General features: G+C 70.4%; 412 protein-coding genes, 1 tRNA gene and 14 pseudogenes (1 of these 427 cut by a window edge). 252 read left to right on the forward strand and 175 right to left on the reverse strand.

What is annotated here, in order from left to right:
- Nucleotides 1-29 carry the beginning of a serine hydrolase domain-containing protein gene (locus tag ACFY7C_RS19115; protein WP_389651524.1) on the reverse strand. Its footprint begins 1,372 nt before the window's first position, so 29 of the gene's 1,401 nt are visible here — the first part of the coding sequence; it begins with the start codon at nucleotides 27-29; its stop codon lies off the left edge, out of view.
- A 250-nt stretch (nucleotides 30-279) separates the two neighbouring features.
- On the opposite strand from ACFY7C_RS19115, the pseudogene ACFY7C_RS19120 reads away from it, so the two are divergent.
- The 53 genes and pseudogenes from ACFY7C_RS19120 to ACFY7C_RS19380 all read left to right on the forward strand — a co-directional run.
- Nucleotides 280-1,158 (forward strand): annotated as a pseudogene (locus ACFY7C_RS19120) (CapA family protein); the annotation flags it as partial.
- 299 nt (nucleotides 1,159-1,457) lie between these two features.
- Complete coding sequence (locus ACFY7C_RS19125; RefSeq protein WP_389651527.1) at nucleotides 1,458-1,601, forward strand: hypothetical protein; 144 nt, start codon at nucleotides 1,458-1,460, stop codon at nucleotides 1,599-1,601.
- 387 nt (nucleotides 1,602-1,988) lie between these two features.
- Nucleotides 1,989-2,186, forward strand: a complete 198-nt coding sequence (locus ACFY7C_RS19130) for a hypothetical protein (protein WP_389651530.1) — start codon at nucleotides 1,989-1,991, stop codon at nucleotides 2,184-2,186.
- Nucleotides 2,183-2,506: a hypothetical protein gene (locus ACFY7C_RS19135; RefSeq protein WP_389651532.1), complete on the forward strand. Its 324-nt coding sequence runs from the start codon at nucleotides 2,183-2,185 to the stop codon at nucleotides 2,504-2,506. The genes ACFY7C_RS19130 and ACFY7C_RS19135 overlap by 4 nt, the downstream gene beginning before the upstream one ends.
- Nucleotides 2,507-2,588: 82 nt before the next feature.
- Entirely contained in the window at nucleotides 2,589-2,750 is a 162-nt protein-coding gene (locus tag ACFY7C_RS19140; protein WP_389651534.1) for a hypothetical protein, read from the forward strand.
- 518 nt (nucleotides 2,751-3,268) lie between these two features.
- Entirely contained in the window at nucleotides 3,269-3,496 is a 228-nt protein-coding gene (locus ACFY7C_RS19145) for a hypothetical protein (RefSeq protein WP_389651537.1), read from the forward strand.
- Between the two features lie 66 nt (nucleotides 3,497-3,562).
- Nucleotides 3,563-3,949: an endonuclease VII domain-containing protein gene (locus ACFY7C_RS19150; RefSeq protein ID WP_389651539.1), complete on the forward strand. Its 387-nt coding sequence runs from the start codon at nucleotides 3,563-3,565 to the stop codon at nucleotides 3,947-3,949.
- Nucleotides 3,942-5,234, forward strand: a complete 1,293-nt coding sequence (locus ACFY7C_RS19155; protein ID WP_389651541.1) for a hypothetical protein — start codon at nucleotides 3,942-3,944, stop codon at nucleotides 5,232-5,234. Before ACFY7C_RS19150 ends, ACFY7C_RS19155 begins: the two co-directional genes overlap by 8 nt.
- The gene (locus tag ACFY7C_RS19160; RefSeq protein WP_389651543.1) at nucleotides 5,221-5,637 is read left to right on the forward strand and encodes an HNH endonuclease signature motif containing protein; all 417 of its coding nucleotides are present in this window, start codon (nucleotides 5,221-5,223) and stop codon (nucleotides 5,635-5,637) included. Before ACFY7C_RS19155 ends, ACFY7C_RS19160 begins: the two co-directional genes overlap by 14 nt.
- Nucleotides 5,624-5,821 (forward strand): MerR family DNA-binding transcriptional regulator, encoded by a 198-nt coding sequence (locus ACFY7C_RS19165; protein ID WP_389651546.1) that lies wholly within the window; start codon nucleotides 5,624-5,626, stop codon nucleotides 5,819-5,821. Before ACFY7C_RS19160 ends, ACFY7C_RS19165 begins: the two co-directional genes overlap by 14 nt.
- Nucleotides 5,822-5,828: 7 nt before the next feature.
- Nucleotides 5,829-6,545: a hypothetical protein gene (locus ACFY7C_RS19170; protein WP_389651549.1), complete on the forward strand. Its 717-nt coding sequence runs from the start codon at nucleotides 5,829-5,831 to the stop codon at nucleotides 6,543-6,545.
- Between the two features lie 34 nt (nucleotides 6,546-6,579).
- Nucleotides 6,580-7,467 (forward strand): SPFH domain-containing protein, encoded by an 888-nt coding sequence (locus tag ACFY7C_RS19175; protein ID WP_389651552.1) that lies wholly within the window; start codon nucleotides 6,580-6,582, stop codon nucleotides 7,465-7,467.
- Between the two features lie 11 nt (nucleotides 7,468-7,478).
- Nucleotides 7,479-7,793, forward strand: a complete 315-nt coding sequence (locus tag ACFY7C_RS19180) for a hypothetical protein (protein WP_389651555.1) — start codon at nucleotides 7,479-7,481, stop codon at nucleotides 7,791-7,793.
- A 258-nt stretch (nucleotides 7,794-8,051) separates the two neighbouring features.
- A complete protein-coding gene (locus ACFY7C_RS19185; RefSeq protein ID WP_389651557.1) occupies nucleotides 8,052-8,219 on the forward strand; it encodes a hypothetical protein in 168 nt (55 codons plus the stop codon).
- A gap of 2 nt (nucleotides 8,220-8,221) precedes the next feature.
- On the forward strand, nucleotides 8,222-9,139 hold the full coding sequence (locus ACFY7C_RS19190; protein ID WP_389651560.1) for a bifunctional DNA primase/polymerase: 918 nt from the start codon (nucleotides 8,222-8,224) through the stop codon (nucleotides 9,137-9,139).
- Between the two features lie 73 nt (nucleotides 9,140-9,212).
- Nucleotides 9,213-9,545, forward strand: coding sequence for a hypothetical protein (locus ACFY7C_RS19195; RefSeq protein WP_389651563.1), 333 nt, complete (start codon nucleotides 9,213-9,215; stop codon nucleotides 9,543-9,545).
- 319 nt (nucleotides 9,546-9,864) lie between these two features.
- Nucleotides 9,865-10,086 carry a hypothetical protein gene (locus tag ACFY7C_RS19200; protein WP_389651566.1) on the forward strand — a complete coding sequence of 74 codons (222 nt, stop codon included), beginning with the start codon at nucleotides 9,865-9,867 and terminating at the stop codon, nucleotides 10,084-10,086.
- Nucleotides 10,087-10,140: 54 nt separating this feature from the next.
- Nucleotides 10,141-10,866 carry a ribonuclease H-like domain-containing protein gene (locus ACFY7C_RS19205; protein ID WP_389651568.1) on the forward strand — a complete coding sequence of 242 codons (726 nt, stop codon included), beginning with the start codon at nucleotides 10,141-10,143 and terminating at the stop codon, nucleotides 10,864-10,866.
- Nucleotides 10,867-10,874: 8 nt separating this feature from the next.
- On the forward strand, nucleotides 10,875-11,132 hold the full coding sequence (locus tag ACFY7C_RS19210; protein WP_389651571.1) for a dsRBD fold-containing protein: 258 nt from the start codon (nucleotides 10,875-10,877) through the stop codon (nucleotides 11,130-11,132).
- Nucleotides 11,129-11,566, forward strand: a complete 438-nt coding sequence (locus ACFY7C_RS19215; protein WP_389651574.1) for a hypothetical protein — start codon at nucleotides 11,129-11,131, stop codon at nucleotides 11,564-11,566. Before ACFY7C_RS19210 ends, ACFY7C_RS19215 begins: the two co-directional genes overlap by 4 nt.
- 482 nt (nucleotides 11,567-12,048) lie before the next feature.
- On the forward strand, nucleotides 12,049-12,246 hold the full coding sequence (locus tag ACFY7C_RS19220; RefSeq protein ID WP_389651576.1) for a hypothetical protein: 198 nt from the start codon (nucleotides 12,049-12,051) through the stop codon (nucleotides 12,244-12,246).
- Nucleotides 12,247-12,253: 7 nt separating this feature from the next.
- A complete protein-coding gene (locus tag ACFY7C_RS19225; RefSeq protein ID WP_389651579.1) occupies nucleotides 12,254-12,439 on the forward strand; it encodes a hypothetical protein in 186 nt (61 codons plus the stop codon).
- The gene (locus ACFY7C_RS19230; RefSeq protein ID WP_389651582.1) at nucleotides 12,436-12,588 is read left to right on the forward strand and encodes a hypothetical protein; all 153 of its coding nucleotides are present in this window, start codon (nucleotides 12,436-12,438) and stop codon (nucleotides 12,586-12,588) included. The genes ACFY7C_RS19225 and ACFY7C_RS19230 overlap by 4 nt, the downstream gene beginning before the upstream one ends.
- Before the next feature lie 116 nt (nucleotides 12,589-12,704).
- Nucleotides 12,705-12,929 (forward strand): DUF3310 domain-containing protein, encoded by a 225-nt coding sequence (locus tag ACFY7C_RS19235; protein WP_389651585.1) that lies wholly within the window; start codon nucleotides 12,705-12,707, stop codon nucleotides 12,927-12,929.
- Nucleotides 12,926-13,096: a hypothetical protein gene (locus tag ACFY7C_RS19240; protein ID WP_389651588.1), complete on the forward strand. Its 171-nt coding sequence runs from the start codon at nucleotides 12,926-12,928 to the stop codon at nucleotides 13,094-13,096. Before ACFY7C_RS19235 ends, ACFY7C_RS19240 begins: the two co-directional genes overlap by 4 nt.
- A 225-nt stretch (nucleotides 13,097-13,321) precedes the next feature.
- On the forward strand, nucleotides 13,322-13,546 hold the full coding sequence (locus ACFY7C_RS19245) for a hypothetical protein (RefSeq protein WP_389651591.1): 225 nt from the start codon (nucleotides 13,322-13,324) through the stop codon (nucleotides 13,544-13,546).
- Nucleotides 13,547-13,776: 230 nt separating this feature from the next.
- Entirely contained in the window at nucleotides 13,777-14,667 is an 891-nt protein-coding gene (locus ACFY7C_RS19250) for a helix-turn-helix domain-containing protein (RefSeq protein ID WP_389651593.1), read from the forward strand.
- On the forward strand, nucleotides 14,664-14,855 hold the full coding sequence (locus ACFY7C_RS19255) for a hypothetical protein (protein ID WP_389651596.1): 192 nt from the start codon (nucleotides 14,664-14,666) through the stop codon (nucleotides 14,853-14,855). Before ACFY7C_RS19250 ends, ACFY7C_RS19255 begins: the two co-directional genes overlap by 4 nt.
- Nucleotides 14,852-15,151 (forward strand): hypothetical protein, encoded by a 300-nt coding sequence (locus ACFY7C_RS19260; protein ID WP_389651599.1) that lies wholly within the window; start codon nucleotides 14,852-14,854, stop codon nucleotides 15,149-15,151. Before ACFY7C_RS19255 ends, ACFY7C_RS19260 begins: the two co-directional genes overlap by 4 nt.
- Nucleotides 15,148-15,342: a hypothetical protein gene (locus ACFY7C_RS19265; RefSeq protein ID WP_389651601.1), complete on the forward strand. Its 195-nt coding sequence runs from the start codon at nucleotides 15,148-15,150 to the stop codon at nucleotides 15,340-15,342. The genes ACFY7C_RS19260 and ACFY7C_RS19265 overlap by 4 nt, the downstream gene beginning before the upstream one ends.
- Nucleotides 15,339-15,683 (forward strand): hypothetical protein, encoded by a 345-nt coding sequence (locus ACFY7C_RS19270; protein ID WP_389651604.1) that lies wholly within the window; start codon nucleotides 15,339-15,341, stop codon nucleotides 15,681-15,683. Before ACFY7C_RS19265 ends, ACFY7C_RS19270 begins: the two co-directional genes overlap by 4 nt.
- Nucleotides 15,684-15,797: 114 nt before the next feature.
- Nucleotides 15,798-16,784 (forward strand): hypothetical protein, encoded by a 987-nt coding sequence (locus ACFY7C_RS19275; protein WP_389651607.1) that lies wholly within the window; start codon nucleotides 15,798-15,800, stop codon nucleotides 16,782-16,784.
- Nucleotides 16,781-16,945, forward strand: a complete 165-nt coding sequence (locus ACFY7C_RS19280) for a hypothetical protein (RefSeq protein WP_389651610.1) — start codon at nucleotides 16,781-16,783, stop codon at nucleotides 16,943-16,945. The genes ACFY7C_RS19275 and ACFY7C_RS19280 overlap by 4 nt, the downstream gene beginning before the upstream one ends.
- Nucleotides 16,942-17,181, forward strand: coding sequence for a hypothetical protein (locus ACFY7C_RS19285; RefSeq protein WP_389651613.1), 240 nt, complete (start codon nucleotides 16,942-16,944; stop codon nucleotides 17,179-17,181). Before ACFY7C_RS19280 ends, ACFY7C_RS19285 begins: the two co-directional genes overlap by 4 nt.
- Nucleotides 17,171-17,395 carry a hypothetical protein gene (locus ACFY7C_RS19290; protein ID WP_389651616.1) on the forward strand — a complete coding sequence of 75 codons (225 nt, stop codon included), beginning with the start codon at nucleotides 17,171-17,173 and terminating at the stop codon, nucleotides 17,393-17,395. Before ACFY7C_RS19285 ends, ACFY7C_RS19290 begins: the two co-directional genes overlap by 11 nt.
- Nucleotides 17,373-17,702, forward strand: coding sequence for a hypothetical protein (locus ACFY7C_RS19295; RefSeq protein WP_389651619.1), 330 nt, complete (start codon nucleotides 17,373-17,375; stop codon nucleotides 17,700-17,702). Before ACFY7C_RS19290 ends, ACFY7C_RS19295 begins: the two co-directional genes overlap by 23 nt.
- The gene (locus ACFY7C_RS19300) at nucleotides 17,699-17,998 is read left to right on the forward strand and encodes a hypothetical protein (protein ID WP_389651622.1); all 300 of its coding nucleotides are present in this window, start codon (nucleotides 17,699-17,701) and stop codon (nucleotides 17,996-17,998) included. The genes ACFY7C_RS19295 and ACFY7C_RS19300 overlap by 4 nt, the downstream gene beginning before the upstream one ends.
- Before the next feature lie 160 nt (nucleotides 17,999-18,158).
- Nucleotides 18,159-18,635, forward strand: a complete 477-nt coding sequence (locus tag ACFY7C_RS19305; protein ID WP_389651625.1) for a GNAT family N-acetyltransferase — start codon at nucleotides 18,159-18,161, stop codon at nucleotides 18,633-18,635.
- Nucleotides 18,632-18,796: a hypothetical protein gene (locus ACFY7C_RS19310; RefSeq protein WP_389651628.1), complete on the forward strand. Its 165-nt coding sequence runs from the start codon at nucleotides 18,632-18,634 to the stop codon at nucleotides 18,794-18,796. Before ACFY7C_RS19305 ends, ACFY7C_RS19310 begins: the two co-directional genes overlap by 4 nt.
- An 11-nt stretch (nucleotides 18,797-18,807) precedes the next feature.
- On the forward strand, nucleotides 18,808-19,128 hold the full coding sequence (locus tag ACFY7C_RS19315) for a hypothetical protein (RefSeq protein WP_389651631.1): 321 nt from the start codon (nucleotides 18,808-18,810) through the stop codon (nucleotides 19,126-19,128).
- Nucleotides 19,125-19,481 (forward strand): hypothetical protein, encoded by a 357-nt coding sequence (locus ACFY7C_RS19320; RefSeq protein ID WP_389651633.1) that lies wholly within the window; start codon nucleotides 19,125-19,127, stop codon nucleotides 19,479-19,481. Before ACFY7C_RS19315 ends, ACFY7C_RS19320 begins: the two co-directional genes overlap by 4 nt.
- Nucleotides 19,471-19,704 (forward strand): hypothetical protein, encoded by a 234-nt coding sequence (locus ACFY7C_RS19325; protein ID WP_389651636.1) that lies wholly within the window; start codon nucleotides 19,471-19,473, stop codon nucleotides 19,702-19,704. Before ACFY7C_RS19320 ends, ACFY7C_RS19325 begins: the two co-directional genes overlap by 11 nt.
- On the forward strand, nucleotides 19,697-20,119 hold the full coding sequence (locus tag ACFY7C_RS19330; RefSeq protein WP_389651639.1) for a hypothetical protein: 423 nt from the start codon (nucleotides 19,697-19,699) through the stop codon (nucleotides 20,117-20,119). The genes ACFY7C_RS19325 and ACFY7C_RS19330 overlap by 8 nt, the downstream gene beginning before the upstream one ends.
- Complete coding sequence (locus ACFY7C_RS19335) at nucleotides 20,116-20,475, forward strand: thermonuclease family protein (protein ID WP_389651642.1); 360 nt, start codon at nucleotides 20,116-20,118, stop codon at nucleotides 20,473-20,475. The genes ACFY7C_RS19330 and ACFY7C_RS19335 overlap by 4 nt, the downstream gene beginning before the upstream one ends.
- Nucleotides 20,476-20,556: 81 nt before the next feature.
- Entirely contained in the window at nucleotides 20,557-20,721 is a 165-nt protein-coding gene (locus ACFY7C_RS19340) for a hypothetical protein (RefSeq protein WP_389651645.1), read from the forward strand.
- On the forward strand, nucleotides 20,706-20,906 hold the full coding sequence (locus ACFY7C_RS19345; RefSeq protein WP_389651648.1) for a hypothetical protein: 201 nt from the start codon (nucleotides 20,706-20,708) through the stop codon (nucleotides 20,904-20,906). The genes ACFY7C_RS19340 and ACFY7C_RS19345 overlap by 16 nt, the downstream gene beginning before the upstream one ends.
- Nucleotides 20,903-21,154, forward strand: coding sequence for a hypothetical protein (locus tag ACFY7C_RS19350; RefSeq protein WP_389651651.1), 252 nt, complete (start codon nucleotides 20,903-20,905; stop codon nucleotides 21,152-21,154). Before ACFY7C_RS19345 ends, ACFY7C_RS19350 begins: the two co-directional genes overlap by 4 nt.
- Complete coding sequence (locus tag ACFY7C_RS19355; protein WP_389651654.1) at nucleotides 21,151-21,360, forward strand: hypothetical protein; 210 nt, start codon at nucleotides 21,151-21,153, stop codon at nucleotides 21,358-21,360. The genes ACFY7C_RS19350 and ACFY7C_RS19355 overlap by 4 nt, the downstream gene beginning before the upstream one ends.
- Entirely contained in the window at nucleotides 21,350-21,658 is a 309-nt protein-coding gene (locus ACFY7C_RS19360; protein ID WP_389651656.1) for a hypothetical protein, read from the forward strand. Before ACFY7C_RS19355 ends, ACFY7C_RS19360 begins: the two co-directional genes overlap by 11 nt.
- Nucleotides 21,655-21,807: a hypothetical protein gene (locus ACFY7C_RS19365; RefSeq protein WP_389651658.1), complete on the forward strand. Its 153-nt coding sequence runs from the start codon at nucleotides 21,655-21,657 to the stop codon at nucleotides 21,805-21,807. The genes ACFY7C_RS19360 and ACFY7C_RS19365 overlap by 4 nt, the downstream gene beginning before the upstream one ends.
- A complete protein-coding gene (locus ACFY7C_RS19370) occupies nucleotides 21,804-21,983 on the forward strand; it encodes a hypothetical protein (RefSeq protein WP_389651661.1) in 180 nt (59 codons plus the stop codon). Before ACFY7C_RS19365 ends, ACFY7C_RS19370 begins: the two co-directional genes overlap by 4 nt.
- Nucleotides 21,980-22,243 carry a hypothetical protein gene (locus ACFY7C_RS19375; protein WP_389651664.1) on the forward strand — a complete coding sequence of 88 codons (264 nt, stop codon included), beginning with the start codon at nucleotides 21,980-21,982 and terminating at the stop codon, nucleotides 22,241-22,243. The genes ACFY7C_RS19370 and ACFY7C_RS19375 overlap by 4 nt, the downstream gene beginning before the upstream one ends.
- A complete protein-coding gene (locus tag ACFY7C_RS19380) occupies nucleotides 22,240-22,512 on the forward strand; it encodes a hypothetical protein (RefSeq protein ID WP_389651667.1) in 273 nt (90 codons plus the stop codon). Before ACFY7C_RS19375 ends, ACFY7C_RS19380 begins: the two co-directional genes overlap by 4 nt.
- Here ACFY7C_RS19380 and ACFY7C_RS19385 read toward each other — a convergent pair.
- Entirely contained in the window at nucleotides 22,488-22,835 is a 348-nt protein-coding gene (locus tag ACFY7C_RS19385; protein ID WP_389651669.1) for a hypothetical protein, read from the reverse strand. The two genes, ACFY7C_RS19380 and ACFY7C_RS19385, sit on opposite strands and share 25 nt — an antisense overlap.
- Before the next feature lie 205 nt (nucleotides 22,836-23,040).
- Between ACFY7C_RS19385 and ACFY7C_RS19390 the strand changes: the two genes are divergently transcribed.
- From ACFY7C_RS19390 to ACFY7C_RS19495, 22 genes are all read left to right on the forward strand, one after another.
- Complete coding sequence (locus ACFY7C_RS19390; protein ID WP_389651672.1) at nucleotides 23,041-23,226, forward strand: hypothetical protein; 186 nt, start codon at nucleotides 23,041-23,043, stop codon at nucleotides 23,224-23,226.
- Between the two features lie 110 nt (nucleotides 23,227-23,336).
- Nucleotides 23,337-23,768 carry a hypothetical protein gene (locus ACFY7C_RS19395; RefSeq protein WP_389651675.1) on the forward strand — a complete coding sequence of 144 codons (432 nt, stop codon included), beginning with the start codon at nucleotides 23,337-23,339 and terminating at the stop codon, nucleotides 23,766-23,768.
- Nucleotides 23,768-23,929 (forward strand): hypothetical protein, encoded by a 162-nt coding sequence (locus tag ACFY7C_RS19400; protein WP_389651676.1) that lies wholly within the window; start codon nucleotides 23,768-23,770, stop codon nucleotides 23,927-23,929. The genes ACFY7C_RS19395 and ACFY7C_RS19400 overlap by 1 nt, the downstream gene beginning before the upstream one ends.
- Nucleotides 23,926-24,141 (forward strand): hypothetical protein, encoded by a 216-nt coding sequence (locus ACFY7C_RS19405; RefSeq protein WP_389651679.1) that lies wholly within the window; start codon nucleotides 23,926-23,928, stop codon nucleotides 24,139-24,141. The genes ACFY7C_RS19400 and ACFY7C_RS19405 overlap by 4 nt, the downstream gene beginning before the upstream one ends.
- Nucleotides 24,138-24,515 carry a hypothetical protein gene (locus ACFY7C_RS19410; RefSeq protein ID WP_389651682.1) on the forward strand — a complete coding sequence of 126 codons (378 nt, stop codon included), beginning with the start codon at nucleotides 24,138-24,140 and terminating at the stop codon, nucleotides 24,513-24,515. Before ACFY7C_RS19405 ends, ACFY7C_RS19410 begins: the two co-directional genes overlap by 4 nt.
- A complete protein-coding gene (locus ACFY7C_RS19415; protein WP_389651684.1) occupies nucleotides 24,512-24,703 on the forward strand; it encodes a hypothetical protein in 192 nt (63 codons plus the stop codon). Before ACFY7C_RS19410 ends, ACFY7C_RS19415 begins: the two co-directional genes overlap by 4 nt.
- 160 nt (nucleotides 24,704-24,863) lie before the next feature.
- The gene (locus ACFY7C_RS19420; protein ID WP_389651687.1) at nucleotides 24,864-25,337 is read left to right on the forward strand and encodes a hypothetical protein; all 474 of its coding nucleotides are present in this window, start codon (nucleotides 24,864-24,866) and stop codon (nucleotides 25,335-25,337) included.
- Nucleotides 25,337-25,555, forward strand: coding sequence for a hypothetical protein (locus ACFY7C_RS19425; protein ID WP_389651690.1), 219 nt, complete (start codon nucleotides 25,337-25,339; stop codon nucleotides 25,553-25,555). Before ACFY7C_RS19420 ends, ACFY7C_RS19425 begins: the two co-directional genes overlap by 1 nt.
- Entirely contained in the window at nucleotides 25,555-25,689 is a 135-nt protein-coding gene (locus tag ACFY7C_RS19430; RefSeq protein ID WP_389651693.1) for a hypothetical protein, read from the forward strand. Before ACFY7C_RS19425 ends, ACFY7C_RS19430 begins: the two co-directional genes overlap by 1 nt.
- Nucleotides 25,686-25,937: a hypothetical protein gene (locus tag ACFY7C_RS19435; RefSeq protein WP_389651696.1), complete on the forward strand. Its 252-nt coding sequence runs from the start codon at nucleotides 25,686-25,688 to the stop codon at nucleotides 25,935-25,937. Before ACFY7C_RS19430 ends, ACFY7C_RS19435 begins: the two co-directional genes overlap by 4 nt.
- Nucleotides 25,934-26,161: a hypothetical protein gene (locus ACFY7C_RS19440; RefSeq protein ID WP_389651699.1), complete on the forward strand. Its 228-nt coding sequence runs from the start codon at nucleotides 25,934-25,936 to the stop codon at nucleotides 26,159-26,161. Before ACFY7C_RS19435 ends, ACFY7C_RS19440 begins: the two co-directional genes overlap by 4 nt.
- Nucleotides 26,151-27,161: a hypothetical protein gene (locus ACFY7C_RS19445; RefSeq protein WP_389651702.1), complete on the forward strand. Its 1,011-nt coding sequence runs from the start codon at nucleotides 26,151-26,153 to the stop codon at nucleotides 27,159-27,161. Before ACFY7C_RS19440 ends, ACFY7C_RS19445 begins: the two co-directional genes overlap by 11 nt.
- Entirely contained in the window at nucleotides 27,158-27,385 is a 228-nt protein-coding gene (locus ACFY7C_RS19450) for a hypothetical protein (RefSeq protein WP_389651705.1), read from the forward strand. The genes ACFY7C_RS19445 and ACFY7C_RS19450 overlap by 4 nt, the downstream gene beginning before the upstream one ends.
- Nucleotides 27,385-27,996 carry a hypothetical protein gene (locus ACFY7C_RS19455; protein ID WP_389651708.1) on the forward strand — a complete coding sequence of 204 codons (612 nt, stop codon included), beginning with the start codon at nucleotides 27,385-27,387 and terminating at the stop codon, nucleotides 27,994-27,996. Before ACFY7C_RS19450 ends, ACFY7C_RS19455 begins: the two co-directional genes overlap by 1 nt.
- Nucleotides 27,997-28,121: 125 nt before the next feature.
- Nucleotides 28,122-29,120: an AAA family ATPase gene (locus tag ACFY7C_RS19460; RefSeq protein WP_389651710.1), complete on the forward strand. Its 999-nt coding sequence runs from the start codon at nucleotides 28,122-28,124 to the stop codon at nucleotides 29,118-29,120.
- Between the two features lie 344 nt (nucleotides 29,121-29,464).
- Complete coding sequence (locus ACFY7C_RS19465; protein WP_389651712.1) at nucleotides 29,465-29,689, forward strand: hypothetical protein; 225 nt, start codon at nucleotides 29,465-29,467, stop codon at nucleotides 29,687-29,689.
- Complete coding sequence (locus ACFY7C_RS19470) at nucleotides 29,686-29,970, forward strand: hypothetical protein (RefSeq protein WP_389651715.1); 285 nt, start codon at nucleotides 29,686-29,688, stop codon at nucleotides 29,968-29,970. Before ACFY7C_RS19465 ends, ACFY7C_RS19470 begins: the two co-directional genes overlap by 4 nt.
- Nucleotides 29,967-30,566: a hypothetical protein gene (locus tag ACFY7C_RS19475; protein WP_389651718.1), complete on the forward strand. Its 600-nt coding sequence runs from the start codon at nucleotides 29,967-29,969 to the stop codon at nucleotides 30,564-30,566. The genes ACFY7C_RS19470 and ACFY7C_RS19475 overlap by 4 nt, the downstream gene beginning before the upstream one ends.
- Nucleotides 30,563-30,763 (forward strand): hypothetical protein, encoded by a 201-nt coding sequence (locus ACFY7C_RS19480; RefSeq protein WP_389651721.1) that lies wholly within the window; start codon nucleotides 30,563-30,565, stop codon nucleotides 30,761-30,763. Before ACFY7C_RS19475 ends, ACFY7C_RS19480 begins: the two co-directional genes overlap by 4 nt.
- Before the next feature lie 283 nt (nucleotides 30,764-31,046).
- Nucleotides 31,047-31,466, forward strand: coding sequence for a hypothetical protein (locus ACFY7C_RS19485; RefSeq protein ID WP_389651724.1), 420 nt, complete (start codon nucleotides 31,047-31,049; stop codon nucleotides 31,464-31,466).
- A 10-nt stretch (nucleotides 31,467-31,476) separates the two neighbouring features.
- Complete coding sequence (locus ACFY7C_RS19490; protein WP_389651727.1) at nucleotides 31,477-31,701, forward strand: hypothetical protein; 225 nt, start codon at nucleotides 31,477-31,479, stop codon at nucleotides 31,699-31,701.
- Nucleotides 31,698-32,126, forward strand: coding sequence for a hypothetical protein (locus tag ACFY7C_RS19495; protein ID WP_389651730.1), 429 nt, complete (start codon nucleotides 31,698-31,700; stop codon nucleotides 32,124-32,126). Before ACFY7C_RS19490 ends, ACFY7C_RS19495 begins: the two co-directional genes overlap by 4 nt.
- Nucleotides 32,127-32,260: 134 nt before the next feature.
- On the opposite strand, the gene ACFY7C_RS19500 is transcribed toward ACFY7C_RS19495, so the two are convergent.
- The 9 genes from ACFY7C_RS19500 to ACFY7C_RS19540 all read right to left on the reverse strand — a co-directional run bounded on the left by ACFY7C_RS19500 (nucleotide 32,261) and on the right by ACFY7C_RS19540 (nucleotide 36,988).
- Complete coding sequence (locus tag ACFY7C_RS19500; RefSeq protein ID WP_389651733.1) at nucleotides 32,261-33,217, reverse strand: hypothetical protein; 957 nt, start codon at nucleotides 33,215-33,217, stop codon at nucleotides 32,261-32,263.
- Complete coding sequence (locus tag ACFY7C_RS19505) at nucleotides 33,217-33,402, reverse strand: hypothetical protein (protein ID WP_389651736.1); 186 nt, start codon at nucleotides 33,400-33,402, stop codon at nucleotides 33,217-33,219. Before ACFY7C_RS19505 ends, ACFY7C_RS19500 begins: the two co-directional genes overlap by 1 nt.
- 299 nt (nucleotides 33,403-33,701) lie before the next feature.
- Nucleotides 33,702-34,712 (reverse strand): DUF932 domain-containing protein, encoded by a 1,011-nt coding sequence (locus ACFY7C_RS19510; protein WP_389651739.1) that lies wholly within the window; start codon nucleotides 34,710-34,712, stop codon nucleotides 33,702-33,704.
- 82 nt (nucleotides 34,713-34,794) lie between these two features.
- Entirely contained in the window at nucleotides 34,795-35,010 is a 216-nt protein-coding gene (locus ACFY7C_RS19515) for a hypothetical protein (protein WP_389651742.1), read from the reverse strand.
- Nucleotides 35,003-35,623 carry a hypothetical protein gene (locus ACFY7C_RS19520; RefSeq protein WP_389651745.1) on the reverse strand — a complete coding sequence of 207 codons (621 nt, stop codon included), beginning with the start codon at nucleotides 35,621-35,623 and terminating at the stop codon, nucleotides 35,003-35,005. Before ACFY7C_RS19520 ends, ACFY7C_RS19515 begins: the two co-directional genes overlap by 8 nt.
- A gap of 84 nt (nucleotides 35,624-35,707) precedes the next feature.
- Entirely contained in the window at nucleotides 35,708-36,004 is a 297-nt protein-coding gene (locus ACFY7C_RS19525; protein ID WP_389651748.1) for a hypothetical protein, read from the reverse strand.
- Nucleotides 36,005-36,006: 2 nt separating this feature from the next.
- A complete protein-coding gene (locus ACFY7C_RS19530; RefSeq protein ID WP_389651751.1) occupies nucleotides 36,007-36,225 on the reverse strand; it encodes a hypothetical protein in 219 nt (72 codons plus the stop codon).
- Nucleotides 36,222-36,350 (reverse strand): hypothetical protein, encoded by a 129-nt coding sequence (locus tag ACFY7C_RS19535; protein WP_389651754.1) that lies wholly within the window; start codon nucleotides 36,348-36,350, stop codon nucleotides 36,222-36,224. Before ACFY7C_RS19535 ends, ACFY7C_RS19530 begins: the two co-directional genes overlap by 4 nt.
- 356 nt (nucleotides 36,351-36,706) lie before the next feature.
- The gene (locus ACFY7C_RS19540; protein ID WP_389651757.1) at nucleotides 36,707-36,988 is read right to left on the reverse strand and encodes a hypothetical protein; all 282 of its coding nucleotides are present in this window, start codon (nucleotides 36,986-36,988) and stop codon (nucleotides 36,707-36,709) included.
- A gap of 492 nt (nucleotides 36,989-37,480) precedes the next feature.
- Here ACFY7C_RS19540 and ACFY7C_RS19545 point away from each other — a divergent pair, with 492 nt between their 5' ends.
- The 9 genes from ACFY7C_RS19545 (at nucleotide 37,481) to ACFY7C_RS19585 (ending at nucleotide 44,806) form a co-directional block, all read left to right on the forward strand.
- Nucleotides 37,481-37,714: an HNH endonuclease gene (locus ACFY7C_RS19545; RefSeq protein ID WP_389651760.1), complete on the forward strand. Its 234-nt coding sequence runs from the start codon at nucleotides 37,481-37,483 to the stop codon at nucleotides 37,712-37,714.
- 1,363 nt (nucleotides 37,715-39,077) lie between these two features.
- Complete coding sequence (locus ACFY7C_RS19550) at nucleotides 39,078-39,353, forward strand: hypothetical protein (protein ID WP_389651763.1); 276 nt, start codon at nucleotides 39,078-39,080, stop codon at nucleotides 39,351-39,353.
- A 14-nt stretch (nucleotides 39,354-39,367) separates the two neighbouring features.
- Nucleotides 39,368-39,766, forward strand: coding sequence for a hypothetical protein (locus tag ACFY7C_RS19555; RefSeq protein ID WP_389651766.1), 399 nt, complete (start codon nucleotides 39,368-39,370; stop codon nucleotides 39,764-39,766).
- Nucleotides 39,767-39,784: 18 nt separating this feature from the next.
- Nucleotides 39,785-40,771, forward strand: a complete 987-nt coding sequence (locus ACFY7C_RS19560; RefSeq protein WP_389651769.1) for a hypothetical protein — start codon at nucleotides 39,785-39,787, stop codon at nucleotides 40,769-40,771.
- Between the two features lie 11 nt (nucleotides 40,772-40,782).
- Nucleotides 40,783-42,003 (forward strand): hypothetical protein, encoded by a 1,221-nt coding sequence (locus tag ACFY7C_RS19565; protein WP_389651772.1) that lies wholly within the window; start codon nucleotides 40,783-40,785, stop codon nucleotides 42,001-42,003.
- Nucleotides 42,004-42,012: 9 nt separating this feature from the next.
- Entirely contained in the window at nucleotides 42,013-42,351 is a 339-nt protein-coding gene (locus ACFY7C_RS19570; RefSeq protein WP_389651775.1) for a hypothetical protein, read from the forward strand.
- A 2-nt stretch (nucleotides 42,352-42,353) separates the two neighbouring features.
- Complete coding sequence (locus ACFY7C_RS19575; RefSeq protein WP_389651778.1) at nucleotides 42,354-42,845, forward strand: hypothetical protein; 492 nt, start codon at nucleotides 42,354-42,356, stop codon at nucleotides 42,843-42,845.
- A 110-nt stretch (nucleotides 42,846-42,955) separates the two neighbouring features.
- Nucleotides 42,956-43,978: a hypothetical protein gene (locus ACFY7C_RS19580; RefSeq protein WP_389651781.1), complete on the forward strand. Its 1,023-nt coding sequence runs from the start codon at nucleotides 42,956-42,958 to the stop codon at nucleotides 43,976-43,978.
- A 9-nt stretch (nucleotides 43,979-43,987) separates the two neighbouring features.
- Complete coding sequence (locus ACFY7C_RS19585; protein WP_389651784.1) at nucleotides 43,988-44,806, forward strand: hypothetical protein; 819 nt, start codon at nucleotides 43,988-43,990, stop codon at nucleotides 44,804-44,806.
- A 384-nt stretch (nucleotides 44,807-45,190) separates the two neighbouring features.
- Here the strand turns inward: ACFY7C_RS19585 and ACFY7C_RS19590 are convergent, their stop codons facing one another.
- Both ACFY7C_RS19590 and ACFY7C_RS19595 read right to left on the reverse strand, forming a co-directional pair.
- Entirely contained in the window at nucleotides 45,191-45,832 is a 642-nt protein-coding gene (locus ACFY7C_RS19590) for a hypothetical protein (protein WP_389651788.1), read from the reverse strand.
- 174 nt (nucleotides 45,833-46,006) lie between these two features.
- Entirely contained in the window at nucleotides 46,007-47,248 is a 1,242-nt protein-coding gene (locus ACFY7C_RS19595) for a hypothetical protein (protein WP_389651791.1), read from the reverse strand.
- Nucleotides 47,249-47,714: 466 nt separating this feature from the next.
- Here ACFY7C_RS19595 and ACFY7C_RS19600 point away from each other — a divergent pair, with 466 nt between their 5' ends.
- The 26 genes from ACFY7C_RS19600 to ACFY7C_RS19725 all read left to right on the forward strand — a co-directional run bounded on the left by ACFY7C_RS19600 (nucleotide 47,715) and on the right by ACFY7C_RS19725 (nucleotide 75,352).
- A complete protein-coding gene (locus ACFY7C_RS19600; protein ID WP_389651794.1) occupies nucleotides 47,715-48,038 on the forward strand; it encodes a hypothetical protein in 324 nt (107 codons plus the stop codon).
- 37 nt (nucleotides 48,039-48,075) lie between these two features.
- Complete coding sequence (locus ACFY7C_RS19605; protein ID WP_389651797.1) at nucleotides 48,076-49,521, forward strand: terminase; 1,446 nt, start codon at nucleotides 48,076-48,078, stop codon at nucleotides 49,519-49,521.
- 145 nt (nucleotides 49,522-49,666) lie between these two features.
- Nucleotides 49,667-51,271 carry a phage portal protein gene (locus ACFY7C_RS19610; RefSeq protein WP_389651800.1) on the forward strand — a complete coding sequence of 535 codons (1,605 nt, stop codon included), beginning with the start codon at nucleotides 49,667-49,669 and terminating at the stop codon, nucleotides 51,269-51,271.
- A 21-nt stretch (nucleotides 51,272-51,292) separates the two neighbouring features.
- Nucleotides 51,293-52,516, forward strand: coding sequence for an HK97 family phage prohead protease (locus tag ACFY7C_RS19615; protein ID WP_389652761.1), 1,224 nt, complete (start codon nucleotides 51,293-51,295; stop codon nucleotides 52,514-52,516).
- 69 nt (nucleotides 52,517-52,585) lie between these two features.
- Nucleotides 52,586-53,863, forward strand: a complete 1,278-nt coding sequence (locus ACFY7C_RS19620; protein ID WP_389651803.1) for a phage major capsid protein — start codon at nucleotides 52,586-52,588, stop codon at nucleotides 53,861-53,863.
- Nucleotides 53,864-53,935: 72 nt separating this feature from the next.
- Nucleotides 53,936-54,157, forward strand: a complete 222-nt coding sequence (locus ACFY7C_RS19625) for a hypothetical protein (protein WP_389651806.1) — start codon at nucleotides 53,936-53,938, stop codon at nucleotides 54,155-54,157.
- 304 nt (nucleotides 54,158-54,461) lie between these two features.
- Entirely contained in the window at nucleotides 54,462-54,848 is a 387-nt protein-coding gene (locus ACFY7C_RS19630; RefSeq protein ID WP_389651809.1) for a hypothetical protein, read from the forward strand.
- Nucleotides 54,849-54,931: 83 nt separating this feature from the next.
- Nucleotides 54,932-55,546: a hypothetical protein gene (locus ACFY7C_RS19635; protein WP_389651812.1), complete on the forward strand. Its 615-nt coding sequence runs from the start codon at nucleotides 54,932-54,934 to the stop codon at nucleotides 55,544-55,546.
- Between the two features lie 3 nt (nucleotides 55,547-55,549).
- A complete protein-coding gene (locus ACFY7C_RS19640) occupies nucleotides 55,550-55,996 on the forward strand; it encodes a hypothetical protein (protein WP_389651815.1) in 447 nt (148 codons plus the stop codon).
- Between the two features lie 28 nt (nucleotides 55,997-56,024).
- Nucleotides 56,025-56,363, forward strand: coding sequence for a hypothetical protein (locus ACFY7C_RS19645; RefSeq protein ID WP_389651818.1), 339 nt, complete (start codon nucleotides 56,025-56,027; stop codon nucleotides 56,361-56,363).
- Nucleotide 56,364: 1 nt separating this feature from the next.
- The gene (locus ACFY7C_RS19650) at nucleotides 56,365-56,712 is read left to right on the forward strand and encodes a hypothetical protein (protein ID WP_389651821.1); all 348 of its coding nucleotides are present in this window, start codon (nucleotides 56,365-56,367) and stop codon (nucleotides 56,710-56,712) included.
- Nucleotides 56,713-56,756: 44 nt separating this feature from the next.
- Complete coding sequence (locus ACFY7C_RS19655; RefSeq protein ID WP_389651824.1) at nucleotides 56,757-57,173, forward strand: hypothetical protein; 417 nt, start codon at nucleotides 56,757-56,759, stop codon at nucleotides 57,171-57,173.
- 6 nt (nucleotides 57,174-57,179) lie between these two features.
- Nucleotides 57,180-57,677 carry a hypothetical protein gene (locus ACFY7C_RS19660; protein WP_389651826.1) on the forward strand — a complete coding sequence of 166 codons (498 nt, stop codon included), beginning with the start codon at nucleotides 57,180-57,182 and terminating at the stop codon, nucleotides 57,675-57,677.
- Nucleotides 57,678-57,745: 68 nt separating this feature from the next.
- Nucleotides 57,746-58,126, forward strand: coding sequence for a hypothetical protein (locus ACFY7C_RS19665; RefSeq protein WP_389651829.1), 381 nt, complete (start codon nucleotides 57,746-57,748; stop codon nucleotides 58,124-58,126).
- Nucleotides 58,119-58,553: a hypothetical protein gene (locus ACFY7C_RS19670; protein WP_389651833.1), complete on the forward strand. Its 435-nt coding sequence runs from the start codon at nucleotides 58,119-58,121 to the stop codon at nucleotides 58,551-58,553. Before ACFY7C_RS19665 ends, ACFY7C_RS19670 begins: the two co-directional genes overlap by 8 nt.
- Before the next feature lie 44 nt (nucleotides 58,554-58,597).
- Nucleotides 58,598-58,954 (forward strand): hypothetical protein, encoded by a 357-nt coding sequence (locus ACFY7C_RS19675; protein WP_389651836.1) that lies wholly within the window; start codon nucleotides 58,598-58,600, stop codon nucleotides 58,952-58,954.
- Nucleotides 58,955-58,970: 16 nt separating this feature from the next.
- Nucleotides 58,971-66,071, forward strand: a complete 7,101-nt coding sequence (locus ACFY7C_RS19680) for a transglycosylase SLT domain-containing protein (RefSeq protein WP_389651839.1) — start codon at nucleotides 58,971-58,973, stop codon at nucleotides 66,069-66,071.
- Between the two features lie 12 nt (nucleotides 66,072-66,083).
- Nucleotides 66,084-70,136 (forward strand): hypothetical protein, encoded by a 4,053-nt coding sequence (locus tag ACFY7C_RS19685; protein WP_389651842.1) that lies wholly within the window; start codon nucleotides 66,084-66,086, stop codon nucleotides 70,134-70,136.
- A 29-nt stretch (nucleotides 70,137-70,165) separates the two neighbouring features.
- Nucleotides 70,166-71,299 carry a DUF5047 domain-containing protein gene (locus tag ACFY7C_RS19690; protein ID WP_389651845.1) on the forward strand — a complete coding sequence of 378 codons (1,134 nt, stop codon included), beginning with the start codon at nucleotides 70,166-70,168 and terminating at the stop codon, nucleotides 71,297-71,299.
- Nucleotides 71,280-72,170 (forward strand): hypothetical protein, encoded by an 891-nt coding sequence (locus ACFY7C_RS19695; RefSeq protein ID WP_389651848.1) that lies wholly within the window; start codon nucleotides 71,280-71,282, stop codon nucleotides 72,168-72,170. Before ACFY7C_RS19690 ends, ACFY7C_RS19695 begins: the two co-directional genes overlap by 20 nt.
- On the forward strand, nucleotides 72,167-72,376 hold the full coding sequence (locus ACFY7C_RS19700; protein ID WP_389651851.1) for a hypothetical protein: 210 nt from the start codon (nucleotides 72,167-72,169) through the stop codon (nucleotides 72,374-72,376). The genes ACFY7C_RS19695 and ACFY7C_RS19700 overlap by 4 nt, the downstream gene beginning before the upstream one ends.
- Nucleotides 72,377-72,407: 31 nt before the next feature.
- The gene (locus ACFY7C_RS19705; RefSeq protein ID WP_389651854.1) at nucleotides 72,408-73,808 is read left to right on the forward strand and encodes a peptidoglycan DD-metalloendopeptidase family protein; all 1,401 of its coding nucleotides are present in this window, start codon (nucleotides 72,408-72,410) and stop codon (nucleotides 73,806-73,808) included.
- A 10-nt stretch (nucleotides 73,809-73,818) separates the two neighbouring features.
- The gene (locus ACFY7C_RS19710) at nucleotides 73,819-74,334 is read left to right on the forward strand and encodes a DivIVA domain-containing protein (protein WP_389651857.1); all 516 of its coding nucleotides are present in this window, start codon (nucleotides 73,819-73,821) and stop codon (nucleotides 74,332-74,334) included.
- A complete protein-coding gene (locus ACFY7C_RS19715) occupies nucleotides 74,327-74,491 on the forward strand; it encodes a hypothetical protein (RefSeq protein ID WP_389651860.1) in 165 nt (54 codons plus the stop codon). Before ACFY7C_RS19710 ends, ACFY7C_RS19715 begins: the two co-directional genes overlap by 8 nt.
- Nucleotides 74,481-75,122, forward strand: coding sequence for a LysM peptidoglycan-binding domain-containing protein (locus ACFY7C_RS19720; RefSeq protein WP_389651863.1), 642 nt, complete (start codon nucleotides 74,481-74,483; stop codon nucleotides 75,120-75,122). The genes ACFY7C_RS19715 and ACFY7C_RS19720 overlap by 11 nt, the downstream gene beginning before the upstream one ends.
- Nucleotides 75,123-75,136: 14 nt before the next feature.
- Nucleotides 75,137-75,352 carry a hypothetical protein gene (locus tag ACFY7C_RS19725; RefSeq protein WP_389651866.1) on the forward strand — a complete coding sequence of 72 codons (216 nt, stop codon included), beginning with the start codon at nucleotides 75,137-75,139 and terminating at the stop codon, nucleotides 75,350-75,352.
- 99 nt (nucleotides 75,353-75,451) lie between these two features.
- Here ACFY7C_RS19725 and ACFY7C_RS19730 read toward each other — a convergent pair whose 3' ends face one another.
- From ACFY7C_RS19730 to ACFY7C_RS19745, 4 genes are all read right to left on the reverse strand, one after another.
- Nucleotides 75,452-75,826 carry a hypothetical protein gene (locus ACFY7C_RS19730; protein WP_389651869.1) on the reverse strand — a complete coding sequence of 125 codons (375 nt, stop codon included), beginning with the start codon at nucleotides 75,824-75,826 and terminating at the stop codon, nucleotides 75,452-75,454.
- 134 nt (nucleotides 75,827-75,960) lie between these two features.
- Nucleotides 75,961-76,407, reverse strand: coding sequence for a hypothetical protein (locus ACFY7C_RS19735; protein WP_389651872.1), 447 nt, complete (start codon nucleotides 76,405-76,407; stop codon nucleotides 75,961-75,963).
- Between the two features lie 54 nt (nucleotides 76,408-76,461).
- Nucleotides 76,462-76,554, reverse strand: a tRNA-OTHER gene (locus ACFY7C_RS19740).
- Between the two features lie 264 nt (nucleotides 76,555-76,818).
- Nucleotides 76,819-77,115, reverse strand: a complete 297-nt coding sequence (locus tag ACFY7C_RS19745) for a hypothetical protein (RefSeq protein ID WP_389651875.1) — start codon at nucleotides 77,113-77,115, stop codon at nucleotides 76,819-76,821.
- Between the two features lie 189 nt (nucleotides 77,116-77,304).
- Here ACFY7C_RS19745 and ACFY7C_RS19750 point away from each other — a divergent pair, with 189 nt between their 5' ends.
- Together ACFY7C_RS19750 and ACFY7C_RS19755 are read left to right on the forward strand one after the other, a co-directional pair.
- Nucleotides 77,305-78,093 (forward strand): Scr1 family TA system antitoxin-like transcriptional regulator, encoded by a 789-nt coding sequence (locus ACFY7C_RS19750; RefSeq protein WP_389651878.1) that lies wholly within the window; start codon nucleotides 77,305-77,307, stop codon nucleotides 78,091-78,093.
- Nucleotides 78,090-78,272, forward strand: a complete 183-nt coding sequence (locus ACFY7C_RS19755; RefSeq protein WP_389651881.1) for a DUF397 domain-containing protein — start codon at nucleotides 78,090-78,092, stop codon at nucleotides 78,270-78,272. Before ACFY7C_RS19750 ends, ACFY7C_RS19755 begins: the two co-directional genes overlap by 4 nt.
- 57 nt (nucleotides 78,273-78,329) lie before the next feature.
- Here ACFY7C_RS19755 and ACFY7C_RS19760 read toward each other — a convergent pair whose 3' ends face one another.
- From ACFY7C_RS19760 to ACFY7C_RS19785, 6 genes are all read right to left on the reverse strand, one after another.
- Complete coding sequence (locus tag ACFY7C_RS19760) at nucleotides 78,330-78,500, reverse strand: hypothetical protein (RefSeq protein ID WP_389651884.1); 171 nt, start codon at nucleotides 78,498-78,500, stop codon at nucleotides 78,330-78,332.
- 3 nt (nucleotides 78,501-78,503) lie between these two features.
- The gene (locus ACFY7C_RS19765) at nucleotides 78,504-79,004 is read right to left on the reverse strand and encodes a histone-like nucleoid-structuring protein Lsr2 (protein WP_389651887.1); all 501 of its coding nucleotides are present in this window, start codon (nucleotides 79,002-79,004) and stop codon (nucleotides 78,504-78,506) included.
- 41 nt (nucleotides 79,005-79,045) lie between these two features.
- Nucleotides 79,046-79,378, reverse strand: a complete 333-nt coding sequence (locus tag ACFY7C_RS19770) for a hypothetical protein (protein WP_389651890.1) — start codon at nucleotides 79,376-79,378, stop codon at nucleotides 79,046-79,048.
- Complete coding sequence (locus ACFY7C_RS19775) at nucleotides 79,375-79,926, reverse strand: hypothetical protein (protein ID WP_389651894.1); 552 nt, start codon at nucleotides 79,924-79,926, stop codon at nucleotides 79,375-79,377. The genes ACFY7C_RS19770 and ACFY7C_RS19775 overlap by 4 nt, the downstream gene beginning before the upstream one ends.
- Nucleotides 79,923-80,318: a helix-turn-helix domain-containing protein gene (locus tag ACFY7C_RS19780; protein ID WP_389652763.1), complete on the reverse strand. Its 396-nt coding sequence runs from the start codon at nucleotides 80,316-80,318 to the stop codon at nucleotides 79,923-79,925. Before ACFY7C_RS19780 ends, ACFY7C_RS19775 begins: the two co-directional genes overlap by 4 nt.
- Before the next feature lie 828 nt (nucleotides 80,319-81,146).
- Complete coding sequence (locus ACFY7C_RS19785; RefSeq protein ID WP_389651897.1) at nucleotides 81,147-82,184, reverse strand: tyrosine-type recombinase/integrase; 1,038 nt, start codon at nucleotides 82,182-82,184, stop codon at nucleotides 81,147-81,149.
- Between the two features lie 144 nt (nucleotides 82,185-82,328).
- Between ACFY7C_RS19785 and ACFY7C_RS19790 the strand changes: the two genes are divergently transcribed.
- Nucleotides 82,329-82,493 carry a hypothetical protein gene (locus tag ACFY7C_RS19790; protein WP_389651900.1) on the forward strand — a complete coding sequence of 55 codons (165 nt, stop codon included), beginning with the start codon at nucleotides 82,329-82,331 and terminating at the stop codon, nucleotides 82,491-82,493.
- 49 nt (nucleotides 82,494-82,542) lie between these two features.
- Complete coding sequence (locus ACFY7C_RS19795) at nucleotides 82,543-83,865, forward strand: phosphoribosyltransferase family protein (protein WP_389651903.1); 1,323 nt, start codon at nucleotides 82,543-82,545, stop codon at nucleotides 83,863-83,865.
- A gap of 19 nt (nucleotides 83,866-83,884) precedes the next feature.
- On the opposite strand, the gene ACFY7C_RS19800 is transcribed toward ACFY7C_RS19795, so the two are convergent.
- The 4 genes from ACFY7C_RS19800 to ACFY7C_RS19815 form a co-directional block, all read right to left on the reverse strand.
- The gene (locus ACFY7C_RS19800) at nucleotides 83,885-84,460 is read right to left on the reverse strand and encodes a TetR/AcrR family transcriptional regulator (RefSeq protein ID WP_389652766.1); all 576 of its coding nucleotides are present in this window, start codon (nucleotides 84,458-84,460) and stop codon (nucleotides 83,885-83,887) included.
- Between the two features lie 79 nt (nucleotides 84,461-84,539).
- Entirely contained in the window at nucleotides 84,540-84,950 is a 411-nt protein-coding gene (locus ACFY7C_RS19805; protein ID WP_389651906.1) for a VOC family protein, read from the reverse strand.
- Nucleotides 84,951-85,085: 135 nt separating this feature from the next.
- The gene (locus tag ACFY7C_RS19810) at nucleotides 85,086-87,896 is read right to left on the reverse strand and encodes a SpoIIE family protein phosphatase (protein ID WP_389651909.1); all 2,811 of its coding nucleotides are present in this window, start codon (nucleotides 87,894-87,896) and stop codon (nucleotides 85,086-85,088) included.
- Between the two features lie 153 nt (nucleotides 87,897-88,049).
- On the reverse strand, nucleotides 88,050-88,532 hold the full coding sequence (locus ACFY7C_RS19815) for an SRPBCC family protein (protein WP_389651912.1): 483 nt from the start codon (nucleotides 88,530-88,532) through the stop codon (nucleotides 88,050-88,052).
- A gap of 154 nt (nucleotides 88,533-88,686) precedes the next feature.
- Between ACFY7C_RS19815 and ACFY7C_RS19820 the strand changes: the two genes are divergently transcribed.
- A complete protein-coding gene (locus ACFY7C_RS19820) occupies nucleotides 88,687-89,754 on the forward strand; it encodes an enoyl-CoA hydratase/isomerase family protein (RefSeq protein WP_389651915.1) in 1,068 nt (355 codons plus the stop codon).
- A 77-nt stretch (nucleotides 89,755-89,831) separates the two neighbouring features.
- Here the strand turns inward: ACFY7C_RS19820 and ACFY7C_RS19825 are convergent, their stop codons facing one another.
- On the reverse strand, nucleotides 89,832-90,668 hold the full coding sequence (locus ACFY7C_RS19825; RefSeq protein WP_389651918.1) for a VOC family protein: 837 nt from the start codon (nucleotides 90,666-90,668) through the stop codon (nucleotides 89,832-89,834).
- A gap of 194 nt (nucleotides 90,669-90,862) precedes the next feature.
- Here ACFY7C_RS19825 and ACFY7C_RS19830 point away from each other — a divergent pair, with 194 nt between their 5' ends.
- On the forward strand, nucleotides 90,863-91,639 hold the full coding sequence (locus tag ACFY7C_RS19830; protein WP_389652769.1) for a DUF2182 domain-containing protein: 777 nt from the start codon (nucleotides 90,863-90,865) through the stop codon (nucleotides 91,637-91,639).
- Between the two features lie 5 nt (nucleotides 91,640-91,644).
- Here the strand turns inward: ACFY7C_RS19830 and ACFY7C_RS19835 are convergent, their stop codons facing one another.
- Complete coding sequence (locus ACFY7C_RS19835; RefSeq protein ID WP_389651921.1) at nucleotides 91,645-92,628, reverse strand: endonuclease/exonuclease/phosphatase family protein; 984 nt, start codon at nucleotides 92,626-92,628, stop codon at nucleotides 91,645-91,647.
- Between the two features lie 122 nt (nucleotides 92,629-92,750).
- On the opposite strand from ACFY7C_RS19835, the gene ACFY7C_RS19840 reads away from it, so the two are divergent.
- On the forward strand, nucleotides 92,751-93,668 hold the full coding sequence (locus tag ACFY7C_RS19840; protein WP_389651924.1) for a glutaminase: 918 nt from the start codon (nucleotides 92,751-92,753) through the stop codon (nucleotides 93,666-93,668).
- Nucleotides 93,669-93,712: 44 nt separating this feature from the next.
- Here the strand turns inward: ACFY7C_RS19840 and ACFY7C_RS19845 are convergent, their stop codons facing one another.
- The 5 genes from ACFY7C_RS19845 to ACFY7C_RS19865 form a co-directional block, all read right to left on the reverse strand.
- Nucleotides 93,713-94,360: a 1,4-alpha-glucan branching protein gene (locus ACFY7C_RS19845; protein ID WP_389651927.1), complete on the reverse strand. Its 648-nt coding sequence runs from the start codon at nucleotides 94,358-94,360 to the stop codon at nucleotides 93,713-93,715.
- 81 nt (nucleotides 94,361-94,441) lie between these two features.
- A complete protein-coding gene (locus ACFY7C_RS19850) occupies nucleotides 94,442-95,887 on the reverse strand; it encodes a GH1 family beta-glucosidase (RefSeq protein ID WP_389651930.1) in 1,446 nt (481 codons plus the stop codon).
- Nucleotides 95,888-95,948: 61 nt separating this feature from the next.
- Nucleotides 95,949-96,803 carry a carbohydrate ABC transporter permease gene (locus ACFY7C_RS19855; RefSeq protein ID WP_389651933.1) on the reverse strand — a complete coding sequence of 285 codons (855 nt, stop codon included), beginning with the start codon at nucleotides 96,801-96,803 and terminating at the stop codon, nucleotides 95,949-95,951.
- A 4-nt stretch (nucleotides 96,804-96,807) separates the two neighbouring features.
- On the reverse strand, nucleotides 96,808-97,818 hold the full coding sequence (locus ACFY7C_RS19860; RefSeq protein WP_389651936.1) for a carbohydrate ABC transporter permease: 1,011 nt from the start codon (nucleotides 97,816-97,818) through the stop codon (nucleotides 96,808-96,810).
- Between the two features lie 93 nt (nucleotides 97,819-97,911).
- Nucleotides 97,912-99,255, reverse strand: coding sequence for an ABC transporter substrate-binding protein (locus tag ACFY7C_RS19865; RefSeq protein WP_389651939.1), 1,344 nt, complete (start codon nucleotides 99,253-99,255; stop codon nucleotides 97,912-97,914).
- 301 nt (nucleotides 99,256-99,556) lie between these two features.
- Between ACFY7C_RS19865 and ACFY7C_RS19870 the strand changes: the two genes are divergently transcribed.
- A complete protein-coding gene (locus ACFY7C_RS19870; RefSeq protein ID WP_389651942.1) occupies nucleotides 99,557-100,588 on the forward strand; it encodes a LacI family DNA-binding transcriptional regulator in 1,032 nt (343 codons plus the stop codon).
- Nucleotides 100,589-100,610: 22 nt separating this feature from the next.
- Here the strand turns inward: ACFY7C_RS19870 and ACFY7C_RS19875 are convergent, their stop codons facing one another.
- The 3 genes from ACFY7C_RS19875 to ACFY7C_RS19885 form a co-directional block, all read right to left on the reverse strand.
- Nucleotides 100,611-101,168, reverse strand: a complete 558-nt coding sequence (locus tag ACFY7C_RS19875; protein ID WP_389651945.1) for a GNAT family N-acetyltransferase — start codon at nucleotides 101,166-101,168, stop codon at nucleotides 100,611-100,613.
- A gap of 91 nt (nucleotides 101,169-101,259) precedes the next feature.
- The gene (locus ACFY7C_RS19880) at nucleotides 101,260-103,011 is read right to left on the reverse strand and encodes a glycoside hydrolase family 6 protein (protein ID WP_389651947.1); all 1,752 of its coding nucleotides are present in this window, start codon (nucleotides 103,009-103,011) and stop codon (nucleotides 101,260-101,262) included.
- Nucleotides 103,012-103,028: 17 nt separating this feature from the next.
- Nucleotides 103,029-104,585 carry a cellulase family glycosylhydrolase gene (locus tag ACFY7C_RS19885; protein WP_389651950.1) on the reverse strand — a complete coding sequence of 519 codons (1,557 nt, stop codon included), beginning with the start codon at nucleotides 104,583-104,585 and terminating at the stop codon, nucleotides 103,029-103,031.
- A gap of 264 nt (nucleotides 104,586-104,849) precedes the next feature.
- Here ACFY7C_RS19885 and ACFY7C_RS19890 point away from each other — a divergent pair, with 264 nt between their 5' ends.
- Nucleotides 104,850-107,759, forward strand: coding sequence for a glycoside hydrolase family 48 protein (locus ACFY7C_RS19890; RefSeq protein WP_389651953.1), 2,910 nt, complete (start codon nucleotides 104,850-104,852; stop codon nucleotides 107,757-107,759).
- A 117-nt stretch (nucleotides 107,760-107,876) separates the two neighbouring features.
- Here the strand turns inward: ACFY7C_RS19890 and ACFY7C_RS19895 are convergent, their stop codons facing one another.
- The gene (locus ACFY7C_RS19895) at nucleotides 107,877-108,296 is read right to left on the reverse strand and encodes an MBL fold metallo-hydrolase (RefSeq protein WP_389651956.1); all 420 of its coding nucleotides are present in this window, start codon (nucleotides 108,294-108,296) and stop codon (nucleotides 107,877-107,879) included.
- 391 nt (nucleotides 108,297-108,687) lie between these two features.
- On the opposite strand from ACFY7C_RS19895, the gene ACFY7C_RS19900 reads away from it, so the two are divergent.
- Genes ACFY7C_RS19900 through ACFY7C_RS19910 form a run of 3 tightly spaced genes read left to right on the forward strand, consistent with a single transcriptional unit; the run spans nucleotide 108,688 to nucleotide 110,974 of the window.
- Entirely contained in the window at nucleotides 108,688-109,710 is a 1,023-nt protein-coding gene (locus ACFY7C_RS19900) for a LacI family DNA-binding transcriptional regulator (protein ID WP_389651959.1), read from the forward strand.
- Nucleotides 109,707-110,228, forward strand: a complete 522-nt coding sequence (locus ACFY7C_RS19905) for a SigE family RNA polymerase sigma factor (RefSeq protein ID WP_389651962.1) — start codon at nucleotides 109,707-109,709, stop codon at nucleotides 110,226-110,228. Before ACFY7C_RS19900 ends, ACFY7C_RS19905 begins: the two co-directional genes overlap by 4 nt.
- Nucleotides 110,228-110,974 (forward strand): hypothetical protein, encoded by a 747-nt coding sequence (locus tag ACFY7C_RS19910; protein WP_389651965.1) that lies wholly within the window; start codon nucleotides 110,228-110,230, stop codon nucleotides 110,972-110,974. Before ACFY7C_RS19905 ends, ACFY7C_RS19910 begins: the two co-directional genes overlap by 1 nt.
- 104 nt (nucleotides 110,975-111,078) lie before the next feature.
- Here ACFY7C_RS19910 and ACFY7C_RS19915 read toward each other — a convergent pair whose 3' ends face one another.
- Together ACFY7C_RS19915 and ACFY7C_RS19920 are read right to left on the reverse strand one after the other, a co-directional pair.
- A complete protein-coding gene (locus ACFY7C_RS19915) occupies nucleotides 111,079-111,981 on the reverse strand; it encodes a poly-gamma-glutamate hydrolase family protein (protein WP_389651968.1) in 903 nt (300 codons plus the stop codon).
- A gap of 175 nt (nucleotides 111,982-112,156) precedes the next feature.
- Nucleotides 112,157-112,657, reverse strand: a pseudogene (locus ACFY7C_RS19920) (sugar hydrolase); the annotation flags it as partial.
- An 80-nt stretch (nucleotides 112,658-112,737) separates the two neighbouring features.
- Between ACFY7C_RS19920 and ACFY7C_RS19925 the strand changes: the two are divergent.
- Together ACFY7C_RS19925 and ACFY7C_RS19930 are read left to right on the forward strand one after the other, a co-directional pair.
- Nucleotides 112,738-114,993, forward strand: a complete 2,256-nt coding sequence (locus tag ACFY7C_RS19925; RefSeq protein ID WP_389651972.1) for a glycoside hydrolase N-terminal domain-containing protein — start codon at nucleotides 112,738-112,740, stop codon at nucleotides 114,991-114,993.
- Nucleotides 114,969-115,553 (forward strand): exonuclease domain-containing protein, encoded by a 585-nt coding sequence (locus ACFY7C_RS19930; protein WP_389651975.1) that lies wholly within the window; start codon nucleotides 114,969-114,971, stop codon nucleotides 115,551-115,553. Before ACFY7C_RS19925 ends, ACFY7C_RS19930 begins: the two co-directional genes overlap by 25 nt.
- Here the strand turns inward: ACFY7C_RS19930 and mmsB are convergent.
- The 6 genes from mmsB to ACFY7C_RS19960 form a co-directional block, all read right to left on the reverse strand.
- Nucleotides 115,550-116,779: a multiple monosaccharide ABC transporter permease gene (gene mmsB, locus ACFY7C_RS19935; protein WP_389651977.1), complete on the reverse strand. Its 1,230-nt coding sequence runs from the start codon at nucleotides 116,777-116,779 to the stop codon at nucleotides 115,550-115,552. The genes ACFY7C_RS19930 and mmsB overlap by 4 nt on opposite strands.
- Nucleotides 116,780-116,788: 9 nt before the next feature.
- Nucleotides 116,789-118,348, reverse strand: a complete 1,560-nt coding sequence (gene mmsA / locus ACFY7C_RS19940; RefSeq protein ID WP_389651980.1) for a multiple monosaccharide ABC transporter ATP-binding protein — start codon at nucleotides 118,346-118,348, stop codon at nucleotides 116,789-116,791.
- A complete protein-coding gene (gene chvE / locus ACFY7C_RS19945) occupies nucleotides 118,345-119,454 on the reverse strand; it encodes a multiple monosaccharide ABC transporter substrate-binding protein (RefSeq protein WP_389651982.1) in 1,110 nt (369 codons plus the stop codon). Before chvE ends, mmsA begins: the two co-directional genes overlap by 4 nt.
- 3 nt (nucleotides 119,455-119,457) lie before the next feature.
- Complete coding sequence (locus tag ACFY7C_RS19950) at nucleotides 119,458-120,438, reverse strand: hypothetical protein (protein ID WP_389651985.1); 981 nt, start codon at nucleotides 120,436-120,438, stop codon at nucleotides 119,458-119,460.
- 81 nt (nucleotides 120,439-120,519) lie between these two features.
- On the reverse strand, nucleotides 120,520-121,533 hold the full coding sequence (locus ACFY7C_RS19955) for a zinc-binding dehydrogenase (RefSeq protein WP_389651988.1): 1,014 nt from the start codon (nucleotides 121,531-121,533) through the stop codon (nucleotides 120,520-120,522).
- A 56-nt stretch (nucleotides 121,534-121,589) separates the two neighbouring features.
- Nucleotides 121,590-122,744: a mandelate racemase/muconate lactonizing enzyme family protein gene (locus ACFY7C_RS19960; protein ID WP_389651990.1), complete on the reverse strand. Its 1,155-nt coding sequence runs from the start codon at nucleotides 122,742-122,744 to the stop codon at nucleotides 121,590-121,592.
- Nucleotides 122,745-122,932: 188 nt separating this feature from the next.
- Here ACFY7C_RS19960 and ACFY7C_RS19965 point away from each other — a divergent pair, with 188 nt between their 5' ends.
- Both ACFY7C_RS19965 and ACFY7C_RS19970 read left to right on the forward strand, forming a co-directional pair.
- Nucleotides 122,933-123,706 (forward strand): IclR family transcriptional regulator, encoded by a 774-nt coding sequence (locus ACFY7C_RS19965; protein ID WP_389651993.1) that lies wholly within the window; start codon nucleotides 122,933-122,935, stop codon nucleotides 123,704-123,706.
- Nucleotides 123,703-124,545 (forward strand): SMP-30/gluconolactonase/LRE family protein, encoded by an 843-nt coding sequence (locus ACFY7C_RS19970; protein WP_389651995.1) that lies wholly within the window; start codon nucleotides 123,703-123,705, stop codon nucleotides 124,543-124,545. The genes ACFY7C_RS19965 and ACFY7C_RS19970 overlap by 4 nt, the downstream gene beginning before the upstream one ends.
- A gap of 46 nt (nucleotides 124,546-124,591) precedes the next feature.
- Here ACFY7C_RS19970 and ACFY7C_RS19975 read toward each other — a convergent pair whose 3' ends face one another.
- The 14 genes from ACFY7C_RS19975 to xylA all read right to left on the reverse strand — a co-directional run bounded on the left by ACFY7C_RS19975 (nucleotide 124,592) and on the right by xylA (nucleotide 140,936).
- Nucleotides 124,592-125,728 (reverse strand): pectate lyase, encoded by a 1,137-nt coding sequence (locus ACFY7C_RS19975; protein ID WP_389651997.1) that lies wholly within the window; start codon nucleotides 125,726-125,728, stop codon nucleotides 124,592-124,594.
- 57 nt (nucleotides 125,729-125,785) lie between these two features.
- Complete coding sequence (locus ACFY7C_RS19980; RefSeq protein WP_389652000.1) at nucleotides 125,786-126,922, reverse strand: pectinesterase family protein; 1,137 nt, start codon at nucleotides 126,920-126,922, stop codon at nucleotides 125,786-125,788.
- 85 nt (nucleotides 126,923-127,007) lie between these two features.
- Entirely contained in the window at nucleotides 127,008-128,402 is a 1,395-nt protein-coding gene (locus ACFY7C_RS19985; protein ID WP_389652002.1) for a polysaccharide lyase family 1 protein, read from the reverse strand.
- 2 nt (nucleotides 128,403-128,404) lie between these two features.
- On the reverse strand, nucleotides 128,405-129,208 hold the full coding sequence (locus tag ACFY7C_RS19990; protein ID WP_389652005.1) for a rhamnogalacturonan acetylesterase: 804 nt from the start codon (nucleotides 129,206-129,208) through the stop codon (nucleotides 128,405-128,407).
- On the reverse strand, nucleotides 129,205-130,545 hold the full coding sequence (locus ACFY7C_RS19995) for an ABC transporter substrate-binding protein (protein WP_389652008.1): 1,341 nt from the start codon (nucleotides 130,543-130,545) through the stop codon (nucleotides 129,205-129,207). The genes ACFY7C_RS19990 and ACFY7C_RS19995 overlap by 4 nt, the downstream gene beginning before the upstream one ends.
- A gap of 127 nt (nucleotides 130,546-130,672) precedes the next feature.
- Nucleotides 130,673-132,271, reverse strand: coding sequence for a family 43 glycosylhydrolase (locus tag ACFY7C_RS20000; protein WP_389652011.1), 1,599 nt, complete (start codon nucleotides 132,269-132,271; stop codon nucleotides 130,673-130,675).
- Entirely contained in the window at nucleotides 132,268-133,113 is an 846-nt protein-coding gene (locus tag ACFY7C_RS20005) for a PmoA family protein (protein ID WP_389652013.1), read from the reverse strand. Before ACFY7C_RS20005 ends, ACFY7C_RS20000 begins: the two co-directional genes overlap by 4 nt.
- On the reverse strand, nucleotides 133,110-134,282 hold the full coding sequence (locus tag ACFY7C_RS20010) for a Gfo/Idh/MocA family protein (RefSeq protein ID WP_389652016.1): 1,173 nt from the start codon (nucleotides 134,280-134,282) through the stop codon (nucleotides 133,110-133,112). Before ACFY7C_RS20010 ends, ACFY7C_RS20005 begins: the two co-directional genes overlap by 4 nt.
- Complete coding sequence (locus ACFY7C_RS20015) at nucleotides 134,279-135,172, reverse strand: carbohydrate ABC transporter permease (protein ID WP_389652019.1); 894 nt, start codon at nucleotides 135,170-135,172, stop codon at nucleotides 134,279-134,281. The genes ACFY7C_RS20010 and ACFY7C_RS20015 overlap by 4 nt, the downstream gene beginning before the upstream one ends.
- Nucleotides 135,169-136,107: a carbohydrate ABC transporter permease gene (locus tag ACFY7C_RS20020; RefSeq protein ID WP_389652022.1), complete on the reverse strand. Its 939-nt coding sequence runs from the start codon at nucleotides 136,105-136,107 to the stop codon at nucleotides 135,169-135,171. Before ACFY7C_RS20020 ends, ACFY7C_RS20015 begins: the two co-directional genes overlap by 4 nt.
- Nucleotides 136,108-136,293: 186 nt before the next feature.
- Nucleotides 136,294-138,027 (reverse strand): L-arabinonate dehydratase, encoded by a 1,734-nt coding sequence (gene araD / locus ACFY7C_RS20025; RefSeq protein WP_389652025.1) that lies wholly within the window; start codon nucleotides 138,025-138,027, stop codon nucleotides 136,294-136,296.
- The gene (locus ACFY7C_RS20030) at nucleotides 138,024-138,926 is read right to left on the reverse strand and encodes a dihydrodipicolinate synthase family protein (protein ID WP_389652772.1); all 903 of its coding nucleotides are present in this window, start codon (nucleotides 138,924-138,926) and stop codon (nucleotides 138,024-138,026) included. The genes araD and ACFY7C_RS20030 overlap by 4 nt, the downstream gene beginning before the upstream one ends.
- Nucleotides 138,927-138,928: 2 nt before the next feature.
- Entirely contained in the window at nucleotides 138,929-139,579 is a 651-nt protein-coding gene (locus tag ACFY7C_RS20035; RefSeq protein ID WP_389652028.1) for a GntR family transcriptional regulator, read from the reverse strand.
- 187 nt (nucleotides 139,580-139,766) lie between these two features.
- Nucleotides 139,767-140,936 carry a xylose isomerase gene (gene xylA / locus ACFY7C_RS20040; RefSeq protein WP_389652031.1) on the reverse strand — a complete coding sequence of 390 codons (1,170 nt, stop codon included), beginning with the start codon at nucleotides 140,934-140,936 and terminating at the stop codon, nucleotides 139,767-139,769.
- A 109-nt stretch (nucleotides 140,937-141,045) separates the two neighbouring features.
- On the opposite strand from xylA, the gene xylB reads away from it, so the two are divergent.
- Entirely contained in the window at nucleotides 141,046-142,533 is a 1,488-nt protein-coding gene (gene xylB, locus ACFY7C_RS20045; protein ID WP_389652033.1) for a xylulokinase, read from the forward strand.
- Nucleotides 142,534-142,622: 89 nt separating this feature from the next.
- Here xylB and ACFY7C_RS20050 read toward each other — a convergent pair whose 3' ends face one another.
- From ACFY7C_RS20050 to ACFY7C_RS20060, 3 genes are all read right to left on the reverse strand, one after another.
- Nucleotides 142,623-144,347 carry an IclR family transcriptional regulator C-terminal domain-containing protein gene (locus tag ACFY7C_RS20050; protein WP_389652036.1) on the reverse strand — a complete coding sequence of 575 codons (1,725 nt, stop codon included), beginning with the start codon at nucleotides 144,345-144,347 and terminating at the stop codon, nucleotides 142,623-142,625.
- Between the two features lie 144 nt (nucleotides 144,348-144,491).
- Nucleotides 144,492-146,069 (reverse strand): arabinogalactan endo-beta-1,4-galactanase, encoded by a 1,578-nt coding sequence (locus ACFY7C_RS20055; protein WP_389652039.1) that lies wholly within the window; start codon nucleotides 146,067-146,069, stop codon nucleotides 144,492-144,494.
- A gap of 246 nt (nucleotides 146,070-146,315) precedes the next feature.
- Entirely contained in the window at nucleotides 146,316-148,334 is a 2,019-nt protein-coding gene (locus ACFY7C_RS20060; RefSeq protein WP_389652043.1) for a beta-galactosidase, read from the reverse strand.
- A gap of 229 nt (nucleotides 148,335-148,563) precedes the next feature.
- Here ACFY7C_RS20060 and ACFY7C_RS20065 point away from each other — a divergent pair, with 229 nt between their 5' ends.
- The 4 genes from ACFY7C_RS20065 to ACFY7C_RS20080 are packed head-to-tail and all read left to right on the forward strand — an operon-like array spanning nucleotide 148,564 to nucleotide 152,791.
- The gene (locus ACFY7C_RS20065; RefSeq protein ID WP_389652046.1) at nucleotides 148,564-149,892 is read left to right on the forward strand and encodes an ABC transporter substrate-binding protein; all 1,329 of its coding nucleotides are present in this window, start codon (nucleotides 148,564-148,566) and stop codon (nucleotides 149,890-149,892) included.
- A complete protein-coding gene (locus tag ACFY7C_RS20070) occupies nucleotides 149,889-150,821 on the forward strand; it encodes a carbohydrate ABC transporter permease (protein ID WP_389652049.1) in 933 nt (310 codons plus the stop codon). The genes ACFY7C_RS20065 and ACFY7C_RS20070 overlap by 4 nt, the downstream gene beginning before the upstream one ends.
- Nucleotides 150,818-151,735, forward strand: coding sequence for a carbohydrate ABC transporter permease (locus tag ACFY7C_RS20075; RefSeq protein ID WP_389652052.1), 918 nt, complete (start codon nucleotides 150,818-150,820; stop codon nucleotides 151,733-151,735). Before ACFY7C_RS20070 ends, ACFY7C_RS20075 begins: the two co-directional genes overlap by 4 nt.
- Before the next feature lie 30 nt (nucleotides 151,736-151,765).
- A complete protein-coding gene (locus ACFY7C_RS20080) occupies nucleotides 151,766-152,791 on the forward strand; it encodes a LacI family DNA-binding transcriptional regulator (protein WP_389652055.1) in 1,026 nt (341 codons plus the stop codon).
- A 43-nt stretch (nucleotides 152,792-152,834) separates the two neighbouring features.
- Here the strand turns inward: ACFY7C_RS20080 and ACFY7C_RS20085 are convergent, their stop codons facing one another.
- Entirely contained in the window at nucleotides 152,835-153,665 is an 831-nt protein-coding gene (locus ACFY7C_RS20085; RefSeq protein ID WP_389652058.1) for a LysR family substrate-binding domain-containing protein, read from the reverse strand.
- Between the two features lie 58 nt (nucleotides 153,666-153,723).
- Here ACFY7C_RS20085 and ACFY7C_RS20090 point away from each other — a divergent pair, with 58 nt between their 5' ends.
- Together ACFY7C_RS20090 and ACFY7C_RS20095 are read left to right on the forward strand one after the other, a co-directional pair.
- Complete coding sequence (locus ACFY7C_RS20090) at nucleotides 153,724-154,125, forward strand: DUF5997 family protein (protein ID WP_389652061.1); 402 nt, start codon at nucleotides 153,724-153,726, stop codon at nucleotides 154,123-154,125.
- Between the two features lie 171 nt (nucleotides 154,126-154,296).
- Nucleotides 154,297-155,307, forward strand: coding sequence for an aminoglycoside phosphotransferase family protein (locus ACFY7C_RS20095; protein WP_389652064.1), 1,011 nt, complete (start codon nucleotides 154,297-154,299; stop codon nucleotides 155,305-155,307).
- Here ACFY7C_RS20095 and ACFY7C_RS20100 read toward each other — a convergent pair.
- Nucleotides 155,304-156,164, reverse strand: coding sequence for a class I SAM-dependent methyltransferase (locus ACFY7C_RS20100; RefSeq protein ID WP_389652066.1), 861 nt, complete (start codon nucleotides 156,162-156,164; stop codon nucleotides 155,304-155,306). The two genes, ACFY7C_RS20095 and ACFY7C_RS20100, sit on opposite strands and share 4 nt — an antisense overlap.
- 240 nt (nucleotides 156,165-156,404) lie before the next feature.
- On the opposite strand from ACFY7C_RS20100, the gene ACFY7C_RS20105 reads away from it, so the two are divergent.
- The gene (locus ACFY7C_RS20105) at nucleotides 156,405-156,863 is read left to right on the forward strand and encodes a hypothetical protein (protein WP_389652069.1); all 459 of its coding nucleotides are present in this window, start codon (nucleotides 156,405-156,407) and stop codon (nucleotides 156,861-156,863) included.
- 26 nt (nucleotides 156,864-156,889) lie between these two features.
- On the opposite strand, the gene ACFY7C_RS20110 is transcribed toward ACFY7C_RS20105, so the two are convergent.
- The 6 genes from ACFY7C_RS20110 to ACFY7C_RS20135 all read right to left on the reverse strand — a co-directional run bounded on the left by ACFY7C_RS20110 (nucleotide 156,890) and on the right by ACFY7C_RS20135 (nucleotide 164,306).
- Complete coding sequence (locus ACFY7C_RS20110; protein ID WP_389652072.1) at nucleotides 156,890-158,134, reverse strand: MFS transporter; 1,245 nt, start codon at nucleotides 158,132-158,134, stop codon at nucleotides 156,890-156,892.
- Entirely contained in the window at nucleotides 158,131-158,832 is a 702-nt protein-coding gene (locus tag ACFY7C_RS20115; RefSeq protein ID WP_389652075.1) for an ABC transporter ATP-binding protein, read from the reverse strand. The genes ACFY7C_RS20110 and ACFY7C_RS20115 overlap by 4 nt, the downstream gene beginning before the upstream one ends.
- The gene (locus ACFY7C_RS20120; protein ID WP_389652078.1) at nucleotides 158,829-159,830 is read right to left on the reverse strand and encodes an ABC transporter ATP-binding protein; all 1,002 of its coding nucleotides are present in this window, start codon (nucleotides 159,828-159,830) and stop codon (nucleotides 158,829-158,831) included. Before ACFY7C_RS20120 ends, ACFY7C_RS20115 begins: the two co-directional genes overlap by 4 nt.
- The gene (locus tag ACFY7C_RS20125) at nucleotides 159,811-161,577 is read right to left on the reverse strand and encodes an ABC transporter permease subunit (RefSeq protein ID WP_389652081.1); all 1,767 of its coding nucleotides are present in this window, start codon (nucleotides 161,575-161,577) and stop codon (nucleotides 159,811-159,813) included. Before ACFY7C_RS20125 ends, ACFY7C_RS20120 begins: the two co-directional genes overlap by 20 nt.
- A 206-nt stretch (nucleotides 161,578-161,783) precedes the next feature.
- Nucleotides 161,784-163,301, reverse strand: a complete 1,518-nt coding sequence (locus ACFY7C_RS20130; RefSeq protein ID WP_389652775.1) for an ABC transporter substrate-binding protein — start codon at nucleotides 163,299-163,301, stop codon at nucleotides 161,784-161,786.
- 90 nt (nucleotides 163,302-163,391) lie between these two features.
- Entirely contained in the window at nucleotides 163,392-164,306 is a 915-nt protein-coding gene (locus tag ACFY7C_RS20135) for a LysR family transcriptional regulator (RefSeq protein WP_389652084.1), read from the reverse strand.
- A gap of 71 nt (nucleotides 164,307-164,377) precedes the next feature.
- Between ACFY7C_RS20135 and ACFY7C_RS20140 the strand changes: the two genes are divergently transcribed.
- A complete protein-coding gene (locus tag ACFY7C_RS20140; protein WP_389652087.1) occupies nucleotides 164,378-165,286 on the forward strand; it encodes a dihydrodipicolinate synthase family protein in 909 nt (302 codons plus the stop codon).
- Nucleotides 165,287-165,552: 266 nt separating this feature from the next.
- The gene (locus tag ACFY7C_RS20145; RefSeq protein ID WP_389652089.1) at nucleotides 165,553-167,397 is read left to right on the forward strand and encodes a S8 family serine peptidase; all 1,845 of its coding nucleotides are present in this window, start codon (nucleotides 165,553-165,555) and stop codon (nucleotides 167,395-167,397) included.
- An 80-nt stretch (nucleotides 167,398-167,477) separates the two neighbouring features.
- On the opposite strand, the gene ACFY7C_RS20150 is transcribed toward ACFY7C_RS20145, so the two are convergent.
- The 3 genes from ACFY7C_RS20150 to ACFY7C_RS20160 all read right to left on the reverse strand — a co-directional run bounded on the left by ACFY7C_RS20150 (nucleotide 167,478) and on the right by ACFY7C_RS20160 (nucleotide 169,402).
- Complete coding sequence (locus tag ACFY7C_RS20150) at nucleotides 167,478-167,924, reverse strand: hypothetical protein (protein WP_389652092.1); 447 nt, start codon at nucleotides 167,922-167,924, stop codon at nucleotides 167,478-167,480.
- Between the two features lie 78 nt (nucleotides 167,925-168,002).
- Nucleotides 168,003-168,197 (reverse strand): ferredoxin, encoded by a 195-nt coding sequence (locus ACFY7C_RS20155; RefSeq protein ID WP_389652095.1) that lies wholly within the window; start codon nucleotides 168,195-168,197, stop codon nucleotides 168,003-168,005.
- Nucleotides 168,198-168,211: 14 nt separating this feature from the next.
- Nucleotides 168,212-169,402 (reverse strand): cytochrome P450, encoded by a 1,191-nt coding sequence (locus ACFY7C_RS20160; RefSeq protein WP_389652098.1) that lies wholly within the window; start codon nucleotides 169,400-169,402, stop codon nucleotides 168,212-168,214.
- A gap of 293 nt (nucleotides 169,403-169,695) precedes the next feature.
- Here ACFY7C_RS20160 and ACFY7C_RS20165 point away from each other — a divergent pair, with 293 nt between their 5' ends.
- The gene (locus ACFY7C_RS20165; protein ID WP_389652101.1) at nucleotides 169,696-170,634 is read left to right on the forward strand and encodes an ATP-grasp domain-containing protein; all 939 of its coding nucleotides are present in this window, start codon (nucleotides 169,696-169,698) and stop codon (nucleotides 170,632-170,634) included.
- On the opposite strand, the gene ACFY7C_RS20170 is transcribed toward ACFY7C_RS20165, so the two are convergent.
- The 4 genes from ACFY7C_RS20170 to ACFY7C_RS20185 form a co-directional block, all read right to left on the reverse strand.
- Complete coding sequence (locus ACFY7C_RS20170) at nucleotides 170,606-172,006, reverse strand: GH1 family beta-glucosidase (RefSeq protein WP_389652103.1); 1,401 nt, start codon at nucleotides 172,004-172,006, stop codon at nucleotides 170,606-170,608. The two genes, ACFY7C_RS20165 and ACFY7C_RS20170, sit on opposite strands and share 29 nt — an antisense overlap.
- Before the next feature lie 128 nt (nucleotides 172,007-172,134).
- Nucleotides 172,135-173,040, reverse strand: a complete 906-nt coding sequence (locus ACFY7C_RS20175) for a carbohydrate ABC transporter permease (RefSeq protein WP_389652106.1) — start codon at nucleotides 173,038-173,040, stop codon at nucleotides 172,135-172,137.
- Complete coding sequence (locus tag ACFY7C_RS20180) at nucleotides 173,037-174,011, reverse strand: carbohydrate ABC transporter permease (protein ID WP_389652108.1); 975 nt, start codon at nucleotides 174,009-174,011, stop codon at nucleotides 173,037-173,039. The genes ACFY7C_RS20175 and ACFY7C_RS20180 overlap by 4 nt, the downstream gene beginning before the upstream one ends.
- Before the next feature lie 94 nt (nucleotides 174,012-174,105).
- On the reverse strand, nucleotides 174,106-175,410 hold the full coding sequence (locus tag ACFY7C_RS20185) for an extracellular solute-binding protein (protein WP_389652111.1): 1,305 nt from the start codon (nucleotides 175,408-175,410) through the stop codon (nucleotides 174,106-174,108).
- Nucleotides 175,411-175,711: 301 nt separating this feature from the next.
- Between ACFY7C_RS20185 and ACFY7C_RS20190 the strand changes: the two genes are divergently transcribed.
- Nucleotides 175,712-178,489, forward strand: coding sequence for a glycosyl hydrolase (locus ACFY7C_RS20190; RefSeq protein WP_389652114.1), 2,778 nt, complete (start codon nucleotides 175,712-175,714; stop codon nucleotides 178,487-178,489).
- 93 nt (nucleotides 178,490-178,582) lie between these two features.
- On the opposite strand, the gene ACFY7C_RS20195 is transcribed toward ACFY7C_RS20190, so the two are convergent.
- The 6 genes from ACFY7C_RS20195 to ACFY7C_RS20220 form a co-directional block, all read right to left on the reverse strand.
- Complete coding sequence (locus ACFY7C_RS20195) at nucleotides 178,583-179,608, reverse strand: LacI family DNA-binding transcriptional regulator (protein ID WP_389652117.1); 1,026 nt, start codon at nucleotides 179,606-179,608, stop codon at nucleotides 178,583-178,585.
- 179 nt (nucleotides 179,609-179,787) lie between these two features.
- The gene (locus tag ACFY7C_RS20200; protein ID WP_389652119.1) at nucleotides 179,788-180,888 is read right to left on the reverse strand and encodes an NADH:flavin oxidoreductase/NADH oxidase; all 1,101 of its coding nucleotides are present in this window, start codon (nucleotides 180,886-180,888) and stop codon (nucleotides 179,788-179,790) included.
- 98 nt (nucleotides 180,889-180,986) lie between these two features.
- On the reverse strand, nucleotides 180,987-181,388 hold the full coding sequence (locus tag ACFY7C_RS20205) for a heme-binding protein (protein WP_389652123.1): 402 nt from the start codon (nucleotides 181,386-181,388) through the stop codon (nucleotides 180,987-180,989).
- Nucleotides 181,389-181,421: 33 nt separating this feature from the next.
- Entirely contained in the window at nucleotides 181,422-182,675 is a 1,254-nt protein-coding gene (locus tag ACFY7C_RS20210; RefSeq protein ID WP_389652126.1) for an MFS transporter, read from the reverse strand.
- A gap of 98 nt (nucleotides 182,676-182,773) precedes the next feature.
- Complete coding sequence (locus tag ACFY7C_RS20215) at nucleotides 182,774-183,529, reverse strand: dienelactone hydrolase family protein (protein WP_389652129.1); 756 nt, start codon at nucleotides 183,527-183,529, stop codon at nucleotides 182,774-182,776.
- 136 nt (nucleotides 183,530-183,665) lie between these two features.
- Nucleotides 183,666-184,934: a cytochrome P450 gene (locus ACFY7C_RS20220; protein WP_389652132.1), complete on the reverse strand. Its 1,269-nt coding sequence runs from the start codon at nucleotides 184,932-184,934 to the stop codon at nucleotides 183,666-183,668.
- Nucleotides 184,935-185,665: 731 nt separating this feature from the next.
- Between ACFY7C_RS20220 and ACFY7C_RS20225 the strand changes: the two genes are divergently transcribed.
- Entirely contained in the window at nucleotides 185,666-186,391 is a 726-nt protein-coding gene (locus ACFY7C_RS20225) for a dienelactone hydrolase family protein (protein WP_389652134.1), read from the forward strand.
- 27 nt (nucleotides 186,392-186,418) lie between these two features.
- Here ACFY7C_RS20225 and ACFY7C_RS20230 read toward each other — a convergent pair whose 3' ends face one another.
- From ACFY7C_RS20230 to ACFY7C_RS20240, 3 genes are all read right to left on the reverse strand, one after another.
- The gene (locus ACFY7C_RS20230) at nucleotides 186,419-188,728 is read right to left on the reverse strand and encodes an Rv1355c family protein (protein WP_389652137.1); all 2,310 of its coding nucleotides are present in this window, start codon (nucleotides 188,726-188,728) and stop codon (nucleotides 186,419-186,421) included.
- Between the two features lie 7 nt (nucleotides 188,729-188,735).
- Nucleotides 188,736-189,587 carry a GNAT family N-acetyltransferase gene (locus tag ACFY7C_RS20235; RefSeq protein WP_389652140.1) on the reverse strand — a complete coding sequence of 284 codons (852 nt, stop codon included), beginning with the start codon at nucleotides 189,585-189,587 and terminating at the stop codon, nucleotides 188,736-188,738.
- Nucleotides 189,588-190,069: 482 nt separating this feature from the next.
- On the reverse strand, nucleotides 190,070-190,441 hold the full coding sequence (locus ACFY7C_RS20240; RefSeq protein ID WP_389652143.1) for a hypothetical protein: 372 nt from the start codon (nucleotides 190,439-190,441) through the stop codon (nucleotides 190,070-190,072).
- Between the two features lie 131 nt (nucleotides 190,442-190,572).
- Between ACFY7C_RS20240 and ACFY7C_RS20245 the strand changes: the two genes are divergently transcribed.
- The 4 genes from ACFY7C_RS20245 to ACFY7C_RS20260 all read left to right on the forward strand — a co-directional run bounded on the left by ACFY7C_RS20245 (nucleotide 190,573) and on the right by ACFY7C_RS20260 (nucleotide 194,303).
- Nucleotides 190,573-191,043, forward strand: coding sequence for a diadenosine tetraphosphate hydrolase (locus tag ACFY7C_RS20245; RefSeq protein ID WP_389652146.1), 471 nt, complete (start codon nucleotides 190,573-190,575; stop codon nucleotides 191,041-191,043).
- A 156-nt stretch (nucleotides 191,044-191,199) separates the two neighbouring features.
- Complete coding sequence (locus ACFY7C_RS20250; RefSeq protein ID WP_389652149.1) at nucleotides 191,200-191,787, forward strand: hypothetical protein; 588 nt, start codon at nucleotides 191,200-191,202, stop codon at nucleotides 191,785-191,787.
- Between the two features lie 144 nt (nucleotides 191,788-191,931).
- Entirely contained in the window at nucleotides 191,932-193,587 is a 1,656-nt protein-coding gene (locus tag ACFY7C_RS20255; RefSeq protein ID WP_389652152.1) for a sigma-70 family RNA polymerase sigma factor, read from the forward strand.
- An 89-nt stretch (nucleotides 193,588-193,676) separates the two neighbouring features.
- The gene (locus ACFY7C_RS20260) at nucleotides 193,677-194,303 is read left to right on the forward strand and encodes a DUF998 domain-containing protein (RefSeq protein WP_389652154.1); all 627 of its coding nucleotides are present in this window, start codon (nucleotides 193,677-193,679) and stop codon (nucleotides 194,301-194,303) included.
- Nucleotides 194,304-194,318: 15 nt separating this feature from the next.
- Here the strand turns inward: ACFY7C_RS20260 and ACFY7C_RS20265 are convergent, their stop codons facing one another.
- Entirely contained in the window at nucleotides 194,319-195,218 is a 900-nt protein-coding gene (locus ACFY7C_RS20265; protein WP_389652157.1) for an SDR family NAD(P)-dependent oxidoreductase, read from the reverse strand.
- Between the two features lie 128 nt (nucleotides 195,219-195,346).
- Here ACFY7C_RS20265 and thpR point away from each other — a divergent pair, with 128 nt between their 5' ends.
- Entirely contained in the window at nucleotides 195,347-195,928 is a 582-nt protein-coding gene (gene thpR, locus ACFY7C_RS20270) for an RNA 2',3'-cyclic phosphodiesterase (RefSeq protein WP_389652160.1), read from the forward strand.
- On the opposite strand, the gene ACFY7C_RS20275 is transcribed toward thpR, so the two are convergent.
- The gene (locus ACFY7C_RS20275) at nucleotides 195,915-197,495 is read right to left on the reverse strand and encodes a hypothetical protein (protein WP_389652163.1); all 1,581 of its coding nucleotides are present in this window, start codon (nucleotides 197,493-197,495) and stop codon (nucleotides 195,915-195,917) included. The genes thpR and ACFY7C_RS20275 overlap by 14 nt on opposite strands.
- Nucleotides 197,496-197,617: 122 nt before the next feature.
- Complete coding sequence (locus ACFY7C_RS20280; RefSeq protein WP_389652166.1) at nucleotides 197,618-197,929, reverse strand: hypothetical protein; 312 nt, start codon at nucleotides 197,927-197,929, stop codon at nucleotides 197,618-197,620.
- Nucleotides 197,930-198,380: 451 nt separating this feature from the next.
- Between ACFY7C_RS20280 and pstS the strand changes: the two genes are divergently transcribed.
- Nucleotides 198,381-199,466 (forward strand): phosphate ABC transporter substrate-binding protein PstS, encoded by a 1,086-nt coding sequence (pstS, locus tag ACFY7C_RS20285; RefSeq protein WP_389652169.1) that lies wholly within the window; start codon nucleotides 198,381-198,383, stop codon nucleotides 199,464-199,466.
- 36 nt (nucleotides 199,467-199,502) lie between these two features.
- On the opposite strand, the gene ACFY7C_RS20290 is transcribed toward pstS, so the two are convergent.
- From ACFY7C_RS20290 to ACFY7C_RS20300, 3 genes are all read right to left on the reverse strand, one after another.
- Nucleotides 199,503-199,955: an iron chaperone gene (locus ACFY7C_RS20290; protein WP_389652172.1), complete on the reverse strand. Its 453-nt coding sequence runs from the start codon at nucleotides 199,953-199,955 to the stop codon at nucleotides 199,503-199,505.
- A 167-nt stretch (nucleotides 199,956-200,122) separates the two neighbouring features.
- Entirely contained in the window at nucleotides 200,123-200,776 is a 654-nt protein-coding gene (locus tag ACFY7C_RS20295) for a TOPRIM nucleotidyl transferase/hydrolase domain-containing protein (RefSeq protein WP_389652174.1), read from the reverse strand.
- Between the two features lie 123 nt (nucleotides 200,777-200,899).
- The gene (locus ACFY7C_RS20300) at nucleotides 200,900-201,787 is read right to left on the reverse strand and encodes an FAD-dependent oxidoreductase (protein WP_389652778.1); all 888 of its coding nucleotides are present in this window, start codon (nucleotides 201,785-201,787) and stop codon (nucleotides 200,900-200,902) included.
- Nucleotides 201,788-202,174: 387 nt separating this feature from the next.
- Here ACFY7C_RS20300 and ACFY7C_RS20305 point away from each other — a divergent pair, with 387 nt between their 5' ends.
- The 4 genes from ACFY7C_RS20305 to ACFY7C_RS20320 all read left to right on the forward strand — a co-directional run bounded on the left by ACFY7C_RS20305 (nucleotide 202,175) and on the right by ACFY7C_RS20320 (nucleotide 205,606).
- Nucleotides 202,175-203,629: a tetratricopeptide repeat protein gene (locus ACFY7C_RS20305; protein ID WP_389652177.1), complete on the forward strand. Its 1,455-nt coding sequence runs from the start codon at nucleotides 202,175-202,177 to the stop codon at nucleotides 203,627-203,629.
- A 42-nt stretch (nucleotides 203,630-203,671) separates the two neighbouring features.
- Nucleotides 203,672-204,184, forward strand: coding sequence for a GNAT family N-acetyltransferase (locus ACFY7C_RS20310; protein WP_389652180.1), 513 nt, complete (start codon nucleotides 203,672-203,674; stop codon nucleotides 204,182-204,184).
- A 97-nt stretch (nucleotides 204,185-204,281) separates the two neighbouring features.
- Complete coding sequence (locus ACFY7C_RS20315; protein WP_389652182.1) at nucleotides 204,282-205,079, forward strand: thymidylate synthase; 798 nt, start codon at nucleotides 204,282-204,284, stop codon at nucleotides 205,077-205,079.
- Nucleotides 205,076-205,606 carry a dihydrofolate reductase gene (locus ACFY7C_RS20320; protein ID WP_389652185.1) on the forward strand — a complete coding sequence of 177 codons (531 nt, stop codon included), beginning with the start codon at nucleotides 205,076-205,078 and terminating at the stop codon, nucleotides 205,604-205,606. Before ACFY7C_RS20315 ends, ACFY7C_RS20320 begins: the two co-directional genes overlap by 4 nt.
- A 29-nt stretch (nucleotides 205,607-205,635) precedes the next feature.
- On the opposite strand, the gene ACFY7C_RS20325 is transcribed toward ACFY7C_RS20320, so the two are convergent.
- The 3 genes from ACFY7C_RS20325 to ACFY7C_RS20335 form a co-directional block, all read right to left on the reverse strand.
- The gene (locus ACFY7C_RS20325) at nucleotides 205,636-206,463 is read right to left on the reverse strand and encodes a tyrosinase family protein (RefSeq protein WP_389652187.1); all 828 of its coding nucleotides are present in this window, start codon (nucleotides 206,461-206,463) and stop codon (nucleotides 205,636-205,638) included.
- A gap of 27 nt (nucleotides 206,464-206,490) precedes the next feature.
- A complete protein-coding gene (locus tag ACFY7C_RS20330; RefSeq protein ID WP_389652190.1) occupies nucleotides 206,491-206,895 on the reverse strand; it encodes a tyrosinase cofactor in 405 nt (134 codons plus the stop codon).
- 337 nt (nucleotides 206,896-207,232) lie between these two features.
- Nucleotides 207,233-207,508 (reverse strand): MarR family transcriptional regulator, encoded by a 276-nt coding sequence (locus tag ACFY7C_RS20335; RefSeq protein ID WP_389652192.1) that lies wholly within the window; start codon nucleotides 207,506-207,508, stop codon nucleotides 207,233-207,235.
- Nucleotides 207,509-207,710: 202 nt separating this feature from the next.
- On the opposite strand from ACFY7C_RS20335, the gene ACFY7C_RS20340 reads away from it, so the two are divergent.
- The 4 genes from ACFY7C_RS20340 (at nucleotide 207,711) to ACFY7C_RS20355 (ending at nucleotide 210,342) form a co-directional block, all read left to right on the forward strand.
- Complete coding sequence (locus ACFY7C_RS20340) at nucleotides 207,711-208,028, forward strand: hypothetical protein (RefSeq protein WP_389652195.1); 318 nt, start codon at nucleotides 207,711-207,713, stop codon at nucleotides 208,026-208,028.
- A gap of 304 nt (nucleotides 208,029-208,332) precedes the next feature.
- A complete protein-coding gene (locus ACFY7C_RS20345; RefSeq protein WP_389652197.1) occupies nucleotides 208,333-209,169 on the forward strand; it encodes an alpha/beta fold hydrolase in 837 nt (278 codons plus the stop codon).
- A gap of 132 nt (nucleotides 209,170-209,301) precedes the next feature.
- Nucleotides 209,302-209,880: a DinB family protein gene (locus ACFY7C_RS20350; protein ID WP_389652200.1), complete on the forward strand. Its 579-nt coding sequence runs from the start codon at nucleotides 209,302-209,304 to the stop codon at nucleotides 209,878-209,880.
- A gap of 51 nt (nucleotides 209,881-209,931) precedes the next feature.
- A complete protein-coding gene (locus ACFY7C_RS20355; protein ID WP_389652203.1) occupies nucleotides 209,932-210,342 on the forward strand; it encodes a PPOX class F420-dependent oxidoreductase in 411 nt (136 codons plus the stop codon).
- Nucleotides 210,343-210,447: 105 nt separating this feature from the next.
- On the opposite strand, the gene ACFY7C_RS20360 is transcribed toward ACFY7C_RS20355, so the two are convergent.
- The 4 genes from ACFY7C_RS20360 to ACFY7C_RS20375 all read right to left on the reverse strand — a co-directional run bounded on the left by ACFY7C_RS20360 (nucleotide 210,448) and on the right by ACFY7C_RS20375 (nucleotide 213,870).
- Complete coding sequence (locus tag ACFY7C_RS20360; protein WP_389652205.1) at nucleotides 210,448-212,169, reverse strand: FG-GAP-like repeat-containing protein; 1,722 nt, start codon at nucleotides 212,167-212,169, stop codon at nucleotides 210,448-210,450.
- A 122-nt stretch (nucleotides 212,170-212,291) separates the two neighbouring features.
- Nucleotides 212,292-212,735, reverse strand: coding sequence for a CBS domain-containing protein (locus ACFY7C_RS20365; RefSeq protein ID WP_389652208.1), 444 nt, complete (start codon nucleotides 212,733-212,735; stop codon nucleotides 212,292-212,294).
- A gap of 122 nt (nucleotides 212,736-212,857) precedes the next feature.
- A complete protein-coding gene (locus ACFY7C_RS20370) occupies nucleotides 212,858-213,073 on the reverse strand; it encodes a hypothetical protein (protein WP_389652211.1) in 216 nt (71 codons plus the stop codon).
- 113 nt (nucleotides 213,074-213,186) lie between these two features.
- Entirely contained in the window at nucleotides 213,187-213,870 is a 684-nt protein-coding gene (locus ACFY7C_RS20375) for a type III effector protein (RefSeq protein WP_389652213.1), read from the reverse strand.
- A 139-nt stretch (nucleotides 213,871-214,009) separates the two neighbouring features.
- On the opposite strand from ACFY7C_RS20375, the gene ACFY7C_RS20380 reads away from it, so the two are divergent.
- The 3 genes from ACFY7C_RS20380 to ACFY7C_RS20390 all read left to right on the forward strand — a co-directional run bounded on the left by ACFY7C_RS20380 (nucleotide 214,010) and on the right by ACFY7C_RS20390 (nucleotide 215,566).
- Complete coding sequence (locus ACFY7C_RS20380) at nucleotides 214,010-214,444, forward strand: Hsp20/alpha crystallin family protein (RefSeq protein ID WP_389652215.1); 435 nt, start codon at nucleotides 214,010-214,012, stop codon at nucleotides 214,442-214,444.
- 130 nt (nucleotides 214,445-214,574) lie between these two features.
- A complete protein-coding gene (locus ACFY7C_RS20385) occupies nucleotides 214,575-214,973 on the forward strand; it encodes a DUF2267 domain-containing protein (RefSeq protein WP_389652218.1) in 399 nt (132 codons plus the stop codon).
- Nucleotides 214,974-215,158: 185 nt separating this feature from the next.
- Nucleotides 215,159-215,566: a DUF2267 domain-containing protein gene (locus ACFY7C_RS20390; protein WP_389652781.1), complete on the forward strand. Its 408-nt coding sequence runs from the start codon at nucleotides 215,159-215,161 to the stop codon at nucleotides 215,564-215,566.
- Here ACFY7C_RS20390 and ACFY7C_RS20395 read toward each other — a convergent pair.
- Both ACFY7C_RS20395 and ACFY7C_RS20400 read right to left on the reverse strand, forming a co-directional pair.
- Nucleotides 215,563-216,054, reverse strand: coding sequence for a DUF3291 domain-containing protein (locus tag ACFY7C_RS20395; RefSeq protein WP_389652221.1), 492 nt, complete (start codon nucleotides 216,052-216,054; stop codon nucleotides 215,563-215,565). The genes ACFY7C_RS20390 and ACFY7C_RS20395 overlap by 4 nt on opposite strands.
- A gap of 32 nt (nucleotides 216,055-216,086) precedes the next feature.
- Nucleotides 216,087-216,785 carry a helix-turn-helix transcriptional regulator gene (locus ACFY7C_RS20400; protein WP_389652223.1) on the reverse strand — a complete coding sequence of 233 codons (699 nt, stop codon included), beginning with the start codon at nucleotides 216,783-216,785 and terminating at the stop codon, nucleotides 216,087-216,089.
- A 113-nt stretch (nucleotides 216,786-216,898) separates the two neighbouring features.
- On the opposite strand from ACFY7C_RS20400, the gene ACFY7C_RS20405 reads away from it, so the two are divergent.
- Together ACFY7C_RS20405 and ACFY7C_RS20410 are read left to right on the forward strand one after the other, a co-directional pair.
- Nucleotides 216,899-217,396, forward strand: a complete 498-nt coding sequence (locus tag ACFY7C_RS20405) for a DUF2975 domain-containing protein (protein ID WP_389652226.1) — start codon at nucleotides 216,899-216,901, stop codon at nucleotides 217,394-217,396.
- The gene (locus ACFY7C_RS20410) at nucleotides 217,396-217,668 is read left to right on the forward strand and encodes a helix-turn-helix domain-containing protein (RefSeq protein ID WP_389652228.1); all 273 of its coding nucleotides are present in this window, start codon (nucleotides 217,396-217,398) and stop codon (nucleotides 217,666-217,668) included. The genes ACFY7C_RS20405 and ACFY7C_RS20410 overlap by 1 nt, the downstream gene beginning before the upstream one ends.
- A gap of 6 nt (nucleotides 217,669-217,674) precedes the next feature.
- On the opposite strand, the gene ACFY7C_RS20415 is transcribed toward ACFY7C_RS20410, so the two are convergent.
- Both ACFY7C_RS20415 and ACFY7C_RS20420 read right to left on the reverse strand, forming a co-directional pair.
- Nucleotides 217,675-218,334 carry a class I SAM-dependent methyltransferase gene (locus tag ACFY7C_RS20415; RefSeq protein WP_389652231.1) on the reverse strand — a complete coding sequence of 220 codons (660 nt, stop codon included), beginning with the start codon at nucleotides 218,332-218,334 and terminating at the stop codon, nucleotides 217,675-217,677.
- A 236-nt stretch (nucleotides 218,335-218,570) separates the two neighbouring features.
- Nucleotides 218,571-219,215 carry a maleylpyruvate isomerase family mycothiol-dependent enzyme gene (locus tag ACFY7C_RS20420; protein WP_389652234.1) on the reverse strand — a complete coding sequence of 215 codons (645 nt, stop codon included), beginning with the start codon at nucleotides 219,213-219,215 and terminating at the stop codon, nucleotides 218,571-218,573.
- A gap of 71 nt (nucleotides 219,216-219,286) precedes the next feature.
- Here ACFY7C_RS20420 and ACFY7C_RS20425 point away from each other — a divergent pair, with 71 nt between their 5' ends.
- The 7 genes from ACFY7C_RS20425 to ACFY7C_RS20455 all read left to right on the forward strand — a co-directional run bounded on the left by ACFY7C_RS20425 (nucleotide 219,287) and on the right by ACFY7C_RS20455 (nucleotide 228,990).
- Nucleotides 219,287-220,243 (forward strand): LysR family transcriptional regulator, encoded by a 957-nt coding sequence (locus ACFY7C_RS20425; protein ID WP_389652237.1) that lies wholly within the window; start codon nucleotides 219,287-219,289, stop codon nucleotides 220,241-220,243.
- A gap of 241 nt (nucleotides 220,244-220,484) precedes the next feature.
- Complete coding sequence (locus ACFY7C_RS20430) at nucleotides 220,485-221,438, forward strand: ABC transporter substrate-binding protein (RefSeq protein WP_389652240.1); 954 nt, start codon at nucleotides 220,485-220,487, stop codon at nucleotides 221,436-221,438.
- Nucleotides 221,438-222,331, forward strand: coding sequence for an amino acid ABC transporter permease (locus ACFY7C_RS20435; protein ID WP_389652243.1), 894 nt, complete (start codon nucleotides 221,438-221,440; stop codon nucleotides 222,329-222,331). Before ACFY7C_RS20430 ends, ACFY7C_RS20435 begins: the two co-directional genes overlap by 1 nt.
- Before the next feature lie 530 nt (nucleotides 222,332-222,861).
- On the forward strand, nucleotides 222,862-227,280 hold the full coding sequence (locus ACFY7C_RS20440) for an amino acid adenylation domain-containing protein (protein ID WP_389652246.1): 4,419 nt from the start codon (nucleotides 222,862-222,864) through the stop codon (nucleotides 227,278-227,280).
- Nucleotides 227,280-227,594, forward strand: coding sequence for an acyl carrier protein (locus ACFY7C_RS20445; RefSeq protein WP_389652249.1), 315 nt, complete (start codon nucleotides 227,280-227,282; stop codon nucleotides 227,592-227,594). Before ACFY7C_RS20440 ends, ACFY7C_RS20445 begins: the two co-directional genes overlap by 1 nt.
- A gap of 8 nt (nucleotides 227,595-227,602) precedes the next feature.
- On the forward strand, nucleotides 227,603-228,376 hold the full coding sequence (locus ACFY7C_RS20450; RefSeq protein WP_389652252.1) for a thioesterase II family protein: 774 nt from the start codon (nucleotides 227,603-227,605) through the stop codon (nucleotides 228,374-228,376).
- Entirely contained in the window at nucleotides 228,370-228,990 is a 621-nt protein-coding gene (locus ACFY7C_RS20455) for a LysE family translocator (protein ID WP_389652255.1), read from the forward strand. Before ACFY7C_RS20450 ends, ACFY7C_RS20455 begins: the two co-directional genes overlap by 7 nt.
- A 66-nt stretch (nucleotides 228,991-229,056) precedes the next feature.
- Here ACFY7C_RS20455 and ACFY7C_RS20460 read toward each other — a convergent pair whose 3' ends face one another.
- The 4 genes from ACFY7C_RS20460 to ACFY7C_RS20475 all read right to left on the reverse strand — a co-directional run bounded on the left by ACFY7C_RS20460 (nucleotide 229,057) and on the right by ACFY7C_RS20475 (nucleotide 232,125).
- Nucleotides 229,057-229,665, reverse strand: coding sequence for an N-acetylmuramoyl-L-alanine amidase (locus tag ACFY7C_RS20460; protein ID WP_389652258.1), 609 nt, complete (start codon nucleotides 229,663-229,665; stop codon nucleotides 229,057-229,059).
- Between the two features lie 96 nt (nucleotides 229,666-229,761).
- Complete coding sequence (locus ACFY7C_RS20465) at nucleotides 229,762-230,403, reverse strand: cation transporter (protein ID WP_389652261.1); 642 nt, start codon at nucleotides 230,401-230,403, stop codon at nucleotides 229,762-229,764.
- Nucleotides 230,404-230,405: 2 nt separating this feature from the next.
- Complete coding sequence (locus tag ACFY7C_RS20470) at nucleotides 230,406-230,741, reverse strand: ArsR/SmtB family transcription factor (RefSeq protein ID WP_389652264.1); 336 nt, start codon at nucleotides 230,739-230,741, stop codon at nucleotides 230,406-230,408.
- A 415-nt stretch (nucleotides 230,742-231,156) separates the two neighbouring features.
- Nucleotides 231,157-232,125, reverse strand: coding sequence for a hypothetical protein (locus ACFY7C_RS20475; RefSeq protein ID WP_389652267.1), 969 nt, complete (start codon nucleotides 232,123-232,125; stop codon nucleotides 231,157-231,159).
- A gap of 182 nt (nucleotides 232,126-232,307) precedes the next feature.
- Here ACFY7C_RS20475 and ACFY7C_RS20480 point away from each other — a divergent pair, with 182 nt between their 5' ends.
- The 6 genes from ACFY7C_RS20480 (at nucleotide 232,308) to ACFY7C_RS20505 (ending at nucleotide 235,789) form a co-directional block, all read left to right on the forward strand.
- Entirely contained in the window at nucleotides 232,308-232,982 is a 675-nt protein-coding gene (locus ACFY7C_RS20480) for a TetR/AcrR family transcriptional regulator (RefSeq protein WP_389652269.1), read from the forward strand.
- Nucleotides 232,979-234,094, forward strand: coding sequence for a DUF2867 domain-containing protein (locus tag ACFY7C_RS20485; protein WP_389652272.1), 1,116 nt, complete (start codon nucleotides 232,979-232,981; stop codon nucleotides 234,092-234,094). The genes ACFY7C_RS20480 and ACFY7C_RS20485 overlap by 4 nt, the downstream gene beginning before the upstream one ends.
- 32 nt (nucleotides 234,095-234,126) lie before the next feature.
- On the forward strand, nucleotides 234,127-234,336 hold the full coding sequence (locus ACFY7C_RS20490) for a helix-turn-helix domain-containing protein (protein ID WP_383865982.1): 210 nt from the start codon (nucleotides 234,127-234,129) through the stop codon (nucleotides 234,334-234,336).
- On the forward strand, nucleotides 234,336-234,890 hold the full coding sequence (locus tag ACFY7C_RS20495; protein ID WP_389652275.1) for a Clp protease N-terminal domain-containing protein: 555 nt from the start codon (nucleotides 234,336-234,338) through the stop codon (nucleotides 234,888-234,890). The genes ACFY7C_RS20490 and ACFY7C_RS20495 overlap by 1 nt, the downstream gene beginning before the upstream one ends.
- A gap of 63 nt (nucleotides 234,891-234,953) precedes the next feature.
- The gene (locus ACFY7C_RS20500; protein WP_389652278.1) at nucleotides 234,954-235,457 is read left to right on the forward strand and encodes a hypothetical protein; all 504 of its coding nucleotides are present in this window, start codon (nucleotides 234,954-234,956) and stop codon (nucleotides 235,455-235,457) included.
- A 128-nt stretch (nucleotides 235,458-235,585) separates the two neighbouring features.
- Nucleotides 235,586-235,789, forward strand: coding sequence for a CsbD family protein (locus ACFY7C_RS20505; protein ID WP_389652282.1), 204 nt, complete (start codon nucleotides 235,586-235,588; stop codon nucleotides 235,787-235,789).
- 94 nt (nucleotides 235,790-235,883) lie between these two features.
- Here ACFY7C_RS20505 and ACFY7C_RS20510 read toward each other — a convergent pair whose 3' ends face one another.
- From ACFY7C_RS20510 to ACFY7C_RS20530, 5 genes are all read right to left on the reverse strand, one after another.
- The gene (locus ACFY7C_RS20510) at nucleotides 235,884-237,317 is read right to left on the reverse strand and encodes a cellulose binding domain-containing protein (protein WP_389652285.1); all 1,434 of its coding nucleotides are present in this window, start codon (nucleotides 237,315-237,317) and stop codon (nucleotides 235,884-235,886) included.
- The gene (locus ACFY7C_RS20515; RefSeq protein WP_389652288.1) at nucleotides 237,314-238,951 is read right to left on the reverse strand and encodes a beta-N-acetylhexosaminidase; all 1,638 of its coding nucleotides are present in this window, start codon (nucleotides 238,949-238,951) and stop codon (nucleotides 237,314-237,316) included. Before ACFY7C_RS20515 ends, ACFY7C_RS20510 begins: the two co-directional genes overlap by 4 nt.
- Nucleotides 238,952-239,073: 122 nt before the next feature.
- Nucleotides 239,074-239,889, reverse strand: coding sequence for a carbohydrate ABC transporter permease (locus tag ACFY7C_RS20520; RefSeq protein ID WP_389652291.1), 816 nt, complete (start codon nucleotides 239,887-239,889; stop codon nucleotides 239,074-239,076).
- The gene (locus ACFY7C_RS20525) at nucleotides 239,886-240,845 is read right to left on the reverse strand and encodes a carbohydrate ABC transporter permease (protein ID WP_389652294.1); all 960 of its coding nucleotides are present in this window, start codon (nucleotides 240,843-240,845) and stop codon (nucleotides 239,886-239,888) included. The genes ACFY7C_RS20520 and ACFY7C_RS20525 overlap by 4 nt, the downstream gene beginning before the upstream one ends.
- Before the next feature lie 138 nt (nucleotides 240,846-240,983).
- Entirely contained in the window at nucleotides 240,984-242,276 is a 1,293-nt protein-coding gene (locus ACFY7C_RS20530) for an extracellular solute-binding protein (protein WP_389652297.1), read from the reverse strand.
- A gap of 235 nt (nucleotides 242,277-242,511) precedes the next feature.
- Between ACFY7C_RS20530 and ACFY7C_RS20535 the strand changes: the two genes are divergently transcribed.
- The 9 genes from ACFY7C_RS20535 (at nucleotide 242,512) to ACFY7C_RS20575 (ending at nucleotide 249,075) form a co-directional block, all read left to right on the forward strand.
- The gene (locus tag ACFY7C_RS20535) at nucleotides 242,512-243,411 is read left to right on the forward strand and encodes a GntR family transcriptional regulator (RefSeq protein WP_389652784.1); all 900 of its coding nucleotides are present in this window, start codon (nucleotides 242,512-242,514) and stop codon (nucleotides 243,409-243,411) included.
- Between the two features lie 141 nt (nucleotides 243,412-243,552).
- Entirely contained in the window at nucleotides 243,553-244,767 is a 1,215-nt protein-coding gene (locus ACFY7C_RS20540) for an NAD(P)/FAD-dependent oxidoreductase (RefSeq protein WP_389652300.1), read from the forward strand.
- Nucleotides 244,768-244,859: 92 nt separating this feature from the next.
- Nucleotides 244,860-245,024 carry a hypothetical protein gene (locus ACFY7C_RS20545; protein ID WP_389652303.1) on the forward strand — a complete coding sequence of 55 codons (165 nt, stop codon included), beginning with the start codon at nucleotides 244,860-244,862 and terminating at the stop codon, nucleotides 245,022-245,024.
- Nucleotides 245,025-245,057: 33 nt separating this feature from the next.
- Nucleotides 245,058-245,195, forward strand: a complete 138-nt coding sequence (locus ACFY7C_RS20550; protein ID WP_389652306.1) for a hypothetical protein — start codon at nucleotides 245,058-245,060, stop codon at nucleotides 245,193-245,195.
- Nucleotides 245,192-245,821, forward strand: coding sequence for a hypothetical protein (locus ACFY7C_RS20555; protein ID WP_389652309.1), 630 nt, complete (start codon nucleotides 245,192-245,194; stop codon nucleotides 245,819-245,821). Before ACFY7C_RS20550 ends, ACFY7C_RS20555 begins: the two co-directional genes overlap by 4 nt.
- On the forward strand, nucleotides 245,818-246,219 hold the full coding sequence (locus tag ACFY7C_RS20560; RefSeq protein WP_389652311.1) for a hypothetical protein: 402 nt from the start codon (nucleotides 245,818-245,820) through the stop codon (nucleotides 246,217-246,219). Before ACFY7C_RS20555 ends, ACFY7C_RS20560 begins: the two co-directional genes overlap by 4 nt.
- A 192-nt stretch (nucleotides 246,220-246,411) precedes the next feature.
- Complete coding sequence (locus ACFY7C_RS20565; RefSeq protein WP_389652314.1) at nucleotides 246,412-246,684, forward strand: hypothetical protein; 273 nt, start codon at nucleotides 246,412-246,414, stop codon at nucleotides 246,682-246,684.
- 896 nt (nucleotides 246,685-247,580) lie between these two features.
- Nucleotides 247,581-248,492 (forward strand): S1 family peptidase, encoded by a 912-nt coding sequence (locus ACFY7C_RS20570; RefSeq protein WP_389652317.1) that lies wholly within the window; start codon nucleotides 247,581-247,583, stop codon nucleotides 248,490-248,492.
- Between the two features lie 208 nt (nucleotides 248,493-248,700).
- Nucleotides 248,701-249,075 (forward strand): VOC family protein, encoded by a 375-nt coding sequence (locus ACFY7C_RS20575; protein ID WP_389652319.1) that lies wholly within the window; start codon nucleotides 248,701-248,703, stop codon nucleotides 249,073-249,075.
- Between the two features lie 238 nt (nucleotides 249,076-249,313).
- Here the strand turns inward: ACFY7C_RS20575 and ACFY7C_RS20580 are convergent, their stop codons facing one another.
- Nucleotides 249,314-250,513, reverse strand: a complete 1,200-nt coding sequence (locus ACFY7C_RS20580) for an FAD-dependent monooxygenase (protein WP_389652321.1) — start codon at nucleotides 250,511-250,513, stop codon at nucleotides 249,314-249,316.
- 95 nt (nucleotides 250,514-250,608) lie between these two features.
- Here ACFY7C_RS20580 and ACFY7C_RS20585 point away from each other — a divergent pair, with 95 nt between their 5' ends.
- The 4 genes from ACFY7C_RS20585 (at nucleotide 250,609) to ACFY7C_RS20600 (ending at nucleotide 254,768) form a co-directional block, all read left to right on the forward strand.
- Nucleotides 250,609-251,331 (forward strand): TetR/AcrR family transcriptional regulator, encoded by a 723-nt coding sequence (locus ACFY7C_RS20585; protein WP_389652323.1) that lies wholly within the window; start codon nucleotides 250,609-250,611, stop codon nucleotides 251,329-251,331.
- Nucleotides 251,270-251,848: an EamA family transporter gene (locus tag ACFY7C_RS20590; RefSeq protein ID WP_389652326.1), complete on the forward strand. Its 579-nt coding sequence runs from the start codon at nucleotides 251,270-251,272 to the stop codon at nucleotides 251,846-251,848. Before ACFY7C_RS20585 ends, ACFY7C_RS20590 begins: the two co-directional genes overlap by 62 nt.
- Nucleotides 251,849-252,012: 164 nt before the next feature.
- Nucleotides 252,013-253,212 (forward strand): lycopene cyclase family protein, encoded by a 1,200-nt coding sequence (locus tag ACFY7C_RS20595; protein ID WP_389652329.1) that lies wholly within the window; start codon nucleotides 252,013-252,015, stop codon nucleotides 253,210-253,212.
- Complete coding sequence (locus tag ACFY7C_RS20600; RefSeq protein ID WP_389652332.1) at nucleotides 253,209-254,768, forward strand: FAD-dependent oxidoreductase; 1,560 nt, start codon at nucleotides 253,209-253,211, stop codon at nucleotides 254,766-254,768. Before ACFY7C_RS20595 ends, ACFY7C_RS20600 begins: the two co-directional genes overlap by 4 nt.
- Nucleotides 254,769-254,914: 146 nt before the next feature.
- Here ACFY7C_RS20600 and ACFY7C_RS20605 read toward each other — a convergent pair whose 3' ends face one another.
- The 4 genes from ACFY7C_RS20605 to ACFY7C_RS20620 are packed head-to-tail and all read right to left on the reverse strand — an operon-like array spanning nucleotide 254,915 to nucleotide 259,816.
- Nucleotides 254,915-255,958: a DUF5914 domain-containing protein gene (locus tag ACFY7C_RS20605; protein WP_389652335.1), complete on the reverse strand. Its 1,044-nt coding sequence runs from the start codon at nucleotides 255,956-255,958 to the stop codon at nucleotides 254,915-254,917.
- Nucleotides 255,955-257,058 carry a phytoene/squalene synthase family protein gene (locus ACFY7C_RS20610; RefSeq protein WP_389652339.1) on the reverse strand — a complete coding sequence of 368 codons (1,104 nt, stop codon included), beginning with the start codon at nucleotides 257,056-257,058 and terminating at the stop codon, nucleotides 255,955-255,957. Before ACFY7C_RS20610 ends, ACFY7C_RS20605 begins: the two co-directional genes overlap by 4 nt.
- Nucleotides 257,055-258,545, reverse strand: a complete 1,491-nt coding sequence (gene crtI, locus ACFY7C_RS20615) for a phytoene desaturase family protein (protein WP_389652342.1) — start codon at nucleotides 258,543-258,545, stop codon at nucleotides 257,055-257,057. Before crtI ends, ACFY7C_RS20610 begins: the two co-directional genes overlap by 4 nt.
- Complete coding sequence (locus tag ACFY7C_RS20620) at nucleotides 258,542-259,816, reverse strand: polyprenyl synthetase family protein (protein ID WP_389652344.1); 1,275 nt, start codon at nucleotides 259,814-259,816, stop codon at nucleotides 258,542-258,544. The genes crtI and ACFY7C_RS20620 overlap by 4 nt, the downstream gene beginning before the upstream one ends.
- Nucleotides 259,817-260,012: 196 nt before the next feature.
- On the opposite strand from ACFY7C_RS20620, the gene ACFY7C_RS20625 reads away from it, so the two are divergent.
- Complete coding sequence (locus ACFY7C_RS20625; protein WP_389652787.1) at nucleotides 260,013-260,720, forward strand: class I SAM-dependent methyltransferase; 708 nt, start codon at nucleotides 260,013-260,015, stop codon at nucleotides 260,718-260,720.
- Between the two features lie 14 nt (nucleotides 260,721-260,734).
- On the opposite strand, the gene ACFY7C_RS20630 is transcribed toward ACFY7C_RS20625, so the two are convergent.
- Both ACFY7C_RS20630 and ACFY7C_RS20635 read right to left on the reverse strand, forming a co-directional pair.
- Complete coding sequence (locus tag ACFY7C_RS20630; RefSeq protein ID WP_389652347.1) at nucleotides 260,735-261,082, reverse strand: DUF3140 domain-containing protein; 348 nt, start codon at nucleotides 261,080-261,082, stop codon at nucleotides 260,735-260,737.
- A gap of 10 nt (nucleotides 261,083-261,092) precedes the next feature.
- The gene (locus tag ACFY7C_RS20635) at nucleotides 261,093-261,329 is read right to left on the reverse strand and encodes a DUF2945 domain-containing protein (RefSeq protein WP_389652350.1); all 237 of its coding nucleotides are present in this window, start codon (nucleotides 261,327-261,329) and stop codon (nucleotides 261,093-261,095) included.
- A gap of 247 nt (nucleotides 261,330-261,576) precedes the next feature.
- Between ACFY7C_RS20635 and ACFY7C_RS20640 the strand changes: the two genes are divergently transcribed.
- Nucleotides 261,577-262,059 carry an MSMEG_6728 family protein gene (locus ACFY7C_RS20640; RefSeq protein ID WP_389652353.1) on the forward strand — a complete coding sequence of 161 codons (483 nt, stop codon included), beginning with the start codon at nucleotides 261,577-261,579 and terminating at the stop codon, nucleotides 262,057-262,059.
- 105 nt (nucleotides 262,060-262,164) lie between these two features.
- On the forward strand, nucleotides 262,165-263,346 hold the full coding sequence (locus tag ACFY7C_RS20645; protein ID WP_389652356.1) for a spore photoproduct lyase family protein: 1,182 nt from the start codon (nucleotides 262,165-262,167) through the stop codon (nucleotides 263,344-263,346).
- A gap of 96 nt (nucleotides 263,347-263,442) precedes the next feature.
- On the opposite strand, the gene ACFY7C_RS20650 is transcribed toward ACFY7C_RS20645, so the two are convergent.
- The gene (locus ACFY7C_RS20650; protein ID WP_389652359.1) at nucleotides 263,443-264,231 is read right to left on the reverse strand and encodes a restriction endonuclease; all 789 of its coding nucleotides are present in this window, start codon (nucleotides 264,229-264,231) and stop codon (nucleotides 263,443-263,445) included.
- Nucleotides 264,232-264,520: 289 nt separating this feature from the next.
- On the opposite strand from ACFY7C_RS20650, the gene ACFY7C_RS20655 reads away from it, so the two are divergent.
- From ACFY7C_RS20655 to ACFY7C_RS20665, 3 genes are all read left to right on the forward strand, one after another.
- On the forward strand, nucleotides 264,521-266,137 hold the full coding sequence (locus ACFY7C_RS20655) for a phospholipase D family protein (protein WP_389652361.1): 1,617 nt from the start codon (nucleotides 264,521-264,523) through the stop codon (nucleotides 266,135-266,137).
- Between the two features lie 152 nt (nucleotides 266,138-266,289).
- The gene (locus tag ACFY7C_RS20660) at nucleotides 266,290-266,796 is read left to right on the forward strand and encodes a hypothetical protein (RefSeq protein WP_389652364.1); all 507 of its coding nucleotides are present in this window, start codon (nucleotides 266,290-266,292) and stop codon (nucleotides 266,794-266,796) included.
- Nucleotides 266,797-266,972: 176 nt separating this feature from the next.
- The gene (locus tag ACFY7C_RS20665) at nucleotides 266,973-268,253 is read left to right on the forward strand and encodes an extracellular solute-binding protein (protein ID WP_389652367.1); all 1,281 of its coding nucleotides are present in this window, start codon (nucleotides 266,973-266,975) and stop codon (nucleotides 268,251-268,253) included.
- Nucleotides 268,254-268,320: 67 nt separating this feature from the next.
- Here the strand turns inward: ACFY7C_RS20665 and ACFY7C_RS20670 are convergent, their stop codons facing one another.
- The 8 genes from ACFY7C_RS20670 to ACFY7C_RS20705 form a co-directional block, all read right to left on the reverse strand.
- Nucleotides 268,321-269,343: a hypothetical protein gene (locus ACFY7C_RS20670; protein ID WP_389652370.1), complete on the reverse strand. Its 1,023-nt coding sequence runs from the start codon at nucleotides 269,341-269,343 to the stop codon at nucleotides 268,321-268,323.
- Nucleotides 269,344-269,451: 108 nt separating this feature from the next.
- Complete coding sequence (locus tag ACFY7C_RS20675; protein ID WP_389652372.1) at nucleotides 269,452-270,210, reverse strand: SOS response-associated peptidase; 759 nt, start codon at nucleotides 270,208-270,210, stop codon at nucleotides 269,452-269,454.
- A gap of 37 nt (nucleotides 270,211-270,247) precedes the next feature.
- Nucleotides 270,248-272,152, reverse strand: coding sequence for a CAP domain-containing protein (locus ACFY7C_RS20680; protein ID WP_389652375.1), 1,905 nt, complete (start codon nucleotides 272,150-272,152; stop codon nucleotides 270,248-270,250).
- Nucleotides 272,153-272,394: 242 nt separating this feature from the next.
- Complete coding sequence (locus ACFY7C_RS20685; protein WP_389652377.1) at nucleotides 272,395-273,258, reverse strand: LLM class flavin-dependent oxidoreductase; 864 nt, start codon at nucleotides 273,256-273,258, stop codon at nucleotides 272,395-272,397.
- Between the two features lie 143 nt (nucleotides 273,259-273,401).
- Nucleotides 273,402-273,821 carry a ribonuclease domain-containing protein gene (locus ACFY7C_RS20690; protein WP_389652380.1) on the reverse strand — a complete coding sequence of 140 codons (420 nt, stop codon included), beginning with the start codon at nucleotides 273,819-273,821 and terminating at the stop codon, nucleotides 273,402-273,404.
- Nucleotides 273,822-274,061: 240 nt separating this feature from the next.
- Complete coding sequence (locus tag ACFY7C_RS20695) at nucleotides 274,062-274,658, reverse strand: snapalysin family zinc-dependent metalloprotease (protein ID WP_389652383.1); 597 nt, start codon at nucleotides 274,656-274,658, stop codon at nucleotides 274,062-274,064.
- A 351-nt stretch (nucleotides 274,659-275,009) separates the two neighbouring features.
- Complete coding sequence (locus ACFY7C_RS20700; RefSeq protein WP_389652386.1) at nucleotides 275,010-275,696, reverse strand: response regulator; 687 nt, start codon at nucleotides 275,694-275,696, stop codon at nucleotides 275,010-275,012.
- A complete protein-coding gene (locus tag ACFY7C_RS20705) occupies nucleotides 275,693-276,961 on the reverse strand; it encodes a sensor histidine kinase (protein ID WP_389652389.1) in 1,269 nt (422 codons plus the stop codon). Before ACFY7C_RS20705 ends, ACFY7C_RS20700 begins: the two co-directional genes overlap by 4 nt.
- 379 nt (nucleotides 276,962-277,340) lie before the next feature.
- Between ACFY7C_RS20705 and ACFY7C_RS20710 the strand changes: the two genes are divergently transcribed.
- The 4 genes from ACFY7C_RS20710 (at nucleotide 277,341) to ACFY7C_RS20725 (ending at nucleotide 281,801) form a co-directional block, all read left to right on the forward strand.
- A complete protein-coding gene (locus ACFY7C_RS20710; protein WP_389652392.1) occupies nucleotides 277,341-279,578 on the forward strand; it encodes an MMPL family transporter in 2,238 nt (745 codons plus the stop codon).
- Between the two features lie 175 nt (nucleotides 279,579-279,753).
- Entirely contained in the window at nucleotides 279,754-280,344 is a 591-nt protein-coding gene (locus tag ACFY7C_RS20715) for a DinB family protein (RefSeq protein ID WP_389652396.1), read from the forward strand.
- Nucleotides 280,345-280,668: 324 nt separating this feature from the next.
- Nucleotides 280,669-281,202: a hypothetical protein gene (locus ACFY7C_RS20720; protein ID WP_389652399.1), complete on the forward strand. Its 534-nt coding sequence runs from the start codon at nucleotides 280,669-280,671 to the stop codon at nucleotides 281,200-281,202.
- A 92-nt stretch (nucleotides 281,203-281,294) separates the two neighbouring features.
- Entirely contained in the window at nucleotides 281,295-281,801 is a 507-nt protein-coding gene (locus ACFY7C_RS20725; RefSeq protein WP_389652402.1) for a hypothetical protein, read from the forward strand.
- 70 nt (nucleotides 281,802-281,871) lie between these two features.
- Here the strand turns inward: ACFY7C_RS20725 and ACFY7C_RS20730 are convergent.
- A pseudogene (locus ACFY7C_RS20730) lies at nucleotides 281,872-282,077 on the reverse strand (sugar kinase); the annotation flags it as partial.
- A gap of 240 nt (nucleotides 282,078-282,317) precedes the next feature.
- Between ACFY7C_RS20730 and ACFY7C_RS20735 the strand changes: the two are divergent.
- From ACFY7C_RS20735 to ACFY7C_RS20750, 4 genes are read left to right on the forward strand one after another with little or no spacing between them, the layout of a single operon-like run.
- A complete protein-coding gene (locus tag ACFY7C_RS20735; protein ID WP_389652405.1) occupies nucleotides 282,318-283,631 on the forward strand; it encodes an ABC transporter substrate-binding protein in 1,314 nt (437 codons plus the stop codon).
- 14 nt (nucleotides 283,632-283,645) lie between these two features.
- Nucleotides 283,646-284,641 (forward strand): carbohydrate ABC transporter permease, encoded by a 996-nt coding sequence (locus tag ACFY7C_RS20740; RefSeq protein ID WP_389652408.1) that lies wholly within the window; start codon nucleotides 283,646-283,648, stop codon nucleotides 284,639-284,641.
- A gap of 46 nt (nucleotides 284,642-284,687) precedes the next feature.
- Nucleotides 284,688-285,527 carry a carbohydrate ABC transporter permease gene (locus ACFY7C_RS20745; protein ID WP_389652411.1) on the forward strand — a complete coding sequence of 280 codons (840 nt, stop codon included), beginning with the start codon at nucleotides 284,688-284,690 and terminating at the stop codon, nucleotides 285,525-285,527.
- A 47-nt stretch (nucleotides 285,528-285,574) separates the two neighbouring features.
- Nucleotides 285,575-286,942: a GH1 family beta-glucosidase gene (locus ACFY7C_RS20750; RefSeq protein ID WP_389652414.1), complete on the forward strand. Its 1,368-nt coding sequence runs from the start codon at nucleotides 285,575-285,577 to the stop codon at nucleotides 286,940-286,942.
- 47 nt (nucleotides 286,943-286,989) lie between these two features.
- On the opposite strand, the gene ACFY7C_RS20755 is transcribed toward ACFY7C_RS20750, so the two are convergent.
- A complete protein-coding gene (locus tag ACFY7C_RS20755; protein ID WP_389652416.1) occupies nucleotides 286,990-288,021 on the reverse strand; it encodes a LacI family DNA-binding transcriptional regulator in 1,032 nt (343 codons plus the stop codon).
- 197 nt (nucleotides 288,022-288,218) lie between these two features.
- On the opposite strand from ACFY7C_RS20755, the gene ACFY7C_RS20760 reads away from it, so the two are divergent.
- The 15 genes and pseudogenes from ACFY7C_RS20760 (at nucleotide 288,219) to ACFY7C_RS20830 (ending at nucleotide 310,595) form a co-directional block, all read left to right on the forward strand.
- Nucleotides 288,219-290,420 (forward strand): discoidin domain-containing protein, encoded by a 2,202-nt coding sequence (locus ACFY7C_RS20760; protein ID WP_389652418.1) that lies wholly within the window; start codon nucleotides 288,219-288,221, stop codon nucleotides 290,418-290,420.
- A 99-nt stretch (nucleotides 290,421-290,519) separates the two neighbouring features.
- Entirely contained in the window at nucleotides 290,520-292,694 is a 2,175-nt protein-coding gene (locus tag ACFY7C_RS20765) for a discoidin domain-containing protein (RefSeq protein WP_389652420.1), read from the forward strand.
- Between the two features lie 503 nt (nucleotides 292,695-293,197).
- A pseudogene (locus tag ACFY7C_RS20770) lies at nucleotides 293,198-293,922 on the forward strand (DUF1996 domain-containing protein).
- 53 nt (nucleotides 293,923-293,975) lie between these two features.
- The gene (locus ACFY7C_RS20775) at nucleotides 293,976-296,423 is read left to right on the forward strand and encodes a glycoside hydrolase family 3 C-terminal domain-containing protein (RefSeq protein ID WP_389652790.1); all 2,448 of its coding nucleotides are present in this window, start codon (nucleotides 293,976-293,978) and stop codon (nucleotides 296,421-296,423) included.
- Nucleotides 296,424-296,512: 89 nt separating this feature from the next.
- A complete protein-coding gene (locus tag ACFY7C_RS20780) occupies nucleotides 296,513-297,715 on the forward strand; it encodes a hypothetical protein (protein ID WP_389652423.1) in 1,203 nt (400 codons plus the stop codon).
- A gap of 370 nt (nucleotides 297,716-298,085) precedes the next feature.
- Nucleotides 298,086-299,684 (forward strand): amino acid adenylation domain-containing protein, encoded by a 1,599-nt coding sequence (locus ACFY7C_RS20785; RefSeq protein ID WP_389652425.1) that lies wholly within the window; start codon nucleotides 298,086-298,088, stop codon nucleotides 299,682-299,684.
- Nucleotides 299,684-299,980 (forward strand): phosphopantetheine-binding protein, encoded by a 297-nt coding sequence (locus tag ACFY7C_RS20790; protein ID WP_389652428.1) that lies wholly within the window; start codon nucleotides 299,684-299,686, stop codon nucleotides 299,978-299,980. Before ACFY7C_RS20785 ends, ACFY7C_RS20790 begins: the two co-directional genes overlap by 1 nt.
- Nucleotides 299,977-301,410, forward strand: a complete 1,434-nt coding sequence (locus tag ACFY7C_RS20795; RefSeq protein ID WP_389652431.1) for a flavin monoamine oxidase family protein — start codon at nucleotides 299,977-299,979, stop codon at nucleotides 301,408-301,410. The genes ACFY7C_RS20790 and ACFY7C_RS20795 overlap by 4 nt, the downstream gene beginning before the upstream one ends.
- A gap of 260 nt (nucleotides 301,411-301,670) precedes the next feature.
- The gene (locus ACFY7C_RS20800; RefSeq protein WP_389652434.1) at nucleotides 301,671-303,377 is read left to right on the forward strand and encodes an AMP-binding protein; all 1,707 of its coding nucleotides are present in this window, start codon (nucleotides 301,671-301,673) and stop codon (nucleotides 303,375-303,377) included.
- Nucleotides 303,378-303,394: 17 nt separating this feature from the next.
- A complete protein-coding gene (locus ACFY7C_RS20805) occupies nucleotides 303,395-304,849 on the forward strand; it encodes a KamA family radical SAM protein (RefSeq protein WP_389652437.1) in 1,455 nt (484 codons plus the stop codon).
- Between the two features lie 23 nt (nucleotides 304,850-304,872).
- Entirely contained in the window at nucleotides 304,873-305,916 is a 1,044-nt protein-coding gene (locus ACFY7C_RS20810; protein WP_389652440.1) for a RimK family alpha-L-glutamate ligase, read from the forward strand.
- A 5-nt stretch (nucleotides 305,917-305,921) separates the two neighbouring features.
- On the forward strand, nucleotides 305,922-307,139 hold the full coding sequence (locus ACFY7C_RS20815) for a phenylacetate--CoA ligase family protein (RefSeq protein WP_389652443.1): 1,218 nt from the start codon (nucleotides 305,922-305,924) through the stop codon (nucleotides 307,137-307,139).
- The gene (locus ACFY7C_RS20820) at nucleotides 307,136-308,443 is read left to right on the forward strand and encodes an MFS transporter (protein ID WP_389652446.1); all 1,308 of its coding nucleotides are present in this window, start codon (nucleotides 307,136-307,138) and stop codon (nucleotides 308,441-308,443) included. Before ACFY7C_RS20815 ends, ACFY7C_RS20820 begins: the two co-directional genes overlap by 4 nt.
- Entirely contained in the window at nucleotides 308,440-309,339 is a 900-nt protein-coding gene (locus ACFY7C_RS20825; protein ID WP_389652449.1) for an SDR family oxidoreductase, read from the forward strand. Before ACFY7C_RS20820 ends, ACFY7C_RS20825 begins: the two co-directional genes overlap by 4 nt.
- Entirely contained in the window at nucleotides 309,339-310,595 is a 1,257-nt protein-coding gene (locus ACFY7C_RS20830; protein WP_389652451.1) for a phenylacetate--CoA ligase family protein, read from the forward strand. The genes ACFY7C_RS20825 and ACFY7C_RS20830 overlap by 1 nt, the downstream gene beginning before the upstream one ends.
- Nucleotides 310,596-310,736: 141 nt before the next feature.
- On the opposite strand, the gene paaI is transcribed toward ACFY7C_RS20830, so the two are convergent.
- A complete protein-coding gene (paaI, locus tag ACFY7C_RS20835; RefSeq protein WP_389652454.1) occupies nucleotides 310,737-311,102 on the reverse strand; it encodes a hydroxyphenylacetyl-CoA thioesterase PaaI in 366 nt (121 codons plus the stop codon).
- A 358-nt stretch (nucleotides 311,103-311,460) separates the two neighbouring features.
- On the opposite strand from paaI, the gene ACFY7C_RS20840 reads away from it, so the two are divergent.
- Together ACFY7C_RS20840 and ACFY7C_RS20845 are read left to right on the forward strand one after the other, a co-directional pair.
- Nucleotides 311,461-312,294 carry a hypothetical protein gene (locus ACFY7C_RS20840; protein ID WP_389652457.1) on the forward strand — a complete coding sequence of 278 codons (834 nt, stop codon included), beginning with the start codon at nucleotides 311,461-311,463 and terminating at the stop codon, nucleotides 312,292-312,294.
- Nucleotides 312,295-312,396: 102 nt separating this feature from the next.
- A complete protein-coding gene (locus tag ACFY7C_RS20845) occupies nucleotides 312,397-313,410 on the forward strand; it encodes a 5-methyltetrahydropteroyltriglutamate--homocysteine methyltransferase (protein ID WP_389652460.1) in 1,014 nt (337 codons plus the stop codon).
- A 175-nt stretch (nucleotides 313,411-313,585) separates the two neighbouring features.
- On the opposite strand, the pseudogene ACFY7C_RS20850 reads toward ACFY7C_RS20845, so the two are convergent.
- Nucleotides 313,586-314,300, reverse strand: a pseudogene (locus tag ACFY7C_RS20850) (serine hydrolase domain-containing protein); the annotation flags it as partial.
- Nucleotides 314,301-314,835: 535 nt separating this feature from the next.
- Here ACFY7C_RS20850 and ACFY7C_RS20855 point away from each other — a divergent pair.
- Both ACFY7C_RS20855 and ACFY7C_RS20860 read left to right on the forward strand, forming a co-directional pair.
- On the forward strand, nucleotides 314,836-318,216 hold the full coding sequence (locus tag ACFY7C_RS20855; protein ID WP_389652462.1) for a S8 family serine peptidase: 3,381 nt from the start codon (nucleotides 314,836-314,838) through the stop codon (nucleotides 318,214-318,216).
- Nucleotides 318,217-318,585: 369 nt separating this feature from the next.
- On the forward strand, nucleotides 318,586-318,825 hold the full coding sequence (locus ACFY7C_RS20860; RefSeq protein ID WP_389652465.1) for a chaplin: 240 nt from the start codon (nucleotides 318,586-318,588) through the stop codon (nucleotides 318,823-318,825).
- Between the two features lie 229 nt (nucleotides 318,826-319,054).
- Here ACFY7C_RS20860 and ACFY7C_RS20865 read toward each other — a convergent pair whose 3' ends face one another.
- Together ACFY7C_RS20865 and ACFY7C_RS20870 are read right to left on the reverse strand one after the other, a co-directional pair.
- Nucleotides 319,055-319,231: a hypothetical protein gene (locus tag ACFY7C_RS20865; RefSeq protein ID WP_389652468.1), complete on the reverse strand. Its 177-nt coding sequence runs from the start codon at nucleotides 319,229-319,231 to the stop codon at nucleotides 319,055-319,057.
- Nucleotides 319,232-319,506: 275 nt separating this feature from the next.
- On the reverse strand, nucleotides 319,507-320,415 hold the full coding sequence (locus ACFY7C_RS20870; RefSeq protein ID WP_389652471.1) for a hypothetical protein: 909 nt from the start codon (nucleotides 320,413-320,415) through the stop codon (nucleotides 319,507-319,509).
- Nucleotides 320,416-320,626: 211 nt separating this feature from the next.
- Here ACFY7C_RS20870 and ACFY7C_RS20875 point away from each other — a divergent pair, with 211 nt between their 5' ends.
- Nucleotides 320,627-320,920 (forward strand): hypothetical protein, encoded by a 294-nt coding sequence (locus tag ACFY7C_RS20875; protein WP_389652474.1) that lies wholly within the window; start codon nucleotides 320,627-320,629, stop codon nucleotides 320,918-320,920.
- 93 nt (nucleotides 320,921-321,013) lie between these two features.
- Here the strand turns inward: ACFY7C_RS20875 and ACFY7C_RS20880 are convergent, their stop codons facing one another.
- Nucleotides 321,014-322,252, reverse strand: coding sequence for an FAD-dependent oxidoreductase (locus ACFY7C_RS20880; RefSeq protein WP_389652476.1), 1,239 nt, complete (start codon nucleotides 322,250-322,252; stop codon nucleotides 321,014-321,016).
- Between the two features lie 95 nt (nucleotides 322,253-322,347).
- Between ACFY7C_RS20880 and ACFY7C_RS20885 the strand changes: the two genes are divergently transcribed.
- The gene (locus tag ACFY7C_RS20885) at nucleotides 322,348-323,352 is read left to right on the forward strand and encodes a helix-turn-helix transcriptional regulator (protein ID WP_389652479.1); all 1,005 of its coding nucleotides are present in this window, start codon (nucleotides 322,348-322,350) and stop codon (nucleotides 323,350-323,352) included.
- 209 nt (nucleotides 323,353-323,561) lie between these two features.
- Here ACFY7C_RS20885 and ACFY7C_RS20890 read toward each other — a convergent pair whose 3' ends face one another.
- Both ACFY7C_RS20890 and ACFY7C_RS20895 read right to left on the reverse strand, forming a co-directional pair.
- Nucleotides 323,562-323,915, reverse strand: coding sequence for a DUF4267 domain-containing protein (locus ACFY7C_RS20890; RefSeq protein ID WP_389652793.1), 354 nt, complete (start codon nucleotides 323,913-323,915; stop codon nucleotides 323,562-323,564).
- Complete coding sequence (locus tag ACFY7C_RS20895) at nucleotides 323,816-324,265, reverse strand: anthrone oxygenase family protein (protein ID WP_389652481.1); 450 nt, start codon at nucleotides 324,263-324,265, stop codon at nucleotides 323,816-323,818. Before ACFY7C_RS20895 ends, ACFY7C_RS20890 begins: the two co-directional genes overlap by 100 nt.
- 91 nt (nucleotides 324,266-324,356) lie before the next feature.
- Between ACFY7C_RS20895 and ACFY7C_RS20900 the strand changes: the two genes are divergently transcribed.
- The 5 genes from ACFY7C_RS20900 (at nucleotide 324,357) to ACFY7C_RS20920 (ending at nucleotide 328,134) form a co-directional block, all read left to right on the forward strand.
- Entirely contained in the window at nucleotides 324,357-324,935 is a 579-nt protein-coding gene (locus ACFY7C_RS20900) for a TetR/AcrR family transcriptional regulator (protein ID WP_389652484.1), read from the forward strand.
- Between the two features lie 230 nt (nucleotides 324,936-325,165).
- Entirely contained in the window at nucleotides 325,166-325,843 is a 678-nt protein-coding gene (locus tag ACFY7C_RS20905; protein ID WP_389652486.1) for a deaminase, read from the forward strand.
- A gap of 189 nt (nucleotides 325,844-326,032) precedes the next feature.
- Nucleotides 326,033-326,611: a fasciclin domain-containing protein gene (locus ACFY7C_RS20910; protein WP_389652489.1), complete on the forward strand. Its 579-nt coding sequence runs from the start codon at nucleotides 326,033-326,035 to the stop codon at nucleotides 326,609-326,611.
- Nucleotides 326,612-326,693: 82 nt separating this feature from the next.
- Nucleotides 326,694-327,608: an SDR family oxidoreductase gene (locus ACFY7C_RS20915; protein ID WP_389652492.1), complete on the forward strand. Its 915-nt coding sequence runs from the start codon at nucleotides 326,694-326,696 to the stop codon at nucleotides 327,606-327,608.
- A gap of 28 nt (nucleotides 327,609-327,636) precedes the next feature.
- On the forward strand, nucleotides 327,637-328,134 hold the full coding sequence (locus ACFY7C_RS20920; RefSeq protein WP_389652495.1) for a hypothetical protein: 498 nt from the start codon (nucleotides 327,637-327,639) through the stop codon (nucleotides 328,132-328,134).
- A gap of 22 nt (nucleotides 328,135-328,156) precedes the next feature.
- Here the strand turns inward: ACFY7C_RS20920 and ACFY7C_RS20925 are convergent, their stop codons facing one another.
- Complete coding sequence (locus tag ACFY7C_RS20925) at nucleotides 328,157-328,744, reverse strand: hypothetical protein (protein ID WP_389652498.1); 588 nt, start codon at nucleotides 328,742-328,744, stop codon at nucleotides 328,157-328,159.
- A 251-nt stretch (nucleotides 328,745-328,995) separates the two neighbouring features.
- Between ACFY7C_RS20925 and ACFY7C_RS20930 the strand changes: the two genes are divergently transcribed.
- Nucleotides 328,996-329,850 carry an alpha/beta fold hydrolase gene (locus tag ACFY7C_RS20930; RefSeq protein WP_389652501.1) on the forward strand — a complete coding sequence of 285 codons (855 nt, stop codon included), beginning with the start codon at nucleotides 328,996-328,998 and terminating at the stop codon, nucleotides 329,848-329,850.
- Nucleotides 329,851-329,925: 75 nt separating this feature from the next.
- Here ACFY7C_RS20930 and ACFY7C_RS20935 read toward each other — a convergent pair whose 3' ends face one another.
- Complete coding sequence (locus ACFY7C_RS20935; protein WP_389652503.1) at nucleotides 329,926-332,334, reverse strand: SpoIIE family protein phosphatase; 2,409 nt, start codon at nucleotides 332,332-332,334, stop codon at nucleotides 329,926-329,928.
- Nucleotides 332,335-332,530: 196 nt separating this feature from the next.
- Here ACFY7C_RS20935 and ACFY7C_RS20940 point away from each other — a divergent pair, with 196 nt between their 5' ends.
- Nucleotides 332,531-334,327 (forward strand): FAD-dependent oxidoreductase, encoded by a 1,797-nt coding sequence (locus ACFY7C_RS20940; protein WP_389652506.1) that lies wholly within the window; start codon nucleotides 332,531-332,533, stop codon nucleotides 334,325-334,327.
- 624 nt (nucleotides 334,328-334,951) lie between these two features.
- Here the strand turns inward: ACFY7C_RS20940 and ACFY7C_RS20945 are convergent.
- The 3 genes and pseudogenes from ACFY7C_RS20945 to ACFY7C_RS20955 all read right to left on the reverse strand — a co-directional run.
- Nucleotides 334,952-336,169 (reverse strand): hypothetical protein, encoded by a 1,218-nt coding sequence (locus ACFY7C_RS20945; RefSeq protein WP_389652509.1) that lies wholly within the window; start codon nucleotides 336,167-336,169, stop codon nucleotides 334,952-334,954.
- 43 nt (nucleotides 336,170-336,212) lie between these two features.
- Entirely contained in the window at nucleotides 336,213-336,479 is a 267-nt protein-coding gene (locus tag ACFY7C_RS20950) for a hypothetical protein (protein ID WP_389652512.1), read from the reverse strand.
- 392 nt (nucleotides 336,480-336,871) lie between these two features.
- Nucleotides 336,872-336,988, reverse strand: a pseudogene (locus ACFY7C_RS20955) (IS5/IS1182 family transposase); the annotation flags it as partial.
- Nucleotides 336,989-337,225: 237 nt separating this feature from the next.
- On the opposite strand from ACFY7C_RS20955, the gene ACFY7C_RS20960 reads away from it, so the two are divergent.
- From ACFY7C_RS20960 to ACFY7C_RS21000, 9 genes are all read left to right on the forward strand, one after another.
- Nucleotides 337,226-337,771, forward strand: coding sequence for a DUF2785 domain-containing protein (locus tag ACFY7C_RS20960; protein ID WP_389652515.1), 546 nt, complete (start codon nucleotides 337,226-337,228; stop codon nucleotides 337,769-337,771).
- 967 nt (nucleotides 337,772-338,738) lie between these two features.
- Complete coding sequence (locus ACFY7C_RS20965; protein ID WP_389652518.1) at nucleotides 338,739-340,934, forward strand: MMPL family transporter; 2,196 nt, start codon at nucleotides 338,739-338,741, stop codon at nucleotides 340,932-340,934.
- Nucleotides 340,931-341,536, forward strand: coding sequence for a hypothetical protein (locus ACFY7C_RS20970; protein WP_389652521.1), 606 nt, complete (start codon nucleotides 340,931-340,933; stop codon nucleotides 341,534-341,536). The genes ACFY7C_RS20965 and ACFY7C_RS20970 overlap by 4 nt, the downstream gene beginning before the upstream one ends.
- A gap of 459 nt (nucleotides 341,537-341,995) precedes the next feature.
- Nucleotides 341,996-344,017: a polyprenyl diphosphate synthase gene (gene uppS, locus ACFY7C_RS20975; protein WP_389652524.1), complete on the forward strand. Its 2,022-nt coding sequence runs from the start codon at nucleotides 341,996-341,998 to the stop codon at nucleotides 344,015-344,017.
- A gap of 460 nt (nucleotides 344,018-344,477) precedes the next feature.
- Nucleotides 344,478-345,932, forward strand: a complete 1,455-nt coding sequence (locus ACFY7C_RS20980; RefSeq protein ID WP_389652527.1) for an NAD(P)/FAD-dependent oxidoreductase — start codon at nucleotides 344,478-344,480, stop codon at nucleotides 345,930-345,932.
- A gap of 483 nt (nucleotides 345,933-346,415) precedes the next feature.
- Nucleotides 346,416-346,802: a VOC family protein gene (locus ACFY7C_RS20985; RefSeq protein WP_389652530.1), complete on the forward strand. Its 387-nt coding sequence runs from the start codon at nucleotides 346,416-346,418 to the stop codon at nucleotides 346,800-346,802.
- On the forward strand, nucleotides 346,799-347,197 hold the full coding sequence (locus tag ACFY7C_RS20990) for a VOC family protein (RefSeq protein WP_389652532.1): 399 nt from the start codon (nucleotides 346,799-346,801) through the stop codon (nucleotides 347,195-347,197). The genes ACFY7C_RS20985 and ACFY7C_RS20990 overlap by 4 nt, the downstream gene beginning before the upstream one ends.
- Nucleotides 347,198-347,307: 110 nt before the next feature.
- Nucleotides 347,308-348,237 (forward strand): SDR family oxidoreductase, encoded by a 930-nt coding sequence (locus ACFY7C_RS20995; protein ID WP_389652535.1) that lies wholly within the window; start codon nucleotides 347,308-347,310, stop codon nucleotides 348,235-348,237.
- Between the two features lie 41 nt (nucleotides 348,238-348,278).
- On the forward strand, nucleotides 348,279-348,665 hold the full coding sequence (locus ACFY7C_RS21000) for an MmcQ/YjbR family DNA-binding protein (RefSeq protein WP_389652538.1): 387 nt from the start codon (nucleotides 348,279-348,281) through the stop codon (nucleotides 348,663-348,665).
- Nucleotides 348,666-348,805: 140 nt separating this feature from the next.
- Here the strand turns inward: ACFY7C_RS21000 and ACFY7C_RS21005 are convergent, their stop codons facing one another.
- The 3 genes from ACFY7C_RS21005 to ACFY7C_RS21015 all read right to left on the reverse strand — a co-directional run bounded on the left by ACFY7C_RS21005 (nucleotide 348,806) and on the right by ACFY7C_RS21015 (nucleotide 352,089).
- Nucleotides 348,806-350,080, reverse strand: coding sequence for a cation:proton antiporter (locus ACFY7C_RS21005; RefSeq protein ID WP_389652796.1), 1,275 nt, complete (start codon nucleotides 350,078-350,080; stop codon nucleotides 348,806-348,808).
- 317 nt (nucleotides 350,081-350,397) lie between these two features.
- Entirely contained in the window at nucleotides 350,398-351,003 is a 606-nt protein-coding gene (locus tag ACFY7C_RS21010) for a dihydrofolate reductase family protein (protein ID WP_389652541.1), read from the reverse strand.
- A gap of 420 nt (nucleotides 351,004-351,423) precedes the next feature.
- Nucleotides 351,424-352,089 carry a hypothetical protein gene (locus ACFY7C_RS21015; protein WP_389652544.1) on the reverse strand — a complete coding sequence of 222 codons (666 nt, stop codon included), beginning with the start codon at nucleotides 352,087-352,089 and terminating at the stop codon, nucleotides 351,424-351,426.
- 429 nt (nucleotides 352,090-352,518) lie between these two features.
- Here ACFY7C_RS21015 and ACFY7C_RS21020 point away from each other — a divergent pair, with 429 nt between their 5' ends.
- Both ACFY7C_RS21020 and ACFY7C_RS21025 read left to right on the forward strand, forming a co-directional pair.
- The gene (locus ACFY7C_RS21020; RefSeq protein WP_389652547.1) at nucleotides 352,519-352,965 is read left to right on the forward strand and encodes a hypothetical protein; all 447 of its coding nucleotides are present in this window, start codon (nucleotides 352,519-352,521) and stop codon (nucleotides 352,963-352,965) included.
- 234 nt (nucleotides 352,966-353,199) lie between these two features.
- The gene (locus ACFY7C_RS21025) at nucleotides 353,200-353,796 is read left to right on the forward strand and encodes a DUF2165 domain-containing protein (protein WP_389652550.1); all 597 of its coding nucleotides are present in this window, start codon (nucleotides 353,200-353,202) and stop codon (nucleotides 353,794-353,796) included.
- A gap of 25 nt (nucleotides 353,797-353,821) precedes the next feature.
- Here the strand turns inward: ACFY7C_RS21025 and ACFY7C_RS21030 are convergent, their stop codons facing one another.
- Nucleotides 353,822-354,223, reverse strand: a complete 402-nt coding sequence (locus ACFY7C_RS21030; RefSeq protein WP_389652553.1) for a hypothetical protein — start codon at nucleotides 354,221-354,223, stop codon at nucleotides 353,822-353,824.
- Nucleotides 354,224-354,375: 152 nt separating this feature from the next.
- Complete coding sequence (locus ACFY7C_RS21035) at nucleotides 354,376-355,017, reverse strand: hypothetical protein (protein WP_389652556.1); 642 nt, start codon at nucleotides 355,015-355,017, stop codon at nucleotides 354,376-354,378.
- A gap of 204 nt (nucleotides 355,018-355,221) precedes the next feature.
- Here ACFY7C_RS21035 and ACFY7C_RS21040 point away from each other — a divergent pair, with 204 nt between their 5' ends.
- The 3 genes from ACFY7C_RS21040 (at nucleotide 355,222) to ACFY7C_RS21050 (ending at nucleotide 358,244) form a co-directional block, all read left to right on the forward strand.
- Nucleotides 355,222-355,632: a RidA family protein gene (locus tag ACFY7C_RS21040; RefSeq protein ID WP_389652559.1), complete on the forward strand. Its 411-nt coding sequence runs from the start codon at nucleotides 355,222-355,224 to the stop codon at nucleotides 355,630-355,632.
- Between the two features lie 780 nt (nucleotides 355,633-356,412).
- Nucleotides 356,413-356,952 carry an ArsR/SmtB family transcription factor gene (locus ACFY7C_RS21045; RefSeq protein ID WP_389652562.1) on the forward strand — a complete coding sequence of 180 codons (540 nt, stop codon included), beginning with the start codon at nucleotides 356,413-356,415 and terminating at the stop codon, nucleotides 356,950-356,952.
- The gene (locus tag ACFY7C_RS21050; RefSeq protein WP_389652565.1) at nucleotides 356,949-358,244 is read left to right on the forward strand and encodes an MFS transporter; all 1,296 of its coding nucleotides are present in this window, start codon (nucleotides 356,949-356,951) and stop codon (nucleotides 358,242-358,244) included. Before ACFY7C_RS21045 ends, ACFY7C_RS21050 begins: the two co-directional genes overlap by 4 nt.
- 262 nt (nucleotides 358,245-358,506) lie before the next feature.
- Here ACFY7C_RS21050 and ACFY7C_RS21055 read toward each other — a convergent pair whose 3' ends face one another.
- From ACFY7C_RS21055 to ACFY7C_RS21075, 5 genes and pseudogenes are all read right to left on the reverse strand, one after another.
- Entirely contained in the window at nucleotides 358,507-358,947 is a 441-nt protein-coding gene (locus tag ACFY7C_RS21055) for a hypothetical protein (protein WP_389652568.1), read from the reverse strand.
- Nucleotides 358,948-359,006: 59 nt separating this feature from the next.
- Nucleotides 359,007-359,234, reverse strand: coding sequence for a hypothetical protein (locus ACFY7C_RS21060; RefSeq protein ID WP_389652571.1), 228 nt, complete (start codon nucleotides 359,232-359,234; stop codon nucleotides 359,007-359,009).
- A 298-nt stretch (nucleotides 359,235-359,532) separates the two neighbouring features.
- Nucleotides 359,533-360,222 (reverse strand): hypothetical protein, encoded by a 690-nt coding sequence (locus ACFY7C_RS21065; protein ID WP_389652574.1) that lies wholly within the window; start codon nucleotides 360,220-360,222, stop codon nucleotides 359,533-359,535.
- A complete protein-coding gene (locus ACFY7C_RS21070; protein ID WP_389652577.1) occupies nucleotides 360,215-360,742 on the reverse strand; it encodes a SigE family RNA polymerase sigma factor in 528 nt (175 codons plus the stop codon). The genes ACFY7C_RS21065 and ACFY7C_RS21070 overlap by 8 nt, the downstream gene beginning before the upstream one ends.
- A gap of 220 nt (nucleotides 360,743-360,962) precedes the next feature.
- Nucleotides 360,963-361,389 (reverse strand): annotated as a pseudogene (locus ACFY7C_RS21075) (Tn3 family transposase); the annotation flags it as partial.
- Between the two features lie 67 nt (nucleotides 361,390-361,456).
- Between ACFY7C_RS21075 and ACFY7C_RS21080 the strand changes: the two are divergent.
- Complete coding sequence (locus ACFY7C_RS21080; RefSeq protein ID WP_389652799.1) at nucleotides 361,457-361,816, forward strand: transposase; 360 nt, start codon at nucleotides 361,457-361,459, stop codon at nucleotides 361,814-361,816.
- 135 nt (nucleotides 361,817-361,951) lie between these two features.
- On the opposite strand, the gene ACFY7C_RS21085 is transcribed toward ACFY7C_RS21080, so the two are convergent.
- Entirely contained in the window at nucleotides 361,952-362,266 is a 315-nt protein-coding gene (locus ACFY7C_RS21085) for a hypothetical protein (RefSeq protein ID WP_389652580.1), read from the reverse strand.
- A gap of 225 nt (nucleotides 362,267-362,491) precedes the next feature.
- Between ACFY7C_RS21085 and ACFY7C_RS21090 the strand changes: the two genes are divergently transcribed.
- Nucleotides 362,492-362,998, forward strand: coding sequence for a suppressor of fused domain protein (locus ACFY7C_RS21090; RefSeq protein WP_389652583.1), 507 nt, complete (start codon nucleotides 362,492-362,494; stop codon nucleotides 362,996-362,998).
- Nucleotides 362,999-363,426: 428 nt separating this feature from the next.
- Here the strand turns inward: ACFY7C_RS21090 and ACFY7C_RS21095 are convergent, their stop codons facing one another.
- Genes ACFY7C_RS21095 through ACFY7C_RS21105 form a run of 3 tightly spaced genes read right to left on the reverse strand, consistent with a single transcriptional unit; the run spans nucleotide 363,427 to nucleotide 366,329 of the window.
- Nucleotides 363,427-364,929 (reverse strand): MFS transporter, encoded by a 1,503-nt coding sequence (locus ACFY7C_RS21095; RefSeq protein WP_389652586.1) that lies wholly within the window; start codon nucleotides 364,927-364,929, stop codon nucleotides 363,427-363,429.
- Nucleotides 364,926-365,531, reverse strand: coding sequence for an NAD(P)H oxidoreductase (locus ACFY7C_RS21100; RefSeq protein ID WP_389652589.1), 606 nt, complete (start codon nucleotides 365,529-365,531; stop codon nucleotides 364,926-364,928). The genes ACFY7C_RS21095 and ACFY7C_RS21100 overlap by 4 nt, the downstream gene beginning before the upstream one ends.
- A 39-nt stretch (nucleotides 365,532-365,570) precedes the next feature.
- Entirely contained in the window at nucleotides 365,571-366,329 is a 759-nt protein-coding gene (locus tag ACFY7C_RS21105) for an SDR family oxidoreductase (RefSeq protein WP_389652592.1), read from the reverse strand.
- Between the two features lie 150 nt (nucleotides 366,330-366,479).
- Between ACFY7C_RS21105 and ACFY7C_RS21110 the strand changes: the two genes are divergently transcribed.
- Nucleotides 366,480-369,902: a BTAD domain-containing putative transcriptional regulator gene (locus ACFY7C_RS21110; RefSeq protein WP_389652595.1), complete on the forward strand. Its 3,423-nt coding sequence runs from the start codon at nucleotides 366,480-366,482 to the stop codon at nucleotides 369,900-369,902.
- 612 nt (nucleotides 369,903-370,514) lie between these two features.
- Here ACFY7C_RS21110 and ACFY7C_RS21115 read toward each other — a convergent pair.
- Entirely contained in the window at nucleotides 370,515-371,024 is a 510-nt protein-coding gene (locus ACFY7C_RS21115) for a hypothetical protein (protein WP_389652598.1), read from the reverse strand.
- A gap of 963 nt (nucleotides 371,025-371,987) precedes the next feature.
- On the opposite strand from ACFY7C_RS21115, the gene ACFY7C_RS21120 reads away from it, so the two are divergent.
- Nucleotides 371,988-372,209 carry a DUF6896 domain-containing protein gene (locus ACFY7C_RS21120; RefSeq protein ID WP_389652801.1) on the forward strand — a complete coding sequence of 74 codons (222 nt, stop codon included), beginning with the start codon at nucleotides 371,988-371,990 and terminating at the stop codon, nucleotides 372,207-372,209.
- Nucleotides 372,210-372,400: 191 nt separating this feature from the next.
- Nucleotides 372,401-373,408: a histidine kinase dimerization/phospho-acceptor domain-containing protein gene (locus tag ACFY7C_RS21125; protein ID WP_389652601.1), complete on the forward strand. Its 1,008-nt coding sequence runs from the start codon at nucleotides 372,401-372,403 to the stop codon at nucleotides 373,406-373,408.
- A 285-nt stretch (nucleotides 373,409-373,693) separates the two neighbouring features.
- On the opposite strand, the pseudogene ACFY7C_RS21130 reads toward ACFY7C_RS21125, so the two are convergent.
- Nucleotides 373,694-374,137 (reverse strand): annotated as a pseudogene (locus ACFY7C_RS21130) (class I SAM-dependent methyltransferase); the annotation flags it as partial.
- Nucleotides 374,138-375,375: 1,238 nt separating this feature from the next.
- Here ACFY7C_RS21130 and ACFY7C_RS21135 point away from each other — a divergent pair.
- A complete protein-coding gene (locus ACFY7C_RS21135) occupies nucleotides 375,376-376,713 on the forward strand; it encodes a hypothetical protein (protein ID WP_389652604.1) in 1,338 nt (445 codons plus the stop codon).
- A gap of 23 nt (nucleotides 376,714-376,736) precedes the next feature.
- On the opposite strand, the gene ACFY7C_RS21140 is transcribed toward ACFY7C_RS21135, so the two are convergent.
- The 3 genes from ACFY7C_RS21140 to ACFY7C_RS21150 form a co-directional block, all read right to left on the reverse strand.
- A complete protein-coding gene (locus ACFY7C_RS21140; protein WP_389652606.1) occupies nucleotides 376,737-376,859 on the reverse strand; it encodes a hypothetical protein in 123 nt (40 codons plus the stop codon).
- A 63-nt stretch (nucleotides 376,860-376,922) separates the two neighbouring features.
- The gene (locus ACFY7C_RS21145; protein WP_389652609.1) at nucleotides 376,923-377,429 is read right to left on the reverse strand and encodes a ferredoxin; all 507 of its coding nucleotides are present in this window, start codon (nucleotides 377,427-377,429) and stop codon (nucleotides 376,923-376,925) included.
- 46 nt (nucleotides 377,430-377,475) lie between these two features.
- On the reverse strand, nucleotides 377,476-378,669 hold the full coding sequence (locus ACFY7C_RS21150; RefSeq protein ID WP_389652611.1) for a cytochrome P450: 1,194 nt from the start codon (nucleotides 378,667-378,669) through the stop codon (nucleotides 377,476-377,478).
- 112 nt (nucleotides 378,670-378,781) lie between these two features.
- On the opposite strand from ACFY7C_RS21150, the gene ACFY7C_RS21155 reads away from it, so the two are divergent.
- From ACFY7C_RS21155 to ACFY7C_RS21165, 3 genes and pseudogenes are all read left to right on the forward strand, one after another.
- Complete coding sequence (locus ACFY7C_RS21155; RefSeq protein ID WP_389652614.1) at nucleotides 378,782-379,072, forward strand: helix-turn-helix domain-containing protein; 291 nt, start codon at nucleotides 378,782-378,784, stop codon at nucleotides 379,070-379,072.
- 20 nt (nucleotides 379,073-379,092) lie between these two features.
- Nucleotides 379,093-379,482 carry a MarR family transcriptional regulator gene (locus ACFY7C_RS21160; RefSeq protein WP_389652616.1) on the forward strand — a complete coding sequence of 130 codons (390 nt, stop codon included), beginning with the start codon at nucleotides 379,093-379,095 and terminating at the stop codon, nucleotides 379,480-379,482.
- Between the two features lie 127 nt (nucleotides 379,483-379,609).
- Nucleotides 379,610-380,536, forward strand: a pseudogene (locus ACFY7C_RS21165) (amino acid permease); the annotation flags it as partial.
- Between the two features lie 155 nt (nucleotides 380,537-380,691).
- Here ACFY7C_RS21165 and ACFY7C_RS21170 read toward each other — a convergent pair.
- On the reverse strand, nucleotides 380,692-381,123 hold the full coding sequence (locus ACFY7C_RS21170; RefSeq protein WP_389652619.1) for a VOC family protein: 432 nt from the start codon (nucleotides 381,121-381,123) through the stop codon (nucleotides 380,692-380,694).
- A gap of 266 nt (nucleotides 381,124-381,389) precedes the next feature.
- Nucleotides 381,390-381,584, reverse strand: a complete 195-nt coding sequence (locus ACFY7C_RS21175; RefSeq protein ID WP_389652622.1) for a hypothetical protein — start codon at nucleotides 381,582-381,584, stop codon at nucleotides 381,390-381,392.
- Between the two features lie 852 nt (nucleotides 381,585-382,436).
- Here ACFY7C_RS21175 and ACFY7C_RS21180 point away from each other — a divergent pair.
- Entirely contained in the window at nucleotides 382,437-383,111 is a 675-nt protein-coding gene (locus tag ACFY7C_RS21180; protein ID WP_389652625.1) for a hypothetical protein, read from the forward strand.
- A gap of 1,158 nt (nucleotides 383,112-384,269) precedes the next feature.
- On the opposite strand, the gene ACFY7C_RS21185 is transcribed toward ACFY7C_RS21180, so the two are convergent.
- Nucleotides 384,270-385,055: a hypothetical protein gene (locus ACFY7C_RS21185; protein ID WP_389652628.1), complete on the reverse strand. Its 786-nt coding sequence runs from the start codon at nucleotides 385,053-385,055 to the stop codon at nucleotides 384,270-384,272.
- A 394-nt stretch (nucleotides 385,056-385,449) separates the two neighbouring features.
- Nucleotides 385,450-385,686 carry a DUF11 domain-containing protein gene (locus ACFY7C_RS21190; RefSeq protein ID WP_389652631.1) on the reverse strand — a complete coding sequence of 79 codons (237 nt, stop codon included), beginning with the start codon at nucleotides 385,684-385,686 and terminating at the stop codon, nucleotides 385,450-385,452.
- Nucleotides 385,687-385,969: 283 nt separating this feature from the next.
- Here ACFY7C_RS21190 and ACFY7C_RS21195 point away from each other — a divergent pair.
- A pseudogene (locus tag ACFY7C_RS21195) lies at nucleotides 385,970-386,148 on the forward strand (IS5/IS1182 family transposase); the annotation flags it as partial.
- A 162-nt stretch (nucleotides 386,149-386,310) separates the two neighbouring features.
- On the opposite strand, the pseudogene ACFY7C_RS21200 reads toward ACFY7C_RS21195, so the two are convergent.
- Nucleotides 386,311-386,469: pseudogene (locus ACFY7C_RS21200) on the reverse strand (IS5/IS1182 family transposase); the annotation flags it as partial.
- 475 nt (nucleotides 386,470-386,944) lie between these two features.
- Nucleotides 386,945-387,216 (reverse strand): annotated as a pseudogene (locus tag ACFY7C_RS21205) (transposase); the annotation flags it as partial.
- A gap of 245 nt (nucleotides 387,217-387,461) precedes the next feature.
- Between ACFY7C_RS21205 and ACFY7C_RS21210 the strand changes: the two are divergent.
- The gene (locus ACFY7C_RS21210; RefSeq protein WP_389652634.1) at nucleotides 387,462-387,935 is read left to right on the forward strand and encodes a hypothetical protein; all 474 of its coding nucleotides are present in this window, start codon (nucleotides 387,462-387,464) and stop codon (nucleotides 387,933-387,935) included.
- 351 nt (nucleotides 387,936-388,286) lie between these two features.
- Here ACFY7C_RS21210 and ACFY7C_RS21215 read toward each other — a convergent pair whose 3' ends face one another.
- The 7 genes and pseudogenes from ACFY7C_RS21215 to ACFY7C_RS21245 form a co-directional block, all read right to left on the reverse strand.
- The gene (locus ACFY7C_RS21215; protein ID WP_389652637.1) at nucleotides 388,287-388,724 is read right to left on the reverse strand and encodes a hypothetical protein; all 438 of its coding nucleotides are present in this window, start codon (nucleotides 388,722-388,724) and stop codon (nucleotides 388,287-388,289) included.
- 70 nt (nucleotides 388,725-388,794) lie between these two features.
- Nucleotides 388,795-389,544 (reverse strand): annotated as a pseudogene (locus ACFY7C_RS21220) (transposase).
- Nucleotides 389,545-389,967: 423 nt separating this feature from the next.
- Entirely contained in the window at nucleotides 389,968-391,380 is a 1,413-nt protein-coding gene (locus ACFY7C_RS21225; RefSeq protein ID WP_389652639.1) for a hypothetical protein, read from the reverse strand.
- Nucleotides 391,381-391,477: 97 nt separating this feature from the next.
- On the reverse strand, nucleotides 391,478-391,771 hold the full coding sequence (locus tag ACFY7C_RS21230) for a hypothetical protein (RefSeq protein ID WP_389652642.1): 294 nt from the start codon (nucleotides 391,769-391,771) through the stop codon (nucleotides 391,478-391,480).
- Nucleotides 391,772-391,940: 169 nt separating this feature from the next.
- Nucleotides 391,941-392,579: pseudogene (locus tag ACFY7C_RS21235) on the reverse strand (thiamine pyrophosphate-binding protein); the annotation flags it as partial.
- 350 nt (nucleotides 392,580-392,929) lie between these two features.
- Complete coding sequence (locus ACFY7C_RS21240) at nucleotides 392,930-393,523, reverse strand: hypothetical protein (RefSeq protein WP_389652645.1); 594 nt, start codon at nucleotides 393,521-393,523, stop codon at nucleotides 392,930-392,932.
- 35 nt (nucleotides 393,524-393,558) lie between these two features.
- Nucleotides 393,559-395,040: RHS repeat-associated core domain-containing protein (locus ACFY7C_RS21245; RefSeq protein ID WP_389652648.1), on the reverse strand; the 1,482-nt coding region annotated here is incomplete at its 5' end.

A 395,040-nucleotide genomic window follows, 5' to 3' on the forward strand; every position in this document is an offset into this window, starting at 1 on the left:
GCGGGTCGCGTGGTGCGCGTGGAGCGCATGAGAAGGTTCCCCCTTCGTCGGTCGTCTCGCCGACGACGCGCCGGTCGCTCGGCCGATCGCCCGGCCGGTCGCTTCGTGGGGCGCTGCGCCGGTCGATGCGCCGGTCGTCCCACGGGTCGTCGTCGGTCGTCCGCGCGCGGTCCGCGCACGGATCGACCATCCTCGCCGCCCCGGCCCGCGCCGCGCGTCCCTCCCGGGGACGATCATGATCATCGGAAGGCATGACGACCGGGGGTCTAGCCTGGGTGTATGGGCGGCGACGGCCTGACCGGACTGTTCCTCTGCGGCGATGTGATGCTCGGCCGCGGAATCGACCAGATCCTTCCCCATCCGCTCGACCCCGCGCTGCCCGAGCGGTACGTGCGCGACGCCCGTGACTACGTGGCCCTCGCCGAGGCACGCTCCGGGCCGGTGCCCCGCGCGGCGGGTCCCGGCTACCCCTGGGGCGAGGCCCTCGCCGTGCTCGACGCCGCGCGCCCCGACGTCCGGGTGGTCAACCTGGAGACGGCGGTCACCCGGCACGGCCTCCCCGTCCCCGGCAAGGCCGTCCACTACCGCATGGATCCGGCCAACCTGCCCGCGCTGACCGCCGTACGGCCCGATGTGGTCGTGCTCGCCAACAACCACGTCCTCGACTACGGCCGGCACGGACTCGACGACACCCTCGACGCCCTCTCCGGTGCCGGACTGCGCACCGCGGGCGCGGGCCGCGACGCCGAGGAGGCCCGACGACCGGCGGCCGTGCCGCTGCCCGGCGGACGCCGGCTCCTGGTCTTCGCGCTCGGCCTGGCCTCCAGCGGCGTGCCCCGCGACTGGGCCGCCACCGCCCGGCGCGGCGGAGTCCACTTCGCGGCCGGCCCCGCCGACGAGGCGGCGACCCGGCTCACCGCCCGGCTGCGCGCGGACCGGCGGCCCGGCGACCTCGTGGTCGTCTCGGTCCACTGGGGCCCCAACTGGGGTTACGCGCCCGCCCGTGCCGAGGTCTCCTTCGCCCACGCCCTCGTCGACGCGGGCGCCGACATCGTGCACGGCCACTCCTCGCACCACCCGCGGCCCCTGGAGGCGTATCGGGGCAGGCTCGTCCTGCACGGCTGCGGCGACCTCGTCAACGACTACGAGGGCATTACTGTTTAAGCCTCTGACCTGCGCGTTTACGGTCGCTTTTCTAGCACCACTCAAGCTCCCACGGCAACATAGTCGTGGGCACTTTGGGGCGATTTGCCCCGCTCTGCACGGTCCCGTAGATGACGGACGTCACGGGCCTCCAGGGCCACTGTCCTTGAGTCGGCACCCCGCCGACCGGTCTACCCGAGGGCAACCCCTTCAGGCGCAGTGCAGCGCACCCCCCGGGAACCTCCCCCCGCGATTCCGGCCGGATTACGGGGGCGCGGTCCCATGCCCCTTCCCGATTAGAAGTGATCAGTGTCATGACGAACAAGGAATTCGAAGAGGCCGTCTCCGAGGCCCGCGAATACATCCGCCGCACGTCCTTCCCGGCGCTCCCTGGATCCGAAGACGACCAGGAGTTCGCCCCCCGCGAGCACGCGGAATACGGCGAATCCCGCCACTGAAAGCTCCGCGGTCCTCACCTCCGAAACTCCAACAGTCTCCGAGGGAACGAGCTGGACACTCTGAGGACCGTGGGTCAACACCCGGCAGATTGACGTAAGACGCGGTAGGGCAAACTGGCCCGCTCGGACCGTGCCGACATTCTGCCGGGCTCCACTCCCGCTCCGCCTCTGTGACGGCGGCGTCGAGCGGGGCCGCTCCCCCCGTCACCGCTACCGGCGGGGGTCGAGCGGAACCCCCCGGCTGGCTTTCTTGGGATGGTTGGCCAGCCGGGGGGCGCAAACTCCGGTGCCAGGTACAGACCCCCTATTAAGACGGGGCAGGGTTTGAATTGCCCCCTCACTGATCGCCTGGCACCGGCTCCTTCCCCATCACCGAAAGGCACTCCCATGGCTAACCTCGGCGCAAAGCACCACGCCTCGAAGATGACGACCGCCAAGGTCCGTCAGGCCCGCAAGTCCTACGACGTTCGCACTGCCAACGGCGACCGTAAGTGGACCATCACCGGCCTCGCCGAGAAGTACGGGATCACTCCCCAGAGCATGGCCGCCATCCTCAACCGCAAGAGCTGGAAGCACGTGTCATGACCGGCACCTGGCCGGCGGATCCGCGCGGCGACATGACACCCATCCTCCAAGCCTCCATCGAGGCGGCAAAGGGGCGACATCCGTCCGGTAAGGAGAAGCCCGTGAGTGTCGTGCTCACTGCCGCCGACCGCTGCGACGGGTGCGGCGCCGCCGCCGGCTATCGGGTGGCCAAGAGAATTCCTGGCTGCGAAGTGGAGGTCGTGTCGAATTCGCTGCTCGACTTCTGCGTCCACCACTGGCGAAAGAACTTCCCGAAGATGGTCGACCGAGGCTGGATCGTCATCGGTGTCAACCCCGACGTCATGCAGGAGCGGCCGTGAACACCACGACGTGGCCGGAGACCCCCGAAGAACGACAGGCCCGCAAGGAGTCCGTCCGCACACGGAAGGTAGTGACGGGAAAGTGATGTGCGAAGGCTGCAAGGAGCTGGCCGACCTCGCCAAGAGGCACGGCGTGTCCCGGATCAAGCACACCCGCAAGAAGAAGCCGCACTGCGACGCCCCCATCACCTGTACGTGCCAGCACAAGCCGGTCGGCACCTACCAGCGGGAGGACGAGGCGTGAGCGAGCACCGAAGCAATGGAGACACCCGATTCAAGTGGCTAGTCGTTGCATCCGTAGTGGCCCTGGTCCTGATTCTTGGCACTATCTCCGACCTCGTCGGGTAGGCCTGGATCTTCTTGTGTCTTCGCACGCCGCCGGACAGGACCGCCACCTTTGGTACTCCGACACGTACGTCGTGCGCCCCTTGAAGTTCATCCGCGAGGACTGGTGCGTCACCTGCGGAGCGAGAAGGGACGACCATGCCGCGCCCCGTGAACCGGAAACTGAAGAAGGAAGTCCGGGAAGTAGTTGAATGGGCGGAACCTCTCGGATGGGTCCTCCAGGAAGAGACCGACAGTCACAACCACTGGGTCCTCCGCCACACTGCCACAGGGCAGGATGTGCATCTACCATGCACCCCTCGGAACGCTCGCAGCCTGGAGAACTCCAAGGCGAAGATCCGTCGAATATCGGGCGCCTCCAATGACAGTGGTCCCGCAGCGCGGTATCGACACGAGTCGCGACGGTCTCAATTCGACATGCGGTCTGCCGTCCGCGAGGCGAAGCAGTATGCCGAGGAGCGCCAACGCATCGCGGCGGAGCACGCCGCTTGGCAGGCCGAGGTAGCTGAAACCGAGCGACTGCTCGATGAGGCTCTGCGCTCCCTGGTGGCACTCAACCCCCGGCGCCATCCCCTTGAGACCCGAAAGATCGCAGCCCGCGTAGTCGAGCTGGAAGAGAAGCTGGAAGATCTGACAACCGAATAGGCCTGCATGACAACTAAACAGTGCAAGGACTGTCTCGCCGCGTACCTGGCGGGTGACATTCCGAAGATGCCGAAGCGCCCCGCCCTTGAGGAGGGGCCTCGGTGTAAGACGCATTGGCGCCAGGTGGTCAAGGAACGGAAGGCCGCCAACCACGAGAAGCGAGTCCAGAAGGTGTACGGCCTCAAGGAGGGCGAGTACGCCGCGCTATACGTGTTCCAGGGCGGTCGATGCGCCCTGTGTCGACGTGCGACGGGCCTCTCGAAGAACCTGGCAGTCGACCACGACCATACAACCGGTGCCGTACGCGGGCTCTGCTGCTCGATCTGCAACAAGTGGATCCTGGGCCATGCTCGGGACCGCATCGACTTCTTCGAGCGCTGCATCGGGTACCTGAAGTTCTCGCCGTACGCCGCTATGAAGCAGGGCTGGGTGGATTGGTACAAGGATGAGTGACCGACTCACCTGCCCCAACACCGAGTGCGGCAAAAGCCTGGCGCCGACGACCAACGGCAAGTACCGGCAGCATCTGATGCCCGCCTCGAAGATCCCCTGTGATTTCGGCGGCACCGTCATACCCAAGGAGGATGAATGCCGGAGCGAATCGATTTCGACTGGTGTCCCGTCCCCGACTGCTACGTCTGCGGCGCCACCTCAGGACGATGTGAAGGAGCGTGCCGAGCATGCGACCTCTTCGACGCCCTCTTCACCTTCGCCGCCGGAAGAGGCGGACGCTGCCTCGACGACTGCCCCTGCGGACCCTGCACTACCCGGCGTCACGGAGTACGCGGCGACGCTAGACGGGCTGGCGGCGACACAGCTCGCCGACTACAGGGCGAGGGTTGAGGCGAACCTGACGCCGTTCTCCCAGCCGGCTCCGGTCGACGAGGTGGAACAGCCCGTCCTTTTTAGCCAGCCCGCCGGCCGTGCGTCGGAGCAGCCGGCGGCGCCGATGACGGACCTCGGTCGGGAGCTGACCGCTCGGTTGAAGGAGATGTTCTACGCCTATGACAACCGACGGACCTCCGACAACCGGTCCGCCCAGGCCACCATGGGACCCAGTGAGATGGGCACGCCGTGCGATCGCCGGCTTGCCCTGTCCCTCATGCGGATGCCCCCTGTCAATCCGGGAGGCGACGGCTGGGCGGCGTTCGTCGGAACATGCATCCATGCAGGTCTGGCTGAGATGTTCCTGTGGGCTAACGCTGGCACTGGCCGCTTCGCTGTCGAAACCCCGCTGACCTTCGACAGCGACATCGTCCCGAAGGGCACGGCCGACCTGATCGACCGGACGCTCTTCATGCTGGACGACCACAAGTGCCAGGGGCGCTGGAGCCGGAACAAGCTCCGATCCCAGGGGCCGTCGCCGACGTACCGCGTCCAGGCGCACGTGTACGCCCACGGGGCACGGCAGCGCGGCGAGAAGATCGAGCACATCGCGATCATCTCCTGGCCGCGCGATGAGGCCACCCTCGACGACCTGTACGTGTTCACCGAGCCGTACAACCCCGCCATCGTGCAGGAGGCATTCGCCCGCGTCGAGAGGATCGCCGGCGAGGTCGTCGAGAAGCAGGCCGAGCTGGTGGAGACCTACGGCGTCCCCGCCAAGGAAGAACGTCAGCTCCTCCAGATCAAGGCGCGTGTCGGTGCCGATTACGACGTCGTCGACGACTGTAGATTTTGTCCATTCTACCTCCCCAACGCCCGCAGTATCACGATGGGTTGCAATGGCAAGAGGTAGAAAAGTTGCAGACGTCGAGGCTCACTTCCTAGAGAAGCTGATTGTGGGCCACGAAGGTGGGCACTGGTCTCTCGCCAGTGCACAGAACAATCATGGGTACCACAAGTTCTACTACGCCGGTGGGCAGACTTACGCTCACGTTGTCTCGTACGAGCTGTTCGTCGGTCCGGTGCCCGATGGTCTGGAAGTAGACCACCTGTGTCGCGCTACCTGGTGCTGCAACCCCGCCCACCTGGAAGCGGTAACCCACTCCGTGAATATCCGTAGAGCCTATCCGGTCTGTGGTGCCGGTCTGCATGACATGACTGACCCTGTGAACTACTACCAGCGTCCACATGGCGGTCGGATGTGTCGTCCGTGCAGCATTAGACGCTGTCAAGAAAGACGCGATGGCAAACGATGATCCGCTGCTGCAACCCGAGGAGGTCGCCGGACTATTCGGTGTAACCATCAAGACCATCGCTCGATGGTCCGACATCGGAAAACTACGCAGCGTACGAACGGCCGGAGGGCACCGCCGCTACCCCAAGTCGGGTGTGGACGCCCTTCTCACACAACTCAACAACAAAAACACAACAACTGAATGAGGGAAGAGTGACCTTCTCCCAGCCCGCCGCTGGCGGTGACACCTTTGAGCCGAAGAACCATCTCGGACGGCTCCTTCTGATCTTCCCCAAGGCGTACGACCCGGCGATGAAGACCAAGGCGTCCACGGACCCGACGGCTGCCGCCGACGTCGACCTGATCATCGTCGATGAGCCCGGGCCCGACGGGCAGCCGCTGTTCCTGTCCGGCGCCCGCCTCTTCGGCAACCTCGCCAAGTCCGTCCGTAACGACCTGGGCGGCCAGGTGCTCGGGCGTCTCGCGCAGGGCCAGCCGTCGCCCGGAAGGACCGCACCGTGGATCCTGACGAACTTCACCGACCAGGACGCTGCGGCAGCGACGCCACTCCTGGCGCAGTACCAGCAGGGCCTCTTCAAGCCGCCGGCGAACCCGATGGCTGCCCCGCAGGGTGCTGCGGCCCCGACGCCTGCTGCTGCGTACTCTGCTCCTCCCTACCAGGCGGCTGCACCGAGCGCTGCTCCGGCGCCCCAGCAGTGGCAGCAGGCGCCGGCTGCGCCTCCTCAGCAGCAACAGTGGGCCCCGACGCCTGCACCCCAGGCTGCGGCCACTGCGCCGACCCCACCTGCCCCGGCTACTGCCCCTGCGATTGACCCCGGCCTCGTCGCCTTCCTTCAGCAGCGCGGCATCGCCGTGACGCCCGGCATGACGCAGGAGCAGGCCGCCGCCATCGCCGCCGCCTTCCAGTAGCACTATCCGACCCGCGACCCTTCAAGGAGACCCGATGGTCTACCTCGTCCTTGCCGTCATCCTGCTGCTCATCGCCGCCGTCTTCTTCGTCGCCTACAAGGCAGTTCGGGGGATCGGCGGCGACAGGATCCCGGGGCTGAAGTGGGGTGCGATCGGCACTCTGGTGGTCCTCGGTCTCCTGACCCTGGGCATGTCGATCACGACGGTCGGCGCCCGTTCCGTGGGCATCCAGACGGCCTTCGGCCGGTACCAGGACACCCTGGCCAATGGCCTTCAGCTCACCGCGCCGTGGTCCTCGGTCGAGGAGTTCTCCACGCAGGTGCAGTACCTCGACCTCGACGGCGACCAGGCTGTGCCGGTGACGTTCAAGGGCGGTGGCGGTGGCGAGGTCAACGCGACTCCGCGTTGGCGCATTGACGCCGCCAAGGCCGAGAACCTGTGGAAGAAGTACCGCACGTTCGAGAACGTCCGCGACAAGCTGGTGAACTCGTCGGCGAAGGACTCGGTCCGGATCATCGCCTCCAGGTACACCCCGAACGATGCCCGCTCGGGCGAGAACCTGCGGAAGCTCACCGATGAGGTCCAGGCCGACCTCGGCAAGTCCCTTGCTGACGATGGCGTCCTCATCGACTCCATCAGCATCAAGGGCATCTCACTGGACGAGCGGTCGCAGTCGTCACTCGACAAGATCGTGGAGGCGAACAACTACGTCGAGCGCGCCAAGGCCGAACAGGAGCGCGCCCGCATTGAGGCCGAGACGGCCAAGATCCGGCAGCAGAACGGCGCCCTCTCAGGGCCGGCCATCACCATGAAGTGCCTGGAGATCCTGGACAAGTGGAGCAGCGCCAACAACGGCCCGCTCCCCGCCGGCTTCGTCTGCCCCGGCACTGACACCCGCAGCTTCACCGTCACTGACAAGTAAGGAAGATCCGCATGTCCCACCACGAAGAGCACGCCCCGAAGCGCAGGGGTCCCAAGCCCAACCCGTTCGTCGCCTACAAGAAGGCACAGAACGCCGCCGCCAAGGCCGCCCGCAAGGCGGAGAAGGCACGGGAAGCCGTCGAAAGGGCTCACCTCCAGGAGGAGAAGGCACGGGAGGCAGCCGAGAAGGCCCAGCTCCTGGCCGAGGCCGCCGAGGCCCTCGAAGCCGCCGCCGACGCTGCCGCCGACGAGGAGGCCGAAGCCCTCGCCGCCCTCGAAGCCGCCGTCGAGGCCGTCAAGGTCCCCGTCGCCGACGACGTCGAGTAGACCGCCGGACCCCTGCCCCCATGGATGGTGGGGGGCAGGGTGCCGGTCGCCGGGGACCGGCGTCAGCGAGGAGCGTATGCCTCTACTGCCGTCGGCCCCGGCCCCCAATGCGCCGGTGGGGGGTGAACCAGCACGGGCCTAGGCCGTGGCCTGCATCGCCCACCGGCTTACAACTGAATACGAGGACAAATGGAAGAACGGCCCCCAGAGAAGACGCACCACGAGTGCAAGTGCCGGGACTGCGATCCGATGGCCATGATGGCCGACCGCACTACCGCCTGGAAGAGCGCCAGTTCGCTCCTCGGCGGCCGGAAGTGGTCGACCGAGGACGGTACCGAGGTGGTCATCACCCCGTCGGACGTCCTCGTCCTGGCGCACTGGCTGGAGACCGGCGCATTCCTGGCCGACAGGGACGAGGACGACTGATCATGACCCTGCTGGGATTCGCAGCCCGAGCGGCTAGCCGCGGGTTTCACATCTTCCCCTGCAACCCGGCAGGCACCGAAAACCCGGAGAAGCCGGGCGAGCTCATCGAGAAATGGCCCCACCTCCTCCGGCCCGGAAAGCCCTACAAGGTGAAGTGGGGTGACGTCGCCACCACCGACATGCAGCAGGTGGTGCACTGGTGGCAGTACAGCCCCAACGCCAACATCGGCATCGCCTGCAAGCCGTCGGGAATCCTCGTCGTCGACTGCGACGTACCGAAGAAGCCGAACATACTCAAGGGCACCACGTGGGAGTACCTGCATGAGAGATTGGGCCCCCTTGTTGACGGGGCTGACGTACTGCGAGAAATGTGCGGACGATTCGGGGATGATTATTCTCGACTGGAACGGACGTACCGAGTCTGCACTGCATCAATGGGGCTGCACCTGTACTTTTGGTGGCCCGAAGACGTTCAGGCATCTCAGGCGTCGCCTGTCCCTGGCCTACTGGACATTCGCTGCAACGGCGGATCGAAAGGCGGCTACGTCCTCGCCGCCGGAAGCGTGACCCGCAAGGGCTCGTACATCGCCGAGAACGACCTCCCCATCGCCGACGCCCCTCCGTGGCTCGTCGAGCTGTGTCGGGAGAAACCGAAGCCGAAACCGCCGAAGGGCATGTTCAGTCAGCCCGGCCATGCCGGTTACTCGGGCCTGGTCGAGTCCGTGCGTCTCGCGCAGGAGGGGAATCGGAACAACTGCCTTCTGTGGGCAGCCCGTTCCATGTGCGAGGACGGCGCCACCGAAGAGGAGTGCATCGACCTCCTCGTGCCGGCCGCCATGGAGTGCGGCCTCGACGGTGGCGAGCGTCAGGCTCTCGCCACGATCCGGAGTGCTTACCGCCTTCAAGGAGCAAAACGATGATCGCTCTCATCATCATCACCGCCCTCATCGGGATCTTCCCCCTCGCGTTCGTCATCGGAAAGCGAGGCCTGTGATGTACCGCTGGTTCCACGTCGCCATGGCGCTCCTCATGTTCGGCCTCGGCGTCTCTGAGGCCGTCGTCGGCCTGTGGGGGTGGGCGGCCTTCTCATGGTCTCTGGCCGTCCTCAACGCATGGTTTGCCGATCGCGAGGCCAAGCGTGAGAGGGCCGAGGCCGTTCGCCAGGTCATGGACCTGCCGCTGCCGCCGTACGAACCCAAGGGGGACGAGCGCCTCATCACGCTCTCCAAGGGCTATGAGCCGGTGGAGACGCCCCTCGACGACGAGGAGGCGGCGTGGCAGGCGCACACCCAGACATGCCGGATCTGCCAGGAGAGGAACCTGTGACGCGTCGTCTCAAGATGAAGGTCCGCATGGTGCCGTGCGACAAGTGCGACGGCACCCACGCCTACTGGTGGTCGACGTCATCGACACCGCCACCGTCATGCGCCGAACGACGGCTGCGGCTGATGGCTCGGAAGCTCGATGCCCCCAAGGGCTAAGCGCAAGACCGCCGGTGAGCTCGACGCGGAGGCGAAGGCGGCGATGATCGCCCGTATCCGCGAGTCGCTGGTCGGCTGGTACCCCGGCAAGTGGGCCGAGGAGGTCGGCCGGGGCCCCGCCTGCCACTGCGGCCTGCGTGGAGCGAAGGAGGCGTGCACACGGCATGGCCAAGAGAATCCAGACGCTGTGGCTGCCGGGTGACCGCGACACCGTCCTGGAGCACGAGCTACGCCAGGCCCTCAGGCGGGAGAAGCGGTTCACCGCCCAGGAGTTCCACGTACTCAGCCTCGTTCACGCCTGTCGCGCCGCTAAGGGCTCGTACCCGTGGTGGCGCTGCACCAGGCGCTCCCCGTGCGTCTTCTGCCAGGAGATAGCTGATGTGTGATCCGAACGGATAGCAATGCCAGACAACTCAATAGCGGGCCCCCGGATTCTCTCCTTGGACATCGAGACAAGTCCGGTGGTCGCACACGCGTGGCAGTTGTTCAAACAGAACATCGCCATCAACCAGATCATCGAGCACCCGCGCACGATGTGCTTCGCCGCGAAGTTCATGGACCAGAAGAAGGTCCACTTCTACAGCGAGTTCGAGCACGGCGCGGACGCCATGTTCCGCGCGGCGCACGCCCTGCTCGACGAAGCCGACATCGTCATGCACTACAACGGTGACCGCTTCGACCTACCCCGGCTGAACACCGAGTTCATCCTCGCCGGACACGCTCCGCCCGCCCCGTACAAGAGCATCGATCTGCTGAAGGTCGTGCGCAAGAACTTTGCGTTCACCTCCAACAAGCTGGCCTACGTCTCCGAGCGCCTCGGCCTGGCCGGGAAGGTGAAGCACGAGGGTCACGAGCTGTGGATCAAGTGCCTCGCCGGCGACCCTAAAGCCTGGGCGAAGATGCGCCGCTACAACGTCCAGGACGTGCGCCTGCTCGAAGAGATCTACGAGAAGGTCCGGCCCTGGATCAACAACCACCCGCACTACGGCCTCTACACCGGCGGTGGCGAGGACTGCTGCCCGAACTGCGGCGGCCTGGAACTCATCCGACAGGGCTACGCGCACACCGGCATGGGCCGCTTCCAGCGGTACAAGTGCCGGGGCTGCGGGACCTGGTCGAGAAGCAGCCGGCGCGACTCTGGCGTCGGCACCATCCAAACCAAGTAGGAGTCACCATGCCCGAGCCCCATGTCCGCGACACCATCTCGTACAGCGAACATGAGCTGACGCTGAAGCTCTGGTCGGACGGGACCAATACCACTGCCGAGATCAGCGACCCGTCGCTGGACGACAAGCTCCTCGGTCAGGGAGATGCCCGACGGCGCAAGGGGGACACTCGACAGCAGAGCGTTGGTGACCGCCTCGCCATCGCCCGCGCCCTCGTCGACTTCGCCGGCGACCTCCTTCCCGAGGGATATGAGGACTCCCTGTGAAGGAACCGACGGAGCACCGGCCGGGCGACGGGGAGTACCCCGAATACTGCGAGCACGACCAGGAGCCCTGGCCCTGCGCGAAGTGGCAGAAGTGGACGGCGTCGAAGGACTACCGCATCCAGGAGCTGGAGCTGAAGGTCTCGGTTCACGGGAACACGATCCGCGCCCACACTGCGCGGCATCGCGAGACAGAGGAGAAGCTTCGCCGCCTGGAGCTGCTGATCCGTGGCGGTGTCCTGCGCGCTCTCGCCGACGTGGGCATGGGACGCATCACCGAAGAGGTGACCCGCGACTACATCGACGCCCCCATCATGGGTGGGGAAGTGGTTCGTTTCGCCCGCGCCGAGGACTACACCGTCACCTACGCCGGCCCGAACAAGACGTACGTCAACAACGAGCTCACCGAGGATTTCACGCCCGGTAGGGCCCCATGACCCGACATCGACGCCCTCCGCGGCGGATGCCGTGGGTCGCCGGCGCTGTCGGTGTCGGCCTCGCCGTCGCCGGCCTGGGCATCGGGGCGGCGTCGATCACATCGAAGGAGGCGCCGCCATCGACGCCATCGATTGCCCCGGCGGTGACCACTGCTGCCCCGCCTGCTGTGACCACTCCGTCACCGAAATCCCCCTCGCCTACGAGGACCCCGGCGAAGTCGTCTGCTGTGAGGCCCGAGGTCTCTGCGACGGCCCGTACGCCGGGTGCACGGTCGTCCCGCCCCGCGTCGCCGACCCGGACATCCCGCCCTGCTGCTCCACCCCGGAGCTCTGCGGCGGCCCCCACGAGGACTGCTACGACGCAGCACGCGCCGAAGCCGTCAGTGACGCCCTCGACCCATACCCCGAGACCGACACCGTCGACAACTGCTCCGACTGCGCCAACGACCCCTCCGGCTACTGCGGATTCGCCTAGCGGCGGCATGGCGACGACGACGTTCTACCGGGACCCGACTGCTGTCCAGGCTGCTCAACGCATGGCGGCGAGGGGATCTGCTGGTGACCCGGCCTGCTCGATGTCGTACGCCGGGCAGTTCGACGAGAGCGACGTCCCTGCCCGGGCGCAGGGCAAGCGGGTCGGCGTCGGCACCGCAGGCGGCTACGTCTGTCTGATCTTCTAGGAGCGACATGGCCGCGAAGAACGGCGAGAAACACCACCTGTCCAAGCTCACTGCGGATGGCGTCCGTGAGATCCGCCGGCGCCGCGCCGCTGGCGAGACCATCGACTCGATCTGGCTGTCGTTCCCGAACGTCGCCTCCCCATCGACGATCACTGCCGTCCTGAATGGGCGGACGTGGAGGCATGTCCGATGAAGAACCTGATCAAGCTCGGCTTCTGGGCCGGGATCGGCTACGGCGCCGGCCACCTCCTCGCCCGACGCTTCGGCCCCGCCGTCCTCGCCTGGGTCGCCCTCCGCGACCTGGACGACATGTGGGACGTGTTCAACACGGAGGTCGACTGATGCAGATGCAGCCGAACACGGATGATGAAGCCGGGGAGTTCCACGGCGGGTACCACCGTTGGATGCCTAGCTGTGACGAGTCCCCCCGGTGCGAGCCTGTGCAGCTCGGGGGCAGCGTGGCACCGGCGCACGACTACGACCCGCCGCCCAGTCACTACGACGGCGGCGCGATCCAGCCCTGGGATGTCATCGACGCCTTCGGCCTCGACTACTACACCGCCAGCGTCCTCAAGTACATCTGCCGGGCCGGAAAGAAGGACATCGCCCCCCGCGTGGACGACCTGAAGAAGGCGCGCAACTTCCTGAACCGGGCGATCGAGCTGGAGGAGAAGAAGACGTGAGCGACGTAAACGAGCGGTACGTCCAGAACGTGAGCCTCGCCGAGGCGCGCCGGGTGCACGCCCTGGAGAAGGCGATCGAATCGCATGATTACCCCACTACCGATGTGGAGATCCTCGGGCGCGCCAAGGCCTTCGAGGAGTACCTGAAGGGTGGGGGCGATGCATGACGACGTCACCCTCGTCTACACCGACGGCGGCACGGTCGCCCACTATCTCGACTTCGATCAGACCCCGAACTCTGTGGAGACGGAGGCGATGTGTGGTCGCACGGCATGGCCGGGAATGTGGCATGGGACTGGCAGTCAGGACGAAGAGGAGAGGGCAGCGGACCTGAGGGTGTGCTCTCAGTGTCACTCCATTCTTTCCTTCCGGCGGAACGGTGCGGTTCCGAGGTGAGCGACGGCGTCGATTTCAACGACCCTCGGGCCTGGGGCTACTGCAAGTTCTGCGTTTTCCAGGTGGCCGTCGATCTGGAGACGCAGCAGATCTTCGAGCACGACCGGATGTACCACGGCAACGTCAGGCATCGGTGCGACGGGAGCCTGACGGAGGCGTCGGTGCAGCCGGCGCTGGAGGTCGAGTCGGCGGCCTCGCGGGAGGTGGTCGACGATGAATGACCGGCATTGGCGAATGGTCTGGGCGGGCTGGGTCGCCTATTTCGCGGCCGCGGAATACGCGGCCCTGAAAGGGGACAACCCGAAGGCCCCCTTTTCCTACTTCATGAGAACAACTCTTGGGATTCGACAGTCCCCACTCCGACACCGTGCAGGGCAGGTGATATTCGGGGCCGGGATCGTCTGGCTTGTATCCCACCTGTACGAGCGAAACCAGTAAGGAGGCTTGGCCTATGGGGCGGCGCGATCATCTCACCGAAGAGCAGAAAGCAGAAGCTCGGGCCCGGGCCAAGCAGCAGTACTTTCTCAAGCAGCAGGGCAAGGCCGGCTATGTCGACGCTTCGGAGATGCAGCAGCGCATCAGGAAGCTGCACGACGACCACCAGATCACCTTCCAGCGCATCAGCGAGAAGGCCCGTGTCGACGTCAACGTGGTCGAGTGGCACTACCACGGCCACACCGGCGCCCGCCCAGATGTGCCGCTGACCCAGTGCATCTGGCGCGTACACAACGCGATCATGACGACACAGTTCGGCCCCGCCGACGTCGCGGCACAGATCCGGTCGCACGGCACGCAAAGACGCCTGCGGGCAATGATCGCTGCTGGCTACCCCCAGCACTGGCTCGCCGAACACACCGGCCGGCGCGTCGCCCAACTGAACAACTTCCTCGTCAAGGAACGCGAGTACGTCAGCGCCGCCCATGCCGCCGATGTCGAGCAGCTCTACCGCAAGTACGCCGACACCGACCCCGTCACCGTCGGTGTCACCTCCAAGGCCAAGGCGTACTCGCTGGGCGTCGCGAGGAAGAGGGGCTATCCGCCCGGCACGTGCTGGGACGACGACACCATCGACGACCCGGCCGCGATACCGGAGTGGACCGGTGCCTGCGGGAGCGAACGCGGCTACCAGATCCACTGGCGAGAGAAGATCCCGTCCTGCGAGCCCTGCCGGCTGGCGCACCAGCAGTACAAGAACGAGAACCCTGGCAGTGCCAGGGCCCGCGTCCACCGGGACGAGATCCTCCGGCTTCACGCCGAGGGCTACGACTCGGCCCGGATCGCCGAACGCCTCGGCGTCTCAGAGCGCACCGTTACCCGAACCATCAAGGAATTCACCCCATGATCGACTACTACATCGTTCAGCACGGCAAGACCGTTGCCCTGGCCACCTATCCCGACGAGGCGGTGCAGGTCGCCGTACGTATGGACAGCAGCCTCAAGGACGCGGTCCTCGACCCCTCCTCCGGGGTCATCTTCGCCAAGGGGCGCCCGACCGGGTGGCAGATCCTCCAAGAGGTCAGGACGCGGTGAAGGTCGAGCAGCGCGTCCAGGTGAAGATCACCGGCGCCCCGCGGCCTTACTCGTACGCGTGGTGGTTCGACCCCCTGGCCGGCGAGGGCCCGCTCATGGTCGGCGACCGGGTCGAGCTGCCGCCGAACCAGGTCCAGGAGGACGGGAGTAGCGGCGAGGTCGTCGCCGTCGGCACCAGCTACAAGGGCGAGCTCAAGAGCATCGTCCGCAAGATCGAGGACGCCTACGAGCGGGACGACTACCGGGCCCAGGAGGCCGACATCTGGGCGGGGTTCGGGCAGGGAGATTACGCGTGAACTGGAACAGCGCCCGGAGGGCGGGCAAGGCGATCGTGCAGCGGGTGCTTCAGGACGCGCAGCTCCGCGAGGGCAAGCACGTGCACACCGCGTCCTACAGCTACGGCGAGAAGTGCCAGGGCGGCGACTGGGAGTGCGCGCTGTGGCAGCAGCAGCTCGATGAAGCGATGGAAGCTTGGAGCGGATCATGACACCTGAGGAACACCTCCTGGCCGCCGCCGACGACATGGCGGAGCACGGCCACTGCAAGGAGTACTACTTCGACGACCCCGTGAACTGGCAGACCTCGTCCAGCTGCGCCTACGGCTCTCTCGCCCGCACGGTCAGCAGGGAGGCGGAGGAAGGCCGGTACGCCGCCATCACCGAGGCGCAGGAGTGTGGTGCGGCCAAGATGCTCGCCGCTCACATCCAGGACAAGTTCCCGCACCTTCGCGGCGAGGAGACCTGGGTCACGATCACCAGCTTCAACGACCTGCCCAGCACCACTGGCGAGGACGTGATCCTCGCCATGAAGGAGGCCGCTCATGGCTGACATAGGCGAGGACGAAGCGACGATCATCGAGTTCGAGCCGCTCCCCGAGACCGCCCCCGTCGAGACGCCGGCCCCGGCCGAGCCCGTCCCGGCCTAGCTGGAAGGCAGAGACCCGTGATGCCTCACCAGCGAGACTACGGCGACGCCGGGGACGCGACGCTCGTCCCCGGCGCCCTCACCGCCTACCGGCACTTCTTCATGTACTCCGACGGCGGTCCAAGGCTTCTTCCGATGGCAATCCATTGTGGGGCTGGGGCTGGCGTATACACCAAGAGCGAGTCCACCCGGGGCAAGGCGGAGGTGTTCCAGGCGCAGTGCTACAGCTACGCGACGATCTGGGGAACCCGAGGGGCGCACGACACCCCCTCCCTCGACTGCACCTGCGGGTTCTACGCCCACTACTTCCCCGAGACCGACTTCTACGACGACGAGTACTGGGATGCCTTCCAGGACGGGGAAGGCCTCCTCGACCACGCCATCGTTAGGGCAGTCGTCGAGGTCTCCGGCAGGGTCGTTGTCGGCGCCCTGGGCGTGCGAGCCGAGAAGATCAAGATCAAGGCTCTGGCGATCGACTGGGAGAAGTGCCGTCGTGAGATCACCTTCGCCGACCTGGACGGCGAGGCGGACCTCATGCCTGTCCCCGCCCGGAGGGTTATCCGAGCCCCGAATCCTCGTGTCCGGCAGGCTTACGAGAATACCGCCGCCGAGGTCGCCGGCATCTACGGCGCCACGTACTACAGCGACGCGGCGCAGATGTACGCCGACCACCCACAGCAGGACCTGAAGCAGCTCGGCATCAACGCCAAGACGCAGCGCGAGGTGGAGGAGGAGCGCGCCCGGAAGCGGCAGGAGGACGCTCAGCGTATCCTCGCCGACGTCCAGGCCGCGACCGACGCCTTCCAGCGGTACGCCACGGCGGGACTGAAGGTCACCCTCAACGGCGCCCCCCTCGACGGAGTCACCTCCGTTACCTGGGACAACACTCCCATCGCCGTCACCGGCGCGCCGCCGGCGAACCCACTGGTACGTGCCATCGAGGCGAAGAAGAACCGGCCGGCGCCGCCCGGCACGGGCATCGACCGGCGACGGAGGAAGCTGTGAGGATCCTCGACGAGTGGCGTTACGAGTGGCGCCGAGGCAGCGAAGCCCGGGCGCTGGCGAAAGCCTACAAGCGCCTTCGGCAGCAGCTTCGGAGCGGTGAGATCACCCCCGAAGAGGCGGCGTCGAGGGCGGCCGAACTGGAACGGAAGAGGCAGCTGTGAAGTACCAGGTTTCATTCGAGACTTCGGCGGGCGGTCACATCACGGTCGAGACCGACGAGACCGACCCCGAGCGCATCCTCGAAGCTGCCTACGAGGAGGGCATCCCCAGCGTCTGTGCCCAGTGCTCGGGCTGGGGCCGGGACTACTCGCTGGAGATCGGCGACGAGTGGGACCCCATCGAGGACGAGCAGGGTCTCGTCATCTACACGGAGGATGGGGAACGCCATGGCCGATGAGAAGGAACGTTTCTCCCGGCTGGAGTGGATGGGCCGGCGGGTCAAGGTGCACTTCGCCCCCCACTGGCCGGTGCCGATCGGCAACTACGTCTACGACGGTTTCGACGCCGACGGCATCTGGGTGTCGCACGACGTGAACGGCCAGCGGCACATCATCTGGCACGACATCGACAACGTGGAGGTGATGACCGATGGGACGCCCGCACAGGAGTAGGCCGCAGATCGATGCCGCGCTCCGGAGCTTCGCCCTGGAGAACCTGCGGGACACGATGTGCCGCCTGAAGGACGGCGACCTCGGCCTCGATGTCCCAATGAGCAGCGTCGACCGGGCCTGGCGCGAGACGTACCTGAACCGGGCGGCGAAGTGGGCACAGATCGCCGAGGCGCTGCGTCCGGAGCCGGCTCCGGAAGGGCAGAGGCAGCGGCACCACTTGGTTCCGAATCTTCTTGCTCCCGGTGGCATGGCGTGCGCCTGCGGCGAGCTCTGGGCCAACTGCTATGAGAAGGAGAAGACGCCGTGAAGGTTCTGTTCTGTGGCGGCCCGGCCGACGGGCAGTGGCGTGACGTCGCCGTGCCCACAAGGGACGGGTACGTAAGGAACGGGCAACCGTACGAGGTCGTGGCCCCGCCGACCCCGCTCGAATTCGCCCGTGGCACAGGGACGCTGACGAAGGTCATGTACTACCTGTGGAATATCCAGGTACTCGGACACCCCATGCTCGTCGCCGCCCCTCGGGGTGACCACAACGAGTCCGACAGCGTCCTGTACGCCGTCCTGCGACGCGACGTCGCCGACCACCTCCGGGGGCGGCCTTGATCGAATTCACCCTCCCGTCGCACCCCGTCGACGACACGAACTGCCCTCACGATGAGGGCCCTTTTCATTTCTGGACGTGCGACGGCCCGTTCACGGTGTCCTGCGACAACTGCGGCGCCGACGGGATCATCACGCAGACCACCGAACCGGAGGAGTGATCATGGCCATCCTCTACCGCCCCCTCCGTCTCGGCGAGTACCCGACGCTGGTGCCGGCGGAGCACGGTGGCGGTGTCATCGCCATCGACCCCGACAGGCCCATGCGCCGGCCGGAGTGGTGGTACGGCACCGCCCACGAGCGGGACCACCAGATCGTCGGGCACCTGCGCTGGTACCGCGACGACTACGAGCATCAGCCGCTGGAGATATCCCAGGTCACGGTCGACTGGGAGTACCGCCGGCAGGGCATCGCCACCCGCATGCTGCGCGAAGCGCAGAAGATCGAGCCTGGCATCCGGCACTCCCGTCTCCGGACGGCCGACGGCGACGCGTGGGCGAAGTCGACCGGCGACGCCATCCCCGTCCGGCACTGGAACCTCGAACGGCTGTGGGCGAGGCCCCACAGCTTCGACCGCATCACCCAGGACATCACGCACAAGATCCGGCACGAAGCGCAGTACGAGGAGGTGCTCCGGTGACCGACCCCGACACCGTCGCCCTCGGCGCCGCTGCCGCCGACACCGGCGCTACGACACTGCACCTGCTCAAAGAGCCGTCGGAGGAGTTCGTCGAGTGGGTCCGCGACAACTCCAGCATCAAGGCCATCATCTGGCCGGGCGGGGCACTCGCGCTGCCCTGAAAGGAATAGGCATGACCTACAACACCGACCTGATGCTCCAGGTCCGCAACCAGATCCGGATGGAGCCTGAGCGGCACCGTCAGGCAGCGTTCGAGAGCTTCTGCGGTACCACCCGGTGTATCGCCGGCTGGGCCATCTTCATTGCCACGGGACAGCAGGTGGACGTGGCGTGCAACCTCGGGACCAGTTACTGGCAGCATCCCGAGACTGTCGGCGCGAAACTCCTCGGCCTCAACGAGAAGGAGGCGGGCGCCATCTTCTACGAGCTGGACGAGGGCAAGGCCCTGGCGAAGCTCGACGCCCTCATCGAGAAGGGGAAGAACCAGCGATGAACAAGGCCGACATCTACCGCAAGGCCGCCGAGATCATCGTCCGCGACGGGCAGTTCAAGGGCGAGCTGACATCCGGCGGCGAGGACGCGGACGCCCTCAAGGACCCGAGCCTGCCGGTGTGCGCTATCGGCGCCTGCGCCCGGGCCGAGTACGAGCTGTACGGCACCCTCCCCTGGGAGCGCCCGAACGGTGACCCGTACGACTACGCCTTCCGTGTCGGCGGCGAGTACAGCTACAACCTCAGCGGCGTGCCGCGCGCGATCTACTACGTCAACGACGACCCCAGGTTCGGCGCCGAGGACATCGCCCTGGTGCTGAAGCAGCGGGCCGCGGAGCTGGACGATGCCGGCTGAGCGCTACCTGTCCTGGAACCCGACCCGTAAGCGGGTGTGGACAGAGCACCCGTGCTTTCCCAAGGGCGCCGTCAGGTGGCGGGACGACCGGTGGGAGTGGCGGAAGGAACACAGCAGGCTCGGCGCCGAACCGAAGCCGGACCAGCTCCGCATCTACCGGATCCACGAGGGCGGCGACGTCATCACTGAGATCCCGCCTGAGGAGTGGGACGACCATGTATGAACCCGTCGTCGACGCGCGCGGCGTCGAGATCGAGCCCGGCGACACCGTCATCTACGGGTACACCGTCGGGCGCAGCGTCGCCCTCGCCGAGGCCGTCGTGGTCGGGGAGGAGGGGCATCGTGACATCGGCCCTATCGGCTTCAACGAGTTCCAGCAGCAGGACAGCCACGGCTGCTCTTGCGGCAACAACTGGCCCTGCTTCGAGACCGACACGCCGGTGAAGTCGTCGGTGTCGCTGACGCCGACGGGCCGGGTCCGGCTCCGCATCGTGCGCAGGTCGTACGGCAGCTGGCACACGAAGCCGGTGGTGGACGTGGCGCCGGACCGGCTGATCGTGCTGAAGCCGATCGCGACGGACGTCATCCCCGGCCGCGTGATGCTCCCGCCGTCGCCGCTACAGGAACGAGAGAGGTGAGTTCGATTTACGAATACAGAGCCAAGGTGATCCGCGTCATCGACGGCGACACCCTCGCCCTCGCCGTCGACCTCGGCTGCGACGTGACGCTGAACCTGACGGTGCGGCTGTACGGCGTCAACTGCCCTGAGATGAAGGGTGATACGCGCGTCCAGGGCGGTATGGCGAGGCACTACACCTCGAACTGGCTCCAGGAGCATGCCAGCGCCACGCAGTTCACCCAGCAGGTGACGCTGAAGACCCACAAGGACAAGCGGGAGAAGTTCGGCCGCTATCTGGCCGACATCTACGCCGACGGGCGACACCTGAACGCCGACCTGGTCGAGGCCGGCCACGCCGCGAGGTACGAGCCGTGACCGAGCTGTGCGGCGACCCCGACGACGACGGCTGGTGCTGCTGCGTCTGCAACAAGTGCAACCTGTGTAAGGACGACGACGATGGTCCCACCGAAGGGTAAGCAGCCGGCCTCGTCCGGCAAGGGCGGCAGCAGCCGCAAGAAGAAGAACAGCCAGCCGACGCAGCGCACCCCCGAGCAGCGCGTGAAGATCGTCGGTGCCGACGGCAAGGTCCGGTGGGAGTGGCGCCCATGGCCGACGAAGTAGCCGAGGACTTCTACTGGATCAGCGACAACGAGAGCTTCTTCGCCCACCAGTCGCACTACAAGGGGTACACCCGGCACACCCGGTGCGGCATCGTCCTGGGCGGCTACGCCAACCTCCCCGAGATGCTCCGGCTCGCCGAGGACAAGCCCCGCTGCTACGCCTGCATGGACGGGACACGGGCATGAAGAACGAACTCTACGCCGAGGTACGGCAGTTGGTCCTCGCCCATCAGGGACCGTGGCTCGATGAGCACGGAAAGCCTGCCGCGTGCTCCCACTGCGAGACCCGCTGGGCGAAGATCCGCGACGTGCTCGACCGCATCGTCGACAACGCCGACGAGATCCTGCTTGACACCCTCGTCGAGCAGGCCAAGGCGGAAGAGCTCCGGCGACGCGGACCGGCTCGTCGGCTGCCGCCGAGGGGGCCCCGGTGAAGAAGCCGCACAAGCCCCGCGTCGTCGGCGTCGAGATCAACGACAGGTGGCGCTACATCGGCACCTGCGAGTGCGGATGGCACTACAACCGCTGGGACGCTCCGTGGGATCTGGTCCTCGAAATCGCCAACGGCCACGCCTACTTGAGGCGGGCCGGATTGGTCGCATTGAGCGAAGCACTGAAAGGACGCAGCCGTGACACCTGAAGAGATCCTGCACACCGCCATCGAGATCATCGAGCGTGACGGCTGGTATCAGGGCGACCTGGACGACGGCGACGACAAGCACGGTGCCGTGTGCGCCGTCGGTGCCATCGAGCGTGCCTGGTCGGGCAGTTCGCAGGCCTTTGGGGCCTTGTACTGGCCCGACGAGCGGCGCGAAGCCATCGACCGCCTCAACTCCCACGTCGGCAGCTACTACGGCGGCATCGGCGTCTGGAACGACCACCCGGGGCGCACCGTCGAAGACGTCATCCTCGCCCTGAAAAAGGCGGCCGCGTCGTGAAGAAGATCTGGGTGATGGGCTACCGGGGCATCGTCCATTGGCGGTACCGGGCGCACTGCCGGTGCGGCTGGAGCCACGACGTCCTCGCCGAAAACTACGGCCGCCTCCACCCCGCCATCGACGCACACGCGAAGGACCACCGACGATGAGCAAGAAGAAGATCAACTGGAGCGAGGAGTGGCACACCCTCGGCAGCATCCTGCTCGCCATCGGCATGTACGGCATGGCGCTCCTCCTCAAAGGCGACATGCCCGACTGGCCGGCGTCCATCGCCACCGCAGCCATCGGCTTCGCCCTCATCCTCTGGAAGGGGGGCAGGCGATGAAGCCCTCCCGTCCCCGCTGTCACCACTGCGGCCGCCGCACCGACCTGCCCACAGCGCTGGGAGTCATGAACCACCCCTGCTCCCACTGCGACAAGAACGAGTTCGGGATGACGCGCGATGCCGTCGCCGTCCCCGACACCGGCGAGTTCTACGTCAAGGACGGCGTCGTGCGCAAGGTCATCGAAAGCGAGTGGATGGACTCCGACGACGGGCACGACGGCATCATGGTCTGGGTCGAAGCGAAGGATGACACCACATGAAGCGCACCCTCGCCGCCGTCACCGTCGGTGTCCTCGTCGCTGTCGGTTGCGGCGTCACCGACACCGACCGGGCCGGCGACCCGGGGCGGATCGTCGAGAAGGACGAGGACCGTCGTGTTAGCCGTACGGGTAAGAGGACGACGACTCGGTACGACTACGACTTCACGATCCAGCGGCCGGACGGCTCGGTGTACGAGCTGGACGTGAGCCGGGCCGCCTTCGACTCCTGCTTCGTCGGCTCCGCCTATCCGCGGTGCCTGGACGACTGAGTCCGCTTGTTCTGCGCCCGTATCTGCCCGACGAGCGACGGCGCCAGTGTCCACGGGAATTCGTCGTCGTCGTGGCTGTCCGCGAGGACTCGCCACAGCCACCCTGCCCAGTCGCGGGGCATGGTCAGTGTGAACCGCTGCCGGTCCGAGATCGCGGTTGCGTACACGGCCCTCGCCCAGGTGGCGACGGACAGCCGGCCGGCTTCCTGGTTCGACGGCCATGCCGTGCACCAGCCCCAGTCCTCCAGGCGCTCGGCGACGATCAGCCAGTCCAGGGCCTCGTAGGTCACCTGATACGACTCGCGGCGCAGCTCGATTCTCACCCCCACACCGTAACCGAGGAATGGTGATGATCATTTGCAACTGCCGGGGTCTCAGCGGCGGCGAATACCACTGTCGAGACGCGAGCAACGCGGGCGCCATCCCCGGTCGCGGCTGTGACTGCTTCGACGAGTGCTGCAACACCGGCTGGTACGCCGGCGACGGGGACGGCTACGTCGACTTCATACCCGAAAGGGACGACTGCACATGCCCTACGAAGTAAAAATCACCGTCGCCGAGAGTGCCCTCGCCACCGAAGTCGACGCCGTCGCCCGCAACAACCTACTGCTCCTGGTGATCGAGAGCATCCTGGAGGCTTACGGCCTCATGACCAAGGACACCGTCATCAGCGGCCACATCGCCCGGTACAGCAACACCGAGGATGCGACATGACTCGACGCATGAAGACTAACGAGTCTTGCAGCGGCTACCACAGCGGGCCACACCCCGAAAGCGCACTCTGCGGGGAGCTCGAATGCGACCCCGTCGAGGAGAAGAAGCCCATGACTAACCTCACCGACGCCGTCAACGCCCTGCCCGCCTCCATCTATGACGGCACCCTCGTTGTCAGGGCCCGCGTCCTCGACCTCGTCAAGGACACCGTCGCCGTACCCGACACCGGTACCTACGTCGTCGCCGACGGCGTCGTGTACCGGGCGGTGAACTGGGGGCGAGGGTCAGTTACTGGTGACGTCCGAGACCTGTGGCAGTGGACGGTCAACACCAAGAAGCCGAAGCCGACGTTCTTCGAGGTCGGCAAGACGTATCGGCTCACGGGGCGTCCCAGCAAGACGTTCACCGTCACCCACATCGACACCCACCCCGCCACCGGTGCCCCGTACGCCCACGGCTGGTTCCACGACGAATGGCCCGGCGGCGACAGCACCTTCGCGGGCAGCGACAAGAGCATCGACGGATGGGAGGAAGTGTCGTGATGTTCGACCGCATGGAAGCGGCCCAGATCGACGAGGCGTGCGAGGCCACCCGCGCCCTGCACGAAGCGTTCGTCCGGGCCGGCTTCACCGACGACCAGGCCTTCCAGCTCGTCAAGATCCAGCTCGCCGCCGCACTCAAGAAGCCGGGGCTCCTCGGATGACCGCCCGCGACCAGTTGAAGTCCGCCCTGTGCCGGTGCGACCAGGACCCCTGCTACAGCGACACCATCATCGACGCCTTCGCCCACGAACTGGCCGAGAAGCAGCGAGCCTACATGGAGGACACCGACGGCGACTGGGACGGCTACGACATCACCAACCTCATTGACCCGTGCTGTCAGCGCGGCCCCTTCGACCCGGAGGTAACGACGTGAAGCCCAGCGAGATCCTGGACGCCGCCGCGAACATCGTCCTCCGCGACGGATGGCACCAGGGAGCCTATTTCAGCGTCGAACCGGACGACCCGGCGGACATTGACGCCGACAAGAACCGCACCGCCCCCTGCTGTCAGGCCGGCGCCATCTGCCGCGCAGCCTTCGGAGTGGCGTGGATGAGCGTGCACACCGACACCCCCACCCCCGGCGTGACCGCCTACCTGACGGCCACCTCCTACATGGATCGCTACGTCCGGCGCGTACACCGCCAAAGCTCGTCCATCTACTGGAACGACCTGCCGACGACCACGAAGGACGACATCGTCAACGCCCTGAGGGGTGCCGCCGACGACGCCAGGGAGGCAGGGGAGTGAGCGCCCGCGAAGACCTCCGCCTCCTGGCCGCCCAGGACATGCCCGTCACCTACGCCGAAGTCGACGCCGCCATCGACGCCTACGCCCACGAGCTGGCCGAGATGATCCGGACGGACATGGAGCGCCAAAGGGCGGGCGGCCAGTACGACATGGGAATGAAGCGCGCCATCTTTCTCATAGAACCCTAGGGGAACGAATGACCGACAGCGACTGGACATGCTCCTGCGGCCAGGCGTACGAAGATCACCCCGAACCGTGCGAGGCGTCCGCCTGGGTCGACGGCCTCGTAACCAGGCTGGAACGGGGGGTCTTCGACGAGATCGTCGGAGAATCGTACGGGGGTAACCCATGAGCAGCATCGAAGACCTTGAACGCTGGCACCGGCTGTGGGAGCAGGGCATCGACCCCGACCACGACTGCCGCACCAACGCCAAATGGACGGGCAGCATCGCCAGCGACTTTCCCACCGTCTACGGCCCCTGCCTCACCTGCGGTGACACCTACCGCGAACCCGACGAACACATCCACCTCACGAATGGGGGAAGGTACTGCGGCTGGCCCGGCTGCGACCATGAGTTCCACCCCGCCCCCCGATACGGCGGATGGCCCGTCGCCCTACCCCGCGTCAACTGGGCCCGCGTCGCCGTCATCGTCGCCGTCACTGTCGCCTACGTCGTCGCCTCCACCCTGTGCATGACGCTGACGCCGCTCGGGGGCTGGGCGTGGGCCCTCGTGCCGCTCATCGCGCTCGGCGGTGGCATGGCGCTGCTCCTGGTCGGCACAGTCCTCTGGGAATTCATCACAGCGGACGGGAAGCTGTGATGACCACCACACCCCTCCGACGCCTCGCCCTCATCCTCCTCCACCTCGTCGCCACACTCGCCCTGTACGCCGCCGGTGTCGGCATCGCCGTCGCCGTCGGCGTCGAAACCGACGAGGGCGAGCACTGGGCACTGGGGATCCCGTTCGGGGCCGCCCTTCCCTGCGTCGGAGCGCTCACCTGCCTGACCTACAAGTGGATCCGGTACGGGAGGCTGTGATGCACACCCCCTACCCCCGCGCCGATCTCGAAGCCTGGAAACGCGACCATCCCTGGCAGTGGCGCTGGATCAAGTTCCGGGCCGGACCGCTGCGCACCTGGATCTGGCGCCTTACACGATGGGACATCGGATGACCATCCACGACACCGACCTCCAACGGCTCCAGCGACACCAGGCCGCCAACAGCGCCGTCATCGCCGCCTACCGCGACCTCGTCGCCGCCCTCGGCGGGCCCGAGCTGGTCGACGCCTACCGCAACGCCCTCGCCGAACGCCTCCGCGCCACCTGTTACGGCTGGGGGCACATGCGGGTCACCAACGACGACATCCGCGCCATCGTCGACTGGGCGGCGTGCGAAGTGGAACGGGAGATCCGGCTGTGACCACCCCCTACGGCTTCACCGTCCGCCCCGACAGTGACGACCACGACCACTGGCGGGTACACCTGCCCCACCAGTGCGACGACTGGGTCATCACCAGCGGCCCCAAATACGGCGACGGCGTCCCCCACGCCGACGCCGTCGCCGACCTGCGCCGGTTCATCGCCGAAGCACAAGAAGCCCTGCAATACCTGGTCGCAAGGGAGGAGTACGGCGATGACGACTGACACCCCCTACGGCGTCGCCGGCTGCCGCTGCTACGTCGACCTCCACACCTACGAGCCGGGCGAACCGGAGCCGAATTGGGTACCGGTCTCCACCTGCCCCTACCACGGGATCCTCCCCCGCGACCGCACCGACACCGGCATGTACCGGGTCGTGAACCTGGCGACAGGGGCGGACGAGAACGTCACCATCGGGGACCGCGACAACCCCTTGACACCGGACACCGCCGCCGTCCTCAAGGCCGCCTTCGAGAAGGAGGGGCGGACCCTCGTCCCCGAGCCCGTCGCCGCCATCCCGCCGCCCGCCGACGGCCTCCTCGACCCTGAGGAGACCGGGGGCGCCCATGGGCCTAGCACAGACGCACCCGGCGACGACAGCGTAGACGAGCGCACCCACGAAGACGGTTGCGGCCCCGGCTGCAATCCCCCGATGTGCGAGTGCGGCACCACGCCTCAGACCAAGAACTGGCGGCTCCAGGACGGGCGCCTCGTCGCCGACATCGTCGACTGCACCTGCCAGGACAACACGGAGCAGCGGTACACGCAGATCGACCCGGACTGCCCCGACCACGGGAGCGAAGCCAAGCGGTGCGAGCAGCATGGCGCCGTGCCCTTCTTCGGCTGCAACACCTGCACCGTTGCCCGGCTCGCCAACCGAACCTGGTGGGACCCCTTCTTCGGCGACGGGCCCGTCGACGCCGTCTGCGACGAGGAGGGCCTCGCGCACTACAGGCGCCCCTTCACCGAGGAGGAGGGGCAACGCATGCGGCAGATCATCGACGGCCAGAACGGGAAGGGCACGGCGCTCACCCCGGACGAGATCCGCGGACTGTTCGACGACGTCCCCGCCCTGCTGTCCCCGGGGGCCGTCGCCTGCACGTCCTGCGACTGGACGCTGTCCGGGCCCGAGCCCCACCTCACGAGGGCCTACGTCGACCACGTCCGGACACACCGGCGGCCCTGGTGGCGCCGCGCCGGACAGCGGATACGGAGGAACCGATGAAGATCAAGGAACTGCGCGAAGCACTGGCCGGCTTCCCCGACGACATGGAGGTGATCCTCCAGAAGGACGCCGAGGGCAACGGCTACTCGCCCCTCGCCGGCGGCGAGGAGTCCTGGTATGAGGCGCATCAGACGTGGTGCGGTGACGCGATCCACGAAGACGACTACGACCCGGCCTACAACCGCGAGGCCACCAGGGTCCTCGTCCTCTTCCCGGTGAACTGATGGCCGGCCACCACGACACCGCCGCCGACTGCCCCACCTGGGGCCCTGTCCGCGTCGGCGACACCGACACCATCAGCTTCGAGTGCCGGTGTCGCCCTGCACCCCGGCGCATGCCCGTCGCCGCCGGCTGCCACATGCACGAGCAGACCGGCGGCGCATGCTGCCCCAACGGCGTCTGCTTCCTCGGGGACGACGACGCCACCGTCGCCGACAGGGACGACTTCAGCGAACACCAGCCCGTCCGATGCCACCCCGAGCACCACTGCTGGGCGCACTGCGGGAGCTGCGGCCAGACCTGGCCCTGCACGGGAGCCGTCCGCGAGATGTACCACGACATGTACGGGGTCCCCGTGGCCGAGCTGCCGCGCATCCGGGCGAAGGCCGTAGGCACCGCCGAATCGTCGCTGTCGCCGAAGAGGTGCATCGGCTGCGGCTCCGTCGACACCGTCTACGAGAACCACAAGGGGCAGCTCTTCTGCTGCCCCTGCGCGATGTGCTGCGACACAACTGAACAGAAGGAGGCCGAGTGCCGGACATCTTCAGCCAGCCGGCATGGACCGAGGACTCAGGGCTTCCTTACCCGGGCGCTGAGGGCGTTGCGGAAGAGATAGCCCGCAACGAAGAGCAGGCCGCCATCAACGCCCAGGCGAAGGTGGAGAAGGCGAAAGCCCTCGCCCGGAAGAAGGGTCTCGCCGAAGCGGAGGCCGAAGAAGCCACCCTTCGGAAGCTGACCGCAGTGCCAGCGTCCTCAATCATCGAAGAGCGGCTGGTGTGGCTGTGGCAGAACCGGATCCCCATCGGCGAAATCACCCTCCTCGCCGGCCGGGGCGGCGTCGGCAAATCCACCCTCGCCATGCAGCTCGGCGCCTGGGTCACCGTCGGCGACATGAAAGGCGAGTACTACCGCACCCCCCGCAACATCCTGGTCGTCATCAACGAGGACAACCCCAAGAACGTCGTCGTGCCCCGCCTCCGCGCCGCCGGCGCCGACATGGACCGGGTGAAATTCCTGGAAGTCCGGGACATCACCGGCGAGCTCGACAAGCTCACCCTGCCCAAGGACATCGTCCCCCTGCGCACCCTCGTCAACCAGCACGACTGCGCCCTGGTCATCCTCGACCCCATCAGCTCCAACCTCCGGGGCAAGAAGAACGACGGAGACGAGATGCGGCCCGTCCTGGAACGGCTCCGCCGGGAGGTGGCCGAGGAGTGCCGCTGCGCCATCCTCGGGATCGCCCACCTGCGCAAGGGACAGTCCGTCGACATCGTCGAGGGCATCCTCGGCTCCAGCGAGATCGGCAACGTCTCGCGTGCCGCCATGGGCGTCGTTGAGGACCCCGACGACAGTGACGCGATCATCCTGTCGCAGGAGAAGGGCAACATGTCGGCGAAGGGCCTGGAGTCCTTCCGGTACAAGATCCACACGCACCAGTACTTCAGCGACGCCGCCCAGACTTTTATCCAGACCTCCCGCCTCGAATGGCTCGACCCGACGATGACGCGGGCATCCGACGTTCTCGCCGACAGGGCCGGCGGCGGCGACGGCTCCACCGCCGATGTAACGGATTGGCTACGGGGATACCTGACCGGTGGGCCCAAGACGAGGAAGGAAGTCCTGGACGCCGCTCACAAGGAGCACTACACGACGCGAAAAGTCGACGCCGCGAGAAAATCTCTGAAGGTGGTGTCGACCAGGTCGGGATTCGGCCAGGGGGCCGAGTGGTCATTGCCGTGACCACGCCCATTAGATGCAGTCGTTTGCTCAGGTCAATGCCAGTCGATGCAGTAGATGCAGAGGGGTGCTTCTACTGTGCCGGAGGCGAAAAAACGGTGCACGGACTGCGGCTAATGCAGCTACTGCAACTGATGTAAATCCGTGATATGGGGACTACTCGGAGTCACCAGTAGATGCACAGTAGGAACACAGTAGATGCACCAGTAGAAACAGGGAAAACCGCAGGTCAGAGACAGTAGTAACAGTAGAAACATATATATATATCTAAGACTATGTTTTTGACAGTCGGTGCAGCCCTTTGCGGCTACTGGACAGCGCAACCACAACTTCACAGGGAGTGACCTATGTTCTATGACACTTTTCCCCGCTTCGGCAATGGCGTCCTCACCACCATCCTGGTCGAGGGACGTGAGATCACCGGCGTCGTGAGCGGATACCGGCACGACCGACAGGACCGCCCCTTCGTAATCGACGGATGGAAGGTCCGCCCGAGCGCCGTGTCCGCATGGAAGATCATCGAAGCTGCCCCCGCCGACGACACCGAGGCCGACGCGGTGGTGACCCTGTGAAACACGTCATCGACGACGTCGACGTCATCACCAACCTCATCACCACAGCAGCGGGTATCCAGCAAGCACTGGACGGGCACGGCTTCAGCCTCGGCGTCATCGACACGGACGACGGCACCGTCCCCTGCGTCGCCCTCACCAACCTGGACGACCGAGGCGCCTGGATCGGCGTCACCGTCGAAGAGCACCCGGCGCTCATCCACGACGACGGGGCCCCGCAGCCCGACGTGCTCCGGGAAGCCATACGGCGCGCCACCACCAACCGACTGGGCGACGTGTGAGCGCCAACGCCCACCTGGTCGACACGCCCATTCGATTGGGCCAGTGCAACCGATGCGAGCAGTACGTCTTCCTGGCCATGAGCTCCGGGGTCAAGTCGGCGGCCGATGTCGCCGCCGCCGACCGCGACGCGTACATCGCCGCCGTCATCGCCGGCCGACGCTCCTTCGACCTCCTGGAGCAGGCTGGCCGGCCCCACAAGCTCCTCACGCGGCGTCTCGGGTCTCCGGCACCGCTCTTCGACCCCGAAGGCGCTCAGGCGGGCGCTGAGGGCCGCCGGAGGGTCCTCGTCGAGCACGGCTGCGGCGGCCGGGCGCAGAACATGGTCACCTTCCGGGAGGTGGAGCAGGGCCCTCCCCAAGCCCCTGTGACGCGTGGCGCGCACAGGGGTGGGAGCCACCGAGAACCTGTCCACGCATCCGGCCTGTACGTGGAGGAGCTACCCCGCCCGTCTCGTGTCGGACGTGCGAACCGCCGCCTTTCTGAATCGACGCCCAGGTGCGACGTGTGCTCGGAGTACATCCGGGACGGCGAAATGTACTGGGGTATTCAGCTCGGCGCCGAATGGAAGTACGCAGCGCATGAGGAGTGCGAGTGAGTAACGAGAACGTCCGACTCCTCATACAGGAGCAGGAAGATGGAACTGTGGAGTTTTCCATCCTCCGCGCGTCAACGATGGATCCCATCTACGTTCTGACCCTCGAAGGGGAACACGCGCGCAAAACAGCCGAGACGCTGACCATCGCCTCATGGCGGGCAGAGGAACTGAAGAAGAGGGCAAGTGGTAACGACTGAGATTGAAGTGCTTCTTCGGCGTCTCGAAGAGAACTGCAAGCTATTGGCGACGGGATGGAAAGACCGGGTTGATTACGTCGTCCCTGTCCCGTACCACGTGAGCGGGTGTACTCGCTCGCAATGCGGATGCCCCACGAAAAACGAGAAACGAACGCGACAAGTACAGCGGGACGGTCTCCTCGCCCAGCTACGCCTGTACCAGCAGAACAAGGACACCGACCGCAACCCGCAAGCAGAACGGGGCGCGCCACGCGTCAAGACCGCCGGCCGGCCACCCGGCGACATGACCGGGTTCCTCACCCTGGACGAGATCACCTGCGAGGCGTACATGCTCCTCGACAGGATCTTCGAGGAGGCCGACCGCGACCGCACCTGGCTCGCCGTGTCGATCATCGCCGTCTTCGCCGGCCTCCACTACCAGGTGACCCAGTTCGCCGAAGCGCGCCCCGACCTCGCCCGCGACATCGTCAAGGCCACCGACAAGTGGGTGCGGCAGGCCAAGGCCGCCCTGCGCGTCACCGTGTCCGACGCCCAGTTCGGCGACACCGTGTGCGGCAACTGCGGCGGGGGCCTCGCTGTCGCCTGGGACAACAGCTCTGACGTGCGCTGTGTCGGCACTCCGGCCGACGCCCCGTGCGGCGAGACGTACCCGATGTCGGAGTGGGTCGCCCTGTACGAGGGGAGTAAGCGAAATGCAGAATAAAGCCACGCTCATGAACATCATCGCCCGGGGTGAATCCGGAGTGATGCTGCCTGCCGAAGCACAGATGCTGCGGGATGCCGTCGAGCTCTTGGATGAGCTCGGCATGCTCCACGACGCGGTCACGAGCAAGGGGGACTGTCGCACCAACTTCGACTTCGAGCCCTCGACCACGCAGTCCTTCCGCGTCCATCTGGGGTGTGAGATCCCGGAGTCCCGCTGCAAGGACTGTGAGTGAACAAGATCAGCTACTACCGGTTCTGCTGTCGCATCCGCATCGCCGACGAGTACGCCGAGGAGGTACCCGGCGGCGAGTTCCTCGCTATCGAGGTGGGGGACATCCGGGAGCGGCACGCCCAGTTCGCCGACGCCAGGCTGAATGAGTTCTCCGACTGGTTTCACGAGACGCCCGCTCTGCTCGCGCACGTCCGGGCCCTGCAAACGGACCGTGGCGCCGACGTCCGCCACCGCCTGGTCGACACCGAGGCCGCCATGGTCTACACCGGCCGCGATCGGCAGACGCTGTACCGGTGGCGACGTGAGGGCCGGTTGTCGTGGAACTACCAGCGGGCGGGGCGCGGGCGCCGGGCGATGTGGGACATCCTGGAGCTGCCGCCGCTCGGTGCCACCCCGCCGCCCGTACGGGGCCCTAAAAAATCATGAAACAGACTATTGACACATGGTGGACAAAAGGTGCATCATGAATTCGTGGCGGAGCTGTGTCTCCGACCAGTGTGGTGACGCGAAAAAAAGCCCCGACACCTGTCACGGTGCCGGGGCTTTCGTGTGTCCGGGGCTCACTGCTGGCCCCGCGCCCGAGCCAGAGCGGCCTGCGCGTGGCGCGCCTGGTACTGAAGCTCCTGCTGGGTGTACGCGCGCACCTGACCCGTGCGCTGCCGGTACTCGTGCGCGGCCCGGACGAGCCACGCCGCCTGCTCCTCGGTGAGGTACAGAAACTGCGTCTCGCGCGCTACACCGGCATGACAGATGCGCCCCCGGCCCTTCTGCTTGGGGGCCGGCTGCGGCACGCCACAGTCGTACGCCAGCATCGTCCACGCCTGCTTCGTGTACCGGGCCAGGATGCGGTAGCCGAAGTTTTCCCGGATCGCCGACCCGCCCATCGCTTCGGCCGAGGCGAACTGCGCGATTGCCACCACGTGGATCTTCGCAGCGCGGCCCATGAACATGATGTCGGCGAGCGCGTCCATGGCGTCGTACTCACCCTCGGGCAGCTTCTTCGACATGGACTTGAGTGCGTCCATCGTCGCGTTCATCTCTTCGAAGATGAGCACGATGCGCGGACCCACCGGGGCTTCTTCGATCGGCCCCGGGAACGCGTCGATCACCTCGTTGCGCCGGTGCAGCTCCATGCCGACCGACACCAGGGCATCCCCGATTTCAGCGAAAGCCTGGGCGTAGTGGACACCGGGAAGGTTCTTCGCCCAACGGTGGGAGTGGCGCTTGGCGTCCAGGAAGACGGCGTTGGCGCCAGCCGTGAGTACCTGGGTGGCGATGCCACGGGCCAGGGTCGACTTGCCACCCCCGCTCCCTGCGTTGATCAGGATGTGCGGGGAATCGTCGTCGAGATTGACCCGGATCGGGTCTCCGTCGCCGTCGACGCCGAGAAAGATCTCATTCTCGGGTGTGTCATAGATGAACTGGCGTGCCGCATCCCAGTCGAGCACATCCGGGAAGTGCAGCGAACCCTGAGGGGTGCTGAGACCGGAGTACAGTCCCGCTTCGAAATTGAGCATCACTCGTCACCTTCCTGGCTTGCGCGGCGGAGTTCCGCTACGCGCTGGACGAAGTACCAGGCGTCCGCCTCATAGTCGCTGAGTACGGAGTCGTACTCATGACTACCTTCGCTGTATTCAGCGGTGGCGAGCTCGAAGGATGCCACCCTCTTAACCGCTTCCTGGATGAGCGATTCCAGCGTCATGCCATTCATGGTTCGTGCCTTTCTCGGGTGTCGTGATACTGCGCCAATGCCCCCGACGCCTGCCGGGGGCACTCGCGTTAGTCACGCTCTCCCTGGTCGTCCTCCTCAGCCGTATATACGGGATAGACCATGAGACGGTACGGCGAATCCAGCGAGAGTGAATAGGTGGCCAGGAAGAGACGCGCGATCCTTTCGGCACCCTCCTCGCTCTCTGCTTCGATGCGAAGACAAATCCAGGGAATCGGCATATCCGGTTCCGGGGCTTGCGCTTGCACTGTGTACAGGGGCATTACTACTCCCTACGCTGCCAGTGCCAGAATCCGCCGGACCGTGTCGGCGTCTTCACTTTCGATGGTTCCGTTGACGGCATTGAGCATGTTTCGCTCTTGCCGGGACATTCCCCGGACGCCGCCCTCGTGCTGGCCGTACGTGTTGAATGCCTGCCAGGCACCGAAAGCGGTACCGGCCCACGGGGCGACCCGCTCATCGCGGCGCCACAGTCGCATGAGAGCGTCACGCTTATTCTCAGCGCGGGTAGCGGCTGCCTTGTGCTTCTGGGGGTCATCGGGCATGGGTGCGGCGTCCGCGACGATGCGTTCCCACACGGCGTCGGTGACCCTGACGGCCGACAGTCGGGACACTTCCTTCTGGAAGTCGTCGCTCACCTTGTGGACGATGCCGAGCGCGTCACGCACGGACTGAATCCGGGTGAGGCTCTTGGACGAGTGCCGCACCTTTACGGTGGCCGACCGTTCGCCCAGCGCGGCCGTCATGGTGTTGTCGCAGACGACGTTCGTCACGACTTCCTTGTACGTGGTGGCTATCGAGCCGTCGAACGACGTGCACGCGAGCAGGAAGGGTCGGAATCGGACTCCCTCCACCGTTTCGAGGGTGTCGGGCATTTCGACCGACACCCACGCGACGGCGCCACCCCTCAGCAGACCGGCGGATCCGATCTGAAGATCGGCGTCCAGGATGGTTTCCACGTTGTCGACCAGCCACTCACCGTACTGGTGAGGCTGGTAGCCGTCCCGGAAGATGCCGAGCACATCGCCGGTGTCACTGCGGACGATGGCCTTACGGTCGGGAACCTCAGTGGTGAGCCGGACGTTTCCGTCCATGCCCGGAGAGATATACAGGGGACGCTCGTCGGCCGTCCAGTCGAACAGCCGCTTGTGCACGTCCTGGACGGGGATGGCACCGGGGTAGTGGTTGTCTGCACCGGCCCTGTGGTGCCACGCGTGACCGCGCTTGTCAGTGAAGCCGATGAGGGTGTTGGTGTTCAGCCATTCCAGGGTTTCGCGGGACATGGCGTGCGCCTTTCTTAGGGAATTGGTTCGTGATGCTGCGCCAACGTCCGCCGGATGAGTAATCGGCGGACGCTCGCGTTAGTCACGCACCGGGACATACGACGGGGTGTCCGTCGAAGGTGAGTACGCCGTAGAGGTAATCGGCATCCTCTCCGTATCGCTCCCATGCGACATCCTCTGCCTTCTGTCGGGCTTCCTGCGGGCTGGTGGCCCAGACTTGGAAAGCCACTGCGTCGGCATCCCCATAGGATGAGTCCCAGTCCATGACGACGGTATAGGGCTTGTTCTCGTCAGACATTGTGGGAGTACCTTTCGAGAGTCGGCCGACGCTTCACACCGGCCAGTGATTCAGTCCAGACGACCCACGTCACGGCTTGTACCTGACTAGGCAGAACTCCGAGGATCGCGGCCGCATTGCGGTAGGCCAGGGACAGCGCTGCATACCGCCCCTTGCTGGACAGTCCCCGGTCTGCGTTCCCCTTCGGGGTGCCGAGCGCGACGTCGTGGGCGTGCCTGTCGATGCAGACAGCTTCCGGGTCCTCCGGGTCGAGGATGCAGCGGTAAAAGTTGCCCGTCTTGATGTCCATGGGGAGCACTTCGGCCGGGTCGGCACCCGCCATGATCTTTGCGGCTTTGGTGAGCGCGTCGCCTACGTGGCCGTGCAGGCGGCCGGCGAACGCGTCCTGCGCAAGTCGGCGGTTCATGTCCCACGCCTTGTTGGCGGAGAGGGCGGCGATCACCCCGGCCCCGGCCCTCACGTCGCCGCCGGACATCATGTCGGCCAGTTGGTGAGCGGTGCGGTACCACGCCTTACCCCGGACCACCTGGTCTTCCGTAGCCTGCCGGTACGTCTTGACGATGTTGCGGACGTAGCGTCGACGGGTTGATTCGCTGGGGGATACGGGGATCATGGCGGTTCACATCCGGGTATTGCAGGTGGTGTTTGAGCTATCTCCCCAGTCCCCTTGCCGCAGCAAGGGGGCCAGAGGCTAAGCTCAACTCTTCTTGCAGTCGTCGCCGATCTGGAAGCAGTCGGGATTGAGTCCCATGGCCCGGATCATCGCCCGGTACTTTGCTGTTCCCACGGCCTTGAACTTTTCCTCCCATCCAGGCTTTCCCCATCCGGGTTCCTTCTGGTCTGTGATGCCGTTGCGGTTGTAGTCGGTCCGGCTGTAGAAACCGGCGCGCACCTTCGTGCCATCCTCGGCATCCACAGCATGGGCGACGCTTCCGCCAACGAACGGGGTCGCAAGAACGACCAGGGTGGCGATGACGGTTCGGCGAACTCGCATGTTCAAATCTCCAAATCTTCGAGTCGGTCTACAGGGTTGGAGTCGGGGTCGAAAGTCGCTTCCGTCCAATCCCCCCACTCCGCTTCCATGTCGATGGACACTTCCGGGAGCGGGAGAGTCGGCGCAGTGAGCGTCAGTTCGTCCTGGCAGTAGGGGCAGTTCACGTAGTCGGGTGCTTCCGCGTGATACGCGTCATGCCACCTGTCGAGCATGGTGGTCATGACGAGTACTCCCGCTGGTCGTATTCGAGCTCCTCTTCTTCCGCCATTTGCGCTTCACACGCAGGGCAGTCATAGAGGGTCCCCGGCCAGTGCGGATAGTCGACATGCTCGGGTTCATCGCTCATGGTGTTCACCTCAGTACGGGAGCGGCTTGCCGCTGGGAGTGCGGGTGTCGATGTCACGGGGGCTCGACGGCTTGCGCGTGGACTTCCGGACCTGGATGCGCTGCATTTCAGTCACTCCCTGGATTGGTCGTCGCTTGAGAATGGCGCCCCGGTGCGCTATGACGCGCTACGGCTAAACCGCCGGGGCTGGAATGATCGGGATTACCTCCCAACCACTCCTTTGACCCTGATCAGCACTCGGAGTGCTTCCAGGTCGTTGCGCTTGATTGCTTCGCTCGGGGCTTCAATTACGGCCCTACGCGGTTCGCGAGCAAGGGCGGTCAGGTTGACCGTTTGGCCGCGAGTCATGTGGACGGTCATGAGTGCTTCCTGTAGTCGATTTCGGCGGCGACGTGGAGTGCGTCCTCCCAGGCTGCGGCGGTCGATCCCTTTACGGGGACTTTGCCCTTGCCGTAGTCGAAGGAAATGAACGACTTTCCCTTTTCGCCCGCGTCCCAGTAGCAGAGTTCCTGGGTGGTGTCGGTTGCGCTCTTGCATGCCGGAATCGGCATGTCCTTGGGGGCCTCAGCCGATGCGACGTTGGCGCCGAAGAGGGAGACGGCGGACGCGGCGACGATGGTAACGATGGTCTTGCGCATTGAACTCACGCTTTCCGGTTGTGTAGGGATGGTTCGGCGCGATGCAATCGTTTCAGGCGCGGGATCCTCGGACTGGGTACCGCCGGGTGATTTGTCGTAATGCCTTAGCCCCGGTAACTTTCAATCCCTGGTGACGGCTGTATCAACATCGCACTTACTGGCAACTTCCACGGCGCACGTTCGAAACGTGCACCATAGGCTATGTCAGTAAGGTTCTTGCTTTTGAAGCTTCCCCACTCGGCACTTGGTGCCATTCGCCACTACGCGGGACTCGCGATCGTCGGGACTATTAGGGGCTTCAACTGTGGAGTTGAACCGGAATCCTTCGGGTGACTCGCCCTGTGTGTCGGGGTCCTTCCCTCTGTTTTCCTTGTACCTCTAGTATGCGCCCGCTATGTCCGAAATAGCAAGCCAAATAGGGCGAATAGTTCATGATTTTTTGGGGGAATCGTGAAGGGTCGCGATGGGCGGTCATGGCGCAAGTTCCATGCAATGTGTAAGCGAGAGCTACCGCCCGTGTGTCATCTATGCGGCGGCCTAATTGACACGGGGTTGCATTGGAATGATCCACGCGCCTGGACGTTGGATCACATACACCCACTCTTGCATGGTGGCGCCCCCGAGGATCTTGCAAACGTGGCGCCTGCGCACCGAGGGTGCAACTCAAAGAAGGGTGCCAAAACGGATTACAATCCGCCCCGACCCAAGCAAAGTCGCATCTGGTGACCTGGTATGCAGCAATGCACCATGAATGGTGTTGCAGTGTAGCTGACTACCCATCACACGCTCAGTGCTAGATGTAGTACAGCTACCTCACGCCACCTGATGTGACGTCACATTCCCACTGCCACTGTGCAGCGCATGGGTAGCACCCACCCCACCAGGTGGCGCACCCCCCTGCCACGGTGGCCACCCCCTACCACCGTGCATACGGCAGTACCACTACCACGACTATGCGCATGCACCTGTAGTCGACTGAGTGCACACATACCGCAATGATTCCCTGACTTGCAGACCACTATGAACCCATGATGACCAATGCAACATGTCGTCATGGTTCCACTGTTCTGTTTGCGATCAATGCAACACAAACATTGAATCGCAAAACGATGTTGAGCAAAACCTCGAAAGATCGTTCACATCGCAAGTCGCAATGGAGTCACTAGGCAAGTCGCACAGTGATCACGGTCCTCCCTTGCCCTATCGAGGCATGCCCGCATGGGACCCATTCGGGCAGACGCGCCCGCCATGGCACCCCAGTATGGGACCCATGGCGTGCTGGCATGGGTCCCACGAACCCCCATGAGTGCCCATGCACCACTGCGACAAGGAATGCACATCCATTCAACGATTCGTGTGAATGTCATCAGTTCTTGATCACGAACACACACAACGATGATCTTCCGTCATCTGTGCTCATCGCAAAGCGTTCGCACCCAACCCAACCCGACCCGTGCCCCGCGTCGTGGCCTGTGGGTTGGTGCATTGGCATCGGCGTAGCGGCCTGCACAGGTTGGGTTCAAGGGATCCCTTTTCCCGTTGAATGCAGCAAGGAACTGCGACGAACGCAAACAATCCCAAGGTTCGCGGCCGCGAGTTCCGCATGAAACAACGTGCTCGCCGGCCACAGGGTTCGAAGTCAAGCCCCGCGGCCGGCCCCACCGTCGAACCCCAGGCGCCCCGGCATTTGGAAGCGTCGGGAGGGTCGGCCCGAATCGCGCGGCGCGGGCCCCGCCAAATTCCCGGACGAATTGGCGCCGGAAAACACCACCGACTTTGCACTCGTGAATCGAGTTGGGGTAGGGGGGTGGGTTAACGACGAAAAAAAATCGACCAGGTCGACCCCGCCTCGTCGACCGTTTTTCTCCCCGCAGTGAAAAGTTTGACGATGATCTTGCATTAGTGCAGGTCAGGGCGCCAATGGTGCGGAGGCGAACCTCATCGACCCGTGGAGGTACCCCATGCCGGCTCCAGAGGTGGACCGTGGTGCTGAATTCGATCCCTTGAATTCCTCACGTGAATTGCACGTGCAAATCCATATGCACGCTTTCCGGTCATTTGTCACGGTTCCGATGGGGGGTAATTCCTAATGGCTGTCGCTGACCATAAAAAGGACCCGGACGCCGTACTCGACTGGGTGTGGGACTGGAACGAATGGCTGGACGACGGCGAGACGATCTCCACGTCGGATTTCTTCGTCACGGTGGGCCTCACGATCAATTCTGAGTCGAATACGACGAAGACGGCGACGGTGTGGCTTTCCGGAGGCACGGCCGGTCAGGTCTACCAGGTCACGAACCGCATTACCACGAACGCCGGACGCACAGACGACCGCTCAATAACTATTCGCGTCACTGAGCGCTAAGGAAAGGACCGAACATGGCTGTACGCCTCTCTGCATCGCTCGCGAACGCCCTGGCCGACCAGGTCGACTCGACTCTCGGGAATGCGGGCACGATCAAGATCTACACGGGCTCCCAGCCGGCGACGGCGGACACGGCGGCGTCGGGGACGCTGCTGGCCACGTTCACGCTGGGCAGCCCCGGCTTCGGTGCGGCGTCGGGCGGCACCATCACGCTCAGCGGGGTGCCGCTGACGGTGGCGGCCGCGGCGACGGGGACGGCCGGCTGGTTCCGGATGGCGACGTCTGGTGGTGCGGCGGTCCTGGACGGCTCGGTGGGTACGTCGGGCAACCAGATCAACCTGAACACGACGTCGATCACGTCGGGCGTCAACGTGACGATCACGTCGGGCACGATCACGATGCCGACGACGTAACCCGGGAGGGGGGTAGTTGTGGCTATCTCCTTCGTGGGTAGTTCGTCCTGGGAAAGCAACGTGAACGGTACGTCGTACACGATCACGAAGCCGACGGGCACTGTTTCCGGTGATCTGATGATCGCCGTGGTGCTGGTGAACCTTTATCCCAACTCCACGACGGCGATCAACCGCCCCTCCGGCTGGTCGTTGCAGAACGAGATCTTCTCTGCGCCGAACCTTGAGATTTCGGTTATGCACCGCGTCGCTGGCTCGTCGGAGCCGTCCTCATGGACGGGTTCGCTCGGGGCGGCAAGGGAGAACCGGGTCACGATCTGTGCCACCTACCGGGGCACTACGTTCATCGGCGCGAAGGGCACGAGCACGGCCGGCGGCGCCACCTCGCTCAACACGGCCACCATCAACAACACCACCACCGGCAATTGGCGCATCACGATCGGTGCGTACGCGTCTTCGACGCTCAACTACACGATCGGCTCGAACGAGGTGACCCAGCGCCGCATCGGTGACACCTCGAACGGCCCTAGCGGCTACACCATGGCCGTCCAGGGCGGCATCTGGGACTCCGGCGGAACGATCGGCACCGGCAACACCAACCGGAACATCACCCGCGGCGCGGTGTGGGAGTCGGCGGGCACGTGGATCGCCATCCTGGAGCCCCTGGACGTGACCGTTACCGGTACGGCGTCGGCGACGCTGCCGAAGTTGACGATGTCGGCGTCGGGCTCGATCTCGTACGACGCGACGATGGCCGTGACGATGCCGTCCATGCCGACGATGACGGCTTCGGGCATTTCGACCCCGCCTGAGGGCCCCCTCGACGTCCTGGTGCTGCCGGTGATGTCGGTGACGGCTGCGACGGCGGCCTCGGGCTCTTTGACCGTGCTGGCCGGCCCGGTGGTGTCGGTCGCGGCCGAGACGCGCTTTTTCGGGGTGCGTGTGGTCACTCCGGAGCGCGAGCTGGAGAAGCGGATCATCAAGCCCAGGCTCGGCGCCGTTGACTGAATGGGGGAAGCGTGGCCATCTCGCACGTCAACACCCAGACGGCAACGAACGCCAGCGCCACCTCGCTTACGGTCACCAAACCGACGGGCACGGCCTCGGGTGACCTGCTGACCGCGGTCTTGTCGACGAACTACCAGACGTTTGACACCCCCTCGGGCTGGACGAAGATCGGCGAGCAGGGCATCGAGACCTTCTTGGTCACGGTGTTCCAGAAGGTGGCCGGCGGATCGGAGCCGGCCAACTACAGCTTTCAGTTCTCGGGCTCGCCGGCGGCCAGTCCGATGCTGGGGCAGGTGAGCGCCTGGCGCGGCATCGACGAGAGCGACCCGCTCGACATCGACCCGGCCATGGCGACTTCCTTCGCCGCGAGCGAGCCTCTGTCGACCCCGGATGTCACCGGCGGCCAGACCGGGCGCCTGATCTATCTCCGTGCGGCCCGGAGGGGGTCCAGCGCGGCGATCACGTTCACGGCTTCGAGTGTTACGGAGATCGCTGATACGAGTGTCAGCGCTTCGGGCAGTTACTCGTACAACTGCGCCATCTACATGGCGAACAGCGACTACTCGACGAGCGGCACCAAGTCCGGCCTCGCCATCACGGCCAGTGCTACCGAGACCCACAACATCACCCTGACGATGGGTCTCAAGCCGGCCGCGACCACCGGCTCCGTGGACGTCGACCTCCCGTCGATCCCCGACATGACGGCCGCGGCCGAGATCGAGTACCCGGGCACCATGGACGCTGTCCTGCCGCGCATCCCGGACGCCTACGTCGTCTTCGAGGGCTGGAACGGCGCGACGGTGGGCATCCTGGCCGCTCCGGTGCCGATCGATGTGTCGGTAACCGGTACGACGCTGCCCTTGGGCTCTCTGAGCGTGATGGCGGGCCCGATCGTCGCGTTCACCGGCGAGACGCGCAGATTCGCCGACAACGTCTTGAACATCGCCCGCGAAGAGCGCTGGCACATCATCACGCAGGACGGCTGGGTCCCAGGAATTCGGGATCTCACGCTCTCCATCATGAGCGTCGAACTCCCCTCCCTGGGCGTCCAGGTGGTTGGCGAGGTCGAGACGATGTTCATCCCGGTCAGCGCGACGGCGAACAACGCGACGGTCGCTGTGCGCGAGTCGGTCAGCGCTGCGGTCAGCGCGTCTGTCACCGCGAACAACGCGACAGTCCGTACGGGCAGGGCGGCCCTTGCCGGACACGTCTCCGTCTCCTGCCACCAGTAAGGACCCGCAATGCAGTTCATCAAGAACCTGATAGGCAAGGTTCCCATCCTCAAGTCGGAGCAGCGTTGGGAGTGCCCCAACTGCACTCTCACCGACGTCACTCATGAGTCTCGGCCCCACACGCGTTTTCACATCTGCGCGGGGCTGAAGGGCTTGACGGCCCCCTTTGTCCCCGCTGGCACTCGATGCAAGGTCGAGGCCGTCGAGCGCGAGGACTACATCGGCGACGAGAAGGTCACCTACGACGGTGAGCGGCGCCCGATCATGCGAGTTGAGACGACTCGCGACGATGGCAATGACGTAGCGGTCCTCGCGCCGTGCGTCGAACAGAACCTGGGAGTGAATTAACCATGGCATGGTCTGCAAGCGCCATGTTCCGTGAGTTCCCGGTCGCGATGCTCAACGACAGCGCGACGGGCTACACGGGACTCGACAGCAACGGCATCAAGGCCGCGCTGTACGACAACGACATCACGCCGGACAAGGACGCCGCTGTCGGCTCCACCGGCTACAACACCGGCCAGTGGGCGATCTCCGGCAACGAGGTCACCGACTCGGACGGCTCCTCGGATTGGGCGGCCGGCGGCATTGCCCTCGGTTCGAAGACCATCACGACTCCGTCCTCGGGCGTCGTGATGTTCGATGCGGCCGACACCACCCACTCCAACACGGTGACCATCACGAACGCCTTCGGCTGCCTCGTCTACAACGACGACATCACCGCTGGCACGGTCGCCGACCAGGGCGTCTCGTACCACTACTTCGGCGGCGCGCAGTCCGTGACCACGGGCACCTTCACGATCGTCTGGCACGCCAACGGGATCTTCCGGATCACTGTCTAACTAAATATCGGGAGTTGCATATGGCGCTGAAGAAGCGAGTGGCCACGGGGGCCATCATCGCCGGCCTTTCCCTCCTGGGATACAGCGCCGCAACATCTCCGTCGGCAGCGATGCACGAGTCGCCGAGTGCGATCACCATCACTGGCGTCGACCTGCATGACGGGACCATCAACAAGGTCGGCGAGACGTACTACATGTACGGCACCATGTACGGGTGCGGGTTCAACTGGGGAGTTCACGGGACTCCCTGGTGCGGGTTCGGCGTCTCGAAGTCGACGGACATGCGTAGCTGGACGCAGCCGAAGCTCCTCTTCTCGCCCGACGAGGTCAACCCGTGGTCGGGCCTCACCTGGAAGCAGGAGTGCGGCGGCAAGGGCCACGGCTGCTTCAACCCTCGCATGATTCAGCGCACGGGCTGGGGCCGCAACGACGGGGCGTCGATCCTGTGGTTCAACAGCCCGTACGCTTTCGCCACCAGCGGCGCCAACGCCTACAACGTGATGGGCTGCAACAGCCCGGAGGGCCCCTGTGGCCGCGCCGCGGGCAAGCCGTTCGGCAGCTACAACAAGCCCCGCATGACCCAGTGTGCCGCCAACGGCGACTTCTCCATCGTCCGCGACAGCTGGAGGAACCCGGTCCTGTTCTGCACCGCGCCCGGATCCTCGGCCATCAACTCGGAGCGCCTCGACTGGAACGGCGCCAACGGCGCCGGGGAGGGCCTGAAGGGGCTCGCCGGCCTCAAGGGCATCGAGTCACCTGGCGTCTGGAAGGACCCCAGGTCCGGCCGCTACGTCATGACCTACTCCGACCCGAACTGCGGCTACTGCACGGGCACCGGTACGGGCTACGCGGTCGGCTCCTCCCTCACCGGACAGTTCGAGCCCCCGAAGAACCTCGGCTTCAGCCCGCCGGCCACCGGGCGCCGGGCCTTCTCTGCGACGTCCTGCGGCGGTCAGCCCCGCACGGTCACCGTCCTCGACGGTCAGCCCTGGCAGTGGATCGACCTCTGGACGGGGGAGCGCAACCAGGCCCGAGCGGGGATCCGCTTGGAGCCGTTGAACTACGCGCCGAACGGCGGCCAGGCCGGCGACGGCGGCGTGTGGAAGACCGAGGTCGGTCCCTACCAGTGCTAGGAGGCAGCCGTGGCACTCACCCAGGTCGCCACCGGCACGGTCCCGGCGACTACCGGTACCGGTACAGGTAGCACGTCGGTCTCCCCGGACCTGCCAGCCGGCTACCAGTACGGGGACATCCTCGTGATGTTTGTCGGCACGAAGCCGGACACCGCCACCATCAACACGCCCACCGACTGGACTGCCCCTACCAACGGGACGGTCTCGGGTGGCACGGGCTCGCAGGGAGCCGATACCGGCCCCGTGAAGCTGGCGGTCTTCTACCGCATCGTCGATGTGCAGGGCTCGATCTCGGCGCCGACGGTCAGCATCACCAACGGCAACGCGAGCTGGGCGTGGATCATCTGCTGGCGTTCCACGATCTACCAGATGCCTGACGTCTGGGACGTGGCGGCGGCGAACGACACCGACACCTCGGCCGGTACCTCGTGGTCGGTGACCACGGCCACGAACCCGGGCTTCGAGGCCGAGGACTGGCTGATGATGGCGAACTGCGTCCCCACGGACGCGAGCCACCCGGCGAACTGGTCTGGCTTCGGGTTCAGCGCGACGGGGGCGACCTTCGCGAACGGTGCCGAGGTCGGCGAGCCCTACACGTCCACCGGCAACGACCTGGGCGGCGTGGTCTTCCGCGCCCGGTGTTCGGCGGGGCCGGCGACCGCGGCGCCTACCGGTACCGCTACTTCGGTGGCGTCCGTGTCGGGCGCCTCGATCGTCTTCCGCATGAGGGAGCTGGATCCCAGTTCCGAGGCCCCTCACGTAGCCGTTTCGGCCACGACGAACTCTCCCAGCTCGAAGATCACGGTGAGGCCGGCGGTAATCGGCTAAGGGGGGTGGGGGCGTGGCCTGGAGCTTCGTATCGGTCACGGACTCCACCTCTGGTAAGAATGCGGGCGCGAACGACGTAGCCACTGTCAGCGCTAGTGTCGGCGACAATTTGATCGCCGTGTGCGTGGCCGACAACCTGCTGTCTGCTGATTCGATCGGCACCACCGCCATCTCAGACGCGGCCGGGAACACCTGGACTCGGATCGCGACCAACCAGTCCCAGTCAGCCGCTGGCACTGCCGTCTCCTCGGCGATCTTCTACTGCACCGTGACGACGGCGCTGTCTGCGGCCACGGTGACCTTCGCCCCCTCCTCCTCGGCGGCGGCGAAGGGTTTCAGCGTTTTCCGCTTCACGGGTGGCTCCTCGACTGAGCGCGGCACCTATCAGGTAGCCAACGGTCTCCTGAGCAACAGCGATTCCCCTTCGGCGACGCACACTGCCCCGCTGAACGGCGACCTGGTCCTCGGCATGCTGGGCGTCGAAGGTGCCCGCACCGGCAGTTTCACCGGAGATTCGGACACCACCAACGGCTCTTGGTCCACGGCACGCATCTGGGGCACCTCGGGCAGTAGCAGTACTTCGAACGTCTGCGCCGTACAGCAGTACAAGATCGTCACCGCCGACGGCTCGCAGACCTGGAACGCCACCAGCTCCCAGAACAGCGACTGGCGTCTCATCCTCATCACCCTCCGTCCCGCAGGTGCCGGCGGCACGAGCGCCGACGCCGGACACGCCTCGGTGACGGCGACGGCGAACGCCGCCACGGTCGCCGTCAAGCCCAGCGCCGGGACGGCCTCCGCCCCCGTGACGGCGAACAGCCCCCGCGCCGGCCTCGGTGTCGCTTCGGGCGCAGTGTCGGCCCCGGTCACCGCGAACGCCCCGACGGTCGACCTCGACGACACCCTTGGCATCGTCGAGCCGCCTATCGCGGTGTCGGCGACGGCGAACGCGCCGGTGCCGGTGATCACGGTCGGCGCTGGTACGACTTCTAGCTCGGTCACGGCGAACAACGCGACGATCCGCACGGGGATCGCGGCGCTGGCCGGCCATGTGTCTACTTCTGTCTCCGTCAGCGCCCCGACTCCGGCGCTGGCGGCTCAGTCCGGCAGCGTCAATGCGACAGCTACCGCGAATGCCCCTTCCGCCGATGCGGACGACACGTTGGGGCTCGCGGAGCACGTCGGTATCACTGCTGCCGCTCACCAGCCCGTGGCGAGTGTGTCCGCCCGGGCTGGTTCAGCTTCCGCCGCCGTCGCGGCGAGTGCTCCGGCCGTCGACCTCGACGACACCCTCGGCCTGGCCGAGCACGTCGCGGCCTCTGGCGTCGCCAGCTCCCCAACCGCTGCGCTCTCCAGCTTCCCAGGAGCTGGGTCGGCGGCGGTGACCGCCCACAACGCGACGGTCACCTCCGCCACCCGCGCCTCGGCCGGTACGGCGGTCATCAGCACAAGCGCCCACACCGGTTCGGCCGCACTGGGCGCCTCTTCTTCCCCGGCGAACGCGTCCGCGATGGCCAACGCCGCCACCGTGTCGACGGCCGCTTCGACGAGCGCACCGGCGGGCCATGCGGCCGTCACCGCGGCGACTAACGCCCCGTCATCTACTATCTCGGCCCCTGCTGGTACTTCAGTAGTAGATGTAGTAGTAAATGGCGCCACGGTGGGCTCTACGGGCACGACGAATGCTCCAGCCGGCCATGCGGCGGTTACGGCCGGCGCAAATCCTCCCCAGAGTCGCCTCACGGTCACTTCTGGGGCTATTTCGGCCTCAGCCTCGGCGAACAACGCCACTACGACGGGCATCGTCCAGGCCTCCGCCGGCACCGCGGTCGTTTCGGCGTCCTCGAACGCAGCTATGGCGGCTGGGGCCGCTACTCCGGCGCTTTCTACCGTCACGGTGGCGACGGGGACGCCGACGGCGGCCCTGGCGGCAGCTGGCGGAGCTGCGACGGCTTCGGCGACGGCCAACAGCGCCACCGTGAGCACGACCGCTTCCGGGACGGCGCCGGCCGGCCATGCGGCGGTGTCGACGACGGCGTACGGGCCCACCACGGTCATCACGACCGGTACAGCGGCCCCCTCGCCCTCTGTCACCGCCTTCGACGCCACGGTTTCGTCGGCCCCACGCACGAATGCGCCGGCGGCCGGTTCGACGGCGTCCGCGACGGCATACGCCCCGATGATCGCGATCACGTCGAGTGCGGGCGTGGTCCTCGCCACGGCGACCGTCCAGGACGCCCTGGCCGTGCTCCGGGCTGCCGCCGAGGCGGTGGGTGCGTCGGCTACGGCGTACGGGGCCACCGTCAGCGCCAGGGCCGCAGCCGGCCACGTAAGCGCCCCGGTGGTTTCGGGTGATGCAGCCGCCGAGGGGAGCCGGACCTTGGCGCCCGCGGGAAGTGCCGCGGCCTCAGCTTCCGCGCATGCCCCGGCGATCTCAAACATCGGGCCAACTCCGAGGCATAGGACCTACTTCATATGAGCGAAGACCGGAATTACGTCATCTTCGCCGAGAAGCGGACGCTCCCTGTGGATGAGGAAAGAGAGCTGGAAATCTGGCTCGAATCGCGAGTCCTCGACGTACAGAACGATGAGCGCGTACTGGAGGTGCGACTTCCGTGAGGGTTTGGGAGAAAGACCCCCAAGCAGTACTGGACTGGGCTTTCGACTGGTCCAACTGGCTGGCGGCGAGCGAGGCAATCACGGGCACCCCGGTCATAACTGTCGATTCGGGTCTCACGAAGGACAGCCAGTCCAATAGCGGTACCAAGGTAACGGTATGGCTCAGCGGCGGCAGCCTGGGGACGACCTACAAGGTCGCTTGTCGAATCACGACCAATCAAGGCCGGACCGATGAAAGAACCATCGGCATCCGAGTGACGGACCGATGAGAGAGTTCGGGTAATCGGCCATGTCTGACGAGATGGAATTTTTCGCTCCTCGCCCAAACCTCGAAGAGGTGGTCAAGAGGGGCGACTACCGCGAGTCGCTTATGGCGATGAGGGACTTCGTAGCGCACGAACTTGAAGGCAATCGCTGCAAGACCTGTCACATGACGCAGATGCGTACGGGAGAACTCTCCGCGCTCGTCCTGAGGCTTCAGAAGCTGATAGAGGACATCGTGAAGATTCCCGAGAACGAGGAGGAGGTGGATGAGTTTGACCGCCTCATCGCTCGGGAGCCGGACTGGGCATCTGCGCCCCCGGATTTCCCACCTCCCCCCAACAGCCGTTGACTTCAGTCTCGGGCGGGACGCGGTAAATCTTGCCGCCATGGCCGGCCTTGAGCTCGACCCGTGGCAGCAGTGGGTGCTCATAAGCGCCTGCGCGCAACGTACCGACACTTTCGTCAATCCATTCACAAGAAAGATGGAACGGAAGTGGGCCGCAAGAGATGTCGGCCTGGTCGTCGCCCGACAGAACGGCAAGGGAGCAATATTGGAGGCCCGCGAACTCGCGGGCCTTTTTCTTCCCCGTTTCGCCGAGAAGACCATCGTCCACACTGCCCAGGACTTCGCGACCTCGGGCGAACACTTCAAGCGAATAGCCGCACTGATCGAGGACACTCCAGCTCTCAACAAGAAGCTGAAGAGGTTCTACGAAACGAACGGCAAGGAGCGCATCGAACTGAAGGACGGTGCGCGCCTGCTCTTCAAGACGCGCACCAAGAAGCTTGGACGAGGCTTCTCGCCTCAGCTAGTAGTCATGGACGAGGCGATGTTCCTCGACAGCGAATCCATGATGGCGCTGCGTCCGACGGTCTCGGCTCAGCCCAATCCGCAGCTGTGGTTCACGGGTTCCGCCGGCCTGGAGGACGCGATCGAGTTCGGCCGGGTCCGGAGTCGGGCGATGAGGGCCCTTAAGTCCGGCGAGCTGGATCCGTACCTCTTCTTCGCGGAGTGGTCGGCAGAGATCTGCGATGAGCTGTGCCCCCAGGACTGCGACGAGCACGATTCCATCGACGACGAAGAAGTCTGGGCCAAGGCCAATCCCGGCTACGGAATCCGGATCCATTTCGACGCGGTCGACAACGAACGACGGGCCGACCCGATCGGTGACGCCTTCAAGGTGGAGCGTCTATCGGTCGGCCGCTGGCCCATCGAGGGCAACCCTTGGGCGGTCATCAGCGAGGATGCCTGGCTTGCCCGAGTCGACGAGACGTCCGAGATTGCGGCCGACAGCATCATCGTGCTGGGCATCGACGTCGACCCCAACCGGGATTTTGCAGCCATCGCGGTCTGCGGATTCAACGGCGAGACCCGCCATGTCGAGATCACCTCGAACGAGGTGGAAAGCGATCACCGGCCAGGTGCGGACTGGGTCGTGAAGCGTGTCAAGGAGATATGGGACCGGGCGAAGCCCAAAGCGGTTGTCGTCGACAAGATCGGCCAGGCAGGTTCCTTCATCGAAGAACTCGAATCTCTGGGCGTCACGGTCATGTCGCCGACGACATCGGAATACGGGCAGGCATGCGGGTCTTTCGTCTCCGCCGTCCAGCCCCGCAGGGGTGAGGCTGCCGACGTCGTCCATATCGACCAGGGGGGCCTCAGCACGGCCGTGGCCGGGGCTGACAAGAAGCCCATCGGCGACAAATGGAAGTGGGACAAGCAGAACTCTGCTACCGACATCACTCCCCTTGTGGCGGCCACCCTCGCCTTCTGGGGATTCACGAAATGCGGATATCAGAAGAGGCCCAAAGCCAAGTTCGCGTGGGGTTAGGAGGTCTGATGGTTGTACTTCGTTTTCTGCTCACAGCCCTGGCCGCCACGCTGTACGCGGTGGGCTTCGCCAGTCGCACGGTCTTTGTTGAAGCACCCTCCTGGGTGATCGCCGCCATACGGGTCGGATGGGAGGACGCTTCGACATGATGAAGAAGCCGACGCTTCTCGACAGGATCAAGGGCCGGAAGGCGGGAACGCTCAAAGCCTGGGAGGAGCGCCCCTTCTGGACCCTCGAAGACTTCAGATCGCCGTTCCTCGGAGCCCTAGGGGCGGACCGGGAGCGAATAGAGAACAACTTCGCCGGTTACGTTCAAGGGGCCTACAAGAAGAACGGTGCAGTCTTCGCTTGTATGGCTGCCCGACAGATGGTCTTCTGCGAGGCTCGATTCCTCTGGACTCGATTCACAGACGGTCGCCGAGGAGACCTGTTCTTCGCGAAGGAACTGGAGATCCTCGAAACCCCCTGGCCTGGCGGCACCACGGGCGACCTCCTAGCGCACATGATCCAGGACGCCGACCTCGCCGGCAACGCCTTCCTCACCCTGGCCGACGACGACGGCAACTACGGCTCCGCGGCCAAGGGGCCCACCCGTCGAGTGGTTCGCATGCGGCCGGACCAGGTCGAGATGCTCCTCGGATCCCACAGCGGTGACCTCCAAGCCCTGGACACCAAGATCATCGCGTTCGTCTACAAGCCGGCCGGCGGGCACCAGGAGGTGACGCTGCTGCCCTCCGAGGTGGCGCACTTCTCGCCCGTGCCCGACCCTGTGGCTCGCTTCAGGGGCATGTCCTGGCTGACCCCTGTCCTCAGGGAGATCGAGTCCGACAGCTCCGCCACGCTGCACAAGAAGAACTTCTTCGACCATGCAGCCGTGCCCAACATCGCCGTCAAGTTCGACCGCGACACCAGCGAAGAGGACTTCGACGAGTTCGTCCAGAAGTTCAAGGAGAACCACCAGGGCGCGATGAACGCGTACAAGACGCTGTTCCTCATGGGCGGCGCCGACGTCACGCCCCTGACGATGGACTTCAAGGCCCTCGACTTCGCGAACATCGTCGGCAAGGGCGAGTCCCGGATCGCCGCGGCGGCCGGGGTGCCCGCCTCCTGGGTCGGCTTCTCGGAAAGCCTCCAGGGCTCCGGCCTCAACTCCCAGGGCGTTTACGCGGCAGCCCGCCGACGATTCGCCGACGGCACGATGCGCCCCCTGTGGCGCCAGGCCGCAGCCACGCTCCAGCAGCTCCTGACCCCGCCCGCCGGCGCCAGGCTCTGGTACGACGATCGCGACATCGCGTTCCTCCGCGAGGACAGCAAGGACCGCGCGGAGATCTTCAAGACCGAGATGGCGACGATCTCGCAGGGCATCATGGCCGGCTTCGAGCCGGAGGCCGTCATAGCCGCTGCCCGCGACTACGACGTAACCGAGCTGGCCAACAGCCACTCCGGGCTCGTGTCCGTCCAGATGCAGAGCACTCGCGTACCGGACCCGGCGGCCGACAAGGCCCGCGAGGACGCCGAGCTGTTCGAGGTGCAGGCCAGGGCCGCCGCAGCCCTCGCTGGCAGTGGCCGTTTCACGCCGGAATCCGTCGCCGAGGCCGTTGCGGCAGGCGATATCAGCCTGCTCAAGGAAGCGGAGATGCCGACAGTCCAGCCCGGCCTGCCTGGCGGTCAGCCGCAAGACAAAGAACCCGCGCAAGAACCAGACAACCAGAAGCCGGGAGGCGCGGGCGATGACCGCAATTCGGCGTGAGCAAAAAGGTGGTGACGTGTGATGGAGCGCAAGTCTCTCAGCCGCGTCGAGCTGAAGGACGCCGATCAGGGCATTGTGTCTGCGGCCTTCAGCACTTTCGACGTGATCGACCTCGACGGTGATGTGACGCGGAAGTCCGCATTCAAGGACGGGTCTCCCGTCAAGATCAGCGCCTACAACCACGGCTCGTGGGAGGGTGCGCTGCCGGTCGGCAAGGGTGTCGTGCGGCTCACGGATCGCGAGGCGATCTGCGACATGCAGTTCTTCATGAAGACGCAGGCCGGGCGCGAGACCTTCGAAATCGTCAAGGAGATGGGCCAGCTTCAGGAGTGGAGCTGGGGATTCAACGTGACGGATTCGGAGCCCGACGAGGTCGAGGGCAAGAGCGTCCGCGTGATCAAGTCGGTCGACATCTTCGAGGTCAGCCCCGTGCTCGTTGGCGCGGCCGGCCCCGGCCGGACGCGCACCCTCGCCGTCAAGGCCAAGCGGGACGAAGACGAAGAGGCCGAGTGCACGTACGAGGGCGAAGGTAAGTGCACCGACAAAGACTGCCCCAAGCACGGCAAGAAGCCCAAGGAAGAGAGCATGAACGACAGCGAGAAGGGCCGCCGGCTCGCAGTCCGGGGGCCGATTCCTTTCAGCGAGACGGACACCGTGACGCGCGCATGGGACGGCGCCAAGACCGTCAAGGCCCTGCCCGAGGACGCGCGCCCCTCGGAGCTGCGGACCGTCTTCGCCTGGGTCGACCCTGACGGCGACCCCGAGGCCAAGTCCTCCTACGCTTTCGCCCACCACCACGGCGTTGGTGGCCAGGCGAACCTTCGCGCCTGCCTTCAGGGCATCGCGAAGCTGAACAGCGACGACCCCGGCGTCCCCGAGCGGGACCGCGAGGCCGTCTACAAGCACCTGTCGTCGCACCTGCTCGACGCCGACAGGGAGCCGCCGAAGCTGCGTACAGCTGAGGGCGAAAAGGGCAGGAAGAGGTTCAACGACGAGGCCATCGAGGTTATGGCCGCCGTATCGAGCCTCATTGATCGTGCAGCGGAAGTCGTGGCTCTCCGCGCGCAGAAGAATCGTGGAATGGCCCCCGCAACGGCCGACCTCCTGTCGTGGCTTGAGGACGACCTGCTGCGGATGAAGTCCCTCCTCGAAACCCCCGTTGAGGCAGACGCCCCGCCGCAGCCCACCGAAGAAGAGGTGGCAGCAGTGCTCATGGCCGGCCTCGCGAGGCTCAACGAACTGTAAGCACAGAAGCAATCGCTTCAGGCCCCTTAGTGGGGTCTTTTTTCATGCCCGAAAAGGGCAGGGAGAGCCATGTCTGACATTGTTGAATTCCCCGCGCTCAAGGACGCGCAGGGTAAGCTCGACGCCAAGCGCAAGGAACTGGCGGCCATCTTCTCCGAGGCCGGCCCCGACTACGACATGGCGAAGGTGAAGTCCCTCCAGGGCGACACCCACGCCAAGGTCGCCCACATCGGCGCCCTGAACAAGGAGATCGACGAGGCCAAGTCCAAGGTCGAGGAGCTGCGGGTCGTCGCCCGCGCTGCCGCCGAGGCGAAGCGCCGCGAGGAGAGCGAGTCCGGTGACGGCGCTCGCCAGGAGGAGTACAAGGGCGGCTCGCCCCGCCGCGAGTTCAAGTCCGTCGGCCGGCTGTTCCGCGAGTCGCAGGTGATGAAGACCTTCATCCCGCACTCCGGCAACCCGTCCGTCCAGGCGAATCTGCCGATCGACCTGAAGGCGCTGTTCTCCACCCCGCAGATCTCCGGCGGTGGCGGCACCGGCTGGGACCCTGAGGACACCCGGACCGGCAAGCTGGTCGACTTCGCGACCCGGCCGGCCCCGCACGTTTCCGACCTGATCCCGCACACCACGACCGGCCAGTCCACGGTGCTGTACATGGAGGAGACGACCTTCACGAACAACGCCGCTGAGCGTTTCGAGGGCAGCTCGTACGTCGAGTCGGCGCTCGCGGTGGAGGAGAAGTCCTCCGAGGTCCGCTCGGTCGCTACCTTCCTTCCGGTCACCGACGAGGTCTTCGAGGACGAGGCGCGCGCCGAGCAGTACGTCAACAACCGTCTGCCGTTCATGATCCAGCAGCGCCTGGACAGCCAGATCCTGGTGGGCAACGGCACCGCTCCGAACCTGCGTGGCACCGAGAACGTCTCGGGTATCAACACCCAGGCCCTCGGCACCGACACCATTCCGGACGCCCTCTACAAGGCCATGCGGAAGATCCGGGACACCGGCTTCGCCGAGCCCTCGGTCGTCTTCATCCGCCCGGAGAAGTGGGAAGCGGTCCAGCTCCTCAAGACGGCAGACGGCGTCTACATCTGGGGCCACCCGTCCGTTCCCGGCCCGATGACCATCTGGGGTGTCCCGGTGGTTCAGACGACCGCGGTCACCTCGACCAAGGCCGTCCTGGGTGACTACCGCAACTTCTCCGAGCTCGCGGTGCGTCGCGGCATGGACGTTCAGGTCTCGAACTCGCACAGCGACTTCTTCCAGAACGGCAAGCTCGCGATCCGCGCCTCGATCCGTGTCGCGCTGATCCACTACCGTCCGTCCGCCTTCTCGGTCGTGACCGGCCTCTGAGTTCGGATTCGAGAGTGGGGGCTGAGGGGACTGTGATTCCCCGCGCCCCACTGTCGAAGGAAAGGAAATGCCATGCCCCAGTCGATCCCTTCTCCGCAGAACGACGACGAGGTCGCGCTCTGCTACATCTGGAAGGTCGCCGGGGTCCCTGTTGACGGTACGTCCGGCACTGGCGCCGGCCGAGCCCCCAAGGGTTCCCTGGCCATCGACTACACCAACGGCAACCTGTACGTGAACGGCGGCGCGGGTACCAAGGCGTCCCCCGTGTGGAAGCTCGTCACGAAGGCTGCCTAACGGCTCAAGCAGGAAGACCCGCAATGAGTTTCAGCTACAACCGAAAGGCAGAGGCGCCCGCCGGCCCCATGTGGGTTGCTGACCGGCGTCTCTGCCTCACCGAAGACAGGTCTCGGGTAGTCGAAGAGAACACGCCCGAGGCCCGATGGCTCTGGGCGGTGCCAGGGCAGGAAGTTGACCGCGCCGAGGCCGAGCGTCTGGGGGCAATCCAGCCCGAGGGCGCTGGAGAGCCGCCACGACGCAAGCCCGGTCGTCCGCCCACCGCTAAGCGCGTGGTACCGACCGAGAACAAGTGAGGTAGGCCATGGCCAACAACATTCGGGGTGGCGTCGGCCGTTCGCACACGGTGTACGCGTCGGCGGCTCGGACTGCCACCCCTGACACCGAGGAGCTGGAGCTCCCTGGCGGTGTCGCGAAGGGCTACTTCGTCATCGACTGTACGGCTGTCACCGCGACGCCTTCGGTCACCTTCCTGATTGAGGGTGTCGACAGGTCTTCAGGTAAGACCTGGACGCTCCTCCAGTCGGCTGCCATCACGGCGACCGGGACAACGGTCCTTCGCATCAACGACGCCCTTACGGCGGCGGCGAACACCATCGCCAAGGAATCGCTTCCTCCAGTCGTTCGTGTCACTGCAACGCATGCCGACGCCGACAGCATCACGTACTCGGTCGGCGCTCACTTCTCCTAGCACCTCCAAACGAGCGGCCCCCTTATGGGGGCTTTTTTCATGCCCGAAAGGGGGTGAGTCAGATAGCCCTAGGCGACCCCTACGTGCAACTGTCCGACTTCAAGGCATATCTGGTTGGGCGAGAGAACGCGAACCTGACGGGCCAGGATGCGAATCTCATCGACGCTCTCAATTCCGCTAGCCGAGAGATCGAGAGCCACTGTCGACGGCAGTTCAACGACGCAGGTTCTGTGACGGCGCGGGAGTTCAGGCCCGACATGGCGCGTTCGGCTCGCGTCGATGATTTCAGCACCACAGCCGGCCTCGTCGTAAAGCTGGACACAAACCTCGACGGCACGTTCGCCACCACGCTGACAAGTGCGCAATACGAATTGTCGCCGGCGAACGGAATCGTTGACGGTGTACCCGGCTGGCCGTACTGCCGAATCCGGCTCACGGACAACAGCATCTCCTTTCCGTATAGCGCTTCCAGCGGAAGAGAGCGGGTGCTTCAGGTGACAGCCCGCTGGGGCTGGACGGAGGTACCCGAGCCTGTACGCGCAGCATGCCGAATCATGGCTGCTGAAACATGGAAGCTGAAGGACGCGCCGCTCGGGGTCTCCGGCCTTGACGAGTTCGGGGCCGTTATCCGAGTTCGCCAGAACAAGCTGGCTGCCAGCAAGCTCGCCCCCTACGCCAGACGTCTACTCCTGGACTGACCTATGTCAACTCTTGCGCAAATCCGCGCTGCCCTCGCCGACACAGTCAGGGCGTATGCAGAGGCGAACGAAATCGACCTCTACTGCTACCCGTATGTGAAAGGCGTGAGCACCCTCCCCTGCATGTTCGTCGCTCCAGGCGGCGGCGGCCGGGACAACAAGGCTGGCGACTTCGCCATGACCATGGATCGTGGGACCGAGAAGTGGAGTTTCCAGCTTCTAGTCCTGTGCGCCCGCTCTGACGAGGACAGCGGCCAGCAGGAGTTGGACAAGTTCATCGATAAAGAGGGTCCGGCCAGTATTCGCCAGGCGATCTGGAACAAGCCGGATCTCGGTCTAGGTGATGTCGACGCCATGATTACGGGCGTCGCCGAATACAACGCTGAATACAGCATGGTCAGGGTTCCCCATCTGGGAGCCGCACTGCAAGTACAGGTGCACGCGTTCTAGCGTCGTGCCATAAGAAAGGTTAGCCTCCATGGCTGCTCTGACTACTCAGAACATCGTGGCCGCTGGCACTGCACCGACCTTCGGAGCTGCGGCTGCCTCGGACACCGCCGAAGTCGGAAGCGGGGTCAATACGTTCGCGGTCTACAAGAACACGAACGCGGCATCTCGGACCGTCACGGTCACCGTTCCCGGGAACCTGTCCTACGGACAGGCCGCCCCTGACCCCACGTTCACCCTTGCCGCGAATACGGGAGAGCTGTGGATTCCCCTCCGCAAGGAGTATGACGCTGGCGACGGCACGGGTCGGTGCACGATCACCGTATCCGCCACGACCAACGTCACCGTCGCGATCGTAAGGATGGGCTGACATGGCCGCTCTTACTACTCAGAACATCGTGGACGCGGGCACGGCGCCGACTTTCGTCGCCGCCGCTGCGTCGGACACGGCGGAGATCGGAAGTGGCGTAAACACCTACGTCCACTACAAGAACACGGACTCCAACGCGAAGACCATCACCATCACGGTGCCTGGAAACACTTCGTATGGCGAGCCCAATCCGGACCCCGCCCTCACTCTCCCCGCCAACACGGGTGAGCTTCGCATTCCGCTGCGAAAGATCTACGACCCGGGTGACGGCACCGGCCGAGCCACCCTGGCCGTTACCGGCACCGGTGGCGTAACCGGTGTGACCGTGGCCGTCGTCCGCCTGGGCTGACCGACCACCACAACTCAATAACAACAGAATAAGGAAACAGCAGCATGGCTAAGCTCGTTCTGCGGGATTGCTACGTGGTGGTCAACGGCACCAACTTCTCCGACCACGTGTCCTCCTGCGAGATCAACATGAGCAAGGACGAGGTCGAAACGACCAACTTCTCCGGCTCCGGTCGTGAGCGCGTCCACGGGCTCCAGGACAACTCCTTCACCGTCACCTTCCAGCAGGACTTCGCGGCGGCCTCCGTCGACTCCGTTCTCTTCCCGCTGTGGAACAACGAGAACGAGTTCACGGTCGAGATCCGACCCACGTCTGGTGCGGTCTCCGCCTCGAACCCGAAGTACACCGGTACCTGCATTCTGCTGGAGTACCAGCCGCTCTCCGGTGACGTCGGCGACCTCTCCGAGACCGAGGTCACCTTCAACGTTCAGCGAGGCACGTTCACCCGCGCGACGGCGTAATCGAAGATGGCCACTACCGTCTTGTGGACCGTTTTCGGTCCTGAATGGGAAGCGACCATTCAAGCGCTGCGGACTGCCGACAATGAGTTGGCGGACTGGATTCGCGAGGAGATGGAAGAGGCCATCCGGCCGGCCGCCGACCGAGCCAAGGCGAAGGTCATGACGGTCGGCGTAATCGGTGGACCCGAAGGCCACACGGGCATGCGTGCTCGTGTGGCCCAAGGCGTCGGCGTCCGCGTCGGCCCCTACCGGCACCGTAACGGCGCATACTTCCGCGTCTTCACCTCCATGAAAGAAGAGGACGAGTGGATCATTCCTCGCGGCCTGGATCGGGCCCGAGGGTGGCGCCATCCGCTCTTCGGCGACAAGAGGTACTGGTACACCTCGCGCCCCACATTCACGGGATGGTTCACCGACACCATCGCCGATAGCCGGGACGAGATAGCCAGGAATATTCAGGACGCATTGGAACGGGCGGCGGAGCTCATCGACGCCGCTTCCTGAAGCTGACGGCGAGGGGTGCGCGGGTCCCCCTCGCCGTCTTTCATTTGAAGGCCCGTGAAGGAAACCCGATGGTAGATCGAGATATCACAGGAGAGATCAGGCGTATCGGCCTGAACCGAATTCCTGCTCTGCTCGGCATCAGCAACGAATCGCTTAAGGAACTCGCTGACCGCGTACGACAGTTCGACCAATCTCAGTCGGACGAGACGCGTCAGCGGAAGGCTCTGGAAAAGATCGCGCAGTCCATTCCTTCTGAGTCCATCAGCGAGAAGTACACCAGGAACGACCGCCGAAAGCGCGAAGTCGAGGCCCTGGAACTGATGGCGGTAGCGCAGGCCTATCCACACGAAGAGCTGCGAAACACCCTTCGTTTCAAGAACATGCTCAACCGCCTGGGCACCAAGCCCGAACAGACCCGCGAAGAAGAAGTAGGAGAGACCCGTGCCTGAGAACTACACGTTCGTCGCCGATGAAGACGGCTTCCTGACCGCCTCCTCCATCCTGGAGCAGCCCACCCTCGTGATCGAGGACCTGGTCGTGCCCGAGTGGGGCGGAAAGAAGATACGCCTGAAGCACCTCTCCGCCAAGGAGCGCGACGACTTCGAGACCAGCATGGTCAAGATGGGTAAGAACGGCCGGCAGCAGCTCAACAACGAGAACTTCAGGGCCCGGCTCGTGCAGCTCGCGGCCGTCAAGGGAGACGGCAGCCCCCTGTTCACGAAGCACGACATCAAGACTCTCGGGAATCTTCCCGCGTCCGGTCTCCAGCGCGTCTACAACAAGATCAACGAGATGTCCGCGTTCAGCGAGGAAGACCTCAAGGACCTCACTGAGGATTTCGACGACGACCGGAACGACGATTCAAGTTCCGACTAGCTCTTGCGATGCGCCGCCCGGATGTTGACCGGATGATGGCGAGCATGTCGGCCCGCGAATACAAGGAATGGGAAGCGTATGAGCGGGCCGTCGGCCCTCTTGACTCGTCGTACGATCGCGAAATTCTCTGCGAGATACACGAGCTGCTCCAGCTCAATAATCAGCTGACCGGCGCGGCAATCACCAAAAAGGGCAAGAAGAATCCTGCTGGAAAGTTCCGGCAGGCCATCCGACCCGAAGCCCTCTACCTGCCCCCTGAGGACGAGGAAGAGGACGACGACGAAGATGAGTACGCGGATTATTACGACGAGGTCGATGACGACGAAGAGGAGGAGGACTTCCACGAGAAGTCCGATCCCAACGCGTATGACCCGGCTAAGGATCCGTTCATTTACATGTGAAGATGGAGGGTAACTGATGGCTACCATTACGTCTCTGGGATTCTCCATCTTCTCGCGTTACAACGGGGATGGCGTCAATCGGGCCCGGCGTGACCTGCAAAATTTGCAGAACCAGCAGTCCGCATGGGCCCGTGACGCTGCTCGCATGCGGGAGGAAGCGAACAGGAATGCCGCGTCCTGGCGCAACCTGACCAATCAGTGGCAGGGCGCCAACCGGCAGGTGCGCAGCCTCGCTTCAGGTATGGGCGCCAGTCGCACTGCGCTTCTGGGGCTGAAGATGGCCCTGCTTCCGATAGCGGAGGTTGCCCTCGCGACCGCCGCCGGCCTGGCCGCCATGACCGTCGCCTCGGGGGCGGCAGTTGGAGCCTACGCAGCGGTCGGCAATGCCGCTGCCAAGATGGCCCTCGCGACCGCAGCGTCCGGAAAGGCGCTAACGGCAGCAGAGGCGCAATACGTCAAGGCCTACCGCGAAATGCAAAAGGCCTGGGTCACCTTCGTCAGGACCACGGGCGCGCAGACCCTTAAGCCTCAGATCGAGGTCATCAAGGGCCTCACGACGGGAATCCAGAAGATGGGGCCCGTCATCAACGCCATCCACCCCATCATCATGAAGGTCGCCACGGCGTTCCGTCAGTGGATGCAGGGGGTCGGGTTTGAGCGCTTCCGGGACGGAGTGCTCAAGTACGGCGTGCCGGCGTTCGACAGGCTCCAGCAGGCCGGCCGCAACGCCCTGACTGTACTGGGCATCGCCTACCGAACCTTCCTTCCCATGTCGGATTCGCTCTCGAAGTCCATCCTCAAGGGCTCCGAGGCGCTGAAAAAGTGGGCTCAGGACGGCGGGTTCCAGCGCTTCCTGGAAAGGGCCAGGGAGAACACGCCGAAGGTCGTCGAGCTGCTTAGGAATCTGTGGCAGGTAGTCGAGAAAATCATCGACGTCCTGCGCCAGATGGCCCCGGTGGCACTGGAGGCAGCGTCTCGAATTGCTGAGTTCATCTCGAAGATCCCGACGCCGGTCCTCGTGGCGGCTGCTGCCGCATTCATCGGGCTCAAGATGGCCCTCTCCGTGCTTCTTCAGCCACTGATGATGGTTCGGCTCCTTATGGGGCCTAGCGGACTCTTCGGAGTCCTCGGCCGGGTTCTTCCGATGGCGCTCAGGTTCGCTGGCATTCTTGGCATAGTCGCCGGTGCGATAAAGCTGGCCTGGGATCATTCAGAGTTCTTCCGCGACAAGGTGAAGCAGCTCTGGGAGGTTCTTCAGAGGCTGTGGCGAGAGGGCTTGCAGCCTCTGGTTGCCGAGTTCAGGAAGCTTTGGGTTAACCTCGCCCCAGTCCGTGAAGTGCTCGGACAGATCATCGGTTTCATACTCGGCACGGTCATCATGGGCATCACCAAGTTGACCGAGTTCATCACGTTCCTGGTCAAGGGCATCGTCGATCTCTGGCAGGGGTTCAACGACTTCCTGACGAAGATACCGGGGCTCTGGAACACCGTCTGGAACGGCATCAAGATGGTCGCCGAGACTGTCTGGAACGGCCTCCGGACCGCGTGGGACGCAGTCGTCAACGCCCTGAAGACTGCCTGGGATACTGTTTCTTCGGCCCTTAAGACTGCCTGGGACACCGTCTGGAACGGGATCAAGACGGCCGCCCAGACTGTATGGGATTGGCTGAAGCAGACCTGGCAGACCGTTGTTGACGGATTGAGGACCGCCTGGGATACGGTCTCCAGCGCCCTCAAAACCGCCTGGGACACCGTCTGGAACGGGATCAAGACCGCGGCCCAGACTGTATGGGATTGGCTGAAGCAGACCTGGCAGACCATTGTTGACGGGCTGAAAACGGCCTGGGACGCAGTTTCTGGCGCTCTCAAGACCGCCTGGGACACCGTCTGGAACGGGATCAAGACGGCCGCCCAGACTGTATGGGATTGGCTGAAGCAGACCTGGCAAACAATCCTGGACGGATTGAAGACCGCCTGGGACACGGTTTCCGGCGCTCTCAAGACCGCCTGGGATACCGTTTGGAACGGGATCAAGACGGCAGCCGAGACGGTCTGGAACGCCCTGAAGACGGCATGGGACACGTTCCTTAACGCTGTCAAGACCGCCTGGGACACCGTCTCCTCTGCCGTGAAGACTGCCTGGGACACCGTTTGGAACGGGATCAAGACGGCAGCCGAGACGGTCTGGAACGCCCTGAAGACGGCATGGGACACGTTCCTTAACGCTGTGAAAACGGCCTGGGACACCGTCTCTGCCGCGCTCAAGACGGCGTGGGAGACGGTCTGGAACGCCGTTAAAACGGCAGCCGAGACGGTCTGGAACGCCCTGAAGACGGCATGGGACACGTTCCTCAATGCCGTGAAGACGGTTTGGGACACTACTTCCGCCGCACTTAAGACGGCGTGGGAGACGGTCTGGAACTGGATTAAGGACACCGCCCAGAAGATCTGGGACGGCGTTAAGGGCGCCTGGGAGAAGTTCACCGGGTCCATAAATGACCTTTGGAACAAGGCCGGCGACGTCCTCAAGAAGGCCTGGCAGGGTGTCTGGGACTGGCTGAAGGAAACCGCCCAGAAGGTGTGGAGCGGCATCGGTGATGTTATCGAGAGGGCCATCAACGGCATTCTCCGCATCGTCAAGAAGATCGTCGAAGTCTGGAACGGCATCGCCGGCGCCGTCAGCCTCGACAAACTGAAGATCGACACCAGCGGTTGGAGCGTCGACTTCAACTTCGCGGCGGGCGGCATCGTCGAGTTCGCCAACGGCGGCATCGCCGGCGGCACGCCGAACTTCAAGGCCGGCGGCGTCCTCTCCGGCTATGCGCCGGGCCGGGACACCGTCCCCGCGATGCTGTCCAGGGGCGAGGGAGTCCTCGTCCCCGAGGCGGTCAAGGGCCTGGGGCCGAACTTCGTCCACGCAGCCAACTACCACTTCTCCCACGGGCGAGGCGGCAAGAACGTCGGCGGCGGCTACGAGTTCGCCAAGGGCGGCATCGCGCGTGGGTGCGAACTGCACGGCTTCGCGCACGGCGGCATCGCCAAGAGCTGCGAGCTCGCCCACTACGCCGGCGGCGGCATCGTCGCCTTCGGCCGCGACCCGCGGAACGAGGAGGGCTGGGGCACCAGCTTCTTCGCGCCCGGCGGCATCGCGGGCGCGGCGGACCCGGACAACCCCGGCATCGTCGGCCCCGGCGGCATCATCACGGGCGGCGAGGCTTCGACGAACCCCGACGCCAAGGACGTCGGCAACAAGAGCGACGACAAGTCGATCTTCGAGCGGAGCGGCCTGGGCGTCATCTCCGACGGCCTCGGCAACGCCATCGACACCGGACAGATGATCCTCGGCTTCATCGGCCGTGCGGCCATCGAAGGCGCGTTCAACTTCGCCTCCGGAGCCCTGGACAGCTTCGGGGTCGCCGGCGACTTCGGCAAGATCCTTGCTGGAGGCGTCAAGAAGCTCCTCAAGGGCTTGATCGAGAAGCTGGTCTCCGAGGACAACAAGGCGAAGGAAGCCTTCGAGGCCATGTCAGTGGCGGGTGCCAAATCCGTCCAGGCATGGGCCCCGCTGGCGGCCAAGGCCATCCAGATGGGTGGGCTCGACAAGAGCCAGCTCCAGGCCTTCCTCGCTCTGATGTCGGCGGAGTCCGGCGGTAACCCGAACGCGATCAACCGCTGGGACATCAACGCGAAGAACGGCGTGCCGTCCCAGGGTCTGATGCAGGTCATTCCGACCACGTTCGCGGCGAACCACGTCCCGGGCACGTCCAGGAACATCCTCGACCCCCTCGCCAACATGGCGGCGGCGGCGAGGTACATCAAGAACCGCTACGGCGGCAAGGTTCCCGGCAGCCCGTACGCCGACGGCACCACCAACGCCACCGCAGGACTCCACCTGGTCGGCGAGGAGGGGCCGGAGCTTGTCACCAGTCCCGGCTACGCCAACTTCGGCGGCGGCGAGACTGTGTACAACGCAACGGACACGGCAGCCATCATGTCGGGAGATGCTGCCCCCAGGAGCGGAATCGAGGCGTCTCTCAAGAACAGGAGCTTCGAGGACATCATCGCCGCTGCGAAGCGGATGGCGGCTGCCGTCAAGGTGTCCTGGAACAGCGTGGTCACTGCCAGCACCTACGGCTGGTCGGGCCTCAAGCCCGTTCTCGGCGAGGTGGCATCCGGGCACGGCATGGAGGTTCCGTCCTCCATGGAGGCGATGCGCGCCAAGAACGTCGCTGCGTGGATGGACATGAACCTCCAGTCCGCAATGCAGTGGGCGCTCATGCGGGACACGACTCTCGCAGAGGCGGAGCTGCACCAGGGCACGATGATGCCTGCGTCGACTCTCACGATGCAGACGGCCAGCAGTACTGCTTGGACGGACATGGGTCTCCAGTCCTCCACGCAGTGGGGCCTGATGCGAGACACGACGTTCGCCGAGTCCAATCTCATGCAGACCGAGACGGCGCCGACGGCGGCGTCGACGATGCAGACGGCCAGCAACACCGCCTGGACGGACATGGGTCTCCAGTCCTCCACCGAGTGGGGCCTGATGCGAGACACGACGTTCGCCGAGTCCAGCCTGATGCAGACTGACACGATGCCTATGGCGTCGACGACGATGCAGACCGCGTCCGATTCCGCATGGACCAGCATGCAGTCCTCGTCGGATTCCGCGTGGACCGGCATGAACGAAACTGCGTTCACGCCGTTCGAGAGCACCATGTCGACCGAAATTCCGGGCGCTGCTCACTCGATGAACACCAACGTGTCGAGTGAGTCCAGGACCATGTCGCAAAACGTCATTGGTGACGTCAACGCCACGGTGCCGAAGGTCGAGCAACTTATCTCCACCATGAAGACGGCCATCTCGATAGCCAGAGAGCTGGCCATGGGACCTCACGGTGCAGATGGGGGGGCGGCGTGGAACGGAGGTTCCGCGGCGTGGAATACCGACGGTGGCGGCATGGGCGCCGGTCAGATGTGGGTCAGCGACGCTGAGTACGCCGAACATCTGGAAGCTGAGAACTACTACAAGAAGTACGGAACCGGTGGCCCGCTGGCGGGCATCGGGGCGGTCAGCGACGCTGAGTACGCGGAGCATCTCGAAGCCGAGAACTACTACAAGAAGTACGGAACCGGTGGTCCACTGGCCGGCGGTGACGACGCCGATTACGCCTTGCAGCGTGAGGCAGAAGCGTACTACCTCAAGTACGGAACCGGTGGTCCACTGGCCGACCCGTCCTACGCCAAGGACTGGGAAGCTGAGCTGGCCTACAAGAGCGGGTACGCGATTGGCACACCGGGCGCGAGCCCTGGTATGCACCTTGTCGGCGAGCTGGGTCCCGAGCTGATCAACTTCCAGGGTGGCGAGACTGTCACCCCGCACAGGGAGACGGCTCAGATCCTGTCGGGGGCTATGCCCTCGGCGCCGGAGCTTCCCGCGAGTGGTCTGCCGGAGCTCGGGGCTCTCCAGCCGTCCGCCATGATGGCGCAGTTGCAGAATTTCGGCTCCGCCTCGAAGGGCGAGGGCTGGTTCGGTGACATCATCTCTGCTGCTGAGCACATGATGGAGGCGACCCAGATCGCTTGGGACGGGACGGTTACGGCGGGCGTGTCGGCGACTTCGGTCATCGATAAGACCGTCGACCGGGTCAGTAAGCAGATGGGTAAGACCATTCCGGTCAGCCTGGAGAAAATGGCGGCCTCATCGCAGACCAACTGGACTGCGATGAACGTCAATTCGGCGGCCCAATGGGCAGCGATGCGGGACTCGCAGTTCCTTGAGGCGGAGACGCATCAGGGAACGACGATGCCCGCCAAGTCTGTCGCGATGCGCACAGCGCATGATCTCGCCTGGACGACCATGAATGCCACTTCGTTGGCGCAGTGGACGCTCATGCGGGATGAGCAGTTCGCTGACGCTGAGCTCCATCAGGGCACGACGATGCCGGAGAAGTCTGTTGCGATGCAGACGGCGCACGATCTGGCCTGGACGACGATGAACGCTACGTCGTTGGCACAGTGGACGATCATGCGGGACACGCAGTTCCTTGAGGCGGAAACGCACCAGGGTACGACGATGCCCGAGAAGTCGGTCGCAATGCAGACGGCGCACGATCTGGCGTGGACGACGATGAACACCACGTCGGCCACCGAGTGGACCGCGATCCGGGACAACCAGTTTGTTCCGTTCGAGACCCACATGTCGACGACGATGCCGGAAGCGGCGCAGACGATGAACGAGGCGGTCGGCGCCGCGTTCACGGAGATGGCGTCGACGGTCGCCTCGCAGCTCGATTCGGCCATCGCGAAGATCGACGAGTTCATCGCAAAGACCGAGGCTGCCATCGCGGCGGCCGAGAAGCTGAAGGCAGCCCAGGCTGCCGCCGCATCCAGCGGTGGCGGCGGTGCCGGCGGGAACCCGACGCCCGGCATGGACGGTGGAAGCGATCTGCAAGCCGCCCTCGCCAGGGCCGGTAACCCGCAGATCTTCCAGGGTCCGTACAGCAACAGCGTGGCGGCCTCGGCTGGCACGCACTCGGGCGGCGGCGTGGTCGACGTGCCGGTTTCGGCATTCGACGCGATGATCGCGGCCGGCTTCATCGGCTGGGTCCGAAACTGGCCGGGCAACGAGCACGCGCACATGATCCTTCCGGGCACGCCCGACCTGTCTCCGCAGGCGGCGTGGCAGGTTCAGGATTACTACGCCGGCGGCGACGGCCTGAATATCCCGGGCAACCTGGCCCGCGGTACCAGCTCCGCCATGCGCGGCTGGACGTGGGTGGGCGAGAACGGCCCCGAGCTGCTGCGCATGCGCGGCGGCGAACAGGTCATGCCCTGGGATCGGGCCCGGAAGTTCTTCGAGGGCACCGGACGTCGGCGGGGTCGCCCGTGGAACGACGGCGACGTGTTCGGCGACATCCGGCGCCGGGCGTTCACCGCGTCCATCGAGGGTGCGTCCGCATCCGTCAAGGGCACGGTGCACCGCGACCACGAGGGTGTTCACGTCGAGATCAACTTCAACGGTCCGGTAAGCAACGCGGCGGAGGTTCGTCGCGGCGTCGATGAAGCACTACCGAAGATCCGCCAGGCCATTCAGGCAGGAATCGGCAGGCGATAAGGAGGACAGGCGATGGCGCAGTCGTTTCAGCTTCTTCCCAGCGGTGACGTAGAGAACGACGGGTGGACACTCGTCGGAAGCTCGGTCACCGAGGTCTGGGAAGTAGTCGGCACTCTCGTGGACGACTGCTACATCCGGTGCCCCATCTATCGGGGAAGCGCCACGGTGTCCTTCCCGACCGACTCGGGGGACCTGCCGGCGGGGGCCATTATCGACTCGGTGACCGTCTTCGTTCGCATGAAGACGAGCGCCGGGTCGGGCCCCCGCTCGGTCACGGTGAACGTACTCAGCAGCGAGAACATGGCGAGGTACACGTCGCGCACGCTCTACGCCACGAGTGCTTTCACCACCTTCGAAGTCGGCACCTACACCAAGGACCCGCTCGGCAAGGCTTGGGACATCCACAGGATCAACAAGCTGCGCCTGCGGGTCTTCTGCCTCAACGACCTTTTTGACGCCATCCAGATATCGCAGCTTTACGTGAAGGTCAACTATCACGTGAAGCCGAAGGTGTCGGTGCTGGCACCCACCGGTACCAGCATCTCGCCTTCGCCTGTCGTGAAGTGGAAGTACACCCACGTCGAGGGCGAGCCCCAGGCGCGCTGGCAGGTGGTCGTTTTCACTGCCCAGCAGACCTCGAAGGTAACCACCTTCAACCCCGAGACCGAGCCCCCGGTGTTTCAGCGCACCGGGGCAGGGTCCGGCACGCAGTTCACCCTCCCGACCTCGCTCAACAACAACGGCTACCGCGTCTACGTGAGGGTCTGGTCCCAGCACAACGCCAAGTCGGACTGGGCCTACAAGGACTTCACGGTCAACGCCCCCAGCCCCGGCGTCCCCGGCGACGACAACGCCGGCGAGGGCGGCACCCCCGGCATCGGCGTCCCGAGCGCGATCCCCGACACCTACACCTCGTCCGCGCAGCTCCGTATGCGGGACGCCTCCAACCTGCTGTCGGTCAACCAGGCCGACTTCGAGATCGGGTCCGACCCGATCGAGTACCTGGGCACCAACGCGTCACTGGCGATCGACACGACGAAGGGCTTCGTCCAGGGCGGGGCGTCGCTGAAGCTGACGGCTTCCTCGGCGGCGACCATGTCGGCGACATCGACGAAGATCGAGGTCACCCCCGGCGCACCCATGACGGTGCGCTGCCAATTCCTGGCCGGGGCCACGGGCCGCACGGTGAATCTCACGTGCCAGTTCTACGACGAGGACTTCAACCTCCTGGGGGCCACGATCACGGGCTCCGGCGCCGACGTGACCACCACCTGGACGGAGGTCGTCGCCACCGGTACCTCGCCGGCCACGGCCGCTTACGCCGAGGTCGTCGCGCAGGTTGTGAGCCCGGCCAACGCCGAGGTCCACTACATCGAGCGTGTCGGCCTGATGTACGGCACCAACTCCGCCTGGACGGACGGCGGGCACCAGTCGCACAACCTGCTCTCCTCGTTCCTGGCGACGGGCGACGACCCTGTGTCGAACGTCGACTCCTGGGAGCAGGCCAACGCCGCCTCCACGCTCTCCAGGACGGCCGTCTCAGGCACCGGCAGCCACGGCGCCATGTGCCAGCAGATGACGTATGTCGGCGCCCCTTCGGGGATCTCCTTCAAGGCGACCGGCTCCGTGTTCACGTCGGCTACGAGCGGTACCAATTACACCTTGAACAAGCCGGCCGGCGTCACGGACAACGACCTGCTGATCGCGTTCGTCACCACGAACGAGTTCTCCATGATCGTCCCACCGTCCGGCTGGACATACGTCAACGGCGCCGCGATCAACGACGGGACCCTCGGAGACGTCACGCTGCACGTCCTGAAGCGGACTGCTACGGCGTCCGACCCCAGCTCCTGGGCGACCGGGAAGATGGACCGGACCTCGACGCGCCGCACGGCCGTCGTGGTCGCGTACAGCGGTGCCGCGCACGCGGACGACCAGTTCATCGCGGACAACTGGAAGGTCGACACCTCGGGTGCGGCGGTGCACCGAACGCAGATCGTCAACAACACCGACCCGAACGCGTGGCGCATCGCTGCATTCGCGGCGAGTGATGACGCGGGAGGTGCGAGCTTCTCGGCGAATGCGGTGGCACCGGCCGGCACGGCCGCGGCGCCCATCCGGTTCATCTCGGCCGGCTCCAAGTGGGTGCAGCACAGCAGCACGAGCAGTTACACGATCCACCGGCCGCCGGGCATCGTCTCCGGCGACCTCATGATCGCGTCCATCGTGTTCAGCGGTCACGTCTCCTCGGTGACGGCCCCCTCCGGCTGGACGCTGGTCAGGACACACAGCCAGCCTTTCAGCGCCGGCAGCAGCGGCGACGCCCACTCCGGCGACTGCACCATCGCCGTCCTGAAGAGGACGGCGGGAACGGGCGAGGCGCCCTCCTGGACGGGTACGCACAACAACTCGCCCCAGCCGAAGGTCACGCAGGTGGTTGCCTACCGGAACTGTGCCGATGCCTCTCAGCAGTTCATCGCCGAGGGTTCGGTCGGATCCCAGAACACCTCGAAGGTCATCACGGCACAGGTCACGAACACGGACTCCGCGGCATGGCGAGTCTGCGTGTTCGGCGCCACGACGCCTTTCGCTTCCTCCTGGAGCTCGGGTGATGTGGCGGAGCGCTGCGATTCTTCGACGAGTCTGAGCGACTTTCCCGACGCGGTGCTCAGCGTGTCGGACTCTAACGGCCAGATCTCGACCGGCACCCACAAGAGGACCGGGCAGATCAACTCGGTGAGCAGCGCGTCCTCGAATGTACCTTCCGGTAACTTCTTCGCTGCTGTCGGATGGATCGGCATCATTAAGCCCCTCGCGGCCCCGCCGGCGCAGCCCGGCAACGAGACCGAGCGCGTCGACAACAACAACGGGGCCTCGAACCCGTGGTTGAGCACGGCGGTGTACGACTCCAACGGCACCATCGCGACCGGGACGACGTCGCTGTACGGGCAGTTCGCTCCGGGGTCGGGCACGGCCGCCAACTCGATGACGTCCTGGATCGGCATCATCCGGCCGGCCTCCAGCGTGCCGGGCGGCGTCGTGTCGGCCAGGCCGAACACCTGGGTCGACATATCCGAGATGGATCCAGAGGTCCTCGACCTGGCCGGGCGCAAGGTCACGGTGGTGGCGAGCTTCCTGGGATCCAGCGACGGCACCCCACTCCTCGGGTGCGAGTTCGCCAGGGCTAACCAGGCCATCAGCGACGCCGCTGCCACCGGGACGGTCTTCAATACGAGCACCTGGACCAAGGCCTGGGCCAGCTTCACCGTGCCCGAAGGCACGACCCGAATGCGTCCGGTCCTCTCGGCGGTCGACCGCGCGGTAACTGACGCGGTTCGTTTCGACCGCGTCGGCCTCATGCTCGGCGCCCCCGTGGATGGAGAGACGCCGGCCTGGAGGAACGGGACCGATCGGGTCGAGCACCCGGTGTGGTCGAGGCCGATCATTCAGTACGCCGACGACACGGGGATCGGCTACGAGAGCTGGACGGACCTCCCCGGGCAGAAGCTGATCCCGCCGGCCTTCCGGTCGGACACGGGCCAGCTGTCGTACACCGACCACTCGATCATCCCGCTCAACCAGCGGAAGTACCGAGTGCAGACCCTCTCGTACGGGCTGCAAGGGGAGATCTTCTCTTCGGGATGGGGGCCGGAGAGCAACGAAGTCTCGTTCAGCGCGCTCAACTGGTGGCTGAAGGACTTCGCGGACATTTCCACGGCGCTCCGCCTTCGGGTGAAGTGGGAGGACATCCAGATCACGACGGACAACACCGCGTCGGTCTACCACCCGCTGGGTGAGGATTACCCGCTTGTCGTGACCGAGGGCTACAAGGCCGACTCGCTCACCATATCGGTCTACTGCGACCGGCAGGAGGAGGCGGCGCTCTACAAGCTGTTGCGGTCCAACAGGACCCTGCTCCTTCAGAGCGACACCGACTACGCGTGGTGGGTCCGTCCAGTCGACGCGCTCACGGTCACCAACCTGGCCGTCAGCACGCTCCGGCGGACGAGCGATCCGATCAAGATCGTCACCTGCAAGTTCGTCCAGGTGAAGCCGGAGGAGTAGCAGAGCTCCACAACTGAATAGAGGTCGACATGGCTACGCAGTCGGATCGCTTCTACGAAGAGATCAAGAGGTCACACACGATCGTCTCCTGGATCGACGTGATCTCTCCCGATCAAGAAGAGGTCCGGTTGCCGGCCGTCGAAGGTCAGGTCGATGTGGATAGGACAGCCGCGGTACGCCGCAAGCTGTCCTGTCAGTGCATCGACCCCCTCGGGGTCCTCACCCCCAGGACGGAGGGCGAGGTGCTCACCCCGTACGGGACCGAGCTCCGCGCCTACCGGGGGGTGAGGTACACCGACGGAACCGAAGAGGTATGCAGCCTCGGCGTGTTCCGGCTCTCGAAGTCGACCATTAGCGACAACAACGCGGGCAGCCCGGTCATCCAACTCGAAGGCTACGACCGGTCGCGCACCATCGCCCGCGACAAGTTCAAGGTCCCGTACACCATCGCGTCGGGTACCAACGCGATGACCGCGCTCAAGAACATCGTCAAGCAGACCTTCGCCGACGCCGTGTTCAACACGATCACCTCGGCGGTCGCGACCACGTCCCCTCTGCTCTACGAGGCGGGGGACGACCCCTGGGAGGCCATCTTCGCCCTGGCGAGGTCGATGGGCTGCGAGGCCTACTTCGATGCCGAGGGGCGAATGACCGTCCTTCCGCCCGGCGACGTGAACGCTCTCCCCTCTCCGGACTTCACGTACGTGGAGGGCGAGGGGAACACGATGATCGACCTCGGCCGCGAGTATAACGACGAAGGCGTCTACAACGGCGTCATCGTCACCGGTGAATCGATCGGTGACCAGCACCCTCCGGTGCGCGGCGAGGCATGGGACATGAATCCCACGTCACCCACTTACCGGTTCGGCCCTTATGGCGAGGTCCCGCTCTTCATTACCGACAACCTCGCGAAGACGAACGACCAGTGCCAGGCCATCGCCAAGGCGCAGCTCGACCTGATCCTCGGGGCTGCCGCGCGCCTGGCTATTACCGGAATCGTCAACCCCTCGTACGAATGCGGCGACATCGTCGAGGTGAAGCGCGTCAAAGCGAAGGTGGACGGGCTCTATTCAGTCGAGGCGTTCTCCGTTCCGCTGAGGGCGGCGACGCAGTCCCTGACCCTGAGGGAGCAGAGGCCCCGCAATGTCAACCCCAACACCTGACCGGCCGGTCGCCCCTACCGTCTCCGAGGCGGTCGCGCTCAACAACGCGGCAGCCGATGACGAAATCAGGGCCCTTGTCCAGATGATGGAGAAGCAGAGCTCGTTGGGGTTCGATCCCTCCACGCACATCAAGGGCGTCATCACGGCGATCAACTACACGACGGCGCCCCCGACGGTATCCGTCCAGATCAGCGGCGACACGACGACGACGATCTCTGACGTCCACCTCATGAGCAACTACAGCCCCGTGGTCGGGCACACGGTCGACATCCGCAAGCAGGGCCCGGACATCGTAGTGACAGCTCACACCGCTGACGCCAGCGGCAAGGTCGTGACGGGCGGGGCGAACGGGTGGGTCAAGGCGGACCTGACGAACGGGTCGCACAACGGCAACGATCAGGGTGACGTGTACTACCGCGTGATCCTGGACCACGGCACGTGGAAGATGCAGTGGCGTGGCGGCTGGGGCGTCAGCGGAACCTTCATGATCGACACCGCCGATGCGCTCCCGACGGAGTACCGGCCGCAGAGCCAGCGCAACATCCTGGTCGCCCGGCAGTGGACGACTGGCGCGGTAGCCGCCCAGTTGCAGTTCACGACCGATGGACGGGTTCAGCTCGTCGCCAACACGCAGAGCACGCTGAGTGCCACCTCGTCCGGCGACGTCCAGTACGCGAGCGTCAGCGGTTTCACGTCGGTCTCCTCATCTCACAACCACCTGGACGGCAGCGGATTCCCCACGTCGTTCGATGGCTCTCACGATCACAGCTTCGGCGCCTCTCACGATCACGGATTCTCCGGCGGCGCCCACTCCCACTCCGTAACTACACCGACCTGGATATCGCTGCATGGAGTGGAGTACTTCATATGACGACGGATGAGCCTTCGGTTTGGCAGGAACTCCGTTCGCAGAGAGACCTCTTGATTGAGATGAAGGTGAAGCTCGATTCCATCCCGGATCACGAGCTACGCCTCCGAAAGCTGGAAGAGCGGAAGTTTCCTCTTCCTACGATCGCAACCATCCTGGCGTTCGCCTCCATTGTGGCGAACGTCGTGATGTACGCGCTCGCGAAATAACCGCCTCAAAATGGTTATGAGGTAACCAAACATGTCCAAGGGACGACATGCACGCCCCGCACAGCCCTCCTCCGCTAAGCGAATAGCTGTCGGTACCACTTTCGTTCTGAGTGGGTCCGTCGTCCCCATTGCTCTCGCCGGATCCGCGAACGCGGCGACCGCATCCGAATGGGACACTGTCGCTCAGTGTGAGTCCTCGGGCAACTGGTCCATCAACACCGGCAATGGCTACTACGGTGGCGTGCAGTTCGCACAGTCCACCTGGGTGCAGTTCGGCGGCCTGGAGTTCGCTCCGCGCGCCGACCTGGCCACCAAGACAGAACAGATCACCGTCGCTGAGCGCGTCCTGTGGAAGGGACACGGCTCCTGGGCCCCGCAGGGGAAGGGCGCCTGGCCCGTCTGCGGCGTCGGCCTCAGCAACACCCCCTACGCCTCACCCACCCCGGCACCGACCCCCACGCCGACACCGACGCCGACCCCGCCCCCGGCGGGCGACCCGGACGACGCCGAGGACGGCGTCTACGTCGTCAAGGCCGGCGACTACCTCGCGAAGATCGCCACCACCCTGAAGATCGAGGGCGGCTGGCAGAAGCTCTACGAGATCAACAAGGAAGCCATCGGGCCCAACCCGAACCTGATCTCGCCCGGGATGAAGCTCCGACTGCCCGGCCACGAGGCACCGGCCACGGATCCGTACGCCAACGGCCTGCCGAAGGCGCACGAGGACGACCCGTCCGCGAAGGCGCTCCAGCAGGAGCTCAAGCGGACCGGCTACATGGCCGACGAGATCGAGCTGAGCGACACCTACGGACCGATCACTCGGGCCACGGTCGCCCTCTTCCACCGCGAGCACCCGGAGTACCGGAGCGTGTGGAACGGCGACGATGTGCAGATCGGCCCCAAGGGCTGGGCTCACCTCCGTGAGATGAAGGACGCCAGCGTCCGGCCGCCGGCCCCGCCGGCACCGACGCCGAAGCCGACCCCGACGCCCACGCCGGCGCCGGCGGCGAACTACGTCCTGCCGGTCAAGGGCAGTGTCGGTGACAGCCTGATCATCACGAGCGGTGGCTGCATCAGCCGTTCCTGCGGCGGTCACTCCGGCCTGGACATCACCGCCCCCTTGGGGACGCCCGTCCTGGCCGCCACCGCCGGCAAGGTCGTCGGCATCAACGTCGCCGGATCCGCTTACGGCAACCACGTGATCGTGGAGCACTCCGGCGGCATCTACACCCTGTACGCCCACCTGAGCGCCACCAGCGTCTCGACGGGGCAGCAGGTCTCGGCAGGTCAGAAGGTCGGCCTGGTCGGTTCGACCGGCAACTCGTCCGGTCCGCACCTGCACTTCGAGGTCCGTACTGATCCGACTGCGTTCAGTGTCGGCGTCTTCATCAACCCCGTGACCTGGCTCCGGTCGCACGGGGTTTCTCTGTAAGGAAAGCTCGATGATCACACCCGCGGAGATCAAGGAAAAGCAGTTCGCCACGACCCGGATCAAGGAAGGCTACGACCAGAGTGAGGTCGACGACTTCCTTGACCGGGTCGAGGTCGACTACCGCCAGTTGTCCGAGCAGCACGCACGCCAGGTGCAGGAGATAGCCCAGCTCCGCCGCGCCCTGGACGCGGCGAGGGCGGCGTCTTCGGACGCCGTCACGACGGTGCTTCCGGTGCCCGCAGCGACGGGCGCCGAGCGCATCCTGGTCGCTGCCCAGAGGACCGCGGACCAGGTCGAGGCCGAAGCCAACATGGAGGCGGGCAAGATCCGCGCCGTGGCCAGGGCCGAGGCCGAGAACATCAAGGCCGTCGCCGAGGGCGAGCGCCAGGCGATCCTCAACCAGCTCGAAACCGAGCGTACCGCCCTGGTCGAGGCCATCGAAGTCCTGAAGGCGAAGCGCGCCGGCTACAAGAGCTGGCTGCGTGCTGCCCTCGCGAAGATCGAAGAGGAGGAAGCCAATGTCTGACGAGCAGGAAGTCGAGGAGATCGAGGTCGTCGACCACCGTCTCCGGGAAACCGGCAACGGTCCGACCGTCAGCTACGAGGAGGCCCTCCTCCGCAAGTACTTCGGTGAGCCCGACGCCGACGGCGTCTACGGAAAGGGCGGCGACGATGTCGACTGAATCCATGGTCAAGGGCATGGAGAAGCACCTGGGCCTCGTCGGCCGGCCGAACGTCATCACGAAGGCGTACGCCGCGAGGAACGGTGCGTACTTCGAGAAGGCGCCCTGGTGCAACATGACCATCACCGAGGTGGCCCGCGCCACGGGCAACTACAACGAGGTCTGCTTCGGCAAGGACTTCGCGTACACCGTCTGGCACGCCCAGGAGTTCCAGCGTCGGGGCCAGTGGCACACCGACGTCGCCGGGATCCAGCGGGGGGACATCGTCTTCTTTGACTGGGGCGGCTCCAACTCGATTGCCCACATCGACCACATCGGGATCGTCACGGACGTCAACGGCCGCGACATCCTCACCATCGAGGGGAACACCGCGGACCGGTGCGCTCGGCGTGTGCGTCACGCCGACACGATCGCCGGCTACGGACGGCCGAAGTACCGCGAGGCAGCGGCGCCGGCCCAGCCGGCCGCGATGACGTACACCGTCAAGCGCGGCGACACCCTCAGCAAGATCGGGCAGGTCCTCGGGATCCAGTGGCAGGACATCGCCAGCCTCAACGGGCTGCGGTCCCCCTACACGATCACCCCGGGGCAGGCTCTGCGGCTGCCGGGCCGCCCTCCGGCGAAGAAGTAGAAAGGATCATCGCTATGAAGGACTCCACTCGGCGGACTATCCGCACGGTCTTTCAGACCGTCGTGGCCGTCGCCGCCGGCATGCCCGTCCTCCTGGGCGCCTCCGGCATTCCCGAGACGGCCCCCGGTGTCGGCGTCATCGTCGTCGTCGCCGCCGCCGTCACGCGCCTGATGGCGCTCCCGCTCGTCGACAGCCTGCTGCCGAGCTTCCTGAAGAAGGACGCTCACTGACCTAGGTGGTGATCCCGGTCTCGCGCCGGGTAGCGCCCGGCAAAACTGCGCCCCCCTCTGCCATCGCGGCGGAGGGGGGCCTTTTTTGTGTTTGAGTCGCTAGCCGTAGTGAGGAAAGGCCGTGGGCTTCCTCGCTACCTGTTCCGCAGAGAGATCGGGCACGACCATGTCTCCTGTGATCAGTAAGTCATGGCCGCACCATGTGCTGCCCAGCTCCGCTTCTCGGCCCCCGTCTTTGATCTCCCAGTCGGCCTCTTCAAGCTTCATCACCACATCGCTGCCGCAGATGAGAGCTCGGGTCGCTTGTGTGACGATCCAGCGGGCGAGGTCCCATTCCGGCACCCTGTCACGGTTGCAGGTCACCGCCATCTTCCAAAGTTTCTGCCAGGGGACTCCCGGGGTGAGCGAACCTACGTACGCCACCTGGCGACCCTCGACGAACTCGCTGGCGTAGCCGAAGACGGGTCCGAACATGGAGAAGGCTGTCAAGCGACTGCGGCCCTTGCGTCCTTGCGCTGTTGGCACGGAGGAGGCCTCCTGTTTCTAAGCAGGGCTAGAGCCCGGACTGACGAGCCCGGACTCTAGCGTGTTTCAGCCGCTACCTGCTGTCAGCAGCACGGGCCGTCGCCGCAGCAGGCCGGCGCGTTGCAGTCGGCGGCGAATCCCCACAGCTTCCTGTCCACTTCGAACCCGGCGTCGCGGATCAGGTCCATGACGTCGAGCATCAGTCCGGTGGTGCGCATCTTCGAGTTCGGCGAGTGGTGGAGGTACCGGCCGAAGTTCTGCTCGCACCACTGGCTGTACTCGTGGCTGTGGAGCATGAACGTGTGCCAGGCCGGGTCGACGTCGAGGCTGGGCGCCATCATGTCGCCCTTGCCGGTGGTGCCCATGGTCCAGAGGAACGCGAGCCCCTGGTCCATGATGGCCGCGGACCTGTCGGGGGTGAGCTGGTACTCGTCGGAACAGAACGAGGTCAGCCTGTCGAACAGCTCGGGGGACACCAGGTCCCTGCCGCGTCGCAGGGCGACCGCCGGCTTCTCGGGTGCGACCGTCATGAGGAAGTTCCCTTCTTCCGTGTGATCGGCACGTGCAGCTCCGGAACGGAGCAGCTCCCTCGCCCGGACTCGAACCGGGGTCACCACGCTCCGTCCGTCCCCTGGGAAGTGGGAGGCGTGGGCTCTTCCTGACTGAGCTACGAGGGGTTGACCGCCACACGCGTGAGCTCCCCAGCATCATGCGTGTGGCGGGATGAGCCCCACCCTTCCCTTGCCCGGCTGTTCGGGGGACCGGGCGCCGACGGGGGAAGGGTGGGAGTCGAGGCCCCAGCTCAGCCTGGTAGGGGGTTGACCCATGGGGGCGGGTCCTGAGCCGGGGCCGGTCTTAGGGGGTGATGAAGCGGGATGCGAAGGCCGCCCAGGTGATGATCCAGACGACAGCGGCGAGCCACCCGCTTGGGCCCAGGTGCCTCATTCGCGACCGGCGAAGAGGGCTTGCCGGGTGGGGCCGATGCGTTCGATGGCCCGGTGGACGGTCACGGTGCCGTGCACCACCTGGGGCCCGGGTCCCTCGAAGTGCAGGACCTTGGTGGTCCGGGTGGGAGCGATCATGTTCTTGATCGGGTAGAAGTTCCCGCCGATCTGGTAGAAGTCGCCGACCTTGAGGCTGTTGACGTCCACGACGTGGGGGGTCGTGAAGGGCGGGGTCGCGCGGACGGGGGGCGCCGGCTCCGGCCGCACTCCGTTCCACTGGTAGTGGGGGGTCACCTCGGCCTCTCCTTCGTTTGCTTGTTGACCTTCTTGACCTTGCTCGACAGGTTGGACGTGTCGCCCGTCGCCTTCGACATCCGGGGTCTCTCTTCCTGACGGACTTCCTCGGGGGTGTCTTCAATCTGGCCCAAGTCCCCCTACGATCGCCAGCACTTGGGTTTCGGGAATGAGCAAGGAAACGGGCATATGCCAGCGGAAAGAGAGCTAGACCCGAGCGGCAGCATCGAGCAGTTCCTCGGGAACATGGTGCGGACGGCGCGCAAGGCGAAGGGGTGGACACAGAAGCACGTAGCCGACGAGGTGTACAGCAACCTCGCGACGATCTCTGAGGTCGAGGGTGGTCAACTCCCGGACCGAGAGCTAGCCGTGAAGCTGGGCTACGTCCTCGGCCTGGGCGAAGCGGTCGCGAACCTGGTCAAGCTCGCCCAGCAAGGGACGGTGCTCGACTACGCGCAGCCCTTCCTGGCGAATCAGGAGCGGGCCAAGATGATGCATGCCGCGTCCTTCACAGTGCCCGGCCTGTTGCAGACACCTGACTATGCGCGCGATCTACTGCTGGCGGGGCAGGCCGGCGACCCCCGTGACATAGATTCCTTCGTCGAGCAGCGCATGGCGCGACAAGCTGTGTGGGAGCGGGAGGATCCGCCCTGGTTCTCCCTGGTGCTGTCGGAGGCTGTCCTGCACCAGGCGTCGGCGGCGCAGCTCGAACGACTGCTCGTGGCCCAGCAGAAGCCGAACATCAGCATCCAGCTGCTGCCGTTGCCCGGCGGTCACATCATGGGCACCACGTACGTGCTGACCCTTCCCAATGGCAGTCGAGGCGCCTATACCGAGGGGTACTTGACGGGCAAGTACAGCGAGGATTCAGACACCGTCCTGCTGTTCCAGCGGGTCTATGATCGATACGCCGCCCGCGCGTTGTCGGCGGAGGCGTCTACGGACCGGATCTATGAGGCACTGAAGAGGGAAACGTGAACGACCTGAACTGGCACAAGTCTTCGTACAGCGGCGGCGGCGGCAACGACTGCGTCGAGGTCGCCGACAACGGTCCCGGCGTCGTGTTCGTCCGCGACACGAAGGACCACGCGGCCGGCCTCCTGGCCGTGAGCCCCGCGGCCTGGACCGCCTTCCTGGAGTCCGCCACCCGCGCCTGAGGCGGCACAGCAACAGGCCCCCCTCCGATTGCGGTGGAGGGGGGCCTGTTTTGCGTTTTACTGGCGACTCACCTTGTCCCAGTCCTCTTCGACCTGGTCTAGATCCTTTTGGAGATCGGCGAGGATCAGGTTGGCAGCGTCAGGCGGGGCCGCCTCCGCCAGCCGTTCGACGGCTCGCTCGTACTGCTTGATTCGCCATTCCAGGCGGACGGTCTCGCGCTTGTCCATCGCCTACTCCGGCTTCGGGTCGTCCGGGTGGTTCTTCACGTAGATCTCTTCGAGGGTCGTGGGGATACGGCCTCGGTCCGCGACCTTGTGGCCGGCGCCCCGGAGCCACTCCTTCGCCCGCTTGTTCCATGCACTGATCTCGGGGGTGGTGGTGCGGCCGGCGGCAGGCGGAGCCGTCACTGCCGCCGACGACTGAGGCTGAATGCGGCCCTTGTCGGCGTAGGGGGCGATGGCCTTCAAGTACTTCGACAGGTTGGCCGGCCCCAGGTCGAGGACGACCCGGTTGTAGATGTAGGCGGGCTCGTCGCTTTCGGCGTCCTCGTCCTCGACGGGGACCAGCATCTGGATCTCGACGACCTTCTCGGTCGTCTTGCCGTCGAGATCGTCGACCCGCTCCAGGCGAGCGTACGTCTCGATACTCTGGCCGCCGATCGTGGTCACTGCCTTCTCGACGCCCGGTTCGTCCTTCTGCGACTCGTCGACCTGTACTACTCGAACAGACATTGGCTTCCCCTGTGGTAGGGCCACGTATGTATGTCGGCACCTTATCCTCGCCGAGCGAGTCGGTATATGCCGTACGTGAAGCCGAGGATGATGTCGGTGGCTGCCCAGATGAAGATGATGAAGCCCACACCGATAGTGGTACCGAGGTTCTCGGCATCGTTGCATGCCTCGCGACTGAGAGTCCCGCAGTCGTCAGGGGTGCCTGAGGCGGACGTGGCACCGACGATGACCCAGATAACGAAGATCACCTGGATCGCAAGGAAGATCCACATGAAGATGCGGCGGCGCTTGTGCGGCGGTGCCGGCGGCTGCTGGAGTGGGGGTGGGGGGCTGCCGCCCCAGGTGTAGCCGTTCACGTCGCGGTCGCTGTTCATGAAATCGTGCCTTTCACGGTCGGTGCCAGAAGGGCCACCGTCAGCGGGTACTGCTTGCCGCCCATGGAGGCGATGCTGACCTTGGCGTCGAACAGCTCCCCCTTCATGTTGCGGATGGGGACTGAAATCGTGCTCCCGGGTGCGATAGTCCGGGGGCCATGGGATCGGGCCTCGAAGATACTCCGGATGTCCCGCCCGACGAGATCCTCGTTTGTCCAGCCGATCGCGTCGGCTCGATTGGCAGAGATCACCACTCCGTCTTCGTCCAGCACTGCGACGCATGTGTCTGTCACGGCGTTGGCTGAGATGGAGGCGGCCGACGCGGCCCCCGCCTGGAAGACCTTGACGAGGCTTTCAGTTTGCCTGTGCCTTGCCACGGAGAGGGAGGAGGCCACACCGATGCCGACGGTGAGGAGGGCGATACTGCCGAGCTGCTGAGGAATGACGTCGAAGGCGCGGAGTAGGACCAGGCCGAGGCTCGACCACCACGCGGCGTGAGCGAGTATCAGCGTATTGCGATAGCGATACTCACTCCCAAGTATGCTCATTCCGGATACCTCCTGTCGTACCACTCCATCAAGGACTCTTTGTCATCTTGTGTCAACCCCGGAGTCTTTATTAGATGCTCGACGATCCTTTCGCGCGGTGCATGGACGGCAGGCAAGGGGAGTCGGCTCTGTCCGCCAACCATCTCTGAGCCTATGCGGCCGGCAGTGACGGCGACGGCCAAGCCGTTCACGTGGAACAACTGCCCGATGGCGATGCAAGCCTCGAAGCTGGGGATCACCTTCCCTGTACTCCAGCGGCTAACGGTTCCATCAGACACTCCCAAGGCTCGTGCGACGTCACCGCCGCTCATGTTGTGATTTTCGACAGTCCTTCTAAACCATTCGGCGAAGTAGCCGCTTTCGCTGTCACTGCCCCGCCTCCGGTCGGACATGGGCACGGGTCCTTCTCCTTTGCGGAGATACGGAGAGATCTTGAGTCCCCGCCGGATGGAGGCCGACGGGGTAACGAGGGCGATCTGTATTGCCCGAACCCCGGTCGGGGGTGATGGGTGTTACGTCCGGCTTTGCTGCCGTATGTAAAGGATGCCGCGCCTTGCGTGTGAGTCAAGGTTGCGCCACGCGGTGATCTTGCTCGGATGCATGCAGGTGGCGAAGAGTGAGGGTCCGTGGGTCTACTAATTGCGCTAGGAGTGCGCCCCCTGTGCGCCGCCCGAAAGCCGGGCATCCGCCCCCCGCTGTAGGTGAGTTGGGAACGCTACGTCGCCCGCTTCAGTCTTCCCCCCTGCATAGGTGCAGGCCATTGCGTGCAGGCATGCAGGAGCGTCGCGCATGTCATAAAAAATCATGAGATTTTTTCTGTGCAGGGGTTGCATGAGTGCAGGAGCAGGCGCAAGGTGGAGTCAGACGGAACGAACCGGACAAGTCGGTAGAAACCGACGGGGATGGATCAGACCGGAGGCGGGCCCCGCAAGGGGAACGGTCGGGCCGATCGACATGATCGGCGGACGAGGCTCGCGGCCTTTTCAAAGTGCGACAGCAGAACTACCGGAGGTCTGCCTAATACTCTCCGGCTACAACTTCGACGGAGCGGACGCCCCGGCAGACGCTGAACCCCAGCGCGAGACGAGTGCACGTTAGGTGCTGCAACGACCCAGCGGCCCCCAGTGGGCCCGGAGAGCGCGATGGCCCGTCGATCTCATACAAGATGCCAACAGGGACCCTGGCAGCAGGGTCCCTGTTCGGCAAAGATCTTTAGTAGTTCAGGCTCCACGCCCACGCAGGGCGACCACGCTGGAGCCTGTACGGCTTACGCCGATGAACGGTTTCCCGCGCAGCGATGCATCCCGCGCCTCCAGTTCCGAGGAAAGTCCCAGGTACTTCTCGGTGGTGGCCGTGCTCTCGTGTTGAAGTAGGGCCGCCGTTTGACGCAAAGCGTGGGAATAGGAGATCTGCTCACGCAGGCTGTCGAAATAGATGCGCGCCACTGATCTCCGTATCACATGCCACGCTTCATTGCGTTCCACTCGGATTCCGCATTCCCTGAGGTGCTCGTGTAGGTGTATCAAAGCCCAGGAGTAAGAAACCGGGCGGGTGGCGTCTGTAGGCTCATACCGGAATCCCTTCCTATTTCCAAGGCTCACTCGCGTCCATGCGGGGAACAAGTAGGCGTTGTTATCGCGCCAAGTGACTCCGGTGGTCAGGGTGTACCAAGACATGTACTCGCGGATCTCACTCTCAAGATCCAAGGAAATGGGGAAGCTGTCCAGCTTGCGCGTCTTCTGGCTTTGGAAGTTGAGGCTTCCGCTCATGAGGTCGATTTGCTCGACCCTAAGCTTCTGAATGTCCGACACTCGCCATGCCGTGTTGATTGCCACCGCCATCATGCCTCGCAATACGCGCCCGCGATCAGACGTGGGGCAAGCGTCCAGTAGCTGAACCAAAACCGGTTCGGGCAGCCTGGTCGGCGGGGATTCTCTCCGTGTCTCGTTCCGCAGCGTGATGACGGGCTTGGGCAGAGAGACGGCCGGGCCCCACTCCATCACTTCCCCGTACTCAAAGAAGCCCCTCAGGCTGGACCGGTACACCGATCGAGTGTTGGGCGTGATGCCGACCAGGATCCCCCCGGGGCCGTACAGGAAGGACGCCATGTCCTTCTTCGTGAGGCCTCTGTACTTGCGCCCTCGGAATGCCTTGGCCAGTCGATGAAGCACCGTGCGACGGACCCGCACGGTCCCGTCAGGGACGCCGGCTGCGGCGAGAGCCTGCAAGTACAGATGAACAGCTTCCTGGACATACATCGCAAAACCTGCCTAAGAAGGGCATATTAGCTCATAGCAGGAGATGAGGGCATCACCGGACAGGAGCGCTACCGCGACGACCTGCGGCTCCTCCACCTCGTCACCGTCCACGACGAGGACGGCGCCCTGGCGGAGGTGCGGCTCGTGCCGCTGCGCAGCCGGCGGCTGCGCCTGGAGCGGGCCCCGGAGCGGGACGTGCGGTGGCTCCACGACGTGCTCGGCCGGATCAGCCGTCCCTTCGGCATGCGGATCACCGCCGCGTCCGAAGGGGAGCCGGACGGACCGGCCCTGACGGCCCGACCCGTGTGACGGCCCCTCCGGGACGGTCCGCGGGGTCGGGCAGGAAGGCGAGCAGGACATGTACTTCACCGATCGCACCGACGCCGGCCGGCAGCTCGCCGAGCTGCTCACGGACCTCCAGGGGCGGGACGTGGTGGTCCTGGGACTGCCGCGCGGGGGAGTGCCCGTCGCCGCCGAGGTCGCCGACACGCTCGGCGCTCCGCTGGACATCTGCCTCGTACGGAAGCTGGGCGTGCCCTTCCAGCCCGAGCTCGCCATGGGCGCGATCGGAGAGGACGGCGTCCGCGTCCTCAACGACGAGGTGATCGCCCAGACCGGCGTGTCCGACCGCGATCTCGCCGAGGCCGAACGGCGCGAACGGGCCGTGCTGGAGGAGCGGGCCCGCCGCTACCGGGGCGCCCGCGAGCGGGCCGACATCACCGGCCGTACGGTCGTGGTGGTCGACGACGGCTTCGCCACCGGCGCCACCGCGCTCGCCGCCTGCCAGGTGGTACGGGCCCGGGGCGCCGCGCGGATCGTCCTCGCCGTGCCGGTCGCACCCCGTGGCTGGACCACGCGGGTCGCGGGCGCGGCGGACGAGACGTACTGCGTGCGCGAACCCGTCACCTTCTACGCCATCGGCCAGTTCTACCAGGACTTCTCCCAGACTCCGGACGAGGAGGTCGTGGCCCGGCTGCGGGTGCGGCGCGGCGCCGCGGACGCGCCCGGGCACGGCGCCGGGGACACGGCGGGGACCGAGGAGGACGCGGGGGCCGAGGACACCGAGGTCCGCATCCCGCTCGGCGGCACGGAGGTGGGCGGGCATCTCACCGTGCCCGAACGGGCCCGCGGCGTCGTGCTCTTCGCCCACGGCAGCGGCAGCAGCCGGCACAGTCCGCGCAACCGGGCCGTCGCCGCCACCCTGCACCGCGCCGGACTGGGCACCCTGCTCTTCGACCTGCTCACCGAGGACGAGGCCGCCGACCGGGCCAACGTCTTCGACACGCCGCTGCTCGCCGAACGTCTGCGGCAGGCCGCCGACTGGCTCGCCGAGCGCCCCGGCGCGGGCACCCTGCCGACCGGCTACTTCGGGGCCAGCACGGGCGCGGCCGCGGCGCTCTGGGCCGCCGCCGAGCCCGGCAGCACCGTCGGCGCCGTCGTCTCCCGCGGCGGCCGGCCCGACCTCGCCGACGCGCGACTGCCCGAGGTCACCGCGCCGACCCTGCTGATCGTCGGCGGCGCGGACCCGCTGGTCCTCGACCTCAACCGCCAGGCGGAGCGGCGGCTGCGCTGCGAGCACCGGCTCGTCACCGTCCCCGGCGCCGGCCACCTCTTCGAGGAACCCGGCACCCTGGAACGGGTCGGCGAGCTCGCCGCCGACTGGTTCGCCGACCGGCTGTGACGCCCCGGCCGCGGCGACCCTAGGGGAAGACGATCCGGTCGACCGCCGCCGTGATCAGCGCGTCCCGCTCCTCCTCGGAGAAGACGTCCGGGAGGGTGAGCTGCTCCACGATCAGCCAGTTCAGGGTCAGGATGAGGAGCTTCACCGCGGTCGCGTCGCCCGGCAGGTCGGTGGACTCGTGGTAGGTCACGTTGTGTGCGACGTCCACGCGCACCCGCTCGGTCAGGACGGCGCGCAGCGCCGGTCGCCGGGTGGCCTCCAGGCGCAGTTCGAGCAGGGCCAGGTAGCCGGTCGGGAAGGAGCTGATACGGCCGACGAGCTCGCGCATGAACTGCGTGTACGTCTCGCGGTCCGGGCTCGCCGTCCGCTGACGGGCGATCGTGTCCTCGTCCGGCTGCAGCCGCTCGTAGACGCGGGCGCCCGCCTGGGTGAGCAGGTCGTCCCGGTTGGCGAAGTAGTTCGAGGCGGTCCCGGGCGGGACGGCCGCCTCGGTGTCGACGGCGCGGAAGGTGAGGCCCCGGGCCCCCTCACGGGCGAGCACCTCGATCGCGGCGTCGACGAGCGCCGCCCTGCGCTCCGGGTTCCTGCGGGCCACCGTCATCACTCCCGTCACCAGGCTCGCTCGTACTACTCCATGGAGAGTACTACGGACGGAGTGGCCCGGAGCGCCCGGTTCACCACACGGCCGCGACCAGCTCCACCTCGAACCCGTCCGCGTCCTCCAGATAGGCCGCGCAGCTCTGCTCGCCGCCCGCGTGCGGATGGCGGTCGGGGAACATCAGCCGCCAGCCGCCCCGGACCGCCCCCTCCACGAGCCGGTCGAGCTCCGCGCGCGTCGCCACGTGGAACGCCAGGTGGTTGAGGCCCGGGCGCAGCCGGTCATGGGTGTGCGCGCTGAGCGCCGGCGACTCCTCGAACACCAGGTACGTCGCCCCCAGTCGCCAGCTCCGCCCCCGCTCCCAGCTCTGGAACGGCGTGTAACCCAGCGCTTCGAGCAGCGGACCGAAGGAGGCGGCGGCGCGCCCGAGGTCGGGCACCCAGACCTCCACGTGGTGCAGGGAGCCGGTGACGGGCGGGACGGTCATGCGGTCCTCCGGAACGGCTCGGTTCCGGCCGACCCTATCCGGCCGACCTCATCCGGCCGTCACCAGGCCAGATCCCGGGCGGTCGTCACCAGGCCCGACGGGGCGGCCGTCACCGGGCGAGATCCAGACCGGCCGTCACCAGGCCAGATCCTCCAGGGCGTCCGGGTCGAGCAGCGGGGCCGCCGGGTCGGCTCCGCCGTCCGGGGAGACGGGCAGCTCGGCCCAGATGGTCTTGCCCCGGCGCGCGTAGCGGGTGCCCCAGCGCTGGGCGAACTGGGCCACCAGGAACAGCCCCCGGCCGCCCTCGTCGGTGTCCGTCGCGTGCCGCAGGTGCGGTGACGTGCTGCTGCCGTCCGACACCTCGCAGATCAGCACCCGGTCGTACACCAGGCGGATCCTGACCGGCGGCCGCCCGTAGCGGATCGCGTTGGTGATCAGCTCGCTCAGCACCAGCTCCGCCGTGAACCCCACGTCCTCCAGGCCCCACTCGGCGAGCCGCGCCGCCGCCGCGTTGCGCACCGGCGCCACGGCGGACGGATCGGACGGCACCTCCCACTCCGCGATCCGGTCCTGAGGGATCCGGCGGGCGCTGGCCACGAGCAGCGCGATGTCGTCGGACGGCACCGGGAACAGCAGCGCCGCGAGCACGTCCGCGCAGGTCTGCTCCGGTGTCCGGCCGGGCTGGGCAAGCGTCCTGCGCAGCAGTGCGAGCCCGGTGTCGTAGTCCCGGTGCCGGTCCTCCAGAAGACCGTCGGTGAACAGCACCAGCTTGCTGTCCGGCTCCAGCCGCAGCCGCGCGGACGCGAACGGCCGGTCGCCGAGACCGAGCCCCAGCGGCAGCCCGGCCGGCAGCGCCGGGAACTCCACACTGCCGTCGGGCCGCACCAGCGCCGGCCCCGGATGGCCCGCGCTCGCCATGGTGCACACCCCGGTGGTCGGGTCGTAGATCGCGTACAGACAGGTCGCGCCGGCCGTGCCCTCCACCCCGCCGTCCCCGTCCCCGTCGGCTTCGCCGTCCCGCTCCCGCCCCGGCTCGTTCTCCTCGCCGAGCCGGTCGATCAGCTCGTCCAGGTGGGTCAGCAGCTCCTCCGGCGGCAGGTCGAGCGTGGAGAAGTTCGCCACCGCCGTCCGCAGCCGGCCCATCGTCGCCGCCGCGTGCAGCCCGTGCCCCACCACGTCGCCGACCACGAGCGCCACCCGCGCCCCGGGCAGCGGGATGACGTCGAACCAGTCGCCGCCCACGCCCGCCTTCGCCGGCAGATAGCGGTAGGACACCCGCATCGCGTTCTGCTCCGGCAGCACCCGTGGCAGCAGACTGCGCTGGAGCGCCACCGCCATCGAGTGCTCGCGGGTGAACCGCCGCGCGTTGTCGATCGCCAGCGCGGCGCGCGCCGCCAGCTCCTCCGCGAACGACAGGTCCTCCTCCCCGAACGGCTCCGGCGTCTCGTTGCCGCGCCAGAAGTTCGCCATCCCGAGCACCACCCCGCGGGCGAGCAGCGGCACCGTGAGCAGCGAGTGCAGCCCGTAGGCGAGCGCCTGCGCCGCGCCCTCCGGGTCCTGCGCCCGCCAGCCCTGCGCCGAGGCCAGGTCCGCCTGGAGCACCGCACGGCCCTCGTCCAGCGCCGAGGCCATGGGCGTGGTCGGCACCACGAACCGGATCAGATCGCCCACCGGCTGCAGCGGCGTCTCCGGGCGCACACCCGTCAGCGCCGTGCGCCGCATCTCCGTGTACGCGCCCGAGGGCTCCTGGCCGCGCATCACCGGGTCGAGCAGCTCCACCGTCACGAAGTCGGCGAACCGCGGCACCGCCACCTCCGACAGCTCCTCCGCCGTCCGCACCACGTCCAGCGTCGTACCGATCCGCGTCCCCGCCTCGTACAGCAGCCGCAGCCGGCCCCGCGCCACCTCGGCCCGGCCGGTCAGCGCGGACAGCTCGGTGGTGTCGCGCACGGTCATGACGCTGCCGCCCGCGCGGTCGCCGGTGGGACGGACGTTCACGGCGAGGAGCCGGTCCCCGGCGAGGTGCACCTCGTCCGTCGCGGCCCGGCCGGACAGCAGCAGCGCGGCGGTACGGGGTTCCAGGCCGAGCTCCCGCACGTCGCGCCGCTCCGCGTCCGCCGGCAGCTTCAGCAGCCGCCGCGCCTCGTCGTTGGCGAGCAGCAGCCGCCCGTCGCCCCCGATGATGACCACGCCCTCCTTCACCGAGTGCAGGACCGCCTCGTGGTGTTCCTTGAGGCGGGTCATCTCCGCCGGGCCGAGGCCGTGCGTCTGCCGCCGCAGCCGTCCGCTGACCAGAGCCGCGCCGCCGAGCGCCAGCGCGAGCGCGACGCCGGCCGCGCCGAACAGCAGGGGCAGCCGGGCCTCCACCGAGTCGCCGACCGTCGCCACCTCGATGCCGCTGGTCACGATGCCGACGACGGTCCCGTCCTCGCCCACGACCGGCACGACCGCGCGGACGGCGTCGTTCGGCGCCCCGTGGAAGACCTCGGTGAACGACTCCCCGGCCCGGGCCCTGTCGAGGTCCCCCTGGGCCCGCTGGCCGATGAGGGAGGGGTCGGAGTCGGTGAAACGGGCGCCGTCCGGGGAGAGCACGGCGACGAAGTCGACGCCGGCGCCCAGCCGGGCCGCCTCCGCGCGGGGCTGGAGCGCCGCCGTCGGATCCTCGGACCGCAGGGCCTCGGCGAGCCCCGGTGCGTGGGCGAAGGTCTCGGCGACGGCGAGCGAGCGGTTACGGGCGTTCCGCTCGCTGTCGTAGCGGTCCTGCAGCACGAGGGCGAACGCCGCCGCGGCGATGAGCAGCAGGGCGATGATCGCCTGCAGGGCGAAGACCTGTCCGGCCACGCTCCGCAGCCCGGTGGGCCGTCCCCGGCCTGTCTCGGGGGACCGGTCCGCGCCTCGCGTCACCGTGCGCTCCTTCCCGCCCTGCTCGCCGGGGCTTCCTTCCATGCTGCCCCCGGTGTGACCGGCAGGGGAAACGGGAGGCCGCCACGCAGAGCGACGGCGGCCGGGGCGGGGGAGCGGGGGAGCGGGCGCGGAGGCCGTGGCCCGTCGGCCGGACGGGGCCGCGGGGACCGGGTGGGGCGGGCGGCCGTGGCCGGTTCAGCCGGACGGGTTCGCGGCGCGGGCGAGGCGGGCGAGGGTGGTGCGCATGCCGTGCCGGTTCACGGCGATCCGCCGCTCGGGGTCGGTGCCCGCGAAGACCGTGCCGAGCAGGGTGGCGAGGCCGGCGCCGCGGCCCGTGCGCAGGTCCTGCCAGGTCTCGGTGACCCGGGTGCCCGTGCCCTCGTCCTCGAAGCGGTAGCCCCAGCGCGCGATCGGCAGCCCGAAGACCCCCACGTCGAAGACGAACGCCTCGCCGGGGCGGGCCGTCGTGACCCGGCCGGTGGTGAACCACACGAACGGCCCGCGGCGGTTGAACCCCACGAAGCGGCTTCCCGTGCGCGCGGGCGGTCGCGGCACCCACACCCGGCGGCACTCCGGGCTCCAGCGGCCCATGTTCCTCAGGTCCGCCACCAGGCCGTACAGCGTGGCGCGATCCGCGTCCACCAGCACCGATTCCTCGAGACTCCACTGCCGTGCCACGTCCGCTCCCCTCGGTTCGCCCATCCGGGTCGTTACCCGCGGGTACGGTAGCGGAGCGGAAGCCCTGTGCGGGGGCGGTCCGGGCGGCTACCGTGGACGGGAAGATCGTTTCGGCACCCCGGAACGGCGCCGGAAGGAATCGGAAGGACGCACCATGTCGGCACCCACCGACCCCCGTGAGCCCGAGGTCCTGGTCCACACCGAGGGCCGCGCCGGCTTCCTCACCCTGAACCGGCCGCGCGCCATCAACGCCCTCACCCACCCGATGGTGCGCCGGATCGACGAGGCCCTCACGGAATGGGAGCACGACCCGGCCGTCACCACCGTCGTCATCCGCGGCGCGGGCGAGCGGGGACTGTGCGCCGGCGGCGACATCCGGGCCATCCACGACGACGCCCGCGCCGGCGGCACCGCGTCCGTCGACTTCTGGCGCGACGAGTACCGGCTCAACGCCCGGATCGCCCGCTTTCCCAAGCCGTACGTGGCCTTCATGGACGGCATCGTCATGGGCGGCGGCGTCGGCGTCTCCGGACACGGCTCCGTCCGGATCGTCACCGAACGCTCCCGGGTCGCCATGCCCGAGACCGGCATCGGCTTCGTCCCCGACGTCGGCGGCACCCACCTGCTGAGCCGCGCCCCCGGCGAACTCGGCACCCACCTGGCCCTCACCGGGGCGCAGGCCGACGCCGCCGACGCGCTGCTCGCCGGCCTCGCCGACCACTTCGTTCCCTCCGCCGCCCTGCCGGCGCTCGCCGCCGACCTCACCCGGCTGCCCGCCGCGGAGGCGGTCGCCCGCCACGCCCGCCCGGCGCCGGCCGGCGGACTCGCCGCGCGGCGGGACTGGATCGACGCCTGCTACACCGCCGACACCGTCGAGGGCATCGTCGAGCGCCTCACCGACTCCGGTGTCCCGGAGGCCAAGGAGACGGCGACCGTCCTGCTCACCCGCTCGCCCACGGCGCTCAAGGCCACGCTGGCCGCGCTCCGCCGCGCCCGGACGCTCGACTCCCTCGAAGCGACCCTGAACATGGAGTTCCGCCTGTCCTGCGCGGCCCTCTCCTCACCCGACCTGGTCGAGGGCATCCGCGCCCAGGTCGTCGACAAGGACCGCGACCCCCGGTGGACCCCGCCGACCCTCGCGGGCGTGACGGCGCAGGACACCGCGCGCTGGTTCGGCCCGCAACCCACCGGCGACCTCGGCCTCGTGGCACCGCAGCACTGAGGGAGCCCGACAGGAGACCGGAACGGCCCCCACGCCGCCGGCCATCGCCACCAGCGCGGGCCGGGCCGCCCGGGCCCTCAGGCCTCCCCGTCCGGCGACTCGTCCAGCGTGAACAGCCCGCCCTGCGGATCGCGCACCGACGCGCGCCGGCCCGCCGCCACCGGCCAGCCGTGGTCCGCCTCCGGGACCAGCGACCCGCCGTGCGCCACGACCGCCGCGGTCGCGCGCTCCAGGTCGGGCACCCGGAAATGGACCAGCCAGCGCGGGCGCAGCTGCGGCTGCGGCGAGGCCGCCTCCACTGGGCCGCTGTTCAGCCGGGCGATCGCCTCGCCCTGGGTGTACAGCACCACCTGGTCGTCCTCGTACGCCACCTCGAACCGCTCCACGCCCCCGTTCAGCCAGTCCAGGACGCCCCCGTAGAACACGGCCGCGTCGAACGCGTTACGGGTGTGCAGCTCCAGCCAGGCCGGGGCGTGGTGCTCGCCGAGCCGCCAGCGCGACGACACCCGGCCCTCCCACACCCCGAACGCCGCACCCTCCGGGTCCGTGGCCAGCGCCGCCCGGCCGCGCGGCGGGAAGGCCACCGGGCCCACGCCGACCGTCCCGCCGCGCTCCCGGATGCGCGCCACCGCCTCGTCCGCGTCGGGCACCGCGAAATACGGCGTCCAGGCCACCGGCACCGCCATCCGGACGGCCACCTCGCCGATCCCGGCCACCGGGACCCCGTCCCGCTCGCCCACCGAGAAGCCCTGCCCCAGCGGGCCGTGCCGGAACTTCCAGCCGAGGACGGCCGCGTAGAACTCCTCCGCCGCGCCGAGGTCACGCGCCGCCAGACTCAGCCAGCAGGGCGCACCCGGCTCATCCGCGGTCACCGGCACCCGGCTCACCTCACTCCCTTGATTCGTACGTCCCATGCGTCCCGCACGCCTCCCTCCAGCCACCCTCGCCCCGTCGCCCGGCCCACGCCACTCCGGGAGCCGCCCGGCGAGCCCTCCGGGCCGCGCCCCGCCACCGACTGTGCTGTCCTGGAGGGGTGGGCGAGACACGCACCTCCGGTCACCCTCCGGCGCTGCTCCCGGCCCGGGACCTGGCCGCGGCCTGGCTGCTCATGGTGGCCGTCGCGGCCCTCGCCTGGACGCTGACCGCCGCACAGGCCCGCGACATGGGCGTGGAACCCGGCACCATGGGCATGGCGATGCCGCTCTTCCTCGCGCTGTGGCTGGCCATGATGGTCGCGATGATGTTCCCCTCCGTCGCGCCGGTCGCGCTCACCTGGGCGAGAGGCATCGCCCGCCGGTCCACCGGCGCCGTCCGCGCGGGCCGCACCGCCGCCTTCGTCTGCGGCTATCTGCTCGTCTGGACCGCTTTCGGCCTCGTCGCCTACGGCCTGCTCGCCCTCACCGGTGACCTCGTCCACGACCACCCGGACGCCGGCCCCTGGATCGGCGCCGGCGCCTTCGCCCTCGCCGGCCTGCAGCAGCTCGGCCCGCTCAAGAACATCTGCCTGCGCCACTGCCGCAGCCCGATGCTCCAGCTGATGCGCTACGCCCACTACCGGCCCCTCGCCCGCGACCTGCGGGTCGGCCTGCACCACGGCCTCTACTGCCTGGGCTGCTGCTGGGGCCTGATGATCCTGCTCGTCCCGCTCGGCGTCATGAACGTCGCCGCCATGGCCGCGGTCGCCGCCGTCATCTTCCTGGAGAAGCTCTGGCGCCACGGCCCCGCCCTGAGCCGTGTCGCCGGCGTCGCCTTCCTGGTCCTCGCGGGCCTGTGCCTGGTCGAACCCCTCCAGGACTGGCTGCTGCCCGGCCTCACGACGGACGGCACGCCCATGGGCCCGATGGAGGACACGGACCCGATGGACGACATGCGCGCGGCCGCCTGAGGGTGCTACTTGACGGTCACCCGGCCGACGACGATCCGGTGGTCCGAGCAGGCCACGAGGTTCCCGCACCCCGTCGGGGCGTCCAGCGCGTCCGCGCTGTAGGAGCGCGGCTCGGCGAGTGCCGACTCGTGCACGAAGACGTGGTCGATCTTCCGGGTGTCCGTGAGCGAGCAGTACGGGGCCATGGTGGAGGACCGGGGGTCGACCGTCCCCTCGCCGTATCCGGCGCACGTCTCGTCGGTGTCGTCGAGCTCCCGGTACTCACCCGAGTTGTTCGGATTGAACTTCGTGTTCACCGATGCGGAGTAGAAGCCGTTCAGCCGGGCGTAGTTCGGCTGGGCGTTGAAGTCACCGGCGATCAGCACCGTGTCACCGATGACGGAGCGGTCGTCGGGATCCGGGTAGCGGAACTTCTGGAGCGCCGACAGGACGTCCGTCAGCTGCAGCTCCTCGAAGGCGTCCTGGGTCGTGATGTGCGTGGTGCAGAACCGGGTCTTGGTGCCGTCGACCAGCGGCGCGCACAGCAGGTTGCGCTTCTCCCTGCTGCCGTCGTCCGTCAGCATGATGCGATCGGCCGGACCCAGCGGCTTCCTGCTGAAGATCGCGTTCCCGTACTCCTCCCCCTTGCAGATGGTCGTGCCGGCCCCGCGGCTGGGCTCGAAACGGGCGAAGTTCGCGCCGTCGTCGGGCCACCCCGCCGCCCGCAGCTTGTTCACCACGGCGCCGTACTGCTTCGCGCACAGTTCGTTGAACGCGGCGAAATCGGCCGACTCACGGACGATCGAGGCCACGGCCTCGTCGGTCATGCCGTTGTCGGTGGCGGCGTCGTGGAACGCGTGCCCCGCCACGTTCCACTGCCAGACCGTGTAGGTGCGGGGCGGCGGCGTCTCGGCCTCCGCCGCCGTCGCGGGCAGCAGCACCGCGGCGAGCGCCCCCCAGACGGCCGTACGGAGAGCCAGTCGGCCCCGTCGCAGCACAGAACCACTCATGCGTCGATCCCCCCTCGTGACCGGCCGCCGGGCAGCCGGTTGCCGCACGCGCGTGCGACACGGGCAAGATCATAGAAGGGGGCACTGACAGCGCCTCCCCCTCCCCGGAGCAAGATGTCCGCATGCTGTTGACCTTCGAACCCGTCCTCGACCGCATCGCCGAGGAGATCGCCGGCCTCACCGACCGCGGCCGGTCCGCCGACTACATCCCCGCGCTCGCCTCCGCCGACCCCGGCAGCTTCGGGATGGCCGTGGCCGAGCTCGACGGCACCGTGTACGGCGTGGGGGACTGGCAGCAGCCCTTCTCCACCCAGTCCGTCACCAAGGTCTTCACCCTCGCCCTCGCCCTGGCCCGCAAGGGCGAGGCCCTGTGGGAGCACGTCGGCCGCGAGCCCTCCGGCAACCCGTTCAACTCCCTGGTCCAGCTGGAGTACGAGAACGGCATCCCCCGCAACCCCTTCATCAACGCCGGCGCCCTCGTCGTCACCGACCAGCTGCACCGCATCACCGGCGACGCCTCCGGCGTCCTGCTGGACTTCCTGCGCGCCGAGAGCGGCAACCAGGACCTGGACTTCGACCGCGACGTCGCCGCCTCCGAGACCGCGCACGGCGACCGCAACGCCGCCCTCGCCCACTTCATGGCGAGCTACGACAACATCGCCAACCCCGTGCCCACGCTGCTGCGCGAGTACTTCCGCCAGTGCTCCATCGAGGCGTCCTGCGCCGACCTCGCCCTCGCCACCGGCTTCCTCGCCCGGCACGGCATCCGCGCCGACGGCTCCCGGCTGCTGACCCGCAGCCAGGCCAAGCAGGTCAACGCCGTCATGCTCACCTGCGGCACGTACGACGCCGCCGGCGACTTCGCCTACCGGGTCGGACTGCCCGGCAAGAGCGGCGTCGGCGGCGGCATCATCGCGGTCGTCCCCGGTCGCTGCACGCTGTGCGTGTGGAGCCCCGGCCTCGACGCGCGGGGGAACTCGGTCGCGGGCGTCGCCGCCCTCGACCGGTTCACCACCATCACCGGCCTGTCCGTCTTCTGACGGCCGGCCGGGCCCTCCAGGGGGTGTCGCACCCGACCCCTGGGTCAGGGGGCGTCACACACGACCACGAACACCTCGCTCCGCTCCTCGCCCTCCGCCGGCAGCCACCAGGCCGTCAGCGTGCCGCGCGCCCCGGCAGCCGGCTCCTCGCCGGTCCCGAGCACCCGGACCACCCGCAGCTCCGGCGCTCCGGCACCGAAGCGGATCACCGTGCCGTCCGCTCCGTCCGTGACGGAGACGTCCGCCTCCGGCGCCCACGTGACGTCCTCGTCGACGGTGGCGGTCACCTTCGGGTCGGGCGTGTCGGACTCGCTCTGCGCCTGCGGCTCGACGCGCCCCCGCAGCAGCGCCCGCAGCTCGGCGAGCAGCACCGGGTCGTGCGTCCCGTCGTACACGTAGCGCGTGCCGAGCACGCCGTGCTCGGAGGTCCCGACCAGGGACTGCTCCGCGCCCTCCAGCGGCGCACCCCGATAGGTCAACGGCACCAGGTAGCCGCGCGGCTCGGGGTCGGAGGCGTCCCGCACCACCATGAACTCGATGCCCACCTCGCCCTCCGGATCGTCGAGCCGGAAACCGCCCGCCTTCTGCAGGACGGGAGCGCCGCCCGCCGGGTACCAGGGGCGGGTGGGCAGCCAGGACTCCAGGAGCTCCAGCTTGGTCGGCTGCATCGTGGTTGCGTGAATGACGGCCATCGCTCGTGCACTTCCTCCGTGACGGTACGGTCCCCCGGGTGTGCGGACCCGCACCGGAACCGTACCTCCCCGGACGACCCGTCAGACCTCCGCCCCCGGAGCGTGCAGCTCGCCCGAACGGGCCACCCGCGCGTACCAGCGGGCGCTCGACTTCGGCGTGCGCCGCAGCGTCTCGTAGTCCACGTGCACGGCACCGAACCGCTTCGCATAGCCGTACGCCCACTCGAAGTTGTCGAGCAGCGACCACAGGAAGTAGCCGTGCACCACGGCTCCTTCCTCGACCGCCCGGTGCAGCGCCTCCAGATGCGCGTGCACATAGGCGGCGCGCTCCGGGTCGTGCACCGAGCCGTCCGCGGCGACCACGTCCTCGTAGGCCGCGCCGTTCTCGCTGACCACCAGCGGAAGCCCCGGATGACGGGCCGAGATCCGGGTCAGCAGGTCCTTCAGGCCGGTCGGGTCCACCGGCCAGCCCATCGCCGTCCGCTCCCCGTCCGCCTGGTGGAAGGCGACGTCGTCGGCGCCCGGCCACGGCGAGAACTCGCTGTTGCCGTGGCCGTCGTCCTGCGGCTTCTCCTCGCCCTCGGCGACGTGCGACACCACCGTCGGCGTGTAGTAGTTGATGCCCAGCCAGTCCAGCGGCTGCCCGGCCGTCGCCTCGTCCCCGTCCCGTACGAAGCCCCAGTCGGTCAGGTGCGCGGTGTCGGCGAACAGCTCCCGCGGATAGCCGCCCTCCAGCATCGGGCCCAGCCAGATCCCGTTGCCCACGGTGTCGATCCGGCGGGCCGCCTCCACGTCGGCCGGCGACGGGGTCAGCGGGCGCACCTCGTGCAGGTTGAGCGACACCGCCAGCTTCGCCCCGGACGGCAGCGCCGAGCGCAGCGCCCGCACCGCGAGCCCGTGCCCCAGGTTCAGGTGATGGGCGGCACGCAGCGCGGCCACCGGGTCCGTCCGGCCCGGGGCATGCACCCCCGAGCCGTACCCCAGGAACGCGCTGCACCAGGGCTCGTTGAGCGTGGTCCAGCGGGTCACCCGGTCGCCCAGGGCATCGGCGACCAGAGCCGCGTACTCCGCGAACCGCTCCGCCGTCGCCCGCTCCGGCCAGCCACCCGCGTCCTCCAGCTCCTGCGGCAGGTCCCAGTGGTAAAGGGTCAGCGCCGGCTCGATCCCGGCCGCCAGCAACTCGTCGACGAGCCGCCGGTAGAAGTCCAGCCCCTTCTGCACGGCCGGCCCCCGGCCGGTCGGCTGCACCCGGGACCAGGACACCGAGAAGCGGTACGCGTTCAGGCCGAGTTCGGACATCAGTCGGACGTCCTCACGGAACCGGTGGTAGTGGTCGACGGCGACATCGCCCGTGTGGCCCTGGAAGACCTTCCCCGGGGTGTGCGAGAAGGTGTCCCAGATGGACGGCGTGCGGCCGTCCTCCTCCGCCGCGCCCTCGATCTGGTACGCGGCGGTCGCGGCGCCCCACAGGAAGTCGGACGGGAAACGGCGGACGGCGGTGAGCGGCCGGGTGTCGGACGCGGTCATAGGAGAGGGCTCCCAACGCAGAAGAAGTGGATGCGGTACGAAGGAGAGGCGGGCCGGGCCGTCAGCTCTTGACGGCGCCCGCGGTGATCCCGCCGACGATGTGCTTGCCGAGCACGGCGAACACCAGCAGCAGCGGCACGGTGGAGATCAGCGCCCCCGTGAGCACCACGGCCTGGTCGACGGTGTGGTTGCCCGCGCCGAGACCGGCCAGCGCCACCTGGAGGGTGGGGTTGCCGTCGGGGGTGAGCGCGATGAACGGCCAGAAGAAGTCGTTCCACGCCTGGACGAAGACCAGCATGCCGAGGACCGCCATCGCGGGCCGGGCGACCGGGAAGACCACGTGCCAGACGATCCGCAGCGAGTGCGCCCCGTCCATCCGGGCCGCTTCCACCAGCTCGACCGGCAGCGCCTCGATGAGGAACTGCCGCATGAAGAAAACGCCGAACGCGGCGACCAGCGACGGCAGGACCACCGACTGGAGCTGGTCGACCCAGCCGAGGTCGGTGATGATCCGGTACAGCGGGATGACGCTCAGCTGGGGCGGGATCGTCATCGTCGCCACCACCAGGGTGAGCAGGATGTTGCGGCCCTTGAACGGCAGCTTGGCGAAGGCGAAGCCGGCGAGGGTGGAGAAGAGGACCGTGGACAGCGCCACCAGCGCGGCCACGACCGTGGTGTTGACCAGCGCCTCGCCCATGTCGACCTGGTTCCAGGCGAAGGTGAGGTTGTCGAAGAGCCGCGGCCCGGGCAGCAGCGGCGCCGGGGCCGTGACCACCCGCTCACCGGTGTGCGAGGCGGCGACGAGGTTCCAGTACAGCGGGAAGAGCGAGGCCAGCGCGGCCAGGCCGAGCAGGACGTAGGTCAGCGGGCCGGCGTGGTGCTGCCGTCCGGCCGACTGTCGGAAACGCGTGCGCACGGGTTCAGCCCCCCAGCTTCTTGCGGTTCGCGCGGGTGACGAGCGACTGGAGGCCGCCGATGAGGAGCAGGAGCAGCAGCATCACCCAGGCGATGGCGGACGCCTGGCCGAGCGCGCCGGTGACCCAGCCCTTCTCGTACATCAGCAGGCTGAGCGTCTGGAACTGGTTGCCGCTGCCGCCGGAGATGCCCACGCTGCCGCCGTAGAGCATCGGCTCGCCGAACAGCTGGGTGGCGCCGATGGTGGAGACGATGACGGTGAACAGGATCGTGGGACGGATGGAGGGGATCGTGACGCTCAGGAACTGGCGCCAGCGCGAGGCCCCGTCCAGCGCGGCCGCCTCGTACAGGTCGTTCGGCACGGCCTGCATCGCGGCCAGGTAGATCAGGGCGTTGTAGCCGGTCCACCGCCAGGTCACGATCACCGAGATCGCGATCTGCGCCGGCCAGGTGGAGGACTCCCAGTCGACCGGGTCGAAACCCACCAGGCCGAGGGCCGAGTTGATCAGACCGTAGTCGGTGTTGAACAGCTGGGCGAAGACCAGGGTGGCCGCGGCGATGGAGGTGGCGTACGGGGCGAGGACCGCGACCCGGAAGAAGCCGCGCCCGCGCAGCTTGTAGTTGAGCAGATGGGCCAGGCCGAGGGCCATGAGCAGCTGCGGGACGGTCGAGATGACCCCGATGGTGAAGGTGTTGAGGAGCGCGTTCCAGAAGAACTCGCTGTCGGCGAGGTCGGTGTAGTTCTCCAGGCCCTTCCACTCGGGTTCGCCGCCGAGCTCCACCCGGTTGAGCGAGAGCCAGCCGGTGTACAGCAGGGGGAAGAGGCCGAAGGCGGCGAAGGTGAGGAAGAAGGGGGCGACGAAGACGTACGGCGTCGCCTTCAGGTCCCACCGGTAGAGCCTTGCGCGCCGGGCGGACGGGCCGCCGGCGCGGCCGGAGCCGGGGCGGGGGGAACGGGAGGGCGGTGCGTCGGGCGACGGGGAGCCGCCGTTCCTCGCCCGTACGGAGGTGGCCACGGGGGCGTCCTTCCAGGTCGGTGCGTACGGGGTTGGGCGGGGGAGCATCGCGGTGCGGGCCCGCCGCGTGGGGCGGGCCCGCACCGCCTCCCGCTACTGGTCGATCTTGTCGTCGACCAGCTTCCTGACGTTCTCCCAGGCCTTCGCCGGGTCGGTGCCCCGCTGCTCGATGTCGAGGATGCCGTTGTCGGTGAGGAAGGTCTTCACCTGGCCGTCCCAGCGGCTGATCGGCGCGGGCTTGATCTGGGCCGCCGCGGCGGCGTAGATCTGGCCGACGGGGGTGTCGCCGAAGTAGGGCAGCTTGGCGCCGAGCACCGCGGCCGAGGAGAGGGTGTCCTTGGTGGACGGGATGTTGCCGTTGACCGCGAACACCTTGGCGTGCTGTTCCGGCGCGGTCAGCCAGGCGGCCAGCTCGGCGGCCTCCTTGGCGTGCTTGCCGGACTTGGGCACGGCGAGGAACGAGCCGCCCCAGTTGCCCGCGACCGGCGGCGCGGCGATGTCCCACTTGCCCTGGTTGGCGCTGCCGGCCTGGTCCTTGATGATGCCGGTCATCCAGCTCGGGCACGCGACCGTGGCGAACTTCGCGTTCTTGAAGGCGGCGTTCCAGGTGCCCTTCTCGTCGAACTGGCGGAGCTTGGCGGTGAGACCGCCCTGCGCCGCCGCGACGGCGGTGTCCCAGGCCTTCTTCACGCCGGGGCTGGTCTCCCAGGCGAGCTCACCGCTCGCGTCGGCGTACTGCTGCGGGTCGCTGTTGACGACGGCGTTGAACAGGCCGCTGCCGGAGTCGTGGAAGAAGGTCCCGGCGGGCGCGTTCTTCTGGTACGTCTTCCCGGCCTCCAGGAACTTCTGCCAGTCACCGGCCCACAGCCGGCCGACCTCGGTGCGTTCGGTGGGCAGCTTGGCCTTGGCGAAGAGCTCCTTGTTGTAACAGATCGCCATGGGGCCGATGTCGGTGCCGAGGGCGATCACCTTGCCGTCGGCGGTGGTGGCCTGCTTGACCTTCCAGTCGAGGAAGGCGCCCAGGTCGGCGCCGCCGGTCTTGGACAGGTCGACCCACTTGTCGGCCATCGCCGAGCCGGTCGCCTCGGCGATGTAACCGACCTCGATGGCCTGGATGTCGGCCAGACCGCTGTTGCGGGAGAGGCGCAGCTTCAGGGTGTCCCAGTACTTCTGGCCGTCGGCGACGTTCGACTCGACGATCTTGATGTTGGGGTGGGTCCTCTCGTACTCGGCGTAGAGCTTGGCGCCGGTCTTGTCGTCGTAGCCGAAGGAACCGAAGGTCCCGACCCGCAGCGTGATCTTCCCGTCCTCGGCGGCGTCCCCTCCGTCGCCGCCGCATCCGGTGAGCAGGGCGGCGCCGGCCGTCAGGGCCGCGACCGCCGCGAGTGCGGTACGGCGTGTGCGGCCGGGGGCCCGTCTGCTGCTGGAAGTGCGCATTCCACTCTCCTCGTCCAAAAGGTGGTGCGATGCCGTGCTGATGGGAGCGCTCCCACGTCGTCGTTGCCGGAAGGTTGCTGCCTGGCGGGTGGGGGTGTCAAGAGATGAACACGGATTCGTCGCACGGTGGGGTGTGGTGGGACTCGTGGCCGGATTCGAGTACTGTGGGAGCGCTCCCATGTGTCGGTGGCCGTTGGCCGGTCGAACGGCACCGCTTGTTCGGGGGGTCGGACAGTGGCCTATCTTGACCTGATCGCCGCATGGCACGGGGCCGGGGCCGCACGAGGGGAGTACGAGAGGCGTGAACGGACGGCACAGTGGCAGGCCCACGCTGGAAGAGGTCGCGGCCCGGGCCGGCGTCGGCCGCGGCACCGTGTCCCGGGTCATCAACGGCTCGCCCCGGGTGAGCGCCCAGGCCCGCGAGGCCGTCCACCGGGCCATCGACGAGCTGGGCTACGTGCCCAACCAGGCGGCCCGCGCGCTCGCCGGAAGCCGCACCGACGCCATCGCCCTGGTCATCCCCGAGGCCGAGGCCCGCCTCTTCGCCGAGCCGTACTTCCTCGACATCATCCGCGGGGTCAGTGCCGAACTCGGCGAGGCCGACAAGCAGCTGCTGCTGACCCTGGTCCGCACCGAGCGGGAGCGGCAGCGCTTCGAGCAGTACCTCGCGGCCCAGCGCGTGGACGGCGTCCTGCTCGCCTCGGTGCACGCCGACGACCCGCTGCCCGACCTCGTCCGCGAGCTCGGCCTGCCCCTCGTCCTCAACGGCCGGCGCAGCGCCGACGAGTCCGCCGCCTACGTCGACTCCGACAACGCGGGTGCGGGCCGCGCCGCCGTCGCCCACCTCGCCGGGCGGGGCCGCCGCAGGATCGCCACCATCACCGGCCCCCTCGACATGTACGCGGCCCGGGCCCGCCTCGACGGATACCGCGAGGGCATCGCGGCGGCCGGCCTCGCCCCCGACGAGCTCCTCGTCGCCACCGGTGACTTCACCGAGGAGGGCGGCCGCCGTGCCATGCGCGAGCTGATCGAGCGCGTCCCGGACCTGGACGCCGTCTTCGCCGCCTCCGACGTCATGGCCGCCGGCGCCCGCGGCGTCCTGCGCGAGTCCGGCCGCCGCGTCCCCGAGGACGTCGCCCTCGTCGGCGTCGACGACTCCGCGGTCGCCCGCCTGATGGACCCGCCGCTCACCAGCGTCCGCCAGCCCATCGAGGAGATGGGCCGGGCCATGACCCGGATGCTGCTCCGGGAGCTGGCGGAGACGTCCGCGGCGACCGGTGAGCGGCCGCGGCAGGTGCTGCCGACGGAGCTGGTGGTGCGCGAGTCGTCCTGAGCGGGATGTCCGCCGGTCGCGCTCAGCCCAGCCGGCGGGCCATGAACAGTGCCTGCTCGCCGGCCGACTCCGTACCGTCGTAGAGCGAGGTGTCCAGGCCGCAGAAGGCGAAGCCCCACCGGAGGTAGGCGCGCACGGCGGGCGCGTTGACGTTGCTGACCTCCAGCCAGGCGTGCCCCGCCCCGCACTCCCGCCCGAAGTCCAGGGCGTGTTCCATCAGGGCCCGGCCCACGCCCCTGCCCCGCCAGGCGGGCGCGACCTCGATGTCACGAAGGGTGAGGCGGGCGTTCCATCGCTCGAAGGAGGCCGCCACGAACCCGCAGACGGTGTCCCCGTCGACGGCGACCACCGTCCGGCGGAGACCGGGCTCGCCGTCCTCGTCGTCGTCCTCGTCGTCGTCGCCGGGGAAGACCTTGTGCAGCGGTGGGTCCACCGGCGTCGGACGGATCGTGAAACCGTCCTTGGCCGGTGTCACCTCGTAGATGTGGTCCGTCGTGAACGAGCCGTCCAGCTCTGCGATCGCCTCGTGGTCCTCGGGCCGGGCGGGCCGGTAGCGAAGGGTGTCCTCGTACTGCGTCATGGGTCGACGGTACGTCCCCCCGGCACGGCGGATGCGGGCCGGTGCCCGGAGGCACCGGCCCGCGACGACGGGCGGCCGACTCAGACGCGTGTCACAGCGCCGGGTGGGCGTTCTTCAGGAGCTCCTGGAACTGGGCCGAGAACCACTTGCCGGCCAGCGGCGCGTCCGGGAGGGAGCCGGACATGCTGTTGCCGTTGCGGGGGTTGCCCGTGTACGTCGGGTCGCACATGCGGTCGAAGCCCTTGCCCTCGTCGTTCGGGATCTCCTTGCTCGCGCCGTCGGACTCGCCCGGCGGCTTCATCCAGACGTACGCGTCGATGCCCGCGGCCGGGGCCGCCTTGGGTCGTTCGCCGAGGCCCGCGCCGGCCTGGTTGCACCAGTTGCCGGGGTTGATGCGCCGGTCGACGCGGCTGCCCTCGACGTAGGCGTCGACGGAGGTCTTCGCCGCCGGGCCGGTGGGCCGGTCGGCGCCGCCCCACCCGTTGCGGGAGGTGTCGATCAGCATGCCGATCCTGCTGTCGAAACCGAGCGAGACCAGCTTGTCGCGCATGGCCTGGGCGTACGACTGCTCGTCGACGTACTGGTTCCAGTCCACCCACTTCGACTGGCGGACCGTGGTGCCGTTGACGGTGTCCGTGACGGAGAAGTGCGGCTCGACGGTGGCGCTGTAGTTCGCCGTGTTCACGATGAAGCCGTGGACGTTGGCGACGGTCGATCCCTCCGCGGTCGCGGACTGCTTGAACAGCTCGGCAGAAGGTCCGAAGTTGGAGTCCCAGCCCAGCCAGCCGTGGTGGCCCGCGTCGAGGTAGTTGTAGACGTTCGGGATCGCGCCCAGCTTGTTGAGCGCGTAGGCCACGCCCTTGACGTAGTTGCCGTTCTCCTTCATCGTGTTGCAGTTCGCCGTCTCGGTCGGGCGCCCCGCGACGTTGGTGACGAGGTTCGGCAGCGAGTCGATCTCGACCGTCGTGACGATCCGCAGGCCCGCGTACTTCGGGTCGGCGAAGATCGCGGCGATCGGGTCGATGTACTCGGTCTTGTAGCGGTCGATCTCCGTCGGGCCCAGCTCGCCGTTGGAGGCGAGCGCGGCACAGTCGCGGCCGGGCAGGTTGTAGACGACGAACTGGACGACGAGCTCGCCGGTGCCCTTCTGCTTCAGGGCCTCGTCGAGGTGGGCGCGCAGGCCCATGCCGCCGTTGACGCCGTTGATGGCGGCGATCCGGTCCAGCCAGACGCCGGTGGGCTGGTTCGACACCTTGGTGCCGCCCGGCTCGGCGGCGGCCTTCGCCGACCACTCGGGGTTCACGTACACCTTCGCGCTGGCGTACGGGTTGTCGGCCTTGGTCCCGGCCGGCGGCGGCGTGGTGGGCGGCGTCGTCGGGGGAGTGGTCGGCGGGGTCGTCGGCGGCGTGGTGGGCGGCACCGAGCCGGTGCAGGTCACGCCGTTGAGCGTGAAGCTCGCCGGAATGGCGTTGGTGCCGCTGTAGGTGGCGTTGAAGCCGAAGGACGTGGAACCGCCGGTCGCGAGGGTCCCGTTGTACGAGAGGTTCCTCGCGCTGACGGCGGCGCCGGTCTGGGCGAGGGTGGCGTTCCAGCCCTGGCCGACCTTCTGGTCGCCGGCGTAGGACCAGCCCAGCGTCCAGGCGTTGACCGGGTCACCGAGGTTGGTGACGGTGACGTTGGCGGTGAAGCCGGTGTTCCACTGGTTGGCGATCTGGTAGTCGACCTTGCATCCTGCCGCGGCGGCGCCGGCGGTGGCGGTGCCGAGCGCGGTGGCCGTGGCGCCGGTGGCGGCGATCAGGCCGAGCGCCGCCAGCAGGGCGGTGCGGTTCTTCGTGCGGCTCATGGCAGTGGGGGTTCCTCTCAGGGAGTGAGGGCGCGCAGGTGGTCGCGCAGCCCGATGCCGAATGCGGTGGGGGTGCCGTCGTACGAAGTGATCAGCGCGGGCCCGGAGTTGCAGTTCCAGGTGTTCCAGGTCCAGCCGAGGTACGACAGGCCGCGGTCGTCGAACCACTTCATGACGCGGTCGATGAACGCGTGTCCGCAGGTGTTCTCACCGATCTCGCCCGCCAGCAGGGGTACCTGGGCGGCTACCGGGGCGAGGGTGTCGTTCCAGCACGTCTCGGTGGAGCAGGTGTTGAAGTTGTAGACGTGCCAGGCGGCGGCCAGATTGCCCGCCGGGTCCGTGGGGCGGTGCTGGAGCCACTGGCTCAGGTCGTTGGAGTACGCGATGCCGGGGACGAGGACGAGGTTCTTCGCTCCCGTGGCGCGGACCGCGTCCACCAGGTCCTGCATGCCGGCCACCTCGTAGCCGATGCCGGGGCAGCTGCCGCCGTCGCGCCAGCAGGCCCAGGCCTGGGCGGCGGTGGAGGTCGCCCGGTCCGGGTAGGGCTCGTTGAACAGGTCGAGGACGACCCGGGTGTCGTGCTTGAAGGTCTCGGCGACCGAGGTCCAGAACGCGGGGGTGTAGCGGGCGTTCGGCATGGGTTTCTGGCAGGACGCGTGCACGTCGCCGCAGCCCGAGGAGTTGCCGGTGTACTGGCCGTGGGACCAGTGCAGCTCGACCACCGGGGTCATGCCGTGGGCGAGGACCTTGGCCACGAGGTCCTTGACCGCGTTCACGTAGTTCGCGCCCCGGTACTCGGGCTTGATGTTGTCCAGGCCGAGCCAGCACTCCTCGTTGAGCGGGATGCGGACCGTGTTGGCCTTCCAGTCGGCGATCGCCCTGACGGAGGCGTCGTCGACCGGACCGTCCCAGATGCCGTATCCCTGGACGCACATGAACTCGCCGCCGGAGCGGTTGACGCCCAGGAGGCGGCGGGTGGCGCCGTTCTGGTCGACGAACCGGTTGCCGGACACGCGCAGTTCGGGCGCGCCGGTGACCGGGGTCGGATTCGGGGGAGTGGTGGGAGGCGTGGTCGGCGGGGTCGTCGGGGGAGTGGTCGGAGTCGGGGTGGGTGTGGGCGTCGGAGTCGGTGTGGTCGGGGTCGGGGTCGGCCCGCCGGTGTCGCACGGCGCGCCGTTGAGCGTGAACGCGGCCGGGGCCGTGTTGCTCCCCGTCCAGGAGGCGATGAAGCCGGTCGTCGCCTTCGCGCCGCTGTCGAGCCGGCCGTTCCAGCTCTCGTTGACGACGGTCACGGTCCTCGCGGACTGGGACCACTTGCCGCCCCAGCCCTGACTCACGACCTGACCCGCGGGGAAGTCGAAGCCGAGGCTCCAGCCGTTCAGCGCCGTGCTGTCGTTGATGACGGTGACGGCACCCTGGAAGCCCCCGGACCACTGGTTCGTGACCGAGTACTCCACCGTGCAGAGGGGCGCGGCCGCGGCTCCTGAGGCCGTACCCGAGACGACGAGAGCGGTGCTCGCCATTGTGAGCGCCGCTCCCGCGAGCAGCGCGGACAGACGTGGGGGATGTCGCATGAGCGAGTCCTCGCAGCGAGGGCACACCGCCTGACGGTGCGCCGACTGGATGGAATCGCTCCCACTGGTCCGGCAGACCGTAGCGGCAACCGGCGGCAAGGAAAAGAGGAGTCGGGCGAATTCGCGTCCCGAATGCCTTCGACTCTTCGCGTGTCTTGACGGGGTCTCGTCGGGTCTGCACAGTGGGAGCGCTCCCACTGGTTCAGAGCTTGACGTGCCCCCCCCACGCACCCCACCGCCTCACGAGCCGCGAGGAGATCCACCATGCCTCCCCGACCACGATCACGGAGATCACGCCGGTCCCTGGCCGCGCTCACCGCCGTACTCGCCCTGCCGGCCGGGCTGCTGGCCGTCGGCCCGCCCGCCCAGGCCGCCGCCGTCCAGTGCAGCGTCGACTACCGCACCAACGACTGGGGCTCCGGCTTCACCGCCGAGCTCACCCTCACCAACCGCGCCACCACCGCGCTCGACGGATGGACCCTCAGCTACGCCTACGCGGGCGACCAGAAGCTGAGCAACGGCTGGAACGGGACCTGGACCCAGTCCGGGAAGACCGTCACCGTGACCCCCGCCGACTGGAACCGCACCGTCGCCGCGGGCGCCGCCGTGACCACCGGCGCCCAGTTCTCCTACACCGGCGCGAACACGGCGCCGACCTCCTTCTCCGTCAACGGCACCCCCTGCACCGGCGCCCACCAGGCACCCGTCACCGTCCTCACCAGCCCGGCGCCCGGCGCCGTCTACACCGAGGGCGACCCGGTCCCGCTCGCCGCCACCGCGGCCGCCGCCGACGGCGCCACCATCGGCAAGGTCGAGTTCTACAGCGACACGACCCTGCTCGGCACCGACACCAGCGCGCCCTACACGCTCGGTGTGACCTCCCTGCCCGCCGGCGCCCACTCGCTCTACGCGAAGGCGTACGACTCCCTCGGCGCCGCCGGGGAGTCCGCCCCCGTCGGCATCACCGTCGCCGCGGGCCCCGCGCTCGTCGCCGCCCCCGCCCAGCTTTCCGTGCGTCAGGGCACGAGCGGCACCTTCGAGCTGAAGCTCTCCACCCGGCCGGCCGCGAACGTCACCGTGAGCGTCGCCCGCACCTCGGGCGTCACCGGCCTCACCGCGAGCCCGGCCGCGCTCACCTTCACCCCGGCGAACTGGAACACCGCCCAGAAGGTGACCGTCGCCGCCGCCTCCACGGGCACCGGCACGGCCGTCTTCACCGCGACCGCCCCCGGCCACGCCAAGGCCGAGGTCACCGTCGCCCAGCTGGCCGCGAACTCGACGTACGACGCCCGCTTCCTCGACCTGTACGGGAAGATCACCAACCCGGCCAACGGCTACTTCTCGCCCGAGGGCATCCCGTACCACTCCGTCGAGACCCTGATCGTCGAGGCCCCCGACCACGGTCACGAGACGACCTCGGAGGCGTACAGCTACCTCGTCTGGCTCCAGGCGATGTACGGGAAGATCACCGGCGACTGGTCGAAGTTCAACGGGGCGTGGGACACCCTGGAGAAGTACATGATCCCCACCCACGCCGACCAGCCCACCAACTCCTCCTACGCGCCCGGCAAGCCCGCCACCTACGCGCCCGAGTGGGACCTGCCGTCCCAGTACCCGGCGAAGCTCGAACCGTCGGTGACCGCCGGCTCCGACCCGCTCGCCGCCGAGCTGAAGAGCGCGTACGGCACCGACGACATCTACGGCATGCACTGGATCCAGGACGTCGACAACGTCTACGGCTTCGGCAACGAACCGGGGAAGTGCTCCGCCGGACCGACGGCGACCGGCCCGTCGTACGTCAACACCTTCCAGCGCGGGCCCCAGGAGTCCGTCTGGGAGACCGTCACCCACCCGACCTGCGACAACTTCTCCTACGGCGGCAGGAACGGCTATCTCGACCTGTTCACCGGCGACAGCTCCTACGCGAAGCAGTGGAAGTTCACCAACGCCCCCGACGCCGACGCCCGCGCCGTCCAGGCCGCCTACTGGGCCGACATCTGGGCCAAGCAGCAGGGCAAGGGCGCACAGGTCGCCACGACCGTCGGCAAGGCCGCCAAGATGGGCGACTACCTGCGCTACGCCATGTTCGACAAGTACTTCAAGAAGGTCGGCGACTGCGTCGGACCGACCACCTGTCCCGCCGGCACCGGCAAGAACAGCTCGCACTACCTGATGTCCTGGTACTACGCCTGGGGCGGTGCCACCGACACCTCCGCCGGCTGGGCCTGGCGGATCGGTTCCAGCCACGCCCACGGCGGCTACCAGAACCCGCTGGCCGCGTACGCCCTCAGCTCGTACGCCCCGCTCAAGCCCAAGTCGGCCACCGGCGCCGCGGACTGGAGCACCAGCCTGAAACGGCAGCTGGAGTTCTACCGCTGGCTCCAGTCCGACGAGGGGGCCATCGCGGGCGGCGCCACCAACAGCTGGCAGGGCCGCTACGCCACCCCGCCGGCCGGCACGCCCACCTTCTACGGCATGTACTACGACGAGAAGCCGGTCTACCACGACCCGCCGTCCAACCAGTGGTTCGGCTTCCAGGCCTGGTCGATGGAGCGCGTCGCCGAGTACTACCAGCAGACCGGTGACACGGCCGCCAAGACCGTGCTCGACAAGTGGGTCGCCTGGGCGCTGTCGAAGACCACGATCAACCCCGGCGGCACCTACCGCGTCCCCTCCACCCTCCAGTGGTCCGGCGCGCCCGACACCTGGAACGCGACAAGCCCCGGCGCCAACAAGGGGCTGCACGTCACCGTCGCCGACTACACCGACGACGTCGGCGTGGCCGCCGCCTACGCCAAGACCCTGACCTACTACGCGGCCAGGTCCGGCCACGCGGAGGCCAAGCGGGTCGCCAAGGCCCTGCTCGACGGCATGTGGACCCACCACCAGGACCCGCTGGGCGTCGCGGTCCCCGAGACCCGCGCCGACTACAACCGCTTCGACGACCCGGTCCACGTCCCGGCCGGCTGGACCGGCACCATGCCCAACGGCGACGTCGTGAACTCCTCGTCCACCTTCGCCTCGATCCGCTCCTTCTACGAGGACGACCCGGCCTGGCCGAAGATCGAGGCCTACCTGGCGGGAGGCGCCGCCCCCGTCTTCACCTACCACCGGTTCTGGGCCCAGGCGGACATCGCCCTGGCCATGGGCTCGTACGCGGAGCTGCTCGAATAACCGCCGCCCCGCGAAGAGAAGCGGACCCGCGTACGACACGGCCGGGCGGACCCCTCATGGGGCCCGCCCGGCCCTGTGCCGTACGGGCGTGGCGGCCGGGCCCGGCCGCAGCGGCGCTCAGGCGTCCACGGGGATCCAGGCCGGTCCCGCGCCGGCCGGGTCGACCCGGCCGAAGACGACGTCGGCGAAGTGGCCGCCGAAGCCCAGGGTGCCTGGCTCGGACAGTTCGGCGACGAGGGCCTGACGGCGGGCCGCGGAGGTGACGGGGTCGTGGTCGAAGGCGGAGGACCACGCGGGGTGGTCGACCTGGAGGGGCGAGTGGAGGGCGTCACCGAAGGCGATCAGCCGGCGGCCGCCCCCGGTGACCACGTACTCGGCGTGCCCCTCCGTGTGGCCGGCGGTGACGCGGACGCGGACGCCGGGGAAGACCTCCTCGCCGTCGGTCACCGTGCGGACGTACGGGGCGAGGCCGGCGATCTCCTCGGCCATGCCCTCGGCCGCGAACCGCTCCCGCCGCGCCCACTCGGGGGCGGACACCGGACAGGGCGCGGAGGCGAGGGCGGGACGGCCGGTGCCGGGAGCGGACCTCGTGCCGCCGCCCCCACCCCGCCGACCGCCGCGCCCGCCTCCTCGTCCTCACCGACGAGGGCGCCGCCCTGCGCGCCCGGCTCCTCGAACTCCTCGCGCAGGACTCCCCGCTCGCCGGACTCGACCGGGAACAGCAGCGCGCCCTCCAGTTGCTCCTGGAGCACGCCGTCGTCCGCCGCTGAGCTCCGTCTTCCGGTCTTCCCCTCGGAGCGGTAAGGTCGGCGCCACGCACGGTCGAAGCGCTTCACCCACGCATGTCCGCGCGAAACGGGCACGAAGCAACGCGAAGCGCCTCTCGACGACTTGACGTGATCTCGCGGAGAACGGGGCGGAGAACAGCATGGTCACCCTCGCGGACGTCGCCCGCCACGCCGGAGTCTCGGCCAGCACCGTCAGCTACGTCCTGAGCGGCAAGCGGTCCATCTCCGCGGCCACCCGCGAGCGCATCCAGCACAGCATCGAGCAGCTCGGCTACCGCCCGCACGCCGGCGCCCGCGCCCTCGCCAGCAGCCGCACCGACATCCTCGCCCTGATGATGCCGCTGCGGACCGACATGTACGTCCCGGTCCTCATGGAGATCGCGATGGCCGTCACCACCACGGCCCGCGCCCACGGCTACGACGTCCTCCTGCTCACCGGCGAGGAGGGCCCCGAGGCGATCCGCCGGGTCGAGGGCAGCGCCCTCGCCGACGCCCTCATCGTCACCGACGTCGAACTCGACGACCCCCGCCTGCCCTACCTCAAGGCCGCCGAACGCCCCGCCGTCCTCATCGGACTGCCCGCCGACACCGCCGGACTCAGCTGCGTCGACCTCGACTTCGAGGCCGCCGGAGCCCGGTGCGTGGACCACCTCGCCGCACACGGACACCGGCAGATCGCCGTCCTCGGCGAACCGCCCGCCGTCTACGCCCGCGGCACCGGCTACGCCGAACGCACCCTGCGCGGCCTGCGCGCCGCGGCCGCCGAGCGCTCCGTCGGCCTGCTCCACCGGCCCACCGAGGGCGGCCACGCCGCCGTGGCCGCCACCGTGGCCCGCATCTTCGAGGAACGCCCCGCCACCACCGCCCTCGTCGTCCAGAACGAGGCCGCGATCGAGCCCCTCCTCGCCGTGCTCCGCCGCGACGGCCGGGCCGTCCCCGAGGACGTCTCCGTCTTCGCCGTCTGCGCGGGCCAGGCCGCCGCCCAGGCATCCGTACCGCTCACCTCCATCGGCGTCCCCGCCCAGGAGATGGGCCGCCGCGCCGTCGAACGGCTCTTCGCCCACCTCCGCGAGCAGGAGCCGCCCGGCACGGTCCTGATCGCCCCCTCGCTCGACGACCGCGGCAGCACGGGCCCGGCCCCCACCGCCGCACCGGCGCGGTGAGGGGCGACGACGAGGCCGAGTTCCGCGCCTTCTTCGAACGCCACTACGCCGAACTCGCCCGCTTCGCCCACCTGCTGAGCGGCGAACCCGAGGCGGCCGACGACCTCGCAGCCGACGCGATGGTCGCCCTCTGGCACCGCTGGGACCGGGTGCGCGGCGCCGACCGTCCCCTCGCCTACGCCCGCGGCGTCGTCGCCCACCTGGTCCGCAGCCGCATCCGCGGCGCCGTCCGCGAACGCCGCCGGATCGCGCTCTTCTGGGACCGCCGCTCCGAGCACGTCGACGACCCCGACGTGCCCGCCGTCCTCGACGTACGGACCGCGCTGCGCGCCCTGCCCTTCCGCAAGCGCGCCTGCGTCGTGCTGCGCCACGCCTTCGACCTCTCGGAACGCGACACCGCCCTGGCCCTCGGCATCTCGGTCGGAACGGTCAAGAGCCAGACCTCCAAGGGCATGGCCGAACTCCAGCGGCTCCTGGGCACCCGGGCCGCCTCCGAACTGGCCGGAAGGAGAGCCTGATGCACCCGCCCGAGAGGGGCCGCGACCGGCCCGCGGACGGCGAGGACCGGCTCCGCGCCCGGCTGCGCGAGGCCGCCGCCGCGCATGAGCCCGACCGGGCCCGGATGCTCGCCCGGGTCGAGCGCGGCGTGGCGGCCCACCGGCCGGCCCGCCAGACACGCGAGCCCCTTGGGGCCCGCGCGGCCCGCTCGGCGCCCTGGCTCAGGACCGCCGGGGCGGCGCTGGCCGTCGCCGCCGTCGTGGCCGCCGGTGTCTCCGTGGTGCCGGCGCTGACCGGCCCCACCGGACCGGCCGTGCCCGCCGCCACGGGCAGCACATCGGCCTCCGCATCCGTCCCGGGGCCGCTGCGGATCACCGCCACCGGAGCCATCGACCCCGGCAGCAACCGCTACTGGGCGCAGAGCGAGATCACCCTGACCACCCCGGCGCCGCTGACCGCGCTCACCGTCGAGCTGCGGGTCGCCCAGACCGGCGGCGTCGCCTCCACCGGCCACTGGCGCACCCTGCCGGCCGAGGACTTCACCGTCACCGTACGGGAGGAGGGCGGCGCCCTCGTCTACCGCTGGACCCTCCGGCCGGACCGCCCCGCCCCGGCGGGCCGCCACGTGTTCGCCGCCCAGTACGACCACGCCGAGGGCCCGCGGGCCGCCGCGTCCGACACGTACACCGTGACGGCCACGGACACCTCGGGCCGTCGGGCCACCGCGGACGGCGGCTTCACGCCTGCGGAAGGACCACCACCATGAGGTTCACCGACGGCTTCGGCTGATGAGGGACGGCGTCCGCGCCTCCTACGCCACCGAGGCCCGTGGTCTCGACGCGGGCGCCGACCGCTGGGAGGGAGCGAGGATCAGGAGCCCGCGTAGAGGGGGTCCTTGCCCGCCTCGTGGTCCCGGACGGCGTCGCGGACGGCCTTGACGAAGCCGTTCCAGAAGCGGTCGGCGTAGGGGCTGGCGGCGCTCGGCACACCGGCGGTCCTCCGGCGGTTCTCCGCGCCCGAGAAGGTGCCGAACATCGCCTCGCGCAGCGCGGTGGAGATCTCCAGCTGGGCGCCGGCGCCGGTGCGGGTCCGGTTGACGATGTTCGTCACGGCGTCGCCGTTCAGCGGGTCGTCGGGGCCCGCGATCACCGCCGTCACGTTCCAGGTCGTGGTCAGGCCGGCACTGGCGAAGGCCGCGAGCAGGTTGCGCTTGAGCCGCTCGTCGCGCCCGCCGATGATCACCTTCTTCTCCAGGTTCTCGGCGAAGCCGTGGAGGGAGACGGCGTAGAGGTTGTTCGCGCAGACGGCGAGCGCGGCCGGATCGTCGCAGTTGGTCGAGGTGACGTGCTGCGTGCCGGAGTTCTGCAGCGCCTCGAACATCCAGTAGTCGCGCTGCACCTCGCCCGGCAGCGCCGCGGCCGACGGGTCGGTGTCGGCGTCGAAGGGCCGGTAGCCGGCGACGGCCATGCACAGCTCGCTCGTGCCCGCCTCGATGCCGCCGCCGTGCGGGGCGAGGACCGCGGTGCTGGTGACCGCGAGGCTCGACGCCTTGGTGTTGTCGGTCATCGCGACCGGTGCGCCCACGCGGAAGCGGCGCATCCAGTCGATGCCTTCCTTGGCGGCGGTTTTCGTGTACAGGTCGCTGTTGGTCTTGTACGTGTCGGCCGCCGCCGCGACCGTCGCCCCGTTTCCGACGAGGGCGTTGAGCGTGGGCAGGCCCGCGGCCACGGCGGCCACGGAGGCGAGGACGGTGCGTCTGCTGGTAGGGGTCATGGGGTGATCCTCCACGACGCGGCCGCCGCCCTCGTCAGGGGGTGCCCGGCGGACAGGAGGGGGCCGCGTGTCGTACGGACCCTCAGCCGGAGAACACGCCCCGCGCGAGGCGCACCGGCCCGCGCAGTCCGACGCGGAGGTCACCGACACCACGCTCCAGGACCCGCGTGCCGAACGTGCTCCGGTTCTCGGTCTCGCGGCCGTTGACGTGCGGGTCCTTGCCGGCCACGGCCACGACGCGGTCGGTGCCGGTGACGGTCCGGGTGACGGCCTCCGCGCCGCTCTCGCCGGGCTCGACGGTGAGGACCTCGGCGAATTCCCTGTCGGCGGCAACCTTCACGGCGTCGGCGGCGACAGAGAGGTGACGGCCCGTCCCGATGTGCCTCAGGAGGTGTCCCGCACCGTGTCCCCCGACCTCACCCCGGACGTCCTCGAGCCGGAAGGTCTCCTGGACGATCCGGCCCCCCGGCCGGTCGGCCGAGGCCCGTACGAGCCCGTCGTCGGCGACCGACGGATGGCGCCCGTCCGGCGCCCGCGGGGCCCGCACCCCGCCGCCCCAGTCGGTGAGCGCGACCACCGAGCCCTCCGCGTCGGCGGTGAGCGGCGGCAGGCCGGTGCGGCCCGTGACCAGCGCCGGGTCGAGCCCGCCCGCCGCCCCGCGCACTTCGTCCGGCGCGACGAACTGCTCGCCGGCACGCCCGTCGACGGCTCCCTGTCCCTCGGTCGCCACGACGTCGCCGTCCTCGAGGAGCGCGCGTGAACCACGGCACCTGGGAGCCGAGCCCCGCCGCTCGCTGGGAGGACGCCTTCCTCGCCGGCAACGGGCACCACGGCGCGCTCGTGTACGGCGACCCCGCCGACGACCGCGTCATCGTCACCCACCACCTCCTCGTCCGCCCGAACAACGCCCCCCAGGACACCCGGCCCCCGCGGCTCGCCGACCGGCTCGCCGCCGTCCAAGGCCGCCTTCTCGCCGGGGACCCCGACGCCGGCGACACGTTCACCGACCACCGGCCGCTGCGCTGGCCGCGGCCCTTCCACCCGGCCTTCCAGACCCACCTGACCGCGCCATCGGGGCCCGCCCGCGGCCCGTACCAGCGCGCCGTCGACTTCACCACCGGCGTGGTGACCGCCACCGACGGTCCGCGCCGCAGCGACGTCTTCGTCTCCCGCGCCGACGACGTCGTCGTCCAGCGGATCACGGCGCCCGGCGAGCGGGCCGAGCTGTGCCTCGACCACCGTCTTCCGGCGGCGCCCGCGGACCTCACCGTCGACCGGGGCACCCACCTCACCCCGTACGGCGCCCTGCTCACCCTGCGCGTCGGCTACGGCGGGCACGGAGCCGGCAGCGGCTACACCGGAGTCACCCTCGCCGTCGTCGACGGCGGCACGACCGCGCCGCACGCGGCGGGCGTGCGGTTCGAGGGCGCCCGGGAGCTCCTGCTGCTGACCCGGGTGAGCCCGTACGAGGGCCGGCCCGACGCCGACGGCACGGCGGCGGCCCTCGCCGCACTGGCGCACGGCACGGTGGCCGCCACCCACGCCCGGCTGCTCGACCGCCATCTCGCCCGGCACCGCACCGCCTACCGGCGCGTCGCCCTCGATCTCGACGCGTCCGCCGAGGAACGCGCCCTGCCCGGCTCGGAACTGCTGCGCCGCCCGGCCGGCCCCGCGCTCCTGGAACGGCTCTTCGCCGCCGGGCGCCACCACCTGCTGTCCTCGGCCGGGCTGCTGCCGCCCCGGCTCACCGGCCTGTGGACCGGCGCCTGGGACACCGCCTGGTCCGGCGCCTTCACCCACGACGCCAACCTCAACCTGCAGACCGCCTCCGCCGTCGCCGCGGACCTGCCCGAAGTCACCCGGGCCCAGCGGCACCTGATCCTCGGCCGGCTCGACGACTGGCGGGACAACGCCCGTGAGATCTTCGGGGCCCGCGGAGTCGTGGCACCCGCCCACACCGACGGCGTCTCGGGACACGCGTACCACTTCAGCCGGGAATACCCGCTGCACGTGTGGACCGCGGGAGCCGACTGGCTCCTGAAGCCGCTCGTCGACCACTCCGAGACCCACGGCGTCCGCGACCCCGAGGTGACCGCCGTCCTCGCCGAAGTCGCCGACTTCTACGAGGACTTCCTCACCGCCGCCGGGCCCGGCGGGCGGCTCGCCGTCGTCCCCTCGTACTCCCCGGAGAACCGTCCCGTGGGCGGCGGATGGGCCGCCGTGGACGCCACCATGGACCTCACCGCCGCCCGCCACGCCCTGCTCACCGCCGCCGACCACCACCCCGGGCCCCGCGCCGACCGGTGGCGCGCCCTCGCCGGCCGGCTGCCCCCGTACCGGATCAACGCCGACGGCGCCCTCGCCGAATGGGCCGCGCCCGGCCTCGGCGACCGCTACGACCACCGCCACCTCAGCCATCTGTACGCCGTGTGGCCGCACGAGGAGATCAACCCCTACGACACCCCCGCCCTGGCCCGCGCCGCCCACCGTGCGCTCGTCCTGCGCGGCGCCGAGAACGCCTCCGCCCACGGCCATCTCCACCAGGCCCTGATCGCCGCCCGACTGCGGGACCCCGCGCGCGTCGACGCCGCCCTCCACCGGCTGCTGACCGGCGGCTACTTCCACGTTTCGCTGATGAGCGCCCACTACCCGGACCTCGACGTCTACAACGCCGACGCCGCTCACACCCTGCCCGCGCTCCTCATCGAGACGCTGGTGCAGTCCACTCCGGGCCGCCTGGTGCTGCTGCCCGCGCCCCTCGCCGCCTGTCCCTCCGGCCGGCTGACCGGCATCCACACCCGGTTCGGTGCCACCGTCGATCTCCACTGGTCCCCCGGGGGCGGCACGGCCCTGGTCCGTCCGGCCCGCTCCGTACGCATAGAGCTGCGCACACCCGAAGGGGCGGGCCCGCTCGAGCTGCGCGCCGGCGAGGAGCACACGGTGAAATTCGGATGCCCCCGGCCCGCCCGTGTCCCTAGCCTGACGCCATGGACAGCGGACCCACCCTGGTGAACGTCATCGACGTGGAGGCCACCTGCTGGGACGGGCAGCCCCCGCCCGGCGCGGTGAGCGAGATCATCGAGATCGGTCTCACCGTCGTCGACCTCACCGCCCGCCGCCGCGTCTCCCGGCACGGGATCCTGGTGCGGCCCGCCCGCTCCGAGGTCAGCGCCTTCTGCACCGAACTGACCGGCCTCACCCCGGCGCAGGTCGCCCGAGGCGTCGGCTTCGCCGAGGCAGGCCGCCTCCTCGCCGACGAGCACGACGCCCGGCGGCGCCCCTGGGCGAGCTGGGGCGACTACGACCGCAAACAGTTCGACGCCCAGTGCCGGGCCACCGGGACGCCCTACCCCTTCGGCCGCCCCGCCGAGCGCGGTCACACCAACGCCAAGGCCGTCTTCACCGAGGCGTACGGGCTCCGCAGGCGCCCCGGCATGGCGGGCGCCCTGAAGATCGCCGGCCTGCCCCTGGAGGGCCGCCACCACCGGGGCGAGGACGACGCCTGGAACATCGCCGCCCTCGTCCTCGACCTCGTCGACCGCGGAGCCTGGCCGCGCGAGAAGCGCCTCTAGCGGCCCGCCCGGCGCTTGTTCCACACGTCGAACCCGACCGCCGCGAGCAGCACCAGACCCTTGATGACCTGCTGGTAGTCGGTGCCCACACCGACCAGTGACATGCCGTTGTTGAGGACGCCGAGCACCAGCGCGCCGATCACGGCGCCGGTCACCTTGCCGATGCCGCCGCTCATCGACGCCCCGCCGATGAACGCGGCGGCGATGGCCTCCAGCTCGAAGTTGAGACCGGCCTGCGGCGTGCCGGCGTTGAGCCGGGCCGCGTAGACACAGCCGGCGAGCGCGGCCAGCACGCCCATGTTCACGAACACCAGGAACGTGACCCGGCGGTCCTTCACCCCGGACAGCTTCGCCGCCGCCTTGTTGCCGCCCAGCGCGTACACGTGCCGGCCGATGACCGCGTTGCGCATCACGTAGCCGAGAGCGACGAGCAGCACGCACATCACCAGCATCACCACCGGCACGCCGTGGAAGCTGGCGAGGGTGAGGGTGAAGGCGACGACGGCCGCCGTGATCGCCACGCACTTGAGCACCCACAGGCCGGTCGGCAGCGGGTCGAGCTCGTACTCCGCACGCCGCCGCCGGTCCCGCGCCTCGCGCACCAGCAGGGCCACCACCGCCACCAGGCCGAGCAGCAGCGTGGGGTTGTGGTACTGCGTGTAGGGGCCCATCTCGGGCAGGAAGCCCTTGGCGATGTTCTGGAAGCCCTCGGGGAACGGGGCGAGCGAACGGCCCTCCAGGAAGATCTGGGTGAGACCGCGGAACAGCAGCATCCCGGCGAGCGTCACGATGAACGACGGGATGCCGAGGTACGCGATGAAATAGCCCTGCCAGGCGCCGGCGGCCGCCCCGACGAGCAGCGAGAGGAGCAGCGCGAGCAGCCAGGGCATGTCGTGGCGGACCATCAGGACCGCCGCGAGCGCCCCGACGAACGCGGCCAGCGAGCCCACGGACAGATCGATGTGACCGGCGACGATCACGATCATCATGCCCATGGCAAGGATGAGGATGTAGCTGTTCTGCTGGATCAGGTTGGAGACGTTGTTCGGCAGCAGCAGCGTGCCGTCGGTCCATATCTGGAACAGCACGACGAGGAAGGCGAGCGCGACGAGCATGCCGTACTGGCGCATGTTCGCCCGCAGCCCGGCGACGAGCAGCGCGCCCGCGGACGGGCGGTCCGGCCGCCCGGTGGGGGCGTCCTGCGCGGAAGGGATCGTGGTCGTCATGTCGGGGCCTCAGCTTCCGCTCAGGGTCATGTGGCGCATCAGGGTTTCCTGGGTGGCGTCGGCGCGGGCGACCTCGGCGGTCAGCCGGCCCTCGGCCATCGTGTAGATCCGGTCGCACATCCCCAGGAGCTCCGGCAGCTCCGAGGAGACGAGGAGCACCGCACGCCCCTCGGCGGCGAGCCGGTCGATCACCGTGTAGATCTCGTACTTGGCGCCGACGTCCACACCGCGGGTCGGCTCGTCGAGGATCAGCACCTTCGGGTCGGCGTGGATCCACCGCCCGAGGACCACCTTCTGCTGGTTGCCGCCGGAGAGCCGGCCGACCTCCTCGAGCACGGTGGGCGTCTTGATGTTCAGGCTGCGGCGGAAGTCCTCGGCGACCCGCCGCTCCCGGTGCTCGTCGACGGTCCCGCGCCGCGTCATCCGGTGCAGCGAGGCCAGCGAGATGTTGCGGTGCACCGTGTCGACCAGGTTCAGCCCGTACCGCTTGCGGTCCTCGGTCACATAGGCGAGGCCGGCCGCGATCGCCTCCGGGACGGTCGCCGTGCTCGCCTCCCGGCCGTCGACGGCCACCGTGCCGGCCACGTACCGCCCGTAGGAACGCCCGAACAGCGACATCGCGAGCTCGGTGCGACCGGCCCCCATCAGCCCGGCGATCCCGACGATCTCTCCCCGGCCCACCGTCAGCGACACGTCGTCGACGACCGTGCGCCGCCGGTCGACCGGGTGTCGGACCGTCCAGCCGCGCACGCGCAGGGCCTCGCGACCGGCGTCCGCGCCTCCGTACGGGGTCCGCTCGGGGAAACGGCGGTCGAGCGCGCGCCCCACCATGCCCCGGATGATCCGGTCCTCGGAGACGTCCGGATCGGCGTCCGGCGTGGCCCGGACCGTCAGCGTCTCGACCGTCCGGCCGTCGCGGAGCACCGTCACCGTGTCGGCGACGCGCCGGATCTCGCCCAGCTTGTGCGAGATGACGACACAGGCGATCCCCTGGGCGCGCAGCTCCAGGACGAGATCGAGCAGGGCGGCGCTGTCGGCGTCGTTGAGGGCGGCCGTCGGCTCGTCGAGGATGAGCAGCTTCACCTCCTTGGCGAGCGCCTTCGCGATCTCCACCAACTGCTGCGCTCCGACGCCGAGTTCCGAGACCGGCGTGTTCGGGTGCTCGCGCAGCCCGACGCGCCGCATCAGCCGGGACGCCTCGCGCATCGTCGCCGCCCAGTCGACGACCCCCCTCCGGGCGCGCTCGTTGCCGAGGAAGAGGTTTTCGGCGATGGACAAGTGCGGGACGAGCGCCAGCTCCTGATGGATGATCACGATGCCGTGGCGTTCGCCGTCCCGGATGTCCCGCAGCGCGAGGGGGCTGCCCTCGAAGAGGATCTCGCCCTCGTAGGAGCTGTGCGGGTGGACGCCGCTGAGCACCTTCATCAGGGTGGACTTGCCCGCGCCGTTCTCCCCGCACAGGGCGTGGACCTCGCCCGGGAGGACGGTCAGCTCCACCCCGTCGAGGGCCTTGACCCCGGGGAAGGTCTTGGTGATCGACCGCATCTGAAGCACCGGAGGCCGGCTCATGACAGCTGTCCCGCGGTGAAATACCCCTCGCGGACGAGGAGCTGGGTGTTCGTGCGGTCGATGCTCACCGGGTCGAGCAGATACGCCGGGACGGTCTTCTTCCCGTTGTCGTAGTCCTTCACGTTGTTGACCTCCGGCTTGCGGCCGTTCAGGACGGCGTCGCCCATGGCCACCGCCCGGGCGGCGAGCTTGCGGGTGTCCTTGAAGACGGTCTGGGTCTGCTCCCCGCGGATGATCGACTTCACCGAGGCGAGCTCGGCGTCCTGCCCGGTGACCACGGGCAGCGGGTGGCCGGGAGTGCCGTATCCGGCGCTCCTGAGCGCGGAGATGATGCCGATCGAGATGCCGTCGTACGGGGAGAGGACCGCGTCGACGCTCTCGGAGCCGTAGTTCTTGCTGATGAGGTCGTCCATCCGCCGCTGCGCGGTGCCGCCGTCCCAGCGCAGGGTGGTCGCCTGGTTCATCCGGGTCTGCCCGCTGCGGACGACGAGCTGCCCGCTGGCGAGGTACGGCTGGAGCACCTTCATGGCGCCGTTCCAGAAGTAGCGGGTGTTGTTGTCGTCCGGGGAGCCGGCGAACAGCTCGATGTCGTACGGCTTGCCGCCGGTCCTCGCCGGGGCGCCGAGCCGCAGCTTGTCGACGATGTAGCGGGCCTGCAGCTCGCCCACCCGCTCGTTGTCGAAGGAGGCGTAGTAGTCCACGTGCTCGGTGCCCATGATCAGCCGGTCGTACGAGATCACGGGGATGCCCGCGTCGTGGGCGCGCCGCAGGACGTCGGTGAGGGCCGAGCCGTCGATCGCGGCGACCACCAGGAGCCGCCGGCCCTTGGTGATCATGTTCTCGATCTGGGCGATCTGGTTCTCGACCTTGTCGTCGCCGTACTGCAGATCGGTCTGGTAGCCGGCCTTGCGGAACTGTTCCGCCATGTTCTCGCCGTCGGCGATCCAGCGCTCGGACGCCTTGGTCGGCATGGCGAGGCCGATGGTGCCGCCCTTGCCCTTGTCGGGCTGGTAGCGGCTGCCGCCCCGGGCCTCTTGGCCGCAGCCGGCGAGCAGCAGGGTGAGCAGTGCGGCCGCGGCGGCGGCGCGCAGCGTGGGGGTGCGCATGGATCAGTTCCCTTCGGTCGCGGGGAATCGGCGGAGCTCGCCGGGCAGCCGGGAGCCGAGCGGGGACATGCCGCCGCCGGCGCCGTGCCGGGCCAGCAGATCGAGGACGAGCCGGCCGCGCCGCACCCGCTCGCGTGCGGTGGCGAGGGCGTGCTCGCGCAGATGGGCGCCGTACGGGTAGATGCCGGCCGCCCGGCTCAGGCCGAACTTCAGATAGAGCGGCGCGCCACGCCGGATCAGCTCGGCCGTCTCGTACATGCGGACGTAGCCGCCGAGGTCGTCCGGTGCCTCCACATAGAGGTCCATCGGCGCGCGGCTGACCCGCCGGATCTCCGTGAGGTGGGCGAGCGCGAGGTCGGAGGGCACGTTGAGCGAGTCGGCGCCGATCCGCTCGTACAGCGCGTACGAGGCCGGATTGACCGGGCCGATCAGCGCGGACACCTTGAACGTGGTGTCGGCGGGCAGCACGCCTTCGGTCCGCAGCCGGTGCAGGGTCCACAGCACGCCCTCGTCGGCCACGAGCAGACAGCGCACACCGAGTTCCGTGGCGCGGACGGCGTCCTCGACGCAACCCGCGAGGGCGTCGTGGCCCCGGGCCCGCAGCCCGGCCCCGCCGGAGTCGGTACGGGTCGCGGCGCCGATGTCCCAGGTGCCGCGCGGTCCGGTGAACAGGCAGAGCTCCACGGAGCGTTCGCCGCAGGCGTCCACCATCTCGGTGATCTCGTCGTCGGTGAGCATCCACACGCCGCTGCCCTGGCTGATCCGGTGCACCGGCACGTCGAGCCGGGTGCTCTCCTTCAGGACCTCGGCGAGGGCCTCCGGGGTCTCGACGGACGGGATCTCCGTGCGCCAGGTCCCGCCGTCGGGGAAGGCGTGCGGGGAGGTGTCGGCGGCCTCGGCGGCGGGGACGGGATGGCCGATCCGGGCGAGCGCGGCGGCGCCGGGCCGCCGGGGTGGGGCGGGCAGAGCTGGCAGAGCGGTCACGGGAGGAACCCTTCCGTTCGAAATTTCGGACGTTGTTCGCGTCTGGCGGCACACGGCCGCACGCGGCCGGTCCCGCACCCGTCAGGGGAGCAGCAGCACCTTGCCGGTCCCCGGATCGTCGTCGCCCACCAGGGCGAGGGCCTCCGCGAACCGCTCCAGCGGGAACTCGTGACTGATCAGCGCCGCCGGGTCCAACAGCCCCTCGCCGAAGGCGGCCACCGCCCCCGCCCAGTCGGCGGAAGACGCCCCGAAGACGCTGCGCACCTCCAGCTGGCTGACCGAGAGGTGGACGGGGTCGATGCCGACGGCCCCCGCCGTGAACATCCCGGTGAGCACCACCCGTCCGCCCCTGCGGGCGAGCAGACAGGAGGAGGCGGCCGTGGTCGGCGCGCCGGCCGCCTCCACCACCAGGTCGAAGCGGCCGTGGGCCGCGGCCTCCGCCTCACCGGGCTTCAGCACCTCGGTCGCGCCCTGCCGCAGTGCCTGCCGCCCGCGCACCGCCCGGGGCTCGATCACCGTCAGCGAGGCGGGCGCGGAGGCGGCGAGCAGCTGGACGGCGAGCAGGCCCAGGATGCCGGCGCCGACGACCGCGATCCGCTCGCCGGGTCGGGGGCGGCCGGCCCGGACGGCGGCGGCCACCACGGCGGCCGGTTCGAGCAGCGCGGCGGCGCGCAGATCGGCCTCGTCGGGCAGGAGGTGCAGCAGTCGTGCGGGGACGACCACATGGTCGGCGAAGGCACCGGGCTCGGTGAACCCCGTCTCGGCGTACCCGCCGGTGCACAGACTGGTCTCGCCGCAGCGGCACCGCTCGCACGTGCCGCAGCTGCGGAAGCCCTCGGCGACCGCCTTGCGGCCCACGAGCGCCTGGTCCGCGCCCGGGCCGACGGCCTCGACGGTGCCCGCCCACTCGTGGCCGGGCACGACGGGATACCGGACATAACCGGGGGCGCGCCGCCCGTCGTACACCTCGCGGTCGCTCCGGCAGATCCCGGCGGCGGCCACCCGCAGCCGCACCTCGCCGGGGCCCGGAGCGGGGACCGGGCGGGTGACCAGCCGGTGCTCCCCGGGCTCCGGGACGAGCACCGCCCGGCTCACGCCCGGTGCCGGTGCCCGGATGGGGACCGGTGCCCCGGATGCTCCAGGAGCGACGCTCACTTGGGCGCCCTCCGCTCCCAGCCCTCGGCCCACAGGTCGAAGCGGGCGCGCTGCTGCGGGAACTCCGCGGCGGCGTCCACGTCCAGCTCGACGCCGAGCCCCGGCGCGTGCGAGATCTCGAAACAGCCGGTCTCCGGGTCGACCCGCGGCGCGCCGCGCACGATCCCGGTGATCTCCGCGTCGGCGAAGTCGTTGAAGTGCTCCAGGATCTTGAAGTTCGGCGTGCAGGCGGCCAGTTGCAGCGATGCGGCGGTGAGCACCGAACCGCCCACGTTGTGCGGGGCGACCATCACGTAGTGGGTCTCGGCGGTGGCGGCGAGCTTGCGGGTCTCCAGGATGCCGCCGATGTGCCCGAGGTCGGGCTGGATGATGTCCGCCGCCTGCGACTCGAACAGCTCGCGGAACTCGATCCGGTCGTGGATCCGCTCCCCGGTCGCGATCGGCAGGTCCACCTTGTCGGCGACCTTCTTCAGCGCCTTGAGGTTCTCCGGCGGCACCGGCTCCTCCAGCCAGGCAGGACGGAACGGCGCCAGCTCGCGGGCGAGCCGTACCGCCGTGGCGGGGGAGAAGCGCCCGTGCATCTCCAGCATCAGCTCGGTGTCCGGGCCGATCGCGTCACGGACCGCCTCGATCAGGGAGACCGCGTAGCGCGAGCGCTCGGCGTCCAGTTCGAAGTGGCCGTTGCCGAACGGGTCGATCTTCAGGGCCCGGTAGCCGCGCGCGACCACCTCCCGGGCCGCCTTGTGGTAGGCCTCCGGGGTGCGCTCGGTGGTGTACCAGCCGTTGGCGTAGGCCTTGACCCGGTCGGTCACGCGTCCGCCGAGCAGCTGCCACACGGGCACGCCGAGCGCCTTGCCCTTGATGTCCCAGCAGGCCGTCTCGATCACGGCGATGCCGGACATGACGATCTCGCCGGCCCGGCCGAAGTCCCCGTACTTCATCCGCCGCACCAGGTCCTCGACCGCGAACGGGTCCGAGCCGGCGATGTGGTTGGCCTCGGCCTCGCGCAGATACCCGAGCAGGGCGTCGGTGTGGCCGAGCATCCGGGTCTCGCCGACCCCCGTCAGGCCCTCGTCCGTGTGGACGAGGACATAGGTGAGGTTCCTCCACGGCGTTCCGACGACATGAGTGGTGATTCCCGTGATGCGCACGGCACGTGCTCCCTGCTGTTCGAGATATCGTCAGACGTTCGAAATGGTGGCGTGACCGTATGCAGCCGTCCCCGGGCTGTCAATGGCCCGCACGGCCATTGCCCGTGAACCACCGCCTGGTTAGCCTGAGTTCGTCATACCGGCCAATGGTCGGAATCTCGAACGGACTGAGGGGCGGGGTGGCGGCCATGGGGCGTCTCGTACCGGCGGTGACCAGGGCATTCGACATACTCGAACTGTTCCTGCAGAGCGACGACACCCTCTCCGCCCCGGAGATCACCCGGAAACTCGGTCTCCCGCGCACCACCACCCACGAGCTGCTCACCACCCTCGCGGCCCGTCACTACCTCACCCCCGTGCCCGAGCAGCCCGGCCGCTACCGCCTCGGCCTCCGCACCCACCAGCTCGGCAGCCGCTACGCCGAACAGCTCGACCTCGCGGCCGAGGGACGGCGCGTCGCCCAAGAGATCGCCGAGACCTGCGACGAGACCGTCCACGTCGCCGTCCTGGAGGACCTGGACGTCATCTACATCGCCAAGGTCGACTCCACCCACGCCGTCCGCATGGTCTCCGCCGCCGGCCGCCGGCTCCCCGCCCACTGCACCTCGGTCGGCAAGATGCTGCTCGCCTCGCTGCCCGAGGCCGAGCTCGACGCCCGTATCGACGGCCGCGAACTCGCCGCCATGACCCCGCGCAGCATCACCGACCACGGCTCGCTGCGCACCGAACTCGCCGCGATCCGCGCCCGCGGCACCGCCACCGAGCACCGCGAGTCCAACCCCGACGTCTCCTGCGTCGCCGCGCCCGTACGGGACGGCTCGGGGCGGGTCGTCGCCGCCCTGTCCATCTCCGTGCCCGTCATCCGCTGGAGCGAGGAGCGCGAGACCGAACTCACCGCGCTCGCCGCCCGCGGCGCCGCCGACCTCTCCCTGCGCCTCGGCCACCGGACGGCCCTGCGATGAACATCGAGGTCGCCGTGCGGGCGGACGCCGCCCTCGGCGAGGGACCCACCTGGGACGCGGCCGCCGCCCGCCTGATCTGGGTCGACGTCCTCGGCTCGCGCGTCCACGCCTACGCGCCCGCCGACGGCGCCCGCACCGTGACCGACACCGGGCAGCACGTCGGCGCCGCGAAACCCCGTACGGGCGGCGGACTCGTCGTCAACCTCAGGGACGGCGTCGGCCGCTACGACACCGACGGCACCTTCTCCTGGCTCCACCACGAGCCCGTTCCCGGCCGCCGGGGCAACGACGCCGCCGTGGCCCCCGACGGCAGCCTGTGGGCCGGCACCATGCGCTACGACGAGCGGGCGGGCGGCGGCGACCTCGTCAGGATCACCCCCGACGGCCGCGTCACCCCGCTGCTCACGGGCGTGACCGTCAGCAACGGCATCGGCTGGAGCCCCGACAACCGGCTCGCGTACTACATCGACAGCCCGACCCGCAGGGTGGACACCCTCCGGGTGGAGGACGGCCGCGTCGTCGAACGCCGCCCCTTCGCTGCCGTCGCGGCGGACGCCGGATTCCCCGACGGGCTCGCCGTGGACGCCGAGGGCTGCGTCTGGGTCGCCCTGTGGGACGGCGGCCGCCTGCACCGCTACACACCGGCCGGCACGCTCGACCGCATCGTCCCGCTGCCGGTGCGCCGGCCGACCGCCTGCGCCTTCGGCGGCCCCGGGCTGCGCGACCTGTACGTCACGACCGCCCGCACCGGTCTGACCGACCCGGAACCCCTCGCCGGCTCCCTGCTGGTCCTCCCGGAGATCGGGCAGGGGCTGCCGGCCACGGCGTTCGCCGGCTGACCGACCGCCCCCGCCCCTCCCGTCGGGTGTCCCTCCGGGGCCGTGCTCAGTTCATCGTCGAGCCGATCGTCGTCGAACCCGTCGTGAGGAACCTCGTCGCCGGCAGCGAGCCGTCCGACCTCCGCGCCCCGTACGCGGTGGTCGGATCGGTGGAGACGAAGGCCGGGGTGGCGATGCCCGCGTCCCAGTTGTTGCCCTGCGACACCACCGAAGAGCCCTTGCTCACCATGCCCGAGCCGTTGGCCACGGCCAGGTTCCTGCCCAGCCGGGCGGCACCGGTCGCGAAGTAGTAACCCCACTTGCCGTTCGCGTACGCCGTCGTCCGGTTGATCGCGATCGCGCCCTTGTTGCTGTTCTCGGTGAAGCCGTTCCCCGCGTTGGACCAGGCCGCCGCGTTGTTGACCACATGGGCGACGACCTCGCCGTCCCCGCCCAGCTTGTAGCCGTTGCCGTCGCCCGCGAAGGCGGAGTCCGACCAGCGGTTCCGGCCGTTGCCCCAGGCCCAGGTGTGCTCGATGGTCACCGGGCTGGACCAGGACCACAGGTCCACACCGTCGTCGGAGTTGTCGAACAGCCGGGCCCCGGTGATCAGGTTGTTGCTTCCCGAGCCGAACTTGATCGCCAGGCCGTCGGCGTTCTCCCCGTGGTTCGCGGCGTCGTAGTGACCGTAGGAGTCCAGGTTGCGGACGGTGTTGCCGTTGGTGTCGGCGCCGGTGAGGGTGAAGCCGGAGTCACCGCCGTTCCTCGTCGTGATCGAGTTCCACACCGTGCCGGTGCAGGAGGTGCAGACGACCGCGCTGTCCGGGGAGTTCTGGAAGGTGAGGCGTGAGACCGTCCAGTGGTCGGCGGTCAGTTTGAAGATCCATGAGCCGGCCGGCAGGTTCGAGCCGTCGATGACGACCTTCTCCGCGCCGTACGGCTCCAGCCGGATCGGCGCGGAGGCGCTGCCGTTCGCCGTGGACTGGAGGGTGGCGCTCGGATAGTAGGTACCGCCGCGGACCTGGATGACGGTGCCGGGCGTGGCGTTCCTGACCGCGTTGGCGAGATCAGTGGAGGTCGACACGACGAGGGTCGCGGCCTGGGCCGGGGCGGCGGTGAGCACCCCGACTCCGGCGCCGGCAGCGAGCACGGACAGGGCGGTGGTCACGCGCAGGGCGGAGCTCTTGACGGTGGTGCGAGACATGAGTGCGGCTCTTTCTCGTGAGGGGGGTCGTCAGAGGGGCGGATCGTCCGGGGGAGCTCAGGGGGCGGATCGTCGGGGGCGGAGCGTGGTGCGCGGGTCCCAGTCCCCGAGATACGCGGCCCGGGTTACGGACGCGGCCTGCCCGGCGGTCAGCTGGGGCCGGTCGGCGGGGACGGAGATCTCGGCGCCCGGACCGGTGTTGCGGTACTCGGCGAAGCGCTGCCGCTGCCACGGGAAGGCCTCGCGCATGTTCGCGTACGGGGCGACGGCGTCGATCCCCGGACCGAGCACGCTGTCGCGCACCACCAGCGACGGCCAGGCCGTCGGGTCCGAGCCCGGCACCCACGGCCTGGCCAGCTTGTAGAAGCCGTCCGGTGCCTCGCTCGTCACCCGGCAGCGGGACGCGAGGAAGCCGTACGGCGTGGTGCGCGCGGTCGACGGCGCGAAGACGAAGCCCAGCGGCGCGTCCGCCCGGTCCTCCCGCAGCAGCGTGTGGAAGCGGCAGTGCTCGAAGACCGCGGTCGCCCGGCCGAAGACGAAGTCGACGTCGCCCTCGACATGGCAGTGCGCGAAGTACTGCCGGGCGACATGGGACAACGCCATCGAGTCGGCGTACAGGGTGTCCTGATGGCCGAGGAAACGGCAGTGCCAGAACGCCGACCGGTCGCCCTGCACCTTCAGCGCGACCGCCTGCGTCCCGCTGTTGCCGGGCAGGTCGCCGCGCAGGAAGTCGTTGGCGAAGGTCACCCGGTGGGCGGTGAAGCCGTCGGCCTGCACGGTGGTGGTCGCCGACCCGGTCGTGCCGTACGGGGTGCCGTCGGGGCGGAGCGTACCGGCCGCGTTGTCGTACACCACGACGACGTCCCGGGCGTCCTCGCCCGCCCCGATCCACGTCATGTCCGCACGGGCCGGGCCCACCGCGACGGTCTCGCGGTACGTGCCGGGTGCCAGGACCAGCGTCCAGCCGGCCCCGTCGGCGGCCGACACCGCCGCCTGGACCGTGGTGTGGTCGCCGAGGCCGCCCGGGTGCACGTACAGCGTGCGCGCGGTGAGCCGCGCGGCGGGCGACCCGAACCGGCCGAACGGACCCGACGGGCCGCGCCGTTCCCGTGCGCGCGCCGCGGCGGGCGCGGCGAGGGCGAGCGTGGCGCCGGCGCCCGCGGTGAGCAGGGCACGGCGGCTGAACGAAGGCATGACGGAGCTCCTTCGGAACGGGGGAGGGGAAAACAGGTGGAGACAGGTGAGAGCGGGCGGGAGCGGGCGGGAACGGGCGGGAGGGTCAGCGCAGGGCGCGGCCCGCGCCCGCGCGGTGTCCGACCAGGCCCGGCACCGCCTGCGGCCGGTCGACCCGGACGCGCAGCGTGGGCGTCCAGCCCGCGTCCGCGCGCAGCACCTCACCGGGGAACTCGGCGTTGTGCACGGCGAGCAGATCGACCGCACGGCCGTTGACGAAGTTGCCCGACGTGGTGACCGGAGCGTCCTTCCACTTCTTGAGGATCTTCCCGGCCGGGACCCCCTCGGCGAGCGTGAACGCGTTCTTCTCCGCGACCAGCTGCGACTCCTGCCCGATGCCGAGCGAGTACGCGTACGCGGAACCCGGCACCACGAAGTGGTTGTTGTACGCGTCGACCTTGCCGAACCGGACCCGCGGCGCCCGCTCGACGACGTTCCGGAACAGGTTGTGGTGCAGGGTCACCCGCAGCTTCCCCCGGTCCGTGGCGCCCGCGCTGTCGCTGTTGCCGATCATCAGCGTCTTGTCGTGGTCGGCGAACACGTTCCACGAGGCCGTCACCAGGTCCGCGCCCCGCACGATGTCCAGCTCGCCGTCGTGCCGCTGGTACAGCTCCCCGTAGTACGACGGCAGGGAGGAGTCCGGGTGGGCCCCGTCGGTGAACGTGTTGTGGTCGATCCACACGTGGGTGGAGCCGTACACGACCATGCTGTCGTACTCGGAGTTCCACGCCCCCGTCACCCCGTCCGTGGGGTCCCACTGGGGGAAGCAGTCGAGCGGGCTCTCCAGGGTGAGGTTGCGGACGATCACGTTGTCCACGCCCGTGATCTGCAGGCTGCCCCCGGTGATGCCGGCCGAACGGCCGACACCGACGATCGTGGTGTTGGCCGGCACCTTCACCTTGATCGCCTGGCCCTGGCGTGCCGCCGACGCCGCCCGCAGGTCCTCCTGGGGGCCGCTGACCTCCTTCTCGTACCCCCACACCTCCGGGTCGTACGCGGCGAGGTAGGCGCCGAAGTCGTAGCCCGGCTCCTCGAACGCCGCGCAGCCCGCGGCCGTCGCGTCCAGCGTGCCCATGACCCGGACGATCCGCGGCTCGGTGCCCGGCAGGGCGAGCGCCGCCCGGAACTCCTCCCAGGTGGAGACCGTGAGGACCCGGGAGGCGACGGCCGCGGAGCCGCCGGTCGTCCCGGTGCCCTCCGAGGCCCAGCCGTCACCGGCGCCCAGCACGCCCCGCTCGGGGGAAGACGCCCCGTACCCGCGCCGCTCGGTCTGTCCGGCCTGCTCGGCCTGTCCGGCCCGTGCGACCGGCCCGCCCTGCTCGGTCTGCTCGGCCTGCGCATACGGCACCGGGCCGGCGACCGCCGCCGCCAGGGCGACCGCGCCCGCCGCCCACACCTTCCCGCCGTGCCGTGCTCCCCGTGCTTTCCCGTTGTGACCCATGCTCAGCTCTCCTCCGAGTAGGGCCAGGTGATCCACCCGGCGGGTATCCCGTCGTCCAGACGGCGCGTCTCGCGCGGCGCGAGGACGCCCGTGCGCAGCAGCTCGCCCGCCACCAGCCGGGCCACCTCGATCGCGCCCGGCGGGTTGAAGTGCGTGTTGTCCTGCTCGGCCGGCGTCCAGTTGAAGTACGTCTTCGTCGCCTGGGGCCCCAGTTCCTGCCACAGCGCGAGCGACAACGCCTCGACGTCGAGCAGCGGGACGTCGTCCTCCCGCGCCACCGCCCGCATCGCCGCCGGGTACTCCCCGAGGGTGCGCTGCGCCGTCCCGGCGGCGTCGAACCTGCGCCGCTCGACCGAGGTCGCGAGCACCGGCAGCGCGCCGCGCTCCCGGGCGCCGGTCACGAAGACCCGCAGGTTCTCCTGGTACGTCGTCCACGGATCGGTGCCGCGCGCCGGGTCCGTGGTCTTCTGGTCGTTGTGGCCGAACTGGACGATCAGCACGTCCCCGGGCCGTACGGCGTCCAGGATCGGGCCGAGCCGCCCCTCGGCGAGGAAGCTTCTGGTGCTGCGGCCGTTGACCGCGTGGTTGGCCACCGTGACGTCCCGGTGCAGGAAGAACGGGAGCGCCATGCCCCAGCCGGTCTCGGGCGCGGCGTCGGCGTACTTCTGGGCGGCGGTCGAGTCGCCCGCGACGTACAGGGTGCGCATACGGGTCCCCCTCGGGGCTGCGACGGCGGCCGCTGCCCCGGCCGGGGCGAGCGCGAGGCCCGCCCCGGCCGCCAGCAGACCGCGGCGGGTCACGGTCACCGGCCCAGGCTCTTCCACTCGGCCTGCGCCTCGTTCAGCTGCTCGGCGAGGTCGTCGAGGAAGTCCTTGGCGGACATCGTGCCGAGCAGCACCTTCTGGAAGGCGGGTTCGTTGTCGGCCTTCGAGATGGTGTTCCAGTCCGGCAGGTAGTACGGCAGCTGCACGATCCTGGTGTCGCCGCTGAACAGGGCCTCGGCGGCGAGCCGGGTCGGCTCGGACTGCTGGATCCAGGCGTCCTTCGCGGCCTCGGTGTTCGACGGGATGGCGCCCGCCGACCTGTTCCACTTGCTGTTGGCCTCGTGGGAGGCGGCGTACTCGATGAACTTCCAGGCCGCCGCCTTGTTCTTGCTGGAGGAGAACAGACCGAGGCCGTCCACCGGGTTGGAGACCTGCACCCGGGTGCCGTCGTCCTTGGTCGGGTTCGGGATGCCCCGGAACTTCTCCGTGCCGAGCGCCTTCACATGGTCCTGGTAGGAGCCCAGGTTGTGGTTGAGCATGCCGATCTCGCCGCTGTCCCACTGGGCGACCATCTTGGTGAAGTCGTTGTTCACGTCGGCCGCGGGGGTGGTCCGCTTGAACAGCCCGGCGTACTTCTCCAGCGCCGCCACGTTCGCCGGATCGTTGACGGTGGTCTTGTCGCCCTTCCAGAAGTCGGTGATGCCGCTCTGGCCGTAGACGGCGTCCAGGGCCTGGGCGACGGATCCGGCGCCGCCGCGGATCGTGTAGCCGAAGCGGTTCTTCCTCTGGTCCGTCAGCTTCTCGGCGGCCGTGTAGAACGCCGACCAGGTGGTGGGCTCCTTCAGGCCGGCCGCCTTGAACAGATCGGTCCGGTAGTACAGGACGCCGTTGTTGGCCGAGGTGGGGACGGTGAACAGCTTCCCCTGGCCGCCGGCCGACTTCACGCTCTCCACCATGCCCGCGTTGAGCTTCCCCTTGAGCGGGCTCGCGTCGACCCGCGCGTCCAGGGGCTCCAGGGCGTTCTGCGCGGCGATCCCGGCGAGCATGGCCGCGCCGACGCCGCCGACGTCGGGCAGGCCGCCGCCCTGGATGGCCGTGTCGTACTTGGACTGGACCTCCTTGGAGGCGATACCGACGTACTTCACCTTGATGTCGGGGTTCGCCTTCTCGAAGTCGGCGATGATCTCCTTCCATATGTCGGTGCGGACACCGCCGTTGTTGTCCCAGAAGGTGATCTCGCCCTTGCCCGAGCCCTCGCCGCCCTTGTCGCCGGCGGCGCCGCTGCCGTCGTCGCCGCAGGCGGAGACGGTCAGCGCGAGCACGGAGGTCAGGGCGAGGGCGCAGGCGGCTCTGTGCCGTCCGCCACGGAAGACGTTCATCGTCGGCTCTCTTCTCTCGGGGTCGTGCGGGGTGGGTGGGAGTACGTGGGGGTGGGGGGAGTACGTGGGTGTCGGGGAGTACGTGGGGTGGTGGGGGCGGGTCGGTGGCGGCGTAGCGGAAACGGCTCTACGGGGTGATGCGGAAGGCGGTGAACCCGGCCGTCCCGGCGTGCCCCGTCCCGGGCGGTGCCGCGGCGAACAGGCCGAGCAGCGCCCCGACCCACCGCCAGGGGGTGGCGGCGAATTCCTGACCGAGCGGAACGAATCCCCCGCCCGTGTCCGCCGCGAAGCGGCACCGGGCGTAGGCGGTCAGTTCGATCCGCAGGGATGCCCGGCCCTCGGGCGCGGGCAGCGACGGCGCCGCGTCCCGCTCCCGGTCGGCGTTGGCCGGGGCGAAGCGGTGGACGAGCCGCACCGAGCCGTCGCCCTCACGGGCGAGCCCGATCCAGCTGTAGGCGTCACCGAGGACCACGAGACCGGCCCTCGCCCCTGGCGCGGTCGCCCGGGCGTCCAGATCCAGCTCCACCTCCACTGCGCAGGCCCGGGCCGGCATCCGCTGGGTGAGGATCTGCGGCAGGGCCCGCAGATCGTCAAGGAGCTCGGTCCGCCCGCAGGTCAGCCGCAGTCCGTCGCCCGCGTGGCCGACGGTCCAGCCCTCCGCCGGGTTGGCCGTCCACTGCCACTGCCGGCCGAACCGCCCGCCCGGGAACCGGTCGTCGTGCGCGGGCGCCGACGGCGGCTGGGCCGGCAGGTCCGGCTTCGGATGGACCAGGACGGGCGCCCCGTCCCGGCCGAGCACCGGCCACCCGTCGGCGTCCCAGCGCATCGGCTGGAGGTGGACCACCCGTCCGTGCGCCCCGCGCTGCTGGAAGTGCAGGAACCAGTCCTCGCCGCGCGGGGTGCGCACCCAGCCGCCCTGGTGGGGGCCGTTGACCGGGGTGTCGCCCTGGGACAGGACCACTCGCTCCTCGTACGGGCCGGTGAACGACCGCGAGCGGAAGGCGCCCTGCCAGCCCGTGGCCACGCCGCCGGCCGGCGCGAGGATCCAGAACCAGCCGTCGTGCCGGTACAGCTTGGGCCCCTCCAGGGTGAACCAGCCGGGGATCCGGTCGGCGTCCACGAGCGTCGTCCCCGCGTCCAGGAGCCGGGTGCCGTCCGGGCTCATCCGGTGCCCGGTCAGCCGGTTGTTGAAGCCCGCCCGGGACTTGGCCCAGGCGTGCACCAGATACGCCTCGCCGCTCTCCTCGTCCCACAGCGGGCACGCGTCGATCAGACCCCGGCCCGCCTTCACGAGGTGCGGCTCGCTCCACGGGCCGCGCACCGAAGGGGCGTTGACCTGGAAGATCCCGTGGTCGGGATCGCCCCAGAAGATCCAGAACCGGCCGTCGTGGTGGCGCAGCGACGGCGCCCACACCCCGGCGTCGTGCCGGGGCGCGGCGAACGCCGCCTCCGGCCGCAGCCGCTCCAGGGCGTGTCCGATCAGCGTCCAGTTGACGAGGTCGCGGGAGTGCAGGAGCGGCAGGCCCGGGGCGCGTCCGAAGCTGGACGCCGTCAGATAGAAGTCGTCGTCGACCCGGACGACGTCGGGGTCGGACCAGTCGGCGGCGAGCACCGGATTGCGGTAGGTGCCGTCGCCCAGGTCCCCGGTCGGCAGGTCGTGCCATGCGTGCGGGTCGTGCGGGCCGTGCGGGTCGTGCGGGTCGTGCGGGCCGTCGGGAGCGGTCATGAGGTCACCGCCTCTCGGGCGAGGGCCGCGGCTTGCGCCCGGTCGAGCCGGCCGTCGGCCACCACGGTGACCACCCGCCGTACCACCGTGCCCCCGGCGGGGACGTCGAGCCTGCGGTCCTGCGCGAGGGAGGAACCGACGCCCGGATACTCGGCGGCGCGGACGAACCACGGATCCCGCCGGGTCTCCTCGTCCGCCCCGGCGAACACCAGGGTCCAGCCCTCGCCCGCCAAGGCCACCCAGTCGCCGTGCCGCCCGTGCACGGCGTCCTCGCCGTCCCCCGCCGCGCCGAACACCGCGGGCGCCGTTGCCTTCTTGGGCGCGCGCCAGAAGAACCCGCCGTACGCGGCGCCCGGCCGCCCGTTGGTCGCCGGGCTGCCGATCGAGAGCCCCGTCCCGGACGCGTCGGTCAGCGCGAAGCCCAGATCGAGTGCCCACGCCGTGGGGCTCAGCGCCCGCACCCGCAGAATTCGTTCCTCTCGGAGAACAACTCCATCGCCGGCCGTCCAGCTGAGCAGCTCGGTGAAACCGTCCGGGGCGAGCCGGGCGAAGCCCTCGTGCCGCTGGGTGCCGTGGTTGGCGAGCTCGGTCGGCCCCCGGCCGCGGACGAAGGTCCGCCCGCCCCAGAAGTTGTGGCCGGCCACGTCGGGCACGGCGACCGACACCCCCAGGTGGTGCGGATGGTCGGCGGGCACCAGCTCGCTGACCGGCACCCCGGCCAGGGTCGTCACCGGGTGCAGATACGGACGGGGGGAATGGTGGGGGGAGAGTCCGGGCCGGGTCGTGTACGAGGCCACGGTCCGCCCCGCGCAGCGCAGTTCCAGGACGTCGGTCGCGCTCACCGGACCACCGCCTCGGCCCGCCGCGCCCAGGGCGCGCCGAGCTCGGAGAACAGCCGCAGCGTCTCGGCGCTCTCGTCGACCAGCCGCCCGATCCCGGGCACCGTCCGCCGCTGTCCGCCCCCCTCCCGTACAGTCCGCCGGAACTCCTCCGGCAGCGCCACCGGGTCGGGGGCGCACCGCACCGCCTCCACCACCCGCATGAACGCGCCCGTCACCTCCGGCGGCACCAACAGCCTTTCGCCGGCCGTCACATGGGCGACCAGGTTCTCCAGCAGGCCGGTGCGGCCGTGGACGGTCTCCACCGGGCCGTGACCGGCCCGCTGGAGCAGCACCCGGTCCTGCTTGTACCAGAACGTGATCCGCCCCCGGCTGCCGTGCACCACCACGTACGGCTCGGCCGCCGTCTCCGCGCACAGCGTCGCCGCGACCGTCACCTGCGGGCCTGCCGCGGTGACGATCCGGACGCAGGAAGTGTCGTCCGACTCGATGGCGTGCGCCCGGGACAGCTCCGTCTCGATGTGGACGACGTCCTCGGCACGCGGCGCGCCCGCGAGCGCGAGGGCGGTGGCGACGGCGTGGGCCAGCGGGTTGGTCAGCGCCCCGTCGACGACGTCGACACCGTCGAGCCGCCGCCGCCCCGCCCACGGCGCCCGCCGGAAGTACGCCTCGTCGCGCACCCAGGCCCCGGCCCCGCCGACCCCGAGCAGCTCGCCGATCGCCCCGTCCTCGATCAGCGCGCGGATCGCGGGCACGGCGTGCGAGCCGAGCGACTGGAACCCGACCTGGCAGGCCACCCCGGCCGCCGTGATGCCCTCCGTCATCCGCAGGAACTCCGCGTACGAGGGGGCCGGCGGCTTCTCCAGGAGGAGACGGGCCCCGCGTCGGGCGGCGACGAGGGCGAGCTCGGCGTGGGTGGCGATGGGGGTGCAGACGATCGCGATCCGCGCGCCGGTGGCGGCGAGCAGCGCGTCGAGGTCCGCGGACTGCGCGGGTGCGTCGAAGCCCTCCAGTTCCGTGGCGTCCAGCGGGCTCAGCTCGCAGACCCCGGCGAGCCGGACGAGACCCGCCGCTTCCAGGCGGCGCAGCTCGGCCAGGTGCCAGCGGCCGTGGCCGCGGGCCCCCGCGAGGACCACGGGGACGGGCGTGAGGATCGGGTTGTTCGCGCTCATCCCTTCACCGCCCCCGCGCTGAAGCCGGTGACCAGCCACTTCTGGATGAAGGCGAACACGATCACCACCGGCACGGCGGCGATCACCCCGCCGGCCGCGAGCGCGCCGAGGTCGACGCTGTCCGCGCCCATCAGCGTGTTGAGGCCGACCGGGATGGTCTGCTTCTCCTGGTTGCTGAGGAACATCAGGGCGAAGAGGAAGTGGTTCCAGGCGTGGACGAAGGCGAAGGAGCCGACGGCGACCAGACCGGGCCGCAGCAGCGGCAGGACCACGATGCGGAAGGCCTTGAACCGCCCGCAGCCGTCGACCCAGGCGGCCTCCTCCAGGGAGTACGGCACGTTCCTGATGAAGCCGCTGATGAGGATCATCGACAGCGGCAGCTGGAACACGGTCTCCGCGATGATCACGCTGCCGAACGAATTGATCATCCGCAGCCCGGCGAAGATCTGGAACAGCGGCACGAGCAGCAGCGCACCCGGCACGAACTGCGAGCACAGCAGGGCCAGCATGAAGCCCTTCTTGAGCCGGAACTCGAAGCGCGCCAGCGCGTAACCGCCGGCCAGGGCCACCACCGTCGTCAGGAAGAGCGTCGCGACGCCGATGTACACGCTGTTCTCGAAGTAGGTGGCGAAGCTGCGCTCGGTCCACACCTTCTCGAAGTGGGCCGTGGTCATCGGCCACGGCACGAGCGAGGTCGAGCCGGCCGGGCGCAGCGCGAAGAGCAGGATCCAGTAGAAGGGGATGAGGGTGAAGAGCAGATACGCTCCGAGCGGAAGATAGATCTGCCAGCGGGGCACCTCGTCCCACGCCCGGTGCCGCTTGCGGTTCCGTGGCGTTCCGGGCGGGGCGGCCGCTTCGGCCCGGACCTCGATCCGGTCGAGGACGGTCATCGGTTCTCGCCTCCGAACTTGCTCAGGCGCAGATACACCGTCGAGCAGAAGAGCAGGATCACGAACGCCACCGTGGTCAGGGCGGAGGCGTAGCCGAAGTCATGGGCGTCCACGCTGGTGTGGGCGATGTACAACGGCAGGGTGGTCGTCTCGCCCGCGGGCCCGCCGCCGGTCAGCGTGTACAGCAGGTCCACGTTGTTGAACTCCCACACCGCCCGCAGCAGCGTGGACAGCACGATCGCGTCCTTCAGGTGCGGCAGCGTGATGTGCCGGAACTGCCGCAGCCGGCTCGCCCCGTCGACCTCGGCCGCCTCGTACAGGTCCTTCGGGATGGACTGCAGGTCGGCGAGGATGAGGATGGCGAAGAACGGCACCCCGCGCCACAGGTCGGCCACGATCGCGGCCGGGAAGACGGTGGCCGTGTCGGACAGCCACGACGTGCCGTACGAACCGATGCCGGCGTCCGCGAGATAACGGCTGATCCCCGTCTGGGAGTTGTAGAGCAGCACCCAGATCGCGGAGGTCAGGACGCCGGAGACGGCCCACGGCGAGAACACGAGCGCCCGGCCGAGCGCCCGCCCCACGAAGGTCTGGTTCACGATCAGCGCGAGCGCGAGACCGAAGAGCAGCTGGAGCGACACCTCGACCACGACCCACTTGAGGCTGAAGGCCAGCGTCCCCCAGAAGTGCGGGTCCTCGGTGAACAGCTCCGTGAAGTTCGCGAGCCCCGCGAAGCCGTTCCGCCACGGCTTGGTGGGGTTGTAGTGCTGGAGGCTGTAGTAGAAGACGCTGAGGACGGGATACGCGATGAAGCCCAGCATCAGCAGCCCGGCGGGCGCGATCAGCAGATACGGCAGTCGGCGCGGGGGGCCTCCGGCGCGGCGGCGCCCGGGCGGGCGCACCGCCCGGGGCGGTGGGGTCACAGCTGTGGCCATGACGGCGGCTCCGTTCTGGTGCGGGGTGCGGCGCGATGGTGAAGCGCTTCGCGGATGACGTTCGGTATGTCGGACAGGTGGGACCGGAGTGCGGGCCGGATGCGGTCCGGACGGGGCCGGTACGGGGCCGGTACGAGGCGGAGGCCCCGTACCGGACCGAGGAGAAGAGGGGGGTGAGGTGGCGGCTCAGCCCGCGTACGGATCGGGCGTGACCCCAGGCCGGGCCAGGAACGCGAAGTCGCAGCCCGTGTCCGCCTGCGTGATCTGCTCGCTGTACAGGGCGCCGTACCCCCGCTCGTAGCGGGCCGGCGGCGGTGTCCACTCCGCCGCGCGGCGCGCCAGCTCCTCCTCGTCCACCTCCAGGCGGAGCGAGCGGCCGGGCACGTCGAGCGTGATCGCGTCCCCGGTGCGGACCAGCGCGAGCGGTCCGCCGACGTATGACTCGGGCGCCACGTGCAGCACACAGGCCCCGTAACTCGTGCCGCTCATCCGGGCGTCGGAGATCCGCACCATGTCCTTCACCCCCTGCTCGAGCAGGTACGAGGGGATCGGCAGCATCCCGTACTCCGGCATGCCGGGACCGCCCTTCGGGCCGGCGCCACGCAGCACGAGGACGTGGTCGGGGGTGATGCCGAGCGCGGGATCGTCGATGGTGCGCTGCATCGTGCGGTAGTCGTCGAAGACGACCGCCGGACCGGTGTGCTTGAGCAGCCGCTGCTCCATCGCGATGTGCTTGATCACCGCCCCGTCCGGGCACAGGTTGCCGCGCAGCACCGCCACCCCTCCCTCATCGGCCAGCGGCCGCCGCCGCGGCCGGATCACCTCCTCGTCGTGGACCAGCGCTCCCGCCAGCTGCTCGCGCAGCGTCGGGTGCGCGACCGTCGGCCGGTCCAGGTGCAGCACGTCCGTCAGCCGCGACAGGAACCCCGGCATGCCGCCGGCGAAATGGAAGTCCTCCATCAGGAACCGCCCGCCCGGCCGCAGGTTCGCGAGCACCGGCACCGTCCGCGCGATCCGGTCGAAGTCGTCGAGCGTCAGCCGGACGCCGGAGCGCCCCGCCATCGCGATCAGATGGATCACCGCGTTCGTCGAGCCGCCCAGCGCGAGCACCGCGGCGACCGCGTCCTCGTACGCCTCGCGGGTCAGGATCCGCGACAGCCGCACGTCCTCCCGGACCAGCTCCACGATCCGCATCCCCGACGCGGCCGCCATCCGGTCGTGCCCCGAGTCCACCGCCGGGATCGACGACGCCCCCGGGACGGTGACGCCCAGCGTCTCCGCCGCGGCCGTCAGCGTCGAGGCCGTGCCCATGGTCATGCAGTGACCGGGGGAGCGGGCGAGCCCGTTCTCCAGCTCGGCGAGCTCGCACTCGCCGATCCGCCCGGCCCGCTTCTCGTCCCAGTACTTCCACATGTCCGTGCCGGAGCCGAGGGTCTCCCCGCGCCAGTGCCCCGGCAGCATCGGCCCGGCCGGCACGAACACCGTCGGCAGGTCCACCGAGGCCGCACCCATCAGCAGGGCCGGCGTCGACTTGTCGCAGCCGCCCATCAGCACCGCCCCGTCCACCGGGTAGGACCGCAGCAACTCCTCGGTCTCCAGGGCGAGCAGATTGCGGTAGAGCATCGGCGTCGGCTTCTGGAAGGTCTCCGACAGCGTCGAGACCGGGAACTCCAGCGGGAAGCCGCCCGCCTGCCACACACCGCGCTTCACCGCCTGCGCCCGGTCGCGCAGATGGACATGGCAGGGGTTGATGTCGGACCAGGTGTTGAGGACGGCGATCACCGGCTTGCCGAGGTGTTCCTCGGGCAGATAGCCCAGCTGCCGGGTCCTGGCCCGGTGACTGAAGGACCGCAGGCCGTCCGTGCCGTACCACTGGTGGCTGCGCAGCTCCTCGGGACGCCGCCCCGCACCGGCGCTCATACCGGCCACCCGGCGGCTATCCCGGCGACCTCGGCCCGGACCGCCTCGGGCAGCTGGCGGCTCGGCGGCCGGATGTCGCGCCGGCACAGACCGAGGGAGGCCAGCGCCTCCTTGACGACCGTGACGTTGTCGGCGCTGCCCTCGGCCGCCCGCAGCTCCTCGAAGCGGCGGATCCGCTCCCACACCTTCATCGCCGCCCGATGGTCGCCCGCGCGCAGGGCGTGCAGCATCTCCAGGGACAGCGCCGGAGCGACGTTGACCAGACCGGAGGTGAAACCGGTCGCACCACCCGCGAAGTACGAGGGGGCGTACGGCTCGGCGAGCCCCGCCACCCACACGAACCGCTCCAGGCCCGCGTCCCGGGCGAAGCCGGCGAAGTGCGCCGCGTCGGGGACGGCGTACTTCACGCCGATCACGTTCGGGCAGATGTCGGCCAGCTCGGCGAGCCGGGTCCCGCTCAGCCGGGGGTTGCGGAGATACGGCACGATCCCGAGCTCCGGCACGGACTCCGCGATCGCCCGGTGGTAGTCCACCCACCCGGAGGCGGAGACGTACGGATGCACCGGCTGGTGCACCATCAGCATCCCGGCGCCCGCCTCCCGTGCGTGCCGCGCGGTCTCGATCGCGGTCGGCAGGTCATGGCCGACACCGACCAGGACGGCGGCCCGCCCGGCGGCCTCCTCGAGGGTCAACTCGGTGACGCGAAAGCGCTCTTCGGGAGTGAGGGCGTAGAACTCGCCGGTGTTCCCGTTCGGGGTGAGGGTGCGCACCCCCGCGTCGAGCATCCGGCGCAGCAGCGCCCGGTGGGTGCCCGTGTCCAGACCGCCATCGGCGGCGAACGGGGTCACCGGGATGGCGACCACGTCGGCGAGGGCGGCCCTCAGGTCGTCGAACCGCATGCTCACACCGTCTCCTCGGGCTCGGGGAAGGCGCGGGCCACGAACGAGGCGATGTGGTCGTGGACGGCCCGCCCGGCTCCCTCGACGTCCCCGGCGGCCGCCAGGCGCAGGATCTCCTCGTGCTCGGCGGCCTCCCGCTCCCAGGAGGGAATGGCCGCCCAGGCCACGGTGGAGACCAGGGCCGCCTGGTCCCGGACCTCGTCGAGCATCCGGCCGAGCAGCGGATTGCCACAGGGGAGGTAGAGCGCCCGGTGGAACTCCCGGTTGGCGAGCGAGCGTTCGGCCGTGTCGTCGGCGACGGCGGCCCGGCGCAGCGCCTCACGGGCGGCGTCCAGGGGAGCCCGGGCGGCCACCGTCCTGCGGACCGCCTCCGGTTCGAGGAGGAGCCGCACGTCGTAGACCTCGCGGGCCATGTCCGCGTCGACCATCCGGACCGTGACGCCCTTGTACTGGTTCAGCACCACGAGCCCGCTCCCGGCGAGGGTCTTCAGGGCCTCGCGCACCGGGGTCTTCGACACGCCGAAGCGTGCCGCGAGTTCGGTCTCCACCAGGGCCTGGCCGGGACTGAGACCGCCGGTGAGGATGTCGTGCTTGATCGCCTCCAGAACGAACTGGGTGCGGGACGGGATGGGGCTGGGGGCGGCGAAGGCCATGACGCACTCTCAGATCTCGCGTATCGCGTCTCATATATGACGTACGAAGTGCAACGCCGTTGAAGCTAAGGGGGCGTTGATGTTCCGTCAATGCTTCGCGCACGATTTCTGGAAAGCGCTTGCTGTCAACGCGGAACGACCCCGTCGGCCGGAGCCGACGGGGTCGCCGTGATGCGGGGGAGAGGGGTCAGCGCACGCCGAGCAGGTGCTCCAGAGCCAGCTGGTCCAGGCGCTCGAAGGCCATCGAGCGCTCCGCCGCGGCGCTCACGTCGAAGGTCTCGTACGCGGTCGGGTCGGCGAGCAGGCCGGCGAGCCCGTCGGCGGCGGTCGGGGCGGCCAGCTCGTCCAGACGGGAGGCGGCCAGGGCGGCCACGACCTCGGGGTCGGCGCGGAAGGCGGCGGCGCGCTCCTTGAGGATCAGGTAGTTGCGCATGCAGTTCTTCGCGGACTCCCACACCCCGTCGAAGCCGTCGGTGCGCACCGGCTTGAAGTCGAAGTGACGTGGCCCCCCGTAGCCGGCCGTCTCCAGGAGGTCGACCAGCCAGAACGCCTGGCGCAGATCGCCCGCGCCGAACCGGAAGTCCTGGTCGTACTTGATGCCGGACTGGCCGTTGAGGTCGATGTGGAAGAGCTTGCCCGCCCACAGCGCCTGCGCGATGCCGTGCGGGAAGTTGAGCCCGGCCATCTGCTCGTGGCCCGTCTCCGGGTTGACCCCCACCAGCTCGGGCCGCTCCAGGCGCTCGATGAACGCCAGCGCGTGCCCGATGGTCGGCAGCAGGATGTCCCCGCGCGGCTCGTTGGGCTTGGGCTCGATCGCGAAGCGCAGCGCGTAGCCCTGCTCGGTGACGTACTGGCCGAGCAGGTCGAACGCCTCCTTCATGCGGTCGAGCGCGACCCGGACGTCCTTGGCCGCGCCCGACTCGGCGCCCTCCCGGCCGCCCCAGGCGACGTACACGGAGGCGCCGAGCTCGACGGCCAGGTCGATGTTGCGGAGGGTCTTGCGCAGCGCGAAGCGGCGCACATCGCGGTCGTTGGCGGTGAAGGCGCCGTCCTTGAAGACCGGGTGCGTGAAGAGGTTGGTGGTGGCCATCGGCACCTTCAGACCCGTCCGGTCGAGCGCCGCCCGGAACCGCTTGACGACCCTCTCGCGCTCGGTTTCTTCCGCTCCGAACGGAATGAGGTCGTCGTCGTGGAAGGTGACGCCGTACGCGCCGAGGGCGGCGAGCCGCTCGACCGACTCGACCGGGTCGAGGGCCGGTCGGGTGGCGTCCCCGAACGGATCGCGCCCCTGCCAGCCGACCGTCCACAGGCCGAAGGTGAAGCGGTCGTCGGGAGTGGGGAGGAGGTTCTGCGGCATGTCCGGCTCCTTCGCGAGGCTGGCCGCCAGATTTGTTTTCTGAGATAACTAATACAGCCGGGGAGCCGTCGGGCGCCAGAGCCCGCACCCGGGAAACGAGAGGTGGCCCATGCCCGAGCGCCCGGTGGTCATCGGCTTCGACAGCTCCACCCAGTCCACCAAGGCGGCCGTCGTCGACGCCTCGAGCGGCGCCCTGCTCGCCCTCGGCCGCGCGCCGCACACCGTCACCGGCGACAACGGCGCGCGCGAGACCGACCCCGAGGTCTGGTGGAGCGCCCTCGCCACGGCCGTCGCCGACGGCCTGAAGCGGGCCGCCGTCCCGCCCGCCGCCGTCACCGGCATCGCCGTCGCCGGACAGCAGCACGGCCTGGTCGTCCTCGGCGCCGACGCCCGCCCCCTGCGCCCCGCCCTCCTGTGGAACGACACCCGCTCCGCACCCCAGGCCGCCGCCCTCACCACCGCCCTCGGCGGCCCCGACGCCTGGCTCGCCCGCACCGGATCGGTCCCCGTCGCCTCCATGACCGCCGCGAAGTGGCAGTGGCTGCGCGAGCACGAACCCGCGACCGCCGACCGCACGTCCGCCGTCCGGCTCCCGCACGACTTCCTCACCGAGCGGCTCGCCGGGACCGCCGTCACCGACCCCGGCGACGCCTCCGGCACCTGCTGGTACGACACCGCGCGCGCCCGCCACGACCCCGAACTGCTCGCCCTCCTCGGCCTCGACCCGGCCCTCCTTCCGACCGTCGCACCCACCGCCGCCACCCACGTCGGCGGCCTCACCCGCACCGCCGCCCAGGCCCTCGGCCTCCCGCCGGGCATCGCCGTCGCCGCCGGAACCGGCGACAACATGGCGGCCGCCATCGGCCTCGGCCTCGGCGGCGCCGACGGCGGCGGCGGACTCCTCGACCACCCCGTCGTCAGCCTCGGCACCTCCGGCACCGTCTTCACCGCCACCCGAACCCGCCCCGCCAGCCCCGGAATCGCCGGCTTCGCGGCCGCCGACGGCGGCTACCTCCCGCTCGCCTGCACCCTCAACTGCACCCTCGCCGTCGACCGGATCGCCACCCTCCTCGGCCTCGACCGCGAGGACGCCGCACCCGGCGACGGGCTCGTCCTCCTGCCGTACCTCGACGGCGAACGCACCCCCGACCTGCCCCACGCCACCGGACTGCTCACCGGCCTGCGACACTCCAGCACGCCTCCCGCGCTGCTCGGCGCCGCCTACGAGGGCGCCGTCTTCACCGTGCTGCGCGCCCTCGACGAACTCCTCGCCGCCTGCGGCCTCGACCCCGCGGATCCCGCCGTACGCGACCGGCCGCTCCGGCTGATCGGCGGCGGCGCCCGCGGCCGGGCGTGGACCGAGACCGTCCGCCGCCTCTCCGGCCGCCCGCTCGTCGTGCCCGCCGCCACCGAACTCGTCGCCCTCGGCGCCGCGGCCCTCGCCGCCGCCGCGGCCACCGGCGCCGAACCGGTCGCGCTCGCCCGCGCCTGGGGAACGGGCCAGGGCGACACCCTGCCGCCCGTGGACCGGGACGAGGAGACCTGGAGCCGCATCGCGGGAGTCCTGGACCGGGCGGCGCCCACGCTGCTGAGCTGAGGAGGGCTGGAGCCGGGCGCGGCCGGGCGGGTGAGGGGGAACGGCGGCACGCCGCCGCAGCTCGCCCTCGCGGGCGCTCGACGAGGAGGTCAGTAGGTCGGTACCCGGGCGAAACGCTCCGTGACGTGCAGGTCCGCCTCGATCCCGGCGACCGTCGCCGCCAGCTCCGGCAGGACCTCGGTCACGCACTCCTGGCGGGACCTGCGGCTGGCGTGCAGGGCCACGTTCACGGCGGCGACGGCCCGCCCCGTCCGGTCGCGCACCGGCACGGCGATCGACCGGAGCCCCACCTCCAGCTCCTCGTCGACCAGGGCGTAGCCGTCCCGTCCCACGCGCTCCAGGATCGCCCCGAGTTCGGCGCGCCCGGTCACGGTGTACGGGGTGAGGGCGCGCCGCTCCGTGCCGGCGAGGCGCGCGGCGCGCTCGGTTGCCGGCAGGTCCGCGAGCAGCACCCGGCCCATGGAGGTGGCGTACGCGGGAAAACGGGTGCCGAGGGTGATGTCCACGTTCATGATGCGGCTGGTCTCGACCCGCCCCGTGTACTGGACCTCGTCGCCGACCAGCACGGCGAGCGAGGTGGACTCGCGCACCCGCTCGGCCAGGGCCGCCAGATGCGGCTGGGCGATCCGGGTGAGCGTGGTCCGCGACAACGGCGCGAAGCCCAGCGAGAGCACGCCCGGGGTCAGCCGGAAGGCGCCGCCCTCGGCCGTCACACAGCCCACGTGCTCCCAGGTGATCAGGGCCCGCCGCGCGGTGGCCCTGGCCAGGCCGGTGGCCTGCGCGACCGCCGTCAGCGACAGTGCGGCAGGGCCCTCGCCGAACGCGGTGAGCACCGTGAGCCCGCGCGCCAGCGACTCCACGAACCCCCGCCCCAGCTCCTGCTTGGACGCCCCCGTCCAGGCGGCCAGCCCGGTCGGGGCGCCCGGCGTCGCCGCGGGCGTCTCGGTGGGCGCCGCGGCGGGAGTCGCCGAGGGCGGCTCGCCGGGTGGCGCGGCGGACGCCTCCCGCAGCGTCCGCTCCATGGCGTCGGCAGCCGACCGCAGCCGGGGGAGCAGCGCCTCGCGCAGCGAGGCGGCGTCGTGCCGGCTGGTGTGGCTCACGGTGCTCAGCGCGCAGGCGATCCGCCCGTCGGTGCCGCGCACCGGCACGGCGAGCGCCACGAGCCCCGGCTCGACCAGCTGGTCGTCCACGGCCCAGCCGGACCTCCCCGCCGCGGCGGCCCGCTCCTCGAAGCCCTCGGCGGCCGCCTCCCGCACCGCCATCGCGGGAAGGTCCCGGCCCCGCGGATCGGCGGCCCGTCGCTCGCGCCACCGCTCCCAGGCCCTTTCGTTCCACTCGGAGGCGAACAAAACCCCGGGGGCGGTACGTTCGGCGGGCAGCAGGTCGCCGATGCGGAAGCTCACCGCCATCGCACGGCGTCGGGTCGACTGGTGGACCAGGCGGATGCCGTCCCCGTCGGGGACCGCGAGTGACACCGACTCGTCCAGCTCCTCGGCGAGCGCGTCGGCCCGCCCGCCGAGCAGATCGGGCAGCCGCACCGAGGCCAGATAGGCGTTGCCCAGGTCGAGCAGCCGGGGCGCGAGGACGACGTCCCGGCCCTCGAACCGTACGTATCCCATGCGGGCCAGCGTGCCGGTGATCCGGTCGACGGTGGACCGCGCGAGACGAGTGGCGCGTTCGAGGTCGCCGACCGGCATGCGCCCGCCCGCGTCGGAGAGCCGGCGCAGCACACCGATCCCCCGCAACAGCGGTGTCACCGCCTCGGGCGGTGCGTCGGCAGCCGGGTCGGCCGTCGTGTCGTGCGTCGGTGACATCGGCCCTCCGGATTCGTGGCGAAGAGCTCTTCACTATACGAACAGCGAGAGGAGGACGGGACGGGGAACGGCACGGTCCGACACGGCGACGGCCGGCCCGGGTGGAAGGTCCTCCCCCGGGCCGGCCGTGCGACCGCCCGGAACTCAGCGGTGAGAGAGCAGGGACGCCGCCGGAAGCAGCCGGTCGTCGTAGCCGAACAGGGCCTGGTTCTCCCAGCCGTTGCCCGAGGACGGGTCCGCCGGGTCCCAGCCGTTCCCGGAGACCGCCGTCCACGCCGGCTCCCAGTACACGACCCCGAGTCCCCGCCCGGCCGGCACCGCCTCGACCACGCTCATCACGTCACGCAGCCACGCGGACTGACCGGCCGAGCTCGCCGCATAGCCCGAGACCAGTTCGGCCGTGGTGTCGATGATGTTCTCGTGCGCGTCCTCGCTGTCCAGCCGGAACGGGTACGCCGTCTCCACCACCAGGACTTTCTTTCCGTACCGAGCGGAAATATCGTCCAGGTTGGCCTGGAGGCCGGACAGCGGCCCGTGCCAGTAGCCGTAGAACGAGAGCGCGATCACGTCGAAGGGCACGCCCTGCGCGGTCGCGTTGTCGAACCACCACCGGTACAGGGCGTTGTCACCGCCGTGCGCCAGGTGCAGTGCGATCTGCGTCGACGACGAGACCGCCTTCGCGGCCGAGACGCCCGACTTCAGCAGGCCCGCCAGCTGCGACCAGTTGTCCGTCGACCCCTCCGGCCACAGCATCCCGGTGTTGATCTCATTGCCGATCTGCACCATGTCGGCCGTGGTCCCCTGCGCCTTCAGCGCGTTCAGCACGTCGTACGTGTGGCTGTACACGTCCGTCCTCAACTGGCTGTACGAGTGCCCCGCCCATGCCGCCGGCTTCGACTGGGCGCCGGGGTCGGCCCAGGTGTCGGAGTAGTGGAAGTCCACCAGCAGCTTCATGCCCTGGGCCTTGATCCGCTTGGCCATGGTGAGCACCCGGGCCTTGTCGTTGTAGCCGTCGGCCGGGTTCACCCACACCTTCAGCCGCCCGTAGTTGGCACCGGCCGACCTCAGGATCCCGAGCGCGTCCCCGCCGGTGCCGCCGCTCGTGCGGTAGGTCCCGCCGAGGTCCTCGCTCTTCTTCAGCGTCGAGACGTCCACGCCCTTCACGGTGAGGCCGGCCGTCCCGGCCGTCAGCGTCAGGTCGTCGACGTTGATCCAGTTGCCCGCCCTGGCGTCGGAGTTGACGCTCACGGTGCAGTTGCCGCCGTTGACGACGACCGGTGTGACGATCCGTATCCACGCCCCGTTGGGTGTGGGCGGCAGCTCGGTCCGCTGTTCGGCGGAGCCGCAGTTGCGCAGTGCGAGGTAGGCGGAGTTCTGGCCGCCGCTGGAGCGCACCCACGCACTGAGCGTGTGGCTGCCGTTGGCCAGCCCGGTCAGGTACTGGTAGGTCTCCACCTTGTACGCGGAGGCCGACCAGTGCGTCAGCCGGTAGCCGCCGCCGTGCCCGCCGGCCTCGGTGAACGACGCGGCGTTCTGTCCGGCGGCGGAGTACGTGGACCAGCCGGCGGGCGTCGCGGTCCCCGTCCCGTCGGCCTCGAAGCCCGCGTTGGTGAGGGTGCTCGCGGCCCGCGCCTCCTGGGCGGGCAGCGGGGCGAGCAGCAGAGCGCCGAGCGCGGCGGTCACGGCGGCGGCTCGCAGGGTCGTGCGTGGTGCGACGTGCATCGTCGAGTCCCTTCGACGTTGAAGGATGAGGAAATGCCGTGCGAGTGGTGCGGGGTGGTGCGGATGGCGCTGGGTTGTGCGAGGTGGTGCGGGGTGGTGTGGTGATGCAGGTCGTGCGTGCGGTGCTGGTGATGCGGCGCGCCACCGCCCGGCCCTGCGGGGTGACGCGGTGGTGCGGCTCACCCGGAGGCGGCGCAGCGGGCGGCCGCCCCCGGGGAGATCAGGGGGAAGGGGGGAGTGGCGCGGTCAGCCGTCCAGGCGGACGACCCGCACCGCGCCGGCCGGGACCTCCAGCTGACCGTCGACCGGCGTGCCGCCCAGGAGCTCGGTGCCCGGGCCCTCCAGCGGGACCCTCGCGTCCTCGGCGGAGTGGTTCAGCGCGAAGAGGAAGCGGCCGCCCTCGCCGGCGCGCCGGACGACCTCGACGTCCCGCGGCAGGGGGCGCGTCGCCAGCCCGGCGTCCTCGCACGCCGCGCCCAGGATCGCGTCCAGCGAGCCGGCGTCCGGGCGGGTGGAGACGTACCAGGCGGTGCCGCGCCCGAGACGGTGGCGGGTGACGGCGGGGCGGCCCCCGGCCGGCCCGTCGGCGTACGTCCAGACCGGCTCCGCGCCCCGCGGCACGACGAACTCGGTCCACACGTCCGCCGTGAGCGTGGCCCCGCCGGGGCCGGAGACGCGCGCCTCCTCGCCCGCGAGGAGCGGTGACCACTCCTCCACGGTGAGCCCGAGCACGTCCCGCAGGACGCCCGGGTAGGGGCCTTCGTGGACGGCGTCGTTCTCGTCGACGATGCCGGAGAAGTAGGAGACGACGAGGGTGCCGCCGTTCTCGACGTACTCGCGCAGGTTCTGCCCGGCGGCATCGGTCGCGAGGTACAGCGCGGGGACCACGACGAGCGGGTAGGCCGACAGATCGGCCTCGGGGTGGGCGAAGTCGACGGTCAGGTGCCGGTCGTACAGCGCCTCGTAGTACGCGTCGGCGCGTTCCCGGGCGTCGTGGTCCTCGCTGGGCCGCCACTCGAGGGACTGCGCCCACCAGGACTGCCAGTCCCACAGCATGGCGACGTCCGCCACGGTCCGGCTGCCCCGGACCTCGGACAGCGCGTCCAGGTCGGCGCCGAGGCCGACGACCTCGCGCCAGATTCGGGTGTCGGTCCCGCCGTGCGGCACCATCGCGGAGTGGAACTTCTCGGCGCCGCGCCGGGACTGGCGCCACTGGAAGAACATCGCGCCCTCGGAGCCGCGGGCGACGTGCGCGAGGGAGTTGCGGGCCATCTCGCCGGGCCGCTTGGCCGGGTTGCGGGCCTGCCAGTTGACGCCGCTCGTGGAGTGTTCGAGCAGCAGCCAGGGGGCGCCGCCGGCGACGGAGCGGGTGAGGTCGGCGGCCATCGCGAGGTTGACGTGGGTGCGGCGGCCGTCGGTGATCAGGTAGTGGTCGTTGGTGACGAGGTCGACCTCGCGGCCCCAGGCCCAGTAGTCGAGGGCGTCGCACTGGCTGAGCGCGGTCATGAAGTTGGTGGTGACGGGGATGCCGGGGGAGAGCCGGTGGAGAATGTTCCGCTCCGAGCGGAAGTTCTCGCGCAGGGTGGCGTCGGTGAAGCGTCGGTAGTCGAGCTGCTGGGCCGGGTTCCCGACGGTGGGAGTGAGCCGGGGCGGGTCGATCTGCTCGTACGTGGTGTAGCGCTGCCCCCAGAAGGCGGTGCCCCACGCGTCGTTGACGGCCTCGACCGATCCGTAGGTGTCGGCGAGCCAGACCCGGAAGCCGGCGGCGCAGGTCTCGCAGTAGCAGGCGCTGACCGGCACGCCGTACTCGTTGTGGACGTGCCAGAGGGCCAGCGCCGGGTGACCGGCGTAGCGGGCGGCGAGCGCGGTGGTGATGCGGGCGGCGGCGTCCCGGTAGGCGGGGGAGCTGTGGCAGATGGCGCCCCGTGAGCCGTAGGAGTGGCGAGCGCCCTCCCGGGTGACGGGCAGGGCCTCCGGGTGTGCCCGGTAGAACCAGGCCGGCGGCGCGACGGTGGGGGTGCCGAGGTCGACGCGGACGCCGTTGTCGTGCAGCAGGTCCAGGATCCGGTCGAGCCAGCCGAAGTCGTAGCGCCCGGGCTCGGGCTCCAGGAGCGCCCAGGAGAAGATGCCGACGCTGACCATGGTCACCCCGGCCTCGCGCATCAGCCGGACGTCCTCGTGCCAGACGCTTTCCGGCCACTGTTCGGGGTTGTAGTCCCCGCCGAAGGCAAGCCGGTGCAGCCCCTTGGGAGTGGTCCGCGGCATGTGTTTCTCCTGGAACGTCGATGGAACGGCGGAACGGCCGGCACAGCCGGAAACCTCGCTCGGCTGTGAACGTACACACACAACATCTCGATGTCGCAACGCAACATAACCGCACACGATCAACCATTGACAAGTGTCCGGAACGTTTCTCTACTGTGAACGCTCACAGATGCATGGCCGGCCTCTCCGTCCCCACGGAAGGCCCCTCACGGTCAGGGAGAAGCACCCCATGCCCCACGCGCTGCACCGCCGCCGCGTCCTCGCCGTCACCGCCGTCGCCACCGCCGTCGTGCTCGGCGCCACGACCCTCACCGCCTGCGGCTCGTCCGGCTCCGGGGGAGAGGACGAGGCAGCCTCCGGTCCGGTCTCGCTCACCTACTGGGCCTGGGCGCCCAACATGGACAAGGTGGCCGCGATCTGGAACGCGGAGCACCCCGAGATCCAGGTCACGGTGCAGAAGCAGGCGTCCGGCGACGACCTCGTCACCAAGATCATCACGGCCGCCAAGGCGCACCAGGCCCCCGACCTCGTCCAGGCCGAGTTCCAGGCACTGCCCACCCTCGTCAGCAACGACGCCCTGGCCGACATCTCCAAGGAGGTGTCCGGCGCCAAGGACAAGTTCGCCCCCGGCCTCTGGCAGCAGACCACCCTCGGCACCGACGCCGTCTACGCGGTGCCCCAGGACTCCGGCCCGCTGATGTTCTTCTACCGCACCGACCTCTTCCGGAAGTACGGCCTGAAGGTCCCCACCACCTGGGACGAGTTCGCCGCCACCGCCAGGGCCCTCAAGACCAAGGCCCCCGACAAGGACCTCACCACCTTCTCCGCCAACGACGCCGGCCTCTTCGCCGGCCTCGCCCAGCAGGCCGGCGCCCGGTGGTGGACCGCCGAGGACCAGAAGTGGAACGTCGCCATCGACGACGCCGCCACGAAGAAGGTCGCCGACTTCTGGGGCGGCCTGGTCGAGGACGGCGTCATATCCAACCAGCCCATGTACACCCCCGCCTGGAACAAGGCCCTCAACACCGGTGAACAGCTCGCCTGGGTCAGCGCCGTCTGGGCCCCCGGCACCCTGACCACCGCCGCCCCCGACACCAAGGGCAAGTGGGCCATGGCCCCGCTGCCCCAGTGGGACGCCGCCACTCCCCGCACCGGCAGCTGGGGCGGCTCCACCACCGCCGTCACCAACGACTCCCGGCACAAGGCGGCCGCGGCCAAGTTCGCCACCTGGCTCAACACCGACCCCGACGCCCTCGCCGCCCTCGTGAAGGAAGCCGGCATCTACCCCGCCGCCTCCGCGGCCCAGAGCGGCCCGGCGCTCGCCAACCCGCCGGAGTTCTTCGCCGACCAGCCCGACTTCTACACCCGCGCCGCCGAGATCGCGAAGACCACCGCCCCCGCCGCCTGGGGCCCCAACGTCAACGTCGCCTACACCGCCTTCAAGGACCAGTTCGGCAAGGCCGCCAAGGCCAGGTCCGGCTTCGACAAGGCCCTCACCGCCATGCAGGACGCCACGGTCGCCGACCTGAAGAAGCAGGGCTTCGAGGTCGCCCAGTGAGCAAGCCCCACCAGGGCGCACTTCGGTCGTACGGGGTCAAGGCGGCCCCGTACGGCTTCCTCCTCCCGGCCGTCGCCCTCTTCGCCCTCTTCTTCGCGCTGCCCATCGGCTACGCCCTCTGGCTCAGCTTCCACCGGATCGAGGTCAAGGGCCTCGGCCTCGGCAAGGGCGCCAAGAGCGAGGTGTGGGCCGGCCTCGGCAACTACACCAGCGCCCTCACCGACCCGGAACTCGCCCACAGCGCCCTGCGCGTCCTCGGCTACGGCGTCATCGTCGTCCCCCTGATGCTCGGCCTCGCCCTGTTCTTCGCGCTCCTGCTCGACTCCGAGCGCGTCCGGGCCCGCTCCTTCGCCCGGCTCGCGATCTTCCTCCCGTACGCCGTCCCGGGCGTGATCGCCGCCCTCCTGTGGGGCTTCCTCTACCTCCCCACCGTCAGCCCGTTCCACTACCTGCTCGACGGCATGGGACTCCCGCGACCCGACCTGATGGACGGCGGCCTGCTCTACGCGTCCATGGCGAACATCGCCGTCTGGGGCGGCACCGGCTTCAACATGATCGTCATCTACACCGCGCTGCGCTCGCTGCCCGCCGAGGTCTTCGAGGCGGCCAAGCTGGACGGCTGCTCCGAACTCCAGATCGCCCTGCGCGTCAAGATCCCCATGGTCGCGCCCTCCCTGGTGCTCACCTTCTTCTTCTCGGTGATCGCCACCCTCCAGGTCTTCAACGAGCCCACCACGCTCAAGCCGCTCACCAACGGCATCCCCACCACCTGGAGCCCCCTGATGAAGGTGTACGAGGACGCCTTCACCGGCGGCAACATCCACGCCGCCTCCGCCACGGCCGTGATCCTCGCCCTCGCCACCTTCCTGCTGTCCTTCGCCCTCCTGCGGGCCTCGAACCGTCGCACCACGCAAGGAGCACCCCGATGAGCGGGCTCGCCTCCCCGACGCACGCGCGCAAGGCGGCCCCGGCCGCCGGCACCACCCCCGGCACCCCGCAGGGCCCTCCGCGCACCCGCCGCACCGCCCTGCTGCCGACCGCCGCCCTCGTCCTCGGCGCGCTCTACTGCCTGCTGCCCGTCGCCTGGGTCCTCGTCGCCGCCACCAAGTCCGGCTCCGAACTCTTCTCCACCTTCACCTTCCTGCCCGGTGACGGCCTGGCCGACAACGTGGCCGAGCTCGGCGCGTACCGCGACGGCATCTACTGGCGCTGGATGGGCAACTCCCTCCTCTACGCCGGCCTCGGGGCCCTGCTCTCGACCGTCGTGTCCGCCTTCGCCGGCTACGCCCTCGCCGTCTACCGCTTCCCCGGCCGCGAGGCCTTCTTCAACGTGATCCTCACGGGCGTCCTCATGCCGCCCGTCATCCTCGCCATACCGCAGTACCTCCTCATGGCGGAGGCGGACCTGACGGACACGTACCTGTCCGTCCTGCTGCCGCTGGTCCTCTCCCCGTACGGCGTCTATCTCGGCCGCGTCTACGCCGAGGCCGCCATCCCCACCGAACTCGTCGAGGCCGGCCGCATGGACGGAGCCGGCGAGCTGCGCATCTTCCTGCGGATCGCCGTCCCCATGATGTCCCCGGGCCTCGTCACGATCTTCCTCTTCCAGTTCGTGGCCATCTGGAACAACTTCCTGCTGCCGTTCATCATGCTCGGCGACGACGAGAAGTTCCCCATGACCGTCGGCCTGTTCACCCTCCTCAAGCAGGGCGCCAGCCAGCCCGCCCTCTACACCCTGGTCATCACCGGAGCGCTCCTCGCGGTCGTGCCGCTCGTCGCGCTCTTCCTGGTCATCCAGCGCTTCTGGAGCCTCGACCTGCTCTCCGGCGCCGTAAAGTCCTGACGCACAGGGGAACGAGGGGAAACACACAGCATGAGCACAGCAGCGGGCAGGCGTCGTCCCGCGACGATCCACGACGTGGCGCGCGAGGCCGGTGTCTCGCGCGGCACCGTCTCGCGCGTCCTCAACGGCGGGCACTACGTCAGCCCGTCCGCCAAGGCCGCGGTCGACGCGGCGATCCGCAAGACCGGGTACGTCGTCAACCGGCACGCCCGCTCGCTGATCACCGGCAAGTCCGACTCGGTGGCCTTCCTCCTCACCGAGCCCCAGGAGCGGTTCTTCGAGGACCCCAACTTCAACGTCCTGCTGCGCGGCTGCACCCAGGCGCTCGCGGCCCAGGACATCCCGCTCCTGCTGATGATCGCGGGCACCGAGGACGAACGCCGGCGCAACCTCCGCTACATCGAGGCGGGCCACGTCGACGGCGTGCTCCTCGTCTCCAGCCACTCCGGGGACCCCGTCGTCGACCGTCTCCACGAGGCCGGCGTGCCCGTCGTCGCCTGCGGCAAACCGCTCGGCCAGACCGCCAGGATCGGCTACGTCGCCGCCGACGACCGCGAAGGCGCCCGGGACATGGTGCGCCATCTGTACGACACCGGTCGGCGCCGCATCGCCACCGTCACCGGACCGCTCGACACCCCCGGCGGCGTCGAGCGGCTCGCCGGCTACCGCGAGACGCTCGCCGCGTGCGGCCTTCCCTACGACGAGACCCTCGTCGCCACCGGCGACTACAGCCGCACGGGCGGAGAGGACGCCGCCCGGCAGCTCCTCGACCGGGCCCCCGCCCTCGACGCGATCTTCGTCGCCTCCGACCTGATGGCCCTGGGCGTCCTGAACACCCTCGACCGGGCCGGCCGCCGGGTCCCCGACGACGTCGCCGTCGGCGGCTTCGACGACTCACCCGCCGCCCTCTCCTGCCGCCCCCCGCTCACCACCATCCGCCAGCCCTGGGACCGCATCAGTACGGAGATGGTCCGCACCCTCCTGGCCCGGATCGCGGGCGAGGACCCGGCCACGGTGATCCTGCCCACGGAACTGGTACGGAGGGACTCGGCCTGAGGTTCCGGCCTCGGGTCGCTGGGCGTCCAAGGCGGCCCGGCGTCTAGGAGCGGCGGCGCGGCTTGCCGGAGCGACCGCTCTTGGGGGCCGCGCCCCCGCCGCCGGCCCTGCGGCGGGCACCCGAGCCCTGGGGCTTCTGCCCCTGGCCCTGCTTCCGGCCCTGCTTCGGCTTCTCCGCGCGGTCGGTCCTCGCCGTCTTCGCCGCCTGCTCGTCGGCGCGGCGGCCCCGCGAGCTGTTCACCGTGCGTCCCCGCACGATCCCGATGAAGTCCTCCACCAGATCGGTGGTGGCGTCCTCCCGCCACGACAGCGCCACCCGCGACTGCGGCGTCCCCGTCAGCGTCCGGTACGTGAGGTCCTTGCGGTGGTGGAGCCGGGCGAGGGACTGCGGCACGACCAGCAGACCGATCCCGGCCGCCACCAGCTCGATCGCGTCCGCCGTCGTCGCCGGCCGCTCGAACGCGGGACGCCCCGGGGGCGTCTCCCAGTCCAGGGTGTCGTCGAGCGGATGCAGCACGATCTCGTCGGCGATGTCCTCGACGGTCACCTCGTCCGCGGCCGCGACCAGGTGGTCCTTGGGGACCACGACGACGGTCGTCTCCGTGTACAGGGGGATGGCGCTGAGCTCCGTACGGTCCACCGGGAGCCGCACGAAACCGGCGTCGGCCCCGCGCTCGCGCAGCAGCCCCGCCGCGTCGCCCGCCTCCACCTGCAGCAGCTCCAGCGGCACGTCGGGCAGGCGCTCCTTCCAGATCCGCACCCACTTCGAGGGCGTCACTCCCGGCACGTACGCCAGCCGGAAGGAGGCCGCCGGTGCGGGGGAGGGAGCGGAGGAGGGGGCGGGGGAGGAGGAGGTTGCGTCCGAGCCTGTCACCAGGCCAGATTACCGGCCGTGGTCGGCGGGGGCGCACGTGACCGATATTCTTGTCGGTATGACGCAGCACCAGACCGCCCAGACGATGAAGCCCGCCACCGCGGCCAAGAAGCTGGGCGTGTACCTCGATGCCACTCCCGCCGACTTCCGCGAGGGTGTCGTCTCCCGCTCCGAGCTCGCCGCCCTCCAGACCGATCCGCCGGAGTGGCTGCGCGAGCTGCGCCGCGACGGCCCGCACCCGCGACCCGTCGTGGCGGCCAAGCTGGGCATCTCCATCTCCGGACTCGCCCGTGGCGGCGTCACGGAGGCCCTGACCACCGAGCAGATCGAGGCCCTCAAGGCCGAGAACCCGGAGTGGCTGCAGAAGGAGCGTGCCACCCAGGCCGAGGTCCGCAAGGAGACCGTCCGCATCAAGGAGAAGCGCGCCGAGCAGGCCGCGAAGGCCGCCGAGCGCGACTGAGCCCCGGCGGGCCCGTCCGGCGGAACCTTCCGGGCGAGGCCTGCCCGCCGGGACTTCCCCGCCGGGGCCTCCCGGCCTGGGGTCCCCCCCGCCCCCACGAGATCATTCCCGATCATTCCCGGCGGGATTATTCGGGTGCGGCGGCTCCGTCGCCGGTGGTGGAATCGCCGGATGCGACGCGAGACACCGACGACGACGGTCGACCGGGGCCGGTTCGCCCACGCCGTCACCCCCTGGGAGGAAGCCGCCTGGCGCGAGGCCGCCCTCGACTGGGCGGAGCGGCAGCTCGCCCGCCACGGCCTGCGGGAGACCGGCGCCCGTGAGGTGCGGGTACGCCCCTGGTCGATCCTCATCCGCTTCCGGACAGGACCGGACGAGCGCGACGCCGCGTGGTTCAAGGCCAGCGCGCCGGCCAGCGGCTTCGAGGCCGCTCTCGGGCACGCGCTCGCGCAATGGGTTCCCGAGCATGTCCTGACACCACTGGCCGTCGACCCCGAGCGCGGCTGGTGCCTCCTGCCCGACGGCGGGCCGCTGTTCCGAGAGGTCCTCGACCGGGGCGAGGCCGGGCCGCAGGACTGGCTGGAGGCGGTGGGCCAGTACGCGCGGATGCAGCGCGCCCTCACCTCGTACACGGACCGCATGACGGCCCTGGGCGTGCCCAGCGCCCGCACCGGGCACCTGCCCGACATCTTCGACGACCTCGTCGAGCACAACCCCACCCTCGACCCCGCCGCCCGCCGCTCCCTGCGGGACCGCCGCCCCCGGCTCCTGGACTGGTGCGCGGAACTCGACGCCGTCGGCGTCCCCGACTCCCTCGACCACTGCGATCTCCACGACGCCCAGCTCCTCGCGGCCGGCCCCGGCCGCTACACCTTCTTCGACTGGGGTGACGCCGCCGTGGCCCACCCCTTCGCCAGCCTTCTCGTCCCCGCCCGCGCCGTACGCGAACGCCACGGGCCCGACGCCATGACGCGGCTCCGCGACGCCTACCTGGAACCCTGGAACGACCTGGGCCCGCCCCTCCCGGAGCTCCGCCGCGCCGCCACCCTCGCCGTCCGCCTGGCCGCCGTCGGCCGCGCCGTCTCCTGGTTCCGCCTCTTCCCCGGCACCCCGGCCGCCGACTGCCACGAGGCGAGCGCCTACTGGATCGAGGAACTCTTCGCCGAGCCGGACCTGCTCTAGGACCCGGTCCGGGCGGGCCCTCCAGGCCCGAGAGCGGCCGGGCGGCGGGCGACGAGGTGCAGCAGTCGGGCGGTGTGCTTGTACGGCGCCTGGGCGGCGGTGGCGATCTCGAGCCGTTCCAGGCGGGCGTAGTACGCGGGGTCGTGCTTGAGCGCGTCGTCGGGGATGTAGTCGCAGAACACCCGGATCCCGTAGTGGTGCACCTCCGCGCAGCCGAGCTCCCGGAGCGTGTCGGCGAGGTCCTCGGCGGTGTGCAGGCGCAGATCGGCGTCGAAGAGGTCGGTGTGCACGCTCGTCGCGTCGAGCGCCGTGCGCACGGCGTCGGGGTCCATGGTGCGCACCGCCGCGCGCAGCGGCTCGGAGTAGCGGTTCATGGTGATGACGGACACGATCCCGCCGTCGCGGAGCGCCGCGACGGCCGTGCGGAGCGTCCCGGTGGCGTCCGGGGTGTAGGGCAGCACGCCGTGGCAGAGCACGACGTCGAAGCTCCCGTCGGCCAACTCGTCCGGCAGCGCGGCGACATCGGCCTCGACACAGGTGACGCGGTCGGCCACGCCCGCCGCGACGGCGCGCCGCGCGGCGGTCGCCAGCATCTCCGGCGCGTAGTCGACGACGGTCACATGGTGGCCGCGCGCCGCGATCCGGACGGCGTCCCCGCCGTCGCCGCCACCGAGATCGAGGACCCGCAGGGCCCCGCCGCCACCCGTCCCGTCGAGATGGCGCGCCAGATTGGCCTCGGCCACGGCGTACCGCAGCCGCCCCCACGGGGCCTCCTGCCAGTCCTGCCAGGCCTCGATCGCGGTGTCGAAGTGCGCGGAGTCCGTGGGCCGCTCGGTGCTGGGCGATGTCTCGGTCATGCGCCGACTCTAGGCCGCTCCTTCAGGCCCTCTGTCTGCGGTGGCGTAGGGGTGAGGACTTCTCCAGTGGCAGGCCCGCGTCACCAGTCGGACAATGGAGTTGCGCTCAACAGTGCGCTTTCCGCCATGCCTTGGTGCTCTCATGCGTTTCCGCGATGGACTCTTCAGTCCGGGCACACTCTGCGGCTTCTTCTGTTCGTCCTCAGCAGCTCGGCATGGCTCTGCACGGAGGTGTTTCCGATGACGAAACCTGGCGAGCAGCCAACCTCGACGGGGCCCCGCTCCCCGACCACATGGGATGTGTACTGCCCGGAGGAAGACCTCAACGTCCTCATGCTGTTCCCGACCAAAGAGGCCGCCACCCAGGCCGCAGCCGAACACAACGCTGAGTTCACTCCTCCGCACACGGCCCACTGGGCGGTGCACACGCCCAGCGACGAGGACCCGCCGCCGCTCAGTGAAGCGCAACGCGAAGCGTTCAAGAGGAATGAGTCCGAATTCGCCGAGTTGGAGAATCACAGCCGTTCGGTACGCGAGGCCGCCGAGGCCCGCCTGCGTGAAGCGGACTACGATCCTGGTGGTCCTCTGTACTGCTATGTCTGTACGTGCAGTCGGTACCTTTCACCTGACAACGATGGTGGTCTCGACGCTAGGTGTCAGCGGGAATTCTGTCAGCACACGTCGATGCAGCATGCCTGAGGCAACGGGGTCCGAGCGTTGAGGGATCACCGACTGGATCCCGCGCCGGGGGAGACGGTTGCGGAAGCCGTCGTGCTTCCCTCACTTCGTTCCGCTCCGTGCGGAACAAAACCCAGCGCGAGCAGCGGCAACGCCCCCAGGACCAGCCACGGCGCCGCGCCGCCGAGGTCGAGGAGCGCGCCCACCGGTGCGCCGGCCGCGAGGACGACGAGGCCGGAGAGGGACGAGAGGGCGCCGGTGAAGAGGCCGAGGCGGCGCTCGTCGACGAAGTCCGGCAGCAGGGCCCGGGTCGCGGGCAGCACCAGCATCTGACCGAGCGTGAGCAGGACGGTGAAGGCCACCGCCGCCCCCACGCCGGGCCACTCCCGCAGCACCGCCGTCGCACCGAACGCACCGGCGATCAGCAGCAGTCCCGCCCGCACCATGCCCGTACGGCTCAACCGGGCCGCGGCGAGCCGCTCCAGGGGCGCCGAACCGCACACCACCAGTGCTGACGACAGCGCGAACAGCCACCCGAGGGCCGCCTGCGAACCCGTCGCCCGGTCGAGTTCCGCGGGCAGCGCCAGATACAGCTGGTTGTACGCCAGCAGATAGGTGGCGTACGCGAGCGTGAGCAGCAGGAAGCGACGGTTGCCGAGCACGAGCCGCGCCGCCGCCACCGCTCCGCCGCCGGCCGGAGGCGTCCCGTCTCCACCGCCGCTCCGCGGCATCAGCCACAGGTGCGCGGCGAGCACCAGCACGAACACGGCCGCCCCGACGAGGCAGGCGGTGCGGAAGGCGCCGTCCCCGCCCGCGTACAGCAACAGCGTGCCGATCACCGGGCCGAGCAGGGCGCCGGCCTGGCCGCCGGCCGAGAAACGGGCGAGGGAGCGGGTGCGGCGGGGTCCGCCGGAGCGCTCGACGCGCAGCGCCTCACGGGCCATCTCGGACTCGACGGCGGGGGAGAAGAGCGCCGCGGCGAAGCCGACGAGGACCACGGCACCGATCACCGTCCCGGCGCTCGCCGCCCCCGCCAGCCAGCAGAACCCGGCCACCCGCAGCGCACACCCCACGAGCACCACGGGCCGTGGCCCGTACCGGTCCGTGAGCGCCCCGCCGACGACGAACAGCCCCTGCTGACTGAAAGTGCGCAGCCCGAGCACCAGTCCCACCATGGCCCCGCCCAGTCCGAGCGTCCCGCCGAGGTGATCGGCGAGATAGGGCAGGACGGCGAAGAACCCCACGTTGAAGCAGAACTGACTTGCTATCAGCAGGCGGGCGAGCGGAGTCACGGCACCAGCCTTCCGTCGCGCATGCGCAGCACGCGCTCGCAGACGTGCCGGACCGCCGCGTGGTCATGGGAGATGAAGAGGAAGCCGAGGCCGAGCCTGTCCTGAAGGTCCATCAGCAGGTTGAGGATCCCCGCCCGCAGGGAGGGATCGAGCGCGGAGGTCGGCTCGTCGAGCACCAGCAGCTCCGGCCGCAGCGCCAGCGCGCGGGCGATGACGACCCGCTGGCACTGGCCGCCCGACAGCTCGTGCGGAAACCGCCGCCCGTGCGCGGGATCGAGGCCCACAAGTCCGAGGAGCTCATCGACCCGGTCCTGACCGTCCTCGGCCGACCGGCGCCCATGCACCCGCAGCGGCTCCGCGATCTGTTCCCGCACCCGGCGGCGCGGACTGAGCGAGCCGTACGGGTCCTGGAACACCGGCTGGAACCGGGGACGCAGGCGCCGGAGGTCGCGCTCCCGCAGGGCGGTGAGCTCGACCCCGTCGAACCGGACCGACCCCGAGTGCGGCCGCAGCAGCCGCAGCACCGCCCCGGCCGTCGTCGACTTGCCGCAGCCCGAAGGGCCGACGAGACCGACCGACTCCCCGGCGGCGACCTCGAAGGACACCCCGTCGACGACCGGTCGCTCCCCGTACCGCACGACCAGATCGCGCACCTCCAGGAGGCTGCGGTTCAGGCCACCGGTCACGCCCCCGCTCATGCCGCCTCCCCGAACGGGTGGTGGCAGGCGACGGTCCGGCCGTCGACCGGCCGGGCCGTCGGCTCCGTACCCCGGCAGAGGTCGCCCGCGTGCGGGCAGCGGGGCGCGAACGCACACCCCGCTGCCGCCGCCCCGGGAGCCGGCGGGCCGCCGGCGAGCACGGGCAGCCGTGAACGGTGGGGCAGCCCGGCCGTCGGCAGGGAGGCCAGCAACCCGCGCGTGTACGGAGCGACCGGTCGCCCCAGCACCAGCTCGGCGGAACCCGCTTCGACGATGCGCCCCGCGTATGTCACGGCCACCCGGTCGGCATGCCGTCGTACCGCCTCCAGGTCGTGGCTGACCAGCAGCAGCGCAGCGCCGGCCGCCGCGCACCGCTCCCGCAGCAGCGCCAGCACCTGCTCCTGCCGCTCCGGGTCGAGCGCCGTCGTCGGTTCGTCGGCCACGACCAGTTCCGGACCGTTGACCAGGGCCATCGCGATCACGGCACGCTGCCGCATGCCGCCCGACAGCGCGTGCGGAAAGGCGGCGGCCGCGTCCGCCGTCAGACCGACCCCGGCCAGGGCCCGGCGGGCGACGGCCAGCGCCTCCGTCCGCCGCACCCGCGCCACCGCCCGTACGGCGAAGGCCAGTTGGTCCTCGACGCGGTGCACGGGTGACAGCGCCGACATCGCGTCCTGCGGGATCCACGCCAGGCTCCGGCCGAGATCGGCCGAGGTGACGGCCCTGCCCCGCAGCAGCACCCGGCCGTGGACATCGGCTCCGCGCGGCAGCATCCCGAGCAGCGCCCGCGCCGTCAGGGACTTGCCGGCACCGGACTCGCCCACCAGGGCGAGCACCTCACCGGCCCACAGCTCGAAGGACACTCCGCGCACGGCCTCGCCGTCGGCGAAGCCGATCCGCAGACCGTCCACCCGCAGCAGGGGCCTGGCGAGGTCGGAGCTGCCAGGGGAGTCGGAACGGCCAGGGCAGGCGGGGGAGTCAGACGGGGGGAGCGGCAACGGGCCGGTCCTTCCTCGGTGCGACAGCGGAATGGAGACGGAGACGGAGCGGGAGACTACGGAGCATCCGGGAACGGGAACGGGGGCGTGCGCCGGTACCGTGGCGGCCCGGAGCCACCCCGTACGACGACAGGCAGACCGCGAGCGCGGCGAGGAGCGCCAGCGCCACCGCGGGGGCGAGCGCGGCGACCGGCGCACGCTCGACGTAGTCGGCCGACTCGTCGAGCAGCAGCCCCCATTCGGGCGACGGCGGCCGGGCCCCGAGGCCCAGGAAGCCGAGCGACGCCAGCGCGAGCGCGATGCCGGGCAGCCGCAGCACCGCGTGCCGGGCGACCGGCCCCGCGACCGACGGCAGCACGTGCCGGGTCCAGATCCACAGCGGCCGCGCGCCGATCGCCCGCTGCGCCACCAGGAACCGGGAGGCCCGCGTCTCCTGGATCAGCGCCGCCGCGTGCGCGGCGAGCGGCGGCCAGGACACCAGCGTCACGGCGAGGGCCGCCGCCCCGCTTCCCGGGCCGGTCACGGCCGCGACGAGCAGTCCGGTGAGCACCGGCGGCAGCGCGTTGGCGATGTCCGCGAGCCCGGTCGCGACTCCGGGGACGAAGCCGAGCACGAGCGCGACCAGCCAGCTCAGGAACGTCACGGCTACGGCCGTGCCGACCGTGGCCGCCGCGCCGTGCCCGAGGCGGGCGAGCACGTCCCGGCCGAGCGCGTCCGCACCGAGCGGATGCGCCGCCGAGGGCGCGGCGAGCCGGGCCGCCAGATCGACCGCGTACGGATCGCGCAGCAGCCCCCAGCCGATCACACCGGCCAGGACCGCCGCCAGCGCCACTGGCACGGCGGGAGGGATCCGGTGCGCGCGTGGCGACGGCAGCCCGAGCCCGGCCTCGCGCAGGGCGGGCCCGAGCAACCGGCGCCGGACCAGCGCCGCCGCCGTGCCGGCGAGCAGACCGAGCGCGAGCAGCGCCAGTACGCATCCCTGGAGCAGCGGCAGGTCCTGCGACGTGGCCGCGCCCAGTGCCGTACGGCCGATCCCGGGCACGGCGAACACCGTCTCGACGGCGACCGCGCCCCCGGTCAGGCCGACGGCCACCATGCCGAACTGCCCGGTGAGCGCGGGCAGTGCGCGGCGCAGCGCGGCGGCGGTGATCCGCCCCCGCCCGGTTCCGGCGCCGCGCCACAGCTCGACCCAGCGTTCGTCGAGGACGGCCGGGAGGGCGTCGGCGACCAGCCGGCCGAGCAGCGCGCCCGCGGGAATCCCGAGGGCCAGCGCGGGCAGCACCAGATGGGCCGGGCCCGCCCAGCCGGAGGTGGGCAGCCAGCCGAGCCACACGCCGACGGTGAGCAGGAGGAGGAGGGAGAGCAGGAACTCGGGCATCGCCGCGAGCACCGCCGCCCCCGCCCCGCTGGTGGCCCGGCCGCGGAGCAGGACCGGAGCGGCGAGCAGCGTCCCGACCAGGACGGCGACCACCAGGGCCGCGCCCATCAGCGTCAGCGACACCCCGAGCCCGGCCGTCACCGACGGCAGGACCTCGGCGCCCGACACCCACGAGACCCCCAGATCGCCGTGGAGCAGCCGCGCGAACCAGCCGCCGAGCAGGCCCGACGGGCCCGCGTCCAGGCCGAGATCGGCGCGGATGGCGGCGAGCGCCTCGGGCGTCGGGGCCTGCTCGGCGGACCGCGCGCGCAGCAGGGCGAGCGCCGGGTCCTTCCCGGACAGCCAGGGCAGCAGTCCGACGGCGGTCACGACGGCGGCCAGTGCGAGTGCCCGGGTGGCTCCCGCCCGTACGGCCGCCGGGCGGACCGCCGGCGACCGGGTTCGGGTCCGGGGCGGCCGGACGGCCGTGAGGGCCGTAGCCGTCGCCGTCGCCGTCGCCGGGGCAGAGGCAGGGGCAGGGGCAGGGGCCGGAGACGTCGTCGTACGGTCGGCCGCTTCTTGGCAAACGGGCGGCTTCACCGTACGTGCGTGTCGACGGTGACCAGTTCGCGCTCGCGGGGATCGTGCGCGGCGCCGACGACGTGGGCGGCGTCGCCCTGGATCACTCGCTCGTGCAGCAGCGGCACGGCCGCGTCGGTGGCCAGCACGGCGGCCTCGGCGGCGATGGCGGCCCGCCTGCGGGCGTCGCCCGAAGGAGTCGCCGAAGCGGTGGCGAGCGCGGAGTCGACGGCGGGGTCGGAGAGCTGGGAGATGTTGAAGGAGCCGTCGCCCGCGAAGTCGCTGTAGAGGTAGGCGGCGGGGTCGCCCGAGTCCAGCACGGTGGCCCGCGACAGGACGAAGGCGTCGAACTTCCCTGCCAGGGCGTCGGCTTCGATGTGCGCGTACTCGCGCACATCCAGTTTCACCGTGAACCCGGCCTCGCGCAGCTGCTGCTGGAGGAGCTGGGCGACCTCGGGCAGCTCGGCGCGGTCGGTGAAGGTGCCGATGGTGATCGTCGCGCCCTTCGGTTCGGCGGGGGCCGTGCGCCGTACCGGCGTGCGGAGCTTCGCCGCCCACGGCAGCGCGGGGCCGAGCAGCCCGCCGGCGAGGTCGGCGCGGCCCTCGTAGACGCCGGACACGAGGGTGCGGGCGTCGACGGCCGCGCGGGCCGCGGCCCGCAGCGCCGGGTCGCGGAAGGGGCCGCGCTCCGTGTTCAGGTAGAGGGTGTTGGTCCGGGGCATGGGGACCTCGGTGATCAGCTTCTTGTCGAGGAGGCCGGCCTGCGAGACGGGGACCGCCTCGACGATGTCGGCCTCGCCGCTGCGCAGCGCGGCGGCGCGGGCGGTGCCGTCGGGCACGTACCGCACGTCGATGCCCGCGGCCTTGGCCCGGCCGCCCCAGTAGCGGTCGTATCGGTCGAGGGTCGCCGAGGCGGTGCCGTCGGCGCGCACGAGCACGAACGGGCCGGTCCCGGCACCGACCGGGTCGACGCTCCTGCCCTTGTACGCCTTGGCGGCCAGGATCGACAGCTGCGGCGAGCTCAGCCGCTGCGGTACGAGCGGGTCGTCCTGGGCCGTGGTCACGCTGACCGCACGGGGGCCGTCCGCGCGGACGGTGAGCTCGACCCCGTCGAGGATGCGCGGCTTGGGGGAGGCCTGCGCGGCGGTGGTGAGGGAGCGGACGACGTCGGCGGGGGTGAGCGGGCTGCCGTCGTGGAAGGTGACGCCCCCGCGCAGGGTGAAGGTCCAGGTCCGGCCCTGCCGGCGCCAGTCGGTGGCGAGTGCGGGGACGGCGTTGCCGTCGGGGTCGAGCCGGACCAGCGTCTCGGCGGTGGACCAGCGCGACAGCTTGAAGGCGTCGTCCGAGAGGGGGGAGAGCCCGGACCGGGGCGGCTGCATCATCGCGACCCGTATGCGCCCGCCGTCCGCGCCCTTGCCCCCTTCGCCGGTCGGCGAGCCGCTGCCGGCGAAGCAGCCGCCGAGCAGGGCCGAAGCGGTGGTGACGGCGACGGCGGCGAGAAGGCCGCGGCGGACGGAGGAGGCATTTCCGAGCAGGCGAGACACGAGGGGTCCTCAAAGGAGCGGGGTGCGGTGATGCCCCGACCTTAGCAGAATGAAAATCATTCTCGTTAAGCGCTCTTCCCGTCACTCCCGTCCAGCGCTGGCGAGCCGCGCCGGTACGGACTCCCGCAGCGCCCGGGTGAGCGCCGCGATCGCCGGATGCGGGCCGGCGCCGCCGCGGAAGGCGATCCGTGTGCGGCGACGGACCGGCAGTGCGGTCAGGCACACGCCGGGCGGCGGGTCGGTCGCCCCCAGCTGCGGTACGACGGCCACGCCCTGGCCCACGCCGACGAAGGCCAGCACCGTCGCGAACGCGTCCACCTGGTGACGCACCCGCGGCACGAACCCGGCCGCCCGGCAGACCTGTTCGGTCACCGCCCGGCACACCGTGTCCGGAGCCGCCATGATCCAGGGCGCGTCCCTCCAGTGCGCCAGCAGCGCCAGTCCGTCGAGCCCGTCGGGGGCGGGGCAGGGAGAGGCCAGATACATCTCCTCCTCGCACAACGCCTCGGCCGCCAGGCCCGGTTCGAGCGGAGTCGGCACGAGGTCGTAGTCGTGGACGAGCGCCACGTCCAGGTCCCCCGCCCGCAGGGCGTGCGCCACCCCGGCCGGATCGGTCTCGGACACCATCGGTTCGAGGGCCGGATGCCGGGCGGCCAGCAGCATCAGCGCCGCCGGCAGGATCGCCTGGGTCGCGGTGGGGAAGGCACCGATCCGCAGCGGTCCCGCCGGGCCGTGCCGCGCCTCCGCGAGTTCGGCCGCCGCCCGCTCCAGGCGTTCGAGCACTGCCTCCGCGTGGCCCACCAGCTTCTCGCCGGCCGGAGTCAGCCGCACCCGGCGCCCGGACCGTTCGAGCAGGGCCACCCCGGCCTCCCGTTCCAGGGTGCCCAGTTGCTGGGAGACAGCCGACGGGGTGAAGGACAGGGCCTCGGCCACGGCGGCGATGGTGCCGCGCAGGGCCAGTTCGCGCAGCAGGCGCAGACGTCGTACATCGAGCATCAGCTCAGCTTACGGTTCGCGTCACAAACGCGAACTGGACCTGGAGGTCGGAGGAGACCACTCTCTACGGCATGGCACAGCACTTCACCCCGTACGGGATCCACGTACCCCTCGTCACTCCCTTCGCGCGCGACGGCCACCCCGATCTCGACGCCCTGGAGGGACTCGCCCACTCCCTGCTCGACGACGGCGCCGCCGGGCTCGTCGCGCTCGGCACCACCGGCGAGGTGGGCGCGCTCGACGCCGACGAGCGCCGAGCCGTCGTCGACGCCTGCGCCCGCGTCTGCCGGGACCGCCAGGCGCAGCTCGTCGTCGGCGCCGGCGGCGGAGCCACCGCGACGGCCGCCCGCGAACTCGCCGGGCTGAGCCGGTGGCCCGAGGTACGGGCGGCCCTGGTGACGGTGCCCGTCTTCGTGCGCCCCTCCCAGGAAGGGGTGCTCGCCCACTTCGCCCGGCTCGCCGCCGACAGCCCCGTACCGCTGGTCGTCTACCACATCCCGTACCGCACGGCCCGGTCGCTCGACGCCGCCACCCTCCGCGCCCTCGGTGACCTGCCCGGCGTCGTCGGCGTCAAGCACGCCGTCGGCGGCGTCGACCAGGACACCGTCGACCTGCTCGGCGACCTGCCGGCCGGCTTCGCCGTCCTCGCGGGCGACGACGTCTTCGTCTCGCCGCTGCTCGCCCTCGGCGCGACCGGCGGCATCCTCGCCTCCGCCCACCTCGCCACCGACCGCTTCGTCGCCCTCGCGGACGCCTGGCACACGGGCGACGCGCCCAGAGCCCGCACCCTCGGCCACCGCCTCGCCCGCCTCTCCACCCGCCTGTTCGCCGAGCCCAATCCGGCCGTCGTCAAGGGCGTCCTGCACGCCCAGGGCCGGATCCCCACCCCGGACGTACGACTCCCCCTGCTGCCGGCCTCCGAGGAGTCGGTGGCGGCGGCACTCAAGGAGCTGACCGAGGTGGAGTCGGCGATCGACTGACGGCCCGGCGGGATGCGGGGCTGGTGGGGCCGGCAGGACCGGTGGTCCCACGGGGATCCCTCGCAGGCCCGCGCCCGCGGGAATGTCCCGCCTGACCTCGTTCGTCCCCGACATGCCGTGCCGTCAGATCAACAATGGGTAACGGAAAGGGATATGGCGGGCAGAAGCCTTCCCTCCGGTCCTGGCGTCCTGGGATCTTGCGTCCACCCCACACATCACAGGGTCCGGCCGGTGCCACCAGCGCCTCCGGGCCATCGGAGGACGCATTGTTTTCCCACATATCGAGCCGGCTGAGACTGCCGGTCGCGGCCGCCGCCGTCGTCGGCGCCACCGTCGCCCTCGCCGCCCCCGCGCAGGCGCAGGTCCTGCCCCTGGAGAAGGCGGCCCAGGGAGCCCGTACCGCCCCGGCGGCAAAGGCGCAGACGCAGGAGCAGACGCGGTCCGGCGCTTCGCAGGCCGTCGCGGGCGCCTGGGCCGCCGGTACGCGCGCGTACCTGGTCATCACGACGCCCGGTGACACCACGGCCGTCCGCACGGCCGTCGCCTCCAACGGGGGCACCGTCTTCGCCTCCTACGACGCCATCGGCGTCGTCGTCGCTCACTCCACCTCCGCCTCCTTCGCCGCCACGATGCGCGGCGTCGCCGGGGTGCAGCAGGTCGGCGCGACCCGCACCTCCGACGTGCCGGCCGACGCGTACAACCCGGCGCTGCCGGCGAACCCGTCGCAGTCCACGACGACGCTGACCGAGTCCAACCGCTGGGACATGACCCAGATCAAGGCCGACCAGGCCTGGGCCGTCACCACCGGCTCGGCCGCGGTCAAGGTCGGCGTCCTGGACACCGGCGTCGACGACAAGCACCAGGACATCGCCCCCAACTTCAACGCCGCGGACTCCGTCTCCTGCGCCTACGGCAAGGCCGACACGCGCGCCGGTGCCTGGCGTGACGTCGGCACTCACGGCACGCACGTCGCCGGCACGATCGCCGCCGCGAAGAACGGCAAGGGCGTCATCGGCGTCGCTCCCGGAGTGAAGATCTCCTCCGTGCGCATCGCCGAGCCCACCAGCAGCCTGTTCTTCGCGGAGAACACCATCTGTGGCTTCATGTGGGCGGGTGACCACGGCTTCAAGGTCACCAACAACAGCTATTACACGGACCCGTGGCAGTTCAACTGCCCGGACAACGTCGACCAGGCCGCCATCATCGAGGGCGTCCGCCGCGCCCAGGCCTACGCCGAGTCCAAGGGCTCGCTGCAGGTCGCCGCGGCCGGCAACGCCAACTACGACCTGGCCAACAAGACGACCGACACCGAGAGCCCCAACGACTCGACCCCGGTCACCCGCACCATCACCAACGCCTGCATCGACATCCCGACCGAACTGCCGGGCGTCGTGACGGTCTCCGCCCAGGCCAACGGCGGCGCGAAGGCCTCGTACTCCAACTTCGGCAACGGCATCATCGACATCACCGCCCCGGGCGGCGACGGCGCCAGCGGCGTCTACTCGACGCTGCCGGGCGGCAAGTACGGCTCCATGAGCGGTACGTCGATGGCCTCCCCGCACGTGGCCGGCGTGGCCGCGCTCCTCGCGAGCGTGAACCCGTCCCTCACCCCGGCGGACATCCGCGCCGCCCTCGCGACCCAGGCCACCGACAAGGCCTGCCCGTCCGACAGCCGCTGCACGGGCACCACGACCAAGAACGGCTTCTTCGGCGAGGGCCAGGTCGACGCGCTGAAGGCGGTCGGCGGCTCGACCCCGCCGCCCACCGGCCCGTACTTCGAGAACCTCAACGACGTCGCCATCGCCGACAACGCGACGGTCGAGAGCGCGATCACCGTCTCCGGTGTCACGGGCAACGCCCCGGCGACGCTCAAGGTCGGTGTCGACATCAAGCACACCTACCGCGGTGACCTGGTGGTCTCCCTCGTCGCCCCGGACGGCACGGTGTACCTGCTGGAGGACTTCACCAACAGCGACGGCACGGACAACGTCGCCAAGACGTACACCGTGAACGCCTCGGCCGAGGTGGCGAACGGGACGTGGAAGCTCCGCGTCCAGGACATCGCCACCCAGGACACGGGTCGCGTCGACGCCTGGAACCTGACCTTCTAGGCCACCCGCACGTCGCACCACGCACGACCCAGGTCGAGCCCCCGGGAGACACCTCCCGGGGGCTCGACCCACACCCGCTCTCAGCCGGCCGACATACGTATCTCCGTCAGATGGCCGGTGGGGCAGGGTCCGGCCGGCAGGCTCACGGTGGGATGCGGGGACGACGTCAGGACGGCCAGCACCTCCTGCGCCGGGTGGCCGAACACGTCCACGTCCCCGAGGGCCACCGGCACGGCGGAAGGCTCGCCCGCCTCCGCATCGCCGACGCACCGGCCGAGGTGGACGAGGGCGAGACCGTTCACGGAGTGCTCGGCGGGGCCCCGACGGTCGGTCATGTCGCCGCACACGAGCAGGTCCAGGCCCTCGTAACGGGCCGAGAAGGACCAACCCGCCTGGCAGATCCAGGTCTCGCGCACGTCCGCCGGCGTCGCGACGGCCCACTGCGCCTCGCGCTCGGGCATGCCGAACCGCAGCACGCCCGCACCCCGCGGCAACACGAGCCCGACCCCGGGCAGCACCTCGAACACGACCCGATCGTGCCCCGGCCCCCGCCGCCGGGGCAACAGCCACGGGCCGCCGCCCACCAGCCGCCCACGGCCGGCCGCCTACGGGCCGTCGACCGTGATCGCCTGTACGGGGCAGGCCCGGGCCGCCTCGCGGACCAGAGGCCCGCCCACCTCGTCCTCGCGGCCCCGCACGACCGTGCCGAAGCCGTCGTCGTCCTGGGTGAAGACATCGGGCGAGACCAGGGCGCACTGGCCGGCGCCGATACAGACGTCCGCGTCGATGGAGATGCGCATCGGCCGGATTCCTTTCACCAGGTGACGGGGAGTTCGATCATGCCCTGGATCGTGTCCCCGGGCTTGAAGGGGATCTCCTCGGCGGGTACGGCGAGTCGCAGTCCCGGCAGCCGGCGCAGCAGCGTCCCGAGCGCGATCTCCAGCTCCACACGCGCCAGGTTCTGCCCCAGGCACTGGTGGATGCCGAAGCCGAACGCCAGGTGGTGCCGTGCCGGACGGGCCCAGTCCAGGGTGTCCGGATCGGCGTAGACCGCGTCGTCGCGGTTGATGACGGACGTCGCGAAGACCACGCCCTCACCCGCGCGGATCACCGACCCGCCGACCTCCACGTCCTCCCGCGCGACCCGCAGCATCCCGTCGGCGATCGACAGGAACCGCAGCAGCTCCTCCACCGCCGTGGGGACGAGGCCGGGGTCGGCCCGCAGCTCGGCGAGCCGCTCGGGATGGCGCAGCAGCGTGTAGGTCCCGAGCGAGATCATGTTGGCCGTGGTCTCGTGCCCCGCGACCAGCAGGATCGTCGCCAGCTGCACCAGCTCCTCACGGTCGGGACCGTCGCCCCGCAGCTGCCCGGCCACGAGGTCGTCCAGCACCCCGACGCCGGGCTCGGCCCGCTTGCGGTCGATCAGATCGCCCAGATACTCCTCCAGGCGGGTCAGGGCGTCCTCGGTGTCCGCACCGGTGGGGCCGCGCAGCAGCCGACGGGACTGTTCCTCGAAGAAGTCGTGGTCCTCGTACGGCACGCCGAGCAGGTCGCAGATCACGATCGACGGCACCGGCAGCGCGAACGCCCCGACCAGTTCGGCCGGCGGTCCCGTCTTCTCCATCGCGTCGAGGAGCCGGTCGACGGTCGCCTGGATGCGCGGCCGCAGGCCCTCGGTGCGCTTGAGCGAGAAGCTCGGGATCAGCATCCGGCGCTGTACGTTGTGTTCGGGATCGTCCCAGCCCAGCAGCGCGGCCCGGCGACGACGGCGAACGGCCGCGACCCGCTCGGTCGGCAGCGGGAAGTCGTCCCGGGTGGAGTCGGTGGAAAGCCGCTGGTCCGCGAGCAGCGCCCGGGCGGCCTGGTGTCCGGTGACGAACCAGACCTCGCGTCCGTCCCAGAGGGTGACGCGCGACAACGGGCGTTCCTCGCGCAGGGGGTCGTAGGCGGTCGGCGGGTGGTAGGGGCAGGATCGGTTCTGGGGGAAGGCCACGGCTTCGGTCATGCTGGACCTCACAGACGGCGGATCGGCGGGTGATCGGCGGCTCCGACGGTTGGTGCCGTCTCCACTACATGCCTCAGGCATCTATCCGGTCTACGCGCAGACCGGCCAAACCGCCGGAACGAGTGGATCCCTCCGGCGACCCGTTCTCCGGCCCGCCCTCCTGCCCGTTCTTCCGCCGTCACCCAGGGGTGCGCGAGCCCTCCGCGCACCTCCCACGCTCCGGCTCGCGCACCTCCCACGCTCCGGCTCGCGCCCGAACCCGTGGCCTGATCCCGTCACCTACCGTGGACTCCATGACCCGAGCCGCCCTCCTGTTCCCGTCCGACCCGCTCGCACCGCACCGGCCCGATCCGCACTACGCGGCGGAGGCACGGCACGCCCGCGAACTCGGCGGCACCCACGCCGTCGTGGACCATGACGCGTTGCTCGCCGGACACGCACGGGAGGCCGTCCGCCGCGTCCCGGCGGGCGGGGAGCCGCTCTGGTACCGGGGCTGGATGCTGCCGCCGACGGCGTACGCGGCGATGGAAGCCGCCCTCGCCGACCGGGGCCGGACGCTGCTGACCACGCCCGCCGCCTACCGCCGCGCCCATGAACTGCCCGGCTGGTACGCCGCCTTCGCCCACGTCACTCCGCGCAGCTCCTGGATCCCGGGCGGCGGCATGCCGGGCGACCCGGAGCTGAAGCGGGCCGCCGAGGAGCTCGGCGGACCGGGCCCGGCGATCGTCAAGGACTACGTGAAGTCCCGCAAGCACGAGTGGGCGGAGGCCTGCTACGTACCGGACCTCGCCGACGGAGAGGGCCTGCGCCGGGTGGTCGGACGCTTCGTCGCGCTGCAGGGCGACGACCTGGCCGGCGGAGTGGTGCTGCGCCGCTTCGAGCGGTACGTACGACGGCGAGGAAGCGACGGTGCCGACCGGGCCGAGGAGGCCCGGGTGTGGTGGCTCGACGGCGCCCCGGTCCTGGTCGGCCCGCACCCGGACACGCCGGAGGTGCGGCCCGCCCCGGACCTGACCGCGATACGGCCCCTGGTCCGCGCCCTCGGCTGCCGCTTCGTCACCACCGACCTGGCGCGCCTCGCCGATGACGGCGCCTGGCAGGTGGTGGAGGTCGGCGACGGCCAGGTCAGCGACCTGCCCCGGGGCACCGATCCGGCCGCGCTCCTGTCGGCCCTGCTGTCCGCGCCCCTCGCCGGGGCCCCGGCTACGACTCCAGGCCACCGCGCGCGATGACCTCCGCGTACCAGTGGGCGCTGTCCTTGAACGTCCGCCGCTGGGTGGCGAAGTCGACGTGGACGATGCCGAACCGCTTGCTGTAGCCGTACGCCCACTCGAAGTTGTCCAGCAGGGACCACAGGAAGTAGCCCCGTACGTCGGCGCCGTCCTCGATCGCCCGGTGGACCGCCGCCAGATGGGCGCGCAGATACGCCACCCGCTCGGGGTCCTTCACCTGGCCCTCGGGATCGGCGTAGTCCTCGTACGCGGCCCCGTTCTCCGTGATCACCAGGGGAACGCCCGGCAGGTCGTCGCGCAGCCGGACGAGCAGCTCGTGCAGCCCGCTCGCGTCGACGGGCCAGTCCATCGCCGTGCGCGGCCCCGGTGCGGGAAGGAAACGCACATGCCGCTCGGCACCCGCCCACGGCGACGGCGACGGCGAGGAGCCGGCGGCGACCACGGTGGGGGAGTAGTAGTTGATGCCGAGCGAGTCGATCGGCGCCGACGCGGCCTCCAGGTCCCCGTCCCGTACGAACGACCAGTCGGTGACGGAGGCCGTGTCCCGGACCAGGTCCTCCGGCAGGGTGCCGTGGAACACCGGGTCGAGGAAGACGCGGTTGCCGACCGCGTCGATCCGGCGGGCCGCGTCCAGGTCCTCGGGCGCGTCGGTGTGGGGGCGCACCGCGTGCAGGTTGAGGGTGAGCGAGATCTCGGACCGCCCGGGAAGGGCGGCGCGCAGCGCCCGGGTCGCCAGACCGTGCGCCAGGTTGAAGTGGTGGGCGGCGCGCAGGGAGGCGAGGTCGCTGGTGCGCCCCGGCGCGTGCTCCCCGCTGCCGTACCCGAGGAAGGCGGCGCACCACGGCTCGTTCAGAGTGGTCCAGGTCGCCACCCGGTCGCCCAGCGCCTCGGCCATGAGGGTCGCGTACTCGCCGAACCTGAGGGCCGTCTCGCGCTGCGGCCAGCCGCCCGCGTCCTCCAGCTCCTGCGGCAGGTCCCAGTGGTAGAGCGTGGCGACGGGCCGGATGCCGGCCTCCCGCAGTTCGTCGGTCAGGCGGCGGTAGAAGTCGAGCCCTCGGCGCACCGCGGGCCCGCGTCCCGTGGGCTGCACGCGCGGCCAGGAGACGGAGAACCGGTAGTCGGTCACGCCGAGCCGGCGCATCAGCGCGATGTCCTCGCTCACACGGTGGTAGTGGTCGGCCGCGATGTCCCCGGTGTCGCCGTTGCGGACCTTGCCGGGGACGCGGCTGAAGGTGTCCCAGATCGAGGGGGTGCGGCCGTCCTCCGCGGCCGCTCCCTCGATCTGGTACGCGGCGGTGGCGGTGCCCCAGCGGAAGCCGGCCGGGAACCGGAGCGACGTCGTGGTGTGAGGACGAGGATCGAGCGCGGTCATGAGGAGAGAACTCCCAGGAGTGAGACGAGCAGGACGAGTGAGATGAGCGGGAAGAGAGAGACAAGTGGGACGAGTGAGACGACGGAGAGGAGACGCGGAGGCGTGGTGGGGACGGGGAGAGCGCCGGATCAGCCCTTGACCGCGCCCTGCATGATGCCGCCGACGATCTGCCGGCCGAGGAGGCCGAAGACGAGCAGCACCGGCAGGGTGCCGAGCAGGGTGCCCGCCATGATCACGGACTGGTCGTTGACATAGCCGCCGCCGAGCTGGCGCAGCGCGACCTGCACGGTCGGCTCGGACGAGGACAGGGCGACGATGGGCCAGAAGAAGTCGTTCCACGACGCCATGAAGGTCAGCAGGCCGAGTACGGCCATGCCGGGCCGGGCGACGGGGATCACGATCGACCAGAAGATCCGGGCCGTCGAGGCGCCGTCGACCCGGGCCGCCTCGATCAGCTCGTCCGGCAGCGACTGCACCAGATACTGCCGCATGAAGAACACGCCGAACGCGGACACCAGACCCGGCAGGATCACCGCCTGGAGCCGGCCCGCCCACTGCAGTTCGGCGATCAGCATGAACAGCGGGATCACGCCCAGCTGCGGCGGGATCATCATCGTGCCCACCGTGACGGCGAGCAGGGCGCCCCGGCCGCGGAACCGCAGTTTGGCGAAGGCGAATCCGGCGAGCGTGCAGCACAGCACGGTGCCCAGGGTGACCGAGCCGGACACGATGAACGAGTTCACCAGAGCCTTGCCGATGTCGGCCTCCTCCACCACCGCCTCGAAGTTGCGGAACAGATGGCGGCCGGGCAGCAGCGCGGGCGGCACCCGGGCCAGATCGGCGTTGGAGCGGCTGGCGGCGACGATCGTCCAGTAGAAGGGGAACGCCGAGACGAGCACGGCGAGGGCGAGGATCGCGTAGGCGAGCTTCCCGCCCCGCATCGTGCGGCCCGCGCGGGAGCGGGGCCGCCGTCCGCCGGGAGGTGTCTCGGGGGCCGGGTGGGCGACCGGCGGATCGGCGAGCGACGTGGTCATCGGCCGGCCTCCTTGCGGGAACGACGGCGGGCGATCAGGGCGTTGGCCCCGACGAGGAGCAGGATCAGCAGGAACATGACCCAGGCGATGGCGGCCGCCCGGCCCAGGTGGAAGAACCCCCACCCCTGCTCGTACAGGTAGAGCCCGAGGGTCTGGTACTGGTGCGAGATGCCGCCGGAGACCGATCCCTCGAAGAGCAGCGGCTCGCCGAAGAGCTGGGTGGCGCCGATCGTGGAGACCACGACCGTGAAGACGATCGTCGGCCGCAGGCCGGGCAGGGTGACGTGGAAGAACTGCCGCCACTTGGACGCCCCGTCCACCTCGGCGGCCTCGTAGAGCTCGTGCGGGATGGACTGCATGCCCGCCAGGTAGATCAGCGCGTTGTAGCCGGTCCAGCGCCACACGACGATGCTGGAGACGGCGATCTGCGAGGCGACCGTGCCGTTCTGCCAGTCGACCGGGTCGACGCCGAAGAGTCCGAGCGCGTAGTTGACGAGTCCGAAGTCACGGCCGAAGAGCTGCGCGAAGACGAGGGTGGCGGCGGCGACGGAGGTCGCGTACGGCAGCAGCATCGCGGTCCGGAAGAAGGTCCGGCCGCGCAGCCGGTAGTTGAGCAGGTGGGCGAGGCCCAGGGCCATCACCAGCTGCGGCACCGTGGACAGCACCCCGATGGTGAAGGTGTTGCGCAGCGACGTCCAGAAGAACTCGTCGCCGAGCAGGGCCGTGTAGTTGTCGAGTCCCCGCCACTCCATCTCGCCGGGCGTCTGGAGCTCGACCCGGTAGAGCGACACGAACGCCGTGTACAGCAGCGGGAACAGCCCGAAGGCGGCGAAGAGGGTGAAGAAGGGGGCGATGTAGGCGTACGGGGAGACCGTCCGCCAGGCGCGCCGGAGCGCGGGCGGCCGGGACGGGCCCGCCGGGCGGGGCGGGCGAGGCGGTGCGATCGGCTTCGCGGAGGAGGCGAGGGTCACGGGCGGCCCTTGGGGGTGAGTCGGTACCGGGGGCGGGGCGGGCGGCTGGGGTGCCCTCCGGGCCGCCGCCGTGCAGCGGCCCGGAGGGCGGGGGTCAGCCGATGGTGTTGGCGACGCCCTTCCTGGCGTTCTCCCAGGCCTTCTCGGGAGCCGTTCCCTTGCGTTCGACCTCGCTCAGGGCGTTGGTGATCTGCTGGGCGATGTTCTGGTCGTGGACACCGAGCACCTGGACGGGAGCGGCCTTCGCGGCGTCGCCGAAGATCCTGCCGATCGGCGCGTCGGAGAAGTACGGGTCCTTGGCGGCGGCGACCTTGTCGATGGCGCCGGTGGCCGACGGGAAGTTGCCGTTCTTCTCGAAGAGCTTCGCCTGCTGCTCGGGCGCGGTGAGCCAGGCGATCAGCTCGTACGCCTCCTTCTTGTGCCGGGCCGCCTTCGGCACCGAGAGGTAGGAGCCGCCCCAGTTGCCCGCGCCGCCCGGCAGCGCGGCGATGTCCCACTTGCCCTTCCCGGCGTCACCGGCCTGGCCCTTGATGTAGCCGAGCATCCACGCCGGGCAGGGGAGGGTGGCGAAGGAGCCGGCGGCGAAGGCCTGGTTCCACTGGGGTGACCACTGGTCCAGCTTGGCGCTCAGCCCGCTGTGCGCCGCTGCGACGGAGGTGTCCCAGGCGGTCTTCAGAGCCGGGTTCTTCTCCCAGATGAGGGTGCCGGAGGCGTCGTAGTAGCGCTCCTTCTCCTGCCCGATCATGATCGAGTAGAGGCTGCCGACGCTGTCGAGCCAGGCGCTGTTCGCGGGGGCCTTGGCCTTGTACTGCTTGCCGAGCGCCAGATAGCCGTCCCAGGTCGACCACTTCTTCGCGAGTTCCACGCGGTCGGTGGGCAGTCCGGCCTGCCGCAGGAGGTCGGTGCGGTAGCACATGGCCTCGGGCCCCACGTCGGTGCCGAGACCGAGGACCGCCCCGTCGCGGCCCGTGGCGGCCGCCCACTTGGCCTCGGCGAATCCGCTCTTGAGCCCGTCGGCGCCGTACTTCCTGAGGTCCTCGAACTTGTCCGCCTGCTGCTGCGTCACCGACGCGATCCGCCCGACCTCGACGGCCTGGACGTCGGCGAGACCACCGCCGCCGGCGAGCCGGGTCTGGAGCGACTTCCAGTAGTCGGCCTCGTCCTCGGTGTCGGTCTGCTTGATGGTGACGTCCGGGTGGAGCTTCTCGTACTCCGCGTAGAGGCCGGCCTCCTTGTAGCCGAAGGAGCCGAACAGGTCGACGGTGAGCGTCACCTTCCCGCCCGGACCGTCGGACGACGCCTCGTCGGGCGAGCCGCCGCAGGCGGCGAGCAGGGCCCCGGCCAGCACGACCGCCCCCAGGCGGACGGTGGCCCTCTTGGCGGCTCGGGCGATGGGCATGGGAAGCCTCCCTTGGTTGTGATGCGGAGAGAGAAGAACTCTTCGGGGGCGCCTCGTGCGTCGGCGGCCCCGCCGCATCGTGAGAGCGCTCTCAAGGAATGGTCTGGAGCGTGCCCGCCCGGTGTCCGTCCCGTCAAGACTCGAAGGCGTAACGGGTTGGACTCACCCTCAAATGCCCTCGCTGTTCCATCTATTGACACCGCTGTTTCAGGAGTTTTACGTTCACCGGCATCTGAGAGCGCTCTCGCGCCCCGGATCGCGCTGACACCCCTATCCGTCGTGATGACACGAGGTGCCGCCCATGCCCGCCCCCCGCAACCGACCGGCCGCCGTGCTGGTCCTGGCCACCGCCCTGGCCGCGGTCGGACTCGTCCCGACCGCGCCACCGGCCGCGGCCGCCACCGTCCCCGTAGGCTCCGGCAGTTACTCCGACAGCCGCCCCGCCGGAACGTCCGGCCCCACCACCAACACCGGCACTCCCGTCACCCCCAAGGTCACGGCCGCCGCCCAGGGCAAGCCGGTGCCCACCAACGACTGGTGGTCCTCGCTGGCCTTCCAGCGCTACGGGGACAACCCCTACTCGACCCCCATGTACGGCCACCCCCTCACCTACCAGGCCACCGCCGGCGGCCTCGACATCGGCTACCCGACGAGCCCGCAGATCGTCGGCGAGGGCCGCCAGTACGAGTACGCCCACAAACGCGACCTCACGGTCGGCCTCAGCGGCCTCAACTCGCCCGACACCAAGGCCGATGCCTGGTCCGACTGGACCGTCACCCCCTACTGGTCCGACGGCACCCGCACCCTGCGCACCACCATCGGACACGGCAGCCCCTTCGTGTACGCCAAGGGCACCGGCGGCAACGCCCAGATCACCACCGCGGCCGCCCCCACCGTCTTCGCCGACCAGGGCAACGTCCTCGGCATCACCGTCGCGGGACACCACTACGCCCTGTTCGCCCCCACCGGCACCGACTGGAACGTCTCCGGCACCAGCATCACCGCCGGCCTCGGCGGCAAGGACTACTTCTCCGTCGCCGTCCTGCCCTCCACCGGCGCCCTCGCCACCTACCGCAAGTACGCCTTCAGCTTCGTCACCGGATCCACGGTGAACTGGAGCTACGGCGGCGGCACCGTGCGGGCCACGTACACCCTCACCACCGAGGCCAAGGAGGGCACCGAGCGCGGCACCCTCCAGGCCCTCTACCGGCACCAGTGGCTCCACACCACCGACCCCCTCACCGCGTACACCTACGTCTCGCCCCGCGGCACCATGAAGGTCCGCGAAGCGGCCTCCTTCACCACCGCCCAGAAGGCCTCCGCCGTGCTGCCCGCGCTGCCGAAGGCGAACGGCGTCGACACGGCGCGGCTGCGGGCGTATCTGAACGAGACCGCGAACGCCTCCGACCCGTTCTCCGGGGCCGTCGACACCTACTGGACGGGCAAGGCCCTCGGGAAACTCGCCCAACTGGTCCCCGTCGCCGACCAGATCGGCGAGGGAGCGATCCGCGACAAGCTGCTCGGGCTGATCAAGGGCCGCCTCCAGGACTGGTTCACCGCGGGCGGCGCCAACGAGTTCTCCTACGACCCGACGTGGAAGACCCTGACCGGCTACCCCGCCTCCTACGGCAGCGACACCGAACTCAACGACCACCACTTCCACTACGGCTACTACGTCTACGCCGCCGCGATCGTCGCCCAGTACGACCCCGCCTGGGCCGCCGGATCCGCCTGGGGCGGCATGGTCAGGACCCTGGTCCGCGACACGGCCAACCCCGCCCGCACCGACGGAGCCTTCCCCTTCCTGCGCGGCTTCGACGTCTACGCCGGCCACAGCTGGGCCTCCGGCCACCAGGGCTTCGCCGCCGGCAACAACCAGGAGTCGTCCTCCGAGTCGACCAACCTCAGCGCCGCACTGGTCCTGTGGGGATCGGCCACCGGCGACACCGCGCTGCGCGACCTCGGCACGTATCTGCTCACCACCGAGGCCGAGGCGATCGCCCAGTACTGGTTCGACGCCGACCAGCAGGTCTTCCCGTCCGCCTTCGGCCACGACACCGTCGGCATGGTCTGGGGCAGCGGCGGCGCCTACGCCACCTGGTGGACCGCGAACCCCGAGGAGATCCACGGCATCAACGTGCTGCCCGTGACCTCCGGCGGCTCGCTCCACCTCGGCGGCCGGAAGGACGCCATCCGCCGCAACATCGCCGAGATGGAACGCGAGAACGGCGGCCCCGCCGTCGAATGGCGCGACATCCTCTGGGAGTTCCAGTCGCTCGCCGACCCGGCAGCCGCGAAGGCCAAGTGGGACGCGGGCCATGGCGCGTACACCCCCGAGGCGGGCGAGTCCCGGGCGCACACCTACCACTGGATCGGCACGCTCGACTCCCTCGGCGCACCCGACGCCGGCGTCACCGGCGACCTGCCCACCTCCGCCGTCTTCACCAAGGGCACGGTACGGACCTACGCGGCGCACAACCACGGCGCCACCGCCCGCACCGTCACCTTCTCCGACGGGAAAACCCTGACCGTGCCCGCACGCTCCACCGCCGTCGGCACCGGAACGGGCGGCGACCCCGACCCGGACCCCGAGCCGCCGACCGGGAACACCTTCCAGCTGCGCTCGGGCGGCAGCCTCACCACCGCCACCGGCGGGACGGCCGGCAGCGACACGATCGCCTCCGCCGACGGCACCAACCACGACGGCGCCCCGTACAAGCCGCTCGTCTACGAGGCTCGCGGCGTCAACGGCACCCTCACCCCCGGCGCGTCCACGGCCTTCCGGCTCCAGGTGGACGCGGGAACGACGGTCGGCCTCGGCCAGCAGGCCAGGGTCAGCTACGACCTGACCGGCGACGGCAGCTTCGACCGGACCGAGACGTACCACTACTTCGCCACCGACCCGCTGACCGGGTGGGAGGAGTACGCCCAGAGCCGTGGCCTGGCCTCGGCGACCGGCGCGCTCGGCAACCTGGTGAACGGCACCGTACGGCTCGAGGTGTGGAGCGCGATCGGCAACGGCCCCGCGAAGCTCCAGGTCGGCACGGCGACATCCGTACTGGTGATCCCCTACGGCTGAGCGGATCTCACCCCGCCGCGCACCGAGAAGGGCGGGCACCGCGACGACGCGGTGCCCGCCTTCCTCCTTGCCTTCGCCCGCCTCGGTCGGCGCTCACGCGGAGGCGCGGCGGACCAGCGCGGTGGGGGTGACGATCGACTCCGGCGTACGGTCACCGCCCTCGTCCAGGACCCGCATGAGCAGCCGCACCATCAGCCGCCCCATGCCCTCGATGTCCTGGTGCACGGTGGTCAGCGCCGGCTCGGTGTCCCGCACCACCGAGGGCATGTCGTCGAACCCGACGACCGCCACGTCCTCGGGGACACGGATCCCGCGCTCCCGCAGCGTCCGCAGGACACCCGAGGCCATCAGGTCGTTCGAGGCGAAGACGCCGTCCACATCCGGACACCGGTCGAGGAGTTCGGCCATCGCGCGGGCACCGCTCGCCTCCGTGAAGTCACCCTCGACGACCAGCGCCGGATCGGCGTCCGGCAGCACGTCGCGGTAGCCGTCGATCCGGTCGAGCGCGGCCATCAGATCCCGGGGCCCCGCGATGTGCGCGACGCGCCGGCGCCCCAGGGAGACCAGATGGCGCACGGCCGCACGGGCCCCGCCGCGGTTGTCGCAGTCGACGTACGGCACCGCGACGTCCCGCCCCGCGGACGAGCGGCCGCCGAACACGGTCGGGATCCGGGCCCGCCCGATCAACGCCGCCAGCTCGCCGTCGTTGTGCAGCGAGAACGCCAGCGCCCCGTCGACATGGCCGCCCCCCAGATACCGCGCGATCCGCTCGTGGTCCTCGGCCCCCTCGACCCACAGCAGCACCAGCTGCGAGTCGTGCGCGGCCAGCTCCCGGCTGATGCCGCGCACCTGCTGTTCGAAGAACGGATCGGAGAAGATCCGGAACTCCGGCTCCGCGATGATCACGGCTACCGCCCCGTTGCGCCGGGTGACCAGCGTGCGCGCCGCGTGATTGGGCACGTACCCGAGCTCCTCGACCGCCCGCCGCACCTTCTCCACCAACGGCTCCCGCACCCCCGCGCCCCCGTTCACGACCCGCGAGACGGTGGCCCGCGAGACCCCGGCACGGGCGGCGACGGCTTCCAGCGTGGGGCGGGACCCCGTGCTCGACTCGGCCAAGGCGGGCGCTCCTCATCTGCTGCGGCACGTCGGTACGTGGTTGGGCCCGGCCAGGATATCCGGCGCCGCCGCCTTTTGAGAGCGCTCCCAAGAGTCGGATGGATCCACCGATCCTCCCAGGTGTCCGTACCGGGCGGAGCCGCTGCTCCCCGGCCCGCTGCGCGTTCCGGCCCGCTGAGTCAGGCGCGGTGGTACTGGACCGGCGAGGGCACCTCGTCGCCCAGGGCGGCCGCGGCGTGCCGCGCCCAGTAGGGGTCGCGCAGGAGCTCGCGGCCCAGCAGGACGGCGTCGGCCTGTCCGGAGGCGAGGACGTGCTCCGCCTGGGCCGGTTCGGTGATGAGGCCCACGGCCGCCACGGGCATGCCCGTGGCGCGCCGGACCCGCTCGGCGAAGGGCACCTGGTAGCCGGGGTGCGCATCGATCCGCACGTCGGGCGCGATGCCGCCGGTCGACACGTCCAGCAGGTCGACCCCGCGCGCCTGCAGCTCCTTGGCGAGGCGCACGGTGTCGTCCGGCGTCCAGCCCTCCCGGTCGTCCTCGGGGTTCTCGGTGAGCCAGTCCGTGGCCGAGACGCGGAAGAACAGCGGGAGTTCGCCGGGCCACACCGCGCGGATCGCGTCGACGACCTCCAACGCGAAGCGGGTCCGGCCCTCGAACGAGCCGCCGTAGCCGTCGGTGCGGTGATTGCTGTGAGGGGAGAGGAACTGGTGGATGAGATACCCGTGGGCGCCGTGGATCTCGACCACCTCGAAGCCCGCTTCGAGCGCCCGCCGCGCGCCGTCCGCGAACGCCTGGACCATCTCGCCGATGCGCTCCTCGGTGAGCTCCTCAGGGGTGGTCGAGGCGGCCGAGAAGGGGAGGGGGCTGGGGCCCACGGGCGTCCACCCGTGGGGCTCGTCCGGGGCGATCGGACGGCCGCGGTCGACCCAGGTGCGCTCGGTCGACGCCTTGCGTCCGGCATGGGCCAGCTGGACGCCGGGCACGGTGCCCTGGCTCTTGAGGAAGTCGGTGACCCGCCGGAACGCGGCGACCTGCGCGTCGTTCCAGATGCCGAGGTCGTACGGGCTGATGCGGCCCTCCGGGGTGACGGACGTCGCCTCGGTGATGATCAGCCCGGTCCCGCCGGTCGCGCGCGCGGCGAGGTGAGCGAAGTGCCAGTCCGTGGGGACGCCGATCGCGTCGCCTTCCGGCGCGGCGCTGTACTGGCACATCGCGGCCATCCAGGCGCGGTTGGGGACGGTCAGGGACCGGAGGGAGAGGGGGCTGAAGAGGGAACTCATCGGGGGACTCCTGGTACTCCTGGGCGAAGCGCGGCCTCATGATGATTGCACGCGCGGTGAATGTGCGTCAGCCGGTTAAGGGTGGGTGGAAGTTCCCGTCAGGCCAGGCTCGTGACGGCGGCGTCCGCGAAGGCGTGGTCCTGTGCGGGGGCACCGCCGCCGACGCCGATGGCGCCGATCAGCCGGCCGTCGCGGTGGACGGGGAGCCCGCCGGCGATGAAGAGCAGCGGCCGCTCGAGGGCGGTGGGCAGCGAGTGGAAGGGTCCGTCCGGCTTGACGAGGTCGACCAGGTCGGCGGTCGGCGCGTCGAGCTGGAGCGCGGTGTAGGCCTTGCGGGTGCTGGTCTCGCCGGAGATCAGCACGGCGCGGTCGTCACGGCGGAAGGCGAGGAGGTGGCCGCCGCCGTCGAGAACGGTGACGCTGACCGGGACTCCCGCGGTCTCGGCGGCGCGGCGGGCGGCGGTGAGCAGGATCTCGGCGTCCTGGATGGTCAGGCTCATGGTGCTTCTCCTGGAGGGGTGCGGGGTGGTGGTTCAGCGGTGGACAGGGGTACGAGCGGCGGCGGCCACAGCGCCCGCCTCGGCCCGCGCTGCCGGCGTGGGGGCCCGGCGCTCCAGCGCGGCGGACCAGAGGGCGAGGCCGAGAGCGGCCGCGGCGAGGGCGGCACCCACCCAGTTCGGGGCGGTGTAGCCGAAGCCGGAGGCGATGACGAGACCGCCGAGCCAGGCGGCGAGCGCGTTGCCCAGGTTGAAGGCGCCGATGTTGACGGCGGAGGCCAGGGTGGGCGCGGCGGAGGCCTGGTCGAGGACGCGCTTCTGCAGCGGAGGCACGGTGGCGAAGCCGAGTGCCCCGACGAGGAGGATGGCGATCGCGGCGAGGATCTTGTCGTGCGCGGCCACGGTGAACAGCGCGAGAACGATCGCGAGCCCGCCCAGCGTGACGTACAGGAGGGGCATCAGCGCACGGTCGGCGTACCGGCCGCCGAGCAGGTTGCCGAGGAGCATGCCGATGCCGAAGAGCACGAGCAGCCAGGTGACGGCCCCCTCGGAGTACCCGGCGACGTGGGTCATCATCGGGGCGATGTAGGTGATCGCGGCGAAGACGCCGCCGAAGCCGAGGACGGTCATCGCCATGGCGAGCAGCACCTGCGGGTTGCGGAAGGCGGTCAGCTCGCCGCGCAGCCGGGCACCTTCGGGGCGCGGCATGGCGGGGACGAGCTTCGCGATGCCGAGCAGCCCTACGAGGCCGAGAGCGGCCACGATCGCGAAGGTGGTGCGCCACCCGACGGCCTGGCCGATGAAGGTGCCGAGCGGCACGCCGACGATGTTGGCCACGGTCAGGCCGGTGAACATCGTGGCGATGGCGCCGGCCTTCTTGTCCGGGGCGACGAGCTCGGCGGCGACGACGGACCCGATGCCGAAGAACGAGCCGTGGGCGAGCGAGGCGACGATCCGGCCGGTCAGCATCGTCTCGAAGCTCGGCGCGAAGGCGGAGAGCAGGTTCCCGGCCACGAACAGGCCCATCAGGACCATGAGCATCCGCTTGCGGCTCACCTTGTTGCCGAGGACGGTCAGCAGCGGCGCACCCAGGACGACGCCGAGTGCGTACCCGGTGACCAGCAGACCCGCGGTCGGGATGGAGACGCCGTAGTCGTCGGCGATCTGGGGCAGCAGCCCCATGATCACGAACTCGGTCGTACCGATGCCGAAGGCCCCGACGGTGAGTGCGAGGAGGGCGAGGGGCGTGGCTCGCCCCTTCCGGGAATTACTTGAACGATCCCATTGCATGCTTCGACAATAGTTGCAGGCGCGCCATAAGTGCAAGCGCGGGTATGGGTGGGCCGGAAGTGTGTCTGCTGCGACCTCGGTGCGTCCGTGCGGAGGACTCAGGTGCGGGGAGCGGTGCGGGGAGCGCGAAGGTGAGTGGCGAAGAAGGACTCGATGCGCCGCCAGGCGTCCGCCGAAGCGTCCGGATCGGGACCGATGTTCATGACGCGGAACAGGGGGAGCAGTGGCCTGGGGCCGGCCTCGGCGTCGTTGAGAAAGGCGTGGCCTGCTTGCGGGTACTCCTTGACGTCGTGCACGACTCCATGACGTTCGAGGGTCGCGCTCAGTTTGTCGGCCGCCCCCTTCAGGGTGCCGTCCTTCCCGCCGAAGCTGGCGACGACGGGGCAGGCGTCGGCGAGGACATCCAGGTCCTTGGGGAGCAGTCCGTAGTTGGCGGACACCGCGTCGTAGTCACCGCGTCCGGCCGTCATCAGGGCGAACGCGCCTCCCATGCAGAAGCCGATGAGGCCGACCGCGCCGGTGCAGTCACCCTGGGCCAGCAGACAGGAGCGGGCAGCCTCCAGGTCCTGGTAGGCGCGCCCGGTTCCGGAGATGGCCGCGCGGATCGTAGGGATCAGGCAGCGCCGTGCGCCGCCCTCGGTGAACAGGTCGGGCATCAGCGTGAGGTACCCGGCGCCGGCCAGGCGCTCGGCATGGCGGAGCATGACGTCGTTGACGCCGAGTACCTCGTGGGCGATGACCACGCCCGGCCAGGGCCCTCGGCCTTCCGGTCGGACGAGGTGCCCCTTCAGCCTCTGCGAGCCCCCGGCCGGGGCACTCAGGCCGCTCAGGTCAATGGCTTCGACAGCAGGCATGGAGCTTCTCCCGGGGGCTGAGTGCGTCGGTGCGGTTCTTGTGTGCGGGATCTCCTCGCCACCGCCCGCGGGCCGCGGGCGCCGGCCGGCAGCCGCCGACCGGGGCCCGCCCGTCAGTCCGCCCGCGGCGGGTGTATCACCACCGCACCGGCAGGCTCCGCCTCCCCCGGATCAGCATCCCCGGGAGCCACTCCCCAGGCTCCCCGTCCGCCGTCAGGTCCGGGCAGCGCTCCAGCAGCGAGCGCAGGGCCACCTCGCCCTCGAGGCGGGCGAGCGGGGCGCCCAGGCAGAAGTGGATCCCGTGTCCGAAGGAGAGATGGCTCCGGGCGTCCGGGCGCCGTACGTCGAAGCGTTCCGGATCGGGGAAGCGCGCCGGGTCATGGTCCGCGCCGGCCATGGCGATCAGCACGATGGCGCCGCGCGGCACCCGTACGCCGCCGATCTCGGTCTCCTCCAGGGCGATGCGCGGCGTGGTGGTCGCCACCGGCCCGTCGTAGCGCAGCGTCTCCTCCACCAGCCCCTCCGCCAGCCCCGCCGGATCGGCCTGTACGGCCGCCATCTGCTCGGGGTGTGCGAGGAGCGCGCGCACCGCGTTGCCGATCGTGTTGACCGTCGTCTCGTGCCCGGCGACGAGCAGCAGGAAGGCCAACGAGACCAGCTCGTCCTCGGTGAGCTGATCGCCGCCCTCGTCGACCGTGTGGACGAGGGCGCTGAGCAGGTCCTCCCCGGGGCTCTCGCGCTTGGCGGCGATGAGCCCGGTGAGATACGGCATGATCCGCTCGTACGCCTCTTTCTCCGCCTCGGGGCTGGTGGGTGCGAGAGTCTCGTTGGACCAGGCGTGGAAGGAGGCGCGGTCCAGGCCGGGCACGCCGAGCAGTTCGGCGATGACGATCATGGGGAGCGGGGAGGCGAACGCCTCGATGAGGTCAGCGCGGCGGGCTCCGTCCGCCGTCATGCTGTCCAGTAGCTCGTCGGTGATCTCCTGGACGCGCCCCCGCATCCCCTCGACCCGCCGGGCCGTGAACTCCCGCGCCACCAGCTTCCGCAGCCGGGTGTGGTGGGGCGGGTCGCTCATCAGCATGTTGGAGTTGCCGAGCATGTTCAGGGCGTAAGGCGGGGTCCAGCCGGTCTGCCGCCACTCGCGGTGCCAGTCCCGGCTCAGCTGCGGGGCGGTGAAGGCCTCGCGCGCGGCCTCGTACCCGACCACGAGCCACACCAGGCCCCTGTCGGGCGTCACCACCTGGTGCACCGGACCGCGCTCGCGCAGCCGCGCGAAGGCGGTGTACGGGTCGGCCTGGAAGTCGGGGCTGAGTGAGGCGAGCACCTCGACCCCGTCGGGAATCTCGGGCCGGTCGGTTAAGTCGGGTATCGCGGAATCGGCGGCGGCTTTATCGGTCTCGGTCACGACGGAATTCCCTTCCCTCAGGCCCGGGTTATCGGCCCCCGCCGACAACTCCGAGCACGGCGGCTCACTTTAATCCCGCACCCCCACCCGCACAACTACCCACCAGCCCCGCGTTCACCGAACCGACAAACAACGTCAACGGAATTCACTTACCGGAGTCACATACGAGAGCGCGTCGGCAACGTGCCTGTGCGGACAAGTCAACTCCGCCCTGGCCGGATTCAAGCGCCGATTACTTCCCTATGCACCCATTTTTTGCAGGAATCGCCTTGGTTCCGCCGCCGTCAGGGTCACCCATGTGGTTGAACTCTGCCTGGTTTCAGGCCAATTGTAACTCGGTCACACGCCCTCCGCTCTGAGCGAACGGCTTCCCGGCTCCTCCCGGAGGGAAGAGGAGTTCGTGACCAATGCAATGGGATTCCGTTCCTCCGTGGGCCAGTTCCTTCTCGCCGACGGTGTGAAGGGAAAAGGGATCGCCGGTTCACTGCCCCGGAGGCCACGGAGTTTTGTGCGGCGCGATATACCGACGGCCTGTCTCGAGCAGGCCAGGGCACGTCGAGACATCGACCGTTCCCGAGGTCAACGGCGGCTGTACTCCATGCCGGTGACGTGCCGGGAAACCGAGACCGGCGAGCTGTCGGCCATCAGCGCACGTCAGAGAGGTGCCCGCGTTGTCCGGTCGGTCCTGTCGGTCCGGTCGTCCTGGCCCGGGGTCGCTACAGTGCGTTCCCATGATCACGGTGAGTACACGCTCGGTCGCCTACCCGGCCGACGGTCTGACGATGGTCGGGCACCTGGCGCTCCCGGCCGGCACCGACCGGCGGCCCGCAGTCCTGGTCGGGCCCGAAGGGGCCGGACTGAACGACTTCCAGCGCAGCAGGGCCGACGCCCTGGCCGAGATGGGATACGTGGCGTTCGCCTTCGACATCCATGGCGGACGGTGGTTCACCGACCCCGACGAGATGCTGGCGCGAGTGACTCCCCTGCTCGCGGATCCCGACCGGATGCGCGAGATCGGTCACGCGGCGCTCGACGTGTTGCGTGCCGAACCGCGGACCGATCCCGATCGCATCGCCGTCATCGGCTACGGCACCGGGGGCGCCATCGGGCTGGAACTCGGGCGCGACGGTGTCGATCTGCGTGCGATCGGCACCGTCAACGCCCTGACCACGGGCCGACCGGGCGAGGCGGCGCGCATCCGCTGCCCTGTGTGGGCAGGGGTCGGATCGGAAGACCCGATCATGCCGCCCGCGCAACGGGACGCCTTCGCCGCCGAAATACTGGCCGCGGGAGTCGACTGGCGTCTCGTGGTCTACGGCGGCGCCTTGCACGCCTTCCACCACCCCCCGGTGAACCAGCGCGTACGCCCCGGAGTGGGCCACCACCCTCGGCACGCGCAACGTGCCTGGCGTGACGTCGTCGGTCTGCTCGACGAGTGCCTGCCCGTGACGGAGTGATGCTTCCGCGGCCGTGTCGGAGCCACGTCACGCACTGCTCCCCGAAGGCGGCCCTCCGAAGTGAAGCACCGAGTCGACGGAGCGGCGCAGTGAGCGGGTCGTCGGCGGCGACGCGTAGGAGAGTCGAAAGAGCATGACTTCGGCCTCGTCCGGCTTGCTGGGGATGACGGCGGTGAACCTGGTGCGCAGAGTGCGCAGAACGTCGATCTCGGTGGCGTCGAGTCCGGTCTCGCTGCCACCTTCCACCCGGGCAAACAGGTAGAGCAGGGACGTGTGGGGCTGGAATCCCAAGCCGAGGGAGGTGGCGGTCAGCCAGAGCCGTTGCAGGGCGCGGCCCCCGTTGACGAAGGAATGAGGGCCCTTGCCCGGGATGGTGAGGCAGCCGACGGCCGACGAGGCGGCGATGGCCTTTCCGGCACTCTCCTCGAAGGCCTTGCCGCCGCCGATTCGGCGAACGAAAGCCAGACCGGACCATTGCCGTGCCAGCCGGACGCCCGCGAGGTCGACGTCGTCGAGCCCCAGCGTGGCGACGTCGATGCCGTCCCGCGTGCGCCGTGCCTCCTCGGGGTCCCAGCGCAACTCGTTCATCATCTCCCGATGCAGTTGCGGGGAAAGCATCCGCAGCCGGTCGCCGGCCCCCAGGATCCGACCCATCTCGTCCAACTGATCGCGGTCGGTGACGAGATGGAGCCGGGCGCCGCTCTCGGTGGCGCAGTCCGTCAGCGCTGTGGCGTGCGACCCGTCGAGTGGACGAACGGGGCCGGGGCTGCGGTTGGTGGTGCGGTGCTCGATCCAGTCGAACAGTGCGGGGCGCGGGACGCCGGCCGCACTGGAGAAGGTGAGTCGGCAGACCAGGCCGGGGTCGGCCGGGGTGGGGAAGTACTGCACATGGCAGGCCCAGCCCGCGGCTTGGGCCGCGAGGTGGATGTTCTCCACCGCCGCGCCGATGGCCAGTCGGGTGGCGCAGCCTTCGAAGTCGAGCAAGGTCTGCGGCTGCGCGGCGTCGATGCGGCAGTCCAACGCCTCGTCATGGGCTATGAACTGCCAGGGCTGGCTGTTGCCGCCGGACGGCGCCTGGATGCCGTGGGCGACCAGGCGGCGAATGCCTTCTTCACCCAGGGTGGCGTCGGCGTTGCCGGGCGGCGACGGCAGGAGCAGGGGAGGGGAGACCGCCTCCGTGGTGGGCTCGGACGTGGGCTCCGGTGGTGCCAAGGGAGTCTCCGCGCCTTCGCGGATCAGCGTGCCGGGGTCGACGAAGTACCTTCCGGAGGCGGTGAACTGGCCGAGGAGGAGGCGGCGAGCGGTATCTGTCACCAGCGCGGCGCCCAGGCTGACTCCGGAGGCGAGTTGCGGCCATGAGGAGATGGTCTTGCCTGTCTCGACGAGGGAGGAGACCAGACGCTCGGAGGGCTCGTCCTGACCGAGGATGCGGAGGAGGTGGGGGAGCTTCTCGCGGGTCGACATCGTCTTGACGTTGGCGGCCGCCACTCCCTGCAGAAGGCCGTGCAGAAGTGGACGTTCCGGTTCGAGGTCGAACCGCTCCACGTCCAGCATGCCGCGCTCGTTGGTCTCCATCAGGACGGGGATGCCGAGCGCGCGGGCGCGTTCACGGACGTGGACCTTGAGGTACATGTCGTCGCACTCCTCGACGAGGAGGTCGGTGCGGCCACCGCCCGCGAGGAAGGCGTCGGTGTTCTCCTCGGTCAGTCCCTCCGGCCAGACGGTGATGTCGAGGTAGGGGTCGATCTCGTACATCTGCCGTGCGGCGATGACGACTTTGGGCAGGCCGACATCGGCGACCGAGGCGCGGAGCCGGTTGAGGTTGGAGAGCGAGAGGAGGTCGAAGTCGGCGAGCCGGAAACGGTCGCCCACCCCCTCCTGGGCGAGGGTGACCGCACTTGCGGCGCCCACGGAGAGGCCGACCACGGCCACGGTCTTACGCGACAGGAGGTTCTGCTCCTCCGCGGTGATCTTGTAGCGGTTGCGGGACTGACGGAGCTCGCGGTGCTCGGCCGGCGGTAGGACGTGGACGAGCTGTCGCGACCAGGGGTACCACGCCCATGTGCCGTACTCCGCCGGGGGCGTGCCGCCGAGGTGGTCAGTGACCGCCGATGCCATTTCGTCGGCGTCCGGACGCCAGTCGGGGCGCCGAGCGGAGAGGAGCTCTTCCAGCTGGTCGGCACACGTGTCGTGGACGGAGTCGACGGCACCGCGTTCGAGGAGCTCCGTCAGGGCGGAGCGTTGCTCGGGCTCGACCGGTGCGTACAGCGTCGGTCGCCATGGAGCCGTGTCGCCGGCGGTCTGGGTGAAGGTGCCGAGATGCGCTTCCAGGTTCATCGATCGCCTAACGTGCGTTGCCGACGGATGCCGAGGCGGTGGAGCGGCCGAGGCCGAGCTCGTCGGCGACCGCGCGGACCACGTCGGTGGGGATGCAGGGGGCTTCGTCCAGGGCGCGGTCCAGCAGGACCGCCGCCTTGGTCAATCGCTCCTCGCGATGGCGGATCGCCTCCGCCCGGTTGATGGAGTAGTACGCCGTGATGCCCGGAAACGGGCGGTCGTGCAGGGGGCGGTCGTGCCGGAAACGGAGACCGCAGCGTTCGTACCCCTTGATTCGCTCGGTGGGGCCGCTGCCACAGATCACGGTGGCCCCCAGTCGCTGAGCCGCCACGACGGAGGTGAAGCACAACAGGGAGGCGAGGTTGCGGCCCCTCCAGCCGTGGTCCACCCAGATGCCGCAGATCTCCGCCACCGACTCGCCGGCGGCGACTTCGTCCGCCAAGGCGGCGTTGAAATCTTGGCTCGCGAGGTGGATCTCGGACGGCAGCTGCCCCGCTATCTTCCGGTGGATGCGGATGCCGCCGACAAGCCTCCCGCCGTCGTCGCCCGCCGTCTCGTCGTAAACAGCGAGGTAACTTAACGGGTCGCGAGTGGTGCGCCTGTCCGTGCTTCCGTACTTCGTCAACGTCTCGTAGCCGGGTGCGGAGTATGCGCGCTGCTGGGCTTCGAGGTAGGCGTCATAGGCGGGATCGTCGAACTGTGCGTCGAGTAGCCGGATATACATCAAGGGTCCTCGTGGGTCGGGTCGGGTCGGATCCGGAATTGCCGGAGCGGATACTCGACTGTAGCGATCAATGTGCGTCGCGGCATCGGCGATCTGTCCGTTTTGGAAAGATGATCCAGTTACCTGCCGCTCCATCCAATGGGCAATTTTCAGCCCCTTGATCGCTCGAACTGTGGCCAGGGTTCGGGCTTCTTCGGCCCGAAATGAAGGGATGTAGAGAGGGAAGCGATCGATTCACGCCACTGATGAGAGGGGATGTGACGTGAGTGGCCTTGTGCGGCTCACGGGTTTGGTGTTGCCTCGTAATGCATCGGGAATCCGCGATGATTCACGTGACGGTTAGCCCCGCCCACCTGGTGCCGACGTCCTCGGGACATGGGATGCGTCGCGGGGATTTCGCTTCGTCTGTCCGACTCGATTTCGCCACGGAACGACAGGCCGAGGGTGCAGACCCGAGGCTCGTATGCACCGCGAAGGAGATCGCCATGACCAAACCGCCGGCGACTGCCATGGATGAGTTGTGGAAACGGGTTTACACCCGTTTCCGGTTTTCATTCCCGCACGCTGCCTTGCGCTTGAACTAGTTTGCTCTGCTCAAGGCGCGTCGGGCCTGGTGCCTAGACCCATCCCTCGTCGAGGTACATCGTCCAGGTGTTTCCCACTGCCTTGTGCAATTCGACCAGGGCCGCGACGTCTGCGATGGCTGCCGGGGCGTCGGACAGCGGCAACGGGGAGTCCGGGACGCTGTCGCGGGTGTAGACCGGCAGCTCGCCATCGCAGCTGAAGGCGTGAAGCGGTGGGGGAGCATCGTTGAACCACGCCGGACAGTTCTCCTCGGCCCACGCAGCCGCAGCGTCGACACGATCCACATGCGCCAGTAGATGCTCAGGAGCGGGTCCGCCACTGAAGTGCACGAGGAAGCCGTGAGCGTCCACTGCCCACCAATCCCACAAAAGGCCAGGTCGGGGGTGCCGCAGGATCGTCGTCATTCCGTCACCGTATCCAGGCCGGACAAGGCCGTCGAAGGTGATCCGAAGGAAACGGCCCACTGGCAAGCGCCTGATTCCCGAGGTCGGCTCTGTCCTCGCCTCCAAGTTCCTTGGGCCGGCATCCTCCTGTCATGACCGACGACTGGCGAACGGACCGCATCGGAACCGCCCTGCAGGGCGCCAACCCCACCGTGATCCGGCGGCTCGACGCCGGGTTCGCGGTGATCGGCGACGTCCAGTTCCTCCCGGGCTACTCGGTTCTGCTCGTGGACGACCCGGAGGTACAGCGGCTGTCCGACCTGCCGAAGCCCGGACGGCTCGCGTTCCTCGCCGACATGGACCGGCTGGGAGAAGCCGTCGAGCGGACCTGCCGCCGCCTGGATCCCGGGTTCCGACGGATCAACCTGGAAATCCTGGGAAACAAGGACCCGTTCCTGCACGCCCACATCTGGCCTCGCTTCGCGTGGGAGCCGGCCGAGCTGGTGAACGCGCCCGTGTGGCTGTATCCGCGTGACCACTGGCAGGACGAGCGCTTCAGGCTCGGGCCGCGGCATGACGCGCTCCGGGACGCGATCGGCGCCGAGCTGGACCGGCTGGCCTGAGGACTCGGCCGGTGATGCCGACGCGTGCGCGGCCGCGCGGGGGTAAACCGCCGGCCTTCTCCAGGGAGGCTGTCGGAGCGGGATGGCACAGTGGGTGCCCGGGCGAGAGCCCCGGACGAACGGTGGCAAGGCGTACAGAGGGGCGGGAGCGGGGCGATGGGTGACTACTTCGAGCGGGTCGTCGACACCGAGGTGTCGGTCGAGGACGCCGGCGTCCTCGCGGCCCGCGTGATCGACTGGCTGGTGGCCGAGGGCATCGTGACCCGGGCCATGGACTCCTCCGGCGTCTACGGCCTGTACGCGGACGAGGGCTACCGGCCCGGTCCTCACTGGGAACGGGCCGTCGAGGACCCCGGCTGGGAACCCGGACCCCTCGCCGTGGTCATCGGACGTCACCACCACGTGGGCGGCCAGGGGCAGGACGAGGCCGAGTACGCGGACTGCCCCCGCTGCGACGCGCGCACCACGTTCATCGACTACCCCGCCTCCTTCGCGGCGGACGAGGAGATCTGGGCCCCGTTCCGCGCCGCGGTCACCACCTGGGAGCAGACCGGTAGCGGCCGTGCCGCATGCGCCGCCTGCGGCGCGTCGAGCCCCGTCACCGACTGGCGATGGGGCGACGCATACGCCCTGGGCGCGCTCACCTTCGAGTTCTGCGGCTGGCCGCCCCTGTCGGACACGTTCGTCGAGGACCTCGGCCGCCGGCTCGGCCACCGCACCTCCCGCCACATGGGCAAGGTCTGACCCCCACCGGCCACCGCCACCCCTCCCGCCCACCCGAACATCGTCGAAAAGTTTTTCGGCGTTTTCCGTTATCGGGCGGGCACCGCCCGATCTCCCAGGTGTTGGGCATCGGCAACAGGCAGGACGATCAGGATGAAGCAGGGCATGGAAGCACCGAACGGCACGGAGCTGGTCAGGGCCGCGCAAGGCGGTGACCCGCGGGCGCAGGACCGGCTTGTCGCCGCGTATCTGCCGCTGGTCTACAACATCGTGGGCCGGGCGATGAACGGGCACCACGACGTGGACGACGTCGTGCAGGAGACGATGCTCCGGACGCTCGACGGGCTCCCCGGACTGCGCTCTCCGGACAGCTTCCGGTCCTGGCTGGTCGCCATCGCCATGAACACCATCCGCGCCCACTGGCACCGCCGGCAGGCCGGCCACGCCACCGGCGGCCTCGACGACGCGCGGGACCTCGCCCACCCCGGCGCCGACTTCGTCGACCTGACGGTCGCCCGGCTGCAGCTGTCGGGCCAGCGGCGCGAGACCGCGGAGGCCACCCGCTGGATGGAGCCCGAGGACCGCGCCCTGCTGTCCCTGTGGTGGCTGGAGTGCGCCGGTGAACTGACCCGGCACGAGGTCGCGGCCGCCCTCCAGCTGTCGACCGAGCACACCGCGGTCCGCGTCCAGCGGATGAAGGAGCAGCTGGAAGCAGCCCGGGTCGTCGTCCGAGCCCTGTCGGCCCGCCCGCTGTGCCCCGCCCTCCACACCGGGCTCGGCGGCTGGGACGGCCGGCCCTCGGCCCTGTGGCGCAAGCGAATAGCCCGCCACGCCCGCACCTGCCCCCACTGCGCCGGCCTGTGGAACGGCCTCGTCCCCGCCGAGGGCCTGCTCGTCGGACTGCTGCTCGTGCCCCCGGCGGCGTCGCTGCTCACACACGTCCGGGAGAGCGCCGGCCTGGCCCTCGCCGCCACCTCCGTACCCCACCTCGACGGTCCCGAGGGCCTTCGTCCGGACGGGCCTCGGCCCGGTTCGGCCCGGGCCCGGCACGCCGCCGCGCCCGGGACGCGCGGCGCGCGCCGCAAGGAGGAGCAGCGCAAGCGCGGCCGCCGCCGGGCCGTCGCCGCCGCGGGTCTCGCGGTGGTGGCCGTCACCGGCGGCACCTTCGCCCTCGTCACCGGTCCCGAGGGCGGCGACCCGGACACCACCGACGTGACCCAGGCCTTGGCCCCGGACGCCGCCGCCCCCGTCGCAACCCCGCGGCCCACCACGGCCTCGCCCTCCGCCTCCCCGAGCCCCACCGCGAGCCGCACCGTCCAGCCGAGCCGTACGGCCACGCCCTCACCGACCAAGACGACGACGAAGCCCACCCCGCAGCGCACCACGGTGCTCGCAACCCGCCCGCGGCCCACCGGCGCCACCACCACCGGCGGCTCCGGCGACACCTCCGACTCCCGCCAGGTCATCGACCTGGTCAACACCGAACGATCCCGGGCCGGCTGCGGCCCGCTGTCCGAGAACTCCCTGCTGACCAAGGCCGCGCAGGGCCACTCCGACGACATGGCCGCACGCGACTTCTTCGACCACACCAACCCCGACGGCGACGGTCCGGGTGAGCGCGTCACCGCCACCGGATACCGCTGGTCTACCTACGGCGAGAACATCGCGAAGGGCCAGCGCACCCCCGCCCAGGTGATGGACTCCTGGATGAACAGCCCCGGCCACCGGGCGAACATCCTCAACTGCGACTTCCGGGAGATCGGCATCGGCATCCACACCGACGGCGGCCCCTACTGGACGCAGGTCTTCGGCGCGCGGTGAGGACGTGAGGGAGGACGTGAAGGGACCGTCGGCCGGGTCGTACGGCGTGCTCCACCGCCGGGCGGAGGACTCCGGCCTACGGTGATCCGATGCGAGCCGTACCGAAGTGGACCCTCGTGCCGTCGGGCAGCGCCCCTGTGGTGCTGGTCGGCGGCTGGACGACCGCGGCCGTGCTGGAAGGATCGTCCTACGACGCCGTCCGCCAGACGATCAGCGTGCTCGCGGCGTACGGGGCCGCCGGGTTCTGGGTGATGACCGGGGCACTGCTCGCCCTGGGCGTCTGCCATCTCGCCACCGCCTGGGGGCTGCGCGCGGCGGCCCCCGCCGGGCGGGCGGCGCTGGCCGCCGGGGGAGTGACCGCCCTGGTCGTGGCGATGGTCCCGACGCCGAGCAGCGGAGGGGCGCTACGGCACGGGTCGGTCGCCGCCGTCGGGTTCACCCTGCTCGCCCTGTGGCCGGTGCTGGCCGCCAGACCCGGTGACAGACCGGCCCCCTGGGCGCTGCGGCGCGCACCCGCCTACGCGGCGACGCTGCTGATGGGCCTCGGCGCGCTCTGGTTCCTGGTCGAGGCCAACCGCCGGGGCGCCGCGGGCGTCGCCGAACGCGTGGTCACCTGCATGCAGTCCCTGTGGCCGCTGGTGGTCGTCGTCTCCTGCCTGCGGTACCAGCGCGCCGCCGAGCGCCGGTCGCGCACCACCGGGAGCGCGGCGCGCTGACGCGCACCCCGCCCCTCAGGAGTGCGAGCCACCGTGCGAGCCGCCCTGCGAGCCGCCGTGCGCGGTGTCGACACCGCCGGCGGCTCCCGGCGTGGCGGCCGGGCCCGCGGTGCGCGGTTCCATACGGAAGGCGAAGCCGAGCGTTCCCGGGTCCAGCGCGGTCGCCCCGCCGTCGACGGTCAGCACCGCCCCGTTGACGAAGGAGGCCGCGGGCGAGAGCAGCCACGCGATCGCCTCGGCCACCTCGCGCGGCTCGCCGGGGCGGCCGACCGGCAGGACCCGGGTCACCTCTTCGTACGCCGCCTCGACACCGCCGTCCCCGAGGCCCGCCTCCTCGGCGAACCGGTTCATCCGGCGGTCCGCCATGTCCGTCCGCACCCAGCTCGGGCACACGGTGTTCGCCCGCAGCCCTGCACTGCCGTAGTCGACGGCGAGCGACCGGCACAGCTGGAGCAGCGCCGCCTTCGAGGTGGCGTAGGCGGCGTTGCCCACGCCGTTACGCAGAGCGGACACCGAGGCGACCGCGACCACCGCCCCACGGGCGTCGAGGAGGTGCGGAAGGGCCGCTCGCAGCAGGTGGAACGGGCCGGTGAGGTTCGTCCGCATGACCTCGTCCCAGTCCTCCAGGGTCACCTCGCCCACCCCTCCGCCCCGCCCGATGCCCGCGTTGAGGACGAGGCCGTCGAGGCGGCCGTGGACGTCGAGCACCCGGTCGACGAGCTCGCGCACCTCGTCGGGTTCGCCGATGTCCGAGGGCACGGCCAGGGCCCCGGTCTCCTCCGCGACCAGCCGCAGGGGTTCGGGACGACGCCCGGAGACCACCACCCGGTGTCCCGCCGCGCCCAACAGCCGGGCGGTCGCGGCGCCGATGCCCGTCCCGCCGCCGGTCACGAGATACACCCGCTGGTCCGTCATGGTCGTCGAGCCTCCGTCGTCGTCCCCGTCCCCATCTCCATGATCATAGGCAGGCGTTCCTTTGACCTTGGTCACTTCGCCTGCCCGGAACATGACGAAACGCTCCCGCACACGGTACGAAGACCTGCGTGAACGTACAGTCCTCAGACACCACCGTCCGCGTGTTCATCGCCCTCGCCCCGCCCGACGACGCGAAGGACGAACTCGCCCGGGAGCTGCGCCCCGCCTATGACGCGTACCCGCGCCTGCGGTGGAATCGCATCGAGGACTGGCACATCACCCTGGCGTTCCTCGGAGAGCTGCCCGCCGCGTCCGTCCCGCTCCTGAAGGCGCCGCTCGCGGACCTCGCCGCCACGCACCGGCCCGTCGAACTGGCCCTGCGGGGCAGTGGCCACTTCGACGAAAGGGTCCTGTGGAGCGGAATCGACGGGGAACTCGACCGACTGCGCCTCCTCGCCGCCGACGTGCGGACCGTGGTCCGGAACTGCGCCATCCCCTTCGAGGACCGACCCCTGCGCCCCCACCTGACGCTGGCCCGCGCCCGGCGCGGCGACCAGGACTCGGTGACGGCGGTGGCCGCCGCCCTCACCGGCTTCACCGGCCGCCCCTGGCACACCGAGCGACTCCACCTGGTCGGAAGCAACTTCGGGCGAGGCCCCGGACCGATCCACTACCGCGACATCGAGTCGTGGACCTTCAGTACTTCTTGACCCCCACGTGGTCGACGATGAAACGCCGCTTCCGCGGATCGAGCGCGAAGTGGATGCGACCGCAGTCACTGTGGGCCACGCCGTCCCGCACCTTCACATGCGGCAGGGTGTCCCGCTGCTCCCCGTCGAACTCCACCCAGCGCATCCTGGCGTTCTTCTTGATGGTCAGATCGCTCGTCGCCACCTTCAGCCCGTGCTGCGTCGAGAACCACTCGTCCAGGCGCGGCATGGACGACGACGTCTGCTCGTACAGATCAGCGGCCGCCTTCGCCAGCAGGATCAACTGCGCCGTCATCTCCTCGGGGAAGCGGTACTGATCCGACTTCCAGCTCCGCTCGGCACCCGGAGTGAACACGATCCGCCCCTCCGACGCCTCCTCCAGGGCACGATAGGTGGCGGCCGCGTCGCCCTTCGCCAGCACCGGGATCGCGCTCCACGGGTCGACCGAGGTCTCGCCCTGCGAGGCACGCTCCCGCTCGTACAGCTTGCGCCACCACACGGCCTCCTCCTGGAACTTGGTGGCCTCCGCGGCCTTGGAGGCGTTGTCGTCCGCCCGGGCCGCCTCCCCGACCGCCAGCTGCTCCCAGGTCGCGACGCTCTCCTCCAGCTCGCGCACCCGCTGCTCGAGGGCCTTGCGCTCGGCCGCCGCGTCACCGAGACGCCGGGCCTCCTCCACCTGTTCCGCCACCCGCCGGGCCGCCGCCCTGCGGGCGGCCTGCCGCGCGGCGTCCCAGCCCTTGTCGGAACCGCGCGCCAGGACGGACAGCTCGGCCAGACTGCGCATCCAGTGCTCCACCATCCCGTCCGCGGTGACCTCGGGCCGCGCATAGCTCGGATGGCACAGCCGCAGATCGGGCCAGACCAACAGGGCTCCGCCGTCGGGGACCCGGAGCATCGGCTGCCGCCGCAGGAGCGCCTGACTGGTGGCGTAGTTGAGCGTGACGACCTGGGCCAGCCCCATCAGCTGCGACGAGGCCCGTCGCGCCACCTGCCACGCCGTGTCGTCGCGCGGCTGCATCAGCAGGGCCGGCAGCCGGGTCGGCGACGCCAGCGAGTCGGAGAGCACGCTCACCTGCTCGCTCTGCCGGATCGGCTCGAACCGACCCGTCACCAGCTGCCCCAGCGTACGGAGGTCGAGCGTCTTGTCCGCGCAGACCTTGGCGAGCACGTTCGGCCGGAAGAGCGGCGGGTCCTGGATCGGAGACAGCCATCCGCTGGGGATCTCCTGCCCCATCACGACACGGAGCAGCACCCGGCCTTCGACGCGCGCCACCGTCACCTGCGTGACGAACCGCGCCCCGTTGTCCACCGGGTGTGACAGGTCGACCCGCAGGGCCTGGGCCGCCACCCCCTCCTCGACCCTCCAGCGGGCCTCGCGCCGCTCCCGACCGGGCGGTTTGGCCGGCAGCAGGGTCTGCCCGGAACGGGCGAGATCGCCCACGTCGAGCGCACTGCCCAAGGGGCCGTTCAGCCAGGCGGCCAGATGCCCGCGTAATCGCGCCACGGCATCGACCTCGACGCCGTTCGCCGCCGCCACATCGAAATCGACCACGTACAGGGGTTGCATGCACCCTCCCGAGCCACCCGCCCACGCCCACCCGATGACGCAACGTTAGTACCCGGTTGCGGGAGCTGGCTTCCCCTCTGCACGAGGGCTCTCAGGAGACGCGGTCCGACGCGGCGGACGACTCAGCCGATCCTCGGCTCGTGGCCGTCCTCGTCGAACGCCGCCGGGGCCCCTCCCGGCCGGCGGGTGTGACGGCCGCGACGCCGGGTCCTCTCGGTCCGACGCCGTACCAGCAGGTCCATGGCGACGGGCGGAGCGACCGGGGCGGACGCGTGGTCCACCAGCCCCAGTTCGCGTAACTCGCCGATCACCCGGGGGAGATCAGGCATCGCGAGCTCGATGCGGATCCTGGTCGGATGCGCTTGGGGTCTGCGGAGCAGGTAGCGGTAGAGCCGATCCTGGTCGGTGCTCAGCCCCAGACGGGCCAGACTCATGGATGGGTCCTCTCTCCCCGGCCTACTCCCCGTCCCCGTACACCGGCCTGCGTCGGAGTGCCGGGCGGTTCCCCACCCGACCTGTGCCCCCGTGTTTCTCCGCGTGCCGCCCCCCGTGCCGGCCCCCGCGCCGGCACGCGTGTCGGTCCGCGTGTGTCCGCATCCCCGTGTCCCTGAAGCATGCCGAAGCGCGGCCCGACTGTGTGCGCACTGCGTCCACAAGTCGTTGCCATTGCGTCTCCTCGCCAAGCCCTCGGCCACGTCACCGTGATGTCACCTGGATGACGGCCGCTGTTCGCCCGCGATCCACTCTCCCCTCCCGGGCCCAGGTGATCATCCGTGGACCGGTCGGCGGCACGAGCCGCTCCGGTGCGTTCGCACGTGTCCGAGGGAGATCAAGGTGCAGCTTCGACGTTCGGCTCGAAACAGGCGGTGGAGTGCTGCGGCCGCCGTGACGGCGGGCGTGCTGACGCTGGGCGCGTGCGGCGGCGGTGGCGACGACGCCGGCTCGGCGGCCGGCTCCGGATCCGCCGCGAGCGGACCGGTGCCGGTGATCGACTGCGCCCCCGAGGGCAAGGTACGGGGCTCGGGCTCCTCGGCCCAGCAGATCGCGATGAAGCGGTGGATGCAGCAGTACCAGCGGGCCTGTCAGGGCGTCCAGCTCGTGTACGACCCGCTCGGCTCGGGCGCGGGGGTCGCGCAGTTCCATCGAGGCGCCACGGCGTTCGGGGGTACGGACCAGGCGCTGGCGGAGGAGGAACGCCGGGTCCCGGAGGACGTCTGCCCGGGTGGCAAGGCGATCGACCTGCCGATGGTCGGCGGGACCATCGCCCTCGGCTACAACCTCCCCGGCGTGACCGGCCTGGTCCTCGACGCCCCGACGCTCGCCCGCGTGTTCGACGGGCGGATCACGAGGTGGAACCACCGCGCGATCCAGGAACTCAACCCCGACGCCAAGCTGCCGGACCTGGCCGTCGTCCCCGTCCATCGCGCGGACGACTCCGGGACGACCCAGAACCTCAACGCCTACCTCAAGGGCGCGGCCGGCGACCGCTGGCCCTACCCGGCGAGCAAGAAGTGGCAGGCGCAGGGCGGCCATTCGGCGAACGGCTCGGACGCGGTGGCGACCACGGTCACCCAGACCGAAGGCGCCATCGGGTACTTCGAGCTGTCCTTCGCCGTGAAGCGGAAGATCGAGACCGTGCGCATCGCGACCGGCGCCGCCGAGCCGGTCGCCCCCAGCACGCGGAGCGCCTCGGCGGGCATCGCCGCCGCGAAGATCGCGGGCGAGGGCAAGGACCTGCGGCTCTCCTTCGACTACAAGACCTCCGCCGAGGGCGCGTACCCGATCGTCCTCGTGACGTACGAGATCGTCTGCGACACCGGCAACGACCCGGAGAGCCTGCCCGCCCTCAAGTCCTTCCTCACCTACACGGCCGGCCGGGAAGGCCAGCAGGAGCTCCACGCCCTCCACTACGCGCCCCTGCCCGAGTCCGTCGCGACGCAGGTGCGCGAGGTCGTCGCCTCGCTGTCCTGACGGACGGAGGGGCCGGTGCCCCGCGCGCCACCGGTCTCAGCCGACCGCCCGCTTGACGAGGTCGGCGATCCGCGTCTCCACCTCGGGCGTCACCTCGGTCAGCGCGAAGCCGGCCGCCCACATCGGGCCCTCGTCCAGTCTGGCCTGGTCACTGAAGCCGAGCGTGGCGTACCGCGCCTTGAACTTCTCCGCGCTCTGGAAGAAGCAGACGACCTTGCCGTCCAGCGCGTACGCGGGCATCCCGTACCAGAGCTTGGGCGCCAAGGCCGGGGCGTGGGCCGTGACGACGGCGTGGACGCGCTCGGCCATCACGCGGTCCGACTCCTGCATCTCGGCGATCTTCGCGAGCACGTCCTGCTCCGCCTGCGCCGCCTTGTCGGCGTGCGAGGCGCGTCGCGCCGCCGCCTTCGTCTCCTTGGCGTGGTCCTTCATCGCGGCCCGCTCCTCGGCAGTGAAGCCCGCGTAGGCGGTGTTGTCGGTGGCGGTCATGGTCATTCCTCGTCTCGTGCGTCGTGGTCTCGTGTGTCGGGCATGTGCGGTTCTTCGCTGTGGTCACAGCCTCCCGCGCCCGGGGTGGTGCCCGCATCCGTGGTGACCACGGAGACGGCCACGGAGACGAGCACGGAGCCGTCCACGGAGCCGGCGGTTCAGATGTGTCAGAGGTGAGTGAGGAGGCGTTCCAGCGGTCGGGGCACGCGCGCGAGGTCCAGGTGCGCGACCAGCGCCCGCGCGTAGAGCGCCTTGCGGCCGCTGTGCGTCCCCATGAACCGCCGCAGCTGGTGCTCCACCGGCCGTTCCCGTTGGGCCGGCTGGCTCAGGAAGGTCTGGAACGGGCGTGTCTCGCCCTGGGCGTCGATCACCTCCCGCACGCCCTCGGGCCCGAGCGCGCGGATCAGTTCGTCCTCCAGGTCGGCGACGCAGATGTGGAACCCGAGTGTCTCGAGGCCGGCCCGCGTGAGGCCGGATCCGAGCCCGACCCGCTCCAGATGACGCCGGAAATGCCGCTCCTCGCCGACGTCGCAGAGCCCCGCCAGCGGCAGGCCGAGCCCCGGAGGACCGCAAACGTCTAGGTAATGCCCGATGTTCGTCGCACCCCCGAGCGGTACGACCGCGATGCCCTCCGCCGCGAGGTCGCGGCCGTGGCGGGTGGCCAGCACGTCGAGCGCGACCTGATCACTGGCTCCCTCGACGAGCACGATCGTCCGCACGCCGCCGGCCAGCTCCCGGGCCTGCGCGGCCGCGTCGGCCGCCCCCGCTCCGCCGGCCGCCCAGACGGCCACCGCCCGGCCGAATCGCCTCAACTCGTCCACGAGACCTCGCTTTCCGGCGCCATCCTGACACGGAGACGATCTTGCTCGCACGCGTGTTTGCCACGAGGGTTCCTCGCGAAGCGACGGCCCGCCCGTGCCACGCCCGACGGCGCGGCAGGGGCATCAGCCTCCGGCGGGCCGTTCCCTGGTGGCGTAGTAGGCGTGGAGCGCGGCCTCGCCGCCCGAGCCCATCGCGGTCATGATCCGCTGATAGCGGGCGGCGCGGAGGTCCCCGGCCACCAGGATGCGCGGGTGCTGCCCGGTCGGAGGGCAGTAGCCGTCCGCCGCGCGGACGAGGTCGCCCGCCGGGGCCGTGGGCGCGCTGCCGAGGCTGAGGTACGCGGCGTCCGCCGTCAGAGCGTGCCGTTCGCCGTCCACACCCACCGCCTCCGCCCTCACCCCGGCGCCGTCGCAGGTGTGGAGGGCCAGATGCCCGACGGGCAGCAGGGTGACGCGGGGGTCGTCGCGGATCTCCTCGGTCTTGTACGCGTCGGCTTCCGGATACGCCACGAGGAGGCGGGTGGCGGTGGCGGGGTGGGCGCGCAGGAAGGTGCCGATGGGGCGGTCGCCGCCGAGGACGAGCAGCGTGCGGCCTTCGGCATCGGGCGCGTCCGCCTGCCAGAGCGGCGGAAGCACGAGGTCCGCCGGGGCGGTGATCCAGGGGGCGTCGCCGGGCTGGAGCGGGCCGACGCCCGTGGCGACGACGGCGTACGGGGCGGTCAGGCGGGCGCCGGTGTCGAGGATGACGGCGACGTGGTCGTCGGCGGCACTCAGCTCGACGGCCCGGCGGCCGAGTTCCATGCGGCAGAGTTCGGTGGCCCTGAGCTCCGCGGTGACGGCGTCGGCGAGGGCGGGGCCGGTGGCATGGCCGCCGAGGACGTTGTTCAGGGCCCCGATGCGGTAGAGGTTGCGGCACAGCGCGTCCGGCTCGACGAGGACCGAGCGCATGCCGACACCGGCCGCCATGCGGGCCGCGGCGCAGCCGGCCGGGCCGCCGCCGACGACGATCAGATCGGTGTCGTGGACGGCGGACGGCGGGCCCGCATGGGGCGTCGGAGGAGGGGCCTCCCGGCCACCCGACCTGCTCTCGCTCACTCGATTCCCTCCCGGCTCATTCCGCCCTCTCCCGCCTCCTCGCTCCTCCTCCCGCCTCCTCGCTCTCGTCGAGGCAGGGGAGTCGCATCAGCCTAGGGCCCCCCGCCACTCCCTGCCTCCACTCGCGCCGGGGGGCGAACCCCGGGCGGATCATGGCACTTGGCCACATGGCGCCTGTCGGGGTGGCGCGGCCGCGGCCGTCGGTGCGTTCATGGTGGTGGCCGCGGTGCGCGTGACCCGCTCACCGGGGCCTCCGCCCACCCCGTGGCCCCGCCCGCCCCGTAGCCCCCGAGGTGAAAACCGATGGTGACAGACCGGTACGGAAACCCGCTGCACGCCTGCACCCCGGAGACGGCCGGGCACCTGGACCGTGCGGTCGAGGCGCTCCTGCACTTCCGTCCCGAGGTGGAGCAGGCCGTCGACGACGCGCTCCGCAGCGGACCGGCCTCGCCCCTCGCTCAGTGCTTCGCCGCCTATCTCGGGATGCTGGGCACCGAGCCGGCCGAGGCCGTCACGGCACGGCGCCGGTTCGACCGGTACGCGGCGGGCGTGGACGTCCTGTCCCTGCCCCCGCGGGAGCGGATGCACCTGGCGGCGGCGGCCGCATGGCTGGCCGGCGACCTGCGGCGGGCGGCCGGGCTGCTGGAGGAGCTCTCCCTGGCGTACCCGAGGGACGCCCTCGCCCTGGCCGTCGGGCATCAGCTGGACTTCTTCACCGGCGACGCGGTGCGCCTGCGGGACCGCATCGGCGGAGCCCTCTCGGCCTGGGACACCGCCGACCCCCACCGAGGTCTGGTGCTGGGCATGTACGCGTTCGGGCTGGAGGAGTCGGGACACTACCGCCTGGCCGAGGAGGCGGGTCTGGCCGCGGTCGAGCAGAACCCGCGCGACGTCTGGGCGATCCATGCCGTCGTCCACACCTACGAGATGCAGGGGCGCGTCGCCGAAGGCATCGGCTATCTCGACGCCCGCCGCGCCGACTGGGCGCAGGACAACTACCTCGACGTCCACAACTGGTGGCACTACGCCCTCTACGCGCTGGAAGCGGGGGACACCGACACCGCCCTGCGCATCTACGACGCCTCCCTCCACCACGACGACTCGTCCGGGCTCGCCATGGAACTGCTGGACGCCGCGGCCCTGTTGTGGCGGATCCGGCTGGCGGGAGCGGAGCCCACCTCCCGCTGGCAGGCGCTCGCCGACGCGTGGGCCGCCCGGGCCGACCCGCCCTTCTACGCGTTCAACGACGTCCACGCCGTCATGTCCTACGTCGGGGCGGGACGGCTGGAGGAGGCGGCGCGCCTCATCGCCGACCGGCGGCGCTGGCTGGACCGGCCGGATTCCGGCACCCTCGCCGACGCCGACGCCGACGCCGGCACCGTCACGAACCGCCGGATGACCGCGGAGATCGGCCTGCCCGCCTGCGAGGCGCTGCTCGCCCACGGCCGAGGCGACCACGCCGCCGTCGTGGAGCTGCTGTGGCCGCTGCGCCGCCGCCTGCACGAGTTCGGCGGCAGCCACGCCCAGCGCGACGCCCTCCAGCGGACGCTGCTCGACTCGGCGATCGCCGCCGGACGGCACGAGCAAGCCCGGGTGCTCATCAGCGAGCGGATCGGCCTGCGCCCCGACAGCTCGTACAACTGGTCCGCCCGAGCCCGGCTGGCCGACGGCCTGGGCGACGCCGCCCTCGCCGCCGGCGCTCGCGACCGCGCGCGCGAAGCGGCGGCGGCAGCGGCCGAGGCCCTCCGAGCGCGATGAGCCCCGGTGTCCCCGCCCGCGCCCCTTGCGTAGAGTCCCGGCATGACCGAGCTGCACGGCGCCGCCGTCGTCCTCCGCACCACTGTGCCCGCGGACGTGCCCGCCCTGGCCGCCGTCCGCGCCACACCCGAGGTGCGGGAGCGGTGGCGCGGCGAGGACGACATGGCGGCGGAGGTGGCCGCCGATCTGGACGATCCCGACACCCACTGCCTGACGATCCTTCACCAGGACCGGATCGTCGGCATGATCCAGTGGTACTCCGAGGAGGAACCCGACTACCGGCACGCCGGCATCGATCTCTTCCTCGACCCCTCCGTCCACGGCATCGGCCTGGGCACCGATGCCGTCCGCACCCTGGCCCGTCACCTCGTCGACGATCACGGCTACCACCGGCTCGTCATCGACCCGGCGGCCGACAACGCGGCCGCGATCCGCTGCTACGCCAAGGTCGGATTCAGGCCGGTGGGCGTGATGCGCCAGTACGAGCGCGGCGCGGACGGCACCTGGCACGACGGTCTGCTCATGGACCTGCTGGCGGCCGAGCTGGTGCGCTGACCAGCAGCAGCCACCGGCAGCAGCCACCAGCCGCCACACCGTCACCCGGCGTGACCCTGGACGCAGCCGCCTCCCGCCGGTACTAGACTCTGGGTCCGTGGTGGATACACAGTACGAAGACCTGTTGAGGCTGGTGCTCACATCCGGGACGGCCAAGGCCGACCGGACGGGGACGGGCACCCGAAGTGTCTTCGGACACCAGCTCCGCTATGACCTCTCGCGGGGGTTCCCGCTGGTCACCACCAAGAAGGTGCACCTCAAGTCCATCGTGTACGAGCTCCTGTGGTTCCTGCGTGGCGACTCGAACGTCGGCTGGCTCCAGGAGCACGGCGTCAGCATCTGGAACGAGTGGGCCGACGCGAACGGCGAGCTCGGCCCGGTCTACGGCGTCCAGTGGCGGTCCTGGCCCACGCCGGACGGCCGGCACATCGACCAGATCAGCCAGGTCCTCGACACCCTGCGCGACGACCCGGACTCCCGGCGGATGATCGTCTCCGCCTGGAACGTCTCCGAACTGGACCGGATGGCTCTCGCCCCGTGCCACGCCTTCTTCCAGTTCTACGTCGCCGACGGCAGGCTCTCCTGCCAGCTGTACCAGCGCAGCGCCGACCTGTTCCTCGGCGTCCCCTTCAACATCGCGAGCTACGCCCTGCTCACCCACATGGTGGCGCAGCAGACGGGCCTGGAACCGGGCGACTTCATCTGGACCGGCGGCGACTGCCACATCTACGACAACCACGTCGAGCAGGTGACCGAACAGCTCTCGCGCACCCCCTTCGACTTCCCGGAGCTGCGCCTCCACAAGGTGGACTCGCTCTTCGACTACGCCTACGCCGACGTGGAGGTCGTGGACTACCGCCACCACCCCGCGATCAAAGCCCCGGTCGCCGTATGAACGTCGGACTGATCTGGGCGCAGACGCCCGAGGGCGTGATCGGCGCCGACAACGGGATCCCGTGGCGCCTTCCCGAGGACATGGCGCACTTCAAGGCGACGACCCTCGGCCACCCCGTGATCATGGGGCGCAGGACGTGGGACTCGCTTCCCGCACGCTTCCGTCCGCTGGCCGGCCGGCGCAACGTCGTCGTGACGCGCAACCCCCACTGGACCGCCGAAGGCGCTCAGCGCGCCGGGTCCCTCGACGCGGCCCTGGAGCTCGCGTCACAGGAGCTGACGGCCCAGGAGCTCACGGCCCAGGCGCCGGAACCCGTGGCCGCCGCCTGGGTCATCGGCGGCGGGGAGATCTACCGTGCCGCCCTGCCGTACGCCACGACACTCTCGGTGACGGAGGTCGACGCGCCGGTGGCCGGCGACACCTACGCCCCGCCGCTCGATCCGGCCTGGCGGATCACCGAGGACACCGGCTGGCTGTCCTCCACCACCGAGCTGCGCTACCGCATCCGCCGTTACGCCCGTCCGTAGCCTGCCCGTGACCCGGCAGGCGCCCGGCCTCAGGCCGCGGTGTCGAAGGTGTAGTGGCGGGTGTGGTCGAGCATGTCGGCCGGCGTCACGTCGTTCCACGGCCGCATGGTGTCGTGGAGGTCGACGACGTTCGGGGTGCCCGCGGCGGGGAGGTAGGTCGAGCGCGGGTGGCGGGCCTGCCAGTCGGCCCACAGCTTGTCGATGAAGGCGTGGTGCAGCCAGAAGACCGGGTCGTTGGGGGAGACCCCGGTGGCCATCTGCCCGCCCACCCAGACGTGGACGCGGTTGTGGAGGTTCACTCCGCGCCAGCCCTCCAGGTGGTTGCGGAAACCGTCCGACGAGCTGTTCCAGGGCGCCGTGTCGTACGTCTCCATGGCGAGGACGGAGTCGACTTCGGCACGGGTCGGCAGCTGGCGTCCGCCCGCGCCGAGGTCGCGCCGGAGGTAGTCACGGCCGTCGACGCGGACGTTGACGGCCCAACGGCCTCCGGCGCGGGCGAACGGGCCGTCGATGACCTGCCCGTCGCGGGCGCGTCCGGTGCCGCCGAGGAAGTCGGGCGCCCAGAGCGAGGACCGTGAGGTGCGGTCGGCCGTCCAGTCCCAGTAGGGGAGGGTGACGGTCGGGTCGACGGACTGCAGCGCCTGCTCGAACTCTATGAGGAAGCGCCGGTGCCAGGGCAGGAAGGACGGCGACCGGTGGCCGACGCGGTCGCCCGTGTCGGTGTCGCCCATGATGAACGCGTTGTGGGTGGTGACGAAGGTGTCGTAACGGCCGGTCCGCTTGAGGGCGAGGAGGGCGTCGACGAAGCGTCGCTTCTCGTCGGCGGTGAGGGCGGCCTGGTTCTTGCGTACGGTCATGGTGGTGCGGCTCCTGGATCGGTCGGGTCAGGCGAGGGTGAGCGGAACGAGCGGGGCGCCCTGCAGCTCGCGGACGGCCGCGCGGGCGGCGGCCCTGGGCGTGGCGACGGGCTCGTAGTGCGTGATCACGCTGATCCAGGTGCCGTCGGCGTTCTGCATCACGTGCAGTTCCTCGCCGTCGATCGTGACGGAGTAGGCGCCGGTGTGGTGTCCCCCGTGGTGCCCGCCGCCGTGCGAGGGGCCGCCCTTGATACGGCGGCCCTGGTAGACCTCGTCGAAGGATCCCGGGGCGGCGGCGGAGCGGGCGGCCGCGGTGGCGGCGACGCGCGGCGTCGCGGCGTCGGCCTGCCCGGCCAGGGCGAACCCCGTGGCGGCGCCGGCCGCGGCGCCCGCGGCGACGCCCAGGGCCTTGCGGCGGGTGATGCTGGACATGAAAAACCCCCTGATGGTCTGTGCGACCGGGGGTTTGGTCATATGCCCCCGGCGGTTTCCACTGGTACCGCGAGGTGCTGGCGGGGCGGAAATCGCCGCGGGTCGGTTGGCTGCGATGTGGACAACCTGCCACGAAAAGTACAGAGTTGAACGGAGTTGATCTTGCTGTCCGGGGGAGTGCGGGGGCGTCGCGGCGAAAGTCTTGCGGAGAAAGTGATCATCTCGTGAATGATCTTTCGATCGGGTGCCCGGTGTGTGGCGGAGCCCACGCCCGCAGTCTGGCCGGATCCGAGCGTTCCCCCGGGTCGCCGCCGGCGCCGCCGGGTCGCCCGGACCGTCAGTCGTCGTGGTCCGGGTGTGCGGCCGAGCGTGGCTCGGCGAGCAGCGTCAGAAGGCCGGCGATCTCATGGCCCGCTTCGGCGGGGTGGCGGAAGGGGGCGTCGGCCGCGATGTGGTAGCGATTGCGGCGCCCGTCCTCCGCCCGGCTGCGTCGGAGATAGCCGGCCTTCTCCAGATCGGCGACGATCGCCTGCGCGGTGCGCTCGGTCACCCCGCAGTTCTGCGCCACATCACGGAGCCGCACCTCGGGGTCGCGGGCGATCGCCAGCAGCACACGGGCGTGATTCGTGAGGAAGGTCCACCTTGAGTGACTTCCTCCGTTTCCTCCCATGCCGAGATTTTCCTCCGAGGGGTGCATGTACGCAATCACCTGAAGCGGCTTTCACGTAATCATTGACGTGTAACCGGAGGAAGGGGACACTTTGGAGGCGAGGTACGCCTCGTAGCAGCGACGCCCCGGTCACGGGAGGTGTCCCATGAGCCGCGAACTCGTCCGCGAGGTCGAGAGCCTGTTGGTCGAGGCCGGCTTCGGCCCCGGCAGCGGACTGACGACGCACAGCCACGGCGACGCCGTCATCGTGAGCTGGCACGCCGACCGCCTGATCCGGCCCACCATCTCCGTCCACGCCACCGACCCGGGGCTCCACGCCGCTGCCGAGATCAACGGGATCCGCACCGCCCTGGGCCTCGCCCTCACCTCGGTCCTCGGCGACGCCGGCCTCACCGCCGTCATGCGTCCCGACGGCTTCGTCGTCACCCGGGAGGCCCCGGCCGCCCAGGGCGGCGGAGGCTGAGGGAAAATCCCCGACTTCCTCCCATCGGGCGCGGTGAGACTCCGAGCCGCGGTACCGCGCGCGGTGCCACAGGGTGCGGGGCCGTGGCAGAGCATGGTCCCTTGCGAATCCGGGCGGCGGAGGTCCCCAAAAACCGGGGTGAGTGGCTGGTCGCCGGACCTGGTGGCCGGTCCCGCGGGTTCACATCCCGTCAGCCCCGCATCCGGACCTCTCGGCGCCGCGCTCGACGGGGAATTCGGTCGTCGGCATCGCCCACAGCGGAAAACCTTGGTCCCCGCCCCACGCCGCGCGTAGCTTTGCCGTCATGCGCGAAGTGATCACTGACGACCGTCGGACGCTTGCGGTGGAGGAGTGGGGCGAGCCGGCCGGGACACCGGTCGTCTACCTGCACGGCAGCCCCATGAGCCGACTCGCCCGCTACCCGGACGAGTCCCTGTTCCACCAGCTCGGCATCCGGCTGATCACCTTCGATCGGCCCGGGTTCGGCTGTTCCACCCCGAAGCCCGGGCGTCGGGTGGTCGACGCCGCCGAAGACGTGGCCACGATCGCCGACGCACTCGGTCTTGACCGCTTCCCCGTGTTCGGAGTCTCGGGAGGCGGACCGCACGCCCTGGCCTTCGCCGCCCGGTTCCCCGAGCGGGTGACACGACTGGGCGCGATGGCGAGTCTGGCGCCGCGCGACGCGGCCGGCCTGGACTGGACGGCCGGCATGAACGAGGGCAACCGCCGCAGCGCCGCGGCCGCCCTGATCGGACGTCAGGCGGTCGGCGACCACCTGGCGCGCGCCGGATCGGCCGAGCCTCCGCCGCTGCCGGCCGTCGAGCAGGCCGTCCTCTCCCGACCGGAGATCAGCGCGATGTTCGGCCCGGCGTTCAAGGAAGCGGTCCGACCGGGCCTTGACGGCTGGGCGGACGACGTGACGGCCCTCTTCGGTACGGAGTGGGGATTCGACCCGGCGCACATCACCGCCCCTGTGCGGCTCTGGCACGGCGGTCTCGACACGCTCGTCCCGCCCGCGCACGGCGAGTGGCTCGCCGCCCGGATCCCCACCGCGACGCTGATCCGGCAGCGGGATGCCGGCCACGCCGGACACTTCGCCGCCACCCCCGAAATGCTCGCGTGGCTGGTCGGCGAAGACTGAACCGCCCGCGGAAGGCCCGGATCGGCCGACATGGCGGCCCCTCGTCCGGTGGCCGCCGTCCGGCGGCCCGCCGGGCGACGGGTCGTCGATATCCGCTGGCGGACCCGCCCCACGCCCGACGATGATGCGCCCATGGACGCAGGCGAGGGCAACGACGTTTCAACGGCGCAGCGGTGGACGCGGTCGACCGTCCACACCGACATGTGGGTCGATCCTGACGATGACCCGCGTGAGGACGATGTCGAGGGGGTCGACGAGCGCAGCGCCCTGCTCGCGGCCCTGCGGCACTTCCGCCTCACCATGGAGATGAAGTGCGCCGGCCTGGACGCCGAGCAGATGGCCCGGCGCGCCGTGCCCCCCTCCACGATGTCCCTGCTCGGCCTGGTGCGGCACATGGCCGAGGACGAACGGCACTTCCGCCGCCTGGCCGGCGAGGACCTGCCCAGGATCTACCGCACCGCCGAGGACCGCGACGGCGACTGGAACGGCGCGGTCGCCGACCCGGCGGTCGTGGAGGACGCCTGGCGTCAGTGGCGGGCCGAGCGGGAGCGGACCGACCGGTTCATCGCGGGCTTCGCCGACCTCGGCACCCGGACCGCCGGGGGCGAACTCCTGCGGGACATCGTGCTGATGCAGATCACGGAGTACGCACGCCACTGCGGCCACGCCGACCTGCTGCGAGAGCGGGTCGACGGCCGCGTGGGGCAGTGAGTCACCGAGCGTGGGTGCCAAGATCCACTTCGTGGGCTAGCGTGGCCGACCGTGACGATTGAACTCAAGGACCCGGTCCGTGCGCTGCTCGATGACCCGAACCCGGCCGTCCTGGCCACCGTTCAGCCCGACGGTTCGCCGCAGACCTCGGTGGTGTGGGTGGGGCGGGACGGGGACGACATCCTGATCTCCAGCCAGGAGGGCCGCCGCAAGATCAAGAACATCTGGGCCGATCCGCGGGTGAGCCTCACCGTCCACGACCGTCGCGATTCGCTGGTGTACGCGGAGATACGCGGCCTGGCCACGGTCACCGAGGACGAGGGCCGCGCCCTGGCCGTCGCGCTGGCGGAGAAGTACGAAGGGGAGGGCGCGGGCCAGGAGTACCTGGAGCTGCCGCCGGAGAAGGTGCGGGTCGTCGTCCGCATCACCCCGGCCAAGGTGCTGGGCTCGGCGGCGAAGTAGTCGGTGTCCGCCTCCTGCGGCCCCGGTGGGGCCGCAGGAGACCGACCCCGGGGCCGGCGGTCGTGCCGCCGCCCCGTTCGGGTCCTGGTCCGGTCCCGGCCGCCGTCAGCCGAGGTGGGAGAAGTAGCCCCAGCCGCCGGTGCCGACCGTCACCGAGTCGCCCTCCGAGAAGGCGGCACCTCCCGGATGGAAGGCGAGATCGGCCGACGACGTCGTGTACCAGAGGTCGGAGAGCCCGTCACCGTCGCCGTCACCGGCGGAGAGCCCGAGCAGCCGGGAACCGGTCGGCAGGGTGCCGAGGGCGGCGGGAGAGCCCAGTGCCTTCGCCGTGCTGTCGTAGCCGTACTGCTTGATGTTCCCGGCCGCGTCGCGCGCCCACAGCTCCGCCTTCGCGTCCCCGGTCACGTCCCCCGGCACCAGGACCTCCTGGTCCTTCCACTCCTCGGTGCCGATGCGCACGGCGCCGTACGACAGCCATCCGCCGTCCGCCGCCACCCGGCCGCGGTGCAGCCACAGGCCCGTGCTGCTCCTGGCCACGAGGTCGGGGCCACCGTCACCGTCGACGTCCCCGGCCGCGACCGGTGTGGTGTGGGCCCAGCCGGTCTCGGACACCTTCATCACCACACCGGCCTCGAGATCGCCGCCGCCGGTGTTCCTGTGGAGCAGCAGCTGGTCGCCCTTGCGGGCGACGACGTCCTGGTCGCCGTCACCGTCCCAGTCCCCGCGGTGGCTCACCACCGCACCGTTCCACTCGGGGCCGCTGCCGATCACCCGAGGGGACCCGAACCCGCCCCGGCCGGTGCCGGGATACAGCCGCAGGGTGTCGTCCTTGCGCACGGCCAGCATGTCGGGGCAGAGGTCGCCGGTGAGGTCGCCCGGCACGCGCGCGGGCGCCCGCTCCAGCGGCTGGGCCTCGGCCCAGAGCAGCTTGTGGTCCTCACCGGGCGTCAGATCGATGTCCGCCGTCCCCGCCCGCAGGCCGGTGAAATCCCTGCTGCCGAAGAAGGCGTGGTCGTACTTGAGCCGGTAGGCGTGCGGCGGCGCGCTCGCCCAGGCGGTCGGCCGGTTCGCACCCGCGTCGGCCTCCACCAGCGGACCCGTGGCACACAGCCCGGCGCGCACCGGTCGCAGCGCGGAGTGGCTCGGTACGGCGTTGAAGTCGCCCGTGACCAGCGCGGGTGCGCCCGCCGCCCAGCGTTCCATGTGGTCGAGCAGCACCGGAGTCCCGTTCGACGGGAGATTCGTCGCCAGGTGCGTCCCGCAGGCCAGGGTCGTCCGGCCGCCGATGGGGCCCTTGACGCACAGCACCCATCGCTGCGCCGCCGGGTCGGCCTCACCCGGGTTCACCAGCCCCTGGTGCGAGGAGAAGTCCGCCGCCGCGCCCTTGACGAACACCGCCTGCCCGAACTTCGCCGACGTCCCGCCCCAGCGCCCGCACCCGGTGGGCTCCTGCTCACCGACGCGCACCGAGGTGTAGCCGACGAGCACCTTCCGCAGTGCCTCGTACTGGCCCGCGCACAGCTCCTGCAGCGCGATCACATCGGCCGGACCGCCACCCTCGGCGTCCATCCGCGACCGGAACTTCGCCGCCCACTCGTCCGCGCTGTCGACGGTGTTCTGGCAGGTGTGCGCCCCACAGGCGTTGTATGAGACGGTACGCACCGCCTGCGGCACGACCGGATCGGCCGCCACCGGCTGCGCGCCGCTCCCGGCCATGACGCCGGCGACCAGGGCCAGGCCGATGACCGACCGGCCCGCCGCACCGCCACGGCCCCTGGCCCTGCCACGGCCCGTGCCGCCGCTTCTCGCTCCGCGTATGCCTCTCATAGGTCCCCCCTCGCATGCGAAGATCATGAACTCGGGCATCGTAGGCACATGGGCAAGTGAAAGGCCCGCCCCCGTGGGGGCGGGCCTCGTCGTGCCCGGTATGGGGGCCGGGGCTGAGCGGCTCAGTGGGCGCCCGCGTACACGCGGCTCGCGAACTCGGCGATCTGCTTGTCGCTGAGGTTCTGCGCGAGGTTGGCCTCCGAGATCATTCCGCAGAGGCGGTGATCGTTCTTCATGTCGATCACCGGCAGCCGCTTGATCTGGTGCTGCTCCATGACGTGCAGGGCGTCCGTCGCCGACGCGTCCGCGTCGATCCAGTGCAGTTCGCCGCCGAGGGAACCACATTCCACCTGGGACGGGTCCTTCCCGTCGGCCACACACTGGACGACGATGTCCCGGTCGGTGACCATGCCCTGCAGCTTGTCGTCGTCGCCGCAGATGGGCAGCGCGCCCACATGCAGCTCGCGCATCATCCGCGCCGCGTCCTGCAGGGACTCGTGCTCGCCGACGCACTGCGCGCCGGCCGTCATGATGTCGCGCGCCTTGAGTGTCTTGTCCTGCGCCATGATCGCTCCTCCTGTGGTTTCGACATGGTGCTGTACAGGACCGGTTTCCCTGTTCTTCCATCGCAACACGCGCGCCTCACGACTGCCACGCCGCCCGGCGGTCGCCGGACCGCCGTCCGGGCTCAGTGCCCGGGGTGGCGCGGGTGCCCGGCGACGGTGTGGGCCACGCCGTCCAGACCCAGGCCGTCGGGGCCGGCCAGCGCGCCGGCCGCGTCGTTCACGTCGTTGGCGGTGACCCCGAGGCCGCTGGGACCGTCGGCGTGGGCGGCGGCGGGGGTGACCAGGAACAGCGGCAGGGCGGCGAGCGCGGCGGCCCGGAGCAGAGTGTGCATCGTCATGCCGTGACCAACGCGTACACGCCGCCGCGGACACGTACCTCGATCGGAGACGTCCTTCGACCGGAGACGTCCTTCGACCGGAGACGTCCTTCGCTCGTGCCCGCTCCGAGGCTTCAGAGGGGCGGCGCGGTCGAGCGGCGCTGGTCGCTCTCGTTGCGGAGGTCGGTGGTCCGCCGGGTGAGCGTGCCGACCCGTTCGGCGAGCTCCGGATGGCGGGCGGCGAGGTGGGCGTGGGTGCGGGAGAGCGGGTCGAGGAGCTGGGCCGGATTGTTGTCCGCGAGGGCCTGGTCGAGGTCCTCGCGCAGGGGGAGGGGGAGGCTGTCGAGGGCGGTGATCTGCCCGGCGAGCCGGCGGAGGTCGGCCGCGTTCCCATGGGCCCACGCGGTGACGGATCGGTCGGCCGCGCGACGGTCGCGGGTGGCCTGGACGCGCTGCTCCGCCGTGGTGCCGGCCTTCCCGGGGCGTACGCGCAGATAGCGGCGCTCGGCCGCCTGGCGGCTGGTGACGCCGAGGGGGTGGGCGAGGTCGGCCCAGCTGGCGCCCGCGTCGCGGGCGGCCTCGATGAGGCCGGGCTCCCAGCCGGCGAGCTGTTCGCGCAGCTCACGCAGGAGCAGGAGCGCGGCGAGGGCCTCCTCGGACGAGGTGCGCGCGGACGGGTCCCCGGGCGTGGGGGAGGGGGCGGGGGTCGCGGTCCGGGCCTTGCGGACGGTCTCGTCGATCGCGGCGAGAGCCGTGAGGGCCGCGTGGACGGCGACGGGGTCTCCGGGGCCGGCGGCGGGATGCTCGGGTCCTGCCATGGTCTCTCCCTCACCTGGTGTCGTCCGCTTGTCGTCCATTCGTTGACGATGGAGTTGTCGTCCATCCGTTGACATGTTACAACGGTGTCAGGTGAAGCGCATTGGCAGTCACTGCCTGATCGACTGGAGGTGTTTCGCGATGTTGATGCGCACCGACCCGTTCCGCGAGCTCGACCGCCTCACGCAGCAGATGCTGGGAACGGCCGGCACATGGTCCCGTCCCTCCCCGGTGCCGATGGACGCGTACCGCGAGGGCGACGACTACGTGATCGTGATGGACCTGCCCGGCGTCTCGACGGACGCGATCGACATCGACGTCGAGCGGAACATGCTGACGGTCAAGGCCGAGCGCCGGCCCGTCGCCAAGGCCGACGACGTGCAGATGGAGCTGTCCGAGCGGCCGCTCGGTGTCTTCTCACGGCAGCTGATGCTGGCCGACACGCTTGACACCGAGAAGATCACGGCCGACTACACGTCGGGCGTGCTCACACTGCGCATTCCGATCGCCGAGCGTGCGAAGCCCCGGAAGATCAGCATCGGTCGCGGCGACGACCGCAGGCAGATCAGCGGCTGAGCCGCCGGCAGGCCGGGAGCGGAGGACGGAAGCCTCTCCCCCTCCTTTCCTCCTCCGTCCTCCGTTCCCCACTCCTGCTCCCCACCCGCCACTCCTCCGCACTCCGCATCCGTTCGCGAAGGGGGTCGTGATGAGACTGCGATGGCAGACGTTCCTCGACTCCGTCCAGGAGCGCGGTGCCTACGGCACGCCGCAGGAGGCCGAACGCGCCGCCCGCACCGTGCTGGCACTGCTCGGCGCCCATCTGGTCGGTGAGGTCCGGGCCGCGCTCGCCGCGCGCCTCCCGGAGACCTTCTCCGTCATCCTGCTCAATCCGCTCCAGGCCGTCGAGCCGCTCTCGCCGGAGCGCTTCGTCCGCGCCACCGCGGCCTGGATCGAAGGCGCCACCGAGCGGACCGCCGCGTGGGACGTCAGCGCCGTGCTCAGCGTCGTCGCGGATGCCGCCGGCGAGGAGCTCACGGCCCAGATGCTTCTCCAACTCCCGCCCGGCTACGACCTCCTCTTCGGCCGGCCGCAGCCCCCCGAGTGACCGGCACCCTTGTCACCACCTGTTCGCTCCGCCCGGCCGACACCCGTCGGCCGGGCCCGAAGAGAACGGCGATCTCCCTCACCATGACACTCCAGGCCGAGACCATGACTCCCGCGCCGACCTCCGTGCCCGCCTCCGTACCGGCGTCCGTACCCGCGTCGGCTCCCGCTCCCGCGCGCACCGCGATGTCCTACGCCGCCCTGCTGGAGCGCGTCCGCTACGAAGGGGCCTACCCGACCCGCGAACGCGCCGAGGAAGCCGTCCGATCGGTGCTCGCGGCGCTGGGGCGGCAGCTCGTCGGCGACGAACGGGTCGAGCTCGCCGCCCGCCTCCCCGTCGAAGCGGCCCTGGTGCTCACCGCCCAGATCCCCGCCACCACCCCGTTCACCGGCTGGGAGTTCGTCAAGGACCTCGCCCGGCGCACCGGCGGCAGCCCGGCCACCACCCGCTGGAACGTCGGTGCCGTCCTCGCCCCCGTCTCCCAGCTGGCCGGCCCCGAGCTCGTGGACCGCATCATCGACCAACTCCCGCCGGGCTACGCCCTCCTCTTCGGCAAGGCCGACCTCCGCCCGCCCCGCCGACCGGCAGCCTAGGCGCGCGGCGCCACGGCGGCGTGCTCGGCGGCCTCGGCCGGGGTGTGGGAGGAGGTGAACGTGAAGGCGCGCGGCGACGGCCCGTGGGCCCGCAGGTCCGCCAGTCGCTCCAGGGCCTCGTCGACGGTCGGACGGTGGCCGGCGGGCACCCACCAGAGCACGAGGTGCGCCTCGACGTGCCGCTCGAACCATTCGCGGCGCCGCCGCATGACCTCCAAGTGCCCGCTGCGGTAGGTGAAGTCCCACAGGGCCTCCTGGGACTCCCACACCGTCAGGTTGACGATGACGTCCTCGCCCGCCGGGCGCAGTCCGGTGGCGTCGGCCGCTCCCTCCTCCACGAGCCGCCACACGAAGCCCGGTGCCTCGTCGGCAGCGCCGTTCACCGAGTCGAGCATCTCGGCGAACGGCGCGATGCGCGGGTCGTCGAAGGGATAGCGGAGGGTGGCGACGTTGAGCTGGGCGAGGTGGGCATGCGTGGTCGAGGTCATGGCCTCATCCCAGCACGACCCGCTTTTCTATGTCAATCGTCGTTGTTTTTAGAGCCGGGAGCGGCCTCGACCACCACGCAGCACTCTCCCGGTCGTGGATCCATGCGCGCGCGGACGGGCCCGTCCGTGCCGAGCAAGCCCTCCAGCAGGGCGAGATTCATCCCGCAGACGAGCGGTGGGAAGCGCTCGGCGACGGCATGGAAGGGGCAGTTGCGCATACGGACGACGGGCGCGGCCGAGCCGGCCGCGCCCTCGGCGTGTTCAACGTCCTCCAGGTGCGGTTCGTATCCGCGAGCGGCCAGCAGCGCCGCCGCCTCGGCCGGTCCGCCGCAGGGCGCCGCCCCGCCGCGCAGGGCCTCGCCCCTGCGGCGCGCGGCCGCGCAGAGCCCGGCGTCGAGGCCGGCCTCCTCGGCGGCCTCGGCCAGCAGCTCGGCTGCGGTGCGGTAGTCGCGGGCGGGCAGTGACACCGACCGCTCGACCCGCGCCCGCGTGTACACCTTGGCCGGACGTCCCGCCCCCGGCCCCGACCGGCCCGTCAGGCGCCGGCTGCCGCTCTCCAGGAGCCCGGCCTCGGTCAGCCTGTCCAGATGGTGCGCGGCGAGCGTCCGCGCCACACCGGCCGCCTCCGCCGCCTCGTTGCGCCCGACCTCTCGGCCCTGCGCCGCCACGTACTCGTACAGGCGCCGTCGTACCGGATCCTGCAGCACCGCGATCGCGTCGATGTCCTCCATCCGCCCATTCTAGGAACAACGCAGGTTGGAGATAGAAAGCCGCAGGTCGACTCCTTGCTCCATCTATCGAATTTCGATAGATTTCCCCTGTTGCTCGATCGAAGGGAGAGGTGATGGGAAAGCTGACCGTGCTCGCCCTGCGCGCCGTGCTCGTGTCGCTGCTCGCCGGTTCGGTGTTCGTGCAGGCGGTGATGGTGCCCCTGCTGGCCATCGACATGAGAGGGCTCGACGCGGAGGTCGCCCATCTGCGCACCCCGGTCCTCGTGATCGTGGTCCTGGGCGTGGTGACGGTCCAGGTGGTGCTGGGCTGCGTGTGGCGTCTGGTGACGATGGTGCGCCGGGGGACCGTGTTCTCCCACGCCGCCTTCCGGTACGTGCACATCGTGATCGGCGCGGTCGTGGCGGCGGCCCTGCTGGTGTTCGCGCTCGGGGTCGTTCTCGCGCCGGGCGAGGCCGTCGCCCCCGGCGTCGTCCTCCTCATCGGCGGCCTCGGACTGGCCGTCCTCGGCGTCGCGCTCGTCGTGCTCGTGCTGCGCATGCTGCTCGCCCAGGCCGTCGCGCGCGACGTGGAGGCCTCGGAGATGCGGGCCGAGCTGGACGAGGTGATCTGATGCCGATCGCCGTCGACATCGACGTGATGCTGGCCAGGCGGAAGATGTCCGTGGGCGAACTCGCCGAACGCGTCGGCATCACCCCCGCCAACCTGGCCGTGCTCAAGAACGGCCGCGCCAAGGCGGTCCGCTTCACCACCCTCGCCGCGCTCTGCGAGGTGCTCGACTGCCAGCCGGGGGACCTCCTGCGCTGGGAGGCCGAGACCGAGAGCGAGGCCGAGACCGGGAACTCGGCCACCACGACGGACCCCGCGGATCCGGTCGAGGCGTGAGGCCGGTCAGGTGTCCGCAGAGGCCGGTCGTACGGCGGTGCCGAGGATATGCGCGGCGGCCGGCGAAGGGATACGGGTCGGGGGGAAGTCGAAGCGGTCGAGGGCGGTGAGGGTGAAACCGGCGGCGGTGATCGCCCGCTGGGTGTCGCGGCCGGTGTGGCAGCCGCCCATGAGGCGGGGCCAGATGGTGGCGTCCAGCACCCGCTGGACCCGCCGCATCGCGGGGGAGTCGGCCCGGACGTGTTCGTAGAAGCGGAGTTGTCCGCCGGGACGGAGTACCCGGTGGAGCTCGGCGAGCGCCGCGCGCGGATCGGCGACGGAGCACAGGGTCAGGCACGCCACGGCCGCGTCGAAGGAGGCGTCCCGGAAAGGGAGGCGTTCGGCGCGGGCGGGCTCGATCTCGACGGGAGCGGGGGCCTGGTGGGCCGCGCGCCGGGCCAGGGCGCGCAGGGTCGGTTCCGGCTCGACGGCGACGATCCGGTCCACCTCCGGCGGGTAGTGCGGGAAGTTCAGGCCGTTCCCCGCGCCGATCTCCACGACCTCGCCCGTCAGGCCGGCCAGGAGCCGTTCGCGGTGCGCGGCGATGCCCGCCCTCTCCAGGGCCGGGCCGGCGAACCCGGCGTAGAAGCGGGCGAAGATCGGGTGGGGCCTCGTGGGTTGCGTCACGGCGACCGGTCCTCTGCGGCGGGGGAACGGAGGGCGGGGGGAGGCGGAGTCCTTGTCCCTGACAGGGGCCCGACCTGGCGCCGAGGGCGATGCCGTGACCCATGGCCGCCACCGTAGGGACGGCGCGACCTCCCGGTCAACGCACCGCGCCCGGGGGCGCTGCCGTCATGGCGCGGCGGTGTCCGCTCCGTCCGCCCGACGCCACTCTTCCTCCCGCGTCGCCCGGCCCCGCCCCGTCAGCGGTCCGCCGGCTCCGCCGCACCGGTCGGGTCCGTGGTGCCGGCCGGATCCGGCGCGGGCAGTTCGCGCCCGAAGGCGAGCAGCAGCAGCTCCTGCGCCGGGCGGGCCACGCGCGAGCCCGCCCCGTACGACCAGTCGAGGTCGGTGGCCCGCAGCTCGACACCGTCGAGCCGCGCCTTGAAGAAGCGCAGCGTCCGCGGTCCCACGGTGTCCAGGACGATGCGCAGGCGGTCCTCCGGTACGCGCCGCCCCAGACCCAGCGCGAGGGTGATGTCCAGTCCGTGGACCACGTCGTGGCCGAGCGCCGCCGCCAGGCCGCCCACCGGCGGCTTCCACGGATGGTCGGCGTTGTCCCGCAGGGCGGCGGCGAGTTCGCGCGGCGTGAGGGCGGCGGCGTCGCGGCGCGCGACACGGTCGGTCATCCGGTGCAGGTTGCCTCCCGCCCGTGCCAGCTCCAGCGCGGTCCTGCCGAACGCGTACCGGAACCCCATGCTCATGTGCGCGGCGACCTCGCGCACCCGCCATCCGCCGCACAGGCTCGGCGCGTCCCACTGCTCCGTGCTCAACCCGTCCAGGACGGCGGCCAGTTCGCGTCGTTCGGCCGCGATCGCGGCCCGGATGTCCACCGCTGAGATGCTCATGATCATCAGCGTCCCGGAGCCCCGGCCAGAAGTCCAAGACACAGTCGTTCTCACCACTAGCATCGCTGCTTATGGAACTCCGCCAGCTGCAGTACTTCCTCGCGGTCGTCGAGAAGGGCAGCTTCACCCGAGCCGCGGCCGGCCTCCATGTCGCCCAACCCGGCGTGAGTGCCCAGATCCGACAGCTGGAGCGGGAGCTCGGACAGCCCCTGCTCGACCGGTCCGGGCGCACGGTCACCCCCACCGAAGTGGGAGAGGCCGTTCTTCCCTACGCCCGGGCGGCGCTCGCCGCAGTCGAGGGGATGCGGCAGACGGTGGAGGAGTACACCGGACTGCTCCGAGGGCATGTCACCCTCGGCCTCGTCTCGGGTGCGGCGACCGACGAGTTCGACCTGGCCGCACTGCTCGCCGACTTCCACAGCGCGCACCCGCGGGTCGAGATATCCCTCACCGAGGACACCTCCGCCCGCATGCTCACCGCCCTGCGGCGCGGTGAGCTCGACCTCGCCATCGTCGGCGTCGCCGAGGACGAACCCCCGCCGGACATCAGCCTCCACGTCCTGATCGACACCCCGCTCGTCGCCGCGATGGCCCCCGACGACCCGCTCCTGCGCCCCACCGGAGACGCCGAGCGTCCCACCACCGAGCGTCCCTCCACCGCGAATCCGCCCGCCGAGCTTCCCCTGTCCGCGCTCGCCGACCGCCCGCTCATCTGCCTCCCGCGCGGTACGGGCATACGCGGCGCGCTCGAACGCGCCTGCAGGCAGGCCGGTTTCGCGCCGCGGATCGCCTTCGAGGCCGCCGCGCCGAACCTGCTGGCGCACCTCGCGGCCCGCGGTCTCGGGGTCGCCGTCCTTCCGGAGATCCCGTCCGAGGCGGCAGCCGCGCTCGGCCTGCGCACCCTCCCTCTGACCGCGCCCGCGCTCCGCGGCCGGATCGCCCTCGCCTGGCCCACGGACGGCCCCACCCGGCCGGCGGCCAAGGCTCTCCTCCTCCGCATGCGGGAGACCCTCGGGCGTCCTGGTTGAGTGTCAGGGCCGTGGACTAGGTTGTCCCAGTCCGGCAGATCACACAGAAGTTCACGCAACAGTTCACGCAACAGTTCACGCAACAGTTCACGCAACAGTTCACGCAACAGTTCACGCAACAGTTCACGCAGAAGTTCACGCAACAGATCACGCAACAGACGGGGCACCGCGCGCCGACCTCCGCGTCCCGCACGTCCCTGCCCTGTTCCGTACTCCTGTACTCCCTATTGGAGCCATCGACGTGACCGTGCGAATAACCCCCCCTCGCCGTACCGCCACCACCCTCCTCCTGGTGTGTGCCGCCCTGGTCGCCACAAGCGCCTGCGGCAACCAGAGGGACGACCGAGGAGAGGGCGGCCGAGCGAAGAGCACCGCCGCCGACGCCCCGCTGAGCGACCGGCTGCCCGCGGACATCCGGTCCGCCGGCGTGATCAGGGTCGGCTCCGACATCGCGTATCCACCGGTCGAGTTCAAGGACGCGTCGGGCCGCACCGTCGGCCTCGACGTGGACATCGCCCGGGCCATGGGCGAGCAGCTCGGCGTGGAACTCCGCTTCGAGAACGGCACGTTCGACACCCTGGTCACCGGCCTGCGCGCCGACCGGTACGACATCATCATGTCGGCCATGAACGACACCAAGGACCGGCAGAACGGTGTCGACCCGGCCACCGGCAAGAAGGTGGGCGAGGGCCTGGACTTCGTCGACTACTTCACCGCCGGGGTCTCGCTCTACGGACGCAGGCAGCACGCGGGGACCGTCAAGGGCTGGGACGACCTGTGCGGGAAGACCGTCGCCGTGCAGCGCGGCGCCGTCGCCCACAACCTGCTCAAGACCGAGGGCACCGAGTGCACCCGCGCCGGAAGGCCCGCGATCGACATCGAGGCCTTCGACACCGACGCCGAGGCCCAGATGCGCGTCCGCAGCAACGGAGCCGACTTCGGCAGCTCCGACTTCCCGGCCGCCGCGTACGCCGTCAAGACCTCGGGCGGCGGCAAGGACCTGGCCCTCATCGGCGAGCAGACGGGCGCACTCCCGTACGGCATCGCCGTCTCGAAGAAGGACACCCGGCTGCGGGACGCGCTCGCCGCGGCGCTCGACGCGATCATCGCCAACGGGAAGTACGGCGAGATCCTGGCCAAGTGGGGCAGTCAGGACGGCGCCGTGACCAGGGCCGTCGTCAACGGCGGTGCCTGATGCGGGCAGCGGATGCCGACATGCGGGCCGTGCCGGTCCGCCACTACGGCCGGTACGCCGCGGCCGTGGTGGTCCTGGCGCTGTTCGGGGCGATCGTCCACGCCTTCGCCCGGGGAGAGGTCACCTGGGGAGCGATCCCGGCCTACCTCTTCGACGACCGCGTCCTGCTGGGCGTGCGCGAGACGCTGACCCTGACCGTCCTCTCCATGCTCATCGGTGTGGCCGGCGGCATCCTGCTGGCGGTGATGCGGCTCTCCAGGAACCCCGTGACCTCGTCCGTCGCCTGGTTCTACATCTGGTTCTTCCGCGGCACGCCCGTGTATGTGCAGCTGCTGGTCTGGTTCAACCTCGGACTCGTCTTCGAGTACGTCAACCTCGGCCCCGTCTACCAGGACGAGTGGTCGGACTTCATGACGCCGTTCCTCACGGCGCTCCTCGGCCTCGGCCTCAACGAGGCCGCCTACATGGCGGAGATCTGCCGGGCCGGTCTGCTGGCGGTCGACGAGGGACAGACCGAGGCCGCGCACGCGCTCGGCATGCGGCACGGCAGGACGCTGCGGCGGATCGTGATTCCCCAGGCCATGCGGGTGATCGTGCCGCCGACGGGCAACGAGGTCATCAACATGCTCAAGACGACCTCGCTGGTGGCGGCCGTGCAGTACTACGAACTCCTGCGGTACGCGCAGGACATCGGCCAGACCTCGGGCGCCCCCGTGGAGATGCTGTTCCTCGCGGCCGCCTGGTACCTGATCCTGACCTCGGTCCTCAGCGTCGGGCAGTACTACCTGGAGCGGTACTACGCCCGCGGCTCGGCCAGGATCCTGCCGCCGACGCCCTGGCAGAAGGTGAGGACGACCCTGTCGACGTTCCGCCGCCCGAAGGTGGGCATGTGAAGGCCGGAGGAGGCACCGTCACGACGGTGCCTCCTCCGGTTCCGTCGCATTCGGCCGACGAGTCTGTCAGGTCCTGTACGCCACCTGTCGTATTCGCGCCAGCCGCCCCCGGCCGGGAATTCCCTTCCCCAGGAAGAACGCCGTGGACAGAGGCGTTCTCGGCCACGCTTCGAGGGTGTGGTTCCGGACGCCTCGGGAAAACGTGACGGTCCGCACGGTGGACCCGCACCTTCACGGTGGTTCTAATGGTCGGGCCCATTCGAACGGACTGTCCGAAAGGGCCACACGGGGGCTTGCGAGGAGGTCGTCGATCGGGAAGGGCGCGCCGCTCCGCGCGGCGCCTTCGGCGTGCCCAAGGGGCATGCCTCGGACGCAACGGATGCCTCGGTGTGACCGCGCCGGGTGATCCGGCCTTCACCTGATCCGTATTCCTTACTCCTTCAACTCTCCCATCTTCAACGAATGGTATCCGGGCCGCACGACTTCCGCCGCGATCCGGCGGAAGCCGAAACTGACGAAGAGGGAAAACGATGACGGACAACAGTCGTACGATCCGGCCACCCCGGAGCGACGACCGGTTCGAGAAGTTTCCGCTGACGGAGATCCAGTACGCCTACTGGGTCGGCCGCGGCTCCAATTTCGTACTCGGCAACGTGGCGCCGCACGCGTACTTCGAGCTCGAAGGGCGACGGCTCGACCCCGAGGTGCTCTCCCACGGCTGGCGGACCCTGATCGAGCGCCACGACATGCTGCGCGCGGTCGTGGACGAGGACGGACAGCAGCGCGTCCTCGCCTCCGTACCGAAGTTCGAGGTCCGATGTACCGACCTCCGGTCGACACCGCCGGACGAGGCCGAACGCGTGCTGACGGACATCCGCGAGGAGATGTCCCACCACGTCTACACCGCCGCCGACTGGCCCCTCTTCGACATCCGCCTCTCCCGGCTGCCCGACCACGACCGGCTGCACGTCAGCCTCGACCTCCTCATGGTCGACCTCGCCAGCCTCACGCTCCTGTTCAGCGAGTGGAGCGCCCTGTGCCAGGACCCCGGCCTCGAACTGCCCCCGGTCGACGTGACCTTCCGCGACTACGCGCTGGCCCTGGAACAGGGCTCCCAGGCACCCCGGCACCAGAAGGCCCTCGACTACTGGACCTCGCGCGCCACCACGCTCGCCCCGCCGCCCGACCTCCCCCTCGCCAAGGCCCCCGTAGCCGTCCACAAGCCGCGCTTCACCCACCGCGAGTACCACCTGCCCGAGCCGGACTGGAAGCGACTCCAGGAGCGCTGCGAGGCCCGCGGCCTCACCCCGACCGCCGTCCTCGCCGCGGTCTTCTCCGAGGTGCTCGCCGTCTGGAGCGGCACCCGGCGCTTCACCCTCAACCTCACCCTCTTCAACCGGCTGCCACTGCTCCTGGACCGCAACGAGGCCGGCAAGCGGGTCGTCCACCCCCACCTGCGCCGCATGGTCGGCGACTTCACCTCCATCTGCCTCCTCGAGATGGACGCCTCGACCGGCCGCACGCTCGGCGAACGCGCCGAGGCCACCCAGACCCAGCTCCAGAAGGACCTGCGCCACCGCCAGGTCAGCGCACTGCAGACGCTGCGCGAACGCCGCCGGCTCGGCCTGCAGAGCGGCTTCGAGACGATGCCCGTCGTCTTCACCAGCGGCCTCGGCACCGCCGCCGACGTCAGCGACGCCATGGGCTACTTCGGTGACATCTCCTACCGCGTCAGCCAGACCCCGCAGGTCTGGCTCGACCACCAGGTCGTCGACTTCACCGGCTCCCTCGACCTGACCTGGGACTGCGTGGAGGAGCTCTTCCCCGAGGGCCTCCTGGACGACATGTTCGCCACCTACTGCGCCACCGTCACCCGGCTCGCCCACGAGGACACCCCCTGGGACGAGGAACTGACCGTCCCCCTCCCCGCGCACCAGCTGTCCGGCCGGGCGCAGGCCAACGCCACCGAGGGCCCGCGCCCCGAGGGCCTGCTGCACGAGCCCTTCCTCGACCGGGCCGCCGCCCACCCCGAGCGGCCCGCCGTCCTGACCGCCGACCGCGAGGTCACCTACGGCGAACTCGCGGCGCGCGCCGAGGCCGTACGGCATCAGGTGCACGACACCATGGGCGCCCGGGAACCGCGCGACCGGCTCGTCGGCATCACCCTCGACAAGGGCCCCGAGCAGGTGGCCGCCGCCTACGGCGTGATGATGGCCGGCGCCGCCTACCTGCCCGTCGGCGCCGCCCTCCCCGCACAGCGCCGCTCCCGGATCCTCGCCGACGGCGAGGCCCCCGCGATCGTCACCGACCGCGCCCTCGACTCCGCCCTGGAGTGGCCCGACGGAGTCCCGCGCCTCCTCGTCGACGACCCCGCCCTCGCCCCCTTCGCCGCCGCGCCCGCCGGCCGCCTGCCCGCCGGTCCCGCCCGGCCGGGCGACCTCGCGTACGTCCTCTACACCTCCGGCTCCACCGGCACGCCCAAGGGCGTCATGATCGAGCACGGCGCCGTCCTCAACACCGTCGCCGACATCAACGAGCGCTTCCGTGTCGGCCCCCAGGACCGCGTCTTCGGCCTCGCCGACCTCGGCTTCGACCTGTCCGTCTACGACCTGTTCGGCACCCTCGCCGTCGGCGCCGCACTCGTCCTGCCCGACCCCGACATGCGCTCCGAACCGGCCCACTGGGCCAAGCTCATGGCCCAGCACGGCGTCACCGTGTGGAACTCCGTACCGGCGCAGATGCAGATGCTCGTCGAGCACGTCGAAGCCGGCGGCGAGCTCCCCGAACGGCTCCGGCTGATCATGCTCAGCGGCGACTGGATCCCCGTCGACCTGCCCCGCCGCATCCACGACCTGTGGCCGGACGCCGAGATCATCAGCCTGGGCGGCGCGACCGAGGCCTCCATCTGGTCCATCCACCACCCCGTCGACGAGGTCCCGCAGGGCGCGAAGAGCGTGCCGTACGGCGTACCGCTGAGCAACCAGACCTTCCATGTCCTCGACGAGCGCATGGAACCCTGCCCCGTGTGGACCGCCGGCCAGCTCCACATCGGCGGCATCGGACTCGCCCGCGGCTACTGGGCCGACCCCGAGCGCACCGCCGACGCCTTCGTCACCCACCCGCGCACCGGCGAACGCCTCTACCGCACCGGCGACTTCGGGCGCTACCGCACCGACGGGACCATCGAGTTCCTCGGCCGCCGCGACGGCCAGGTCAAGATCAACGGCCATCGGGTCGAACTCGGCGAGATCGAGTCGACCCTCTCCCAGCACCCCGGCGTCGACGCCTCGGTCGTCGTCAAGTCCGCCGACGGCGCGGGCGCCGCCCGCCTCCACGGCTATGTGGTGCCCTCGCCCCGCGACGAGACGCTGTTCGTGACCGAGCACGCCGAGCCCGGGACCAGCCGGGACCTGTGGCAGACCCTCGCCGCGACCGCCGGCCGGCCCGGCGCGGGCCCCGCCCCCGACCGGCTGCGCGCCGCCTGGGACGTCCTCGACGAGGTGTACACCCTCGCCACCGCCGCCGCCTTCCGCTCCTTCGGCCTCCCGCACGAGCCGGGCGCCGCCTTCGACCCGGCGGCGCTGCGCGGTGCGGGCGTCGCCCCCCGCTACGAGCGGTGGCTGGCCCGTGCCGTCGCCCGCCTGGAGACCACCGGACACCTGACGACGGGACCCGACGGGACGACCGTCGCCCGCGCACTGCCGAAGGCCCTGCCCGACGAGCTGAAGGCCCGCGCCCGCGAGGTCCTGAGGGACGTCCTCGGCATCGACGAGGACGTCACCGACTGGATGCTCACCCTCGCCGACGGACTCGCCGACGTCCTCACCCAGAGCGTCCACTCCGCCGAGCTGTACGCCTCCGACCGGACCCCCGGCGTCTACGACCGGCTCTTCGGCCCCACCTACGAAGCCGCCGCCGAAGCCGTCCGCGCGCTCGCCGGCCGGTGGCCCGCCGACCGCACCCTCAAGGCCATGGAGGTCGGCGCCGGCTACGGCTCGCTCACCCGGCACCTGCTGCCCCTGCTGCCCGAGGACCGCACCGACTACCTCTTCACCGACATCTCGCGCTACTTCACCGACCGGGCCAGGACCGAGTTCGCCGACCACCCGGCGCTCCGCTACGACCTGTTCGACCTCGACCTGCCGCCCGCCGTCCAGGGCTTCGGCGACCAGGCCGCGGACCTCCTCGTCGCCGCCAGCGTGCTGCACGACATGCGCAGGATCCGCCCCACCCTGCGCAACCTGCGCTCCATGACCGCACCCGGCGGCATCCTGCTCATGGTCGAACAGACCACCTTCCACCCGTGGTTCGACCTCGTCATGGGCCTCCAGCAGGGCTTCGACAACTTCGAGGACACCGACCTGCGCACCGGCCACTGCCTGCTCGGCCGCGAGCAGTGGGCCGCCGAGCTCGCCGCCGCCGGCTTCGCCCGCAGCCAGGTCCTCACCACCACAGGCGGCCCCGCCTCCGTCGGCTTCGACGTGATCGTCGCCCAGGCGCCCGACACCCGCCGCCGCTTCGCCCCCGACGCCCTGCGGGACTTCGCCGCCGCGCGCCTCCCCAAGCACATGGTGCCCGCCCAGATCCTCGCCCTGGAGGAGCTGCCGCTGAACACCACCGGCAAGGTGGACCGCGCGGCCCTCGCCAAGGCGGGCGCGCGCGGAGCGGCCCGCGGCAGGCCGGCCAAGCCGCCGCGCACCGACCGGCAGCGCAAGCTCGCCGAGATCTGGCGCGAGGTCCTGGGCATCAGCCAGGTCGACCTGGACGACGACTTCCTCGACGCGGGCGGCGACTCGCTGCTCGCCGCGCGGCTCGTCGCCCACCTGCAGACCGCGTTCGACGTCGCCGTGCCGGTCGGCACGGTCCTCCAGTACACGACGGTGGAGGCGCTCGACGGCTATCTCGAGCAGCTCCTCGGACCGTCCGAGCTCATGCCCGGGGAGAAGTGATGAACCAGACCCAGCAGACCGACACCGGCCGTACGACACCGCCCGCCGGCACACCCGGAAGCCGCCCCTCCGCCGACGCGATCACGGCCTGGGTCCTCGGCTTCCTCGCCGAGATCCTCGACGTCCCCGCGCGGGACCTCGACCCCGCCACGCCCCTCGACGAGCTCGGCGTCGACTCGGCCACCACGCTCGTCCTGTGCGCCGGCCTCACCGAGGAGTTCGCCCTGCCCGTACGCCCCCGGGACGTGTTCGACCACTTCACGGCCGACGCGCTCGGGCGGCACCTGACGGCACCTCTGCCCGCGGGAGTGTGAGAATCCCCGTGAGCACCTCCACGCCGCCCCGCTGGATCATCGGCGGGGCGCCGCGGCCCGCCGCCCCCAAGCTCTACTGCTTTCCCCACGGGGGCGGCTCCGCCGCCGAGTACCTGCGCTGGGCCCGCGACCTCAGGGCCGGCGAACCGCACGCCGTGCAACTGCCCGGCCGCGGCTCGCGGACCCGCGAGCCCGTGATCACGTCGATGGACGCGCTTCTCGACGCGCTCCTCGAGGGAGTCAGGCCACCGGCCCGGGAACCCTTCGTGTTCTTCGGCCACAGCTTCGGCTCGCTCGTCGCGTTCGAGCTCACCCGCGCGCTGCGCGCCGCCGGCCGCCCACAGCCCGCGCACCTGGTCGTCTCCGGCTTTCCCGCCCCGCACCTGCCGCGTGCCGCGTCGCGCCTGCACCTGCTGGGTGACCGGGCACTGCTCGAAGCCGTCTCCGAACTGCACGGCGGGATCCCGCCCGAGGTCCTGGCCGACGACGACATCGTGACCCTCGCGGCCCGCGCCCTGCGCGCCGACTACCAGATCCTGGAGACCTACGCCCACCGGCCCGAGGCACCCCTGTCCGTCCCCCTCACCGTCCTGGGAGGCACCGAGGACCGGGTCACCGCCGAACAGCTCGACGCCTGGCGGGAGCTGACGGACGCGGAGGTGACGGTACGACACTTCCCCGGGGGCCACTTCTACCTGCGGGACCGGCCGGCCCCCGTCCTGAGGGCGCTCTCCGGCGCCCTCGCCGCGGCGGCCGCGCGGGAGAGGAACGCACGGTGCTGACCTTCGCCGCCGCCTCCCTGGTCCTCATCATGATCCCCGGCCCCGACCAGGCGCTGATCACCCGCAGCGCCCTGGCTGGCGGCCGGCGCGCGGGCCTGCTCACCATGGTGGGCGGCGTCCTCGGCCTCGTCGTGCACGTCGGGGCGGCCGTCCTGGGCATCTCCGCGGTGCTGATCGCCTCGGCGACCGCGTTCACCGTCCTGAAGGTCGTGGGCGCCGTCTACCTCGTGTGGATGGGCATCGCCACTCTCCGAGGCGCCCGCCGCACCTTGCGGGAGAAGCCCGAGGAGTCCGGCGCGGCGGACGACGGGGACGCCGACGGCCGCTATGTGCGCTACGGCTTCCTCTCGAACGCGCTCAACCCGAAGGTCGCCCTGTTCTTCGTGACCTTCCTCCCGCAGTTCCTGCCTCCCGACGGCCGGGTCTTCCCCAGAGCCATGGTCCTGTCCCTGGTGTTCGCCGCGCTGTACCTGCTCTGGTTCAGCCTCTACGTGATCACCGTGGACCGCCTTGGCAGAATCCTGCGCCGCCCCCGGGTCCGCGCCCGCATCGAGCAGGTCACCGGCCTCCTGCTGATCGGCTTCGCGGTCCGCCTCGCCCTGCAGTCGCCGTGACGGGGCGGTGTCCCTGGGCAGCACACCGCACAGGCCGGCGGGCCGGACCCGGCCCGCCGGCCTTGGCTACCGGTCGACTCCTGGAGGATCACCGGCATCAACGAGGCCGAGGCGGCGGCCGTGTTGCCCGCGTGGTCGTACGCGGTCATGGCCCACGCCGTAGCGGTCCCGGCGGCGGCGGTGTGGGCCGCGCCGGTCACGGTGGGCCCGTAGGTCCTGGCCGCCGGTGCGGTCAGCCGCACCTCCTTCAACGCGTGGCCGTCGGCCGCCCTCCAGCAGAGGGTGACCGGGACGGCGGTGGTGGAAGTAGTCGGTGCGCCTGTCGCCCGCCGTGAGGGTGGCCGTGCCCGCCGGGTTCACCCCGTACTGGCCCAGCTTCCAGACGGCGATGCGGGCGACCGAGGTCAGCGCCGCGCGTGAAGGCGCGGCGTCGGTGTAGGTGCCGAGGACGGGCACCCCCGTCGTCTCGGCGTTGAAGCCGTAGGCGTGCGCGCCCTGCACGGGCCGGTCGACACCGCCCTTGCGACCCTCGTACACCGTGCCGCACTTGTCCACGGGGAAGTTGTGGCCGCTGTCCTTCCAGCCGAGCTGCTTGACGTGGTACGCGTAGATGCCGCGGACCACCTGCGGAGCGTCGGCGCACGTGTACGTGTTGGACTCGGCCGTGTGGTGCACGACGACCGCCTTGATCCGGCCGCCGGCAGGTAGCCGCTTTCGCGTGCTCTCTCGGTGAAGCGGCGGTTTCCGTGGCGGGCGGCGCCCGCCGGCCGGTCAGGCGCAGCAGCCCTTGCCCCGCCAGGCGTCGCGGCCCTCCTTGACCGCGATGCCGGAGATGACGAGGGCGGCGATCGGGTCGGCCCAGGACCAGCCGAGGGTGGCGTGGAGGAGCAGGCCGACGAGGAGGACGGCGGAGAGGTACGTGCACAGAAGGGTCTGACGGGAGTCCGCGACCGCGCTCGCGGAGCCGAGCGCACGCCCGGCGCGCCGCTGGGCGAAGGACAGGAAGGGCATCACGACGAGCGACAGGGCGGCGAGCGCGATCCCGACGATCGACCGCTCCGCCTCACCGGAGCCGGTCAGTGCGCGGACGGCGTCGACTGCGACGTACGCGGCGAGCGCGAAGAACGACATCGCGATGATCCGCAGGGCGGTTCGCTCCCGTGCTTCGCGAACGGCGTGGTCGCGGGCGGAGAACTGCCAGGCGACCGCCGCGGCGGAGGACACCTCGACGACCGAGTCCAGGCCGAAGCCGATCAGGGCGCTGGAGGAGGCGAGCGTGCCGGCGGTGAGCGCGACGACCGCCTCGACGACGTTGTAGGCGAGCGTGGCGGCGACCAGGAGGCGTATGCGGCGGGTCAGCGCGTCACGGCGGGCGGGGGAAGGCCCCAGGGTCACGGGTGTCTCCGCGGCCATGGTCAGCAGCATCCCTTCTCGTCGGCGTCCCGGCAGGTGCGGTCGGTCTCTACGGCGACCACGGCGGTGCGCAGCTCGTCCAGCGCGTGCCCCAGACGCACGTCGGCCAACTCGTAGCGGGTACGGCGCCCGTCGGGTACGGCGACGACCAGGCCGCAGTCGCGCAGGCACGCCAGATGGTTCGACAGCCGGGTCCGGGAGACACCGAGGGCGTCCGCGAGGTCGGCGGGATAGGCGGGCTCCTGACGCAGGGTGAGGAGGATCCGGCAGCGGATGGGGTCGGCGAGTGCGCGCCCGAAACGGGCCAGCACCTCGACCTCGGGCGCGAGGGTCAGCATGAAGCGACCGTACATCCAAACCTGAATTCAGGAAATCCTGAACTGTCGGAGAGGGAGGGAGTGGGGGAAGGCACGTCGAAGCCAGGGTGCCCGGGCTACGAGTCGAGCTTGCGCAGGGGCTCGGCCCGGCTGTGGACGCCCAGTTCAATGCGGGCTGCCTCCGGTGGCGTCGTGGAGCGCGTCCGGGTCGTGCGGTCCGCCGACCGGCATGCGGGTGACCGCGGACCGGCTCAGCGGCTCCAGGCCGATGCCCGCCGCACCGCGGAGCGGGACCACCGGCCGTGGCCGCGCGCGGCATCGTCGAGGTGGCCCTCCAGCGCCTCCAGGACGTCCGCCCGTTCCGGCAGGTCCTTGGTCCCGGCGTATCACAGGACGCCACCGACGGCGGTCGTCGGGCCCGGCCCGACCCCCGGCGTCAGGGAACGGTCTCGGCCGACGACTCACCGCGCGGACCGCGCTCACTCGTCGGAGTCGGAGTCGGAGTCGGAGGTGTCTCGCGGGCGAGGACCTTGATGAAGCAGATCAGCGCGAGGGGCGCGGCGTAGCAGCTCGCGCGTTCGATGACCTCGAAGGGCGCCCCGTACGCCCCGCTCGTCACGTACAGCATCTCCGTCGCGATCTTCCAGACGCAGACGAAGAGCAGCAGGCCGATCCCCGGCATGGTGACCAGCACCAGCGCGCCGAGACCGATCTCGAACCAGCCCACGGCCTGCGTGACGGAGGTCAGGCCGATCGACTCGTACTGCTCGGTGAGGTTCCGCTTCTCGACGAACGCGCCGTAGCCGCCGTGTCCGATCAGGAAGGAGGCGATGATCAGCCGGAAGCCCCAGGTGAACCGCTTGGCCCGCCGCCGGGTCAGGCGGGGGAGCCCCCGGATCCGGGCGAGCCACTCGCTCCGCGAGGTCGCGACGCCGTGGAACAGGAGGAGGGCGAGGGGCACGCCGAAGTTGTAGGAGCGTTCGAAGACCTCCCACCACGACTCACCGCTCAACGGCCGCAGCAGGGCCGTGAACAGACCCCAGAACGCCATGTACGCGAGGGGCGCGCGGGTCGGCCGCAGCAGGACGAGGAGCCCGAGCGCGATGTCCACGCTCCCGGTGATCGGCATCATGACCCAGGCCGCCGACGGGGGGATGCCCATGACGGCGTAGTAGCCGAGCCAGGCCTCCTTGCCCATGATGCCGAAGGCGCCGTGCCCGATGAACTCGGCCGCGATGGCGACGCGGAGGAGCCAGTGGATCCTCGATTCGAGGGGAGCCGGACCGAAAGGCCCCACTCGCCGGCCGGTGGCGGTGCCGGTGCCGGTGCTGGTGGCGGCACCGGTGTCGGCCACGGCCGGGTGGGTCCGGCCGTGCCGCCCGACCTGGGCATACGGTGTCTTCACGTTCCCCACCTCGCCCGGAGAGGTATGGGCTTTCCGCCCGTGCGGCTGTCCTGACAAGGCCACGATGCGCCGGGCGTACCCGGGTGCGCATCGGGCAGCGCGCCCCAGGTTCCGAGCACCCCCCACCCAGTTTTCGGGCCGTTTCCCCACCTCGGCGCACCGTCGCGAGCTAACATACGTACATGCATGTACGTAATGATCCGGGCGACGCCGATCCCTCGACCCCGCCCCGTACGAAGGCCGGCCGCCCCGGACAGGCGGAGCGCAGGGCGCGGTCCCGGGGTGCCCTGCTGGAGTCCGCCGCCCGGGGCCTGTCCCGGTACGGCTACGGCAATCTCGTCCTGGAGCAGGTCGCCGCCGACGCGGGCTACACGCGGGGGGCGCTGTACCACCAGTTCAAGGGCAAGCAGGAGCTCACCCTCGCCGCTCTGGACTGGGTCCTCGACACCTGGCAGCGGGAGGTGGGCGTCCTCGTCGAGCGGGAGCCGGAGCCCGTCGCGGCGCTGCTGGCGATGGCGCGCGGGCACGCCGTGTTCTGCCGGCGCGACGTCGCCCGCATGGCGCTCGCCCTGCGGCTGGAGTTCAGCGGACAGGACCATCCCGTGGGGCAGGCGGTGGAGCGGAGCTACGACGCGCTGGTCACCGACTGCGAGCGCCTCGTCGAGTCCGGCCGCGCCACCGGGGCGATCCCGCCCGGCCCGCCGGCCCGCACGCTCGCGCTCGCCTTCGTCGGCGCCCTCGAAGGCGCCGTCGTCTCCCTGGCGGGCCACGCGCCGCACGACGAAGTGCTCGCCGAGCGCGCCGCTGCCGGCGTCCTGGGCATCCGGCCCTCTCCGCGGACGGAGGAACACCGATGAGCATCCCGACCACCTCCCATACGTCCCGCCCCTGGCGCATCCACGACGTGGCCCGGGACTTCCGGGTCGAGGACGTCTGGGCGCTGCCGACGCCCGGCGGCCCCCACGACCTTCCGCGCCTGGTCGAGTGGTTCACCGAGGACGACGGCCCGAACCCGTTCTCCGGCCTCGCCCGCGCCCTGTTCGCGCTCCGCCTGCGCCTGGGAGGACTCCTGGGCTGGGACGGAGAGGGTAGCGGCGTCGGCTCCCGGGTGCCGTCGCTGCGGGACCGGCTGCCCCAGGACCTGCGCGAGGGGCCGCGCGGTCCCGATCTGGCGTCCCTGCCCTTCACCTCCGTCTATCTGACGGACACCGAGTGGGCGGCCGAGAGCGCCAACGGGACCGTCCACACCGTGCTGCACCTCGGCTGGGTCCCGGACGGAACGGGCGCCGGCCACCGCGGCGAGCTGACCGTGCTCGTGAAGCCGAACGGCCTGCTCGGCAGGGCCTACATGGCCGCGATCGTGCCGTTTCGGCGACTGATCGTCTATCCGGCGCTGATGCGCATGATCGGACGGGACTGGCACGCGAAGACGCCGCCGCCCGCCGCCCGCCCCGCAGTCGGGCGTCCCTCCGTCGATCGGGCCGCCGCACTCTTGGAGGTCCGCCGACAACACGCGATCCCGGAGGAGGTCCGCGCACTCGTCGGACCGGACGGGAGCGGCTACGCCGATATGTTCACCCTCAGGCTTCCCCTCACCCCGGACGGGACGCCCGCGTCACCGGAACAGTGGGCCCGCGCACTGTTCGAGGATGTCGCCGGACGCCAGGGCCGGTTCATCTGGCGAGCGCTGCTCGGCCTGCGGCTGCGCCGACGGCCGTCACCGCGGTACGTCGCCGGCTGGCGGATCGCCGAGCACCACCCCGACCGGATCAGGCTCGAAGCCCACTCCTGGATGCTGACCGGCCACCTCGTCGTCCGGATCGACCGCGATCAGGTCGCGCTGGCCACGGCCCTGCGCTACCGCCGACTGCCGGCGGCGTACGTCTGGCCACCGCTGGCGGCCGTCCACCGGCGACTGGCGCCCGGCCTCCTCCGCGACGCCCACCGCATCTGCGTCAATCAAGGTTGACGCAAGCGCGCTCGTCAACGTAAGTTGACGGCATGACCGATGCGACCGATCTCGCCGCGCGGGCGGGCGACCGCGACCCCCGGGTCGGACTCCGGGCCGTTTCCGCCCTGCGGCGGCTGCTGGAACAGCTGGAAGCAGTCCAGGTGCGCAGCGCGCGCGACCAGGGCTGGTCGTGGCAGGAGATCGCGACCGAACTGGGAGTCAGCCGACAGGCCGTCCACAAGAAGTACGGGAGGCAGTGATGTTCGAACGGTTCACGAAAGCCGCACGCTCCGTCGTCAAGGGAGCGGTCGCACACGCGGAGCGCGGCGGTGCGACGGTCGTCACCCGCGAGCACCTGCTGATGGCGCTGCTCGACCAGGAGGACACCCCGGCCGGGGCCGCGCTGCGCCGGCTGTGCCCGCCGGACCGCCGCCCGTCCCTGGTCGCGGCCCTGGGTGACGCACGGCGCCGGGCGGGGCTGACCCGGGCGGACACGGAGGCGCTGGCGGACCTCGGCATCGACGTCGGCGCGATCGTGGCGCGCGTCGAGGAGACCCACGGCGCGGGCGCGCTCGCCGGCGACCGGAGGGGCCGCGGCTGGTGGTCCGGCCGCCGGTCCTTCTCGCGCGAGGCCAAGACCGTCCTGGAGAAGTCCCTCCGGGTCGCGCTCGCCCGCAAGGACCGCGAGATCGGCGACGAACACATCCTCCTGGCCCTCACCACGACCGGCGGCGTCGTCGCGGAGACCCTGGCCGACCACGGCGTGACCTACGCCGCCCTCGACACCGCCCTGTCGACCCCGGCGACTCCCTGACCTCACGCACAAGGGCCACGAGGACGGTGAGGCTCCCGTACGGGCGTACGGCAGAATCCGGATGTGACGTTCACGAGATCGAGATTCCTGGCCGACCTGGAAGCGGGCATGGCCGAGCTGTCCACACCGATGCGGGTGTACGTGACGGCCGGGCGGTTCACCGAGCCGGAAGCCGATCTGCCGGAGCTGGCGGCCCGGATCCGCGCGCTGCTCGCCGTGGTCGCCGAGGACGAGGCCTGGCAGCGCTTCCTGCCCCGTTACGTCCCGCCGTCCGTCCCGGAGATCCGCGACGCCCTGGAACCGATGGAGACGCATGAGGCCGCCGCGTTCCTGGCTCGGCTCGCCTCCGTCGACCTCGTCTGGCCGAGTCACCGGCACCTGCCCGCCGAGACCGCCGAGCGCGCGGCGGACCGTGTGGTGTCCCTGCTCGGACCGGAGGGCACCTGGTGGACCAACCACGACGCCGGATGCGGCGCCGTGAACGGGCTCACTCCGCTGTTCGACAGCCTGTTGGCGGGGACGGACGGGGAGTACTTCGCGCTGGCCCTGCAGATCGCCGACGACTGAGCGCACTCCCCGGGCGCGTACGGACGGCCCGCTGTCGAGCCGGTGCTCCCTCCTCGTCTCGACGCGCGGATTCGCCCCATCTCGCCTAGTTTGTGGTCGTCGAAGCGTTCTTCGGAAGGAGTTCCCCCATGGCTAAGAAGGCCAAGGGCAAGATGGAGCAGGCCAAGGGCAAGGCGAAGGAAACGGCCGGCAAGATGACCGGCAACGAACGCATGCAGGCCGAAGGGAAGACGGACCAGGTCAAGGGCAAGGCCCGGGAGACCAAGGGCAAGGCGGAGGAGCAGACCCGCGGAGTCAAGGACTCCCTGCGCGACCGCCGCCAGGAGCCTTGATCGGGACGTCCTCGCGGAGGCCCTCGGCGCCGTGGCGCCGAGGGCCTCCGCGCGCTCTCGCCCGGATCACCCCACCGGGATCACCCCGCGGGGATCACCCTGCCGGGACCTCGTCGACGAAGGCCGTGCCCGCGCCGCGGTAGGCGGCGATCTTCGCGGCCACCTGGGCCGGGGTGAGGACCTGGTCCTTGACGTGCAGGACGTAGTCGACCTGCTGGTCGTACGCGCGCGGCGTGGTCGATGTCTGGCCGTTGAGGTCGATGAGCCACTGGTTGAAGTTGATCGACATCGGCCGCTCCGGCAGATACGCGGCGTCATGGGTGCCGAAGAGGCGGCCGTCGACGTAGTAGGTGATCGCGCTGTTGTCGATGGTCACGACGAGGTCGTGCCAGCCGGCGAACGACTGCCGGCTCTCGCTGTGCTGGTTGACCGCCTGCCACGGGTCGGGGTTGTAGGTCTCCCAGGAGGTCGTGTAGAGGATGTTGGCCGGCTCGCCCCAGCCGCCGTTGGGCAGGTACTCGAAGTCGTACTCGGCGTAGTCGTCGGCCATGGGGGCCTTGAGGTCGTTGATGGTGAAGAAGGTCTGCACGACGCGGTCGCCGTCCGGGCCGGACCTGGGAGCGTCGGAGAATCTGACGCGGGCGGCGTAGGTGCCGTTCCTGAACTTCATGGCCCTGGTGAGGACTTCGGTGTGGCGGGTGGACGCGCCCGTGCCGGCGGTGGAGGTCTCGAGGTTCATCACCGTGTTGCCGGACTGGTTGACGAAGGTGACCTTCGACGGGTCCCACGTGGCGCCGGGCACGCCGGGCCCGCCGGAGTTGGAGCGGACGCTCCAGCCGTGGGCCGAGATCGCCGGGTCCGTGTGAGAGGTGTAGGTGAAGTCGTCGAAGAGGGTCTGGCCGCCGCCGGGCGGATCCGTCGGGTCGGTCGGGTCGGTGGGATCCGTCGGGTCGTTGCCCTCGGGCGCGGTGCCCCACACGGTGGTGCCGGCGACCTGGGCGGTGACCTTGGACCAGTCGGCGTACGCGGTCTGGGCACCGCTGAAGGAGTAGTCGTCGCTCTGCCGGAGCGTCTGCCAGCTGGACTGGTGGAAGCGCAGTTGCATGTCGCCGGTGTCGCTCCCCGGCGCCAGCGACCCCGCGCTCGGCGTGAAGCCGACCTCCAGATAGCGGTCGGCCGTGGCGGTGGGACGGGCGAGTGTTCCGAACGTTCCGGTGATCCCGGCGCAACCGCGGACGGCCCAGGAGCAGGCGAAGCGGTAGGTGGCCGTGGGGGAGTCGGCCTTGAAGTAGTAGCGGACCTTGACCTGGCTGAGCTGGATGGTGGAGGAGCCGGTGTTCCGCACCTTGAGCCAGGGCTCGCTCTGGTCGGCGGTGGCTCCGGAGGCGCTGGTGCGGTACTGCACGGCCACGCCGTCGGCGGCCGCGGAGGCCGTCGTGACGGGCAGGGTGGCCAGGGCGGTGCTCCCGAGCAGCGCCGTCAGGGCGATGGCCGCACGGGTTCGGCCGCGGGTGGGGCGAGTGCTCATCCGTGTTCCTTTCGGTGACTCCCACGGGTTGCGGGAGAGCAGGGGGTGGTGCACGGGCGGTTCTCGGTGATGCGGTCGGAGGGGGCCTGGGGGCGGCCGGCGGTCGGTGGTCGGTCGGCGTGCGGAACGCCCAGCGCGTCGAGGCGTGCCAGGTGTCCCGTGAGCCGGTCGCGGAAGTCGCGCCACCCGGCGGCCGGGTCCCACACCCGGTCGGCGAGGGCGCACAGCCGGGGGAAGGCGAGGTACTCGATGTGCGCCGACGTCGTGACGAACTCGGTCCACACCTGTCCCTGCGCGCCCAGGAGCCGTCCGGCGAGGGCGGGTTCGCCTGACGGCGGCGTCAGGTCCAGGGCGTGCACGGCCGGGAGGTCGACGATCCGGCCGGGCTGCGCCGGAGGTTCGTCCGGGCCGGGGCCGCGCGCGTAGTCGAAGTAGGTGGCGCGGTGGTCCGCGTACACGACGTCGTGCCCTCGGCGGGCGGCCGCCCACGCGTCGGCCGGTTCGCGCCAACTCATGACGGCGCATTCGAGGGGGAGGGCGGCTCCGGTCTCCGCCCACGCGACGGGGCGCCGGCCCGCGCGGACCACATGGCCGGCGATCCGCCCCAGGAACCACCCGTGCAGCTCCCTCGGCCCGGCCAGCCCCTCGCGCGCCGCGCGGGCGGCGGCGGCCGGGCTCTGCTCCCACTCGTCCGTGGGGCATTCGTCGCCGCCGATGTGGACGTACGGGGAGGGGAACACCTCCATCACCTCGTCCAGGACGGTGCGGAAGAAGTCGACGACGTGGTCCCCGACGCCGAGGACGTTCCGGCAGACACCCCACTCGGTCCACACGTCGAGCCGCCGACCGGGGTGGTTGCCGAGTTCGGGGTACGCGGCGAGGGCGGCGCGCACATGCCCGGGTACGCCGATCTCGGGGACGATCGTGATGCCGCGCTCGGCCGCGTACGCGACCAGGCCGGCGAGTTCGGCACGGGTGTACGCACCGCCGTGCGGCCGCCCGTCGAAGCGGCCGCTGCCCGCCGGGCCGACCATCGACTCGGCGCGGTGGCCGCCGATCTCGGTGAGCCGGGGATGGGCGGCCACCGGCATGCGCCAGCCCTGGTCGTCGGTGAGGTGGAGCTGGAGGACGTTGAGCTTGTGCAGCGCCAGGAGGTCGACATAGCGGCGCAGGTAGGACACCGGCTGGAAGTGGCGCGCGACATCGAGCAGGGCACCGCGCCACGGGTGGGCCGGCACGTCCGTGATCTCCACGCCGGGGAGGTCCAGGTCCAGGTCGCCGGACCGCGGGGAGAGCGTTCGGAAGGGCAGGAGCTGGCGGAGCGTCTGGACTCCCCGCAGCAGGCCGGTCGGCCGGGCGGCGCGCAGCAGGACGCCGTGCGGGCCGACGGTCAGCCCGTACCCCTCCTCGCCCAGGCCGGTGAGCGTGGGGTCGACGGCCAGGACGAACGTCCCGTCGTCGGCCTGCTCCAGGCGCAGTCCGGTGACCGGCGTCAGATAGGCGCGCAGCAGGCGGGCGGCCGGCTCGGCGCCCGGTGTGACACGGAGCCGGGTGGTGGCGTCGACGCGGAAGCGGCCGGGGCGCGGACGCATCGTGCGCGGGCGGGGTACCAGGGAGAGTTCGGGGCGTGGCATGTCCACGGGATGCGTCTCCGGTGGTCGGCGGGGGCGAACGAAGGGGGTGGGGACGGCGAACGATGGGGGTGGGGACGGCGTACGAAGGGGGCACGGACGGCGTACGAAGGGGATAAAGCGGATCACCCCTTGACCCCTCCCGAGGCGAGGCCCGAGGTCACATGGCGCTGGAGCGCGAGGAACACGACCAGTGCGGGGAGGGCGAAGAGGGTGGCGGCGGCCATCGTGGCTCCCCAGTCGGTACCGAAGGTGGACTGGAAGGACGAGAGCCACACCGGCAGCGTGCGACTGTCCTGCTGCTTGATGATCAGGAAGTTGGCGTAGGTGAACTCGTTCCAGGCGGTGATGAACCCGAACAGCGAGGTCGCCATCAGACCGGGCGCGAGGAGGGGGAACGCCACGCGGCGGAAGGCGCCCGTCCGGGTGCAGCCGTCGACCTGGGCCGCCTCTTCGAGCTCGGGCGGGATGCCGGCGATGAAGCCGCGCAGGACCACCAGCGTGAACGGCAGCGTGACCATGAAGTAGACGAGGGTGAGGGTGGGCAGCCGGTCGAGCATGCCGGTGTCGCGGGAGATGATGTAGACCGGGATGACCAGCGACTCCCACGGCGCCATCTGCGCGATGAACACCGCCACCATGAACTGCCGCCGGCCGCGCCAGCGCATCCGGGCCACGGCGTACGCGGCGCCGAGCGCGACGACGAGGGCGAGCAGGACGGCGCTGAGGGTGACCAGGGCGCTGTTGCGCCAGAAGAGGCCGAAGCCGTCGGCTTCAACGGCCCGCCGGAAGTGGTCGAGCGTCCACTCCCGCGGGATCAGCACCGGGTCGTAGGACTGGATGTCGCGCGACGGCCTGAACGCGGTGGCGACCATCCAGTACACGGGGAACAGACAGACCAGCACCGTCAGGGCGGCGGCGGCCCGCAGCAGAAGCCTCACAGGTGCTCCCCCTCCTGTCGGAACAGCCGGCGGAAGTAGAGGACGAGGACGCCGGTCATCAGCAGCACCGTGACCATGGAGGCGGCCGAGCCGAGGTCGTAACGCTGGTGGGCGAGGGCGGTCTGCACGGCGTAGACCGGCAGGATGGTGGTGGCGTCGCCCGGCCCGCCGCGGGTCATCACCCAGATCTGGACGAAGGCCTTGAAGGTCCAGATGACTTCGAGGGACAGGATCAGCATGAAGATCGGCCGGACCAGCGGGAAGGTCACCGAGCGGAAGACGCGGACTCCGCCGGCGCCGTCGACGCGCGCCGATTCGTACAGCTCACCCGGCACCGTGGTGAGGGCCGAGTACAGCGTGATCGCGGCGAACGGCACCGACTGCCAGACGATGAGCACCACGACGATGGCGAACGCGGCGCCGCCGTGGGCGAACCAGGGATAGCCCGCGAAGGAGGAGAGACCGAGGCCGGTCAGCGTCTCGTTGACAATGCCGAACTCCGAGTGGAACAGCCACTGGAAGACGGTCGTGGCCGCCACCACGGGCACGGCCCAGACCAGCACGAGCGAGCTGAGGACCACGGTCCTGCCGATCCCGCCCAGACGCTCGATCATGAGGGCCACGAGAGTGGAAAGGATCATGATGGCGACGACGTTGACCGCCATGAACAGGAAGGTGCGGCGTACGACCTCCCAGAAGCGGGGGTCGGCGAGCAGAGCGCGGTAGTTGCGCAGCCCCACGAACTCGGCGTCGCCGAGGATGAGCTGACGGAGCCGGAAGTCCTGGAAGGAGATGACCACAGCCCGGCCGAGCGGGTAGAGCAGAAGGCAGAGCATCCCCAGGACCGCCGGGGCGATCAGTACGTACGGCCAGACCGACCTCCCGTTGCCGTGGCGGTATCGGTGACGGCGGGGGGTGACGGGACGGGGCGTGGTCCGCTCGCGGACGGTCGACACGGCGTCTCCTCGTCTCGGGGTGGGGGGGGAGGCCAGTGGGGCTGATGGGGCCTATGGGGCTGGTGGGTCGTGTGGGGCTGGTGGGGCCTGTGGTGTCGGTGAGGAGAGGGCGTCCCCGCGCCCTCCGCCCCGCGGGTGTCAGGACCCGCTGTTGAGGGTGTCGGTGATGCTCCGGGAGGCCTTGGCGGCCTCGGACTTCGGATCGCGGCCCGTGAGCACGGCCGTCATGTAGTCCTTGATCGGGTTCTTGGCCTCGACCGCGGCCCACTCGGGCGTGTTGGGCGTGGCGCGGCCGTTGGCGGCGCCGACGGCCATCGCGGCGGCTCCGGGATCGGAGGCGACGGCGCCGGCCAGGGTGGTCCGGTTCGGTACGTAACTCATCGCGAGGGCGAGCTTCTTCTGCCACGCGTCGCCGGTGAGTTCCTTGAGGAAGGTGAACGCCTCCTCCTGCTGGGCGGCCGCGGCCGGCACGACGAGGTCGGAACCGCCGGTGAAGACGGCGCCTGGGGTGGTGGCAGTCTTGCCGGGGATCGGGAAGAAGCCCAGCTTGCCCCTCAGGTCGGGGTTCTTCTCCATGACGACGTTGGCCCCGCCGGGCGCGGCGATGATCTGCGCGATCCGGCCCTCGGCCATCACCTCGGCCTGCGGCGGCTGTGCCTCGTCCGAGTCCTTGGGGCCCTTCCCGAGCGCCTGCAGCGTCCGGTAGAACTCCATGGCCCGCAGGGCCTCCGGGCTGTCGAGCCGGCCCTTCCACGCACCGCCGGACTCGACGGCGAGGTCGCCTCCCTCGTCCCAGATGAACCCGGCCAGGGCGTACCAGTTCTGGCCGGGCAGGTAGATGCCCTGGGTGCCGCCCCGGTCGAGCTTCTTTGTGGCGGCGAGCCACTGCTCGCGGGTCTTGATCGTGCCGGCGTCGATCCCCGCCTCGCGGAACAGGTCGGTGCGGTAGATGACGACCCGGTTGGCGGCGTAGTACGGGATGCCGTACTGCCTGCCGTCGTACGCGCCGGGCTCCGCCAGTCCCTTCAGCCAGCTGCCGCCGCCGAGTTCGCCGACCCTGTCCGTGAAGTCGGTCAGGCCGCCGCTCCGGGCGTACCGGGCGACCTGGGTATTGCCCACCTCGATGACGTCCGGAGCGTCGTTGCCGGCCAGGGCGGCGGTGACCTTCTCGCCGATGCCGTCCCACTCCTGGGTCTGGATCTTCACGTCGATCGCGGGATGGTCCTTCTCGAAGCCGGCCTCGAACTCCTTCTGGAAGGCGGCCGAGACGCTGTCGCGCATCAGCCACACGTCGAGGACGGTCCGGGCACCGGCGGTGCCACCGGAGCCGTCGCCGGACGCGTGGCCGGAGCCGTCACCGGACGAGGAGCAGGCGACGAGCCCGGTGCTCAGCAGCAGCGCGCCGAGCAGGGCGAGAGAACGGTGGTTCACGGTTCACCTCTGAGGAGCCTGGAGACGGGGAGGGACGGAGGGCGGCACACGGCACCTCAACTTGACCAGTAGGCCGTGAGGGGTTTACCAGTTGGTGCGGAGACGAAAGTGGCATGGACCACTGGAGGCGTCAACCCTCCGCGCATGCACGGGATTTGCCATGCACGCGCCGCCGTAGGGCTGGATCAGCAGGAGTCTCGCTGTCTAGACTGGGCTGACCAGCTCACCAGTCATGATGACCAGTGACCGTCCCAGACGAACGAGGACCCCATTGGAGATCGACACCGCCGCCTCCGGGGCGATGCTCAAGCGCGAGCGGGTCCGCGAGGCGATCCTCGAACTCATCGAGGCGCGGCGCCCCGGCGACGCCATCCCCTCCGAGCGCGTGCTGTGCGCCGAACTGGGCGTGTCCCGCCCGACCCTGCGCGCCGCGGTCGACGAACTCGTCGTCGCGGGGCTGCTGGTCCGCGAACACGGTCGGGGGATGTTCGTCGCCGCGGAGAAGATCACGCAGGAACTGGTGTCGGATCGCAACGCCTTCAGCCTGCCGCAGGCCGGCGGCGTGTGGACCAGCAGACTGCTGGAGCTGCGCACACTGCCGGCGGGCGCGCGGGTGGGACGCAGACTGCGCATCTCGCCGGCCGCGGAGATCCATTACGTGGCCCGCCTCCGGCTCGTCGACGGCACGCCCATGGCCATCGAGCACCTGCACGTCAGGGCCGACCTGGTGCCCGGCCTGACCAGTGAGGAACTGGAGCAGGGCGACCTGTACGAGCACCTGCGCGACCGGCACGGCATCCAGGTCAGCGAAGCGGTGCAGTCCATCGAGCCCACCGTGGTCACCCGCGCCGAAGCGGACCTTCTCGACGTGCCGGAGTTCTCTCCGGCGCTGCTCTTCGAGCGGCTCACCACGGACACCCGCGGCCGGCCGGTGGAGTACGTGCACTCCCTCTACCGGGGCGACCGCTACCGCATCGTCTCCCGCCTCGCGCTCGGCCCCCGCGCCGACCCGCCCGCCACTCCCGGCGCCGCGGGCGCTCCCGACGGACACCACCCCGGCATTCCCCCGGGCGACTTCACCAGCGGTGACCCGGTCACCTTCTCCACCCGAGGAGTCGTCCAACAGGGCGTGTGACCCGGGTGGGAAAAGTCCCCGCCCGACGAGGACGGCGACTGTGTCGCAGGTCACATCGGCGGCCTGTCAGGGCCGGGGCGCGTGTCTTGTCAGAGGGGTGTCACCGGCGCCGAGGCCGGTGCCCGACCCTGGGAGACTGACATGACCGACGGCCACCACATCGTCGTGCTCGGCGCCGGCTACACGGGTATGTTCACGGCCGTCCGGCTCGCTCACCGCACCCGCCGGACCGGCGTGAAGATCACTCTGGTCAACCCGTCGAACCGGTTCGTCGAGCGGCTGCGGATGCACCAGATCGCGGCCGGACAGCGGCTGGCCGAGCACCGGATCCCCGACCTGCTCGCCGGAACCGGCGTCACCTTCGTCCGGGGCACCGCCACCGCCCTCGACCCCGAGGCCCGGCGCGTCACCGTCGACGGCACGACGTCCCTCGGCTACGACACGCTCGTCTACGCGCTGGGCAGCTCGACCGACACCGCCGCCGTACCCGGCGCCGACGCCCATGCGTTCACCCTCGACAGCCCCGAGATCGCCGCCCGGTTCGCCGCGCGGCTCACGGAGATCGCACAGACCGGCGGCACCGGACCCGGCACGGGCACGGGCCCCGGCACGGGCACCGTCACCGTCTGCGGGGGCGGCCTGACCGGCATCGAGGCGGCCACCGAGATCGCCGAGAGCCACCCCGGACTCCGGGTCACCCTGATCACCACCGACGAACCCGGCAGTATGATGGGCGCCGGGGCCCGCGGCTACCTCCACCGCGCGCTCGACCGCCTCGGCGTCACCGTGGAGGCCGGCGCCCGCGTCGCCAAGGTGCTGCCCGAGTCCGTCGAACTGGCCGATGGCCGCGTCGTTCGCTCCGACGTCTGCCTGTGGACCGCCGGCGTCACGGTGTCGCCGCTCGCCGCCGACGCCGGGATCGCCACCGACGACCGCGGCCTGATCCTGGTCGACGCCACCCTGCGCTCGGTGTCGCACCCGCGGATCCACGCCGTCGGCGACGCGGCCGCCGTCCGCCTGGCCTGGGGGCAGATCCACGGCACCTGCCAGAGCGGCCTGCCCACCGCCCAGTACACCGCCGACACCATCGCACGGCTGGTACGCGGCAGGGCCGTGAAGCCGTTCCGCTTCGGCTACTTCCACCAGCCGGTCAGCCTCGGCCGCCGCGACGCCGTCATCCAGTTCACCAAGGCCGACGACACCCCGCGCCGCCCGTACCTCACCGGCCGCGCCGCCGTCACCTACAAGGAGTTCGTCAGCGGCAGCCCCCTCCTGACGTACCGCTTCAGCAAGCGCGTGAACGTCACCACCATCGTCTCCAAGGGCGGCCGCGCCACCCGCCGACCCGGGGCATGACGGCCCGCCGGCCCGCCGGACGGCACCCCGGCGGCACGGGCCGGTGACGGACACCGGCGCCGCGCACAAGAAGGCCTCCGCCCCGTCCCGTCATGAAGGTTCTCGTCACCGGCGCCACCGGCGCCACCGGCGCCACCGGCGCGGTCGGTACCCAGCTCGTGCTGGACGTGCTGGACGCCACCGCCGTACGCGACGCGGTGCGGCGGACCCGGCCCGACGTCATCGTCCACCAGGCGACCGCGCTGGCCGGAACCTGAAGCTGCGCCGCGGAATGCGGGGTGCGGAGGTTCGTGGCGCAGAGCGCCATGCAGGTGCTGTACGCCCGCACCGGAGGCCCCGTCAAGACGGAGGAGGGCCCCGTCGACACCCGCCCCGCCCGGGCAGCGAGCAGACCCTCGCCGCGATCCGGCACCTGGAGCACGCGGTGACTTCCGCCCCCGGGATCGAGGGCATCGTGCTGAGATACGGCGGCTTCTACGGCCCCGGCACCTCGATCGAGCCGGGGGGCGAACAACTGGAGCTGGTCCGCAAGCGCCGGTTCCGGGTGGTCGGCGGAGGCGGTGGCGTCTGGTCGTTCACCCACGTCGCGGCCGCGGCCGCCGCCGCGGTGGCCGCCGTCGAAGCCGGCGCCCCCGGCGTCTACGACATCGTGGACGACGAACCGGCGCGGCTGTCCGAGTGGCTCCCGGAACCGGCCCGGGCCGCAGGGGCCAAGCAGCCGATGAACGTCCCTCGCCGGCTGGGGCGCCTGCTGGCCGGAGAATTCATCGCCATGGCCTCGACCGAGATCCGCGGCGCCTCGAACGCGAAGGTGAAGAAGGAGCTCGGCTGGACCCCGCTCCCCCCTCCTGGCCCCAGGGCTTCCCGCGGACCCTCCGCCGGTGAACCTCACGACTCCCCGCTGCCCCTCGCCGACGACGGGACTGGTGTGCATGCCCGGCTACGGGGCAGTCGACCGGCGAGCCCGGCCGCGGCGACACCCCCCGAGTCGCGGGCGGCCGGGCTCGACGGGGGAGGGGACCGGCCCCTCGCCAGGATCCGGGAGGCTCCGTGACGGTGACGCAGAAGGCCCAGGCAGCGCAGACGACCGGTGAGGTACGGGGGAGGCTGCCCGCTCCTCGCGTCGCCGAGGCTCCGGACGGGCACCTGACCGACGCCGAGCTCGGAAGGCCGGTCAGGGTGCGCATCACCCCCGAAGGCGGGGTCACGTCCGGTCAGACCTACACCCTGCTCTGGGCCGGCGGCCGGGACAAGCCGGTCGGCTACACGGACACCGTGTCGGTCGAACGCCCGGCGGAGTACGTGGAGTTCGAGGTCCCTCCCGCGTACGTGACCCCGCACCTGGACCAGGTCGTCCCGGTCGCGTACGTGGTCGAGGACGGCGAGGGCGAGCGCACCGGGGACACCCTGCGGCTACGGATCGGCGAGGCCGACGCCGAGGCCGGGGCGTAGGCCTCGCTGCCTGAGTCCGGGCGGGTGGGGGGTGAGCGGCGGGCGACCGTTCGGGTCGAGTTCCATGCCGTGCAGCCCTTGGCCCTCGTGCGGCCCATGATCGCGGGGTACCTCTCCGCCACGCGGACCGGTCCCCGGAGGGAACGACGGATGCCTGCCCGCGATCCGATTCCGAACAAGGAGGTTGCCGTGATGACCGATGCCGAGGTTCCCGGCCTGTCCGGCGTGGAGAGCGGCGCGGAACGCGCCGCGGGGGAGGCCGTCGAGGCGGTCGTGCAGTGGTACGAGGGCCGGCTGGACGCGGAGCGCGGCGCGTCCGTGCCCGACCCGCAGCGGATCGCCGAGTTGAAGGCCGGCCGAGAGGCCGCGCTGGCCGACCGGGCCCAGTTGGCGACCGCGGACCCCAAGGAGGCCGCCCGGGTCACGGTGGCGTACGCGGCGCTGCTGAAGAAACTGGAGGGTTAGCCGGCTCCCGGGCGCGTCCTGGTCCGTGTTCCGGCCCCGCCGGAGCCATGGGCCAGGACCGGCCCGACCGGCCCGACCGGTCCGACCGGCCCGACCGGCCCGACCGGCCCAGGTGGCTCGGGCGGCCCGACCGGCCCAGGTGGCTCGGGTGGGTCGGGCGGCCCAAGAGCGTCACAGGGCGCCACATGGGCGGTGGGGCCGGGCCCTCGGGCCACCGGAGCTCGGAGTCGCGACGTTGGGATTCAGCCAGGCGACAGACCTGTCCAATGTCGACGATTGCCGTGCGGCCGGCGGTCGAAATCAGGCGCGGACGCCGTCGCCCGGCCGGGCCGCGGCCGTTCTCGGCGGCGTGAGGACCGCTGCGGGGCGAACGCGTGACCTGGGAAGGAAGACCGTTCGCGTTGCGTGAGCATCGAACGCCGCGAGGCGCCCCGCGCCGGTCCCTTCCCCGCCCACCCGCCCTCCCGTCGGCGTCCAGGCCGGAATGCGGCGCGAAGTCAAGACCACCTGGAGCAGCACCTTCCGCTTCGCGGCGCCCTTCCGTCGCGCCCGTCGGGGTCGTGCCACGCTCCCGTGCGACGGCGTGAGTGCCGCACTGAAAACGGATGGTTGAATTCCGATCGCAATCACTTCCAGCAGCTTTCTGACGACCTTTCAGTCAAGTGAGTCCCTCCGTGATCGTCGTGTGCCGCGTCGCCACAGCTGTGCCAAGGGGGAACGCGCGTAGAAGCGAGGGCATCGCGACTGAAAGGACACCTTGCGGGTGGAAGTCCCGGAGCCGGAGGATCCTTCTCGATCGCGATTGACAGGTGCATGGCGCTACCCCGTCGTGTGCCCAGCACTTCACAGCCAGGCCGCCCACCCAGCGGCCTCCCCAACCCCCACTGGAGACTGCAGTGAAGCAAGCGTTCCGCAACGGCAAGTCCTTCCGCGCCGGCCGCCTGGGCGCCGTCGTCGGCGCGGTCGTGGCCGCCTCGGTGCTCGCCGCCCCGACCTCCTCGGCGCAGTCGACCGACACGTTCCGCGCCTCCACGGCCGAGCTCGCCGCCGCCAGCGAGGCCGTGCTCGACGCCGACGTCCCCGGCTCCGCCTGGTACACCGACCCGGCCACCGGCAAGGTCGTCGTCACCATCGACTCGACCGTCTCCGAAGCCGAGGTGGCGACCCTCAAGCGATCCGCGGGCGCACACGCCAAGAGCCTGAAGATCGAGCGGACCCAGGGCCGGATCAACAAGCTGATCGCCGGCGGCCAGGCCATCTACACCGGTGGCGGCCGCTGCTCGCTCGGATTCAACGTCCGCAGCGGCAGCACGTACTACGCCCTCACCGCGGGACACTGCACCAACATCGCCAGCACCTGGTACACCAACTCCGCCAACACCACCGTGCTCGGCACCCGGACGGGGTCCAGCTTCCCGACCAACGACTACGGCATCATCCGCCACTCCAACGCCTCCGCCGCCGACGGACGCGTCTACCTCTACAACGGCAGCTACCGTGACATCACCGGCGCCGCGAACGCCTACGTCGGGCAGTCGGTCCAGCGCAGCGGCAGCACCACCGGCCTGCGCGGCGGCACGGTGACCGGCCTGAACGCCACCGTCAACTACGGCAACGGGGACATCGTCTACGGCCTCATCCAGACGAACGTCTGCGCCGAGCCCGGCGACAGCGGCGGCGCCCTGTTCTCCGGCACCACGGCGCTCGGGCTCACCTCCGGCGGAAGCGGCAACTGCTCCTCCGGCGGCACCACGTTCTTCCAGCCCGTCACCGAGGCCCTGAGCGCGTACGGGGTGAGCGTGTTCTGATCCCGGGTCCGTGACGAGGAGGGCGGCTCCGGTGGTGGAGCCGCCCTTCCACGTCCGCGCCACCCGCCTACGGGCGAGAACGGCATCCGGCCGAGGCCGGCGGCAGGTCGGGCCGGAGAGCGGCACGCTGAGCGGGTGGAAGTGGCGATCACGCGAGGGCCGGCGCTCGCGGACGCGTGAGAGCGCGGGCCACGGGCAGGTGGGGAACATGACGACGACCCTCGGTGCCTTCGTTCTCGGTACTCCCGACCCTCCCCCGCTGGCCGACTTCTACCGAGCCCTGCTGGGCTGGGAGGAGGTCGAGCGCGAGCCGGAGTGGGTCCGCCTGAGGCCTCCGGAGCGGGAACGCCCCGGCCTCAGCTTCCAGATGGAAGCCGACCACACTCCTCCGGTCTGGCCCCAGAGCCCGGGCACACAGCAGATGCAAGCCCACCTGGACCTCCAGGTCGACGACCTGGAAGCGGAGACCGAGCGGGCCCGCGCCCTGGGCGCGACACTGCAAGACCACCAGCCGCAGAAGAACGTACGGGTCCTCCGAGATCCTCACGGCCATCCGTTCTGCCTCTTCCTCCCCGGCGCCTGAACGCGCCCGGGGTGCGCCGCCAGGCCGGCGACGCATCGGCCCCGCTCCAGGAGGGCCCCCGGTGGGTGTGCATGACGGCCGTTTTCGGGGGCAGACGGACGTGGAGCGTCTGGGGCCGCTCAACTGCCGCCTGCGGCTTCCCCCGTCCGCAGGCCGGTGGGTGCGACCGGTCCGCACCTGGGGCGGGTGCGGGCCGGTCGCATGTCGTCCCGGAGGTGCGGGAAGCCGCGAACGCACCTCATGACGCGGCCCGTGCCCCGGAGCGGTCGTAGTCGGGCAGGTCGACCCCGGCGACCTTCTTGCCCGCCTCCAGCATCCAGGCCAGTGCGCGGGGCCGGCTCAGTATCCAGTCGCGCAGCCGAAGGCCGACGCGGCCCGGTGCGAGGAACGTGCCGGTGCGGTCGCCGCCCGCCTGGCAGCCCTCGGCGTACGCCCGCAGGAGGTTCTCGTAGCGGGCGAAGGCCGTGGCGTGGTCGCCGTCCGCCCGGGCCAGCTCGCCGGCCAGGACGTATGCGGCGACGACGGCGGTACCGGTGCCCATGCCGCCGATGGTGGCTCCGCAGGCGGCGTCGCCGACGAGGGCGACGCGCCCGTGGGACCAACTGGGGACGTCGGCCCGGCTGATGGAGTCGAAGTAGAGGTCGTCCGCCTCCCGCAGGCTCTCCAGGAGCCGGGGCACATGCCATCCGATGCCCGCGAAGGCCCGGGTGACGATCGCCTTCTGCTGTTCCGCGTCGTGGCGGTCGTACGACAGCTGGTCCGAGGAGAACGCGAAGAAGGCGCCGGCCCTGTGCGGATCCCGGGGGACCGCACCGACCGAGGCGAGGCGTCCGGGTACGTTGACGCCCACCGAACCCCCTTCGGGACCGAGGCCGAGGTCGAGGTCGTTGGGCAGGGTCCAGCCGGCGACGTAGTACCCGAGGTGACGGACGTACCGCTCCTCGGGTCCGAACGCCAGCCGGCGGACGTGCGAGTGCAGCCCGTCCGCCCCGATCACGAGATCGAAGGTGCGTGCCTCGCCGTCGGTGAACCGGACCTGTACGCCGTCGGCGTCCTGCCGGAGCTCGGTGATGGACGCGCCGAAGCGATACTCGGCGTAGGGCAGGCTGTGCTCGTGGAACACGCGGGCGAGGTCACCGCGGAGCACCTCGATGTCGCCGCCCGCGAACTCGGCCGGCAGACGGAGCCGGGTGCGCCCGCTCTCGTCGACGAAGTCCATCCGGCTGCCTCCGGTCTGGATCCGGCGCAGATCGTCGAGCACGCCCATGCGTTCCAGCACGGTCAGGTGCGTGTCACCGCGGAAGTCGACGGCCTGCCCGCCCTTGCGCAGCTCCGGAGCCAACTCGACGACGGTGACCTCGAATCCGCGGCGTCCGAGCCAGTACGCCAACGCCGGACCGGCGATGCTCGCGCCGGAGATCAGAACCTTCTTGCGCATGGAAATCCCCCCTCATGAACTGTGTCCATCGGACACTGTTTCTTCTGTGTACGATAGACACAGTTTCGGCGGGTGGCAAGACCGGAGGGAGAGCTGTGGCCGACGAACTGATGCGCTTGCTCTGGGGACCGCACCCCCAGCCGAAGCGCGGCCCCCGGCCGGCCCTCAGCCTCGACGGCATCGCCCGCGCCGGCATCGCGGTCGCGGACGCCGAGGGCCTGGCGGCCCTGTCGATGCAGCGCGTCGCCGAACTGCTCGGCAAGACGAAGATGTCCCTCTACCGGTACGTCCCCGGCAGGGCGGAACTGGTCGCGCTCATGGTCGAGACAGCCGTCGGCGCACCCCCGGCCCCCGCGGCCGGCGACTGGCGCGCCCGTCTGACCGACTGGGCCGAGCAGCTCTTCGACGCCTTCGTACGGCACCCCTGGCTCGTCGACGCGACCGTCGGTCCACGCCTCATGGGCCCGAACGAACTGTCCTGGATGGAACGAGCCCTCGCCACGCTGGAGGACAAGGGTCTCGACGGCGGCGAACGCCTGGACGCCGTGGTCCTGCTGACCAGCCACGTCCGTGGCATCGCCCTCCAGTCACGCGCGGTCGGCCCGAAGGGCCCCGACGCGGCCGGCCCGACTCGCGTCGAGGCGGAGCTCATCGCGGCCCTCGGGCGGGTGCTGCACGAACACGGCGACGCCTACCCGTCCGTCCTGACCGCGGTGGCGGCCCCCGCCGAGGGCCGCGACCAGGCACTGACCTTCGGTGTCGAGCGCATCCTGGACGGCCTGGATACGCTCATCGCCCGACGCCGGCCCGCCGACTGACCTCCTGTCGGCCCTCGGACCGAGCGGGCGCCCCGTCACCACACGGCCGCCCTCACCGCCCCGCCGGGTCCTTCAGGGCGTCGAACAGGGCGCGGCGGCCGACGGAATCCAGACCCTCCCGCTGTCCGCGGCGCAGCTCCTCGCGGCGACCGTCCTCACCGTGCCGACCCTGCCGGCGGGCGGGCGGACACCGATCACGATCGGCCCGAGGGAACCTGTCGCCGTCCTCGTCCCGGGCGTCGTCACCACCGGCGTCACCTTCCACCTCACCTACCGGAACATCGCCGCCGAAGGCGCCACCCACACGGCCACCGTCGGCTATCGGCTCCCGGTCGTCTCCGTGGCACTGGGGGCCGTGCTGCTTCACGAGGACTTCAGCCTCCGGACCGTCCTGGGGATGACCGTCGTGCTCGCCGGGGTCGGCCTGACCCGCGGGCCGGTACGGGGCCGGGCACCCCGGCAGGCGCGAACCCTCGCCGACACCTCCGCCGGTCGCCCCTCGCCGAAGACGAGCTGAATGCCCGACGCGCCACGGCGCGGCTGCATCCGGGGACGGCGGAGCGCGGGAAGCATGGTCGTGGACGGCCCTCCACCGCCGCAGTGGGTGCGCCGCCGGGCGGGTGGAGGAGTCGGTCGGGGCCGGACCGGTCACGGTCGTCGAGAACGGAGCGCAGCGCGGACATGAGGGACAGCAGTGACATCGCCATCGTCGGTGCCGGAGCCGCCGGCCTTTCGCTGGCCTGGCGGCTGCTCGACCGGCCGCCCGGCGCCGGCACGCCGGACGTCGTCCTCGTCGACGCGCCTCCCGGACCGCTCCGGCCGGCCGAACGCACCTGGTGCTACTGGGAGGCCGGGACGGGTGTCTACGACCCGCTGCTTACCGCACGATGGGGCCGGCTCCGCGTCCGCGCGCCCGACGGCACCGGCCCCGCACGCGACCTCGGCGAACTGCGTTACAAGATGCTCCGCTCCGGCGCCTTCGAAAGAGGGCTCGAGCCGCGCCTGGCCGGACTGCGCAGGATCGAGGGCGTGGTCGAGAACATCGCCGACGGCCCGGAAGGCGCCGCACTCACGTACCGCACCGCCGACGGAGCCGTGCGTACACTCCGCGCCCGCTGGGTCCACGACTCCCGGCCCCCCGTCGCACCGCCGCCCGCGCGCGTCACGCTGCTCCAGCACTTCCGCGGCTGGTTCGTCCACTGCGAGCGCCCGGTCTTCGACCCCGGCACCGTCGAACTGATGGACTTCCGCACACCCCAGCCGCATCACGGACTCTCCTTCGGATACGTCCTGCCCACCAGCCGCCACGAAGCCCTCGTCGAATACACCGAGTTCAGTCGCGCCCGCCTCCCGGAAGGCGCCTACGACGAGGCGCTGCGGCACTACACGAACCGGGTGCTCGCACTCGGCCCGTTCCGGGTGAAGGGCACCGAGCAGGGCGCCATCCCCATGAGCGACGGGCGGTACGACCGCCGGCCCGGACGGCACGTCTTCCGCATCGGCGTTGCCGGGGGAGCGCTCCGCCCTTCCACCGGCTACGCCTTCGCCGCCATCCAGCGGCAGACCCGAGCCGTGGCGGACGCCGTGCACGCCGGCCGGACCCCCGTGCCGCCGCCCGCCCACCCGGCCAGAGCCCTCGCCATGGACTCCGTCCTGCTGCGCGCACTCGACACCGGCCGCATCGACGGCCCCGCCTTCTTCACCCGCCTCTTCCACCACGTGCCCGCCACGCGCCTGCTCCGCTTCCTCGACGGCACGACCGGTCCCGCCGAGGAGTTCTCCATCGGCCTGCGCACCCCCGTACTGACCATGCTCCGCACCGCGGCCGAGCTGCCCCTGCTCGCCCGTCGTGGCCGACCCGACCTCGAGGAGAACCCATGAGCCCGTACGACCGGGCACCCGCCGACCGGCACGGCCGCGACCGCAGGGCCGTCGTCGTCCCCGCTCACCCCGGGCGGCCCACGGCCGTCGGCACGCGCCCCCACTGCGCGGTCGTCGGCGGCGGCATCGCGGGCATCGCCGCCGCCACCGCCCTGGCCGAACGAGGGGTCCGCGTCACCCTCTACGAGCGGGAGACGGCACTCGGCGGCCGTCTGGCCGGATGGTCCACCGAACTCGCGGACGGTTCGGCCGTCACCATGAGCCGCGGCTTCCACGCCTTCTTCCGCCAGTACTACAACCTGAGGGGACTCCTCCGGCGGGTCGACCCCGGTCTCGACCGGCTCCGCCCGCTGCCCGACTACCCGTTGCGGCACAGCTCGGGACTCCACGACAGCTTCGCCCGGATCCCGCGCACACCGCCGTGGAGCGCCGTCGGGTTCGCCGCCGTCAGCCCCAGCTTCGGGCCGCGGGACCTCGCCCGGATGAACCCCCGCGCGGCACTGCCCCTCTTCGACGTGCGGGTGCCGGAGGTCCACCGGCGGTTCGACGACGTCAGCGCCCTCGAACTCCTGGACCGCATCGGCTTCCCCACCGCCGCCCGGCACCTCGCCTTCGAGGTGTTCTCCCGCAGCTTCTTCGCCGACCCCGCCGACCTGTCAGCCGCCGAACTCGCCCTGATGTTCCACATCTACTTCCTCGGTTCCTCCGAAGGCCTCCTCTTCGACGTGCCGGACGAGCCCTACCCCCAGGCTCTGTGGGAGCCGCTCGCCCGATACCTCCAGGGCCATGGCACGGACATCCGTACCGGCGCCGCCGTCACCGGACTCCGCCCCGCGCCCGAGGGCGGCCACCTGATCAGCACCCCGCAGGGCACCGATCACGCCGACGCGGTGGTGCTGGCCGTGGACACCACGGGACTGCGGACGCTGACGGCCGCCTCGCCCGCCCTGTGCGACGTGGCGTGGCGGGCCCGGATCGGCCGGCTCCGCACCGCCCCGCCGTTCCTCGTGTCCAGGATCTGGCTCGACCGCCCCGTCGCCGCCCACCGCCCCGGCTTCCTCGGCACCGGCGGCTACGGGCCGCTCGACAACATCAGCGTGCTGAACCTCTGGGAGGGCGAGGCGGCACGCTGGGCCGCGAAGACCGGCGGCGCCGTCCTCGAACTCCACGCCTACGCGGTGGATCCGGCCGCCGACCCGCGTGCCGTCGCCCGCACCCTCGTCGAGCAGCTGCACCGCGTCTACCCGGAGACGGCCGCCGCGCGCATCGTCGACCGACGCGACGAGTGGCGCGAGGACTGCCCGCTCTTCGTCGTCGGCGGCCACGCGGACCGCCCCGGCGTCGACACCCCCGACCCGACCGTCACCGTCGCCGGCGACCTGGTCCGCACCGACCTTCCCGTGGCGCTCATGGAACGCGCGGCCACCACCGGGTTCCTCGCGGCCAATGCGCATCTGCGGCGCTGGGGGCTGCGCGGACAGACCCTCTGGACCGTCCCCGACCGAGGGCGGTGCGCCCCCTTGCGGCTGCTGGCCCGCCGGTTCGGCGGAGGCTGAGGGGAGCCGAGCGCACTGGGCGAGCCGAGGTGAGAGGCCCGCCTCCCGGCTCTGCCGCCTCCCGGCCCCGTCGGATCGGGGCCGGGAGACGGGACCGTGCCCGGGAGTCGTCGCAGGGCACGAGAACCGGGGCGGACGGGCACCGCTCAGCCGGGAAAGCGGCCGCTGCTGCGCAGGGTGAAGCGCCGCTCCGCGTACGCCAGGTCGTCGCGCCACAGGCGGCCCGCGGCAGCCCGCATGGCAGGGCGCAGCAGCGGCGCCAGGGCGCGGGCCACCGCGAACCCCCGCCGGTCCGATCCGGCGACGACCGCCTCCACCACCGCGGTGCGCGGCCGCCCGGCGTCCGCCGGGGTCAGCGGTGTCGCATGGGTCTCCACGACGGACCCGGCCCCTTCGCCGGCCACGATCCGCATGACGACGGTGCGCGGATCGGGTGCGCCGAACGCCGCGCGGACCGGGACCACGACCCGTCCGGCCACCTTGAACGACACGTCGACCACCAGCTCGTCGTCTCCGTCCGCCAACGGGCCCGAAGGACCCTCCAGAACGGTGAGGTCCACGAACGAGTACGGATGCAGCCAGGCCCCGTGCCACGGGTCGAGTCGGTTCGCGACCACGTCCTCCGGCTCGCACGTGCCCACTCCGGTGTACACCGACACGACCGCTCCGCTCGGCGACGGTCGTACGGGCACCACGGGACGTTCCGTCGGCGGCTCTCCGCCCACCCCGTCGAGCCGCACCCACAGCAGCACGCCGTCGTCGTGGACCGGCCACGGCGACCATCCGGCGAAGGACCCGCCGTCCAGGGCGAGGCCGTGCCAGTGGCAGATCAGCCGCCCGCACCGCACCAGGCCGTCCTTGAGCGGAGCGCCGAGGTGCGGGCACGCTCCCGGACCGGCGTGGGGCGTGCCGCTCTCATCGCGCCAGAGCACGACCTCGCTCCCCGCGACCGTCCGTCCGAGCGGCCGACGTGGGGTCAGATCGGCGGCGGAGCCGACGACGAACCAGTTCCCCGAGGGCCGCGCCAGGGCGCGCTCCAGTGCCTCGGCGATCAGCGCCGGCTTGGCGTCCCGCCACGTCGGACGCTGACGCTCCCAGGCGACGCCGTCCCGGCGCAGCCGGAGCGGAATCGTCCGCCGGCGGACCCGGCCCCCGGAGCGTGCTCCCCACGTGCTGTTCTCCCCGCTCATCCCCGCTCCTCGTTCCGACGCCCCGTCACCCGGCCGGCCTCCTCGGGCGCGGCCTCACCGTCTCCGCACGAGCTCCGACTCCCGCGTGCGAGCCCGCTCCCGCTTCCGCGCCCGTTTCCGCTCGTCCGTCCGACCCCGCCGTCCGCGCGAGCCGGCCCGGAGGACGGGCGTATGGGGGTGCGCGCGGCCAGGGCGGCGGTCAGGCCGCGCAGGGCCACGGCGGCTCGGCGCCGCCTCCGCACCACGGCCCTGCGGTGCACGACCGCGTACCCGTCCTTCTCGATGGCCCCCAGGATGTCGCGGTACAGCACGAACGCCGTTCGGACACACGGCGCCGACACCGGGTCCAGCAGCGCGATCCCCGGCTCGGCCGCACGGTAGACCTCCCGCGTGAGGGCCGAAGCCGCCCGAAGGGCGGAGGTGATCCGCGCGTCCCGGCACCCGGTCAGCCTGCTCCACGCCAGCAGGTCACGGTCGACGCCGTGCGCGGACAACAGGTCCTGGGGGAGGTAGACCCGCCCTCGGTCCAGGTCCTCGCCCACGTCCCTGAGGAAGTTCGTCAGCTGGAACGCCACCCCGAGTTCGGCGGCGTACGGCTCCGCCTCCGCCCGCGGCACGACGGTACCGAGCACCGGGGTCATCTGCAGTCCGATGACGGCGGCCGAACCGTACATGTACGCCCGCAGGTCGGCGTAGGTCGCGTACTCCGTGACCGACAGATCGCTGCGCATCGACGCGAGGAAGTCGGTGAAATGACGGGCCGCGATGCCGTACCGGGCCCGGGTGTCGGCCACCGCCCGCACCACCGGTTCGTCGGCCTCCTCGCCGCGGACGGCGCGTAGCCACTGTCGCTCCAGGGCGTCCAGGGCCTCCCGCCGCGCGCCCGTGGAGGCCGCCGAGCCCAGGTCGTCGACGATGTCGTCGGCGTGCCGCGCGAAACCGTACAGCGCGTGCACGGCGGACCGCCGGTCCACCGGGAGCAGCCGCGTGGCGAGGAAGTACGTCTTGCCGTGCCGGGCGTTGAGCAGCCGACCGGCCGTGTAGGCCGCCCGCAGCGACGGATCGGTGATGCCCGCCGCGTCCAGCTCCCGCGCCGTCACGCCGGCCGCCCGATCCCGGTCACCCGGGCCGCGGCGAGCTTGCCCGAGAGCAGCACCGTGGGCACCCCGACGCCCGGTGTGGTGCCGCATCCGGCCAGGACCGCGTTCTCCGTGCCGCTCACGAGGTTCCGCGGCCGGAAGGGCCCGGTCTGCGCGAAGGTGTGGGCGACGGAGAAGGGAGTGCCGGCCGCGTGCCCCATCGCCGTCCAGTCGGCCGGCGTGACCAGGCTCTCCTCCTCGACCGACGCCCCCAGGCCGGCCAGTCCCCGGCGCTCCAGTACCCGCACCAGTTCGTCGCGGTAGCGCGGCCCGAGGTCGCCCCAACGGGCCGCAGAGGGGCCGATGCGGGTGTTGGGGCACGGCGCCAGGACGTAGTGCAGGTGCCTGCCCTCCGGTGCCAGCGACGGATCGGTGGCGGTGGGCCGCGTGATCAGAAGAGAGGGATCGCTCATCAGCCGCCCGGTGCCCGTGAGTTCGCCGAACACGGTCTCCCACGCCCTGCCGAAGGACAGGGTGTGGTGCGACAGCCCGGGCCAGGTGCGATCGGTTCCGACGTGCAGCACCACCGCGCTGGGAGCGTGCCGCAGGCGGACGGGACGCCGGGGAGCCCGCCCCAACAGGCCGTAGGAGACCGGCAGGTCCGGCGTCAGGACGACCGCGTCGCAAGGGATCCGGTCCCGGGCGGTGACCACCGCCGTGATCCGCCGCCCGGTGCGTTCCAGCCCGGTGACGCCCTCTCCGTACCGGAACGCGACGCCTGACCGCGCCGCCGCCGCTGCCATGGCCACCGGGACGGCGTGCATCCCGCCCCGGGGGAAGTACACCCCCGCGACGGTGTCCATGTAGGCGATCACGGCGTACGCGGCCAGCGCACGCGAGGGAGCGACCCCGGCGTACAGGGACTGGAAGGAGAAGACACGGCGCAGCCGCTCGTCCGTCAGGAACCGTCCGACGGCCCGGTCCAGCCGGCCGAAGCCGCCGAGCGCCGCGAGCCGTGCCAGGTCCGGGTGCAGCAGCCGCGCGGGGGAGTCGAAGTTGGCGTCGATGAAGCGCCGCATCTGCACGGCGTACAGATCCGCGAGCCACCGGCGCAGCCTGCGGTACCCGAGGGCCTCCCGGGAGCCGGCGAAGGAGGCGATCTCGGCCTCCATGGCGTCGCCGTCGGTGTGCACGTCGAGCCGGGTGCCGTCGGCGAACAGAGCCCGGTACGCGGGGTGCAGGGGAATCAGGTCGATGCGGTCGTGCACGGACTCGCCGACGGCTCGGAAGGCCTCGTCGAGGATGTCCGGCATGGTGAGGACGGTCGGCCCCGTGTCGGCGCGGTAGCCGCCGAGGAGGAGCCGCCCCGCCCGGCCGCCCGGCTCCGGCTCCCGCTCCACCACCGTGACCCGGCGGCCCCGGCCCGACAGGTGCAGCGCGGCGGCCAGACCGGCCAGGCCCGCTCCCACGACGACGACATGGTCCGTCGGACCGGTCACGGTCTTCAACGCGTCTCTCCGATCAGAACGGTGTCCGTGGTGGTGGCGGTGGCCGTGGAAGCGGCGGTGGGCGTGGCCGTGGAGCAGGAGGAGGCACCGGTGCCGGGGGCGCCAGGAGGGCAAGCGGTGGCAGCCGTGTCGGCGGTGTCCCGTACGCCCCCGGGCGGGGACGCCGCCCCGGCGGCGGGGCCCAGACCGCACGCGCCGTACAGCAGACGGCCGATCCGGTCGGCCGCATCCGGCGACAGCCCGGCGTCGGCGACGGCCTCGGCGCCGCGGGCACAGAGCTCCTCGACGCGCCGGGCCACCTCGTCGCGCGCCCCGCACGCCACGAGGAGGTCCAGCACCCGGTCGACGTCCCGAGCCCGCGCGCCCGGGTCGCCCGTGACCTCGTCCAGGAGCCGCAGTCCGGCACGGTCACCGCGCCGTTCGCACAGGTCCCGCGCGGCGGCGAGGAGAAACGTCGTCCTGCCCTCGCGTACGTCCTCGCCCACCGGCTTCCCGGTCCGCGCCGGATCGCCGAAGGCCCCTCGCACGTCGTCGTGGAGCTGGAAGGCGAGACCGGCGGACCGTCCGGCCTCCCGCAGCGCGAGCACCGTCCGCTCCCGGGCGCCCGCGAGCACCGCGCCCAGCGCCAGCGGGTGGCCGACCGTGTACAGCGCGGTCTTCAGCACCGCCGTGCGGACCGCCCGGCTCCGCGACCTGACGTTCGTGACCTGCGCCTGCAGATCCAGATACTGGCCCGCCACCATCTCCGCCCGCATGGCCCGCCACACCTCGGCCGCCCGGCGCTCCGCCGGAGCCCCCCGTACGGATTCGGCGAAGGCGTCGTCGGCCCACGCGAGGGCCAGATCACCGGCCAGCACGGCGGCCGCCGCGCCGAACGTGCCGCACGGAAGGGGGTGTCCACCGGTGTCGTACTGGCCGTCTATGCCGACGTGCACCGCCGGCCGCCCCCGGCGCAGCGGCGAGCCGTCCATGACGTCGTCGTGGATCAGCGCGCAGCTCTGGATCAGCTCGAGCGCCGCTGCCACGCCCAGGGCCCGGGGAGCCTCGCGGGCCCCGCCTCCACAGCCCCGCATCGCCCACCACAGGAACTGCGAGCGCAGCCGCCGACCGCCCGTCAGGGTGAACCGTGCGACTCGGCCCGCGATATCGGCCGCGAAGACGGAGTCCATGGCCGCCGCCTCCTCCAGGCGCCGTTCCAGGGTCCGGCCGAGGAACACGCCCACCGCCGCGGGCACGTTCTGGTCGACATCGAGCGGATCAGGTGCGCACATCAGGACTCCCGTTGCCGGTGGCATGGCCTCTTTGGCTCATGTTCCGTACCGTCCGGGCGTTCGGATGCATCCTCCGTTGGTCCGTCCGGACCACCTCCCGGACGACCCCGGACCGACTCCCGGGCGCGCCGTGCGACGGCCGGTGGTGCGGACGGGGAAGCTGGGAGGAACGCGACCCACCGTGGAGGCACTGCTCGTGGCCCTGTTGAGAGACGCCGAACTCGCGGGCGCGTTCGACCACGCGTCCCGCACCTACGACCGCATGACGTCGGCCAGTCCCGGCTACCACCGGCACCTGCGGCGCTCGGCACGCCGTCTGGCCCTCCCGAGGCGCGGAGCCGGTCAGACGGTCATCGACCTCGGTTGCGGCACCGGCGCCTCGACCGCCGCGCTCCTGCGGGCGGCACCGCTCGCGTCCGTCACGGGGGTGGACGCCTCCGCCGGCATGCTGGCCCGTGCGCGGAGCAAGAGCTGGCCCGACCGGGTGAGCTTCGTCCACGCCACAATCGAGGACCTGGCGCGGGCCGGCGTCACCGGTCCGTACGACGCGGTCTTCGCCGCCTACCTCTTCCGCAACGTCGCGGATCCCGACGCCGCCCTGCGCCGGACGCGTGAACTGCTCCGTCCCGGAGGCCGGCTCGCCGTCCACGAGTACACCCTCGGCGGCCGGGCCGTGGACCGTTTCCTGTGGTCGGCGGTCATGGCCGGCGTGGTGCTGCCGTGGGGACGTCGCCACGGCGACGAGGCGCTCTACCGCCACCTGTGGCGCAGCGTGCTCGACTTCGACACGGCCGACGGATTCGCCGACCGCCTGCGCCGGGCCGGGTTCACCGGCGTCCGCGTGCTGCCTCAGCCGGGGTGGCAGACGGGCATCACCCACACGTTCGTCGCCACCCGGCCCTGACACGGTCGGACGCCTCACCCGGGCTCGCCGGAAAGCGGGTCGTGCCCCCAGTTCATGAGCGAATGGCGCCACCGGGTGTCGCGGACGTCGCCCGAGGGCCGCTGCGCCAGATGGCGGCGGATGTAGCCGTTGACCTTCGCCATGTGCCGGTAGTCGGCGTCCGTCAGATCGTCCTTCTTCTTGCGCAGGATGCCGACGATGGCCCGACCCGAGGCGTGCCCGGTGGACTCGCCGCCGGACTTGTGCTCGCCCGCCTGCTTCGACGTGTCGGTGCCGAGCCAGTCCTCCAGCGCCGACGCCGTCATGTTCACCGACGCGCGGAAGGTCTCCCAGGTGTCCCGCCGGTCGTCCTCGGCCGTCACGGTGCCCGCCCTACCGCTTCTTCTTCAGGGCGCCGGGTTTGTGCACGGCCGTCCGCCCGGACTTGTCGCTGCGCACCTCGTACTGGGGCTCGTCCGACGAGGCGTCGACCGTACGGCCGGCGGCCTCGGTCCGTTTGGTGATCTTCTTCTCCACCCTGCCCTCGGTCTCGCTGCCGTGACTTCTCCAGGCGACCTTGTCGCCCTTGGACAGGGCCTGCTCGCCCGAGGTCTTCTTCGCTTTCGCCATGGCTGGTCCTCTCCTCTCCCGCCCCGCCGTGTTGCGCCTCGACGATCCCCACCCTGGGGCCGAGCGGCCCGGCCCGCACGACGTGGCGCCCCTGCGGGTGCATCCGAAGGGGCCGGACGGCCCGAAGAGAAGTCGGACAACGCGGGGCGGCTCATCACCTGCTCGGCCGGCTCCTGTCACCCGACGCACCGGCGCCGGGGCCCGGCACCGGCGACGACCGGACACCGACGGTGGGAACAAGACCTTCATGCAGACATTTCTCCCGTACGCGAGCTTCTCCGACTCCGCGGCCGTCCTGGATCCGAGGCGTCTCGGCAAACAGCGCGTCGAGGCGCTCCAGGTGTTCAGGGGACTGACGGTGCCGACGTACGGCTGGCGCCGACACCCCGCAGTGCGGATGTGGGCCGGTTACGAGGAAGCCCTGGTGCGCTACGGCCTGGACGTCTGCACGATCTGGTCCGCCGGCGGCCGGGCGGACACCTGTGCCGTCACCTTGATGGACGACTACCGCGCCTGGCGGCCGTCGGCCGAGGTCCGCGAACAGGGCGGGCTCGAGGCGGCCGGTGACCTGCCCCCCTGGCTCGGCGACCCCGCGTTCCACCGCAGCCACCAATCCGCCCTCGTCCGCAAGGATCCGGACTACTACAGACCCCGCTTCCCGGGAGTGCCGGACGACCTTCCCTACCTCTGGCCCGGGTCCGACCGGGAAGGCGGCCGTCCCGCGGGATGAGGACGGATGTCTCGTAGAATGGGACAAAACCCCTGGTTCCGGGCATGAGGGCGCGGCGACGGCGCCGCGAAGGCCCTACGACGTGCTGACGAAAGCGGAGTGGACATGCGACGGCGTCCCCAGGAGCCGGCCGACGAATCCGAGGCCCTGTTCGGCTTGGCGGACCTCGTGGCCGCCGCCACGCCCGCCGAGGCGGAGCAGGACCGGCCGTTCCGCGACGGACCCGAGGCGCGCGGCCTGCTGCGAGTGACGGAGATCCACGCGGAACCGGCCGCCGCCGCGTCCTGGCGGGGCCGCCAGATCATCGCGCGCTTCCCCGACGCCCGGCTCGTCGAGACGGACTCCCACTGGCGCATCCCGCACCTGCACGGCAACGCGGGGAACGTCGAACGCTGGGTCAGGATCAAGAGGGAGACCCTCGTCCTCGGCGAACGCTCCTCGCTCGCCGTCCGGCCCAACGGGCGGTCCGCCGACTGGATCGCCCCCGGCCTCTCCAACGGATGCGCCATGGCCTGCGCGTACTGCTACGTCCCGCGCCGCAAGGGGTTCGCCAACCCGATCACCGTCTTCACCAACGTCGACCGCGTCCTCGCGGCCCTCGGCCGCCACATCGCCGCCACCGGACCCAAGAGGGAACCCAACCAGTGCGACGAGCGGGCCTGGGTGTACGACATCGGCGAGAACGGCGACTGCTCGGTGGACGACCTGATCAGCGACAACACCGCCGACCTCGTCCGTGCCTTCCGCCGATGGCCCACGGCCAAGGCCTCCTTCGCGACGAAGTTGGTCAACCCCGACCTGCTGCGGCTCGATCCACAGGGCCGCACCCGGATCCGCTTCTCCCTCATGCCGCCGGAGGACTCCCGCCTCCTGGACATCCGCACCAGCCCCGTCCCCGCCCGGATCGAGGCGGCCGCCGACTTCCTGGACGCGGGCTACGAGGTGCACTTCAACCTCTCCCCGGTGGTGATCCGCCCGGGCTGGCGGGAGGGATGGGACGACCTGCTGCGCTCGATGGACGACGTACTCCCGCGAAGGGTGAAGGACCAGGCCGCGGCGGAGATCATCATGCTCACCCACAACGAGACCCTGCACGAGGTCAACCTGGGGTGGCACCCTCGCGCCGAGGACGTCCTGTGGCGGCCGGACCTTCAACGGCCCAAGCGGTCCGAGAACGGAGCCTTGAACGTCCGCTACCGCAACACGGTCAAGCGGGAGGCCGTCGAGACCCTGTCCCGCATGATCGAGGCCCGTGCGCCCTGGCTGCGTGTGCGGTACGCCTTCTGACGTCAGGGGGAGAAGGGGTGGGAACAAGCGCAGTGGAGGGGAGGAAAAAGCGCGGGGGCAGAGGCGCAGGGCGCGGCGATCTCGGCGGTGCGGTCGTCATCCTCCGGCTCCGGCAGGGTCGGGGGCTTCGGGCGCGCCGGACTCGGGCGCCGACGGGCCCGGCACCGCCGCGGAATCCCAGGGAGCGGGAGCGGCCGACTCGGTCCAGGCGGCCAGGGCGGGGCCGTCGACGCAGAGGATGCCGCAGGCGGCGGCGTAATCGAGGGCCGGCTCGGTGAACGTGCCGGTGGTCACGAGAACGGCCACGTCGGCCTCGTGAACGGTGAAGCAGGTGCCGCCGAAGCGCTGCAGATCAGGGGAGCCGACGCGGTGGTCGCCCGTGTACTGCTTGCACTGGAGCACGACCTTACGACCGTCGGCGGTGGTCGCCACCACATCGGCGCCGAGGTCCCCCGCGCCGCCCACCACCTCCACCACGGTGCAGCCGTCCCGGGCGCAAAGCGCCGCGACGCTGTGCTCGAATCCCTCCGGGTCGACGGAGGCGTGGTCCAGCGCTTCGGCGTCGACGGAGAGCGGTTCGGCGGGTGGCGGCGCCGGCCTCCGCCTCAGCCCCCGCCTCCCTCGCACCGCGTCGGCTCGCGGGCGGAGCCGGCCACGGGTCGGCGCGATGCTCCAGCGGGCCATCACCACTCCCAGCCCCAGGACGGCGAGCAGCGCGAGGGGCGTGACCGGCGCCCCCGCTCCGGCCGCCTGAGCGGTCTTGAGGAGCAGCACCGATCCGCCGACGACCGCCCCGACGAGCCCGACCACGAGCACCACGTCCCGCCCGACCCTGACCCGGCTCCCTTTGCCCGTCCCGCTGCCCTCGCCGCCCACCGCTGTCATCCGGTCCCCTCCCTCTTCGTCCCCTCGCCGTCCCCTCGCCGTCCACGGCTCGATCGAACCGCCGTCCCGCCCCGGGACGGCGGTTTCCTCGACCGACCGATTCCACACGCACCGTCCAGCCTGGCCCCGAACCCGTGGTCGAAACGTGGCTCGTGCCCTTCGCATCACCCGCGAGGCCCGCGGCGCCCGGATCGTCACCCCATGCGACCGCGTCGGCGCGGGGAGTGAACGGCGTCGGAAGGCGTCGGCCCTGGCCGAATGGGTAGCCGCCCGATGGGAGGACGCCATCGTGAACCACAGCGACTGGATGCTCACCGTCACCGAACGCGGCAACGGCTCCACCCGGCTGGACCGGCGCCACCCCGACGGCGCGGCCTGGACCCGGGGCAACGACGTACGGCCGCTCGTGCACGGCGCGGCGTACTTCGCCGAACTGCTGGGAGCCGTACGGGCACAGCGCTCCGGCGACCTCCTGCTCTTCACCGACTGGCGAGGCGACCCCGACGAACGCCTCGACGGCGAGGACTCCGAGATCGGCCGCGTCCTGTGCGAGGCGGCGCAGCGCGGAGTGATCGTGAAAGGGCTCGTGTGGCGCTCCCACCTGGACAAGCTGCAGTTCAGCGAGACCGAGAACCGACACCTGGGGGAGGAGCTGGAGGAAGCGGGCGCCGAGTGCCTGCTCGACATGCGGGTGCGTCCCGGCGGCTCGCACCACCAGAAGCTCGTGGTGCTGCGCCACCCCGGCCGTCCCGAGCTCGACGTCGCGTACATCGGCGGCATCGACCTGTGCCACAGCCGCAACGACGACGCCGACCACCACGGCGACCCCCAGGCGGTGCCCTTCGCGTCCGCGTACGGGCGCCGGCCACCCTGGCACGACATCCAGCTCGCCGTCCGCGGCCCGGCGGTCGGCGACCTCGAGGCGGGCTTCCGCGAACGCTGGGAGGACCCCTCGCCGCTCAGCCGCAGCCCCATGGTCCGCCTCCGCGAACTCGCTCACCACGAGGACACCGAGGCCGACCCGCTGCCGGCCCAGCTGCCCGACCCCGCGCCCCGCGGCAGCCACACCGTGCAGGTGCTGCGCACCTACCCCAACCGGCTGCTGCGCGGCTACCCCTTCGCCCCCGACGGCGAACGCAGCATCGCACGCGGCTACCTCAAGGCCCTGCGCCGCGCGCGGTCGCTGATCTACCTGGAGGACCAGTACCTGTGGTCGCCCAACGTCGTCGGATTCTTCGCCCAGGCGCTCCGGGAACACCCCGGTCTGCGGCTGATCGCCGTCATCCCCACCCTGCCCGAGCAGGACGGACGGCTTACCCTGCCGATGAACCTGGTCGGACGCGTCGCGGCCCTCGACGAGCTGCGCCGGGCCGGTGGCCCCCGGGTGGCCGTGTACGGGCTGGAGAACCCCGAGGGGAAGCCCGTGTACGTGCACGCCAAGGTGTGCGTGATCGACGACGTATGGGCGGCGGTCGGCTCCGACAACATCAACCTCCGCTCCTGGACCCACGATTCCGAACTCAGCTGCGTGGTCCTGGACGACAGGGTCGACGAACGACCGCCGCACGACCCCGCCGGACTCGGGGACCGCGCCCGCCGCTTCGCGCGTGACCTGCGGCTGGAGCTCTTCCGCGAGCACCTGGACACACAGGAAGCGGGCTCGCCGTACGCGCCGGACGACTTGTGCGACCCGGTGAAGGCCTTCGACGTCTTCTCCGCCACGGCCGCCGCGCTGGACGCCTGGTACGAGGGCGGTCGCCGCGGTCCCAGGCCGCCCGGCCGACTGCGCGCCTACGAGCCGCCGGACATGTCCCGCCTCACCCGCGGCCTGGCCATGCCGCTGTACCGCCTCCTCGTGGATCCGGACGGTCGCCCCGCCAGATACCGGCGCCACAACGCGTACTGACGCTCCGGACGCCGACGCTCCGCGACTGACGCTCCGAACACCCGCCGCCGTCCCGTCCCGGCCACGCCGCCTGTCGTCCGGTGTCACTCGTCATGGTGGACCGCCCGCAGGCCTCACCCCCGCCCGGTCGGCACTCCGCCATGGTGGAGGCCATGCGCCCCTGCCGTACCGCACCACTCCTCATCGGAGTCCTCGGAGTCCTCCTCGCCGTCACCGGCTGCGTCGCCGTCCCCGGCGCCCCGCCGACCGGACCCGCCCGACCGCCCGCGAGCCTCGCTCCCGCCGACGACCGGCCGCCCGCTCCGCTCGACGGCGCATGGCCCTCACCCACCCAGGCCCCGCCCCGGCAGTCCCTCGAGGACACCGCGCCCAGCTCCGCCTCCACCCCGGAACAGCCGGCTCCCCGCCCGGTCCCTCCTGCGAAAACCAAGGGTCCTCAGAAGGCCCATAAGAAGACCTCCAAGAAGATTCTGAAGTCGACCCCCAAGACGCCCCGCAAGTCACCCCCCAAGACGCCCTCCAAGAAGCCGCCCAGGAAGCCCTCACAGAAAGCCGCCACCCCCCGCCCCGCCGACATGCGCGAACTGTGCCGCGAGGCCCACCGCATCCGCCTTCCGCACGGCATCCCCGCCCTCTGCCGTGACGCCTACGGCCGCTGAACACCCCGCGGGACGCTTCTACGCGCGTCCAATTGAGGCCGGGTATAGCGGAAAACACCATTGGGAAACGGAGCGGTTGGAGCAAGGGCCACAATCTCTGTCCGGAGTCCGCGATTCCACGTGGGCCGGGAGACAATTTCGGACGCACTGCCAGCAATGATCAAGAGGAACAATCCGTGCGACCAAGACTCTTCGGCGCCGCCGCCTCCGTGGCCGCACTCGCTCTCCTGGGCTCCCTCGTCACCGCCTGCGGTTCGTCCCCGGCCGGCGGCGGGCCGACGCTGCGGCTGGTGGCCGCGGAGTACGGGGACAGCCCGGAGACCAGCTCCAAGGCGTACTGGGACAAGCTGACCGCCGCCTTCACCGCCGCCCACCCCGGGACGAAGGTGGAGGTGACGCTCTATCCGTGGGCCGACGTCGACCGCGAGGTGGCCCGCATGGTCGGCGAGAACAACCCTCCGGACGTCGCCCTGATGGGCGCGTACTCCGACTTCGCCGCACAGGGCCGCCTCTACCCCGCGAACGAGCTGCTGTCGATCGGGGCGGAGGCCAATTTCCTGCCACCACTCGCGGAGGCGGGTTCGATCGACAACACCCTCTACGGCCTGCCCTTCGTCGCCAGCAGCCGGCTCCTCTTCTACAACAAGGATCTGTTCGGCAAGGCCGGAGCGGAGCCGCCGAAGACCTGGACGGACCTCAAGGAAGCGGCCGAAGCCTTGAAGGAGGAGGGGGTGCGCTTCCCGTACGCCCTGCCGCTCGGTCCGGAGGAGGCGCACGCCGAAGCCCTGATCTGGCAGCTGAGCAACGGTGGCGGATACACCGACGACAGCGGCCTCTACGACATCGCGTCCGAGCGGAACACGGAGACGTTCCGCTGGATCAAGGACAACCTGGTCGAACCAGCCCTGACCGGACCCGTCCCGCCCGCCCAGCTCAACCGGCAGGACGCCTTCGACGCCTTCCTGCGCGGCCAGGTCGGCATGGTCAACGGCTATCCCTCGCTTCTCCACAAGGCCAGGGCGAAGGGCATGAAGGTCGGCACCCTGAGCATGCCGGTCTCGGACCGGGTGAACGACGGCGAGACCCCGCTGGCGGCGGGTGTCGCCGACTGGATGATGGCCTTCAAGCGCGACGACAACCGCGAACTCGTCGGCTCCTTCCTGGAATTCGTCTACGAGGACAAGAACCTCACGGAGTTCGCCGACCGCTACCACCTTCTGCCGTCGACGGTGACCGCTACCCAGGCCTCCCAGGACGCGGCGGCGGACCCCAGCGTCGAGCAGTTCCTGTCGGCCCTGCGTACCGCTCAGCTCTACCCGGTCAACGACCCGTCCTGGCTGCAGGTCAGCAACACCATCAAGCGGAACATCGGCAAGGCCGTCGCCCCGACCGCCGACCCGAAGGCCGTGCTCGAGGACATCGCCCAGCAGGCCAGGGACGTCGCGGCTCAGAACTAGCGGAGCACTCGGCGCCGGGGCCGTCCGGTCCCGGACGGCCCCGGCGCCTGTCCCGGAGTCGTCAGCCTCAGTAGGTGAAGGCGAGCCCGTGCGTGCGGGCCAGGGGGCCGGGGACGTGGCCCGCGTGGATCAGCACCGGGTTGCCCCACGTGTGCCTGACCTTGAGGGACACCCGGATCTGGGAGCAGCCGCCGAGGTCGGCGGTGGTGAGGTAGAGCGTGTTGACGGCCGCCTGGTGGTGCTTGGCGTTGGAGATGCGCCAGGTCGAGGCCGTGCTCGTCCGGGGGGTGCCGCACCGCGTCCCGTCAGGGTTCTGCGGCTGGGCCTCTATCCACGTCTGGACGTGGGTGCCGTCGTACGCGCTCGACCCGCCCGAGCAGCTGTCATAGGGCGAGTTGTGCTTGCAGGTGGTCAGGTTGGCGTCCTGGACGACGGCGATCCGGTCGGCGCCGGTCGGCGTGACCGTGTACCCGAGGGTCGTCGCGGTGCTGCCGGATCCCACCACGCGCTCGCTCTCCTGCAGGAGCGTCCAGCGAGCCGCGTACGGATACGTGGCACGGGCGAGCTCCGCGCCGGCGCCGACGCGCATGGTCACCTGGCGGCCGGTGGCGACGATGCTGGAGTAGCTGGTGACCGACAGACGGCAGGTGTACGTGCCCTCCTCGGGTGCGACGAAAACCCACCGCACGACGGGCGACTGCGAGGTCTCGCCCGGCAGGGAGTTCGCCGCCCAGTACGCGCCCGCCTCCACGCCGGCGGGGAGCGGGGCGGTCTCAGGGGTACCGCCGGCGTAGGCACAGCGGATGGAGAGGGTGGTGCCGAGCCAGTCGCCCGCCGTGAGAGGAGTGACGTTCGACAGCACGACGTTGCGCGACCACAGGTAGGACCGCTCACCGGCCGCCGCCGTGAAGGTCACGTCCGTCCCGGGGATGTCCCGGTACGGGCCGGCCGTGGAGGTCACCTGGTAGTCGAACGGCTCCGCCAGGACCGCCTGGGCAGGCGTGGCCGTACCCATCAGACCGGCGAGAGCGAGAACGGACGCGGCGAGCGTGCCGCCGAGGCGGGCGCCGAGTCGGCTTCTGAGACGCATGCGGGACGTACCCCTGTGCTGTTGGTTGATCTTGATCATCGAGAACCAGGGGACTGTATCCGCCCAGGCCGCCGCTGACGGAAGCGGGGGACGGGCGGTGCCGTGCGGTCAGGTGGCTGCGTCGAGGAGATGGGGGCCGTTGTTGCGGACGTCGTTCACGGCCGGGGAGACCGGCCGGGCGTCGAGATTGCCGTCCCCGGGCTGGGTGAGCCGGGCACGGAGGTCCTCGGTGTCGTGGTGGTGGGGATCGAGCCAGGCGTCGTAGTGGGCGGAGCCGACGGTGAGCGGCATGCGCGGGTGTACGCGACCGGCCGCGTCGGTGGCCTCGGTGGTGATGATCGTGCAGGTCAGCAGCCAGGCATCGGGGTCGTCGTCGCTCACGACGTCAGGGTTGCGCCAGTACTCGTACAGGCCCGCCATGGCCATCACCTGTCCGTCGGCGGGGTGGATGAAGTACGGCTGCTTACGGGTCTTGCGCGTCGTCTCGTCCTTCACCTGCTCCCACTCGTAGAAGCCGTCGGCCGGAAGCAGGCAGCGCCGCTTGGCGAAAGCGCGCCGATAGGCCGGCTTCTCGTGCACGGTCTCGACCCGCGCGTTGATCATCCGGGAGCCGACCTTCGGGTCCTTGGCCCAGGCCGGCACCAGACCCCATCTGAGCGCCCGCAGCTCGCGCCGCACCTGGTGCCCCTCGTTCCCCTCGCCCCGTGCGGCGCGGCCCCGAGCGGCGCGCTCGAGGACCGCGTAGACCTCGTCCGTCGGCGCGACGTTCCAGCTCGGAGCCAGCGTCTCGTCGGGGTTCCAGTCGGTGACACCGAAGAGCCGGGTCAGGTCCTCAGGCCCACGGGTGGAGGCATAGCGGCCGCACATACCGCCACTGTGCCACGACTCCCGCGGGCCGAAGGGCTCACCTCGCGCTGTTGGGCGGTGCGATGTCGAAGGAGTTGTGCTTGGCCCAGGGTCCGTCGGGGGCGTTGCTGTCCCACCAGTGGGACCTGACCGATCCGTCGGGTCCGATCCAGAAGACGTCGAGGTGACCGTCCCGCTGTGCGACGGTGGCGATGCCGGAGTTGGGTGCGGCGCTGTTGGGCGGTGTGATGCTGAAGGAGCTGTGCTTGGCCCACGGTCCGTCGGGGGAGGCGCCGTCCCACCAGTGGGACCTGACCGATCCGTCGGGTCCGATCCAGAAGACGTCGAGGTGGCCGTCCCGCTGCGCGACCGTCGCGATGCCGGAGTTGGGTGCGGCGCTGTTGGGCGGTGTGATGCTGAAGGAGCTGTGCTTGGCCCACGGTCCGTCCGGGGAGCGGCTGTCCCACCAGTGGGACCTCACCGATCCATCAGGCCCGATCCAGAACACGTCCAGATGACCGTCCCGCTGCGCCACGGCGGCTACCGTCGAACCCGCCACCGCGCTGTTGGGTGGTGCGATGTCGAAGGAGTTGTGCTTGGCCCAGGGTCCGTCGGGGGCGTTGCTGTCCCACCAGTGGGATCTGACTGATCCGTCGGGTCCGATCCAGAAGACGTCGAGGTGGCCGTCTCGTTGTGCCACGGTGGCGATGCCGGAGTTGGGTGCGGCGCTGTTGGGCGGTGTGATGCTGAAGGAGTTGTGCTTGGCCCAGGGTCCGTCGGGGGCGTTGCTGTCCCACCAGTGGGATCTGACTGATCCGTCGGGTCCGATCCAGAAGACGTCGAGGTGGCCGTCTCGTTGTGCCACGGCGGTGATGCCGGAGTTGGGTGCGGCGCTGTTGGGCGGTGTGATGCTGAAGGAGTTGTGCTTGGCCCAGGGTCCGTCGGGGGCGTTGCTGTCCCACCAGTGGGATCTGACTGATCCGTCGGGTCCGATCCAGAAGACGTCGAGGTGACCGTCCCGCTGTGCGACGGTGGCGATGCCGGAGTTGGGTGCGGCGCTGTTGGGCGGTGTGATGCTGAAGGAGCTGTGCTTGGCCCAGGTTCCGTCGGGGGAGGCGCCGTCCCACCAGTGGGACCTCACCGATCCGTCGGGTCCGATCCAGAACACGTCCAGATGACCCTCCCGCTGCGCGACAGCGGTCGTGTCACGGAGGGGCTGTTGGTTCGTCGGTTCGACCGGAGCGGGGACGCTGCCGGTAGGAATGGCCCGCTGGCCGGTGATGTTGCCGGCGGCGCTGTACCGGCACACCAGGATCCAACCCGTACGACCCGAAACGGGAACGCCTTCCTTCACACCGCAACCGATCGCCGTGGTCGGCGATGCGGGAGACATCCACACCATCTGGGAGTAGTGGCCCCACACGCGGTAGTTGTTGTCGTTGATCGGGGCGTTGTTGTCGGCGTCGAACTCGGGCTTCTCCGCTGTCCAGCTGTAGTCCAGCGACGGGTCCAGCGCCATCGTGGGACGCGCCGGCCCGGGCCAGGCGTGGAAGAGGTTCTCGCCCTGGTCGCCATTGGTGGCTCTGCTGCTGTGGTGGAGCGTGCCACCCGCGCTGGATGCCGGGTCGTCGGCCCATGCCTGTGCGTCGCAGGCGATCTTGGGATCCCATGCGACGGAGAGCAGGGGAAGACCGGGGTTGTACTTCTTGATGGCCTCGCGCCGTGCTTCGTTGTGCGCACGGACGATCTCCGCGGCGTCGGCCGAGCCGATCTGCGAGCCCGTGCCGGGCGGCGGATTGGCCGTGGGGCACGTGGGGGACCTTTCGGCGAAGGCCCCGGCAGCCCCGGCCCCGGACCCGGTTCCGGACCCTGCCCCGTCCCCGGCGGCGGGCGGTTGCGCCGGCGCCGCTGAAGCGGGGCGCGCATCGGCTTCGGCGGCCGACGCCGTGCCCGTCGGCGTCACGACAAGGCCGCATATGACCGCGGCCACCGTTGCGAAAGACTTCGGCTTCATCGCACACCCCGACAAGAATTTCGTTGGAGGTCGGAATTCGGGGATTCCGGGGCGCCGCCGTACGGATTCGGCGCGTCGCGCGCACACAGCCATCCTCGCCCATTCGGCGTAAACCTGCTCGTCCAGCGATCAACAAGTCATGGCCGCGCTCCGGGGCGAGCGCGTCCGGCGCACCACCCTCGAACGGTTGATCAGATCACCGGCGGCCCCGCCTCGATGCGGCGCAGCACCGGAGCGAGACGGTCCAGGTCGGGGCCGGTCTGGACCTGCCGTTCGTCCCACCAGGTGGCGCCGGCGTCGTGCAGCGGACCGATGATGTCCTTGGCCCTGGCCGAGTCCGCGGGCGTGGCACCGCCGAGCACGAACTCGAAGGGACGTTCCGCCTCGGCCGCGCGGTGCGTGCGGACGTAGTCGACCAGGTTCCGTACCTCCGTCACATCGGGCACATGGCCGTGCCGGGCCGTCTCGAAGAGCGGCACCGCGCCGTCCCATCGCGCTGCCCGCCGCATGGGCGCACGACGCGGCCAGAACCCGCCGATCCACACGGGGGGACCGGGCCGTTGCACGGTGGCCGGCAGCAACGCCACCTCCCGGACTTCGTAGTGCCGACCGTGGTGGTTCACCGGCTCGCCCGACCAGAAACGCCGCAACAGCTCCAGTCCCTCGTCCAACCGCTCGGCGAGGACGCGGGGCTCGGCGGCGTCGCCGAAGCTGCGGTATTCGTCGTCGATCGGACCGCCCAGGCCCGCGGCGAACGTCACCCGGCCGTTGCTGAGGTGGTCCAGAGTGGCCACTTGACGGGCCAGTTGCTGCGGACGGTAGCGGGGGACCGGTGTCAGCAGGGTGCCCAGTCGGATCCGTGAGGTCGCCAGCGCGGCCGCGGTCAGCAGAATCCAGGGGTCTGCGAAGGGCCGCCCCTGGTGCTTCCGGTGCAGTACGTGGTCCCACACGAACAGCCCGTCCCAGCCAGCCTGTTCGGCGGCGGTCGCGACGGTCGCGACGTTACGGGGGTCCGCGAAGTCACCGAAGTTCGGGATGTTGACGGAGAAGCGCATCCCAGCAGGATGCGCGGCCGGGCCCGGTGCGGCAACCGGATTCCTACGGGGGCGCACGCACCGGGCGGCGCGGCGAGGACTGCTCCCTTGCCGCGCCGCCGTATCACCTCATCACTGGCGTACGCGGGACGTATGAGGCCGAGTCAGCAGGTGTGGTCGACGAGGTCGAAGGAGGCGTAGTGGTCGGCGGTGTAGTAATCCTCCCGGTCGGCGTTGCCGGTGACGATGCGGCGGGCGCCGCGCGTCTCCGATCCGGGGGTGATGACCGTGTACTCGTGGTAGTAGCCGGTGGTCCGGCTCGGCAGGATGCCTTCGCGGTTCTGGAAGACGGAGCCGTCCTGGCGGAAGGGGTAGGGGCCGCCCGCCTCGATGAGGTCGAGGGTGTCGTGCGCCTGGGAGGGCAGGCGGGAGTAACAGATGCTGCCGACCGCCGCGATGGCGCTGGGGGCGGTGAGGGTGGCGCGGTCGGCGGAGGCGGTGGGTGCGGCGGCGGCCGGTCCGGCGAGCAGGGTGGACAGGAGCGCGGCGGCACCGAGCACGGTGAAGCGTGGGGGGATTCGCATGCCACGAGGATGACGCGTGTAGATGTGGGCACGTCAACGCCAACTCGGTTATGTTCCCAGGATGTTGCCGCTCCGGACACTTATGGGCGGAGACGGTGAACGTCCATGCCGTCTGCCGGCCCGGCCTCCGCCGACGTACGGGCTCCTCTCCCGGGCCGCGCGGGCGGGCGGGCACGGTGGGATGCCTGACCGCGGCAGTCGCGGCCAGGCACCTTCACTTCGCGGTTGCCGCGCCTGAGGTCAGGGCGCGTCCACCAGCACGCGACCGTCGGCCGGGGTGCGCACCGAGGCGGCGCCACCCGCGTACGCGGTCTCGACCCGCGCCTGTTCGGCCGCGTCCGGCACCGGGTTCCTGCAGCTGGTGCCGGCGCTGGAGCCCGACATCAACTGGGAGCAGGGGCCGGGCTTGGTGTCCGGCAGGCCCAGGCTGTGACCGAGCTCGTGGGCGGCGATGCGGGTCTTGTCGTAGCCCTGGGCGACCGCCTGGCTTCCGAGCTCCACGCGGACCCGGCCACCCGGGCGGACGGGGCCGAGCGTGGCCTGTGGCCAGCCGGTGGTGGCCACGATCTGGATCTCGGCCCGGGTGCCGGGCGCGGCCTTGACCAGTTTGACGTTGTCGACGTTCCCGTTCCACGAGGCGACTCCGGCCTCGATCGCCGCCTCCCAGCCGCCGGCCCGGCTGGCGTCGTAGCGGAGTGTGACCACCGCGGACGCGGACTTCGCCGTGGTGGCCGCGGACGGGGACGCGGACGCGGACACGGCGTTCGCCGCCGGTACCACGGTCAGGAGCACCGCCGCCGCGGTGCCGGCTATACCCAGCCGTACGTAGTGCACCATCGCTGTCCTTTCACATGGGGGGCCCGGATCCGTGCGGAACCGAGCGTGTGGAGCAGGATTGGCGTGAGCATGGCGATTGTCGTCGACGCTGGGCCACCTGAGGAGGCGTCGAGCGGATATGGCGCGAAGCGTGCGCCGGGTGGCCGCTGCCCCTGCCGCCCACGGCGGGTGCGTCGAGCCGCCGACTGCGGCTTCCGTCACGCCGCACGCGGCGACGCGCGACCGGCCCGCCCCATGGCGGCGCAGGGGCTGGTACCGGGCGGCCATCAGACTGCGGCCCGCCCCATGGCTCAGGCCGCCCGGCCCGCCGCCGAGCCCCGCCCCCGGTGCCTCACGCCCCGCCCCGGCCGCTCACTTCCCGTGCCGTGCCGTCACCAGGCCCGTCTCGTACGCGGCGATGACCGCCTGGGCCCGGTCGCGGACGCCCAGCTTGGCGAAGAGGCCGGTGATGTGGTTCTTCACGGTGGAGGCGCTCACGCCGAGCCGATCGGCTATCTCCGTGTTGTCCAGGCCGCCGGCGATCAGCTGCCACACGTCCCGCTCGCGCGGGGTGAGCCCCTCGGCGTCGGCGGACGCCGTGCGGGCCGCCCGGGTCGTGCCACGGTCGGGGCCGGTCACGTGGGTCGAGATGAGGCGGGTCAGGAGCCTGGGGGCGAGGATGGCCTCGCCGTCGCGGACCACGCGCAGGGCGGCGACGAGGTCCTCGGGCGAGATGTCCTTGGGAAGGAAGCCACAGGCGCCGGCACGCAGGGCGGCCACGACGTGCTCGTCCATGTCGAAGGTGCTCAGGGCCAGCACACGGCAGCCCGGCAGTTCGGCGGTGAGACGTTCCGTGGCGGCGATCCCGTCGAGGACCGGCATGCGGATGTCCATGATGACCACGTCAGGCCGCCGTTCATGGGCCAGGCGCACCGCCTCGGCGCCGTCGGAGGCCTCTGCCACGACGTCGAAATCGGGTTCGGGGCCGAGCATCAGGGCGAGCCCGCGGCGGACGAGAGGCTGGTCGTCGGCGATGAGCACCTTCACGGTCGCGGTCATCCCCACGCCTCCAGAGGGTCGAAGGACAGAGGAGGACGCTGGTGCAGGGGGAGGCGGGCGCGCACGGTGAAGCCCGTCCCCTCCGGTCCGGCGTGCAGGGTCCCGCCGTGGAGGCCGACCCGTTCGCGCATTCCCATGAGGCCGTGACCGGAGCCGACGGCCGCCGGACGGTCACGACGCGGGCCGTCGTCGGTGACGTCCACCCGCACCTCGTCGGCGGCGTAGCCGAGCCGTACGTCGACCTTCGCGCCGCGGCCCGCGTGCTTGCGGGCGTTGGTGAGGGCCTCCTGGACGATACGGAAGACAGCGAGCGCGACGCTGGGCGGCAGCACCCGCGGGTCGCCGTCGGTGGTGAGGGTGGTGGGCAGGCCGGCGCGGCGACTGTCCTCGACGACGCGGTCGAGGTCACCGATGCCGGGCTGCGGCGCGGTCGCCTCGCCCTCCTCGCTCTCGTCGCCGGCGCGCAACACGTCGAGCAGATGCCGCATCTCGTGCAGGGCGGTGCGGCCCGAGCCCTCCAGCTCGACGAGCGCCTCGCGGGCCGCGGCCGGTGACCGGTCGAGGTTGGCGCGGGCGCCGCCGGCGAGCAGCTGCATCGTCGTGAGGTGGTGGGCGACGATGTCGTGCAGCTCGCGGGCGATGCGGCGCCGTTCGTCGGCGACGGCCCGGTCGGCGAGAAGCCGCCGGTGCGTCTCGGCGTTGCGCTGCCAGCGGCCTACGGCGACCGCGGCACCGGCCACGAACAGCGCGGACGTGACGTTGGCCGCGAGCTCGAGCAGGGCCGGCGCGGACGCGCCGGGGTGGACGAACTGGAGGACCGCGACGCAGCCGACGACGGCTGCCGCGCCGACGGCCGCACGGTGGTGCCGTACGACGGTGAACAGCGCGACGATGGTGGCGGCGCCGTAGTGCTGGCCCACAGCGCTGAACCAGGAGAGCGAGACGTTCACGGCCAGGACGCCCGCGAGGACACTCAGTGGTGCCCGGCGGCGCGCTGCCAGGAGCAGCGAGGCGGTCACCACGATCAGGCAGCCGGCGGCCGAGACCCGCCCCTGGTCCATCTGACTCGTGACGGTGAAGCCGACGAGATCGACGGCCGCGGCACCGGCGGCGACGAGCCCGTCGTGCTGACTCCACACCGCGGCCCTGCCGTTCCGGCTCCTGGCACCGCGCCCGGTGTCCGAGCCGCCCCTCACCCTTCCCACCGCGTCCCCTGCCCGGTCCGGGCGCGCCCCGCCCGCGCCCTCGTCCTCACGCCGTCCCACGCCGCTCCCCTTGTACGCATCCACCTGTCCCCCCAAGCCGCCGTGACGCCGATGACCTGCGACTTGTCTGCTGTGCACCCCATTGCGCTGTGCACCCCATTGTGTCAGCGCTCGACGAGACACCGCCTCGGCACCAGGACCCGTCACGGACCAGGAGCAGGCTCCTAGAGCCGAGGTGGGTGGGGGCCGTACTCCCAGGCGCCATCTCCTTCCCCGCTCCGAGGTGCGGGCCGGGCCGCGCTGATGTGCTGGACAGGTGCCGGGAGCCGCCCGGTACGGACCGCCGTCCGCGAGCACCGCGGCCCGGTACGGATCGCCGCCCGGCCCTCGTACCGCCGCGGTCCCCTCGACCCTCGTACGCGCCTTTGGAGGCCTTCCCGTGATTCGCGCCCTGACCGGATTCTCGACCCGCAGACCCTGGCGGGTCATCGTCGTATGGGCGGTGCTCGGCGTCTTCGTCGCCATCGCGGGCCAGGCGCTCGTCTTCCGCGTGACGCAGACCGACAGCGCCCGATTCCTGCCCGCCGAATACGACGCGGCCGCGGCGCTCCGGGTCGCCCGCGAGAAGTTCGGCGCCGAGCCCGACACCGACGCGGTGACGGTGCTGGTGGCCCGGCGCGACGGCAAGCCGCTGGAGGACGCGGACAGAAGGCGCGTGGCCGAGGTGGCGCGCGAGCTGAGCGGCACCCGTCTGACGATGCCGTGGACGGAGGAACAGATACCGGGGGTGTCCACGGACTACTCCCAGGTGCCCCGGGTGGAGCCCGCCATGACCGCACCCGACGGCTCGTTCACGCTGCTCGTCGCACGGTTGCGGGGCAACGCCACGGACCCCGGAATGCACTCCGTGTACCGCGTCTTCCACGACCGTGCCCAGCAGGAGTTCGCCGAGGCCGGGATGCGCACCGGGTTCACCGGCGGACTGGCGGACACGGTGGACCGCGCCGACGCGGAGGAGAGCACTCAGACGGTGGTCGGCCTGGTGATGGTCGGACTGATCGTCCTGATCAACGTCCTGGTGTTCCGTAGCGTCCTGGCCGCGTTCCTTCCGCTGGTCGCGGTGTCCGTGGTGGGCGGCGCCGCCGCCGGCACGGTCGTGGGGGCAGCCCTGCTGACCGGCTTCCGTCTGGACCCCGGCACCCCCGGCATGATCGGCACCGTACTGGTCGGCATCGGCGTCGACTACTTCCTCTTCCTGCTGTTCCGCTTCCGCGAGGAGCTGCGGCGCCGGCCCGAGGCCGACCACCGTCCGGTCGCCGCCGACGTCGCCGGACGCGTGGGCACGGCGGTGACCTCCGCGGCGCTGACGATCGTCGCGGCCTTCGCCACACTGGGCCTGGCGACGTTCGGTCAGTTCCGCGTCCTCGGCCCCTCGGTGGCCGTGTCCGTGCTGGTGATGCTGCTGGCGAGCCTGACCCTGATGCCGGCGCTGCTCGCGGTCACCGGGCGACGGATGTTCTGGCCGTCGCGGAGCCTGACGAAGGCCCGCCGCCCCGGCCTCGCCGACCGTACGGCACGGCTGGTGGCACGCCGCCCGCTGGTAGTCCTCGTGGCGTCGGTCGCCTGCCTCGGCGCGCTGTCGATCGGCGCGACGGGCATCCGCATGGACTTCGCCACCGGCGGCACCCCGCGCGAGACGGCGGCCGCGGCGACGGCACGGGAGATCGCCGGCGCGCTGCCGCCCGGGGTGTCCGACCCGACGACGGTGTACGTCACCAGCGACGACGGCCGTCCCCTGCACGCAGCCGCGCTGGGCGATCTCCCTCGCGCGCTGGCCGACGCGGACGGCGTCGGCAAGGTGGCCGCGCCCGTCTTCAACGCCGACCGCACCGCCGCCCGCCTGGACGTGTACCTGACGGCGGCCTCGCAGACCCAGCAGGCTCGCGACCTCGTGACCGGTCCCGTGCGCCACGCCGCACGAGCAGCGGCCCCCGCCGGACTGACGGCCCATGTGGGCGGCACGGCAGCCGTGTTCGCCGACGTCGCGACAGCCGTCGACCGGGACCTGCGGACGGTGTTCCCGGTGGCCGCGGCACTGATCGCGCTCATCCTGCTGGTCCTGCTGCGCAGCCTGCTGGCGCCGGTGGTGCTGATGCTGGCGGTCGGGCTGTGCTTCGCGGCGACCCTCGGCGCCTCCACACTCCTCTTCCAGCACCTGGGCGGCGAACCGGGAGTCAACTTCGTCCTGCCGCTCGTGCTGTTCCTGTTCGTGGTGGCGCTGGGTACCGACTACAACATCCTCATCAGCGACCGCCTGCGCGAGGAGATGGCCCGCACCGGCTCGGCCCGCGCCGCAGTCACCCGCGCGGTACGCCACACCGCACCGGCCATCGCCACCGCCGGCGTGGTCCTGGCGGCCTCCTTCGGCAGCCTCGCGGTGAACGCCGACCCCTCGACCCGCCAGATCGGCTTCGCCACGGCACTGGGCATCCTCCTGTCCGCCTTCCTCCTGTCCCTCCTCCTGGTTCCGTCGGCCGCCGCGCTGCTGGGCCGGGGGATGTGGTGGCCGATGCGCCCGGGACAGGACCCGACGAACGACACCGGCCCCCGCGCCGCCACGGGCGCCCCGGAGCACTCTCTGCACCGGGTCGGCGGGGCGGTCGGCCGCTCTGCCTGAACAGGCCCGGGCCCGGGTCCAGGCCCGGCTCCAGGCCCGGTCCGGGCCCGGGACGGTACTCCGACGGGGCCGGGGCTGAGGGCGGCGGCCATCAGGAGGCCGCGGCCACGCCTGGCGTGGGGGACCACGTACGGGATCTTGAGACCGCTCGCAGCCCATGGCAGGCTCATGCCGCATGATCGATGAATTCGCGAAGGCCAACCTGCACGGGCGACTGCGGCGGGACCGCAAGGCGCTGCTGTGGAAACTCGACGGCTTGTCCGAATACGACGCACGTCGACCCTTGACCGCGACCGGGACCAACCTCCTCGGTCTGGTCAAACACGTGGCCACCGTCGAGGCCAGGTACTTCGGAGAGGTCTTCGGCCGCCCGTCCCCGGAACCGCTGCCCCGGTGGCAGGACTCCGACGGCAGCGATCTGTGGGCGGCCGGGGACGAGACCCGCGACCAGATCATCGGGTTCTACCGGCGCACGTGGGAACACGCGGACGCGACGATCGACGAGCTTCCCCTCGACGCCCCCGGCCACGTGCCGTGGTGGCCGGAGCCTCATGCCGACACCAACCTGTTCGCCATCATGGTCCATGTCCTCGGCGAGTCCGTACGGCATGCCGGGCACGCCGATATCCTGCGCGAGGGCCTCGACGGCCGGGCCGGGCTGCGGCCCGAACTCGAGAAGCCGATCGATGAGGAAGCCCGTGCGGCCCACTGCGCGAAGATCGAGCAGGCCGCCAGGTCGGCCGCACCGATCGAGGCCTCGAGGTAGTCCCCCCCCGTGACGCGCACGCGACGCGATGGTCGTGCGGCACGCGAAACCTGCCACGTGAGACACCCTTTCAGGGCTGGTGCCAGACCAGCGTGTAGTGCCAGAAGCAGGACTGCGAGGGGAAGACCCCGACGACGACCAGGGTTCCGCCGGCGCCAGGTGCTCTCGGAAGCCGGGAGCCTGGCCAGGTCACCGCTACCTGGTCCGACGTCCAGGGCGTTGGTGAAACGTCCGGGGGAGTCGGCGCAGGATCCGTCGGTGGTCATACCCCGGCCACCCTCTGGCAGCCGGGGGAGTGTCAGTGCTCGTTCTTACGATCACGCCATGTCTGATGCTTTCACCGTCCTGTGGACCCATGACGTATGCCGCGCTCTGCGCAAGGCGGGCCGTGTGGGGGAGCGGCCGCCGGTCGCGTACTCCGGCGTCCATCAGTCCTTGCCCGCCTGGACGGGCGCCCGCGCCGGGGACGAGGTGTACGCGCTGCACGTGAATCGGTGCGAGGTGTTCGTGGTGAGTCGGATGCGGGTGGTCGACCTGGAGCGCGGCGACTGTTGCGGGACGGCCCCCGCGACGTGGCGTGACCCGTCGTTCCCCGGCCACGACGACTGGTCGATGCTCGGCGCCGGCGGCTGCGGCGCCACCGCGGTCCACGTGGACGCGACACCCGTACGGTTCGACACCCCGATACCCGGTGACCTTCTGCCGACACTGACCTGGCGCAACGCCAAAGGCAGAACCCGCCACCTCAAGTACGTCGTGGACGGCCGGCTGGAGCGCTCGATCAGCCTCCAGGGCTTCTACCGCCTCACCTCCGATTCTGCCCATGCGCTGGCAGGTCTCGTGGACAGCGCCCGGTGACGCGCCTCGGAGGGTGGGAAACCCGGCCCCCTCGGCCTCGTTGTGCAAGGCGGCTGCCGCCCCTTGCGGCGACGAGGAGATGAGGGAGACCGATGGGGCGACACAAGCCCAGGAAGCAGCGCCGGCCGGGGAAGGACCGGAAGGAGTCCGGCCTGAGGGAGCCGACACCGCAGGGCGCCGCGCACGAGGAGTGGTTCATCCCGGCGCAGGGCGTGGGACCGGTCCCTCTCGTGGCGGACGAGGACTCGGAGGACGTCAGGCTGTCCACACACCGGCCGCCCGCGGTGGGCGCGGAGCCGTGGGCGTTCGTCGGCGAGGGCAATGCTGCCGCGGCCGGCACGTGCCTGCCGGACGCCATGCTGAACGGGCTTCCCCTCGACGTCGTCGGAGCGGTGACCTACCTCCGCGGTTGCCGTGCCCTTCTGCAGGAGCCCACCTTCGGAGACTTCGCCGAGCGCTTCCGGGATCTGACCACCGACGAAGCGCGGAGCCTGTGGGATGCCGCCTGGGCCTCGGGTTTCGTCGACGACAAGGGCTGCGAGGCGTGCCCGAGCGCGCACCTGTGCACGCGGTCGGCCGAGGCGGCCGGAGAATCATGAGCAGGCCGTCCGCGGCGACCCGATCGAGCACCGCCGCTTCGATGCCACCGCACCCGCACCCGCACCCGCACCCCGCGGACGCCGACGCTGACGCCTCCTCCACCTGAGCTTCGGCGATCAGCTCCGCCACCACGTCGCTGAGGGATCCCGAGCTCAGTCCCGTGACGGGCCCAGCGAGAAGCGGCTCAAGGGCCCCTCGAAATAAAACCGTTGCCGTACGGCCCTGCGGCCCTCGCGCCGCAGGTCACGTACCGTCCGGCCGCCGCGCGCTCGGATCGCGCCCCAGTCCTTGAGCTCTCCGGTCGCAACGTACCTCGGTGAACGCTCTTGACGGGCCCTTCACTTGGGGTTTAACTCACATCCTAAATTAAGCCGTGGGGTTGCTCGGGGCGGCTGCGGAACGCCGCCCTCAACCCCTGCGGTCGGCTTCCGTTCCTCCCTGCCCCTTCCCGTCCCCTCCGCCGTTCCCCTCCCCTCCCCTCCCCTCCCTTCCCTTCCCGAAAGGCCCCCGGAGCCATGCGCAGAGTCAGAGCCGCAGCCGTCGGCGCCGTCACCCTCTCTCTCGTCCTCTCGGCCGCCGCGTGCGGCGGCGGGTCCGACGACGGCGGCTCCAACGAGCAGCCCAGGACGCTCACTTACTGGGCGTCCAACCAGGGCGCCAGCATCGAGGTCGACAAGAAGGTCCTCCAGCCCGAGCTCGACAAGTTCGAGAAGCAGACGGGCATCAAGGTCAAGCTGGAGGTCGTCCCCTGGAGCGACCTGCTCAACCGGATCCTCACCGCCACCACCTCCGGCCAGGGCCCCGACGTGCTCAACATCGGCAACACCTGGAGCGCCTCACTGCAGGCCAGCGGTGCGCTGTTGCCCTGGGACGAGGCGAACTTCCAGAAGATCGGCGGCAAGGACCGCTTCGTGGAGTCGGCGCTCGGTTCCACCGGTGCCCAGGGCCAGGACCCGGCGGCCGTGCCGCTCTACTCCATGGCGTACGCCCTCTACTACAACAAGAAGCTGTTCGCCGAAGCCGGCATAGCGAAGCCGCCCGCCACGTGGGACGAGCTGGTCGCCACCGGGAAGAAGCTGACCAAGGACGGCACGTCCGCCATCGGCGTCGAGGGCTCCAACCTCTCGAACAACATCCACCAGGTCTTCGTGCTCGGCAAGCAGCACGGCGCCGACTTCTTCACACCCGACGGCAAGGCCGACTTCACCTCCGACGGAGCCGTCGCCGCCGTCAAGCAGTACGTCGACCTGATGGCGGAGCACGGAATCGTCGCCAAGGGCAACGCCGAGTACGCGCAGAACCAGTCCCTGAGCGACTTCGCCAAGGACAAGACCGCCATGGTGCTGTGGCAGACCGCCTCGGCCACCTTCGCCGCGCACGGCATGAAGGAGGACGAGTGGGGCGTGGCCCCCGCCCCCGTGCAGTCCGGCGCCCCCGGCCAGGGCAAGAACACCAACTCCATGGTCGCCGGCATCAACATGGGCGTGTTCAAGAACACCAAGAACATCGACGGCGCGATGAAGTTCGTGAAGTTCATGACCGGCGACGAGGAGCAGAAGATCCTCAACAAGGCCTACGGCTCCATCCCCCCGGTCAAGTCCGCCCAGCAGGACCCGGCCTTCGGCTCCCCGGCCCTCGCCGTCCTGCGCGAGACCCTCGCCTCCAGTGCCGCCGCCCTGCCGCAGGTCCCCGAGGAGTCGCAGTTCGAGACCGTCGTGGGCACCGCCGTCAAGGAGCTCTTCGCCGAGGCGGCCGCCGGCCGGCCGGTGACCACCGAGTCGGTCCGGGCCAAGCTCGAGAAGGCCCAGCAGCAGATGCCGAAGAAGTGAGCACGGACACCTCCATGACCACCACCGTCACTCCCGAAGCGGGCAGGCGGACGGCAGGCGGGACCCCTCCCGGAGCGGCGCCGCGTACCCGCCGCTCCGGGCGGCTGCGCCGCATCTCCCTTCCGTACGTCCTGCTGCTTCCCGCCCTCGTCCTGGAGCTCCTGGTCCACCTGGCGCCGATGCTCATCGGCATCGTCGTCAGCTTCAAGGAGCTCACCCAGTTCTATCTGCGCGACTGGAGCGCGGCGCCCTGGGCCGGACTGGACAACTACGCGGTCAGCGTCGACTTCGACGCGCCCGTGGGCCAGGCGCTGCTGAGTTCGTTCGTCACCACGTGCCTGTTCACGCTGCTCTCCGTCGGGCTGTGCTGGCTGCTCGGGACGACCGCCGCGATCTTCCTGCAGGAGACGTTCAGGGGCCGGGGCTTCCTGCGCACGCTCTTCCTCATTCCGTACGCGCTGCCCGTCTACGCCGCCGTCATCACCTGGGCGTTCATGTTCCAGCGGGACAACGGCCTGGTGAACCACGTCATCCACGACCAGCTCGGCCTCACCGACAGCCCGCCGTTCTGGCTGATCGGCGAGAACAGCTTCGTCACCCTGCTCGTCGTCTCGGTCTGGAAGGGCTGGCCCTTCGCCTTCCTCATCATGATGGCCGGCCTGCAGAACATCCCCCGCGAGATGTACGAGGCCGCGGCCCTCGACGGCGCCGGAGTGTGGCAGCAGATCCGCCGCATCACCCTGCCGTCGCTGCGCCCGGTCAACCAGGTGCTGGTGCTCGTGCTCTTCCTGTGGTCGTTCAACGACTTCAACACGCCGTTCGTGCTGTTCGGCAAGGCGGCGCCCGAATCCGCCGACCTGATCTCCCTGCACATCTACCAGTCCTCGTTCCAGACCTGGAACTTCGGCACCGGCTCGGCCATGTCGGTCCTGCTGCTGCTGTTCCTGCTCGCCGTGACGGCTGTCTACCTCGCGGTCACCTCCCGGGGAAGGAAGACGAGCGATGTCTGACCACTCTCAGCGTGCGCACCCCAGAACTCCCGCGGCGAGGTCTCCCATGGCGGCGCCGCGTTCCTTCCTCTGGAGCCGGCGGATCTTCCTGACCCTGCTCACCGCCTTCGTCCTGCTGCCGGTGTACGTCATGGTCTCCAGCTCGCTGAAGCCGCTCGAGGACGTGTCGGGGAAGTTCCAGTGGATCCCCTCCGGGCTCACGATCCGGCCGTACTTCGACATCTGGGAGACGGTCCCGCTCGCGGACTACTTCGTCAACTCGCTGATCGTGGCGGGTGCCGCGACGGTCTGCTCGGTGGTGATCGCGGTCTTCGCCGCCTACGCGGTGAGCCGCTACTCCTTCCGCGGCAAGCGGGTCTTCACGGTGACCGTGCTGTCGACGCAGATGTTCCCCGGCATCCTCTTCCTACTGCCGCTGTTCCTCATCTACGTCAACATCGGCAACGCGACGGGCATCGCCCTCTTCGGCTCCCGCATCGGGCTGATCATCACGTATCTCACCTTCTCCCTGCCCTTCTCCATCTGGATGCTCATCGGGTACTTCGACTCGGTGCCCCGGGAGCTCGACGAGGCCGCCAAGGTCGACGGCTGCGGCCCGCTCGGCGCTCTGTTCCGGGTCGTCGTCCCGGCTGCCGTGCCCGGCATCGTCGCCGTCGCCGTGTACGCGTTCATGACCGCCTGGGGCGAAGTCCTCTTCGCCTCCGTCATGACCAACGACACCACCCGCACCCTCGCCGTGGGGCTCCAGGGCTACTCCACGCAGAACGACGTGTACTGGAACCAGGTGATGGCCGCCTCCCTCGTCGTGAGCGTGCCCGTCGTCGCCGGATTCCTGCTCCTGCAGCGCTATCTCGTCGCCGGGCTCACCGCCGGCGCCGTCAAGTAGTTCCTTCCTGTCGTCCCTTCCTGAAGCCGATCTTCGAGAGGTCCTCCGTGTCCGACTCCGTCTCCGACTCCATAGATCTCGGCGCGTTCCCCCGTGACTTCGCCTGGGGCACCGCCACCTCCGCCTACCAGATCGAGGGAGCCGTCGCCGAGGACGGCCGAGGCCCCTCCATCTGGGACACGTTCTCCCACACCCCGGGCAGGATCGACAACGACGACCACGGCGACGTGGCCTGCGACCATTACCACCGCTGGCCCGAGGACGTCTCGCTCATGCGACGGCTGGGCGTCGACGCCTACCGCCTGTCCATCGCCTGGCCGCGCGTCGTCCCCGACGGCCGCGGCACGGTCAACCCCGCCGGCCTCGCCTTCTACGACCGGCTGACGGACGCCCTGCTCGACGCCGGGATCACCCCGTCGGTCACGCTCTACCACTGGGACCTGCCGCAGGCCCTGCAGGACCGCGGCGGCTGGACCGTACGCGAGACGGCCGAGCACTTCGCCGCGTACGCCTCCGTCGTCGCGGAGCGCCTCGGCGACCGGGTCACTCGATGGGCCACCCTCAACGAGCCGCTCTGCTCGGGCTGGATCGGTCACCTGGAGGGCCGGATGGCCCCCGGGCTCACCGATCTGACCGCCGCCGTCCAGGCCTCCTACCACCTGCTGCTCGGACACGGCCTGGCCACCCGGGCCGTCCGCGCCGCCTGCCCCGGCGCACAGATCGGCATCGTCACCAACCACAGCACCGTGACGGCGGCCTCGGACGACCCCGAGGACCTCGCCGCGGCGCTTCGCATGGACGGCCACACCAACCGCTGGTGGCTCGACCCGGTGTACGGCCGCGGCTTCCCCACCGACATGCGCGAGCTGTACGGGGTCGAACTGCCCGAGCGCGCCGGGGACGCGGAGACCATCGCCACGCCGCTCGACTGGCACGGCCTCAACTACTACTTCCCCGTCACCGTCACCGGCGACCCGACGGGACCCGTCCCGTACGCCCGTGAGGTACGCCTCCCCGACGTGCCCCGCACCGGCATGGACTGGCAGGTCGACGCCGGCGGCCTGGAGGCCCTCCTGCTGCGTCTCACCGAGGACTACGGCATACGCAGGCTGTACGTCACCGAGAACGGCTCGGCCTTCCCCGACACCGTCGACCCCGACGGCGCCGTTCACGACCCCCAGCGGACCTCCTACCTCGAACAGCACCTGGAGGCCTGCGCCCGAGCCCTCCGCAAGGGCGTCCCCCTCGCCGGCTACTACGCCTGGTCGCTCCTCGACAACTTCGAATGGGCCTACGGCTACGACAAGCGCTTCGGGCTCGTCCATGTCGACTACGCCACGCAGAAGCGGACCGTGAAGACGAGCGGTCGGCGCTATGCGGAGATCATCCGTAGCCACCGCCAGAGCCACGCGTAACACCGCGTCGCACCCAAGCGACCCGGCCTGATCCGAAAAGACACCCCCTAAGCCGACTCGCGCACCACCAGCTCCGCGTCGAAGAGCACCGATACGGGCTGGGGGTGCATCCCTTGGATCTGTTCCGACAAGAGGCGGGCCATGGCCCCGGCCATCTTCTCCACCGGCTGGCGCACCGTGGTCAGAGGAGGGCGGCACGTCATCGCCACACTGGAGTCGTCGAAGCCGATGACGGCCACGTCCCGGGGGATCCGCCTGCCCTGCTCGCGGAGGAGCTGACAGGCCCCCTGGGCCATGAGGTCGTTCGCGGCGAACACGCCGTCCACGTCCGGGTGATCACGCAGGAGCTCGGCCATGGCCGCGGCACCGCTCTCCACCGTGAAGTTGCCCTCGGCGACGGGCACGTCGGCGACGCCGGCGGACGCCAGCGCCGCGCGGAAGCCGTCGAGGCGGTCACGAGCGGCGGGGATCGACTGGGGAGCCGAGATCGTCGCGATCCGGCGGCAGCCCCTGGCCAGAAGGTGTTCGGCGGCCAGCCGAGCTCCTTCGGCGTGCGCGACGTCGACGTAACTGACGGCCTGCGGGCCCTCTGTCTCCTCGCCCGGGCGGGCGAAGAGCACCACGGGAATCCTGGCCGCGGTCAGCATCCCCGGAAGGGGGTCGGCGGCCTGTATGGACACCACCAGGGCGCCGTCCGCGGTGCCCTGGCTCAGGTAGTCGACGACCTGTTCCCTGGCGGCGTCCGACTCGGCGACCAGGAGCACCGGGTGCATCGCGTGCGTCCGCAGATAGCCGACGACGCCGCTGACCACCCGCCCGAAGAACGGGTCGGCGAAGACCCGTGAGGCGAAGGTGTCTCCCGCGCCGGAGATGATCAGCGCGACGGTCTCCGTCCGCTGGGTGACCAACGACCTGGCGGCCCGGTTGGGCCGGTAACCGGTCTGTTCGATCGCGTGGCGCACGAGCTCCTGGATGTCGGGGTCCACGTTGCGGATCCCGTTGACGACCCGCGACACCGTCGCCCGTGACACCCCCGCGTGCCGGGCGACATCCTCCAGCGTCGGGCCCCTTCTGCTCATACCCGGAACCCTAACGCGCGGTCCCGTGCGCCGAACCGGCACCGCCGACGGGCCGGCGCGAGCTCGCCGAAGATCGACAGTCATCGGCTTAATGGAAGGCTAAAGAAAAGCCGTTCCCGGTTCTTGACCGCGCATCAGGTGGCGGGCCAAGGTCTGGAGAGCGCTCTCCCGTTTCAGGTTTCCCTAAGGAGCCCCTCATGCCATTCGGCATACCGGACGCAGCCCCCTTCCGCAGACGACGTCCCCTCCCGGCCCGTAGGACGGTCGCCGGGGCCCTGGCCGCAACCCTGGCCGGCGGCCTGCTCGCACTGGCCCCCGCCACGACGGCGCACGCCGCGCCCACCCTGCTCTCGCAGGGGAAGACGGCCACGGCCTCGTCCGTCGAGGGACCCGCCTTCACCGCGAGCGCCGCGGTCGACGGCAACCTCACCGGCACCCGCTGGGCCAGTGCCTGGCAGGACGCCCAGTGGCTCCAGGTCGACCTCGGCCGGAGCGCCACCCTCAGCCACGCCGTCCTGACCTGGGAAGCCGCCTACGGCAGGAGCTACCAGATCCAGGCCTCCGAGAACGGCACCGACTGGCGGACCGTCACCTCCGTCACCGCCGGCGACGGCGGCACCGACGACGTCACCCTGTCCGGCACCGGCCGCTACATCCGGATGAACGGCCTCACCCGCGCCACCGGATACGGCTTCTCCCTGTGGGAGTTCCAGGTGTACGGCTCCACCGACGGCACCGGCCCCACCCTCCCCGGCGGCGGCGACCTCGGCCCCAACGTGCACGTCTTCGACCCGTCCACGCCCGGCATCCAGGCCAGACTGGACGAGGTGTTCCGGCAGCAGGAGTCGGCCCAGTTCGGCAGCGGCCGGCACGCCTTCCTGTTCAAGCCGGGGACGTACAACGGCCTCAACGCGCAGATCGGTTTCTACACCCAGATCGCCGGTCTCGGACTGCGTCCCGGCGACACCACGATCAACGGAGACGTGACCGTCGACGCGGGCTGGTTCAACGGCAACGCCACCCAGAACTTCTGGCGCGGTGCCGAGGGCCTGACCCTCAACCCGGTCAACGGCACCGACCGCTGGGCCGTCTCCCAGGCCTCCTCCTTCCGCCGGATGCACGTCAAGGGCGGCCTCAACCTCGCCCCGAACGGCTACGGCTGGGCCAGCGGCGGCTACATCGCCGACTCCAAGGTCGACGGTCAGATCGGCAACTACTCGCAGCAGCAGTGGTACACGCGGGACAGCTCCATCGGCGGCTGGTCCAACAGCGTGTGGAACCAGACCTTCTCGGGCGTCGAGGGCGCCCCCGCCACGTCGTTCCCCGAACCCCGTTACACCACGCTCGACACCACCCCGATCTCCCGCGAGAAGCCGTACCTCTACCTCGACGGCAACGAGTACAAGGTGTTCGCGCCCGCCAGGCGCGTCAACGCCCGCGGCACCACCTGGGCCAACGGCAGCCCGCAGGGGCAGTCCATCCCGCTGCACCAGTTCTACGTGGTCAAGCCCGGCGCCACCGCCGCCACGATCAACCAGGCACTGGACCAGGGCCTGCACCTGCTGTTCACCCCGGGCGTCTACCACGTGGATCAGACGATCAACGTGAACCGCGCCAACACCATCGTGCTCGGCCTCGGCCTCGCCACGATCATCCCGGACAACGGCGTCACCGCGATGAGGGTGGCCGACGTCGACGGCGTCCGGCTCGCCGGCTTCCTGATCGACGCCGGACCGGTCAACTCCCCGACGCTGCTGGAGATCGGCCCGCAGGGCGCCGCCGCGGACCACGCGGCCAACCCCACCACCGTGCAGGACGTCTACATCCGCGTCGGCGGCGCGGGCGCCGGCAAGGCCACCACCAGCGTCGTCGTCAACAGCGACGACACGATCATCGACCACACCTGGGTCTGGCGCGCCGACCACGGCGAGGGCGTCGGCTGGGAGACCAACCGGGCCGACTACGGCGTCCGCGTCAACGGCGACGACGTGCTCGCCACCGGCCTGTTCGTCGAACACTTCAACAAGTACGACGTCGAGTGGTACGGCGAGCGCGGCCGCACGATCTTCTACCAGAACGAGAAGGCCTACGACGCGCCGAACCAGGCCGCCATCCAGAACGGCACGACCAAGGGCTACGCCGCCTACCGGGTCGACGACTCCGTGAACACCCACGAGGCGTGGGGCCTCGGCAGCTACTGCAACTACAACGTCGACCCGAGCATCCGCCAGGACCACGGCTTCAAGGCACCCGTCAAGCCGGGGGTGAGGTTCCACAGCCTCCTGGTGGTCTCCCTCGGCGGCATGGGCCACTACAACCACGTCATCAACGACACCGGGGCGTCGACGGTCCCCGCGGGCACCTCCACCGTGCCGTCCACGGTCGTCTCCTTCCCCTGACGCCCCACCGCCCCTTCGCCGGTCTCCGACAGCGCGACGGAGCCGAACGACACTCCCCGAACCGGCCGGACATCACCGCCCTCGACCCCAGGAGCCGCAATGTCCCCTCCCTCCCCCCTCGCCGCACCGCCCCACCGCACGCGCGGCGCGACGGCAGCCCTCACCCTCGGAGCGCTCCTCGCCTCCTCCCTCACCCTCGCCACCGCACCCGCCGCGAGCGCGGCAGAAACCCTGCTCTCCCAGGGCAGGCCGGCCACCGCCTCCTCCATCGAAGGCCCGGCCTTCTCCGCCTCCGCCGCCGTCGACGGCAACCTCACCGGCACCCGGTGGGCCAGCCAGTGGAGCGACACCCAGTGGCTCCAGGTCGACCTCGGCGCGAGCAGGAACCTGAGCCGTGTCGTCCTGACATGGGAGGGCGCGTACGGCAAGAACTACGAGATCCAGGTCTCGGACAACGGAACCGACTGGCGCACGGCCAGGACCGTCATCGGCGGCGACGGCGGCACCGACGACCTCACGATCACCGGTTCCGGCCGGTACGTGCGCATGAACGGCCTCGTCCGCTCCAGCGGCTACGGCTACTCCCTGTGGGAGTTCCAGGTGTACGGCGAGAGCGGCACCACCCACCCGCCCCAGGGCGCCGTGCGCGTGACGGGCTCCCAGGGGAACTGGCAGCTGACCGTCGGCGGACAGCCGTACACCGTCAAGGGCCTCACCTGGGGCCCGGCCATGGCCGACGCGCCCCGCCACATGCCCGACCTGAGGTCCATGGGCGTCAACACCGTCCGGACCTGGGGCACGGACGCCTCCAGCAAGCCGCTGCTCGACGCCGCGGCCGCCCAGGGGCTCAAGGTCGTCAACGGCTTCTGGCTCCAGCCCGGCGGCGGCCCCGGCTCCGGCGGCTGCGTCAACTACGTCACCGACACGACGTACAAGAACGCCATGCTCACCGAGTTCGCGAAGTGGGTCGACACCTACAAGTCCCACCCGGCGACGCTGATGTGGAACGTCGGCAACGAGTCCGTCCTCGGCCTGCAGAACTGCTACGGCGGCACCGAGCTGGAGGCCCAGCGCAACGCGTACACGACCTTCGTCAACGACGTCGCCAAGAAGATCCACTCCATCGACCCCGACCACCCCGTGACCTCCACGGACGCGTGGACCGGCGCCTGGCCGTACTACAAGCGCAACGCCCCGGACCTCGACCTGTACTCGATGAACGCGTACGGCGACATCTGCGGTGTGCGGCAGGACTGGATCGACGGCGGGTACACCAAGCCGTACCTCATCACCGAGACGGGCAACGCCGGTGAGTGGGAGGTGCCCGACGACGTCAACGGCATCCCCGACGAGCCGACCGACGTCCAGAAGGCCGAGGGCTACACCAAGGCCTGGGACTGCGTCACCGGGCACCGGGGCGTGGCCCTCGGCGCGACGATGTTCCACTACGGCCTGGAGCACGACTTCGGCGGCGTCTGGTTCAACCTCCTCCCCGACGGCTTGAAGCGCCTGTCGTACTACGCGGTGAAGAAGGCGTACGCAGGCTCCACCACGGGTGACAACACCCCGCCCGTCATCACCGACATGACCGTCAGCACGCCCACGGCGGCCCCGGCCGGGCGTGAGTTCACCGTTCGCGCCGACATCCGTGACCCCGACGGCGACCCGATCACACCCAAGATCTACCTGAGCGGCAACTACGCCAACGGCGACAAGCGTCTCGTCGACGCGCAGTGGCGCTCCCTGGGCAACAACACCTTCGCGGTCACGGCGCCCGAGAAGCTCGGCGTGTGGAAGGTGTACATCCAGGCCGAGGACGGCCGCGGCAACGCCGGCATCGAGACGAAGTCGGTCAAGGTCGTCGCCCCGCCCGTCACCGGCACGAACATCGCCCTGAACAGGCCCACGACCGCCTCCTCCGCCCAGGCCTCCTACGGCGACTGTCCCTGCCCCGCCTCGAACGCCACCGACGGCAACACCTCCACGCGCTGGGCCAGCGACTGGAGCGATCCGCAGTGGATCCAGGTCGACCTCGGATCGGCCAGGCCCATCCGCACCGTGCAGCTCGTCTGGGACCCGGCCTACGCCCGCGCCTACGAGGTGCAGGTCTCCGACAACGGCACGACCTGGCGGACCGTCCACACCACGACCACGGGCAACGGCGACATCGACACCATCGAGCCCGCCACCACCGCCCGGTACGTCAAGCTCCAGCTCACCGCCCGCGGCACGGGCTGGGGCTACTCGCTCCACGAGTTCGGCGTCTACGGCTGACGACGCCGGACCCCCATGACGGGCGGCGGGGCCCGCCGTTCGGCCCCGCCACCCCGGCACCACCGCACAGGAACCCGGCACACCCGTCGCGTGGCGTGTTCGCGCCCACGCGAACCCCCCCCCATGGGCAGGAGATCCCCATGAGATCGAGTCCTCAGCGGCTCCCCGCACTCCTCCTCGGTACGGCCCTGATCGCCGGCGTCCTCGGCATCGGCACCATGGCCTCCGCCGCGGACACGGACGACAGCGCCCCGCCCGCCGTCGCGGCCGGCGCCCACAGCGGACACGTCATGGCCGTGTCCACCCAGGCCTCGGGCGACGACGCCGACGGAGACGGATACATCCCGGCGAACCCGCCGGTCACCGGTGTCACTCCGTCCACGGCCACCCCGCCGCCGGCCTACCACCACGAGTTCCAGGCCGGCTGCGCCGTCACCCACACCGCGCCGGACGACCCGATCGTCTACCCGGGCCAGTTCGGCAAGTCCCACGACCACACCTTCATGGGCAACACCTCCACCGACGCCGCCAGCACCACCGGCTCGCTCTACGGAGGAAGCACCACCTGCAAGGCACCCGCGGATGCCTCCGCGTACTGGATGCCCTCGCTGTACAAGGGTGACCAGAAGATCTTGCCCGTCGGTCCGCAGGTCATCTACTACAAGGCGGGCGTGACCGACTACCGGAGCGTCCGGCCCTTCCCCAAGGGGCTGCGGTTCGTCGTCGGCAACCCGATGCAGACGCCCAGGAGTTCCGGGCCCACAAGGGGTTCGTCGAGGGCTGGGAATGCGGTGACAGCTTCTTCAACACCGACATCCCGGCGACCTGTCCGAGTCGGCCCGACGTCCAGCTCAACCTGCGCATGCAGGCGCCCAGCTGCTGGAACGGCCTGCATCTCGACACCCCCGACCACCAGAGCCACATGGCCTACCCGGTGGTCAAGCCCGGCACGAACGACAACATGTGCCCGGCCTCCCACCCGGTCGCCCTGCCGATGATCGAGTTCAAGATGGCATGGCCGGTCAACGGCGACATGTCCCAGGTCCGCCTGGCCAGCGGCCGCGGCTACTCCTTCCACTACGACTTCTTCAACGCGTGGGAGGAGCGCACCCTCAAGGCCCTGGTCGACCACTGCATCGTGGGCGGCCTGCAGTGCGACACCCGGGGCTTCGACCTGTACCGCCCCGAACGCGGCACGGTGCTGAACGCGGACCACCGTCTGCCCTGACCGGGCCAGACACGCGCACGGGCGAGGGGGCGACGGACGTGACCGAGGCGGAAATGACCGACGACAAGATCGACGTGGTGCTGGAAAAGCTCGACCTGGCCCAGAAAGTACGGCTGTTGAGCGGTGCCACCACCTGGCGGACCGCCGACGAGCCGGCCGTCGAGCTGCGTCAGATGGTCATGTCCGACGGCCCCGCCGGCGTGCGGGGAGAGGCGTGGGACGAGCGGCGCACCTCCGCGCTGCTGCCCTCCGCGTCCGCGATCGGAGCGCTGTGGGACGAGGAGCTGACCGAGCGGCTCGGCGGTCTGCTCGCCTCGGAAGCGGCCCGCAAAGGCGTGGACGTCGTCCTCGCCCCCACGCTCAACCTGCACCGAACTCCCCTGGGGGGACGGCACTTCGAGTGCTTCTCGGAGGATCCCGAGCTGACGGGCCGCACCGGTGCGGCGCTGATCCGGGGGATCCAGGCGGCCGGTGCGGGGGCCACCGCCAAGCACTACGTCGCCAACGACTCCGAGACCCAGCGCATGCACGTGGACGTCCGGGTCTCGGAGCGGGTGCTCAGGGAGGTGTACCTCGCTCCGTTCGAGGCGGCCGTCGACGCGGGGGTGTGGCTGGTCATGGCCGGATACAACAGCGTGAACGGCTCCACCATGACCGCCAGCGGCCTCCTCGCCGAACCACTCAAGAACGCATGGGGCTTCGACGGGGTGGTCGTCTCCGACTGGGGCGCGCTGCGTTCGACGACGGGCCCCGCGCAGGCCGCACTCGACCTCGCGATGCCCGGGCCGCAGGGACCCTGGCAGGCGGAACTGCTCCGAGCCGTGAAGGACGGCCTCGTCCCCGAGGAGGTCGTCGACGACAAGGTACGACGCCTGCTGCGACTCGCCGGCCGCCTCCAGGCGCTCGGACCGCGCCAACCCCCACGCGTACCGGCGTACGGCTCCGCCGACACGCGGCGGCTGCTGCGCCGCGCGGTGGCCGCCGGATCCGTACTCCTGCACAACCGGGGCGTGCTCCCACTGGACGCCTCCGACCTGTCGACCGTCGCGGTCATCGGTGCGCACGCCACGTCCCCGCGGCTGCAGGGCGGCGGCAGCGCGGGCGTCTTCGACTCGGGCTCGGTGACGCCCCTCGACGGGATACGGGCCCGACTCCGCGGCCACGCCCGTGTCGTGCACGCGCCCGGGCCCGCACCGGGCGGGCCACCGGCCCCGCTCGATCCCGGCCGAAGCAGCGATCCCAGATCGAAGAAGCCCGGAGTGCTCCTGCGGCTCCTGGACGCCGCCGGCCACGAGCTGTACGCGGGACACCGGCTGTCAGGGCGACAGCTGGAACCCCCGATCGTCCCCGGCGCCCACACCGTCGAGATCAGCGCCTTGATCCGAGCGGAGACAACGGGGGAGTGGACCTTCGGCATCGCCGGCTTCGGCCGCATGTCCCTCACACTCGACGGCCGGACCGTTCTCGACGGTGCCTACCCGTGCACCACCGACGACCCGGCCGTCGTCCACGTGACCCCGCCCCTCCACACCGTGCGGGCGACGATCAGCTCGCCACGGCCGGCCCTTCTCGTGGCCCGGCGCGAACTGATCCCCGGAGCCGGCCGGGCGACGATCGTCGCGGCAGCGCCCCCGGAACGCGAGACGGCGGCCGCGCTCGCCGAGGCGGTGGAAGCGGCCCGGAACGCGGACGCCGTGATCGTGGTGGTCGGCACCACCGAGCACACCGAGAGCGAAGGACACGACCGCACGGATCTCTCCCTCGGCGGACACCAGGACGCGGTCGTCCACGCCGTGGCGGCGGCCAATCCGTGCACGGTCGCCGTCGTCAACAGCGGCGGCCCGGTGGAGCTTCCCTGGCGAGAGGAGGTCGGCGCGGTCCTGCTGACCTGGTTTCCCGGGCAGGAGGCCGGCCACGGCATCGCCGACATGCTGTTCGGACTGGCCGAGCCCGGCGGCCGGCTGCCCACCACCTGGCCGGCCTCCCTCACGGACGCACCCGTCACCCGCACACAGCCGGTCGAAGGCCGGCTCCCCTACGAGGAAGGCCTGCACATCGGCCACCGCGCGTGGGCGCGCGCCGGGAGCGAACCCGCCTACTGGTTCGGGCACGGCGAGGGATACGCGACCTGGGAGTACGAAGCGGTGCGCGCCCCGGCACGCGTGACGGCAGGAACCCCGTTCACCGTCGGCGTCCGGCTGCGCAACACGGGCCCGCGGTCCGGTCGCGAGGTGGTGCAGGTGTACCTGGCCCGCCCGCACTCCGCCGTCGAGCGACCGGTCCTCTGGTTCGTGGGCTACGCCGCGGTCCACGCGGACGCCGGTGCGCCGGCGACCGCCGTGGTGGACGTGCCCGCCCGCGCGCTGCGGCACTGGTCCGACGACGAGCAGACCTGGTGCGTCGAGCCCGGGACCTATCGGATCATGGTGGGACGGTCCGCCGGCCGTCTCGTGTGGCACGGGGAAGTGAGCGTGCGAGAGGCGGGGAGCGGGACGACGTGAACGGCGCCACCGGCGCCCCGGAACCACGGGCGCCTCTCCGCGTCGAAAACCGGTGATCGGTTCCGGGCCCGGATCGCTAGCATCGGGCGATGCCGACGATCGACACCCTCATACCGGAGCGCGGCCCGCACGACACCGCCGCCCTCCAGGCCCACGACCCCGACGCCCTGGCCGGCTACGTACTGGACGACCGCAACGCCTGGTGGCGCCGCCGGATCTGTGTGCGGGCGCTCGCCGGCCGGGTCCCCGAAGCACGGGTCCCCGCCCTGCTCGACCGGATCCGGGACGACGAGGAGACCGGCGAAGTGCGCATCGCGCTCCTCGACCTCCTCTCCGACCGGACCGAGCTCCTTCCCTGGCTGCGCCACGAGGACCGGAGCGCCGAGTCGTACGGCCTGCCCGAGGCGGTGCTGAAGGCAAGGGGCCTGCTCGGTGACCGGACCGCCGCGCGGGAGCTGGCCACGCTCGCCTTCTCACCCTGGTGGCACCGGCAGCGGCTCGGCGAGGCCGGACTCGAAGAACTGGTCGAGCGGTACGGGGCCGAGGCGATCGTGGCCGACCTCGGCGAGGACCGGCCCGAGGACCGGGCGTTCGCGGTGTGGATGCGCTACCGGGCGGAGGGGGACGTCACCCCCTACCTCGCGGACCCCGACCGGAGGGTCGCCTACGTGGCCCACGAACTCGCCATGGACCGGAACCGGCTCCTCGCCTACCTCGACCGGGCACCGACGACCGAAGCGGCGGTCTGGGCGGTCTGCGCCCTGCACCGGATCACCGAGGACCCCGAGGAGACCCGCCGACTCGACGAGCGCCTCGGCCGCCCCCGAGTGGAGGTCGACGGACTGGACGAGGAACTGCGCCGCGCGATCGTCCACGAGTACGCGCCCGGCTGCGGGCGGCCGAGCGACCCCCGCTGGCGTCTGGAGGCCCTCTGCACCGAGCCGCCGGCCCGCCCCGACCCGGTCGGGCAGCCGGCCCAAGCGGCGGCCGTCCTCGCCGCGGCCGGACTCGAGCCGAAGCCGCCGGTCTCCTGCGGGGAGCACCACCAGCAGGGCGACGGCACGTACCACGTGATCGAGTGCGACGGCGAGGACGTCCTCGTGAGCACCCTCGGCCGCTTCGTCATGAGCCACGACGAGGACCACGCGGCCCGAATCCCCCTGGAGGAGGCCGGCTTCCGCTGGATCGAGCGGGAGACCGCGGACACGGAGGTCACCGACCTGTACGTCTACTACTTCGGCGGTCGCGGCCCTAGGGACGTCGACACGCTGCTCTTCTACTGGCAGGACTGACCCCTGGCGGCGAGACGACCGAGGGCCCGGGCGCCTCGCCCCTTCCGGGTCTCGACCCCCTCCGGGCCTCGCCCACCCGTTCCTTTCGGCCGCCATCGGGGCGGGGACCGCGGAGCCGCCCCCTCCGGGAGGCCGGCCGCCTCCGGCGCCTTCCGCGGCGCCGGAGGCTCGGAAGCGAAGGCTCCGCCGAAGCGGAAGCGGAACCCCCGCAGGGGCTCTGACCTGCTGAAGCGTGACACCACACGGCGGGCTCGCAAAGATCGCCCGTTTCTCCTCAACTTCCGTTGTGGCAACGGATGTTCGGGGGGTAGAGTCCCCGTTCGTCGGGCACGGACAGGCGCTTTCAAGCTTATTTGGGGCGAACAAGTCGATGCAGTGCGAGACATACCGAACGACCCCGGACCTCATCCAGGCCTTCACGGAAGCCGCGCTTCGCGACCCGGAGCGCGCGGCCCTCGTCCATGAAGGGCGGGTCACGACGTACGGCCGGCTGTACGAGCTCGTGCACGGCCTCGCGGGGCGCCTCGGGCCCAGGCCCGGAGCGATCGCCGTGCCGGCGACGCACACCCCGGAAACCGTGGTCGCGCTGCTCGGGGTGCTGGCGGCCGGCGGAGCCTACTGTCCCGTCGACCCGGCCTTCCCGCCGGCGCGACAGAAGGACATGGCGTCCGCGGCCGGGTGCCGCGCGGCCCTCGCCACCGATGCCGCGCCCGACCCCCCTCTCGGCTTACCCGTCATACACTTCGGCGGGGACGAGGCCGAGAACGCGGGGCGGGCCGAGACCGCGGGGACGACGAAGACCGCGGGAGCCGCTGGGACGAGCACCGGTGACCGCGCCCAGGACGTGAGTCCCGAAGCCGCGGCGTACATCCTCTTCACCTCGGGCTCCACCGGCCGGCCGAAGCCGGTGGTCACCCCGCGCCGGGCCATATCGGCCTCCGTGCGCGCGCTCCGTGATCTCTTCACCCTCACCGAAGAGGACCGGGTGCTCCAGTTCGCCTCGCTCAACTGGGACACCTCGCTGGAAGAGATCCTCCCGACGCTGACCGCCGGAGCCACCCTGGTCCTCGACCGCGAGGCCTTCTCCGGGTCCTTCCCGCGGTTCCTGCGGATGATCGAGCGCGAACGCGTCAGCGTCCTCGACCTCCCCACGGCCTTCTGGCACGAACTCGTGCTCCACCTCACCGAGGAGCAGGCACCCCTTCCCGACTCCGTACGGTTGGTGGTCATCGGCGGAGAGGCCGTCAGCCCTGCCCGGATGGCCGACTGGACGCGTCTCGACACCTCTCGGATCCGTCTGGTCAACACCTACGGGTGCACCGAGACCACCATGATCACCCACGCCGTGGATCTGCACGGCCCCGGCGCACCGACCCGGACCCCGGCCTGGGACTGGGACCGGGGCGTGAAAGCCCCGATCGGCCGGGCCCTGCCCCACGTCGTCGAGGACATCGCCGACCAGGACGAGCTGCTGATCGGCGGCCCGGCGGTGTCTCTCGCGTACCTGGGGATGCCCGCCGCCACCGAGGCGGCCTACGTGGTCGTCGGCGGCGAGCGCCGGTTCCGCACCGGCGACCGGGTCAGCAGGACACCGGACGGCCTCCTCGTCCACGAGGGGCGGCTGAACGACGAGATCAAGATCCGTGGCATCCGGGTCGATCCGGCCGAGGTGGAGGCGCACCTCGCCGTCCACCCCGCCGTGAGCGCCGCGGCCGTCACCGGTGTCACCGCCCTCGGCCGTGCCGCCCTGGTCGCCTACGTGGTGCCCCGGCCGCACACCGAGACACGAAACCTCGACGTCGAGCTGCGGAACCACCTGCGCGAGCGGGTGCCCGCCCACCTCGTGCCGAGCCGGATCACCGTCGTCCCGCACCTCGTGCTGACCACCAGCGGCAAGGTCGACAGAAGAGCCTCCCACCAGCGATACGCCCCGGACACGCACCGTGAACAGGTCAAAGGAGACCGTTGATGAGCGTTGACACCACAGCCGCAGCCGCCGGGAGTTCGCCCGCCGGCCCGGGCGCCCCCGCCGGCTCCCCACCCGGTGCCGACACCGAAAGCGTGGTGGCGATGTTCCGGCGCGTCCTGGAGGTCGAGGACGTCTCGGCGGATTCCGACTTCTTCCTCCTCGGCGGCGACTCCCTGGTCGCCACCCGGGTGCTCAGCGCCGTCGCCCGCTCCCACGGAGTGGAGCTGACCTTCGAGGACTTCATCGGCGCACCGACCCCCGAACGGCTCGCCGAGAAGATCGCTGCCGCCCGGTGACCGCCCCCGACACATCCGCCGCCCCCGACACATCCGCCGCCCCGGACACATCCGCCGCCCCCGACGGATCCGCCGTCGCCGACGCCTCCCGTCGTTCCCGGGGCGTCACCAGCGCCGTCGTGGTCGGCGCCGGGCTCGCCGGACTGACGGCCGCGGCCGAACTGGCCGCCGCCGGGGTCGACGTGACCGTACTGGAGGCACGCGACCACGTCGGTGGCCGGGCCCGCGGACTCCAGGTCGCTCCCGAGGCGTGGGTGGACGCGGGGGCCGCCTACCTGGGGGATCGGCACACCGGACTCCACGCGCTCATGGCCGAGCTGGACCTGAAGGCGACGCCCACCACCATGCGGGGCGCCAGCCGCTTCGCCCTCCACGGCGACGACGCGACCACCCGGGACGGCCGGTTCCCGCCGCTCAACGCGGTGGCCCTGGGCGACCTCTTCGAGAGGCTCGACGAACTCACCGCGACCGTACGTCCCGACGCGCCGTGGCTCACCCCGGACGCCGAGGAGCTGGACGCGCTGACCGCCGAGGCGTGGGCCGAGCAGCACCTCACCCACCCCGACGCCCGGCTCTTCTTCCCGCTCTTCCTGGGCGAGATGATGGCGGCCGATCCGGCCAGGGTGTCCATCCTGCACGTCGCCTTCTACCTGCGGTCGGGCGGTGGTCTGCGCTATCTGAACGCCTTCGAGGGCGGTGCCCAGCAGGACCGGATCGACGGAGGCGCCCACCAGGTGTGCGAGCGACTCGCCGCCCGGCTGGGAGCCAGGGTGCGACCCGGCGAGCCGGTCCGCGCCGTGCACCAGGACGACGACGGGGTCACGGTCCGCGGCGTGAGCGGGGAGTACCGCGCCGATGTCGCGGTGATGGCCCTGCCGCCCCTGCTGGCCGACGCCGTCGAGTACGTGCCCGGGCTCCCGGCGCGCCGGGCGAGCGACCGCACCGCGCGGGGCTGCGCGGTCAAGGTGCACCTGGTGTACCCGGCACCGGTCTGGCGGGACCACGGCCTGTCGGGATGGTCGGTGAACGCCGAGGGCCCGCTGCTGTCCACCGTGGACGACTCGCCCGCCGAGGCCGGAGTCGGCGTGCTCACCGGCTTCGTCACGGGCGGCGAGGCCCCTCGCTTCGCGGCGCTCGATCCGGCCGAGCAGCGCGCGTCGGCGGTCGCACAGGCGGCCCGGTTGTTCCCGATGCTTCCCGAACCCGTGGGCTTCCACGTGACGGACTGGGTCAACGAGCCGTACAGCAAGGGGTGTTACGCCTCCCTCTTCGGCCCCGGCGACTGGGTGCGGCACGGCCCGACCCTGACGGCACCGCACCTGCGGGTGCACTGGGCCGGCACGGAGACCAGCACCGAGTTCTTCGGGCTGCTGGAGGGGGCGATCCGCTCCGGCCGTCGGGCGGCGGCCGAGGTCCTCGCCCGCCTGTAGAGCCGGGGCACGGACCCGCACCGCCCCACCCCGACCCGTACCGCCCGACCCGCCTCCATCCGTACCGCCCTCCCCGTACGCGCCCACCCGCCCCCCACGGCCCTCGGGCCCCGAACGCACGCCTGCTCCAAGTCGCCGCGGACCGCACCCCGTCGGCAGCCGAACCACACGTTCGTCCGAGTACAGCGAAGCCTTCGACCAGTCGCCAGGGTCCGGCCCCACCAGGAACCCGACCCGGCGACACCCAACGGGAGACCCTCATGAGCGACCACACCTCCATCGCCCCTCTCGCGGCCAGAGAACAGCTGATGACCGAGCCCACGCTCGGAGCCGGCAACTTCCTCGACCACGCCATCGCCGTCAACCCGAACCGCGCGGTCCCGTACGCCTACACCCACCGCGTCGACCACCGCGGCGCCGTCGAACTGCGCGGCCACAGCCTGCTGGACATCGCCGCCCTGCGCGACCGCTACGCCCGCTGGTACCGGGCCAACGGCGTGCGGCCCGGCGACCCGGTCGGCGTGGTGGTCGGGGAAGGCATGGAGCCCCTGCTCCACTTCCTCGCGCTCGCCGCGCTGGGAGCCGTCCCGGCCCTGATCAACGACGCCATGCGCCACGAGGTGATGGTGCGCTACCTGAACCACGTGGGCGTCGTCGGCGTGGTCGCCGACGACCCGACACGGCTGGCCGCCGCGTACCGCGAGACGCCTCACCGCCGCCCCCGCTTCATCGCCATGGCCGCCGAGATCCACGCCTTCGACGCCGAAGGCGCGGAGCTCCCCGAGGTCTACCCGTACCGGCACGCCGCCGACGACGTGGTCGCGCTCATCCACTCCTCCGGCACCACCGGCACACCGAAGTCCACCAAGCTGGCGCACCGCCAGTTCTGGGAGGGCAAGCAGCCGCGCATGGTGCGCTTCCCCGCCGAGCCGTACGACCGGCTGATGTCGCTCATGCCGCACACCCACGCGGGCGGCCTCAGCTACTTCCTCACCGCCACCCTGCTCGGTCTGCCGACCGTGGTCATGTCCGACTGGCGGCGCACGGTCGTCGAGCCGGTGATGGAAGCCTTCCAGCCCACCATGGTGGCCTCCTTCCCGCGCACCTTCGTGGAACTGGCCACCGGCGAACTCCCCGTCAAGGGCGCGGCGAAGGTGCACTCCTGGTTCAACACCGGCGACAGCGCCCACTACGGGCACATCCGCCGGCTGGTGCAGCTCGGTGAGCGGCCCGCCGGCCTGATCCGTCCCTGGCTGCTGCCCCGGGAGAAGGAGGAGCAGCCCGCCCTGCCGGGCTCGCAGTTCGTCGACGGCCTGGGCTCGTCCGAGATGGGCATGGCCCTGTTCGGGCAGATGACCACGCCGGAGACCGAGCGCGACGACCGCTGTGTCGGCAGGCCGCTGGAGGTGGTGGAGAAGGCCGCGGTGCTCGACGCCGACGGCGACGAGGTCCCCGACGGCACGGTGGGGATGCTCGGCGTGATCACGCCGTCCCGGACCCCCGGATACTGGAACGACGACCGGCTCACCCGCACGTTCGAACTGAACGGCTACTGGCTCACCGGCGACGTGGCCCGCCGTGACGCCGAGGGACGCTTCTACCACCTCGACCGTACGGTGGACGTCATCGACACCGCGAACGGTCCGGCGTACAGCCTGCCGATCGAGGAGGTGCTCCTCGCCGACTGCGCCGCGCTGGTGCAGGACTGCTCGGTGGTCGGCGTCCCCGCAGGACCGGGGCAGGCGCAACTGCCCATAGCCGTCGTCCGGTTGCAGGCCGAGGCCGCCGCGAGCACCGCGGACGAGGTCCAGGAGGCCGCCAACAAGGCCCTGGTCGCCGCCGGGCTGACCCCGCTGGCCGCGGTGAGCATCGCGCGCACGCCGGAGGACTTCCCGCTCGGCCCCACCGGGAAGGTGCTCAAGCGAGAGCTCCGGACCCGGTTCGCCACCCTCCTGACCAGCCGCTAGGCCAGGGACGCCAGACGATGATCCGGCAGCCGTACCAGTACGCGCGGACCCTGTTGACCGAGCCGGACTGGCGACGGCTGCCGGGCTGGCGTCATGTCACGGAACGCGAATGGCGCGACGCCCAGTGGCAGCGGGCCCACTGCGTGAAGAACCCGCGCCAGCTCAAGGCCGTCTACGGCGACCTGCTCACCGACCGGTTCCTGAGCGATCTCGCCGCCGACCGGGACCGGTTCGCCACGATGGCGATGCTCGTCACCCCGCAGATGCTCAACACCATGGCGCCCCGGGCCGCCCTGGAGCCGGAGGCGTTCACGGCGGCGTTCCTCGCCGACCCGATCCGCCGGTACATGCTGCCGGTGCGCTCGGACCGGCACCCGCGGTGGCCGAGCCATCCGAAGGCGGGACGGGACTCGCTGCACGAGGCCGACATGTGGGTGGTGGAGGGGCTCACCCATCGCTATCCGAACAAGGTCCTCGCCGAACTGGTCGCCACCTGTCCGCAGTACTGCGGCCACTGCACCCGGATGGACCTGGTCGGCACCTCCACCCCCCTGATCACCAAGGCCAGGCTCACGCTCCGCCCCCGGGACCGGCAGGAGCAGATGCTCGACTACCTCAAGCGCACGCCGACCGTGCGCGACGTGGTGGTGTCCGGAGGAGACGTCGCCAACGTGCCCTGGCCCCAACTGGAGGCCTTCCTCCTGCGGCTGCTGGACCTGGGCTCGGTACGTGACATCCGCCTGGCGAGCAAGGCCGTGGTGGGCCTGCCCCAGCACTGGCTCCAGCCCGAGGTGGTCGAAGGCGTGCGCAGGGTCGCCGCGGTCGCCGCGCGGCGTGCGGTCAACCTCGCGGTGCACACCCACGCCAACCACGCCCAGTCCGTCACCCCCCTGGTCGCCGAGGCCGCCCGGGTCCTGCTCGACGCGGGCGTCCGGGACGTCCGCAACCAGGGCGTGCTGATGCGCGGGGTCAACGCCACCCCCGAGGACCTGCTCGACCTGTGCTTCGCGCTCCAGGGCGAGGCGAGCATCCTCCCGTACTACTTCTACCTCTGCGACCTGATACCCCACGCCGAACACTGGCGGACCCCCCTCCACCAGGCCCAGGAGCTCCAGGAGGCGATCATGGGGTACCTCCCCGGCTACGCCACCCCCCGGATCGTGTGCGACGTCCCGCACGTCGGCAAACGCTGGGTGCACCAGGCCGTCGCCTACGACCGCGAGCGCGGCATCTCGTACTGGACGAAGAACTACCGCACCGAGTTCGAGGTCCGGCAGTCGCCCGACGAGGACCCCGAGAGCGCCCTGTCCCGGCGTCACCCGTACTACGACCCGCTGGACACCCTCCCCGCATCCGGCCGCCGCTGGTGGGCGGACCGGGCCCCCGACCCGGACGGCCCGCCCGCCGCCCCGCCCGTCGCCCCGTCCGCCGCCCCGGCTCCCCGGCCCACCGCACCCGAGGACATCCCGTGAACCCCTCCGTCCGAGGACTCTCCGTGAATCCCTCCCCGACCCACCCCGCCACCGGCCCCCTGCGCCGGATGTGCTGGATCTTCCCCGACCGGGAGTCGACCCGGGCGACCGGGGGCTGGCACGCCATGTTCTGGGACCTCTACGCGGAGGTCGCCGAGGACCTCGGCATGAGCTGGACCCGCCACTCACCCGACGCGGTGACGGTGGACTGCACGGCACCCGGCCGCCCCCGGGTCTACGTGGACGACGAGCCGGTCACGCCCGAGGACACCCTGTTCATCACGGCCCTCTACTCGCTGCCGTACCAGCAGATGGACATCTTCAACCAGTACGCCCTGTGCGCGGTGCTGCAACAGGCCGGCTTCTACCTGCCCTTCCCTCCCGAGACCTCGCTGATCGGCAACGACAAGCTCGCCACCCTGCTCCACCTCGGCGGCTCGCCGATCCCGCCGATCCCGACCGTCCGCATCGGCACCGGGCGCGACGTGAGCAGGCACCTGTACGAGGTGGCCCTCGGGAACATGACCTATCCGGCCGTCGTCAAGCCGGCCGGCTGGTGCGGCGGCGGTGGCATCAACCTGGCCCGCGGCGCGGGCGACATCCGGGGCCTGGCGAGTCTCGCCCAGGGCGGGGACACCACGCTCGTGGTGCAGCCGTACCTCGGCGACGGCACGGTCGACTACCGGGTGTACGTGATCGACGGCATGCCCCACACGGTCCTGAAGCGGACCCCGGAACCCGGCTCGGCGGTCTCCAACGCGACCCACGGCGGCCGACTGGAATACGAACCGGTGCCCGAGGAACTCGCCAAGGCCACCGCCTACTTCGCCGAACGGCTGCCCATCCCCTTCTTCTGCGTCGACTTCCTCCACGACGGTCGGCGGTTCTGGTTCTCCGAGCTGGAGCCCGACGGCGTCATCCCCGCCGTCCCCGGCGATCCGCACCGGACGGTCCAACGGGACGTGACCAGGGCCCGGTTCGCGGCCTACCGGGACGCCCACGCCCGACACATCGCCGACGCCGCCGGCCGAGCGGCCCAGCCCACCTCACCGACGGAAAGGAGCTGACCACGATGTTCTCCCTCACCCCGGAGGCGGCCGAGCCGCACCTGTCGGTCGCCCGCGGAACACTGGAGCGCCTGCGGCAGGTGCCCGAACTGGCAACCCGCTACCGCGACCACGAAGACGTCCGCACCCTCGACGACATCGCCGCGCTCCCGCCGCTGCACAAGGACGACCTCAACGTCGCCCTGGCCCACTTCCGGCCGCGCGCCGAGCACGGCGCCACCTGGCTCTTCCAGAGCGGCGGCAGCACCGGCGCCCCCAAACTGGGCCACGCGCCCACCGGCTTCTACATGGCCGGGGTGCACGCCCACTGGCAGCCGCTGGACCGGGACGACGTCTTCGTCAACGCCTGGGGCGCCGGCCGCATGTGGGGCGCGCACTTCCTGGCCGCCGCCCTGGCCGACCTGTCCGGCTGCCAGGTGATCGCACTGGGCTCGGTCACCAAGGACGAGTACGCCGAGTGGCTGACCTTCTTCGCGGCGCGCGAGGTGACGGCGATCGGCGGCACGCCGAGCGTGCTGAGGCTCTGGTTCGCCCACGCCCGCGCCGCCGGCGTGCAACTGCCCGCGCTGCGCAAGGTGCTCTGGCTCGGCGAGGCCTGGCAGCCGCAGCTGGAGGAGGACATGGCCGCGGTCGCGCCGGCGGCCCGGCGCTGGGGCATGTTCGGCAGCACCGAGACCTGGGTGGTCGGGACCAACACCCCCCACTGCCCCGCCGACTCCTTCCACACCCTGCCCCACCAACTGGTCCACGTGGGCGAGGACCAGCTCCTGGACTTCACCACCCTCGACCCGGAGACGCTCAACCCGGTGCTGCGCTACCGCACCGGTGACGCCGGACGACTGGAGGCCTGCCCCTGCGGCCGGCCAGGCCCGGCCATGCGCGTCCTCGGCCGCCGCGACAGCGTCGTCCAGGTCCGGGGCCTCGGTCTGCACGTCGACGAGGTGATCACACGCGTCGAACGGGAGCCGGGCGTCTCGCGCGCCCAGGTGGTGATCACCGAGACCGGCGGGCGGGCCGGCGCAGTCGAGGTGCTGCTGCTGACCGATCCGGGTGCGACGGTGGACGCCGAGCGGCTCCGCAAGGAGCTCCTCGCCGAGACCTTCACCCTGAGCACCGCCTTCCAGCACGATCCGGAGAACTTCCGCGTCATGCCCGTCGCCGACCTCATCAGCAACGACCGGACCGGCAAGACCGCCGGGCTCGTGATGCGGGAGGAACGGTGACACCCCGGCTGCCGGTGTCGCTGGGCCCCGAGTTCAACCGGTTCTGGATCGGCCAGTCGGTGAGCACGATCGGTGACCGCATCACCGTCTTCGTGGTGCCGACCGTCATGATCTTCCTCCTGGACGCCTCGGCCTTCCAGGTGGGCATCGTGGCCATGGCCCAGTACCTGGGCATTCCGCTCCTCGGCCCGCTCGCCGGCGTGCTGGTCGACCGGTGGGACAACCGCCGCACCCTCCTCGTCTGCGACCTCGCCCGCCTCGCCGCGGTGGCCGTCATCCCCCTGGCGTACTGGCAGGGCTGGCTCTCCACACCGCTGCTGTTCGCCTGCGTGGCGGTGATCAGCGGCGCCACGATCTTCTTCACCATCGGCTACCTGGTCGCCGTGCCCGCCGTCGTGCCCAAGGACCACCTCGTACGCGCCTACTCCCGGCTGGAAGGCACCCGCTCGGTCTCCGAGGTCTCCGGCCCCTCCCTGGCCGCCGGCCTCTACAGCGCGCTCGGCGTGGCCGCCCTGCTCGTCGACGCCGCCAGCTATCTGGTCTCGGCCCTGTCCATCCGGTCCATGCGGCCCTGGGGAGAGAGGACCGTCGCCGAAGGCTCGGTGTGGCAGCGACTGACGGCGGGTTTCCGGCTGAACTGGTCCGACCCGGTGCTGCGCCGGGTGGTCGTGGCGGCCGTGACGCTCAACTGCGGCGGCCCCGTCTTCGTCACCGTCCTCCCGATCCTCGCCTACCAGGGACTCGGCGTCTCCGTCGGGGTCTTCGGCGCCGCCATGTCCGTGGCGGCCGTCGGTGCCCTGGCCGGCGCGGCCGTCGCGCCGAAGGCCGGCGAACGGCTGGGGACCGGCCGGATGCTGGCCTGGGCGCTGCTGCTGCACTGTCTGGTGGGCCTCGGCGTGCTGGCCGCGCCCGCCCTCCCGGCCGGTGTCGTGATCGCCGTGACCATGGGCTGTTACGGCTTCTTCATGTCCTGCATCAACGTGTGCAGCGCGCCCATCCGGCAGTCGCGGATGACCGCGCGGAACCAGGGCGTGATGCACGCGGCCTTCCGGACGGCCACCTGGGGTGTCATCCCGCTGGCCGCGCTGGCCGGAGGCGTGGCCGTCAGCCTGCTCACCGGACCGCTCGGCGTGCTGGACGCGGCCCGGATCACCATGGTCGGCGGCACGCTGCTCGCGGCCTGCTCCTTCCTGCCCGCGCTGCGGATCCAGCCCCTGCTGGACGCGGCGGAGCGGCGGAAGGCGGCGGAGGCCGAGGCGGACGGCGGGGGTGCCGAACCGGCCCTGGCCGAGGGCGCCTCATGACCGCGGCCCCGCGAGAGCCCCGGGTCGTACTGATCACCGGAACCTCCTCCGGCATCGGACTGGCCACGGCGATCGCCACCGCACGGGCCGGTTTCGCCACGGTCGCCACCCTGCGCGATCCCGCCCGCGCCGAAAAGCTCCGGGAGGCCGCGGACCGGGCCGCAGTACGGCTGGACATCCGCCGCCTGGACGTCACCGAACCCGACTCCGTCGCCCGCTGCGTCGACGGCGTGCGGGAGACGTACGGACGACTGGACGCCGTCGTCAACAACGCCGGCGTCTCCAACTTCGACCCGACCCTGGAGATGTCCACCACGGAAGCGCTGCGGGCCAACCTGGAGGTCAACTTCTTCGGCGTGGTCGAGGTGAGCCGGGCCGCGATGCCGCTGCTCCGCGCCGCCCGGGGCCGCCTCGTCACCCTCGGCAGCGTCCACGGGAACGTCGGCCAGCCCTTCAACGAGGCCTACTGCGCGGCCAAGTTCGCCGTCGAAGGGTTCATGGAGAGCCTGGCCCCGGTGGCGGAGGCACACGGCGTGAAGGTCTCCGTGGTGGTCCCCGGCTTCGTCAGGGACACCTCGTTCGGGATCTTCCCCGACATCAACCGCAAGACCATCGAGGCCGCCTCCGGCCCGTACGCCGGCACCTTCGCCGACTACATCCACTGGGTGACCCACCAGGGCTGGGAGGGCGCCGGACAGACCGCGGCCGAGGTGGCGGACGTCGTGGTGCGGACACTGCGGGCCGAACGGCCCGGCTTCCGCGTTCCCACCAACCCCTGGGCGGCGGCCTACCTGGCGAACAAACTCACCGACCGCGACGGCTCCGTCGTGCAGGACCTCGCACGCACCTGGATCGGCCTCCGGCAGGAACCCGACGACACAGAGCAGGAGAGGTAGTGCCCGCCAAATCCCTTCAGGACCTCGTCGACTTCGTCCGCACCCACTCGCCCTTCTACGCGGAGGCGTACCGGGACGTGCCGGAGACGGTCTCGCACCTCACCCAGCTCCCCGTCATCGACCACACGGAGTTCTGGGCGGCGAACACCTGGCCCGACAACCGCGTGCTGACGGGGCCGCTGACCGACGCCGGCGTCTACAAGACCGGCGGCACCACCGGCGTACCGAAGCTGTCGGTCTGGTCCCGGTCGGAACACGCCGACTCGGTCACCGCGTTCGGCGCCGGCATCGTGCAGGCCGGACTCAAGCCCGGACACCGGGTCGCCAACCTCTTCTGGGCCGGCGAACTCTACGGCGGGATGCTCTACATCGAGCACGCCCTGCACGCCGCGCCCGTGGAGAACGTCCGGCTGCCGGTCGGCGCGGGCGCCCCCAACGAATTCGTCGCCGACCTGATCGGCGACTTCGGCGTGAACGTCCTCGCCGGAGTCCCGATGAAGCTGGCCGCCGTCGCGGAATGCCTCGTCCGAGGCGGCCGGACCGCCGACTCGGTGGAACTCCTCCTCTTCGGCGGTGACCTGCTCTTCACCGACCTGAGGCCGATCCTCCTGCGGGCCTTCCCCAAGGCGGCGATCGCCTCGGTCGGTTACGCCTCCATCGACGCGGGTCTCGTCGGCCGGCCCGTCCCCGGCGACGACGTACGGGTGCACGAGGCGTTCCCGCACCGCACGGTCGTGGAGCTGGTGGACGACGCCACCGGCGAGCCGATCACCACGCCCGGGGTGCCGGGCCGCGTCCTGGTCACCAACCTGTTCCGCACCCTGATGCCGGTCCTCAGATTCCCGACCGGCGACCGCGCCGAGTGGGTCGACCCGGAGTGCCGGCGCTTCCGACTCCTCGGCCGGTCCATGGAGGGCGGACGCGTCGGCACGGTCTCGATGCCGATCGAGGACGTCCGCGCCGTCCTCGTGGAGGCCGACCCCGACCGGCACATCGCCGGCATGCAGATGGTCCAGCGCCGCTGGGACGGAAAGGACGGCCTCATCCTGCGCCTGGGCTACGTCGAGGAGCCCCCGGCCGACCTGACTGCCCGGCTCGTCGAGGCGGTCTACGCGGCCCGCCCCCTCTTCCCGGCCGAAGTCGCGGACGGCGCCATCCACGAGCTGGGCATCGAGTGGGTCCCGCGATCCGAACTGCTCACCAACCCCCGGACGGGCAAACTCCAGCAGGTCGTGGACGAGCGCCCGGCCACCTGACCGCGCGGGCGGCGACGCCCGGCACCCGACCGGCTTCCTCGGTCGGCGCCGGGCGTTACTTTCCCCTGTGGTCCCTGTGGTCCCTGTGGTCCCTGTGGTCCCTGTGGCCCTGTGGTCCCTGTGGCCCTGGGGTCCCTTTGGTCAGTCGCGCGGGCCCTGCGCCCGGCCGGCGAGCATCACGCTCTGTCCGCGGAACTCCGCGACCACGCTGCCGTCCGCGCGGCGGACCGTCACGTCATAGATCCCGTTGCGGCCCGACCGCGTCCGCTCCACGGCCTCGGCGAGCAGCTCGTCGCCCACCGCGGCCGGCAGCAGGAAGGTGACCTGCGCGGACTGCGCCACGGTGACCGGACCGTACCCGTTGCACGCGTAGGCGAACGCCGCGTCGGCGAAGAGGAACAGGAACCCGCCATGGGCCATGCCGTGGCCGTTCACCATGTCCTCGCCCACCCGCATGCGCATCAGCGCCCGGCCCGGCGTGACCTCCACCAGATCGATCCCCAACATCCGACACGCGCGGTCCCGCTCGTACAACTCCGCGATCCCACCCGGCGCGCCCTCCGGCACACCGCTGCGCACCCCCACGACTCGGCCCCCCTTTTTTTTCTCGCGTCTCCTTGCGACCGGACCGAAGGGGCCCGAGTGCTACGCGTCCGCATTAGAACGACCCGCGCCGACACCTGTCAACGACGCCGGGGAAGTGATGACCGGTGCGAGGCCCCTCCGCCGTCAGGCCGAAAACAGCAGGGGCGGTCTGGACGGGACGCGACCGCCCGCTCACCATGATCGCAGCAAGCACGCCGACTCCGTTCGGTGGCCGTGCACCGTGGCGGTTCCGGACGCGGACGACAGAAGGGCCAGGTGCATGACCACCTCGAAAGTGAGTGGTGACGCCTCCGAGGCCGTGGGCAAGACGCGGTTCGACGACATCTACGACCAGGCCGATCCCCGGGCGTACTTCGCTCAGCTGGCTCCTCTGGAGTACGTGATCCCGCACCACGCCCAGGCCGTGTTCCGGCGTACGGCCGCCGAACGCGCGGCCCTGGCGGACGGCGGCGCCGGAAGGCCGGCGGTGCTGGACGTGTGCTGCTCGTACGGAATCAACGCGGCCCTGCTGAACCACGACGTGACGCTGGCCGAGCTCTACACGCGATACACCAGCCGGCGGGCCGGGGCGATGTCGACGGACGAGCTCGCCGCCTGGGACCGTGAGTTCTACGCCGCACGGCGAAGGAGCGAGGCGTACCCCGTGTACGGGCTGGACGTCGCACCTCGCGCGATCGCCTACGCCCGCAGGGTGGGCCTCCTCGACGCGGGGTTCAGCGACGACCTCGAGAACTCCGAGCCAGGGCCGGAACTGACCGACGCACTGGAGCGGGTCGGACTCGTCACCCTCAGCGGCGGAGGAAGTTACGTCACCGACCGCACGTTCACCGCGCTCCTGGCCGGTGTCCGACGTCCGCTCTGGGTGAGCGCGTTCGTCCTGCGGACGGTCTCCTACGCACCGATCGCCGGCTCCCTGACCGCGCACGGCCTGCGCACGACCAGCGATCTCACCCGGACCTGGCCGCAACGGCTGTTCACCGACGACCGCGAGCGACGGTACGCGATCGACACCCTCCGCCGGCGGGGAATCGACCCGGTGGGAAGGGAGGACAGGGGCCGCTTCCACGCGGTGCTCCACGAATCCCGTCCGTGAGCTCGCCGGATCCGGTCTGCGGCAATTGGCCGCCCCCGATTCCGGTGACCCGGCCCGCGCGCCACGGCCGGGGAGCGGGCCGGGCTCTCTAGGTTCACGGGCATGAGCATCCCCACCGAACCCATCGGCAGCATCCCCCGGCCTCCCCACGCGCACGAAGCCCCGCAGCGGGCCGTCCAAGAGACGATCCGAAGGCTGGAGGAGACCGGAAGCCCGGTCCTGGTCGACGGCGAACAGGCCAAGCCCGACTCCTTCACCTACCCCGTGGGCGGCCTGCCGGGCCTCGCCCCGGACGGCGTGGTCATCCCCTTCGCCGACGGTCACACCCGGCAGCTGCCCAGGCTGACCTCCGGGCCCTTCCGGTACAAGGTGCGCGCGGAGTCGTATCTGCGCGAGGCCAAGCAGCACACGAGCCGCCCGGTGAAGCAGACCGTGGTCGCGCCGTCCGCGCTGAGTCTGCTGTACCCGAGCGACGGCATCTCCGGCTACTCCCGCGAGACCTTCCTCAGCGACCTCGCCGACGAGGCCGAGGCCGAGATCCGCGGCTGCCTGGAAGCGGGCGCGGCCGGCGTGCAGCTGGACTGCTCGCTGATGCGCCTGGCCTTGAAGCTGGACCCGAGCAAGAGTGTGCTCAGGGACTTCGTCGCGATCGACAACGAGGTCCTCGGCCGGTTCAGCGCGAGCGACCGGTCCCGCATCGGCGTCCACACCTGCCCGGGCGCCGACCAGGGCTCCACCCACAGCCTCGACGTGGACTACACCGAGCTGCTTCCCGACCTGTTCAAGCTGAAGGCCGGAACCTTCTACCTCCAGATGGCGAGCGAGCCGGACCGGGAGCGCGCCCTGAGCGCCGCCCGGGACCACTCGACCCACGACCAGCGGATCTTCGTCGGTGTGACCGACCCGCTCGATCCCCGCATCGAGAGCGCGGAGGAAGTGCGTGACCGCGTGCTGACAGCAGCCCGGTACATCCCCGTCGAGCGCCTCGGCACCTGCGACGACGCCGGCTTCGCCACATGGGCCGACGACACCTCCACCTCCCGCGACGTCGCCTTCGCCAAGATCGAGGCCCGGGTGCTCGGCACGCGCATGGCCGCGGACGAGCTCGGTCTCTGACCGGCAGCGCGGCAAGACGCAGTCGCCGACAAGGAGACTCGTCCGTGCGCGAACGCGGCCGGAGAGGCGTCCCACCGCCGTGAGGGCCTGCCCGTCAGCGCCGTGGCAGGGCGCGGTCGAAGTTCTCCTGCACGGCCCGCACCTTGGTCAACGGGGCCGGCTTGAAGAGGCAGCCGCGCCCGCCCGCCCAGGCCCGCATGAAGGCGTTGAGGTCCTTCGGCGTGGACACGATGCCGCCGGAGTCCCAGACGCCCGAGGCGCTGAGGGCGTCGATGACGTCCTCGGGCGGGGCGGGCGGTGTGACGTCGTAGCCGTGCAGGTACGGCCTCGGCATCCGGAAGCCCTGCGGCAGGGTGGTCTGCCGCAGGGCGAGGGGCCGGTACACGAGCTGCTCCAGGAGCCGTTCGTACGGCAGGCCGGTCACCGCCTCCGCCATCAGCGCGACGGCGATGTCGTCGGAGTTCGCGTACGCGTACCGGGAACCCGGCGGGAACTCCAGCCCGTCGTCGGCGACGAAGTCGAGCAGCCCGCGCGAGTCGAAGTGATGCCTCGGGACCGCGACCACGATCTCGACGAACTCGGGGGCGCTCGAGAAGTCCGGCAGCCCGCTCGTGTGCCTCAGAAGCCGGCGGAGGGTCACCTCGTGCCCCGCGCTGGGCAGTGAGGGCAGGACTCGGCGCCGATCGTGTCGTCGAGGCTCAGCCGGTGCCGGTCCACCAGGCGCAGGGCGCCGCGCCGCTGAACGCCTTGGCGACGCCCGCGATCCGCATGTGATCGGTCGCCCGCGGCGGCCGGCCCGTCGTCGTATCGGCCACACCGGCGCGGTGGACCGTCGTCCGGTCGCCCACCCGCATGAGGGCGATCACCCCGGGCGGTCCGCCCCGCCGACGGTCGCCTTGCCGCTGCTCCATCCGGCTGACGCCTCGGACAGGACCGAGACGAAGCCGGCCCCGGACGACAACCGGGACGCGGGCCCGTCACCGCGCGACACGAGGTCGGCGGCCGTCGACGAGGCCGGGGAGGGGGATCGCCCCCGCCACCGTCGGTGCAACCCTGCCCGATCGACGGCAGTTCCCGACGGGTACGGAAACGGCCAATTGGAGCGGAGCGCTCCGGTCGAGCCGGTGCCGCGCCTCGAAAAGCCCGTGCCGCCTGCATCGGGACGCGCGGGGGAGAGGCCGTCGAGTGCCGCCGTAGCGGAAGCATCGCCGTCGTGTCGCAGAGCCGTCACATCGCCGTCATGGCCTCATCGAAGTCACCGGCCGCCGGATGGCCTGAAAGTACTCATCCACAACTCCCGCCGCTCAGAAGACCGTTGCCGACCTCACATACTGCGCTCACCGGTCGAGGCGCGCCTTCGCGCCCATGACCGGAAACCATCACTCGACCTCATCCCGAGCTCCTGGGGGAGTTTTGCGCGCACACGTGAAGAGAGCACGCGCCTTCACCGTCGCAGCGGCCACATCGGTCGCCCTGACAGCAGGCATGACCGGCCCCGCGACGGCGACGACCGGGTCCGACGCACCCATCGGGCACCACGCGACGGCCGCAGCAGCCACCACCCGCGTCGGCATCGACCAGCGGATCCCGCTCGTCACCGGCGACAGCGTGATCGCGGACGCCGCGGGCCGGATGGTGGGCTTCGAGCCCGCCAAGGGCCGCGAACACATACCCGTACAGGTACAGCGCACCGGAGACCGCACCCTGGTCGTGCCCGCCGACGCCCAGCGGCTGATCGCCACCGGCAGGCTCGACCAGCGCCTCTTCGACCTCGACGTGCTCACCGACCCGCGCCTGCGCAAGAGCCACGGTGCCGGCCTCAAGCTGATCGTCCAGTACGAAGGGGGCGCCGGCGCCGCCCGGGCCCAGGTCCGCGCGGCCGGTGACACCGAACCGCGGCGCACGTTCCCGACCATCGACGCGGAAGCCGTCCGTACGCCCCCGGGCGACGTGGCCCGGGTGTGGGAAGCGCTGACCGACCCGCAGCGGACCGGTGCGCGCGCCGCCGCACCGGGCATCGGCCGGGTGTGGCTGGACGGAGTGCGCACAGCGAGTCTGGACCGCAGCGTCCGTCGGATCGGCGCCGATCGGGCCTGGGAGTCCGGGTACACCGGCACGGGCGTCAGGATCGCGGTGCTCGACACCGGTGTCGACAAGACCCACGACGACCTAAGGACGCAGGTCGTCGGCGAGAAGAACTTCTCCGCCTCTCCCGACACCGTGGACCGCGTCGGGCACGGGACGCACGTCGCGTCGATCGCCGCCGGAACCGGCGCGAAGTCCGGCGGCCGGCACAAGGGCGTCGCACCCGGCGCCGAGGTGATCAGCGGCAAGGTCCTGGACGACGAAGGACACGGGGACGACTCCGCCGTCATCGCGGGCATGGAATGGGCCGTCGCCGAAGGCGCGGACGTGGTCAACGTCAGCCTCGGCGGGCCCGACAGCCCCGGCGTCGACCCGCTGGAGGCGACGGTCGACCGGCTGTCCGCCGAGAAGGGGACCCTCTTCGTCGTCGCGGCGGGCAACGAGGGCGAGGCCGGGGCATCGACGGTCGGCTCACCCGGCAGCGCGGACGCCGCGCTGACCGTCGGGGCCGTCGACCACGACGACCGCCTGGCGCCCTTCTCCAGCACCGGCCCGCGCGTCGGCGACGGCGCCGTCAAGCCGGACCTCACCGCACCCGGCGTCGCCATCACCGCGGCCGCCGCCCCCGGCAGCTCCATCGACACGCGTCCCGGCACACCGCACCCGGCAGCCGGTTACCTGCAGATCGACGGCACCTCCATGGCCACGCCGCACGTCGCCGGCGCGGCCGCGATCCTCAAGCAGCGACACCCGCACTGGAAGGCCACCGAGCTCAAGGGCGCGCTGACCGCGTCCGCCGAGGACGGCGGATACACCGCCCACCAGCAGGGATCGGGCCGCGTCCAGATCGACAGGGCGCTGACCCAGAGCGTGATCGCCGACCCGGTCGCCCTCACCTTCGGCACCGCCTCCTGGCCCCACACCGACGACCAGCCCCTCACCCGGAAGATCGCCTACCGCAACCTCGGAACCGGCGACATCACCCTCGACCTGTCGGTGTCCGCCCTGGATCCGGCGGGCAGGCCCGCCCCGGCCGGATTCTTCGCCCTCGGGACCCCGAAGGTGACCGTGCCCGCCGGCGGCACGGCCGAGGTCGAGCTCGTCGCCGACACCCGGCTCGGCGACGCCGACGGCACCTACTCCGCGTACGTCACCGCCACCGCGCCCGGCCAGACCGTCCGTACGGCAGCGGTGGCCGTCCGGGAGGCCGAGTCGTACGACCTCACCCTGCGGACCGTCGACCGCGACGGCACCGACGCCGAGCACTTCTCCAGCACCCTGACCGGCGTCGCCGGGCCCGCCGCGGGCTTCCAGGCCCGCATCGACAACGAGCCGGGCGCCCGGACGATCCGCGTGCCCAAGGGCTCGTACACGCTCAACACGGCCGTCTACCAGGACCCGTCGGACTTCACCCGGGGAACCGACTGGATCGCGCAGCCGAAGCTGGACGTGTCCGGGAACACCACGGTCACCTCCGACGCGCGCACGGCCAAGCCCGTGGACCTCACCGTGCCCGGCATCGACAGGGCGGACTACGGCGGGACGTACTACGAGCGCGCCACCGACATCGGCCGCGTCGGCAACGGCTGGGTCCTGCGGGGCTTCACCGGCTTCCGTACCGCCCACATGGGTCCCGCCGTCACCGACGGCTCCCTCCTGCAGACCTGGGACGCGCACTTCCTCAAGGACGCCACCAGCCAGTACTCCGTGGCTTACGGCGGTCCGGCGCACACGGTCGCGACCGGTTACACCAAGCACGTGAAGGCGGACGAGCTGGCCACGCTCAAGGTCGGACTCGGCGCCTCCGCCCCCGGGAAGTCCGCTCTCGCCTCGCCCTTCCCCCACCTGCCGGGCGCGCCCGAGGGCAACGGCTTCTCGGCACCGCAGACCGCGCCCGGCACCCGCACCTTCCACGTCTCCACCGCCGACGGCGTCAGGTGGCTCACCAAGTTCAACCAGCTCGGAGAGCCCGACGAGTGGGGCTACCCGGCCTTCGAGGGCGCCTACGAGATGACCCGGCCCAAGCGCTACGAGGCCGGCAGGACCTATCGGGAGACCTTCAACACCGGCGTCGTCGGACCGCTCCTCGACGAGAACACGGGCGTCTTCCGCACCGCTCCCGACCCGGCCACGAAGGAGCAGCAGATCGTCGGCGCCGTACCGTTGTTCGCCGACGGCCAGGGGCACACGGGCCTCACGGAGATCACCTCGGCCACGACGACGCTGTACCGCGACGGGGTGAAACTCGCCGAGAACGACGACCCGCTGACCGGCGGGACGCCCTTCACGGTCGACGCCACCGACGCCGAGTACCGGCTGGTCACCTCGGTGACGCGCCCCGCGGAGGTCGCCACCGCCTCCACCCGCGTCGATACCGACTTCACCTTCCGGTCCCGCCAGGTCACGGCCACCACACCGCTCCCGGTGTCCACGGTCCGCTTCACACCCCCGCTCGACCTCACCTCACGCGCCCCGGAGCGCACCTCGCTCCCGGTCCCGGTGACCGTCCAGGGATCGGCGGCCGGGGGAAACCTGAAGTCGCTCGCGATTTCCGTGAGTTACGACGACGGGAAGACCTGGCAGCTCGCGAAGGTCGAGAACGGCAGGATGTCCGTGAGGACTCCGGCGAGGGGCAAGGGGATCTCCCTCACCGCCAGGATCACCGACAAGCAGGGCAACAGGTCGACGCTGACGATCCACAACGCGTGGTTCGGCAAGTGACCCGGCCCCTGACGAAGACCGTGTGACCCAGTGAGCGACATGCCGGCGGGCTTCAGGGAAGCCGGCCGGCACGTCGCTCGGCGGAGCGGCGCAAGCCGTCGGCCTGGATGCGACCTGCCGGTCGGGCGAGAGACCCGCCCCGGCCGCTCGCGGCGCGGGCCCGGCCTGCGGCCGACCAGCCGCTCGTCCGGTGCCTGTCGCATTTCCCAACCCCTGGACGGGGGGTGAGAACGTCCACCCGACCGCGCGACGCGAGCCGGGGGCGGGGGATGAGCGGGTTGCTCCGCCTGAACCACCCGCGTTGCCGCCGCCCGCGGGGGGCGTGAGAGTCCACGGTGAGGAACACCCCCGTTCTCACAGGAGGCACGTATGCGTATGCGCAGCATCATCAGCACCGCCGCTCTGGCCGCCGGCCTGGCACTCGGTGGCGCCGGAACGGCCGCCGCCGACGCGGACGCGGTCGGCGTCGCGGTCAACATCCCGGGCGTCCTGAGCGGCAATGTGATCCAGGTGCCCGTCGACCTGGACGCGAATGTCTGCGGCAACACCATCGACGTCATCGGCCTGCTCAACTTCGCCGCCGGAGTCACCTGCATCAACGAGGACTAGAGACGGGCGTCTCGCCCCCAGCACGCCGGGTCCCTCTGACGGTCTGCTGAACGAGGGACCCGACGCCCGTCGAACGGATGCGCCGGGCGGCGCAGTGATCCCCGCCGTGCCTGGTCCGTCTGCGGCCGCGGTACGGAGGTGGCTGCCGCGCGTCGGCTGCGGGGAAGCCGTGAGCGCGTGGTCGTGGAGATGGCGACGGCCGGAGGGGGAGCGGCCCGGGCTGGTGGCTCTACTTGGCCTTCTTGCCTTCCTTGCCCTTCTTCGCCTTCTTCTCCGCCTCGACCTGGGTCTGCCCGCTGTCGGCTACGACCGAAGCCGCTTCCATGACCGCTGGTGCGGCGAGCGCACCGCAGAGCGCGAATCCACACGCGGCCAGTGCCGTGCGCTTGCGAAGGGTGGCTTCCATGGCTCATCACCGACTCGACCGGATCTGTCGTTCGCTTCCGACGCTTCTCCTCGCCACCCCGTGGCGTCAAGACCCACCGGCGGGGAACCTGCGCGACGCGCTGACCGCCCGCGTGCAGTGGGACTGCGCGGGGAGCGGGTCAGCGGTGAGCTCGCCACTGCGGGAGCGGAACGGCACGCCTTCGCCCCGTCTGCCTCGGATGACGGGCATCGAGGGCCGCTGGATCGGTTGGGCGCCGGTTCGGGGGTCCGCCCGAACCGGAGGTCGGGCGGGGGTCAGTTCACCGGCATGCCGATGCCCGGCAGCCACAACCGCCCGCGGTCGTTGACCGTCAGCTCCCACGCCACCAGCTCGTCCGGACAGGCCGAACCACGGCCGCGGACGTCGGCGACGAGCAGCCGGGCCGCGGACCTCGCCGCCGTGGGGTCCTCGTCCGCGAACACCGCCCGCCACCAGCCGCCGTCGCGCACCTGCCAGCCCCGTCCCCGCATGGCCTGCTCAAAGCCCGGCTCCTCGGCCGTGGTCCGGTGGTCCACCATCAGTGACAGTTGCGCGCGGTCCTGGCTGTAGCCCACGCGCAGGTGCCGCGGCCAGTCCCGCGAGCAGCCCACGACGAACGACGCCCAGTCGCCCGGCACCTGCACCGGAAGCTGCTCCATCCACGAGTCCAGGAGCAGTGCGAGCGAGGACTCCAGGTGTTCCCAGGACGCGGCCGTGTGGTGACCGTCCCAGCGGAAGGCCGGCCAGTGGCCCTCCGGCCCCCGGTGCAGCAGCCAGAGGTAGGGAAGCGTGTCGAAGCCGTGCGGCTGCTCGGGGCGCCAGCCGACCGAACCCGACTCCACGGCGGTGTACTCGCGTCCGTGCAGATCCGATGCCGTGTGCACCGAGAGCGTGGCCCCCTGCGGGCCGCCCGCCAGCAGCACGACGTGCGGCCCGACGTGCCAGCGCACGCTGGGGCCGGCGGCCGAACCGCCGTACAGGGTGGGCTCGCCGAGCTCGGCCACCACCGCTTCGTACACCGGTCGCAGCGCCTCCCGCCGGGCCGCGCGGCCGGAACCGGGCGGGTAGGGGGCGACGAGCACGGCAGGCGCGCCCAGGTGTGCGTCGGGGCGGTCGTGCAGGGCGCGAGCGCAGGCGGCAGCACCTGCGGGACCGGGAGGGGAGGGGAACGAGCCGATGACCATGGCGCCATCGTGCCAGGCGATCTTGCCCGACCGGTGGCCGCCCTCGCGGCCGAGGAGGCCATCCGCTCTGCCCCGAGCGGCGCCGCCGGCGGGGGCCGCCCGCGCCTGCCAGGTGGAGCGAGCGGGCGTGAAGGGGGAAGCTGGAAGTGAGCGCGGCCGGGCGCCGAGGCGTGCCGCACGGCGTGCCTGCCCGGTCGGGAGAGGCCGCACCATGCGCATGCTGCTCAAGATCCAGATGGACACCGCAGCCTCGAACGAGGCCATCAAGCAGGGGGAGCTGCAGAAGCTGATCGAGGGCACGCTGGAACAGCTCGGCGCCGAGGCCGCCTACTTCACGGTCGACAACGGCTGCCGGACCGCCTTCCTGTTCTTCGACCTGGCCGACCCGTCACTGATGCCGAAGATCTCGGAACCCTTCTTCATGCGACTCGGCGCGAAGATCGACTACACGCCGGTCATGAACGCGGAGGATCTGCGCAAGGGCCTCGCCGAGCTCGGCCGCTGAGCGCCGAGGGCAATGACGGGGGCGGCAATGACGGCGGCGGCCAGCACGACGGCCGCGAGATCCGAGCCGTACGGCTCGCACCGACACTGAGCGTCACTGGCGCAGCCGCGCGGCCGCGGCCAGGATCGAGGTGGTCACGGACGTAGTGGCGGCGCCGAGGGTGGTATCGGTGGCCAGGATCAGGCGCACTGTTCTCATGGCCATGGTGAGGATCTCGCTGCCACGCCGCCGCATGCCCGCCTCGAACCGGTGCACGGCCTCGGTCAGTGTGACACCGCGGTCAGTGACGTCGCCCAGGTGCTGAATCAGTGCTGCGGCATCGCGAATTGCCGCGCCCGCCCCCATTCCGGCGGTGGGCGGAGTGGCGTGCACGGCATCGCCGAGCGCCGTGATCGGACCTGCGGCCCAAGGCGCGAGATCGGTGGCCCGGGTCGAGGCGGCGTTGAAACGGTACGCGGCCAGGCTGCGCGCGTCGGCGCGGGCGATGACCTCGAGCGTGGGCTCGGCCCAGCCGTAGTCGCGGAACCGTCTCACCAGGGCGGCCTGCAACGCGCCGTCGCGCAGCTCGCGCAGGGAATCGGTCGCGGCGGACTCGGGGAACATGGCGCCCCAGATGTAGGTGGGGCCGGTGGTGAGGGACATCCGCAGTTCGGGGGCGTCGAGCGCAGCGTTGCCGACCGGGTCGAGGAAGCCGACGTAGAGCGCCGCGCCCCGCGGTCCGATCGCCAGCCCCGACCGTGTTCCGAGCCGTCGCCGTTCACCGGGGCTCAGGTCCGCGCGGAGTGTGCGGCCGGAGAACCCGATGATGCCGGCCGGGCTGTTCGTGGGGCCTCCCGCCAGGTGCCGGGCGACCAGGGAGTGGGTACCGTCCGCGCCCACCACCAGATCCGCCGACACAGCCGTGGCGTCGGTGAACAGCACTCGGGGCGCGCCGTCGTCGCCCTGGCCGACACCGGACACGGTCCGCCCCAGATGCAGGTCCTCGCCGACCGCCTCGGCCAACAGCATGCGCAGGGTGATCCGGTCGATGTCGACGCCGGCAGCGCCGCCGAGAACCGGCCCGCGGCCCAGCAGCCGACCGCGACGGTCCCAGAACGCGTCGCGGTCGCGCAGCCGCAGCGCCGAGGCCGACGCCAGCAACCGCCGCATGATCTGCGGAGCCACCGACTCCCGGAGCGCTGACAGGGCCCGCTCGTCGAGGGTGATGTGGTAACCGCCCGTCGCCGCCACGTCGGTGTCGCGCTCGAGCACCGTCACCTCGTACCCCCGGCGTCGCAATCCCGCCCCCAGCGCGAGCCCGCCGATCCCGCCACCGACCACGACAACACGCATACCGAACCGTCCTCTTCCGCCGCTGCTGGCTTCAACGGACCCCACCGTGGCACCGGTAGTGGACACCCAGTGGCCACTACCGGTCTGATGGGACGATGGCGAGCACCTCACGACGCGCACTGCGGCTCCTGTCCCTGTTCGGATCGCGCCGACTGTGGCCCCTGCGCGAGCTCGCCGACAGGCTTGACGTCAGTGAGCGCACTGCCCGCCGGGACATCGAGACGCTGCGCCGGCTCGGATACCCGATCACCACCGTCCACGGACCCGATGGCGGATACCGGCTCGGCGCGGGGCACACCCTCCCACCACTCGTGTTCGACCACGATCAGGCCCTCGCGGTCGCGGTGGCCCTGCAGACCGCGCCCAGCACGGTGTTCGGTCTGGGAGACGACGCGGCGCGGACGCTGGTCGCCCTGGAACAGGCCATGCCCGCGCCGCTGCGGGCCTCCATGGAATCGCTACGCCTGACCAGGCTGCAGAACTACTGGGAGTTCCTGGCACCTCCCATCGACCCGACCGTGCTCACCGCCGTGGGAGCCGCGGTGCGTCACCGCCACGTCCTCGTCACGGAGAACCTCCGCGCCGATGGCTCACGCCCCGAAGCCGGCGACGACGACTTCCTGCCCGCCCGCCGCATCGAGCCCCACCACCTGGTCGTCTGGGCCGGCCGGTGGTACCTGGTCGCCTACGACCTCGAGGACGACCAGTGGCGAGTGCACCGCGTCGACCGGCTGCGTCCTCGACCCACGGCACATCCCTTCAGCGCCCGCGAGCTTCCCCACGGCGACCTCGCCCGCTTCGTCATGAGCAGCCACGACCGCGGCGACACCCTCGCCGCCTGGCCGTGCACCGGCACCGCGCGACTCGACCTGCCGGCCGACGTCGTCGCCCGCTGGGCACCAGGCGGCTCGGTCGTCGAGCACCTCGACACCGAGCACTGTCGGCTCACCCTCGGCGCCTGGTCCTGGGCCGGCGTCGCCGGAATCCTCGCCACCTTCGACACCGAGCTGACCGACCTCCACCCGCCCGAACTCGCACAGGCATGCCGACGCATGGCCCGCCGCTTCGCCACCGGCGCGGACGCCGAAGGAGGACCGTAACCATCGTCGTACGCGACCAGAGCTCCGGCAGAAGGGCTTCCTGACGGGCACTCACGGATGCCGGCACGCGCCGAGGTGGCCCGGCCGAGGACCGGGCCACCTGGATCGATCGGATCAGGCGGGCCGCAGGGCAGGCGTCGCGGGAGCGGCCGCGACCTTGCGGGTCTCGCGCACCATCAGCAGGCCGTTGACCACCATCACCGTCGCGGTCAGGCCGTGGACGCCGAGCGCGTGGCCGTGGAGCCGTGGTGGGCCAGCACGGCGGTCATGTCTCCGTACGCGACGAGGGCCTCCACGAGCAGCACCCAGGCCAGCGCCCGGCGGTGGCCCGTCACCAGCGGAACGCCCAGGACGAGGGCCAGGACGACGTCGCGAACTCCCTTGACGACCAGGAAGCCGCCGTCGTCGCCGTCGCCGGACGGCCGGCTCGGCAGGCCGAAGCCCGACGCCGTCGTCTCCGGGCTCAGGAGGCAAGGGCGGCGACCAGCAGGGTGAAGGCGGCGATGATGACGGCGACGCGGACGTAGTGGAAGCGGTCCCAGCGGTTCATCTGCTCCTTCCAGTCCTCGGGCCGGTTCTCGGGCGTCCACGTCTTGCCCCGGTTGTTGATCGGGACGAGCAGCAGGATCGACATGATCACGCTGATGATCAGCAGAGCGGCGGCGATGACGACGAGTCCGGTGCCGGGGTTGTCCCACCCGGCGACAGCCCAGGCGGCGGCGAGGGCGAGCGAGGTGATGTACCAGACCGGCATCAGGGCGCCGAGCATCCGGCCTCCGTGAGAGCGGCCGAGCTGTCCGCTGTCCTCAGGGAGGGCGTTGAGGATCGGATTGATGACGAAGGCGACGGAGAACTCCACCCCCACCATCAGGCCGACGAGCACGGTGGTGATGACCTGAAGTGCGTTGAGCATGACGACTCCTCCTGGGGTCTAGCAGCGCTAGATGATGAGGCAACGCTAGTACTGCTCCTGCTCGATTGTCTAGCGGTGCTAGGATCGAATCATGTCAGTACAGGAACGCAAGCAGCGCGAACGGGCGGAGCGTGAGCGCCTCATCGTGGCGACGGCCCGCGAACTCGCCGAGCAGCAGGGCTGGGACGCGGTCACCACCCGCCGGCTCGCCGAGCGCATCGAATACAGCCAGCCCGTCCTCTACAGCCACTTCCGCGGCAAACGCGAGATCATCGGCGCCGTCGCCCTCGAAGGCGCCGCCGAGATGGCCGCGGCGGTGCGCGCCGCAGCCTCCACCGCAGAAAGCCCGCGCGCGCGGGTCGCCGCCCTCGCCCGCGCCTACCTCGACTTCGCCGAACGCAATCCGGCGGTCTACGACGCCATGTTCCAGCTCGACGGCGGCCTGGCGTTCGCGCGGGAGGACACCCCTGAGCCTCTCAAGGACGCCTTCGCCGCCCTGCTGGAGAGCCTCGGCGAGGTCGCCGGGGACGGCGTCCACCCGGGGCTGTTCACCGAGGTGTTCTGGGCGTCTCTGCACGGCCTCGCGACCCTGACCCGGGCCGGACGGCTGCCGCCACAGGACACCGCGCAGAGGGCAGAGCTGCTGGTGGACCGGCTCGCCGTGGTCTGACCCACCATCCCGGCGGGCGCCCATCCCTGGCCCCCGGCCCCTCCGTCGCCTGCCTGCGGCAAGACCGACGACGCAGACTCGTGCACCCAGATGCGGCTCGTCGGCAAGTGCCGACGCCTCGTCGTCCGGAAGGTCGGTGCGGTGGTTGGTGCGGATCTCCCGCGGCCGAACGGCGACTCCGTGCGTTCGGACATCATGGGCGGACGGCAGGCTGTGGCTACGGTGCCGGGATGCCCGACACGTCTCCCGCCCTCCCCGGTACGAACCCCGCCTTCGCCGCCGCGTGGTCCGACCTCGGCCCCGCGCCACGACGCGCCCTCGAGCTCGCCCACCTCGCCTTGCGCACCGGTGGGCTCGCCGTCGGCGCCGTACTCACGGACGAGAGCGGGGCGCTGGTCGCCGAAGGGCGGAACCGGGCGTACGACCCCGAGGCCGCGGGTGTCGGGGACGGCGCGGCGGCACTGGTCGGCACCCCGCTGGCGCACGCCGAGCTGAACGCGCTGGCCGGAGCCAGGACCGGGTGGGACCTCGCCACGCACACGCTCTGGTCCACTCAGGAGCCGTGCGCCATGTGCGCCGCCGCGGCCGACTTCACCGGCATCGGCACCGTTCGCTTCCTCGCCGCCGACCCCTGGGCGCTGAGCACCGGCCGCCCGTCCGCATCCGAGCGGGCTCGCAGGTGCGCCGGACCCGTATGGCAGGCCGCCGCCACCGCGCTGTTCCTGCGCAGTGAGGTGGCGGCGGGCGGGGCGGACGGGCCGACCGTGCGGCATATGAGCGTCGAAGCACCCCTCACCGCCGCCATGGCCAAGGACCGCGGCTTCCCGGACGCGACCGACGTGGCCGAGCTGTTCACCGCCCTGTGGCCACGGCTGGTCGCCGCCGCCGCGGAGTGGACCTCCTCATAACCGTGTGTGCGGCGCAGGGAGGCACTCCGGATGCGATGGGCCCGTCCTCAGGGAGGATGGTCGGGAGGAACGGAAAAAAATCGCCGCCGATGCCATCCGAACGGCCGCTCGGGACGGAAGGACTGGGTGAGAGGACAACCGATCCACGGCCGCGGCCCCTCGGCGTCCGGCCGGTGTAAGGAGCACGTCATGAACACCCCGTTCACCCGACGCCGCGTCCCGGCCGCCCTGGCCGCCGTGGCCCTCGCGGTCTCGCTCGGAGCCCTCGCCCCCCAGGCGTCCGCCGAGGACGGCGGTGCCCCGTTCGGCCCGGGCTGCGCCTCGGTACCGAAGCAGGGGACCGGCTCGCTCGCCGACCTGGCCGACGACCCGGTGGCGACCGCCGCGTCGAAGAACCCGGCCCTGTCGACACTGGTGACCGCTGTCCAGAAGGCAGGCCTGGTCGACACGCTGAACAACGCGAAGGGCATCACGGTGTTCGCGCCGACGAACGACGCCTTCGCCAAGATCCCGAAGGCGGACCTGGACAAGGTCCTCGCGGACAAGGCCACGCTCACCAAGATCCTCACCTACCACGTCGTCGACGAGCCGGTGAAGAAGGCGGACCTCGCCGACGGTTCCTTCAAGACCCTGCAGGGCGGCACGCTCACCACCGCCGGGTCCGGCGACTCGTACAAGGTGAACGACACCGCCTCCGTCGTGTGCGGCGATGTCCGCACCGCCAACGCGACCGTGCACGTCATCGACACCGTTCTCATGCCCAGGTAAGGAGTGACAGACCCCGGGGCCCGGCGCCCGCCGGGCTCCCGTCCGCCGCCTTGTCGCTGATCACCACCGCACGGAGGCCGTTGTGACCCGTTCATGGGATACGCGCGGACGAACCGCCGTCGTCACGGGAGCCGCCCGAGGCCTGGGGGCCGGACTGGCCCGCTGCCTCGCCGACCGGGGGATGAGGGTGGCCCTGCTCGGCAGAGAAACCGCCACACTGGAGTCCGTCGCCGCGACGCTGCCCACGCAGAGCCATGTCGTCGAGGTCGACGTCACCGACGACGAGGCCATGCGCCGGGCCTCGGAGGACGTGACCCGTCATCTGGGGGCCCCGTCGGTCGTCATCGCCAACGCCGGCGTCGCCGAGGGCGGACCCTTCGAGACGTCCGACCCCGCCACCTGGCGCCGGGTCGTCGAGGTCAACCTCGTCGGAAGCGCCGCCACCGCGCGTTCCTTCCTTCCCGGGCTGCGGGCCACGCGCGGCTACTTCCTCCAGATCGCCTCGACCGCGGCCTTCGGCGCGGCGCCCATGATGAGCGCCTACTGCGCATCCAAGGCCGGAGCCGAGGCCTTCGCGCGTTCCCTGCGCGCCGAGGTGGCCCATGCCGGCGTCGCCGTGGGCGTGGCCTACCTGCACTGGACCGACACCGACATGATCCGCGACGTCGACCGTCACACCGTCCTGCGGGAGCTGCGCGGACACATGCCCGCCCCGGCCCGCCGCGTGTATCCCGTGGACCGGGTCGCGGCCTGGATCGCCCGCGGCGTCGACCGCCGCTCCTGCTCGATCTACGCACCGCCATGGCTCAGGATCGCCCAGGCCGGACGCCCCTTCTTCCCGCTCGCCGTGGACCTCCTGTCCCGGCGGGAGCTGCCGCGCCTCATGCGGGAGCACGCGTTCGACCAGACCGGACTGCTCGGTCACGGCGGCCGCATCGAGGAGGCATCGCTGAGCCGCACCGCCCCCGCTCCGGAGGGCGAGACCCGCGACCGCTGACGAGGAACCGCAGGCGCCGCCGCGGTTGATGACCCACGCACACGAGCACCTACTCCTGCTCGCGCTCGCCGCCACCGGCCTGGTCGGCTTGAACCTCTTCCTCGTCGAAGCCACCCGGCATGCCGCCCCCGCCGTTGTCGGCACCGTGATCGGAGCCGTACCCCTCGTCCTCGCCGGGCAGCTGACGGAACACCGGTGCCCCGCCCCGCACCGCCGGCGCCGCACTCGGCGCGGCCGTCGCCGCCGGCTTCGGCTCGGGCAGTGTGCCCGGCTCCTGCTGTCCCTCGGCGCGCTCGCCTGCGAGGTGGCGTTCTCCCTGATCACCGTCCCGCTGCTTCCGAGAATCGGCCGCCTGAGGGTCGCCGCGTATTCCGCCGCCCTATCCGTACCGATGCTGCTGGCGGCGAGCCTCGCCCTCGAGGGCCCGACCGCCCTGCGGCTGCCCATCCCCGGCGAGGCGGCTGCCAGGCCGGGGCCGGTCGACAGCGCCGGCTCTGAGAGGTTCCCGGGCCCCGAGGAGCGCTGACTCCTCCCGGTATCGCCGGCTGTCAGTCGAGAATGTCCAGGAAGTCCACACGGGAGCCCGCGTCGCGGGCGGTGCGGGACAGCATGGGGCGCGGGTCCGGGTAGGTCTCCGCCGCGGCCCTCGCGCGGACGATGTCGGGCCCGCCGCACGCCGCGACCGCGAAGTCGCCGAAAACCTTGGCGAAGGCGGCCGGATCGCGGAACTCCACGCCGTACGCTTGTCCGTCCAGCAGCGGCACCCACACCACCCTGACGACCCGGGGCCATGTCGACACCGGCTGGTCGTCCGCAGTCGATCGCCCCTCCAGCCACAGCCGCGCCACGTGCAGAAGGTTCACCTTTTCCATCGGCAGCCGCTTGCGCCGCAACCGGAATTCACGCGTCGTCAGTTCGACGCGCTGATCCTTCTTCGAGTACCAGACGACACCGACGCCGAACGGCCCCCACAGCACGACTCCGATCAACGGCCAGGCCACGGCGTCGCCCCACGACCGAATGAGCCCGCCGTCCAGCAGGTACAGGGCCCCGAAGACCAGAACCCACTTCGCCGTCATTCGCCAGAATCCGCTGCCCTGCCGGTACAGGACCCGTCGCTCGCCCGTCATCGCCATGCCCGCACGTTATCCGCAGCCTCGCAGCTCGCGTGAGGCGCCCTTCGCTCCACCTCGTCCGCTCGTCCGGCCTGCGCACGCCGCCGACCTTGATCATTGTCACTGGCTTTGTCGATCATGAGGTTGATGTCATCCGATGGGACGCCCTCTCCAATCCTGCCGAGAGCCACGTTTGTTGCCGGTGACCGCCGGCTGACGCCGGCGACGCGCGTGCCGCCGACGCCTCAGGACATCAGAAATGGAGCAGACAGATGCACCCGACCTTCGTACTGGTTCACGGAGCCTTCGCGAACTCCTTCTCCTTCGCGCCCCTCCAGGCCGAACTCGGCCTCCTCGGGTACCGCTCGGTCGCCGTCGACCTGCCCGGCCACGGCTTCCAGGCGACCTTCACCCGCGCCTACCAGTCGCCGCAGGACCCCGAGGCGCTCGCCACCGTGCCCGGCTCGATCAAGGGTGTCACCCTCGCCGACAACGCCGCGCACCTGATCGGGATCCTCGAACGGGCCAAGCGGAACGGCCCGGTGATCCTCGTCGCCCACAGTCGCGGCGGTGTCACCGTCACGGCCGTGGCCAACGCGCGTCCGGATCTGATCGACCGCGTCGTCTATGTCTCGGCCTGGTGCCCGGTCGACCTCGACGTCAACGACTACTACGCCGAACCGGAGATGGCCGCGGTCGATCCCGCCGCCTTCGCTTCGGCGCTGGCCGGAAACCCCGCCGAGCTCGGCCTGCTGCGCGTCAACTTCCGTACGGCGGACCCGGAGGTACTGGCTGCGTTCAAGGCGGCCTTCCTCGCCGACGGCACGGACGAGCAGTTCCTCACCTTCCTGAACACCTTCCAGCCCGATGAGAACCTGGACGTGGGTGGCTCCGCCGACCGGGCGCAGGCCGCCACCTGGGGCCGCATCCCGAAGACCTACATACGCCTGGCCGACGACGCGAGCCTGCCCCTAGCCCTGCAGGACCGGCTGATCCGCGAAGGCAACGAGCTGACGCCGGACAACCCGTACGACGTCCGCACCCTCGAAGGCAGCCACCTGAAGTGGCTGGTCGACCCGGCGCCGGCCGCCCGAGTCCTGGCCGACCTCGCGGCCTCGGCGGGATAGTCCGCGGCGAGGCGGCACCGGGGCGACAGGACCGGTGTCGTGGGGCAGCGACCGGGATCGGGCCGCGCGTGGCCGTCAGGTCGCCGGCAAGGCCTGTTCCGCCCAGATCGTCTTTCCGGCGGGCATGTAGCGCGTACCCCAGTGCTCGGTGAGCTGGGCGACCATGAACAGTCCGCGTCCGCCCTCTTCGTCGCTGCCCGCGTAGCGGGCGTGCGGGGAGGTGTGCTGCGAGTCCGAGACCTCGCAGATGAGGGACCGGTCCCGGATCAACCGCAGACCGATCGGCCCGGAGGCGTACCGGATGGCGTTGGTGACCAGTTCGCTGACCACCAGCTCGGTGGTGAAGGCCAGATCGTCCAACCCCCACCGGGCGAGCTGTTCCGTGGCCATCGAGCGGGCGTCTGCGACCAGGGCTGGGTCCGCCGGCAGCTCCCAGGCGGCCACATGGTGCGCCCCGAGCGCCCGCGTGCGCACGACGAGGAGCGTCGCGTCGTCCTGCACGCGGTCGGAGGACAGCTCCGCGACGATTCGGGCGGACAGCCGGTCGGGCGACAGGCCCCCCTGCTCCCCGAGGACGGCCGCCAACCGTTCCAGTCCCACGTCCCTGCCCTGCCCGAGGGCCTCCACCAGGCCGTCGGTGAACAGGACGACCAGGCTTCCCTCCTCGAGTTCCACCTCCGCGGTCTCGAAAGGCAGCCACCCCACGCCCAGCGGAGCCCCTGGTGGCAGACGGAGGAAGGTGGCCGTGCCTTCGTGCGGCTTCACGACGGCCGGTGCCAGGTGCCCCGCCTGCGCCCATGTGCTCTTACGGGAGACAGGGTCGTAGATCCCGTAGACGCACGTCGCCCCGGTGAGGTCGCTGCCGTCCGGGCTGTTCCCGTTCTGGCCCAGCGTCTCCTTGCCGACCTGGTCGTTCAGCCGGGCCAGGAGTTCGTCGGGCGCCAGGTCCAGCTCCGCCAGGGTCCGCACCATCGCGCGCAACCGCCCCATGGCGGCGGCGGCGTCCAGGCCGTGGCCGGTGACATCGCCGACGACGAGGCCGACGCGTGCGCCGGAGAGCGGAATGATGTCGAACCAGTCGCCGCCGGTGCCGAGGTGGTCGTCGGCCGGCAGGTAGCGGCTCGCCGCCTCGACCGCGCTCAGCTCGGGGAGCGAGCGGGGCAGCAGACTACGCTGCAGCATGAGCGCGGCGGTGCGCTCGCGGCGGTACCGCCGGGCGTTGTCGACGCAGACGGCGGTCCGCGACACCAGTTCCTCGGCCACTGCCCGGTCGCCCTCGTCGAAGGGTTCGGAGTCGTCGCCGCGCACGAAGGTGACCAGTCCCAGAGGTGTCTCCCGCACGCGCAGCGGGACGTACAGCCGGGGCGGGGCCGGGGTGGCATCCGTCGTCGGCCGACCCGAGGCCAGGCACTCGGCCTGAGGCGATCCCTCGGCGTACACGACCCGTTCCCCCACCCGGGACAGGTGCCCGCCGGAGTCCGCCACGCGTGCGAGGTTCCATGCCGCTACGGGCTTCAGTTCCCCGCCCTCGAGCACTTCCGCCGCTACGTCGATGGCGACGGCGTCGGCGAACTGCGGCACCACGATCTTGGCGAGCTCCTCTGCCGTACCGACCGGATCGAGCGTCGACCCGATCCGTGCGCCCGCCTCCGCGAGGAGGGCCAGGCGCTGCTGCGCGCGGTAGTGCTCGGTGATGTCTATGGACTGTTCGCACACGCCCACGGCCTCTCCCCGGCCGTCCACCAGCCGGAAATAGGACGAGGACCAGACGTATTCACGCCGGGGGTCGGCCGGAGCGCGCCCTCGGAACTCCACGTCGATGACCGGTTCACCGCTCTCCAGGATCTGCTGGATGAACTCCTCCGGCGGCACCTGGTGCTGGGCGGTGAGGACGTCGCCGGGAAAGAGCTCGCTCATGGAACGGCCCAACAGGGAGGTGAGGTCGCCGCCGAGCTCCCGGATGCTGGCCGCGTTCGCCCACAAGAGGCGCGCGTCGGAGTCGTAGATGGTCAGCGTCACCGGGGACTGGGCGACAAGTCCCTGCAGCATCGCCTGCCGGGTCTCCCACCAGCGCATCGCCTCCAGCTCAGCCGCCATGAGCACGGCGGAGGCGGCCACCCCGCCGGGCGCGGAGGTCAGGGAATGCAGAGTCACCACGAGGCGCACGGTGCCTCCGGAACGGTGCCGCGCGTCGACGATGGAACTGCGTGCCCCGCTGAGCCGCGGTCGCCGCGCCGGTCGCGGCTCTCCCGATCGGTCGCGATCACCGTGGGTGCCTGCGATCAGTTCCACTGCCCGGCGTCCCAGCACCTGCGAAGCCGGATATCCCAGGAGATTCTCGGCCCCGGGACTCCACCCGACGAGCACGCCGTCTGCGTCGAGCAGGGCGATGGCGGCCGGGGGCGGGCTGAAGGGGCCGCCTTCGTCTGCCTCGCCCGGCCCGGGGGCAGCGGAAAAAGCCATCCCGTCCATACACCCCATCATCACGCCGACCTGTCCGGACCGCAGTGTGATCGATCAACGCCAGGCGGCCGACACGCGGCGTCTGCGGGTGTGGGCGGCTGAAGGGGGCGGAATCGCGCCATGTGTGAATCGCGCGCGCGTGTGCCTTCCGGGACTCGCGGGACCGCCCTATGCTCCTGCGCCGGACGTCGGGTTACCGCCGGTAAAGGGGCTGGGGATGGACCGTATGGGCAACTCACGACGCACCTTCGTGGCGGGCGCGGCCGCCGTGACCGGAGCGGCCGCCACGGGGGGCCTCGGCCTCGGCGCCGTACCGGCCGTCGCGGCCGGGCCGTCCGCACCGCAGTCCGCACCGCAGTCCGTGGCGGTGTTCGGCGGCGGGGTCGCCGGCCTGACCGCCGCCCACGAACTGGCCGAACGCGGCTTCCGCGTCACCGTCTACGAACGCCGGGCGCTGGGCGGCAAGGCCCGCTCCATGGACGTGCCGGACAGCGCGCGCGGCGGCCGGCGCGCGCTCCCCGCCGAACACGGCTTCCGGTTCATCCCCGGCATCTACCACAACCTTCCCGACACCCTGCGGCGCATCCCGTTCCCCGGAAACGCCAACGGCGTCTGGGACAACCTCGTCGCCCCGGCGGAGATGTCCTTCGCCCGCACGGGCCGCGAAGATCTGCGCATCCCGCTCCCGTGGCCGGGCCACCGTCCCGCCGAGCTCACCCTCGACGAGATCCGCCGCGCCATGACCGCCGCCCTGGACACCGCCCACTCCATCCCGCTCCGCGAGACCGCGTACTTCGTCAACCGCTTCCTCGTCTTCCTGACCAGCTGTGACGAGCGGCGCGACGAGGAATGGGAGCGGACGCCCTGGTGGGACTTCCTGGCGGCCGAGCGGATGAGCTACGACTACCAGCGCATCCTGGCTGTCGGACTGACCCGCAACATCGTCGCGACGAAGGCCGAGGAGGCCAGTACGCGTACGGTCGCCACACTCCTGGAGGCCTTCGTCTTCAACGCCCTGGGGCGCGGCGCCGACGGGCCCCTCGACCGGATCCTGAACCTGCCCACGAACGAGGCCTGGATCGACCCCTGGGTGGCTCATCTCTCGGGGATGGGCGTGGAGTTCCGTATCGGCTGGACCCTGCGCGAGCTGGCCTACGACGCGGGAACCGGCCGGGTCGGGGCAGCCGTCGTCGAGGATCCGCAGGGCCTTCGCCGCTCGGTGACCGCCGACCACTACATCTGCGCCATCCCCGTGGAGCACGCCCGGCGGACCTGGGGCGCGGCGCTGCGGGCGGCCGATCCGCAGCTGGCGCGGTGCGACAGGCTGGAGACGGACTGGATGACGGGCATCCAGTTCTACCTGACCGAGCGCGCACCGCTGCTCGCCGGACACGCCAACCTCATCGACTCGCCCTGGTCCCTGACGGCGATCCAGCAGGCAGGCCACTGGCCGTCCCGCGACTTCCCCGCCGACTACGGCGACGGTGCCGCCGTCGACTGCCTCTCCGTGGACATCTCGGAGTGGGACCGACCCGGCATCCTCTACGGCAGGACGGCCAAGCAGTGCACCCGCACCGAGGTCGCCCGCGAGGTGTGGGCGCAGCTGAAGGCGGCGTTCAACGACGCGGGCCGTACGGTGCTGAAGGACTCCGCGCTGCACTCCTGGTTCCTCGACCCGGGCGTCGACGGCCTCGGCACACCCCACCCGACCAACGAGGACCAGCTCCTCATCCATCCGGTCGGCACGTTCCACAACCGGCCGCAGGCCGCCACCCGGATCCCCAACCTGTACCTGGCCGGCGACTACGTGGCCGTCGACATCGACCTGGCGACCATGGAAGGCGCCAACGCCTCCGCCCGCCAGGCCGTCAACGCCCTGCTCGACCGAACGGCCTCGACCGCCACGCGCTGCACGGTACGACCGCTCTTCCGCGCCCCCGAGATGGAAGGACTCAAGCGCCACGACCGGCTGCGCCACCGACTCGGCCTGCGCAACGCGCTCGACCTGGGCTGAGCCGGGCGCAGTCGCGTCGGAACCGGTTCGGCGTCGGCCGGCAGCGGTTCTGGGATCAGGCCGAGTTCCCGTGTACGGGCGACGGCGTCATCACGGGGCCCTCGCTGCCCCCGTACACATACCGGTTCCACCCCACGTACACGCTGAGCGAGTTCCCCCTCACGAGCCGGCGCCGAGCGCCTCGGTCGCGCAGCATGACCCGGATCAGTTGCGACCGGAAGGGAGACCTCCGCCTGTTCCGGCGAGAGCAGGCGGTCGTCGGCGTCGGCGAAGACCGGACCCCACACGGCCAGAGCCTCTGCTGTGTCGCTCACGGGCAGCTCAGGTCGTCGCCCGAGCTGAGCGTGGTCGAGTTTCACTGGGGGCTGCTCTGCCTGCCGCGGCCGGCGCAGGGGAGAACGAGGTGGACAGTGGCCCCTGTCGGAACGTATGGCGTGCAGGTCAGGGTTCCTTCGGCGCGGCCGGTGGGCCAGCCGGCCGCGCAGCGGAGTTCGACGTGCCGCCGGCCCGCGGCCACGGGGATTCTCGCGTCGAGAGGGTACGACGACCCGTCGACGGTGAGTGTCCAGTGGGCCGGGCCGGGGACCGTCACCCGGAGCGATTGCTCCGCAGGGGCCCGAGACTTCACAGGAACCTGAGAGATGTCAGGAAGTCGTTGAAGGAGTTCGTGCCCGTCGGGTTCGACGGAGCCTTGACCACCTGCACCATGCCGCCCGGATCGGAGACGGGATTCGTGTGCTGGTGGGTCAGATCTCTGATGACTGTGAAGAAGTCCGGCCCGATCGTCAACTTGAAGTGACCGTTTTCGTTATTGAAGTTGACTTCACAGAAGCAGTCGAGCACCTTGCCTGCGGGGCCGATGAAGATCATCGAGCTGAATTCGTCTTCGAGTTCGATGTCGTTCGTGAACCAGTCGTTCTGGATCACTGTAGTCTCGTTCAGGTCAGGGATGGCATCGGCGGCGGCGAAGGCGAAGTACGGGCTCGCGGCCAGGCTGCCGACCAGTGCGTCCAGTCGGAGCAGAAACGTCGCGAAACTGGCGAAGGACTTCAGGGAACTCACGGCTGTCTGAAGCGTCGAGAGCGTCGCGTTGAGCTGCTCGATGCTCCTCAGAGGAGAGTTGCCGGGAACAAGAATGAAGACGAAGCCGTCCTCGTCGTCGGACTTGGCCTGGAAGTTTCCGTGGCGGAATGCCGCGAGGAGCTTCGGAAGCGCGAGCGTGGGGACCAGGACGGGGACAGCCGGAAGGTCGATCCATTCGGTGCTCTTGTCGAGGACCTTGAGCATGACTCGAGCTTTGAGCTGACGCTTGACGGGCGGTGGAGCGAGATTGGTCGTGGTCAGTTCCTGAACCTCCGGCTTCAGGGCGACGGCGATATCGGTACCCTTGATCGTGGGAGTGGGACCGGTGTCGGACAACTCGCCCTGCGTGACGTTCCATTTCTCCCGGTCGAGGGGTTGGCCGTTTTCGTCCTGCACGGACCATTCGACGTCCAGCTGAACAGGCACCTCGGTCTCGCTGAGCATCGGTACCGTACCGCTGAGCTGCCCGAGAAGGCCCCCGACACCCGCCGGCGGGGTGACGCCGGACAGCGGCTGCCCGCCGAGGATGGCCCCTTCCAGCCCGGCAGGTGTGACCGCCTCCGCCGGCTTGGCATCGGCGTACCGCACATCCTTCGTGAGGAAAGTCAGATCGAGCTGACCCTTGAGGATCTCCACGATGTCGACGTTTCCCGGAGCAGGCGTGATGGTGCCGTTGAAGGCACAGCCGCCGGGCTGCGGTGTGACCACCGCCTTCATCGTCGCGGCGATGGACTTGAGGACCTGGACGGTGTCGGCCATCAGAGCGTCTCCATTTCCTTGTGGCAGCCTGCGGTACTCATGCTCACGCGCTTCCCTGCAGTGAGACGAAAAGGTCCTCTCCGCTGGCGAGCAGAAAGTCACCGACCTTGACGTCGATGAAGTCGTTGTGGCCTTCGAGCGCGATGAGCTTCAGCTTTCCCGTACCGGTGAAGTCGAGCCGCCAGCCGTCGTTGTGCGTCCCCATGGTGTGCGGCACGGGGATGTCCAGACGCTTCACCGTCCGCCTGTTCAGATAGATGGCGATGCGGTCGGTCGCGCGCACAGTGCCTGTCTGCTGCTGTTCCGTCACGGAGCAACCTCCGAAAGTCGATTCGTCCCTGCCCCAACGCTCCTGTGAATGGGCGCGAACCAGAATTCCCACATGGGCTGGAGTCGGGTTTGCATCGATGCTGACACGCCCTCGGATTGCAACGCCCTCCCGGCGCGCTTCCCGCGAGCCGTCAACAGGGGCAGACCACCGGCACACGGAGCGCGAGCCGGAGCGGTACTGCTCCGAGATCCCCCAGATTCCCTCATTCGCCCGGTTTATAGGCGGGTTCCTTCCGTCGCCGTCCATCGCCATTCCATCCCTGCTGGAGGCGGTGCCCGCGGAACGCCGAGGATCACGGGAAGCGAGGAGACGGCCCGCTCCTTTCGGTAACGGCCTTGGCCCACAACAGTCGGCCGTACGGATCGGTGGGTCGCGACGCCGGTACCGATGCCAAAGCCAGCGGCGAGCCGCGCGTAGGCGTCCCCACACCGCAGCTGGGCGAGGGCGAGCGGGGCCTGACGGCCGAAAGTCAGTCACCGCCACCGGGTCGACCTCACGTCGGGATCTGTCGGTGACCAGGGCCGGTTCAGAGGTCCTCAGAAGCCGCCGGAGCCAGTTGCGCTGCCGGACCCATGACTGCCCGACCTCTGGGAGGCCTGACCGGTCCGAAACCTATGGACCGAGGCGAGTACGACTCAAAGATTCACTTGATCACTGAGCGGACGGGTCTGCCCATCTCTGTCGGCATCTCGGCTGGTGAGGATCTACTCTGCCCGTCCTGATCGATGGGAAGAGCGTCGAGGCCGCTGACTGAGCCGAGCCCCGTGGGCCAGCCCATCGACGTCCTCACCCGCGAGCTGTCCCGCGCCCTGGCCGACCCCGATCCGCTGGTCCGACGGTGCGCCGTACACCGTCCTCGCGACCTGGATAGCTCGCGGGGCCATCGAGGTGTCCCGGCGGCTGGAGCTGGGGGACGAGATGGCGGCCCGTTTCACCGACCCGCAGGTCGAGGCCCGCACGTTCGCGCCTCTTGTGCTGGACATGCTGGTGGCCGCGGGGGATTTCAAGCCCGACTGGGGGACGCGCTCGAGCGCTGGTATCCGGGGGAGCGGGATCCGTGTGGCTACGACGGGATGCTCGGCTGGCTTCGCGCCGTGGCGCACGGCGCGGGCCTGCATGCCGGCTTCGGCCGCCACCCTGAGGTGGCGCCGGTGCGGATGCTGAACCTCGCCGCCGCGCGCCCGACGGCGCCCACCGACCACGTCTGGGACCAGCTGGAGGACGACCGCCTGGCCCGGGCGATCGCCCGGATGCTCACCTTCCCCGCCTGACCGAACGCGACGCCGTCGGCTGGCCGGACTCGATCGCCGACCGCTTCGGGTCCGACCGCATCAGCATCCCGGTGCCGGCCCACATCAGGAACTGCCCGCGCACCTTGCGCCTGCTCCACCTCCTCGCGGACCGGGGTGTGCGCCCTACCAGCGAACCGCCCGCCGAACCCATTCCCCACCGCGACGCGGCCGGACGGGTGCGCAGCCTCCACGGACCACGGGGATGGCGCCGACCGCGCTCGCCGGCCTCCCTCTCCGCTGAGCCATTCCGCCCCTCGTGCTCGGCGACGGCGTGGCCCCGCAAGCGCTTCTCCAAGGCGTGCATCGGAAGTGGATCTCGATGTCTGTTCTGTGCGCTGTGATACGGGCCAGCTCGGCAGAGCCGGCGTCGAGCAGGTTTCAGCGGCGTCGGGCAGGTACGGCTCCTGCCTCGCGGGTGTGGGCAGTGGCCCAATGGCGGATCTGCCGGCGATGGTGCGTCCGTACATCAGTGCCCGCGCTCAACGCCCCTCGACTCATGGGCGGCACGTCAGCTGGAACCGGCTTGTTCCCCAGGCCACGTGGAAGCCGGGGTCGCGGATCCTGGTGCTGCGGAACTGCGACGCAATTGCGGGCTATGCCGTGCTGGAGGGCCGGGCCTTCCGTGATCCCTTGGGGGCGGTGGCGGTGGCGGTGGACGAGCTGGTGGCCGAGGACGCTGCGGGCTCCAATGTCCGGCCACGGCCACTCGTTGATGCCCGCTACGAGGACCGGCGCCCGAGTCCTGCGGCAGATGTCCCAGGCGATGCCGGTGCGCGGCACGAACGAGGTGGCCTTCTCCGTGGTCGTTCCGGCCGCCGCACCGCCTTGCGCGACTGGTGGGGCGCAGGAGCAGGCCGAGGTCAAGGGAGGCACCCCCGCATGTGTGAACCAGACACGTTTCGGGGACGGTGCGGGACGTTGTGAGGTGGCGATCGTTGATCGAGTCGTGCCTGCCAACGAGGATGTCGCGGCCCGGTCCGAGCGAGGGGCCGGCTCCCGGCTCCGCGCGCTGTCGACGCGGTGGCTTCTGCTCGCGTGGGTCGTCACGGTCGTGGCCGCTGCGCTGGTCGTGCCCGTGAACGTCGGGCAGCTCAGGAGTGGGGCGCCCCTTATCGCGGACGGCAGTTCGTCGGAGCGTGCCGCCGAAGTCATCGAGGAGCGCATGCCGGAGCTGGGCGGCGAGCAGATCGTTCTCGCCTTCTCCTCACGGACGCTGACGCATGACGACGCGGCGTACCAGCAGGCGATGTCCTCCGCGGCGCAGGCTGTGACGGCCGTGCCCGGGGCGGGCCACGTCCTCGCCGTGCCCCACCACCCGCGGCAGGACGCCCGGCACGCTTATCTCTTGGTGGGTCTGCGAGGTCCGGCGGAGGAGCGGCTGACGACGATTCCTGTGGTCGGCGAAGCGGCCCGGCGCGCGGTGGCGGCCGGCTCCGGGGGCCGCGTCACGGTGGCGGTCACCGGCCCGACACCCGTGCTGAGCGAACTCATCGCCACGGATCTACGCGATCTGCGGTTCGTCGAAGCGGTGACGGTTCCGGCCGCGTTGGCGCTCGTGGTGTTCGGGCTGGGGTACGCCGGGGCCGCCGTGCTGGTCCTCGTCGCGGCCGGGGTCGGTGTTGTGGTCAGTGCGGGGGCGCTGGCCGCGCTGAGCTGGGTCGTACCCGTGGACACGATGACGCTGGTCGTGGCCACGACCGTCAGTCTCGGTCTGGGGCTCGACTACTCGTTGTTGCTGATGACCCGTTACCGCCAGAGTCGTGACGAGGGCTGCGCCCCGGACGAGGCCGCCGCCCGGGCGGTGAGCACGGCCGGACGGGCGGTGCTGTGGTGTGCCGGAGCGGTCGTCGTCACCAATGCGGCGCTGCTGACGGCACCGCTGGCGTTCATCCGGACGCTCGCCCTGGCGGCCGTCCTGGCCACTGTCGTCACGGCCGCGGTCGCGACGACCTTGTTGCCCCTGTTGCTGCCTCGTCTCGACCCGCTGCTGTCGCGCGGCCGCGTCCGGCGGGCCGGTGCCGGTTCCGCTCCCTGGGTGCGGTGGGCTCGTCATCTGATGCGCCGGCCGTGGCCGTACCTGATCGGTGCGGTGGTTCTGCTCGGCGCCGTGGCCGTGCCGGCGACGGGGCTGCGGCTGGGCGTGGATCTGGACCGGGCCTCGCTTGCGCATACGGAGGCAGGCGTCGCGCTGGTGCAGATGGAGAAGGACCATCTGGCGAACGTGACGCTCCTGGCCCTGCCGCACCCACCCGGCCACGGCCCGGTCGACACGCTGGAGCTGACGGAGGCGCTCCATGCCGATCCGCGGGTGACGGCGGCGATCGCGCTGGACAACGGCAGGGACCTGACCGTGGTCGCCGTGGCCGACGGAATCCCGGTGGACCACCCCGCGGCCGGCGCGCTCATCGATGACGTTCACCAGATGGCGGTCCGTACGCTGCCGCCCGGTCAGACAGTTCTGCGTGGTGGTCAGTCGGCCGTCATCGTCGATCTGCGGCACGCCACCGACCGTGCCATGTGGCAAGTCGCCGTGCTGGTCCTGATCGGCGCCTTCGTGCTCATGCTCGTCGTCTTCCGCAGTCTGCTCCTGCCTTTGAAGGCGATCGCCATGAACCTGCTGTCCACCGCTGCCGCCTTGGGCCTGCTCGTCGAGGTCATGGGGCACCAGGTGCACTACGGCGTGCCGCTGCTGGCCCTGACGGTCGTCTTCGGTCTGTCCTTGGACTACGAGGTGTTCCTCGTCCACCGCATCACCGAGCTCTATCGCAAGGGGCACATCTGCCGTGAGGCGGTCGCCCAGGGCGTGAGCTCGACAGCCCGGCCCATCACCCTCGCGGCCGCCGTCATGGCCCTCGTCTTCGCGGGACTGGTCACCACCCACCGCCAGGAGATCCAGCAGCTCGGCTTCCTCGTCGCGGTCGCGGTCCTGCTGGACGCCACTCTCATCCGGCTCGTGGTCGTGCCCGCCCTGATGCAGCTGCTCGGACACCGCAACTGGTGGCTGCCCCGTCCCCTCGCCCACCTCTGGCCGAACCCGCCGGCTCATGCCCGCGCACTTCCCGCTCCCCGCCCCGGCAGCTCCGCGATCGACACCGCCGCGCCCGAACCGTCCTCCCCACGTGAAGGGAACACCACCGCATGACCAGCCTCATGGGCACCAGCAACACTCCGCGCCGCCACTCGATGGCCGCCGCGTTCGTCATGGCCGCCGCCCTCGCCGCCCCCACCCCGGCCTCCGCACACGTACCCCTGACCGCCGCCCCGGCCAATGCGCGCTCCGCCGCTCTGACGTGCAGGGTGTCGACCTCCGCGGACCGGCCCATCACGTTCACACCTCCGCTCACGCTCCGGCAGCGTTCCACGCGCATCACCGCCACCCTCCGGCTGACCGGCTGCACCGATGCCCACGGCAAGCGCGTCGCGCGCCTGCACAGCGGCACCCTCACCACGCAGGGCACCGCGCAGGCCGGCTGCACCAGCGCCCGCGACATCAAGGGATCCGCCACCATCACGTGGTACGACGCGGCCGGCCGTAAGACGGACACCTCCACCATCCAGGGAGCGCGACGCGCCGTCAGCAGCTACAACCCGGGCGACGCCCTCCTGGGCGGGAAGGTCACCGCCGGAGCGCTCCAAGGCACGACCCTGTCCGGCACCGCCACGCCCACCAGCGACGTCAGCAGCTGCACCGGCAGGGGACTGCACAGCCTGCGGGCCGCCGGAAAGCTCAAGTTCCTGCGCTGACCCGCGCCCGCCCCCTTTCCCTCCGGTGGCCGGCAGCCCTCGGCGGCCCGCGAAGTGAAGCGACTCGCCGGCCGACACCCGCCACTCGCCACTCGCCACCCGCCACCCGACGGCACGGGCCACGCCAGGCGAGCTGTCGACGTGCTGCCGGCAACCCTCGCGGACCGCATTCGGGTGACGGCACGGACCCAGCCGTTGCGCGCCGCTGATCTGCGCAGTTGAAGACACGCAGCGGCCGAGGAACGTGCCATGGGCCCGCCGCGCCAAGCGCAGGCACCTCACCCCGTTCCCGGCCGCTTCGCCACCCGAACTCATCCACCGCTCCTCTCTTCCCCCACTCACTTCGTCCGCAGCCGGAACGACATCGCCGTAGAACGACATCGCCGTTTCGGAGTGCCCCCGCCCAGCGGCTCCCGACGTCCGCCGGGAGCCGTTGTGGCCGAGCCGTAAGGAGCCCTCGTGTTGTCCTCGGTCTACCGCAAGGCCGCCATCCGCGACCCCGAGTTGATCCGGGCCTATGAGGCCTGTCGCGTGATCACCCAGCGGGCGGGGGGTGTGGAGTACGCCGTCTCGCAGCTGATGCTGCCCGCGTTGCGCCCGGCGATGTGGGCGCTGTACGCGTGCGGACGGGTCACCGACGACCTCGCCGACACCGGCCCGGACGACCCGGAAGGCCGCGCGGCCCGGCTCAAGCGGTGGGTGGCCGACCTGGAGGACGACCTCCGTCAGGGAACCAGCAGCGACCTCGTGCGGCGTGCAGTCGTCCACACCCTCCACCAGTGGAACCTTCCCGCCGCCGGCTGGCACCGGGTACTGGCCGCCCACCACCAGGACATCGACGGGCGCCGCTTCACCACCTGGGACGAGTGGAGCGGCTACTCACAGGCCGTCAACGCCCTGTACGTCATGCAGGGCGCCCTGGTCCTCAACGGGGCCGGCATGTCCGTCCCGGTCCGTCTCGGGCACATCGACCTGAACGGCTGGATGGGCACCTTGCGCAACCTGGTGGCGGTGGAGGGACCGGGCGCCCCCGTGCCCTACCACCTGGGAGGCGTGGGACTGCGCACCTGGCAGTTGTGGCTCGACGCGTTCAGCCTCACCGACACCCTCGAAGACCTCGGCCAGGACGCCGTACAAGGGCGCGTCATGCTGCCCGACGAGGCCCTCGAGGAGTTCGGCGTGCGCGCCGAGGACCTGCTCGCGGGCCGCTGCACACCCGCCGTACGGACCATGGTGGACGAGCTGGCCGTACGGGCCGAGCGCTGGTTCACCACAGCGGCACCGCTGTCCGGCGGACTGCACCCGGCCCTCAGCATCGGCATCCAGACGGTCACCGCTCTGTGCAGGGCCCGGCTGGCCGGCATCCGGCGGGCCGACAATCCCCTGCGGCGCAGCCGGCCCGCGCTGTCCCGTACCGCTCGGGTACGCATCATGAGCTCTGCCCGTCTGCGGGCCGCGGTGGCGTGGAGTCTGTGCCCGGTGTCCGTCGGCCGGCACGAGCCGGCCCTGCCGGCCCCCTCGCCCGCCGCGGCCCCGCCGGCGGAGCCGTCAACCGCCGCCGGGCTGCAGTCGTCGCCTCTCCGGCCGCCCAGGCCGCATCCCTCCGGGGCCCGCCCGCCCAAGTTGCCGGCGGACAGCCTGCCCCGGCACGTGGCGATCATCATGGACGGCAACGGCCGGTGGGCCACCGACCGCGGCCTGTCCCGCACCGAAGGACACCGCACCGGGCTGGTGACGTCACTGACCGACGTGGTCTGCGGCGCCCTCGAGATCGGCCTGAGCCACCTGACCGTGTACATGCTCTCCACCGAGAACTGGAAGCGTTCCGTAGACGAACTCAACGTGCTGATGGAGCTGTTCACCGGCTCCTTCGCCGCCCCGGAGGACAGCGCCGATGCGATCGCCGCGATGGACGTGCGGATCCGCTGGGCCGGGATCTCGGCGGGTGTCCCGCCGGAGCTCGCCGCGGCCCTGACCGCTCTGGAACGCGACACGCACACCCGGACCGGGCTGAACCTCACGGTGTGCCTCAACTACGGCGGCCGGGCCGAGCTCACCGAAGCCGCCGCCACGCTCGCCCTCGACGCGGTCGCCGGCCACGTCGACCCCTCCCGCGTCTCCGAGCGTACGTTCGCCCGCTACCTCCACCAGCCCGACCTGCCGGACGTGGACCTGCTGATCCGCACCGGTGGCGAACAGCGCACCTCCAACTTCCTTCCCTGGCAGGCCGCCTACGCCGAACTGCTCTTCACCGACACCCTGTGGCCCGACTTCGACCGGCGCGACCTGTGGGCCGCCCTGGAGCACTACACGGGACGAAACCGCCGCCACGGCGCGGTCCCCCTCCAGCGGCCCGACACCACCGAAAGCCGTCCCGCCGACGGGCCCTGCGAGAAGACGGACGACGGCACGGCCATCGCCGCACCGACCTCGCGCGTCACCGCAGCCGAGGACGCCGTGACGCCCGCCACGCGGCCATGACCGTCCCCCACGGCCAGGAGGCCGCGACGGCGTGGGGTCGCTGGTCCGGACTCTGCTCGTTCCTCTTGGTGTGGCCGCGGGCCTTGCTCCTGCAGGTGGCCCACTCCGCCGTGGCCGCCGGCATCGAGCAGCACTCCGCCCACCGGGAAGACCCGTGGATGCGGGTGTACCGCACCCTCGACCGACTCCAGCGCCTCATCTCGACGGTCACGCTGCTTCCCTCCCCGGCCGCCACCGCGCCGGGCCTGGCGGGAGTCCACCCCGTGTACCGCCTGACCGCCCGAGCAGCGGCATGGTCCTGGAACGCCCTGCCCTGCCGCTTGCGCCATACGCCCCACGCAGCCCGGGCCATGAGCAACCGCGGCGCGGAGGCCCGTACCCCGCCGGGACGAGCAGACCTCCCATGGCCACGGCGAACTCGCCGAGCAGGTGTCCCGGCATTCCCTGACAGGAGGCACCCGTGACGACACTCACCCACGCCGTCGTCCTGGGAGGCAGTCTGGCCGGCACCCTGGCAGCGGCGGCGGCCGCCCGTCACATGGACCGGGTCACCATCGTCGAACGAGACGTCCTTCCGGACACGCCTGCGCCCCGCCCCGGCCTGCCCCAGGCCAAAAGCGCTCACATCCTGTGCTCGGGCGGCGTGCGGGCGGCGGAGGAACTGCTTCCCGGCATCACCGAGCAGTGGCTCGCCCACGGTGTCCAGCGTTCCGATGGCCTCGGTGAACAGCTGTGGCTGGCCGGACACGTATGGCTCAGCAGGGCGCCCGCCGGGCAGTACACGCTCTCCTGCAGCCGGGACCTGCTGGACCACGTCGTACGCAGACGGGTGCTGACCGAGCCGAGCATCACCCTGCGGACCGGTACACACGTGGAGGGGCTCCTCGGCGATCGGCGCCGTGTCACCGGAGCTGTGCTGCGCGATCGCCGGACCGGCCGGACGAGCACCCTGCACGCGGACCTGGTCGTCGACGCCACCGGCCGCGGCTCCCGCGCCCCGCACTGGCTCGCATCACTGGGACTGCCGAAGGTTCGGGAAACCACCCGACGATGGAAGGTCACCTACGCCACCCGCGCATTCCACGCCCCGCCAGGCGCCGCCGCCTTCCCGCTGGTCTCGCTGCTGCCGGACTTCTGTACCCCCGGCCCGCCGCGCGCCGGCATCCTCGCCCCCGTCGAGGACGGGCTGTGGCATGTGGTCCTCCTCGGCGGCGGCGAGGACCGTCACGACATGGGCGAGGACCGGTTCACGTCCTTCGCCCACCGACTGCGCCACCCTCTCCTCGGCGACCTTCTCTCCGCCGCCCAGCCTGCTGGTCCCGTTCACGCGGTACGTGGTCTTCGCTGGCGGCGCCGCCACTTCGGTCCCGTCCACCGCTGGCCCGACGGGTTCCTCGTCCTCGGCGACGCCGCGGCCACCTACAATCCGGTCCTGGCCCAGGGCATGTCCATCGCCGCCCGCAGCGCCCTCGCCCTGGCCCGCGGGCTCGCCGCAGACTCCCGGCCCGGCAGCACCCCCGCGGTCCAGCGCTCCATCAACCGCCTGACCCGCCAGGCGTGGACCGTCGGCGAGATCATCGGCCTGCTCTACCACAACACGACACTTCCCGAGGCCGGTCTGCGGTTCATCAGACACAACCACGAACGGCTCATGAACACCGCCACCACCCGCCCCGCCGTCACCCGGGCGGTCTTCGACGTCCTGTCCTCCAGCAGCCCGATCAGCCGCATCATGACCCCCCGCATCGCCCTCGCCACCCTCCAGGGCAGCAGGCAGCCACTGACCGCAGAGCCACCCCTGACGATGCAGGAACAGGCCGTGCTCACCACCGCCACCTGCCCGGCCGCACTCCCCGACCAGGCCGACCGGGCCACCGGCACCACGACAGCGGCATGCCGCAGGCCCGGACCATGACGGGCCGGCAGGATCAGGAAGACGCGGCTGCCGTACTGCGCGGAACCCTCCCTGCCCCCGGCCGCCACCACCAGTACTCCGGTGCTGGTCGTCGACTGCGCGTGGCTGCAGCCGGACGGAAGCCGGGGACGTCCGGCCCCGTCGAGCATCGACCGGCATGAGGGCGCCGATGCCCATGTCCTGCTCAAGGCGCAGGGGCGGCGGTACGGGCTTGTCGCCGTCGTCGGCTTCTCGCACCAGCGCGGCTCCGATCGGGCACGCCTGCTCCGATCTTGTACATGCCGCGTCCCGAGCTGCCGGGTGCCAGCGCCACGCGATCAAATCCGCCCGTCACTCGTGTGAAACTCCGCAGGTCGCTCCATATAGGACGCGCACTGTCCTATATGGAGGTCATGCTTCCGCTAGGGCTTCTCGAAGCGGGTCTTGTGCCCCCCGAGGAGCTCCGCCCCTTCCCCTCACCTTCCCCGTCAGGAGCGATCCCTGATGAAGCCCCCTGCCATCTCTCCGTGCCTGGGAGTCGTCGACACTCAGGCGGCCGTCGACTTCTACGAGAAGCTCGGCTTCACCGCCCTGCCTGCCGGCAATGACCCGGACGACGACATGCGCATCCTGCTCTTCGACGGCGAGTTCGCGCTGATGGTCTACCGGGACGAGCACCTGCGTGGCTGGCTCCCCGTTCTGAAGGACACCCCGGTCGGCGCGTTCGGCATGTTCTACCTGGCCGTCGACGACTTCGACGCCTACGTCGAGCGCATCCGCCCCCTGGTCACCGTCCAGAAGGACGTCATGGAGCACCAGGGCCAGAAGCTCTTCTACTTCACCGACCCCAACGGCTACGTCATCGCCGTCACCCAGAAGCAGACCTGGTGACCACCGTGACGCAGAACGACAGCAGCACCGCCACGGGCTCGGTGAAGTGCGCGGCCTTCTGGGGGCACGACGGCAAGGCGCTCGCCGACTTCTACGCCGCCGCCCTGGGCTGGCAGGTCATCCAGACCTTCGGTGACACCGCGGCCATGATCAGCGATGGCACCACCACGTACGTCTTCTACACCGCCGAGTCCTTCAAAGCGCCGGACTGGCCCGCCGACGAGCTCGTCTTCCACCTCGATCTGACCTTCGCCGACGTGGAGGCCGCCGAGCGGCGTCCGATCGGTCTCGGCGCCACCAAGCCCGCCCACCAGCCCGGCGGCACGCACTGGACCGTCCTGCTCGACCCCTCCGGCCAGCCCTTCTGCGTCAGCGCCGCAGGCAAGAACGGGTGACACCCCCTCGGTCCGCGGGAGGCCGCAGCAGCCGATCCGGACGGGGCCGACATGCCGGGGCGCGTGCCGCACTCCGATCACCATCGTGGAGCGAACAAGGAATGACCCGTATGAACCACGACGAAGTCAGGGCGCTTGCGGGAAGGGTGGCGCTGGTCACGGGGGCGAGCCGCGGCGGGGCCCGGGCGATCGCCGTCGAGCTCGGCCGGGCCGGGGCCACCGTCTACGTGACCGGCCGCTCCACCCGCGCCAAGGCGGGCAAGTCGGGCCGCCCGGCCGGGACCGTGGAGGAGACCGCCGAGCTGGTCACCGCCGCCGGCGGCGAGGGCATCCCCGTCGTGGTCGATCACCTCCAGACGCAGCAGGTGCGGGCGCCGGCCGAGCGCATCGACCGCGAACAGGGCCGGTTGGACATCCTCGTCAACGCCGTCTGGGGCGCGGAGCACCTCGTCGAGCGCGGCAGGAAGATGTGGGACTGCGACCTCGACAACGGGCTGCGCATGCTGCGGCTCGGCATCGAGACGTACTACATCACCAGCCACTGCCTCCTCCCCCTGCTGATCCGCCGGCCCGGCGGACTGGTGGTGGAGCTCACCGACGGCACCGCGGAGTTCAACAGCGGCCACTACCGTGCCCCCTTCGCCTTCGACCTCGCCAAGTTCGCCCCGTTCCGGATGACGTGGGCACTGTCCGAGGAGGTGAAGGAGTACGGCTGCACGGCCCTGGGTCTGGCTCCGGGCTGGATGCGTACCGAGGCGATGCTCGACGCGTTCCACATCACCGAGGACAACTGGCGCGACGGCTGCGGGGTGGACCCCACGTTCGCGATCTCCGAGACCCCGCTCTTCACCGCCCGGGCCGTCGCCGCGCTCGCCACCGACCCGGACGTGGCCCGCTTCACCGGCACCTCCCTGTCCGTCGGCACGCTGGCCCGGCAGTACGGCTTCACCGACGCCGACGGATCGGCCCCCGACTCCGTCCGCTACTTCCAGGACTACATGCGCACCGGCCAGGCGCCCGCCCCCGACCTCTACCGCTGAACGCGGCCCCTGGGAACCCGCGCCGCACGAAGGACATCACGATGACCCCCGAAGAGGTCGCAGAGCTCGCCCTCGCGTTGCCCGAGGTGACGGAGGAAGAGCCGTACGGCCCCAACAGGCCCGTCTACAAGGTCGGAGGCAGCATCTTCGCCATGCTCGCGGCGGCCACCACCACCCACCCCGACCAGGTCACCGTCAAGTGCGAGCCCCAGCTCGCCCTGCACCTGTGCGAACAGCACACGGCCGTACGCCCCTGGTACCAGGGCCGCCGCTGGCACTGGCTCACCGTGCACCTGGGCAACGACACGATCCCCGACGAAGACCTCACCGACATGCTCCACCACGCGTGGGACTGCGTGGTGGCCGGCCTGCCCGCCGCCACCCGCGAACGGCTGCGCACCCTCCACCACCAACAGGAAGGGCCGTGAGCACGCCACCCGCAGAAGGCGGCCAAGTGGCCCGACCTGCAGTCGTCCATCGGCGACTGGACCGGAAGGGTCGAGGCCGCCTCCAAAGAGCTGCCCGCGTTCCTGCACCCGGGCATCGGATTCACTGGGCGACGGCAAGTTCACGGGGGTGCGGGTGAGGAGCGGCGCAGCCGGTCGAGGCGACGGATGACGGGTGTCGCGGCGGCACCGTGGACGATCACGGAGAGCAGGACGGTGAAGGCGACCACCGCCCAGAGCTGCCGCGCGTGGGTTTCGAAGGCGTCGGTGTGGCCCAGCGCGTACGCGAGGTAGAACAGCGAACCGATGCCACGGATGCCGAAGAAGGCGGTGACCGTCTTCTCCTTCGGACCCTGGGGGGAACCGAGCAGGCCGATCCATCCCGCCGCCGGCCTGACAACGAGGACGAGCAGGACGGCGACGAGGGCTCCCTGCCAGGTGAGGTCCCCCAGACCGGCGGCCACGAGGTAGCCCCCGAGCAGGAAGAGCAGGCACACCGTCAGCAGCCGTTCGATCTGCTCGGTGAACTCGTGCAGCACACGGTGGTAGCCGTGGCTGCGCTCGGCCGCCCGGATGGTGCAGGCCGTCACGAACACGGCGAGGAAACCGTAACCGTGGAGGAGTTCGGCCGTTCCGTACGCCACGAACGTGGCACCCAGGGCGACGAACCCCTCCATGTGCTCCGACAGCCGCAGCGCGTCCCTCCGCACGCGGAAGAACATCCAGCCCAGTAGGCGTCCGGCCACGAGCCCCACCGCCACCCCGGCCGCGATCTTGACCAGGACGTCGACGAGCAGCCACCGTCCGATCCAGTCCGCCGACCATCCGTCGCCGGCCGCCGCGGCGAGCGCGAGGGCGGCCAGGACGAACGGAAAGGCCAGTCCGTCGTTCATCCCGGCTTCGGCGGTGAGGGTGAACCGGACCTCGTCCTCGTCGTTCTCCGCGTCGGTGGGCTCACCCACCCGCACTTCCGCCGCCAGTACGGGATCGGTCGGTGCGAGCACCGCGGCGACGAGCAGCGCCGGCGCGGGCGGCCAGTCGAGCAGCAGCGCGGCGACGAGCGCCGTCCCGGCGATGGTCAGGGGCAGGCTGATGCCGAGGAGGCGCCAGGGCCCGCCCCACGCGCGCCGGCCGAAGGGCCGGTTCAGCGCGAGACCGGCCCCCATGAGCGACACGATCACGCACAGTTCGGTGACGTGCTCGACCCAGAGCCGGTCGGCCACCGGGTCCACCGTCGGCACGGGCAGCGGCAGCGCCGCCACGGCCGCGCCCACGGCCAGGAAGACCATCGGCGTGGAGAGGGGCCGCTTGAACACGAGCCTCGGGACGACGGCCGCGCCGAGCGCACCCAGGCCCATTGCCAGGTAGACGGTGTCGGAGAGGATCACCCAGCCCATCCTGTCCGCAACAGTCCCGTCCATGCCTGTGCCCGGGGCGTCCCGGTCTGCCTCCTACCTCCGCCCCGAGGACGATCTCGCAGCGGAGGCCGAGGTGCTACTACGTCACCACACTGAAAAATGCCCCACCAGCTGATCCGGAACGCTGGTGGGACGGCCGCCTGACAGGACACCGGTACGCGGCGAGGTCAGTGGGGTCCACGGGCTTGCCCTCGTACGGAGGGATCCGCGCGCGGGCCCCCGGTGTGACAGGGCGCGCTATCTGGCCCGCCTGGCCGAGTAGCGCGCTCAGCCGTACGGCAGCGGACGGGGCGGCATCACGCAGGGGCGCCGAGCGGCGGGTGCTCGAGTACACGGGGCTTGTATTCGACCAGTTGGATGCGGCCGTCGAAGGTGCGGTGATCGATCATTTCCAGGGCAACGTCCGGATATCCGTCGTAGATGCGTTCTTCGCCCGTGGCCCCGGTGATCACCGGGAACATCACGACCCGGAAGCGGTCGACGAGTCCGGCTCGCAGCAGGGACCGGCACAGGCTGAGGCTGCCGATCGTGCTGAGGAGCCCCGAGCCACTCGACTTCATGGCCCGCACCGCCTCGACGGCGTCGTCTCGTACGAGCGTGGAGTTGGCCCACGTCAGTGGCTCCTCGAGCGAGGAGGAGAACACCACCTTGGACGCTCGCGTGAGCTCGTCGACGGACGCCTCTTCTTCGGGCCTGAACTCGTCCTGGCCGTCCGGGACCCCGCCTGCGGCGAAGCCCGACATCAGGCGATAGGTGTTCGCTCCCATCAGGTACGTGGCCTCGGGCTGCTTGCCGAGCCACGCGAGGTACTCCGGGCCCTCGAGGCCCCAGAACCCGGGCCATCCCTCTCCCGAGGCGTAGCCGTCGAGGGAGGTGATGAAGTCGACGAGAAGCTCCGACATGGCGATGTCCTTTCCTGGGGTGTCACGAGCTTGGACCGGCAGGGAGGCACAAACTCATCGGCCGCGCCGTGGAGTACCGAGAAACCCCGCGACGCTGTGCCGATCAGATCGGCGGAGCGACACCCGCGAACGGAGGGAGCGAGTGGTTCGGTATTTGCGGGAAGACGTGCCGACCCGAGGAAACGAACCGGGCCCGTTTCCGCGAACGCCGGAAGCACCCTTGCTTTCTCGAACACCGGCGTGCTCTGACCTGCGGAAACAGTAGTGGTGGTGTGCATCCGGGCCTGCCAGGTGGTGCTGGTGGGCCGCTTGCCCCGGCAGCCTGTGCAGCCGTCCTCACCGCGGATATGGCCGGCCATCCAGGCGTCGAACGTCCTGCGGTTGCCTGACCCCTGCCGTGCGGTCTGCCCGGCGGTGTGGTCACCAGTCGACGTGAGTGGTGATCCACTTCTGCAGGGCGTTCTCGTCCTGCTCGGGCGGCAGGTCGGGGCCGCAGGCGAGCGGTGTGTAGGAGAGCTGGAGGTGGGTGAGGTAGCCGTAAGGGCCGTTGTCGGGTGACGGTCCGAGGATCAGGGCGTGGGTGGGGGTGCGCCAGACGCGGTGGGTCATGGCGGGGCCGGCGACGAAAGCCGCCTCGCAGGTGATCGTCCGCTCGGGGTCGGAGCCCAGATGTCCGATCACCGCCTGCGCCGCCCGGGCCAGCACGTCCTCGCAGTCCTCGGCCGTGGCCGGCCGCGTCCCGGTCCAGCCGGGCTGCTTCTGCCAGTCGTCCATGAGGTCGAAGAGCCACCGTCCGTTGCTCATGTCCTCGTCCTCCGGATCGACGGGGTAGATCTCGCCGAAGACCAGGAAATGCCGGGCGTCGGGGTGCCCGAAGGGGATGTAGCTCTCGCTGCACAGGACATGGCCGTGCCCGGTGACCAGGGAGTCGCAGACCAGGGAGTGCTCCCAGCCCCATCCACGCCGGCGCACCACCTCCTCGACCACCTCTTCGGGGACCGGGGGCTCGGTCGGCAGACCGACGAGTTCGGCGACGGCGGGAACGGTCAACGGCCGGTGGGCGAGAGCGTGTACGGAATCGGGCACGCACCTCACCCTAGATCGTTTCCGGGAGGCCTGGGAGCTTCGCGCCCGAGACGGTAGGGCACGCCGCATTCTGTTCGCAGCCCGCTCCGGGCCGCGTCCACATCGTCCGGGACGCGACGCGCCCACCGGCTCAGGCGGTGCTGATGACCGACGCTGAAGCCGCCGACCGGCTTACCGCCACGGCGGGCTCGCTCCCGGCGGAACCGGATCGCCAATGCGGCCGCGTGCCCCGACGCGCGTGCCCTGTCCTGAGCACGGCACCCCAGCGCCCGCCCGGCTGTAGTGACGATGTGCGTAGGTCACGACTTGGGAGAGTGGATGTCCTGTCGTGTACCTGCGGTGCACGCTGGGTTCATGGCGAGACGGGCAGGGGTGCGGACGGGGACGCCGGGTGGCTGTCTTCTCAACGGGTGTCTGACCCTTGTGGGGGTGCTGCTCGTCGTCCTGATCACTGGGTGGATCTGGTTGGAGACACAGCCGGCGCGTGACGAGGCTCAGGCGCGCAGGGATCTGAGGGAGAACGTCGAAGTGCTCCGCGACCGGCTGGGCGAGGCGGCGGCCGACGGCAGTCTCACTGATAAGGAGATCGCCGGAATCCTCCCTCCGGCGAAGCCCGCCAAGGGCTTGGTAGGCGTGACGCGGCAGGGCGAGGCGGTCACCGTGGTCGGGGAAGTGCTGGGCCTGGGACCGCCGCGGACCTTCATCTTCGTGTACGAGCGGTCGGTGGCCGGGTGTTACGCCTTTGAGGTGCCGCCCCCGCAACCCGAAGCCGCGCGGCCGTCCGTCCGGGAGCTACCCAAGCAGGCGTGTGCGGCGGGCCCGGTCACGCGCCCGGGGTTCGACCGTGAGGGCCGGCAGACGCCTGGCTCGAGGTAGTACGCCATGCCTGTGGCTTGCTTCACACCCGCGGCGTCCGCCGGGGCCTCGCCGCAGGCGGCGCCGCACACGCACAGTCCATGTACCTTGCCTGCCCCCTGCGTTGACCGGGGTGAGACGGCCGTTCCCGCCGCCAGCGTGGTGCCAGAACCGACACGTCTCCTGCGCGCACGTGGGGAAGGGATGGTACGACCCGCGGTCCAGCTCCGCGGGAGACATAGGGAGGGCACTTCCATGACACAGTCCCACCGGCCCGCCGGCACCGACTCCGGCGCCCCTTTCCCGGAAACATCCCCGGCCGGGCGGCCGAACCGGCTCCTCCGGCTGGGCGCGCCGCCCGTCGCGGCGACCGCGCTGACGCTGACCGTCGCGCTCTACATGACGCTGGTCGCCTTCGGGAACATCACGGACTTTGGAACCAACCAGCAGTTCGTCCAGCACGTCCTCAGCATGGACACCACGTTCAAGGACCCTGACCTGATGTGGCGAGCGGTCGAATCGCCCGCCCTGCAGAACGCCGCGTACGTCGCCATCATCGTCTGGGAGACCCTGGCCGCACTGGTCCTCCTTGCCGCCGGCTGGTGGTGGTGCACAGGGCTGCGCCGCGGCGTGTACGACCGCGCCCGCGCCGCGAGCACGGTGGGTCTTGTGATGGTGCTGCTGCTCTTCGGGATGGGCTTCCTCGCGATCGGGGGCGAGTGGTTCGCCATGTGGCAGTCGTCCGACTGGAACGGTCTGGACGCCGCGGCCCGCAACGTCGCGCTGGCCGCCTTCACCCTCCTCGTGGTGCACCTGCCCGGCGTGCGCCGGTCAGGTGCCGAACGGACCTGACACCCCCTGTGCGGCCAGCCTCTCCTCAGAGCGGCTGGCCGTCGAAGGGGTGTCCGGAGCCGGGCTTGAACATCGTGCCGAGGTCGTACTGCGCAATCCCGAACGGCTGGAAATCGACATCGGCAAGGACGCGGTAGAGGAACTCAGAGGTGGACCTGTCGTACCGATCCCATGGGCCGCCGTCATGGGACCGCGCGAGGACGGAGTACTCGCCCGGCCGCTCGGCATCGATCAGCCAGCAGTGCTCGTCGGCCCATTCGGTGGAGCCCCACGAAACCAGCCCCTTGCCGCCCGGCGCGTAGATCGCACAGGGATCGAGGGCGGAGACGTCTCCGTACGTGCTGCCCTGGTCGACCGACAGGGAGACCCGGACGGTGTGCCGCTGCTTGCGCGGCGCGTCCCTGAACTGGATGCCCTCAGCGGGCAAGTCCGCATTGCCTCACGCTGCCCTGGCACTCCGGCATCGTCGAAGGCCACGTCAGCCGGGTCAGAATGATCAAGCGCCAGTTGTACAGGCGGGCTGGCTTCGACCTGCTGTGGAAGCTGACCACCGCTCTGTCGTCCGACGAGCGGGTCCGTTCAGCCGATCGCAGACGGCACTGGAGCCAGGCCCAGCTTGCTCCGGCAGGAGTCGACGGCCTGAGTGACCCAGGCGGTCACGGCGTCGCGATCTGCCGCGATCGCGTGAAGAGTACGCGCCTTCTCCTGGGCTTCGACCACCCACGGGGCCAGCGCGTCCTCCCGAAGGACTTGTTCGAAGTGATCGCGGGCCGTGTCCGGGTCCCCAACCAGAGCGGCTGCGATCCCAGAGTCGAAGCTGTCCCAGAGGAATCCCCGCCGCACCGGCCTGGACGTCAGATACTGGGCAACGTCCGGCAGAGCCGAGAACTTCTCCCTCAGCGCCGTCACGTTCACGGCTGCTTGCCGACTGAGTTCGAGCGCCAGCGGCGCGAACTGTTCCTCGGTGCGGAACGACTCGGGGCTGACCCGGACCGCGTCCACGTGGAAGGCCAGGTGGTCCACGTCATGCCACAGCCACATCGCACCCACGTACAGGCCGCTGCCGGCAATCCGTGGCGGGGTGAACTCCACAACCCCGAGCCACCACCCGTGATCATCAATCCACAACCGCGACCGCCCACGCTGGGCCAGGCCGAGCGGCTTCAAAGACTCCCGCGCGGCTGAGGTGATGATCCGGAGCACCGGACTGCGATCTGCCATGACCAGCATTATCGACTGCCCCACCGACACCCGGTCGGTCGTAGTGGCACATCACAGTCGCGGCCTGTTCACCCACACGGACCTCACCGCTCCACAGAAGTTGCACGGCATCGCCCAGGAGGTGGCGAGAAAAATGGAAGGCGGGTGCCTACGGGTTGTTGACAGGATGTCCCGCTCAACTCCCTGGGAAAGGACCCGACGATCGTGGCTCGTGCCATCACACTGATCCGCTCCGCCTCCCTGTCCGACGTCGCCGAGTACGCCTATGCGGCCACGGCGCCCGCCGACTCCCGCCTGATCTTCCTCGCAGGGGCGTGTCCCCTCAACGACGACGGCTCGACCGCAGCGATCGGGGACTACGCGGGTCAGGCATTGAAAGCAGTCGAGAACATGCAGGCTGCTCTCGCTGCCTCCGGCGCGTCTCTCCAGGACGTCATCAGTACCAGGGTTCTCGTCGCATCGGCCCGGCGCGAGGATCTGGTGTCTGCCTGGGAGGTAGTCCGGGACTCATTCGCTGACCATGACGTCCCCAGCACCTTGATGGGCGTCACCGTGCTCGGCTACAAGGATCAGCTCGTCGAGATCGAGGCCGTCGCCGCCGTGCTCGACAATTGAGGCCCGCATCTCCCACCTGTGAGCCAAGGACCTGCTGACGGTCACGCATCAAGGCAACGTCAGCGGCATCCACGACGCCCTGGTCGGCATCGGCATCGGCTCCGAGCGCAAGTGCCGCAACGACCTCAACGGGGTGCCGCAGCTGGTGGGCATCATCGACCGTTCCGACGACACGCTGCGGCACCTTGCCCGCTCCTGGGTGACCTCAACTGGCAGCGACTCGTCCTGATCACCACCCCGCCCCCCCCCCAAGAGCAGCCCGCTCCCGGGGCGCCCGCGTGTCCGGCGTCCCTGGTGAAGCCCTCCGGGAAGGCACCTTCGTCTGGCGGCGCACGCAGGTGGACGCTCAGAGTCCGCACGGACATCTGACGACTGCGTCCTCCCTTTCGAGGGTTCGCGTCGGCTTTCTCCCAACTCACAGGCCGAACGCGGCGAGCGGCCAGAAGGCGGGCACCAGAACCGCCGAGGTTTCGTACAGCAGCTCAGGACATGGGCACGGAGTCCTGCGCTGCTCAGGCTCATCACGCCTGCGTCGTCGCACGGCGCCCGCCGCTTGGTGACCACGGCCGCGAAGACCAGCCACGCCGGTCCCGAGGTCACCGCCCTGGACGGCTTCTAGGCAGCCGGTTCCTTCACCGGCGCTGACGCGACGGCGAGGAACAGGAACAGGCGGCGGCGAACGACGTTGTCCGGCGCCCAGGTTCGCGCCGGAGAGCGGGCTCTGGGGGTCCGCGCGAAATCCCCTTGCTCAATGGTCAAGAAACGTTGACCATTGCTCGCATGCCGACCGATGATCTTCCCGAGACGTTTCACGTCACCACCGACGAGCAGCTGCGCGCCGTCTCCAACCTCACGCGCCACCGGATCATGGCCGTGCTCCGCTTCGAGCCGGCGACGATCACACAGATCGCCGAGCGGGTGGGTCTCGCGAAGGGGAGTTCCAGCTATCACGTGCGGCTGCTGGAGCGGGCCGGCCTGGTGAAGGTGGTACGGACGCGGAAGGTCCGGGGTGTCACCGAGCGGTACTACGCGATGGCCGCGCGGGCGATCGTGCTGCCGGATCCGGGTGAGGGAGGGCCGGATGTGCTGATGCGGCATGCGGTGGCGGACCTGGAGGCGTCGCCGGTGGGTGGCGAGCGGCACGTGGGTATGGCGCATCTGCGGCTCACCGGCGAGCAGTTCGCGCAGCTGGGGGCGCGGCTGCAGGCACTGGCCGACGAGTACCGGGAGCTGTCCGATCCGTCGCTGCCGGACGCGTCACTCGTCTTCGCGCTGTTCCACCCGGCACCGCGCCAGCAGGCCGGGGGAGACGCCAAGTGACCTCAGCCATGCGGAAGTTGCCGACCGGGTTCGGACGGCTGTGGACCGCGCAGACGGTGTCCTCGCTCGGTGACGGGGTGTCGCATGCCGCGCTGCCCCTGCTCGCGCTGACGCTGACGCGGGATCCGATGGCGCTCGCCGTCGTCACGGCCGCCGGGACGCTGCCGTGGCTGCTCTTCGGGGTGCTCGGCGGTGCGCTGGTGGACCGCTGGGACCGCCGACGCACGATGTGGGTCATGGACGCGGCGCGTGCGGTGCTGCTCGCGATACCGGCGGCAGCGGCCGCGCTCGACGGCTTGAGCATTCCGCTGCTCGCGGCCGTCGCCTTCCTGCTCGGCCTCGGCGGACTCTTCTTCGACACGGCCGCCACGGCCTATCTGCCGGATCTGCTCGGCCGCGACCCCGCACTCCTGGAGCGCGCCAACTCCCGCTTGCGGGGCGCCCAGACCGCCATGTCCGGCTTCGCGGGTCCGCCCGCCGGCAGTGCGTTGCTCGCGCTCGGACGGGCGGTTCCGCTGCTCGTCGACGCGCTGTCGTTCATGCTCTCGGCACTGCTCGTACGGTCGCTTCCTGCCGTGCCCCGGCCCGTGCCGGAGGTCCGCGAGTCGCTCCTTCGGCAGGCGCGGGCCGGCGCCTCGTACGTCTTCCGGGACCGGTTGCTGCTCGGGCTCGCGCTCCGCCCGGCGGTCGGGAACGTCGCCTTCCTCGCCGTGGAGACCGTACTCGCCCTCTTCGCGCACGACCGCCTCGGCATCGACACCTACGGCTTCGGCCTGCTCCTCACGGCGGAGGCCGTCGGCGGCCTGTTCGGGGCGGGCATCGCCTCCCACCTCGGCCGGCGGCTCGGCACCGGCACCGCACTGACCTGCACGGCCGCCGTCGAAGGGCTCGCCATCCTGGGCCTGGCCGCCGCCCCGACCCCGTACGTCGCCGGCCTCGCGCTCGCCGTCTGCGGGGCCGGCATGGGCGCCACGATGGTGCTCGGCCCGTCCCTCCGGCAGGCGATCGTCCCGGCCCGCCTCATGGGCCGGGTCGCCTCCACCTCCCGCATGCTGGCCATGTGCGCCGCCCCCCTCGGGGCCTTCCTCGGCGGCTGGCTGGCCGCCACCCACGACATCCGCACCCCGCTCTACGCCGCCGGAGGCCTCCTCCTGGCGATGACGGCCGTCACGGCATCCATGACCAGCAACCGCCGAGTCGAAGCGGCGCTGCGTGCCGCCGCCCCGCCCGGCGGTCCAGATCACCCGGCACTCAAGCATCCCGCCCAGGAGAGTGCAGCCGACGTGGTGTGAGGCTTGCCGCGAAGGCGTCACCACAGGTCGGTTGTCAGGCCCCCACGAGTCGCAACGTGTGGCTGAGTCGGTCGGGTGGCTGGTACCGGAGGAGGCGCTGGCCCTGGCCGGGGCCGCTGGTGCCCGACGCCGCACGCCGCTCACGTCCGTGATCGGTGAGCCGCGAGACGGCAGGGAAACGGTTCCGCGACCCAAGTGGCAGCAGGGCGCTGCACCGGACCGGCTTCGGGGGCGGTCGGCGGAGGAACTGGCGGCGGGCGGTTCAAGGGGCGGGGCGTAAGTCGTCCTGGTCCTTGAGGACGGTGACCTGGTCGCCGTCGGCGGCGTAGGAGACCACGCCGCTCCACCGGCCGTCCCCGCCGCGCCGCCACTCGGTGAGCAGGCCGGGCAGCCACCGGCCGTCCGCACGGACCAGGCAGGGCTTGGCGGTGCGGGACGGCCGGTAGGCGGGGAAGCAGGGAATGCAGGCGCCACGGCCCTGTGCCATGGCGTCGGCGAGTGAGATTCGGGTGGGCTCGTGAACCTCCCGACCGAAGCGTGCGGCCCGGGCCTGGCCGTCGGCGAGAGCTTGGCAGGCGACGGTCCGGTGGAAGACGGAGCCGCCGCGGGTGGTCCATACGTTGGAGGTAAGCCCGTGCGGCACCGGCTTGCAGTGCCCGCACTGGCCGACTATCAGTCCATGGTCGCAGCGCTGGTCGGTCATCCCTGCATCGTGCCCCGGCGGCGGACGAAGATCAATGACGGCTCGTCAGCCCACTCTCCTCAAGGCATGATTGAGGGAGACCGCAGGTGCGGGTCCCAAGACTCCGCGGTCAGCCGGCGGTGCAGTTCGGACAGGCCGTTCAGCAGTTTGGCGAGACCGAGCTTCAACACGAGCTCGAACTGGGCCCCTTCCTCGATCTTCTCCACAACGCTCGCCTTGATGGCGGTCTTCCAGGGCAAGCGCAGCTTCAGATGGTCGGGCGTGGCGGTGATGAACTGGATCTGCAACGGGTCCGAGGGGAGGCCCGCGTCGCTGTACCTCAACCGGTCATACGCGTAGCGCAGGTAAGTGATGTCGGTATGTAAATGACCGAGCATGAGACCCGCGGCGGTCAGGCCAGCGGCAGGGCGCCCGTCAAGGCCTGCCGGTAGGCCGTCGGGGGAGACGCCGATCGTCGCCGAGAGGTGCTGGCGCAGGGAGACGGCCGCGCCGAGGCCCGCGTGGGCCGCTACGTCCTCGACGGATTCCTCGCGCGGACCGACCTTTCCCTCGGCCCTCCACCACCATCACCCTGAAGCGCCGGCGTCAGTATGCATGGCCGTTCTTCGCAGCGGACTTCGGCCGGGCCACTTCGGCACGCAGGCGGCCCATCTTCACGCTGCCTGCAGTGTCGTCCTCACACTTCAATTGCACACGGCCGTCGGTACCGAAGGGCAGCACCTCTTCAGGCCTGAACTCGAAGAGACGCCGGCCGTCCTTTGCGGGACGCTCCGCCTGGGCGAGGAGCAGCACATAGCGGCCGGGCTGAGGAAGCTGTGCCTCGGATACCGGATACCACGTGAGGGCAGGGCCGGAGGAGGGGACGCTGTCACTCTCTGTAAGGGTGCCTTCGATATCGAAGCGGAAGACCGAACCCTGAGTGATGCCGTCGTCCATGGCGATGCTGCCCTCCCGCAACTCCCCGTACACGACCCGGAAGCCCGACTGCCTGCCGTCTTGGAGGTTTTGAACGGTGCTCTGCAGGCAGTGCGCTGAGGCAGCCGGATACTGTTCCCCCTGCCCTGCAATGCCCCTGAACATGGTGGGGGCGCCCACTGCAGTCGCGAGGAGTACCGCAGTGACGCCCGCTGCTACCCCCAGCCGCCTGCGTACCAGCCGGCGCCGGGCGTGCGCGGTGAAGTCGGCGCCGGGTGTGGTGGGGGTGCCCGGCAGTTCTGCCGCGGCGGCGAGCAGCCGCTGCACCTGTTCCTCCTCGACATGCCGCTGGTCAGTCACGGTCCACACTCCTGTCGAGGTCGTAAGAGACGGTGGTCAGAAGACCCCCGTTACGAAGGGCCGCGAGGGCACGAGCTGCGCGACTCTTCACCGTGCCGGGGGAACAGCCCAAGGCATCGGCGATCTCTCCCTCGCTGAGCTGGTGGTAGTAGCGCAGCACAAGCACAGCCCGCTGAGCCGGCGGGAGAGTCTGTAACACGTTGCGCACCGCCACGCCTGTTGCTGTCTGGTCCTCGTGGCCCGGAAGAGCGACCTCTGGCAGCTGCTCGGCCGGCACCTCGGAATGCCACCTCCGTCGGCGGTCCTTGACGAGCAACCGGACCATCGTGGTGCGCGCGTACGCCTCCGCGGCTTCCAGCCGCCCGATCCTGTGCCATGCCCGATAGGTACGCATCAGCGTCTCCTGCACGAGATCCTCGGCCCGTGGGCCGCCGCCCGCCAGCAGCCTGGCCGTCCGCAGGAGTGAGGGGTAGCGCGCGTCCATGAACGCCGTGAACGCCTCGTCCCTTTCGTTGCGCATCCGTTCCACTCCTTGCTGGCCCGCCATCCGGGTCCTTCACCCTGAACAGAGGACCCGGGCGGCGAACAAGGTTCCATAGGAGCGAGTGGGTATCCGTGCTTGCCAGGCTTCAGCGGAGCTGATCGTGACGCGTGAGCGACAGGCTCGCTCCGCCAGGGTCCGCAGGCGGGAAGACCGGGGCCTGGTCCGTCAAGATGTGCGGCGCACACGACGGGCGGCGTCACCCCTCGTCGGCGTCGTCAGGACCACGCAGTGGCCGCAGACCACCGGGCAGGTGCCAGCAGGGAAAAGGAGTAACGGCCCAGCACGTTGATGTGGTGGCGCACGAACGGTGACAGCGATGCTGGCTGACGGCGGCGTCCATCTCCCGGGTGCTGAAGAGGCCCACAGCGTGGAGGACCAGGCCGAGGCGCCGATCTGATCCTCCATGCCGTCCTGGTAGCGCTGGTAGAGCTACCCGGCCCGGCCGTGGATGTTCTGCCGTGCCAGCGCGTGGCGGCCTTCCTGGAGATCGGCCTGCACCTTGATCCGGCGACGGTAGCCGGGCTCGTCGGCCAGGCGCAGGATGTGCAGGGTCTTGGCGATCCGCCCGTGGTGGGCGATCGCGTCTTGAGCGCGGTGTGGCGTCCGTTGCGCGAGAGCATTCGTGGATGACGCAACCGGCGTTGGGGCCGGTGGTGAGATCACCGGCAGGTGAGGGGATTCCTGTACCGGGTGGGCCGCTCGCGCGGCGGGTTCACCACCAAGCTCCATCCGAGCGCAGATGCCCGCTGCCGCTCACTGCCCCTGATCGTCACGCCAGGGCAGCGGGCTGGCTGCACCCACTTCAAGCCGGTTCTTGAGAAGATCCGCGCGCCCAGACCTGGCGCAGGCAGGCCACGCAAGAAGCCCGACAGCGTCGCCGCCAACAAGGCATACGGCAGCCGACCCTGCCGCGAGCACCTGCGACGACGCGACATCGGGTACACCATCCCGGAGAAGACCAACAGCCAGGCCGCCCGGCGCCGCAAGGGGTCACACGGCGGCGGCCACCCGGCTTCGACGAGGACCGCTACGAGGAAGGCAACACGTTGAACGAGCGATCAACCGCCTGAAGCAGCCCCAAGCCGCCCCTGCTACAGCAAGCGCGGCGACGCCTGCCTCGGCACCGCCACGGCAGCGAGCCTCGTCATCTGGCTTCGCACATGACGGACCGAAGCCGCTAGGAGATCACCTCACCTGGGGGACGTTGTGCGTCACGATGAGCTGAGCCATCTCGCGCAGCCGATGCCAGACATGCGGGCTGTCGTCCTCAGTGAGCTTGGGAATGACCTCCTCCAGCTGGCCGAGGATGACCCTGACGGTAGTCATTCCCCGCTCGTGGAGGGAACCGCCGTTGGCGACCCACGTGGACGTGCAGCCTCCCAGCCTGGTGTCGAGCGACACCAGATCGACGCCCGCGACCTCGAGGCCGTTCCACCCGCGGTCCCACGGCTCGTCCCGCAGGCGCGTCACCGCAGCTACAGGGTCTTCAGCAGCATTCATACCCCGCATCATCGCGGGGCCGTCCCCACTGCGAAAGGCTGAAGCCGATCATCACGACCGTTCCGCCTCGTACATCTCCTTCAAGGACGCGGCGCATGACGGCCTGACAGCTCCTAGCGGCCCACAGTCCTCCAGTGCAGCGGGGGCAGGCGGCACCGGAACCAGCGCAACCAGCGGGCGATAGCAGGCGTCGAGGCCCACGTTCGCGAGTTCTTCACCGGCCACATGATCACGGTCAGCGACTACGATCTGGGATCTGGACGAAGGGAAGCTGTTCCCGACCTGCGGATCCTCACCGTCAGCCCGGGACCGCGCGCCGACAGCTGGGCCTACATCACCGCCGGTTGTTGGTCCACGGTCGAGACGGACGGCCACGGCCTCGAATTCGTCCTCACCGCTCCTGTCCGCGACGAACGCTTCGCTGATCTCCTGGCCATGACCGCCTACTACCACTCCGATCACCACCTCGGTCTCGAGCACAGCCTGCCCATCGGGGAACCGTGGCTGCCCGGGTCCCACCGCGACCACCTGCTGGTCAGCCTTCCCTACCTCCACAGACCTGACCTCTGTCAGTCCACACTGCCGGACGGCAATGCCCGCATCCTCTGGGTTCTGCCGGTCACCGCAGCCGAGATGGCATACCGCCGCGAGCACGGTCACGAAGCCCTTGAGCAGCTTTTCGACGAGCACGCGATCGTCCCGACCGATCCACGGCGTCCATCCGTCGTCTGACCCAGCGAGCTTCTGGGACGCAAGCGGCAGCCACGGAATCCCTCCAGTGCCCAAACGCGTCGACATGTCGAGCCGCAGTGATCACCGACTGCCGTGCAAAGCCATCGACAATCGCTGTCCGATTTCATCAGCGAAGCCACCCCCACGACCGGCTCCTGTGGAAGAGCGAAGTCCCGATGGCTGCAAAGGTGAGAACGAGGAACGCATGTGGGCGGATTCGGAGAGCGTCCGGGCCTCGGTGGTGCCAATGCGGCTTTTGGCTATGCCGACGAAGGCCAGGAAGTGCCGGGCCTCCCGTTCGTAACGGCGGTGGAGGCTTCGGCAGCCGGCCAGTCAGGACGACACCGCGGCGGGCGTGCGCATGGCTACTCCCCCCAGGCGAAGCCCGAGGGGAGTAGCGAGCCCGGCACGGCCCGAAGGACACGGCCCTAGCCGCCCGAGGCGATCCTCGGTACCTTCCGCAGGAGCACGGCCACCAGCACCGCCGTCAGCAGTGCGAAGCCCGCGCTCAGGGCCGACGCCGACTGCAGGGCCGTGGTGAACGACTCACGCGCCGTCGCGAGGAGCGCCTCGTCCGCCACGGTGCTCGCCGCGCCCAGGGACTCACGTGCCGCGGCCGGGGCATCGCCCGGGATGCCGCTGCGGTAGACCGCGACCGCCACGCTTCCGGTCACCGCGATCCCGAGCGCCAGGCCCAGGTCGTACGCGGTCTGGCCGGTCGCCGCCGCCGCGCCCGCCTTCTCCGGCGGAGCCGCAGCGACCGCGAGGGCCGTGCCGAGGACACTGATCGGGGCCGCCCCGAACATGATCACCGCGAGCCCCAGGGACGCCACGCCGACTCCCTCGGCCAGGGCGATCAGCGCATACCCGGCCAGGGACACCGACAGGCCCCCGATCAGGACGAACGCCGGGCGGACGCGGCGGGCGAGCGGCGGCGTCAGCTGCGATCCGGCGACCAGCCCCGCCGCCCCCGGCAGCAGCCAGAGACCCGCCTCCAGCGGCGACTGGCCCGCCACCGCCTGGAGGTACTGCGGGACCAGATACTCCACCCCGTTCAGCGCGGCCATACCGAGCAGCAGGGTGAGCAGCGCCCCCATGAAGGCGCGGTCGCGAAAGAGCCGCAGGTCGAGCAGGGGAGTGGCCAGCCGGTTCTGGCGGCGGACGAAGAGCAGCGTGAAGGCGATGCCACCGGCGAAGGCCGCGCCCGCCTCCGCCGTCGGCCCGTGCGAGGCCACCGACTTCACCCCGTACACCAGCGGCAGCACCGCCAGGAGGAAGAGCGCCACGCTCGGCACATCGGTCCGGCCCGCCCCCGGATCTCGGTACTCCGGCAGCAGCACCGGCGCCGTGACCAGGGCGATCAGCATGATCGGCAGACCGATCAGGAAGACCGAACCCCACCACCAGGACGCCAGGAGCACACCGCCGACGATCGGTCCGACGGCCAGACCCACCGAGAGCGCGGTCACCCACATCGCGATCGCGGTCGCCCGCTGCCGTGCGTCAGCGAACATGTGGCTGATCAGGGCGAGCGTGGAGGGCAGCACGGCGGCGCCCGCCACGCCCAGCAGGGCGCGGGCCGCGATCAGGGTCCCGGCGTTCGGGGCGTACGCGGCCAGAAGCGAGGCCGCCAGGAAGCCCGCCGAGCCCGCCATCAGCAGCCGGCGGCGGCCCAGGCGGTCGCCGAGCGTCCCCATGATGACCAGGGTGCCGGCGGTGAGGAAGCCGTAGATGTCGGTGATCCACAGCAACTGGGCGCTGCTCGGCCGCAGATCGGCCGCCAGGTACGGAGTGGCCAGCCACAGCACGCCGAGGTCGGCCGTCATCAGGGTCACGGGGAGGAGCAGGACGGCGAGGCCGAGCCACTGACGGGCGCCCGCCTTCCCGGGAGCCGCCTCGGCGGGGGACGCGGGCGCATGGGTGGTGGTCATCGCGGCAGCACTCCGTTCAGGGATTCCTCGGCGGATTCGAGCAGTTCCCGCACCCGTTCCGGGCGCAGGGCGCGCGGCACCCCCGACAGTTCGGTGCCGTATACGATCTCCACGGACGCGTCCTCGATCCCGCAGTAACGGGAGACCGCGAGCCGCAGCTGGACGTCCAGGGCAGTGGACAGGCCAAGGCGCTCGATCTCCGCCTCGGGGCTGCCCATCAGGGCCAGCCACAGCATCCGCTTGCCGGCCAGCCTCGGCTTGCTGCGCCCGTAGGCGAAGCCGTAGTTCCACACCCGGTCGATCCACCCCTTGAGGACGGCGGGCGGCGCCATCCACCAGACGGGGAAGACGACCACGATGTCGTCTGCGGCCAGGATGCGGTCCATGTGGGCCAGGACCACCGGGGAGTAGACCTTCTCCCGGTTCTCCCAGTCGGGTTCGTCGGCCGGCCGGAGGACCGGGTCGAAACCCTCGCCGTACAGATCGAGTACGTCGACGGTCCCGCCCCCTTCCTTCAGCCGGGCGTGGACGAGGCCGGCGACCTGGGCGGTCAGGGAGTCGGTGCGGGGGTGGGCGTGCACGAGCAGGGTGTGGCGGGGCATGACGGTGTCCTTCGGGAAGGGGGGCGGGCACGGTGGGGGTCAGAGGCCGAGGCCGGAGCCACCGCTCGCGTCGATGTTCTGGCCGGTGACCCAGCGGGCGTCGTCCGAGGCGAGGAAGCCGACGACGTCGGCCACGTCCCCCGGCTGCCCGACCCGGTTGAAGACGGAGAAGCCGGCCGCGTGTGCCTTGGCGGCGGCGTCGGCCATCCACGGGTGGATGTCGGTCTCGATCGTGCCGGGGGACACCGCGTTGACGGTGATGCCCCGGGCGCCGAGGGTCTGGGCGAGCGTCAGGGTCAGCACCTCGACCGCGCCCTTGGAGGCGGCGTACGACGTCATGCCGGGGAAGGCGACCTTCGTGACCCCGGAGGAGATGTTGATGATCCGGCCGCCGTCGCGCAGTCGGCCGAGGCCGTGCTTGACGATGAAGAACGGCGCCTTGGCGTTGACCGCGAAGACCCGGTCGTAGTCGGCCTCCTCGACCTCGTCGATCGTGCCGGGCCCGGCGATCCCGGCGTTGTTGACCAGGATGTCGACGCCGTCGGCGTGTGCGTCGAACGCCTCCCACAGAGCCTCGGCGTCGCCGGGGACACCGAGTTCGGTACGGATCGCGAAGGCGGAGCCACCGGCCGCCTCGATCGCGGCGACCGCCTCCTTCGCGGCGGCCTCGTTGTTCGCGTAGTGGACGGCGACACGGGCGCCGTCGGCGGCCAGGCGCAGGGCGATGGCCCGGCCGATGCCGCGGCTGCCGCCGGTGACGAGCGCAGTCCTGCCGGTGAGGGGAGCGGTGCGGTTCATCGAAAGTCTCCTCGGTGGGGGTGTGTCCTGCTGACGAGGAAGACTCTGCGGGTCGGCGGTTCGGGTTCGGTTCGGGTTCCGTTCGGGTCGGGTTCGGATTGGGTCCGGGTCGGGTTCGGCCTGGTGAGGGCGGGGAGTTACGGTGACGGCATGCGATTCGGGGTGCTGGGGGAGACGGCCGTCTGGACCGAGGACGGGCGGCCTGTCCGGGTCCCCGAGCTCAAGGTGCGCGCCCTGCTCGCGTCGCTGCTCGTCGACACGGGCCGGCCGGTCGCCGCGCACCGCCTCGTCGACGACCTGTGGGGCGAGGAACCGCCCGGCAAACCGCTGCGCGCCCTTCAGGCCAGGGTCTCCCAGTTGCGGCGCGTCCTGGACGAGGCCGAGCCGGGCGCCCGGGACCTGCTGGTCTCCCGCTCACCCGGCTACCAACTCGTATTGTCGACAGGCTCCTTGGACGCCGACCGGTTTGCCGCGCTCGCCGCCCGCGCCCGCGCCGCGGCCGACCCGGGGCGGCGGGCCGCGCTGTTCGCCGAGGCGCTGGCGGTGTGGCGGGGGCCCGCGTTCGCGGACTTCGCGGACGAGCCGTTCACCCGGGCCGCCGCGAACCGTCTGGAGGAGGAGCGTCTCGTCGTCCGCGAGGAGGCGGCCGAGGCACGGCTCGATGCCGGAGAACACTCCTTGCTGGTCGGCGAGTTGGCCGAGCTCGTCGAACGGCATCCGCTGCGCGAGCGACTGCGTGCCATCCGCCTGAAGGCGCTGTACCGTTCGGGCCGGCAGAGCGAGGCGCTCGCGGGGTACGAGGAGCTGCGGGTCCGTCTCGCGGAGGACCTGGGCCTCGACCCGAGTCCGGAACTGGTCGAACTGCACCGGGCGATGCTCCGCCAGGACCCGGCGCTCGACGCGGTACGAGCCACGGCGCCGGCGGCGCCCCGCGGTGCCTCGCCCTCCCCCTCGGCGCCCCGCGGTGCCTCGACCTCACCTCCGGCGCCACCGGGAGACGCGACCTCACCTCCGGCGCCACCGGGAGCCGCGCAGTCGAGCCCTGGCACCGAGGCCCCTGCGCACGGACCCGGGACAGGGCAGGGAACGGGGCCCGGAACAGGGCCTGGAACAGGGACCGGTGAGCCGCGCGGCAATCTGCCCACGCCCATCAGCGGACTCGTCGGGCGCACCGCGGCCGTCGAGGAGATCGGGGGACTGCTCGCCGGACGGCGGCTCGTCACGCTCACCGGCCCCGGCGGCGTCGGCAAGACGCGGCTGGCCGTGGAGGTGGCAGGGAAGGTGCGGGAGCTGTTCCCCGACGGCGTGTGGCTGATAGAACTCGCCGGTTCCGGAGGCGAACTGGCCGAGGTCGTCGCCGCGACCATGGAGCTGCGCGACGACGGAGCCTGGGGCGTACGGCCCGAGGCTGGGCGTACACCGAGCGGGGCGGAGCGGCTCGCCGCCGTCCTGCGCGGCAGGCGGATGCTGCTCGTGCTCGACAACTGCGAGCACGTGATCGACGAGGCCGCCGCACTGACGGAGCTGCTCCTGCGCACCGTTCCGGACCTCGTGGTCCTCGCGACCAGCCAGGAGCCCTTGGCCCTCGCCGGGGAGACGCTGTGGGCGGTGCCCCCGCTCGACCTGTCGGGGGCGGTCGAGCTGTTCGTCGCGCGGGCGGCCGCCTCGGCGCCCGGTTTCGCACCGGACCCTTCCCAGAGGGCCGCCGTCGAGGGCATCTGCCGCAGCCTCGACGGCGTCCCGCTCGCCCTCGAACTGGCCGCCACCCGGGTGCGGGCCCTTGGCGTGCACCGGCTGCTCGAACGGCTCGACGACCGCTTCCGGCTGCTCAACGCCGGCCAGCGGGGCGCACCGGCCCGACAGCAGACACTCCGCGCGGTCATCGACTGGAGCTGGGAACTGCTGCCCGAACCGGAGCGCCGGGTGCTGCGCCGGCTCGCCGTGCACGCGGAAGGCTGCACCCTGGACGCGGCGGAACAGGTCTGCTCGGGCGGCCAGGTCGCGCCCGAGGACGTCCTCGACCTGCTGGCCCGGCTGGTGGACCGCTCGCTGGTCGTCGCCGTCGACGGGAAGGACGGGCCGCGCTATCGGCTGCTCGAATCCGTGGCCGCGTACTGCGTGGAACGCATGGCCGACGCGGGCGAGACCGAGGACGTACGCGGCCGGCACCTGGCGTACTACACGCGCCTGGCGCAGGCCGCGGAACTCCGCGGCCGCGCCCAGCGCGAGTGGCTGTCCCGCCTCGACGCGGAGTCCCCGAACCTCCGTGCGGCGCTGGACCGCGCGGTGCAGTCGGGTGACGCCGCACACGCGCTCCCGCTCGTCGACGCGCTGGCCTGGTACTGGGTGCTGCGCGGCCGCCTGGGCGAGGCGGTCCGCTGGACGGCGGCGGCCCTGGACACCCCGCCGGCCCCGGCCCCCGCCCCGACCACCGCCCCCACCGACCGGCTGCGTTCCCGCGTCGCCGTCTGGCACACCGGCCTCACCGTCATGAGCGGCGACGGCACCGACCGCCGACACCGCATCACGGCCGCGCTCGCGTCGTTCGACGCGGCGCACGGAGCCGATCCCGCCGCCCGCGCCTGGGCCCGCTGGTTCCTCGCCCACGCACTGTGCGGGACCGGGAGCCAGAGCGAGGGCGAGGAACTGACGAACGCGGCGCTCGTCGGGTTCGCGGCGGCCGGCGAGCCGTGGGGGGAGGCAGCGGCGCTGGCGGACCGGTCCGTGCAGCGGCTGCTGCGGGGGGATCTGAGCGGGGCCGAGGAAGACGCCGCCCGCAGCGCCGCACTGTTCGACGCACTCGGTGACGCGTGCGGGGGCTTGTGGTCCGTGTACCCCCAGGCGACCGTCGCGGAGATCCGTGGCGAGTACGAGCGGGCCGCCCGGCTCAAGCACGCCGCCCTGGACACCGCCGAGAGCTTCGGACTGACCACCGAGGTGCCCGACCTGCTGTCGGGGCTCGGCCGGACCGCTCTGCTCATGAGGGACATGGCGCAGGCACGCACGTACCACCAGGCAGCACGGGAGAAGGCCGTCGAGGTCGGCTTCCGGGCGGGCGAGATCAACGCGATCCTCGGCCTCGGCCTCGGCGCCCGCCGCGAGGGACTCCTGGAGGAGGCCGAGGAGCACTTCCGTGAGGTCCTCGACTGGCACCGACTGGTCGGACTCGACGGCGCCAACGCCCTGATCCTCGCCGAACTGGGCTTCCTCGCCGAACTGCGCGGCGACGCGCAGGAAGCACTGGCGCTGCACGAAGAGGGCTACGCGACGGCACTGACGACCGGCGACCCGCGGGCGGTGGCCCTGGCACTCGAGGGCCTTGCGGGAGCGGAGGCCCTGTCCGGGCGGCCCACGCAGGCGGCCCTCCTCCTGGGGGCCGCGGGTGCGATGCGCACCTCGACCGGGGCGCCGTTGCCGGCCGCGGAGCGGGGCGACGTGGAGCGGGTGGAGGCGGCGGTACGGGCGGAGCTGGGGGACGGGGCATTTCGGGCCGCCCGGACCCGGGGCGAAGAGCTCGGGGCGCAGGCGGCCGTGGAGGAGGCGCGCGCGGTCTCCAGGACACCGGTGCCGTAAGGGTGCCGTCCGGCCGACCGGGCCCGACGTGATCGGGAACGGCTTTCCCGCCGGGCGCAGGACCGGTCATCGCCCGACGACGGTAGCGCCGCTTCCGTCGCACGATGGCGACGGAGCGCGGCGCGGTCGCCTCGGCCGCCGGCTGACCGCGCCCGGCACGCCACCCGTGGCAGTGACGGGTGAGGTCCGCGTGACCGACTGGTTCCGCGCCGGATCCGGGGGCCTGCACATCACCCTGGCCCGGCCCGCCCGCCTCCAGGGCGCCGCCGCGCAGGGCCCGGTGGGCGGAGTGACCCGCCACGCAGTGCCGCACACCGCCCCGAAGACGCCTGCCCGTGCACGCGGCAGGCCGCGGGGCATCTGTCCCCGCCCAATTGGGCCCGCAGCACGGGCGGGCCGCCGAACCGGCCATGGAGTGGGGCACCCCGCCCACGGCATCCGCTGCGCGCAGCTCGCCGCCGACCGCCGCCAGCCGGCCGTTCGGTGAACATCGCCGTCGTCGACCATCTCATTTTCAACGGCGGGATCGTCGAGACCGGCACCGAGTCGTACCGTCTCGCCCCTATCAAGGCCCAGCAGGAGCTCAAGGGCGGTGGACCAGGTCCGCTGATGTCAGCCGTTCGGGGCTTCGAACGTGTTCACCGCGGTTCGGAAGGCCCGCTGACCGGGCTGGGCAGGGTTGATCAGCACCACGAAGTCGGGCAGGGCTCCCGGAACGGGGCGCCCTGCCGTGTCCTGGCTGCCGGCTTCGGCCTGCCAGTCGATCAAGTGGACGACCACGGCATAGCGGCCGTCGGGCATGCGGTGCTCGATGACGCCCTCGGAGACGTCCGGGCTGACGTGCTCGATGCCGCCCACGAGCGCGCGACCGCGGGAGACGAAGAGGTACGGCCTCGAAGCGACCAGCTGATGCGCTGCCTCCCGCTCGGTCAACGCAGCCGGCGCGGCCACAGTGCCCGAGCGAACCAGAACAGCGAACGCGCCGTCTCCGCCGACATTGAGCGCCACCAGAGAACCTGCCTGGATATGACGGACGATGTCTTCGTCCTCCAGGAGCTCCTCCTCCCAGGTGTCGTAGTCGACGACGTCCTCGAAGCTCTGCGGGTCCCACAAGACGAGCATTCCGGCGTCCGTTGCGACCGTCGAGGGAACCTCGTCACGGGGCTGCCGAGCAGTCACTCGCTCCTCCGGTCGTCTCGCGGGCCGCACTCGAACCGGCTGATTCTCGCAGTAAGGAAAACGGTCTGCCGGGCGGGGCCGCGTCACGCCCACACCCGAGTCCGTTTTCAGGCCGCCACAACGACTGGATCCGCCCCTCACCGAGGCCGCTACAGACCGCCCGACCGGGGCGGGCTCAAACCGTCACGGCCACCCTCGCGGCCGCCGAGGTTGAGCTCGGTTTCGTCCCCGGGGCGAGGGAGCTCATGGCGTCCTGGACCGCTTCAGTGAGCGCCCCGCGCCGCCACCTGAGGCAGGACCTCGGGCTCTCCGGCACAGGGCTCGCACGGTTCCAGCCCGACATAGCCAGCAGGCGGCGGGAGCAGATGGCGAAGCGACATGCCGGACCCACGACGCGCACCTTCCGCCGGGTGACCACCGGACCCACGCCGCCTGTGCGGCTGCCTGACGACCGCTCGCTGCGCCGCAGGGCCGGAGGGGGTCCGTGCCCGGTCCGTGCCCTGTTCTCCACAGGCTCGGAAGCCAATCCCCACCATTCGGCGTAAGGTGCGTGGAACAAGGTTGGCGATACAGAAAACCCGTGCTGTCCTGGGCGTATGAAGCAAACGAGTGACATGGTCGAGCCCCCACATTTCGCACTGCGCGTGGATGGTTTGTACTTGACTATTCAGCGCATCCCCGGATGGCTCGCCGCCCTGGTCACCACCGCCGGCGGGGCAGTGCTCACGTGGTGGATACAGCACTGACTGAATCTTTCAGAAGGCCGTTCTGCGGAGATACTGGCAGCCCATGGAACAATCCCTTCAGCTACGGGCTCTGGGGGGATGACGCCGTATGGAACGGGTTGGGGCTGCACGGGACGTCGTGCTTGGTTACGTCCACGCTCTGAACGCGATTGATAAGGCCATGAGGGCGGCGATCCCCTCCCTTGAGCGACTCGCAGATGTCGTTGGCCTGGTCCGTTCGCGTCGAATCATCAGCCGGAGTGGGCAGTTCGGCACCTACTCCTACACAGTGCATGGGGCAGGGTGCCTTTTCGTCAGCGACAACGGCACCGAGGTCGATGTCGACTTCGCAGCCGACGGGAGCGAATCTTCGACCTCTGGCGGCTGCGCTGCTACGGGCTGAGCCTGCCGGAGTCTCTTGACGTCACAGATCAGGACCTGCGGGCCGCAGTACGGTCCCTGCAGCCGCTTCTGACCGAGGTGCGGCCGGGATGGTTCAGCGTAGCCAGCTGATCGCTTCAGGATGCGGCGACCGAACGCGCTCTCCTTCACCGCTACGCCCGACGAGAGGCGGAGTGCTTCGCGAGGAGCGGGATGAAGTCCGTCATCGACACCGCCCCGAGCGGCCGCCCCACCGTCCGCCACCTCGGCCGCTCGGACGCGCCCGCTCCGGCGCCCCTGTGCGACCGGGTCCTGCAACGGACCATCACCAAGACCGAGCGCACAGCCCTCGACGAGCTCGACGCACTCGTGGCCCGTTGCCTCGGCGGTACGGGCATCTCCGGCATCCGGGTCGGCATCGACTTCTCCTGGTCCAGGACGACGGACGGCGCGTGGACGGCCAACAGCGACGACGACATCACGTCCTGCGTCGCACAGAGCCGCCGCGAACACCTCAAGAGCCACGTCGCCCCGCCGGCCAACCTGACCCTGGGACCTGCCGGTCCGGCCGGCCGCACCGCCTTCGGCGTCTCGCCCCGGAGCACGACCGAGATCGTCGCTCTGGCGGCCCTCGTGTTCGTCCTCTCCGTGGGTGCCGCCGTCCTCGTGGCGGCTCGGGTCGTCCGACCCCTGCGCCACCTGACCCACGCGGCCCACCACATGAGGGACGCCGGTGACACCACACCTGTTCCCGTACGGAGCAAGGACGAGATCGGACGACTCACCGCCGCCTTCAACGAACTCGCCGAACACCGAGCGCGGCTGGAGAGTGAACGCAAGGCCATGATCAGCGACATCGCCCACGAACTACGGACCCCGCTCAGCAACATCCGTGGCTGGCTGGAGGCTGCCCAGGACGGCGTCGCGACGGTGGACGCCGAGTACATCGACTCCCTCCACAACGAAGCCGTCCTGCTCCAGCACGTCATCGACGACCTCCGCGACCTCGCCGCCCTCGACGACGGCCGACTGGTCCTGCACCCCGAGCCGACCCCCGTACGCCTCCTCCTGGAACACGTCGCGGCAGGTCATCAGGCCCGCGCGGAAGCCGACCGGGTCGCGATCGTCGTCGACGCGGACGACGACCTGTGGCTCGACGCGGACCCGGTGCGGCTGCGCCAGGCCGTCGGCAACCTGGTTTCCATGTCGTACGACCACTGAGGACCGGCGGAGCGTGACGCACAGCAAGCCGGTGCCGTCCACGGTCATGGGCCGGGGCGGTGGTCGACGCGGCAGGGTCTGGGTGACGCGCCACAGGCGTCGGGGCAGCTCGCCTTCCTCGAAGGCGTGGACCTCGTCGAGGGTCCAGCCGTCGGCGAGCGTGTCGACCAGGTGGCGGGGGAAGAAGTGCACGGCGAAGCCTCCGTGCTCGTAGATGTCGTCGCCGTGCGCCGTGCCCTGGCCGTAATGCGCGTCGCCGGTGTGCCGGACGGTGTAGACGAAGGAGCCTCCCGGCCGCAGTACGCGGCGGACCTCCTCGACCACCGCCTGGATTTCCTCGGTGGACAAGGCCATGCACAGCAGCATGTGCGCGAAGACGCCGCCGACCGATGCGTCCGCGAGGGGCAGGGGGGTGCGCACGTCGTGCTCCATGGTGCTCACCCGGTCCGCGACGTTCTGATCGCGGGCGGCTTGCCTGAGCTGCTCCAAGCCGGTGGCGGAGAAGTCGGTGGCCTGGACGGAAAACCCTTCCCGGGCGAGGAACAGGGTGTCGCGGCCATGGCCGGCGCCGAGTTCCAGCACGTTGCGGCTCCCGGACGCCCGGAAGACAGTGGCGGCGTGGCGTGCGGGTGCGCTGGGCTCCTGCCCGTACATGCCGGGGTGGGAGCCGTAGGTCTGCTGCCAATGTGCGCGCTGGGCTTCGGCCAGCTCCCGCTCGGGGCCGTTCATGCCTGCCTGCTCCTCTCACTCCCGGCCGGTGCCGGGTTGTCCGCCGGCCAGCCTAGGTCCGAGGCCGGGCGACTTGCTGGGTGCCTCCCGGGGCCGCTTCCCGCAGCCCCGTCCCCGCGCCCCTGTGGCGCCCTGCAGGCCGTTCTTCCCGCCTGGGTGATGGGTGTCATGTGTTTGCGCGTTGGGTGTGCGTCGTTGGTCTTCACTGGGGCCGGGCTGGGCTGGTACCGGTGTCAGGGGTGGCGTTGTGCTGGTGAAAGGGGGTGTCGTTCGTTCACCAGGTGAGGCGGACGATGCCTGCGTGGCGTCCTGCAGGCCGTCGCCAACAGCTGCGGTCGCCGGGTCGTTGCCTACGGTAGGCGCTGCATCGTCTGCGACCAGCCGGACGAGACGAGCCGGGCGAGTGCCCCGGCCACGCCGGTCCATGCGGACGTCCCGTCCAGACCGCTGGACTGTGCTGGCGTCGCAAGGTGGTCTTCGGGCACGCCGGCTTCCTGGCCTACGCCCTCCGCGCTCCGGCAGGCGCGCGCCAGCCACGAGCCGCTTCCCGAGCTGACCGAAGTCCTCGGCAGGGTGGGTCGTCCCCTGCCCGACCACGACGTCACGGGCCTGCTGCGGGAGCTGGTGCTCACTGTCCCCGCTTCTGTCGGCGGTCTGTTCCGTCGGGTCCGCGCGGCGCGCGGGTGAGCCGGCGGGGCTGCTGCGCTGCGACATCGCCGCGTCTGCACGGATGCCGTGGTTCCGGGTACGTCGACCTGGACGAGCTCCGCATCCTGGACGCGAGAGTCTTCATGGGCCCGGTCCTCGACATGGGCCTGCTCCTGGCCAGCGCGGTCCTCGACCTCGCCGCGGCGGAGGCCGCGGCCGGCGTCCCGCTCGCCGAGCGGACGCGGGCCCGCGGATCGCCGCCTAGGACGAGCACTGCACGACCGGGTGCTGGCCGCTCACCTTGCCGCCCAGCCACCGGACGAGGCCACCGCGGGCGCGGGGGAGTGGTGGGACCGGGCGATCGACCAGACGAATCCCGGCGAGAAGGGGTGGTGGAACGAGTACGTGCGGTTCTTCGACAGCGCGGGTAACCGACAGGTTCCACCGCTCCCGGATCGCCGGCACCCGGCCCCCCTGACCTCCGGCACCCGCAGGATCCCTCCCGGCCACGAGCAGGTGACGCCTCGCGGGCGAAGTCCGCCACGGTGCGACCGGCTCGGCCTCGAGGGTGCCGAGCTAGGGTTCGCGACATGACAAGATCATGGAAGCGTCTGTTCACCGGAATCGCGGCGACCCTCACCCTGGCCGCAGGCTCCACCGTGTCCGCCGCACCCGCACACGCAGCGACACCCTTCGCGGAGATCGACCCGGCGACGGCACAGCAGTTCACCTTGGATCCGGTGTCGTCCTTCGACGGGCAGCCCAAGAACTCCTTCGACGTCTACGGCGAGGCGATCAAGGCCGTCGAGGCCGGCGGCGCGATCACCAGGAAGGACTCCAACGCGCTGCTCGCATCCGGCGGCTGGTCCACCGGAACACCTGGCCTGTGCCACGACACAGGCCTGTCCGCGAGCCTGTCCCCCAGCGGATTCTGCTGGAAGAAGGGCGACGACCTCTCCAGCTCGTACAACTCGGAGGGTGGCTGGACCCCTCAGGGCGTCACCGGCTCCTACGACGCCCAGCCAGGCGGACTCGTGGACGGGCACACCGCCTTCCTCGCTTCCTGGCACTTCAGCCGGGACATGCACACCTCCACGCCGAAGCCGAACGAATTCGCCCGCCTGAGCCTGGTCAACGCCGACAACGGCAAGATCACCTACGACAACCTGCTTCTGGTGGAGCCCACCGGCTCCGTCGCAGACGGAAACGGCAACTTCCGTGCGGTCAAGGGCATCCACGCCGACGGTGTCGTGTGGTACGGGAACAAGGTGTTCGTGGCCAGCGGGCGCTGGCTGCAGGTCTACGACCTCCAGCACATCTGGCAGGTGGCCGACACCGGACGGGAAGCCGTCGGCATCACCGACGGCGTGTCCTCGGCGCGCTGGAGCGCGTACGCCCTGCCCATGATCGGCAAGTACCGGACGACCGGCGCCGACACCGAGGCCTGCGTCGTACGCACCGGCGCGACGCCCTGTCTGAACTCCCTCAGCCTCGACCGTACGGGCCAGGACGGTCTGGTCTCCGCCGAATACGTACGGGGCGGGGCGGGCGGGCGCGTCATCCGCTGGCCGCTCAACTACCTCACCGCTCTCCCCAGCACCACCGACCCTTCGGGACGCGGTGTCAGCCACGCCACGCGCGGATTCACCTCACCGGTGTGGGACATGCAGGGCGCCACCACCAACGGCACGACCTGGTACATGAGCGGCACCTGCCCGACAGGAGTGGGCGGCGGCTCCGGCGACCCGGTCGCCTCGTACTCCTGCATCCACCGTGCCCTGCCCAACAACGCGCCGAACGTTTACACCACGTCCCCGGTCTACACCCAGAACCTGGGCTATGCCCCGCAAACGAAACGGATCTGGGGCCTCAACGAACGCATCAACACGACCACCGGCAGCAGGGTGGTCTTCTCGATCACAGGCTGAAGCCCATGACGGACCAGCCCGACTCAACCGGCGCCGGCACGATGCCTGCCTGTTGAGCCGCCTTCCTCTGTCAGCCGCTCGGCGTGGTGTTCGCCCTTGCCGACGTCCAGGCCGAGGAAGACGTCGACGACGCCGGTGTCGATCACGTGCAGGCCCCTCCATCACGCATTCGTCCGGCCTTGGCACGGCGCCGAGGTGCCTCATCCACTTCACGGAGAGCTCTTCCGGCTCGGGTGAAGCCGGTGCTCAAGCCCCTCATCGGCGGGCCGTCGATGCCTCCGGACCCGGTGACACCACCCATGGCCGACCAAGACCGGAGGCCCCATGGCGGAGCCAGGAAGTAGGTATCGGGGGGACTTCCCCGACGACGGTGTGAACTCAGCCCCTCCCCTTGGGTCTCGATAGGTTTCCCGAGCCTTGCCAGCATCGTGCCGGCGTGCTTCGGAACCGGCCTGGTTGCCGCTGGGCGGGCGGGGGCCCTCGCTGACGCGCGGCGCGCGCCGCGCGGCCGGCGGCTCGGGGGCCGGCTGCGGTCGCCCTGGTGGCTTGGAGCCGTCGGGTTCCGGCTCGTGGACGGCGAGGGCTGCGGAGGGGCACAGGCCGACGGCCATCCGCGCGGCCGGGCGGTGGGTGGCGGGCGGCTCGGCGTGCAGCAGGAGCACGAGGCCGTCGTCCGGGTCCTGGTCGAACACCTCGGGCGCGGTCATCGCGCACATGCCGGCGCCGATGCAGCGTTCCTGTCGGCGGTCAGCAGGGGCGCGCTCACTTCGCGTCCCAGGTGACCGGGAGGCTTTTGACGCCGAAGATGTCCGCCGTCTCGGGGCGCAGGGCGACCTCGGCGGTCGGCACGGCCAGGCGCAGGGTGGGGAAGCGGTCGATCAACGCGCGGAACGCGACCCGCATCTCGACGCGGGCCAGCTGCTGCCCGAGGCACTGGTGGATGCCGTGGCTGAAGGCCAGGTGCCCAGCGGTCTGTCGGCGGATGTCGAGCTTGTGGGGGTCGGTGAAGCGCTCGGGGTCGCGATTGGCGGTGTTGTACGACAGGACGACGGTCGTGCCGGCCTTGATGGTCTGGCCGCCCAGCTCGACGTCTTCCAGGGCCGTCCGATGGAACGTCTTGGCGACGCTCAGATACCGCAGCAGTTCCTCCACGGCCCCGTCGGTGAGGGCGGGATCGGCGCGCAGCTCGGCGAGTTGCTCCGGATGCTGGAGGAGAGCGAAGGTGCCGAGGGACAGCATGTTCGCGGTGGTGTCGAACCCGGCCGCCAGGAGGATGAGGCTGATCCCCGTCAGCTCCTCGTCGGTCAGATCGCTGTCGGTGAGTTCGCTGAGAATGTCGTCGGTGGGCTTGGCGCGTTTGGCGGCCACGAGCTGTGCGAGGTATTCCTGGGTCGCGGTGTAGGCCGCGATCAGTTCCTCGTCGCTGACCTCCCCGCCCATGAAGGCGTCGATCTGCTCCTGGAAGGACGCCCGGTCCTCGTAGGGCACGCCCAGGATTTCGCAGATCACGATGGTGGGGATGGGCTTGGCGAACGAGGTCACCAGGTCCGTCGGCGGCCCCGTCTTCTCCATGGCGTCCAGGCAGTCGGCGGTGATCTGCTCGATCCGCTCGGTGAGCATCCGCATCCGCCGCACGGTGAACTTGCCGACGAGGGGCTTTCGGTAGCGGCTGTGCTCCGGGTCGTCCATGAGGAGGAACTCGCCTGGCGGCGCCGGCGGAAGCGCGAAGTCGACGACGTTCATGAGGTCCTTGCGCGAGCTGAACCGCGGGTCTGCCAGCACCGAGCGCACCATGTCGTATCCGGTGATCAGCCAGCCGGGTTTTCCGCCGGGGTGGGTGTAGCGGCTGATGGGACCGTGCCGACGCGCTTCGAGCAGCTCGGCCGACGGGTCGAAGGGGCAGCCGCTGCGGCGCTCCGTCGGCAGCGTCGTGACGGTGTGGACGGACTCGCTCATGGCATTCCTCATCTCGCGATATGACGTGTTCAGCGATGCTCGAAAGCTACGTTGCATTCAGAATGTCGTCAATCTCTGAAAGTCGTAAAGGCAGGTAGAGGGCGCCAAATTGATGCAATGGCATGCGGCCGAATGCAATGGGGCGTTGCAATGGCAGGAACGCCAGCGGATCGCGACGGGACTCGCCGACGGCTTCTCCTACGCCGAGATCGCCCGCCGGCTCGAGCGTCCGACCTCGACCATCAGCCGGGAGGTGTCACGCAACGGCGGCCCCGGCCGATACCGGCCCCAACAGGCACACCAGGCGACGGTTGAGCGGGCACGGCGCGGCGCCCCAGCACACCCCGCGAGGACCGGCCGTCGCGCAGCACCACGGAGGAGGAGATCATCGAGCTGGCGGTGAGGTCGGGGATGCCGAGGACGATGGCGCGTGTCCACGTCGACCTGTTGCTGTCCGAGGACGGCAGGCGTACCGCTGCCGAACTGGTCCGCAGGCTGAAGGTCAGTCCTGCCTCCGTCTCCGTGGCCGTCAGCTCCCTGGTCCAGCACGGATACGTCCGGCGCGAGCGCGATCCGCAGCGGCGGCGTGACATCTACATCGTCGACGACGAAGCCTGGTACCACTCGATCACCATCAGCGCGCGGCAGACACTCGAATCGGCGCAGGCCGCGCTGGCGGCGGCCGAGACGCTCGGCACCGACTCAACGGTGGGGCAACGGCTTCTCCGGGCAGGCACCTTCCTGGAGCGGGTCGTCGAGGACATGAAGGAATCCGCCGACCGCTGGCGCACCCTCCTGACACGAAGGCGGTGATCGCCCTCCCTTGCTCCCGCCGGTGCGTGCTCGGTGCGGATCGGGCTCTTCAACCGACCTGCGCCTTCGCCACCGACCGGCGTCAGGAATGCGTGAAGAGAAGGCACTCGGGCGCAAAGAACCTGCTATGAACGGCAAAGCCGTCCCGGTCAGGCTCACGCTGAGCGGACACGAGTCCGAAGGAGTTCGCCCGCATGACCAGCCCGACCACGGAAAGGACGCCGTACCCGGTGCCGAGGAGCCCCCGGATACCGGAGCCCGTCACAAGCTGACGGCCCTGACCGGTCTCGCCGCGCCGTCGCTGGACGCGATGGCGTCGGTGGCGTACGGGCCCGAGGCCATCGTCCCGGTGCTCGCCGCGGCCGGCGCTCACGGGCTCGGCTTCACCCTTCCGGTCACTCTGGCCGTCGAGGGACTGCCGGCCGTGCTGGTCGCCTCGTACCGACAGGTGACCTCCGCCTTTTCCCGGCCCGTACGGCGACCGACTGTGGATCTGCCTGGCAGTCCTCGTGCTCATCACATCCGTGAACCTGCGGGGGATCCTCGACTCGGCCCGAGCCTTCATCGTCCCCACCGCCGTCTTCGTCGGCACGATCCTGGTGCTGATAGTCGTCGGTCTGCTCCGTGACGCCCCTGTCTCCTCGGCCGCGTCCGCCGGCCGCGCCTCGGTGCTCGCCGGCAAAGCCACCACCGTGGGTGCTCTGCTACTCCTGAAGGCGTTCGCCTCCGGCTGTTCGGCGCTCACCGGTGTGGAGGCGATCACGAACGCCGTGCCGTCCTTCCGGAATCCGGCCGCCCGGCGGGCGATGCGGGCGGAGGCGGCGCTCGGTGCCCTGCTCGGCGTGATGTTGATCGGCCTGTCGGTTCTGATCTCCCGCTTCGGGCTCCAGCCAGTGGAGGGAGTGACCGTTCTCGCTCAGCTGGGGGACGCGTCGCTGGGGCACAATTGGGCCTTTTACGTCGTGCAGTTCGCAACCATGGTCCTCCTCGCGTTGTCGGCGAAGGCGTCCTTCGGTGGCCTGCCCTCCTCCTGAAGCTCTTGGCGCGCGACAACACAACCTCGTCTCACAGGGATGACTCCCACCGCATGCGGAACCTGAGAGGTCCGCGGGAGACCGGTCTTGGGGAATATCGGGGCAGCCGATATCTGCTGCCCCGATATTCCCCAAGACCGGAGACGGCTTCCCACCTCGCAGTCTCGGAGGAGGATCAGGCGAGGCAGAACTCGTTGCCCTCGATGTCCTGCATCGTGATGCACGACTCGTTGACGCCATCGGCGCGCTGCGTCAGCACGTGTTTCGCGCCGAGCGCCATCAGCCGTGCGCACTCTGCCTCGAGTGTGGCCAGGCGCTCTTCACCCACGAGCCCTGTGCCGACCCGCACATCGAGATGCACCCGGTTCTTGACGACCTTGCCTTCGGGAACTCGCTGGAAGAGCAAGCGCGGGGCCACACCCGAGGGATCAGTGCACGCGAAGTAGATCTCATCCTCGGGCGGCAGCGAGCGGTGGTACTCCTCCCACGTGGCGAAGCCCTCCGGGACCGTCGGCACGACGTACCCCAGCACCTCGCACCAGAAGGCGGCGAGGCGCGCGGGCTCCGCGCAGTCGAAGGTCACTTGGAACTGTTTGATCGTTGACATCGGCGCACGATAACAGGGCCTTGCTCATCTCCCCAGGTCGGGAGGTCCGCACGTTGTCGGGGGGAGGCGTCCGCTACCCGCTGTTGGGTCGTGCGGTCGCAGGGGTGCACCGAGGCCAATGCCTCCTCACTCAAGGGAAGGAGCCCAGACGCGTTTGCTCGGGCAGCAGGTGCGAAGCCCTCGCTGCCTTCGCCGACCGGTGAGTGCCTGCAGTGCGGAATCGGATTGTGCTCCTGCTGACAGCAGCGGCAACGCTGTGCCCCCTGTCATGCGCTGGCTGTCTGGGCCTCCTCGTCCAGCGAGGCGTCGAGCACGCACACGTGGGCGGTGATCCCGTGGGTGGCCAGCGTTGCCACATGGTGGTGGCAGTGTTCACGGAGCTGCTCGAGCGTGTGGCGGGCGGACTTGGTACGACGGCGGTCGCCGTCGAGCCAGGCGTTGCCACCAAAGTGGACAGCCACATACACGCCTGATGACTCCAGCGGGCCTTTGGTAGCGCCGGCCGAGCTGGTCCCGGATGGCGGTGACGACCTCGTCGTGCCAGCTGCACCTCACCTCGCCAGGTACCGACAGCCACTGGTCGCCGGTGGCGCGAGTCTCCACCAAGAGATCAGGAATGTCACCCGGCGTGTCGCCCAGGCGCGAATTGATCTCGACCTCACGCAGCACGGCAGCCCGCTCCTGCAGCCTGAGTTGCCTCTGTCGGGCGAGCCAGGTCGACACCTCCGTCTCCTCCGCCGGCACGTATCCGACCCATTTGTTGTTCCCGCGCTGGCGGTGCCACAGCTGGGCGCGCAGGGCGCGGTCGGTTCGCGGGTTTTTCCGATGTCTTGCAGGACTTCGGCTGTGACCCTGGCGAGCTGTTCTCGGGAGGTGATGATCCGGTGCGACGGCGTGGTGAGCACCTCGGACACCTCTGCCACGGACGGTGGTCGCCATTCCTGGTCGCGCAAGTGTTTTGCATGTGTACGGCTTCGGTCCGCAGCACACACTCCCGGTCTGGTCAGCGAGTTCCACCAGGATCGCGGCGTGCTCGCTTGAGGGCTGGGCGGTTAGCGGACGGAGAATCTGAGAGGAGAACTCCTCGGTGGGATCCATGCGCAACCCGTGCGTCCGGTAGCGCGGGTCGATGCGGCCCGGCCATGTGCGCGTCGAGGTCCGGGATGACGAAAAGCCCTTGTACGCCCTTCGATTGCGCCTCGTCGCGGCTGGTTTTGCCGGGACACGGAAGCCGGAGCCTCCTGTCCGCTGCCGTTCCACCTCGTTGTATGCCGTTTTGGGCCTGATGAATGATGGGGCGCAGGAGGTGGGCGATGACAGCACATGCATGGGTGACGGCGCGCAATGCGCGAGGTGCCGGCCGGCGGTCGCTGGGCCGAGTACGGCTCATGGGCGCGCTGCTGATCCTGCTGTCCCTGATACCGGCGGCAGCCTCCTACGCGGTGTTCAGGCGGTGGCTGCCCTCCGATCAGAACCGCTACCAGGACTACCGGGCGGCCGAGCCGTGCTCTGCCCCCGCTATCGAGAAGGAGCAGACTGACTGCCTGAGTACCTGGCGCCTCACTGTGGAGAAGACGGTGAACAAGACTGGCGGGAAGGCCTCCTCCTACGAGGCGACTCTGACGGACCAGGACTCCTGGCGGGGCAATGTGTCCTTCGGCGACCCTGGGCCGCTCCTGGAGCGGCTCAAGTCCGGCGACCAGGTCACGGCCACCATCTGGCGGCGCGACATCGTGGTGCTCAGCCAGGACGGGGTACGGCAGAACACCTCCGAGGCGCCCCGTGACGAGGTCCAGATGAACGCCGCTCTCGGCATGATCGCCGCGCTCGTCGCGGCACAACTGGTCGTCTTCGGCGCGGTACGCCTGGTCAGGCCACGTGATCATGAGCCCTTCACCTGGAAGCCGTACGGCCGGCGGCTGATCATCATCAGCGCTGCGGTCTGCTTCGCGGTGGGCCTGTCGGCGGTGTGGATCGGCATCCCGTAGTGGAGCGTGCCCGCCGTCTCAGTGGCCATCGTGGTGTGCACGGCCGTCGTCATGCATCACCGCTTGCGTCGCACGACAACCTCGCCGTAGGTACGGCCGAGCGGTCGCCAGTACGGTCTCGGACATCGGAACAGTTGGCGCCACGGAAGTTCCGGTGAAGTCCCGGCACAGGAGCCTCACTCCGCCCACAGGTACAGCTGTTTGCGCTGGGGCGCGGTCAGGGCCGACCACGCTCCGGAGGCATTCTGAGGGGCTTGGTAGATGGCCCGCGCGAGAGAGTGGTCCCTTTCGGAGGCGGTCAGCGGGCCATCGAGTTGTTCCGACGTCATGGGGCATTCAGCCAGGCGGCCGCCGGATGCCACCACGGTGTCCCGGCGGGCGGGCGCGTCGGCGGCTCGTTCAAGGGACGCGGGCGCGTTTCGTTGAAGGAGGGTGTGGGCCAGTTCGGCGGTGGGCGCAGGCAGCGTCGTAGTGGCAATCTCGAGAAGGCCGGTGAGCGCGTTCGCCAGGTAGCCCCTTCGCTCAGGCATACAGGGCTCGGGAGCTGAGCTCCAGGTTCTTGATGTGCCGCTGATGGAAGGCGACGTCGAGGGCGTCCTGGAGCATCGTGCGGGTCGGGAAGTCGAGGGTGGCGTTCTCGTCGTGCGCGGCAGCCCGCTCCAGCGCCTGGGGTCTCAGCTTCTAGCTCGGACGACTTGCCCATCCCCGCCTCACCCGGCGGTACCGGGGCACGGCACGCCGCGAAGTCCTTCAGCTGTCGGACATGCTGGTTGAGGAACCTCGTCTATTCATCACACGGATCCGGTAGCACGCCACTGAACAGCTTGTCCTCGATCTCTGCAGGCCCCCACCAGCGGTTCCAGATAACACGGTCACTGGCGACAAAGCCCACCGAGCCCCCTTGATTCCGATCAACCTCGGTCCTGGTATACAACTGTGCCGTGCCGAGGATGATCACCGCCCCGGCGAGCGCAAGGACGGTCTGGCCCAGTGAACCCGATCGACGGTTGCCACGGCCACTCGGACCCGGCGAGCATACGACGCTCAGGCCGCGAAACAACGAAACCTTCTCGCACACCGCTCGCAGGCGGTGAACCCGTGGACGGCCGCCGCTGCCTTCGGCTTACGAGGGCTTTACGGACTGCTCTTCGGCCGGCCCTACCTGGGGGGAACCCGCCCCGTGAGTCTTTCCCAGTCCCGGGAAGCCTCTGCCAGCCGGGCCTCCGCAGCCTCGCCCCGGGGGTCGGAGCCGTTGCGCTGACGAAGCTTCTGCAGACGCTCCCGGGCGGCGTCCAGTTCGCTCGAGTCAGCCTGGGCCTCCTCCCACTTGCGCTTCGCATCCTTCAGCTGACGCGGCAGGCGAGCACGGAAGATGTTCTCCTGCGCGACCGTGTTCTCGATAGTCACGGCGAAGTCACGCACCCGGTCCTCATCGAAAAGCTCCTCATCACTTTCGGACGGGGACGGAAGGTGCGGGTACTTGGCCCGATACACGTGCCCGTCAGCATCAGTGCAGTAGACGGAGTGGTTCCTCTGCCCGGGCTCGAAGCGGACCTTCATGCCAGCCAAGGAGATGGCGCGCGTCCTCGAGGGGGACTGCACAACGAGAACATGCTGGAACAGAACCAGCTCCCCGAGTGCCTCGACCCGCTCTCCGCGGCCAGGGCTACTCAGCGACGCGATGCGCTGATCCAGCCGGCGCAAGCGTTCCTCCCGCGCCTTCTCAGCCGCGTCGGCATCCTTGCGTGCCTTCGACTCGGTCTGGTCCTTCGAGCGTTCCCAGGCACGGACTGCACCGCGAGCATCCGACAACGTCTTCCGGGCATCGGCATGCCTCGGACTGAAGGCGTGCTCCCACCTTCCCGGGTAGCGGTACCACTGCCACGCCACGCCGGCCAGCACGCCGGCGCAAATGATCAACCCAAGACCCATGACGCGCTGCATCCCCCTTCTGCGCACTGGGTCTGTCTTACCGGACCCGCGGCTGTTACGGCAGAGTTCTGGCAAAGCGTCAGCAACCCCACACGGGTGGGATGGACTGCGCACCACGACCGCGAGATTGACGGGTAGGAAGCCCCAGAGAAAGAAGCGGGCGAGAGTTCGATAACGGAATGGGTGTGGCGTCTGGACGCCCTGATCAGGGGGATGCACGTCCGCGTGGATCTACCGGTCGAGCAACTGTCCCTTGGTGGTCACGCGGGCGTATCCCACGAGTCCGCCGGTCCGTACGGCCGGAACCGGGGCGAGGAGATCGGCGGTGTCAGCCCCTGCCCCCGGGCTACGTGACCGGGCTGCCGGTGGCGGTCACCTTTCTGACCACGATCTGGGTGGTGCCCGCTCACCGCTCCGTAAGACGCCCACGCGGCACGTTACGGTGTCCGTGGATCCCCGTGATGGAGTGGGTGCAGCTCCCCTGTGACAGGGTCGCGCTGACGAACCTCGCCCCGGGCGGGAGGGTGTCGTTGATCACGACGTTCTCGGCGAGACGCGGCCCGTTGTTGCGCACGCTGACCGCGTAGGTCAGATTGCTCCCGCTCCTTACGGTGTCTGGGCTGGCGCTGACGTCGACGGCCACATCGGCCAGCGGCTGAGCGACGATGGCCAGGCTGTGGAGCTCGCCGGCGGCGATGGCGCCAACGTCGTCCAGGAACCGGCTGCAGGGTGCGCTCCCTCCGGCGCGTAGACCTGGACGAGCACGCTGCTGGCGGTGGTGGTGCCGTTGCCCAGCTGGCCAGTGTCGTTGCGCCCCCAGCTGCGGGCGGTGCAGTCGGTCAATGCCGCCAGGCTGTGCCCCAAGCCGGGGGCGTCGGCGGTCACGCCGGTGAGGCCGCTGACCTGGACGGGCACGTTGCCTTGGCGCCGACAAGGCCTATTCATCGCGCGCGGCAGCCGTCGCTATCTGCGGCGGCGCCAGATCAAGCGCACGATCCCGGAGCCCAAGGACCACCGGGCCGACCGCCTGCGGCGAGGCAGCAAGGGCGGCCGTCCGACCGGGTTCGACCGGGAGATCTACCGGCGCCGCAACGAGGTGGAGCGAATGTGCAGCCTCTTGTGGGTCGTCCTCGCGGTGCTGTACCTGCTCTGCCTGCTGTCCCTCCGGTGGTGGCGCGCCGCTAGACGCCCTGGCTGCCCGACGCTGGCGGGAGGGGGTTTCGCCCAGCGGACCCTCAGGTCAGAGTGCTCGGCCTCGGCTGGCCCGGGCCTTGTCCTCCAGTGGAAGGCTCCACGGCCGGCCCCTGCGGGCTGCGTCCGCACCTGCGCGACGTAGCACCGTCATCAGCTTCCCGAAAGCACGCGGGCTCAGCCCGGAGAACGGGGCTATCCAGGAAGGCTCCGACGCCGTGATCACCACAGGCAATGCGTGATCATTCCACTGCTTCAGGTACCCCCCTGCTCGAAGGCGAGGCGACAGCGTTCCACCTGATCGGCCACCTGCTCCCTGTACCAACGCATGACCTCGTAGGGGACGACGCGCTCGTCAGGGCTCCAGAAGCGGACGGTCGGTTGCAGATCCGGGTCCTCGTCCGGGACATGTGTCACCAAGAAGGCAGCGCCAGGCAAGTGGGTCACCGCGGCATCGGTGTTGGAACGAGGAGTCCTGGGAGGACGACGAGCCCGGTGCGGCAGGCTGCCTGTGCGGGAGCGACGAGTTCGAGGCCGCGGTCGCGTTCTCGCTCGGCGACGACGAGTCGGTTCGCTGGGTGACCGTGGGCCTACGATGCGCCAAGGACGGATTCTGCGGGGTGTATGCCGACTGGAAGATCGACTACGGCCCCACGGATCACCTCCTGACCATGGTCTAGGTCTGGGCGGCGGCCCGGACGGGCTGAGGTTCGTAGAAGGCTTCCGTCGCGGAGCATCGCGAAGAGGACGCAGGCCCGGCGTCGGGCGAGGCAGAGCAGGGCCTGGGTGTGGTGCTTGCCCTGGCTGGTCTTCTTGTCGTAGTAGGCCCGAGAGGCCGGGTCGCCCAGGGCCGCGAACGCGGAGAGGAAGGAAGCCCGTCTGAGCTGCTTGTTGCCTTTCCGGGAGGGTTGTTCGCGCGGATGGACGATCCTGAGCTGCGGGTCGCCGGGGCGAGACCTGCGTAGGCGGCGAGGTGGCCGGCGATTGTGGAGTCACGAAGACGGTAACGGGGGGCCAGCCCGAAGAGAAGGCGGGCGCCGGGGCGGCTGTGCCTGCGGTCACCGTCCTCAGCAGCGTGGTGGCTCCGATCCGCCAGGCGGCCAAGGTTCGGATCCCGCTGACGCCAACGGCTGCGTGCACGACTACTGGTGGTGCGCTGTCCGACCTGAGTGGTGCTGCTCGCCGACGCCTGGCGGCTGTCAGTAGCCCCTGGGAAGATGCCCGGTCATGGGAGCGAGAGATGACAGTGACGAGGCGTACGTCGTCGGCCTGTGCAATCAAGTCCTGGGCGAATCAGCGCTGACACAGCACAAGTTCGACTGGCTGCTGGGTGATCCCGCAGCGAACGGGCGGAGGGCCAAGCTGCCAGTCGATGCCTACTGGCCCGGCCACCAGCTCGTCGTCGAGTACCGGGAACTCCAGCATGACCAACCAATGGCTCATTTCGACAAGCCGCACCGGATGACTGTGAGCGGAGTCCACCGGGGCGAGCAACGAGCACTGTATGACGCCCGGCGTGACGAAGAGATCCCCGCACACGGACTACGGCTGCTCGTCGTCCGACCCGCCGACCTTGACGCGGACAAGCGCGGTCGTTTGCGCCGCAATGCGGAGGCCGACATTGCGGCGCTGCGAAGGATCCTCACCCCCGACTACGACGTGGACCGTTCTGGGCGGGCCGAACCTCCCGTGGAAAAGTAGGCCGGCTTTGACTTCCCGAGCGTTCGCCGTTCCGCATCCGAGTGGCTATCTCGCAGGCCAGTGCGGGTTCGGCATGCCGTCATCGCTCATGTGCGCCCGCCGCCAGATCCCGTTCCAGTTGAATGGGGTCTCCGGTACGAACCGGTGCCGCTTGCCGCACGGACATGGCGCCAGCACCCACGCGCACCCACGGCACAGCTCGACCCAGCCATGCCCGGTCGAGCTCATCACTCCCGGTCCCTCGTCCCCGCAAGCCGGGCAGCCGGGCAGATCGGCGCCGTCCAGAAGCGCGTTCTGTCGCCGTACGTACTCGCTTAGGGCGTGTTTCAAAAGCCCGCTTCGAGTGAACTGTCAGTCGGTCGCGAGGATGTCGGAGAGACTCACAGCGGGGCGGCCAAGGATGTCTGTCAACGTGCGCTGCTGGCGCTCGGTCAAGGAGGCAACGAAGATCACTGCGTCAGCGTCGGCCTGGTCACAGGTCCGAGATACCTCACGGACTTTCCCGTAGCTCAGCAGAGTCCGCGAGGAGAAGGGCAGACCCATCTTCTGGACCCCTCCGTCCGAGACGCCTCGCCGTTGCACAATCTGCGCGACGACCCGTGCGCCGCGCGCTCCCAGCTCTGTGGCTGCCGACGCCATGAGCGTTTCGAAGTCCTTTTGCTTCGCAGAGAAGTAGCCGACCAGGACTACATCAGCGCCCACGGCCGTGAGCCTGAACGACCGGCGCTGGGCCGGCTCCGACGGCACGCGGCGAGCCAGGCGTCGGTCGCGCCTTCGAGGCTGATGCATGCGCCTCAGGCTAAATCCGTGGCTGCCTGCAGCGATACCGGGTTTCACTGATCGAGCCTGACGAGCAAGGTCAGAGCCATTCGTTGATAACGGCGATCGTGACGGTGGCCTCGTAGCGGACGGTGAGCTTGTCATATCTCGCGGCCACGGCACGGTGGCGCTTGAGGCGGTTGATCCGCACTCCACCGCGTGGCGCTCGCGGTAGTCGGACGTGTCGAACTTCGGCGGACGGCCACCGCGGGTGCCCAGTTTCTTGCGGTTGCGGATCTGGTCGGACTTCTCTGGGATCGTGCAACGGATCCCACGTTTGCTCAGGTACTCGCGGTTGGCTCGAGACCCGTGGGCTCTGTCGGCCCGCACCCGGTCCGGTCGGCAGCGCGGCCTGCCGACGCCTGTGCGGGGCACTCTGATGCGCTCCAGGACGGCCTGGAACCGGGGGCTGTCATGCCGCTGACCGGCGGTGACCAGGAAGGGCACCGGCTTCTGTCTGTGCTCGACCGCGAGGTGCTCGCGCGACCGTCGAGTCGACGCTCACATCCCAGGTGATCAGGCCTTTCGCGTCGGCCTCGACCTGCAGCTGGGTGAGAATCCGACTCCATGTGCCGTTGCGCTGCCAGCGCCGAAAAAGTCCGTAAACGGTCTCCCACTCGCCGTAGCGGGCAGGGACGTCGCGCCAGGGCGCACCGGTCCGCGTCCGCCACCGTATGCCGTTGATCAGCTGCCGCTTCGACCACACCGGAGGCCGCCCAGGCTTCTTGCCCACCGGCAACAACGGCTCCAGCTTGGCCCATTGCTGGCCCGTCAGATCTCCACGTCCCACGAGTGGATCATGACAGACCTTGATCCACTTCTGAAACAGACCCTAGTCGCAGCGGCGGATGGCGAAACGGGTCTTCGAACCATGCACGCGCCGGGCTCTCCCACCAGCTCCGCAGCCACCACAGCCGAGGGTTCGGTACAGCCCGCCGCCCTGCCTGCTTCTCCGCCCGACGCTGCACGGCGTACTCCGCTGCCCGCACGAGCCACAGCACCCGTGCCTCGTGCAGTTCCTCCACCGCCCGCGCCAGCGCGTCCGGGTCCGCCTCCAGCCGTCGGGGGATCGCTGCGCTGAGCGTGAGGTGGTGATATGTCGCCCGCAGGCCGTAAGGAGCGAAAACGGTGAGACATGTGCGCAGCGCGCTGTGCCGCCGGTGGAGGGGGAGCTGGGCGTCGTGCACACGCGCTCGGAGGGTCGGGAAGCTCGTCATTCTGTGAGCTCTAGGTCCAGTGCCCGGGCCAAGGCGGCCGTGACGGCGGCTGCGTGTGTCGGCAGGTGTTGTTCGGCCCAGGTTCCGGCAAGGCTGTGGAAGTCCCGCAAGTCCGCCTCGGCACCGGCGACCAACGCGCGCACTTGGTCCACCGGAAGTTCGATCACCGATCTTCCGTCCTTCGCGTCGGCTTCGAGAGTCAGCCGGACGTTGTCGCCGACACGTTCGGCCGCCGAGGACGGGTCGTGGCCGAAGTAGAGGCAGCCGGCGCCGTCTAGCACCTGACGCCAGTCCCGCCAAGTCTCCAGACCGTTGCAGCAGCCCGGCTCGACGAAGACGATGTCGGTGGCTATGTCAGTCACCCGGAACCCGCCGGCGGCGAACAGGTCGGGCATGGTCAGCAGCCCGTGCAGGAATGCGCCGAGCGGGTCGGTCGGGCACGGCCCGTGCTCCTCCTCCGGCTCGAAGTTGTTGCAGTCGGCGATCCGCATAACCGCCGTGCCGACCTCCGTCGGAGTCAGCTCCCCGTCCAGTACGAGGTAGCCGTACGACTCGCACTCACCAACCGGCCAGAGCGCGAAGTCGTCTGCGGCAACGATCTCCAGAACGGGTTGCATCACCATCACACAGGGATGATGCCGGACCTGATGCCCCACCGCCACGGGCTTTCGCTGCGGCATCCGGCTCGGCGGGCAGCCCGCTACCTGGGCAGTTTCGCGGTTTGTTCCGGGTAGGGGATGCCGCCGTAGCGCATGGCGGTCTGTTCGGTGATGCCGAAGAGCCTCATGAGCTTGAGCGGGTCGGCGGTGACGAACGCTTCGTTGAGGATCCGATCCTGGTGCAACCAGGTAGAGGGTGTGCCGACGCAGCCCGCGGCGCAGTTCGAGGGTTCCGCGGGCAAGGCTCAGGCCGGCTGTGAGCGCGGTGCGGAGTCGGAAAGGGGGAGGCGACCGAGGGACGTCGATGTTCAGCCTTCTACGCCACGAGACTGAGGACCAGCTGGAGGGACGGCGGGCCGGCTCGTCAGGGCGGACTTCACGTCCCTGACGTCGGTGTGTCCCGGGGGGAGTGTTGAGCAGGTCGATGCGCACCTGCTTGCGCAGGTTCTTCAAGGAGGTGACGCGACACCTTTGTCGAGCCGCTGACCGGCGCTGGCCCAGTCCTCCAGCTCGCTGTTGAAGATGAATGCCGTGCTCAGTGGTGATCGGTTCGTACTTGTAGCGCCCCAGCCCCTTGCGGATGATCGGGTACCCGCCCTCCTTGTTCTCGATCACATCGGCCGACCGCTTCAGGGCGCTGACCTTGCTGACGCCCGCGACCGGCTCGGTGCTGGTACCGAAGTACACGAGGAACCGGTCCCTCTTGTACGGGTCGGAGCGGTTGGTGTTGAAGCTGAACGGCTTGGGCACCTTGCCTCCTCCTAGGACCGGGACTGGCCGGCCAGCTGGGCCAGCTTGAGGATCACGAACTCGGCGGGTTTGACAGGCGCGTAGGCGACGACGATGTTCACCACGCCGTTCGCCTGGTCGACCGGGGTCGTGGTGGAGGCGTCGCAGCTGACCCGGAACCCTCGCTGGGCGTCTTGCCCTGGAAGGCTCCCTGGTTGAAGAGGCCGAGCATGAAATCCTCGATAGTGGTGCGGATCGCCAGCCAGATCGGCTCGTCGTTCGGCTCGAAGGTCACCCAGGTGAGGGAGGACGCGAGCGACTGCTCCAGAAACAGCGACCTCCGCCGCACCGGCACGTAGCGGTGGTGCTGGAAGGCGGGATTGGCGGTCACCAGCGTCCGCGCCGCGAACACGACGGTGCCGATGCCGGGAAACTGCGCAGGCAGTTGGCGCCGAGGGGGTTGAGCGTGCCATGGCGGGCGTCGCTGATCCGGCCGGTGGAGACCACTCCCGTGGCACCGGCGATGACCGTCTCCAGTCCGGCGGGCGCTTTCCGGCGGCGGTTCAGGCCTCGTTCGACCGGAGCAGGTCGCCGGTGGCCTCCGCCGTGGGGAGCAGGCCGAAGCCGTAGGTGTCGATGCCGAGGCGGTCGTGCGCGAAGAGGGCGAGTACGGTCTCCACGGCGAGGAAGGCGACGTTCCCGACCGCCGGGCGGAGCGCGAGCCCGAGCAGCAACCGGTCCCGGAAGACGTACGAGGCGCCGGCCCGCGCCTGCCGCAGGAGCGACTCGCGAACCTCCGGCACGGGCCGGGGCACGGCAGGAAGCGACCGTACGAGCAGTGCCGAGAGCATGAACGACAGCGCGTCGGCGAGCAGCGGAACCGCCCGTCCGAGCGCGAGCAGCGCCTCGGCGGACATCATGGCCCGCACCTGCTGCCCGGCGGTGACGACAATGGGGGTGCGGTTGGCGCGGGCGTTGAGGACGGCTCCCATGGCGTCGCCGGTCCCGGGCACGGTGTGCAGGTTGACGAGCGCGGGGCTCCGGGAGGGCGAGCGCGAACCCGTCGGCCAGACCGACGACGACGGCCTCCTGCAGCCCGATCGGAAGTCCTTGGGGAACTCCTTGAGCATGGGCAGCTCGGTCGACCCGGGATTCCCCAAGACCGTGGTGATCCCGCGTTCCCGCAGCACATCAAGGACCGACTCACGAACCGTACGCATGGGGATCCTCCGCAGCCGATCGGCAACTTTCGGTGATTAACCCCCCGCATGCGGTGGATCTGCACAAGGGCATCCGGCTGTCGAATACGCCGTGCTACGCGCGACATCAGCGCTGGGAGGAGCGTGGGCCGCGAGCACGGCCTGCCGCCCATTCAGCGCTGCAAGATTCCCCCAGAGGGGTGGCGCGATACACAATCGCCGATACCCACGACAATCAACGCCGACCGCTTTGCACCGGCCACGCGCCGGCGGATGCACCCGGTTCACGGCAAGACGAAGGCGGCGCGCCGCGCCTCGAAGAAGCGCGACACGCCGCCGATCCCTGCGTGCCCCGGGGTCAGGAGCGCTGCTTAGGCGAATTCGTTCCCGTGGAACGGATTCACTTCACCGGTCCAGGGGTCCACGCCGCTTTCATAAAGACGCCGCTCTTCCCGGTGATGCAGGAATTTCACCCCCGCCTTACCCCAGACGGCCAGATCGCCGATGGGGCAGACATCGAACTCGGCGCGGATGATCTTCAAGAGGAATTCCACCATGCCGCATTCGAACACGCACCACCCGTCGTCCGAGTTGTAGACGGCGATGGGCCAGTCGTCCGGATCATCACCCGCCGAAATCCACGAAAGCGTATCGGCGGCCACAGTGTCACCCCAGATCAGGACGTCTTCCAGGCGGTGCCCGCCCAGGCCCTCAGCCGCGTGCGACATTCGCTCGAGCCGCGCCGGATCGAGCTTGGTGACAGCGAGGTACGGCCGTACCGGGCCTTCCACCATGGGCAATCTCACTGAGATCGTCTCCTGGATGGTTCCCGATCCATAGCGCGCCACGAAGTCCATGTAATCACGCGGGAATCGGGTGCCGTACAGCGTCTCAACATCACCCCATTCGACGACATCGCCTGCATCACGCCCGGGCGGCATGACCGACACCAACTGCTCGCTCAACTCACTCATCTCTTCCCCAGTTCGCCAATCAGCCACTAGTCGCCCGGTCCGAACGGAACGGGACCCCGAACTCGTGGATCAGTGACTCTACCGATGTTCCTCCACTTACCGTCGTTCAGGCTGTACATCTCGTTCTGAATGGTCACGTCAAACGTCACGCCCGGGCTGCCGTCAGGCTTGTAGCCGGTGGCCTGCATCCGGTACGAGGTCGGGACGGTGCGAGGCCCCTCGTAGTGGGGCGTGACGCGGTAGTGCACCACTTGGCCTTGTTCGTTGACGGCCTTCGCCACCATGTCCTCATAGGTAGCCATGTGGACGGGCTTACCAGGGTCGCCGGGGGCGTTGGCATCTGCGTTGGCTGCGCGCGAGCACGTGGACAGGTTCCGAAGATCCGTTCCGCTGCCGCCCAGGCTCTTCGCCTGAAGGTGACACGCGTTGCGCCACATGTGAGTGGCCTCGTGATTGCCGAGGAACTTGGCATACCGATAGGCCCACTTGTAGCCGGGCGGCCTCACACTGGGGTCCGTCTTCGTGCCCGGATTTTCCTCGATCCACTTCTTGGTGAGGCAGGCCTCGACTCCCGTGGCACGCGAGCCGTTGGCGGTGTCCACATCACCGTATTCGCGCCAGCCCTCGCTGCCCGCCTTGCAGTCTCGAGGCTCGTCGTCCTGGCCCGTGCCCGGGCCCGGGTCCGCGCCAGGCGCGTCGTGGGTGTCCGGGGCCTGGTCCGGGCTGAAGACCTCGCTGGCGCCGCCTGCCAGCATCGCGAGGAGGTTGGCGCCGCTGACGACCATGTCGACGCCCTTGGTGGCCGTCCAGATGGCCGTGCTGGGGTTCCAGTCCGGCTTGGGGATGTGCTTCGGAGCCGGCGGCGGGTTCTTGCCGTTGTAGGGGTTCTGCGGGACCTTCGGCTTCGGGGGTGCGGTCGGGCGCTTCGGGCGGGTCAGCGTGGAGGTGCCGCCACGGTTTCGCCCGCCTCCGGAGTAGTTGTTGTTGCCGCGGGGTGAAGTCGGCGACGACGTGGAGCCACCGCCGCCCTTGCACTTGGCCTGCCACGGCATGAGCATGCAGTCGTTCCGCGGCTTGTACGGGGTCACGTCCGGGTTCAGTTGCCTGCGCACGTCGGCACATCGCTGTCGCTCCATCGCGGAGCCGTTGCAACCGTGCCCGCTGCCGTGTGCGCCGCCGCTGTCGTGGCCGGAGATCCATGTTTCCCAGCCGACACAGAACGGGCTCAAGGTGATCTTGCCGGCGAAGCCGAAGATGCCCAGCTTCGACCTCGAGAAGCTCGGGTTGAAGCAGTCCAGGACGCTGTGGCCCGACGGGTCGATCCCGTTCATCGGGCTCGCGTTGCCGTACGTGTAGCGGTTGGCCTGGACCGAGGGGTTCGGGTCCAGCTGCCAGGTGTCGCGGCTGGTGAAGCCGCCGGTGCCCGGCTGGTACCAGCGCGCCGCCATGTTGACTTCGCCCGTGGACGAGTCCGTCCAGCCGGACTGGTAGCCGACCGACGGGGTGGC

This window comes from Streptomyces sp. NPDC012769 (assembly GCF_042901205.1).
Lineage (GTDB): Bacteria > Actinomycetota > Actinomycetes > Streptomycetales > Streptomycetaceae > Streptomyces.

Bases quoted from the DNA above. Each gene is read 5' to 3' on its own strand.
- ACFY7C_RS19125 (WP_389651527.1), top strand. From the start codon at position 1,458: ATGACGAACAAGGAATTCGAAGAGGCCGTCTCCGAGGCCCGCGAATAC.
- ACFY7C_RS19130 (WP_389651530.1), top strand. From the start codon at position 1,989: ATGGCTAACCTCGGCGCAAAGCACCACGCCTCGAAGATGACGACCGCC.
- ACFY7C_RS19135 (WP_389651532.1), top strand. From the start codon at position 2,183: ATGACCGGCACCTGGCCGGCGGATCCGCGCGGCGACATGACACCCATC.
- ACFY7C_RS19145 (WP_389651537.1), top strand. From the start codon at position 3,269: ATGCGGTCTGCCGTCCGCGAGGCGAAGCAGTATGCCGAGGAGCGCCAA.
- ACFY7C_RS19150 (WP_389651539.1), top strand. From the start codon at position 3,563: ATGCCGAAGCGCCCCGCCCTTGAGGAGGGGCCTCGGTGTAAGACGCAT.
- ACFY7C_RS19155 (WP_389651541.1), top strand. From the start codon at position 3,942: ATGAGTGACCGACTCACCTGCCCCAACACCGAGTGCGGCAAAAGCCTG.
- ACFY7C_RS19160 (WP_389651543.1), top strand. From the start codon at position 5,221: ATGGCAAGAGGTAGAAAAGTTGCAGACGTCGAGGCTCACTTCCTAGAG.
- ACFY7C_RS19165 (WP_389651546.1), top strand. From the start codon at position 5,624: ATGGCAAACGATGATCCGCTGCTGCAACCCGAGGAGGTCGCCGGACTA.
- ACFY7C_RS19175 (WP_389651552.1), top strand. From the start codon at position 6,580: ATGGTCTACCTCGTCCTTGCCGTCATCCTGCTGCTCATCGCCGCCGTC.
- ACFY7C_RS19180 (WP_389651555.1), top strand. From the start codon at position 7,479: ATGTCCCACCACGAAGAGCACGCCCCGAAGCGCAGGGGTCCCAAGCCC.
- ACFY7C_RS19185 (WP_389651557.1), top strand. From the start codon at position 8,052: ATGGCCGACCGCACTACCGCCTGGAAGAGCGCCAGTTCGCTCCTCGGC.
- ACFY7C_RS19190 (WP_389651560.1), top strand. From the start codon at position 8,222: ATGACCCTGCTGGGATTCGCAGCCCGAGCGGCTAGCCGCGGGTTTCAC.
- ACFY7C_RS19195 (WP_389651563.1), top strand. From the start codon at position 9,213: ATGTACCGCTGGTTCCACGTCGCCATGGCGCTCCTCATGTTCGGCCTC.
- ACFY7C_RS19200 (WP_389651566.1), top strand. From the start codon at position 9,865: ATGGCCAAGAGAATCCAGACGCTGTGGCTGCCGGGTGACCGCGACACC.
- ACFY7C_RS19210 (WP_389651571.1), top strand. From the start codon at position 10,875: ATGCCCGAGCCCCATGTCCGCGACACCATCTCGTACAGCGAACATGAG.
- ACFY7C_RS19220 (WP_389651576.1), top strand. From the start codon at position 12,049: ATGGCGACGACGACGTTCTACCGGGACCCGACTGCTGTCCAGGCTGCT.
- ACFY7C_RS19225 (WP_389651579.1), top strand. From the start codon at position 12,254: ATGGCCGCGAAGAACGGCGAGAAACACCACCTGTCCAAGCTCACTGCG.
- ACFY7C_RS19230 (WP_389651582.1), top strand. From the start codon at position 12,436: ATGAAGAACCTGATCAAGCTCGGCTTCTGGGCCGGGATCGGCTACGGC.
- ACFY7C_RS19250 (WP_389651593.1), top strand. From the start codon at position 13,777: ATGGGGCGGCGCGATCATCTCACCGAAGAGCAGAAAGCAGAAGCTCGG.
- ACFY7C_RS19255 (WP_389651596.1), top strand. From the start codon at position 14,664: ATGATCGACTACTACATCGTTCAGCACGGCAAGACCGTTGCCCTGGCC.
- ACFY7C_RS19270 (WP_389651604.1), top strand. From the start codon at position 15,339: ATGACACCTGAGGAACACCTCCTGGCCGCCGCCGACGACATGGCGGAG.
- ACFY7C_RS19290 (WP_389651616.1), top strand. From the start codon at position 17,171: ATGGCCGATGAGAAGGAACGTTTCTCCCGGCTGGAGTGGATGGGCCGG.
- ACFY7C_RS19295 (WP_389651619.1), top strand. From the start codon at position 17,373: ATGGGACGCCCGCACAGGAGTAGGCCGCAGATCGATGCCGCGCTCCGG.
- ACFY7C_RS19305 (WP_389651625.1), top strand. From the start codon at position 18,159: ATGGCCATCCTCTACCGCCCCCTCCGTCTCGGCGAGTACCCGACGCTG.
- ACFY7C_RS19315 (WP_389651631.1), top strand. From the start codon at position 18,808: ATGACCTACAACACCGACCTGATGCTCCAGGTCCGCAACCAGATCCGG.
- ACFY7C_RS19320 (WP_389651633.1), top strand. From the start codon at position 19,125: ATGAACAAGGCCGACATCTACCGCAAGGCCGCCGAGATCATCGTCCGC.
- ACFY7C_RS19325 (WP_389651636.1), top strand. From the start codon at position 19,471: ATGCCGGCTGAGCGCTACCTGTCCTGGAACCCGACCCGTAAGCGGGTG.
- ACFY7C_RS19330 (WP_389651639.1), top strand. From the start codon at position 19,697: ATGTATGAACCCGTCGTCGACGCGCGCGGCGTCGAGATCGAGCCCGGC.
- ACFY7C_RS19340 (WP_389651645.1), top strand. From the start codon at position 20,557: ATGGTCCCACCGAAGGGTAAGCAGCCGGCCTCGTCCGGCAAGGGCGGC.
- ACFY7C_RS19345 (WP_389651648.1), top strand. From the start codon at position 20,706: ATGGCCGACGAAGTAGCCGAGGACTTCTACTGGATCAGCGACAACGAG.
- ACFY7C_RS19350 (WP_389651651.1), top strand. From the start codon at position 20,903: ATGAAGAACGAACTCTACGCCGAGGTACGGCAGTTGGTCCTCGCCCAT.
- ACFY7C_RS19370 (WP_389651661.1), top strand. From the start codon at position 21,804: ATGAGCAAGAAGAAGATCAACTGGAGCGAGGAGTGGCACACCCTCGGC.
- ACFY7C_RS19375 (WP_389651664.1), top strand. From the start codon at position 21,980: ATGAAGCCCTCCCGTCCCCGCTGTCACCACTGCGGCCGCCGCACCGAC.
- ACFY7C_RS19380 (WP_389651667.1), top strand. From the start codon at position 22,240: ATGAAGCGCACCCTCGCCGCCGTCACCGTCGGTGTCCTCGTCGCTGTC.
- ACFY7C_RS19390 (WP_389651672.1), top strand. From the start codon at position 23,041: ATGCCCTACGAAGTAAAAATCACCGTCGCCGAGAGTGCCCTCGCCACC.
- ACFY7C_RS19395 (WP_389651675.1), top strand. From the start codon at position 23,337: ATGACTAACCTCACCGACGCCGTCAACGCCCTGCCCGCCTCCATCTAT.
- ACFY7C_RS19400 (WP_389651676.1), top strand. From the start codon at position 23,768: ATGTTCGACCGCATGGAAGCGGCCCAGATCGACGAGGCGTGCGAGGCC.
- ACFY7C_RS19405 (WP_389651679.1), top strand. From the start codon at position 23,926: ATGACCGCCCGCGACCAGTTGAAGTCCGCCCTGTGCCGGTGCGACCAG.
- ACFY7C_RS19420 (WP_389651687.1), top strand. From the start codon at position 24,864: ATGAGCAGCATCGAAGACCTTGAACGCTGGCACCGGCTGTGGGAGCAG.
- ACFY7C_RS19425 (WP_389651690.1), top strand. From the start codon at position 25,337: ATGACCACCACACCCCTCCGACGCCTCGCCCTCATCCTCCTCCACCTC.
- ACFY7C_RS19430 (WP_389651693.1), top strand. From the start codon at position 25,555: ATGCACACCCCCTACCCCCGCGCCGATCTCGAAGCCTGGAAACGCGAC.
- ACFY7C_RS19435 (WP_389651696.1), top strand. From the start codon at position 25,686: ATGACCATCCACGACACCGACCTCCAACGGCTCCAGCGACACCAGGCC.
- ACFY7C_RS19445 (WP_389651702.1), top strand. From the start codon at position 26,151: ATGACGACTGACACCCCCTACGGCGTCGCCGGCTGCCGCTGCTACGTC.
- ACFY7C_RS19450 (WP_389651705.1), top strand. From the start codon at position 27,158: ATGAAGATCAAGGAACTGCGCGAAGCACTGGCCGGCTTCCCCGACGAC.
- ACFY7C_RS19455 (WP_389651708.1), top strand. From the start codon at position 27,385: ATGGCCGGCCACCACGACACCGCCGCCGACTGCCCCACCTGGGGCCCT.
- ACFY7C_RS19465 (WP_389651712.1), top strand. From the start codon at position 29,465: ATGTTCTATGACACTTTTCCCCGCTTCGGCAATGGCGTCCTCACCACC.
- ACFY7C_RS19485 (WP_389651724.1), top strand. From the start codon at position 31,047: ATGACCGGGTTCCTCACCCTGGACGAGATCACCTGCGAGGCGTACATG.
- ACFY7C_RS19490 (WP_389651727.1), top strand. From the start codon at position 31,477: ATGAACATCATCGCCCGGGGTGAATCCGGAGTGATGCTGCCTGCCGAA.
- ACFY7C_RS19500 (WP_389651733.1), bottom strand. From the start codon at position 33,217: ATGCTCAATTTCGAAGCGGGACTGTACTCCGGTCTCAGCACCCCTCAG.
- ACFY7C_RS19505 (WP_389651736.1), bottom strand. From the start codon at position 33,402: ATGACGCTGGAATCGCTCATCCAGGAAGCGGTTAAGAGGGTGGCATCC.
- ACFY7C_RS19510 (WP_389651739.1), bottom strand. From the start codon at position 34,712: ATGTCCCGCGAAACCCTGGAATGGCTGAACACCAACACCCTCATCGGC.
- ACFY7C_RS19515 (WP_389651742.1), bottom strand. From the start codon at position 35,010: ATGTCTGACGAGAACAAGCCCTATACCGTCGTCATGGACTGGGACTCA.
- ACFY7C_RS19520 (WP_389651745.1), bottom strand. From the start codon at position 35,623: ATGATCCCCGTATCCCCCAGCGAATCAACCCGTCGACGCTACGTCCGC.
- ACFY7C_RS19525 (WP_389651748.1), bottom strand. From the start codon at position 36,004: ATGCGAGTTCGCCGAACCGTCATCGCCACCCTGGTCGTTCTTGCGACC.
- ACFY7C_RS19530 (WP_389651751.1), bottom strand. From the start codon at position 36,225: ATGACCACCATGCTCGACAGGTGGCATGACGCGTATCACGCGGAAGCA.
- ACFY7C_RS19535 (WP_389651754.1), bottom strand. From the start codon at position 36,350: ATGAGCGATGAACCCGAGCATGTCGACTATCCGCACTGGCCGGGGACC.
- ACFY7C_RS19540 (WP_389651757.1), bottom strand. From the start codon at position 36,988: ATGCGCAAGACCATCGTTACCATCGTCGCCGCGTCCGCCGTCTCCCTC.
- ACFY7C_RS19545 (WP_389651760.1), top strand. From the start codon at position 37,481: ATGTGTAAGCGAGAGCTACCGCCCGTGTGTCATCTATGCGGCGGCCTA.
- ACFY7C_RS19550 (WP_389651763.1), top strand. From the start codon at position 39,078: ATGGCTGTCGCTGACCATAAAAAGGACCCGGACGCCGTACTCGACTGG.
- ACFY7C_RS19555 (WP_389651766.1), top strand. From the start codon at position 39,368: ATGGCTGTACGCCTCTCTGCATCGCTCGCGAACGCCCTGGCCGACCAG.
- ACFY7C_RS19570 (WP_389651775.1), top strand. From the start codon at position 42,013: ATGCAGTTCATCAAGAACCTGATAGGCAAGGTTCCCATCCTCAAGTCG.
- ACFY7C_RS19575 (WP_389651778.1), top strand. From the start codon at position 42,354: ATGGCATGGTCTGCAAGCGCCATGTTCCGTGAGTTCCCGGTCGCGATG.
- ACFY7C_RS19580 (WP_389651781.1), top strand. From the start codon at position 42,956: ATGCACGAGTCGCCGAGTGCGATCACCATCACTGGCGTCGACCTGCAT.
- ACFY7C_RS19595 (WP_389651791.1), bottom strand. From the start codon at position 47,248: ATGTTTGAGATCGCCGGGGCATGCGCGGAAGCTGAGGCCGCGGCACTT.
- ACFY7C_RS19600 (WP_389651794.1), top strand. From the start codon at position 47,715: ATGTCTGACGAGATGGAATTTTTCGCTCCTCGCCCAAACCTCGAAGAG.
- ACFY7C_RS19605 (WP_389651797.1), top strand. From the start codon at position 48,076: ATGGCCGGCCTTGAGCTCGACCCGTGGCAGCAGTGGGTGCTCATAAGC.
- ACFY7C_RS19610 (WP_389651800.1), top strand. From the start codon at position 49,667: ATGATGAAGAAGCCGACGCTTCTCGACAGGATCAAGGGCCGGAAGGCG.
- ACFY7C_RS19615 (WP_389652761.1), top strand. From the start codon at position 51,293: ATGGAGCGCAAGTCTCTCAGCCGCGTCGAGCTGAAGGACGCCGATCAG.
- ACFY7C_RS19620 (WP_389651803.1), top strand. From the start codon at position 52,586: ATGTCTGACATTGTTGAATTCCCCGCGCTCAAGGACGCGCAGGGTAAG.
- ACFY7C_RS19625 (WP_389651806.1), top strand. From the start codon at position 53,936: ATGCCCCAGTCGATCCCTTCTCCGCAGAACGACGACGAGGTCGCGCTC.
- ACFY7C_RS19630 (WP_389651809.1), top strand. From the start codon at position 54,462: ATGGCCAACAACATTCGGGGTGGCGTCGGCCGTTCGCACACGGTGTAC.
- ACFY7C_RS19640 (WP_389651815.1), top strand. From the start codon at position 55,550: ATGTCAACTCTTGCGCAAATCCGCGCTGCCCTCGCCGACACAGTCAGG.
- ACFY7C_RS19645 (WP_389651818.1), top strand. From the start codon at position 56,025: ATGGCTGCTCTGACTACTCAGAACATCGTGGCCGCTGGCACTGCACCG.
- ACFY7C_RS19650 (WP_389651821.1), top strand. From the start codon at position 56,365: ATGGCCGCTCTTACTACTCAGAACATCGTGGACGCGGGCACGGCGCCG.
- ACFY7C_RS19655 (WP_389651824.1), top strand. From the start codon at position 56,757: ATGGCTAAGCTCGTTCTGCGGGATTGCTACGTGGTGGTCAACGGCACC.
- ACFY7C_RS19660 (WP_389651826.1), top strand. From the start codon at position 57,180: ATGGCCACTACCGTCTTGTGGACCGTTTTCGGTCCTGAATGGGAAGCG.
- ACFY7C_RS19665 (WP_389651829.1), top strand. From the start codon at position 57,746: ATGGTAGATCGAGATATCACAGGAGAGATCAGGCGTATCGGCCTGAAC.
- ACFY7C_RS19675 (WP_389651836.1), top strand. From the start codon at position 58,598: ATGTCGGCCCGCGAATACAAGGAATGGGAAGCGTATGAGCGGGCCGTC.
- ACFY7C_RS19680 (WP_389651839.1), top strand. From the start codon at position 58,971: ATGGCTACCATTACGTCTCTGGGATTCTCCATCTTCTCGCGTTACAAC.
- ACFY7C_RS19685 (WP_389651842.1), top strand. From the start codon at position 66,084: ATGGCGCAGTCGTTTCAGCTTCTTCCCAGCGGTGACGTAGAGAACGAC.
- ACFY7C_RS19690 (WP_389651845.1), top strand. From the start codon at position 70,166: ATGGCTACGCAGTCGGATCGCTTCTACGAAGAGATCAAGAGGTCACAC.
- ACFY7C_RS19695 (WP_389651848.1), top strand. From the start codon at position 71,280: ATGTCAACCCCAACACCTGACCGGCCGGTCGCCCCTACCGTCTCCGAG.
- ACFY7C_RS19700 (WP_389651851.1), top strand. From the start codon at position 72,167: ATGACGACGGATGAGCCTTCGGTTTGGCAGGAACTCCGTTCGCAGAGA.
- ACFY7C_RS19705 (WP_389651854.1), top strand. From the start codon at position 72,408: ATGTCCAAGGGACGACATGCACGCCCCGCACAGCCCTCCTCCGCTAAG.
- ACFY7C_RS19710 (WP_389651857.1), top strand. From the start codon at position 73,819: ATGATCACACCCGCGGAGATCAAGGAAAAGCAGTTCGCCACGACCCGG.
- ACFY7C_RS19715 (WP_389651860.1), top strand. From the start codon at position 74,327: ATGTCTGACGAGCAGGAAGTCGAGGAGATCGAGGTCGTCGACCACCGT.
- ACFY7C_RS19720 (WP_389651863.1), top strand. From the start codon at position 74,481: ATGTCGACTGAATCCATGGTCAAGGGCATGGAGAAGCACCTGGGCCTC.
- ACFY7C_RS19725 (WP_389651866.1), top strand. From the start codon at position 75,137: ATGAAGGACTCCACTCGGCGGACTATCCGCACGGTCTTTCAGACCGTC.
- ACFY7C_RS19730 (WP_389651869.1), bottom strand. From the start codon at position 75,826: ATGTTCGGACCCGTCTTCGGCTACGCCAGCGAGTTCGTCGAGGGTCGC.
- ACFY7C_RS19735 (WP_389651872.1), bottom strand. From the start codon at position 76,407: ATGACGGTCGCACCCGAGAAGCCGGCGGTCGCCCTGCGACGCGGCAGG.
- ACFY7C_RS19750 (WP_389651878.1), top strand. From the start codon at position 77,305: ATGCCAGCGGAAAGAGAGCTAGACCCGAGCGGCAGCATCGAGCAGTTC.
- ACFY7C_RS19760 (WP_389651884.1), bottom strand. From the start codon at position 78,500: ATGGACAAGCGCGAGACCGTCCGCCTGGAATGGCGAATCAAGCAGTAC.
- ACFY7C_RS19765 (WP_389651887.1), bottom strand. From the start codon at position 79,004: ATGTCTGTTCGAGTAGTACAGGTCGACGAGTCGCAGAAGGACGAACCG.
- ACFY7C_RS19770 (WP_389651890.1), bottom strand. From the start codon at position 79,378: ATGAACAGCGACCGCGACGTGAACGGCTACACCTGGGGCGGCAGCCCC.
- ACFY7C_RS19775 (WP_389651894.1), bottom strand. From the start codon at position 79,926: ATGAGCATACTTGGGAGTGAGTATCGCTATCGCAATACGCTGATACTC.
- ACFY7C_RS19780 (WP_389652763.1), bottom strand. From the start codon at position 80,318: ATGTCCGACCGGAGGCGGGGCAGTGACAGCGAAAGCGGCTACTTCGCC.
- ACFY7C_RS19785 (WP_389651897.1), bottom strand. From the start codon at position 82,184: ATGTATGTCCAGGAAGCTGTTCATCTGTACTTGCAGGCTCTCGCCGCA.
- ACFY7C_RS19795 (WP_389651903.1), top strand. From the start codon at position 82,543: ATGTACTTCACCGATCGCACCGACGCCGGCCGGCAGCTCGCCGAGCTG.
- ACFY7C_RS19805 (WP_389651906.1), bottom strand. From the start codon at position 84,950: ATGACCGTCCCGCCCGTCACCGGCTCCCTGCACCACGTGGAGGTCTGG.
- ACFY7C_RS19810 (WP_389651909.1), bottom strand. From the start codon at position 87,896: ATGGAAGGAAGCCCCGGCGAGCAGGGCGGGAAGGAGCGCACGGTGACG.
- ACFY7C_RS19820 (WP_389651915.1), top strand. From the start codon at position 88,687: ATGTCGGCACCCACCGACCCCCGTGAGCCCGAGGTCCTGGTCCACACC.
- ACFY7C_RS19825 (WP_389651918.1), bottom strand. From the start codon at position 90,668: ATGGGACGTACGAATCAAGGGAGTGAGGTGAGCCGGGTGCCGGTGACC.
- ACFY7C_RS19830 (WP_389652769.1), top strand. From the start codon at position 90,863: ATGGTGGCCGTCGCGGCCCTCGCCTGGACGCTGACCGCCGCACAGGCC.
- ACFY7C_RS19835 (WP_389651921.1), bottom strand. From the start codon at position 92,628: ATGAGTGGTTCTGTGCTGCGACGGGGCCGACTGGCTCTCCGTACGGCC.
- ACFY7C_RS19840 (WP_389651924.1), top strand. From the start codon at position 92,751: ATGCTGTTGACCTTCGAACCCGTCCTCGACCGCATCGCCGAGGAGATC.
- ACFY7C_RS19845 (WP_389651927.1), bottom strand. From the start codon at position 94,360: ATGGCCGTCATTCACGCAACCACGATGCAGCCGACCAAGCTGGAGCTC.
- ACFY7C_RS19850 (WP_389651930.1), bottom strand. From the start codon at position 95,887: ATGACCGCGTCCGACACCCGGCCGCTCACCGCCGTCCGCCGTTTCCCG.
- ACFY7C_RS19865 (WP_389651939.1), bottom strand. From the start codon at position 99,255: ATGCGCACTTCCAGCAGCAGACGGGCCCCCGGCCGCACACGCCGTACC.
- ACFY7C_RS19875 (WP_389651945.1), bottom strand. From the start codon at position 101,168: ATGACGCAGTACGAGGACACCCTTCGCTACCGGCCCGCCCGGCCCGAG.
- ACFY7C_RS19880 (WP_389651947.1), bottom strand. From the start codon at position 103,011: ATGAGCCGCACGAAGAACCGCACCGCCCTGCTGGCGGCGCTCGGCCTG.
- ACFY7C_RS19885 (WP_389651950.1), bottom strand. From the start codon at position 104,585: ATGCGACATCCCCCACGTCTGTCCGCGCTGCTCGCGGGAGCGGCGCTC.
- ACFY7C_RS19890 (WP_389651953.1), top strand. From the start codon at position 104,850: ATGCCTCCCCGACCACGATCACGGAGATCACGCCGGTCCCTGGCCGCG.
- ACFY7C_RS19900 (WP_389651959.1), top strand. From the start codon at position 108,688: ATGGTCACCCTCGCGGACGTCGCCCGCCACGCCGGAGTCTCGGCCAGC.
- ACFY7C_RS19910 (WP_389651965.1), top strand. From the start codon at position 110,228: ATGCACCCGCCCGAGAGGGGCCGCGACCGGCCCGCGGACGGCGAGGAC.
- ACFY7C_RS19915 (WP_389651968.1), bottom strand. From the start codon at position 111,981: ATGACCCCTACCAGCAGACGCACCGTCCTCGCCTCCGTGGCCGCCGTG.
- ACFY7C_RS19930 (WP_389651975.1), top strand. From the start codon at position 114,969: ATGGACAGCGGACCCACCCTGGTGAACGTCATCGACGTGGAGGCCACC.
- mmsB (WP_389651977.1), bottom strand. From the start codon at position 116,779: ATGACGACCACGATCCCTTCCGCGCAGGACGCCCCCACCGGGCGGCCG.
- mmsA (WP_389651980.1), bottom strand. From the start codon at position 118,348: ATGAGCCGGCCTCCGGTGCTTCAGATGCGGTCGATCACCAAGACCTTC.
- chvE (WP_389651982.1), bottom strand. From the start codon at position 119,454: ATGCGCACCCCCACGCTGCGCGCCGCCGCCGCGGCCGCACTGCTCACC.
- ACFY7C_RS19965 (WP_389651993.1), top strand. From the start codon at position 122,933: ATGGGGCGTCTCGTACCGGCGGTGACCAGGGCATTCGACATACTCGAA.
- ACFY7C_RS19970 (WP_389651995.1), top strand. From the start codon at position 123,703: ATGAACATCGAGGTCGCCGTGCGGGCGGACGCCGCCCTCGGCGAGGGA.
- ACFY7C_RS19975 (WP_389651997.1), bottom strand. From the start codon at position 125,728: ATGTCTCGCACCACCGTCAAGAGCTCCGCCCTGCGCGTGACCACCGCC.
- ACFY7C_RS19980 (WP_389652000.1), bottom strand. From the start codon at position 126,922: ATGCCTTCGTTCAGCCGCCGTGCCCTGCTCACCGCGGGCGCCGGCGCC.
- ACFY7C_RS19985 (WP_389652002.1), bottom strand. From the start codon at position 128,402: ATGGGTCACAACGGGAAAGCACGGGGAGCACGGCACGGCGGGAAGGTG.
- ACFY7C_RS19995 (WP_389652008.1), bottom strand. From the start codon at position 130,545: ATGAACGTCTTCCGTGGCGGACGGCACAGAGCCGCCTGCGCCCTCGCC.
- ACFY7C_RS20000 (WP_389652011.1), bottom strand. From the start codon at position 132,271: ATGACCGCTCCCGACGGCCCGCACGACCCGCACGACCCGCACGGCCCG.
- ACFY7C_RS20010 (WP_389652016.1), bottom strand. From the start codon at position 134,282: ATGAGCGCGAACAACCCGATCCTCACGCCCGTCCCCGTGGTCCTCGCG.
- ACFY7C_RS20015 (WP_389652019.1), bottom strand. From the start codon at position 135,172: ATGACCGTCCTCGACCGGATCGAGGTCCGGGCCGAAGCGGCCGCCCCG.
- ACFY7C_RS20020 (WP_389652022.1), bottom strand. From the start codon at position 136,107: ATGGCCACAGCTGTGACCCCACCGCCCCGGGCGGTGCGCCCGCCCGGG.
- araD (WP_389652025.1), bottom strand. From the start codon at position 138,027: ATGAGCGCCGGTGCGGGGCGGCGTCCCGAGGAGCTGCGCAGCCACCAG.
- ACFY7C_RS20030 (WP_389652772.1), bottom strand. From the start codon at position 138,926: ATGCGGTTCGACGACCTGAGGGCCGCCCTCGCCGACGTGGTCGCCATC.
- ACFY7C_RS20035 (WP_389652028.1), bottom strand. From the start codon at position 139,579: ATGGCCTTCGCCGCCCCCAGCCCCATCCCGTCCCGCACCCAGTTCGTT.
- xylA (WP_389652031.1), bottom strand. From the start codon at position 140,936: ATGCCGCAGAACCTCCTCCCCACTCCCGACGACCGCTTCACCTTCGGC.
- xylB (WP_389652033.1), top strand. From the start codon at position 141,046: ATGCCCGAGCGCCCGGTGGTCATCGGCTTCGACAGCTCCACCCAGTCC.
- ACFY7C_RS20050 (WP_389652036.1), bottom strand. From the start codon at position 144,347: ATGTCACCGACGCACGACACGACGGCCGACCCGGCTGCCGACGCACCG.
- ACFY7C_RS20055 (WP_389652039.1), bottom strand. From the start codon at position 146,069: ATGCACGTCGCACCACGCACGACCCTGCGAGCCGCCGCCGTGACCGCC.
- ACFY7C_RS20060 (WP_389652043.1), bottom strand. From the start codon at position 148,334: ATGCCGCGGACCACTCCCAAGGGGCTGCACCGGCTTGCCTTCGGCGGG.
- ACFY7C_RS20065 (WP_389652046.1), top strand. From the start codon at position 148,564: ATGCCCCACGCGCTGCACCGCCGCCGCGTCCTCGCCGTCACCGCCGTC.
- ACFY7C_RS20075 (WP_389652052.1), top strand. From the start codon at position 150,818: ATGAGCGGGCTCGCCTCCCCGACGCACGCGCGCAAGGCGGCCCCGGCC.
- ACFY7C_RS20080 (WP_389652055.1), top strand. From the start codon at position 151,766: ATGAGCACAGCAGCGGGCAGGCGTCGTCCCGCGACGATCCACGACGTG.
- ACFY7C_RS20090 (WP_389652061.1), top strand. From the start codon at position 153,724: ATGACGCAGCACCAGACCGCCCAGACGATGAAGCCCGCCACCGCGGCC.
- ACFY7C_RS20095 (WP_389652064.1), top strand. From the start codon at position 154,297: ATGCGACGCGAGACACCGACGACGACGGTCGACCGGGGCCGGTTCGCC.
- ACFY7C_RS20100 (WP_389652066.1), bottom strand. From the start codon at position 156,164: ATGACCGAGACATCGCCCAGCACCGAGCGGCCCACGGACTCCGCGCAC.
- ACFY7C_RS20105 (WP_389652069.1), top strand. From the start codon at position 156,405: ATGACGAAACCTGGCGAGCAGCCAACCTCGACGGGGCCCCGCTCCCCG.
- ACFY7C_RS20115 (WP_389652075.1), bottom strand. From the start codon at position 158,832: ATGAGCGGGGGCGTGACCGGTGGCCTGAACCGCAGCCTCCTGGAGGTG.
- ACFY7C_RS20135 (WP_389652084.1), bottom strand. From the start codon at position 164,306: ATGCTCGATGTACGACGTCTGCGCCTGCTGCGCGAACTGGCCCTGCGC.
- ACFY7C_RS20140 (WP_389652087.1), top strand. From the start codon at position 164,378: ATGGCACAGCACTTCACCCCGTACGGGATCCACGTACCCCTCGTCACT.
- ACFY7C_RS20155 (WP_389652095.1), bottom strand. From the start codon at position 168,197: ATGCGCATCTCCATCGACGCGGACGTCTGTATCGGCGCCGGCCAGTGC.
- ACFY7C_RS20160 (WP_389652098.1), bottom strand. From the start codon at position 169,402: ATGACCGAAGCCGTGGCCTTCCCCCAGAACCGATCCTGCCCCTACCAC.
- ACFY7C_RS20165 (WP_389652101.1), top strand. From the start codon at position 169,696: ATGACCCGAGCCGCCCTCCTGTTCCCGTCCGACCCGCTCGCACCGCAC.
- ACFY7C_RS20170 (WP_389652103.1), bottom strand. From the start codon at position 172,006: ATGACCGCGCTCGATCCTCGTCCTCACACCACGACGTCGCTCCGGTTC.
- ACFY7C_RS20175 (WP_389652106.1), bottom strand. From the start codon at position 173,040: ATGACCACGTCGCTCGCCGATCCGCCGGTCGCCCACCCGGCCCCCGAG.
- ACFY7C_RS20185 (WP_389652111.1), bottom strand. From the start codon at position 175,410: ATGCCCATCGCCCGAGCCGCCAAGAGGGCCACCGTCCGCCTGGGGGCG.
- ACFY7C_RS20190 (WP_389652114.1), top strand. From the start codon at position 175,712: ATGCCCGCCCCCCGCAACCGACCGGCCGCCGTGCTGGTCCTGGCCACC.
- ACFY7C_RS20200 (WP_389652119.1), bottom strand. From the start codon at position 180,888: ATGAGTTCCCTCTTCAGCCCCCTCTCCCTCCGGTCCCTGACCGTCCCC.
- ACFY7C_RS20205 (WP_389652123.1), bottom strand. From the start codon at position 181,388: ATGAGCCTGACCATCCAGGACGCCGAGATCCTGCTCACCGCCGCCCGC.
- ACFY7C_RS20210 (WP_389652126.1), bottom strand. From the start codon at position 182,675: ATGCAATGGGATCGTTCAAGTAATTCCCGGAAGGGGCGAGCCACGCCC.
- ACFY7C_RS20215 (WP_389652129.1), bottom strand. From the start codon at position 183,529: ATGCCTGCTGTCGAAGCCATTGACCTGAGCGGCCTGAGTGCCCCGGCC.
- ACFY7C_RS20225 (WP_389652134.1), top strand. From the start codon at position 185,666: ATGATCACGGTGAGTACACGCTCGGTCGCCTACCCGGCCGACGGTCTG.
- ACFY7C_RS20230 (WP_389652137.1), bottom strand. From the start codon at position 188,728: ATGAACCTGGAAGCGCATCTCGGCACCTTCACCCAGACCGCCGGCGAC.
- ACFY7C_RS20235 (WP_389652140.1), bottom strand. From the start codon at position 189,587: ATGGAGCGGCAGGTAACTGGATCATCTTTCCAAAACGGACAGATCGCC.
- ACFY7C_RS20240 (WP_389652143.1), bottom strand. From the start codon at position 190,441: ATGACGACGATCCTGCGGCACCCCCGACCTGGCCTTTTGTGGGATTGG.
- ACFY7C_RS20245 (WP_389652146.1), top strand. From the start codon at position 190,573: ATGACCGACGACTGGCGAACGGACCGCATCGGAACCGCCCTGCAGGGC.
- ACFY7C_RS20250 (WP_389652149.1), top strand. From the start codon at position 191,200: ATGGGTGACTACTTCGAGCGGGTCGTCGACACCGAGGTGTCGGTCGAG.
- ACFY7C_RS20255 (WP_389652152.1), top strand. From the start codon at position 191,932: ATGGAAGCACCGAACGGCACGGAGCTGGTCAGGGCCGCGCAAGGCGGT.
- ACFY7C_RS20260 (WP_389652154.1), top strand. From the start codon at position 193,677: ATGCGAGCCGTACCGAAGTGGACCCTCGTGCCGTCGGGCAGCGCCCCT.
- ACFY7C_RS20265 (WP_389652157.1), bottom strand. From the start codon at position 195,218: ATGACGGACCAGCGGGTGTATCTCGTGACCGGCGGCGGGACGGGCATC.
- ACFY7C_RS20275 (WP_389652163.1), bottom strand. From the start codon at position 197,495: ATGCAACCCCTGTACGTGGTCGATTTCGATGTGGCGGCGGCGAACGGC.
- ACFY7C_RS20280 (WP_389652166.1), bottom strand. From the start codon at position 197,929: ATGAGTCTGGCCCGTCTGGGGCTGAGCACCGACCAGGATCGGCTCTAC.
- ACFY7C_RS20290 (WP_389652172.1), bottom strand. From the start codon at position 199,955: ATGACCGCCACCGACAACACCGCCTACGCGGGCTTCACTGCCGAGGAG.
- ACFY7C_RS20305 (WP_389652177.1), top strand. From the start codon at position 202,175: ATGGTGACAGACCGGTACGGAAACCCGCTGCACGCCTGCACCCCGGAG.
- ACFY7C_RS20310 (WP_389652180.1), top strand. From the start codon at position 203,672: ATGACCGAGCTGCACGGCGCCGCCGTCGTCCTCCGCACCACTGTGCCC.
- ACFY7C_RS20320 (WP_389652185.1), top strand. From the start codon at position 205,076: ATGAACGTCGGACTGATCTGGGCGCAGACGCCCGAGGGCGTGATCGGC.
- ACFY7C_RS20325 (WP_389652187.1), bottom strand. From the start codon at position 206,463: ATGACCGTACGCAAGAACCAGGCCGCCCTCACCGCCGACGAGAAGCGA.
- ACFY7C_RS20330 (WP_389652190.1), bottom strand. From the start codon at position 206,895: ATGTCCAGCATCACCCGCCGCAAGGCCCTGGGCGTCGCCGCGGGCGCC.
- ACFY7C_RS20340 (WP_389652195.1), top strand. From the start codon at position 207,711: ATGAGCCGCGAACTCGTCCGCGAGGTCGAGAGCCTGTTGGTCGAGGCC.
- ACFY7C_RS20345 (WP_389652197.1), top strand. From the start codon at position 208,333: ATGCGCGAAGTGATCACTGACGACCGTCGGACGCTTGCGGTGGAGGAG.
- ACFY7C_RS20350 (WP_389652200.1), top strand. From the start codon at position 209,302: ATGGACGCAGGCGAGGGCAACGACGTTTCAACGGCGCAGCGGTGGACG.
- ACFY7C_RS20360 (WP_389652205.1), bottom strand. From the start codon at position 212,169: ATGAGAGGCATACGCGGAGCGAGAAGCGGCGGCACGGGCCGTGGCAGG.
- ACFY7C_RS20365 (WP_389652208.1), bottom strand. From the start codon at position 212,735: ATGGCGCAGGACAAGACACTCAAGGCGCGCGACATCATGACGGCCGGC.
- ACFY7C_RS20370 (WP_389652211.1), bottom strand. From the start codon at position 213,073: ATGACGATGCACACTCTGCTCCGGGCCGCCGCGCTCGCCGCCCTGCCG.
- ACFY7C_RS20375 (WP_389652213.1), bottom strand. From the start codon at position 213,870: ATGGCAGGACCCGAGCATCCCGCCGCCGGCCCCGGAGACCCCGTCGCC.
- ACFY7C_RS20380 (WP_389652215.1), top strand. From the start codon at position 214,010: ATGTTGATGCGCACCGACCCGTTCCGCGAGCTCGACCGCCTCACGCAG.
- ACFY7C_RS20385 (WP_389652218.1), top strand. From the start codon at position 214,575: ATGAGACTGCGATGGCAGACGTTCCTCGACTCCGTCCAGGAGCGCGGT.
- ACFY7C_RS20390 (WP_389652781.1), top strand. From the start codon at position 215,159: ATGTCCTACGCCGCCCTGCTGGAGCGCGTCCGCTACGAAGGGGCCTAC.
- ACFY7C_RS20395 (WP_389652221.1), bottom strand. From the start codon at position 216,054: ATGACCTCGACCACGCATGCCCACCTCGCCCAGCTCAACGTCGCCACC.
- ACFY7C_RS20400 (WP_389652223.1), bottom strand. From the start codon at position 216,785: ATGGAGGACATCGACGCGATCGCGGTGCTGCAGGATCCGGTACGACGG.
- ACFY7C_RS20405 (WP_389652226.1), top strand. From the start codon at position 216,899: ATGGGAAAGCTGACCGTGCTCGCCCTGCGCGCCGTGCTCGTGTCGCTG.
- ACFY7C_RS20410 (WP_389652228.1), top strand. From the start codon at position 217,396: ATGCCGATCGCCGTCGACATCGACGTGATGCTGGCCAGGCGGAAGATG.
- ACFY7C_RS20420 (WP_389652234.1), bottom strand. From the start codon at position 219,215: ATGAGCATCTCAGCGGTGGACATCCGGGCCGCGATCGCGGCCGAACGA.
- ACFY7C_RS20425 (WP_389652237.1), top strand. From the start codon at position 219,287: ATGGAACTCCGCCAGCTGCAGTACTTCCTCGCGGTCGTCGAGAAGGGC.
- ACFY7C_RS20435 (WP_389652243.1), top strand. From the start codon at position 221,438: ATGCGGGCAGCGGATGCCGACATGCGGGCCGTGCCGGTCCGCCACTAC.
- ACFY7C_RS20440 (WP_389652246.1), top strand. From the start codon at position 222,862: ATGACGGACAACAGTCGTACGATCCGGCCACCCCGGAGCGACGACCGG.
- ACFY7C_RS20445 (WP_389652249.1), top strand. From the start codon at position 227,280: ATGAACCAGACCCAGCAGACCGACACCGGCCGTACGACACCGCCCGCC.
- ACFY7C_RS20465 (WP_389652261.1), bottom strand. From the start codon at position 230,403: ATGGCCGCGGAGACACCCGTGACCCTGGGGCCTTCCCCCGCCCGCCGT.
- ACFY7C_RS20470 (WP_389652264.1), bottom strand. From the start codon at position 230,741: ATGCTGACCCTCGCGCCCGAGGTCGAGGTGCTGGCCCGTTTCGGGCGC.
- ACFY7C_RS20480 (WP_389652269.1), top strand. From the start codon at position 232,308: ATGCATGTACGTAATGATCCGGGCGACGCCGATCCCTCGACCCCGCCC.
- ACFY7C_RS20485 (WP_389652272.1), top strand. From the start codon at position 232,979: ATGAGCATCCCGACCACCTCCCATACGTCCCGCCCCTGGCGCATCCAC.
- ACFY7C_RS20490 (WP_383865982.1), top strand. From the start codon at position 234,127: ATGACCGATGCGACCGATCTCGCCGCGCGGGCGGGCGACCGCGACCCC.
- ACFY7C_RS20495 (WP_389652275.1), top strand. From the start codon at position 234,336: ATGTTCGAACGGTTCACGAAAGCCGCACGCTCCGTCGTCAAGGGAGCG.
- ACFY7C_RS20505 (WP_389652282.1), top strand. From the start codon at position 235,586: ATGGCTAAGAAGGCCAAGGGCAAGATGGAGCAGGCCAAGGGCAAGGCG.
- ACFY7C_RS20510 (WP_389652285.1), bottom strand. From the start codon at position 237,317: ATGAGCACTCGCCCCACCCGCGGCCGAACCCGTGCGGCCATCGCCCTG.
- ACFY7C_RS20515 (WP_389652288.1), bottom strand. From the start codon at position 238,951: ATGCCACGCCCCGAACTCTCCCTGGTACCCCGCCCGCGCACGATGCGT.
- ACFY7C_RS20535 (WP_389652784.1), top strand. From the start codon at position 242,512: ATGACCAGTGACCGTCCCAGACGAACGAGGACCCCATTGGAGATCGAC.
- ACFY7C_RS20540 (WP_389652300.1), top strand. From the start codon at position 243,553: ATGACCGACGGCCACCACATCGTCGTGCTCGGCGCCGGCTACACGGGT.
- ACFY7C_RS20545 (WP_389652303.1), top strand. From the start codon at position 244,860: ATGAAGGTTCTCGTCACCGGCGCCACCGGCGCCACCGGCGCCACCGGC.
- ACFY7C_RS20565 (WP_389652314.1), top strand. From the start codon at position 246,412: ATGACCGATGCCGAGGTTCCCGGCCTGTCCGGCGTGGAGAGCGGCGCG.
- ACFY7C_RS20575 (WP_389652319.1), top strand. From the start codon at position 248,701: ATGACGACGACCCTCGGTGCCTTCGTTCTCGGTACTCCCGACCCTCCC.
- ACFY7C_RS20580 (WP_389652321.1), bottom strand. From the start codon at position 250,513: ATGCGCAAGAAGGTTCTGATCTCCGGCGCGAGCATCGCCGGTCCGGCG.
- ACFY7C_RS20595 (WP_389652329.1), top strand. From the start codon at position 252,013: ATGAGGGACAGCAGTGACATCGCCATCGTCGGTGCCGGAGCCGCCGGC.
- ACFY7C_RS20600 (WP_389652332.1), top strand. From the start codon at position 253,209: ATGAGCCCGTACGACCGGGCACCCGCCGACCGGCACGGCCGCGACCGC.
- ACFY7C_RS20605 (WP_389652335.1), bottom strand. From the start codon at position 255,958: ATGAGCGGGGAGAACAGCACGTGGGGAGCACGCTCCGGGGGCCGGGTC.
- ACFY7C_RS20620 (WP_389652344.1), bottom strand. From the start codon at position 259,816: ATGTGCGCACCTGATCCGCTCGATGTCGACCAGAACGTGCCCGCGGCG.
- ACFY7C_RS20635 (WP_389652350.1), bottom strand. From the start codon at position 261,329: ATGGCGAAAGCGAAGAAGACCTCGGGCGAGCAGGCCCTGTCCAAGGGC.
- ACFY7C_RS20640 (WP_389652353.1), top strand. From the start codon at position 261,577: ATGCAGACATTTCTCCCGTACGCGAGCTTCTCCGACTCCGCGGCCGTC.
- ACFY7C_RS20645 (WP_389652356.1), top strand. From the start codon at position 262,165: ATGCGACGGCGTCCCCAGGAGCCGGCCGACGAATCCGAGGCCCTGTTC.
- ACFY7C_RS20650 (WP_389652359.1), bottom strand. From the start codon at position 264,231: ATGACAGCGGTGGGCGGCGAGGGCAGCGGGACGGGCAAAGGGAGCCGG.
- ACFY7C_RS20660 (WP_389652364.1), top strand. From the start codon at position 266,290: ATGCGCCCCTGCCGTACCGCACCACTCCTCATCGGAGTCCTCGGAGTC.
- ACFY7C_RS20670 (WP_389652370.1), bottom strand. From the start codon at position 269,343: ATGCGTCTCAGAAGCCGACTCGGCGCCCGCCTCGGCGGCACGCTCGCC.
- ACFY7C_RS20675 (WP_389652372.1), bottom strand. From the start codon at position 270,210: ATGTGCGGCCGCTATGCCTCCACCCGTGGGCCTGAGGACCTGACCCGG.
- ACFY7C_RS20685 (WP_389652377.1), bottom strand. From the start codon at position 273,258: ATGCGCTTCTCCGTCAACATCCCGAACTTCGGTGACTTCGCGGACCCC.
- ACFY7C_RS20690 (WP_389652380.1), bottom strand. From the start codon at position 273,821: ATGCGAATCCCCCCACGCTTCACCGTGCTCGGTGCCGCCGCGCTCCTG.
- ACFY7C_RS20695 (WP_389652383.1), bottom strand. From the start codon at position 274,658: ATGGTGCACTACGTACGGCTGGGTATAGCCGGCACCGCGGCGGCGGTG.
- ACFY7C_RS20700 (WP_389652386.1), bottom strand. From the start codon at position 275,696: ATGACCGCGACCGTGAAGGTGCTCATCGCCGACGACCAGCCTCTCGTC.
- ACFY7C_RS20715 (WP_389652396.1), top strand. From the start codon at position 279,754: ATGATCGATGAATTCGCGAAGGCCAACCTGCACGGGCGACTGCGGCGG.
- ACFY7C_RS20720 (WP_389652399.1), top strand. From the start codon at position 280,669: ATGTCTGATGCTTTCACCGTCCTGTGGACCCATGACGTATGCCGCGCT.
- ACFY7C_RS20725 (WP_389652402.1), top strand. From the start codon at position 281,295: ATGGGGCGACACAAGCCCAGGAAGCAGCGCCGGCCGGGGAAGGACCGG.
- ACFY7C_RS20735 (WP_389652405.1), top strand. From the start codon at position 282,318: ATGCGCAGAGTCAGAGCCGCAGCCGTCGGCGCCGTCACCCTCTCTCTC.
- ACFY7C_RS20740 (WP_389652408.1), top strand. From the start codon at position 283,646: ATGACCACCACCGTCACTCCCGAAGCGGGCAGGCGGACGGCAGGCGGG.
- ACFY7C_RS20745 (WP_389652411.1), top strand. From the start codon at position 284,688: ATGGCGGCGCCGCGTTCCTTCCTCTGGAGCCGGCGGATCTTCCTGACC.
- ACFY7C_RS20755 (WP_389652416.1), bottom strand. From the start codon at position 288,021: ATGAGCAGAAGGGGCCCGACGCTGGAGGATGTCGCCCGGCACGCGGGG.
- ACFY7C_RS20760 (WP_389652418.1), top strand. From the start codon at position 288,219: ATGCCATTCGGCATACCGGACGCAGCCCCCTTCCGCAGACGACGTCCC.
- ACFY7C_RS20765 (WP_389652420.1), top strand. From the start codon at position 290,520: ATGTCCCCTCCCTCCCCCCTCGCCGCACCGCCCCACCGCACGCGCGGC.
- ACFY7C_RS20775 (WP_389652790.1), top strand. From the start codon at position 293,976: ATGACCGACGACAAGATCGACGTGGTGCTGGAAAAGCTCGACCTGGCC.
- ACFY7C_RS20780 (WP_389652423.1), top strand. From the start codon at position 296,513: ATGCCGACGATCGACACCCTCATACCGGAGCGCGGCCCGCACGACACC.
- ACFY7C_RS20785 (WP_389652425.1), top strand. From the start codon at position 298,086: ATGCAGTGCGAGACATACCGAACGACCCCGGACCTCATCCAGGCCTTC.
- ACFY7C_RS20790 (WP_389652428.1), top strand. From the start codon at position 299,684: ATGAGCGTTGACACCACAGCCGCAGCCGCCGGGAGTTCGCCCGCCGGC.
- ACFY7C_RS20800 (WP_389652434.1), top strand. From the start codon at position 301,671: ATGAGCGACCACACCTCCATCGCCCCTCTCGCGGCCAGAGAACAGCTG.
- ACFY7C_RS20805 (WP_389652437.1), top strand. From the start codon at position 303,395: ATGATCCGGCAGCCGTACCAGTACGCGCGGACCCTGTTGACCGAGCCG.
- ACFY7C_RS20815 (WP_389652443.1), top strand. From the start codon at position 305,922: ATGTTCTCCCTCACCCCGGAGGCGGCCGAGCCGCACCTGTCGGTCGCC.
- ACFY7C_RS20825 (WP_389652449.1), top strand. From the start codon at position 308,440: ATGACCGCGGCCCCGCGAGAGCCCCGGGTCGTACTGATCACCGGAACC.
- paaI (WP_389652454.1), bottom strand. From the start codon at position 311,102: ATGTTGGGGATCGATCTGGTGGAGGTCACGCCGGGCCGGGCGCTGATG.
- ACFY7C_RS20840 (WP_389652457.1), top strand. From the start codon at position 311,461: ATGACCACCTCGAAAGTGAGTGGTGACGCCTCCGAGGCCGTGGGCAAG.
- ACFY7C_RS20845 (WP_389652460.1), top strand. From the start codon at position 312,397: ATGAGCATCCCCACCGAACCCATCGGCAGCATCCCCCGGCCTCCCCAC.
- ACFY7C_RS20860 (WP_389652465.1), top strand. From the start codon at position 318,586: ATGCGTATGCGCAGCATCATCAGCACCGCCGCTCTGGCCGCCGGCCTG.
- ACFY7C_RS20865 (WP_389652468.1), bottom strand. From the start codon at position 319,231: ATGGAAGCCACCCTTCGCAAGCGCACGGCACTGGCCGCGTGTGGATTC.
- ACFY7C_RS20870 (WP_389652471.1), bottom strand. From the start codon at position 320,415: ATGGTCATCGGCTCGTTCCCCTCCCCTCCCGGTCCCGCAGGTGCTGCC.
- ACFY7C_RS20875 (WP_389652474.1), top strand. From the start codon at position 320,627: ATGCGCATGCTGCTCAAGATCCAGATGGACACCGCAGCCTCGAACGAG.
- ACFY7C_RS20880 (WP_389652476.1), bottom strand. From the start codon at position 322,252: ATGCGTGTTGTCGTGGTCGGTGGCGGGATCGGCGGGCTCGCGCTGGGG.
- ACFY7C_RS20885 (WP_389652479.1), top strand. From the start codon at position 322,348: ATGGCGAGCACCTCACGACGCGCACTGCGGCTCCTGTCCCTGTTCGGA.
- ACFY7C_RS20895 (WP_389652481.1), bottom strand. From the start codon at position 324,265: ATGCTCAACGCACTTCAGGTCATCACCACCGTGCTCGTCGGCCTGATG.
- ACFY7C_RS20900 (WP_389652484.1), top strand. From the start codon at position 324,357: ATGTCAGTACAGGAACGCAAGCAGCGCGAACGGGCGGAGCGTGAGCGC.
- ACFY7C_RS20905 (WP_389652486.1), top strand. From the start codon at position 325,166: ATGCCCGACACGTCTCCCGCCCTCCCCGGTACGAACCCCGCCTTCGCC.
- ACFY7C_RS20910 (WP_389652489.1), top strand. From the start codon at position 326,033: ATGAACACCCCGTTCACCCGACGCCGCGTCCCGGCCGCCCTGGCCGCC.
- ACFY7C_RS20920 (WP_389652495.1), top strand. From the start codon at position 327,637: ATGACCCACGCACACGAGCACCTACTCCTGCTCGCGCTCGCCGCCACC.
- ACFY7C_RS20925 (WP_389652498.1), bottom strand. From the start codon at position 328,744: ATGGCGATGACGGGCGAGCGACGGGTCCTGTACCGGCAGGGCAGCGGA.
- ACFY7C_RS20930 (WP_389652501.1), top strand. From the start codon at position 328,996: ATGCACCCGACCTTCGTACTGGTTCACGGAGCCTTCGCGAACTCCTTC.
- ACFY7C_RS20935 (WP_389652503.1), bottom strand. From the start codon at position 332,334: ATGATGGGGTGTATGGACGGGATGGCTTTTTCCGCTGCCCCCGGGCCG.
- ACFY7C_RS20940 (WP_389652506.1), top strand. From the start codon at position 332,531: ATGGACCGTATGGGCAACTCACGACGCACCTTCGTGGCGGGCGCGGCC.
- ACFY7C_RS20945 (WP_389652509.1), bottom strand. From the start codon at position 336,169: ATGGCCGACACCGTCCAGGTCCTCAAGTCCATCGCCGCGACGATGAAG.
- ACFY7C_RS20960 (WP_389652515.1), top strand. From the start codon at position 337,226: ATGGGAAGAGCGTCGAGGCCGCTGACTGAGCCGAGCCCCGTGGGCCAG.
- ACFY7C_RS20970 (WP_389652521.1), top strand. From the start codon at position 340,931: ATGACCAGCCTCATGGGCACCAGCAACACTCCGCGCCGCCACTCGATG.
- ACFY7C_RS20985 (WP_389652530.1), top strand. From the start codon at position 346,416: ATGAAGCCCCCTGCCATCTCTCCGTGCCTGGGAGTCGTCGACACTCAG.
- ACFY7C_RS20995 (WP_389652535.1), top strand. From the start codon at position 347,308: ATGAACCACGACGAAGTCAGGGCGCTTGCGGGAAGGGTGGCGCTGGTC.
- ACFY7C_RS21000 (WP_389652538.1), top strand. From the start codon at position 348,279: ATGACCCCCGAAGAGGTCGCAGAGCTCGCCCTCGCGTTGCCCGAGGTG.
- ACFY7C_RS21005 (WP_389652796.1), bottom strand. From the start codon at position 350,080: ATGGGCTGGGTGATCCTCTCCGACACCGTCTACCTGGCAATGGGCCTG.
- ACFY7C_RS21010 (WP_389652541.1), bottom strand. From the start codon at position 351,003: ATGTCGGAGCTTCTCGTCGACTTCATCACCTCCCTCGACGGCTACGCC.
- ACFY7C_RS21025 (WP_389652550.1), top strand. From the start codon at position 353,200: ATGACACAGTCCCACCGGCCCGCCGGCACCGACTCCGGCGCCCCTTTC.
- ACFY7C_RS21035 (WP_389652556.1), bottom strand. From the start codon at position 355,017: ATGGCAGATCGCAGTCCGGTGCTCCGGATCATCACCTCAGCCGCGCGG.
- ACFY7C_RS21045 (WP_389652562.1), top strand. From the start codon at position 356,413: ATGCCGACCGATGATCTTCCCGAGACGTTTCACGTCACCACCGACGAG.
- ACFY7C_RS21055 (WP_389652568.1), bottom strand. From the start codon at position 358,947: ATGACCGACCAGCGCTGCGACCATGGACTGATAGTCGGCCAGTGCGGG.
- ACFY7C_RS21070 (WP_389652577.1), bottom strand. From the start codon at position 360,742: ATGCGCAACGAAAGGGACGAGGCGTTCACGGCGTTCATGGACGCGCGC.
- ACFY7C_RS21085 (WP_389652580.1), bottom strand. From the start codon at position 362,266: ATGAATGCTGCTGAAGACCCTGTAGCTGCGGTGACGCGCCTGCGGGAC.
- ACFY7C_RS21090 (WP_389652583.1), top strand. From the start codon at position 362,492: ATGATCACGGTCAGCGACTACGATCTGGGATCTGGACGAAGGGAAGCT.
- ACFY7C_RS21095 (WP_389652586.1), bottom strand. From the start codon at position 364,929: ATGACCACCACCCATGCGCCCGCGTCCCCCGCCGAGGCGGCTCCCGGG.
- ACFY7C_RS21100 (WP_389652589.1), bottom strand. From the start codon at position 365,531: ATGCCCCGCCACACCCTGCTCGTGCACGCCCACCCCCGCACCGACTCC.
- ACFY7C_RS21105 (WP_389652592.1), bottom strand. From the start codon at position 366,329: ATGAACCGCACCGCTCCCCTCACCGGCAGGACTGCGCTCGTCACCGGC.
- ACFY7C_RS21110 (WP_389652595.1), top strand. From the start codon at position 366,480: ATGCGATTCGGGGTGCTGGGGGAGACGGCCGTCTGGACCGAGGACGGG.
- ACFY7C_RS21115 (WP_389652598.1), bottom strand. From the start codon at position 371,024: ATGCTCGTCTTGTGGGACCCGCAGAGCTTCGAGGACGTCGTCGACTAC.
- ACFY7C_RS21120 (WP_389652801.1), top strand. From the start codon at position 371,988: ATGAGGGCGGCGATCCCCTCCCTTGAGCGACTCGCAGATGTCGTTGGC.
- ACFY7C_RS21125 (WP_389652601.1), top strand. From the start codon at position 372,401: ATGAAGTCCGTCATCGACACCGCCCCGAGCGGCCGCCCCACCGTCCGC.
- ACFY7C_RS21135 (WP_389652604.1), top strand. From the start codon at position 375,376: ATGACAAGATCATGGAAGCGTCTGTTCACCGGAATCGCGGCGACCCTC.
- ACFY7C_RS21145 (WP_389652609.1), bottom strand. From the start codon at position 377,429: ATGTGCGCGATGACCGCGCCCGAGGTGTTCGACCAGGACCCGGACGAC.
- ACFY7C_RS21150 (WP_389652611.1), bottom strand. From the start codon at position 378,669: ATGAGCGAGTCCGTCCACACCGTCACGACGCTGCCGACGGAGCGCCGC.
- ACFY7C_RS21155 (WP_389652614.1), top strand. From the start codon at position 378,782: ATGCAATGGCATGCGGCCGAATGCAATGGGGCGTTGCAATGGCAGGAA.
- ACFY7C_RS21160 (WP_389652616.1), top strand. From the start codon at position 379,093: ATGGCGCGTGTCCACGTCGACCTGTTGCTGTCCGAGGACGGCAGGCGT.
- ACFY7C_RS21170 (WP_389652619.1), bottom strand. From the start codon at position 381,123: ATGTCAACGATCAAACAGTTCCAAGTGACCTTCGACTGCGCGGAGCCC.
- ACFY7C_RS21180 (WP_389652625.1), top strand. From the start codon at position 382,437: ATGACAGCACATGCATGGGTGACGGCGCGCAATGCGCGAGGTGCCGGC.
- ACFY7C_RS21185 (WP_389652628.1), bottom strand. From the start codon at position 385,055: ATGCAGCGCGTCATGGGTCTTGGGTTGATCATTTGCGCCGGCGTGCTG.
- ACFY7C_RS21210 (WP_389652634.1), top strand. From the start codon at position 387,462: ATGGGAGCGAGAGATGACAGTGACGAGGCGTACGTCGTCGGCCTGTGC.
- ACFY7C_RS21215 (WP_389652637.1), bottom strand. From the start codon at position 388,724: ATGCATCAGCCTCGAAGGCGCGACCGACGCCTGGCTCGCCGCGTGCCG.